This window comes from Amycolatopsis sp. FBCC-B4732, assembly GCF_023008405.1.
Taxonomy (GTDB): domain Bacteria; phylum Actinomycetota; class Actinomycetes; order Mycobacteriales; family Pseudonocardiaceae; genus Amycolatopsis; species Amycolatopsis pretoriensis_A.
Map to the genome: position 1 here is coordinate 8,019,917 of NZ_CP095376.1, position 451,941 is coordinate 8,471,857.

At 70.6% G+C, this 451,941-nt stretch carries 433 protein-coding genes, 5 tRNA genes and 1 pseudogene (2 of these 439 only partly in view); 202 read left to right on the plus strand and 237 right to left on the minus strand.

The window, feature by feature from the left end; translation table 11 throughout:
* On the plus strand, window positions 1-478 hold the 3' portion of the coding sequence (locus MUY14_RS35955) for a TetR/AcrR family transcriptional regulator (RefSeq protein ID WP_247016000.1). It extends 113 nt beyond the left edge of the window; 478 of the gene's 591 nt are visible here — the last part of the coding sequence; its start codon lies beyond the left edge, outside the window; it ends in the stop codon at window positions 476-478.
* Here the strand turns inward: MUY14_RS35955 and MUY14_RS35960 are convergent.
* The 14 genes from MUY14_RS35960 to MUY14_RS36025 all read right to left on the minus strand — a co-directional run bounded on the left by MUY14_RS35960 (window position 475) and on the right by MUY14_RS36025 (window position 14,625).
* A complete protein-coding gene (locus MUY14_RS35960) occupies window positions 475-1,497 on the minus strand; it encodes a DUF4328 domain-containing protein (protein WP_247016002.1) in 1,023 nt (340 codons plus the stop codon). The genes MUY14_RS35955 and MUY14_RS35960 overlap by 4 nt on opposite strands.
* A gap of 2 nt (window positions 1,498-1,499) precedes the next feature.
* Window positions 1,500-1,859 (minus strand): rhodanese-like domain-containing protein, encoded by a 360-nt coding sequence (locus MUY14_RS35965; protein WP_247016004.1) that lies wholly within the window; start codon window positions 1,857-1,859, stop codon window positions 1,500-1,502.
* A gap of 52 nt (window positions 1,860-1,911) precedes the next feature.
* Window positions 1,912-3,540 (minus strand): cation acetate symporter, encoded by a 1,629-nt coding sequence (locus MUY14_RS35970; protein ID WP_247016006.1) that lies wholly within the window; start codon window positions 3,538-3,540, stop codon window positions 1,912-1,914.
* Window positions 3,537-3,887, minus strand: coding sequence for a DUF485 domain-containing protein (locus MUY14_RS35975; protein ID WP_247016008.1), 351 nt, complete (start codon window positions 3,885-3,887; stop codon window positions 3,537-3,539). Before MUY14_RS35975 ends, MUY14_RS35970 begins: the two co-directional genes overlap by 4 nt.
* A gap of 116 nt (window positions 3,888-4,003) precedes the next feature.
* Complete coding sequence (locus tag MUY14_RS35980) at window positions 4,004-5,794, minus strand: cation acetate symporter (RefSeq protein ID WP_247016010.1); 1,791 nt, start codon at window positions 5,792-5,794, stop codon at window positions 4,004-4,006.
* 30 nt (window positions 5,795-5,824) lie between these two features.
* The gene (locus MUY14_RS35985; protein ID WP_247016012.1) at window positions 5,825-6,355 is read right to left on the minus strand and encodes a hypothetical protein; all 531 of its coding nucleotides are present in this window, start codon (window positions 6,353-6,355) and stop codon (window positions 5,825-5,827) included.
* Between the two features lie 13 nt (window positions 6,356-6,368).
* Window positions 6,369-7,202, minus strand: coding sequence for a LytTR family DNA-binding domain-containing protein (locus tag MUY14_RS35990; RefSeq protein WP_033261013.1), 834 nt, complete (start codon window positions 7,200-7,202; stop codon window positions 6,369-6,371).
* A gap of 94 nt (window positions 7,203-7,296) precedes the next feature.
* Window positions 7,297-8,688, minus strand: a complete 1,392-nt coding sequence (locus MUY14_RS35995) for a carbohydrate-binding protein (RefSeq protein ID WP_247016014.1) — start codon at window positions 8,686-8,688, stop codon at window positions 7,297-7,299.
* A gap of 191 nt (window positions 8,689-8,879) precedes the next feature.
* Window positions 8,880-9,182, minus strand: coding sequence for a hypothetical protein (locus tag MUY14_RS36000; RefSeq protein ID WP_247016016.1), 303 nt, complete (start codon window positions 9,180-9,182; stop codon window positions 8,880-8,882).
* 30 nt (window positions 9,183-9,212) lie between these two features.
* Window positions 9,213-10,058, minus strand: coding sequence for a S49 family peptidase (locus MUY14_RS36005; protein WP_247016018.1), 846 nt, complete (start codon window positions 10,056-10,058; stop codon window positions 9,213-9,215).
* Window positions 10,059-10,078: 20 nt separating this feature from the next.
* A complete protein-coding gene (locus tag MUY14_RS36010) occupies window positions 10,079-11,404 on the minus strand; it encodes a histidine kinase (protein WP_247016020.1) in 1,326 nt (441 codons plus the stop codon).
* Window positions 11,405-11,651: 247 nt separating this feature from the next.
* Window positions 11,652-12,512, minus strand: a complete 861-nt coding sequence (locus tag MUY14_RS36015; protein WP_247016022.1) for an Fpg/Nei family DNA glycosylase — start codon at window positions 12,510-12,512, stop codon at window positions 11,652-11,654.
* A 39-nt stretch (window positions 12,513-12,551) separates the two neighbouring features.
* Window positions 12,552-12,992 (minus strand): DUF983 domain-containing protein, encoded by a 441-nt coding sequence (locus MUY14_RS36020; protein ID WP_086858118.1) that lies wholly within the window; start codon window positions 12,990-12,992, stop codon window positions 12,552-12,554.
* Between the two features lie 103 nt (window positions 12,993-13,095).
* Window positions 13,096-14,625, minus strand: a complete 1,530-nt coding sequence (locus MUY14_RS36025; RefSeq protein ID WP_247016024.1) for a sigma-70 family RNA polymerase sigma factor — start codon at window positions 14,623-14,625, stop codon at window positions 13,096-13,098.
* A 187-nt stretch (window positions 14,626-14,812) separates the two neighbouring features.
* Between MUY14_RS36025 and MUY14_RS36030 the strand changes: the two genes are divergently transcribed.
* Window positions 14,813-14,885, plus strand: a tRNA-Gly gene (locus tag MUY14_RS36030).
* Between the two features lie 94 nt (window positions 14,886-14,979).
* On the opposite strand, the gene MUY14_RS36035 is transcribed toward MUY14_RS36030, so the two are convergent.
* From MUY14_RS36035 to MUY14_RS36045, 3 genes are all read right to left on the minus strand, one after another.
* Window positions 14,980-15,273, minus strand: a complete 294-nt coding sequence (locus MUY14_RS36035; RefSeq protein ID WP_247016026.1) for a YiaA/YiaB family inner membrane protein — start codon at window positions 15,271-15,273, stop codon at window positions 14,980-14,982.
* Window positions 15,274-15,342: 69 nt separating this feature from the next.
* On the minus strand, window positions 15,343-15,744 hold the full coding sequence (locus MUY14_RS36040) for an immunity 7 family protein (RefSeq protein WP_247016028.1): 402 nt from the start codon (window positions 15,742-15,744) through the stop codon (window positions 15,343-15,345).
* Between the two features lie 33 nt (window positions 15,745-15,777).
* Window positions 15,778-16,317, minus strand: a complete 540-nt coding sequence (locus MUY14_RS36045; RefSeq protein ID WP_247016030.1) for a DUF2716 domain-containing protein — start codon at window positions 16,315-16,317, stop codon at window positions 15,778-15,780.
* A 148-nt stretch (window positions 16,318-16,465) separates the two neighbouring features.
* On the opposite strand from MUY14_RS36045, the gene MUY14_RS36050 reads away from it, so the two are divergent.
* On the plus strand, window positions 16,466-17,137 hold the full coding sequence (locus MUY14_RS36050) for an alpha/beta fold hydrolase (RefSeq protein ID WP_247016032.1): 672 nt from the start codon (window positions 16,466-16,468) through the stop codon (window positions 17,135-17,137).
* Here MUY14_RS36050 and MUY14_RS36055 read toward each other — a convergent pair.
* Window positions 17,122-18,642 (minus strand): serine/threonine-protein kinase, encoded by a 1,521-nt coding sequence (locus tag MUY14_RS36055; protein ID WP_247016034.1) that lies wholly within the window; start codon window positions 18,640-18,642, stop codon window positions 17,122-17,124. The genes MUY14_RS36050 and MUY14_RS36055 overlap by 16 nt on opposite strands.
* Window positions 18,643-18,812: 170 nt before the next feature.
* A complete protein-coding gene (locus MUY14_RS36060) occupies window positions 18,813-19,418 on the minus strand; it encodes a hypothetical protein (RefSeq protein ID WP_315863300.1) in 606 nt (201 codons plus the stop codon).
* Window positions 19,419-19,650: 232 nt separating this feature from the next.
* On the opposite strand from MUY14_RS36060, the gene MUY14_RS36065 reads away from it, so the two are divergent.
* Window positions 19,651-20,787: a hypothetical protein gene (locus MUY14_RS36065; protein WP_247016038.1), complete on the plus strand. Its 1,137-nt coding sequence runs from the start codon at window positions 19,651-19,653 to the stop codon at window positions 20,785-20,787.
* On the opposite strand, the gene MUY14_RS36070 is transcribed toward MUY14_RS36065, so the two are convergent.
* Window positions 20,788-23,967, minus strand: a complete 3,180-nt coding sequence (locus MUY14_RS36070) for a glycosyltransferase (RefSeq protein ID WP_247016040.1) — start codon at window positions 23,965-23,967, stop codon at window positions 20,788-20,790.
* 10 nt (window positions 23,968-23,977) lie between these two features.
* On the minus strand, window positions 23,978-25,384 hold the full coding sequence (locus MUY14_RS36075; RefSeq protein ID WP_247016042.1) for a cyclopropane-fatty-acyl-phospholipid synthase family protein: 1,407 nt from the start codon (window positions 25,382-25,384) through the stop codon (window positions 23,978-23,980).
* A gap of 90 nt (window positions 25,385-25,474) precedes the next feature.
* Between MUY14_RS36075 and MUY14_RS36080 the strand changes: the two genes are divergently transcribed.
* Window positions 25,475-26,767, plus strand: a complete 1,293-nt coding sequence (locus MUY14_RS36080) for an alginate O-acetyltransferase AlgX-related protein (protein WP_247025423.1) — start codon at window positions 25,475-25,477, stop codon at window positions 26,765-26,767.
* Between the two features lie 124 nt (window positions 26,768-26,891).
* On the plus strand, window positions 26,892-28,130 hold the full coding sequence (locus MUY14_RS36085; RefSeq protein ID WP_247016044.1) for a DUF1707 domain-containing protein: 1,239 nt from the start codon (window positions 26,892-26,894) through the stop codon (window positions 28,128-28,130).
* A 155-nt stretch (window positions 28,131-28,285) separates the two neighbouring features.
* On the opposite strand, the gene MUY14_RS36090 is transcribed toward MUY14_RS36085, so the two are convergent.
* The 3 genes from MUY14_RS36090 to MUY14_RS36100 all read right to left on the minus strand — a co-directional run bounded on the left by MUY14_RS36090 (window position 28,286) and on the right by MUY14_RS36100 (window position 30,967).
* Entirely contained in the window at window positions 28,286-28,954 is a 669-nt protein-coding gene (locus MUY14_RS36090; RefSeq protein ID WP_247016046.1) for a response regulator transcription factor, read from the minus strand.
* Window positions 28,951-30,057, minus strand: coding sequence for a sensor histidine kinase (locus MUY14_RS36095; protein ID WP_247016048.1), 1,107 nt, complete (start codon window positions 30,055-30,057; stop codon window positions 28,951-28,953). The genes MUY14_RS36090 and MUY14_RS36095 overlap by 4 nt, the downstream gene beginning before the upstream one ends.
* Window positions 30,058-30,133: 76 nt before the next feature.
* Complete coding sequence (locus tag MUY14_RS36100) at window positions 30,134-30,967, minus strand: helix-turn-helix transcriptional regulator (RefSeq protein ID WP_247016050.1); 834 nt, start codon at window positions 30,965-30,967, stop codon at window positions 30,134-30,136.
* Between the two features lie 101 nt (window positions 30,968-31,068).
* Between MUY14_RS36100 and MUY14_RS36105 the strand changes: the two genes are divergently transcribed.
* Genes MUY14_RS36105 through MUY14_RS36120 form a run of 4 tightly spaced genes read left to right on the plus strand, consistent with a single transcriptional unit; the run spans window position 31,069 to window position 34,365 of the window.
* Window positions 31,069-32,493, plus strand: a complete 1,425-nt coding sequence (locus tag MUY14_RS36105) for an MFS transporter (protein WP_247016052.1) — start codon at window positions 31,069-31,071, stop codon at window positions 32,491-32,493.
* A 52-nt stretch (window positions 32,494-32,545) separates the two neighbouring features.
* Complete coding sequence (locus tag MUY14_RS36110; protein WP_247016054.1) at window positions 32,546-33,070, plus strand: RNA polymerase sigma factor; 525 nt, start codon at window positions 32,546-32,548, stop codon at window positions 33,068-33,070.
* Window positions 33,063-33,941, plus strand: a complete 879-nt coding sequence (locus tag MUY14_RS36115; RefSeq protein WP_247016056.1) for a VOC family protein — start codon at window positions 33,063-33,065, stop codon at window positions 33,939-33,941. The genes MUY14_RS36110 and MUY14_RS36115 overlap by 8 nt, the downstream gene beginning before the upstream one ends.
* 46 nt (window positions 33,942-33,987) lie before the next feature.
* Window positions 33,988-34,365 carry a hypothetical protein gene (locus MUY14_RS36120; protein WP_247016058.1) on the plus strand — a complete coding sequence of 126 codons (378 nt, stop codon included), beginning with the start codon at window positions 33,988-33,990 and terminating at the stop codon, window positions 34,363-34,365.
* Between the two features lie 21 nt (window positions 34,366-34,386).
* Here MUY14_RS36120 and MUY14_RS36125 read toward each other — a convergent pair whose 3' ends face one another.
* The 3 genes from MUY14_RS36125 to MUY14_RS36135 all read right to left on the minus strand — a co-directional run bounded on the left by MUY14_RS36125 (window position 34,387) and on the right by MUY14_RS36135 (window position 37,997).
* Window positions 34,387-36,153, minus strand: coding sequence for a gamma-glutamyltransferase family protein (locus MUY14_RS36125; RefSeq protein ID WP_247016060.1), 1,767 nt, complete (start codon window positions 36,151-36,153; stop codon window positions 34,387-34,389).
* A gap of 28 nt (window positions 36,154-36,181) precedes the next feature.
* Entirely contained in the window at window positions 36,182-36,574 is a 393-nt protein-coding gene (locus MUY14_RS36130; RefSeq protein ID WP_315863237.1) for a VOC family protein, read from the minus strand.
* A 118-nt stretch (window positions 36,575-36,692) separates the two neighbouring features.
* Window positions 36,693-37,997 (minus strand): UDP-glucose/GDP-mannose dehydrogenase family protein, encoded by a 1,305-nt coding sequence (locus MUY14_RS36135; RefSeq protein ID WP_247016062.1) that lies wholly within the window; start codon window positions 37,995-37,997, stop codon window positions 36,693-36,695.
* A gap of 145 nt (window positions 37,998-38,142) precedes the next feature.
* On the opposite strand from MUY14_RS36135, the gene MUY14_RS36140 reads away from it, so the two are divergent.
* The gene (locus MUY14_RS36140) at window positions 38,143-38,901 is read left to right on the plus strand and encodes an SDR family NAD(P)-dependent oxidoreductase (protein ID WP_247016064.1); all 759 of its coding nucleotides are present in this window, start codon (window positions 38,143-38,145) and stop codon (window positions 38,899-38,901) included.
* 86 nt (window positions 38,902-38,987) lie between these two features.
* On the opposite strand, the gene MUY14_RS36145 is transcribed toward MUY14_RS36140, so the two are convergent.
* The 3 genes from MUY14_RS36145 to MUY14_RS36155 form a co-directional block, all read right to left on the minus strand.
* Window positions 38,988-39,641: a class I SAM-dependent methyltransferase gene (locus MUY14_RS36145; RefSeq protein WP_247016066.1), complete on the minus strand. Its 654-nt coding sequence runs from the start codon at window positions 39,639-39,641 to the stop codon at window positions 38,988-38,990.
* Between the two features lie 129 nt (window positions 39,642-39,770).
* Window positions 39,771-40,403: a PadR family transcriptional regulator gene (locus MUY14_RS36150; RefSeq protein ID WP_247016068.1), complete on the minus strand. Its 633-nt coding sequence runs from the start codon at window positions 40,401-40,403 to the stop codon at window positions 39,771-39,773.
* An 82-nt stretch (window positions 40,404-40,485) separates the two neighbouring features.
* Window positions 40,486-42,126, minus strand: coding sequence for a TM0106 family RecB-like putative nuclease (locus tag MUY14_RS36155; RefSeq protein ID WP_247016070.1), 1,641 nt, complete (start codon window positions 42,124-42,126; stop codon window positions 40,486-40,488).
* Window positions 42,127-42,217: 91 nt separating this feature from the next.
* Between MUY14_RS36155 and MUY14_RS36160 the strand changes: the two genes are divergently transcribed.
* Complete coding sequence (locus MUY14_RS36160; RefSeq protein ID WP_247016072.1) at window positions 42,218-42,679, plus strand: DUF6474 family protein; 462 nt, start codon at window positions 42,218-42,220, stop codon at window positions 42,677-42,679.
* 74 nt (window positions 42,680-42,753) lie between these two features.
* Here MUY14_RS36160 and MUY14_RS36165 read toward each other — a convergent pair whose 3' ends face one another.
* Genes MUY14_RS36165 through MUY14_RS36180 form a run of 4 tightly spaced genes read right to left on the minus strand, consistent with a single transcriptional unit; the run spans window position 42,754 to window position 46,301 of the window.
* Complete coding sequence (locus tag MUY14_RS36165; protein ID WP_247016074.1) at window positions 42,754-43,722, minus strand: glycine betaine ABC transporter substrate-binding protein; 969 nt, start codon at window positions 43,720-43,722, stop codon at window positions 42,754-42,756.
* A complete protein-coding gene (locus MUY14_RS36170; RefSeq protein ID WP_247016076.1) occupies window positions 43,719-44,498 on the minus strand; it encodes an ABC transporter permease in 780 nt (259 codons plus the stop codon). Before MUY14_RS36170 ends, MUY14_RS36165 begins: the two co-directional genes overlap by 4 nt.
* A complete protein-coding gene (locus MUY14_RS36175; RefSeq protein ID WP_396126612.1) occupies window positions 44,495-45,667 on the minus strand; it encodes an ABC transporter ATP-binding protein in 1,173 nt (390 codons plus the stop codon). The genes MUY14_RS36170 and MUY14_RS36175 overlap by 4 nt, the downstream gene beginning before the upstream one ends.
* A complete protein-coding gene (locus MUY14_RS36180; protein WP_247016080.1) occupies window positions 45,654-46,301 on the minus strand; it encodes an ABC transporter permease in 648 nt (215 codons plus the stop codon). Before MUY14_RS36180 ends, MUY14_RS36175 begins: the two co-directional genes overlap by 14 nt.
* Before the next feature lie 304 nt (window positions 46,302-46,605).
* On the opposite strand from MUY14_RS36180, the gene MUY14_RS36185 reads away from it, so the two are divergent.
* The 4 genes from MUY14_RS36185 to MUY14_RS36200 all read left to right on the plus strand — a co-directional run bounded on the left by MUY14_RS36185 (window position 46,606) and on the right by MUY14_RS36200 (window position 49,572).
* Window positions 46,606-47,100: a hypothetical protein gene (locus MUY14_RS36185; protein ID WP_247025426.1), complete on the plus strand. Its 495-nt coding sequence runs from the start codon at window positions 46,606-46,608 to the stop codon at window positions 47,098-47,100.
* 130 nt (window positions 47,101-47,230) lie between these two features.
* On the plus strand, window positions 47,231-47,992 hold the full coding sequence (locus tag MUY14_RS36190) for a YcnI family protein (protein WP_247016082.1): 762 nt from the start codon (window positions 47,231-47,233) through the stop codon (window positions 47,990-47,992).
* Window positions 47,993-48,544, plus strand: coding sequence for a copper resistance CopC family protein (locus tag MUY14_RS36195; RefSeq protein ID WP_247016085.1), 552 nt, complete (start codon window positions 47,993-47,995; stop codon window positions 48,542-48,544).
* Window positions 48,544-49,572 carry a copper resistance D family protein gene (locus MUY14_RS36200; RefSeq protein WP_247016087.1) on the plus strand — a complete coding sequence of 343 codons (1,029 nt, stop codon included), beginning with the start codon at window positions 48,544-48,546 and terminating at the stop codon, window positions 49,570-49,572. The genes MUY14_RS36195 and MUY14_RS36200 overlap by 1 nt, the downstream gene beginning before the upstream one ends.
* Window positions 49,573-49,784: 212 nt before the next feature.
* Here the strand turns inward: MUY14_RS36200 and MUY14_RS36205 are convergent, their stop codons facing one another.
* Both MUY14_RS36205 and MUY14_RS36210 read right to left on the minus strand, forming a co-directional pair.
* Complete coding sequence (locus MUY14_RS36205) at window positions 49,785-50,672, minus strand: phosphotransferase family protein (protein WP_247016089.1); 888 nt, start codon at window positions 50,670-50,672, stop codon at window positions 49,785-49,787.
* A 31-nt stretch (window positions 50,673-50,703) separates the two neighbouring features.
* Window positions 50,704-52,089 (minus strand): helix-turn-helix transcriptional regulator, encoded by a 1,386-nt coding sequence (locus MUY14_RS36210; protein ID WP_247016091.1) that lies wholly within the window; start codon window positions 52,087-52,089, stop codon window positions 50,704-50,706.
* 318 nt (window positions 52,090-52,407) lie between these two features.
* Here MUY14_RS36210 and MUY14_RS36215 point away from each other — a divergent pair, with 318 nt between their 5' ends.
* The gene (locus tag MUY14_RS36215) at window positions 52,408-52,752 is read left to right on the plus strand and encodes a hypothetical protein (protein ID WP_247016093.1); all 345 of its coding nucleotides are present in this window, start codon (window positions 52,408-52,410) and stop codon (window positions 52,750-52,752) included.
* 12 nt (window positions 52,753-52,764) lie between these two features.
* The gene (locus MUY14_RS36220; RefSeq protein ID WP_247016095.1) at window positions 52,765-53,169 is read left to right on the plus strand and encodes a hypothetical protein; all 405 of its coding nucleotides are present in this window, start codon (window positions 52,765-52,767) and stop codon (window positions 53,167-53,169) included.
* A gap of 412 nt (window positions 53,170-53,581) precedes the next feature.
* Here the strand turns inward: MUY14_RS36220 and MUY14_RS36225 are convergent, their stop codons facing one another.
* Together MUY14_RS36225 and MUY14_RS36230 are read right to left on the minus strand one after the other, a co-directional pair.
* Window positions 53,582-54,841: an MFS transporter gene (locus tag MUY14_RS36225; RefSeq protein WP_247016096.1), complete on the minus strand. Its 1,260-nt coding sequence runs from the start codon at window positions 54,839-54,841 to the stop codon at window positions 53,582-53,584.
* Window positions 54,834-56,159, minus strand: coding sequence for a GH1 family beta-glucosidase (locus MUY14_RS36230; RefSeq protein ID WP_247016098.1), 1,326 nt, complete (start codon window positions 56,157-56,159; stop codon window positions 54,834-54,836). Before MUY14_RS36230 ends, MUY14_RS36225 begins: the two co-directional genes overlap by 8 nt.
* A gap of 129 nt (window positions 56,160-56,288) precedes the next feature.
* Here MUY14_RS36230 and MUY14_RS36235 point away from each other — a divergent pair, with 129 nt between their 5' ends.
* On the plus strand, window positions 56,289-56,936 hold the full coding sequence (locus MUY14_RS36235) for a TetR/AcrR family transcriptional regulator (RefSeq protein WP_247016100.1): 648 nt from the start codon (window positions 56,289-56,291) through the stop codon (window positions 56,934-56,936).
* A 189-nt stretch (window positions 56,937-57,125) separates the two neighbouring features.
* On the opposite strand, the gene MUY14_RS36240 is transcribed toward MUY14_RS36235, so the two are convergent.
* Window positions 57,126-58,310, minus strand: a complete 1,185-nt coding sequence (locus MUY14_RS36240; protein WP_247016102.1) for an amino acid deaminase/aldolase — start codon at window positions 58,308-58,310, stop codon at window positions 57,126-57,128.
* Between the two features lie 85 nt (window positions 58,311-58,395).
* Between MUY14_RS36240 and MUY14_RS36245 the strand changes: the two genes are divergently transcribed.
* Window positions 58,396-59,691 (plus strand): D-arabinono-1,4-lactone oxidase, encoded by a 1,296-nt coding sequence (locus MUY14_RS36245; RefSeq protein ID WP_247016104.1) that lies wholly within the window; start codon window positions 58,396-58,398, stop codon window positions 59,689-59,691.
* Here MUY14_RS36245 and MUY14_RS36250 read toward each other — a convergent pair.
* The 3 genes from MUY14_RS36250 to MUY14_RS36260 are packed head-to-tail and all read right to left on the minus strand — an operon-like array spanning window position 59,688 to window position 61,946.
* Window positions 59,688-60,638, minus strand: coding sequence for a ribose-phosphate pyrophosphokinase (locus tag MUY14_RS36250; protein WP_247016106.1), 951 nt, complete (start codon window positions 60,636-60,638; stop codon window positions 59,688-59,690). The two genes, MUY14_RS36245 and MUY14_RS36250, sit on opposite strands and share 4 nt — an antisense overlap.
* The gene (locus tag MUY14_RS36255) at window positions 60,635-61,285 is read right to left on the minus strand and encodes an NAD(P)H-binding protein (RefSeq protein WP_247016108.1); all 651 of its coding nucleotides are present in this window, start codon (window positions 61,283-61,285) and stop codon (window positions 60,635-60,637) included. The genes MUY14_RS36250 and MUY14_RS36255 overlap by 4 nt, the downstream gene beginning before the upstream one ends.
* Window positions 61,286-61,295: 10 nt before the next feature.
* Window positions 61,296-61,946 (minus strand): hypothetical protein, encoded by a 651-nt coding sequence (locus MUY14_RS36260; protein ID WP_247016110.1) that lies wholly within the window; start codon window positions 61,944-61,946, stop codon window positions 61,296-61,298.
* Window positions 61,947-62,345: 399 nt separating this feature from the next.
* Between MUY14_RS36260 and MUY14_RS36265 the strand changes: the two genes are divergently transcribed.
* The gene (locus MUY14_RS36265; RefSeq protein ID WP_247016112.1) at window positions 62,346-63,416 is read left to right on the plus strand and encodes a CoA ester lyase; all 1,071 of its coding nucleotides are present in this window, start codon (window positions 62,346-62,348) and stop codon (window positions 63,414-63,416) included.
* Window positions 63,413-64,264, plus strand: a complete 852-nt coding sequence (locus tag MUY14_RS36270; protein WP_247016113.1) for a CoA ester lyase — start codon at window positions 63,413-63,415, stop codon at window positions 64,262-64,264. The genes MUY14_RS36265 and MUY14_RS36270 overlap by 4 nt, the downstream gene beginning before the upstream one ends.
* An 18-nt stretch (window positions 64,265-64,282) precedes the next feature.
* On the opposite strand, the gene MUY14_RS36275 is transcribed toward MUY14_RS36270, so the two are convergent.
* From MUY14_RS36275 to MUY14_RS36320, 10 genes are all read right to left on the minus strand, one after another.
* Window positions 64,283-65,116, minus strand: coding sequence for a hypothetical protein (locus tag MUY14_RS36275; protein ID WP_247016115.1), 834 nt, complete (start codon window positions 65,114-65,116; stop codon window positions 64,283-64,285).
* Window positions 65,109-65,624 (minus strand): RNA polymerase sigma factor, encoded by a 516-nt coding sequence (locus tag MUY14_RS36280; RefSeq protein ID WP_247016117.1) that lies wholly within the window; start codon window positions 65,622-65,624, stop codon window positions 65,109-65,111. Before MUY14_RS36280 ends, MUY14_RS36275 begins: the two co-directional genes overlap by 8 nt.
* A gap of 62 nt (window positions 65,625-65,686) precedes the next feature.
* Window positions 65,687-67,072 (minus strand): amidase, encoded by a 1,386-nt coding sequence (locus MUY14_RS36285; RefSeq protein ID WP_247016119.1) that lies wholly within the window; start codon window positions 67,070-67,072, stop codon window positions 65,687-65,689.
* 9 nt (window positions 67,073-67,081) lie between these two features.
* Complete coding sequence (locus MUY14_RS36290) at window positions 67,082-67,837, minus strand: SDR family NAD(P)-dependent oxidoreductase (protein ID WP_247016121.1); 756 nt, start codon at window positions 67,835-67,837, stop codon at window positions 67,082-67,084.
* On the minus strand, window positions 67,834-69,246 hold the full coding sequence (locus tag MUY14_RS36295; protein WP_247016123.1) for an aldehyde dehydrogenase family protein: 1,413 nt from the start codon (window positions 69,244-69,246) through the stop codon (window positions 67,834-67,836). The genes MUY14_RS36290 and MUY14_RS36295 overlap by 4 nt, the downstream gene beginning before the upstream one ends.
* Window positions 69,239-70,012, minus strand: coding sequence for an ABC transporter ATP-binding protein (locus MUY14_RS36300; RefSeq protein WP_247016125.1), 774 nt, complete (start codon window positions 70,010-70,012; stop codon window positions 69,239-69,241). Before MUY14_RS36300 ends, MUY14_RS36295 begins: the two co-directional genes overlap by 8 nt.
* A complete protein-coding gene (locus MUY14_RS36305) occupies window positions 70,009-70,740 on the minus strand; it encodes an ABC transporter ATP-binding protein (protein WP_247016127.1) in 732 nt (243 codons plus the stop codon). Before MUY14_RS36305 ends, MUY14_RS36300 begins: the two co-directional genes overlap by 4 nt.
* Complete coding sequence (locus MUY14_RS36310; protein ID WP_247016130.1) at window positions 70,737-71,543, minus strand: ABC transporter permease; 807 nt, start codon at window positions 71,541-71,543, stop codon at window positions 70,737-70,739. The genes MUY14_RS36305 and MUY14_RS36310 overlap by 4 nt, the downstream gene beginning before the upstream one ends.
* On the minus strand, window positions 71,543-72,487 hold the full coding sequence (locus tag MUY14_RS36315; protein ID WP_247016132.1) for an ABC transporter permease: 945 nt from the start codon (window positions 72,485-72,487) through the stop codon (window positions 71,543-71,545). The genes MUY14_RS36310 and MUY14_RS36315 overlap by 1 nt, the downstream gene beginning before the upstream one ends.
* Entirely contained in the window at window positions 72,484-73,974 is a 1,491-nt protein-coding gene (locus tag MUY14_RS36320) for an ABC transporter substrate-binding protein (RefSeq protein WP_247016134.1), read from the minus strand. The genes MUY14_RS36315 and MUY14_RS36320 overlap by 4 nt, the downstream gene beginning before the upstream one ends.
* Before the next feature lie 67 nt (window positions 73,975-74,041).
* Between MUY14_RS36320 and MUY14_RS36325 the strand changes: the two genes are divergently transcribed.
* A complete protein-coding gene (locus MUY14_RS36325; protein ID WP_247016136.1) occupies window positions 74,042-74,788 on the plus strand; it encodes a FadR/GntR family transcriptional regulator in 747 nt (248 codons plus the stop codon).
* Between the two features lie 10 nt (window positions 74,789-74,798).
* The gene (locus MUY14_RS36330) at window positions 74,799-75,839 is read left to right on the plus strand and encodes a patatin-like phospholipase family protein (RefSeq protein WP_247016138.1); all 1,041 of its coding nucleotides are present in this window, start codon (window positions 74,799-74,801) and stop codon (window positions 75,837-75,839) included.
* Here MUY14_RS36330 and MUY14_RS36335 read toward each other — a convergent pair.
* From MUY14_RS36335 to MUY14_RS36350, 4 genes are all read right to left on the minus strand, one after another.
* A complete protein-coding gene (locus MUY14_RS36335) occupies window positions 75,825-76,403 on the minus strand; it encodes a class F sortase (protein WP_247016140.1) in 579 nt (192 codons plus the stop codon). The two genes, MUY14_RS36330 and MUY14_RS36335, sit on opposite strands and share 15 nt — an antisense overlap.
* A complete protein-coding gene (locus MUY14_RS36340; RefSeq protein ID WP_247016142.1) occupies window positions 76,400-77,167 on the minus strand; it encodes a hypothetical protein in 768 nt (255 codons plus the stop codon). The genes MUY14_RS36335 and MUY14_RS36340 overlap by 4 nt, the downstream gene beginning before the upstream one ends.
* 59 nt (window positions 77,168-77,226) lie before the next feature.
* Entirely contained in the window at window positions 77,227-78,267 is a 1,041-nt protein-coding gene (locus MUY14_RS36345; protein WP_247016144.1) for a PLP-dependent aspartate aminotransferase family protein, read from the minus strand.
* 73 nt (window positions 78,268-78,340) lie between these two features.
* A complete protein-coding gene (locus MUY14_RS36350) occupies window positions 78,341-81,559 on the minus strand; it encodes a penicillin acylase family protein (RefSeq protein WP_247016146.1) in 3,219 nt (1,072 codons plus the stop codon).
* Window positions 81,560-81,699: 140 nt separating this feature from the next.
* On the opposite strand from MUY14_RS36350, the gene MUY14_RS36355 reads away from it, so the two are divergent.
* The 4 genes from MUY14_RS36355 to MUY14_RS36370 all read left to right on the plus strand — a co-directional run bounded on the left by MUY14_RS36355 (window position 81,700) and on the right by MUY14_RS36370 (window position 84,576).
* On the plus strand, window positions 81,700-82,074 hold the full coding sequence (locus MUY14_RS36355) for an FKBP-type peptidyl-prolyl cis-trans isomerase (RefSeq protein ID WP_247016148.1): 375 nt from the start codon (window positions 81,700-81,702) through the stop codon (window positions 82,072-82,074).
* A 57-nt stretch (window positions 82,075-82,131) separates the two neighbouring features.
* Window positions 82,132-82,887: a trypsin-like serine protease gene (locus MUY14_RS36360; protein WP_247016150.1), complete on the plus strand. Its 756-nt coding sequence runs from the start codon at window positions 82,132-82,134 to the stop codon at window positions 82,885-82,887.
* 89 nt (window positions 82,888-82,976) lie between these two features.
* Window positions 82,977-83,729 (plus strand): trypsin-like serine protease, encoded by a 753-nt coding sequence (locus MUY14_RS36365; protein ID WP_247016152.1) that lies wholly within the window; start codon window positions 82,977-82,979, stop codon window positions 83,727-83,729.
* 115 nt (window positions 83,730-83,844) lie between these two features.
* The gene (locus MUY14_RS36370; protein ID WP_247016154.1) at window positions 83,845-84,576 is read left to right on the plus strand and encodes a trypsin-like serine protease; all 732 of its coding nucleotides are present in this window, start codon (window positions 83,845-83,847) and stop codon (window positions 84,574-84,576) included.
* A gap of 166 nt (window positions 84,577-84,742) precedes the next feature.
* Here the strand turns inward: MUY14_RS36370 and MUY14_RS36375 are convergent.
* Window positions 84,743-84,825 (minus strand) — tRNA-Leu (locus tag MUY14_RS36375).
* A gap of 129 nt (window positions 84,826-84,954) precedes the next feature.
* On the opposite strand from MUY14_RS36375, the gene MUY14_RS36380 reads away from it, so the two are divergent.
* The 7 genes from MUY14_RS36380 (at window position 84,955) to pknB (ending at window position 94,395) form a co-directional block, all read left to right on the plus strand.
* Window positions 84,955-86,190, plus strand: coding sequence for a DUF3662 and FHA domain-containing protein (locus tag MUY14_RS36380; protein ID WP_247016156.1), 1,236 nt, complete (start codon window positions 84,955-84,957; stop codon window positions 86,188-86,190).
* Between the two features lie 100 nt (window positions 86,191-86,290).
* On the plus strand, window positions 86,291-86,752 hold the full coding sequence (locus MUY14_RS36385) for an FHA domain-containing protein (RefSeq protein WP_003079002.1): 462 nt from the start codon (window positions 86,291-86,293) through the stop codon (window positions 86,750-86,752).
* A complete protein-coding gene (locus tag MUY14_RS36390; RefSeq protein ID WP_247016158.1) occupies window positions 86,749-88,146 on the plus strand; it encodes a PP2C family serine/threonine-protein phosphatase in 1,398 nt (465 codons plus the stop codon). The genes MUY14_RS36385 and MUY14_RS36390 overlap by 4 nt, the downstream gene beginning before the upstream one ends.
* A complete protein-coding gene (locus MUY14_RS36395) occupies window positions 88,146-89,633 on the plus strand; it encodes an FtsW/RodA/SpoVE family cell cycle protein (protein WP_247016160.1) in 1,488 nt (495 codons plus the stop codon). The genes MUY14_RS36390 and MUY14_RS36395 overlap by 1 nt, the downstream gene beginning before the upstream one ends.
* Window positions 89,630-91,099: a penicillin-binding protein 2 gene (locus tag MUY14_RS36400; RefSeq protein ID WP_247016162.1), complete on the plus strand. Its 1,470-nt coding sequence runs from the start codon at window positions 89,630-89,632 to the stop codon at window positions 91,097-91,099. Before MUY14_RS36395 ends, MUY14_RS36400 begins: the two co-directional genes overlap by 4 nt.
* 3 nt (window positions 91,100-91,102) lie before the next feature.
* Entirely contained in the window at window positions 91,103-92,428 is a 1,326-nt protein-coding gene (locus tag MUY14_RS36405; RefSeq protein ID WP_247016164.1) for a serine/threonine-protein kinase, read from the plus strand.
* Window positions 92,425-94,395, plus strand: a complete 1,971-nt coding sequence (gene pknB / locus MUY14_RS36410; protein ID WP_247016167.1) for a Stk1 family PASTA domain-containing Ser/Thr kinase — start codon at window positions 92,425-92,427, stop codon at window positions 94,393-94,395. The genes MUY14_RS36405 and pknB overlap by 4 nt, the downstream gene beginning before the upstream one ends.
* Window positions 94,396-94,448: 53 nt before the next feature.
* On the opposite strand, the gene MUY14_RS36415 is transcribed toward pknB, so the two are convergent.
* From MUY14_RS36415 to MUY14_RS36430, 4 genes are all read right to left on the minus strand, one after another.
* Window positions 94,449-94,766, minus strand: a complete 318-nt coding sequence (locus MUY14_RS36415; RefSeq protein WP_247016169.1) for an effector-associated constant component EACC1 — start codon at window positions 94,764-94,766, stop codon at window positions 94,449-94,451.
* A 100-nt stretch (window positions 94,767-94,866) separates the two neighbouring features.
* Complete coding sequence (locus MUY14_RS36420) at window positions 94,867-95,508, minus strand: hypothetical protein (RefSeq protein WP_247016171.1); 642 nt, start codon at window positions 95,506-95,508, stop codon at window positions 94,867-94,869.
* Window positions 95,496-96,287 carry an ABC transporter ATP-binding protein gene (locus MUY14_RS36425; protein ID WP_247016172.1) on the minus strand — a complete coding sequence of 264 codons (792 nt, stop codon included), beginning with the start codon at window positions 96,285-96,287 and terminating at the stop codon, window positions 95,496-95,498. The genes MUY14_RS36420 and MUY14_RS36425 overlap by 13 nt, the downstream gene beginning before the upstream one ends.
* A complete protein-coding gene (locus MUY14_RS36430) occupies window positions 96,284-96,928 on the minus strand; it encodes an aminodeoxychorismate/anthranilate synthase component II (RefSeq protein WP_247016174.1) in 645 nt (214 codons plus the stop codon). The genes MUY14_RS36425 and MUY14_RS36430 overlap by 4 nt, the downstream gene beginning before the upstream one ends.
* Window positions 96,929-97,152: 224 nt before the next feature.
* Between MUY14_RS36430 and MUY14_RS36435 the strand changes: the two genes are divergently transcribed.
* Window positions 97,153-98,472, plus strand: coding sequence for an FAD-dependent oxidoreductase (locus tag MUY14_RS36435; protein WP_247025428.1), 1,320 nt, complete (start codon window positions 97,153-97,155; stop codon window positions 98,470-98,472).
* Here the strand turns inward: MUY14_RS36435 and MUY14_RS36440 are convergent.
* Window positions 98,469-99,128: a response regulator transcription factor gene (locus tag MUY14_RS36440; RefSeq protein ID WP_247016176.1), complete on the minus strand. Its 660-nt coding sequence runs from the start codon at window positions 99,126-99,128 to the stop codon at window positions 98,469-98,471. The two genes, MUY14_RS36435 and MUY14_RS36440, sit on opposite strands and share 4 nt — an antisense overlap.
* Window positions 99,068-100,888 carry a histidine kinase gene (locus tag MUY14_RS36445; RefSeq protein ID WP_247016178.1) on the minus strand — a complete coding sequence of 607 codons (1,821 nt, stop codon included), beginning with the start codon at window positions 100,886-100,888 and terminating at the stop codon, window positions 99,068-99,070. Before MUY14_RS36445 ends, MUY14_RS36440 begins: the two co-directional genes overlap by 61 nt.
* Before the next feature lie 171 nt (window positions 100,889-101,059).
* On the opposite strand from MUY14_RS36445, the gene MUY14_RS36450 reads away from it, so the two are divergent.
* From MUY14_RS36450 to MUY14_RS36460, 3 genes are all read left to right on the plus strand, one after another.
* Window positions 101,060-101,773 (plus strand): ABC transporter ATP-binding protein, encoded by a 714-nt coding sequence (locus MUY14_RS36450; protein ID WP_247016181.1) that lies wholly within the window; start codon window positions 101,060-101,062, stop codon window positions 101,771-101,773.
* On the plus strand, window positions 101,770-102,504 hold the full coding sequence (locus tag MUY14_RS36455; RefSeq protein WP_247016183.1) for an ABC transporter permease: 735 nt from the start codon (window positions 101,770-101,772) through the stop codon (window positions 102,502-102,504). Before MUY14_RS36450 ends, MUY14_RS36455 begins: the two co-directional genes overlap by 4 nt.
* 100 nt (window positions 102,505-102,604) lie before the next feature.
* On the plus strand, window positions 102,605-102,997 hold the full coding sequence (locus MUY14_RS36460; RefSeq protein ID WP_247016185.1) for an SCO5389 family protein: 393 nt from the start codon (window positions 102,605-102,607) through the stop codon (window positions 102,995-102,997).
* Here MUY14_RS36460 and MUY14_RS36465 read toward each other — a convergent pair.
* From MUY14_RS36465 to MUY14_RS36480, 4 genes are read right to left on the minus strand one after another with little or no spacing between them, the layout of a single operon-like run.
* Window positions 102,966-103,955, minus strand: coding sequence for an LLM class flavin-dependent oxidoreductase (locus MUY14_RS36465; protein WP_247016187.1), 990 nt, complete (start codon window positions 103,953-103,955; stop codon window positions 102,966-102,968). The genes MUY14_RS36460 and MUY14_RS36465 overlap by 32 nt on opposite strands.
* Window positions 103,952-104,110 (minus strand): hypothetical protein, encoded by a 159-nt coding sequence (locus MUY14_RS36470; RefSeq protein WP_247016189.1) that lies wholly within the window; start codon window positions 104,108-104,110, stop codon window positions 103,952-103,954. Before MUY14_RS36470 ends, MUY14_RS36465 begins: the two co-directional genes overlap by 4 nt.
* Window positions 104,111-104,139: 29 nt before the next feature.
* Complete coding sequence (locus MUY14_RS36475; protein ID WP_125309437.1) at window positions 104,140-104,295, minus strand: hypothetical protein; 156 nt, start codon at window positions 104,293-104,295, stop codon at window positions 104,140-104,142.
* Window positions 104,295-105,368 (minus strand): class E sortase, encoded by a 1,074-nt coding sequence (locus MUY14_RS36480; RefSeq protein WP_247025429.1) that lies wholly within the window; start codon window positions 105,366-105,368, stop codon window positions 104,295-104,297. The genes MUY14_RS36475 and MUY14_RS36480 overlap by 1 nt, the downstream gene beginning before the upstream one ends.
* Window positions 105,369-105,560: 192 nt before the next feature.
* On the opposite strand from MUY14_RS36480, the gene crgA reads away from it, so the two are divergent.
* Both crgA and MUY14_RS36490 read left to right on the plus strand, forming a co-directional pair.
* Complete coding sequence (gene crgA / locus MUY14_RS36485; RefSeq protein ID WP_033261030.1) at window positions 105,561-105,827, plus strand: cell division protein CrgA; 267 nt, start codon at window positions 105,561-105,563, stop codon at window positions 105,825-105,827.
* Window positions 105,828-105,939: 112 nt separating this feature from the next.
* Window positions 105,940-106,317, plus strand: a complete 378-nt coding sequence (locus MUY14_RS36490; RefSeq protein ID WP_247016191.1) for a PH domain-containing protein — start codon at window positions 105,940-105,942, stop codon at window positions 106,315-106,317.
* On the opposite strand, the gene MUY14_RS36495 is transcribed toward MUY14_RS36490, so the two are convergent.
* Together MUY14_RS36495 and MUY14_RS36500 are read right to left on the minus strand one after the other, a co-directional pair.
* Window positions 106,314-107,111 carry a rhomboid family intramembrane serine protease gene (locus MUY14_RS36495; RefSeq protein ID WP_247016193.1) on the minus strand — a complete coding sequence of 266 codons (798 nt, stop codon included), beginning with the start codon at window positions 107,109-107,111 and terminating at the stop codon, window positions 106,314-106,316. The two genes, MUY14_RS36490 and MUY14_RS36495, sit on opposite strands and share 4 nt — an antisense overlap.
* A 197-nt stretch (window positions 107,112-107,308) precedes the next feature.
* Window positions 107,309-107,827, minus strand: a complete 519-nt coding sequence (locus MUY14_RS36500) for a peptidylprolyl isomerase (RefSeq protein ID WP_247016195.1) — start codon at window positions 107,825-107,827, stop codon at window positions 107,309-107,311.
* 155 nt (window positions 107,828-107,982) lie between these two features.
* Between MUY14_RS36500 and MUY14_RS36505 the strand changes: the two genes are divergently transcribed.
* The gene (locus MUY14_RS36505; RefSeq protein ID WP_247016197.1) at window positions 107,983-108,519 is read left to right on the plus strand and encodes a hypothetical protein; all 537 of its coding nucleotides are present in this window, start codon (window positions 107,983-107,985) and stop codon (window positions 108,517-108,519) included.
* 63 nt (window positions 108,520-108,582) lie between these two features.
* On the opposite strand, the gene MUY14_RS36510 is transcribed toward MUY14_RS36505, so the two are convergent.
* Window positions 108,583-109,035: a DUF6918 family protein gene (locus tag MUY14_RS36510; protein ID WP_247016199.1), complete on the minus strand. Its 453-nt coding sequence runs from the start codon at window positions 109,033-109,035 to the stop codon at window positions 108,583-108,585.
* A gap of 147 nt (window positions 109,036-109,182) precedes the next feature.
* Window positions 109,183-109,710 carry a DUF2020 domain-containing protein gene (locus MUY14_RS36515; RefSeq protein ID WP_247016201.1) on the minus strand — a complete coding sequence of 176 codons (528 nt, stop codon included), beginning with the start codon at window positions 109,708-109,710 and terminating at the stop codon, window positions 109,183-109,185.
* A gap of 116 nt (window positions 109,711-109,826) precedes the next feature.
* Here MUY14_RS36515 and MUY14_RS36520 point away from each other — a divergent pair, with 116 nt between their 5' ends.
* From MUY14_RS36520 to MUY14_RS36530, 3 genes are read left to right on the plus strand one after another with little or no spacing between them, the layout of a single operon-like run.
* Window positions 109,827-110,513, plus strand: a complete 687-nt coding sequence (locus tag MUY14_RS36520; protein ID WP_247016203.1) for a hypothetical protein — start codon at window positions 109,827-109,829, stop codon at window positions 110,511-110,513.
* Between the two features lies 1 nt (window position 110,514).
* Window positions 110,515-111,153, plus strand: a complete 639-nt coding sequence (locus tag MUY14_RS36525) for a pyridoxal 5'-phosphate synthase (RefSeq protein WP_247016205.1) — start codon at window positions 110,515-110,517, stop codon at window positions 111,151-111,153.
* A 54-nt stretch (window positions 111,154-111,207) separates the two neighbouring features.
* Entirely contained in the window at window positions 111,208-112,599 is a 1,392-nt protein-coding gene (locus MUY14_RS36530; protein WP_247016207.1) for an alpha/beta fold hydrolase, read from the plus strand.
* On the opposite strand, the gene MUY14_RS36535 is transcribed toward MUY14_RS36530, so the two are convergent.
* Window positions 112,583-113,809, minus strand: coding sequence for a cytochrome P450 (locus MUY14_RS36535; protein WP_247016209.1), 1,227 nt, complete (start codon window positions 113,807-113,809; stop codon window positions 112,583-112,585). The genes MUY14_RS36530 and MUY14_RS36535 overlap by 17 nt on opposite strands.
* 98 nt (window positions 113,810-113,907) lie before the next feature.
* Here MUY14_RS36535 and MUY14_RS36540 point away from each other — a divergent pair, with 98 nt between their 5' ends.
* On the plus strand, window positions 113,908-117,024 hold the full coding sequence (locus tag MUY14_RS36540) for a BTAD domain-containing putative transcriptional regulator (RefSeq protein ID WP_247016212.1): 3,117 nt from the start codon (window positions 113,908-113,910) through the stop codon (window positions 117,022-117,024).
* Here the strand turns inward: MUY14_RS36540 and MUY14_RS36545 are convergent.
* The 10 genes from MUY14_RS36545 to MUY14_RS36590 all read right to left on the minus strand — a co-directional run bounded on the left by MUY14_RS36545 (window position 117,008) and on the right by MUY14_RS36590 (window position 124,264).
* On the minus strand, window positions 117,008-117,751 hold the full coding sequence (locus MUY14_RS36545; RefSeq protein WP_247016214.1) for an ABC transporter permease: 744 nt from the start codon (window positions 117,749-117,751) through the stop codon (window positions 117,008-117,010). The two genes, MUY14_RS36540 and MUY14_RS36545, sit on opposite strands and share 17 nt — an antisense overlap.
* Window positions 117,748-118,683: an ATP-binding cassette domain-containing protein gene (locus MUY14_RS36550; RefSeq protein ID WP_247016216.1), complete on the minus strand. Its 936-nt coding sequence runs from the start codon at window positions 118,681-118,683 to the stop codon at window positions 117,748-117,750. The genes MUY14_RS36545 and MUY14_RS36550 overlap by 4 nt, the downstream gene beginning before the upstream one ends.
* Before the next feature lie 64 nt (window positions 118,684-118,747).
* Window positions 118,748-119,194 (minus strand): nitroreductase family deazaflavin-dependent oxidoreductase, encoded by a 447-nt coding sequence (locus MUY14_RS36555; RefSeq protein WP_247016218.1) that lies wholly within the window; start codon window positions 119,192-119,194, stop codon window positions 118,748-118,750.
* 11 nt (window positions 119,195-119,205) lie between these two features.
* Window positions 119,206-119,643, minus strand: coding sequence for a VOC family protein (locus MUY14_RS36560; RefSeq protein ID WP_247016220.1), 438 nt, complete (start codon window positions 119,641-119,643; stop codon window positions 119,206-119,208).
* A gap of 131 nt (window positions 119,644-119,774) precedes the next feature.
* A tRNA-Ala gene (locus MUY14_RS36565) sits at window positions 119,775-119,847 on the minus strand.
* A 35-nt stretch (window positions 119,848-119,882) separates the two neighbouring features.
* On the minus strand, window positions 119,883-120,050 hold the full coding sequence (locus MUY14_RS36570) for a DLW-39 family protein (protein ID WP_020642567.1): 168 nt from the start codon (window positions 120,048-120,050) through the stop codon (window positions 119,883-119,885).
* A 402-nt stretch (window positions 120,051-120,452) separates the two neighbouring features.
* The gene (locus MUY14_RS36575) at window positions 120,453-120,635 is read right to left on the minus strand and encodes a hypothetical protein (RefSeq protein WP_247016222.1); all 183 of its coding nucleotides are present in this window, start codon (window positions 120,633-120,635) and stop codon (window positions 120,453-120,455) included.
* 349 nt (window positions 120,636-120,984) lie between these two features.
* A complete protein-coding gene (locus MUY14_RS36580; RefSeq protein ID WP_247016224.1) occupies window positions 120,985-121,902 on the minus strand; it encodes a hypothetical protein in 918 nt (305 codons plus the stop codon).
* Between the two features lie 625 nt (window positions 121,903-122,527).
* Complete coding sequence (locus tag MUY14_RS36585; RefSeq protein ID WP_247016226.1) at window positions 122,528-123,742, minus strand: helix-turn-helix domain-containing protein; 1,215 nt, start codon at window positions 123,740-123,742, stop codon at window positions 122,528-122,530.
* Window positions 123,743-123,775: 33 nt separating this feature from the next.
* A complete protein-coding gene (locus MUY14_RS36590; RefSeq protein ID WP_247016228.1) occupies window positions 123,776-124,264 on the minus strand; it encodes an NUDIX hydrolase in 489 nt (162 codons plus the stop codon).
* 133 nt (window positions 124,265-124,397) lie between these two features.
* On the opposite strand from MUY14_RS36590, the gene MUY14_RS36595 reads away from it, so the two are divergent.
* The 5 genes and pseudogenes from MUY14_RS36595 (at window position 124,398) to MUY14_RS36610 (ending at window position 126,810) form a co-directional block, all read left to right on the plus strand.
* Window positions 124,398-124,613: a hypothetical protein gene (locus MUY14_RS36595; protein WP_247016230.1), complete on the plus strand. Its 216-nt coding sequence runs from the start codon at window positions 124,398-124,400 to the stop codon at window positions 124,611-124,613.
* Window positions 124,610-124,867, plus strand: a complete 258-nt coding sequence (locus MUY14_RS36600) for a hypothetical protein (RefSeq protein ID WP_247016232.1) — start codon at window positions 124,610-124,612, stop codon at window positions 124,865-124,867. The genes MUY14_RS36595 and MUY14_RS36600 overlap by 4 nt, the downstream gene beginning before the upstream one ends.
* A 126-nt stretch (window positions 124,868-124,993) precedes the next feature.
* Window positions 124,994-125,185, plus strand: a pseudogene (locus MUY14_RS47390) (helix-turn-helix domain-containing protein); the annotation flags it as partial.
* 18 nt (window positions 125,186-125,203) lie between these two features.
* Entirely contained in the window at window positions 125,204-125,785 is a 582-nt protein-coding gene (locus MUY14_RS36605; protein WP_247016234.1) for a Scr1 family TA system antitoxin-like transcriptional regulator, read from the plus strand.
* A 128-nt stretch (window positions 125,786-125,913) separates the two neighbouring features.
* Complete coding sequence (locus MUY14_RS36610; protein WP_247016236.1) at window positions 125,914-126,810, plus strand: phosphotransferase family protein; 897 nt, start codon at window positions 125,914-125,916, stop codon at window positions 126,808-126,810.
* Here MUY14_RS36610 and MUY14_RS36615 read toward each other — a convergent pair.
* Entirely contained in the window at window positions 126,769-128,097 is a 1,329-nt protein-coding gene (locus MUY14_RS36615) for a hypothetical protein (RefSeq protein WP_247016238.1), read from the minus strand. The genes MUY14_RS36610 and MUY14_RS36615 overlap by 42 nt on opposite strands.
* A gap of 272 nt (window positions 128,098-128,369) precedes the next feature.
* Here MUY14_RS36615 and MUY14_RS36620 point away from each other — a divergent pair, with 272 nt between their 5' ends.
* Window positions 128,370-128,570, plus strand: a complete 201-nt coding sequence (locus tag MUY14_RS36620; RefSeq protein WP_247016240.1) for a hypothetical protein — start codon at window positions 128,370-128,372, stop codon at window positions 128,568-128,570.
* Here MUY14_RS36620 and MUY14_RS36625 read toward each other — a convergent pair.
* Window positions 128,567-128,920: a GntR family transcriptional regulator gene (locus tag MUY14_RS36625; RefSeq protein WP_247016242.1), complete on the minus strand. Its 354-nt coding sequence runs from the start codon at window positions 128,918-128,920 to the stop codon at window positions 128,567-128,569. The genes MUY14_RS36620 and MUY14_RS36625 overlap by 4 nt on opposite strands.
* 143 nt (window positions 128,921-129,063) lie before the next feature.
* On the opposite strand from MUY14_RS36625, the gene MUY14_RS36630 reads away from it, so the two are divergent.
* From MUY14_RS36630 to xerC, 8 genes are all read left to right on the plus strand, one after another.
* Window positions 129,064-129,297 carry a hypothetical protein gene (locus MUY14_RS36630; RefSeq protein ID WP_247016243.1) on the plus strand — a complete coding sequence of 78 codons (234 nt, stop codon included), beginning with the start codon at window positions 129,064-129,066 and terminating at the stop codon, window positions 129,295-129,297.
* Between the two features lie 91 nt (window positions 129,298-129,388).
* Window positions 129,389-130,177, plus strand: coding sequence for an ABC transporter permease (locus MUY14_RS36635; RefSeq protein ID WP_247016245.1), 789 nt, complete (start codon window positions 129,389-129,391; stop codon window positions 130,175-130,177).
* Window positions 130,177-132,348, plus strand: coding sequence for a cell division protein FtsK (locus MUY14_RS36640; protein ID WP_247016247.1), 2,172 nt, complete (start codon window positions 130,177-130,179; stop codon window positions 132,346-132,348). The genes MUY14_RS36635 and MUY14_RS36640 overlap by 1 nt, the downstream gene beginning before the upstream one ends.
* Window positions 132,349-132,486: 138 nt before the next feature.
* Window positions 132,487-132,771 (plus strand): hypothetical protein, encoded by a 285-nt coding sequence (locus MUY14_RS36645; protein ID WP_247016249.1) that lies wholly within the window; start codon window positions 132,487-132,489, stop codon window positions 132,769-132,771.
* Window positions 132,772-132,798: 27 nt separating this feature from the next.
* Window positions 132,799-133,329 carry a hypothetical protein gene (locus MUY14_RS36650; protein WP_247016250.1) on the plus strand — a complete coding sequence of 177 codons (531 nt, stop codon included), beginning with the start codon at window positions 132,799-132,801 and terminating at the stop codon, window positions 133,327-133,329.
* A complete protein-coding gene (locus MUY14_RS36655) occupies window positions 133,329-134,885 on the plus strand; it encodes a DUF3631 domain-containing protein (RefSeq protein WP_247016252.1) in 1,557 nt (518 codons plus the stop codon). Before MUY14_RS36650 ends, MUY14_RS36655 begins: the two co-directional genes overlap by 1 nt.
* Window positions 134,882-135,112 (plus strand): helix-turn-helix domain-containing protein, encoded by a 231-nt coding sequence (locus MUY14_RS36660; protein ID WP_247016254.1) that lies wholly within the window; start codon window positions 134,882-134,884, stop codon window positions 135,110-135,112. The genes MUY14_RS36655 and MUY14_RS36660 overlap by 4 nt, the downstream gene beginning before the upstream one ends.
* The gene (gene xerC, locus MUY14_RS36665) at window positions 135,096-136,253 is read left to right on the plus strand and encodes a tyrosine recombinase XerC (RefSeq protein WP_247016257.1); all 1,158 of its coding nucleotides are present in this window, start codon (window positions 135,096-135,098) and stop codon (window positions 136,251-136,253) included. The genes MUY14_RS36660 and xerC overlap by 17 nt, the downstream gene beginning before the upstream one ends.
* 1,600 nt (window positions 136,254-137,853) lie before the next feature.
* On the opposite strand, the gene MUY14_RS36670 is transcribed toward xerC, so the two are convergent.
* The 9 genes from MUY14_RS36670 to dnaA all read right to left on the minus strand — a co-directional run bounded on the left by MUY14_RS36670 (window position 137,854) and on the right by dnaA (window position 149,854).
* Window positions 137,854-137,927: transfer RNA gene (locus MUY14_RS36670), tRNA-Ile, on the minus strand.
* Window positions 137,928-137,976: 49 nt separating this feature from the next.
* The gene (locus MUY14_RS36675; RefSeq protein ID WP_247016259.1) at window positions 137,977-138,660 is read right to left on the minus strand and encodes a DUF3566 domain-containing protein; all 684 of its coding nucleotides are present in this window, start codon (window positions 138,658-138,660) and stop codon (window positions 137,977-137,979) included.
* Window positions 138,661-138,708: 48 nt separating this feature from the next.
* Complete coding sequence (gyrA, locus tag MUY14_RS36680) at window positions 138,709-141,285, minus strand: DNA gyrase subunit A (RefSeq protein WP_247016261.1); 2,577 nt, start codon at window positions 141,283-141,285, stop codon at window positions 138,709-138,711.
* 54 nt (window positions 141,286-141,339) lie between these two features.
* Window positions 141,340-143,307, minus strand: coding sequence for a DNA topoisomerase (ATP-hydrolyzing) subunit B (gyrB, locus tag MUY14_RS36685; RefSeq protein WP_247016263.1), 1,968 nt, complete (start codon window positions 143,305-143,307; stop codon window positions 141,340-141,342).
* A gap of 197 nt (window positions 143,308-143,504) precedes the next feature.
* Window positions 143,505-144,116, minus strand: a complete 612-nt coding sequence (locus MUY14_RS36690; RefSeq protein WP_247016265.1) for a DciA family protein — start codon at window positions 144,114-144,116, stop codon at window positions 143,505-143,507.
* Window positions 144,117-144,222: 106 nt separating this feature from the next.
* The gene (gene recF, locus MUY14_RS36695) at window positions 144,223-145,377 is read right to left on the minus strand and encodes a DNA replication/repair protein RecF (RefSeq protein ID WP_247016269.1); all 1,155 of its coding nucleotides are present in this window, start codon (window positions 145,375-145,377) and stop codon (window positions 144,223-144,225) included.
* A gap of 10 nt (window positions 145,378-145,387) precedes the next feature.
* Window positions 145,388-146,278: a phosphogluconate dehydrogenase (NAD(+)-dependent, decarboxylating) gene (gnd, locus tag MUY14_RS36700; RefSeq protein WP_247016271.1), complete on the minus strand. Its 891-nt coding sequence runs from the start codon at window positions 146,276-146,278 to the stop codon at window positions 145,388-145,390.
* Between the two features lie 32 nt (window positions 146,279-146,310).
* Window positions 146,311-147,444 (minus strand): DNA polymerase III subunit beta, encoded by a 1,134-nt coding sequence (gene dnaN, locus MUY14_RS36705; protein ID WP_247016273.1) that lies wholly within the window; start codon window positions 147,442-147,444, stop codon window positions 146,311-146,313.
* A gap of 799 nt (window positions 147,445-148,243) precedes the next feature.
* A complete protein-coding gene (dnaA, locus tag MUY14_RS36710) occupies window positions 148,244-149,854 on the minus strand; it encodes a chromosomal replication initiator protein DnaA (protein ID WP_247016277.1) in 1,611 nt (536 codons plus the stop codon).
* Between the two features lie 575 nt (window positions 149,855-150,429).
* Between dnaA and rpmH the strand changes: the two genes are divergently transcribed.
* The 9 genes from rpmH to MUY14_RS36755 all read left to right on the plus strand — a co-directional run bounded on the left by rpmH (window position 150,430) and on the right by MUY14_RS36755 (window position 156,584).
* Window positions 150,430-150,573 (plus strand): 50S ribosomal protein L34, encoded by a 144-nt coding sequence (rpmH, locus tag MUY14_RS36715; RefSeq protein WP_003082934.1) that lies wholly within the window; start codon window positions 150,430-150,432, stop codon window positions 150,571-150,573.
* Window positions 150,574-150,594: 21 nt separating this feature from the next.
* The gene (gene rnpA, locus MUY14_RS36720; protein ID WP_247016279.1) at window positions 150,595-151,029 is read left to right on the plus strand and encodes a ribonuclease P protein component; all 435 of its coding nucleotides are present in this window, start codon (window positions 150,595-150,597) and stop codon (window positions 151,027-151,029) included.
* Between the two features lie 5 nt (window positions 151,030-151,034).
* Window positions 151,035-151,370, plus strand: coding sequence for a membrane protein insertion efficiency factor YidD (gene yidD, locus MUY14_RS36725; protein WP_247016280.1), 336 nt, complete (start codon window positions 151,035-151,037; stop codon window positions 151,368-151,370).
* Window positions 151,371-151,375: 5 nt separating this feature from the next.
* Window positions 151,376-152,491 (plus strand): membrane protein insertase YidC, encoded by a 1,116-nt coding sequence (gene yidC, locus MUY14_RS36730; RefSeq protein WP_247016281.1) that lies wholly within the window; start codon window positions 151,376-151,378, stop codon window positions 152,489-152,491.
* A 30-nt stretch (window positions 152,492-152,521) separates the two neighbouring features.
* Window positions 152,522-153,082: a R3H domain-containing nucleic acid-binding protein gene (locus tag MUY14_RS36735; protein ID WP_247025430.1), complete on the plus strand. Its 561-nt coding sequence runs from the start codon at window positions 152,522-152,524 to the stop codon at window positions 153,080-153,082.
* A gap of 158 nt (window positions 153,083-153,240) precedes the next feature.
* Window positions 153,241-153,444 carry a DUF6886 family protein gene (locus MUY14_RS36740; RefSeq protein WP_247016283.1) on the plus strand — a complete coding sequence of 68 codons (204 nt, stop codon included), beginning with the start codon at window positions 153,241-153,243 and terminating at the stop codon, window positions 153,442-153,444.
* A 457-nt stretch (window positions 153,445-153,901) separates the two neighbouring features.
* Entirely contained in the window at window positions 153,902-154,585 is a 684-nt protein-coding gene (gene rsmG / locus MUY14_RS36745) for a 16S rRNA (guanine(527)-N(7))-methyltransferase RsmG (RefSeq protein WP_247016285.1), read from the plus strand.
* 77 nt (window positions 154,586-154,662) lie between these two features.
* Window positions 154,663-155,589 (plus strand): ParA family protein, encoded by a 927-nt coding sequence (locus MUY14_RS36750; RefSeq protein ID WP_396126613.1) that lies wholly within the window; start codon window positions 154,663-154,665, stop codon window positions 155,587-155,589.
* A complete protein-coding gene (locus MUY14_RS36755) occupies window positions 155,586-156,584 on the plus strand; it encodes a ParB/RepB/Spo0J family partition protein (protein ID WP_247016289.1) in 999 nt (332 codons plus the stop codon). The genes MUY14_RS36750 and MUY14_RS36755 overlap by 4 nt, the downstream gene beginning before the upstream one ends.
* A 134-nt stretch (window positions 156,585-156,718) precedes the next feature.
* Here MUY14_RS36755 and MUY14_RS36760 read toward each other — a convergent pair whose 3' ends face one another.
* Together MUY14_RS36760 and MUY14_RS36765 are read right to left on the minus strand one after the other, a co-directional pair.
* Entirely contained in the window at window positions 156,719-157,663 is a 945-nt protein-coding gene (locus tag MUY14_RS36760) for a D-alanine--D-alanine ligase (protein WP_247016291.1), read from the minus strand.
* A 25-nt stretch (window positions 157,664-157,688) separates the two neighbouring features.
* Window positions 157,689-159,008: a PLP-dependent aminotransferase family protein gene (locus tag MUY14_RS36765; RefSeq protein WP_247016293.1), complete on the minus strand. Its 1,320-nt coding sequence runs from the start codon at window positions 159,006-159,008 to the stop codon at window positions 157,689-157,691.
* A gap of 189 nt (window positions 159,009-159,197) precedes the next feature.
* On the opposite strand from MUY14_RS36765, the gene MUY14_RS36770 reads away from it, so the two are divergent.
* Window positions 159,198-159,842: a GNAT family N-acetyltransferase gene (locus MUY14_RS36770; RefSeq protein WP_247016295.1), complete on the plus strand. Its 645-nt coding sequence runs from the start codon at window positions 159,198-159,200 to the stop codon at window positions 159,840-159,842.
* A 210-nt stretch (window positions 159,843-160,052) separates the two neighbouring features.
* Here the strand turns inward: MUY14_RS36770 and MUY14_RS36775 are convergent, their stop codons facing one another.
* The 7 genes from MUY14_RS36775 to murJ form a co-directional block, all read right to left on the minus strand.
* Entirely contained in the window at window positions 160,053-161,201 is a 1,149-nt protein-coding gene (locus tag MUY14_RS36775) for an N-acetylmuramoyl-L-alanine amidase (protein WP_247016296.1), read from the minus strand.
* A 272-nt stretch (window positions 161,202-161,473) separates the two neighbouring features.
* The gene (gene trxA / locus MUY14_RS36780; RefSeq protein WP_247016298.1) at window positions 161,474-161,797 is read right to left on the minus strand and encodes a thioredoxin; all 324 of its coding nucleotides are present in this window, start codon (window positions 161,795-161,797) and stop codon (window positions 161,474-161,476) included.
* 35 nt (window positions 161,798-161,832) lie between these two features.
* Complete coding sequence (gene trxB / locus MUY14_RS36785; RefSeq protein ID WP_247016300.1) at window positions 161,833-162,825, minus strand: thioredoxin-disulfide reductase; 993 nt, start codon at window positions 162,823-162,825, stop codon at window positions 161,833-161,835.
* A gap of 79 nt (window positions 162,826-162,904) precedes the next feature.
* Entirely contained in the window at window positions 162,905-163,684 is a 780-nt protein-coding gene (locus MUY14_RS36790) for a hypothetical protein (protein WP_247016302.1), read from the minus strand.
* Window positions 163,681-164,304, minus strand: coding sequence for an RNA polymerase sigma factor SigM (gene sigM, locus MUY14_RS36795; protein WP_125309327.1), 624 nt, complete (start codon window positions 164,302-164,304; stop codon window positions 163,681-163,683). Before sigM ends, MUY14_RS36790 begins: the two co-directional genes overlap by 4 nt.
* A 31-nt stretch (window positions 164,305-164,335) precedes the next feature.
* Window positions 164,336-165,925: a protein kinase family protein gene (locus MUY14_RS36800; RefSeq protein WP_360775414.1), complete on the minus strand. Its 1,590-nt coding sequence runs from the start codon at window positions 165,923-165,925 to the stop codon at window positions 164,336-164,338.
* 80 nt (window positions 165,926-166,005) lie between these two features.
* Complete coding sequence (gene murJ, locus MUY14_RS36805) at window positions 166,006-167,811, minus strand: murein biosynthesis integral membrane protein MurJ (protein ID WP_247016307.1); 1,806 nt, start codon at window positions 167,809-167,811, stop codon at window positions 166,006-166,008.
* Window positions 167,812-168,072: 261 nt separating this feature from the next.
* On the opposite strand from murJ, the gene MUY14_RS36810 reads away from it, so the two are divergent.
* The gene (locus tag MUY14_RS36810) at window positions 168,073-169,128 is read left to right on the plus strand and encodes a hypothetical protein (protein ID WP_247016309.1); all 1,056 of its coding nucleotides are present in this window, start codon (window positions 168,073-168,075) and stop codon (window positions 169,126-169,128) included.
* A gap of 124 nt (window positions 169,129-169,252) precedes the next feature.
* On the opposite strand, the gene MUY14_RS36815 is transcribed toward MUY14_RS36810, so the two are convergent.
* The gene (locus tag MUY14_RS36815; RefSeq protein ID WP_247016311.1) at window positions 169,253-171,406 is read right to left on the minus strand and encodes a DUF6049 family protein; all 2,154 of its coding nucleotides are present in this window, start codon (window positions 171,404-171,406) and stop codon (window positions 169,253-169,255) included.
* Complete coding sequence (locus tag MUY14_RS36820) at window positions 171,403-171,945, minus strand: NUDIX hydrolase (protein ID WP_163046934.1); 543 nt, start codon at window positions 171,943-171,945, stop codon at window positions 171,403-171,405. The genes MUY14_RS36815 and MUY14_RS36820 overlap by 4 nt, the downstream gene beginning before the upstream one ends.
* Window positions 171,946-172,046: 101 nt before the next feature.
* Here MUY14_RS36820 and MUY14_RS36825 point away from each other — a divergent pair, with 101 nt between their 5' ends.
* From MUY14_RS36825 to MUY14_RS36835, 3 genes are read left to right on the plus strand one after another with little or no spacing between them, the layout of a single operon-like run.
* Window positions 172,047-173,489, plus strand: a complete 1,443-nt coding sequence (locus tag MUY14_RS36825) for a CCA tRNA nucleotidyltransferase (protein ID WP_247016313.1) — start codon at window positions 172,047-172,049, stop codon at window positions 173,487-173,489.
* A gap of 4 nt (window positions 173,490-173,493) precedes the next feature.
* Window positions 173,494-174,801, plus strand: coding sequence for a sensor histidine kinase (locus MUY14_RS36830; protein ID WP_247016315.1), 1,308 nt, complete (start codon window positions 173,494-173,496; stop codon window positions 174,799-174,801).
* 12 nt (window positions 174,802-174,813) lie between these two features.
* A complete protein-coding gene (locus tag MUY14_RS36835) occupies window positions 174,814-175,665 on the plus strand; it encodes a class I SAM-dependent methyltransferase (protein WP_247016317.1) in 852 nt (283 codons plus the stop codon).
* Here MUY14_RS36835 and MUY14_RS36840 read toward each other — a convergent pair.
* From MUY14_RS36840 to MUY14_RS36890, 9 genes are all read right to left on the minus strand, one after another.
* Window positions 175,652-177,559: a TNT domain-containing protein gene (locus MUY14_RS36840; protein ID WP_247016319.1), complete on the minus strand. Its 1,908-nt coding sequence runs from the start codon at window positions 177,557-177,559 to the stop codon at window positions 175,652-175,654. The genes MUY14_RS36835 and MUY14_RS36840 overlap by 14 nt on opposite strands.
* Window positions 177,560-177,594: 35 nt before the next feature.
* Window positions 177,595-180,636, minus strand: a complete 3,042-nt coding sequence (locus MUY14_RS36845; RefSeq protein WP_247016321.1) for an ADP-ribosylglycohydrolase family protein — start codon at window positions 180,634-180,636, stop codon at window positions 177,595-177,597.
* A gap of 16 nt (window positions 180,637-180,652) precedes the next feature.
* A complete protein-coding gene (locus MUY14_RS36850) occupies window positions 180,653-182,896 on the minus strand; it encodes a YrhB family protein (RefSeq protein WP_247016323.1) in 2,244 nt (747 codons plus the stop codon).
* On the minus strand, window positions 182,897-184,312 hold the full coding sequence (locus tag MUY14_RS36855; protein ID WP_396126614.1) for a TNT domain-containing protein: 1,416 nt from the start codon (window positions 184,310-184,312) through the stop codon (window positions 182,897-182,899).
* A complete protein-coding gene (locus MUY14_RS36860) occupies window positions 184,309-184,758 on the minus strand; it encodes a hypothetical protein (RefSeq protein WP_247016327.1) in 450 nt (149 codons plus the stop codon). The genes MUY14_RS36855 and MUY14_RS36860 overlap by 4 nt, the downstream gene beginning before the upstream one ends.
* A complete protein-coding gene (locus MUY14_RS47395) occupies window positions 184,758-192,425 on the minus strand; it encodes a toxin glutamine deamidase domain-containing protein (protein WP_396126615.1) in 7,668 nt (2,555 codons plus the stop codon). The genes MUY14_RS36860 and MUY14_RS47395 overlap by 1 nt, the downstream gene beginning before the upstream one ends.
* Window positions 192,426-192,434: 9 nt before the next feature.
* Complete coding sequence (locus MUY14_RS36880; RefSeq protein WP_247016335.1) at window positions 192,435-192,758, minus strand: WXG100 family type VII secretion target; 324 nt, start codon at window positions 192,756-192,758, stop codon at window positions 192,435-192,437.
* Window positions 192,758-193,303: a YbaB/EbfC family nucleoid-associated protein gene (locus MUY14_RS36885; RefSeq protein WP_247016337.1), complete on the minus strand. Its 546-nt coding sequence runs from the start codon at window positions 193,301-193,303 to the stop codon at window positions 192,758-192,760. Before MUY14_RS36885 ends, MUY14_RS36880 begins: the two co-directional genes overlap by 1 nt.
* 142 nt (window positions 193,304-193,445) lie before the next feature.
* Complete coding sequence (locus tag MUY14_RS36890; protein ID WP_247016339.1) at window positions 193,446-194,738, minus strand: MFS transporter; 1,293 nt, start codon at window positions 194,736-194,738, stop codon at window positions 193,446-193,448.
* Window positions 194,739-194,940: 202 nt separating this feature from the next.
* On the opposite strand from MUY14_RS36890, the gene MUY14_RS36895 reads away from it, so the two are divergent.
* Window positions 194,941-195,522, plus strand: a complete 582-nt coding sequence (locus MUY14_RS36895) for a YqgE/AlgH family protein (protein ID WP_247016341.1) — start codon at window positions 194,941-194,943, stop codon at window positions 195,520-195,522.
* Here the strand turns inward: MUY14_RS36895 and MUY14_RS36900 are convergent.
* Window positions 195,519-195,938, minus strand: a complete 420-nt coding sequence (locus MUY14_RS36900) for an SdpI family protein (protein WP_247016343.1) — start codon at window positions 195,936-195,938, stop codon at window positions 195,519-195,521. The two genes, MUY14_RS36895 and MUY14_RS36900, sit on opposite strands and share 4 nt — an antisense overlap.
* 65 nt (window positions 195,939-196,003) lie before the next feature.
* Between MUY14_RS36900 and MUY14_RS36905 the strand changes: the two genes are divergently transcribed.
* The 3 genes from MUY14_RS36905 (at window position 196,004) to MUY14_RS36915 (ending at window position 200,987) form a co-directional block, all read left to right on the plus strand.
* Window positions 196,004-197,164 carry an esterase-like activity of phytase family protein gene (locus MUY14_RS36905; protein ID WP_247016345.1) on the plus strand — a complete coding sequence of 387 codons (1,161 nt, stop codon included), beginning with the start codon at window positions 196,004-196,006 and terminating at the stop codon, window positions 197,162-197,164.
* A gap of 154 nt (window positions 197,165-197,318) precedes the next feature.
* Window positions 197,319-200,159 (plus strand): leucine--tRNA ligase, encoded by a 2,841-nt coding sequence (gene leuS / locus MUY14_RS36910; protein ID WP_247016347.1) that lies wholly within the window; start codon window positions 197,319-197,321, stop codon window positions 200,157-200,159.
* Between the two features lie 90 nt (window positions 200,160-200,249).
* The gene (locus MUY14_RS36915) at window positions 200,250-200,987 is read left to right on the plus strand and encodes a 3-oxoacyl-ACP reductase family protein (protein ID WP_247016349.1); all 738 of its coding nucleotides are present in this window, start codon (window positions 200,250-200,252) and stop codon (window positions 200,985-200,987) included.
* On the opposite strand, the gene MUY14_RS36920 is transcribed toward MUY14_RS36915, so the two are convergent.
* The 6 genes from MUY14_RS36920 to MUY14_RS36945 all read right to left on the minus strand — a co-directional run bounded on the left by MUY14_RS36920 (window position 200,984) and on the right by MUY14_RS36945 (window position 205,378).
* Window positions 200,984-201,721 (minus strand): TetR/AcrR family transcriptional regulator, encoded by a 738-nt coding sequence (locus tag MUY14_RS36920; protein WP_247016351.1) that lies wholly within the window; start codon window positions 201,719-201,721, stop codon window positions 200,984-200,986. The genes MUY14_RS36915 and MUY14_RS36920 overlap by 4 nt on opposite strands.
* A 72-nt stretch (window positions 201,722-201,793) precedes the next feature.
* The gene (locus tag MUY14_RS36925) at window positions 201,794-202,378 is read right to left on the minus strand and encodes a DUF3558 domain-containing protein (protein WP_247016353.1); all 585 of its coding nucleotides are present in this window, start codon (window positions 202,376-202,378) and stop codon (window positions 201,794-201,796) included.
* Between the two features lie 20 nt (window positions 202,379-202,398).
* The gene (locus tag MUY14_RS36930) at window positions 202,399-202,800 is read right to left on the minus strand and encodes a hypothetical protein (RefSeq protein WP_247016355.1); all 402 of its coding nucleotides are present in this window, start codon (window positions 202,798-202,800) and stop codon (window positions 202,399-202,401) included.
* Window positions 202,797-203,540, minus strand: coding sequence for an ESX secretion-associated protein EspG (locus tag MUY14_RS36935; protein ID WP_247025431.1), 744 nt, complete (start codon window positions 203,538-203,540; stop codon window positions 202,797-202,799). The genes MUY14_RS36930 and MUY14_RS36935 overlap by 4 nt, the downstream gene beginning before the upstream one ends.
* Window positions 203,537-204,937, minus strand: coding sequence for a hypothetical protein (locus MUY14_RS36940; protein WP_247025557.1), 1,401 nt, complete (start codon window positions 204,935-204,937; stop codon window positions 203,537-203,539). Before MUY14_RS36940 ends, MUY14_RS36935 begins: the two co-directional genes overlap by 4 nt.
* Before the next feature lie 60 nt (window positions 204,938-204,997).
* The gene (locus MUY14_RS36945; protein WP_247016357.1) at window positions 204,998-205,378 is read right to left on the minus strand and encodes a hypothetical protein; all 381 of its coding nucleotides are present in this window, start codon (window positions 205,376-205,378) and stop codon (window positions 204,998-205,000) included.
* Window positions 205,379-205,526: 148 nt separating this feature from the next.
* Between MUY14_RS36945 and MUY14_RS36950 the strand changes: the two genes are divergently transcribed.
* The 8 genes from MUY14_RS36950 (at window position 205,527) to MUY14_RS36985 (ending at window position 213,808) form a co-directional block, all read left to right on the plus strand.
* Window positions 205,527-206,045: a YbaB/EbfC family nucleoid-associated protein gene (locus tag MUY14_RS36950; protein ID WP_247016359.1), complete on the plus strand. Its 519-nt coding sequence runs from the start codon at window positions 205,527-205,529 to the stop codon at window positions 206,043-206,045.
* Between the two features lie 23 nt (window positions 206,046-206,068).
* The gene (locus tag MUY14_RS36955) at window positions 206,069-206,383 is read left to right on the plus strand and encodes a hypothetical protein (RefSeq protein WP_247016361.1); all 315 of its coding nucleotides are present in this window, start codon (window positions 206,069-206,071) and stop codon (window positions 206,381-206,383) included.
* Between the two features lie 3 nt (window positions 206,384-206,386).
* Entirely contained in the window at window positions 206,387-207,544 is a 1,158-nt protein-coding gene (locus MUY14_RS36960) for a WXG100 family type VII secretion target (protein ID WP_247016363.1), read from the plus strand.
* A gap of 26 nt (window positions 207,545-207,570) precedes the next feature.
* Window positions 207,571-208,668, plus strand: coding sequence for a hypothetical protein (locus MUY14_RS36965; protein WP_247016365.1), 1,098 nt, complete (start codon window positions 207,571-207,573; stop codon window positions 208,666-208,668).
* A gap of 263 nt (window positions 208,669-208,931) precedes the next feature.
* On the plus strand, window positions 208,932-209,801 hold the full coding sequence (locus MUY14_RS36970; protein ID WP_247016367.1) for a ribokinase: 870 nt from the start codon (window positions 208,932-208,934) through the stop codon (window positions 209,799-209,801).
* Between the two features lie 28 nt (window positions 209,802-209,829).
* On the plus strand, window positions 209,830-210,567 hold the full coding sequence (locus tag MUY14_RS36975; protein ID WP_247016370.1) for a hypothetical protein: 738 nt from the start codon (window positions 209,830-209,832) through the stop codon (window positions 210,565-210,567).
* Window positions 210,560-212,188, plus strand: a complete 1,629-nt coding sequence (gene ptsP, locus MUY14_RS36980; RefSeq protein WP_247016372.1) for a phosphoenolpyruvate--protein phosphotransferase — start codon at window positions 210,560-210,562, stop codon at window positions 212,186-212,188. Before MUY14_RS36975 ends, ptsP begins: the two co-directional genes overlap by 8 nt.
* 231 nt (window positions 212,189-212,419) lie before the next feature.
* Window positions 212,420-213,808, plus strand: coding sequence for an MFS transporter (locus MUY14_RS36985; RefSeq protein ID WP_247016374.1), 1,389 nt, complete (start codon window positions 212,420-212,422; stop codon window positions 213,806-213,808).
* Between the two features lie 75 nt (window positions 213,809-213,883).
* On the opposite strand, the gene MUY14_RS36990 is transcribed toward MUY14_RS36985, so the two are convergent.
* Window positions 213,884-214,540, minus strand: coding sequence for a DUF1707 domain-containing protein (locus MUY14_RS36990; RefSeq protein WP_247016376.1), 657 nt, complete (start codon window positions 214,538-214,540; stop codon window positions 213,884-213,886).
* 237 nt (window positions 214,541-214,777) lie between these two features.
* On the opposite strand from MUY14_RS36990, the gene MUY14_RS36995 reads away from it, so the two are divergent.
* Window positions 214,778-215,674, plus strand: coding sequence for a hypothetical protein (locus MUY14_RS36995; protein WP_247016378.1), 897 nt, complete (start codon window positions 214,778-214,780; stop codon window positions 215,672-215,674).
* A 3-nt stretch (window positions 215,675-215,677) separates the two neighbouring features.
* Here MUY14_RS36995 and MUY14_RS37000 read toward each other — a convergent pair whose 3' ends face one another.
* The 3 genes from MUY14_RS37000 to MUY14_RS37010 are packed head-to-tail and all read right to left on the minus strand — an operon-like array spanning window position 215,678 to window position 218,705.
* The gene (locus tag MUY14_RS37000; RefSeq protein ID WP_247016381.1) at window positions 215,678-216,334 is read right to left on the minus strand and encodes a response regulator transcription factor; all 657 of its coding nucleotides are present in this window, start codon (window positions 216,332-216,334) and stop codon (window positions 215,678-215,680) included.
* Window positions 216,331-217,467 carry a MacS family sensor histidine kinase gene (gene macS, locus MUY14_RS37005; protein WP_247016383.1) on the minus strand — a complete coding sequence of 379 codons (1,137 nt, stop codon included), beginning with the start codon at window positions 217,465-217,467 and terminating at the stop codon, window positions 216,331-216,333. Before macS ends, MUY14_RS37000 begins: the two co-directional genes overlap by 4 nt.
* A complete protein-coding gene (locus MUY14_RS37010) occupies window positions 217,464-218,705 on the minus strand; it encodes an AI-2E family transporter (RefSeq protein WP_247016386.1) in 1,242 nt (413 codons plus the stop codon). The genes macS and MUY14_RS37010 overlap by 4 nt, the downstream gene beginning before the upstream one ends.
* 232 nt (window positions 218,706-218,937) lie before the next feature.
* Between MUY14_RS37010 and MUY14_RS37015 the strand changes: the two genes are divergently transcribed.
* Both MUY14_RS37015 and MUY14_RS37020 read left to right on the plus strand, forming a co-directional pair.
* Entirely contained in the window at window positions 218,938-219,852 is a 915-nt protein-coding gene (locus MUY14_RS37015) for a hypothetical protein (protein WP_247016388.1), read from the plus strand.
* Window positions 219,853-220,060: 208 nt separating this feature from the next.
* Window positions 220,061-223,249: a PE-PGRS family protein gene (locus MUY14_RS37020; protein WP_247016395.1), complete on the plus strand. Its 3,189-nt coding sequence runs from the start codon at window positions 220,061-220,063 to the stop codon at window positions 223,247-223,249.
* Window positions 223,250-223,455: 206 nt separating this feature from the next.
* On the opposite strand, the gene MUY14_RS37025 is transcribed toward MUY14_RS37020, so the two are convergent.
* Both MUY14_RS37025 and MUY14_RS37030 read right to left on the minus strand, forming a co-directional pair.
* Entirely contained in the window at window positions 223,456-224,226 is a 771-nt protein-coding gene (locus MUY14_RS37025) for a dioxygenase (protein ID WP_247016397.1), read from the minus strand.
* A 67-nt stretch (window positions 224,227-224,293) separates the two neighbouring features.
* Window positions 224,294-224,686 carry a helix-turn-helix domain-containing protein gene (locus MUY14_RS37030; protein WP_247016399.1) on the minus strand — a complete coding sequence of 131 codons (393 nt, stop codon included), beginning with the start codon at window positions 224,684-224,686 and terminating at the stop codon, window positions 224,294-224,296.
* A gap of 66 nt (window positions 224,687-224,752) precedes the next feature.
* On the opposite strand from MUY14_RS37030, the gene MUY14_RS37035 reads away from it, so the two are divergent.
* On the plus strand, window positions 224,753-225,205 hold the full coding sequence (locus MUY14_RS37035; protein WP_247016401.1) for a MarR family winged helix-turn-helix transcriptional regulator: 453 nt from the start codon (window positions 224,753-224,755) through the stop codon (window positions 225,203-225,205).
* Here MUY14_RS37035 and dnaB read toward each other — a convergent pair.
* The 12 genes from dnaB to MUY14_RS37095 all read right to left on the minus strand — a co-directional run bounded on the left by dnaB (window position 225,202) and on the right by MUY14_RS37095 (window position 235,008).
* Window positions 225,202-226,629, minus strand: a complete 1,428-nt coding sequence (gene dnaB / locus MUY14_RS37040; protein ID WP_247025432.1) for a replicative DNA helicase — start codon at window positions 226,627-226,629, stop codon at window positions 225,202-225,204. The genes MUY14_RS37035 and dnaB overlap by 4 nt on opposite strands.
* A gap of 508 nt (window positions 226,630-227,137) precedes the next feature.
* On the minus strand, window positions 227,138-227,926 hold the full coding sequence (locus MUY14_RS37045) for an ESX secretion-associated protein EspG (RefSeq protein ID WP_247016403.1): 789 nt from the start codon (window positions 227,924-227,926) through the stop codon (window positions 227,138-227,140).
* Window positions 227,927-228,014: 88 nt separating this feature from the next.
* Entirely contained in the window at window positions 228,015-229,361 is a 1,347-nt protein-coding gene (locus MUY14_RS37050; RefSeq protein ID WP_247016405.1) for a hypothetical protein, read from the minus strand.
* Window position 229,362: 1 nt separating this feature from the next.
* Window positions 229,363-229,959 (minus strand): DUF3558 domain-containing protein, encoded by a 597-nt coding sequence (locus MUY14_RS37055; RefSeq protein ID WP_247016407.1) that lies wholly within the window; start codon window positions 229,957-229,959, stop codon window positions 229,363-229,365.
* Window positions 229,956-230,309 carry a hypothetical protein gene (locus MUY14_RS37060; RefSeq protein WP_315863238.1) on the minus strand — a complete coding sequence of 118 codons (354 nt, stop codon included), beginning with the start codon at window positions 230,307-230,309 and terminating at the stop codon, window positions 229,956-229,958. The genes MUY14_RS37055 and MUY14_RS37060 overlap by 4 nt, the downstream gene beginning before the upstream one ends.
* Before the next feature lie 126 nt (window positions 230,310-230,435).
* Entirely contained in the window at window positions 230,436-230,897 is a 462-nt protein-coding gene (gene rplI, locus MUY14_RS37065; protein ID WP_003098743.1) for a 50S ribosomal protein L9, read from the minus strand.
* A 14-nt stretch (window positions 230,898-230,911) separates the two neighbouring features.
* Window positions 230,912-231,160 carry a 30S ribosomal protein S18 gene (rpsR, locus tag MUY14_RS37070; RefSeq protein WP_003098744.1) on the minus strand — a complete coding sequence of 83 codons (249 nt, stop codon included), beginning with the start codon at window positions 231,158-231,160 and terminating at the stop codon, window positions 230,912-230,914.
* Window positions 231,161-231,203: 43 nt separating this feature from the next.
* Window positions 231,204-231,722 carry a single-stranded DNA-binding protein gene (locus tag MUY14_RS37075; RefSeq protein WP_247016411.1) on the minus strand — a complete coding sequence of 173 codons (519 nt, stop codon included), beginning with the start codon at window positions 231,720-231,722 and terminating at the stop codon, window positions 231,204-231,206.
* Between the two features lie 17 nt (window positions 231,723-231,739).
* Window positions 231,740-232,066 (minus strand): 30S ribosomal protein S6, encoded by a 327-nt coding sequence (gene rpsF, locus MUY14_RS37080; protein WP_176742059.1) that lies wholly within the window; start codon window positions 232,064-232,066, stop codon window positions 231,740-231,742.
* A gap of 102 nt (window positions 232,067-232,168) precedes the next feature.
* The gene (locus MUY14_RS37085) at window positions 232,169-233,086 is read right to left on the minus strand and encodes a hypothetical protein (protein WP_247016413.1); all 918 of its coding nucleotides are present in this window, start codon (window positions 233,084-233,086) and stop codon (window positions 232,169-232,171) included.
* An 87-nt stretch (window positions 233,087-233,173) separates the two neighbouring features.
* Complete coding sequence (locus tag MUY14_RS37090; RefSeq protein ID WP_247016415.1) at window positions 233,174-234,082, minus strand: hypothetical protein; 909 nt, start codon at window positions 234,080-234,082, stop codon at window positions 233,174-233,176.
* Between the two features lie 125 nt (window positions 234,083-234,207).
* Complete coding sequence (locus tag MUY14_RS37095; RefSeq protein ID WP_247016417.1) at window positions 234,208-235,008, minus strand: hypothetical protein; 801 nt, start codon at window positions 235,006-235,008, stop codon at window positions 234,208-234,210.
* A gap of 114 nt (window positions 235,009-235,122) precedes the next feature.
* Here MUY14_RS37095 and MUY14_RS37100 point away from each other — a divergent pair, with 114 nt between their 5' ends.
* Window positions 235,123-235,896, plus strand: a complete 774-nt coding sequence (locus tag MUY14_RS37100) for a deoxyribonuclease IV (protein WP_247016419.1) — start codon at window positions 235,123-235,125, stop codon at window positions 235,894-235,896.
* On the opposite strand, the gene MUY14_RS37105 is transcribed toward MUY14_RS37100, so the two are convergent.
* Both MUY14_RS37105 and MUY14_RS37110 read right to left on the minus strand, forming a co-directional pair.
* Window positions 235,893-237,443: a glycosyltransferase family 87 protein gene (locus tag MUY14_RS37105; RefSeq protein WP_247016421.1), complete on the minus strand. Its 1,551-nt coding sequence runs from the start codon at window positions 237,441-237,443 to the stop codon at window positions 235,893-235,895. The two genes, MUY14_RS37100 and MUY14_RS37105, sit on opposite strands and share 4 nt — an antisense overlap.
* A 48-nt stretch (window positions 237,444-237,491) precedes the next feature.
* Window positions 237,492-238,550, minus strand: a complete 1,059-nt coding sequence (locus MUY14_RS37110) for an ROK family transcriptional regulator (protein ID WP_247025434.1) — start codon at window positions 238,548-238,550, stop codon at window positions 237,492-237,494.
* A 47-nt stretch (window positions 238,551-238,597) separates the two neighbouring features.
* Here MUY14_RS37110 and MUY14_RS37115 point away from each other — a divergent pair, with 47 nt between their 5' ends.
* Entirely contained in the window at window positions 238,598-239,650 is a 1,053-nt protein-coding gene (locus MUY14_RS37115) for a Gfo/Idh/MocA family oxidoreductase (protein ID WP_247016423.1), read from the plus strand.
* Between the two features lie 34 nt (window positions 239,651-239,684).
* Here MUY14_RS37115 and MUY14_RS37120 read toward each other — a convergent pair whose 3' ends face one another.
* From MUY14_RS37120 to MUY14_RS37135, 4 genes are all read right to left on the minus strand, one after another.
* On the minus strand, window positions 239,685-242,018 hold the full coding sequence (locus MUY14_RS37120) for a transglycosylase domain-containing protein (RefSeq protein ID WP_247016425.1): 2,334 nt from the start codon (window positions 242,016-242,018) through the stop codon (window positions 239,685-239,687).
* 78 nt (window positions 242,019-242,096) lie between these two features.
* On the minus strand, window positions 242,097-244,346 hold the full coding sequence (locus tag MUY14_RS37125; protein WP_247016427.1) for a transglycosylase domain-containing protein: 2,250 nt from the start codon (window positions 244,344-244,346) through the stop codon (window positions 242,097-242,099).
* Window positions 244,347-244,655: 309 nt separating this feature from the next.
* A complete protein-coding gene (locus MUY14_RS37130) occupies window positions 244,656-247,388 on the minus strand; it encodes a transglycosylase domain-containing protein (protein ID WP_247016429.1) in 2,733 nt (910 codons plus the stop codon).
* 67 nt (window positions 247,389-247,455) lie between these two features.
* Window positions 247,456-247,854 carry a DUF5318 domain-containing protein gene (locus MUY14_RS37135; RefSeq protein ID WP_247016431.1) on the minus strand — a complete coding sequence of 133 codons (399 nt, stop codon included), beginning with the start codon at window positions 247,852-247,854 and terminating at the stop codon, window positions 247,456-247,458.
* 246 nt (window positions 247,855-248,100) lie between these two features.
* Between MUY14_RS37135 and MUY14_RS37140 the strand changes: the two genes are divergently transcribed.
* The 4 genes from MUY14_RS37140 to MUY14_RS37155 all read left to right on the plus strand — a co-directional run bounded on the left by MUY14_RS37140 (window position 248,101) and on the right by MUY14_RS37155 (window position 251,150).
* Window positions 248,101-248,646, plus strand: a complete 546-nt coding sequence (locus tag MUY14_RS37140) for a PadR family transcriptional regulator (protein ID WP_086856499.1) — start codon at window positions 248,101-248,103, stop codon at window positions 248,644-248,646.
* Between the two features lie 72 nt (window positions 248,647-248,718).
* Complete coding sequence (locus MUY14_RS37145; RefSeq protein ID WP_247016433.1) at window positions 248,719-249,807, plus strand: inositol-3-phosphate synthase; 1,089 nt, start codon at window positions 248,719-248,721, stop codon at window positions 249,805-249,807.
* Window positions 249,808-249,912: 105 nt separating this feature from the next.
* The gene (locus tag MUY14_RS37150; protein ID WP_247016435.1) at window positions 249,913-250,431 is read left to right on the plus strand and encodes an RNA polymerase sigma factor; all 519 of its coding nucleotides are present in this window, start codon (window positions 249,913-249,915) and stop codon (window positions 250,429-250,431) included.
* Window positions 250,428-251,150 carry a hypothetical protein gene (locus MUY14_RS37155; RefSeq protein ID WP_247016437.1) on the plus strand — a complete coding sequence of 241 codons (723 nt, stop codon included), beginning with the start codon at window positions 250,428-250,430 and terminating at the stop codon, window positions 251,148-251,150. Before MUY14_RS37150 ends, MUY14_RS37155 begins: the two co-directional genes overlap by 4 nt.
* On the opposite strand, the gene MUY14_RS37160 is transcribed toward MUY14_RS37155, so the two are convergent.
* A complete protein-coding gene (locus MUY14_RS37160; RefSeq protein ID WP_247016439.1) occupies window positions 251,116-251,754 on the minus strand; it encodes an HAD family phosphatase in 639 nt (212 codons plus the stop codon). The genes MUY14_RS37155 and MUY14_RS37160 overlap by 35 nt on opposite strands.
* Before the next feature lie 66 nt (window positions 251,755-251,820).
* On the opposite strand from MUY14_RS37160, the gene MUY14_RS37165 reads away from it, so the two are divergent.
* The 5 genes from MUY14_RS37165 to MUY14_RS37185 all read left to right on the plus strand — a co-directional run bounded on the left by MUY14_RS37165 (window position 251,821) and on the right by MUY14_RS37185 (window position 258,011).
* Window positions 251,821-252,279: a MarR family winged helix-turn-helix transcriptional regulator gene (locus MUY14_RS37165; protein WP_247016441.1), complete on the plus strand. Its 459-nt coding sequence runs from the start codon at window positions 251,821-251,823 to the stop codon at window positions 252,277-252,279.
* Window positions 252,269-253,486: an MFS transporter gene (locus MUY14_RS37170; RefSeq protein WP_247016443.1), complete on the plus strand. Its 1,218-nt coding sequence runs from the start codon at window positions 252,269-252,271 to the stop codon at window positions 253,484-253,486. Before MUY14_RS37165 ends, MUY14_RS37170 begins: the two co-directional genes overlap by 11 nt.
* A gap of 108 nt (window positions 253,487-253,594) precedes the next feature.
* Window positions 253,595-255,652: a PhoX family phosphatase gene (locus MUY14_RS37175; protein ID WP_247016445.1), complete on the plus strand. Its 2,058-nt coding sequence runs from the start codon at window positions 253,595-253,597 to the stop codon at window positions 255,650-255,652.
* A gap of 72 nt (window positions 255,653-255,724) precedes the next feature.
* Window positions 255,725-257,320, plus strand: coding sequence for an SdrD B-like domain-containing protein (locus MUY14_RS37180; RefSeq protein ID WP_247016447.1), 1,596 nt, complete (start codon window positions 255,725-255,727; stop codon window positions 257,318-257,320).
* A 13-nt stretch (window positions 257,321-257,333) separates the two neighbouring features.
* Window positions 257,334-258,011 carry an SDR family oxidoreductase gene (locus MUY14_RS37185; RefSeq protein ID WP_247016449.1) on the plus strand — a complete coding sequence of 226 codons (678 nt, stop codon included), beginning with the start codon at window positions 257,334-257,336 and terminating at the stop codon, window positions 258,009-258,011.
* Between the two features lie 42 nt (window positions 258,012-258,053).
* On the opposite strand, the gene MUY14_RS37190 is transcribed toward MUY14_RS37185, so the two are convergent.
* From MUY14_RS37190 to MUY14_RS37200, 3 genes are read right to left on the minus strand one after another with little or no spacing between them, the layout of a single operon-like run.
* On the minus strand, window positions 258,054-259,361 hold the full coding sequence (locus tag MUY14_RS37190; RefSeq protein WP_247016451.1) for an amidohydrolase family protein: 1,308 nt from the start codon (window positions 259,359-259,361) through the stop codon (window positions 258,054-258,056).
* Window positions 259,362-259,384: 23 nt separating this feature from the next.
* Window positions 259,385-260,038, minus strand: coding sequence for a response regulator transcription factor (locus MUY14_RS37195; RefSeq protein WP_247016453.1), 654 nt, complete (start codon window positions 260,036-260,038; stop codon window positions 259,385-259,387).
* On the minus strand, window positions 260,035-261,822 hold the full coding sequence (locus MUY14_RS37200; RefSeq protein ID WP_247016455.1) for a sensor histidine kinase: 1,788 nt from the start codon (window positions 261,820-261,822) through the stop codon (window positions 260,035-260,037). The genes MUY14_RS37195 and MUY14_RS37200 overlap by 4 nt, the downstream gene beginning before the upstream one ends.
* 173 nt (window positions 261,823-261,995) lie before the next feature.
* Here MUY14_RS37200 and MUY14_RS37205 point away from each other — a divergent pair, with 173 nt between their 5' ends.
* On the plus strand, window positions 261,996-262,697 hold the full coding sequence (locus MUY14_RS37205; RefSeq protein WP_247016457.1) for an ABC transporter ATP-binding protein: 702 nt from the start codon (window positions 261,996-261,998) through the stop codon (window positions 262,695-262,697).
* Window positions 262,694-264,946, plus strand: a complete 2,253-nt coding sequence (locus tag MUY14_RS37210; protein ID WP_247016459.1) for an ABC transporter permease — start codon at window positions 262,694-262,696, stop codon at window positions 264,944-264,946. Before MUY14_RS37205 ends, MUY14_RS37210 begins: the two co-directional genes overlap by 4 nt.
* A gap of 39 nt (window positions 264,947-264,985) precedes the next feature.
* Here the strand turns inward: MUY14_RS37210 and trmB are convergent, their stop codons facing one another.
* The 6 genes from trmB to MUY14_RS37240 form a co-directional block, all read right to left on the minus strand.
* Window positions 264,986-265,681, minus strand: a complete 696-nt coding sequence (gene trmB, locus MUY14_RS37215; RefSeq protein ID WP_247016462.1) for a tRNA (guanosine(46)-N7)-methyltransferase TrmB — start codon at window positions 265,679-265,681, stop codon at window positions 264,986-264,988.
* 62 nt (window positions 265,682-265,743) lie between these two features.
* The gene (locus MUY14_RS37220; protein ID WP_247025436.1) at window positions 265,744-266,295 is read right to left on the minus strand and encodes a hypothetical protein; all 552 of its coding nucleotides are present in this window, start codon (window positions 266,293-266,295) and stop codon (window positions 265,744-265,746) included.
* Window positions 266,296-266,473: 178 nt separating this feature from the next.
* On the minus strand, window positions 266,474-267,229 hold the full coding sequence (locus tag MUY14_RS37225) for a hypothetical protein (protein WP_247016465.1): 756 nt from the start codon (window positions 267,227-267,229) through the stop codon (window positions 266,474-266,476).
* Entirely contained in the window at window positions 267,226-268,140 is a 915-nt protein-coding gene (locus MUY14_RS37230; protein WP_247016467.1) for an ABC transporter ATP-binding protein, read from the minus strand. Before MUY14_RS37230 ends, MUY14_RS37225 begins: the two co-directional genes overlap by 4 nt.
* Before the next feature lie 100 nt (window positions 268,141-268,240).
* Window positions 268,241-268,990 (minus strand): ABC transporter permease, encoded by a 750-nt coding sequence (locus MUY14_RS37235; RefSeq protein WP_247016469.1) that lies wholly within the window; start codon window positions 268,988-268,990, stop codon window positions 268,241-268,243.
* A gap of 17 nt (window positions 268,991-269,007) precedes the next feature.
* Window positions 269,008-269,946: an ABC transporter ATP-binding protein gene (locus MUY14_RS37240; protein ID WP_247016471.1), complete on the minus strand. Its 939-nt coding sequence runs from the start codon at window positions 269,944-269,946 to the stop codon at window positions 269,008-269,010.
* 197 nt (window positions 269,947-270,143) lie between these two features.
* Between MUY14_RS37240 and MUY14_RS37245 the strand changes: the two genes are divergently transcribed.
* The 3 genes from MUY14_RS37245 to MUY14_RS37255 all read left to right on the plus strand — a co-directional run bounded on the left by MUY14_RS37245 (window position 270,144) and on the right by MUY14_RS37255 (window position 272,698).
* Window positions 270,144-270,731, plus strand: coding sequence for a TetR/AcrR family transcriptional regulator (locus MUY14_RS37245; protein ID WP_247016473.1), 588 nt, complete (start codon window positions 270,144-270,146; stop codon window positions 270,729-270,731).
* Window positions 270,728-271,639 (plus strand): SDR family NAD(P)-dependent oxidoreductase, encoded by a 912-nt coding sequence (locus tag MUY14_RS37250; RefSeq protein WP_247016475.1) that lies wholly within the window; start codon window positions 270,728-270,730, stop codon window positions 271,637-271,639. Before MUY14_RS37245 ends, MUY14_RS37250 begins: the two co-directional genes overlap by 4 nt.
* A gap of 168 nt (window positions 271,640-271,807) precedes the next feature.
* Window positions 271,808-272,698 (plus strand): endonuclease domain-containing protein, encoded by an 891-nt coding sequence (locus MUY14_RS37255; protein ID WP_247016477.1) that lies wholly within the window; start codon window positions 271,808-271,810, stop codon window positions 272,696-272,698.
* Between the two features lie 14 nt (window positions 272,699-272,712).
* Here the strand turns inward: MUY14_RS37255 and MUY14_RS37260 are convergent, their stop codons facing one another.
* Complete coding sequence (locus tag MUY14_RS37260; protein ID WP_247016479.1) at window positions 272,713-273,369, minus strand: response regulator transcription factor; 657 nt, start codon at window positions 273,367-273,369, stop codon at window positions 272,713-272,715.
* Entirely contained in the window at window positions 273,366-274,523 is a 1,158-nt protein-coding gene (locus MUY14_RS37265; protein ID WP_247025438.1) for a sensor histidine kinase, read from the minus strand. Before MUY14_RS37265 ends, MUY14_RS37260 begins: the two co-directional genes overlap by 4 nt.
* A gap of 206 nt (window positions 274,524-274,729) precedes the next feature.
* On the opposite strand from MUY14_RS37265, the gene MUY14_RS37270 reads away from it, so the two are divergent.
* From MUY14_RS37270 to MUY14_RS37330, 13 genes are all read left to right on the plus strand, one after another.
* Entirely contained in the window at window positions 274,730-276,247 is a 1,518-nt protein-coding gene (locus MUY14_RS37270) for a dynamin family protein (protein WP_247025440.1), read from the plus strand.
* Window positions 276,248-276,307: 60 nt separating this feature from the next.
* On the plus strand, window positions 276,308-276,955 hold the full coding sequence (locus tag MUY14_RS37275) for a hypothetical protein (RefSeq protein ID WP_247016481.1): 648 nt from the start codon (window positions 276,308-276,310) through the stop codon (window positions 276,953-276,955).
* A 46-nt stretch (window positions 276,956-277,001) separates the two neighbouring features.
* On the plus strand, window positions 277,002-277,481 hold the full coding sequence (locus tag MUY14_RS37280) for a hypothetical protein (protein ID WP_247016483.1): 480 nt from the start codon (window positions 277,002-277,004) through the stop codon (window positions 277,479-277,481).
* Window positions 277,478-278,092 (plus strand): TetR/AcrR family transcriptional regulator, encoded by a 615-nt coding sequence (locus MUY14_RS37285; protein WP_247016485.1) that lies wholly within the window; start codon window positions 277,478-277,480, stop codon window positions 278,090-278,092. Before MUY14_RS37280 ends, MUY14_RS37285 begins: the two co-directional genes overlap by 4 nt.
* Before the next feature lie 18 nt (window positions 278,093-278,110).
* The gene (locus MUY14_RS37290) at window positions 278,111-278,500 is read left to right on the plus strand and encodes a nucleotide exchange factor GrpE (RefSeq protein ID WP_247016487.1); all 390 of its coding nucleotides are present in this window, start codon (window positions 278,111-278,113) and stop codon (window positions 278,498-278,500) included.
* A complete protein-coding gene (locus MUY14_RS37295; RefSeq protein ID WP_247016489.1) occupies window positions 278,497-280,335 on the plus strand; it encodes a dynamin family protein in 1,839 nt (612 codons plus the stop codon). The genes MUY14_RS37290 and MUY14_RS37295 overlap by 4 nt, the downstream gene beginning before the upstream one ends.
* 103 nt (window positions 280,336-280,438) lie before the next feature.
* Window positions 280,439-281,140 carry a hypothetical protein gene (locus MUY14_RS37300; RefSeq protein ID WP_247016491.1) on the plus strand — a complete coding sequence of 234 codons (702 nt, stop codon included), beginning with the start codon at window positions 280,439-280,441 and terminating at the stop codon, window positions 281,138-281,140.
* A gap of 293 nt (window positions 281,141-281,433) precedes the next feature.
* Entirely contained in the window at window positions 281,434-283,254 is a 1,821-nt protein-coding gene (locus MUY14_RS37305) for a phosphoenolpyruvate carboxykinase (GTP) (RefSeq protein ID WP_247016493.1), read from the plus strand.
* Window positions 283,255-283,334: 80 nt separating this feature from the next.
* Window positions 283,335-284,204: a TIGR03621 family F420-dependent LLM class oxidoreductase gene (locus MUY14_RS37310; RefSeq protein WP_247016495.1), complete on the plus strand. Its 870-nt coding sequence runs from the start codon at window positions 283,335-283,337 to the stop codon at window positions 284,202-284,204.
* A gap of 13 nt (window positions 284,205-284,217) precedes the next feature.
* The gene (locus MUY14_RS37315) at window positions 284,218-285,093 is read left to right on the plus strand and encodes an LLM class F420-dependent oxidoreductase (RefSeq protein ID WP_247016497.1); all 876 of its coding nucleotides are present in this window, start codon (window positions 284,218-284,220) and stop codon (window positions 285,091-285,093) included.
* Window positions 285,090-285,695, plus strand: a complete 606-nt coding sequence (locus MUY14_RS37320) for an ABC transporter ATP-binding protein (protein WP_247016499.1) — start codon at window positions 285,090-285,092, stop codon at window positions 285,693-285,695. The genes MUY14_RS37315 and MUY14_RS37320 overlap by 4 nt, the downstream gene beginning before the upstream one ends.
* Window positions 285,689-286,969, plus strand: a complete 1,281-nt coding sequence (locus tag MUY14_RS37325) for a hypothetical protein (RefSeq protein WP_247016501.1) — start codon at window positions 285,689-285,691, stop codon at window positions 286,967-286,969. Before MUY14_RS37320 ends, MUY14_RS37325 begins: the two co-directional genes overlap by 7 nt.
* 31 nt (window positions 286,970-287,000) lie before the next feature.
* On the plus strand, window positions 287,001-287,579 hold the full coding sequence (locus MUY14_RS37330) for an EndoU domain-containing protein (RefSeq protein WP_247016503.1): 579 nt from the start codon (window positions 287,001-287,003) through the stop codon (window positions 287,577-287,579).
* On the opposite strand, the gene MUY14_RS37335 is transcribed toward MUY14_RS37330, so the two are convergent.
* Window positions 287,576-287,848 (minus strand): helix-turn-helix domain-containing protein, encoded by a 273-nt coding sequence (locus tag MUY14_RS37335; protein WP_247016505.1) that lies wholly within the window; start codon window positions 287,846-287,848, stop codon window positions 287,576-287,578. The two genes, MUY14_RS37330 and MUY14_RS37335, sit on opposite strands and share 4 nt — an antisense overlap.
* Window positions 287,849-287,964: 116 nt before the next feature.
* Window positions 287,965-289,584, minus strand: a complete 1,620-nt coding sequence (locus MUY14_RS37340) for an alpha/beta hydrolase (protein WP_247016507.1) — start codon at window positions 289,582-289,584, stop codon at window positions 287,965-287,967.
* A gap of 188 nt (window positions 289,585-289,772) precedes the next feature.
* On the opposite strand from MUY14_RS37340, the gene MUY14_RS37345 reads away from it, so the two are divergent.
* Together MUY14_RS37345 and mctP are read left to right on the plus strand one after the other, a co-directional pair.
* Entirely contained in the window at window positions 289,773-290,051 is a 279-nt protein-coding gene (locus MUY14_RS37345) for a DUF3311 domain-containing protein (RefSeq protein WP_247016509.1), read from the plus strand.
* Complete coding sequence (gene mctP, locus MUY14_RS37350; protein ID WP_247016511.1) at window positions 290,048-291,703, plus strand: monocarboxylate uptake permease MctP; 1,656 nt, start codon at window positions 290,048-290,050, stop codon at window positions 291,701-291,703. Before MUY14_RS37345 ends, mctP begins: the two co-directional genes overlap by 4 nt.
* Window positions 291,704-291,708: 5 nt before the next feature.
* Here the strand turns inward: mctP and MUY14_RS37355 are convergent, their stop codons facing one another.
* The gene (locus MUY14_RS37355; RefSeq protein WP_247016513.1) at window positions 291,709-292,311 is read right to left on the minus strand and encodes a hypothetical protein; all 603 of its coding nucleotides are present in this window, start codon (window positions 292,309-292,311) and stop codon (window positions 291,709-291,711) included.
* 198 nt (window positions 292,312-292,509) lie between these two features.
* Between MUY14_RS37355 and MUY14_RS37360 the strand changes: the two genes are divergently transcribed.
* The gene (locus tag MUY14_RS37360) at window positions 292,510-293,082 is read left to right on the plus strand and encodes a peroxidase-related enzyme (RefSeq protein WP_247016515.1); all 573 of its coding nucleotides are present in this window, start codon (window positions 292,510-292,512) and stop codon (window positions 293,080-293,082) included.
* Here MUY14_RS37360 and MUY14_RS37365 read toward each other — a convergent pair.
* The 4 genes from MUY14_RS37365 to MUY14_RS37380 all read right to left on the minus strand — a co-directional run bounded on the left by MUY14_RS37365 (window position 293,079) and on the right by MUY14_RS37380 (window position 296,708).
* Entirely contained in the window at window positions 293,079-293,996 is a 918-nt protein-coding gene (locus MUY14_RS37365) for a bifunctional helix-turn-helix transcriptional regulator/GNAT family N-acetyltransferase (protein ID WP_247016517.1), read from the minus strand. The genes MUY14_RS37360 and MUY14_RS37365 overlap by 4 nt on opposite strands.
* Window positions 293,997-294,219: 223 nt before the next feature.
* Entirely contained in the window at window positions 294,220-294,369 is a 150-nt protein-coding gene (locus MUY14_RS37370) for a hypothetical protein (RefSeq protein ID WP_167379635.1), read from the minus strand.
* A 260-nt stretch (window positions 294,370-294,629) separates the two neighbouring features.
* The gene (locus MUY14_RS37375; protein ID WP_247016519.1) at window positions 294,630-295,820 is read right to left on the minus strand and encodes an ATP-binding protein; all 1,191 of its coding nucleotides are present in this window, start codon (window positions 295,818-295,820) and stop codon (window positions 294,630-294,632) included.
* Window positions 295,821-295,973: 153 nt separating this feature from the next.
* Window positions 295,974-296,708 (minus strand): MerR family transcriptional regulator, encoded by a 735-nt coding sequence (locus MUY14_RS37380; protein ID WP_247016521.1) that lies wholly within the window; start codon window positions 296,706-296,708, stop codon window positions 295,974-295,976.
* A 177-nt stretch (window positions 296,709-296,885) separates the two neighbouring features.
* On the opposite strand from MUY14_RS37380, the gene MUY14_RS37385 reads away from it, so the two are divergent.
* Window positions 296,886-297,425, plus strand: coding sequence for a DoxX family protein (locus MUY14_RS37385; RefSeq protein WP_247016523.1), 540 nt, complete (start codon window positions 296,886-296,888; stop codon window positions 297,423-297,425).
* Window positions 297,426-297,476: 51 nt separating this feature from the next.
* Here the strand turns inward: MUY14_RS37385 and MUY14_RS37390 are convergent, their stop codons facing one another.
* Window positions 297,477-298,781 carry an acetyl-CoA C-acetyltransferase gene (locus tag MUY14_RS37390; RefSeq protein ID WP_247016525.1) on the minus strand — a complete coding sequence of 435 codons (1,305 nt, stop codon included), beginning with the start codon at window positions 298,779-298,781 and terminating at the stop codon, window positions 297,477-297,479.
* 92 nt (window positions 298,782-298,873) lie between these two features.
* On the opposite strand from MUY14_RS37390, the gene MUY14_RS37395 reads away from it, so the two are divergent.
* Window positions 298,874-300,208, plus strand: a complete 1,335-nt coding sequence (locus MUY14_RS37395; RefSeq protein WP_247016527.1) for a 3-oxoacyl-ACP reductase — start codon at window positions 298,874-298,876, stop codon at window positions 300,206-300,208.
* A gap of 1 nt (window position 300,209) precedes the next feature.
* A complete protein-coding gene (locus MUY14_RS37400; RefSeq protein ID WP_247016529.1) occupies window positions 300,210-301,043 on the plus strand; it encodes a MaoC/PaaZ C-terminal domain-containing protein in 834 nt (277 codons plus the stop codon).
* On the opposite strand, the gene MUY14_RS37405 is transcribed toward MUY14_RS37400, so the two are convergent.
* Window positions 301,035-301,691 carry a TetR/AcrR family transcriptional regulator gene (locus MUY14_RS37405; protein WP_247016531.1) on the minus strand — a complete coding sequence of 219 codons (657 nt, stop codon included), beginning with the start codon at window positions 301,689-301,691 and terminating at the stop codon, window positions 301,035-301,037. The genes MUY14_RS37400 and MUY14_RS37405 overlap by 9 nt on opposite strands.
* Before the next feature lie 127 nt (window positions 301,692-301,818).
* On the opposite strand from MUY14_RS37405, the gene MUY14_RS37410 reads away from it, so the two are divergent.
* From MUY14_RS37410 to MUY14_RS37420, 3 genes are all read left to right on the plus strand, one after another.
* Window positions 301,819-302,481, plus strand: coding sequence for an SCP2 sterol-binding domain-containing protein (locus MUY14_RS37410; RefSeq protein ID WP_247016533.1), 663 nt, complete (start codon window positions 301,819-301,821; stop codon window positions 302,479-302,481).
* A gap of 69 nt (window positions 302,482-302,550) precedes the next feature.
* Entirely contained in the window at window positions 302,551-303,102 is a 552-nt protein-coding gene (locus MUY14_RS37415; protein ID WP_247016535.1) for an SCP2 sterol-binding domain-containing protein, read from the plus strand.
* 65 nt (window positions 303,103-303,167) lie between these two features.
* Window positions 303,168-304,124 carry a NaeI family type II restriction endonuclease gene (locus MUY14_RS37420; protein WP_247016537.1) on the plus strand — a complete coding sequence of 319 codons (957 nt, stop codon included), beginning with the start codon at window positions 303,168-303,170 and terminating at the stop codon, window positions 304,122-304,124.
* Between the two features lie 34 nt (window positions 304,125-304,158).
* Here MUY14_RS37420 and MUY14_RS37425 read toward each other — a convergent pair whose 3' ends face one another.
* Window positions 304,159-305,433, minus strand: a complete 1,275-nt coding sequence (locus MUY14_RS37425) for a DNA cytosine methyltransferase (protein WP_247016539.1) — start codon at window positions 305,431-305,433, stop codon at window positions 304,159-304,161.
* An 89-nt stretch (window positions 305,434-305,522) separates the two neighbouring features.
* Here MUY14_RS37425 and MUY14_RS37430 point away from each other — a divergent pair, with 89 nt between their 5' ends.
* Window positions 305,523-305,990 (plus strand): very short patch repair endonuclease, encoded by a 468-nt coding sequence (locus MUY14_RS37430; protein WP_247025442.1) that lies wholly within the window; start codon window positions 305,523-305,525, stop codon window positions 305,988-305,990.
* Window positions 305,991-306,100: 110 nt separating this feature from the next.
* On the opposite strand, the gene MUY14_RS37435 is transcribed toward MUY14_RS37430, so the two are convergent.
* Window positions 306,101-306,574, minus strand: a complete 474-nt coding sequence (locus tag MUY14_RS37435; protein WP_247016541.1) for an FxsA family protein — start codon at window positions 306,572-306,574, stop codon at window positions 306,101-306,103.
* A 68-nt stretch (window positions 306,575-306,642) separates the two neighbouring features.
* Between MUY14_RS37435 and MUY14_RS37440 the strand changes: the two genes are divergently transcribed.
* Window positions 306,643-307,974, plus strand: coding sequence for a pentapeptide repeat-containing protein (locus MUY14_RS37440; protein WP_247016543.1), 1,332 nt, complete (start codon window positions 306,643-306,645; stop codon window positions 307,972-307,974).
* Here the strand turns inward: MUY14_RS37440 and MUY14_RS37445 are convergent.
* The 5 genes from MUY14_RS37445 to pdhA all read right to left on the minus strand — a co-directional run bounded on the left by MUY14_RS37445 (window position 307,931) and on the right by pdhA (window position 314,274).
* The gene (locus tag MUY14_RS37445) at window positions 307,931-309,877 is read right to left on the minus strand and encodes an ABC transporter ATP-binding protein (RefSeq protein ID WP_247016545.1); all 1,947 of its coding nucleotides are present in this window, start codon (window positions 309,875-309,877) and stop codon (window positions 307,931-307,933) included. The two genes, MUY14_RS37440 and MUY14_RS37445, sit on opposite strands and share 44 nt — an antisense overlap.
* A gap of 20 nt (window positions 309,878-309,897) precedes the next feature.
* Window positions 309,898-310,485 (minus strand): TetR/AcrR family transcriptional regulator, encoded by a 588-nt coding sequence (locus MUY14_RS37450; RefSeq protein ID WP_247016547.1) that lies wholly within the window; start codon window positions 310,483-310,485, stop codon window positions 309,898-309,900.
* A gap of 238 nt (window positions 310,486-310,723) precedes the next feature.
* Window positions 310,724-312,061, minus strand: coding sequence for a dihydrolipoamide acetyltransferase family protein (locus MUY14_RS37455; RefSeq protein WP_247016549.1), 1,338 nt, complete (start codon window positions 312,059-312,061; stop codon window positions 310,724-310,726).
* A 15-nt stretch (window positions 312,062-312,076) separates the two neighbouring features.
* The gene (locus MUY14_RS37460; RefSeq protein WP_247016551.1) at window positions 312,077-313,069 is read right to left on the minus strand and encodes an alpha-ketoacid dehydrogenase subunit beta; all 993 of its coding nucleotides are present in this window, start codon (window positions 313,067-313,069) and stop codon (window positions 312,077-312,079) included.
* Entirely contained in the window at window positions 313,069-314,274 is a 1,206-nt protein-coding gene (gene pdhA / locus MUY14_RS37465) for a pyruvate dehydrogenase (acetyl-transferring) E1 component subunit alpha (RefSeq protein WP_247016553.1), read from the minus strand. Before pdhA ends, MUY14_RS37460 begins: the two co-directional genes overlap by 1 nt.
* A gap of 368 nt (window positions 314,275-314,642) precedes the next feature.
* Between pdhA and MUY14_RS37470 the strand changes: the two genes are divergently transcribed.
* A complete protein-coding gene (locus MUY14_RS37470; protein WP_247016555.1) occupies window positions 314,643-316,064 on the plus strand; it encodes a M20/M25/M40 family metallo-hydrolase in 1,422 nt (473 codons plus the stop codon).
* Between the two features lie 72 nt (window positions 316,065-316,136).
* Here the strand turns inward: MUY14_RS37470 and MUY14_RS37475 are convergent, their stop codons facing one another.
* Window positions 316,137-316,697 (minus strand): TetR/AcrR family transcriptional regulator, encoded by a 561-nt coding sequence (locus tag MUY14_RS37475; RefSeq protein ID WP_247016557.1) that lies wholly within the window; start codon window positions 316,695-316,697, stop codon window positions 316,137-316,139.
* An 84-nt stretch (window positions 316,698-316,781) separates the two neighbouring features.
* On the opposite strand from MUY14_RS37475, the gene MUY14_RS37480 reads away from it, so the two are divergent.
* Window positions 316,782-317,819: a hypothetical protein gene (locus MUY14_RS37480; protein WP_247016559.1), complete on the plus strand. Its 1,038-nt coding sequence runs from the start codon at window positions 316,782-316,784 to the stop codon at window positions 317,817-317,819.
* Here MUY14_RS37480 and MUY14_RS37485 read toward each other — a convergent pair.
* The 3 genes from MUY14_RS37485 to MUY14_RS37495 are packed head-to-tail and all read right to left on the minus strand — an operon-like array spanning window position 317,816 to window position 321,271.
* Window positions 317,816-318,658, minus strand: coding sequence for a transglutaminase family protein (locus MUY14_RS37485; RefSeq protein ID WP_247016562.1), 843 nt, complete (start codon window positions 318,656-318,658; stop codon window positions 317,816-317,818). The genes MUY14_RS37480 and MUY14_RS37485 overlap by 4 nt on opposite strands.
* Window positions 318,655-319,602, minus strand: coding sequence for an alpha-E domain-containing protein (locus MUY14_RS37490; protein WP_247016563.1), 948 nt, complete (start codon window positions 319,600-319,602; stop codon window positions 318,655-318,657). Before MUY14_RS37490 ends, MUY14_RS37485 begins: the two co-directional genes overlap by 4 nt.
* 10 nt (window positions 319,603-319,612) lie before the next feature.
* Complete coding sequence (locus tag MUY14_RS37495; RefSeq protein WP_247016565.1) at window positions 319,613-321,271, minus strand: circularly permuted type 2 ATP-grasp protein; 1,659 nt, start codon at window positions 321,269-321,271, stop codon at window positions 319,613-319,615.
* Between the two features lie 148 nt (window positions 321,272-321,419).
* Here MUY14_RS37495 and MUY14_RS37500 point away from each other — a divergent pair, with 148 nt between their 5' ends.
* The 4 genes from MUY14_RS37500 to MUY14_RS37515 are packed head-to-tail and all read left to right on the plus strand — an operon-like array spanning window position 321,420 to window position 326,442.
* Window positions 321,420-322,352 carry an ABC transporter substrate-binding protein gene (locus tag MUY14_RS37500; RefSeq protein ID WP_247016567.1) on the plus strand — a complete coding sequence of 311 codons (933 nt, stop codon included), beginning with the start codon at window positions 321,420-321,422 and terminating at the stop codon, window positions 322,350-322,352.
* 16 nt (window positions 322,353-322,368) lie between these two features.
* The gene (locus MUY14_RS37505; RefSeq protein ID WP_247016569.1) at window positions 322,369-323,301 is read left to right on the plus strand and encodes an amino acid ABC transporter permease; all 933 of its coding nucleotides are present in this window, start codon (window positions 322,369-322,371) and stop codon (window positions 323,299-323,301) included.
* Window positions 323,298-324,071 carry an amino acid ABC transporter ATP-binding protein gene (locus MUY14_RS37510; protein ID WP_247016571.1) on the plus strand — a complete coding sequence of 258 codons (774 nt, stop codon included), beginning with the start codon at window positions 323,298-323,300 and terminating at the stop codon, window positions 324,069-324,071. The genes MUY14_RS37505 and MUY14_RS37510 overlap by 4 nt, the downstream gene beginning before the upstream one ends.
* Before the next feature lie 55 nt (window positions 324,072-324,126).
* A complete protein-coding gene (locus tag MUY14_RS37515) occupies window positions 324,127-326,442 on the plus strand; it encodes an oxidoreductase (RefSeq protein WP_247016573.1) in 2,316 nt (771 codons plus the stop codon).
* Between the two features lie 30 nt (window positions 326,443-326,472).
* Here MUY14_RS37515 and MUY14_RS37520 read toward each other — a convergent pair whose 3' ends face one another.
* Window positions 326,473-327,048 (minus strand): hypothetical protein, encoded by a 576-nt coding sequence (locus MUY14_RS37520; protein ID WP_247016575.1) that lies wholly within the window; start codon window positions 327,046-327,048, stop codon window positions 326,473-326,475.
* A gap of 164 nt (window positions 327,049-327,212) precedes the next feature.
* Here MUY14_RS37520 and MUY14_RS37525 point away from each other — a divergent pair, with 164 nt between their 5' ends.
* The 3 genes from MUY14_RS37525 to MUY14_RS37535 are packed head-to-tail and all read left to right on the plus strand — an operon-like array spanning window position 327,213 to window position 331,548.
* A complete protein-coding gene (locus tag MUY14_RS37525) occupies window positions 327,213-329,030 on the plus strand; it encodes an NHL domain-containing thioredoxin family protein (RefSeq protein WP_247025444.1) in 1,818 nt (605 codons plus the stop codon).
* Window position 329,031: 1 nt separating this feature from the next.
* Window positions 329,032-329,364: a co-chaperone GroES gene (locus MUY14_RS37530; RefSeq protein ID WP_247016577.1), complete on the plus strand. Its 333-nt coding sequence runs from the start codon at window positions 329,032-329,034 to the stop codon at window positions 329,362-329,364.
* Window positions 329,365-329,406: 42 nt separating this feature from the next.
* Window positions 329,407-331,548 (plus strand): VanW family protein, encoded by a 2,142-nt coding sequence (locus MUY14_RS37535; protein WP_247016579.1) that lies wholly within the window; start codon window positions 329,407-329,409, stop codon window positions 331,546-331,548.
* Between the two features lie 4 nt (window positions 331,549-331,552).
* Here the strand turns inward: MUY14_RS37535 and MUY14_RS37540 are convergent, their stop codons facing one another.
* Window positions 331,553-332,260 carry a leucine-rich repeat domain-containing protein gene (locus MUY14_RS37540; RefSeq protein WP_247016581.1) on the minus strand — a complete coding sequence of 236 codons (708 nt, stop codon included), beginning with the start codon at window positions 332,258-332,260 and terminating at the stop codon, window positions 331,553-331,555.
* The gene (locus MUY14_RS37545; protein WP_247016582.1) at window positions 332,257-333,096 is read right to left on the minus strand and encodes a helix-turn-helix transcriptional regulator; all 840 of its coding nucleotides are present in this window, start codon (window positions 333,094-333,096) and stop codon (window positions 332,257-332,259) included. The genes MUY14_RS37540 and MUY14_RS37545 overlap by 4 nt, the downstream gene beginning before the upstream one ends.
* Before the next feature lie 121 nt (window positions 333,097-333,217).
* Here MUY14_RS37545 and MUY14_RS37550 point away from each other — a divergent pair, with 121 nt between their 5' ends.
* Window positions 333,218-334,597, plus strand: coding sequence for an MFS transporter (locus MUY14_RS37550; RefSeq protein WP_247016585.1), 1,380 nt, complete (start codon window positions 333,218-333,220; stop codon window positions 334,595-334,597).
* Here the strand turns inward: MUY14_RS37550 and MUY14_RS37555 are convergent.
* The 5 genes from MUY14_RS37555 to mug form a co-directional block, all read right to left on the minus strand.
* Complete coding sequence (locus MUY14_RS37555; protein ID WP_247016587.1) at window positions 334,587-334,880, minus strand: GlsB/YeaQ/YmgE family stress response membrane protein; 294 nt, start codon at window positions 334,878-334,880, stop codon at window positions 334,587-334,589. The two genes, MUY14_RS37550 and MUY14_RS37555, sit on opposite strands and share 11 nt — an antisense overlap.
* A 147-nt stretch (window positions 334,881-335,027) precedes the next feature.
* Window positions 335,028-335,303, minus strand: a complete 276-nt coding sequence (locus MUY14_RS37560) for a GlsB/YeaQ/YmgE family stress response membrane protein (protein ID WP_247016589.1) — start codon at window positions 335,301-335,303, stop codon at window positions 335,028-335,030.
* A 135-nt stretch (window positions 335,304-335,438) separates the two neighbouring features.
* The gene (locus MUY14_RS37565) at window positions 335,439-337,274 is read right to left on the minus strand and encodes an acyl-CoA dehydrogenase (RefSeq protein WP_247016591.1); all 1,836 of its coding nucleotides are present in this window, start codon (window positions 337,272-337,274) and stop codon (window positions 335,439-335,441) included.
* A 158-nt stretch (window positions 337,275-337,432) separates the two neighbouring features.
* Complete coding sequence (locus MUY14_RS37570) at window positions 337,433-338,218, minus strand: response regulator transcription factor (protein ID WP_247016593.1); 786 nt, start codon at window positions 338,216-338,218, stop codon at window positions 337,433-337,435.
* A 264-nt stretch (window positions 338,219-338,482) separates the two neighbouring features.
* Window positions 338,483-339,043 carry a G/U mismatch-specific DNA glycosylase gene (mug, locus tag MUY14_RS37575; RefSeq protein ID WP_247016595.1) on the minus strand — a complete coding sequence of 187 codons (561 nt, stop codon included), beginning with the start codon at window positions 339,041-339,043 and terminating at the stop codon, window positions 338,483-338,485.
* Between the two features lie 140 nt (window positions 339,044-339,183).
* Between mug and MUY14_RS37580 the strand changes: the two genes are divergently transcribed.
* Complete coding sequence (locus MUY14_RS37580) at window positions 339,184-339,654, plus strand: hypothetical protein (RefSeq protein ID WP_247016597.1); 471 nt, start codon at window positions 339,184-339,186, stop codon at window positions 339,652-339,654.
* A gap of 183 nt (window positions 339,655-339,837) precedes the next feature.
* On the opposite strand, the gene MUY14_RS37585 is transcribed toward MUY14_RS37580, so the two are convergent.
* A complete protein-coding gene (locus tag MUY14_RS37585) occupies window positions 339,838-340,482 on the minus strand; it encodes a VanZ family protein (RefSeq protein ID WP_247016600.1) in 645 nt (214 codons plus the stop codon).
* A 223-nt stretch (window positions 340,483-340,705) separates the two neighbouring features.
* Between MUY14_RS37585 and MUY14_RS37590 the strand changes: the two genes are divergently transcribed.
* The 4 genes from MUY14_RS37590 (at window position 340,706) to MUY14_RS37605 (ending at window position 344,788) form a co-directional block, all read left to right on the plus strand.
* On the plus strand, window positions 340,706-341,785 hold the full coding sequence (locus MUY14_RS37590; protein ID WP_247016602.1) for a Gfo/Idh/MocA family protein: 1,080 nt from the start codon (window positions 340,706-340,708) through the stop codon (window positions 341,783-341,785).
* A gap of 51 nt (window positions 341,786-341,836) precedes the next feature.
* Window positions 341,837-342,616, plus strand: a complete 780-nt coding sequence (locus MUY14_RS37595) for an alpha/beta fold hydrolase (protein WP_247016604.1) — start codon at window positions 341,837-341,839, stop codon at window positions 342,614-342,616.
* Between the two features lie 116 nt (window positions 342,617-342,732).
* Window positions 342,733-344,424: a bifunctional UDP-sugar hydrolase/5'-nucleotidase gene (locus MUY14_RS37600; RefSeq protein WP_247016606.1), complete on the plus strand. Its 1,692-nt coding sequence runs from the start codon at window positions 342,733-342,735 to the stop codon at window positions 344,422-344,424.
* Window positions 344,425-344,461: 37 nt separating this feature from the next.
* A complete protein-coding gene (locus tag MUY14_RS37605) occupies window positions 344,462-344,788 on the plus strand; it encodes an MmcQ/YjbR family DNA-binding protein (protein ID WP_247016608.1) in 327 nt (108 codons plus the stop codon).
* Here the strand turns inward: MUY14_RS37605 and MUY14_RS37610 are convergent.
* Window positions 344,781-345,302, minus strand: a complete 522-nt coding sequence (locus MUY14_RS37610) for a GNAT family N-acetyltransferase (protein WP_247016609.1) — start codon at window positions 345,300-345,302, stop codon at window positions 344,781-344,783. The genes MUY14_RS37605 and MUY14_RS37610 overlap by 8 nt on opposite strands.
* Window positions 345,303-345,397: 95 nt before the next feature.
* On the opposite strand from MUY14_RS37610, the gene MUY14_RS37615 reads away from it, so the two are divergent.
* The 3 genes from MUY14_RS37615 (at window position 345,398) to MUY14_RS37625 (ending at window position 347,722) form a co-directional block, all read left to right on the plus strand.
* Window positions 345,398-346,048: a hypothetical protein gene (locus MUY14_RS37615; RefSeq protein ID WP_247016611.1), complete on the plus strand. Its 651-nt coding sequence runs from the start codon at window positions 345,398-345,400 to the stop codon at window positions 346,046-346,048.
* 100 nt (window positions 346,049-346,148) lie between these two features.
* Window positions 346,149-346,499: a YciI family protein gene (locus MUY14_RS37620; RefSeq protein WP_247016613.1), complete on the plus strand. Its 351-nt coding sequence runs from the start codon at window positions 346,149-346,151 to the stop codon at window positions 346,497-346,499.
* Window positions 346,496-347,722: an RNA polymerase sigma factor gene (locus MUY14_RS37625; protein WP_247016615.1), complete on the plus strand. Its 1,227-nt coding sequence runs from the start codon at window positions 346,496-346,498 to the stop codon at window positions 347,720-347,722. Before MUY14_RS37620 ends, MUY14_RS37625 begins: the two co-directional genes overlap by 4 nt.
* Here MUY14_RS37625 and MUY14_RS37630 read toward each other — a convergent pair.
* Window positions 347,714-347,784: transfer RNA gene (locus MUY14_RS37630), tRNA-Gly, on the minus strand. The two genes, MUY14_RS37625 and MUY14_RS37630, sit on opposite strands and share 9 nt — an antisense overlap.
* Before the next feature lie 109 nt (window positions 347,785-347,893).
* Between MUY14_RS37630 and MUY14_RS37635 the strand changes: the two genes are divergently transcribed.
* Window positions 347,894-349,087, plus strand: a complete 1,194-nt coding sequence (locus tag MUY14_RS37635) for an oxygenase MpaB family protein (RefSeq protein ID WP_247016617.1) — start codon at window positions 347,894-347,896, stop codon at window positions 349,085-349,087.
* Between the two features lie 85 nt (window positions 349,088-349,172).
* Entirely contained in the window at window positions 349,173-349,754 is a 582-nt protein-coding gene (dcd, locus tag MUY14_RS37640) for a dCTP deaminase (RefSeq protein ID WP_086865668.1), read from the plus strand.
* Here dcd and MUY14_RS37645 read toward each other — a convergent pair.
* The gene (locus MUY14_RS37645) at window positions 349,751-350,944 is read right to left on the minus strand and encodes an NAD(P)/FAD-dependent oxidoreductase (protein WP_247016619.1); all 1,194 of its coding nucleotides are present in this window, start codon (window positions 350,942-350,944) and stop codon (window positions 349,751-349,753) included. The genes dcd and MUY14_RS37645 overlap by 4 nt on opposite strands.
* A 73-nt stretch (window positions 350,945-351,017) precedes the next feature.
* Between MUY14_RS37645 and MUY14_RS37650 the strand changes: the two genes are divergently transcribed.
* The 3 genes from MUY14_RS37650 (at window position 351,018) to MUY14_RS37660 (ending at window position 356,836) form a co-directional block, all read left to right on the plus strand.
* Complete coding sequence (locus MUY14_RS37650; protein ID WP_247016621.1) at window positions 351,018-351,488, plus strand: MarR family transcriptional regulator; 471 nt, start codon at window positions 351,018-351,020, stop codon at window positions 351,486-351,488.
* Window positions 351,489-351,557: 69 nt separating this feature from the next.
* Window positions 351,558-355,988, plus strand: a complete 4,431-nt coding sequence (locus MUY14_RS37655) for a hypothetical protein (protein WP_247016623.1) — start codon at window positions 351,558-351,560, stop codon at window positions 355,986-355,988.
* Window positions 355,989-356,143: 155 nt separating this feature from the next.
* Window positions 356,144-356,836, plus strand: a complete 693-nt coding sequence (locus tag MUY14_RS37660; RefSeq protein WP_247016625.1) for a CAP domain-containing protein — start codon at window positions 356,144-356,146, stop codon at window positions 356,834-356,836.
* Window position 356,837: 1 nt separating this feature from the next.
* On the opposite strand, the gene MUY14_RS37665 is transcribed toward MUY14_RS37660, so the two are convergent.
* Both MUY14_RS37665 and MUY14_RS37670 read right to left on the minus strand, forming a co-directional pair.
* Window positions 356,838-357,845: a cation diffusion facilitator family transporter gene (locus MUY14_RS37665; RefSeq protein WP_247016627.1), complete on the minus strand. Its 1,008-nt coding sequence runs from the start codon at window positions 357,843-357,845 to the stop codon at window positions 356,838-356,840.
* 16 nt (window positions 357,846-357,861) lie between these two features.
* Window positions 357,862-358,308 (minus strand): DUF742 domain-containing protein, encoded by a 447-nt coding sequence (locus MUY14_RS37670; RefSeq protein WP_160697346.1) that lies wholly within the window; start codon window positions 358,306-358,308, stop codon window positions 357,862-357,864.
* Window positions 358,309-358,329: 21 nt separating this feature from the next.
* On the opposite strand from MUY14_RS37670, the gene MUY14_RS37675 reads away from it, so the two are divergent.
* Window positions 358,330-358,512: a hypothetical protein gene (locus MUY14_RS37675; RefSeq protein ID WP_247016629.1), complete on the plus strand. Its 183-nt coding sequence runs from the start codon at window positions 358,330-358,332 to the stop codon at window positions 358,510-358,512.
* A 96-nt stretch (window positions 358,513-358,608) separates the two neighbouring features.
* Here the strand turns inward: MUY14_RS37675 and MUY14_RS37680 are convergent, their stop codons facing one another.
* Window positions 358,609-360,822, minus strand: coding sequence for a (Fe-S)-binding protein (locus MUY14_RS37680; RefSeq protein WP_247016631.1), 2,214 nt, complete (start codon window positions 360,820-360,822; stop codon window positions 358,609-358,611).
* Between the two features lie 154 nt (window positions 360,823-360,976).
* Here MUY14_RS37680 and MUY14_RS37685 point away from each other — a divergent pair, with 154 nt between their 5' ends.
* From MUY14_RS37685 to MUY14_RS37695, 3 genes are read left to right on the plus strand one after another with little or no spacing between them, the layout of a single operon-like run.
* Complete coding sequence (locus MUY14_RS37685; RefSeq protein WP_247016633.1) at window positions 360,977-361,306, plus strand: multidrug efflux SMR transporter; 330 nt, start codon at window positions 360,977-360,979, stop codon at window positions 361,304-361,306.
* Window positions 361,303-361,863, plus strand: coding sequence for a TetR/AcrR family transcriptional regulator (locus MUY14_RS37690; protein WP_247016635.1), 561 nt, complete (start codon window positions 361,303-361,305; stop codon window positions 361,861-361,863). Before MUY14_RS37685 ends, MUY14_RS37690 begins: the two co-directional genes overlap by 4 nt.
* Before the next feature lie 21 nt (window positions 361,864-361,884).
* A complete protein-coding gene (locus MUY14_RS37695; RefSeq protein ID WP_247016637.1) occupies window positions 361,885-362,319 on the plus strand; it encodes a GNAT family N-acetyltransferase in 435 nt (144 codons plus the stop codon).
* A gap of 42 nt (window positions 362,320-362,361) precedes the next feature.
* Here MUY14_RS37695 and MUY14_RS37700 read toward each other — a convergent pair whose 3' ends face one another.
* Entirely contained in the window at window positions 362,362-362,895 is a 534-nt protein-coding gene (locus MUY14_RS37700; protein WP_247016639.1) for a YbhB/YbcL family Raf kinase inhibitor-like protein, read from the minus strand.
* Between the two features lie 173 nt (window positions 362,896-363,068).
* Between MUY14_RS37700 and MUY14_RS37705 the strand changes: the two genes are divergently transcribed.
* From MUY14_RS37705 to MUY14_RS37735, 7 genes are all read left to right on the plus strand, one after another.
* Entirely contained in the window at window positions 363,069-363,839 is a 771-nt protein-coding gene (locus MUY14_RS37705; RefSeq protein WP_247016641.1) for a DUF4097 family beta strand repeat-containing protein, read from the plus strand.
* 29 nt (window positions 363,840-363,868) lie between these two features.
* A complete protein-coding gene (locus MUY14_RS37710) occupies window positions 363,869-364,102 on the plus strand; it encodes a hypothetical protein (protein WP_247016643.1) in 234 nt (77 codons plus the stop codon).
* A gap of 68 nt (window positions 364,103-364,170) precedes the next feature.
* On the plus strand, window positions 364,171-365,643 hold the full coding sequence (locus tag MUY14_RS37715; protein WP_247016645.1) for an alpha/beta hydrolase: 1,473 nt from the start codon (window positions 364,171-364,173) through the stop codon (window positions 365,641-365,643).
* A 146-nt stretch (window positions 365,644-365,789) separates the two neighbouring features.
* Window positions 365,790-367,658, plus strand: a complete 1,869-nt coding sequence (dnaK, locus tag MUY14_RS37720) for a molecular chaperone DnaK (protein ID WP_247016647.1) — start codon at window positions 365,790-365,792, stop codon at window positions 367,656-367,658.
* Window positions 367,655-368,362, plus strand: a complete 708-nt coding sequence (gene grpE, locus MUY14_RS37725) for a nucleotide exchange factor GrpE (protein ID WP_247016649.1) — start codon at window positions 367,655-367,657, stop codon at window positions 368,360-368,362. The genes dnaK and grpE overlap by 4 nt, the downstream gene beginning before the upstream one ends.
* A 36-nt stretch (window positions 368,363-368,398) precedes the next feature.
* Window positions 368,399-369,571 (plus strand): molecular chaperone DnaJ, encoded by a 1,173-nt coding sequence (gene dnaJ / locus MUY14_RS37730; RefSeq protein ID WP_247016651.1) that lies wholly within the window; start codon window positions 368,399-368,401, stop codon window positions 369,569-369,571.
* Between the two features lie 5 nt (window positions 369,572-369,576).
* Complete coding sequence (locus tag MUY14_RS37735) at window positions 369,577-370,002, plus strand: heat shock protein transcriptional repressor HspR (RefSeq protein ID WP_125308982.1); 426 nt, start codon at window positions 369,577-369,579, stop codon at window positions 370,000-370,002.
* Between the two features lie 50 nt (window positions 370,003-370,052).
* Here MUY14_RS37735 and MUY14_RS37740 read toward each other — a convergent pair whose 3' ends face one another.
* The 6 genes from MUY14_RS37740 to MUY14_RS37765 all read right to left on the minus strand — a co-directional run bounded on the left by MUY14_RS37740 (window position 370,053) and on the right by MUY14_RS37765 (window position 376,690).
* Complete coding sequence (locus MUY14_RS37740; RefSeq protein ID WP_247016653.1) at window positions 370,053-371,624, minus strand: ATP-binding cassette domain-containing protein; 1,572 nt, start codon at window positions 371,622-371,624, stop codon at window positions 370,053-370,055.
* Window positions 371,625-371,912: 288 nt separating this feature from the next.
* Window positions 371,913-372,452: a DUF305 domain-containing protein gene (locus tag MUY14_RS37745; RefSeq protein ID WP_247016655.1), complete on the minus strand. Its 540-nt coding sequence runs from the start codon at window positions 372,450-372,452 to the stop codon at window positions 371,913-371,915.
* Entirely contained in the window at window positions 372,449-373,207 is a 759-nt protein-coding gene (locus tag MUY14_RS37750) for a lytic polysaccharide monooxygenase (RefSeq protein ID WP_247016657.1), read from the minus strand. The genes MUY14_RS37745 and MUY14_RS37750 overlap by 4 nt, the downstream gene beginning before the upstream one ends.
* A gap of 145 nt (window positions 373,208-373,352) precedes the next feature.
* Complete coding sequence (locus MUY14_RS37755; protein WP_247016659.1) at window positions 373,353-374,069, minus strand: dienelactone hydrolase family protein; 717 nt, start codon at window positions 374,067-374,069, stop codon at window positions 373,353-373,355.
* A gap of 19 nt (window positions 374,070-374,088) precedes the next feature.
* Window positions 374,089-375,192, minus strand: a complete 1,104-nt coding sequence (locus tag MUY14_RS37760) for a globin domain-containing protein (RefSeq protein ID WP_315863301.1) — start codon at window positions 375,190-375,192, stop codon at window positions 374,089-374,091.
* 322 nt (window positions 375,193-375,514) lie between these two features.
* Window positions 375,515-376,690 (minus strand): globin domain-containing protein, encoded by a 1,176-nt coding sequence (locus tag MUY14_RS37765; RefSeq protein WP_247016663.1) that lies wholly within the window; start codon window positions 376,688-376,690, stop codon window positions 375,515-375,517.
* A gap of 245 nt (window positions 376,691-376,935) precedes the next feature.
* On the opposite strand from MUY14_RS37765, the gene MUY14_RS37770 reads away from it, so the two are divergent.
* From MUY14_RS37770 to MUY14_RS37785, 4 genes are all read left to right on the plus strand, one after another.
* Entirely contained in the window at window positions 376,936-377,421 is a 486-nt protein-coding gene (locus MUY14_RS37770; RefSeq protein ID WP_247016665.1) for a MarR family winged helix-turn-helix transcriptional regulator, read from the plus strand.
* Between the two features lie 101 nt (window positions 377,422-377,522).
* Entirely contained in the window at window positions 377,523-378,710 is a 1,188-nt protein-coding gene (locus tag MUY14_RS37775; protein WP_247016666.1) for an MFS transporter, read from the plus strand.
* 96 nt (window positions 378,711-378,806) lie between these two features.
* Window positions 378,807-381,401 (plus strand): ATP-dependent chaperone ClpB, encoded by a 2,595-nt coding sequence (clpB, locus tag MUY14_RS37780; protein WP_247016668.1) that lies wholly within the window; start codon window positions 378,807-378,809, stop codon window positions 381,399-381,401.
* 166 nt (window positions 381,402-381,567) lie between these two features.
* Window positions 381,568-382,329, plus strand: a complete 762-nt coding sequence (locus MUY14_RS37785; RefSeq protein WP_247016670.1) for a hypothetical protein — start codon at window positions 381,568-381,570, stop codon at window positions 382,327-382,329.
* Here MUY14_RS37785 and MUY14_RS37790 read toward each other — a convergent pair.
* A complete protein-coding gene (locus MUY14_RS37790; protein ID WP_247016672.1) occupies window positions 382,326-383,153 on the minus strand; it encodes a hypothetical protein in 828 nt (275 codons plus the stop codon). The genes MUY14_RS37785 and MUY14_RS37790 overlap by 4 nt on opposite strands.
* 69 nt (window positions 383,154-383,222) lie before the next feature.
* Here MUY14_RS37790 and MUY14_RS37795 point away from each other — a divergent pair, with 69 nt between their 5' ends.
* The 4 genes from MUY14_RS37795 to pyrE all read left to right on the plus strand — a co-directional run bounded on the left by MUY14_RS37795 (window position 383,223) and on the right by pyrE (window position 387,889).
* A complete protein-coding gene (locus MUY14_RS37795; RefSeq protein ID WP_247016673.1) occupies window positions 383,223-383,981 on the plus strand; it encodes an SDR family oxidoreductase in 759 nt (252 codons plus the stop codon).
* Window positions 383,982-384,110: 129 nt separating this feature from the next.
* Window positions 384,111-384,851: an ABC transporter ATP-binding protein gene (locus MUY14_RS37800; RefSeq protein WP_247016675.1), complete on the plus strand. Its 741-nt coding sequence runs from the start codon at window positions 384,111-384,113 to the stop codon at window positions 384,849-384,851.
* Window positions 384,851-387,298: an ABC transporter permease gene (locus MUY14_RS37805; RefSeq protein WP_247016677.1), complete on the plus strand. Its 2,448-nt coding sequence runs from the start codon at window positions 384,851-384,853 to the stop codon at window positions 387,296-387,298. Before MUY14_RS37800 ends, MUY14_RS37805 begins: the two co-directional genes overlap by 1 nt.
* Before the next feature lie 27 nt (window positions 387,299-387,325).
* A complete protein-coding gene (pyrE, locus tag MUY14_RS37810) occupies window positions 387,326-387,889 on the plus strand; it encodes an orotate phosphoribosyltransferase (RefSeq protein ID WP_247016679.1) in 564 nt (187 codons plus the stop codon).
* A 35-nt stretch (window positions 387,890-387,924) separates the two neighbouring features.
* On the opposite strand, the gene MUY14_RS37815 is transcribed toward pyrE, so the two are convergent.
* Window positions 387,925-388,110, minus strand: coding sequence for a CsbD family protein (locus tag MUY14_RS37815; protein WP_247016681.1), 186 nt, complete (start codon window positions 388,108-388,110; stop codon window positions 387,925-387,927).
* A 161-nt stretch (window positions 388,111-388,271) separates the two neighbouring features.
* Between MUY14_RS37815 and MUY14_RS37820 the strand changes: the two genes are divergently transcribed.
* The 11 genes from MUY14_RS37820 to MUY14_RS37870 all read left to right on the plus strand — a co-directional run bounded on the left by MUY14_RS37820 (window position 388,272) and on the right by MUY14_RS37870 (window position 393,508).
* A complete protein-coding gene (locus MUY14_RS37820) occupies window positions 388,272-388,826 on the plus strand; it encodes an RNA polymerase sigma factor (RefSeq protein ID WP_247016683.1) in 555 nt (184 codons plus the stop codon).
* The gene (locus MUY14_RS37825) at window positions 388,817-389,389 is read left to right on the plus strand and encodes an Asp23/Gls24 family envelope stress response protein (protein WP_247016684.1); all 573 of its coding nucleotides are present in this window, start codon (window positions 388,817-388,819) and stop codon (window positions 389,387-389,389) included. Before MUY14_RS37820 ends, MUY14_RS37825 begins: the two co-directional genes overlap by 10 nt.
* Window positions 389,386-389,748: an Asp23/Gls24 family envelope stress response protein gene (locus MUY14_RS37830; protein WP_247016686.1), complete on the plus strand. Its 363-nt coding sequence runs from the start codon at window positions 389,386-389,388 to the stop codon at window positions 389,746-389,748. Before MUY14_RS37825 ends, MUY14_RS37830 begins: the two co-directional genes overlap by 4 nt.
* Window positions 389,745-390,065, plus strand: coding sequence for a hypothetical protein (locus tag MUY14_RS37835; protein WP_247016688.1), 321 nt, complete (start codon window positions 389,745-389,747; stop codon window positions 390,063-390,065). Before MUY14_RS37830 ends, MUY14_RS37835 begins: the two co-directional genes overlap by 4 nt.
* An 81-nt stretch (window positions 390,066-390,146) precedes the next feature.
* Window positions 390,147-390,596, plus strand: a complete 450-nt coding sequence (locus tag MUY14_RS37840) for an Asp23/Gls24 family envelope stress response protein (RefSeq protein WP_247016691.1) — start codon at window positions 390,147-390,149, stop codon at window positions 390,594-390,596.
* A gap of 2 nt (window positions 390,597-390,598) precedes the next feature.
* Window positions 390,599-390,781 carry a hypothetical protein gene (locus MUY14_RS37845; protein WP_086856482.1) on the plus strand — a complete coding sequence of 61 codons (183 nt, stop codon included), beginning with the start codon at window positions 390,599-390,601 and terminating at the stop codon, window positions 390,779-390,781.
* 15 nt (window positions 390,782-390,796) lie between these two features.
* A complete protein-coding gene (locus MUY14_RS37850) occupies window positions 390,797-391,084 on the plus strand; it encodes an Asp23/Gls24 family envelope stress response protein (protein WP_247016693.1) in 288 nt (95 codons plus the stop codon).
* A gap of 26 nt (window positions 391,085-391,110) precedes the next feature.
* The gene (locus MUY14_RS37855) at window positions 391,111-391,605 is read left to right on the plus strand and encodes a DUF6286 domain-containing protein (protein ID WP_247016695.1); all 495 of its coding nucleotides are present in this window, start codon (window positions 391,111-391,113) and stop codon (window positions 391,603-391,605) included.
* The gene (gene amaP, locus MUY14_RS37860) at window positions 391,602-392,159 is read left to right on the plus strand and encodes an alkaline shock response membrane anchor protein AmaP (protein ID WP_247016697.1); all 558 of its coding nucleotides are present in this window, start codon (window positions 391,602-391,604) and stop codon (window positions 392,157-392,159) included. The genes MUY14_RS37855 and amaP overlap by 4 nt, the downstream gene beginning before the upstream one ends.
* Window positions 392,160-392,444: 285 nt before the next feature.
* Window positions 392,445-392,837 (plus strand): DUF2784 domain-containing protein, encoded by a 393-nt coding sequence (locus MUY14_RS37865; RefSeq protein ID WP_247016699.1) that lies wholly within the window; start codon window positions 392,445-392,447, stop codon window positions 392,835-392,837.
* Between the two features lie 14 nt (window positions 392,838-392,851).
* Window positions 392,852-393,508, plus strand: a complete 657-nt coding sequence (locus MUY14_RS37870; RefSeq protein WP_247016701.1) for an RNA methyltransferase — start codon at window positions 392,852-392,854, stop codon at window positions 393,506-393,508.
* Here the strand turns inward: MUY14_RS37870 and MUY14_RS37875 are convergent, their stop codons facing one another.
* Together MUY14_RS37875 and MUY14_RS37880 are read right to left on the minus strand one after the other, a co-directional pair.
* A complete protein-coding gene (locus MUY14_RS37875) occupies window positions 393,509-394,477 on the minus strand; it encodes a cellulase family glycosylhydrolase (RefSeq protein WP_247016703.1) in 969 nt (322 codons plus the stop codon).
* The gene (locus MUY14_RS37880) at window positions 394,474-396,612 is read right to left on the minus strand and encodes a molybdopterin-dependent oxidoreductase (RefSeq protein ID WP_247016705.1); all 2,139 of its coding nucleotides are present in this window, start codon (window positions 396,610-396,612) and stop codon (window positions 394,474-394,476) included. The genes MUY14_RS37875 and MUY14_RS37880 overlap by 4 nt, the downstream gene beginning before the upstream one ends.
* Window positions 396,613-396,663: 51 nt before the next feature.
* On the opposite strand from MUY14_RS37880, the gene MUY14_RS37885 reads away from it, so the two are divergent.
* On the plus strand, window positions 396,664-397,680 hold the full coding sequence (locus tag MUY14_RS37885; RefSeq protein WP_247016708.1) for a glycoside hydrolase family 76 protein: 1,017 nt from the start codon (window positions 396,664-396,666) through the stop codon (window positions 397,678-397,680).
* 44 nt (window positions 397,681-397,724) lie between these two features.
* Here the strand turns inward: MUY14_RS37885 and MUY14_RS37890 are convergent, their stop codons facing one another.
* Window positions 397,725-398,591 (minus strand): LacI family DNA-binding transcriptional regulator, encoded by an 867-nt coding sequence (locus MUY14_RS37890; RefSeq protein WP_247016710.1) that lies wholly within the window; start codon window positions 398,589-398,591, stop codon window positions 397,725-397,727.
* Between the two features lie 69 nt (window positions 398,592-398,660).
* Entirely contained in the window at window positions 398,661-399,698 is a 1,038-nt protein-coding gene (locus MUY14_RS37895; protein ID WP_247016712.1) for a LacI family DNA-binding transcriptional regulator, read from the minus strand.
* A gap of 108 nt (window positions 399,699-399,806) precedes the next feature.
* On the opposite strand from MUY14_RS37895, the gene MUY14_RS37900 reads away from it, so the two are divergent.
* The 7 genes from MUY14_RS37900 (at window position 399,807) to MUY14_RS37930 (ending at window position 405,430) form a co-directional block, all read left to right on the plus strand.
* Window positions 399,807-400,823, plus strand: coding sequence for a substrate-binding domain-containing protein (locus MUY14_RS37900; protein ID WP_247016714.1), 1,017 nt, complete (start codon window positions 399,807-399,809; stop codon window positions 400,821-400,823).
* Entirely contained in the window at window positions 400,820-401,815 is a 996-nt protein-coding gene (locus MUY14_RS37905; RefSeq protein ID WP_247016716.1) for an ABC transporter permease, read from the plus strand. Before MUY14_RS37900 ends, MUY14_RS37905 begins: the two co-directional genes overlap by 4 nt.
* Window positions 401,812-402,621, plus strand: coding sequence for an ATP-binding cassette domain-containing protein (locus MUY14_RS37910; RefSeq protein ID WP_247016718.1), 810 nt, complete (start codon window positions 401,812-401,814; stop codon window positions 402,619-402,621). Before MUY14_RS37905 ends, MUY14_RS37910 begins: the two co-directional genes overlap by 4 nt.
* Window positions 402,622-402,623: 2 nt before the next feature.
* Window positions 402,624-403,469 (plus strand): PfkB family carbohydrate kinase, encoded by an 846-nt coding sequence (locus MUY14_RS37915; RefSeq protein ID WP_247025446.1) that lies wholly within the window; start codon window positions 402,624-402,626, stop codon window positions 403,467-403,469.
* Window positions 403,466-404,101 (plus strand): nucleoside/nucleotide kinase family protein, encoded by a 636-nt coding sequence (locus tag MUY14_RS37920; RefSeq protein WP_125308919.1) that lies wholly within the window; start codon window positions 403,466-403,468, stop codon window positions 404,099-404,101. Before MUY14_RS37915 ends, MUY14_RS37920 begins: the two co-directional genes overlap by 4 nt.
* The gene (locus MUY14_RS37925; protein WP_247016720.1) at window positions 404,098-404,841 is read left to right on the plus strand and encodes an SDR family oxidoreductase; all 744 of its coding nucleotides are present in this window, start codon (window positions 404,098-404,100) and stop codon (window positions 404,839-404,841) included. Before MUY14_RS37920 ends, MUY14_RS37925 begins: the two co-directional genes overlap by 4 nt.
* Before the next feature lie 175 nt (window positions 404,842-405,016).
* The gene (locus MUY14_RS37930; protein ID WP_247016722.1) at window positions 405,017-405,430 is read left to right on the plus strand and encodes a VOC family protein; all 414 of its coding nucleotides are present in this window, start codon (window positions 405,017-405,019) and stop codon (window positions 405,428-405,430) included.
* Window positions 405,431-405,772: 342 nt separating this feature from the next.
* Here MUY14_RS37930 and MUY14_RS37935 read toward each other — a convergent pair whose 3' ends face one another.
* The 4 genes from MUY14_RS37935 to MUY14_RS37950 form a co-directional block, all read right to left on the minus strand.
* The gene (locus MUY14_RS37935) at window positions 405,773-406,441 is read right to left on the minus strand and encodes a DedA family protein (RefSeq protein WP_247016724.1); all 669 of its coding nucleotides are present in this window, start codon (window positions 406,439-406,441) and stop codon (window positions 405,773-405,775) included.
* 132 nt (window positions 406,442-406,573) lie between these two features.
* Complete coding sequence (locus MUY14_RS37940; protein WP_247016726.1) at window positions 406,574-407,395, minus strand: YceI family protein; 822 nt, start codon at window positions 407,393-407,395, stop codon at window positions 406,574-406,576.
* On the minus strand, window positions 407,392-409,983 hold the full coding sequence (locus MUY14_RS37945) for an MFS transporter (protein WP_247016728.1): 2,592 nt from the start codon (window positions 409,981-409,983) through the stop codon (window positions 407,392-407,394). Before MUY14_RS37945 ends, MUY14_RS37940 begins: the two co-directional genes overlap by 4 nt.
* Window positions 409,980-410,510 carry a MarR family winged helix-turn-helix transcriptional regulator gene (locus MUY14_RS37950; protein ID WP_247016730.1) on the minus strand — a complete coding sequence of 177 codons (531 nt, stop codon included), beginning with the start codon at window positions 410,508-410,510 and terminating at the stop codon, window positions 409,980-409,982. The genes MUY14_RS37945 and MUY14_RS37950 overlap by 4 nt, the downstream gene beginning before the upstream one ends.
* A 188-nt stretch (window positions 410,511-410,698) precedes the next feature.
* Between MUY14_RS37950 and MUY14_RS37955 the strand changes: the two genes are divergently transcribed.
* Both MUY14_RS37955 and MUY14_RS37960 read left to right on the plus strand, forming a co-directional pair.
* Window positions 410,699-411,124, plus strand: coding sequence for a PPOX class F420-dependent oxidoreductase (locus tag MUY14_RS37955; protein WP_247016732.1), 426 nt, complete (start codon window positions 410,699-410,701; stop codon window positions 411,122-411,124).
* 256 nt (window positions 411,125-411,380) lie between these two features.
* Window positions 411,381-412,772, plus strand: a complete 1,392-nt coding sequence (locus tag MUY14_RS37960; RefSeq protein ID WP_247016734.1) for an FAD-binding oxidoreductase — start codon at window positions 411,381-411,383, stop codon at window positions 412,770-412,772.
* Between the two features lie 63 nt (window positions 412,773-412,835).
* On the opposite strand, the gene MUY14_RS37965 is transcribed toward MUY14_RS37960, so the two are convergent.
* From MUY14_RS37965 to MUY14_RS37980, 4 genes are all read right to left on the minus strand, one after another.
* Window positions 412,836-413,540, minus strand: a complete 705-nt coding sequence (locus MUY14_RS37965) for a DedA family protein (protein WP_247016736.1) — start codon at window positions 413,538-413,540, stop codon at window positions 412,836-412,838.
* A gap of 44 nt (window positions 413,541-413,584) precedes the next feature.
* The gene (locus MUY14_RS37970) at window positions 413,585-413,947 is read right to left on the minus strand and encodes a hypothetical protein (protein WP_247016738.1); all 363 of its coding nucleotides are present in this window, start codon (window positions 413,945-413,947) and stop codon (window positions 413,585-413,587) included.
* A 28-nt stretch (window positions 413,948-413,975) separates the two neighbouring features.
* Window positions 413,976-415,127, minus strand: coding sequence for an N-acetylglucosamine-6-phosphate deacetylase (gene nagA / locus MUY14_RS37975; protein ID WP_247025447.1), 1,152 nt, complete (start codon window positions 415,125-415,127; stop codon window positions 413,976-413,978).
* Between the two features lie 91 nt (window positions 415,128-415,218).
* Complete coding sequence (locus MUY14_RS37980; RefSeq protein WP_247025448.1) at window positions 415,219-415,791, minus strand: SigE family RNA polymerase sigma factor; 573 nt, start codon at window positions 415,789-415,791, stop codon at window positions 415,219-415,221.
* 201 nt (window positions 415,792-415,992) lie between these two features.
* Between MUY14_RS37980 and MUY14_RS37985 the strand changes: the two genes are divergently transcribed.
* Window positions 415,993-416,277 (plus strand): YciI family protein, encoded by a 285-nt coding sequence (locus MUY14_RS37985; RefSeq protein WP_247016740.1) that lies wholly within the window; start codon window positions 415,993-415,995, stop codon window positions 416,275-416,277.
* On the opposite strand, the gene MUY14_RS37990 is transcribed toward MUY14_RS37985, so the two are convergent.
* From MUY14_RS37990 to MUY14_RS38015, 6 genes are all read right to left on the minus strand, one after another.
* Window positions 416,272-417,330, minus strand: coding sequence for a PDR/VanB family oxidoreductase (locus MUY14_RS37990; protein WP_396126616.1), 1,059 nt, complete (start codon window positions 417,328-417,330; stop codon window positions 416,272-416,274). The two genes, MUY14_RS37985 and MUY14_RS37990, sit on opposite strands and share 6 nt — an antisense overlap.
* Window positions 417,327-418,193 carry a metal-dependent hydrolase gene (locus MUY14_RS37995; RefSeq protein WP_247016742.1) on the minus strand — a complete coding sequence of 289 codons (867 nt, stop codon included), beginning with the start codon at window positions 418,191-418,193 and terminating at the stop codon, window positions 417,327-417,329. The genes MUY14_RS37990 and MUY14_RS37995 overlap by 4 nt, the downstream gene beginning before the upstream one ends.
* A complete protein-coding gene (locus tag MUY14_RS38000; RefSeq protein ID WP_247016744.1) occupies window positions 418,190-419,662 on the minus strand; it encodes an NAD(P)/FAD-dependent oxidoreductase in 1,473 nt (490 codons plus the stop codon). Before MUY14_RS38000 ends, MUY14_RS37995 begins: the two co-directional genes overlap by 4 nt.
* A gap of 81 nt (window positions 419,663-419,743) precedes the next feature.
* Entirely contained in the window at window positions 419,744-420,217 is a 474-nt protein-coding gene (locus tag MUY14_RS38005) for a pyridoxamine 5'-phosphate oxidase family protein (RefSeq protein ID WP_247016745.1), read from the minus strand.
* A gap of 2 nt (window positions 420,218-420,219) precedes the next feature.
* Entirely contained in the window at window positions 420,220-421,131 is a 912-nt protein-coding gene (locus MUY14_RS38010; protein ID WP_247025450.1) for an SDR family oxidoreductase, read from the minus strand.
* Between the two features lie 81 nt (window positions 421,132-421,212).
* The gene (locus tag MUY14_RS38015) at window positions 421,213-422,115 is read right to left on the minus strand and encodes an aldo/keto reductase (RefSeq protein ID WP_247016746.1); all 903 of its coding nucleotides are present in this window, start codon (window positions 422,113-422,115) and stop codon (window positions 421,213-421,215) included.
* A 62-nt stretch (window positions 422,116-422,177) separates the two neighbouring features.
* On the opposite strand from MUY14_RS38015, the gene MUY14_RS38020 reads away from it, so the two are divergent.
* A complete protein-coding gene (locus MUY14_RS38020) occupies window positions 422,178-423,002 on the plus strand; it encodes an LLM class F420-dependent oxidoreductase (protein ID WP_247016747.1) in 825 nt (274 codons plus the stop codon).
* A 152-nt stretch (window positions 423,003-423,154) separates the two neighbouring features.
* Complete coding sequence (gene fbaA, locus MUY14_RS38025; protein WP_247016748.1) at window positions 423,155-424,186, plus strand: class II fructose-bisphosphate aldolase; 1,032 nt, start codon at window positions 423,155-423,157, stop codon at window positions 424,184-424,186.
* Between the two features lie 53 nt (window positions 424,187-424,239).
* Here the strand turns inward: fbaA and MUY14_RS38030 are convergent, their stop codons facing one another.
* Genes MUY14_RS38030 through MUY14_RS38040 form a run of 3 tightly spaced genes read right to left on the minus strand, consistent with a single transcriptional unit; the run spans window position 424,240 to window position 426,110 of the window.
* Window positions 424,240-424,644 (minus strand): type II toxin-antitoxin system VapC family toxin, encoded by a 405-nt coding sequence (locus MUY14_RS38030; protein WP_247016749.1) that lies wholly within the window; start codon window positions 424,642-424,644, stop codon window positions 424,240-424,242.
* Entirely contained in the window at window positions 424,637-424,915 is a 279-nt protein-coding gene (locus MUY14_RS38035) for a type II toxin-antitoxin system Phd/YefM family antitoxin (protein WP_247016750.1), read from the minus strand. The genes MUY14_RS38030 and MUY14_RS38035 overlap by 8 nt, the downstream gene beginning before the upstream one ends.
* A 22-nt stretch (window positions 424,916-424,937) precedes the next feature.
* The gene (locus MUY14_RS38040; protein ID WP_247016751.1) at window positions 424,938-426,110 is read right to left on the minus strand and encodes a hypothetical protein; all 1,173 of its coding nucleotides are present in this window, start codon (window positions 426,108-426,110) and stop codon (window positions 424,938-424,940) included.
* A gap of 220 nt (window positions 426,111-426,330) precedes the next feature.
* Between MUY14_RS38040 and MUY14_RS38045 the strand changes: the two genes are divergently transcribed.
* Window positions 426,331-426,741: a DUF3151 domain-containing protein gene (locus MUY14_RS38045; RefSeq protein WP_247016754.1), complete on the plus strand. Its 411-nt coding sequence runs from the start codon at window positions 426,331-426,333 to the stop codon at window positions 426,739-426,741.
* A 63-nt stretch (window positions 426,742-426,804) separates the two neighbouring features.
* Here the strand turns inward: MUY14_RS38045 and MUY14_RS38050 are convergent, their stop codons facing one another.
* Window positions 426,805-428,028, minus strand: a complete 1,224-nt coding sequence (locus MUY14_RS38050; protein WP_247016756.1) for a lipase family protein — start codon at window positions 428,026-428,028, stop codon at window positions 426,805-426,807.
* A gap of 87 nt (window positions 428,029-428,115) precedes the next feature.
* Between MUY14_RS38050 and MUY14_RS38055 the strand changes: the two genes are divergently transcribed.
* Window positions 428,116-428,760: a TetR/AcrR family transcriptional regulator gene (locus MUY14_RS38055; RefSeq protein ID WP_247016757.1), complete on the plus strand. Its 645-nt coding sequence runs from the start codon at window positions 428,116-428,118 to the stop codon at window positions 428,758-428,760.
* A gap of 12 nt (window positions 428,761-428,772) precedes the next feature.
* Here MUY14_RS38055 and MUY14_RS38060 read toward each other — a convergent pair whose 3' ends face one another.
* From MUY14_RS38060 to MUY14_RS38070, 3 genes are all read right to left on the minus strand, one after another.
* Window positions 428,773-429,939, minus strand: coding sequence for a GGDEF domain-containing protein (locus tag MUY14_RS38060; protein ID WP_247025451.1), 1,167 nt, complete (start codon window positions 429,937-429,939; stop codon window positions 428,773-428,775).
* A gap of 321 nt (window positions 429,940-430,260) precedes the next feature.
* Window positions 430,261-431,520: an MFS transporter gene (locus MUY14_RS38065; RefSeq protein ID WP_247016759.1), complete on the minus strand. Its 1,260-nt coding sequence runs from the start codon at window positions 431,518-431,520 to the stop codon at window positions 430,261-430,263.
* 317 nt (window positions 431,521-431,837) lie between these two features.
* On the minus strand, window positions 431,838-432,983 hold the full coding sequence (locus tag MUY14_RS38070) for an LLM class flavin-dependent oxidoreductase (protein ID WP_247016761.1): 1,146 nt from the start codon (window positions 432,981-432,983) through the stop codon (window positions 431,838-431,840).
* A gap of 249 nt (window positions 432,984-433,232) precedes the next feature.
* Here MUY14_RS38070 and MUY14_RS38075 point away from each other — a divergent pair, with 249 nt between their 5' ends.
* Window positions 433,233-435,119 (plus strand): FAD/NAD(P)-binding domain-containing protein, encoded by a 1,887-nt coding sequence (locus MUY14_RS38075; protein WP_247016762.1) that lies wholly within the window; start codon window positions 433,233-433,235, stop codon window positions 435,117-435,119.
* Here the strand turns inward: MUY14_RS38075 and MUY14_RS38080 are convergent.
* The 8 genes from MUY14_RS38080 to MUY14_RS38115 all read right to left on the minus strand — a co-directional run bounded on the left by MUY14_RS38080 (window position 435,103) and on the right by MUY14_RS38115 (window position 444,119).
* A complete protein-coding gene (locus MUY14_RS38080) occupies window positions 435,103-436,209 on the minus strand; it encodes a glycosyltransferase (protein WP_247016764.1) in 1,107 nt (368 codons plus the stop codon). The two genes, MUY14_RS38075 and MUY14_RS38080, sit on opposite strands and share 17 nt — an antisense overlap.
* Window positions 436,210-436,227: 18 nt before the next feature.
* The gene (locus tag MUY14_RS38085; RefSeq protein ID WP_247016766.1) at window positions 436,228-437,121 is read right to left on the minus strand and encodes a glycosyl hydrolase family 18 protein; all 894 of its coding nucleotides are present in this window, start codon (window positions 437,119-437,121) and stop codon (window positions 436,228-436,230) included.
* Window positions 437,122-437,632: 511 nt separating this feature from the next.
* Window positions 437,633-439,183, minus strand: coding sequence for an ABC transporter ATP-binding protein (locus tag MUY14_RS38090; RefSeq protein WP_247016768.1), 1,551 nt, complete (start codon window positions 439,181-439,183; stop codon window positions 437,633-437,635).
* The gene (locus tag MUY14_RS38095; protein ID WP_315863302.1) at window positions 439,180-439,968 is read right to left on the minus strand and encodes an ABC transporter permease; all 789 of its coding nucleotides are present in this window, start codon (window positions 439,966-439,968) and stop codon (window positions 439,180-439,182) included. Before MUY14_RS38095 ends, MUY14_RS38090 begins: the two co-directional genes overlap by 4 nt.
* Window positions 439,969-440,011: 43 nt before the next feature.
* Window positions 440,012-440,965 carry an ABC transporter permease gene (locus tag MUY14_RS38100; RefSeq protein WP_247025452.1) on the minus strand — a complete coding sequence of 318 codons (954 nt, stop codon included), beginning with the start codon at window positions 440,963-440,965 and terminating at the stop codon, window positions 440,012-440,014.
* Complete coding sequence (locus tag MUY14_RS38105) at window positions 440,962-442,569, minus strand: ABC transporter substrate-binding protein (RefSeq protein ID WP_247016772.1); 1,608 nt, start codon at window positions 442,567-442,569, stop codon at window positions 440,962-440,964. Before MUY14_RS38105 ends, MUY14_RS38100 begins: the two co-directional genes overlap by 4 nt.
* 126 nt (window positions 442,570-442,695) lie before the next feature.
* Window positions 442,696-443,334 carry an HNH endonuclease family protein gene (locus MUY14_RS38110; RefSeq protein ID WP_247016774.1) on the minus strand — a complete coding sequence of 213 codons (639 nt, stop codon included), beginning with the start codon at window positions 443,332-443,334 and terminating at the stop codon, window positions 442,696-442,698.
* A 140-nt stretch (window positions 443,335-443,474) separates the two neighbouring features.
* The gene (locus MUY14_RS38115) at window positions 443,475-444,119 is read right to left on the minus strand and encodes a hypothetical protein (protein WP_247025453.1); all 645 of its coding nucleotides are present in this window, start codon (window positions 444,117-444,119) and stop codon (window positions 443,475-443,477) included.
* Window positions 444,120-444,231: 112 nt separating this feature from the next.
* Between MUY14_RS38115 and MUY14_RS38120 the strand changes: the two genes are divergently transcribed.
* A complete protein-coding gene (locus MUY14_RS38120) occupies window positions 444,232-445,518 on the plus strand; it encodes an adenylosuccinate synthase (protein ID WP_247016776.1) in 1,287 nt (428 codons plus the stop codon).
* On the opposite strand, the gene MUY14_RS38125 is transcribed toward MUY14_RS38120, so the two are convergent.
* A complete protein-coding gene (locus MUY14_RS38125) occupies window positions 445,515-446,012 on the minus strand; it encodes an OsmC family protein (RefSeq protein ID WP_247016778.1) in 498 nt (165 codons plus the stop codon). The two genes, MUY14_RS38120 and MUY14_RS38125, sit on opposite strands and share 4 nt — an antisense overlap.
* Window positions 446,013-446,132: 120 nt before the next feature.
* Here MUY14_RS38125 and MUY14_RS38130 point away from each other — a divergent pair, with 120 nt between their 5' ends.
* Window positions 446,133-447,035, plus strand: a complete 903-nt coding sequence (locus MUY14_RS38130) for a TIGR03564 family F420-dependent LLM class oxidoreductase (RefSeq protein ID WP_247016780.1) — start codon at window positions 446,133-446,135, stop codon at window positions 447,033-447,035.
* On the opposite strand, the gene MUY14_RS38135 is transcribed toward MUY14_RS38130, so the two are convergent.
* Window positions 447,016-448,650, minus strand: coding sequence for a Na+/H+ antiporter (locus tag MUY14_RS38135; protein WP_247016782.1), 1,635 nt, complete (start codon window positions 448,648-448,650; stop codon window positions 447,016-447,018). The two genes, MUY14_RS38130 and MUY14_RS38135, sit on opposite strands and share 20 nt — an antisense overlap.
* A gap of 149 nt (window positions 448,651-448,799) precedes the next feature.
* Here MUY14_RS38135 and MUY14_RS38140 point away from each other — a divergent pair, with 149 nt between their 5' ends.
* Window positions 448,800-450,035 (plus strand): aromatic acid/H+ symport family MFS transporter, encoded by a 1,236-nt coding sequence (locus MUY14_RS38140; RefSeq protein WP_247016784.1) that lies wholly within the window; start codon window positions 448,800-448,802, stop codon window positions 450,033-450,035.
* Window positions 450,036-450,103: 68 nt separating this feature from the next.
* On the opposite strand, the gene MUY14_RS38145 is transcribed toward MUY14_RS38140, so the two are convergent.
* Complete coding sequence (locus tag MUY14_RS38145) at window positions 450,104-451,648, minus strand: amino acid permease (RefSeq protein ID WP_247016786.1); 1,545 nt, start codon at window positions 451,646-451,648, stop codon at window positions 450,104-450,106.
* A gap of 70 nt (window positions 451,649-451,718) precedes the next feature.
* Window positions 451,719-451,941, minus strand: partial view of a serine hydrolase gene (locus MUY14_RS38150; protein ID WP_247016788.1) — the end only. It continues 506 nt past the right edge of the window; 223 of the gene's 729 nt are visible here — the last part of the coding sequence; its start codon lies beyond the right edge, outside the window; its stop codon occupies window positions 451,719-451,721.

Here is a 451,941-nt window from a genome sequence, read left to right on the forward strand (position 1 = left end):
CGCCGCCGCCGCGCGGGTCGCCAAGATGACCGTCACGAACCACTTCCCGCGCAAGGAAGACCTGGTCTTCGACATCCGCGCGGACTTCGCGTCCTGGCCGGCGAACCTGGTCCGCGACAGCGTCTTCCACGACACCCGCGAGCTCTACTTCGAAGCCCTGGGCGCGGAGCACGCGCTGGTCGGCTTCTCGGGTCCCGGCTTCGTGCGGATGATCAAAGAGAGCCAGGTACTGACGAACGCCCTGCACGAGATGCACCGCGAGCGCGAGGCCGCCCTCACGCACCTGCTGATCCGGCGCCACCCCGAGCAGGGGCTCGAGCCGGTGCTCGCCGCCGCCCACCTCGCCACCGTGCTGCGGGTGCTCTTCCAGGAGGTCTTCGACCGGACCCTGGAAGACGAGAAAGGGATCGCCGACGCGGTGTGGCCCGCCGCCGAACAGGCCTTCGACCAGCTCGAACCGACGTTCGGCCGGTACTAGCGCGCGGCTCCGGCGGGTCGCGCGGTGCGCAGTTCGGGCTCCGGCGCGCCGGACACCTTGAGCACGCGCATCGAGCGCACGGCCCGCGCGTCCGACGGCGCGAGCAGGGCCGAGAACCGGCGGACCACCAGCGCGGTCACCACCGCGAGCGCGGCCGCGGCCAGGTCGGTGAACGCGACCAGCACGACGCTGTCGGCCATCGACTGCACGTCGTCGCGGAAGCGCCAGACGATCGACACGCCGAGCAGCACCCAGTTCAGCAGCCAGCCGCCCCACCACACCAGGACCTGGCGGGACGGCTTCGGGCGGACGTCACGCGGGCGGCTCAGCACCGCGTGCTCCAGCTCGCCGACGACCGACAGCGCCATCGGCAGGTTCACCACCGGCACGAGGACGCCGACCAGCACCTGCCACACCGGGCGCGGCGGGTCGTCGCCCGAGACGTCGGCCGCCGCCTGGCGCGCGACCAGCAGCCACCACAGCGAAAGGCCGGCGGGCAGCAGCGCGAGGATCGAGGCCAGCAGGCCCGCGGTGAGCACGAACCCGTCGGAGAACGCCACGACCGAGCGGGACAGCGCGGAATCGCGGCCCAGCACGAGCAGCACGTACCGCCAGATCTCCGCGCCGGCGGCGACCACGGCGAGCGCCGCAAAGCCGAAGAGGACGGCGATGAGGCTGCGGCTGAGCACCGGTACGCGGTCGATCGGGCGGATCTCGTCGGACGCCGTGCCGGGCACCGACGTCGGACGCCGCCAGACGAGGTTCGGGAAGCCCCAGCGGGGCGGGACCGGGTACGACGGCGGCCCGAGGTAGCGCTCGGGCACGACCACCCGGCGCCGCGGCCACGCGCCGGGCGGCGGGGTGGCCACCCAGCGCAGCTTCGGCCGGTGGGCCGGGCGGTGGTGGTACGGGTACGGCTCCGACCGGGCGGCCAGCGTCCGGCCCTGCAACTGCTGGGCGTTCGGCGGCGGGGCCTGGCGCGGCCAGTACCCCGGTGGAGGCGGCGGACCCGGGTGCAAGGCTAGATCACTTCGGGGTCGATGCCGGGGTGCTCGCCGACCATCGGCCGGCCTTCGCGCTGCCACGCGCCCATGCCGCCGGCGACGTTCACCGCGTCCCAGCCGCTCTGGTTGAGCCACGCGGTCGCGCGGGCGGACCGGCCACCGCTGCGGCAGATCACGTGGATCGGCTGGTCGTCGGGCAGGTCGGTCAGCTCGCCGACGCGGGCGGGCAGCTCCCCCATCGGGATGTGCACGGCACCGGGCGCGTGCCCCGCGGCCCACTCGTCGTCTTCGCGGACGTCGAGCAGCACGAGGCCGTCCTTGGGCAGGTCGCGGACCTCGGCGGTCGGCAGTTCAGCAGGGCTCACCACGATCTCCATGCTGCCATGCGGGGGCGTTGCCCGCGCGTGAGGTCACGCCCCCGCAAGGTGGTCAGTGCGAGACGGCCTTCTCGGCACCCGCACCGGTCAGCGCGCGCACCTCCATCTCGGCGTACTTCTTCGGGTTCCGCTCCTTCGACAGCACCGTGCCCAGCCAGCCGAGCAGGAACGCGGCCGGGATCGAGACCAGGCCCGGGTTGTCGAGCGGGAACCAGTGGAAGTCGACGCCCTGGATCATCGACGCGCTCTTGCCCGTCTTGGCGTCCACCGGCTTGCCCGACACCGCGGGCGAGAAGACGATCAGCACGATCGTGACCAGCAGGCCGCCGTAGATCGACCAGAGCGCGCCCTGGGTGTTGAACCGCTTCCAGAACAGCGAATACAGGATCGTCGGCAGGTTCGCCGACGCCGCCACCGCGAAGGCGAGCGCCACCAGGAACGCCACGTTCTGGCTCTTCGCCAGGATGCCGCCGGCGATGGCCAGCGCGCCGATCACCAGCGCGGTGAGCCGGGCGACCTTCACCTCGCCGCCGGTGGAGACCTGGCCCTTCTTGATCACGTTGGCGTAGACGTCGTGCGCGAACGACGCCGACGCCGTGATCGTCAGGCCCGCGACCACCGCGAGGATCGTCGCGAACGCGACCGCGGAGATGAACCCGAGCAGCACCGGGCCGCCCAGTTCCAGAGCGAGCAGCGGCGCCGCCGAGTTCGTCGTGCCGGGTGCCTTCGAGATCTTTTCCGGCCCGACGAGCGCACCCGCGCCGTAGCCGAGCACCAGCGTGAACAGGTAGAACACGCCGATCAGCACGATCGCCCAGACCACCGAGCGGCGCGCGTCCTTCGCGGTCGGCACGGTGTAGAAGCGCATCAGGACGTGCGGCAGGCCCGCCGTGCCGAGCACCAGCGCGATGCCCAGCGACAGGAAGTCGAGCTTGGTCGTGCCGGTCTTGCCGTACTGCTTGCCCGGGTCGAGCAGCGCCGCGCCGCCCTTGCCGCCCTTGTCGACGGCGGCCTGGAACAGGTCGGACAGGTTGAAGCCGTACTTGCCGAGCACCCACAGCGTCATCGCGAACGCGCCGACGATCAGCAGCGCGGCCTTGATGATCTGCACCCAGGTGGTGCCCTTCATCCCGCCGATCAGCACGTACAGGATCATGATCACGCCGACGACGGCGATCACGACGTCCTGCCCCGCCTCACCGGAAATGCCGAGCAGCAGGTTGACCAGACCACCGGCCCCGGCCATCTGCGCCAGCAGGTAGAAGAACGAAACTGCGAGCGTCGAAACGGCGGCCGCCGCGCGCACCGGCGTCTGCTTCATGCGGAACGCGAGCACGTCGCCCATCGTGAACTTGCCGGTGTTGCGCAGCAGTTCCGCGACCAGCAGCAGCGCGACGAGCCACGCGACCAGGAAGCCGATCGAATAGAGGAAGCCGTCGTACCCGTTGATCGCGATGGCGCCCGCGATGCCGAGGAACGACGCCGCCGAAAGGTAGTCGCCGGATATCGCGATGCCGTTCTGCGGGCCGGTGAACGCGCGCCCGGCGGCGTAGTAGTCCGACGCCGTCTTCGTGTTCCGGCTGGCGCGGAACACGATCACCAGCGTGATCGCGACGAAGACCAGGAAGATGATGATGTTGAGGGTGGAGTTGCTGCCCTCCACGCCCGCCGCGAGGTTCATCGGCGCGGTTCCCCTTCGATTTCGGCGCGGATCGAGTCGGCGACCGGGTCGAGCTTCCGGTTGGCGTAGCGCACGTACAAGCCCGTGATGACGAACGTCGAGACGAACTGCAACAGGCCGAAGACCAGGCCGACGGTGATGTTCCCGAAGAGCTTGGTGCCCATGAAACCGTGCGCGTAGTCCGCGAGGAGCACGTACAGCAGGTACCAGACCAGGAACAGCGCGGTCATCGGGAACACGAACACCCGCAACCGGCGGCGCAGGTCCGTGAATTCGGGACTTCCCTGGATCTGCTCCCAGTCGGTCTGCGGCTCAGCGCCACCGATGTCTTGTTCGGTGCTGCCCACGGTGGATCTCCACCTTCCCATATTTCTTGCTGGTAGAAACCAACGGAACGTATGGGTCGATCGTGTAGTTCGTAATCCCTCGATCGGGTATCAATTTCTTACTGACTGTCAGCGCATTACTTGCGGTGCCGGCCTCGGCCGGCGATTCGCGTCTTTTCTTCGGCTTGTCCGAATCGTGCGACCGCCCTGTCCCGCATGAAGCCGAGCGGGTCGGGGGCGTGCAGCCGCAGCATGATGTCGTGGACGTGCTCCGGGCGGCCGTATCCGGTCGCACGGCTGACGAAGTACGTCGTGACGAACGCGGCCGGCACCGTGATCAGCGCCGGCTGGTTGACGAACCAGGGCGCCCAGTCGCCGCTGTAGCCGCTCACGACGTTGACGATCAGCGCGGCCAGCACCAGCCCGCCGCCGACGAACATCCCGGCCAGCGCACCGGGCCAGGACAGCTTGCGCCACCAGATGCCCAGCACCAGCAGGGGGCTGAACGTCGACGCGGCGAGCGCGAACGTCAGCCCGATCGACAGCGAGATGTCCTCCGGCCGCAGCGCGACCGCCAGCGCGATCGGGAACAGCGCGACCAGCCCGGTCGCCACGCGGAAGTCGCGCACCCGGCCGGGCAGCAGGTCGGTCGACACCACCCCGGCGACGCTCACCAGCAGCCCGGACGTGCTGGAGAGGAACGCGGCGAACGCGCCGGCCGCGGTGACCGCGCCGAGGATCTGCCCGCCGATGCCCGGCAGGATCGCCGAAGGCAGCCGCAGGATCGCCGCGTCCGTCTTGCCGGTGACCAGCAGCTCCGGGACGTACATCCGGGACAGCGCGCCCAGCAGCGTCGGGAACAGGTAGAACAGGCCCAGCAGCAGCAGGACGTGCACGGTGGTGCGGCGCGCGGCCTTGCCGTCGGGGTTGGTGTAGAAGCGGACCAGCACGTGCGGCAGGCCCATCGTGCCGAGGAACGTCGCGAACATCAGCGAGTACGTCTGGAGCAGGTCGGTGAGGCTGCCCGAGCCCGGGTGCAGCCAGTTCGCGTTGTCCGCGACCGAGTCGCTGACCACCGGCACCGGCGTGCCGGCCAGGAACTTCAGCGTCGTGCCCTCGGAGACGGTGTGCGGGGCCAGCGGGGTCCAGCGCGTCGGCCCGGCGGCCGGGCCGTTGTCGGTGCGGCCGTAGGCGTATAGGAAGGTGTCCGAGGTGACGTGCAGCGTGACGTCGGTCTGCACGTCCACCGTGGTGTCGCCGGTGAACACCGGCGGCGCGGCCGCGCCGAGCGGGCGGAAGCCGTCCGGGCCGCCGCCGGCGAAGAAGACCATGCACAGCACGAACGCGGGCACCGCGATGGCGAACAGCTTGAGCCAGTACTGGAAGGCCTGGACGACGGTGATCGCGCGCATGCCGCCGGCGATCACGTTGACCGCCACCACGACCATCACCGCGATCGCGCCCGTCCAGACCGGCACCGGGAGGATCGTCGCCAGCGTCAGGCCGGCGCCCTGCAGCTGCGGGACCATGTAGAGGATCCCGATGAACACGACGAACGCCGTCGAGAACCGGCGCAGGCCCTTCGAGCCGAGGCGCATTTCGACGAAGTCGGGCAGCGTGTACGCGCCGGAGCGCCGCAGCGGCGCCGCGACGAACAGCATCAGGGCGAGGTAGCCCGCGGTGAAGCCGATCGGGAACCACAGCGCGTCGGCGCCGTCCTTGAGCACGATTCCGGCGATACCGAGGAACGACGCCGCCGAAAGGTATTCCCCGGAGATCGCGGCGGCGTTGCGGCGGGACCGCACGGTGCGGCGGGCGACCAGGAAATCGTGCGTGCTCGTGGCGGAACGCGCGGAGCGGTGACCGATGAAGAACGTCACCACGGCGACCAGCACGATGCCGGCCAAGGCCCACGGGTTCAGCTGCACGGGGGAATCCTCGCACGACTCGGCGCGGAACTAATTCTCGATCATGTCCACGAACGCGCGTTCGTTGCGTTCGGCCAGCCGGTTGTACCAGATCCCGACGCCGAACAAGAACGGGAACGGCAGCACGCCGAGGATCAGCCAGGCCACCGGGATACCGCCCAGGCTCGACCGGGAGAACCCGGGAACCAGGTAGAACAGCGCCGGCAGGGAACCGAACACGACGACGACCAGCAACGCCAGGAGCACCGCCGTCCGCAGCTGCACCTTCACCAGGTGGTCGCGGACGAGCAGCTTCCCCCAGCTGGTCTGCTCTTCCAGCTCGACGCGGGCGCGCAGGGTGCCGCCGGCGCGACGCGGGTCGGCCAGGATCACCCGCTCGCGCTTGGGTTTCGCGTGGTGCTCCGGCTTCGGCTGCTTCTCCGGTTCCGGCGCGGGCGGCAGCGATTCGACGACGGCCCGGTCGGTCGGCTGCGGCAGCGGCCGCTGGCGGGCCCGCCTGCCGAGCGTCGGATCCGGTTCGCGCACGCCGTTCGCGCGGCGCTCGTAGAAGTCGTCGGTCATGACCGGGCCCAGGTCAGCCGTTCCGGCCCGAACCGACCAGCCGGTCCTTCAGCGCACGGGTGTGCCGTCGGCTCACCGGCAGCACCTTCTCCTCGTTGCCGATCACGACCTGGTAGCCGCCCTGGCCCATCCGCAGTTCGGTGATCAGCGGCAACGCGACCAGGAACGACCGGTGGATCCGGACGAAACCGGCCTTTTCCCAGCGTTCCTCGAGCTGCGCCAGCGGGATCCGGACCAGGTGGCTGCCTTCGGTGGTGAACAGTCGCGCGTAGTCGCCCTGCGCCTCGACCCAGCGGACCGAAGAGCGCGGGATGAGCTTGGTGGTGCCGGCCAGTTCGACCGGGATGACCTCGTCGTCGTTCTTCACCGGCTCGCCACCCAGCGCGCCCGGCGGGGGCGCGGCAGCGGCGGCCAGCTTGTCGATCACGCGCGTGATCGCGCGGTCGAGGCGGTCCTGCTGGTACGGCTTCAGGACGTAGTCGAGCGCACCGAGGTCGAAGGCGTTGACCGCTTCTTCGGCGTGCCCGGTGACGAAGACCAGCGCGGGCGACGGCCGGAGCGCGGCGAAGACGCGGGACATCTCCATCCCGGACAGCCCGGGCATGTCGATGTCCGCGAAGACGGCGTCGACGATCGGCAGGCCGCGGTCCTTGCGCTCGCGCAACCGCGGGTCGTCGGTGGACAGCAACCGAAGCGCCTCGGAGGCGTCGATCGCCGGGAACACCTTCGCCACGTGCGGGCTGTTGCGCAGGCAGTGGACGAGTTCGTCAAGACCGTTCGGCTCGTCGTCCACAGCCAGGACCACGAGTTTCCGGGTGTCATCGTGAGCACTCACAGTGAAACGCATCCTGCCCATTGCCGAGTGCAATGTCCAGCCCCCGTCTGCCTGAAGTGAGAGGCCGACCCGCGGACGGCACCGCCGCCCGCGGGTCCTTCCTGTCTCAGTGCACGAACGTGAACCAGTTGAGGTTCACGAAGTCGGCGGGCTGGCCGCTCGTGAACGTCACGTACACGTTGTGCACGCCGGTGACCGCGCTGATGTTCGCGGGTACCGTCCGCCAGCTCTGCCAGCCGCCCGTGTTGCCGACAGCGAAGCTGCCGATGGGGGCGTTGGACAAGCTGTCCAGCCGGACTTCGACCAATCCGCTGACGCCGTTCGCTGCGCCGGACGCCACCCGCGCCTGGAAGTTCGTCGCGGCGGAGCTGCCGAAGTCGACGTTCGGGTAGAGCGCCCAGTCGCCGTTGCCGGCCGGCCCAATGTTCTGGCCGCCGCCGGTGTCGCTGGTCGTCTGCTTCGCAAGGCCGTTCTGCTGGCTGTACGACTCGGCCTGGATGGTGCTGTACGCGCTGCCGCCGTTCCCCGGCGGTGTCGTCGTGGTCGGCGGGGTGGTGGTGCCGCCGCCCGTCCCGCCGCGCGTGCTGACGGTGACGTAGTCGACGACCATCGGGTGCCCCGGCACGATCCCCGGCCCCGGCGTCGTGGTGCCGGAGTTGTTGTTCGGGAACGCGCCGCCGATGGCGACGTTCAGCAGCACGAAGTAACCCTGGTGGGTGGTCATGTTCGCCCAGGTCGTGGCGTCGACCTGGTTCTGGCTCACGGAGTGGAACTGCTGGCCGTCGACGAACCAGCGGAACACCTGCGGGCTGGTGCTCGCGTCCCATTCGAAGCGGTAGGTGTGGAAGGCCGACTGGCAGCTGCTGCCGGGGCAGGCGCGGTTGGCGACGATGCCGGTGGTCTCGTTGCACGGGCCGCCGGGGTTGACTCCGCAGTGCAGGACGCCCCAGACGGAGTTGATCCCGTTGACGTTTTCCATGATGTCGAACTCGCCGACGGCGGGCCAGTTCCACCAGTTCCCGCGGTACGGGCCGCCGAGCGCCCAGAAGGCGGGCCAGTACCCGAGCGCGGCGGCGCCGGTGACGTTCGGCATCTGGATCCGGCTCTCGATCCGCATGACCCCGCCGGCCGGCGGCTTGAAGTTCGTCCGCTGGGTTTCGATCCGCGCCGACGTCCAGTTGCCCGCCCCGTCGCGCAACGGCGTGATGCGGAGGTTGCCGGCGCCGTCCTGCGAGAGGTTACCGGTGCTCGAGGTGTAGTTCTGGATCTCGCCGGTGCCCCAGTTGCCGGGGCCGCCGGGGTAGCTGTGGCCGGTGTCGACGATCCAGTTCGCGCTCGACGGCAGGGTGTTCGCACCGCCGGTGAAGTCGTCGGCGAAGACGGTGGTCCAGCCCGATTCGGGCGGCGGGATCGAGGCTGCGGCGGGCAAGGTCAGGGGAACGGCGATGAGCGCTGCGCCGAGCACGGCGGCGAGTGCGAATCTTCGGGAGTGGGGCATCGGGTACGACCTCCTCGTCGTCCGGATTTGTTGCCGATCGCAACAAAGCCCGTCGATCAGGAGACCTGACGTCTTGCTTCGGAGCCAGGGGCGTTATGAAGGAAGGGTGATGTAGGTCACAAAGTCTGCCCGGAAGTACTCAAACCGGACACGGAAGTCGCGAAGCGGTCGCCACGTCTTGCGGGCATCGTTCAGGCGTCCGTGGGGCCCGGTACCGGACCGAAGTCCTCGTCGATCGGACCGCTGGGCTTGCCGGCGAGTACCGGATCAGCGTGGATGGCGGCGGTGCTGCGCCATTCCATGATCGTTTGGGCGAGCACAGACCACTGCCCCAGCTCCGCGGAAGCCTGGAACGCACGCGCGAAGTCGTGGACGAACTGCGCCTGCTCCGCGGCCGGCAGAACGTCCACCCAGGGGAACTCGTCGAGCAGCGCCGCCGCCACATCCCGCGGGAGGTGAGCGAGTACATTGCGCAGCGCACGGGCTGCGGCCACACTTTTTCAGAAGTCTGCGCAAGTCACTCGTCAGAGGCCGAAGCGGGACCACGCTGCCTTCTGCGTCACCGCGTCCAAGACCGCTGAAGCCGCTGCTGGGGCGCCGATGCCGAGGCGGGCCAGGAGGGGGCGCTTCGGCTCGGCCACCGAGATCTCCGCGTCCGGGAAGCGCTCCGTGATGATCTGGCGGAGGCTGCCCAGGCCGTCGATCAGGCCCAGCTCAGCCGCTTTCGCGCCGAGCCAGACGTCGCCGTTGAAGAGGTCCTCCGTGCTGGTCAGGCGGTCGCCGCGGCGTTCCTTGACCCAGCTGACGAACAGGTCGTGGAGCTGGGTGTGCATCTTCTTGAGCCACTCGACGTCTTCCGGCTTCTCCGGCGAGAACGGGTCGAGGCGGGACTTGTTCGCGCCCGCCGTGTGCAGGCGGCGCTCGATTCCGAAGCGCTCCAGAAGCCCCGTGAAGCCGAAGCCGCCGCTGATCACGCCGATCGAACCGACCATGGAGGTGCGGTGGGCGTAGATCTCGTCGGCCGCGCACGCCAGCCAGTAGCCGCCGGAGGCCGCCACGTCCTCGCAGAACGCCAGTACCGGAACCTTTTTCTCGTCGGCCAGCTGGCGGATGCGCTCGGCGACCAGCCCGGACTGCGTCGGCGCGCCGCCCGGGGAGTTCACCAGCAGGGCGACCGCCTTCAGCCGCTCGTGGCCGAAGGCCCTGGTCAGGGCCGATTCGACGGCGCTCAGGTTGATCGCGCCCCTGGCCAGCGGGGACGGCGACGGCGTGATCACGCCGTGCAGCTTCACCACGGCCACGACGTCTTTGCGCTCCACGCGGTCGGCGAGCACCGGGATCCGCGAAGCCAGCTTCTCCGTAACGCTCATGAAGCCAGGCTAGCCGGGACTCAGCCCATGGGGAGGATGCCCGAGCGCGTGCCGTTGACTCCGCTCACGTCGGCGCCGTTCAGCTGGGCCGGGCCGCTCTGCGTGGGGACGTCGGCCGGCGCGGTGTCGTTGTCGGAGCTGTAGTCCGGCATGTTCGGGCGGACGCCCGGGACGAACTTGGGCACCCGCAGCGTCACCTTCATGCCGGCGCCGGGGGCGGTCTCGACCATCACCGCGTAGTCGTTGCCGAAGACCTGCTGCATGCGCTGGCTGATGTTGCCGAGCCCGACGTGCGCGCCGGTGCTGTGCGCGTTCTTGACGTCGTTGAGCCGCCGCGGGTCCATGCCGATGCCGTCGTCCTCGACGCTGATCAGCGCCTCGGTGCCGTGGTCCTGTGCGATCACCGTGACGCAGCCGCCGCTGGGCTTGCTCGCCAGCCCGTGCTTGACCGCGTTCTCCACCAGCGGCTGGATGATCAGGAACGGCACGACGACGCTGAGCACCTCGGGCGCGATCTTCATCCGCACCTCGAGCCGGCCGCCGAAGCGGGCGTTCTCGATGGTCAGGTAGCGGTCGATGTTGCGCAGTTCCTCGGCGAGCGAGGTGAACATGCCCGACGAGCGGAACGAGTAGCGCGTGAAGTCGGCGAAGTCCTGAAGCAGCTCTCGCGCCTCTTCGGGGTCCGTGCGGATCAACGCGGAGATCGTGTTCAGCGCGTTGTAGACGAAGTGCGGCGAGATCTGCGCGCGCAGCGCCTTGATCTCGGCCTGCTGGAGCTGCTGCTTCGACTCGTCGAGCCGGGACAGCTCGAACTGCGTGCAGACGAACTGCGCGACCGCGTCGGCCATCTGCACCAGGCGCCCGCGGGTGCGGCCGACGACGATCAGCGCCGCCTCGGTCTCGCCCTCGACGAGCAGCGGCACGATGACCGCGGTCTTCATCCGGCAGGTGCCGCGGTGGTTGCAGGGCATCCGGTCGTGCGCGACGACCTCGCGGCGGTGCTTGCGGATGGCCGCGCCGATGGCCTCTACGAGATCGACGTAGTGCTCGTTCGCCTCGCCGTCCCAGGACAGCAGCGTGCCTTCGCTGTCGGTGATGCCGACGGCGACGCAGTCGAGCATCTGCAGCAACTGCGTGGTGATCTTGTCGGCGGCGTCCTCGTCAAGCCCGGACCGCAGGTTCGGCGCGGCCTTCGACATCCGGTGGACGGCCTCCAGCATGGCCTCTTCCTTCAGGCTGGCCGGCTTGCGCTGTTTCACGAGCAGCACGATCACCACGACGAGGAGCAGGACCGCGACACCCCACGGGATGATCTGCGCAAGCGGAAACCCGGACACGGCGTCCATGCTCTGCGCTCGACCAACCGGGTGCAAGGCCTGTTCCCACTTTCTGTCCAACTGTGATGACCGAGGGTTGAAGGGACCCTACCGAGAGTCGGAACCGGGCCCGCGCGGTCACTGTCCGCAACACGCGGGAGGCGTCGCCTGTTCCACCCCTTCCGGCGAAAGCCGCAGGAAGGAGTGGGTTTCGCCGGAAGCGGACCCGCGGCCGGAGACGCCCGGCGCAGCACGTGCGGCCGAACGGGCGAATCTGCTACTTGAGGAGCCGCGACATCCGGCGGTCGGCGAGTGGCTTGCCGCCCGTCTGGCAGGTCGGGCAGTACTGGAACGACTTGTCGGCGAACGAGATCTCGCGGATCGTGTCGCCGCAGACCGGGCACGGCAGGCCGGTTCGTGCGTGGACCCGCAGGCCCGAGCGCTTCTCGCCCTTCAGGCGCGCCGCCTTCTGGCCGACCGAGCGCTTGACGGCGTCGGACTCGATTTCGACGATCGCCTCGGCGAGGGTTTCCAGCGCGCCGTCGTCGAGCTTGCCGATCGTCGCGTACGGCGAGAGCTTCGCGCGGTGCATGATCTCGTCGGAGTAGGCGTTGCCGATCCCGGCGATGAGCGACTGGTCGGTGAGCGCCCACTTCAACCGGGTGTTCCGGCCGGCGAACAGCTCACGCAGCTGGGTCGCGTCCAGGGACAGGGCGTCCGGGCCGAGGCGCGCCACGCTCGCGATCTCCTGGGGGTCCTTGACGATCCACACCGCCAAGCCCTTCTTCGTGCCCGCTTCGGTCAGGTCGAAGCCCGGCCCGGTCGCGGACTCGAGGTGCACGCGCAGCGAGATCGGGCCCTTGCCCGGCTTCAGCGGCGCCGCGGCGAGGCCGTCGGACCAGCGCAGCCAGCCCGCGCGCGCCAGGTGGACGACCAGGTGCAGGTCACCCGCGACGACGTCGAGGTGCTTGCCGTGCCGGGTCGCGCCGGTGATCTCGCGGCCGTGCATGTCGGTCCACGGCGGGGTCGCCGTCTTCAGCACGCTCAGCGATGCGACATCGATGCGGAAGATCGTCTGGCCGAGCGCGTTCTCACGCAGGTGGTGGGCCAGCGCTTCGACCTCGGGTAGCTCGGGCATGTCCCCAGTTTCACCCCTTCGGCCGAATTCCGGTACCGGCTATTCGACCGGGTGCAGCGGCCCGTCGAAGTCCGGCAGCGAGTGCCGCTGGATGGTCTTGGAAATCTTCTTGACCTCGCCCTGCACGGTGAACATGCCGCGGATGGTGCCGACCCAGCGCTCGGACGGCCGGTCACCGGTCACGTCGCCCTCGGTCTCCGCGACGACCGTCCAGGGGCGGCGCAGGATCCACCGCAGGGGGAAGAACAGGATGACGAGCAGCAGCGCCAGCAGCACCCACGCGGGGATGTTGACCTGGTCCGGCGTCCACACGACGAGGATGACGGCCAAGAGCGCGGTCACCACGATCATCGCGATGCCGGGGCCGTAGCTGCCCGCGACGTCGTGCTCGAAGTCGTCGGCCGTCGCCGGCGCACGCCATTCCATCTGGGCACGGACCACCCAGTCGCGGCCGTCTTCGCCGCGCACCAGCCGGTTCATTCAGTTGCCTCCAGGGCCGCCCGCAGGGTGAGCAGCACAACGGTACCGTGCCCGGCCGCGACCGCGCGAGGGAGGAATCGGACATCCCACCCGGCGAAGTGGATCACCGCTGTTCGGAGCCGGTCGCGGTCGATTCCGAAGGTTCGCTCGAACCAGTGACTTCCGACGTGCTGCTCGGGCACGGTTTTCCGGACGTCGGCGTGACCGTCGTCGTCGGCTCGGTCGTGCCGCTCTCGTCGTCCTTCGGCTTCGTGCCGTCGGACGGCGGGGTGGAGGCTTCGGGGCGGCCCGTCGGCGACAGCTCGGGCACCTCGGCGCTCTCCGGCGAGTCGCTCGACTCGGTGGTCATCGTCAGGTCCGGGGTCGTCGTCGTGTCGAGCCGCGGCGACGTCGCCGGGTGGTCGGGTGCGCTCAAGGTCGAGGACGTGAGGTCTTCGCGGGGCGTGAGTCCGTCGCCGCCGCCGACCTCGCCGGCCGGGACGTCGCCGGCGGGGACGTACGGCACCTCGTTCGCGCCGAGCTGCCCGGCGCCGGCCCGCGGCCGGACCGGGAGGGCGATGCCGGTACCGCGGCCGTTGAGCACGCCGATGCCGATCTGGGCGTCGGGCTGCTGCGGTGGCGGCTGGTGGTGCGTCTCGGTCGGCGGCACCACGACGAGCTCGGGCGCCCCGCCGGTCAGCCCGACGTCCTGGACCGACGCCGACCCGAAGACCACCGGCCCGGCGGCCACCCCGACCGCGCCCACGGCGGCGGTCGACGCCAGCGCGAGCCCGATCTTGACCTTCGACCCGACCAGGACGCCCTTGATCGTCGTGCCGAGCCCGGCCAGCACGCCGCTGCCGCCGACCGACGCCGCGGCGGGCACCAGCAGCACCAGCACGCCGGCGTGCGCGCGCAGCGACGAACAGACGTCGCGGAGCTCGTCCTGGGTGGCGCGGCACGACGCGCAGCCGTGCAGGTGCGCCTTGATGCGCTCGGCCTCGGCGCCGGTGACGCTGCCCGCGGTGAACCCGCCGAGCTTCTCGACGACCGAGCGGCACGAGTCCGGCCCGCGGTTCACCGAAAGGTGTGCCTGCAGGTACGCCGCGCGCAGCCCCTGGCGCGCCCGGCGGGCCAGCGCCGCGGTGGCGTTCGCGCTCAACCCGAAGTGGGGCGCGACCATGGCGGGCTGCTCGCCCTCGACCTCGGTCTGCCACAGCACGGTCCGCCAGCGCTCCGGCAGGCTGGTGAACGCGGTGGTGATCAGCGTGTGCTCCGCGGTGCGGGCGTGCGTGTCGGCACCCGCCCCGGCGCGGAAGGTCAGTTCGTCGTCGGACACCGGGACGTCCCGGCGGGCACCGTGCCACTCCCACGAGACGCGGCGGGCGACGGTGAGCAGGTAGGCGCGGACGTAGTCGCGAGGGCCGGCCCCGCGGCGAAGGGCCTGCAGCACGCGGAAGAAGGTCTCCGCGGTGATGTCCTCGGCCTCGGACCGGTCGGCGGCCAGGCTCTGCGCGAGCCGGCGGACGGCGGCGGCGTGCAGCTCGAACAGCTCCCCGAACGCGGCGTCTTCGCCGTTGCGGAGCCGTTGCAGCAGTGCCTGCTCGTCGGATTCCGAGGCCGCTGGTGGCGGCACCGTGCCCAGCTCGGTCATCCGGCCCGGCACCTCCTCCCCGAAGGTCTCCCCGTTCGGTCGAATGGGGACACCATACGGAGGGAATCAGCCGTCGTCACCCCTTGTACGCCAGCTGTGACGCCGAAGCACCGGGTCAGGGCACCGGGGGACCCGGCGTTCGGCCCAGTAGGGGCAGGGTATAGAGTCTTCACATCAGCAAGGCAGTGCGGATGTAGCGCAGCTGGTAGCGCATCACCTTGCCAAGGTGAGGGTCGCGGGTTCGAATCCCGTCATCCGCTCAAGACTGAAGGCCGTTTCCCGGTTCGACCGGGAGGCGGCCTTCAGTCTTTCGGGTGGTCCCCGGCGATCGTCATCTCGGTCGGCCGTCCGCGGTCACACCGCGGTGGTCTTGTACGGGTCGTGCTCGGCGAGGAGCTTGTCGAGTCGGGCCTGGTCGACGCGGGAGACCACCGAGGTCTCGTCCTGTCTGTCGCGGACGCACTTGGCGAGCGTGAACGTCGAGGTCACCAGGTAGAGCATGCCGAGCGCGAGGAAGCCGCGGACCCAGCCGTTCACCGGGAGGTACGCGATGCCGCCGGTGATCGCCGCCATTGCCAGGGCGAAGGAGAGGGCCGCCTGGATGTAGAAGGCCGTCGTGGTGGGGGACGTCGTTCCGGTTTTGGTCATGTGACCACGGTCTCGTCCGGCGGTCGCGGGTGTCTTGAGCAGTACTACTCAGCCGCGGTTGCAATGTGGCTACAGCTCGTAGACGTCGAGAACCGTCGGGGCGACCGGGGTCAGGTGGGGGTCTTCGCGCTCGGTGACCTGGCCGCGGGCCATGCGGTAGACGCGGAACTCGTTGTCGTGCTCGGTGTCCTGGTCGTCCCACGTGTACAGCAGGCCGTACGAACCCGCGGCCAGCTCGCCCACCCGGGTGAACAGGTCCAGGAGCTCCGGGCCGAGGCGGCCGCCGTGCTTGTCGAAGCCGGCGAAGTGGAGCATCGGCATGCCCGCGCTCCAGCGGAGGTCGACCAGGTCGAAGTCACCGGCGTCGCGGACCGCCCGGTGGACGCGGTCGACCAGGCGGTCCAGGAGCGCCGCGTCGTCGTCGCCGCTCGCGGTCGCCTGGATCGTCAGCCAGCCGTGGTACTCGAACACCAGCAGAACGGTAGCAAGAGATCAACGCCGGGCTCAGCGGGCCAGCGCGGACGGCTTCCCGTCGCGGCGCAGGACGTTGGTCAGCACGCCTTCGCCGTGGCGCTCGAACGCCGGCACCAGCTTCTCGCCGAAGACGCACAGCGTGCGCTCCCACGGGTGGCCGAGCGTGCCGAACGAGAAGTCGGACGCCAGGAACAGGTGGTAGTCCGCGCGCGGGAACGCCGGCACCGGCCAGCGGGCACCTTCGGTCATCAGGTGCGGGCGGACGCGGTAGGTCTGGTGCTGCCAGTGCAGCGCCCACAGCCAGTCGTCCGGGCCGCAGACCTCGCGGAACGCGGCCAGCGCGATGGCGGCCACCTGGTGCTCCTCGACCGCGTACGGGCCGAGGCGGAACTCGGCGGAGGCGCGGTCCAGGTCGCCGGGCGAGAGGTCCCAGGTGCGCGACGGCGCCGGCTCGCGGAAGCCCGGCCACGCGTGGGCGTAGGTGCTCGGCCAGAACCCCAGCTTGTCGTACACCCAGTACCAGGCGGGCTCGTCCACGACGCGGGAGACGGCTTCCCAGGCAGCATTCACGTTTACCAATGGCACAGCACGACCTCGAAGTTGGCCAGGCACGGAAGAACACGCGAAAGCTTCGTGTTCGACCCTCGGTTTGTCCAGTCCCCGTCCGCCCGCCGCGAACTGTGTCACTCGACCGGGTGGGTTCTGTCAGGTTGTCACCATGCGAATCGTCTTCGTCCACGGCGCCTTCGTCCGCGACGGCGCCTGGTGGTGGCAGCCGACGGCGGACCTACTCGCGCGGCGGGGTTTGCGCAGCTCAGCGGCGGTGTTGCCGAGCTGCGAAACCGAGCCGCGCGGTGACCTCCACGACGACGCCGCGGCCGTCCGCGCGCTGCTCGACGCCTCCGACGAGCCCGCGCTGCTGGTCGGGCATTCCTACGGCGGGATGGTGATCACACAAGCCGGGCGCCACCCCGCGGTCCGCCGGCTGGTCTACGTGACGTCGTTCCTGCCGGACGCCGGCGAGGCGCTGGCGGACTTCGGCGGCGGCGAGCCGCGGCACGTCAGCCACGGCGACGGCACCGCGAGCGTCCGGGAAGAACTCGTGCGGCCGCTCTTCGCCCAGGACTTCGACGACGCCACCTACGCGGCGGCCGCGGCGAGGCTCGCCGCGCAGAACGAAGTCGTGTTCGGCCAGCGGACGAGCGAGGTGGCGTGGCGGGAGGTCCCGTCGACCTACGTCGTCTGCGGGGACGATCTCGCGACTCCGCCGGAGAAGCAGCGGGAGCACGCCGGGCGCGCGACCGACGTCGTCGAGCTGCCGGTGGCGCACCACCCGTTCGTCACGCGGCCGGAGCTCGTCGCCGAGGTGCTGCTTCAGAGGACGAGGTAGCCCATCAGGAACTCCTTCTTCTTGCCCTCGCAGCCGGCGTCGAGGGAGTCGAAGTGGCTCGCACCCGCGTTGCAGCGGTACAGCGCCCGCGCGCTCGCCCCGGACGGCGGGTCGGCGTAGATGCTGCCCAGCAGGCCGAGCGCCTGCTGGCCCTCGCACTTCCCGCTCTGGTCGGGCGAGGTGAACCAGTCCTTCTGGTCCTTCACCTTGCAGGCGAACAACTTCCGCGTCCCCGGCTCGGCCGTCGCGACGAGCGAACCGAAGGTGCCTTCCTTGGTGAAGCCGGGCGGCGGGCCGACCTTCCTCGTGCCGCTGAAGTGGCCACCGTCGGCTTGGTGGAAGCGGATCAGCGGCACCTTCGCCGGGTCGGGCTTCGCCGCGGTGCCCGAGGTCGGTGCAGTGGTCGCGGACGCGCTCGGGGACGGGGACTTCTTGTGGCCGGCCGACGCGGTCTTCGACGGCGCCGAAGTGGACGCCGGTTCCGAGGTCACGCCCGCGGCCGCCACCGGTGTCGAGGCCGTCGGCTTGAGGAGGAAGATCGCGCCGAGCGCGACGACCACCGCCGCCGCGACCCCGGCCAGCACCAGCGGGAGCCGCTTCTTGGGCGGCCGGTCCCAGTCCACTGTGGTCGGTGACGGCGCGGCCACCTTCGCCGTCACCGGCTCGAAGACGATCGTCGGCAGCGACGCCGGGTCGACCGCCTGCGTCGGAGAGTCGGTGATCGCCGTGCGCGCGGTTTCCAGCAGCCCCCGCACCCCGGACGCGGTCAGCCGGTCCGAAGTGGACTGCGTGAGCAGGCCGCGGACGGCGTCGGCGAGCGGCCCGCGGCAGCGCTCCAGCACCGGCTGGTCGTACATGATCGCGTGCAGCGTCGCGGCCGTGGTGGTGCGCTGGAAGGGCGCGCGGCCTTCGGCGGCGTGGAACAGCGTCGCGCCGAGCGACCAGAGGTCCGCCGCGGGCGACGGGCCGGCGCCGGCGAACAGCTCGGGCGCCATGTAGCCGGGCGAGCCCATGACGCCGCCGGTCTGCGTCAGCCCCGGGTCGTCCATGGCCCGTGCGATGCCGAAGTCCGCGAGCTTCACGCGGTCGCCGGGCAGCACCATGATGTTGCTGGGCTTGACGTCCCGGTGCACGATCCCGGCCCGGTGCGCGCTTTCGAGCGCGCCGAGCACCTGCAGGCCGAGCGCGGCGACGCGGTCGTTCGCCAGCGCGCCTTCGCGGCCCACGACGTCCGCGAGGGTGGGCGCGACGACGAGTTCCATGACGATGAACGTGGCGCCCTGCTCGCTGACGACGTCGTACACCGTGACGACGCCGGGGTCGCTGAGCCGGCCCGCGGTCCGGGCTTCGCGCATGACGCGTTCGAGGTTGGTGCCCGGCGGGGTGGCCAGTTCCTTCAGCGCGACCGGGCGCCCGAGCACCTGGTCTTCGGCGCGCCAGACCACGCCCATCCCGCCGCGGCCGAGCTCGGCCGAGATCGCGTACCGCCCCGCGACCAGTCTCATCGTCGCCCCCTGAAAGCTCGGGGGCCGATGCTAGCGGCCCTTGGTTGCCAATCCGGCGGCAGTCACGGCGGAGACCGTCGCCTCGTGCGGATCGGCTGCGGACCGTGTCCGCCTGCTTTCGGCCGGATTGCCAAGGGGAGGCGCCGGGCGCTCCCGGCGCCTCCCCTGGCTCAGGCGGCGTCCCAGAGGGTCAAGAACGCGGACGCTTCACTGCGCGCCCAGGGCTTCAGCCGCTCGCGGTCACGCGTCGAGAGCTGGTACTCCTTCGCGCGGCGGACGTCGATCACCAGTGCCTCGCCGCCGGGCAGGAGGTCGGGCATCGCCTGCTCCAGCACCCACAGCGCGAGCTGCGCCGAGGACTTCGCCAACGGCTCCTCCTTGAAGTAGAGCCAGGTGGCGTACCGGCGGCCGTCGCTCTTGCGGAGCCCCATCTGCGGGCTGACGCCGATCTCCAGCTCGCCGATCCGGCAGCGGCCGCGGCCGACCTCGACCAGCCCCGGCGACTTGCGGCCGAGGTAGCGCAGCCAGCCGTCGGCGATCGCCGCGTAGTGCGGCTTCGTCCGGTCGTCGGCGGCGTTGACGAGGGCGCGCAAGGCGACTTCGTCCTGGTTCGCCGCCCGGCCGGACCGCACCGCGTTGGCCGCCCGCCGGTAGTAGTTGAACGCCGCTCGCGCCGGGTCTTCGTACTGCCTCCGCTGCCGCCGGACGAACGACGACCGCGACGGACCGGAACTCGCGCTGTAGCCCACGAACGTGGACAGGGTGATGTAGGCCATGGCCCTGCCTTCCTCCATCACGCCACCCGCGGACGCGGGCGGCATCTCCCCTGGACAACGCCAATTTTAGAACATATGTACGACAGTTTTCGGCCGCTCGACGGGTGACCCGGGAGGGGACTCCCGAAACCGGCCGACTTGCGCTACGTTGCCGATCAACCTCAAACCGCAACCTCGCAGGTCGGCAGCGCGTGCCAGACTGATGCCCCGAACGGTGGATGGGGGTCCTTGGATGAGCTGGCAGGAAGAGCTTCGCCGTCTCGACGCGGAGCTTGCCGAGGGTCGCATCGAGCCCGCTGACCACCGCAAACAGCGGGATGAGCTGCTCGCGCAGGCCTCCGGTTCGACCGTGCCGTCACCGGTGCCGTCGCCGCTACGCCGTCCGGGTGAAACCTGGCGAAGCGCGAACCCCGCGAGCCACCCCACGCCGGTCCACCCCGTCACGCCCGTGCAGCGCATGGAGTCGCCCCGGCCTGCGGTGCCGCTGCCGCCCCCGCCGTGGCAGCGGACCGGCCTGCCGAAGACGGTCTCGACGAGCCACGTGCCCGCCATCCCCGACCACATGACGACCGCGCCGAGCCCGGCCGACATCACGCCGACCCGCTACCTGCGCGTCGACGGGCCGGCCGAGCAGGGGCCGGGCAGCCGGTTCCCGCCGATCACGCCGCCGGGCGGTGAGCCGCGGCCGCCGCAGCTCGAACCGGACGGCCCGTCGGGCAAGCACCGGTGGGACACCGAAGGCGGATCGCCGGGCCGGCCGACCTGGCCGTTCATCGCGCTCGGCGTGCTGGTCGTGCTCGGCATGGTCGTCGGGGCGACGATGTGGCTCGGCAACGAGGACCCGGCGCCCAGCGCCCTCTCGTCGTTCACGCCCTCCGTCACGCAGCCGCCCGCCGCCGCGACCCAGCCGCAGCTGGAGGACCAGGTGCCGCCGCTGCCCGGGTTGCAGCACCCGGAGAGCTCGACGATGTCGCTGGCCCGCGGGCTCGACCTGAAGCTGTACCCCAAGGAAGCCGCGCAGGTCTTCTCCCAGCACGGCGTCACGCAGCTCGTCTACCGCGCTTCGTCGGCCGGGGACACCGGGTTCCTCGGCTACGCGATCCCCGCCGAGAACGCCGAAGGTGCGAAGGCGATCGTCGACTACCTGCGCGACGCCGCCGCGGCCGGCGGGTTCGCCCCGATCGCCGCCGACCCGGCGTCGGTCACCGGCCGCAACGACGACCAGCGGCTGGACGGCACCTGGTACACCTCGGGCAAGGTCGCCATCGTGCTCTGGGCGTCGCAGCCGTTCGACAAGGACAAGAACGAGCTGAAGACCAGCCTCGACAACGCCGTCGCCGTGTTCAAGAAAGCGCTGCCGCCCAGCTGATCAGCCGCGCCGCTCGAGCACCCCGGTGAGCGTGCGGCGGGCGACGTCGGCGCCGAACAGGCGGTCCACCACCGTCTTGCCCTCTTCGGACAGCCGCTGCCACAGCTTGTCGTCCTCGAGCAGCGTGACGATCTCGTCGGCGAGCTCCTCGGCCGAAGCGCCGACGAGGACGTCCTGGCCGTGCGTCAGGTGCATGCCCTCGGCGGCCAGCGGGGTGGCGACCACGGGGACGCCGTAGCCGAGGCTCTCGCCCAGCTTCCCCTTCACGCCCGCGCCGAAGCGCAGCGGCGCGACGACGACCCTGGCCTCGCCGTACGCGCTGTCGAGGTTCGGGACCCAGCCGCGGACGACGACGCCGTCGCGCTCGAGCTCGAACATCTCCTGCGGCGGGTTGCTGCCGACGATCTGCGCGACCGCGTCCGGACGGCGGCGGCGCACGAGCGGCATGATCTCCTCCGCCAGCCAGCGCGCCGCGTCCCGGTTGGGCAGGTGGTCGAAGCTGCCGACGAACAGCACGCCGGAGCGGCCTTCGGGAACCGCGACCGAGCCGTCGGCGTGGTGCACGTTGGACAGCACCTCGACGCGCGCCGACGGCACCAGCTCCCGCAGCAGCGCGCGCTCCACATCGGACACGACGAAGGTGACGTCGGTGGCGCGGGTGAGCCCGAGTTCCGACTCCCGCAGCACTTCGGCGCGCCGCCGCAGCGTGAGCTCTTCGCGGGTTTCGCCGAGCTGCGCGGCCAGGTCGGCCTGCCGGTTGAGGCGGACGAAGTGCAGGTCGACCGTGTCGTAGGCGATGACGCAGTCGGGCGCGTGCTCGCGGACCTGCTCCAGCAGCTGCCAGGCGACGTGCGGCCGGGACAGCACGGCCAGGCTCAGGTCGGCACCGGCGTCGCGCAGGAACTCCAGCTGCTCGCCGAGCCCGGTCACCACCGTGACGCCCGCGCGGTACAGCGCGTCGGCGTAAGGCTCCGGGAGCGCGTTGTTGAGCGGCATGAAGACGACGCGCTGCCCGAGGCCGACGAGCAGTTCGAGGATGCGGAACATCCGCACCGAGCCGGAGTCCTTGTCCGGCATCGGCACCTGGTGGTCGGCGACCAGCACGGTGCCGCCGCGGTGGCCGTCCGCCGTGCGCTGCCGTCCGGCCCAGACCGCGCGCGGGCTCGCCTCGGGGAAGTGGTCGCGCAGCTGGACGCTCCACTTGTCGACGAAGACGCCGCGGTTGAGCTCCTGGTGGCGCTTCACGCCGGAGGAGACGTCGGTGCCGTTGGTGATGCCCTCGTGGTGCACGACGACCGACGCGGGCTGGACCATCGTCCGGTACCCCGCCGCGCGCACGGCGAACGCGAGGTCGGTGTCCTCGTAGTACGCGGGTGCGAAGCGCGTGTCGAAGCCGCCGATGCGCTCGAACAGCTCACGGCGGACGAGCAGCGCCGCGCCGGAGCAGTAGTCGACGTCGCGCAGGGCCTGGTACCAGGGCGCGTCCGGGTTCTGCAGCCTGCCGTAGTTCCAGCCGGTGCCGTCGGCCCAGATGATGCCGCCGCACTCCTGGAGGCGGCCGTCCGGGTAGACCAGCTTGGACCCGACGAGCCCGACGTCCGGCCGCGTCTCGACGACGGCGACCAGCTCGTCCAGCCAGCCCGCCTTGACCTCCGTGTCGTTGTTGAGGAAGAAGACGAACTCGCCGCGCGCGTTCTCCGCGCCCAGGTTGCAGGCGCCGACGAAGCCCAGGTTCTTCGGGGCCCGGATCAGCCGGACCCCGGCGCAGCCGGCCACGCGGTCGGCGGAGTCGTCCGGCGACTTGTCGTCGACGACGATCACCTCGAACGGCGTCGCGGGCAGGTGCCGCTGGATCGAGTCGAGGCAGCCGCGGGTGTAGGTCCAGTTGCCGTACACCGGGATGACGACGCTGACGATCGGCTGGTCGCTGGTGGTCACCGCGACCGGACCCGGGACGCCGACGGGCTCGCCGGGCAGCACGCCGGCCGGGCGCCCGAGCGCCGTCTCGTAGAAGTCGCGGCGGCGGGTGCCGCGGGGCGCGTACTTCTCGATCGAGCCGCGGTACTTCCCGATCGCGCGCTGGACGAGCGCGGACGTCTCGGAGCGCAGCTTCTCGTTCTCGGCGGCGAGCCTGCCGATGGTTTCGCTGAGGCCGGTGTTGTTGCCGGCCAGCCACTCCAGGCGTTCGCGGTCGTAGCCCGCCTTGCGCCGCAGGCGGTTCAGCTCGTCGGCCGCGCGCTGGCGGTCCTCGCGAGCGCGTTCGGCCTGCCGGAGCGCCTCGTCCCGTTCCGACGCGGCACGCTGCTCGGCCGCAGTGACCTGGGCGAGTTCGCCGGTGAGCCGGGTGACCGACGCCGTCGCCCGGTCGCGCTCGGCTTCCGCGCGGCCCAGCCCGTCGCGCAGGCGGCCCGCCTCGGCGGCGGCGCGGGCGACGAGCGTCAGCTTCGGGTCGACCATCGCGGACGTCGAGGGCACGTCGAGCGGCTCGTCCGACGCGACGGAGACGAAGTAGGTGTGGGGCGCGCCGGATTCGATGACCCAGCCGTCGGCGTCGTCGGGCCGCACGGTGAGGACCTCGGCGCCGGCACCCGCGCCGTTGTCGTGGATCAGCGAGCCGACGGCGACGTTCTGCCGCAGCACGGCGACGTGCGCGAAGCTGCCGACCAGCAGCGAACGGAACGCGGATTCGGTCAGCTCGTGGACGTGGTACGGGTTCTCGTTGCCGTGGTCGTGCGTGTAGACCTCGATGTCCGGGGTGCTGCAGAGGAACACCCCGCCCGGCGCGAGCCGGTTGCGGACCAGCGCCATCAGCCGGTCCTGCTCGTCGACGTGCTCGATCGCCTCGAAGCACGTGATGACGTCGAAGACCTCGCCCTCGAGCGCGGCCGGGTCGGTGATCGAGCCGACCTCGAACCGGACGTGCGGGTAGCGCGCGCGGGCGTGCTCGACGGTCCGCGGGTCGATCTCGAGCCCGACGACCTCGGCGGCGGACGCGGCGACCAGCGCGGCGCCGTAGCCCTCGCCGCTGGCCAGGTCGAGGACGCGCTTGCCGGCGGTGAAGCGGCCCGCGAACGCGTAGCGGTGGTAGTGCTCGTAGATCACCTGGAGGTCTTCGGTCCACGGCACGCACCGCTCGCCGGTCCACTCGATCAGGCGCTCACCGCTCGTCCCCTTGCCCATGGCGGGCAGATTAGCGGAGGCTCAGTCCGACCAGGACGTACGCCAGTGTGCGGCGGTCCGAGCCCAGCCCGGCCGTGATCGACCAGTCCGCCTCGAGCGAGAGCCGCACCTGCCGGTGGGCGTCGAGCCGGACCGGCAGCACCTGCTCGGTCAGCCCCGCGCCGACGTCGGCCTTGGCGATCGGGACGCCGTCCACGGACACCGTGACGCTGCCGTGCTCGGTGGCGTCGTCCGGGAGGTACGTCTTGAGCTCGAGCGCCTCGACCCCGGCCGTGGTCAGCACCGGGAACTCGATCGACGGCGCCGCCCAGTCGTCGTGGGCGACGCCGTTCATCCGCCCGGTCACGACGCCCGCGCCGCTCACCAGCCGTTCGCCGTTGGTGCCGCCGGGCCGGAACGAGACGCGGCCCGCCGGGTCGACCACGCGGGTGTCGCGCACCGACCGCTCCGGCGTCCGGTTGCCGTGCACGCGCAACGGCTGCGGCGTCGGGTGGAACAGCGCGGTCAGCCGCGTGCCGGTGACGAGCCCGAGGTCGAGCAGGCTGTCGTCGAGCACGCCGATCTCGTCGATCAGGGCCACGTGCGCGGGGTTGTCCATGGCGAAGTTGTGGCCGTAGATCCGGTCGACGAACGGGTCGATCACGTTGCCGTAGGGCAGGAACAGGCTCGGGTGCAGGTGGTCCAGCAGCACCGGCAGGACGTCCTGGGCGCGGATGCCCTCGAACCCGTCGGCGGCGCAGTCGACGTCTTCGAACCGCTCGTCGGTCCGCCCGGTCAGCGAGTTGTGGCGCAGTTCGGGCGGCAGGGTCGCCCAGATCCGGTCGACGACCTCGTGCGCTTCGGGCCACCGGCGGTGCCCGTTGCGGCCGATCATGTCGTGCACGACGAGGACGCCGTCCGCGGTCAGGCTGTGCTTGATCTGGCCGTAGAGGTGTTCGAGGTCCAGCACGTGGTGCAGCGCCTGGAACCCGACGACGACGTCGTGCTCGGCGTCGGCGCGCCAGGTGTTGAAGTCGGCGGTGATCAGCTCGACGCGGTCGGCCACGCCCTGCTCGCGGGCCGAGGCCTCGGCCCGCGCCTGCATCTCGGGGTTCAGCTCCAGCAGCCGCAGCCGGACGTTGTCCAGGCCTTCGGCGGCGAGGCCGCGCAGCCAGCCGAGCTCCTGGTCGCCGTTGCCGCTGCCCAGCGACAGCACGACCGCGTCCCGCGAGAGCTGCCGCGCGCGCTCGGCGATCTGCCCGACGATCAGCTCGTCGAGGCCCGGTACGCCGAGCGCTTCGAGCTTCGGGCGCACGTGCCGGTTGGACCACCGGTGCGCCGACGGCGGCAGGTTGCCGTGGATCTCCTCCTGACCGGCGAAGGTCTCGCGTTCCCTGGCCAGCCGCGCCTCGTAGCCCGGCCCTCGGCCACCGTTCATCGCACGTCCCTCCGAGATCACCGATTCCGGAACCGCCCGGTACCGGCCCGGCGCTAGGATACGGCCGTGTCGTCCCGTCCTCCGTCGCAGTTGCCCACCCAGCCGGCGCTGCCGAGGACCCCGGAGTCGTTCCTCCCCAAGGAGCACAACCTCTACCGGCCCCGGCACAGCAAGCGCCAGCGCACCGCACTGGCCTGCGCGGCCTTCTTCTTCGTCACGCCGCTGTTCCTGTCCGCGGTCGGCGTGCGGCCGTCCGCGTTCGAGAACCGGCCGCTGCGCGACTTCCCGAGCCTGTCCGACGGCTTCGGGTTCTTCACCGGCCTGTCCGGCTGGGCGACCGACCACCTGCCCCTGCGGCAGGCCGGGGTGCAGGCCGCCGACGCGATCGGCACCGGCGTCTTCGGCGACCCGCCCGGGTCCGGCCAGGGCACCAGCCACGACGGCGGCACCGTCGGCGTCGACCAGGGGCAGCCGAACACCGGCGACGTCCCGGGGTACGTCTACCCGACCGTGCTCCCGGGCAAGGACGGCTGGCTCTACCTCGGCGAGGACGTCAACGCGCGGTGCCGGCCGGTGATGGACACCGACCACGTCGTCGCGGCCCTGCGGAAGCTGCGGGGCGTGGTCGAGCGGTCCGGGCGGAAGTTCGAGCTGGTCATCGCGCCGGACAAGTACAGCGAAGAGCCGTCGCACCTGCCCGACACCTACGTCGGCAAGCCGTGCGCGCAGGCGCGGACCGCCGAGTTCTGGAACCGCGTGCCGCGCGAGGCCGGCGCGATCGACCTGCGGCCGGCGCTCGCCGACGCCGAAAAGCGCGTCGGGCACTCGCTGTACGACCGCAACGACACGCACTGGTCGTTCGACGGCGGCCTGGTGATGACGTACGCGCTGGGCTCGGCCCTCCAGCCCGGCAGCACGGCGAACTGGCAGGCGGCGCCGACCGGTGTGCGGCCGTGGCCCGCCGACCTGGCCCGGGTGCTCGGCAAGAACGAACAGCGCTCGCTGACGACGTACAGCCTGTCCACCGACGGCGGCGCCGACCGGACCCGCTACATCGCCAGCGACTTCAAGACCCCGCTGCACCTGAGCCAGCCGGACGGCGCCAAGCCGAAGGGTTCGATAGCTCCGAACACGGCGGTGGTCGCCGACTCGTTCACCCAGTTCGCCAGCCCGTTCCTGGCCGCGACCTGCCAGGACGTCACCATCGTGCACGCCGAGACGGTGGCGCAGAGCACGGCGCAGGAGATGACGGGCCTGTTCGCCGACCGCGACATCGTGACCTTCGAACTGGTCGAGCGGAGCGTCATCGGCGGGTCGTCGGCGCTGCTGCGCGACCAGACGATCGACCTGCTCGGGCAGGTGCTCGCGGCGCACCCGCGCTGACCTCCGCCACGCCGAGGTAACGACGGGGTGGTGGGCGACGAACAGGTGAGCACACCCGTGCACAATGACTCCGTGCGAACCCTCAGTTCGCACTCGCAGGCGACATACCCAAGGGGGTACCGGGGTGACCTGGCAGGAAGAGCTGCGCAGGCTTGACGAGGAGCTCGCGGCGGGCAACCTGACGGCCGACGAATACCGGGCGCGGCGGGACCGGGTCCTGTCCATGGCCGTGTCGACCGGCGAGAGCCAGTCGGCGGCCTCCGCGCAGCCCGTCCAGCCCGCGCAGGCGCAACCGGCCGGCAACGCCGCCGAGACCCAGATCATCCCGCCGGTGTCCCCGCCCCAGCCGCAGTCGCAGGAGAACTCCGCCGAAGCGACGCAGGTCGTCTCCGCGGCCGACGCCGGCGGTGGCGAGCGGACCCAGGTCGTCCCGCAGTGGCAGCAACAGCAGCACCCGCACTCGCCCTCGGGCGGGTTCCCGCAGCAGCAGCCGCCCCCGCAGTACGGCCAGCCCTCCCCCGCCGGCGGGTTCGCCCAGCCGATGCAGCAGCAGAACCCGTGGGGCGCGCAGCAGCAGGACGTCAGCCCGCCGTGGGGCGGTTCGGAGTTCCCGCCGCTGGCGCCGTCCACCAACGCCGACTGGATCAGCCAGGGCCCGGAGAGCTTCCAGACCCAGCCGTCGTCCGGCAAGGGCAAGAAGATCGCGTTCGCCGTCGTCGCGGTGCTCGTGGTGGCCGGGCTCGGCTTCGGCGTCTGGGCGCTGTTCATCAAGGACGGCGGCGGCCAGAACCCGCCGGTCGCGCAGAGCTCGAGCCAGCAGCAGCCGCCGCCCGCGCCGACCGTCAAGCCGCTCCCGGAGCCGCCCGCGGCCAAGCCGGAGCCGGCCGACAACTCCGCCTCGCTGGTCACCCCGGCGGGCACGACCCGCGCCGGCGGTGGCGAGTTCGACCTCGACAAGCTGCAGTCGGCTAAGTACCTGCCGACGACGGTCATCGAGAAGCTCAAGCAGAGCGGCATGACCGAAGGCCTGCTCAAGACGACCAAGGACGGCGACGTCACGCTGGGCCTGTTCGCGCTGGAGCTGCCGAACGCGCAGGCCGCCTCCGCGGTGGCGGCCGAGTACGGCAACGCGGAGCAGGAAGGCGGCCTGACCGTCAACCGCAACCTGTCGCTGCACGGCGTCCAGGTGTACTCGGCGGCGGACACGAACCAGCAGGTCTACCGCGCGGTCTACGTGCTCTACAACCGCGTGATCATCATCGACTCGTTCGGCCCGTCCAAGGACGCGACGCTCAGCTCGTTCAAGACGCTGCTGACCGCGCAGGTCCAGAAGGCGCCGCCGACGGAGCGCACCAACAACTGACCCGAACGGGTGAGTTCGGCCGTGTCGGTGAACGCCGTCCCCCTCCCGGACGCCTCTTGAGCAGAGAGTCGGCCGGGAGAGGAGGCGCCGCATGATCTGGATCTGCTTGGTCGCGGTCCTCGCCGTGGTGTTCCTGGTGCGGACCGTACGGGCGGTCAGGCGGGCCGACGCGGGCTGACCAGCCCGGATTCGTAGGCCAGCACCACCAGCTGGGCCCGGTCGCGCGCGCCGATCTTCGTCATGATGCGGCTGACGTGGGTGCGCGCCGTGGCCGTCGAGATCACCAGGTGGGCGGCGATTTCGTCGTTCGACATGCCGCCCGCGACGAGTGCGAGGACCTCGCGCTCGCGGTCGGTGATCTCGCGGACGGCGCTGGTGTCGATGCGCCGGTTCTCCGGGCGGCCGACGAACTCCTGGATCAGCCGGCGCGTGACGGTCGGCGCCAGCAGCGCCTCCCCGCTCACGACGACCCGCAGCGCGCGCAGCAGCTCGACCGGCTCGGTGTCCTTCAGCAGGAACCCGCTCGCGCCCGCGCGCAGGGCTTCGTAGACGTACTCGTCGACGTCGAACGTGGTCAGGACCAGCACCTTCGTCCCGGCGAGCTCGGGGTTCGCGGTGATCCGGCGGGTCGCTTCGAGGCCGTCGACGCCGGGCATCCGGACGTCCATCACGACGATGTCCGGCTTGTGCTCGAGCGCGCCGGCCACCGCCTGCTCACCGTCGCCCGCCTCGCCGCACACCTCGAAGCCGTCCTCGGTCTCCAGCAGCACGCGGAACCCGGCGCGGACCAGGACCTGGTCGTCGGCCAGCAGGACGCGGATCATGCTTCCCCCTCGATCGGCAGCTCGGCGCACACTTCGAAACCGCCGTCGACCGGCCCGGCGGTGCACCGGCCACCGAGCGCGGCGGCGCGTTCGCTCATCCCCCGCAGGCCGTGGCCCGGCGTCGGCCGGGCGATGCCGCGACCGTCGTCGCGCACCCCCAGCGTGAAGGTCCCCGGCTGCCGTTCGAACCGGACGGCCACGCGTTCCGGCCGGTCGGCGTGCCGGACGACGTTGGTCAGCGACTCCTGGAGGATCCGGTACGCGGCCGCGTCCACCGGCGCCGGGAGGTCGCCGGGCTCGCCGTGGACCTCGACCGCCAGCCCGGCGTCGCGGGCGTGTTCGAGCAGTTCGCCGGCCTGGGCGAGGCTCGGCGCGGGCGCCTTGTCCTCGCCGGAGCGCAGCACGGCCAGGGTGGCGCGCAGGTCCTTGAGCGCGGACGCGCTGGCGGCCTTGATGTTCAGCAGCGCCTCCTTCGCCTGCTCGGGCCGCCGGTCGGCGACGTGCGCGGCGACGCCCGCCTGGACGTTGATCATGGCGAGGCTGTGCGCGACGACGTCGTGGACCTCGCGGGCGATGCGCAGCCGCTCCTGCTCGGCGAGCCGGTGGCGGTGCTCGTCGGCCTGCGCGCGGCGGGCGGCGAGCGCGTCGAACTGGTACCGCACGGCGGTGCCGACGCCGATCACCGCGACCAGCCAGACGACGAGGAACCCGGCGCCGAACGCCAGCGCGAACGACCCCGACGTCACGATGTGGACCAGGTAGAGCACGGTCAGCGCGGCGGACCCGGTGATCCCGGCGGTCAGCGGCCCGCGCTGCCGGGTGAGCAGGAAGAGCGCGATCGTCGGGACGAGGATGACCGGCCCGCCGGGTAGCCCCGAGGCGTAGTAGCCGAACGCCGACGCCGTGGTGACCAGGAAGATCGTCAGCGGGAAGCGGTGCACGAGCAGCAGCGTCAGGCCGGTGGCGGCGAGCCACGCGGCCGCGACCGGGGTCATCGGCGGCGCGCCGGGCTGCCAGCGCGACGCACCGCTCGTCGCCCCGAGCACGAACCCGGTGACGACGACGGTGCGCACCACGCGCCCCACCCACGACGGCCATCTCATGCCGCGAAAACTACCGGTCGCGCGGCCGCGGCGCGTCCGTCCCGGAGCGACTCCGGGCGTACGCCGTACGCCGTAGTCAGCCGAGCATGAGCGGCAGCTTGGCCGCGGTTTCCTCGTCGGCCGGGGTGTAGGTCGACACCGTGATCTCCGAGCGGCGGCCGAAGTAGAGGTACGTGAAGTTGAACCGCAACAGGCCGACGTCCGGGTGCAGGTAGCGCTTGGTGCGGATCGGCTCCGAGTTGACGTCGTGGTGCGGCCAGAGCTCGGCGAACAGCGGCGACTCCGCCTTGAGCCGCTTGACCAGGTTCTTCCACGCGGGCTCGGCGACGTGCTCGGCCATCGCCGCGCGGAACGATGCGATCACGCGCGGGATGTTCGTGTCCCAGTCGAGCATCCGCTCGCGCCACTGCGGGTTGAGCAGGCACTGGACGAGCGTGTTGCGGTCTTCGAACGGGATCGCGTCGACGTCGCCCATCAGCCAGGTGTAGCCGCGGTTGTAGCCGAGGAGGTCGCAGCGGGCGTTGCGCACCGCGACCGGGTACGGCTCGAGCTTCTTCAGCATCAGCTCCAGCTGCGGCGAGAGGACCTGGCAGTCCTTCTCGCTCTCCGGCTCGGGCGCGCCGGCCAGGCGGAAGAGGTGGGTGTGCTCGTGCGGGTCGAGCCGCAGCGTGCGGGCGATCGCCTGCAGCACCTGCTCGGACGCGTTGATGTCGCGGCCCTGCTCCAGCCACGTGTACCAGGTGACCCCGACGCCGGCGAGCTGCGCGACCTCTTCGCGGCGCAGCCCCGGCGTCCGGCGGCGGCCCAGGAGCGGGAGGCCGACCTGTTCGGGCGTGATGCGCTCGCGCCGGCTGCGCAGGAACCTCGCCAGCTCCTGGCGGCGCAGTTCGGATTCGACAGCGGTGGTCATGGTGCCAGGATGACACGCCTTCGAAACTGGTACCAGGTAGTGGCGGTACCCGGATAAACAACAACTGGTACCAGTTTAAATCGAGGCCGATCGTAGTACCCATGACCACGACTGAACTCGCGCCGAGTACCACCGGCGCTCCCGCCCGGCCTGGGTTGACCCCCGCCGGCCTGGTCACGGTGCTGCTGGGGGCGGCACTGCCGATCATCGACTTCTTCATCGTCAACGTCGCGCTGCCGACGATCGATGCCGACCTGCACGCGTCCACCGCGACCCTGGAACTGGTGGTCGCCGCCTACGGCATCGCGTACGCGGTGCTGCTGGTGGTCGGCGGGCGCCTCGGCGACTCGTTCGGCAGGCGGCGGCTGTTCTTCTGGGGCCTCTGGCTGTTCACCCTGACGTCCCTGGCCTGCGGGATCGCCCCGACGGCGACCACGCTGGTGATCGCCCGCGCCGCGCAGGGGGCGGCGTCGGCGTTGCTGCTGCCGCAGGTGCTCTCGATCATCCAGGCGACGACGTCCGGCGAAGAGCGTTCGCGTGCGCTGGGTCTGTACGGCGCCACCGGCGGTCTCTCGACAGTCGTCGGCCAGCTGCTCGGCGGCGGCCTGGTGGCCGCGGACCTCTTCGGCACCGGCTGGCGGCCGATCTTCCTGGTGAACGTGCCCATCGGCCTGCTGGTGCTGGTGCTGGCCCGCCGCCTGCCGGAGAGCCGCGCGCACAACCCGCTGGGCGTCGACCGGGCCGGCACGCTGCTGCTGGCCACGACGCTGCTGTCGTTGCTGGTCCCGCTGATGGAAGGCCGGGCGCTGGGCTGGCCGGTGTGGACGATCGTGCTGCTGGCCCTGTTCCCGTTCTCGGCCGCCGCGCTGGTGCACGTGGAACGACGCCTGGAGCGCACCGGCGGCACCCCGCTGCTCCCGCCGTCGGTGCTGCGCCTGCCGAGCGTCCGGCGCGGGCTGATGGTGGCGATTCCGTTCTTCGGCGCGTTCGGCTCGTTCATGTTCGTCTACGCGATGACGCTGCAGGAAGGCCTGCACTTCGGCCCGCTGGGCGCGGGTCTCGCGCTGACGCCGCTGGCGGTCGCGTACTTCACGGTGTCGATGCTGAGCAGCCGGCTGGTCGCCCGCTACGGGCCGCGGGTCGTCCCGATCGGCGGCGCGATCACCGCGGTCGGCATGGTGACGCTGCTGTGCACGACGCTGGCGCAGTGGCCGCACCTGACCGTGCTCGACCTGGCGCCGTCGATGGTGGCGATCGGGGTCGGCAACGCTCTCGCCATGACGACGTTGTTCCGGATCGTCCTGTCGCACGTGCCGACCGACCTGGCCGGCGTGGGCAGCGGCGTGATGACGACGAACCAGCAGACGTCGCTGGCGCTGGGGGTGGCGACGCTGGGCAGTTTGTACGCGGCCCTCGCGGGCTCGCTGGGCAGCCGTGATGCGTTCGCGCTGGTCATCGGCCTGATCGCGGTGCTGGCGGCGATCGTCGCGATCACCGGGCGGCGGCTGCCGGACCCGCGCGCGTAGAAATCCCGGATTCACCCGTCGGAAAAGCGGCCCGCCGGACGACTATGGGGGTGTGACGGAACCTCGGGTACGACCGGACCCGGCCTTCGCGCTGCTCGGCCTCTACGAGACCGCGCTGCCGGAGGTCTACGGGTACCTGCTGTCCCGCTGCGGCGACCGCACGCTCGCCGAGGAACTGACGTCCGAGACGTTCCTCGGGGCGGTCGCCGCCTGTCGCAAGGAGTACGCACCGCCAGTGAGCACCGGGTGGCTGATCGGCGTCGCCCGGCACAAGCTCGCCGACCACTGGCGGCGCCGGGAACGCGAGGAACGCGGCTTGCGGCTCGTGCACGACAGCGAGCCGGCCGTCGAAGACCCGTGGGACGAGCAGCTCGACGCCCTGCGCGCGAGACAGGTGCTCGACTCGCTCGGCCCGCACCACCGGGCCGCGCTGACCCTCCGGTACGTCGACGGCCTCGGGGTGCCCGAGGTCGCCGGCCACCTGGGCCGGAGCGTGCACGCCACCGAGGCGTTGCTCGTGCGCGCCCGCGCCGCGTTCCGGCGTGCCTACGAAGAGAAGGAGGGTCGCGATGCCTGAGCCGTTCGACGCGCTCCGCCGTCCCTCCGCACGGGTCGAACCCGACCCGGACTTCGCCGCCGAGCTGCGCGACAACCTGCGCCGCTCGATCTTGAACGGAGCCGATGTGACCACCACTTCCGAAGCGCCGGCCGCCACCGCCGCACTGCGCTCACTCACGCCGTACCTGGCCGTTTCCGACGCGCGCGCCGCCCTCGACTTCTACGTCGAGGTGTTCGGCGCGGTCCGCCGCGGCGAGCCGATCCTGATGGACGACGGCCGGGTCGGCCACGCCGAACTGGCCATCGGCGACGCCGTGCTGATGCTGGCCGAGGAGTACCCCGAGATCGGGCACGTCGCGCCGCGGGAGGGGGGCGCGTCGGTGCGGGTCGAGGTGCCGGACCCGGACGTTTCGGTGGCGCGGGCGCTGGAGCGCGGGGCGACGCTGATCCGCGCGGTGAGCGACTCGCCGTACGGGCGGGGCGGCTCGTTCCGAGACCCGTTCGGCCAGCGCTGGCTGGTCTCGCAGGCGACCGTCTCTTCTCCCGCGCCTTCCCCGGGCGCGGCCATGTACTTCACGTTCCAGGTGCCGGAAGCCGAGCCCGCGAAGTCGTTCTACGGCGCGGTGCTGGGCTGGCAGTTCACGCCGGGCTCGGTCTCGGACGCTTGGGGCTTCTCGGGGCCGGGCCTCGAGGGCGGGTTGTGGGCCGGCGACCGGCAGGTGGGGTGGAAGCTGATGTACGCGGTGGACGACCTCGCGGCGGCTCTCACACGGGTGCGCGAGAGCGGCGGTCAGGCGGGCGAGGTGGAGAACCACCCGTACGGGACGACGGCGGACTGCACCGACAACCAGGGCATCGAGTTCTGGCTGTGGGAGAAGCCCGGGAAGTGAGCAATCCCATCCGCCGGGCCGTGCCTGCGGGCGCACACTCGAAGGCATGGCCGGGCAATGGGTGCCGCGTGACCACGAAGAGCTGACCGCCGGCTGGCGGTTGTGGCTCGAACTCGGCTCGTCGGCGTGGCCCCGCCCTGGCTGGGACGGCAGCCCGGACGAAGCCGTGCGTGGCTTGCGGGAGCTGGTGCAGGCTTGCGCCGAGATCATCGCGACGGCCGGCGGGACCGAAGTGGCCGGGTTCGTGCGGTCGATGCACCTGGCCGCGAGCTGGATCTGCGAGCTGTGGCAGGGCGACACCACGCCGTTGGACGGCGAGCGGGTGGCGCTCCTGCACAGCGACCTCGCCGGGTTCGCCGACCACGCCGAAGGAGTCCGCACGCTGCTCGCGGAAGGCGGGGGCTGGGCCTCGCTCACCCTTTGAGCGGTGCCGGGTCGTGACCACCTACCGGCCTGCCGCGTAGCCCTGCATGCCGCGGGCGTTGGCCGCCGCGCGGAGGAGGCCGTCGGTGCGGGAGACCGCCGAGAGGCGGCCGAGGGCCCAGGCGCCCGCGTCCAGCACCTCGTGGCCGCGGTCGCGCAATCCGTCCAAAGTGGACGCGCCCAGGCGGGACTCCACCACCAGCTCGCGGGGGTTCCAGGAGCGGGGGTAGAACGAGCTCGGGAACGCCGTCGTGTGCCAGGCCGGTGCGTCGATCGACTCCTGGAGGTTCAGGCCGCCGTAGACGTGGGCCAGCCAGAAACACAGCTGCCACTGGTCCTGCTGGTCGCCGCCCGGGGTGCCGAAGGCCAGGGTCGGGACGCCGTCGCGGAGGGCCAGGGACGGCGAAAGCGTGATGCGGGGGCGTTTGCGCGGGGCCAGCGAGTTCGGCAAGCCCTGTTCCAGCCAGAACATCTGGCCGCGGGAGTCCAGGCAGAAGCCCAGTGACGGGATCGCCGGGCTCGACTGCAGCCAGCCGCCCGACGGGGTCAGCGAGACCAGGTTGCCCGCCGCGTCGACGACGTCGAGGTGGACCGTGTCGCCGCGGGTCCGGCCCTGGGGACCGACCGTCGGCTCGCCCGTCGCGCCGCCTTCGGACTGCACACCCCGCAGCGAGTCGAGGATCGCCGGGAGCCGGGCCGGGCCGCGGGCGTCTCCCGGGCGAAGCGAGGCGGACGCCGTGTCGGTGATCAACGCGCGCCGGGCATCGGTGTACGACGCCGAAAGCAGCACGTCGAGGGGGACGTCCGTGTCGCCGTACCACGCCTCGCGGTCGGCGAAGGCCAGCTTCGCGGCTTCGGTCGCCAGGTGGACCGTGCGCTCCGACGCGACTCCGTCCACAAAGGACAGCTCGTCGCGGAAGCCGTGCAGCAGCAGCGCCTGCTGGAGCAGCGCCGGACCCTGTGTCCAGCCGCCCATCTTGACCAGGCGCCGGTCGCCGATGTCCACGAACGCCGGGTCCTCGTACGTCGCCGACCACGATGCCAGGTCGTCGCCGGTCAGCAGGCCCGCGTGGTCGCGGCCGGAGTCGTCGCGGAATGCTCGGCGGCTGAACGCGTCGATCGCTTCGGCGACGAAACCCTGCGACCAGGCACGGCGTCCCGCGTCGATCTGCGCTTCGCGGCCCGAGACAGCTTCCGCTTCCCGCAGCAGCCGCTCCCAGGTGTCCGCCAGTGCCGGGTTCCGGTGCAGGCCCGCGGCCGGCTTGCCGTCCCGCAGCCACAGCTCCGCCGACGTCGGCCAGTGCTCGGTGAACAGGCGGGACACCGCGCCGATCGTGTCGGTGACCCGCGAAACCAGCGGGACGCCGTTGCGGGCGTAGCCGATCGCGTACGACAGCACCGCGCGAAGCGGCTTCGTGCCGTAGTCGCGAAGGAGCAGGAGCCAGCCGTCCCAGGCGCCCGGGACGGTCGCCGGGAGCAGGCCGCTGCCCGGGATCAGGTCCAGTCCGAGCGACGCGAAATGCTCGGGCGTGGCCCCCGCGGGCGACGGGCCTTGGCCGGCCAGCGCCCGCGGGGTCGGGTCGTCCGCTGTCACGAAGAGGCCGGGCACCTGGCCCGCCGGGCCGCACAGGTGCGGCTCGGCGACCTGCAGGACGAACCCGGCCGCGACCGCCGCGTCGAACGCGTTGCCGCCGTCTTCCAGCACCGCCATCCCGGTGGCCGAAGCCAGCCAGTGCGTCGATGCCACCATCCCGAAGGTGCCGGCCAGCTCCGGCCGCGTCGTGAACATGCTCCCGATAGTACGCAACGCTAACGAATTACCAAGCCGACGGACGCTTCCGCTCCGGCTCGTACGGCTGCGTGATGATCTCCATCCCGTTGCCGCCGGGATCGAGGAAGTACACGCCACGGCCGCCGTGGTTGTGGTTGATTTCGCCGACCTGCTTCCCCATCGGGTCGGCGTGGTAGGTCACGCCGGTCTCGACGAGCCGCGCGAAGACGGCGTCGAAGTCGTCCTCCGGGATCAGGAAGCAGTAGTGCTGCAGGCGAAGATCTTCTTCGGGGATGCTCGCGAAGTCCAGACGGACCCCGTTGCGGGTCTCGACCGGGACGAACGGACCCCATTCCTCCCCGACTTCGAGGCCGAGCAGGTTCGCCAGGAATTCGGCGGATTCCCGGTTGTTCCGGGACGGGACGATCAAATGGTTCAACTCAACGGAAACTGACACGGTGAAATGCCTCCACGGGCACTCCCGCCACCTCCATGCCTCACCCAGCCGGTGACCGACACGCGATGCCGTGTCGATCACCCTAGCCAAGAGCGGGCGGTCAGGAAACCTTGATTCGCGCGGCGGCCCGCGGCCGCCCGACGCCCTGCCAAGCCAGCCCGGCGGCCACGAGCACCCGCGGGTCGAGCAGGTTGCGCGTGTCGACGACGTCGATGCCGTCCATGAGCTCGGCCATCGCGGCCCAGTCGAGGTGCTTGAACTCGGCCCACTCGGTCAGCACGACGACGACGTCCGCGTCCTTCGCGACCTGGTAGGCGTCGTCGACGACGGTCACCCCGTCGATCCCGCCGTCGATCGCCGGGTCGTAGGCGATCAGCTCCGCGCCGAGCGCGCCCAGCACCGACGCCACGGCGAGCGCGGGCGAGTCGCGCAGGTCGTTGGTCCCCGCCTTGAACGCCAGGCCGAGCACGCCGATCCGGGCGCCGGCCAGCGTGCCGCCGACCGCGCCGGCGATCTTCGCGACGATCCGGTCGCGCTGGGCGATGTTCTCGTCGATGGCCGAGGTCAGCATCTTGAAGTCGTAGTTCACCGACTCGGCCACCTTGACCAGCGCGCTGGTGTCCTTCGGCAGGCACGAGCCGCCCCAGCCCGGGCCCGGTTTGAGGAACGTCCGGCCGATCCGCCGGTCGTAGCCCATGCCCTCGGTGACCAGGGTGATGTCCGCGCCCAGGCGCTCGCACAGCTCGGCGATCGAGTTGACGTAGGACAGCTTCAGCGCGAGGTAGCAGTTCGCGGCGTACTTGACCAGTTCGGCGCTCGCCGCGTCGGCGACGACGACCGGCGCGGCCAGCTCGGCGTACAGCTCGCCGACCCAGCGCGCGGCGGCGAGGTCGGCCGACCCGACGACGATCCGGTCCGGGCCGAGGAAGTCCGCGACCGCGGTGCCTTCGCGGAGGAACTCGGGGTTCGACACCACCGGCACGTCGGGCCGGCCGAGCATCGCCTGGATCCGCTCCGACGTGCCGACCGGCACGGTCGACTTGGTGACCAGCGCGCACCCGGGGGGCAGGACGTCACCGATCTCGGTGGTCACCGCCTCGACCGCGCGCAGGTCCGCGGAGCCGCCGGCGCCCATCGGCGTCGGCACGCAGAGGAACACCGCCTGCGCGTCGCGGACCGCGTCCCGCGCGCCGACGACGAACTGGAGCCGCCCGGCGGCGATGCCGCGGGCGACCAGGTCGGCGAGCCCGGGTTCGAGGATGTCGACGCGGCCCGCGCTCAGCCGGGACACCTTCGCGCGGTCGACGTCCACGCAGGTGACGGAATGCCCCAGACTGGCCAGGCAGGCCCCCGTGGTCAAGCCGACGTAACCGGTACCTACCACCACGATCCGAGCTGGCGTCATGGTGCTGAAGGTGACAGCCCGAGTTGACCACGACGCTAACGGAAACAGTCGGGCCCGGGAGCGGTGAGCGAAGACACGAACCCCTCCGATGCGAACGAGCGTTAACCTGAGTCCGCGAACCGGAGCAGCGAAGGGAACGGCACAGATGCAGATCACGGACACCGCGGCGCTCGTCACGGGTGGTGCGTCGGGCCTCGGCGGAGCCACGGCGAAGGCCCTCGCGGCCAAGGGCGCGAAGGTGTTCGCGCTCGACCTGGCGCAGTCGATCGAGAAGGCCGAACAGGTCGATGGCATCACCTACGTCGAGGCCGACGTCACCGACGTCGAGCAGGTCGAGGCGGCCGTCGCGACGGCTTCGGGGGCCGGCGTGCCGCTGCGGACCGTGGTGAACTGCGCCGGCATCGGGCCGTCCGCGCGGATCCTGTCCAAGAAGGGCCGCCACGACCTCGCGCTGTACGCGAAGGTCATCCAGATCAACCTGATCGGGACGTTCAACGTCCTGACGGTCGCTTCCGAAGCCATCGCGAAGACCGAGCCGCTCGCGGACGACGCCCGCGGCGTCATCATCAACACCGCGTCCATCGCCGCGTTCGACGGCCAGATCGGGCAGGTCGCCTACTCGTCGTCCAAGGGCGGCGTCGTCGGGATGACCCTGCCGGCCGCGCGCGACCTGGCCTCGCACGGCATCCGCGTGCTGACCATCGCGCCGGGCATCGTCGACACCCCGATGCTGGCCACGGTCAGCGACGAGTTCCGCGCAGCGCTCGCGTCCGGCATCCCGTTCCCGAAGCGCCTCGCGCGGCCGGACGAGTACGCGCAGCTCGCGCTGTCGCTGATCGACCACGACTACCTGAACGGCGAGGTCGTCCGCATGGACGGCTCGCTGCGCATGGCCCCCCGCTGACCCCGAGGGCGGCACTTTCCCTGGGAAAGTGCCGCCTCCAGGTGGCCCGAAGCGGAACTTTCATAGGGAAAGTGCCGTCTTGGCCGTCAGCGGGTGAGGCGGACCTCCAGGCCGATGCCGTCCGCGGTGACCGAGCAGCCGCCGAAAGCGCTCTCCGCGGCCAGTGCCTCGAACTGCTCCCGGGTGAACGCCCTGCGCCGCAGCCACCCGAGCGTCTGCCGGACGGTGAAGCCGCTGACCACGCCGACATTCATCGACGCGACCTCGCGGCCGATGTCCGCGCCGGTGGCCTCGTGGTTGAGGTCCTGGATCACCGCGTGCCCGCCCGGGCGCAGCACCCGGCGCATCTCGTTCAACGCCGCCACCGGCTGCCGGAAGTTCTTGAACGCGGCTTGGCAGACCACGAAGTCGAACGACCCCGCGTCGAACGGGGCGTGCGTGATGTCGCCCTGGCGGAAGTCGATCTCCAGGCCCGCGCCGTTTTCCCGGGCGATCTCGACCATCGTGTGGCTGATGTCGAGCCCGGTGACGCGGAAGCCGCGCTTCGCCACTTCGATGGCGAAGAAGCCCGGCCCGGGCGCCACCTCCAGGATCTCGGCACCTTCCGGCAGCCCGGACGTGACCTCGGCTGCCTGCTTCCGGTACTGCCTGAGCTGGGCTTCCGTGCCGCGGTTCTTGGCGTACCAGCGGGCCTGGAAGCCTTCCATCTCGGGCACTTTGTGCTTGCGGGTCGTTTCCATGTCATCCCCTTCGGTGAAGCCGAACCGAAGAGCCGCCCGGTTATCCTCTTGGTGCCACCTCGGGGCCGGGCGTGCTCGGTTCGGGGTCGAGGACCCCGGGCGGTGTGCCAGCACCTCCCGGGGTCCGTGCTATCTCTCTTCCACGAACTCCCCGAAGTCGCCGGGGAGTTCGCCGGTCTCGTACCAGCGCCGCCACGCGTCCGTGCCGGGCACGGCGCCGCTGGTCAGTTCGTCGAGGAAGCCGCGCACCCAGCGTGCTTCGGCTTCCGTCATCGCCAGGTCGTACTCGACTTCCACCAGGAACAGCCGCGGCATCAGCGCGCCCAGCTGCGCCAGGGACGTGCGCTGCGCCTCGGCGCGTTCCTCGAGGGCCTGTGCCCGCTGCCGCAGCAGCGCCGCGGTCTGGTCCGGGCCGAGCACGCCCAGCATCGACAGCCCGGCCTTGAACCGCGGCGGTTCCCGGTCGACGGTGCCGACGAGCTCGCGCACCCAGTCCTCGAACTCCTCGCGCCCGGCCGGGGTGATCCGGTAGACGGTCCGCTCGGGCCGTCCGCCGTCCTTCAGGCTCTCGACGGCCTCGAGGAAGCCGTGCTTGTCCAGGTTCGCGACGACGGTGTAGAGCGAGCCCCACTTGATCGGCAGGTCGCTGTCCTTGCCGCGCTGCTTGAGCACGACGGCCATCTCGTACGGGTGCTTGGGCCCGTCGAGCAGCACGGACAGCACGGCCAGCCCGAGCAGGTTGCCGACCTTCCGCCGCTTCATCCTGACTCCTCGTCTACGAGTACTCGTAGACGAGTATCCACGCGGACGCGTCAGCGGGCAAGTGTCTTGGTGAGTGAACTACTCAGAGGTCGAACATGTACGGCACTTCGGCCTGGGCCCGCTCGCTGATCCACTCGCGCAGCGCCCGCGTCGCGAGGACGTCGTCCTCGTTGTAGCGCAGGAGCCGCTCGCGCTGCTCGTCGTCCGGCTTCTCGCCGTCCATGCCCACGGCGTCGCGGTACCAGCGCATCGACGCCTCGCCGCCTGCCTCGGGGTCGCGCCACGAGAACCCGGCCACCGGCGCGATCACCTTGAGCCCCTTGCCGTGGGAGCACAGGAACTGGTCGGTGACGCTGCGGAAGAGGTCGACCCACTCCTCGGAGTCCACAAAGGACTGAATGGTCTTCTTCGCCGGGATCCCGGGGTGGTCGCCGAAGCGCTCGACGGACCCGAAGAGCCAGCGGTTCTCGGCGAGCGCGTTGTAGCAGTAGGCGCGGAAGGTCAGCCCGGCCGCTTCGGTGCGCTCGCGGACGTCGGTGAGCCACGCCCAGAACTCGGCGAACGAGCGGGCTTCGTCGCCGGTCGGCAGCGGGTCCCACGTCGCGAAGGCGCGGTAGCCCTGCGGCACGCCGATGTCGGCGCCGGTCAGCAGGCAGCCCCAGAGGTACGCGCCGGCGTCGCCGAAGCTCTCCATGTCGACGTCGACCTCGACGTCGCCGCGCGGCACGCCGACTGCCTCGACGCGGCGCACCAGCGTCAGGTCGGCCAGCCAGGCGCGCGCGAGCACGACCGCGTCCGGGAAGGTGACGCCCGTCCAGTTCACCGCCGGCGGCTCGCCGGCCGGGTCGAGCGCGGCCAGCTTGTCCACAGTGGACACACCGGCGCGGCGCAGCTCGACGGCGTCCTCGCCGCGGACGACGAGGCTGACGTCCCGGGTCTCGGTGAGCACCACCTCGCACGTCGGCCACCACGGGCAGCGGCGGCACTCCAGCACGCGCGACGGCTCGGCCAGCGGCTCCTCGCCGTTCGCGGCCGCGGTGGCGATGGCGAGCCGGTCGGCGAACCGGACCTGGTACTCGGTCAGCGCGCTGCGGCCGCCGGGCCAGGTGCCCGCGGTGAGGTCGTGCCAGACGACGACGTCGGCGTCGAGGCCGATCACGCCGCCGGTGGTGAGGCTCTCGTCGGCCTGCCCGAGCGTCTGCAGCATGCGGCGGATGTGCACCAGCCGGAGCTGGTCGCGCGGCTGCGAACGGACTTTGCGGGCTTCGTCGGCCTTGCGGTGCGCGGGGTCGAGGTCGGTCAGCTCGGTGACGACCGCGCCGGCGCCGCGGTCGGTGATGCGGTGACGCACGACGAGCACGGGGACGTACCCGCGGCCGGTGCGCACGAGCAGGTCGACGCCGCCGCGGCGGTGCCCGGCCGGGTCGACCGGCAGCAGCGCGCCCCAGATGTACCGGGCTTCGGCGGCGAAGGCCTGCTCGGTGCGCTCGACGCGCTCGTGGGCGGGCAGGTCGCGGTCGATCTTCACCCAGTGGCCGGGATTGGCGGCCATCAGCCTGCTGACGATGTCTTCGCGGTGCGCGCTCGCGTCGTCGATCCGCTGCTGCGCCGTCGGGTCCGGCGGGGAAAGCGGTACCTCGCGCATCGCCGGGTCGTGCTCGAGGTGCACACGCCGGCGGCAGCGGCTGACCGCGCCCGCGTCGAGTACCACCTCACCCTGCATGGAGATCACTCTAGTTTCCCACCGCCGAGCCGACATGCCCGCCACCCTGGCTACCAGTAAGTTCGACCTCGACACGTCGCAGGGAGGTGCCATGGCGCGCAAAGCCAAGGTCGAGGGTGAAGCCAGGTTCACCCCCAAGAAGGCGAAGAACGCGGTCGCGGTGGCGAAGGTGCTCGGCCCGGTCGTGATCCCGGTGGTCGCGCCGTTCGCGGTGCGCGCGGCGGGCTCCGCCCGGGAGCTGTACGACCGCTACCAGGCACGCAAGCTCGGCGTCTCGGTCGACAAGCTGGGCGAGTACACCGGCCGCGGCGCGGCCCTGCACGCCCGCATCGCCGGCATCGCCGAGGGCTGCCGGGATCTGCAGAAGTCCGGGAAGGCTTCGGACGCGGACCAGGAGTTCGCGAAGGACGCGCTGAGCACGCTGGAGCAGCTGTCGGCCTCGGTCCGCGCCGCGGAGCGGATGCCGGCGGCACGGCGCAAGTCCGTACACCGCGCGGTGGCCGGCGAGCTGGAGCGGCTGGAAGGCCAGCTGCTGCACCGCCTCGGCCTCTGACCACGAACACCGGGGCCGCACTTTCACGTGAAAGTGCGGCCCCGGTTCGTAGCTTTCCCGTGAAAGCTACGGCGCTACTTGACGAAGCCCTTCTTGACCATCCAGTCGTGGGCGACCTTGCCCGTGTCCTGGCCGTCGACGTCGACCTGCTTGCACAGCTCGACCATCTGCTCGTTGGTCAGGGCCGCACCGACCTTCTCCAGCGGGCCGCGGACCTCCGGGTGCTGCTTCAGCCACTCCGTGCGCAGCGTCGGGACCGCGTTGTACTGCGGGAACGCCTTCTTGTCGTCCTCGAGCACCCGCAGGTTCAGCCCCGAGATGCGGCCGTCGGTGGTGAACACCTCGCCGACCGGGCAGGTGCCGCTCGCGACCGCCGAGTAGATCGTGCCGATGCCGAAGTTCTCGATCTTCGAGTTCTGGAAGCCGTAGGCCTTCACCGCGGCCGGGAACCCGTCCTGGCGGCTGGTGAACTCGGTCTCCAGGCAGAACCGGTTCTGGTCCGGGTTCTGCTTGAGGAACGCCGCCAGGTCCGACGTCGTCTTCAGGTTGTTCTTCGCGCCGTACTCCTCGGTGACGGCGAACGCGTACTGGTCGTTGAGCGGCGAGTAGTTCAGCCACGTGACGCCGAACTTCTCTTCGTCCGCCTTGGCCGTCGCCTCGTACTGGGCCTTTTCGCCGCCGGGTACCGGGAGCTCGTTGCCCTGGTAGTTGATCCAGCCGGTGCCGGTGTACTCCCAGGTGACGTCGGTCTGCCCGGACAGCAGCGCCTGCCGCGACGAGTTGGAGCCCTTGATGTCCGACAGGTCGACGACCTCCGCGCCCGCCGCGGACAACGCCATCTCCGACATGTACGCCAGGATGATGTTCTCGGTGAAGTCCTTGGACCCCACCGTCACCTTCAGCCCCTGCAGCGACGGGATCGGCTGGATCGTGCCCGGCTGGATGTCGTAGGGCACCGCCTGGTTGACCGTCAGCCCGCACGCCGAGAGCGTCGCACCCAGCACCGCCACGCCGAAGAGCGCTTTCCATCGCCGGAGTTTCATCGCAGCCCCTTCGGTCCGAAGAACTGTTCGGCGACCGCGCCCAGCCAGTCCACCAGCAGCGCCAGCGCGACGGCGAGCACCGAACCGGTGACCAGCACCGACGTCAGGTTCAGCTTGTAGCCGGTGTCGATCAGGAGCCCGAACCCGCCGGCGTTGACGAACATGCCGAACGTCGCCGTGCCGACCGCCAGGACGAGCGCGGTGCGCAGGCCCGCCAGGATCAGCGGGACGGCCAGCGGCAGTTCGACCCGCCACAGCACCGCGGTCGCCGACATCCCGATGCCGCGCCCGGCGTCGATCAGCGCCGGGTCGACCTGCTGGATGCCGACCATCGTGTTCCGCAGCACCGGCAGCAGCGAGTAAAAGGCCAGCGGCAGCGCCGCCACCCACAGCCCGCCGACCGCGCCGGTGACGATGAACCACAGCACCAGCACGCCGAGCGCGGGCGCGGCCTGCCCGATGTTCGCGATGGCCAGGAAGACCGGCGCGAGGAAGCGGGCCCACGGCCGCGTCACGATCACGCCGAGCGGCACCGCGACCAGCACGACGATCGCGGTCACCACGATCGTCATCAGCAGGTGGTCCCACAACGCCGTGAACAGCGAAGACGCGTTGAGCGTCTCCTTCTCGGTCGCCGTCAGCCCGCTGGAGAACACCGAGACCAGCGTGACGGCGACGATCACCAGCACCGCGACGGGCTGGGCGAACAGCCGGACGCGTTCCGCGCGTTTCGAACCGGACTCGGTGCTGAAACCGGTGCCGACAGCAGCCGTCATGCGGACACCTCTTCACCGTTCGTGTGCTCGTCCCGCAGCTGCTGGATGGTCGCGATCACGGTGTCCAGCTGGATGGTGCCCGCGTACTCGCCGCGCGCGCCGGTCACCGGCACCGAACCGCCTTCGGCGAGCATCGCCTCCAGCGCGTCCTGCAGCGTCGACTGCAGGCTCACGATGTCGCGCAGCGGCTTGCCGGCGCTGGCCAGCGACGCGCCCGCGGTCAGGTCGCGGACGTGCACCCAGCGCGTCGGGCGGCGGCGCGCGTCCAGGACCAGCGCGAAGTGCTTGCGCTGGTCTTCGAGCTTCTTGCGGAGCTCGCTCGGGTCTTCGTCGACGCCGGCGGTCAGCGCGTCCTGCGCCAGCTCGACGTCCCGGACCCGCAGCAGCGTCAGCTGCTTCAGCGAGGCGCCCGCGCCGACGAAGCCGGCGACCGTGTCGTTCGCCGGGTTGGCCAGAATCGCCTCGGGGGTGTCGTACTGCATGATCGACGACTGGTTGCCGAGCACCGCGATCTTGTCGCCGAGCTTCACGGCCTCGTCGAAGTCGTGCGTGACGAACACGATCGTCTTCTTCAGCTCGCTCTGCAGCCGCAGCAGCTCGTCCTGCAGGTTGCCGCGGGTGATCGGGTCGACCGCGCCGAACGGCTCGTCCATCAGCAGCACCGGCGGGTCCGCGGCGAGCGCCCGCGCGACGCCGACGCGCTGCTGCTGCCCGCCGGAGAGCTGGCGCGGGAAGCGGTCGCGGAAGTCGGCCGGGTCGAGCCCGACCAGGTCCATCATCTCTTCGACCCGGTCGTTGACCTTCTTCTTGTCCCAGCCGAGCAGGCCGGGCACCACGCCGATGTTCTGCGAGACGGTGAAGTGCGGGAACAGGCCGGCCTGCTGGATCGCGTAGCCGATCCGGCGGCGCAGGGTGTCGACGTCGAGGCCGAGCGCGTCCTCGCCGCCGATGGTGATCTTGCCCGACGTCGGCTGGACGAGCCGGTTGATCATCCGCATCGTCGTCGTCTTGCCGCAGCCGGACGGGCCGACGAAGACCACGATCTTGCCCGCGGGCACGACCATCGAGAAGTCGTCGACCGCCGCTTCGCGGGTGCCGGGGTACCGCTTCGTCACGTGCTCCAGCTCGATCTCGACGCCGGAGACTTCCTCGTTCTCAGCCACGGACACCCCTAGAAATGGTGAAGCGCTTGATCAGGACGTAGACGCCGTCGAGCAGCAGGGCGAGGATGACCACGCCGACCGTGCCCGTGACGGCTTGGTTCAGGGAGTTGGTGCTCCCCGCGTTCGTGAGCCCGGAGAAGACCTCGGCGCCGAAGCCGGGGCCCTTCGCGTAGGCGGCGATCACCGCGATGCCCATCAGCATCTGCGTCGCCACCCGCATGCCCGTGAGGATCGCCGGCCACGCCAGCCGCAGCTCGACCCGGGTGAGCACGCCGAAGCGGCTCATCCCGATCCCGCGCGCGGCGTCGGTGATGGCCGGGTCGACACCGTCGAGCCCGACGATGGTGTTCCGGACGATCGGCAGGAGGCCGTAGAGCACCAGCGCGATCACGGCCGTCGTCGGACCGAGCCCGGAAATCGGGATCAGCAGACCCAGGAGGGCGAACGACGGGACCGTCAAGATCGTGCTCGCCAGCGCCGTGGCCACCGCCGAACCGATCGGGCTGCGGTAGACCGCGATGCCGATCAGCACGCCGAGGACCGCGGCGAGGATCGTGCACTGCACGACCATGCTCGTGTGCAGGTAGGCCTCCAGCCAGAGCTTGCTCGCCCGGTCGGAGATGTAGTCGAAGAGGTTCATCCGTGTCCGCTCTCCCGCCCTTCACGCCGGCCTTCACCCGAACGGGCTAGTTGCTGACCGACGGCTCAGTACCCAGCGCACAGCCGGTCCAAACCCCAGTCATCGGTCACCGGTTCCGCCCACCGTGGCCCAACCGGGGCAGATCGGCAAGAAATGGCCTGAACCACGGCGTGGCGTGGGACGTGAACTCGGTGTGTGCTCACTTCACGGGATCACACGCTCACCCCGGGGCAGGTCCCTTAGGCTGCTGCTCATGAGCGTTCCGGCACGGCGTCCCGCCGTGCTCGGCGCTACCCGGGGTGCGTTGCTCGCCGTGAGCGCGGCAGTGCTTTCCGTCACCGCGCACCGGCTCGCCGACGGCGGCCTGCCCGACCCGGCGATGCTCCTGCTGCTCACCGGCCTGTTCGGCTGGACCGCCACCGCGCTCACCCGCAAGGCCCGCGGCCCGCTCGCCACGATCACCCTGCTCGGGTCCGCCCAGCTGGTGATGCACCTGCTGCTCACCACGCTCGCCGGGCACCAAGACATGTACGCGATGCCGGACCGGACCGGGGCCGGCATGATCGCCGCGCACGCGGTCGCGACCCTGCTCACCGCGCTCCTGCTCGCCCGCGCGGACGCGACGCTGCTCACGGTGCTGGCCGTGCTGCGCGCGATCCTGCCGCGGCTGCTCACCCCGCTGCCGGTCCCGGCCGCGGCTCCCGCGCTCGTCCCCGCCCGCGTGGGCGGTCCGGACCACCTCGTCGGCGTCGACCTGCGCCGGATCCACGGGCGGCGCGGCCCGCCGAGTCACTCCTGAAACCCAGCTCGTCCCCGACACAGCGGAACTGCGATATCCGGGGTCGAACCCCGGACCCCGCCAGGGGCAAGCCCCTGGACCCCCCAAAGCAGTCGAGCTGCCCCTTCTTGAGTTCATCAGGAGTGAACCCATGTCCCAGCACGTCTTCAAGCGCGCCGGTTTCCTCGCCGCCACCGTCGGTGTCGCCGGTTTCCTCGGTGCCGGCATCGCGTCCGCGCACGTCACCGCCAACGTCTACGGCCCGCAGCCCACGAAGGGCGGCTACGCGGCGATCGTGTTCCGCGTGCCGAGCGAGGAGAAGGCGCCCGTCACCACCACGAAGGTCGTCGTCGACTTCAAGGCGGACTACGGCATCGGCTCGGTGCGGACGAAGCCGCTGCCCGGCTGGACCGCCGAGGTCACCAAGTCGAAGCTGCCGGCGCCGATCACCAAGGACAACGGCACGCAGATCACCGAGGCCGTCACCGCGGTGACGTGGACCGCCCAGCCCGGCAACGAGCTGAAGGCCACCGACTACCAGGAGTTCTCCGTCAGCTTCGGCCCGCTGCCCACCAACGTGGACCAGGTGGAGTTCCCGGCGCACCAGTCCTACAGCGACGGCAAGGTCGTCGACTGGAACCAGCCGACCCCGGCGGGCGGCGAGGAGCCGGAGCACCCGGCCCCGGCCGTCAAGCTGGCCGCGAAGGCCGAGGAGGGTGACGCGCACGGCAACATGGCCAACACGGCGGCGACGACCGGCGACCAGACCCAGGCGGCCGCCTCGACGTCGGACAGCACGGCCCGCTGGCTCGGCGGTGCCGGCCTGCTCGTCGGTGCCGTCGGCCTCGGCGTCGGGGCCGGTGCGACCATCCGGGCGCGCAAGGCCACGGCCAAGTCGGGAGGCAACAGCTAAATGCGGAAGGCGCTCGTCGCGCTGGCGCTGACGGTGGTGGCCGTGCTCGGCACGGCCACCCCGGCGCTCGCGCACAACGTGCTGATCTCCTCGGACCCGGCGAACGGCTCGTCCGTCGCCGCCGGCCCGCAGAAGATCAGCCTGACGTTCGACCAATACGTGCAGGGCGCGGACGTCAACCAGATCGCGGTGACCGGACCCGGCGGCGGCCAGTGGGCCGAAGGACCGATCAGCGTGGTGAACAACGTCATCAGCGCGCCGCTGCGGCCGCTCGGCCCGGCGGGGAAGTACACCGTCGGCTACCGGGTGCTCTCCGCGGACGGCCACCCGGTGACCGGTGAGCTCACCTTCACCCTGACCGCGGCGGGCACCGGCACGCCGGCGACCGTCGACGCGGCCCGCTCGCCGGGCAGCACGTCGTCGGCGTCCCCGCAGCAGTCCTCGTCCACCGGGGTGCCGATCTGGGTCTGGGTCGCCGGTGCCGTCGTGCTGCTGGCCATCGGGCTGACGGTGGCGCTCCGCTCGGGCGGCAAAGTCGAAGAGAAGAACTGATGACGCAGGCCGAGACCACCACGAACGTCCGCTATTCGACGCTGCTGTGCGTCGTCACGGCGGGACTGCTGGGCGCCCTCATCGGCGTCGCGCTCACCGCCACCGCGCCGGTCCCCGGCGTGGTGCAGCCCGACGCGGTGGTCTCGGCCGGCATCCCGGTCGTGCGGGTCCTGCTCGACCTGGCCGCGGTCACGACCATCGGGCTCGCCCTGCTGTCCGTGCTCGTCGGCTACGACCGGCCGAAGCTCACCGAGCCGATCCTGCGGCTGGCCCGCCCGGCCGGGGTCGCGGCCGCGCTGGTCTGGGCCACCACCGCGGTCGTCGCGCTGATCCTGCAGACCGCTGAGTACAAGCCGGGTTCGTCGACGCTCTCGCCGTCGGACATCGGGCAGTACATCGCCGCCGTCGGCGCCGGGAAGGCGCTCGTCATCGTCGCGGTGCTCGCGCTCGCCCACGCCGGGATCGGCGCGCTGGCGCTGCGGTTCGGCGAGAAGGTGCCGGCGGAGGTGCGCGTCGGGCTCGGCCTGTTCGCGCTGCTGCCGCTGCCGGTCACCGGGCACGCGTCGAACTGGAACTACCACGACTACACGATGATCTCGATGGAGCTGCACGTCATGAGCGCCGTCGCCTGGACCGGCGGCCTCGGCGCGATGGCCGTGCTCCTGGTGGCGAACCGGACGCTGCTGGCGCACGCGCTGCCGCGGTTCTCGAAGCTCGCGACGCTCTGCCTGGTCCTCTCCGCGGCGACCGGCCTGTTCAACGGCCTGGTCGAAATCTCGCTCAACCCGACCATCGGGTTCTGGGCGGCGATCTTCACGACGCCGTACGGGCAGCTGCTCATCCTGAAGACGGCGTGCACCGGCGTCGTCGCGCTGCTGGGCGCGCACGTCCGCTGGCGGCTGATGCCGCAGATCGTCCGGCACCAGCGGACCGCGCTCGCCGCGTGGGCGACGCTGGAGCTGACCGTGATGGGGCTGGCCTTCGGGTTCGCCGTCGTGCTCACGCGGGCGCCGGTCGTCGCGTCCTGAAAGCCCTTCCCCGCTGGTGAGACCCGGTGCGGAGTCACGGCGAGTAGCTGCAAATTGCGCATTGGGATGACGGGTAGACCATTGGGGGCGACCTGTCGGACCGAACTTTCTACCCTGAGCGGGCCGCATTTCCGAAGCGACGAACGGTCATTTGCAGTCGGCGAATGCACGTGCAAGTTGTGGTGCCGGTCACATCATGTGACAGTCTTCGCTCAGCGGTAACGCGTCCACCGCACGTCCGTCCGGCCACTGCGGAGGTCGGCCAACCGGCGGAACAGCTCGGGCCGCACCTGCGGCCGGCTGCGCAGGATGGGCAGCACGCTGGTCGTCAGCTTCAGCTCGCGGATGCCGCGGAGCACCGCGAACCCGGACCAGGACGTCACGTCGAAGCCGTACGCCGCGGCGAACCCGCGGTAGTGGACCGGCGGGTCACCGAACCGCTCGCGGCCGACGGCCAGCGGCGTCAGGTCCCACTCCGGCGGGCCGACGCACGACGAATCGAAGTCGCAGAGCACCGGGCCGTCCGGGCCGGGGATGACGTTGCCGGGGTACGCGTCGCCGTGGACCAGGCCCCTGGGCAGCGGGAACTCCAGCCCGGCCAGCCGGTCTTCGAGCTCGGCGCAGCGCTCCAGCAGGAACTCCCGGTCGGCGTCGCCGAGCTCTTCGGCGTCGGACACCCGGGCCCGCACCGCGGCGAACGGCGCCCACTCGGCGAGGCCGTCGGGCGCGGGCAGCGCGTGCACCCGGCGCAGCAGCCGGGCCAGGTCGGTCGCGGTCGCCGGGCGGCCGATGCTCGGCACCTGGTGCCACACGGTCACGAGGTGCTCGCCGACCTCCAGGGGCTGGTCGACGCCGTCGAGGAGCCGGATTGCGGGGACGCCGTGGCGTTCGAAGTGCCGGGCGACGCGGACGACCGTCCCGACGCGGTGCCGCAGCTGCGTCGAACCGACGATCCGGATCACGAGCGGGGCCGTGACCAGCGCGTACACCGCGTTGTTGGTGAACCGGAGCAGCCGCGCGCCCGCCGGGTCGACGCCCAGCAGCGCGCACGTCTCCGCCAGCACGCCGCGCAGCTTCCCGGCTGTGAACCGGCCGGCCAAGACGGCCTCGGTGTCCCCGCCGCCCCCGGCGTTATGCGGCGTAGAAAGCGTGGAGGCGATCGGCGAGGTCACGCGCGTCGGCGTTGTTGCGGCGGCGCTCCGCCTCTTCCTGGAGCGGGCGCATCCGGTCCTTGACCCGCTCGGACTTGATGCCCTCGGCGCAGTCGATGGCCTTGCCGCCGACCTTGGCGCCGTGGTCGAGGTCGCCGTCGAGCAGGTGGTTGGTGGCCAGCGCGCTGAGCATGAACGTCTTGGACCGGGCCATCTCGTCGTCGTAGGAGTCGACCGCCCGGCTCAGCGCCGGGATCGCGTACTTGGTGTGCTCGGCGTTCTTCTGCGCGAGGACCGTGTGGACGGTGCCGACCATGGCGTAGACGTCGGTCTCGGTGAAGAACTTCACCCAGGACTCGGCCTCGGCCAGGTTGGCGCGCTCGAACTCGTCCTTGCTCCGGCCGAGCAGCTTCACCGCCTGCTCTTCGTTGCCCATCATCGCGTAGGCCCAGGCCTCGTTCGCGCACAGCACGGAGACCGCCAGCTCGGAACCGCTTTCCTGAGCTGCGATCTGGCCCAGCTGGAACAGCTTCAGAGCGTCGTTCGGGGCGTCCTGGTGCAGGTAGACGCGGCCCATCCGGTAGAGCACGTTGGCCACCAGCGGGTGGTTCTCGCCCTGCTTGGCCAGGTCCAGAGCGTTCGCGAAGTGGCCGCGGGCGGAGTCCATCAGGCCGGTGTCGAACGACGTCCAGCCGGCCAGCGAATGCAGGTCGGCGAGGGCCACGTAGAGCCGGTTCTTCACCAGGTCGGTGCCGTGGGACTCGAGCATCTGCTGTCCCCAGGACAGCTGCGCCACGACGGCGTCGCGGCAGAACCCGCCGCCGTACTGGTAGTCCAGCGCCCGGAGCGCGCGCGTCGCGGCCTCCACCTGGCGCACGTCGGTCATGCCGATCCGGCCGGGTGCCGGCGTGCGCGCCGGACCCGCCGACCAGGTGCCCGATTCCGGACCGAACACCGCCGCACCCATCGTGACCTGGGCGGCGTGCGCGAGGAACCTCCGTCGCTTCACGGACTCGTCCTCCTCAGCCTGCTGGCCGTCGGCGGAGCCGACGACGCGTGTCGCCGTGACCTCGTCGTAGGCGAGGCCCATGTACCCCCGGGGGACGCCCAGGCCGTCGGCGATCCTCGTGAGGACGTCGTAAGCCATGACCTGGCGACCCTTGAGGATCTCCGACACCTCGGACTGGGACTGTCCGGTCATCGCGGCGATCTGGCGCTGCGAGACACCGTGCTTGCGCAAGAGGCGGTAGACGCCGCTGATCTCTCGCGACGCGAGAGCAGCTCTCATCTCGGGCTGCTCCCACGCGTCAGCGGGAACCGCGTGGCTCTGCCGGGCTTCGGCACTGCCACCGTTACTGGCGTCCATCGCGCCCCCTCCACTGTCCGGTCGGGCGTCTGTGAAACAGCGTAGGCAAACCTGGTGAACCGTGTGAACTGCCGGACTGGCGCCCTGATCGGCCCGGGCGAAGTCCGTTGACCGCTTACCGTGGAACCGAGTCCGGTCACCGCTATGACGCCATTTCGACCTTCTATCGCAGCCGGTTGCACCTCACTGTAGTTGTCAGATCTCCGTCACCGCCCGGACACCGGCAGCGATCACGGAGAGCTACGAAAACCGCAGCGTGGTGACAAGAAGATGTTGCAGAAGGCATCTTCGAAGACTTTCGACAGAGCGGAGAAGGGCGTGGAGTTCGTGGACTCGTTCGCAGGAGGACATGCCGGCACGGCCACCCGCGCCGTGCGGCCGGCGATCGCGACGGTCTCTCCCGTCTCCGCCGTCCGTCCCGTCACCCCGGCCGCCGCGGTGGACCCCCGCACCGCGAGCGTCCGCCACTACGAGGGCGGCCAGCTCGTCTGGCGGGTGCAGTGCGGAGACCTGATCGAGCGCGAGCGCGCCGTGACGGTCTTCGTCGAGGACAACCAGGTGGTACTGGTCTCGCCCCCCGGCGAGACCGCGCGGTTGACGTCCGGCCAGCTCGGACAGCTGCGCGCCGCGCTCAACGAAGCCGCCAAGATGGCGGAAAGGTAACGGTGAGCTGACATGGATCAGGTACTCGGGCAGGTCCTCCGCAATGCGGTCTGGGAGCGCCTCGACATGCTGACCGACCTGGCGAACCGCGCCGACGCCCAGTCGCTCGTCTCGGTGGCGCGCAGCGAACTCCCCCGCTTGACCGAAGCGTGGCGCGCGATGCTGAAGATGCACGAGCCCGACGAGCGCGGCGACTGCCCGACCTGCTCGACCCGGTGGCACCGCTGCAAGGCGCCGTGCTCGGTCTGGCAGGTCGCGCACGAACACCTGGTAGCCGGCGGCCTCGCCCCGCAGCAGCAGTCTTCCCCGGACAGCCGCCTGCAGAGCCGCCGCATGAGCCCGGTCCCGGCCCCCACCGCGGCGGAGACCACCGGTCGCCACGCGTTGGTGAACCCGCGCCGAGCGGTCACCGCCTGACCCACCCGGGCCGTCGCCACGTGAAACCCATGTGAAGAAGCGGCACTTTCATAGGGAAAGTGACGCACTGGCGGCCCCCACGATCCGGCGAGCGCGACCGGCCGATCGCCCCATCGGCTCCGCGTCGGCACTCGCCCCGGCCGAGGGCTGTTTCGCCCGCACCCCCGAGCAGCGCGAACCAGCCCTCGGCCATCACCTCAGACCGCTCCGCGATTAATCGAAAAAAATACGCGTTAGCCCTAGCCGGGGCCGTAATCCCCCGCTAGATTGATCATCAAGCCCCCGGTGTGGACCATGGGTCCCACGGCGGCGATCCGCTCCCCGAGCGGTCCCCGAATTCCGCGGGCCGGTGCCGTTGCACTCCCCTCCCCCGACCGGCACCGGCCCGCGGTTCCACTTCGTTGTACGGCGTTCAGCGGACCGCCTTCACGCGCAGCACGAGCACCGCGGCCAGCAGCGTCGCGACGGCCGAAGCCGCGAACAGGCCGGAGTAGCCACCCAGGTAGGCCAGCACCAGCGGCGTCAGCAGCGGGGCCACCACCTGCGGCAGCGAGTTCGCGATGTTGATGACGCCCAGGTCCTTCGCGCGGTCCTGCGCCGTCGGCAGCACCTGCGTCAGCATCGCCAAGGCGACCGCCATGTACGCGCCGAACCCGACGCCGAGCAGCGGGGACGCGGCGAGCGCGACCGGCCAGCTCTGCCACACGACGAGAAGCAAAGCGGCCAACGCCATCACGCCGGAGGCCGCCAGGACGTACGGCTTGCGCCGTCCGGACCTGTCGGAGAAGTGGCCGGCGAGCACGGCGCCGATGACGAGCGCGACGCCGTACAGCCCCATCATGATGAGCAGCCCGGTGTCCGGGTCCGGGTAGTGCACCGCGTCCTTGAGGAAGAACAGCAGGTAGAGCGTCCCGAACGCGTTGCCGAGGTTGATCATGAAGTGGCACGACCACGCCCACGCGAAGTCCGGGTGCCGCCGCGGCGAGACCCAGAGGTTGCGGAGGACCTCGCGGGTGTCGGACGAGGGCCGGTACTCGACCGGCAGCCGCGCGTCCGGCGTCCGGAGCACGAAGAACGCGGCGCCCACCAGCACGATCCCCGCGCAGGCCGCGTAGGCCAGCGGCAGCCCGGCGATGCCGAGCATGACGACGACCACGACCGCGCCCAGCACGGTGCCGAGCATCTGCGCGATGCCGACGAGCCCGCCGACCTGCGCGCGCTGGCCGACCGGGACGCGGTCGGCGATGGCCGACATCAGGGTGGCGAGCATGCCGTTGAGGCCGGCCTGCACCAGGCACCAGCCGGTGATCAGCAGGGCGACGTCGGGCGCGAACGCCAGCACCAGCAGCCCGACGGCCGCGACCGCGGCCCCGATCACCGTCCACGGGTGGCGGCGGCCGAACCGCGAGCACGTCCGGTCCGACAGCAGCCCGACCGCCGGGTTGACGACCAGCGCCACGATCGCGCCGACGCCCATCACCAGGCCGAGCACGAACTCCTTGTTCACCTGGTCGAGCAGTTCGGCCTGCTGCGGCAGCAGCACCTGGATCGGCGCGTAGATCCCCAGCCAGAGCGCGATGTTCGCGAAGAACAGCAGGCTCATCCAGCCGGGCCGCACCCGCACGGTGGGTTCGGCGAGCGCTTCGGGCAGCGCCTGGGTCGTTTCACTCATCCCGCACCAGCTTCCGGTACCAGTGGAAGGAGTCCTTCGGCGTCCGCCGCAGGGTCTCGTAATCGACGTGCACCAGGCCGAAGCGCGGCGCGTAGCCCTTGGACCACTCGAAATTGTCCATCAGGGACCAGCAGAAGTAGCCGCGGACGTCGACGCCGGCGTCCATCGCCTCGCGCACCGCGACCAGGTGGCTGTGCAGGAAGTCGATCCGTTCGGGGTCGTGCACCCCGCCGTCCTCGGCGACTTCGTCGGCGAAACTGCACCCGTTCTCGGTGATGTGGATCGGCGGCAGTTTGTCGCGGTAGCGGGCTTGGAAGTCGAGCAGCAGCTCGCGCAGGGCGTGCGGGACGATCGGCGAGTCGTTCGTCGTCATCGGGTAGCCCTCGATCGGGCGGAGGTCGAACGGCAGCGGATTGCCCGGACTGGGCTTCGCGACGCCTTGCGGCTCGTAGTAGTTGACGCCGTAGAAGTCGAGCGGCTGCGCGATCGTCGGCAGGTCGCCGGCGAACCCGGCGGGGAGGTGCGGGTGGAGCTGTTCGGGGTAGCTGCCGAGCAGGACGGGATCGGCGTAGAGCCGGTTGATCAGCGCGTCGAGCCATTCGGCGGCGGCCCGGTCGCGGTCGTCGCTGTCCTCACCGGGCCAGATCGGCGAGTGGTTGTTGGCGGTGCCGATGGTGGTCGCCCCGGCCGCGCGCAGCGCCTGGACGGCGAGGCCGTGGGCGAGGTGCTGGTGGTGCGCGGTCGGGACGGCGTCGAGCAGGAGCGTCTTGCCGGGCGCGTACTCGCCGATCGCGTAGCCGTAGATCGACATGACCATGGGCTCGTTGAGCGGAATCCACAGCTTCACCCGGTCGGCGAAGCGTTCTCCGAGGATGTGGGCGTACTCGGCGAAGCGCTCAGCGGTATCGCGGGAGAGCCAGCCGCCGTCGTCTTCGATCGCCTGCGGGGTGTCCCAGTGGTAAAGCGTGACGGCGGGGGCGATCCCCGCCTCGCAGACGGCGTCGAGGAGCTTGTCGTAGAAGCCGAGGCCTTCGGGGTTGGGCGCGCCCTTGCCGTCGGGCTGGATGCGGGGCCACGCGACGGACATCCGGTAGGCACCGACCCCGAGCTCCGCCATGAGCGCGATGTCTTCGGGGTAGCGGTGGTAGTGGTCGGCGGCTACGTTGGCGGTCTCATCGCGGGCGATCTTGCCCTCGGTCGCGGTGAACGTGTCCCAGATGGACGGTCCGCGCCCACCTTCGCTGGTGGCGCCCTCGATCTGGAACGCCGAGGTCGAAACACCCCAGAGGAAGTCGGGCGGGAAGTTCGGGTTCTGCACCGGCTGCTGACCCCTTCGTCAGACACCCCTTCGGGTGAACATGAAAAGTTCTCATATACTAGGTCTTCACTCGTCCGTGGGGAAGCCCGTCGGCACGATAAAGTCCCAGATCAGACGAGGAGGAGCGCCGTGTCCGACATCCAGGCCGCGAAGGTGCCGGCAGAAGCCACCCCCTTGCGCCGCCAGCCGGTTCAGCAACGCAGCGCCAAACGCGTCGAGCAGATGCTCGACGCGAGCGCGGCGTTGATCGACGAGCTCGGTTACGACGCGCTGACGACCACCCTGATCGCCAAGCGCGCCGGGGTGGCCGTGGGGTCGCTGTACCAGTTCTTCCCGGACAAGCGCGCCGTGGTGCAAGCGCTTACCGCCCGCAACCTGGAGAGGTTCGTGGGCGCGGTGAACGAGCGCCTGAAGCAGCTCGGGCCGGAGCACTGGTGGGACGTCGTGGACTCGATCCTCGACATCTACCTCGAGATGCACCGGTCGGTCCCGGGCTTTTCGAAGGTCCACTTCGGCGACATCATCGACCGCCAGCTGCTCGACGAAACACGCGACAACAACGCGGTGATCGTGGATTCCCTGACGGACCTGGTGTCCACGCAGGTCGATCGGCCGGTGGAGGACCTGCGGTTCGCGATCGGCATCGCCAACGAGGTGGCGGATGCGTTGCTGAAGCTGGCGTTCCGCAAGGACCCGCGCGGGGACGAGAAGATCGTCGCTGAAGCGAAGTACGTGGTGAAGGGGTACCTGGCGGCCCGGTTCGGGGAACGGTCGTAGTTGTCCACAGAAGTTGTCCACAAGCATGCACAGCTGTGGACAACCCGGTGGTCGTCGGACGAGGTGAACGAGTCGTTCATGACGTTCTTGCCGTGCCGGGGTGAGCGGGGATTCGCCCGTCCGGGAGCTGGGACAAACCACGTCCGCGCGGCGGGGCGGAGCGTTCAGCCGCACGGACGCGGGCCGCCGTCAGCCGAAGTTCTGGTGCTCGCCTCGGTACGTCGGGACCGTGCGCTCGACCCGGTCGCCCAGCACCAGGTGGTAGTGCGTGAACCGCTCCGCCAGCTCGCCCGCCTTCGCGTGCCGCAGCCACACCCGGTCGCCCAGCTTCAGGCTTCGCGCGGCTCGGCCCGTCACCGGGGTCTGGACCTCGCCCGCGCCTTCGAAACCCAGCAGCTTCAGGCCCGTCGGCAAGTACGGCTGCGGGACGCGCGAAGCGCCCGTCGGGCCGGAAGCGATGTAGCCGCCCGAAAACAGGGTCGCGATGGACCGGGTCGGGCGGCGGACCACCGGTAGCGCGAACAACGCTGCCGGGCGGGGGCTGAAGCGGGAGTAGCCGTCGAACAGCGTCGGGCCGATCAGGCCCGAGCCCGCCGCGATCTCCGTGACCACCGCGTCCGCGCCCGTGGACTCGATGCTTCCCGTGCCACCGCCGTTCACGAACTCCAGCGACGTCACCGCCTGGACCGCGCGGACCGCTTCGCCGCGGCGGCGGTTCAGCTCCGCCGCCGATCGACGTTGCATCCAGCCGATCACCAGCCGGTTCGCCCGGCCGCCCGCCGCGTCGCCGAGGCCGGCGATCTGGCCTTCGTACGCCATCACGCCCACCAGGCGGAAACCCGGGCGGGCGAGGATCTGGCGGGCGAGCGTCGCAGCCTGCTTCGGGGTGAACACCGGCGAGCGGCGCGTGCCGACGTGGACGCCCGGCAGCGGGCGCCAGGACGCGTCCAGCTCCAGGCACACGCGGATTTCCGGGTGGCCGTGGCCGAGGGCCGCGTCGACCAGGTCCAGGTGTTCCGGCGAGTCGACCATGATCGCGATCGCCGCGCGCGCGGCGTCGGACGCGGCCAGGCGGCGGAGGGCTTCGTGGTCGGCCGTCGGGTAGGCGACGACGATGTCCTCGGTCGTGCCCTGCTCGACGTGCCAGACGGCTTCGGCGAGCGAGTAGCACATCAGGCCTTCGAAGCCCGGCATAGCGAGCACGCGCTCCAGCAGCGCCCGGCAGCGGACCGACTTGCTGACCACGCGGATCGGCTTGCCCGCCGCGCGGCGACGGAGGTCGTCGGCGTTCGCGTCGAACGCCGCCAAGTCGACCACGGCCAAGGGCGGGTCGAGGTCCTTGGTCGCCAAGTCGTACACCGTCGCACTGGTCACGAGGTCTAAAGTACGACACGAAGGCTTGAAACGCGAATACTATTCACTTACTGTTTCGAGCACTCGACCGATGGAGGGCGCGCGGATGACCCGGTGGACCAACTGGGCGGGCACGGCGTCCGCCTCGCCGCGGCACGTTCACCAGCCGCGCAGCGCGGCCGAGATCGCCGCGGCCGTCGAAAGTGTCGCCTCGGCGGGCCGGACCGTGCGGCCCTGGGGCAGCGGGCACTCCTTCACCGCGATCGCCGTCGCCGACTCCGATGCCCTCGACCTGCGGCACTGGACCGGGATCGAGCGCGCCGACGTCGAGACCGGGCACGTCACCGTCCGCTCCGGCACCACGATCAAGCAGCTCAACGCCGCCCTCGACACGCTCGGGCTGGCCATGACCAACCTCGGCGACATCGACGCGCAGACCATCGCCGGCGCGATCTCCACCGGCACCCACGGCACCGGCGCCAAGCTCGGCGGGATCGCCACCCAGATCGCCGCGCTCGAACTCGTCCTCGCGGACGGCTCGGTCGTCACCTGCTCGGCCGACGAAAAGCCCGACCTCTTCGCCGCCGCCCGCGTCGGCCTCGGCGCGCTCGGCGTGATCACCACCGTGACCCTGCGCTGTGAAAAGTCCTTCTACCTGCGCGCGCAGGAGCGGCCGGAGCCGCTGGAGCAGGTGCTCGAGGGCTTCCACGACTTCGCCGAGGACAACGAGCACTTCGAGTTCTACTGGTTCCCCTACGGCAAGAACGCGCTGGTCAAGCGCAACAACCGGTGTGAGACGGCCGAACCGCTGAGCAAGGTGCGCGAGTTCGTCGACTACCAGATCATGGAGAACGTCGCCTTCGGCGGACTCTGCCGCACCGGACGGCTGATGCCGCGGCTCGTGCGCCCGCTGAACAACTTCGCGTCGAACATGCTTTCCGCGCGCGAGTACAGCGACACCTCGCACCGCGTCTTCGTCACCGCGCGCAACGTCCGGTTCACCGAAACGGAATACGCTGTTCCACGTGAATCAGTGCTCGACGTGCTCGCCGAACTACGGGCGGTAGTGCCGACGCTGAAGGACCCGGTGATGTTCCCGGTCGAGGTGCGGGTCGCCGCGGCCGACGACATCTGGCTGTCGACCGCGCAGGGCCGCGACTCCGCCTACATCGCGATCCACCAGTTCGTCGGCATGCCGTACCGCGAGTACTTCAGCGCGTTCGAGAAGATCGCCGGCGCGGTCGGCGGGCGCCCGCACTGGGGCAAGATGCACGACCTCGACGCCGGCGTCCTCCGCTCGCGCTACCCGCACTTCGACGACTTCCTGCGCGTGCGCAAGGAAACCGACCCGAACGGCGTGTTCACCAACACCTACCTGGACCGGGTGCTGGGCAAGGTCTAGAAGAGCGCCGACACCGATTCGCCGTTGTGGATCCGGCGGATCGCCTCGGCCATGGCCGGGGCGATCGACAGGATCTTCAGCTTCTCGGTGCGCTCCTCCTCGGGCACCGGAACCGTGTTGGTGCAGACGATCTCCAGCACCTCCGGCCGGCCGCCGATGCGCTCGATGGCCTTCGCCGCGAACAGCCCGTGCGTGCACGCCACCCGGATCGACCGCGGCTCCAGCTCGGCCAGCTTGTCCAGCAGCTCGATCACCGTGCTGCCCTTGGCGATCTCGTCGTCGAGCACGATGACGTCGCGGCCGGTGATCTCGCCGATCACCGAGCTGATCTGGACGCGGTCGTCCGGGAAGCGCTCCTTCGCGCCGGCCGCGACCTGGACGCCGAGGAGCCGCGCGAAGTGCGACGCCTCCTTCGCGTTCCCCAGGTCGGGCGAGACGACGGTGGTGCGTGAGAGGTCGTACTGCCGGAAGTGCTTCGCCAGCTCCTGCAGCGCGTGCAGGTGGTCGACCGGGACGCTGAAGAAGCCGTGCACCTGCGGCGAGTGCAGGGTCATCGCGAGCACGCGGCTCGCGCCCGCGGTCACCAGCAGGTCGGCGACCAGGCGGCCGCCGATGGAGATGCGCGGTGCGTCCTTCTTGTCCGAGCGCGCGTACGAGTAGTGCGGCATCACGGCGGTGATCCGCGACGCCGACGCACCGCGCGCGGCGTCGAGCATCAGCAGCAGCTCGACCAGGTGCTCCTGCACCGGCTTGACCAGCGGCTGGATGATGAAGACGTCCCGTTCGCGGCAGTTGGCCTGCAGCTGCACCTCGAGGCAGTCGTTCGCGAACCGCCGGACCTCCGCCGGTCGCAACGGCACGCCCAGGTGCGCACAGATCTCTTCGGCCAGCTCGGGGTGTGCACTGCCGCTGAAGACGGCGATCTCTCTCGACGCTTCAGAGATCACAGCGCGGAGACCGCTTCGCCGATGGCGTCCTCGCCCGAGATCAGCGTCAGGGTGCGGCGGACGGACGCGGGCGTGTCGAGCAGGGCCACGAGCACCGCGGCGACGTCGTCACGCGGGATCGGGCCGCGGCCCGTCTGCTCGGCCAGCAGCACCAGGCCGGTGCCCGGGTCGTCGGTGAGCGCGCCCGGCCGGAGGATCGTCCAGTCGAGGTCGCGGGCCTTGAGGTCGTCTTCCGCCGCGCGCTTGGCGCGCAGGTAGTGCCGGAACTCCTCGGTGACGTCGGGGTTGTCCGGGTTGTCGGCGCCGATCGAGCCGACCTGGATGTGCCGCCGGACCCCGGCCCGCTCGGCCGCTTCGGCGAACAGCGCCGCGGCGCCCCTGTCCACAGTGTCCTTGCGGGCGGTACCGCTGCCCGGGCCGGCCCCGGCGGCGAACACCGCGGCGTCGGCACCTTTCAGCACTTCGGCGACGGCGTCCACATCGGAGTTCTCGAGATCCAGCACCACGCCTCGGGCGCCGGCGGCCTCGAGGTCCGCCGCGTGGGCGGGGTTCCGGATGATGCCGACCGCTTCGTCCCCGCGCGCGGCGAGCAGCCGCTCCAGCCGCAGCGCGATCTGACCGTGTCCACCTGCAATGACGACTCGCATGGAGCCGACCCTAGTGCGAAGCGGGCGCCTCTGCGGTCCGGAGCAGGTGGTCGTAGACCAGCTCGTTCACCAGCCGGGAGACCGGGTCCTCGGCCAGCAGCACGCGCTCGGTACGGCCCTCGAGGTCGAGGTCGACGACCGCGTTCGGGTCGGCGGTCACGACGGCGAGGCCGTACGCGCGGGCGCGCGGCAGGCAGTTGCCGACGTAGTCCTCGGTGAGGATGGCCGGCGACGGGAGCACCATCGCGGCCTCGCCGTAGCGGGCGAACGGAACCGCGGAGGCCATCGCGGTGCGCCAGTGGCGCGCGACGGCCAGGACGCCGACGATCTCGGCGGCCGGGGCGGGGGCGGTTCCGGCCAGCTCCGGCCAGGTCCAGGTGTCGACGGTGGCGCGATCGGCCACCGGGCCGGCACCCATCGCGATGCGCTCGGCGTGCACGTCGGTGCGAAGCTTGGCGACCACGCAGACCTTGCGGCCCAGGATCGTGGTCTCGGGCAGGACGACGCCGTTCCAGCCCAGCTGGGCCGCGGCGGCGGTGGCGAGCTCGTCGACGCTCGCGGGGAGCTCGATCGGCGGCACCACGCGGCTCGGCATCGACCGGCTGCGCTTCGCGCCACCGGCGACCGTCGAGCGCTCGGTGTTCTGAGGTGTAGCCGCCACGAGTCCGCCTCCTTCTTACCTGCACCGCTTCGTGACCGGTGAAAACCGGCACCTCACTTGTCTAACAGCGCGGCGGCGCGGCGTCGCCGGGTAAGGCGCGTGGCTGCGATCGGCGGCGCTCAGCGATCGATGACCGGTCGGTAGGCGGTCATCCGACTTCGGTCGAACGGTGCGGCCAACCGAGTGATCGCGAGGTGAGTGGCATTACCGTCCGCCCGCGCCCGACTACCGGGGGCAGGATCGCCGGCTAGCCCGTTCGGTGCAATCCACAGTGGACGCGGGCCGCTGAGCTGCGGTTGCCCGGCGGCGCTCGCCCGACGGTGACTTGCGCCGCAGCGGCCGGAGGCGCCCCGGACTAAAGTTACCGATCAGTCACTTAGTCGTCGCCGTGGAGGACCGATGCGCTCCCCGAAGGACTTCTTCGCCCCGCTCGCCCTGGGCGCGCCCGCTCCCGTGCGGGAGATCCCGGTGACGCCGTCCCGGATGATCCACTTCTTCGACCCCGGCAACGAGAAGATGGCCGCGAAGGTGCCGGACATCGCGAAGAAGGTCGACGTCCTGCTCGGCAACCTCGAGGACGCGGTCCGCGCGGACCGCAAGGAAGCCGCGCGCGCCGGGCTCGTCTCGATCGCCAAGGCGAACGACTTCGGCAGGACGCAGCTGTGGACCCGGGTGAACAGCCTGGACTCGCCGTGGGTGCTCGACGACCTGGTGACGCTCGTCACCGAGGTCGGCGACAAGCTCGACGTGATCATGGTGCCGAAGGTCGAGGGCGCGCAGGACATCCACTACGTCGACCGGCTGCTGGCCCAGCTCGAAGCGCGGGCCGGCCTGACGAAGCCGTTGCTGGTGCACGCGATCCTCGAAACGGCGAGCGGCGTGGCCAATGTGGAGGAGATCGCCGGGGCGAGCCCGCGCATGCAGGGCATCTCGCTCGGCCCGGCCGACCTGGCCGCGAGCCGCCGGATGAAGACGACCCGCGTCGGCGGCGGCCACCCGGGCTACCTGGTGCGCACCGACCCGACCGGCGACGACCTGACCGAAGGCCGCACGACGTACCAGCAGGACCTGTGGCACTACACGGTCGCGCGGATGGTGGACGCCTGCGCGATGCACGGGATCCTGCCGTACTACGGGCCGTTCGGGGACATCCGCGACGTCGTCGCGTGCGAGGACCAGTTCCGCAACGCGTTCCTGCTCGGCTGCGTCGGCGCGTGGAGCCTGCACCCGGTGCAGATCGACATCGCGAAGAAGGTGTTCTCGCCTTCGCCGTCCGATGTGGCCTGGGCGCGGCGCGTCATCGCGGAGATGGGCGACGGCACGGGCGCGGTGATGATCGACGGGAAGATGCAGGACGACGCGTCGGTGAAGCAGTGCCGCGTGGTCGCCGAACTGGCCGACGCCCTCGCGGCGGACGACCCCGAACTCGCCGCGGCCTACGACGCGGCCACCAAGGAGACCCTCGGATGACCACGCCCCGCCGCTCTGTCCTCTACATGCCCGGTGCCAACGAAAGAGCGCTGGAGAAGGCCAAGACGATCCCGGCCGACGCGCTGATCCTCGACCTCGAGGACGCCGTCTCCCCCGATGCCAAGGAAGCCGCGCGCGAACGCGTGTGCGCGGCGGTGGGCAGCTACGGCTCTCGTGAAGTGACGATCCGGGTCAACGGCCTGGACACCGAATGGCACGACGCCGACCTGCGCGCGGCCGCGTCCGCCGGGCCGGCCGCGGTGGTCGTGCCGAAGGTGAACTCGGCGGCCGAGGTGCACAACATCGAGCGCGCGCTGGAACTCGGCGGCGCCCCGGACCACACGAAGATCTGGGCGATGCTCGAGACGCCGATCGCGGTGCTGCACGCGGAGGAGATCGCGGCGGCATCCGAGCGGCTGACCGTGCTGGTGCTGGGCACGAACGACCTCGCCAAGGAACTGCACGCGGAGTTCGTCCCGGGCCGCGGGCCGCTGCTGGGCGGGCTTTCGCTGTGCCTGCTGGCGGCGCGGGCGACCGGTCGCGTCATCCTCGACGGCGTCTACAACGACGTGAAGGACCTCCAGGGTTTCGAAGCGGAGTGCGAGCAGGGCCGGCAGTACGGCTTCGACGGGAAGACGCTGATCCACCCGGCGCAGGTCGAGCCGTGCAACCGGATCTTCGCCCCTTCGGAGGCGGAGATCGACCGCTCGCGGCGGATCATCGACGCCTTCGAGGAGGCGCGCGCCGCGGGCCGCGGCGTGGTCACTGTGGACGGTCGGATGATCGAGAACCTGCACGTCGACAACGCACGGCGGGTGCTGGCGCTGGCCGAGGCCGTCAAGAGCTGACGGCCCCGGCCACCGGGGTCACTTCGGCAGGTCGTCCGTCCACTCGCCACTGACCGTGTAGCCGTCGCCGTCCACGCTCTTGACCGGGGTGCCCTTGGCGTCCAGGTACATCGAAGCGCCGGTCACGGTGCCGGTCGACGGGTCGATGGTGAGGTGGCCGCCGCCCGGGAGCTGGACCGTGCGGCCGTCCGGGTCCGCGCTGACGCCGGGGTACGCGGCGATCGCGCGGAACGCCGCCGCCTGGACCGCCGGGGGTGCGGGCACCGCCGTGACCAGCGAAATCAGGGCCTGGAGCACCGTCAGGTCCAGGCCGCCGGGGTAGCTGCCGCTGCGTTTGACCGAGTCCGTGAGCCAGGCCCGCAGGGCCGCCGGTTCGGTGGGCAGGGCCTGGATCTGCCCGAGCGTGAGCTCGGCGCCGAACATCCGGAACGGCCGCACCTGAGGCTGGAGAACGGCCTTGCCGTGGGTCTTCGCGCCGCGGTACCACTCGTGCCCGTCGGCCTTGGTCCAGTACTCCCAGGCTTCGCCGCCCACCTTCGTCGTCACGTGCCAGTAGGTGCGGCCGCCGGTCTGGGCGCGCTCGGCGGCGGCCAGCAGGATCGCCTGGCCGGTGCTGACCGGGACCACCGCCTGCGGAGGTACCGGTTCCGGAACCGGGGTGGCGGGCAGGGTCGCGACCACGACGGCGGCCGCGGCGGCGACCACGCCGACGCCGATGACGAGCGGGCGGACGCGCCGGGGCCGGGGCGCGGCGAGCATCCGGTTCCGCAGCCGGTGGCGGCTGCGGTCGACGACGTCCGGGGTGGGTTCGGCGGGCAGCAGTGCGGCCCGCAGCGTCTGCAGGTCATCCATCGGAGGCCTCCGGGGCGAGAACAGGGGCGAGCTTCTTGCGAGCACGCGTCAGCCGGGAGCCGACCGTGCCGGGAGAGATGCCGAGCGCTTCGCCGACTTCGGCGTAACCGAGGTCGGCGAGGGCCACGAGCAGCAGGACGTCGCGTTCGCCCGCGGTCAGCCGCGCCAGCGCTTTCGCCAGCTGACCGCTCAGGACGACGCGGTTTTCGTGGCCCTCGACCGGTGGCGGCACCTCGATCCGGGTGAGGGCGCGGTAGTGGCGGGCTTCCTTGCGGCGGTGGCGCGAAACGAGGTTCGTCGCGATGCCGAACAGCCAGGCCCGCAGGTCACCGCGGGCCGGGTCGAACGTCGACCGGCGGTCGTAGGCGACGAGGAACGTCTCCGCGGCGACGTCCTCCGCGGCCTGGGCGCCGAGGCGGCCGGCGACGTAGCGGTAGATCCCGGCGAAGTGGCGGTCGTGCACCTCGGTGAACTGGTCGGCGCCGGTCACCGGGGCTGCCTCTGTCATGGGGTTCCTTCCCGTCGGCGACAGCTTCACCACCACTTCGCCGCGGGACCGGAACTTCTTCCCTACCCGATCGGCCAGGCGCGCTGCGGGCCGCGAAGGCCTTCGTACGCCGCGGCCGCGCGCAGGACGCCGATGTCGTCGAAGCGGCGGCCGCTGAGCTGCAGGCCGATCGGACGGCCGTCGTCGGTGTAGCCGCAGTTCACCGACACCGCCGGCTGGCCGGACATGTTGTACGGGACGGTGAACGCGATGTGCTCGAACGGCCGCGCCGGGTCGTTCGTGGGCGACGCCCACTCCGCCGGCGGGGCCGCGACCGGGCACGTCGGCGAGAGAACGACGTCGTAAGCGGAAGTCGCGCGCAACGCCGCCACGCTGATCACGTCGATCTGGGCGAAACCGCGGTAGACGGCCACTCCGGACAGCTCCGCGCCGCCCGTGGCCCAGTCCGCGATGTACGGGAGGACCTTCGCGCGCCGCTCCGCCGGCAGCCCCTGCATGTCGGACCAGGCGCGCGTGCGCCAGAAGACGTCGAGGCCGTCGAGCATTTCGCGGGTCAGGAACGGACCGACCGGCTCGACGATCGCGCCCGCGGCCTCGAAGGCACGCGCCGCCGCGGTGACGGCGTCGAGCGTCGCCGGATCCACCGGGAGGCCGACGCCGGGGTCGAGGTGCAGGCCGACGCGCAGACCGGCCAGGGAACCCGCGGGGGAAGTCCACGCCAGATCCGCCGGCGGCAGGCTCAGGTGGTCACGCTCGTCGGGCGCCGACAGGACGCTCATCAGCAACGCCGTGTCGGCGACCGTCCGCGTCATCGGGCCCGCCACCCGGCCGAGGAACGGCGGGTCGACCGGGACGCGGCCGAAGCTCGGCTTCAGGCCGGTCAGGCCGCACCAGCCCGCGGGCAGCCGGATCGAGCCGCCGATGTCGGTGCCGACGTGCAGGGGTCCGTAGCCCGCCGCGGCCGCCGCGCCGGCCCCCGCGCTCGAACCGCCCGGCGACGCCGAAATCAGCCACGGGTTCCGGGCCGTTTCGTGGAAGCTCGAGAGCCCGGACGTCAGCATCCCGTAGTCCGGCATGGTCGTCTTGGCCAGCAGAACGCCGCCGGACTCGCGGACGCGCGCCGCCGCCGGGGCGTCCTCGGCGGCCGGGGTCAGCGCGGTCGCCGCGGTGCCGAGCGGGACCGGCGTGCCGCGGGTCGCGATGTTTTCCTTGAGCGTCAGGGGGACGCCGTCGATCGGGCCGAGCGGCTCGTCGGCCGCCCAGCGCGCTTCGGACGCCTTCGCGTCGTCGAGAGCGCCTAAAGGGTCGTACGCGTACAACGCGTGCAGCTCCGGCTCTCGTGCCTCGATGCGGTGCAGCACCGCTTCGGTCACCTCGACCGGCGAGAGCGTCTTCGCGCGGTAGTGCGCGACGAGCTCGACGGCGGTCAGGTCGGGCAACTCGGTCATGCGCGCTCCTTACGAGGCAGGCGGTTCGAAGCGGCCGTCGACGGCGGTCCAGCCGCCGTCCACCGCGAGCACGGAGCCGGTGACGAACGACGAAGCGTCCGAAGCGAGGTACACGACCGCGCCGGCGAGCTCGTCCGGCCGCGCCCAGCGCCCCAACGCGCCCTTCGCCGCGTAAGCGTCGTACCACTCGGGGTTCGCCTTGATCTGCGCGGTCAACGGCGTCTCGACGACGCCGGGCGCGATGGCGTTGACCCGTACGCCGGCCGGGCCGAACTCCGCCGCCGCCGTCCGGAACAGCTGGACCAGCCCGGCTTTCGTGGCCGCGTACGGACCTTGGCCGGGCTCGACGGTCGTGCCGCGGATCGACGAGAAGCCGATGATGCTGCCCCGCCCGCGCGCGACCATGCCGGCGCCGAAGACGCGCACGACCTCGAACGACACACCGAGGTTCAGCGCGATGACGCGGTCGAACTCCTCGCGCGTGTAGTCCAGCAGCCGCTTGCGGACGTTCGTCGCGGCGGTCAGCACGACGACGTCGAGCGGGCCGAGCTCACTCGCCGCCTTGTCCACGGCACCGGGCGCGAGCAGGTCGATTTCGTACGCCTCGCCGACGCCCGCCTCGCGCGCGGCTTCGAGGTCGCGGTCCGCGCACACCACGTCGGCGCCGTGCGCGGCCAGCGCGCGGGCGGCTTCGCGGCCGATGCCACCGGCGCCGAGCACGAGCGCGCGGCGGCCGTCCAAGCGGAACAACGTCGAGTAGTTCACGGGCGCAGCACCGCCATCCTCGTCACGGTCAGCTCTTCGACGGCGAACCGCGGTCCTTCGCGGCCGATGCCGGAGTCCTTCACCCCGCCGTAGGGCATGGTGTCCGAGCGGAACCCGGGCACCTCGTTGACGACGACGCCGCCGACCTCCAGCTCGTCGAGCGCGCGGAACGCCGTGTTCAAGGACTTGCTGTAGACGCTGGCGTGGAGGCCGTAGCGGGACGCGTTGACCGCGGCGAAGGCTTCGTCCACATCGGACACCGTGCGCACGCAGACGACCGGGCCGAAGATCTCCTCGTCCCAGGCTTCGACGCCGTCCGGGACGTCGAGCAGGACGGTCGGCCGCAGCACCGTGCCGTCGACACCTCCGCCGACCCGGCGGCCGCCGGCCTTTTCGATCCAGGCGGCGACGCGGTCGGTGGACGCGGGGTCGATCAGTGCGGACACCCGCGTCCGCTCGTCCCGCGGATCGCCGACGACGACTTCGCCGAGCCGCGCCAGCAGCCGTTCGGTGAACTCCTCGGCAACCGGCGCGACGACGAGGACTCGCTGCACCGAGATGCAGGCCTGGCCGGACGCGTAGAAACCGCCGCGCAACACGGCGTCCACCGCGGCTTCGAGGTCCGCGTCCGCCGCGACGACGAGCGCCGCGTTCGAACCCAGCTCCAGCAGCGTCTTCGTCGGGGCGGCGTCGCGGGCGATGCGGTGGCCGACCGCGGCTGAGCCGGTGAACGAGACCGCGCCGATCCGGCGGTCGGTCGTCAGCGCGGCACCCACCCCGGCGTCGCCGGTGACCAGCTGGACCATGGCGGGAAGCGGCGCGAGCGTCCGGACCAGGTGCACCAGCCACAGGGTGGCCAGCGGTGCCTGGGGCGCGGGCTTGACGATCACCGGGCAGCCCGCGGCGATCGCCGGGGCGATCTTGTGCGACGCCAGCAGCAGCGGGTAGTTGAAGCCCGCGATGCCGACGACGACGCCGATCGGCTTGCGCTTCCAGAACCCGACCAGTCCGTCGCCGGCGGGCAACAAGTCCAGCGGCACGGTCTCGCCGTGCAGCCGCGACACCTCTTCGGCAGCGGCTTCCCACGTGACGATCGTGCGCGCGACCTCGACGCGGCAGTCGACCAGCGGCTTCCCGGTCTCCAGCACGAGCAGGTTCTCGAACTCCTCGCGCCGGTCTCGCACCGCCGAAGCGACGTCGTTGAGCAGCGAACGGCGAACCCGCGAAGGCAGCGAAGCCACTTCGCGCGCAACGGCGACAGCTTCGTCCACCGCGCGAGCAGCCAGCTCAGGAGTGCCGACCGGCGCGGTGCCGATGACGCTCCCGTCGTAGGGGAAAACGATTTCTTCAACGTCCACAGTGGACACCCAGCCCGCTCCGATCGGCAGGCCGCCGGGGTACTCAGCCATCGTCGCCTCCGCTCAGCCGGGCCAGCTCGGCGCGCAGGTTCGGCGCGGCGGCCAGCAGTTCCCGCGTGTACTCGTGCCGCGGCGCCTCGTAGACCTGGCCGACGTCGCCGAGTTCGACGATCTCGCCGCGGCGCATCACGGCCACGCGGTCGCAGACGTGCCGGACGACGCCGAGGTCGTGCGAGACGAAGATCAGCGTCAGCGCGAACTGCTCCACCAGCTGGTCCAGGAGGTCGAGGATCTGGCCGCGCACGGAGACGTCGAGCGCGCTGACCGGCTCGTCGGCGATCAGGACGCTCGGGTGGGGCGCGAGCGCGCGGGCGATGGAGATGCGCTGCCGCTGGCCGCCGGAGAACTGGTGCGGGTAGCGCTGGGCGGCGTCGACGGGCAGGCCGACGGCGGCGAGCAGCTCGGCGACGCGGTCGGGTTCGCGGCGGCCCAGCGGTTCGGAAATGATGTCCCGCACGCGCATACGGGGGTCGAGCGAACCCATCGGGTCCTGGAAGACGATCTGCAGTTCCGACCGCAGGAAGCCGAGTTTGCGTTCGGGCAGGTCGTCGATCCGGCGACCTTGGAACGTGACCGTGCCGGCCGTCGGCTTGTCGAGCGCGGCCAGCAGCCGGACCAGCGTGGACTTGCCGGAGCCGGACTCGCCGACGATGCCGAAGCGCTGTCCGGCCTCGACGTCGAAGCTGACGCCGCGCAGCGCGTGGACGTCCCGCCGCGCGTACCGGCGTTCGAGGTCGCGGACTTCGATGATGCTCATCGACGGCCCTCCAGGTCCGAAGCGGCCAGGAGCTTGCGCGTGTACTCGTGTTTCGGCGCCGTCAGGACTTCGCGTGTCGAGCCCGCTTCGACGATCTCGCCGTCCAGCATCACGAGCACGCGCTCGCACACCGACGCCACCACCGCGAGATCGTGGCTGATGAAGAGGAGCGCACTTTCACGTGAAAGTGCGGCTTTGATCAGGGTGAGGATCTGGGCCTGGACGGTGACGTCGAGCGCGGTGGTCGGCTCGTCGCAGATCAGCAGCGACGGCCCGTTGGCCAGCGCCATCGCCAGCACGACCCGCTGCCGCTGCCCGCCGGACAGCTGGTGCGGGTACGCGCGAGCGGTGCCCGCCAGCCCGACCGCGCCGAGGAGTTCGTCCGCGGACCGGCGGCGGCCGTGGATCCGCCCGGGCTCGGTGACCTGGCGGCCGACGCGCATGGCCGGGTTCAACGCCGTCATCGGCTCCTGGAACACCATGGCCAGCTCGTCGCCGCGCAGCCGGGAGAGGTCCTTTTCGGACATTCCGAGCAGCTCGCGATCGCCCAGCCGGACCGAGCCCGACGCGCGCAGCTCTTCGGGCAGCAGGCCCATGATCGACAACGCCGTCAACGACTTCCCCGAGCCGGACTCGCCGATCAACCCGACGCGCTCGCCCGCGCCGATCTCGAAGGAGACGTCGCGGACGAGTGAAGAAACGCCGAGGCCACGCACAGAAAGCGTCATACCCGCGCCGCCAATCGGGGGTCGAGGCGGTCGCGCAGGCCGTCGCCGAGGAGGTTGAACCCGAGCACGGCGACGGCGATCGCGATGCCCGGCACCAGCGCCAGCCGCGGGTGCACGGTCAAGAGTTCTTGGGACTCCTGCAGCATCCGGCCCCACGACGGCGTCGGCGGCCGCGTGCCGAAGCCCAGGAACGACAACGCCGCTTCGGCGAGCACGGCGATCGCGAACGACACCGACGCCTGCACGATCAGCAGGCCGGAGATGTTCGGCAGCACGTGCCGCACGGCGATGGTGAGCCGCGACCGGCCGCCGGCCCGCGCGGCGAGCACGAACTCGGTGCTCATCACCTGCAGCGTCCCGGAGCGCGCGATCCGCGCGAACGACGGGATCGTGGCGATGCCGATCGCGACCATCGCGGTCAGCGTGTCCGCCCCGAACACCGCGCCGAACATGATCGCCAGCAGCAGCGCGGGGAACGCGAGCACGAGGTCGTTGACCCGCATGACGAACTCGCCGAGCCACCGCGGGGACATCCCGGCGAGGATGCCCAGCGGCGTGCCGATCACCGCGGCGATGCCGACGGCGACGACACCGACGTACAACGTGGTGCGGGCGCCGACCATGAGCTGGCTCAGCAGGTCGCGCCCGAACTTGTCGGTGCCGAACCAGTGGGCCGCGCCGGAATCGAGCAGCCGGCTCGCCGCGTCCACCTTCACCGGGTCGAACGGCGTCCACACGAACGACAGCAGCGCGGCCAGCACGACCAGGCCGACGAGCACCCCGCCGAGGACGAGATTGCGCATCACGAACCCCGCAATCGCGGATCGAGCACGGTGTAGAGGAGGTCGACGACGAAGTTGACCAGCAGCACGCCGACCACCAGTACGAGCACGATTCCCTGCACGGTCAGCAGATCGCGGGAAGCGACGGCGTCCAGCAGCATCGAGCCCAGGCCGGGCAGGACGAACACGCGCTCGACGACGACCGCGCCGATCAGCAGCGTCGCCAGCTGCAGGCCGAGCACGGTCACGACGGGCACGGAGGCGTTGCGCAAGCCGTGGCGCACCAGCGCTTGCCCCGGCCGCAAGCCCTTGGACCGCGCGGTGCGCAGGTAGTCCTGGCCGAGCGTGTCGAGCACGGCGGAACGCACATAGCGCGTGAGCACCGCACCTTGCACCAGACCGAGCGACAACGCGGGGAGGATCAGCCCGCGGACGAACTCGCCCGCGTTCTGGTCCGGCGGTGTCCAGCCGCCCGACGGCAGCCAGCGCAGCTGCACGGCGAAGATCTGCACGAGGATGATCCCGGCGAGGAACGCGGGGATCGCGACGCCGATCTGCGAGAGCCCGGAAACGCTCGCACCGGCCGCCTTCCGGTGCTTCACCGCGGCGAACGTGCCCGCGGGGACCGCGATCACCAGCGCCACCAGCATGCCCGCGCCGACCAGCCAGAGCGTGACGCCGAGGCGGTCGAGCAACTGCGGGCCGATGGAGTCGCGCGTGACGTACGAGCGGCCGAAGTCGCCGCGCAGCACACGGGAGATCCAGTCGAAGTACTGCGTGACCAGCGGCCGGTCGATGCCGAACTCCGCGCGGGTCTTGGCGAGCAGCTCCGGCGTCGCGTTGACGCCGAGCGCGACCTGCGCCGGATCGCCCGGCAGCACGGCCATGAACAGGAACACCACGATCGACGCGACCAGCACGCTGACCACGAAGATCGCCACCCGGCGCAGCACCTTGGCGGTCATCGCGGGGCCAGTCCGGTGAGGTCGAACGACTCGCTGACCTGGTTCTGGACGAACCCGCCGACCTTGGCCTTCGCCACGATCACGTTGGGGAACAGGAAGAGCCAGTCCGCGGCGGCGTCGGTGTTGAGCTGCCGCGCCACCTGCTTCATGTCCGCGACCTGCTGCTCCGGCGTCCCGCTGTCGGCCTCGGCGAGCAGCTGCTGGACGCGCTTGCTGTCGTAACCCCAGTAGTACTTCGGTTTCCCGAACGTCGTGATGTCGCGGGCTTCGACGTGCTGGATGATCGACAGGTCGTAGTCGTGGTCGGTGAACACCTGCTTCAGCCACACCGCCGGGAAGTCGAGCGGCTCGATCGTGGTCCGCACGCCCACGTCGGCGAGCTGCGACTGGACGACCTGCGCGGCCGACACCGCGTAGGGCAGGTTCGGGATCCGCAGGCGCAGGTTCAGGTTCGTCGCGCCGGCTTCGGTCAGCATCGCCTTCGCGCGCCCGGGATCGAACGGGTAGACCTTCGAAAGGTCCTCGTACCAGGGATCGGTCGGCGGGACCATGCTGCCGATCAGCGTGCCGCGCCCGGCCCACGCCGTGTCGAGCAGCGCCTTCCGGTCGATCGCGTACGTCAGGGCCTGGCGCACGCGGACGTCGTTCAGCGGCGGCCGCGCGCCGTTCATGGCCAGCGTGACCTCGGAGTTCGAGGTGCCCTGGACGACCTGGAACCGGTCGTCGGCCTGGAACTGCGGGATCGAATCGGGCGCGGTGATCGCCGAGATGACGTCGATGCCGTTGCTGGACAACGCGTTGTTCAGCGCGGTCGGGTCCTTGATGTACTTGAGGACGACGGTCGAGTACGCCGGTTTCCGGCCCCAGTACGCGGGGTTCGCCTTCAGCACCACGGAGTCGCCGCGCTTGCGCGCCGCCACGACGTACGGCCCGGTGCCGACCGGCTTGGTCGCCAGATCGGCGACGCCGGTCGGGCTGAACATCGCGCCGAGCCGGCTGGTGAGGCTGAACAACCAGCCGTTGGACGGCTTCGAGAGCACCACCCGCGCGTGATCCGGCGCCACGACGTCGACGTGGTCGACGACGTCCATCGTGGACTTGATCGAGATCGTCCAGTCGGTCTTCACGCGCAGCAGCGAGAACTTGACGTCTTCGGCGGTGAAGGGCGCGCCGTTGCTGAACTTGACGCCGGGCTGCAGCTGGAAGTCGTAGGTCTTGCGGTCCGCGCTGATCGTCCACGACTTCGCGAGCAACGGCACCACGCGCCCCTGCGAGTCGAGCTTCACCAGGCCTTCGTAGACGTTGTAGAGCAACGCCTGCGGGATCGCGGCGCCGTCCGTGCGCGTGAAGTCGAAGTTCGCCGGTTCCGCCGTGAAGCCGACGGAAAGCGTGTCCGGACCGGCGGAAACGCTCGCCGACGAGCCGGCCGAGCAGCCGGACACCACGAGCAGCAGCACCGCTGCCAGCACGTGAAGTCGGGCTTTCATTCGGCCTCCAGGTCAGTACACTGGTCTGACCAGTAGCCTGACATTGCGGGGACGACGAGGTCAAGGGATGCGGTTCGAACCGGTGGCTCCGGTCCGCGCGTACGAGCGGGTCGTCGAGCAGATCGAGCAGGCCGTGATCAGTGGCGAGCTCAAGCCGGGCGAGCGGCTGCCGAGCGAACGCGAACTGATGACTCAGTTCGGCGTCGGCCGCTCGACGATCCGGGAAGCCCTGCGCGTGCTGCAGGCCGCCGAAATGATCCGCTCGCGGCCCGGCGACCCGCGTGGACCCGAGGTGCTGGCCGCCTCCCCCGCCGCGTTGCACCGCTCGATGCACCGGCTCGCGCGGGCGAACCACGTCGGGCTCGCCGAACTCCTGCAGTTCCGGATGATCCTCGACGGCTCGGCCCACCTGCTCGCGGCGGAGCTGCGCACCGAAGACGACTTGGCCGGTCTCGACACGGCGTTGGAGTCCATGCGCGAAGGCGTCTCCCGCGGGTACGCGGAGTTCAGCCGCGCGGACGTCGCGTTCCACGAAGTCATCGCACGGATCTCGCGCAATCCCCTCCTGGTGGTCAGCGAGGAAGTCGTGCGCGGGGTCGTGCTGGAACTGATCGAGGACAAGCTCGCGCACGCCAGCGACCGGACGTCGCTGATGCGCTCCTGGCTCGCGCACCACGCCGAAGTGCTCGACGCGATCCGGGCCGCCGACGGCGCGGGCGCGGCGCACCTGGCCAAACAGGCGTTGTACGACAACTACGCCGAATACGTGCCCGCTCCGCAACGCCCGCTGCTGGCGCCGTTGCTGCGGTCCTAGACTCGGCCGGGTGGACGCGGCGAAACGAGACGGTGTCGGGCTCGCGCTTTCCGGGGGTGGTTACCGGGCGATGCTCTTCCACGCCGGCGCGCTCTGGCGCCTCAACGAACTCGGCTGGCTGCCGAAGCTGACCACCGTTTCCAGCGTTTCCGGCGGGTCGATCGCGGCCGGGGTGCTGGCGCACGCGTGGCACAAGCTGTACTTCGGCGAAGACGGCGTCGCGGAGAACTTCGGCAAGGAAGTCGTGCAGCCGCTGCGGAAACTGGCACGCACGAACCTCGACATCCCGGTGACGCTGAAAGCGCTGGCCATGCCGTGGCGCAGCGCGGGCGAAGAACTCGCACGCCGGTACGCGAAGCACCTCTTCGGCGACTGCCGCCTCGCGGACCTCGATCCGGCCGGCCCGAACTTCGTGTTCACCGCGACCAGCCTGCAGGACGGCTCGCTGTGGTGGTTCTTCCGCCAAGCCGGGCCGCACGGGCAGATCCCGCTCGCGACGGCGGTGGCCGCGTCGTCGGCGTTCCCGCCGCTGCTTTCGCCGGTCGTGATCCCGGACCCGCACCAGCCGGACCGCAAGATCGTGCTCAGCGACGCCGGGGTGTACGACAACCTCGGCCTGGACCCGATCGAGAACCAGCGCGCGACCGTCCTGGTCAGCGACGCGGGCAAGAAGATGAAGCACGAGGAAAAGCCGAGCCACAACTGGCCGATGCAGCTGTTCCGCGTGCTGACCGTGATGGACAACCAGGTCCGCGAGCTGCGCACCGGCTCACTGCTGAAGTCCTACCAGGACAAGCACTTCGCCGGGACGTACTGGGCGACCTACAGCGACATCTCGCACTTCGACCTGCCCGACGCGCTGCCGGCGCCGGTCGAGCGGACCCGCGCGCTGGCCGTGACGAAGACGCGGCTGGCCCGGATGTCGGAGAAGACGCAGGACAACCTGATCAACTGGGGTTACGCGGTGTGCGACGCCGGCATGCGCCGCTGGGTCTGCCCGGGAACGACGCTGAAGCCGGAGTTCCCGTACCCGGGTTCAGGCGTTGGCTAGATTCGCGTAGACGACGATGTTGTCCTTGTAGGAGTGCTCGGCGTGGTCGAACGCGCCGCCGCACGTGATCAGCCGCAGCTCGGGCTTGTCGCTGTTGCCGTACACGGCTTCGCGCGGGAACGTGTCCTTCGGGACCTGCGTGACGCGGTCGACGACGAACTTCAGCTTCTTGCCGTCGCTGCGGTCGACGTCCACTTCGTCGCCCGGCACGAGGTCCTTGAGCTTGAAGAAGATTCCGGGCTTCTTGTCGCCGTCGACGTGGCCGAGCACGATCGCCGGGCCGACGTCCCCGGGCACCGGCGAGAGCTTGTACCAGGCCGCCTGCATCGGCGTGTGCACCGACGGGACGGAGATCGCGCCGTCGGGCTTGACCGCGACCGCGAGCAGGCTGGACTCCGCGCCGATCTTCGGGATCTTCACCGACGTCGGCCGGAGTCCCTTGAACGGCACCGTCACCGGTGCCGAAGGGGGCACCGGGGCGGCGGCTTTCGGCTGCTCCGGGGTGCTGCAGGCGGCGAGCGCCAGCACGAGGGCGACTGCGGCACCCGCCCGCCGGGCGCTCACCAGGCCGTGCCGCCGAAGCCCGTCTCGACCCCGCCCTTGGGCGCGACCTTGACCTGGGCCTTCGGGGCGCTGCTGCCCGGCGCGGCCGACGTCGACGTCGTCGTGGCGGACGTCGACGTCGTCGTGGCGGACGTCGCCGTGGTGACCGGGGCGGTGCTGGACGGCACGGTGCTCGACGACGAAGTGCTGGTGACCGGCGGCTGCTCCTGCTCGAACTCGACCACGCCGTTGCCCTCGACGCCGGCGCAGGTCCAGCTGAACTTCGCGGTCGTGGTGCCGGCCGGGGCGTCGACCACGCGCACGGAGTAGTTCCAGTAGCGGCCGTCGGCCTCGTCCTGGTCCGGGCCGCCGGTGACGCTCAGGTACTGGGTCGCGACGTCGCCCGGGCGCCCGGCCGCGCAGGCGATGACCAGGACGCCTTCGCCGCCGAGGCCGACGAACCCGTGCCCGACGTTGTCCTGGTAGTCGTCCTTCGGCGGCTCGCTCGTCGCCGTCGTGCTGGTGGCCGGGTCGGGGGCGTCGGTCTTCACCGGGCCGGTCACCGACGGCGTCGTGGTGGTCCCGGTGGTCTCCGAGGTGGACGGTGCCGTCGTCGTGGTCCCGGTCGTGCTCGGCGCCGTGGTGGTCGTCGTTTCGGACGACGTCGTCGTGGTCGTCTCCGGTGCCGTGGTGTCCGTCTGGGCCAGTGCGGCCGGTGCGGTGGCGGCGGTGATCAGCGCACCCGCGGACACGATGCCCGCGACCCGGCTCAGCGTTCTACCCACGACGGACTCCCAACGGCGAGGACTGCGATGCCGGACTATCGAGGCATCACCCGTCCGTGTTACTCCGGGAGGGCGAACCGCAGATCCCACCAAAGGTCCTCGGGATCCTCCAAACCGACGCTGAACCTGATGAGCCCGGGCGGCACGCGTTCCTCGCCGGCGAGCCAGGCCCGCCGTTCGACCAGGCTTTCGACGCCGCCGAGGCTGGTCGCCGACCGGATCAGCCGGACGCCCGCGCAGAAGGCGTCGGCCGTCTCGGCGTCGGCCAAGTCGAACGCGACCATCATCCCGAAGCCCGGGTACCGCACGCGCCGGACGGCGGGGTGCCCGGCGAGGCGCCCGGCCAGCAGCGCGGCGGTGCGGGACTGCTCCGCCAGCCGGACCGGCATGGTCCGCAGGCCGCGCAGGGCGAGCCACGCCTCCAGCGCGCCCGGCGTCGACCCGACGCGGGTCCGCGCGCCCTTCAGCTCCTCGGCGACCGCCGGGTCCTTGGCCACGGTGATGCCGAGCAGCAGGTCGCTGTGCCCGCCGATGGCCTTGGTCGCGCTGTGCACGACGACGTCGGCGCCGAGTTCGAGCGGCCGCTGCAGCAACGGCGTCGCGAAGGTGTTGTCGACGACGACCCGCCCGCGCGCGGCGGCGGCGATGGTCTCGATCGCCATCACGTCGAGAGTGGGGTTGGTCGGCGACTCGAGCCAGACCAGGTCGGCGGTCGCGGCCTCGGCGACCCAGGCCTCGGTGTCGGTCGGCTCGAGCTCGGTGACGGCGAGCTTGCCGAGCTTCTGCGCGTGGGCCAGCACCCCGCGCGTCACGGCGTAGCTGAACGTCGGCACGACGACCCGCGACCCGACCGGCAGCAGGTCCAGCACGGCGGAGAGGGTGGCGACGCCGGACGCGAACGCCGTCGCGTACCCGCCTTCCAGCGCCCCGACGGCTTCTTCGAGGGCCAGCCAGGTCGGCGTGCCGTCCCCGCGCGCGTACACGAAATCGCCACCGGCCTGGTACGTGCTGGTGGCGACGAGCGGGGTGTTGAGGGGTTCGCCAGGGCCGTGCGGGCGGCCGGCCGCGATGGCCTTGGTGCGGGGCGTCCAGTCGTCCATGCGATCACGGTAACCCGGCGCCCGGGTGGGGAGGCCGGGCCGCCCGCGCGTCCGCGAACGGCCCGGCCTGGTCTCAGTGGGCGTACACCTCGAACTCGTAGAGCGAGTAGCCGTACTTCGTGCCGCGCTGGACGCCCTGCAGCTTGACGAACCGGGCCTGGGTCGTGGCGAACGAGACGTTGTCCTGCCCGCCGTCGCCGTCGGTGACCGAAGCCGCGTCCGTCCAGTGCACCGCGTCCGGGGAGAGCTGGATCCGGTAGCTCTTCCCGTACGCCTTCTCCCAGCTCAGCAGCACCCGGCTGACCTGCTGGACCGAACCGAGGTCGACGGTGATCGCCTGGTCGTCGCTCCAGTCGCTGGCCCAGCGGGTCGAGGCGTTGCCGTCGATCGCGTTCGACGCCGGCGAGTTGTAGAGGCCGGTCTCGGCGCTGGTGGCGCTGACCGTCTTCCCCGGCGCGAGGTTCGCGATGTTGTCGCCGCGGTGCGCGGAGTACTCGACGACCTGCTGGAACGTCGGGCGGTTCTGCCAGCTGATCTTGTCCTGCGTGATGCCGCCCAGCGGGTTGTGGACGATCGTGTCGGCGCACCACTGGTCACCGGCCGAGCAGGACGCGTCACCGGGGTAGACGGTGCTCGCGGCCTGGCCGGCGGCGGTGGTCAGCGAGTCGACGAGCGCCTGGCGGCACGTCGTGACGTTGCCGGCCCCGCAGAACGTCTGGCCGAGCGGGCCGGCCACCGGCTGGCCGAGCACCTGCCGGATGTCCTTGCTGACGTAGCCCCACCAGCCGAACTGGAACGACGAGCCCTTGTGCGGCTGGCCGGTGTGCCGGCCGTCGCCGTTCTGCCAGCCGGACGGGCTTTCGTTGATGCCGAGCACGCCGGTCATCGCGTTGTAGGCGTCGTCGCCCATGCCCGGCTTGAACTCGGCCTGGACGAGCAGCGGCCACCAGGCGTCGAAGATGCGGATCGCGTCCGCGTCCGTGTACGCCTTGCTGCCGGCGGCGGTTTCGGTGCGCAGCTGCCCGTGGGAGAGCCACGTCTTGAGCTTCGCCTCGGCGTCCGCGGCCGCCCCGGTGGTCGGCGTCTTGTCGAGCACCTGCAGCAGCAGCGGCAGCACGCGCTCGGCGCGCAGGTCGGACAGCGCCGCTTCCTCCATCGCTTGGGTCAGGTTGACCCGGGTGACCTTGGTGCCGCTGGAGATCAGCTTCTTCACGCGCGAGTCGAGCAGGTCGACGCGGTGCACGGCGGACTTGTCCGCGCCCGCCGCCGCGTAACCGTTGGCCTGCGCGTTGTTCCAGCTGACGTAGTAGTCCTGGTTGACCGACTGCGGGTGCTGCGACGCGGGCGTGTAGGTCGCCTGGTTGCCGCTGGGGTTCCAGCCGTTCCAGTCGTGGCCCTGGTCGCCCCACACCGGCATGTTCGGGTCCACATCGGACTGCCGGGACGGGTTGCTGCCCGAGTTGAAGTAGGCGATGTCCTTCGAGTCGGCGTAGAACCAGTTGAACGTGTAGTTGATGTCGGCCGCGGCCTTCTGGAAGTCCGCCGCGGACTTGACGAAGCCCGGGTCGTTCAGCTCCTGGAAGCCGATCAGCGAGTCGACCTCGTGGAAGTAGGACGAGCGCAGCGCCGCGTACGCCACCGGCTTGCCGCCGACCGTCGCCCGGCTCTGCACCGGCCCGTACTTCGTCCGGTAGCTGCGCAGGGTGTACGAGCCCGCCGCGGTCCCGTCGGCCACGGTCGGCTTCCAGGCGTTCTTGACCTCGACGGTCTCCATCGGGATGCACTGGCCTTGCCAGGTGTAGTAGTTCGAGTCCTTCGTCGGCGCCTTGCCGCTCGGGTCGCACAGCGTCAGCGCGTAGGTGTCGATGATGTCCTGCGCCGACGTCGTCGCGCTCCACGAGTAGTCCTGCCCGCGCCCGAGGAGCGTGTACATGCTCAGGCCGGCGAAGGCCGCGCCGCGCGAGCTGATGCCCGGGCCCTGCAGTTCCTGCAACAGCAGCAGCTGCGGGGCGAAGTACCCGGTCTGCGGGCCGAACACGGCGACCGGGTGGCCGCTGGCGGTCTTGGCGCCGGAGACGAGCAGCGCGTTGGACATGCCGTGCTTCTCGCTCAGCATGTTGCCCGGCAGCACGCCGTCTTCGAACATGCCGCGGGCGGGCTCCTGGTCGGCGGGCGCGGCGACGTCCACAGTGGACGGCGTCGCGGTCGAAGCCGAGCCGGTCTTGTCGAACACGAGCTGCTGCCCGGTCACCGAACCCTTGTCCGGCAGGGCCTGCCCGACCGCGTTGGCCGGCGTCTTGCCGTACGGGAACGTCTGGCCGTCGTGCAGCGTCTTGACGGCTTCGGGGTCGTCCTCCGCACGCAGGCTCTGCCACACCTTTTCGCCCTGGACGACGCCGTACTTCTCCTGCATCGCGAGCTTGGCGATCGCGTTCTGCACCTCGCCGCCGCCGCCCGCGCCGAACTCGGCGCCGACCAGCGAGGCGAGCGCCACCAGGTCGGTCAGCTTGAACGGGTCGATCGACCCGGCGTTGGTGATCGCGTCGACGTGCCCGGTGAGCACGTACTCGCCCGGGAAGTACCGGCCGCTGTAGGAGTCGCTGATGTACTTGTTGATGCCGTCGACGTAGGCCTGCGCGTCGGCGAGGCCCTGCGCGCCGCGCGGGCCGTTGCTCGCGACGCGGTCGATCTGCTGCTGCAGCTCGGCTTCGGTGTAGGGCGCGTTCGAGAAGAACTGCTGCTCCAGCTCGCGGTTGGCTTCCGCGCCGCCGGCGAACGGGGTGACCTGCCCGCGCGCGGCGTGGCGCAGGACGTCCATCAGCCACAGCCGGTCCTGCGCGGCGGCGTAGCCGGCGCCGAACTCGGTGCCGGACCGGGTGGTCCCGGTGATGTGCGGGACGCCGAGCGCCTTGTCCCGCACGATCGTCACGTCCGCGCGCGGCTTGCTCGTGCTCGCGACCTGGTCGGCGGCGACGCCGAACGACGAGTCGTTGAAGTACTGGTTGATCGCGCCGGTGGTCAGCGTCTTGTAGCCGTTCGCCAGGGACGAGTACTTCCCGAGCTGGTCGGCCGCGTGCGCCGGACGGGTGCCGAGCACCTTGTGCGCCAGGATGTCGGCGAGGGTCGCGTTGCCGTTCTCGCCGGGCGGCAGGATGTCGCTGCACTGCCCGCCGCAGTAGTCGTCGGGCGACACGGCCGCTTGCGCGGCCGGCGCGGTGACGGCGACTTGGGTCAGCCCGGCCACGAGGGCCCCCAGCGCCGTGAAGGTCAAGGCTCGGATGCCTCGTCGCATACCGGGCTCCCCTCAGCTCAGAAGAGTGACGAAGCGCACGCTACCGAGCAGTAGGACAAGTGTGAAGAGTTTTCGCGTTTTTCCCTCGTTGGGTGTAGGCCGATCGGCGCAGCCCCTCACGCGTCGGTACGGTGACCCCCATGACCTTGGAAAAGCCCCAAATCGACCGCCCGGACGGACCTGCGCCGGCCGACCTCGAGATCACCGACCTCACCGTCGGTGACGGCGCCGAAGCCACGGCCGGCACCACCGTCACCGTGCACTACGTCGGCGTCTCGCACTCTTCGGGTGAGCAGTTCGACGCTTCGTGGGACCGCGGTGAGCCGCTGCGCTTCGGCCTGGGCGCCGGTCAGGTCATCGCCGGCTGGGACCAGGGTGTCGCGGGCATGAAGATCGGCGGACGGCGCAAGCTCGTCATCCCGCCGCACCTGGCCTACGGCGACCGCGGCGCGGGCGGCGTCATCAAGCCCGGCGAGACCTTGATCTTCGTCGTCGACCTGGTCGGCGTGAACTAGGTTGTCCGGCGGTGGCGGGAAGAGCTCGCCACCGCCGACCCGCACAGGGGGGATCCGATGCGCGCTCGCGCACTCCTTTCCGCAACCTTCTTCGCGCTCGCCGCGGCGGTCGTGACCGCGGCACCGGCTTCGGCCGTGGCCAACGGCGCCGACGTCCCGCAGGGGACGTTCAAGTTCGCCGCGAAGCTCACCATGACCGACATCCCGAAGCCCGACGGCAGCAAGTACAACAGCGCCTGCTCGGGTTCCCTGATCGCCAAGAAGTGGATCATCACCGCCGGCCACTGCTTCCACGACGCGGCCCGCAACCCGGTCTCCGGCCCGGTGCCGTACCCGACGTCCGTGCTGCTGGGCACCACCACCGTGGACAAGCCGGGCGTCACCCGCAACGTCGTGACGGTGTACCAGTCGCCGAGCAACGACATCGCGATCGCGGAGCTCGACAAGGCCGTGTCCGGCATCGAGCCGCTGATGATCAACCGCAGGACGCCGGTGGTGGACCAGAAGGTCGTGCTGGCGGGCTGGGGCAGCCTCACCGCCGTCGACCCGACGCCGGGCACGAAGCTCCAGCAGGGCCTGATGAAGGTGGCCACCGTCGACCCGCAGTACGTCGGCGTGAAGGGTTTCGCCCCGACGTCGACGACGAGCGCCTGCACCTACGACTCCGGTGCGCCGTACTTCGTCCCGGCGGGCAAGAACGGCGGACGTCTGGTGTCCGTCGAAAGCGACGGACCGGACTGCCCGCACGACCAGGCCGAAACCACCGCGCGCGTCGACGTCGTGGCGGACTGGATCGCTTCGCACTTGGGCTGAACGGCGTCTTTTCCCGCGCCCCGGCGTCACTACCCTCGAAAGTGATCACCGGCCTTCGACCGCCGGTGCGTGACAAGGGGGATCCACCGATGCGCGCACGCGCTGTGTTCTCTGCTGTCCTTTTGACGCTGGCCGCCGGCCTCGCCACGGCGGGGCCGGCTTCGGCCGTGGCGAACGGTTCCGACGTCCCCGCGGGGACGTTCAGGTTCGCCGCGAAGCTGACCATGACGAACATCCCGAAGCCCGACGGGACGAAGTACAACAGCGCGTGCTCCGGCGCGCTGATCGCGGCGAAGTGGATCATCACCGCCGGGCACTGTTTCCACGACGCCAACCGCAACCGCGTCTCCGGCCCGGTGCCGTACCCGACGTCGGTACTGCTGGGCACGGTCAACCAGAGCACGCCGGGCGTGACGCGCAACGTCGTCACCGTGTACCAGGCGAGCGCCAACGACATCGCGATCGCGACCCTCGACGCGGACGTCACCGGCATCACGCCGCTGACCGTCAACCGCGTCACGCCGTCGGTCGGGCAGCTGCTGACGCTCGCCGGCTGGGGCAGCCTCACCGCCACCAACCCGGCGCCGTCGACGAAGCTGCAGCAGGGCACGGTGAAGGTCGGCCAGGTGGCCACCTCGACGCTCGGCGTGCAGGGCGTCGCCCCGACGACGACCACGAGCGCGTGCGTGTACGACTCGGGCGCGCCGTACTTCGTCGCGGGCGGCACCGGCGGGCAGCTGGTGTCCGTCGAGTCGACCGGCCCGGACTGCCCCCACAACCAGCTCGAGACGACCTCCCGGGTGGACGTCGTGGCGGATTGGATCGCTTCGCACCTCGGCTGACCACCGTCCGGGCGTCACCCGGGTACGACATCGGGTGACGCCCGGCCAGGGAATTCCCCGCTGGCCGCGGCGGCCCTAACGTCGAACGTCGATGTCGACTCGACGAAGGGGAAGAATGCGCCTGCGCGCCCTGCTCGCTGCTGCTGTCCTGACCATCACCACCGCACCGACGGCCTGGGCCGTCGCCCACGGCACCGACGTCCCACCGGGGCAGTTCGGGAACGTCGCGAAGCTTTCGATGACGAAGATCCCGCGCCCGGACGGCTCCACGTACAGCAGTTATTGCACCGGCGCGCTGATCGCACCGGCCTGGGTGCTGACGACCGGGCACTGCTTCCACGACGCCAACCGCAACCGCGTCGCGGGCAAGGTCCCGTACCCGACGACGGTGACGCTGGGCCTGGTCGACGAAGCGGTCGAATCGGGCGTGGCCCGCAAGGCGACCGAGGTCCTCCAGGCGAAGGAGAACGACGTCGCGCTGATCCGCTTGGACACCCCGGTGACGACGGTGCCCCCGCTGGCGGTGAGCCGCGCGGTCCCGAAGGTCGGCCAGCAGCTGACCCTGGCCGGCTGGGGCAGCCTGACGGGCACCGACCCCAAGCCGGCGATCCGCATGCAGCAGGGCACGGTGGCGGTGGCGAAGGTGGACCCGGCCACGCTGGGTGTCCGCGGCGCGGCCCCGGAGATCACGACGAGCGCGTGCACGTACGACTCGGGAGCCCCGTACTTCACGGGCGGCAAACTGGTCGCCCTGGAGGCAACGGGCCCGGGCTGCCCCCACGCGGGCATCGAAACGACGAGCCGAGCGGACGTGATAGCGGACTGGATAGCCACCCACACGGCGTAACTTCGCCCAGGGCGAACAACCCAAACCCCCGTGACATTCCCCACCGGACCAAGCTGGAAGCCGCACGTGAGGCGCCGTGGGGGGTCCGGGGGGCTCGGCCCCCCGGGAGAGATCGGGCCAACGGGAAAGGGGCCGGTCGCGCAAGCGACCGGCCCCTTGAACAGCGTGGGCGAGGAGGGAGTTGAACCCTCACGTCCTTTCGGACACACGGACCTGAACCGTGCGCGTCTGCCATTCCGCCACTCGCCCGAGTGCTTCTCTGACAGCGAGGAGAAGACTAGCAGGTGGTTTGAACGGGTTTCACCGGGGGCCGTGTAGAGGCTCGCTCACCCGGATAGGATCGATGCGGAAGCACGAGCGTGAAGGAGGTTTTCCCCGGTGGGCCGCGCCGAGAGATTCGACAGGCGACTCGAGAACCTGGTGGGGAACACTTTCGCGCGCATGTTCGGTGGCAACGTCGTCACGCAGGAAGTGGCGATCGCCCTGGAGCGGGAGAGTGAGGAGAACGTTCGTGAGCTGGCAGGCGGTCGGCAGCTCGCCCCGAATCACTACATCGTGTCCTTGGGGACGGCTGACCACGAGCGCATGGCCGGTGACGAGCAGCGGGTCACCCAGGTGCTGGCCGAGGCGGTGGCGGAACACCTCGCCGCCGAAGGCCTGGACACCTATGGTGACGTCGTCGTATCACTCGAGCGCAACGAGGCGCTGCATACTGGACAGTTCAAGACCCGTTCGTCCGTCGATCCCGACGCCCGCCCCGCGGCCGCCGGTTCACCGCGGTCGGCACGACCCAGCAACGCAGGAGACCCAGCAATGAGCCAGCCCCCCGGCTACGGCCAATACGACCAGGGTGACCCGTACGGCCAGCAGGGCCAGTACGGCTACGGACAGCAGGGTGGCCAGCAGCCCGGGTACGACCAGGGTTATGGCCAGCAGCAGGGCGGCTACGACCAGTACGGCCAGCAGCAGCCGGGTGGTGGTTACGACCAGTACGGCCAGCAGCAGGCCGGTTACGACCAGGGCGGCTACGCCCAGCCCCAGCAGGGCGGCTACGACCAGTACGGCGGCCAGCAGCAGCCGGGCTACGACCAGGGCGGCTACGCCCAGCCCCAGCAGGGCGGTTACGACCAGGGCGGCTACGCCCAGCCCCAGCAGGGCGGCTACGACCAGTACGGCGGCCAGCAGCAGGGCGGGTACGACCAGTACGGCGGCCAGCAGCAGGCCGGGTACGACCAGTACGGCCAGCAGCAGGCGTACGGCCAGCCGGCCGCCGACCCGTACGCGCAGCAGCAGGGCGGCTACGCCCCGCCCGCGGCGGGCCGTCAGCTCGCGGCGAGCCTGCAGCTGGACGACGGCTCGAACCGCACGTACTCGCTGAAGCAGGGCGGGAACGTCGTGGGCCGCGGCCAGGACGCGGACTTCCGCCTCCCGGACACCGGTGTCTCCCGCCGGCACCTGGAGATCACCTGGGACGGCCAGAGCGCGACGCTCGCCGACATCGGTTCGACCAACGGCACGACCGTGAACGGGACTCCGGTCCAGACCTGGCAGCTCGCCGACGGCGACGTCATCCGGGTGGGCCATTCGTCCCTCGTGTTCCGTACACAGGGCTGACTCGGGGCACGGAATACTGTTCCCGCAGAATTGACGTGCGGGGGGACCGCGGCGTACCCGCGCCGCGGCTGCACGGACGAGTCGGGAGCGGACACACCAAGTGCCAGAGCTGGTCGTACAACTCACCAGGGTGGGCTTCCTCGTGCTGCTCTGGCTCTTCGTGTTCGCCGCGCTCAGAGTCGTCCGCTCGGACCTCTACGCGGCATCGGGCATGCGCGTCCAGGTTCCGACCTTCGGGCGCAAGAAGGAGAAGAAGCCGCGCAACAGCAAGTCCCCGCAGCAGCTGCTGGTCACCCACGGCGCACTGGCGGGGACGCGCATCGCGCTGGACGGCCGGCCGATCCTGATCGGCCGGGCCGACGACTCCACGTTGGTGCTCGACGACGACTACGCGTCGACCCGGCACGCGCGGATCGCCCAGCGCGGTGAGGACTGGTACGTGGAAGATCTGGGCTCGACGAACGGGACGTATCTCGACCGGGCTAAGGTCACTGCACCCCTCCGGGTCCCGCTCGGAGTCCCCATCCGGATCGGCAAGACGGTGATCGAGCTTCGCCCATGACTCTCGTCCTCCGCTACGCAGCCCGCAGCGACCGGGGCCTGGTGCGTTCGAGCAACCAGGACTCCGTGTACGCCGGCCCTCGCCTGCTCGCGCTCGCCGACGGGATGGGTGGCCACGCGGCGGGTGAAGTGGCCAGCAAGGTCGTCATCGCCTCCCTCGCTCCCCTCGACGACGACGAACCGCGCGACGACCTCCTCGCCCAGCTCCGGGAGGCGGTGGCCAACGGCAACGCCGCCATCGCCGAACTCGTCTCGCAGGACCCCGATCTCGACGGCATGGGCACGACGCTCACCGCGGTGCTCTTCGCGGGCACGCGCCTGGGCCTGGTGCACGTCGGCGACTCGCGGGCGTACCTGCTCCGTGGCGGTCAGTTCGCGCAGATCACGCGCGACGACAGCTTCGTCAACGAACTCCTCGAACAGGGCCGCATCACGCCGGAAGAGGCGGCGGTGCACCCGCAGCGGTCGCTGCTGCTCAAGGCGCTCACCGGGCACGAGGTGGAACCGAGCCTGACCGTGCGCGAAGCCCGCGCCGGCGACCGGTACCTGATCTGCTCGGACGGCCTGTCCGGCATGGTCAGCGACGAGACGCTCACCGAAGCCGTGCAGATCCCGGACCCGCAGCAGTGCGCGGACCGGATGATCGAGCTGGCGCTCAAGGGCGGCGGCACGGACAACGTGACCGTGATCATCGCCGACGTGGTCGACGTCGACTTCGGCGAAGACGCGCCCATCGTGGGCGGCGCCGCCGGGGACGGCAGCGACGAGCTGCACCAGGGTGATTCGCCCGCGGCGCGGGCCAGGGCGCTGACCCAGCCGCCGCCGCAGCAGCGCCCGGAGCTCCCGCAGCCGACCGAAGACCCGAAAGCCAAGCGCCGGAAGCGGTTCCGCTGGCTCGCCGGCGCGCTGGTGGTCCTAGTGGTGCTCGCCGCGGCCGCCATCGCCACCCGGTACTTCGTGCTGAGTCAGTACTATGTCGGCGAAGGTGCGGACGAGGAAGTCGTGATCTACCGCGGCGTCCCCGGCAGCATCCTCGGCATCGACCTGCACACCTACGAGCAGGGCTCCTGCCCGCCCAACCAGGTGTGCACGGACAAGCTGCGCGTCGACCAGCTCCAGGAGGACGCGCGGCTGGCGGTGCAGAACGGCGTCAAGAAGGACAGCCTCGACGACGCCCGGAAGTACATCGACGACTTCCTGCAGCTGCACAAGCGCCTGAACAACTGCGCGCCGACGGGCGGTCAGACCTCGCCGACGCCGACCAACCCGGTCTCGCCGACGACCACTCCGACGGCACCGGCCGGTTCCACCGCTCCATCGTCGGCGAACCAGCCAGCGGGGAGGGACTGCTCGACGCCGAGTTCGACGGCACCGACGACGGGAGGCGGTAACTGATGGGCCAGCCCGTCGCGCGTTCCGCCGAACCGCTCGCCGCGCAGTTCCAGACGAACCCGCCGCGCGAGGTCCCGACCCGGCGCAACACCGAGCTCGTCCTGCTGGGCTTCGCGGCGTTCATCGTCACGATCGCGCTGGTGCTCGTCGAGGCGAACCAGGAGCAGGAGCTCACCGCCTCGATCCTCTGGCTCGGGCTGGCCTACCTCGGCATCTTCGCCGCCGCGCACCTCGCCGTCCGCAAGTGGGCGCCGTACGCGGATCCGGTGCTGCTCCCCTGCGTCGCGCTGCTCAACGGCATCGGCCTGGTGATGATCCACCGGATCGACCTGGCGCTGGCCGAACGGGCCCTGCAGAACGGCAAGGACTACACGCCCGCCGTCACCGCGCAGGTCCTGTTCACGGTGATCTCGCTGGTGTTCTTCGTCGCCGTGCTGGTCGTGGTCAACGACCACCGCACCCTGACCCGCTACGGCTACACCGCGGGCCTGGTCGGGATCGTCGCGCTGGCGCTGCCCGCGCTGCTGCCGTCGAGCCTCTCCGAGGTCAACGGCGCCAAGGTGTGGCTGAAGCTGCCGTTCTTCTCGATCCAGCCGGGCGAGTTCGCGAAGATCCTGCTGATGGTCTTCTTCGCTTCGTTCCTGGTGTCGAAGCGGGACCTGTTCATGGTGGCGGGAAAGCGGCTCGTCGGCGTCGAGCTGCCGCGCGCCCGCGACCTCGGCCCGATCCTCATCGCCGCGTTCGTCTGCATCGGCATCCTGGTGTTCGAGAAGGACCTCGGCACCTCGCTGCTGTTCTTCAGCGTCATCCTCGTGATGCTGTACGTCGCGACCGAGCGGGCCATCTGGGTCGTCCTCGGCCTGAGCTTCTTCGCGGTCGGCTGCGTCATCGCCTACAACCTCTTCGGGCACGTCCAGCAGCGCGTCGCGAACTGGCTGGACCCGCTGGCCACCTACGACGAGGCGGGCGGCGGTTACCAGCTCGCCCAAGGCCTGTTCGGGCTCGGCACCGGCGGCGTCGGCGGCACCGGGCTCGGCGCCGGCCGGCCGGACATGGTGCCCGAGGCCAACACCGACTTCATCACCGCGTCGATCGGCGAAGAGCTCGGCTTCATCGGGCTGGCCGCCGTCCTGATGCTGTACTTGCTGGTCGCGATGCGCGGCATGCGCAGCGCGCTCGCGGTGCGCGACACGTTCGGCAAGCTGCTCGGCGGCGGGCTCGCGTTCACCATGGTCATGCAGATCTTCGTCGTCGTCGGCGGGGTCACGAAACTCATCCCGGAGACCGGTATCACCGCGCCCTTCCTGTCCAAGGGCGGCTCGTCGCTGCTCGCGAACTACATCCTGGTCGCGCTGCTGCTCCGGATCTCCGACGCCGCCCGCAAGCCGGCCGCCCGCCCGAAGCCGCAGCAGCAGCCCCAGGCGCCGATCGCGGAAGCGCACACGGTGCTCGTGCAGCGCCCGCCGGCGGACGGGGGCGCGCAGGCATGAACACCCCGCTCCGCAAGGTCGGCATGGCGATGCTCGTCATGGTCGTCCTGCTGCTGGCCAACGCCACCTACATCCAGGTGGTGAAGGCCGACGACTACCGCACCGACTCGCGCAACGCGCGCGTGCTCTACGACGAGTTCGCCCGCCAGCGCGGCAAGATCGTGTCGCAGGCCAACGGCGAGGTGCTGGCCAGCGTCGACCCGTCCAACGACAAGTACAAGTACATCCGGACCTACGCCGACGGCCCGATGTACGCGCCGGTCACCGGCTACTACTCGATCAACTACGGCGCCGGCGGCCTCGAGCGCTCCGAGGACGACGTCCTGAACGGCTCCGACCCGCGGCTGTTCGTGCGGCGGCTCTCGGACATGGTCACCGGCCGCGACCCCAGCGGCGGCAACGTCCGGCTGACCATCGACCCGGCCGTGCAGAAGGCCGCGTACGACCTGATGACGCAGAAGGGCTACACCGGCTCCGTCGTCGCGCTGGAGCCGAAGACCGGCCGGATCCTGGCGATGGTCTCGACGCCGTCGTACGACCCGAACAAGCTGGCTTCGCACACGTCGAAGGCGCAGACCGACGCCTGGAACGCGAACAACAAGGACCCGAAGAAGCCCATGCTGAACCGGGCGATCTCCGAGACCTACCCGCCGGGTTCGACGTTCAAGCTCGTCACCGCGGCGGCCGTGCTCGAGGACGGCAAGGGCCCGGACACCCCGGTCGACCCGGCGCCGAACACGAAGCTCCCCGGCACCAGCGTGACGCTGGAGAACTACGCCGGCGCCGCGTGCCCGGGCACCACGTTCAAGGACGCGCTCGCGCACTCCTGCAACGTGCCGTTCGCGCAGTTCGCCGGCCAGCTCGGCGCGGACAAGATGAAGAAGACGGCGGCGAACTTCGGCATCGGGCAGACCGACCTGACCGTGCCGATGAAGGTCGCGCCGTCGACGGTCGGCCCGCTCGACTCGCAGGGCGCGCTCTACCAGAGCGGCATCGGCCAGCGCGACGTCCGGCTCACGCCACTGCAGGACTGCCTGCTCGCGGCCACCGTGGCCAACGGCGGGATGGCGATGAAGCCGCAGCTCGTGCAGTCGGTGCTGGCGCCGGACCTGTCGACCATCGAGGACTACAGCCCCACCGAGCTCACCGGCACGGCGGCACTTTCGTCGTCGAACGCCGCGATCCTCAAGGACATGATGATCGCTTCCGAGGGCTTCACCAAGGGCGGCGGCAAGCGCGCGGACATCCAGATCGCGTCGAAGACCGGCACCGCCGAACACGGCACGGACTCCAAGAACACCGCACCGCACGCCTGGTACACCGGTTTCGCCCCGGCGAACGACCCGCAGATCGCGGTCGCCGTCATCGTCGAAGACGGTGGCAACCGCGGGCTCGCGGCCACCGGCGGTACCGTCGCGGCGGAAATCGGCCGCGCGGCGATCAACGCCAAGCTCGGGGGTGGATAGCGGATGCTGTCCTCGGGCCAGCTGCTGGCCGAGAGGTACAAGCTGACGAGCCGGATCGCCGTCGGCGGGATGGGCGAGGTCTGGCAGGCCAGCGACACCCGCCTGGACCGGACCGTGGCTGTCAAGATCCTCAAGGCCGAGCTCTCCGGTGACGCCGAGTTCCTCCACCGCTTCCGGACCGAAGCGCGGATGACGGCGTCGCTCAACCACCCCGGCATCGCCGCGGTGCACGACTACGGCGAGACCCTGTTCGACGGCGACCTGTCGATCGCGTACCTGGTGATGGAGCTCGTCGACGGCGACCCGCTGGCCGGCTTGCTGGCCAAGCACGGGCGGCTGTCGGCGGAGTTCACGCTCGACATGCTCGAGCAGGCGGGCAACGCGCTGCAGGCCGCGCACGAACAGGGCCTGGTCCACCGCGACGTCAAGCCGGGCAACATCCTGGTGACGTCGGCGGGCCAGGTGAAGATCACCGACTTCGGGGTGGCGAAGGCCGCGGACGCGGCCCCGGTCACCCGGTCCGGCATGGTCATGGGCACCGCGCACTACATCGCGCCGGAGCAGGCGCTCGGCTCCCCGGCCGAGCCGGCGTCCGACGTCTACTCGCTCGCGGTGTGCGGGTACGAATGCCTCGCCGGGCACCGGCCGTTCCTTTCCGAGAACGCCGTCACGGTCGCGATGATGCACATCCGCGACATCGCGCCGCCGCTGCCACCCGACGTGCCGCCCGCGGCGCGCGCGGTGATCGAAGCGACGCTGGTCAAGGACCCGCGGCAGCGCTACAACAACGGCGGCGAGTTCGCGGCCGCCGTCGCCGCGGTCCGCGCGGGGCTGCCGCTGCCGGCCCCGTCCGGTCTGGTCAACGCCGCCTACGCGACCGGGCAGCAGCCGCAGCAGCAACCGCCGCCGCAGCAGCAGGTTCCGCAGCAGCCGGTCCCGCCGCAGCAACAGCACATGCCGGTCGGTCCGCCGTCGCCCGCGGTGAACCCGATGGTCGTCATCGGCCCGCCGTCCCGCCCCGCGGTGCGGCCGGTCATGATGCCGGTCCCGAAGAAGAAGTCCCAATGGGGCTGGTGGGCGCTCCTCGCGGCGATCCTGCTCGTTGTCCTGGTGGCGGGGATCGTGCTGATCGCGAAGATGATCGGCAGCTCCGGCTCGCCGCCGCACACCGGCCAGACGACGAGCCAGGTGGTCCCGGGCAGACAGCCGCCCACGGAAGAGCCGCCCGCTACGAGTGTCCTACCGGCGGAGTCTCCCGGCACGACCGACGATGGCCAGCAAGGCATCATGACCACACCTTGGACGGAATGGAACGGCACCCAGAGATGAGCACACCCAGACTGCTCTCCAACCGGTACGAGCTGGGCGAAACGCTCGGCTACGGAGGCATGTCCGAGGTCCATCACGGCCACGACGTGCGCCTGGGCCGGGAAGTCGCGATCAAGATCCTCCGTGCCGATCTCGCCAGGGACCCGCAGTTCCTGGAGCGCTTCCGCCGTGAAGCGCAGAACGCCGCCGCGCTGAACCACCCGGCGATCGTCGCGGTCTACGACACGGGTGAGGCCAACGCCGAGTTCGGGCCGCTGCCGTACATCGTCATGGAGTACGTCGAAGGCCGGACGCTGCGCGACATCGTCAAGACCGAAGGCCCGATGTCGCAGAAGCGGGCCATGGAGGTCATGGCCGACGTCTGCGCGGCGCTGGACTTCTCCCACCGGCACGGCATCGTGCACCGCGACGTCAAGCCGGCCAACGTGATGATCACGAAGAACGGCGCGGTCAAGGTGATGGACTTCGGCATCGCGCGCGCGATGCACGACGGCCAGTCCGCCATGACCCAGACCGCCGCGGTGATCGGCACGGCGCAGTACCTGTCGCCGGAGCAGGCGCGCGGCGAGTCCGTCGACGCCCGCTCCGACGTCTACGCCGCCGGTTGCGTGCTCTACGAACTCATCACCGGCGAGCCGCCGTTCACCGGCGATTCCCCGGTCGCGGTCGCCTACCAGCACGTCCGGGAAGACCCGAGCCCGCCGTCGTCGGTGAACCCGGCGGTGGCGCCCGAGCTCGACGCCGTCGTGCTGAAGGCGCTGGCCAAGGGCCCGGCGAACCGCTACCAGTCGGCGGCGGAGATGCGCTCGGACCTGGTGCGCACGCTCTCGGGCCAGCGCCCGGCGGCGCCGATGGTGATGTCCGAGGACGAGCGCACCCAGGTGATGAACTCCGACCGGCGCCAGCCGCAGCGCTACGAGGAGTACAGCGAACCGGACGACGAGGACCCGAAGGCCAAGCGCCGCCGCCGGACGATCCTGGCCGCGCTCGCCGCCGTGTTCGTGCTCGGCGCGGTGCTGCTCATCATGTGGCTGTCGGGTTCGTTCAAGAGCAACGAATCCACGACGGTGGCGATCCCGGACGTGCTGCACCAGCGGGTGCCGCAGGCCAAGGAAACGTTGATCGGCAAGGGCTTCAAGACGTTCGACACGAAGAACGTCACCTGCGGCGTGCAGCCGACCGACGGCAGCCCGACGTGCACGCAGGACGACATCAACAACGTCGTCAAGATCGACCCGAACGTCGGGACCCCGGTCAGCACGGACGCGAAGATCACCCTCTACGTCGGGGTCGCCCCGGGCAAGGCCAGCGTGCCGGACCTCAAGGGCAAGACGCGCGACCAGGCCGAAAAGGCGTTGACCGACGCGAAGCTGACGCTGAACCCGGACGTCCAGGAAGTCGAGGTCGACGACCCGAACCAGGCCGGCCTGGTGCAGAATCAGACACCGACGGCGTCGTCGGAGGTCGACGAGGGCACCAGCGTGCAGATCACGGTCGCGAAGTCCAAGGAACTCAAGTCGGTCCAGGACTTCACCGGCAAGCCGTACTCGCAGGCCGACTCGGCGCTGCGCGCGCTCGGCTTCAAGACCAAGAAGCTCGAGCAGGCCTCGGACACGGTCCCGAAGGACAGCGTCATCACGCAGAACCCGAACGGCGGTTCGCTGGCCGTGGGGGCGACGATCACGCTGACCGTGTCGACCGGCCCGGAGAACACCGACCAGATCCAGATGCCGACGCTGGTCGGGATGACCACCGACCAGGCGGAGGAAAAGCTGCGGAGCATGGGCTGGACCGGGAAGCTGAACGAGAAGGCCGACCGGAACAGCAACGCGCCGGAAGGCACGATCACCGGCCAGAGCCAGCAGCCGGGCACGCAGATCAGCAAGGACGCGAACATCACGGTGAACGTGTCGGAAGGCAGCGGGATCCCGAGCTTCACGTTCACCCCGCCGACCAGCTCGCGTTAGCGGAGGACAGCGAAAAGGCCCGCACGGTTCGCCGTGCGGGCCTTTTTCGTTCGTCAGGCTTTGTCGAGGAATCCCCGGACGGCGCCGAGCACCTGTTCGGCGTCGCTCGAAGGGCCGCAGTCGAGTTCGAGTTCCTCGGCCGCGCCGGAGCGCTTCACCTTCAGGGAGACGCGGGATTCGCGGCAGCGGTGCAGCCACGCGAAGAGCGAGCTGCAGAAGACGCCGGCGGAGTTGCTCGTCACGCCGACCACGACGGCGTCGAAGAGCTGGACGCGGCCCCGGAGTTCGTCTTCCCCGCGCAGCCAGGCGGCGAGCTCCGGGAGCTCGCCGTCGGAATCCGGCACGGTGATCGCGACGATCCCAGCCGTCACCCGTTCTCCCTTCACCCAGAACCGGAGAGGCCCCGAACCTTAGTCGGCCGCGGGCTCCCGCAGGAAGCCCGGTGCGGAAATTGAATTCTGCAAGTTGCCATCACGAGCGGCGGCGCACGAGAGCCGAGACGCCGGAGAAGCTGGCGGCCAGCAGGACCACCGACGTCCCGAGCGCCAGCGCCAGCGGGCCGGCCACCGGTTCTTCGTCGGTCAGGGCGTGCAGCAGCGGGTGGACCAGCGGGATCTTCGCCAGCAGCACGACGACCAGCGTGATGACGGCGGCGAGCACCGTCCAGCCGATCCGGCCCACCAGCAACCGCGAGCACGGGAGGGCGATCGCGATGCCCAGCAGCGCGCACGCGAGGTGGGCGAGCAGCCCGATGCCCAGCGCGGACGGCTGGACCTTGAACGACTTGAGCGCCGACCACACCTCGGTGATCACCGTGAGGACGAGCGAACACGCCAGCACCGCGAGGATCGCGCCGGTGATCATCCGCCGCCACTGGCGGGCGTGGCTGAGGGTCACCAGGCGCTGGACCGGGTCTTCGATGTCGAGCAGGGCGATCGTCAGCCAGCACGAGACGACCAGCAGGCCGCCGGCGCTCACGCCGAACAGCGGCAGCGGCGGCGAATTCGGGTCGGCGTAGAGGATCACGCAGAGCGCGAGGTAGGCCAGGAGCGCGGGCAGGTACCGCTGCGAATGGCCGAGCAGCACGAAGTAGTAGCGGGTCATGGCGAGCACGGCGCCACCTCCCGCACCGACCAGCCGTCCTTCAACGCCCGCAGCAGCACCGCGTCCACCGCGGCGACCTCGACGGTGAGCACCACCTGCGCGCCTTCGACGACGGCGTGCCGGACGCCGGGCTCGCCGGCCCAGCCGGTACCGCCGCCGCGCAGGACGATCCGGGTGGTCGGCTCGGTGCTTTCCGCCGTGAGCCTGCCTTCGTCGATGAGGTGGACGACGTCGGCGTGGTCGTGCACGACCTGCGGGCGGTGGTCGGTGAACACGACGCTCGCCCCGCGCGCCCGCGTCTCGGCGACGAGCTCGCCGAGGATCGCGTGCGTGCCGACGTCGAGCCCGGACCACGGCTCGTCGAGGACCAGCAGGTCGGGGCGCACCATGACGGCCTGCGCGAGCCCGACCTTCTGCGCATTGCCCTTGGACAGCGTGCGCAACGGCGCCGTCGGGCCGCCGACCAGCGCGAGCCGCTCGAGCAGCGGGTCGATCATCGAGAGGTCGGTGAGCCCGTGGATGCGGGCCATGTGCCGCAGGTACGCCCGCGCGCCCATCCGCTGGCCGGCCGGGAAGCGGTCCGGCAGGTAGCCGATCCGCGGGGTGCCGGTGAGGGAACCGGTGGTCGGGTGCGAGACACCGGCCATGATCCGCAGCAGCGTCGACTTGCCGGAGCCGTTGCTGCCGAGGACGCCGACGACGTGCCCGGACTCGACGGTCAGGTCGACGTCGCGGAGGACGAAGTCACCTCGCCCGTACCGCTTGCCGACCCCCTCGAGCCGGATCACGCAACAGCGGCCTTCTGGAGCGCCTGGGTCGCGCGCTCGAGTTCGTTCACCCGGACCGGGTCGACGGGGTGCCCGGCCGCGGCCAGCCAGTTCGCCAGCATCCGGTGGCCGCCCTCGGTGAGCACGGACTCCGGGTGGAACTGCACGCCTTCCAGCGGCAGCTCGCGGTGGCGCATGCCCATCACGATGCCGGACTCGGTGCGCCCGGTGACCTCGAAGACGTCTTCGGCGATCGTCTCGGGCAGCACGGTCAGCGAGTGGTACCGGGTGGCCGTGAACTCCGCCGGCAGGTCCTTGAGGATGCCGGCGCCGGTGTGGCGCACCTGGCTCGTCTTGCCGTGGAGCAGCTCGGGCGCGCGGTCGACGGTGGCGCCGTAGACGACGCCGAGCGCCTGGTGCCCGAGGCAGACGCCGAGCATCGGCGTGTGCGTCTCGGCGCACTTGCGGACGACGTCCATGCTCTGACCAGCGCGTTCGGGCGTCCCGGGGCCGGGCGAGACCAGCACGGCGTCGAACTCGGGCACGCGGTCGAGGTCCACGACGTCGTTGCGCCAGACCGTGCAGTCGGCGCCGAGCTGGGCCAGGTACTGGACCAGGTTGTAGACGAAGCTGTCGTAGTTGTCGACGACGAGGACGCGCATGGCGCCGAGCTTACCGGCTCCCCACGGCCGGTGATCCCGGCGCAATTTCCGTCCGACCACAAGCGGGCCGGGTAGTCGCTGCCGTTCCCGGCGGCCTCGCCGACGCTCGCAACCATCGCTGCGCGGCCCCTCCCACCAGGTGGACCGTACGCGAGATCACATTTCAAGTTAGGTGACCCTAACTTACGGTGGAACGTGTGAGCCGAACTCTTCGCGTAGCCGTGGTGGGCGCCGGTCCCGCCGGGATCTACGCCGCCGACATCCTCGACAAGTCCGACGCCGACGTGCAGATCGACCTGTTCGAGCGCATGCCGGCGCCGTTCGGGCTGATCCGCTACGGCGTCGCCCCCGATCACCCGCGCATCAAGGGCATCGTGACCGCGCTGGAGAAGGTGCTGTCGAAGCCGAACGTCCGGCTGCTGGGCAACATCGACTACGGCACCGACATCAAGCTCGACGAGCTGCGCGAGTTCTACGACGCGGTGATCTTCTCGACCGGTGCGTCGGCCGACCGCGCGCTCGACATCCCGGGCGCCGACCTCGACGGCAGTTACGGCGCCGCCGACTTCGTGTCCTGGTACGACGGGCACCCGGACGTGCCGCGGACCTGGCCGCTGACGGCGTCTTCGGTCGCGGTCCTCGGCGTCGGCAACGTCGCTCTCGACGTCGCGCGCGTCCTGGCGAAGACGGCGGACGAGCTGCTGACCACGGACATCCCGGAGAACGTCTACCAGGGCCTCAAGGCCAGCCCGGTGACCGACGTGCACGTGTTCGGCCGCCGCGGGCCGGCGCAGGCGAAGTTCACGCCGCTGGAGCTGCGCGAGCTCGACCACTCGCCGAACGTCGAGGTCATCGTGTACCCCGAGGACATCGAGTTCGACGAGGGCAGCATCGCGGCGCTGCGGGCGTCGAAGCAGATCGACATGGTCGTGAAGACGTTGCAGGAGTGGGCGATCCGCGAGCCCGGTACCCGGCCGCGGCGGCTGCACCTGCACTTCTTCCACTCCCCCGCGGAGATCGTCGGCACCGGCGGCCGCGTCACCGGGCTGCGCACCGAACGCACCGAGCTCACCGGCGACGGGAACGTCCGCGGCACGGGCGAATTCCACGACTGGGACGTCCAGGCGGTCTACCGCGCGGTCGGCTACCTGTCGTCGCACCTGCCGGAGATCCCGTTCGACCACACGGCGGGCGTCGTCCCGAACCAGGCCGGCCGTGTGCTGGACCTGGACGAAAACCAGCTCCCCGGCGTGTACGTGACGGGCTGGATCAAGCGCGGCCCGGTCGGCCTGATCGGCCACACGAAGGGCGACGCGGCGGAGACCGTCGCGAGCCTGCTGGCGGACGCGGACACGTTGACGGCGCCGAAGTTCTCCTCACCCGACGCGATCCTGGACTTCCTGGCCACGCGCGGGATCCCGTTCACGACGTGGGACGGCTGGGGCCGCTTGGACGCGCACGAGAAGTCGCTCGGTTCGGCGGCGGGCCGGGAGCGGATCAAGGTCGTCGAGCGCGAAGAGATGACGCGGGTTTCGCGCGGCTAGGCGTCCGCGCCGAGGTAGGCGAGAACGGCCAGCACGCGGCGGTTCGTGTCGTCCGAAGCCGTGATCCCGAGCTTCGCGAAGATGTTCGCCGTGTGCTTGCCGACCGCCCCTTCGCTGAAGTGCAGCTTCGCCGCGATCGCCGCGTTCGAGCAGCCTTCGGCCATCAGGCCGAGCACCTCGCGTTCGCGGGCCGTCAACGCGGCCAGCGGGTCGGTGGCGTTGCCCGCCACCAGTTTCGCGATCACCTCGGGGTCCATCACCGTGCCGCCGGCGGCGACCCGGCGGACGGCGTCGATGAACTGGTCCGCGTTGAACACGCGGTCCTTCAACAGGTAGCCGATCGCGCCCGTGCCGTCGGCCAGCAGTTCGCGCGCGTACAGCTGCTCGACGTGCTGGGAGAGCACGAGGATCGGCAGCCCCGGGACCTCGCGGCGGGCGGCCAGCGCGACCTGGAGGCCCTCGTCGGTGTTCGTCGGCGGCATCCGGACGTCCACAATGGACACCTCGGGCCGGTGTTCCCGCAATGCGTCCGCCAGTTCGGGACCGCTGCCGACCGCCGCGACGACGTCGAAGCCGTGCGCCGCCAGGAGGTGCGTCAGACCGTCTCGGAGGAGGTACTGGTCTTCGGCGACAACGGTTCTGGGTCGATCTGACACGGGAGCTCCACGGTCGCCCTGGTCGGCCCGCCGATCGGGCTGGTCAGCGTCAACCTACCGTCGAAGGCGCCCAGCCTGCGTTCGATTCCGCGGAGTCCCGACCCGCGGGCCGGGTTCGCGCCGCCCGGGCCTTCGTCGGTCACCACCAGCGTCAGCAGGTCCTCGTCGAAGGAAACCTCGATCGACGCCCGTTTCGCGCCGTGCTTCGCCGCGTTGCCGAGCAGCTCGGACACCGTGAAGTACGCGCACGCCTCCGCCGGCTCCTCGAGCCGGTCCGGCAGCGAGCCGGTGACCGGCACCTTCAGCGGGCTGTCCAGTGCCAGCGCGCGGATGGCGTCCAGCAGCCCGCGTTCGGAGAGCACCGGCGGGTGGATGCCGCGGATCAGCACCCGCAGCTCGGTGAGCGCCTCCGACGACGACGCGCGCAGCTCGGCCGCGAGCCGTTTCGCCGCGGCCGGGTCGGTGTCCACCAGCGCCTCGACCGCGCCGAGCTTCATGCCCATCGCGACCAGCCGGGACTGGATGCCGTCGTGCAGGTCGCGCTCGATCCGGCGCAGCTCCGCCGCCTGCGCGACCGTGACGTCGGTGCGCGTCTGCTTGAGCCGTTCGACGCGCCGGGCGAGCCGGGACGACTCGGTCGGCCCGAGCCACACCTTGACGAAGCGGGCCTGTTGGCGGGCGAGCCAGGTGGTCGGGACCAGGCCGGCGACGATCATCGCCAGCGCCAGCGGGGTCTGCGCGAGCGCACCCAGGTGCGTCGACACCTCGGGCAGGACCAGCCAGCGGACCGGGGAGCTCACGAACGGCCGCCACCCCCACAGCGTCACCAGGCCGACGAGCCCCCAGCCGAGCAACGCGACCGTCGGCAGGGTCAGCGCCAGCGAGACGAGCGGGATCAGGCCGCCGCCGGCGAGGTCGCGCCAGGTCGCCCGGTCGCGCAGGATCCACCGCCTGCGGGCGTGCTGCACCGGCCAGAACGGCTCGTCGTAGAGCTGCTTGCCGACCTGGTAGAGCCCGTCCGGTCGCGGCACCGGCAGGCCGGGCGGCGGCAGGTACGGGCGGGCGATCCGCACCCCGGTCCAGTTCCCGGTTTCGCGGCGCAGCGTGTCGGTGATGGTCCGGCTCCACAGCACGACGGGGGCCGCCACCGGCGTGGCAACGGCGATGACGACCAGCTGCCACGCCGAAAAGACGAACTGCACCAGGGAAAGCACGAGGATGCCGATCTGGTGCCCCAGCGATTCCAGGTGCCGCTGCAGCCGGTTCCCGCGGCGTTCGACCACCGGCCGCGGGCCGAGCCACCAGCGCGTCCACCGGCCGTAGCCACGCAGCACCGACGGCCCGCCGACCAGCACGGCGACCGGCAGGAACAGCGTGAGCAGCGGGTTCACCAGCTGCCACGCGAACTCGCGCTCGGCCGCCGGGTCCTCCAGCGCCCAGGTGAGGCGGTGCTGCCAGCGGATCCAGAACGCCCGCTTGTAGAGCGTGTTGCCGTCGCGGTACCAGCCGTCGCGCTCGCGCACGGGCTCCGGCGGCTCGGGCTGGTACGGCGCTTCGACCTCGACGCCGCACCAGCGCCCGGCCAGCGCCCGGGCCGTCGTCGAGCGGCCGCGGGCCCATTCGACCGCGGGGCCCAGGAAGAACACCAGCCCGACGCAGAGCAGCGCGAACGCGATCAGCTCGACCAGCACGTCGAACCAGCTCAGCAGCGAACGCGCGGTCAGCGCCAGCGCCCGGCCGAGGGCACGCGGGTACGTCATCCCGGCACCTCCTTTCCCCCGGAATCTTCGCCGGACCGCCGGCGCGGCCGCGATCCGCGAAGCCCCACGAACGGGGTGGGCCCAGCCCCACCCCCGCTTCAGCAAAACGCTACCTGAGCTGGGGTTTCAGCGTCATTCCGCGCGGGCGGGCCGATTCGTAGCTTTGTCGGCATGCCCCTCATCGAAGTCACCGACCTCCGCAAGCGCTACGGCACCCGGGTCGCGGTCGACGGCGTTTCGTTCACCGTCGAGCGCGGCGAAATCTTCGGCATCCTCGGCACGAACGGCGCCGGGAAGACCACCACCGTCGAATGCCTCCAGGGCCTGCGCCGGGCCGACGGCGGCACGCTCTCCGTGCTCGGCCTCGACCCGGCGACCGACCGCGCGGCGCTGACCCGCCGCGTCGGCGTCCAGCTGCAGGAAAGCCAGCTGCCCGCGAAGCTGCGGGTGCGCGAGGCGCTGGAGCTGTTCGCTTCCTTCTACCCCGACCCGGCGGACATCGACGTCCTGCTCGACCAGCTCGACCTGCGCGACCACGCCCGCAGCGCGTTCGGGAAGCTCTCCGGCGGCCAGAAGCAGCGCGTGTCGATCGCACTGGCCCTCGTCGGCCGGCCCGAGCTGGCGATCCTCGACGAGCTCACCACCGGGCTCGACCCGCACGCCCGCCGCGAAACCTGGCAGCTGGTCGAGGGCGTGCGCGACACCGGCGTCACGGTCCTGCTCGTCACCCACTTCATGGACGAAGCCGAGCGCCTCTGCGACCGCGTCGCGATCTTCGACGCCGGGCGCGTGGTCGCCACCGGCACCCCGGCCGAGCTCCGCCAGTCCGTCAACGCGTCCACTTTGGACGACGCCTTCGTCTCGCTGACCAGGAGTGCGCTGTGAACACCTTCGCCAAGATCACCACCACCGAAACGAAACTCTTCCTCCGCTCGCCGTTCATGGCGGTCGCCGGCGTCCTGCTGCCGTCGATCCTGCTGCTCGCGATCGGCGCCATCCCCGGCATGACCGAACCCAGCGAGAAGACCGGCGGGTTCCGGTTCATCGACGCTTGGGTGCCGTCGCTGATCGTCGTGAGCCTCGCGATGCTCGCGCTGCAGTCGATCCCCGCCGCGGTCACCGCCTACCGCGAGCAAGGGGTGCTGCGCCGGCTGGCCACGACGCCGGTGCACCCGGCGAACCTGCTGGGCGCGCAGCTGCTCATCCACGTCGTGGTCGCGCTGGCGGGCATCGCGCTGGTGCTGGGGCTGGGCAACGCCGTCTACGACGTCCCGCTGCCGAAGCACCCGCTCTCGTTCGCGCTGACGCTGCTGCTCGGCGTCGTCTCGATGTTCGCGCTGGGCCTGGTCGCGGCCGCGGTCGCCCGCACTTCGAAGGCCGCGAACGGCGTCGCGATGGTCGCGTTCCTGCCGACGATGTTCTTCGGCGGCGTGTACCTGCCGCGGCCGCTGCTGCCGGAGGTCGTCCGCCGGATCGGCGACTACGTGCCGCCGGGTTCGCAGCCGCTGCAGGACGCCTGGGTCGGCACCGGGGTGCAGCCGCTGCAGCTGGTCGTGCTCGCCGCCTTCGCGGTGGCCGGGACGGCGCTGGCGGCGAAGCTCTTCCGCTGGGAGTGACCAGGCCTTCCGCCATATTGGTGATGATCATCGTTTTCTCTTGTGGCCGGGCCACCCGGCCGGTAGCCAAGAGGGTGGCCCTGCTCAAACTGGAGGTTCGATGTCCCTGGACGTGTCACCCGCGCTGCTGGAGAAGGCCGAGCGCGGGGAGGTCACCGACGCCGAGTTCGTCACCTGCGTCAAGGAATCCCTGCCGTACGCCTGGGAAGTCATCACCGGCGTCATCGCCGACGCCGAGGGCGCCGCGGACGGCTTCGCCGACAACGAGACGCCCCCGCCGAGCGAGGTCGCCCGCGGGCAGCTGCTGCGGGCGCTGGCCTCGGACGCGATCCGCGGCGGCCTCGAGCGGCACTTCGGCGTCAAGCTCGCGTTCCAGAACTGCCACCGGGTCGCCGTGTTCAAGAAGACCGAAGTGGATGGTGACCGCTACCGCGCGTTCGTCTCGCCACGCGGCCAGCTGCTCAACCAGAGCCCGGAACTGCGGGACTGCTAGCCCGCAGCGCGGGCAGCACCTCGGTGCCGATCCGCGTGATGTTCGCGTAGGTCCCCTCCGGCGTACCCGACGCTTCCACGAGCATCAGCACGTGGGAGACGCCGGTGCGCCGGAGGCTCGTTCCCAGGGTCCGCACGCAGTGGTCCGCGGTCCCCACGGGGTGGATCGCGCAGAGCCGTTCGGTGTACTCCCGCGGGTCCCGCGACGGCCCCGGCCGCCCGTCGACCGTGACGTGCGCCCCCAAACCGTCCTTCAGCCACGCGGGGAGCGCTTCGCGGACGACGGCTTCGTCGCCGACCTGGCAGAGCACGGTCGAGACGTGGTCCGCCGGCTTCCCGTAGGCCGCGACGGTGGCCGCCTTCTCCTCGTCGTCGGCGTGCAGCCCGAGCAGCAGCGGCAGGTTCCGGTCCGCGGCCTGGCGCACGGCGTCCGACTTCGGCCCGCCGCAGGCCACGACGACGTCCGGCCGCCGCTCCGGCGACGGCACGACGGGCACCTCCCGGAACGCGAAGTGCCGGCCCCCGGCGTGCGCCCGGCCGGTGGTGGCGCGGAGGAAGACGTCGAGGGTCTCCTCGAAGCCGGTCTCGTAGCGGTCCAGCCCGGTGCCGAAGACTTCGAGGTCCTGCCAGGGGCCACCGCGCCCGACACCGAGCCGCAGCCGGCCGCCGGAGACGGCGTCGAGCAGGGCCCACTGCTCGGCCAGCGCCACCGGGTGCGTCGTCGACAGGACGCTCACCGCGGTCCCGACGCCGATCCGCGACGTCCGCCCGAGCACGTGCGCGGCCAGCGTGATGGCGGACGGGCAGACGCCGTAGGGCACGAAGTGGTGCTCGGCGAACCAGACGTCGTCGAAGCCGGCTTCTTCGGCCAGCTCGGCCGCGCGGACCGACCGGCGCAGGACGTCGGAGTCGCGTTGCCCGGGGAACCGGCCGCTGACCAGGAAGACCCCGAACCTCAAGGGTCGAGCCCGACCAGCAGGCGCGCGGTCGGCACCGCGAACCGCTCGGCGCCGGCGATCTGCGCCTCGCTCAACGGCCCGTCCGGCATCTCGGCGAAGTGGTGCTCGACGCCGGGCGGCGGCCCGTGCCCTTCGCGCTGGTACAGGCTCGGCACGAGGTCGTCCCGGTCCTTCCGCCGCGTCTTCAGTTGACCGCGACCTCGTTGAACCACAGCCGCGGCTCCAGCCACGGGAAGATCACGAACATCAGCAGCGCGACCACGCCGAGCACGAGAACCACCGCGATCGTCAGCTTGACCGCGAAGGGGCCGGGGAACTTCCGCCAGAGCCAGGCGTACATCAGGCCTCCCCGATCTTCGAAAGCAGGTCGCCGTAGTCCTTGACCTGGTTCTTCGGCACCTGCTGGGTCAGCACCGACGTGATGATGAGCCGCTCGCGGGCGGAGAACTGCGGGTGGCACGTCGTGAGCGTGAGCAGCGCCGCCTGCTGGGCCTTCGGGAGCGTCTCGGCGTCCTTGTACGGGACCGGGTTCACCGCGGTGCCCTGGCTGGGCAGCACGACCTTGCGGCCGAACGTCTCGCTGTACGCCCCGCCGTCTTCGGCGTTCGGGTCGCGCAGCGTCGAGACGCCCTTGCACTTCGGGTCGGCGCCCTTGGTGCCCGCCCAGTTCTCGATCTCGTCGTCGTAGGGCAGGACCTTGTAGATGTAGAAGTCGGTCGAGGTCTCGATCACGATCTGGTCACAAGACGAGAGGTTGTCCAGGTCGTTGAACGGGGCGCCCTTGCCGACGCGGTGGCCGGCCACGGCGAAGTTGCCGGGCTCGCCGGGCAGCGACGTGCCCTTGTAGTGGCCCGGGCCGACCTCGAGCGCGGTCTCGTCGGTGCCTTCCTGAATGGTGAAGTTGTAGTCGACGCCGAACGTCGGGATGTGGATCCGGGCGAACGCCTTGCCGTCGATCAGCTCGGGGTGCAGCGTCCGGTCGTGCGCCCACTCGCCGTCGAGCTGGTCGCTCGCCTCGGACTGCTTGCCCGCCGAGAACAGGTCGGTCACGTACAGCTCGTAGACCATGAACAGCAGCACGACCAGGCCCAGCGTGATGAGGACTTCGCCGGCCGTCCGGATCGCGACGCCGCCCTTGCCCAGCGGGGCCGGGGCGGGCTTCTCCTTGGTCGCGGCGCCGCCCTTCCCGACCGGGGCGAAGACGATGGTCTCCTCGTTCGCACCCGCCGGCGGCGGGCTCGCGTACCGGCGGGGCGCCGGGGCGGGCGAACGCCGGGGCGGCTGCTGCCCCTGCGGCCCGCGCTGGGGCGGCCGGGGCGGCACCTGGCCGCGAGGGGGCGTGGCCGGACGACGCGGCGGCACCGGCCGCTGTCCTGGGTGTCTGCGCCGGTCGTCATCCGGTCCTTCGCGCATCTCCACGCAAGCTCCTCTCAAGCCGCGCCGAACCCTGGGTGACGCCGTTGTCACGGTGCGGGAAAATCCGACCACTCCGGCCGCTGCTTTCCTGCGGTCGTTTACGTTAACGTGTGCACGTGGCGCTGGTTGCGCACCCTCAGCGGGACATCGCCACCAGACGAGCCCGAAGAGCACCGCGAGGAACACACGATGCCCAAGTCCAAGGTCCGCAAGAAGACCGCTTACACCCCGCCTGCCGACCGGCGCACGCCGGTGAAGGTGCGGGCCGCCGGCCCGACCGGCCTCGCCTGGAAGATCCCCATGTTCGGGCTGATGCTCGTGGGCCTGGTGTGGCTGCTGGTGAACTACATCGCCGGTGACAAGATTTCCTGGATGGCCGATCTGGGCAACTGGAACTTCGCCGGCGGTTTCGCGCTGATGATCGCGGGTCTGCTGATGACCATGCGCTGGCGTTGATTATTACTCCGAACGGCGGCTTGACGCCGAATTACACCGGTGTGACTCATCCCCAGTGTGGATAACCCCTGTGGATAACTACCCCACCTCTTGGGCGCCCCGGCAGGCCGTTGTGGTATCGGCTTGGGCGGTCACGGCACTGCTGCTGGCCGGCGTGGTGTTCGACGCGCTGTCGGGCGACCGCGGTGGGCTGGTGCTGTTCGCGCTGGCGGCCGTGGCCGTCGGCGCGTTCGCGACCCACGCCACGCTCGTCCGGCCGCGGCTGGCGGCCGATGCCGAGGGCCTGGTGGCCCGCACGCTGGGTGGCACGCACCGGCTGCCGTGGGCGCAGACCCGCACCCGGCTGCGCACCACGCGCCGGCTGGGCCGTGACGGCGTCACCCTCGAGCTCGAGCACGACGAGCAGCTCTACGTCTTCGGGTGGCTGGACCTCGGCGAGGACCCGCGGGACGTCCTGGACGTCCTCAGCACGCTGCGTGCGCGCGGCTAGGCCGCGCAGACGTAGGTCTGGACGCCGCGGTACGGGAGGAAACCGCAGGTCGCCGTCCCGAACCGGGTGGCTTGGTAGGCCAGCAGGCCGACGATGGCGACCACGATGATCGCGATGCCGATGGCCTGCCAGCGCGCCTGGCCCTCCTGCGGGGCGTAGAGCAGCGCGACGGTGACCACCGCCCCGGTCACCAGGCCGCCGACGTGGGCCCAGATCGAGATGCCCGGGATGCCGAACGTGATGAAGGCGTTCAGGGCGAGGGTGATGATCAGCCCGGTCGGGTTCAGCCGCAGCTTCAGCACGAGCACCGCGTAGGCGCCCATCAGGCCGAACAGCGCGCCGGACGCGCCGACCGTCGGCGGACCGTTCTGGTCGAAGATCAGGACGGCGGCGGACGCGCCGAGCATCGAGGTGAAGTAGAGGGCGAGGTAGCGGCCGCGGCCGCACACCTGCTCCAGGGCCCGGCCCATCATCCACAGCGAGAACGAGTTGACCGCGATGTGGATGAGCCCGTAGTGCAGGAACCCGTTGGTCAGGACCCGCCACCACTCGTCGTTGCCCAGGGTCGCGGCGACGTAGAGGCTGCCGCGCTGGAAGACGGCCGAGGTGTCGTTGTCGTTGAGGCTCTGCGCCTGGAACGCCGTGAAGAGGTAGACCAGGACGTTGACCGCGAGGATGACCTGGGTGACGAGCACGGACTTCGACAGGCGCGCACCGAAGACCGTCCGCTGGCCGAAGCCGGCTTCCTGGTGTTCGCGGTGCTGACGGCGCTGCTGCTGGCCCCCGGCGTGCACGCAGTCGGTGCACTGGAAGCCGACGGGCGCTTCGCGGAGGCAATCCGGGCACGCCGGACGCCCGCACCGGGAACAGCTCAATCCGGTCGGGCGGTTCGGGTGCCACCAGCACCCGGGGAGCGCGGCTTGTTCGGCGGCGGGGTTCGGCGGTTGGTTCACGATGTGACCAACCTACCGAAACCTCGCCGAGTCAGCCGTCAGTGCTCGACGGTGACCTTCTCGATCACGACGTCGGTCAGCGGGCGGTCCGCCGGGCCGGTCGCGGTGCGCGCGATCGCGTCGACGACGTTGCGCGACTCCTGGTCGGCCACCTCGCCGAAGATCGTGTGGCGGAAGTTCAGGTGGGCGGTCGGCGCCACGGTGATGAAGAACTGCGAGCCGTTGGTGCCCGGCCCGGCGTTCGCCATGGCCAGCAGGTACGGCTTGCTGAACTGCAGCTCCGGGTGGAACTCGTCGCCGAACTTGTAGCCGGGGCCGCCGCGGCCGGTGCCGGTCGGGTCGCCGCCCTGCAGCATGAAGCCGTCGATGACCCGGTGGAAGATCGAACCGTCGTAGAAGGGCCCGGAGTTCGTGCCCGCCGCGTTGGGCTGGGTGTACTCCTTGGTGCCTTCCGCGAGCCCGACGAAGTTCGCGACCGTCTTCGGCGCGTGGTCGGGGAGCAGGTTCAGGTGGATGTCACCCTGGTTGGTGTGCAGCGTAGCTTTCACGAGACTCATCGTGCCATCTCCCACATCGTTCGGGGGTCCGGGGGCGCGCCCCCGGCTGGGGTCTGGGGTTTGACCCCAGAAGGACAGAGCGGGCGGCGCGGAAAAGGGGCACGATAGGTTACGGGTAACAGAGCAGTGTCAAAACGAATGATGAGGTGAAGCCCATGTCCCGGGCGACAGCCCAGGCCGTCGAGACCGCCGACAAACTCGTCACCGAGGGTGTCAAGCAGGGGCGGCGCGCGCAGAAGAAGCTCGCGAAGAAGACGGAACTGACCCGCAAGGAGCTCAAGAAGAGCTCGAAGGCCGCTCGCCAGGAGGCGCTCGCGCGCCTGTCCGAGCTGCGCAAGCCGGGTCGCAAGGCGAAGAAGGCCGCCATCAAGGCCGCGAAAGCGGCCGGCGACTCGAAGCGCCGCGGCAAGAAGGACTTCAAGGCGGCGAAGAAGGACTTCTACGCTGCCGTGACCGAGGCCAAGTCGGCCGCGAAGGGCACCCGCAGCCGTCGCAAGTGGCCGTGGCTGCTCGGCCTGGTCGTGGTCGGCGCCGGCGCCGCCTACGCCCTCCGTTCGAAGCAGGAGCCGCCGGTCGCGCCCGCGCCGCCGAAGGCCACCCCGCCCGCGCCGAAGCCCGCCGAAACGGCGAAGCCGACCCCGCAGGCGAACGGCAAGGCGCCCTCCGCGGCGCCCGCCGAAAAGAAGAACTGATAGCGACGCGAAGAGGCCCCCGGGGGTGCACCGGGGGCCTCTTCAGTCGTGCTCCGAGCTAGCTCACGCGTTGGCGGCGTGCTTGTCGACCAGCGCGCCGAGCCGCGGCAGCGCCTCCTCGACGTTCTTCTTGCCGTTCGGGCGCAGCTTGCCGTAGACCTTCTTGATGCTGTCACGGCTGCTGCGCTCCGCGCGCGAGTCGGTGACGCTCAGCAGCGCGTCGGAAGCCTCGTCCGAGCGGCTGGTCAGGTAGGCGCCGAAGTCGTTGCCACCCTTGGCGCGGTAGTCGCCGTAGAACGGCTCGAGCGCGACCACGAAGTCGGGGAGCAGGGTGTCGACGGCCGAGGGGATGATGCCCGGCTTGATCTTCTTGACGGCCGCGAAGCCGGTCTTCACAACGGCACCCGAAACGCCGCCCTTGTCCGAGACCTCGGCGTCGACGAGGGTCTCGAAGTCGGTCACGACCGCCGGGCGACGGCTGGAGTCGAGCAGGATTTCCTTGAGGGTGTCAGCCACGAATCTTGTCCTTTGTCGTTGCAGAGTTGGTGCCCCGCCCCGGGGTGGGGATGCCCCGGTGGCTGCGGTGCGCGAGTCCACGAAGCCTGCGCGTGACGCACAGGGTAATACAAGATCAACATCACTCACCCGTGTGGAGCCCGCTACCTAGAGCTTCAGGGCAGCGATAGCCTTCTTGACCACTGTGCGTGCCTTCACGCTTTGCTTCTGGTTCGTGGTCGCGATGACCGCCGCGGAGCCCTTGGCGACAGCGTAGACAGCGCCGTCGTCGGTGGACAAATAGCCGCCCTTCCAGCCGGAAGGGTCGCTCGCCGGGTTCGACGAGTCCACCGGCGCCGCCTGGTTGACCAGCGCCGTCGCCGTTTTCGCGTCCCCGACGTACACCCGGACGGTGAGCTGGACCTTCCCGTCCGGGCGATAGAAGAAGCACGCCGGGTGGGGCTGGTCGGCGGACACGCGCACCTTCGACACGTGCTGGCCGTTCGAGTCGGCCACGAATTCGCTGCCGAGGTACGGGCAGTCCTCGGTCGCACCGGGTTGCGGCTCCGGCGGCAGCCCGGCGGCCGCGGCGGAGGAGGCGGACGGCGAACTGGGCGTCGCGGTGCCGGACACGATGGCGGGGCCGCAGCCGGCCAGCAGGACCGCGGCGGGCGCGAGAAGTACGAGTCGTCGCATAGCGCGCACAGTCAACCATGCGGCGTGTGTGAAAACCGCTGGCTGAAGTCGCCGGGACGCCGAGGCGTGCGACGATGGCGGCGAGTGGTCCGGTTCACGACCCGAGGAGGTCCGGCGTGCTCACCCCCGAGCAGTACCTCGGCGCGGTGGCCGAGCGCATCCAGCGCTCGGGCGGCCGGCTGAACTCCGTGCAGATCGGGCCCGCGACGGCCGTCGTCGGCCTGTTCACCGAGTCGGTGATGCTCTCGACGATGAACTACTGCGTCATCGCCGCGGCCGTGCCCGAGGTCAGCGCCGCGGCGCTGTACGACTTCACCGGCCGCGCCACGCAGCACGCCCGCGCGAACCTCATCGGCACCATGGGCTGGACCGCGGCGTCGGTGGTCATCGCCGGGCTGGTCGGCCGGCGCGTGTACCCGGACGCCGCGCAGGCCGCGTCCGCGAAGTCGGGCAACCAGTTCGGCGGCGAGACGCGGATGGTCGCGGTGGACCTCTCGGCCGGGCAGATGTTCGCGTTCGTCGGCGGGAAGTTCTGGGGCGCCGCGGTGCAGGGTTCGGTCAACGCCAAGCTGACGTACTGCTTCCCGCAGCCCGCCGAGGTCTACCAGCAGGTGCAGTGGCAGCAGGCCCAGCACCAGCAGCAGCAACCGCCGGTCCAGCAGCAACCGCCGGCGCAGCAGCCGCCGCCGGGCTGGCAGCAGCAGGCGCCGATGCCGCAGGTGCCGCCCCCGCCGGCCGTCGGCCCGGGCGGTCCCCAGCCGCCCGTCTACCCGCCGCCGGGGCACCAGCCGTACGGTCAGTGACATGGTGCAGCTGCGCGGGTGGCCGTCGTTCCCCGAAGAACTCCCTGTGTTCACGCCGGAAACGGCGCCGCCGGACCCGCGGGCACTGTTCCTGGAGTGGCTGACCGAAGCCGGCGAGCACGTGCTCGCACCGCACGCCGTCACACTGTCCACAGTGGACGCCGATGGCGCGCCCGACGCCCGCGTCGTGATCCTCAAGGACGTCGGCCCGGCCGGCTGGGCGGTCGCGACCAGCTCCGAAAGCCCGAAGGGCCTGCAACTGAGCAAGGACCCGCGGGCCGCGCTGACGTTCTTCTGGCCCGGCCGCGGCCGCCAGGTCCGGCTGCGCGGGCCGGTTTCCCCGGCCGCGCCCGAAGTTTCGGCGGAGGACTTCCTCGCCCGGCCGCCGGCGTCCCGCGTCGAGGCGTTCATCGGACGCCAGTCCCAGGTGCTGGCCGACCCGGCGGACCTCGTCGCCGCGGCCGCGGAAGCGGAGCGCTGGGTCGAAGAAAACCCCGGCACCGCCCCGGAAACGTGGACGCGGTACTTCGTGGACCCGGACGTCGTCGAGTTCTGGCAGGCGAGCCACGACCGCCGGCACGTCCGGTTGCGGTACCGCAAGGCCGACGGCGGCTGGGTCCGCGAACGCCTCTGGCCCTGAGAAGCCCTGATCGGGGGTATCCCGTACGCGGGCGGCTGTGCGCATGATGCACCCATGCGCTCGAAGCTCCTGACCGCCGGGCTCGTCCTGGCGCTGACCGCCGCACTCGGGGGTGTGGCCTCGGCCGACGCGCGTCCTGGGGGACGACCGAAGCTGACGGATCCGCATCCGTGCCCGGGCCAACCGGGTTTCACCTGCTCGACGTTGACCGTGCCGCTCGACCACACCGGCCGCGTGCCGGGCACGCTCGACCTCGCCGTGGCGACCGCCGACAACGCCGACGCGCCCAAGGGCGTCCTGCTGTTCCTGACCGGCGGCCCCGGCCAGGGTGGCGTCGGCACTATCACGCGGATCGCGAAGCAGCGGCTGCCGGAAGTCGCGAAGGACTACCGGTTCGTCATGCTCGACCAGCGCGGCACCGGCCCGTCCGGCGCGCTGAAGTGCCCCGGGCTGCAGGAGCAGATGGGCAGCTCGGACATCGCGACGCCCTCCCGCGACGCGGTGCTCGAATGCGCGCACATCCTCGGCGACACGGCACCGCTGTACTCGACCGACCAGACGGTCGCGGACTTCGACCAGCTCCGGCGCGCGCTCGACGTGCCGAAGATGGTGGTCGACGGCGTCTCGTACGGCTCCTTCACGGCGGCCCGGTACGCGCTCGCGCACCCGGGCAACGTCAGCAAGGTCGTCCTCGATTCGGTGCTGCCGCACCACGCTTCGGCGTCGGCCTCGCTGTACCTGACGGGGCTGACGGCCGAAGCGCGGGTGCTGCGAGCGGCGTGCGCGGTAGCTCCCGCATGCGGCTACGACCCGGCTGACGACCTGGCGTGGGTGGTCCGCCACCGCAGTCCGGCCGACGGCGTGCGGATCTTCGACCTGGTCGTCACGTACGAGTTCGTCGACCCGACGTACCGCAACGAGGCGGCGGGCGACCTCGTCGGCGCCGTCCACGAGGCCCGCGCGGGCGCCACGGCCCACCTGGACGGCCTGCTGGAGGCGTACAAGTCCGGCGGCGACGACCCGGCATCGTTCAGCGCCGGCCTCCACGCGGCGACGCTGTGCGCGGACCAGCGCTTCCCGTGGGGCTCCGCGGCGACGCCGGTGTCACTGCGGCGACCGCTGCTTTCGCTGGCCGCCCGCACGCTGCCGGCTCGCGCGACCTGGCCGTACACGACGGAAGTGGCTACGCAGCAGGGATTCATCCAGAGCTGCCTCCCGTGGCCGGCCGAGCGCCCCGCTTCGAACCCGGCCGGCCGGCTGCCGAACGTCCCGGTGCTGCTGGTGAACGGCGACCGCGACCTGTCGACGCCACTGGAGTGGGCTCGGGAGGAAGCGGCGCAGGCTCCGCGCGGTCAGCTGGTGATCGTCCCGGGCGAGTCCCACTCGATCCAGAACCGCGAGCGCGGCCACGCGGGCCGGGACGCGGTGATCAGCTTCCTGCGGTAGCCGTCCAGGTGACCGGCAGCTCGTGGACGCCGTAGATGTTCATGTCCGTCCGCAGCTTCACCTCCCCCGCGGGCACCGCGAGTGCCAGCGTCGGGAAGCGCCGCAGCAAGGCCTCGAAGCCGGCGCGCATCTCGATGCGGGCCAGCTGCTGGCCGAGGCACTGGTGGACGCCGTGGCCGAAGGAGAGGAGGCCGCGGGCGTTGCGGTGGACGTCGAGGGTGTCCGGGTTTTCGAAGCGGCGGGGGTCGTGGTTGGCGGCCAGCAGCGAAACCACGACCGTCGAGCCCCGCGGGATCGTTTCGCCGCCCAGCTCCAGGTCTTCGGTGGCGTAGCGGAAGAAGATGTCGGCCACCGACAGGTAGCGCAGGAGTTCCTCGACCGCACCCGCCAGCAGGTCCGGGTTCGCACGCACCTCCGCGGCCTGCTCCGGGTGCTCCAGGAGTGCGAAAGTGCCCAGCGACAGCATGTTCGCGGTCGTCTCGTGGCCGGCGAGCAGCAGCAGGAACGCGGCGCCGGTCAGCTCCTCGACGGCCAGGTCCTCGTGGCGGGCCAGGTCGGACAGGATGTCGTCGCCGGGCTCGGCGCGCTTGCTCGTGACCAGTTCGGTGAGGTACGTGTTCAGCGCGATGTACGCGCCCATCTTCGTCTCGAGCGGCTGGTCGCGGACCATGAACTGCGCCGAGTCGGCCTGGAAGCTTTCGCGGTCCTCGTACGGGACGCCGAGCAGTTCGCAGATCACCAGCGACGGCACCGGGAGCGCGAACTCCTTCACCAGGTCGATCGGCGGCGTCAGCTGTGCGAGGTGGTCCAGCTGCCGCTCGACGATCTCGACGATGTGGTCCTCCAGCGTCTTCATCCGCTTGACGGTGAAGGCGCCGGTCAGCTTGCGCCGCAGCCGGCCGTGGTCCGGCGGGTCCATCGCGATGAACATGCCCGGCAGCTGCGGGGACGGCTCCGTGGCGGCGGGCATGCCCGTCTCGTACGGCACGTGGATGACGTCGAGGTCCAGCCGCGAGCTGAACCGCGTGTCGGCCATCAGCTGCCGGACCTCTTCGTAGCCGGTGACGAGCCAGCCTTCGTGCCCGTCGGGAAACACGAGCGGGCTGACCGGGCGCGCGTCGCGCAGCCGGCTGATCCCGCTCGGCGGGTCGAAGGGGCCCGCGTCGCGCTCCATGGGCAGACCGTGCGGAACGTCGACCTTCTGGCTCATCGGATTTCCTTTCGTGGTGGTTGCCGCCACGATGGCCGGGCCGGCTGACACGGGCCTGACACCGCTCGGACACCGGCGTCCGTGGCAAGATCGGCCTGGTGCAGATCGGGATACTGGGCCCCTTCGAGGTCCGGACGGACGACGGCGCACTGGCCGACGTGCCGGGCGCCCGGTTGCGCGGCCTGCTGGCCGCCCTCGCGCTCGACCCGGGACACGTCGTCCCGAAGGCGACGCTGGTCGACTGGATCTGGGGTGAGCACCCGCCAGCCGATGCCGCGAACGCGTTGCAACGCCTGGTTTCCCGGCTGCGGAAAGCGCTACCGGAAGGGTCCGTCGACGGGCAGCCGACCGGCTACCGGCTGCTGCTCGGCCCCGACGACGTCGACGCCGTGCGGTTCGAACGCCTCGCCGGCGAGCCGGGCCGGCTCCGGGAAGCGCTCGAGCTGTGGCGCGGTCCGGCCATGCAGGACGTCGATCTGCCCGAAAGCGCGGCCCTCGAAGCCGCCGTCACCCGCCTCGAAGCCCTGCGCCTGACGGCCGTGGAGGAGTACTTCGACGCCGAGCTGAACCTCGGTCACGGCGCGAAGGTCGTCACCGAGCTGACCGATCTGGTCGCCGCCAACCCGATGCGCGAACGGCTCGTCGCCGCGTTGATGCGCGCCCTCGTCGCCAGCGGCCGCGACTCCGAAGCGCTGCTCCTGTACCAGCGCACGAAGGACGCGCTCGCCGATTCGCTGGGCGTCGATCCTTCGCCGGAACTCTCGGCGCTGCACGTCGCGCTGCTGCGGGGCGAGCTGGCGCGGCCGGAGGCGGACCGCAAGACCAACCTGCGGGCCGAGCTCACCAGCTACGTCGGCAAGGACGCCGACGTCACGGCGGTCAGCGAGCTCAGCTCCGGCCACCGGCTCACCACCGTGATCGGCCCGGGCGGCTCGGGGAAGACCCGGCTGGCCACGGAAACCGCGCGGCACCTGCTCGGCGACCTGCCGGACGGCGCCTGGGTGGTCGAGCTCGCGGCCATCGGCGCCGACGGCGACGTCGCGCAAGCCACGCTCGGCGCGCTCAAGCTGCGGGACGCGCTCCTCGGCGAGGCACCGGACGCGGAGCCGACGGACCGGGTCATCGCGGCGCTGCGCGAGCGGTCGATGCTGCTGGTGCTGGACAACTGCGAGCACGTCATCGAGTCCGCGGCGGCGTTCGCCCACCGCGTCCTCGGCGAGTGCCGTCGGCTGCGGATCCTGGCGACGAGCCGGGAACCGCTCGGCATCACCGGCGAGGCGCTGTGGCAGCTCGCTCCGCTGGTCCTGCCCGCGCCGGACGCCGATCCCGCCGAAATCGAGGCCGCCCCGGCCGTCCGGCTGCTGCGCGACCGGGCCGGCGCGGTGCGCAAGGAGCTCGCGACCGACGACGCCGCGCTGCCGACGTTGGCGCGGGTTTGCCGGGCGCTGGACGGGATGCCGCTGGCGATCGAACTCGCCGCCGCGCGGCTGCGCACCATGTCGCTCGACCAGCTCGCCCACCGGCTCGACGACCGCTTCCGCCTGCTGACCGGCGGCAGCCGCACCGCGCTGCCCCGGCACCGGACGCTGCGCGCGGTCATCGACTGGAGCTGGGAACTGCTCACCGACGCCGAGCGCGTCGTGCTGCGCCGGCTGTCGGTGTTCGCCGGCGGCGCGAGCCTGGAAGCGGCCGAGCGGGTATGCGGCGGCGACGTCGTCGAGGAGTGGGAAGTCCTCGAACTGCTGACGGCGCTGACCGAAAAGTCGCTGGTGGTGGTCAGCGAGCGCGACGGTGCGCAGCGGTACCGGATGCTCGGCACGATCAAGGAGTACGCCGAGCAGCGGCTCGCCGAGGCCGAGGAAACGACGCGGGCTCGGCACGCGCACCTCGCGTACTTCACCGAATTGGCCGAGACCGCGAAGCCGCACCTGCGCGGCGGCGAACAGCTGGACTGGCTGGCCAAGCTCGAAGCCGAGCACGAGAACATCGCGGCGGCGATGCGCGGTGCGCTCGCGGCCGCCGAAGCCGAGCCCGCGATGCGCCTGGCGGCCGGTGCCGCCTGGTACTGGTGGCTCGGCGGGCACCGGGCGGAGGGCAACGAGCTGGTCCTGGCGGCCACGGCCGTGCCCGGCGACGTGCCGGACGAGCTCCGCGGTGTCGTCTATTCGTTCGTCGTCCAGTTCGTGACGTCCGGGCAGCAGAGCGACGAGTCCCAGGCGGTGGACTGGATCCGGAAGGCCTACGAAATCAGCCTCCAGACCCCGGACGGCGACCTGGAGCTGCGGTTCGCCCCCGCGCTCGAACGCCTGCTGCACGGGCCGGACGCGGCGCTGACCGCGTTCGAACCGCTGCTCGCCGACGAAGACCCGTGGGCTCGCGCGGTGGCCCGGCTGCAGCTCGGCAAGATGCGGATCCAGTTCGGCCACGGCGATCGCGAGGCGGACGCGCACCTCGAGACGGCGCTCGCCGAGTTCCGCGCGATCGGCGAACGGTGGGGTATGTCGTTTGCGCTGACCGAGCTGGCCGACCGCATCGCCGTGCGCGGCGAGTTCGCCGGCGCCTGCGCGTACTACGAGGAAGCCGTCGTGGTGGTCACCGAGGTCGGGGCCATCGAGGACGTCGTCCGGATGCGGATGCGGCAGGCCCAGCTGTACTGGCTGCTCGGCGACGAGGACGCGAGCGCGGTGGCGCTGGCCGAAGCGCAGCGAGCCGCGGAACGCGTCGCCTGGCCGAACGCGCTGGCCGAGCTGGCGCTGTCGAAGGCGGAACTCGCGCGCTGGCGCGGTGATTTCGAGCAGGCCCGCCGCCAGCTCGATGTCGCGACGACGATGCTGGGCGACGGCGCAGGGCTGCCGACCGTCCGCGCGGTGACCGGTGATCTGCTCGGCTACCTGGCCACGGACGTCGGCGAATCCCGCGAGCACCGGGCCGCGGCGTTCGCCGCGGCGTCCGAGACAGGCCACCCGCTCGTGCTCGCGCAGGTCCTCGTGGGAATCGCGGATCTGGCGCTGCGCACCGAAGAACCCGCGCAGGCCGCCCGCCTGCTCGCGGCGAGCGCCGGCCTGCGCGGGCTGGCGGACCGCTCCCACCCGGACTTCGGCCGGATCGAAGCGGACACCCGGAATCGCCTCGGTGACGAGGGGTTCACCGAGGCGACGCGGGAGGGAACGGCGGCGAGCTGGGACGAGCTGGCGGGCGTCACGCTCGCTTCGTGAACTTCGCCCGCGCCCACACGTAACCGACCACGGCGATCCCGACGCACCAGGCGACCGCGGCGATCGCGTAGCCGGTGGACGGCGTGCCGGTGAGCAGTCCGCGCACGGTTTCGATGATCGGCGTGAACGGCTGGTACTCGGCGAATTCCCGGAGGCCGGGACCCATCTTTTCGGCTGGCACGATGGCGCTGCTGAAGAACGGCAGCATCACCAGCGGCACGGCGGCCATCCCCGCCGTTTCCGGCGTTTTCGCGGCCAGCCCCAGCGCGACGGTGAACCAGCCGGCCGCGAAACCGAGCAGCACGATCATGCCGACCACGCCGAGCCAGTCGAGGAAACCCGCGGACGGGCTGAAGCCGAGCAGGAAAGCGACGCCGACGAGCGCGGCGATGGCGATCAGGTTGGTCAGCACGCTCGCGACGACGTGCCCGGTCAGCACCGCGCCGCGCGAGACGTCCATGACCTTGAAGCGGTTGATGATCCCCTTCGTCATGTCGGAGTTCACCGACGTCGCCGTGGCGCCGAGGCCGTAGCAAATCGCGAGGAGCATCAGGCCCGGCGTGGCGTAGTCGACGTAATCGACGCCGACGTCGAACGCGTCTCCGAGCATGTAGACGAACATCAGCATGATCACGATCGGCATCAGGACGGCGTTGAAGACCGACGTCGGGTTCCGGGCGATGTGCTTGAAATTGCGGCGAAGCATGACCGTGGCGTGGGTGCTCATCGGGAAACAACCTCCGTGGCGTGGCCGGTGAGGGCGAGGAAGACGTCGTCGAGATCGGGGGTGTGCACGGAAAACTCTTCGGCGGTGAGCGCGTATTCGTCGAGCCGGTCGAGCAAGGTGCGCAACGACTTCGAGCTGCCGTCGCCGGGAACGCGCAGAGCGAGTGCTTCGTCGTCGCGGGTGCCGTCGACGAGGACGCGCGCGGCGGCGTCGAGCTCGGCGGCGGTGGCGAACCGGAGCCGGACGTGGGTGCCGGGCAGCCGGCGCTTGAGCTCGTCGGCGGTGCCCTCCGCGACGAGCCGGCCCTGGTCGAGCACGGCGATCCGGTCGGCCAGCTGATCGGCTTCCTCGAGGTACTGCGTGGTGAGGAAGATGGTGACGCCGTCGGCGACGAGGTCGCGGATGATCGCCCACATCGTCCGGCGGCTGCGCGGATCCAGACCGGTCGTCGGCTCGTCGAGGAAGATGATCCGCGGGTGGCCGACGAGCGTCATCGCCAGGTCGAGCTTCCGGCGCATGCCCCCGGAGTAGGTCGACGCCGGCTTGCGCGCCGACTCCGTGAGTTCGAAGCGCTCGAGCAGGTCGGCCACGACCCGCTTGCCGTCCTTGGTCCCGCTGAGGTCCACCATCAGCTGGAGGTTCTCTTCGCCGGTCAGGAGCTCGTCGACGGCCGCGAACTGCCCGGTGACCCCGATCGCGGACCGGACCTTCTTGGTCTCGGCCGCGATGTCGTGACCGGCGACGCTGATCGCGCCGCCGTCCGCCTTGAGCAGCGTGGTCAGGACGTTCACCATCGTCGTCTTCCCGGCGCCGTTCGGGCCGAGGAGGGCGAAGATCGTCCCCGCGGGTACCTGCAAGTCGATGCCGTCGAGCACGACTTTGTCCTGGTAGGCCTTCCGAAGCCCGGAAGCCGTGATCGCCATTTCTGTCATGGGAGCACTGTGTTCGGCCGGCCTGACACCGACCTGACCTCACCCTGACACGGGCGCTGTCACGTCAGTCCTGCGGCGTGAGCAGCACGATCGGGATGACGCGCTCGGTCTTCTGCGCGTATTCGTCGTACAGCGGGAAGATGGCGGCCATCATCGGCCAGAGCGTTTCGCGCTCGGCCGCGGACGCCACCCGCGCACGGGCGGTGAACCGGCGCGTCCCGGCCTGGACGCCGACGCTCGGGTTCGCCTCGAGGTTCTTGAACCACGCCGGATCCTCGTCGGCCCCGGCCTTCGAGGCGACGACGACGAAGTCGTCCCCCGAGGTCCCGTAGATCAGGCAACAGCGTCGCGGGGTCCCGGTCCGGCGGCCGGTGGTGGCGAGGATCAGCGTGTGCAGACCGTTCGACTCGTGCCCTTCGGTTCCCCCGGAGTCCAGGTAGGTGCGGGTTTGCTCGGCAACCCAGTCCCAAGCCGAGTCGGTGGCGCGGTCGAGGTCATCGGCGACGGCCATGGCAGTTCCCTTCAGCTGAGTTCTTCGACGAGCCCGACGATGACACCGGCGGGTCCGCGGACGTAGGCGTACCGGCAGTAGTCCTGGTACCGCGCGATTTCGCCGACGAGCTCGCCGCCGTGCTCGCGCAGGCGCTTGACGAGGTCGTCGACGTCATCGATGACGAAGGTGATCCGCGGGATGCCCGGCGTGTTGACGGGCGCCCACGGCGCGGCCCCGGTGGCCGCGGGCTTCTCGAAGGTCGACAACTCGACCCGGCCGTGGCCGTCGGGCGTCTTCAGGAACGCGATGTCCGCGCGGACGTCGTCGAGCCCGATGAGCTTGTCGGCCCAGTCCCCCTCGACGGTGGCTTCGCCTTCGAGCTCCATCCCGAGCTCGACGAAGAACGCGACAGCGGCCGCGAGGTCCTCGACCACGTAACCGGTGTGGTCCAGCCGGTGGATCGCCATGATTGCCTCCCGAGTCAGGCGGCCTCCGCAGCCGCTCACACCCCTGGGACGGAGCCGCCTCCGGGATTTCGACAACCTCCCGGTACGACGAAGGCCAGGTCTCGCGGACCTGGCCTTCGTCGGACGTGATGTGGAGCTGAGGGGAATCGAACCCCTGACCCCCGCCTTGCAAAGGCGGTGCTCTACCAATTGAGCTACAGCCCCGGACGCGAGCGGCGCACGGCCGCCCGCGCACAGCGTCAGTTGTGGGACGCGCCCGCCGGCTTGGCCGGCGTGGTGCCGTTGCTCGAGGGGACCGGCGCGGTCGCCTCGCGCCAGAGGTCGGCTTCCGCCTTGGCCGCCTTGTTGCGCTTCACGACGAACAGGACGCCGCCCGCGATGACCGCGAGTGCCAGCAGCTTCTTCACCGAAGCCCCCTTCTCAGCTTGCTTCCCTTACCCCGCGATGTTACTGCACCGGCTCGGCGCGGTTGCCGGGTGCCGGTGGTTCCACGTGGAACCACGGGTAATCGACGTCACACGCCCACGGAAATACCGCGGCCGGGCGTCCTGTTGTAACCATTGGTCGGTTCGCCCACCGTGTCCCCCGGGCCTCAACCACTGCCTTCGCGGAGTTCCGTCCGGCTGGAGCCGCGAAGCGCCACCTCGCCGAGAGGCGACCGTGGTGCGTGCCGACCGTGACTGCTCAGCCCTGCCGGCCTTCTCTTCCCGGCAGGGCTGACCTGTATCCGGGACAGCGCGAGTTCGGGCAGTTCCTCGACGCCGCCCAGCAGACGGGCGCGGTCCTTTCGACGGAACGGGATTGACGCGCTACCAGCTGCCCAGGTAGTTGCCCTGGTCGCCGACCTGCGGGTTCGGCACGACGTCGTCCTGCCGCGCTCGCCGCAGCCCGCCGGCGATCCGTTTCCCCTGGCGCCCCCGGTCCCGCAGGTCGACGACCACAGCGATCGCCTGCAGCGCGACGAGCACGATTCCCGCGATGATCCACCCCATGTCCGGCCCCCTTCGTCTGCTTCGACGGTAAACCCGTTGGCTGCGAAGAGAACCCGCGCTTGATCGAGAATTAAGGAGCGGAAACGACGAAACCCGGCTCGCGCAGTGGCGAACCGGGTTCTGTTCGAGTGGGCCTACCAGGACTTGAACCTGGGACCTCTTCGTTATCAGGCCAAGATCACCCTTTCGTGACCAAGAGGCGTGCCCGGTGACCTCGGGCTCGAACGTCCATGTAAGTCCACTAAGGTGCTCGCCAATACGGGATGATTGTCAGGCACTCTGTCAGGCTACTCATGCTGCTCAACACGGCCGAAGAGACTCTCGGGTACCACCTGGGCGGCGACCCGAGTTAGCTTCCCGCACCTCCGGAGTTCTTAGGCAGTCTCTGGATCAGGCCAGCATCAAACCATTGGACCAATACGACAGCTAGAGACACAGCGACCTGCGCTTCAGCGAAGGAAACATTACCTGGCGCAAAGGGTTGGCCACCATGACGATCATGCTGCCCGTGCCAGAGCATTTTTAGCGTCGCGATAACAACATCGGATGACGGAGCTTTACCATGCTCGCGATCCATAGGAAGACGCCAGTCTTTTTGATCCTCAATTTGCTTAATTACCGTTCCTAGTGTCGCACTCTTGTTACTCGGCGACACGACTGGAATAGCTGCATCCTCGACTGCAAGGATCGCCAATCGATAAGCCGCACTTGCATTCGAATTCACGCCATACAATTCTCCCCATGCACTCGACAGTCGCACACCAGCCTTACCTGCCCGGACCATGACCGACTCAGCCGCAACCTGAACCCCTTCAGGCACGCGGCGGCTCAACCCTGGGCGTCCGGCACGTACGCCCACCCGGTATGCAGACCGGCTACGTTCAAGCAAAGAGTCCAGATTGTCCGAGGGCACCTTTCCGCCATGTGCAAGTAGATAATCAGCTATCTGGAGTGGCAGCGAGTGACCCCGCAAGGCTTGTATAGCCCTATTGAGTTGATCCTGACCGACCGAGTAATCCGCATAACTCTTGCGCAGACTAGGTAGAGGAATTCGCAACATCTGACACATCTTCTCTGCAAGACTGACGTTCAGCATGTCCACCTGATTTCGACCAGTGGACGTGTATTCCCTAACAGTCAATACATCACGAACCCAGGTCCAGTAAGCAGCGTCCATCCATGTTGGAACGCCATCATGGAGCGCATCGTATTCAGCAACTTGCTCTTCGGTATCGACACCAAGCGGCCGCCACACGTCATCGGTCATACTTAGGCATTATTCCACTCAGCCATGGAATCGCCTAACATATTTCGAGCGTGGGAGAAATTATGAGCGCTGGCCAGCGCGATGCGGTGCGGTTACACGGCAGCCACTTAACAACACCGGCTTCGGCGTCGGTCACAGCCGCGACGACGTCCGCAGGGTTGCGCGCCGGGTCGTACAGCAGATTACCGACGACGAGTGCAAGCCGTCGCCACTGGTGCTTGGGTGTGTCGGTAAGCGAAACGTCCGTCGATCGGCCGACCCCGGACAGCGTTCACGGCCCTGGTGACCAGGAGGGCTTTCCTGGCGGGTAGCCACGAGGCCGGCAGCCGCGGCGAAGATCCGCGCAGCGACATCCTGGGCCGTGAGTGACGACGTCGTCGAGCCGGCCACAGTCGTAGTTCTCCCGTCAGCCCTCGGTCGGCGCCCGGCCCGATAGAGCGGTGCTGGCTCGCACTTCCCCTGCGAGCCAGCACCGCAATCCGACTATACCTCATCGTCGAACCTATGTTCGATTTCGAGGGTGTCGGCGATGTACTGGCGCTGGTGTGCCCGAGCGAGTGAGACTGAGAACCGCCGACTTGGCAGGTGAAGGCAGCTGAATGGAGCGGCCTGTGGTGACGATGGCCTAGTCGAGGATTCCGTAGTGGGTGGCAAGCGTCGCAAAGTCCGGTCCGCGACGTCGCGCAGCCCGATCGACCAAGCGCCGCATGGTTGTCTTGCCAAGAGGTTGATACCGCACCCAGTCCGGCGCAAGGTCACGTGCTTCGGCAAGCCAAGCCAAGGCGTCCCGGTCATGCCTGATATCTGCGGCTGCAGCTGCTAGGAGCAGTCGGTGGCCGGCCTCCCAAAACGCCGGGACGTCACCGGTTGTGTCCGGGACGGCGGCCGCCAAGCGGAGTGCCTGTTCGGGGTCGCCAGCCCGCGCCGCAAGCTCGACGTTCTGCAGTGCGGCGACGCGCGGGCCGAAGATGGCGGCCTCCGAAGCCGTGTCACCCCGTGACCGAATCGCAGCAGCGTGAGCAGCGGCAAGCAAGTCCTCAGCGCGGCTGGCGCTCCCGGTTCGTAGAGCAGCGGTTGCGGCGTTGAACAGGAGGTTCCCAAAGACGCCCGCGCGTACCGGATCGCGGTCGAGCATCCGCGGTTCGATCGCGGCCGCCGACTGTGTCGCGACCCGCTCTGCATCCTCCGCCCGGCCCTGGCGGACCAGCGTCCACGCCAGGTAGCGCAGCGATATTGCAGCCTCGACCTCGGGAGCGTCCGACTCGGTCGCGGCCTCGATCGCCCGCGCGGCGGATGTGTACGCCAAGTCGTCGAAGCCAAGTCGGCCCGCGATGCCGGCGCCAAGGCGGTACGCGGTCGACAGGACGCGGTGCGCGCCGGCGCGCTCTTCGTCGCGGGTATCGCGGACGCCTCGCCGCGCGTCGGCCAGGACGACCGGCAACGCGTGCAGCAGCTCGGCGTGGCGCCCGTCGACGTACGCCCTCCAGGCGGCGTGCGCGCTCGCCGTGAGTTCGGGGAGCGGCAACAGCTCGCGGGTGTCGGCCAGGTCTTCAAGGCCAGGGATGGACGCATCCGCGGTGATCGCCCGGCGGAGCGGAGCCACGTCGACATCGCGCGAGTGCGGCGCCGGCATCGTGCCGAGCAGGGCATCGACCGGCACCCCAAGCGCGACCGCGAGCTTTCGGAGGGTGGTGGGGCGGCTGGTGGTCCGAGTGCCCTGCTCGATGCGCGCCACGGTGTCGACGCCGACCGCGGCAGCCTCGGCGAGCCCCTCTTGCGAGAAGTCGCGGGCTTTCCGGATGCGCGTCAGGTTCTCGGCGAGCGGGTTGTGAGCGGTCATCCGTCCTCCGGCTGTGTGCACGCAGTAACCAGCCTACCGCGCTATGCGCCGACCGTCCTCACATATCAGCAGCTCACCGGCGCGCGCAGCGTCGAGGGCTACCGCAACCCGGCGAGCAAGGATCGGCTTCAGGCGCGACGCCGCGGTGTCGACCGGCAGCAGCTCCACCGACAGGATCTCGGGGTCCGTGATCGTGAGAGCCTTGATCTCAGCCTCAGAGACCATGCCTCCGTCGAAGACGTAAGCCATCCCCTCCGGCATGCGCGCGTCGTCCGGGATGTAGTCGATCACCAGCAGGTCGCCGAGCGGCCGATCGATGCCGACCTCTTCCGCAACCTCGCGGACCGCCGTACGCCAGGGCGGTTCGCCTGCCTCGCACGCACCGCCCGGAATGTCCCAGTGCGACTTGTACGACGGCTCGACGAACAGCACTCGGTCGGCCTCGTCGCGGAACAGGACGCCGGCGGACATGCGCTTGCGGTTGAGCGAGCGCACGTAGTCGTCGAACGGGAGCAGGTCCACGAAGCGAGGTTACCGGCGGCCAGCGGCGCCCCGCTGATCTATGCCTTTGACGCCTAGTTCGCATACTCTGACCTGCCGAAATCATGGTTACCGGCTGTGTTTATGGCACCTTCGCTCAACCAGAGTTGATCAGGTGACGGCACAAGACGGTGAGGCCACGACCGGGCGCAGCGACCGGTCGACATTCTGGTGCGGCGGCTCCCTGTTCAACACGAGTGGCCAGCGGCTGAACGAGATCGACTTGGAAGCCCTCCAGCCGGCACCGGCGATCGCCGACATGACGGACGATGACTGGAAGCAGGCCGCTATGGCGCTTCAGGCGTTCGAATGCGAACGAGGTTTCCAATGACGGCTCTGATCTACATCGACCCCGCAGCGATCCACCCCGTTGTCGACGGCGAGTGGCACCGAGCCCGGCTGACCGGCATTCCGAAGCCTGGCCAGGGCATCACCATGCTGTGCGGTGTCACTGCGGCGGCCGCCTTCGAGCCGCTGTCCGAGCGTCGCGCGCATGGCATCCCCCGTCAATGCAGTCGTTGCGATGCGATCTGCCGGCGCGAGCGGGGTATCCCGCAGCAGCACACGCGGCAGAGCCGTCCCTAGGCGACGCACGCCGTGCCGACACCGTGACTACGAACTGCACGAATCGTGCAAATCCGCGATGGTGCGGACTGCCGTCCGCGACGGCCCGACGCGACAGACCGACGACAGAACGGAACAACACCAACCGTGCCACGAGCTACCACGCGGCCAGCGATCATCGCCGTTGCTTACGCGCTTCGCGCACTGCGGGAGAAGCGTGGACTCAGCCTTCGTCGTGTCGCCAAGACAGCGAAGATGAGCCCTGCCAAACTGTCCGGGCTCGAAACCGGAGGCCGCCGACAGGAAGCCGCGGTGGTGGCTTATCTACTCGGACTTATCGGTAGCCCAGAATCCACGATGAAGCAGATCGTAGACCTCGCAAACCGCGCCGACGACGCTGACCTAATTGTCCATACCGAACACGACGAGGACTTGCTGCACATCAGTTTCGAACAGCTGTCAACGCTGGTTTTCGAGTGGTCTCCAACACTGTTCCCGAACAGACTTCGTTCGGCCGCCTACTCCCGTGCAATCCAAGAGTCCAGCCTGCCCAACCCCGTCGCCACCTCGGAAAACCTCGTCCCTGCCCCGGCCCGCATCAGCTCATCGGACGGCCCCGAGCCGTTCTACGCGTTTCTTCTCGGCGAGTCCGCCACGCGCCCCGACGCCTGCTCACCAAGCGTGCTCTACGACCAGATTGAGGAAGTGGCGACGGTTTCTAAACTACTTCGCCTTTCCGTTGGTCTAGTTCCGGCAGCCTTCTGTCCACCCGGTTTGGTCGAACCTTTTACCATATATGAGGACCGCATTGGCCCCTTCGCTGTATCCGTACCGCATCACAGCGGCGTAGCTTTTCTTACCGATCAAGCAGCTGTGAAACGCTACGCGAAGACTGCCAACTGGCTGCGAGGCGGCATCACCGACGACCTCTGGTCCTGACCAGCTCCCGGTCGACACACCCTGTCCTCCCTCCAGGCGGCGTGCCGACCGGGCCTCACCACCACATTCACCGTGCCGGCACTCAACCCCACGCTCTAGCCTGAGCAAGGCACCGATAGAGGAGTCTGATGACCACGACGAAGGCCTTCACGTCAGAGCGGACACAAGCCGTCTTCGAGTCAGCGTGTGCTTTCGCCGGGCTCGACGCGGCCGGTGCGAAGCGGGTTCGATTCGGGGAGAACGCCATCTTCCGCCTAGCGGATGGCTCGGCTGTGGTCCGCGTCGGACGCTCGATCCCCGCGGCAACGAAAGAGGTGCTCGTCGCCGGTTGGCTCGCGGAAAACTCGTTCCCAGCCGCCACATCGCTACGCGGCGCTGAACAGCCGTTCATCGAAGACGGGCTACCCGTCACGTTCTGGAACTGCCTCGAAGAGGACGACACCCCGATCAGGCCGGCGGAGTTCGGGAAGTTGCTCCACGACCTGCACGCACTCCCCCATCCGACGGACTTTCGTCTGCCGCCGTTCTCCCCGATGCCAAAAGTTGAACCGCGCCTGCAAGCCCTGAAGGGCAAGCTCCCCGAGGCCGACCTTGACTTCCTGCGCGAGCGGTACGAGGAACTCTCCGAGAAGTTCCAAGATCTTGAGTTCCCGCTTCCCGACGGCCCCGTACACGGCGACGCGCACCCGGGGAACGTCATGCGCGCCCCGGACGGGACGCTAAACCTGATCGACTTCGAGGACTTCGCCTACGGGCCACGAGAGTGGGACGCGGCCGTGCTTTCGGTCCGTCACCAGGCGTTCGGCTGGGCTTCCGAGGCCGAGTACGACTCGTACACCGAGGCGTACGGGTTCGACCCGATCAGCTGGGACGGGTTCCCCGTCGTCAGGGCTACCCGCGAGCTGAACATGACCATGTGGCTCTCGCAGACCGTCGACGAGTCCGCCGAAGTCAAGGCCGAGGTGGAGAAGCGAATCTCCGACTTACGCAACGATCAGGCGCCCCGCCACTGGAAGGTTTTCTGACGGCAGGTGGATGCTTGCGAAGTCGAGGAACTCCTTCACTAGCGGGTCGCCAGCGTGCCCACCGAGCCGTCCGCGGAAGTCGTCGAGGTACGAGAGAACACGGAAGGACTTCAGCTTGGCCGCGGTCTCGACGACAGACCTGGCCACGTCCAACGCCTCTTCGAGGTTCCCGCCTTGGAGGTGCGCCGTGGCCAGCACCGTCCGGCAGAACGAGAGGCTCCTGACGTAGGTGGACGCCGAGACTGCGATGGACGCGGCGGCGTGATGGTTTGCCAGCTCGGCGTTCCCGATGTCGCGGAAGCAGTGCGCGAATTCGGCGTGCAGTTCAGCTTCGTCGAAATAGTGGATCCACTCGGGGTCGTTCGCCCGAATGCCCTGGCCGTGCCAGCGCTCGGCCGTCAGCAAAGCAGCCGTGACGTCCTCGTGCCGGCCGAGCGACGCCAGAGCCCTTGCTTCCATCGCGTGGAAGAGCGCCATCGTCGTCGGCGTGGCGTAGCCGTTGGCGCCTTTGTATGCGGCTCGTGCCAGGTCGACGGCGCGTTGGAAGTGCCCGAGGAAGTTCGCCTGGTGCGACATGCCTGCGAGGATTCGGCCGCACAGCGGCTTGTCGCCGGCCGCCTTCGCCAGGCGGAACGCCTGTGTCAGGTACCGCTGAGCGAGTCCGTGCGCGCCCGTGTCGTAGGCCGTCCAGCCGGCGAGCCGCGTCAGGGCAGCGACCTCCCGGAAGTACTCCCTGCCGACTGGGTCTTGCGGGGACACGTGCTTGATGTTCGGCAAGATCTCCTGGTCAAGGAACGAGGCGACGAGCGACTTCGGCCGGCCACCGCCGTACTTGTAGTCGAAGCTGCTGAACATCGCGGTTGCCTCGCGAACCGCCTCGACGTCCACGAGAGTGATCGAGCGCGGCTCGGACGGCGGCCGCGATCCTTCGTCGTCGGAGTCGGTCAGCCACCGGACGAGCAGGCCGCTCCATGCCTCCGGTACGACGGCCAGTGGACCGACCCGCTTCGGCGTCCGCAGCTCGAGTTCGGTGATTGCGCCCAGCGCGACCAGGCTGTGCGCGATCTCCTCCGGGTACTCCAGACCGACATCGTCCGAGGTGGTCTCGGCTGCTCCGCCAAAGCCGATCTCTTCCAGTCCCACGGGCCGGCCGAGCAGCTCGCCGAGAACGCCGGCGATCAGCTGGCAGGTGCGCGGGTGCGGCTTCGTACCGTCGAGCCAGCGCTTGACCGACACGTGGTCCGCGCTGACAAGCTCGCCGCCGTCTCTCAGGCTGCGCTCGCGCACACGGCGAGCGAAGCCCTTGTTAGTCGCCCCCGCCTGTCGCATAACCGCAGCTAGAAGTGCGTTCGGCTGCTTCCCCTTGTCGACCACCGGTACCTCCGAAGGTCATTAAAGCACCCCCCGTGCACCCCCCACGTGCAGAAATGCACCCCCGCGTGCACACTGCTGCACCCCCACCCCTGCGCGGTTTCCTGAGTTCATCAGCGACAACGCCGGATCGAAAACCCCGATCCGGACCGGCCTCCAGGCCCGTCGCGGAACGAAAGGAGACCGTGATGGCGAAGAACAACTTCCCGGTTATGAAGAGCGGGGGCGGCTTGGTCGGCAAGGCGATCAGTCTGGTCATCGGACTCGCGATCGTCGTGCTGATCGTCAAGTACCCGGCCGACTCGGCGACGTGGGCCAGCGGAGCCGCGCACGGCATCGGCGCGGTGATCGACGGCGTCGTGCAGTTCCTCCGCGCCCTGTTCGGCTAGTTCTTCCCCAGCTTCCGCTCGATCTCGCCGAGACGCTTCCTGATCTCGGCAATGGCCTGCCAGACCCGCTCATCTCCCGAGGCCTCGGGGCGAGCCGCGGAGTCACCTTCGACCGGCTGAGTGCGCACGAACGAGCCCTTGCCGTGCCGGATCACCACCAGGCCCTCTTCCCTGAGGTGGGCAACGGCGCTCTTGGCCGTGTTCACCGCCACCCCCCAGGAATCGGCCAGTTCCTGGTAGGTCGGCAGCTGCGCCCCGGGGGCGTACTCCCCCGACAGGATCGCGGCCCGGAGGCCGCCGGCTACTTGCAAGAACGGCGCACGCGGGTCGTCCGGGTTCAGGGATGCCATACCACCAGCGTAGGCCAAGTCAGTTGGCTAAGTCAGTTCTCCCATGTCAGTTGACAGAGTTAATAGACAGGACTTACGTTGGGTTCCGGCCGACACCGGCCGCTCCCGAGCGGGAGACCTACAAGTCGTTGGAGTTCACACCAATGGATGACCTCATCCCTTTGCCCAGCTACGCGCCGGACGGACTGACCGAGTCGGACATCGACGCGATGATCGCCGAGTACTTCGTGACGGCTCACGACCAGGAAACGGCGAGCACCAGCCTGGCGCCGAGCACGGACCGAGCCGCGACGCATCGACACGTCCGGCGCATCTGTCGTCAGACCGTCAACTCGGCCCTCCGGGGCCGGTCGGACAGCCCCGGCGCGGCCGCTTGAAGCCGCCCCGGCCCGGCGCACGGAACCGCCAAGAACCACCCGCCGGACCGGGCTTCTCCCAACCACTTCCAAGCCAGTCAGGAGAACACCCATGGTAGGGCTCGACACGCCCACGAACACCCGAAGCGCGTACCCGCCTTCGGTCACCGACCTGCTGCCCCGTGTCCGCGAGTTCGCCGCGGACCTGGGCGAGTGCCCCTCCCGGAACCGGATCATGACCGAGTTCAAGGTGGGTGCGCCGAAAGCCCGCGCCATCCTCGCCGCGCTGAACGAGGAGACCGACACCAAGCCCGTGCGGAAGCTGCACGCGGTGACGGAACCCACCGAGGTCGAGGACCCCGATCCAGAGTCCCAGATCACCGACGAACCGGTTTCCGATGAGGCAGAGTCGCAGGTCAACGTCACCGCAGACCCGGGCGCGACGCCGGAGAAGGTGCGGCGGATCAAGCTGTGGCCGGTGCTCCTCCTGGCCCTGCCGGCGTTCGTCGCCGTCTGGAGCGGCTGGGTCGGTCTCGGCAGGCTGACCGGGTTCGGCCCGATCCAGCTCCTGCCGGGGATCTGGGACCACCTGACGATCAACTCGGCGATCACGCTCCCGATCGGGGTCGAGACCTACGCGGCGTTCGCCCTGCGGGTCTGGCTGTCCCCGGCGACCCGGACCCACCGAGTTCGCAGCTTCGCGAAGTGGTCCGCCCTGGGCTCGCTCGTCCTCGGGATGGTCGGCCAGGTCGCCTATCACCTGATGTCCGCGGCGGACGTCGAACGCGCTCCCTGGCCGGTGACCACGCTCGTCTCCTGCCTGCCGGTGGTCGTCCTCGGCTGTGGCGCTGCCCTCGCACACCTCGTACGCGACACCACCGACCAGGGGGTGAACGACTGATGAGCACCACCAACGAACCGCACGGCGGCCGCGTGATCGCGTTCCCCAGCACGGCTCCCGCCGAGGCCGACCCGTTCGTCATCGACGCCGAGCCCGGCGACGAGGCCGCGGAGCAGTCGCCGGCCGCCCCGGTGGACCGCCCGGTCACGGACGGCTCGTCGTGGCTGGACCGCCTCCGCTCGCAGAACCGCCAGGCGATCATCCCCAGCTACCTCAAGTCGACAGCCGACGCGAAGGACGCCGCGAAGTGGGTGGGGAAGCACTACGCGCACAAGGCCGGCTACCACGCGGCCCGGTCACCGCTCTACGCGCTCCGGCTCGCGGTGCGCTCCCCTCGCGGCCTTTTCCTACTGCTCGCGGCGACTAGCCGATACGTGACCGACGCTGAGGGGCGCCCGGCCCGCTCGGAGACGGCCACGGCCGACAAGGCCGATGTCTACCTGAAGCTGTCACAGCAGCGGGATCGGCGAGTCGTACTCCGGCTGATTCAGCTCGGTCTCGTGTCGACGGTCGGCCTGGTTCTGGTGTTCACGCTGCCAAACGTCCTGCCGGAGTGGGTGATCTGGGCCTGCGGCGCCATCGCAGTTGGCCTGCTCGGAAAGCTCGGGTCCACCCGAGACAACCCGGTGGTGTCGTCTCGCGCCGTCCTGTCCACGCAGGTCCAAAAGCTCACCAGTGACAACGTCGTTCAGGCGCTGTCGGTGCTCGGCATCGCGGGCATCAACCAGGCCCTCACCAAGAACCCGAACGCGATCGGGTTCACGGCGCCAATCACCCGCGACGGCCCTGGTTGGCGCGCGGACGTCGACCTTCCGCCAGGTGTCACGGTCTCCGAAGTGGTCGAGCGGCGTGCGAAACTCGCGTCCGGCCTCGGCCGTCCCCTCGGCTGCGTTTGGCCGGAGGGCAACGCCGAGGTTCACCCCGGGCGGATGGTCCTGTGGGTCGGTGACCAGGACCTGTCCAAGTCGCGGCAGGCAGCTTGGCCGCTGCGGAAGCCCGGCACCGTGGACTTGTTCAAGCCGCAGCCGTTCGGCACCGACCAGCGCGGCCGGTGGGTGGACATCACGCTGATGTTCATCTCGATGGTCATCGGCGCGATCCCGCGGATGGGCAAGACGTTCACGCTGCGAGAGCTGCTGCTGATCGCCGCGCTGGACCCGCGGGCCGAGCTGCACTCGTTCGACCTCAAGGGAACCGGCGACCTCTCGCCGCTGGCGCCGGTGTCGCACCGGTACCGCGCTGGCGACGAGCCGGAGGACATCGCATATGCCGTCACCGACCTGCGCGCGCTCGCCGGTGAGCTGCGGCGGCGCGCAAAGGTGATCCGGGAGCTGCCGAAGGACCTGTGCCCGGAGAACAAGGTCACGCCGGAGCTGGCCGACAAGAAGTCCCTCGGCCTGCACCCGATCGTGATCGGCGTCGACGAGTGCCAGAAGTGGTTCGAGCACCCGGAGTACGGCGCGGAGATCGAGGAGGTCTGCACCGACCTCGTGAAGCGCGGCCCGGCGCTGGGCATCGTGATCATCCTGGCGACGCAGCGGCCGGACGCGAAGAGCATCCCGACGGCGATCAGCGACAACGCGGTGATGCGGTTCTGCCTCAAGGTCACCGGCCAGCAGGCCAACGACATGGTCCTCGGGACCTCGTCGTACCGCAACGGCATCCGGGCCACGACGTTGTCCTTTCGGGACAAGGGCATCGGTTACCTGGCCGGCGAGGGCGACGAGCCGCGCATCACCCGCGGCGTGTACATCGACGGCCCGGACGCGGAGAAACTCGCGGCCCGCGCACGAACCGCGCGGCTGGCGGCCGGACGGCTGACTGGCTACGCCGCTGGCCTCGACCTCACGCCCGAAGAGGACGAGGACACGAGCACCCTGCTCGCCGACGTGCTGACCGCGATCGGCGACGCCGAGAAGGCGTGGTCGGAACGCATCGTCGACCGGCTCGCCGAGCTGCGGCCGGCGGTCTACGGCCCGTGGGCCGAGCTACCGACCGGCGCGGCGAAGGCAACCCAGCTCTCCACCGCGTTGAAGCCGCTCGGGATCACCACCAAGCAGGTGTGGGGCAACGACGCCGACACCGGCAAGGGCGCCAACCGGATGGGCGTCAAGCGCGAATGGATCGCCGACGCATTGACCGAGCGTGACCGGAACCGCAAGAGCGGCTAGCTCGCGCAGGGCTCTAGGTCTAGAGCCTCGTCCCTCTAGACCTAGAGCCCTCCCTAGACCACCACAACACCGCTGATCAGCGCCCTAGCACCTAGAGGCGCGGGCCGAGTGCGGCCAAAAACAGCCCCGGAGGCTCCGTTGAACCCCCTCAGCAACCCGACCGTCCTGCTCCTGCTCGTTCTCACAATCGTCACTCTCGGCTACTTATGGTCGTGCGCGGTCTACCCCTACAAGCCGTGCCGCTCCTGCCGGGGCTTCGGCAATTTCCGCTCGCCACTGCTCCGCGCGATCCGGCTCTGCCGCCGGTGCGACGGCACCGGTCGCACGCTCCGCGCCGGCCGCCGCGCCTACAACTCCTGCCTCCGCGCCCGCCGGTCGTACCGCGATCTCCGTGACCGCGACCGCCGCGACAACAACCGCTGACGCGCAGCTCAACCGAAAGGCCACCCCATGAAGACCACATTGCTCGACCCCGAGCGTCAGTTCCTGGGCTGCGTGATGCAGGTCCGGCTGACAGGGGCCCGCCGGCTGCTCGCCGGCATGCGCGCCGACGACTTCGGCTCGCCGATCGCCGCCCGCGTTCTTCAGCTGGTCATCGAGCTGACCGGCGCCGGTCACGCACCGACACCCATGGCCGTGATGGACCACGCCCGCGAGCGGACAGCGACCGAACCGCGGTCCGGCGGCGCACAGCGCCTGCACAGCCTCGGCCTGTGGATCGTCGAGACCTACACCGACGGCCCGATCCTGCCGCCGCCGTACTACGGCGCCTGGCTGAAAGCCGTCGTGCTCAAGAACGCCTACCGCCGCGCCGTCCGGGAGCACGCGGCCCGCCTGATGCAGACGGTCGAAGACGACTCACCGACCGACGTCCTCCGCTACCAACTCGACGACACCGAGCGCCTTGACGACTTATGGCAGCGCTACCGCGAAGCCGGAGGCGACGACGAACCGACCGCCCGCCTGGAGGTGGCCGCCTGATGTCCGGATTCGATGACGCCTTGTCCGTGATCGACTCCGTAATCTCCGACGAGCCGGCACCGAACTGCCAGCAGTGCGGCCGGCCGCACGGTGACTCGCCGTCCGGTGACTTCTGCTCGGAGAACTGCCAGCGCGTCTGGCGCGGCCGCCACATCGCGGCCAAGCCAGCGGAAGACGGCGGCGCCCACCCGAGCGAGCTGCCGGAGGCCGCGCCGGTCACGCCGCTCACCTGGCTCGGACCAGCGCCGGCCGAGGCCTTCGCGAAGCCTGGTCACGAGGTGCTCGACGCGGTCGTGACATTCGTGTCGCGGTTCTCCGCCTTCGCCAACGAGCACGCCGCGCCGACGCTCGCCCTCTGGTACGCCCATACCCACGTGGCCGAGCGGCTCTACGTCACCCCGCGCCTGATCCTCGACTCGGCGGAACCGGGGAGCGGCAAGACGCGCGTGCTGGAGGTCGCGCAGTACCTCGTCGCCAAGCCCGAGATGACCATCAGCATCACGCCGGCAGCGATCTTCCGCATGCTCGCCGACGGCCCGATGACGCTGCTGTTCGACGAGATCGACGCAGTCTTCAACCCGAAAACGGGAGGGAACAACGAGGACCTCCGCGCCTTGCTGAACGCGGGCTACAAGCGGTCGGCCACGGTGACGCGGTGCGTCGGCGACGCCAAGAGCATGAACGTCACGCGGTTCCCGGTCTATGCGCCGGTCGCGCTCGCCGGGATCGCCGGCGGAATGCCGGACACGATCACCACCCGGGCGATCACCGTGCACATGCGGAAACGACGCTTCGACGAGGCCGTAGAGGAGTTCATCGAGGAAGACGTCGAGCGGGAGGCAGCTCCCGTGCGCACCGAGCTGGAAGCGTGGATCAGCCGAGTCGGTGACGAGGTCAGCCGCGCCCGGCCGGACCGGCCGGAAGGTGTACGCGACCGCGCGGCGGAGATTTGGCGTCCGCTGCTCGCCATCGCGGACGCGGCCGGCGGGCACTGGCCGCAAACAGCACGCAGGGCTTGCCATCACTTCGTGATCGAAGCCACCGCGCAGCCCGCCTCGACGGGGGTTCGACTGCTGGCCGACATCCGGCAGATCTTCACCGAGCAGAAGGCCGACCGGATGGTCACGGCCGAGCTGATCCGCGAGCTACATGCCATCGAAGACGGGCCGTGGACCGACCTCCAGGGCAAACCGCTCGACAGCCGCCGCCTGGCGAAAGAACTGGACCGGTACCTGGTCCGACCGAAGGACCTGAAGGTCAGCGGCAAGACGCTCAAGGGCTACCGCATCGACGGCGACGGCGGCCTCGCCGACGCCTGGAGCCGCTACCTCCCACCGCCCGAAACGGACGCGACCTCCGCGACCAGCGCAACCCCGCAGGTCAACGCCACCTCGGCAACCGCGGAGCCGCCGAACTCGGCCGCGACCTCCGCAACCGGGGTCGCGGAAGGTCGCGGCACCCAACAGCCGCTCGCACCCGTGCTGACCAGCCCGGTCGCGGAGGTCGCGGACGTCGCGCCCGCCAAGCCCAACCACGCCACCGAGGGGGAGCGATGAACACCCCACCCATGCCGGTCGCAGTGCCTGAAAGGCACCTCTACCGGATCACCGAAGCGATGCGGCTGCTCTCGATGAGTCGCTCGGTCATCTACGAGCAGCTGCGCTCAGGCCGCCTGCGCTCGGTCAAGCAGGGACGCGCCAGGCTGGTGCCGGCCGTCGCCATCCAGGAATACGTCCAGTTGCTCATGAACGAAGCGGGGGTCAGCTATGACGAAACGGCGTAGCCGCGGAGACGGCGGCATCCGCTGGTCGGAGAGCCGTCAGCGCTGGATCGCGGAGATCACGATCGGCTACACGCCAACCGGAAAGCGGAAGGTCCGCTCCGCTTATGGCAAGACGAAGACCGAGGCGAAAGCCAAGCTCAAGGAGATGCTCCGCGAGCACGAGGACGGATTGCCCCCGGAGGACCGGTCTTTCACGGTGGCCGAGGCAGTGCGAGACTTCCTCACGCACGGTCTGCCCCGGCGATCGGCCTCGACTGTGGAGAAGCTGACAATTCTCGCCGACACGCACATCATTCCGCTCCTCGGGCGCCGCAACGCCCGCGAGCTGACTGCGGATGAGGTCGATACCTGGCTTGCTGGGCGGGCAAAGGTCGTGTCGACGCGGACGCTGCAAGAGCTGTTGTCGCTGCTCCGGCGGTCGCTGGCCAGGGCGCAGAAGCGGGAGAAGATCAAGCGCAACGTCGCACTCCTCTGCGGGGTCCCGGAGGGGCGTGCGGGCCGGCCGTCGAAGTCACTGACGTTCGAGCAGGCCGAGGCGGTCCTTGCAGCCGCCGAGTTCACCTCGATGCGGGCCTACATCGTGGTGTCCCTGCTGACGGGAGCCCGGACCGAGGAGATGCGGGCGCTCACCTGGTCGCACACCGACCTGGAGGGCAGGCCGGACCTCAACCCGCCGATCCCTCCGCACGTCATGGTGTGGCGATCGGTGCGCGAAGGCGGCGACACAAAGACGGCGAAGTCGCGCCGCTCGCTCGCGCTTCCGAAGCGGTGCGTGGACGCTCTGCGGGCGCACCAGCAGAAGCAAGCGTTTGCGCGCAAGCTGGCCGGCGACAAGTGGGAGGAGAACGGGTTGGTGTTCGCGTCCGCGGTCGGCCGTGAGCTGGACGCGGCCAACGTCCGCCGAGCGTTCCGGCGAGTCCTCAAGAACGCTGGCATGACACCGACAGCGTGGACTCCGCGTGAATTGCGGCACAGCTTTGTGTCCCTGCTCTCCGACAGCGGTATGGAGCTGGAGAAGATCTCACGCTTAGTGGGCCACAACGGCACTACCGTGACGGAGAAGGTCTATCGACACCAGTTGCGACCCGTGATCCAGCACGGCGCCGAAGCGATGGACAGGATCTTCGGCGTATATAGCTAGCCCGAACGAACTATGGCGCGGTTGAGTGGGGCTGACGGCATCGTCGATGCCGTCAGCCCCACTCCATACACTCCAGCTGTCACCCTTAGTCGTGCAGCTTCCGCTTAGGGATGGCTCCGGACGACGACTGCTCGCCTCGTTCAGCGAGAGTGAAGATCACCTGCAGGATGATCACTAAGAGGGTGGCGACTGCAGCCCCGACCAGAACACGGTCCGAAGGCACCACGGCACCCACAACGAACCCCGCGACCGCCGCTGCCACTGTGAGGGTCACTTGCCGAGCCCCTCTTTCGCGGAAAGCCCTGCTTAGGGCATCCTGGATCTGCCGGAAGATGTGCATCTTGTCCCACTTTCGGTGAGGCGTCTGCCTGACCCTGGTGGCTTGAGTGTCGAGCCCATCGCCACCGGGTCCGGCAGACGCTGCCCGGATAGTCCGTACGGATACGGTTCTACTCCTCTACATAAGTCCTGGTAAGAGCTATAGTTAAGGCAGGTACATTTAGGTGACATAGCATGGACATGGTGCTGACGCCGTCGACCACGAGGGGATCGATCATGGCGAAGAAGCCTCTCGGAACACCGCTCGCGCCGGCGGGTCCTCAGTACGCCTTCTTCGCGAAGATGCAAAGCCTCGTTCTCGAGTACGGCGACCCGTCTCTCGCGGAAATCGCCCGTAACGTGCACGTTTCCCGTCAGGTACTCCACCGGGCCCTTCGCGGTCCCAACCTGCCGAGCCGCGCACTCGTTGTCCGTGTAGTCGACCTGCTCACCAGCCAAGACGAAGGCCGCCAGCAGCAGGTTAGGCAAGACGTACTTCGCCACTGGACAGATGCCGTCCGGAATCATCGCCTAAAATTACAGACATCGGCCCAATTCGGCTTAGATCACGAAGCAGCTGCACCCGAGGGCAGTAGCGCCGATGTCGCCGAGGACTCTCGCCAGGCGTTCGCTGAATCGCTACGTCACCTTCGCACTCAAGCTGGCTCACCTACGCTGGCAGAGATCAGCGGCGCCATGGACGGATACGGTCGGGTTGCCACTCCCTCATCTCTGAGCGACTGGTTGAACGGAAAATCAGTCCCTCGGGACCGAGCTATCGTGCAAACCTTGGTCAAGACGCTCTTGAGGTTGCCATATGGCCGTTCGCACGAGGCTGAGCCACAACTCTTAGAAGCAACCTTGACTGCGTGGGACAAGTCTCACGCAGTCTCATCGAGGCGCGGTAACGCCAAACCCAAGTGAGCCTTGGATGAGGTTCCTCAAACCTGATCTGGCTCAGTGGCTCAAGCCCTCGCTGGGTCGTATACGGCTTGCCCACGTTGGCAAGGCCGAGGCCTATACCCGAATATCCGGGTTTCGCCGAGCTCTTCCGCACCGACCCAGGATCACCCTCGGTGACCCACTCGACCATGACACGATGACGCGGCCGAACAAGCGATGCGTGTAGATGTCGGAAGCTAAAGAACATTGTTCGCGTTCGGAAGCGACAGCCCTGGCTCAGGGCAGGCCGCCCGCCGTTCGGGCCAGTTAGTCAGGCAGTTAGTCAGGCAGGCGGCAAAAAGCCCGGCCCACCAGAGAGGTGAACCGGGCTTGACCTGCGTGGGCCTACCAGGACTTGAACCTGGGACCTCTTCGTTATCAGCGAAGCGCTCTAACCACCTGAGCTATAGGCCCTTGAACGAGGAGAACTTTACAGGACCCCCGGAGGGGTCCTGTAACCGGGTCACTCTCGTTCCGACAGGGTGACTTCGAGGCCGCCGGCCAGGTCGGCGGACACGTTGTAGATGAACGCGCTCACCGTGGCCAGCGCCGACACCAGGACGATGTTGATCGCGCCGAGGATGGCGGCGATGCCGAAGACGCGGCCCGCGCTGATCAGCGGCTCCGACGACGCGTTCGCGCCTTCGCCGCCGACCAGGGACGAGTACGTGCCGTTCAGCTTGTCCCACACGCCCATGCCGTCGAGGACCGTGTACAGGACGCCGACCGCGACCAGCCAGACGAAGAACATCGCCACGCCGAGGACCAGGCTCAGCTTGAGGACCGACCACGGGTCGAACCGCTTCACCTGCAGCGAGGCGCGACGCGGGCCGCGCCCCGGGCGACGCAGTGCGCTCGGGCGGGCTCGCTGGCTCGAGGCCGACGGGATCGCCTGCTCGCCGCCCGGTGGGGTGTCGCCGCTGCCGCCGAAGAGGCGGGGGGCGGCGCTTCCGGTCACCACCGGGCGCTGCTCCGGGGAGACCGGCTGGGTCTCCCCGGCCGGTGCCTCCGGCTTGTACAGCGCGGCGTCCTCCGTGGCCAGCTTGACCGTCGCTTCGGAGTCGCCTTCCTTGTCGACCCGCTGCCAGGGCGGGCTCGCCGGAGTCCCGTTCGAACCCGCTGCGTCGGGATTCTCGGATGGTGTCACGAAGAGTCAGTCCTTACCCGTGCCGTGGGGCCGCCGTCGAGAGCAAACTTACTGCTCCGGCGTGGCCGTCGTTTCCTCACCCGCGTCAGGTGCTTCCGAAGCCGGCGCGTCCGCTTCCGGCGCCGGTGCGTCCTCGGGGGTGTCACCATTGGCGACGTCCGAGGGCTCGTCCGCGTTGCGTGCGACGGCGAGAAGAGTCGTCCCTTCGCCGAGATTCATCAGCCGGACCCCCTTCGTCTGCCGTCCTGCCTTGCGCACGTCGCCCGCCGGCGTCCGGATCACGCCGCCGCTCGAGGTGATCGCGTAGAGCTCGTCCTCGGCGTCGACGATGAGCGCACCCACCAGCCTGCCACGTTTGCGGTCGTGCTGGATGGTGAGCACGCCCTTGCCGCCGCGGCCCTGGACCGGGTAGTCCTCGATCGGCGTGCGCTTGGAGTAGCCGCCGTCCGTCGCGACCAGCAGGAACTTGCCTTCCTTGACGACGCTGATGCCGAGCAGTTCGTCGCCGTCGTTGAAGCGCATCCCCATCACGCCGGACGTCGGGCGTCCCATCGGCCGCAGCGCCTCGTCGGTCGCGTGGAAGCGGATCGACTGGCCCTCGGCCGACACCAGCAGCAGGTCGTCCTCGGCCGCGGCCAGCACCGCGCCGACCAGCTCGTCGCCCTCGCGCAGGTTGATGGCGATCAGGCCGCCCGAGCGGTTCGAGTCGAAGTCGGTGAGCTTGGTCTTCTTCACCAGGCCGCGCTGGGTGGCGAGCACCAGGTACGGCGCCACCTCGTAGTTCTTGATCTGGATGACCTGGGCGATCTGCTCGTCCGGCTGGAACGCCATCAGGTTCGCCACGTGCTGGCCGCGCGCGTTGCGGTTGGCCTCGGGCAGGTCGTAGGTCTTGGTCCGGTAGACGCGGCCCTTGTTCGTGAAGAACAGGATCCAGTCGTGCGTCGAGCAGACGAAGAAGTGCTGGACGATGTCGTCCTGCTTCAGCGTCGCGCCCTGCACGCCCTTGCCGCCGCGCTTCTGCGAGCGGTACAGATCCGTTTTCGTTCGCTTGGCGTACCCCGTGCGGGTGATGGTGACGACGACGTCCTCGACCGCGATGAGCTCTTCGTCGGTGACGTCGCCGCCGAAGCCGACGATCTGCGTGCGCCGGTCGTCGCCGTACTTCTCGACGATCGCCATCAGCTCGTCGCGGATGATCCCGCGCTGGCGCTCCGGCTTCTCGAGGATGTCCTTGAGGTCCGCGATCTCCAGCTCGATCTCGGCCAGCTGGTCGATGATCCGCTGGCGCTCCAGTGCGGCGAGGCGCCGCAGCTGCATGTCGAGGATCGCGGTGGCCTGGATTTCGTCGACGTCCAGCAGCTCCATCAGGGCCGGCCGGGCTTCGTCCGCCGAGGGCGACCGCCGGATGAGGGCGATGACCTCGTCGAGCATGTCCAGCGCCTTGACGTACCCGCGCAGGATGTGGGCCCGCTCTTCGGCCTTCTTCAGGCGGAAGCGGGTCCGCCGGACGATGACCTCGACCTGGTGCTTCACGTAGTGGCGGATGATCTGGTCGATCCGCAGCGTGCGCGGCACGCCGTCGACCAGGGCCAGCATGTTGACGCCGAAGTTCTGCTGCAGCTGGGTGTGCTTGAACAGGTTGTTCAGCACGACCTTCGCGACCGCGTCCCGCTTGATCGTGACGACGATCCGCATGCCGGAGCGGCTGTTGGACTCGTCGGCGATGTCGGAGATGCCGGTGAGCTTGCCGTCGCGGACCAGGTTCGCGATGTTCTCGACCAGGTTGTCCGGGTTGACCTGGTACGGCAGCTCCGACACGACCAGGATCGTGCGGCCCTTCGCGTCTTCCTCGACCTCGACGACCGCGCGCATCCGGATCGAGCCGCGGCCCGTGCGGTACGCGTCTTCGATGCCGGCCGTGCCGAGGATCATCGCCTTGGTCGGGAAGTCCGGCCCCTTGATGCGGACCAGCAGCGCGGCGAGCAGCTCGTCGTCGGTCGCCTCGGGGTTCTCCAGCGCCCAGACGACGCCTTCGGACACCTCGCGCAGGTTGTGCGGCGGGATGTTGGTCGCCATCCCGACCGCGATCCCGGAACCGCCGTTGACCAGCAGGTTCGGGAACCGCGACGGCAGGACGTCGGGCTCCTGCGTGCGGCCGTCGTAGTTGTCGGAGAAGTCGACGGTGTCTTCTTCGATGTCGGCCAGCATCTGCATGGCCAGCGGCGCGAGCCGCGACTCCGTGTACCGCATGGCGGCGGCGGGGTCGTTGCCCGACGAGCCGAAGTTGCCCTGGCCGTCGATCAGCGGGTAGCGCAGCGACCACGGCTGGGCGAGCCGCACCAGCGCGTCGTAGATCGCCGAGTCACCGTGCGGGTGGTAGTTGCCCATGACGTCGCCGACGACGCGGGAGCACTTGTTGTACCCGCGGTCCGGCCGGAAGCCGGAGTCGAACATCGAGTACAGGATCCGGCGGGCGACCGGCTTGAGGCCGTCGCGGACGTCGGGCAGCGCGCGCGACACGATCACGCTCATCGCGTAGTCGATGTAGGAGCGCTGCATCTCCTGCTGGATGTCGACCGGTTCGATCCGGTCGTTTTCCGGAGCCGGCGGGAGGGTTTCCGTCATGGGGTCCTTCTCGGGTGCGGGTGGTCCTGGCGGCGGACGAGAGCGGGAGGACGCCTACACGTCCAGGAAGCGCACGTCCTTCGCGTTGCGCGTGATGAACGAGCGGCGAGCCTCGACGTCCTCGCCCATCAGGACCGAGAAGAGGTCGTCGGCCTGTGCGGCGTCGTCCATGGTGACCCGGCCCAGCAGGCGGTTCGCCGGGTCCATCGTGGTCTCCCACAGCTCTTCGGCGTTCATCTCGCCGAGACCCTTGTAGCGCTGGATCGCGTCGTCCTTCGGCAGCCTCTTGCCGGCCTCGACACCCGCCTTGATGACGGCGTCGCGCTCGCGGTCGGAGTACGCGTACTCCGGCTCCGTCCGCGGCCACTTGATCTTGTACAGCGGCGGCCGCGACAGGAAGACGTGGCCGTGCTCGATCAGCGGCGTCATGAACCGGAACAGCAGGGTGAGCAGCAGCGTGGTGATGTGCTGGCCGTCGACGTCGGCGTCGGCCATCAGCACGATCTTGTGGTAGCGCAGCTTCGAGAGGTCGAACTCGTCGTGGATGCCGGTGCCCAGCGCGGTGATCAGCGACTGGACCTCGGTGTTCTTGAGGACGCGGTCGATGCGGGCCTTCTCGACGTTGATGATCTTGCCGCGGATCGGCAGGATCGCCTGGTACATCGAGTCCCGGCCCTCCTTGGCCGAGCCGCCGGCCGAGTCACCCTCGACGATGTAGAGCTCGCACTCCTCCGGCTTGGTGGAGCGGCAGTCCTTCAGCTTGCCGGGCAGGCCGCCGATGTCGAGCGCGCCCTTGCGGCGGACCAGGTCGCGCGCCTTGCGGGCGGCCATCCGGGCCTGCGCCGAGGAGATCGACTTGTTGATGATCGTCTTCGCCTCGGTGGGGTTGCGCTCGAACCAGTCGGCCAGCCACTCGTTCGACTGCTGCTGCACGAACGTCTTGGCCTCGCTGTTGCCCAGCTTGGTCTTGGTCTGGCCCTCGAACTGCGGCTCGCCAAGCTTGATGGACACGATCGCGGCGAGACCCTCGCGCACGTCGTCGCCGGTCAGGTTGGCGTCCTTCTCCTTGAGCAGCTTCTTGTCGCGCGCGTAGGAGTTGACGACGCGGGTCAGCGCGGCGCGGAAGCCCTCTTCGTGGGTGCCGCCCTCGTGCGTGTTGATCGTGTTGGCGAACGTGTAGACCGACGGCGTGAACCCGGTGTTCCACTGCATCGCGACCTCGACCTCGAGGCCGGTGCCCTTCGCGTCGAAGGAGATCACGCTGGGGTGGATCGGGTCCTTGCTGCCGTTGATGTGCTTGACGAAGTCCTCGAGCCCGCCCGGGTAGCAGTAGACCTTCTCCTTGACGCGGGCGACCTTGCCCTCCGCGTCGGCCTCGGTCTCCTCGTCGGCGACGCGCTCGTCGCGCAGGGACAGCGTCAGCCCCTTGTTGAGGAACGCCATCTCCTGGAGCCGGCGCGAGATCGTCTCGAAGTTGTACGTCGTGGTCTCGAAGATGTCGCCGTCGGCCCAGAACGTCATCGTGGTGCCGGTCTCGGTCGCCGGGCCGAGGTCTTCGAGGGGACCCGGGACCTGGTCGGTGTAGAGCTGGCGCCAGCTGCGGCCGCCGTACTTGACCTCGGCGAGCAGCCTCGTCGACAGCGCGTTCACCACGGAGATGCCGACGCCGTGCAGGCCGCCGGACACCGCGTAGGAGTCGCTGTCGAACTTGCCGCCCGCGTGCAGCTGGGTGAGCACGACCTCGATGGTCGGCTTGTTCTCCTTGGGGTGCATGTCGACCGGGATGCCGCGGCCGTCGTCGACGACGCGCACCCCGCCGTCGGCGAGGAGGGTAACCTCGACCTTGGTGGCGTGCCCGGCCATCGCCTCGTCGACGGAGTTGTCGACGACCTCCTGGACGAGGTGGTGCAGCCCGCGTTCACCGGTGGAGCCGATGTACATGCCGGGGCGCTTGCGGACCGCTTCGAGGCCTTCGAGCACCGTGATCGACGACGCGTTGTACTCGTGCTGGTTCTCGGTCACAGGCCTTGTTTCTCCTCGTCTCGCCCGAGCGGACGTTCGCTCACCTCCAGTGTACTTGGCCGCGTCCGCTGACATGCGGCAAGGACACCCCTGAACGCGTCACAGACGGACGAAATCGGTTCGAGCCGAGTCTTGACGTAACTCGGGAGGTCTGGATGCGTTCTCGGGGCATTCAACCGAGCAACGCGCAACCCGGGTCAGCCGTACGTGTCACGAGGGCCGCGCCCCGGCACGTGCCGGGGCCCTTTCCGCCAGCTCGGGGCGGTCGGACCCTGGATCCGCATCCGTTTGACGACGCCGTTCCCGACGCCCGCGGCGATCTTGTGCAGCAGCTTTCCCTGCAGCAGCCGGAGCTGGGTGGCCCACGCCGTGGAACTCGCGCGCACGGTGAGTTCGCCGTCTTTCAACGCGACCGGTTGGGCGTGTTCCGCGACGTCTTCGCCGACCAGCCGCGCCCACTGGGCGAAGACGCGGGCGCTCGTGACGCTCTCGTTCCAGCCCCGGTCGGCGACCAGCCGGGAGACGAGCCGGCCGAGCGGCTGCGGGTCGCGCGCGTCCGCGCCCGGCCCTGACCAGCGGCGACGCCGGGGGTTCTGCCCGCTGCCACCGCCGACGGTGCGGCGCCGGTACCCGGGGGAAGTCCCCCGCTCCTTGGCCTTCGCCTTGGCCGCTTCGAGCGCGGCGTGGGCGAGGTCGCGCCCGGTCGGGGGTGCCTCGTTCGGCCCAGCGGCACCCTCGCGCTCAGTACTGACAGTGGGCTTGGAGTCGCCGCGGGGCGTTTTGTGCCACCCATCTGGCCGCACGGTCACGCGGGGCGATAACTCATTCACCGTGTTATCCACACTGTCCACAGGTTTGTCCCCAGATCGGGTGCGGTTTGTGCCGCCCGTCACACGGGGTACTCGTTCGTCCCGCTCAGTCACGCGTGATCTCACCATCCGCCACCACGAACCGGCCGCCGGCCAGCTCGCTGGGCACGTCTTCGTCGACCGCCGCGGTCACCAGCACCTGTTCGGCGCTCGCGGCCACCTCGGCCAGCCGGGCGCGGCGCTTGCGGTCCAGCTCGGCGAACACGTCGTCGAGCAGCAGCACCGGTTCGCCGGCCTCCCCGCGCAGCAGCTCGTAGCTGCCGAGCCGGAGCGCCAGCGCGAACGACCACGACTCGCCGTGGCTCGCGTAGCCCTTGGCCGGCGCCTCGCCCAGGATCAGCTCCAGTTCGTCCCGGTGCGGGCCGACCAGGCTGATCCCGCGCTCGAGTTCGGCCTTCCGGGCCTCACCGAGCGCCTTGAGTAAGACGTCCTTGAGGACAGCGGGTTGCGCGCGTTCGCCATCCGGTACGCCGTACGTCTCCGGCAGGCCCGCACCCAGCGACGACCGGTACACGATCTTCGCCGGCCGGGAGTCCGGCGCCACCCCCATGTACGCCGCGGCCGCGTACGGCCCCAGGTCCGCGACGAGGTTCAGGCGCGCGGCCAGCAGCTCCGCGCCCGCCACCGAGAGGTGGTCGTCCCAGACTTCCAGGGTCGACAGCGCGTACGGGTCTTCGCGGCCCGTACGCCGTTTCCCGGCCGTCTTGAGCAGGGCGTTGCGCTGCTTCAGCACCTTCTCGTAGTCCGCGCGGACCCCGGCATACCGCGGCGCGCGCAGCACGAGCAGCTCGTCGAGGAACCGGCGTCGCTCGCCCGGGTCACCCCGCACGAGCGCCAGGTCCTCCGGGGAGAACAGCACCGTGCGCAGGATCCCGAGCACGTCACGCGGCCGGCCGACCGCGCCACGGTTGACCCTGGCGCGGTTCGCGCGGCCCGCCGTGATCTCGAGCTCGACGGTCAGCTCGCGGTCGTCGTTGACCACCGCGACCCGCACCAGGGCGCGCTCGCAGCCGTGCCGGATGAGCGGCGCGTCCGTCGCGACGCGGTGCGAGCCCAGCGTCGCGACGTACCCGATCGCTTCCAGCAGGTTGGTCTTGCCGCGACCGTTCTGGCCGACCAGCACGGTCGGCCCCGGTTCGAGCGCGAGATCGGCCTGCGGCCAGGAGCGGAAGTCGGTGACCTGCAGGTGTCGCAGATGCACCAGAACTCCTTTACCCGCCGACCTTCTTGACCGCGTGCCCGCCGAACTGGTTGCGCAGCGCCGCGACCGCGCGCATCGCGGCCGAGTGCTCCTGGCGCGAAGCGAACCGCGCGAAGAGCGCCGCCGAGATGACCGGCGCCGGCACCGCGTTGTTGATCGCCTCTTCCAGCGTCCAGCGGCCTTCACCGGAATCCTCGACGTAGCCCTCGAGGTCGTCCAGCTCCGGGTCCTCGTCGAGCGCGCGCACGAGCAGGTCGAGCAGCCAGGACCGGACGACCGTGCCGCGCTGCCAGCCCTTGATGACGGCGGGCACGTCGTTGACGACCTTCGCGGCCTCGAGCAGTTCGAAGCCTTCGGCGAAGGCCTGCATCATGCCGTACTCGATGCCGTTGTGGATCATCTTCGCGTAGTGGCCCGCGCCGACGTCGCCGGCGTGCGAGAAGCCTTCTTCGCGCGGGCCTTCCGGGCGCAGCGCGTCGAAGATCGGCATCGCCCGCTCGACGTCGGCGGCCGTGCCGCCGACCATCAGGCCGTAGCCGTTGTCCTTGCCCCACACGCCACCGGACACACCGCAGTCGACGTAGCCGATTTCCTTCGCCGCCAGCAGATCGGCGTTCAGCTTGTCGTCGGTGTACTTCGAGTTGCCGCCGTCGATCACCATGTCGCCGGCGGACAGCAGGTTGCCGAGCTCGGTGACGGTCTGCCGGGTCGGCTCGCCGGCCGGCACCATGATCCACACGATCCGCGGGCCGTCCAGTTTGGACACCAGGTCCTCGAGCGACGTCGTGTCGGTGACGTCCGGGTTGCGGTCGTACCCGACCACCTCGTGACCGGCCGCGCGCAGCCGCTCACGCATGTTGAAGCCCATCTTGCCCAGGCCGACCAGACCGAGCTGAACCATGAGATCCCCTTACGTGCTAAGAAAGTCGCGGGTCAGCCGGGAAGGCGGACCGGCATCAGGAGGTAGAGGTAACCGGGGACGAGGTTGCCCTCGGCGTCGGCGGGCTTGATCAGCGCGGGGCGGTTCGGCGTGGTGAACGTCAGCTCCGCCCGGTCGCTGTGGAGGGCGCCGAGACCGTCGACGAGGTAACCCGGGTTGAACGCGATCGTCACCGGCTCACCTTCGTAGTCGACCTGAAGCTCCTCTTCGGCGCTTCCCTCGTCGTCGCCACCCGCGGACAACCGCAGCGTGTTGTCCCCGAACTCCAGTCGTACCTGAGTCCCCCGCTCCGCCACCAGTGAAACGCGCTTGATGGACTCGGTGAGAGCGGACACGTCGATGACCGCGCGTGAAGTGTGCGACGCGGGCAGCAGCTGGCGGTACGGCGGGAATTCCGCGTCGAGCAGGCGGGTCGTCGTGTAGCGCCCGGCCCCGGAGAGGCCGAGCAGGCCCTCACCGCTGGCGAGGGCGAGGCGGATCGTGGCGCCGCTCGCGCCGAGCGTCTTGGCCGCTTCGGCGAGGGTGCGCGCCGGGACGAGCACCGCGGCGTCGGCCAGGCCCTCGGCCGGCTGCCAGGTGAACTCGCGCATGGCGAGCCGGAAGCGGTCGGTCGCGACGAGGGTCAGCGAGCTGCCGGAGATTTCGAGCCGCATGCCGGTCAGCATCGGCAGGGTGTCGTCCTTGCCCGCGGCGACGACGACCTGGGTGACGGCCTGGCCGAACGCGTCGCCGGCGAGCTCGCCCGCGAAGGCGGGCTGGGACGGCAGCTGCGGGTAGTCCTCGACCGGCATGGTCGGCAAGGAGAAGCGCGCGCTGCCGCACGTGATGGTGGCGCGGGCGCCGTCGACGGAGATCTCGACCGGCTGGTTCGGCAGGGACTTGGTGATGTCGGCCAGGAGCCGGCCGGAGACCAGCAGGCGGCCGCCGTCGGCGATGGTCGCCGGGACGCCGACCGTGGCCGAGACTTCGTAGTCGAAGCCCGAGACCGTCAGCGCGTCGGTGTCGCCGTCCGGACCGGCGTCGAGGAGGACACCGCCGAGTACCGGCACGGGAGGCCGGGAGGGGAGGCTTCTGGCCACCCACGCGACGGCGTCGGCGAGCCCGTCACGCTCGACGCGGATCTTCATGCGCGCATCCTTTCGACGACCGAGCCGCGGTGGCTCGGGCCAGGCCTCTTCTCGCGGGACAGTGACCGGCTGCCCCCTCCGGCCGGTCCGCCCTCCGCGCTAGCGGCCAGAACGCGGACCAGGTGCAGGCGTCCACGTTAGGCCGTCGCGGGGGCCGCCGTCACCTCGGCCTCCCCTTGAGTTTGTCGACTTGACGACACGTTCTCGCGGCTGTCCCCAACTTCGTCCATCGCCTGTTTTTGTTTTGTTCTCTCTTAGAAAAGATCTAAGAGCAGTAGCAGTAGTAGGCGTTGTGGATTGTGTGGATTGAGCTCGTTCGCGCAGGTCGGAGTGCTCGCGGGCATGTGGAGAACCATGGTGGTGGACCTGTGGGTAGATCGGGGCATCGGTGGATGGTTTCGGGCGATCCCCGATTCGTCCACAGCCGGGCCCAGTTGTCCCCACGGTTGTCCCCAGGTGTGGGGTGATCGATCCCCAGGTTCTGGGGGTGCCTGCCGGGGTCCGGTTCGCTCTACCGGGTGATCGGGACGTCCTGTGCACAGAATGTGGGCAACCTGTGGAATCAGCGTGGACAAGGGTGTGGATGCGCTGTGGATCACCTGTGGGCGGGATGTGGACGGAATCCGCGTCGCCGCTGATCAGAGATCTGGTGGCACTGTGGGCAATCCGCCCACACCATGGGGAAACTTGGCTGTGTACAAAGAAGTTTCACGAATTTCGGGCGGGCACCCCGAACACGACTTCGGGGCGTCCACTGTGTGCGGACGCCCCGAAGTCGTTGCTGGGTAAGGGAGAGCTGCTACTGGCGGGCGCGCTGCTTGATGCGCGACGTCAGCTCCTGCACCTGGTCGTAGATGCGCCGGCGCTCGGCCATCTCCTTGCGGATCTTCTTGTCCGCGTGCATGACGGTCGTGTGGTCGCGGCCGCCGAACGTCTGCCCGATCTTCGGGAGCGACATGTCGGTCAGCTCGCGGCAGAGGTACATCGCGATCTGGCGGGACGTGGCGAGCGCCTTCGTCTTGCCGGGGCCGCACAGGTCGTCGAGCGTGACGTCGAAGAACTCGGAGATGACGCCCATGATCGTGGGCGCGGTGATCTCCGGGGCGTGCGAGTCGGGGATGAGGTCCCGCAGCACGATCTCCGCCAGCGCGGCGTCCACCGGCTGCTGGTTCAGCGACGCGAAGGCGGTGACGCGGATGAGCGCGCCTTCCAGCTCCCGGATGTTCGCCTCGACGCGCGAGGCGATGAACTCCAGGACGTCACCCGGTACCGCCAGCCTGTCCTGCGCCGCCTTCTTGCGGAGGATCGCGATACGGGTCTCGAGTTCGGGCGGCTGGATGTCGGTGATCAGGCCCCACTCGAACCGCGTCCGCAGCCGGTCCTCCAGCGTCTCGAGGCGCTTGGGCGGGCGGTCGGAACTGACGACGATCTGCTTGTTCGCGTTGTGGAGGGTGTTGAAGGTGTGGAAGAACTCTTCCTGCGTACCTTCTTTGCCTTCCAGGAACTGGATGTCGTCGACGAGCAGGATGTCTATGTCGCGGTAGCGCCGCTGGAACGCGACCTTGCGGTCGTCGCGCAGCGAGTTGATGAAGTCGTTCGTGAACTCTTCGGTCGAGACGTACCGGACGCGCATGCCGGGGAAGAGCCGTTGCGCGTAGTGGCCGACCGCGTGCAGCAGGTGCGTCTTGCCGAGCCCGGACTCACCCCAGATGAAGAGGGGGTTGTACGCGCGGGCCGGCGCTTCGGCGACGGCGACCGCGGCCGCGTGCGCGAAGCGGTTGGACGCGCCGATGACGAACGTGTCGAAGGTGTACTTCTCGTTCAGCTTCGTCTTCGACGTCTGCGGCTGCGCCGGCGCGGTGTAGGGCTGGCCGGCGATCGGCTGGCCGGAGAACGTCGGCCAGATCTCGTGGACGGCGGCGAGCGCTTCGCCCTCTTCGTCGACTTCTTCGTCCGTGTCGTCACCGTCGTCGGGCTTCGGCGCGACGGACTGGTGCGGGGGCAGCGGCGGCGTGGGCTCGGGGCGCGGCGGCGGCAGCATCGGGCCGGGACCCGGCCGCGGCACGGGCGCCGGCTCGGGCCCGGCGCCGTTTTCCACCCGGCCGGGTGACGGGACGTAGTGGGGGCCGGGAACCGGGGCGACGGCTTCGGTGCTGTCGACCTTCACCGCGAGCGAGATGGCGCGGCCGAGCCGCCGGGAAAGCGCGTCCGTGATCGCGCCGCGCAGGCCGCGTTCGATCGCTTCCTTCGCGAAGTCGCTGGGGGCCGCCAGCAGAGCGGTGCCGTCGAGCAGGCCGATCGGGCGGGTGACGCGCATCCACGCGCGCTGCTGGGGGGACAGGGTCCCGTCCGACAGTTCGCGTACCACCTGTTCCCAGATGACACCCAGATTGTGCTGGTGCTCCGACACCTGACTGGCTCCCCTCCCCTCGTCGGCGTGGACGGCCGAACGCCCCTGGTCACACGGCCCGTGCTCATCAGCGGACCCGCGTGTGCACCGGCACAGCGAATATCCACATAGTTGTCCACAGCTGTGCACTAATGTACGGCGACCCGCGGCGACGCCACCTGCGGGCTCGTCGTACGCCGGTGGGCACTCCACCACCCGGATACTCGTGCACCTCGACCGGTGACCCGAGAGAGGCACGCTAACAAGCCCCGCCCGCTGCCACAAGGCATCCTCGGCGGCCAGCATTTCACGGTGCACGGCGTGTTGCCATTCGGTGCCGGGGCGTCGATGATCTCGGCTCCCGAGGCGGTCGCGTACCGTGGCCGAGGGGGTGCTTACCGCCCGCCCGACCGGGGTGCGTACCCTCGTAAGGTCTCCCGTATGCGACGGGTGCTATTCGCGTGCCCACGTTGTCGTCGCTCGTCGTGACGAGGCCACACGTTGGTAGGAGACACCAGAGACTGCCGTGCGCCCGCACGACACGCCAGGTGGGGGGAAGAGATTCTTCCCGCCCGACGCGACACACAGGAGAAGCAGTGAGCAAGGGTAAGCGCACCTTCCAGCCGAACAACCGCCGTCGCGCGAAGACGCACGGCTTCCGCCTGCGCATGCGTACGCGTGCCGGCCGGGCCATCCTGGCGGGCCGCCGTCGCAAGGGCCGCGCCGCGCTGTCCGCCTGATCCGGCACGTCGGGGCGCGCCGTGCTGCCGGCTGCCGCACGTCTGCGGCGGAGCGAGGATTTCCGCGTGGTTCTCCGTCGCGGGTCCCGGGCAGGCAGGCGTCGCCTCGTCGTCCACGCACTGACCACGGACCCGTCCGAGGCCGCCGACGCACCGTCGGCGGCCAGGGCGGGTTTTGTGGTGAGCAAGGCCGTCGGCAACTCGGTGGTCCGCCACCGCGTCTCCCGCCGGTTGCGTCATCTCGTTTCCGCCAAGCTCGGAACACTGCCCGCCGGCACTTCGTTGGTCGTACGGGCATTGCCGCCGTCGTCGACCGCGTCCAGCGCCGAGCTCGGGTCCGACCTCGACGCCGCGTTGCGTCGGCTGGGGCTTCTGTCGTCGCGCCGTCCGGCCGGGGATGTCCCCCGCCCGACGCGTCCCGCGGACGCGACCCCCGACCACGGATCAGCGGTGTGACCGGCATGCGAGCCACCCCCGAGCACGACCACGAGCACTTCGAGGACAACGCTGTGGAGCCCGAGCCCCTCCGGCCCGGTCCCGTCGCCTGGGTCCTGCTGCTCCCCATCAAGCTCTACCGCAAGGCGATCTCGCCCTTCCTCCCGCCGGCTTGCCGGTTTTACCCGAGCTGCAGCGCGTACGCAGTCGAAGCCCTCACCCGGCACGGTGCCGGCCGCGGCTCCTACCTCGCGCTGCGCCGGCTGCTGCGCTGCGGCCCTTGGACGCCACCCGGCCGCGACCCCGTGCCCGAGGAGTTCTCGTGGCGCCACCGACGACCTGAAACACCGATCGAGGAGTAGCAGCAGTGCTCGATTTCATCTACTACCCCGTGTCCTTCATCCTCTGGTGTTGGCACAAGGTCTTCGGGTTCGTCTTCGGCGAATCGACCGCGGTGGCCTGGATCCTCGGCATCATCTTCCTGACGTTCACGGTCCGCGGCATCATGTTCAAGCCGTTCGTGAACCAGGTCCGGTCGATGAAGAAGATGCAGGACTTCGCGCCGGAGATGAAGAAGCTCCAGAAGAAGTACGCGAACGACCGGCAGCGCCAGGCGCAGGAGATGCAGAAGCTCCAGCGCGAGCACGGCGTCAACCCGCTCGGCAGCTGCCTGCCGATGCTGCTCCAGATCCCGGTGTTCATCGGCCTGAACCACGTCCTGCGCGCGTTCACGATGCCGCCGCCCGGTGGCGGGGTGAAGACCGAGAACTACTTCTTCAGCCAGCACGACGTCGAGTCCTACGTCAACGCGAAGCTCTTCGGCGTCAACCTCGGTGAAGCCGTCTACAACGGTGTCGGTGTCGTCAGCGGCGGCGCCACGAACGTCGGCTTCCACTGGAGCGTGCTCCCGGTCGCGCTCCCCCTGATGATCGTCGCGTCGATCGCCACGCACCTCACCGCGCGCCACTCGGTCGCCCGCCAGAACGCCGCGTCGGCCACCTCGCAGACCGCGATCATGAACAAGCTGACGATGTACATCTTCCCGCTCGGTGTGCTCGTCTTCGGTGCGCTGTTCCCGCTCGGCCTCCTCTTCTACTGGCTGGCGAACAACGGCTGGACCCTGATGCAGCAGCGGCTCGTCTACACGAAGATCGACAAGGAAGAGGCGGCCCGCAAGGCGGAGGCCGCGGAGAAGCGCGCGACGCTCGGCCCGAAGCCGGGTCAGAAGCCGGCCGCGCCGAAGGTCGGTCAGAAGCCGGTCCAGCAGAAGAAGAACCAGCCCGCTCAGGGCGGCGCCCAGAAGAAGGTCGCGAAGGCGGGCTCGGCCCACGGTTTCGCCCAGACGGCTCCTGCGAGCGATTCCGCGGAGCCTGCCACGACGCCCACGGAGACCAACGGCCAGAACGGCTCGAAGGACAACGGCACCGGCGTGCCGGGCCTTCTCAAAGACTCGACCAGGAAGTCGGGCCGGAAGCGCCGCTGAGGCACGACCGGTTCGGAGAGGAGACGAATGATGTCGGAGACGATCGAGACGATCGACGCCGATCAGGAAGACGCGACCCCGGAGCCGGCCGCCGACGAGGCGGGCGAGCAGAAGGCGGGCGGCGGTGACGACGTCCTCGTGCAAGAGGGCGACATCGCCGGCGACTACCTCGAGCGCCTGCTCGATCTGCTCGACTACGACGGCGACATCGACTTGGACGTCGAGGCGGGCCGCGCGATCGTCAGCATCGACGGCGGCGAAGACCTCGAGAAGCTCGTCGGCCCCCGCGGCACGGTGCTCGAGGCGCTGCAGGAACTGACCCGCCTGGCGGTCCAGCAGGAGACGGGCTCCCGCAGCCGCCTGATGCTGGACATCGCGGGCTGGCGCGCGGACCGCCGCGAGGAGCTCCGCGAGCTCGGCCGCTCGACGGCGGAATCGGTCCTCCAGAGCGGCGAGCGGGTGCGGCTCCAGCCGATGAGCCCGTTCGAGCGCAAGGTGGTCCACGACGCGGTCGCGACGGTCGCCGGCGTCACCAGCGAGAGCGAGGGCGAAGACCCGAAGCGCCGCGTGGTGATCTTCCCGGAGTCCTGAGACCCGGTCTTTTCGAAGCGGCCCCACCTCCGGGTGGGGCCGCTTCTTTTTGTGCTGGTGACTGGTGCGCCCGCACCCGGCGAGGTACTCCACTTTCCGGGGACCCGACGATCACCCGCGGCGGATCGCTCGTGGCTCGGCAGCCCCGGGTGCACGCGATGGTGGCGACCGAGCAGGTGTCACCCCTGGGACCGCCGGAACCGGTCGGCGATCTGCTCGCGTTGCACGAGTCGGCGGGGATCGCGCTTCGAGTGCTGCCGAACCTGTGTAGCTTCGTCGACAACGCGGCGAAAAGCTCGCTCGGCTTCAGTGGCATCCGGCTGCGGAACGCGGCGCCGAGACCGAGCGAATTACAGCGGTGATGTTTCACGTGGAACTGGAGGCGTGGGAGCCGAGCCTCCGACGCCTGCTCCTCGCTCATCGGCTGGGTGCGGCGCGGCTCCGGCGCGACACCGCACTGGCGACTCGGAGTTCCGCTAGGCGGCTCCTGGCTCCGGCCCGGGACACGGCGCTTGGCCCGCTTCAACGTGGACGACGACTGGCCCTCGCGGCGGTCCCCCGAGCGGATCAAGGAGCCGGTCTCGCTACCGGAGCTCGGCCACGCCGCGACGAATGCCGAGCGGCAGCGCCGAGAGGCCGCGCCCCTGGAACCACCCCCGACGCCGGGCGCCGTGTTTCACGTGGAACCGCCCACCGGGGGGACGCCGGGTGAGTGGAGTTGTCCACATCTGCGGTCTGTCGGCTCGTTTTCGCTCCGACATCAGGGACAATCGAACGAGCGCCGTTTCACGTGAAACGCGCGGACGAGGAGTAGACGGAGTGAGCTTGGAACAGGCCGCGGGGGCGGTGCGGGCCGCGGCGGAGCGGGTGTTCGGTGAGCACCTGGACCGAGCGGCCGGGTACGTCGAACTCCTGGAGCTTCATGGGGTCGAGCGTGGGCTGATCGGGCCGCGGGAGGTCGAACGGCTTTGGGAGCGGCACGTTCTGAACTCGGCGGTCATCGGTGAGCAGATGGCGAACGGCGCCCGCGTTGTCGATGTCGGCTCGGGTGCGGGGCTTCCGGGTGTACCGCTCGCGATCGCGCGACCGGACCTCGATATCGTCTTGCTTGAACCGATGGCCCGCCGGGTGGACTGGCTGGCCGAGGTCGCCGAGAAGCTGGAACTCCCGATCACCATCGTCCGTGGACGCGCGGAGGAGCGGCCTGTGCGTGAGCAGCTCGGTGGCGCCGACATCGTCACCGCTCGCGCGGTCGCCCCGCTCGCCCGGCTCGCGGACTGGTGTCTCCCGCTGGTCCGTCCCGACGGCTTCCTGGTTGCCCTCAAGGGCGCCAGCGCGGCGGACGAGATCGATCGGGACGGCGCCGCCATCCGCAAGGCCGGCGGGGCCGATCCGCTGATCGTCGAGTGCGGTGCCGCAGTACTAGAGGTCCCCAGCACGGTTGTGAAGATCCGTCGTCTCCCAGCAACGAGCAAGCCGAAGGCGCGGAGCAGGAAGCGTTAACGGGCCGCGATGTTCCACGTGAAACGACGCGACTCGACCACCGACCAGACTTCTACATGGAGGAGGTGTCGAGACCGGTGAATCCCCCGCCGTCCGACTCCACGGAGACCACCCCTGACGTGGGCTGGACCCCGATCGCCGAAGAAGCCGCCCGCGCCGCGCGTCTGCTGCACCCGGAGGAAGGGACGCTCCCGCGTCCCGGCCGCCGTCGGGTGATGACCGTGGCCAACCAGAAGGGCGGTGTCGGCAAGACCACGAGCACCGTCAACCTCGCCGCCGCGCTGGCCGTGCACGGGCTCAAGACGCTAGTCGTCGACCTCGACCCGCAGGGCAACGCGAGCACCGCGCTCGACGTCGACCACCGGTCCGGGACGCCGTCCATCTACGAGGTGCTGATCGGTGAGGTGACACTCGCGGAGGCCGCCCAGGCGACCGAGCAGTCACCGAACCTCTTCTGCGTTCCCGCGACGATCGACCTCGCTGGTGCGGAGATCGAGCTCGTCTCGATGGCGTCCCGCGAGTCCCGGCTCAAGGAGGCGATCTCCTCGGAGGTCCTCAACGAGATCGGCGTCGACTACGTCTTCATCGACTGCCCGCCGTCGCTCGGCCTCCTCACGGTCAACGCGATGGTCGCCGCGCAGGAGGTGCTCATCCCGATCCAGTGCGAGTACTACGCGCTCGAAGGTCTCGGGCAGCTGCTGAGCAACATCGAGCTCGTGCAGCAGCACCTCAACCGCGAGCTCCGCGTCTCGACGATCCTCCTCACCATGTACGACGGCCGGACCAAGCTGGCCGACCAGGTGACGAACGAGGTCCGCAACCACTTCGGCGACACCGTGCTGAAGACCGTCATCCCCCGCAGTGTGAAGGTGTCGGAGGCGCCTGGTTACGGCCAGACCGTCCTCGCTTACGATCCCGGTTCGCGGGGTGCGATGAGCTACGTCGACGCGGCCAAGGAGATCGCCGAGCGCGGCGCACAGTTGGAGAGGGGTAGTTCGACATGACCGAGCGCCGAGGAGGGCTGGGGCGCGGCCTCGCCGCCCTGATCCCGACCGGACCCGCCACCGGCGGTCCCCTGCCCACCGCCGGGGACACGGCGGCGGACAAGAAGGCGGCCGAGGACAAGGGCTGGTTCGCGGCCAACGGTCAGGCGAAGCAGCACAGCGGCGAGGTGGCCGGCGCGGTCTACCGCGAGATCCCGGTCGGTTCGGTCAAGCCGAACCCGAAGCAGCCGCGGCAGGTCTTCGACGAGGACGCGCTCGCCGAACTCGAGCACTCGATTCGCGAGTTCGGGCTCATGCAGCCCATCGTGGTCCGCGAGCTCGGGAACGACGAGTACGAGCTCGTCATGGGCGAGCGGCGGCTCCGCGCGTCGCAGCAGGCGGAGCTCGAAGCGATCCCGGCGATCGTCCGGCAGACCGCCGACGAGTCGATGCTGCGCGACGCGCTCCTGGAGAACATCCACCGCGTCCAGCTGAACCCGCTCGAAGAGGCGGCGGCGTACCAGCAGCTGCTCGACGAGTTCGCGGTCACGCACGAAGAGCTGGCGAGCCGGATCGGTCGCAGCCGCCCGGTCATCACCAACACGATCCGGCTCCTCAAGCTCCCTCTGCCGGTCCAGCGCCGGGTCGCCGCGGGCGTCCTGTCCGCCGGGCACGCCCGCGCGCTGCTGTCGCTGGAGGACCCCGAAAGCCAGGAAGAGCTCGCCGCGCGGATCATCGCGGAGGGCATGTCGGTCCGGGCGACCGAGGAAGCCGTCACGCTCAAGAAGAGCGAGAAGCCGGCCAAGCCGAAGCCCGCCGCGCGCAAGCCGATCCAGGCGCCGGGACTGCAGGAGCTCGCGAACCGTCTTTCGGATCGCTTCGACACCCGCGTGAAGGTCGACCTCGGCCGGCGCAAGGGACGGATCACGCTCGAATTCGGGTCGGTTGACGATCTCGAGCGGATCGTCGCGATCATCGATGCGAATGGGGCGAATCAGACACCGAAAACCGATTAGGGATCACCCCAGGGTGTTTCGTCACGGTGATGATTGCTCGACGCAGTCGCGACGACCACATCCAGTGATCATGAGATCGCGACACGAAAAAGGCCGCCACGGAAGCTCCGAGGCGGCCTTTCGCGTGCGAAGGGTCAGCGGGAAATCGCGCGTCCGATCAGTTCGGCGAACACCGTGCCGAGCGACTTGCCCGCGGCTTCGATCGCCATCGGCACCGTCGACGTCTCGGTCAGCCCCGGCGACGGGTTCACTTCCAGGAAGTGCACCGTCCCGTCCGCCGCGACGATCGCGTCGGTGCGCGAGATGTCCCGAAGCCCGAGGACGCGGTGCGCGGCGACGGCGAGTTCGGCCGCCGCCTTGGCCGCGGCGTCGTCGAGGCGGGCCGGGGTGAAGAAGTCGGTCAGGCCGGCCGTGTAGCGGGCCGTGTAGTCGTACACGCCACTCTCCGGGACGATCTCGACCGCGGGGAGGGCCTCGGGGCCGTCCGCGCCTTCGATGACCGTCACGGCCACCTCGACGCCGTCCACGAACCGCTCGGCGAGCACGGTGTCGCCGTACGCGAAGCAGCCGACCATCGCCGCCGGCAGTTCCGCGGCCTCGCGGACCACCTGGGTGCCGAGCGCCGAGCCGCCCTGGTCGGGCTTGAGGATCAGCGGCAGGCCGAGGCGCTCCACCATCGCGTCGAGCACCGCTTGGGCGCCGAGCTCGCGGAACGTGCTGTGCGGCAGCACCACCCAGCCCGGCGTCACGAACCCGGCGTTCTCGATGAGCGCCTTCGCCGTCGGCTTGTCCCACGCGCGGCGGCAGCCCTGGGAGCCGGTGCCGACGAACGGCACGTCCAGCATCTCCAGCACCGTCTGCACCGAGCCGTTCTCGCCCTCACCGCCGTGCAGCGCGACGACGACCGCGTCCGGCCGCTGGGTGCGCAGGCGCTCCAGCAACCCGGCGTCGGTGTCCCACTCCTCGATGCCGAGGCCCTCGGACTTCAGCGCCGCGGAGAGCCGCCGGCCGGACCTCAGCGAGACGTCGCGTTCGTGCGAAAGCCCGCCGGCGAGCACGGCAACGGTACGGTCGACCACCGTGGAAACTCCTTAGCTAAAAGAACTAGACCGTGTCCGGGGACGGGTTCTGCGGCCCCTGGATCTGGCGCGAGCCCACGTTACCGAAGGTGCGGGCCAGGTCCATTTCGGACTCCAGCACCGCGGCCAGCCGCCGGACGCCCTCGCGGATCCGCTCCGGCGTCGGGTAGCAGTAGGACAGCCGCATCTGGCGGCTGCCGAAGCCGTCGGCGTAGAAGCCGGTCCCCGACGCGTACGCCACCCGGGCGGTCACCGCGCGCGGCAGCATCGCCTTCGTGTCGACGCCCTCCGGCACCGTCACCCAGACGTAGAAGCCGCCGTCCGGCTTGGTCCAGGAACAGCCCGGGGGCAGGTGCTGCTCCAGCGCGGACAGCATCGCGTCGCGCCGGTCGCGGTAGTTCTCCTGGAACTTCTTGATCTGGCCCTTCCAGTCGTGCGTGGCCAGGTAGCGCGACACGATCATCTGGTTGAACGTCGGCGGGCAGAGCGTCGCCGACTCGGCGGCCAGCACGAGCTTCTCGCGCACGGCGTGCGGCGCGAGCACCCAGCCGACGCGCAGGCCGGAGGCGAACGTCTTGGAGAACGAGCCGAGGTACACGACGTTCTCGGGGTCGGCCGAGCGCAGCGCCGGGTAGGTCTGGCCGTCGAAGCCGAGCAACCCGTACGGGTTGTCTTCGACGACCAGCACGCCGTGGTCGCGGCAGATCTCGAGGATCTCCGCGCGGCGCTCGACGGCCAGCGTGACGCCGGCGGGGTTGTGGAAGTTCGGGATCGTGTAGAGGAACTTGACCCGGCGGCCGGCCTTCTCCGTCCGGACGAGCGCTTCGCGCAGCAGCTCCGGCACCAGGCCGTTTTCGTCCATCGCCACGTGCACGACCTGCGCTTGGTACGCGGCGAAGGAGCCCAGCGCGCCGACGTAGGACGGGCCTTCGGCGATCACGACGTCACCGGGGTCGCAGAACAGCCGTGTGACCATGTCCAGGCCCATCTGGGAGCCGACGGTCACGACGACGTCGTCCGGGTGTGCCTTGATGCCCTCCAGGGCCATGATCTCGCAGATCTGCTCGCGCAGCGCCGGGACGCCGTGCGCGGAGCCGTATTGCAGCGCCACGAGGCCGTCTTCGGCGATGATCTCCGCCACCTGTGCCGAGAGCGTGTCGAGCGGGAGCGCGGCCAGGTTCGGCATGCCGCCGGCCAGCGAAACCACCTCGGGCCGGCTGGCGACCGCGAAGAGCGCTCGGATCTCCGAAGCGGTCATCCCGGCGGTCCGGGCGGCGTACCGCTCGAGGTGCGGGTCGAGGTTCTGGCGGCCGCTGTGCGGCTTGCTGGGGCGGTTCTCGGTCATCGACGATTCACCCGTGGCTCGGTTAACAGATCCTGTCGAGTGTAACCGTGCACCCATCCGGGACCCCTGGCCTTTCGGCGCTCGTCACATCGGCCTATCCTCGACCATGGCTCCCGTGTCCGTGCTGTGGTTTTCGCGCGGCTTGACGGCCGGGCAGCCCGTCGGGAGCGCAGGTCAGGGAGGTCGCGGGTGTCGCGTCGCGTCGTGGGCGTCACACTGGACAACCTCGAGCACTTGCCGAAGAGCTGTCGCCGGTGTGTCTACTGGGAGCTCGCTCCCCACCTGAAGAACCAGGCGGAGGAGTTCGGCGCCACCGAGGTCGAAAAGGAAGCCTGGGTCTCGAGCGTGCTGCTCGAGTGGGGTTCCTGCGGCCGCATCGTCTACAGCGACACGCTGCCGGTCGGGTTCGTGCTGTACGCCCCGCCGAACGCCGTCCCGCGCGCGCTGGCCTTCCCGACGTCCCCGCCGAGCGCGGACGCCGTCCTCCTGACGGCCTTCCAGGTCCTCCCCGAGTTCCGCGGTGGCGGCCTCGGCCGGATGCTGGTCCAGGCGGTCGCCAAGGACCTGACCAAGCGCGGTGTCCGCGCGATCGAAGCGTTCGGCGACGCCCGCCCCGACGAGACGGACCCGGACGGCGGCCACAGCTGCGTGCTGCCGGCGGCGTTCCTGCAGAGCGTCGGCTTCAAGACGGTCCGCCCGCACCCCAAGTGGCCGCGCCTGCGCCTGGAGCTGCGCTCGGCGATCACCTGGAAGGAAGACGTCGAGGCGGCGCTGGAGCGCCTGCTCGGCCAGGTGACGATCACCACGGCCGAGCCGAGTCTCGGCCGCGCCTGAGCCACCCCGCAAACGTTTGCGCCTGGGTTTCGTCACGTGCGAAACAGCGTTGTGCACGACTGTGGAAGAAGTGCCGAGTTATCCACAGAGCGCTGATAGGAGCGGTGGAAAAGCTGTGGAGAACTACCCACCACACCTGGGGACGCAGCCTCTGCGTCCCCAGGTGTGGTGGGGCAGGTGAAGGTGAGCCGCTAGGGGTTGTGGTCGGCCCTACTCGGCCTTCGCGAGCTCGTGCGCCAGGACGTCGGCGAACGTGAACGTTCCCGTCGGCTGGTCGCCTTCGCCGAGCAAGTACAGGCGCTTGACGGCGATCAGGATGCCTTCGGCGACGATGTCGCGGAACGCCGGATCGGCCAGCTTGCGGCTGTCGTCCGGGTTCGTCAGGTAGCCGATCTCCACGCGGACCGCCGGGCAGCGGGTGCGGGTGAAGATGTCCCACGACTTGTAGTGCGTGCGGTTGTCCTGCAGGCCCGTGCGGGCTGCGACCTCGCGCTGGATGAAGCCGGCGAGCAGCTCGCCCACCGTCGACGTCGTGCCGTTGCCGGTGCCGAAGTGGAAGCTCGCGACGCCCTGCGCGCGCGGCGACGGGTTCTTGTCGCTGTGCAGCGAGAGGAACAGGTCGGCGCCCGCGTCGTTGGCGAACTTGGCGCGCTCCAGCTCGGTCGGGCTGTGGTTCGGGCCGCGGGAGATCAGCGCCTCCATGCCGGTGGCCTTCATCCGGCCCTCCAGGCGGCGCGCGAGGTCCCAAGCGATGTCGGCCTCGCGCAGGCCGCCGGCGACCACACCGAGGTCGTCACCGCCGTGGCCGGGGTCGATCACGATGCGCTTGCCGCGCAGCCGGGGACCGGCCTGGCGCACCAGCTCCTGCTCGCGCAGGAACACGGGGCGGCCGCCGCGGGCGCGCGGCGAGGACAGGCGGTGCAGCTCGCGGATGGTCGCCGGGCCGCACATGCCGTCCGGCGTCAGGCGCATGTCGCGCTGGAACGTCTTGAGCGCGCGCTCGGTCGCCGGGCCGAAGTAGCCGTCGGGACGGCCGGCGTCGAAGCCCAGCTCGGTGAGCCGCTCCTGGAGCGTGAAGACGTCGTCGCCGTGGACCGGCGACGCGATCATGTAGGACAGCGGACGGCTGCCCAGGTGGTAGCTGGCGCCCTTGAGCGCCTGGAACGTGGCTGCACCCACGACGCCGTCGATGATGAGCCCACGGCGCTGCTGGAAAGCACGGACGGCGTGCTCGACGGCGACGTCGAACGTGTCGTAGTCGTCGGTACCGGTGACCGGCGGGAGCAGGTCCATCCCGGCCAGGATGGACCTGATCTCGGCGACGTCCGGACCGGCGTCACCGCGGCGGAGTACCCGCATGCACTCCTCGCTCTTCCTAAGGCACCGATTCGGGGGCTCGGTGCGTGGCAGAAAACCTTCGCTGGGACAAGCCCAGGTCCTCTATTGTGCCTTGCGAACTCTCGGTGACAGCGCAGGCCCGGTAGGTGCGTCAAGAACCCGTTCGTGGTGAACCTCTAGTGGCCCTCGTCACGCTCGATTCGCCCACGGCGGTGAGATTCCCCCGAACGACGAAGACCCGGGGCCCACAGGAGTATTCCCGCAGGCCCCGGGTCCGCCGGGAGCGTCTTAGCTCAGAGGACGTCGGCGAGGTCCGACAGCAGCGCGGCCTTCGGCTTGGCGCCGACGATCTGCTTCACCGGCTTGCCGCCCTGGAACAGGATCAGCGTCGGGATGGACATCACCTGGTAGTCACGCGGCGTGTTCGGGTTCTCGTCGATGTCGATCTTCGCGATGGTCAGCTTCTCGCCGTTTTCCGCCGCGATCTCCTCGAGCACCGGGGCGACCATCTTGCACGGGCCACACCAGGTGGCCCAGAAGTCGACGAGAACCGGCTTTTCGCTGGTCAGGACCTCGTCGACGAACGTCGCGTCGGTCACCTTCACGGTGTTGGTCATGTTTGCTCCTTCAGGGATGGGTGAACGCCGGAAAGTCAGTTGGTGCCCGCGCCGTAGCCGCCGCCGACGAGCTCGGCCGCCTCGTGCGCGTCCGCTTCGCCGTGCTCCGCGAGCCATCGTTCCGCGTCGATCGCCGCGCTGCACCCGGAGCCCGAGGCGGTGATCGCCTGCCGGTAGGTGCGGTCCACCAGGTCGCCGGCCGCGAAGACGCCGTCGACGTTGGTGTACGAGGAGCGGCCCTGGGTGATGACGTAGCCGTCCTCGTCCAGGTCGACCTGGCCCTTCACCAGCTGGCTGCGGGGGTCGTGGCCGATCGCGACGAAGAAGCCCGAGACGTCCAGCGTCGACTCGCTGCCGTCCTTGGTGTCCTTCAGCCGCAGGCCTTCGACCTTGCCGTCGCCGAGCACGCCGGTGATCTGCGAGTTCAGCTTCCACTTGATCTTCTCGTTCGCGCGGGCGCGCTCGAGCATGATCTTGGACGCGCGGAACTCGTCGCGCCGGTGGACGAGGGTGACGGACTTCGCGAACTTCGTCAGGAAGGTCGCCTCCTCCATCGCCGAGTCGCCACCGCCGGCGACCACGATGTCGTGGTCCCGGAAGAAGAAACCGTCACAGGTCGCACAGGCCGAGACACCGCGGCCGAGCAGCTCCTGCTCGCCCGGCACGTTCAGGTACCGCGCCGCCGCGCCCATGGCGAGGATGACCGCGCGGGCGGCGTAGCGCTTGCCGTTCGCGTGGACGTACTTCACGTCCCCGGTCAGCTCCAGCGACTCGACGTCCTCCGCGCGCAGCTCGGCGCCGAAGCGCTCCGCCTGCTTGCGCATCTCCTCCATCAGGTCCGGCCCCATGATGCCGTCGCGGAACCCGGGGAAGTTCTCGACCTCGGTCGTCGTCATCAGCGCGCCGCCGAACTGCGTGCCCTCGAACACCAGCGGTTCCAGCTGGGCCCGTGCCGCATAAACGGCAGCGGTGTATCCGGCAGGACCCGACCCGACGATGATCAGGTTCCTGATTTCCTCGGCAGCCACCCGTGACCTCCGCTCGTAGTGACCCGTGTACCAGGCTCAACACGATGGTAGGTGGCCATGTTCCCAGCCGTGACAGCCGCTACTTCTCCCCAACGACCTTGTCGAACAACACAGCCGGATTACCGGGCCCGCAGTCGGCGCCGAAGGCGACCAGGCGGAACTGGGCGAGCTTGCCGGTGGTCAAGATGATCATCACCCCGGCCTTGCCGCCGACGTTCACCGGGCGGATGCCCTCCGGGCGCACCTTGGGGTCGAGCCCGGCGGCCGCGATGCACGCGTCCAGCTTGTCCTCGTTCTGCAGCGGACCGAAGTCGCGGACGCCGATCGCCTTGCCGACCAGGGCCTGCGCCCCGGCACCGTCGTTGCCCACCGACGGACCCGAAGGCGCCGGTGCGGCGACGTTCGGGGTGCCGGTCTGCTGCGACGTGCCGGGGATGGCGACCGTCACGGCGACGACCGCCGCCGCGGCCGCGGTCAGCACCCCCGCGGCCCAGCCGAGCCGCTTGTTCCGCCGCCGCCGGGCCGCCGCGAGGTCCACCACCTGGGCGTCCCGCGGTGCCGGAGCTGCCGGCGAGGTCTCACGAAAGTGGGCGGCTGCTTCGGCGGCCAGCGCCGCGTCCAGCCGCGCCGCGAACTCCGCGGGCATCGGCGGGACCGGCGCGTCGGCTAGCGCGGCCAGGTCGGCCTGGGTGGCGTCGAGGGCCTCCAGGATCGCCCGGGCTTCCGGATCCGCGTCGACCAGCGGCCACAACTCGGCCGCCTGAGCGTCGTCCAGCACTCCGGCGTGGAGGTCGGCGAGCACGTCGACAGACCAGGGCGGACCGACGGTCCCCCCGATCCCCCGGCTTTCGTCCGTCATCGTCCCTCCCCGCTACCCGGCTGACGCCCGGCCCGTTTGCTTTCGTGAGTTGGGACGTTCGCAATCGCATCGGGGTTCCGCAGGTGCCCGAGAACCTTCGCGAGTTTTCCGCGGCCCCGCGCGCACCGGCTCTTCACGGTGCCTTCGGCGATGCCCAGCAGCTTCGCCGTCTCGGCGACGGAGTAGCCCTCGACGTCGACGAGCACGATCGGGGCGCGCTGGTCTTCGGGCAGCTGCTCGAGGGCCTCGCGCACGAGCAGGCTGGTCTCCCGCTCGGCCATCGAGTCCCGCGGCGACGCCGGCTCGTTGAACCCCGTCTCCGGCAGCGGCACGGTCGGCCGCGCCTGGCGGCGGCGGATCCGGTCGAGGCAGGCGTTCACCACGATCCGGTGCAGCCACGTCGTGACCTGCGACTCCGCGCGGAACTTGTCGGCGGCCCGGAACGCCGAGATGAACGCGTCCTGCAACGCGTCGGCGGCCTCTTCGGGGTCGCGGACCGTGCGCAGGGCGACGGCCCACATGCGGTCCCGGTGGCGCTGGACGAGTTCGCTGAACGCATGAGGATCCCCCGCGGCGTGAGCCGCTATCAGATCCGCATCCGTGGGAGCTGCAGCTGTCACCCGGGAGAGCCTACTGACCCTGTCGGGTGGGTCACCCCGCAGGCAGGAAGGTCAGGTCCGCGATTTCGGTCTGGAACTCCTCGTCGGCGCCACCCAGCTGAGTGATCCAGACGATGAAGTACTCACCCTGGGTCGGCTGGGCCAGCGGAATCGTGGTGTCGCCGTCCTTCAGGTCGCCGTTGCCGACCACCTTCGTGTCGGCCAGGTCGGGGTTCTTCTCGGTCGCCGAGCGGATCTCGACCTTGGTGCCCGCGGTGCCGCCGGACACCTGCACCTGGCTGAGGGTGATCGGGTCCTTGAAGGTGACGACCAGCCCGACGCCCGGCTTGACGGCCGGGAACTGCTGCTTGTACTGCTCGGTCCGCCACTGCGTGTCGGCCTTGCCGTCGATCGCGTACTTCGCCCGCGCGGTGTTGTCGCCCTTGCCCTCGGGGTTGTAGACGGCCACCGCCTGCGGCTTCACCGCGGCGCCGACGGTGGGTGACGGCGGCGGGGCCGGCTGGCTCGGCGCGGGCGGCTGCCCGGCGGGCTGGCTCGACGCCGGCGGCGCGGCGACGTTGATCGTCGGCCCGCTCGCCTTCGAGTCGCCCTGGAAGACGTTGATCAGCATCAGCCCGCCCCAGGCGAGGATGACGACGGTCGCGACCACCAGCACGGTGACGCCGAGCGCGAGCTTGCGTCGCCGGGCGACGTCCTTGACCGGCTTCTTCGTGGTCCAGACGGTGCCTTCGCCTTCGGCCGGGTCACCGCCGACGGCCTTGATCAGCTGGGTGCGCTCTTCCTCCTCGGCCACCTGGTCGAGCATCCGGAGGATGGCCGCGCTGGTGCGGATGCCGCCGTTGCCGCCGTCCTCGATGGTGCGGACGGCCAGCGACGACAGGTCCGCCGGGACCGTCGGCACGAGCTGGCGGGGCGGGATGATCCGGTTTTGCGGCGACAGTGGTGCCGGCGGGATCGCGGGCGGGCCGCCGGGCAGCGCCCAGCGGCCGGTCAGCAGCAGGTAGAGCACCGCGCCGAGCGCCTTGACGTCGTCGCGCAGCGTCGCTTCCGGCAGCGGGCCGGGGAACGCGAGCTTCAGCGCGCCGTTCGGCGTCAGCCGCAACCGCTGGGGGTGGTCGAGCCCGAGGACGAGCCCGTTCTGGTGGGCCTGTTCGACGGCTTCGGCCAGCGCCTGCACCATCCGCGCGGCCGCGGCGGGCGCCACCGGCCGCTGCGCGACGAGGTCGACCAGGTCGCTGCCCTTGGTCCACTCCGCGACGACGACGCCGAGCAGGCCTTCGCTCGAGGTGATGCCGCTGCCGAGCGCGAGCACGTCCAGCACGCGGGCGACACCGCCGTGGCCGAACTTGGACGCGTGGGTGGCGCGTTCGAGGGTGCGCCGGGCCAGCCGGGCGGCCTCGGGATCGGCCGGGTCACCGACCAGCAGGGTCAGCGCGACGTCCCGCTTCAGCTGCCCGTCGCGCGCACGCCAAAGGTGCGCGTCACCCCGCTCGTCCACGCCGAACTGCGCGAGGAGGCGGTAGCGGCCGTCGCCGACCACGCGCCCGGGGGCCAGCGATCCGACCTGGGCCTTGCCCACGTGGTTCGCACCCCCCGCCTGTTCGCTCCGCCTCGTGTCCACCCGCACTCTCTCCCGTTAGCTCCCCCGCCAAGGTTACCCAGAATACGACGCGGGAGTCGTCGCCATCCGTACCGGAATCGTTACCCGCGCTTGATCAACCGGGTGAACCTCGAAGTGGCCGGCCTCAGCTCCTCCACCTTCAGCGCCATGAGCACGCCGAACGAGACCACGATGCCCACCACGCTCTGGAGCAGGAGTTTCGCCCAGGCCCCGAAAGTAGGCCCGAAAGAGTCCGGTACCAGCTTGCCCGCGACCCACGCCGCGGCGACACCGAGCACGCTCGCCACCACCGTGAAGAGGATCACGCCGATCACCCGCTTGCTCCGCAAGTTGCCCAGCGTCACCCAGAGCCACACCTGACCGAGGATCGCACCGACCACGAACGTCAGCGCGTTGACCATCATCACGCCGAGCACGACGTTGTCCGGCGACAGCAGCACCGGGCACAGGTACAGCAGCGGCACCTTGACCAGCGTCATCACGATCATGATCAGCGTCGGCGTGCGGGCGTCCTTCATCGCGTAGAAGACGCGCATCTGCAGCATGACCAGCGCGTACGGCAGGAGGGCGAACGCCGAGATGGCCAGCGCGTCGCCGAGCCGCTCGGCGGTCTCCACCGTGCCCTTGCCGAAGGTGAACAGCGCGATGCCGATCGAGCCGCCGACCACGGTCATCACCGCGGAGATCGGGACGAGCATCACCGTCGAGATCCGCGACGCGTACGAGAGGTCGCCGATGAGCTTCTTGTGGTCGCCGTCCGCGGCCGCGCGGCTCATCCGCGGCATGATCGCCGTCAGCAGCGAGACGCCGATGACGCCGTACGGCAGCTGGAAGAGCAGCCAGGCGTTGCTGTAGGCCGTCACACCGCCGGGCGAGCCGCTGGTCAGCACGCGCGTGTTGATCGTGTAGCCGATCTGGCTGACCGCGACGTAGCCGAGGATCCAGAGGGCGAGGCCGCCGAACTCCTTCATCTGCTTGTCGATGCCCCAGCGCCACTTGAACCGGAAGCCGGACCGCAGCAGCGGCGGCACCAGCAGCAGCGCCTGCGCGACGATGCCGCCGGTCACGCCGATGCCGAGCGTCAGCACCTTGGGGTCGGTGATCGACGGGTTCGCGGTGTCGATGTCGCCCGGCATGATCCAGACGACCAGGATCGTGAAGATGACGACCAGGTTGTTGATCACCGGTGCCCACGCCGTCGGCCCGAAGACCTGCTTGGCGTTCAGCACCGCCGAGAGCAGCGCGAAGACGCCGTAGAAGAAGATCTCCGGCAGCAGCAGGTAGGCGAACGCCGTGGTCAGACCGGAGCTGGCCTTGCCGGAACCGTCGACGTACAGGCTCGTGAACGCCGGCGCCGCGAACACCGCGACCACCGTGCCGACCAGCAGCAGCGTGAACGCCACGGTGATCAGGCGCTGGGTGTAGGCGCGGCCGCCGTCGGGCTCGTCCTGCGCCCGCACCAGCAGCGGCACCACCACGCTGGCGAGGACGCCGCCCATCAGCAGCTCGAAGATGATGTTCGGCATCGTGTTGGCGACGTTGAACGAGTCGTTCGCGATGCCCTGGCCGATCGCGCCGACCAGCAGCAGCTTCCACAGGAAGCCGGTGATCCGGCTGATCAGCGACGCGATCGCCATCCGGCCGGACGCCTTCGCCAGCGACGGCGCCTTGGCCGGTGCCTCCGGCGCGTCCTCGCCCGGCTTCGGCTTGACGAGCGGCGTCTTGAGCGCCGGCATGACCTGGGTGGCCAGCGCGTCGTACGGCCGCATGACGTCGGGGTCGGCGACCGGCCAGCGCGAGTTCATCGGGACGCCGGCGGTGCGCGGGATGAACCGCGTGGCCTCCGGGTCGGGCGGGCGCTGGGCCTCCTCCTGCCACGGCCGCACCGGCGCCGGACGACGGGTGCCACGGCCGCGAGGCGGTACGGGCGTGCCGGGCGGCGGGGTGCCCGGAGCCGCCGGGATGCCCGGTGGCGGGGTCGACGGCGGGCTGGGCTGCGGGAGCCGTCCCTGCTGCGCGCCGGGGCCACCTTGCGGCGGCGCGGCCGGCGGGCCGCCTGCTTGGGAGGTGACCGGCTGGGCGCCGCTCAGGGGCTGGCCGGGCAGGGGGACGCCGCTCGGCTGGGGGCTGCCCTGCTGGGGGCTGCCTTGCGGTCCGCCTGGCTGAGCGCCGCCTGGGGGGCCGCCCGGCTGGCCGACGCCTGGCTGGGAGCCGCCTTGCTGGGGTGCCGCCGGTGGGGCGCCGCCGGGTTGCGGGCCACCCGGCGGCGGACCGCCTGGGTGGGGGCCGCCCGGTTGCGTGATGACGGGTTGGGCGCCGCTCAGGGGCTGGCCCGGCAGCGGTACGCCACTCGGTTGCGGGCCCGGCTGGGCGCCGCCCGGAGGCAGGCCACCCGGCTGAGCGCCGCTCGGCGGCTGACCAGGAGGGGGTCCGCCCGGAAGCGGCGGAAGTGGCGGCACGGGCTGGACCCGCGTCGGCGCGGGTCCGCCCCGCGGCGGTTGTCCCCCGCGCGGCGGGGGCTGCTGGGGCGGCGGGACGCGGCGGGGCGGCCGGTCCTCGCGAAGGGCACGGTCCCCTTGTGGAGCCCGGTCGTCGCGGGGGCCGCGGTCGGCGTGGGGTGCCCGGTCGTCGCGAAGGGCCCGGTCGGCGTGGGGTGCCCGGTCGTCGCGGGGGCCGCGGTCGTCGTGCGGTGCCCGGTCGTCGCGCACAGTGCGGTCGTCGTGAGGGCCGCGTGGTGCTCGGTCGTCCCGGAAGGCGCGGTCGCCGTGGGGGCCGCGGTCGTCCGCGGGCCAGTCCTCGCGCTGACGGTCGCCCCGAGCGGGACGGTCGGCGCGGGGGGCGCGTTCCTCCGGGGGCCAGTCCTCGCGGGGGCGGTCGTCGCGGTCGCGGCGGGGCGCGCGGGGCGGGGCCTCTTCGCGACCCGGCCGGGCGGCGCGCCGGGGGCGGTCGTCGCCGGGCACCCGGTCGCCGCGAGGCTGCTCGCGGCGAGGCTGGCCGTCACGGCCGGCGCGGGGTGGGGCGTCGTCCGGGGGCGGCATCTGGCGGGTTTGGCCGTTGCGGGGCGGCTGCCTGCGGCCGCGCTCCGGGGGTGGTGGAGGCGGCTGCTGACGGCGGGGCGGTTGCGACGCGCGCGGGGGTCCGTCGCCCCGTTGCGGCGGCGGAGCGGCTTCGCGCCGAGGACGACTCGCACGCTCGGGTGGTAAGCCCGGGTCTCTCTCCAACGCGTGCCCAATCCTCGGTGCTCTACTCCGGTGCCGCGGCCGGGTGCCGCGCACGTGCGGACCAAGGGTAATCGGGAACCGCGCGGAACACGCGAAGGCCGAGGGATCAGTCCACTACATCGCGTCCCGCGCGGGCGTCCTTCACCCGCCGGTAGATGCGCCGCGAGGCGAGCAGAAGCAGGGCCACACCTGCGGCGACGGTCGCGATGATGGTGATCGCGCCGTACTCCGTGGACGTCAGCTCGAAGCGCGCGGATGACCCGAGCGGGGTACCGGTCGGGGTGCTCAACGACACATCGACGCTGAACCGGCCGGCCCGCAGCGCCTCCACCGGGAGCAGGTACTGCCGTCCGCCGCCCGCCGGGAAGGACACCTCCTTGCGGTCGTCCGTGCGCAAGCCGGTGTTGTTGCTCAAGGTGAACCGCGCGTTGATGCCCACCGGCAGGTCGTTCACCACGTACACCGGCAGCGGGGAGTTGCCCGACGCCAGCGCGATGGTCTGCCGCGGCTGCTGGACGCTCACCCGGTCGCTGATCGCCGCGATCTCCGCCTGGGCGTTCGCGGTCGCCGCGTCGGCGGGCAGGCCCCGCCACGCCGTCGAGGCGCCGCGGAGCTCGGCCAGCCGGACCGGGGCGACGACGTCGTCCGGCTTCACCCGTTTGGTCGGGTCGAGCTGCATGGAGGACGCCATGCCGGTGGCCTGGCCGTCGACGGCCGCGAGCGTCGCGGCGACCTGGGGGTCGACCGCCGCGTTCGGGTCCTGGCCGCCGTCGCCGACCGCGCCGGAGGCGGCCGGGTCGGCCGAGAGCAGCGACGGGAGGGCGATCGGGGTGACCACGCCGGCGGTGATGAAGCCGGCGACCTGCTCGAGGTACGCGGTGAGCTCGGCGACCGGCGCGTCCCAGCGCCGCGGCGGGGCGACCAGCAGGTGGTCGGGCCGCTCCTGGCCGGCCGGCTGGCCGAGACCGGCCCGGAACGCGAGGGCGCCGAGGCCGTTCTGGCTCGAAATCGCCCGCTCGGTGTTCACCGGCGAGGTGACCGAGTCGGGCACGGTCGGCACGCCCGTCATGGCGGCCGAGACCAGCGAGTCGGTCGGCTGCGCGCGCACGGCGCTGCCCTGCACGGTGACACCGCCGCCGGCCGCGGTGGGGGCCAGCTTGGCGGCGTCGGTCAGCACCGTGCGGACGCCGGCCTGCGACAACGCCGTGAGCACCGCTTCGCTCGGCGTGCCGCCCGGCCAGAGCACCCCGGTCTGCGGCGTGACGCCGGCCAGCTGCTGGATCGCGGCCGCGCCCGACACCGCGCCGGTGACCAGCGTGGCGTCGCCCGGGCGGATCTTGGCGACGGTCTCGAGGTCGGCGTCGGCGAAGGGCAGCGTCACGACGCACCGGCCGGTCAGCAGCGTCTTGAGCGCGGCGAGCCACGCCTTCGCGGCCTCGGTGCCCTTGCCGTCGACGTTCCCGCCGTCGGTGTGCACCTGGTAGCCGCGGCTCATCGCGTCGATGGTGGTCAGCAGGTCCGGGTCGAGGGCGAAGCACATCGACTTCGCGAGGTTCGAGCTGCCGCGCACGGCCGTGGTCGCGGCGCCGACCAGTGCGTTCAGCCGGCCATCGCCGCTGATCTCGGCGGCGAGGCGGTCGTCGCGCAGCACCAGCGGCTGGCCGTACGGGGCCGCGTACACCTGCGGGACGCTGCTGGTCAGCGGCCAGAGCATGGTCATGCTCGGCGCACCCGCGCGACTGCTCGACTGCTTGCCGGGCCCGGTGAGCACCGGCATCAGCATGCTGACCGCGCCGAGCCGGGCGGGCCCGCCGAACTCCGGCGTGCCGTTCACGTTCACCAGCAGCGGGTAGACGCCGGGACGGCTGAACCGCTCCGCGCGGGGGCCGGTCAGGTTCACCGTGATGTTCAGCGGCGCGCTCTGTCCGGGGTCCAGCGCGTCCGCGACGGGGGCGAAGTCGGTCAGCGGGCTGTCCTTGAGGACGGCGCCGGAGAGCACGTCGTTGACCCCGCGCGAGGTCGTGACCCGGTCACCGACCTGCAGGCGGACCTGCGGCCGGGTGACCTTCCGGTCGCCGGTGTTGGTCACCGTGCCTGCGACGGTCAGCGTCGTGGTCGACCCGGTGATCACGCGCGGGGCGAGCTCGTTCAGGTCGACGCGCAGGCGGGCACCTTCCTCCGCCTGGGCCACCGAGGCGCCGGCGAGGGCGGGGACGGCCAGGAAGAGGACGGAAAGGAAGGCTGCGGCGAACCGCTTCACTCGGGGGCTCCCTCAGGGGCGTGCTCGTCTCGTCCGTGGACGTCCGGGCGCGCGAAAAGTTCCTTGGCCTTCCGGACGAGCTTGCGCTCGTCGGAGTAGGCGAGTTTGGTCTCCAGCTCGGCCAGCGGGACCCAGGCCACCTCGGTGACCTCGACGTCCTCGTCGGACAGCTCACCGCCCAGCGCCTCGAGCAGGAAGTGGTGGACGGTCTTGTGGATGCGCCGCCGCTCGGCCACGAACCAGTAGTCGATGGTGCCCAGCGGACGCATGACGCGCGCGGAGATGCCGGTTTCCTCCTTCACCTCGCGCACGGCCGTCTGTTCCACCGTCTCACCGTCCTCGATGTGGCCCTTGGGCAGCGACCACAGCAGTCTGCCGTGCCGGTCGAGCCGGCCGATCAGCACCGCCTGTTCGCGCGCCGCGTCCACCACGAGGCCACCGGCCGACGTCTCGTCGACCGTGGTCAGGCGCCTGCCGCGCTGACGCCTGCGCCGCCTGCGCGGCTTCGAGGCGCCGGGTCGGCCGGCTGATCCAGACATGCTGCGATGCTAGAGCAAACGGTTGCCCCGGTAGGCTGGCTCTCCGTGTCCGTGTCCGGCGGTGCTCGGAGCAAGCGCACCTGGAACGTAGTGGGATTTTCGTGAACGACGTGGTCGTCAAGCAGAACGCGGTGGTGGAGCTGATGCGGGTCTCCCCCCTGGCCGAGGAACTGGCGGAGAGGTTCGCCAGTGCGGGCCACCGCCTCTACCTGGTCGGCGGCAGCGTGCGGGACGCGCTGCTGGACCGGCCGTCCGGCGATCTCGACTTCACCACCGACGCGCGCCCCGACCGGGTGCTGAAGATCGTCAGCGGCTGGGGCGACGCCGTCTGGGACGTCGGGATCGCGTTCGGCACGATCGGCGTGACCAAGAAGGGCATGCAGCTCGAGATCACGACGTTCCGCGCGGACAGCTACGACCGCGTCGGCCGCAACCCCGAGGTCACCTTCGGCGACAGCATCGAGGGCGACCTGCTCCGCCGCGACTTCACGGTCAACGCGATGGCCGTCGAGCTGGCGTCGGGCACGTTCATCGACCCGCACGACGGGCTGAGCGCGCTGCGGGAGCAGGTCCTCGACACGCCGGCGACGCCGCAGGAGTCGTTCGCCGACGATCCCCTGCGGATGCTGCGGGCCGCCCGGTTCGCCGCGCAGCTGGGCTTCACCGCCGCGCCGCGGGTGGTCGACGCGATGACGTCGATGGCGGGCGAGATCGACCGGATCACCGCCGAGCGCGTGCAGGCCGAGCTGTCGAAGCTGCTGCTGGCCGCCGACCCGCGGCCGGGCCTGGAGCTGCTGGTCGACACCGGGCTGGCCGACCGGGTGCTGCCCGAGGTGCCCGGGATGCGGCTGGCCATCGACGAGCACCACCAGCACAAGGACGTCTACCAGCACTCGCTGACCGTGCTCGCCCAGGCGATCGAGCTGGAGACTTCGCACGAGCCGGCGTCCGGACCCGATCTGATCCTGCGACTGGCGGCGCTGCTGCACGACGCCGGGAAGCCGGCGACGCGGGAGTTCCAGCCGGGCGGCGGCGTGAGCTTCCACCACCACGAGGTGGTCGGTGCGCGGATGGCCCGCAAACGTTTGCGGGCGCTGAAGTTCTCCAAGGAGATCGTCGACGACGTCTCCCAGCTCGTGTTCCTCCACCTGCGGTTCCACGGCTACGGCAAGGGCGAGTGGACGGATTCGGCGGTCCGCCGGTACGTCACCGACGCCGGTCCGCTGCTGACCCGCCTGCACAAGCTGGTCCGCGCCGACTGCACCACGCGCAACCGCCGGAAGGCGGCCGCGCTGCAGGCGACCTACGACGACCTCGAGGCCCGCATCACGGCGTTGAAGGCCAAGGAGGACCTCGACCGGGTCCGCCCGGACCTCAACGGCGAGCAGATCATGGAGCTGCTCGGCATCAAGCCGGGGCCGGACGTCGGGAAGGCGTGGAAGTTCCTGAAGGACCTGCGCCTGGACCGCGGGCCGCTGGACCACGACGACGCCGTGGCCGAGCTGAAGCAGTGGGCCGCGGAAAACGGCATCGGGAACGGCTGAGCCGGTGACGGGCGGGGGCAGCTTCCTGGTGGCGCTGATGCGCCGCGGCGCCCCCGCGATCGCCACCGCCACGAGCGAGCTGCCCGACGAGATCGCCGACCCGGCGCCGATGCACGCGCTCCGGCGCATCTCGCGGATGAACGGCCCGATCGACCCGAGCGAGCGCGACGGCCTGCTGCTGCGCGCCACCCGGTACGTCGTGCTCATCCCGCTGGCCTACCGGCTGCTCGCGGTGCCCGGCCAGTTCGGCGTGTACACCGTCAAGCACGGCACGACCGGGCTGCTGCCGGTCGGCGTCTTCACGCTGCTCTCCGTCGCGCTGAACGTGATCGGCCTGCGCTGGATGTTCCGCTCGGCGCCGTTCCGCGGCCGGGACGCCGGGAAGCTGCTCGCCGTCGACCTGCTCTTTTCCGTGCTCTCGCCGCTCGTCCTCGCGCTGACCGTGCCGGCGGTGGCCTACTTCGACGCGCTGGCGGTCAGCAGCGTCCACCTCTTCGGCGAGGCCGGGCTGCTCACGCTCGCGCTGGGCGTCCCGAGCGGGCTGGTGTTCGGCCTGGCGAGCTTCCCGCTGCGGATGCTCGCGAACTGGCTCAACACCGGCCGGTTCCAGGTGGACGCCGCGTTCTCGACGTACTCCGTGCTGCTCGCGGAGCTGTTCCTGGCCACCGCCGCCCTGCTGCTGACCGGCCTCGGCACCCGGCTGGCGCTGGCCTACGGCACCCGCAACGGACGCCTCGCCGAGCGCGCCCAGCAGCACCGGATGCTGCACGACACCGTGCTGCAGACGCTCGAGGCGATGGCGCTGTCCGGCACCGCCAACCCCGAGGAACGGCTGGTCGAGATCCAGCGGCTGGCCCGGGCGCAGGCGATGGAGATCCGGCACACGATCGAGTCGGCGAAGTCCGAGCGGGCCGAGGCGGGCGCCCGGCCGCTGGGCGAGAAGCTCGCCGCGCTCGCCGCCGAGATGGCGCGCGACGGCCTGCGCGCCCAGCTCGTGGTGGCGGAGCTGGACGACGACACGCTGTCGGAGGTCCGGCAGATCGCCATCCGCGACGCCGTGCGCGAGGCCCTGCGGAACACGATGAAGCACTCCGGCACCGACCGGGTGGTGGTCCGGGTCGAGGAGCGCGACGGCGGGATCGCGGTGATCACCCGCGACCACGGCAGCGGCTTCAGCGCGGCCGACCACCCGGCCGGCTTCGGCATCAGCGAGTCCATCACCGCCCGGCTGGCCGAGGTCGGCGGGACGTCGCTGGTCGAATCCGGACTGCCCGGCGGGGGCACTCGGGTGACGCTTTGGGTCCCCTTCTGATATCTCCTGAACATGACCTCGATCGAGCTGCTCGCCGACGCTCTCATCGCCCACCGCGCCGGTGACCGCGACCAGGCCGTCGAACTCGCCGCCCGGGCCGGGCGCGCCGGCTCCACGCTGGCCGACGAACTGCGGATCTACCTGGGCGGAGACGGCTCGGCGCCGGTGTACGACCAGCCCAGCGCGTTCACGACCTTCATCCGCGGCGGCGGCAACATCGGCCTGTACCGGGCCCTGAGCACCGCGCTCGCCGAGCGCTACGACGCCGAAAAGCCCGAATCGCTGCTCGACCTGGGCTGCGGCGACGGCCTCGCCGTCGTGCCCGCGCTGGAGCAGGCCGCGCACACCCCGGCGCGGATCGACCTGGTCGAACCGTCGGCCGCGCTGCTCGAAGGCGTCCACGAGCGGGTGCCGTCCGCGCAGTGCTGGCAGTCGAGCGCGCAGGAGTTCCTGGCCCGCGACGACCTCGGCTGGGACTTCGTCCAGTCGACGTTCGCGCTGCAGTCCATCGAGCCGGAACAGCGCGCGGAGGTGCTTCGCACGCTGCAGCTGCGCACCGGGAAGCTGGTCATCGCCGAGTTCGACGTCCCCGAGTTCGAGGAAGGCTCGCCGGAGCACCTACGCTCGCTCGTCGAACGCTACGAGCGCGGGGTCGCCGAGTACGGCGAAGACGCCTCCCTGGTCGCGCAGGGTTTCCTGCTGCCGGTGCTGCTCGGGATCGTCTCCGGGCAGGAGCGGACGAACTGGGAGCACCCGGCCGCGGGCTGGACCGAGCAGCTGAAGACGGCGGGCTTCACCGACGTCGACGTCACCCCGCTCGCCGACTACTGGTGGTCGCCCGCCGTCCTGATCACTGCCTGCTGAGCGAGCCCGTTTCGAGGTGCTGGGCGAGCGGGCGCGGCAGCAGGTAGGCGACCGCGCCGCCCGGCATCCCGCTCCACGGCGCCGTCACGCCGGTCAGCACCCGCACCGCGCGCTGCACCCGGTACAGCCGCTTCTCCCGCTCGCGCTCGAAGGCCAGCGCCGCCTCGACGAACCGCGTACCCCCGGCGTGCACCAGGTTGCCGGTCTCGTTGCCGAACCGGACGACCGTCGTGCCCGGGGCGAGCGTGATCAGGCGCTTGCCGCGGTAGAAGTTCAACGGCGGTTCGCCGCGCATCGGCAGGATCGGCCAGTCGGCGGGCTGGTCGGACTCCTCGGCCGGGCGCGGCGGCAGCATCAGCAGCACGCCGAGCAGGAACCGGGCCGCGTCGCCGAGCGAGCCGAACGCCACCGGCTCGTCGGACGGCGGCCGTGAGACCTCCCAGCCGTTCTCCGCGCGGCGCAGCGTCCAGACGTCCTCGGCCGGGATCTCGTTCGCGCCGATCCGGTAGGCGGCCGGAGGCACGCCGTGCTCGGAGAGCCGCTGCTGGAGCAGCTCCAGCGTCTCCGCGCCGCGCAGGTTGCGCACCTGCTCGCCGCGGGCGACGCGGGTCAGCGCGCGCTCGTCCGGCAGGTCGGCGGCGGTCTGCGCCGGCCGCGGCGTGCCGCTGACCTCCGCTTCCGCCGTCGCGCGGACGAGCTCGCCGACGAACGGCGGCCGGAAAGCGGCCGCCCGGATGTGCTCGACCAGCTCCGGCTCCGGCGGCACCCCGTACTTGCGCAGGTAGTGCGGCACGGCGGCGGGCCAGATCCAGGTGCCGTCGGTGTGGAACGCGTTCGGCACGTCCGGCTTCGCGCCCGGCACGCCGAAGATGTCCGGCAGCGGCGTCGGCCGGTGCAGCGCGACCGGCGAGCGGAACAGGTAGTCGAGCACCCCGCGGACCTGGTCCGGCGGCACCGGCGGCCGGTTGACCACCGGGCGCTCGCCCTCGGCGTGCGAGTCCGCGGCCCGCGCGAGGCGGAACGCGGTGTCCAGCGGGAGCCCGGCCTTCGCGGTCAGCCACGCCGGCGCGTGCTTCGGCGTGCGCGGGTAGGTCGCCAGCTCCAGCTCGTAGGCGGCGGTCGACGGGCGCCCGCCGTCGTTGGGCGGCACCCGCCAGTCCGGCTCGCGGTCGGCGTCGAAGTCGAAGTCGAACGACGACGCCGAGTCGAGCGTGAAAGTGCCCTGGAACCAGGTGCCGGTCTCGGGCTGGAACATCGCCGCGCGCAGCCGCGCGAAGAGGCCGCCGAGCCGGGGCACCGCGGGCAGCGACACCGACACCGGGCCGTCCTCGTCGCCGACCGCGCGGACTTCGATCTCCGCGTAGTCGCCGACCTGCCGGAACTGCGCGCCGACCCGCGACCAGCCGCCGGGCACGGTGTGCAGCAGCGTCCGGCCGATCGCGCGCAGCAGCGCGTTCTGGTCGTCGCCGCCCGGCTGCGGCCGCGCGTCCGGCGCCTCGGTGAAGTCCAGCCGCGTCTGCCACAACGCCGTGACCTGCTTGGCCGGCACGGTGACCGAGAAGTCGGTCAGCCCCAGCTGCGCCGCGCGGACGCTGTCGTCGCGGACCCAGCGCAAGGTCAGCTCGGGCCGCTCGCCCGGAGCGACCTCGAACACCTCGCCGTCGTACTCGGCGAAGGTGCGCAGCGTGAACGTCGCCGGCACCTCGCTCGCCGGCACCACTCGCGCCGGCCGCCCGTCGTGCTCCTTGTCGAACCCGTCCGGCGCCTCTTCCTCCGGAAGCACGGACAGCAGCACGGTGCCGTCGGTGGTGGACCGCTGCGCGCGGAACGTCCCCTCGCCCCACGTCGCGTACAGGCCGTCCGGGCGTTCGGCCACCTCAACCCGGTAACGCACGTTTTGTCCTCCCCTGCCCCAGTGACCCCAGGAATCTAGTCGACCGGGTACCGAGCGAACCACCGGTCGTCACCCGGCGCACCCGGGCCGAATTCGGTGATCGCGTCGTCCGCCAGTCCGACGATGACGTCGCGGAGCTCCAGCCGCTCCAGCCAGCTCTGCCGCAGTGCTCCCTCGCCGTACATCGCGCCGACGAGGTTGCCGCAGACCGAGCCGGTCGAGTCGCTGTCCCCGCTGTGGTTGACCGACGCCAGCAACGCCGTGTCGGCGTCGGTCGTGGTGAGCGCGACGTACACCGACATCGACAACGCCGTCTCGCCGATGTTCCCCGCGCCGAGCGATTCGAGCTTCTCCGGCGTCGGCGGGCCCTGCTCCGCCAGCGCCAGCGCCGCGTCGAGTGCCGCGCTCTGCTCTTCGTGCCCTGCGTGCTTCACGAGCTCCGCCCGCGCGGTCGCGACCGCGTCGAGCAGGGGTTTTCCGTGCAGCAGTTCGTGCACGACCACCGCGAAGCACCCGGACGACAAATACCCGCTCGGGTGACCGTGGGTCAGCGCCGCGCTCTCGGCACCGAGCCGGAACACCTCGGCGAGGTCGTCCGACCACACCGCGATCGGCGCGGCCCGCATCACGCCGCCGCAGCCCTTCGAGTTGTTGATCGGCCGCTCGACGGTGCCGCGGACGCCCGAGCGGCCGTACGCCTCGAGCTCGCCGAAGCAGGTCAGGCCCGGGGCGCGGCGGCTGAAGAGCTCCTGGTGGGTGATCAGCCAGCCGTCCGGCGCCTCGAGGGCCGACTGCGGCCCGCGCGCCCGGTCCCACGCGACGCCCTGGGTGTGCAGCCAGCGCTGGTAGGCCAGCTGCAGCGAGTGCACGACGTCGGCCGAGCCGGTGCGCCGCCGCTGCGCGTGCGCGCGGATCAGCGCTTCGAGCGTGAAGAGCGTCATCTGCGTGTCGTCGGTGATCCGGCCGACGCCGCCGTACGCGGGGATGAAGTCGGTGATCCCGGCCGGCCCGGCGATTTCGCGGATCCGGTCGATCGAGTCGAACTCCGTCTTCGCGCCCAGCGCGTCGCCGATCGCCCCGGCCAGCAGGCTGCCCCGCAGTCGCGATCGCAAGTCCGGTCCCTTCGGTTTCGGGGTGAACCGGCCGCTCGGGTACCGGCGCTCCCAACGCGGGTGCTCCGCGGTCTCCGTCTGGAGGCCGTTGCGGTTGAAGTACCAGAAGACGTCGCTCGCGATGTCCTCCAGCAGCCCGAGGTCGGGCAGCGCCGAGACCCACGGCAGGCCGGGCAGGCCGACCCGGGCGCCCACCAGCGCCCCGGCGATGGCGCCCGCGACCGGGCCGGACCGGGCGGCGAGCGTGATCGCCGCTGCGGGGTCGTAGCCGCGCTTGGCCGCGGCGAACAGCGCGCGGCCGAGCACCGAGCGCACGCTCCGGCCGTCGCCGATGCTTTCGAGCTGGGCGACGTCGTCGGCGTCGCGGTCCTCACGCAGCGCCAGCGTCGACGTCGCCAGGTCGCCGCCCACTTCCCGCAGGCGGACGTGCACCGGCAGCGCGAACGCCTCGCGCGTGAGCAGGGCCTGGAAGACCGCGATCAGCAGCTCGACGCCTTCGGTGACTTCGGCGCCGGCGCCGCTGCCGGTCAGCTCGCGGGCGACGTCCTTCGCGTACCGCTCACCGTCGACGTCGGCGAGCGCGACCGCGCCGGCCGGGGTCGCGGCCAGCGCGGTGGCCAGCAGCGCGGAGAACTCGGCGGGCGGCGGGCCCGCGTGCCGGGTCGCGACGGCGAGCCAGCCGACCGGGTCCGGCTCGGGCAGCGTGGCCGGGACTTCGCCGGTCGGCACCGGCGGCAGCCCGCGCAGCACGATGTCGGTGTGGAACAGCAGGTGCCGCGTCAGCCCGCCGAGCGGCAGCGGTCCGGCCGGGTCGGCACCGCCGCCCAGCGCGTCACCGATCGCGAAGCCGACGTACGCGCCGACGATCCGGTGCCAGGCGAAGCGCCCGGCGGGCGTGCCGAAGGCGGAGAACTTGCCGAACGTCCACGGCACCGGCCGCGGGCGGCCCTCCTCGTCGACGTGCGCGATCAGGCCGTGCGCGTCCAGGTCGGCGGGCCATTCCGGGTCCTGGCCCGCGCGGCGCCGGACGCCGTTGCGGTACTGCCAGGCGAACCCGCGCAGGTACCGGACGCACTCCTCGGGCGTCAGCTCGAAGTGGTGGTCGCGGGCGTGGTTCACCGCGTACCGCAGGTGCCGTTCGAGCAGGTCGGGCGGCTCGACGCCGAACTCTCCGACCAGCGCGGGCAGCGCGTCGGCGACCGCGGGGCCGGCTTCCGGCGCGGGTTCCTCGACTCGCGGACCGCGTTCGCCGGTCGCACCCAGCTCGGCCGCGGTCAGGCTGCGGACCAGCCCGGTGCCGGGGTCGAGCGTCAGCCCGGCCGACGAGGGCAGGTCGCGGACCGGCACCCGCCACCGGCGCGGGTAGCGCCCGGGAACCAGCGCCGACGAGCTGTAGGCGATGACTTCGCGGGCGCCGGTGCCGGGCACCGGCCGCAGCAGCGGCTCGCCGTCCGGCAGCGGCACGAGCACTTCGCAGTCGAGCAGCGCCTGGGCGAACTCGGGGCGGCTGATCCAGCCCACGGCCAGGTAGGTCAGCAGCTTGGCGGCGTCCGTCGCCGGCACCGGGAAGCCGCGCCAGACCGGGCCGGGCGTGTACTGCTCGTTGACCCGGTACTCGCCGGTCGACCGGGTCCAGCCGCGGATCGCCCGCACCGGGAGCTCCGGGAACGCCTTCTCGTCGAACTCCGGATCGACGTCGGGCCGCCACTCGGCCTCGGCGGGCGTGCTCGCCATCGACGCCTGGTCGAGCGTGACCTCGCCGCCGTCGTCGGGCACGAACAGCACCGGAGCCGGGATCAGGCCCGCGCCGACATCGGTGCCGTCCAGGTACGCGGCGGCGTTGACCGTGAAGCGCCAGCCGTCCGGGCGGCGCGTGGTGAGCTCGTCCCGGATCCGCAGCCGGTCACCGCCCGGTCGCGTGCGCAACCACTCCCGCACGCGGGCGACGGCGTCCTGTTCTTCCATTCTCCCCATCCTCGGGCTAATGCCGCGGGTACCGCTCGATCCACGTGTCACCCTGCGCGCTCAGCGCCGAGTGCCGGTCGAAGTGCCAGTAGGCGTCCGAAGCGACGTTCTCGACCAGGTAGCGCAGCTCCAGCTGGTCGACCCACTTCTGCGGCAGCCCGGGGATCCCGGTGCGCGCGCCCAGCAAGGCGCCGGCGAGCGCGCCGGTGAGCGCGCTGCGGCCGGAGTGGTTGACCGCGCGCAGCAGCGCCTGCTCCGGGTAGTTCTCGAAGCCGGACAACGCGGCGAAGGCGCGGCCGAGCACCGACAGCGTCGTCTGGCCGTCGCCGATCAGCTCCGCCATCCGCAGGTCGGGCAGCCCGTGCTCGCCGAAGAACGGCACCGACTCGGCGACCATGTCCCCGATCGCCGTCCACTCCGGGCCCTGCTGGAACTGGTTGTCCGGGTTGAGCACCTCGCGGCTGAGGTTCCAGATCGGGAAGCTGAACGCGTCCTTGGTCAGCGCGTGCTCGAACAGCCAGGTCAGGTACGTCGCGGCGGCCAGGTCCGGCTCGGTCGGGTGGGTGACGCCGGCGAGGTCGCGCACCGCCTGGCGCGCGCCGCCGCTGAGCCCGCTGCCGGGCCCGGCCATGGTCAGCGCGGCGGGCAACGCGGGGATCAGCGCGGCCGGGCCGGTCAGCGGCGGCGCGCCCGCGGCCTCGGTCGCGAGCTGGTGGTAGGCGTTGAGCTCGGCGTCGTCGGCGTCGCGGCGGGCGTGCAGGTCCGCGACCTGGACGAGCCAGCCGTCGGCGTTCTCCATCGGCGCGCCCTGGGTGCGCAGCCAGCGCTGCAGCGCCCCGCGGACGACACCGGGGAAGAGCTGCTCGGCTTCGCGGGACTCGGGCTGCTCGCGGTGCGGGCTGCGGACGACGGCCTCGGTGTAGAACAGCAGCCGCTGCGTCAGCGAGCCGATCCGGCCCACCTGGTCGAACGCGGGCAGCAGGTCGGTGACGCCTTCGATGCCGTACTTCGCGTGGATGTCGTGCAGCGGCACCCGGTCGACCGCGGCGCCGAGCGCTTCGCCGAGGGCGAAGCCGACGTACGCGCCCGTGACGCGCTGCCAGCCGTAGCGGAAGCCGTCGAGGTCGCGCTCGGGGTACTTGCCGAACGTGTCCAGCCGCGGCACCGTGCGCCCGGCGTTGTCGTAGGCCGGGGCCAGGCCGTTCGCGCGCAGGTCGTTGGGCTTGCTCCGCGGCGGCTCCGGCATCTGCAGCCGCTTCAGCCAGGACTCGCCGAGCACGGTCTTCGCGCACTCCTCCGCCGTCAGCTCGAAGCCGCGGCGGCGGGCCTTCTCGGCCGCCTTGAGCGGCGGCTTCACCGGGTCCGGCAGCCCCATCCGCGCCGCGGTGTCGGCGGCGACGCGGATCAGGTCCTCCTCGGCCTCCGGGCAGCGGCCGTGCACGTCGATGCGCGGCTCGTGGCGCGGGAACCGCTTGACGATCTCCGCGAGCTCGCCGCTGGAGACGTCCTCGATGGTCGTCGGGCCGCCGTTGATGACCAGGTTCGGCGGGTGCTCGAACTCGGCGAGCGTGGCGACGTCGACCTTCCACCAGCCGTGCTCGCGGGAGGGCAGGTGCCGGGTCGAGCTGAACACCTTGAGCTCGTTGCGCTCCTCGGCGAAGTAGAACCGGTCGGTCTTGCCGGTCTCCAGGTCGAGCGGGACGAACACCTCGCAGCGGATCAGCCCGATGAGCAGCAGCTCCCGGGTCAGCCAGCCGACGCTGCCGAACGACAGCAGCGTCTCGAGGGTGTTCTCCGGCTTCGGGTAGCCGCGGCGGATCGGCCCGGCCTTGTATTCGGGGTTCTCGCGCTCTTCGCCGGTCTGGTTGCCCTCGGCGTCGACCTTCACCCAGCCCGCGACCGCCTGCAGCGGCACGCCCAGCTCACCGAGCCCGGCCTTCACGTACTCGGGGTCGACGACCTCGCGCCAGTTCTCCTGGCCGGGGAACGCCACCGGCACCGACAGCCCGCCGGGGTGCGGGTGCGCCTGCCGCAGCTCGCCGTCCGGCTCGCGGACCACGACCGACGGCGGCGGGAAGATCTCCTTCTCGGGCCGTCCCTCGTCGAGGAACGCGATGGTGTTGTAGGGCACCGACCAGCCCTCGGGGATGCGCAGCACCTTCCCGGTGTCCACCCGGAGCCCGGCGGGACCGGAGACGTCCGGACCGTGCACCGCGCGCAGCCACTGGCCGACCTTGGCAATCGCTTCCGCCGCTTCCACCTACTCGATCCTCTCCAGGCTTCCGTCGGACTCGTGCTCGGCGATCGTCTTCGGCAGCACGAAGGCCACCGCACCACCCGGCAGGTTCGCCCACGGAACCGTGATGCCGGTGATCACGTGCAGAGGGCGTCTCAGCCGGTAGCTCCGCCGTTGCCGCTCACGTTCCAGCGGCAGCGACGTCGTGGCGAACCGTACCTCCCCGTGGTGGACGAGGTTGCCGGGTTCTTCGCCGAAGCGCAGAACGACCGTACCCGCCACCAGCCGGGTGATGCGCTTGTTGCGGAGCAGGGTGAGGGGAGGCTCACCCGGAGCCGGGTGGACCGGCCAGTCGTCGAGCTCCTTGGCGGTTTCCAAGGGGGTTTCGTGGCCCGCGGTCATCCGGGCGGGGTGCAGCAGCAACGCGCCCAGCAGCTGCTGCGCGGCATCCTCCAGCCGGGTGAAGTACTTCGGCTCCCGGGCCGTTCCGCCGGCGTACGCGGCGACCTCCCAGCCGCCGGGGGTGAAGTTGAGGCACCACGTGCCGTCCGCCCGCTCCCCGACCCGGTAGGCCTCGGGCCAGACGCCGTGCTCGCCCAGCCGCTGGACCAGCACGATCAGCAGCTCTTCGTCGGCCAGCTTCGGGTCCGGCGTCGTCTCCAGCTCGGCGGCGACGTCCCCGGTGGTCTTCTTGACGTCGGCCCGCCCCGGCTTCGGCCGCGGCTCGCCCCGCAGATCCGCCTCGGCGGTCCGCCGCACCAGCGGCTCGACGTACGGCGGCTGGAAGTGGTGGCGCCGGATGTGCGCGACGAGGTCCGGTTCGGGCGGAACGCCGTGCTTCGCGAGCAGCAGCGGCACCGCCTCGGACCAGATCCACGTCCCGTCGCTGTGGAACCGCTGGTCGTCGTCCTCGTGCACGACGGCTTCGCGTTCGAGGTACTGCAGCACGAGCGGCACCTCGGTGTCGGTCAGCGGCGGCCGCTCGACGTCCGGGTCGCCGATCTCGGCGTGCCGGAACACCAGGCCGAGTGGAAGCTGCGCCCGCAGCCGCCACCAGTCCGGGATGTGCTCCTCGGCCCGCGGGAAGGCGGTGAGCTCGTCGGGGTAGTCGGTCGCGGCCGGCGGTTCGGTCCACACCGGGTCGTCGTCACGCGCGAAGTCGAAGTCGAAGGTGCCGTCCGGGTTGAGCGTGAACCGCGCCTGCAGCCACGTCCCGCGGTCCTCGGCGTACATCCCATCGCGCAGCTGGGCGAAGAGCTCGCCGAGCGCGTCCGACGTCTTCGCGTTGTGGCCGACGAGTTCGCGGTGCGCCCCGACCTGCCGGAAGTCGACGGCGGCGGGCCCGGCGGCGTCGACGCGGTGGTCACGCAGGAGCTTTCCCAGCTGCACCAGGAGGGTGCGCTGGTCGTCGGGCGAAAGTCGTTGTTCCACGTGAATCATTGCCCCGCGTTGAAGCGGCTCGTCACCGTGAACGACGGTGCCTCACCGGCGGCGATCCGGGCGGCTTCGTCTTCCCACATCTTGAAGGTCCGCTTCTGCAACGCGCGAACCAGCGCGGTTTCCTGCTGAGTCCGCAGGCGTCCCTCCTTCATCGCGACGCCGTCGATCCCCTTGATGGTGTCGTAGAGCGCGAAGATCGGCCCGTCGCCAGAGAGGTAGTGGCTCCGCTCGATCTCCGTCTCGTGGATGAACTTCTCTTCGCTGAGGGGACCGTCGATGTTCGAGTCGGTGGTGGCTCGCAGGACCTCGCGGATGTGGCTGCTGTCCGGCACGAAGAACCCGGTCCGCAGATCGAGGAGGGTGCCCGCCAAGCCACCGCCAGGCGTCGGGTCGATCCGGTAGGTCTGGGCGTAGTACTTGTAGAACGTGGGTGTGCGAACGGCCATCAGCTGCTCTCCTCGGCTGTCAGTCCTCGCCGGAACGCGTCCCCGAAACGGCCTCGGACCTGCTCGGTCAACGCCGCGTCGAGGGCCGCCTCCTCCGGGGAAAGGAAGCCCTCACGGCCTTCCTTCTTGCTGAAGGTCTCGAAGTCCCGGCGCACCTCGTAAAGCGCGTGCTCGTAGGACGCGACGTCGTCGATGTGCGTCAGGTGCAGCCGCAGTTCGGCGACGTGCCCGTTCGGCAGCCGGACGTTGAGCTGCAGATCCCGGTAACCGCTGTCCTGCGGGGCGGCAAGCCGATCCGAGAACTTGACGATCGTGAGTTCGGGATCGCCACGCACCGCGTCGAGCGCCCGGTACATGTCCGCCACCCGCTCGAACTGGATCTTCGCGCCGACCAGGTCGGTCAGCCGCGAACCGTTCCAGCCGTACTTCGCGATCTTCGCCAGCGCCCGGACGTCGTCCTTGGGCTCCGGCCGGAACCCCGGGTGGCCGTCGGTCTCACCGGCGATCCGCTCGGTGATGCGGTTCAACGTGCCCTGGGTCCCCGGCCAGCGTTCGCGCTCTTCCGCGACCCATTGCCGGCAGTAGTCCGGATCACCGACCCTGCTCAGGTCGAAACTCGCGTGCAGCCGGAGGGCGTCTTCGGTTCCGTTGACGATCGCGGCTACTCCGTCGGAGATCTCCGCCTGCTCCGGAGTCGGGTCGAACGGCTCGACACCCGACTGCTCCACGTCGTCGATCACGCTGTAGCCGCGCTCGTTCACCTCGTGGACCGCGTCCTCAAGGATCGGGATCGCCTCGGGGTGCTTGAGCAGGCTGGCCAGCGTCTTCGGGTTGTCCAGCAGCGAGCGCGTCAGGTAGTCGTTGGCCGGGTCGCTCAGCACCTGCACCAGGCCGGGGTGTTCGGCCAGGTGAGCGCGGATGTAGTCGGCGTCCGCGTGCCCGTCGAGCGCCGCGGCGACGTCGTCGCGGGCGAGGAACGCGTCGTGCGGCTGTGCTGACCCGTATCCGCCGTGCTCCCCGGTGACGTGGTCGGACCCGATGTGCACCTCGTCCGGCGTGCCGACGTGCATCAGCTTGATGCTCTTCGGCGGCTGCGGCAGGTGCATGAGGTCGCCGGACTGCGGGTCGATGAACGCGACGCCGTCGCGGGTGTGCACGACCATCGCCACGTGGCCGTACTCGACGCCGTTCGGGCCGTCGTACTTCACCGCGACCACGGCGTGGTGGTCCAGCGGCCGCTCGCGCATCTCGCGGATGACGTCGTCGTAGCTTCCGCGCGCGGAGAAGGTCTCGCCGAACCGGCCCTCGAGGTGCTCGAGCGTGCCGCGGCTGCCCATTTCGTGCAGCAGGATCGGCTCGGCCGTCAGGTCGCCGCCGCGCACGCGATCCAGGTACGCCTCAGGGCCGCGCGTGCAGTTCGAGAGGTAGCCGTTTTCGAGCGCGCCGGGCTCGCGGAAGCCCGGGTTGACGTCGCGCAGGTGCGGGTGCCGGTCCTGGACGTAGGCCGCGCGCTCGCTCGGCGTCGTCCCGCCGGCGTGGATGGCCGGTTCGGCGGGCGGGTTCGTCGAGCGCGCCAGCCGTGAGTAGTCCGGCCCCGGCTCGGCGGCCGGCAGCGGTTCGGCCGGCGTCTCGTCGACGGTGTCGTGGACGGTCGGCTGCTCCGGCGAAGGCGCGACGTGCGCTGGCTCGTCGAGGCCGCTGAGCCGTTCCATCATCGCGGCTTGCTTGCGACGCTCGAACTCGGCCGCGTTGTGGTCGTTCTCCGCGCACCGCTCGGCCATCTTCTGCTGCGCGGCCTCGGGATCGAGGTAGCGCGGGTGGCCGGGCCCGATTTCTTCGGCCTCGATGACCCACTTGCGGCGGCCGTCGGGGGTGATCTCGAGACGCCGTTCGTGCACCAGCAGCTGGGTGCCGGGCGGGGAAAGCGACTCGCGCTCGCCCGGGTTCTCGGCGAGCTTCGAGATGTCGCGCAGGTTGTCCGACCGGACGTGCAGCTCGACGTCGTCGCCGAACTTCGACGTCGAGAACTCGCCGGTCTTGATCGACGCGCTGGAGAACGCGGGCTCGACGACGACCCGCCCCGGCTCGTACGGCCCGGCGACCAGCTCCGCCAGCCGCGGATCGCCCCCGACGTCGATGCCGCGGAGGCTCTCCCCGGACGTGCGGGGGACCTGGTTGAGGCCGTCCAGGATCGCGCGGGTGTTCTCGTGCGCGAGGTCGAACCCGGGGTGGTCCGGGCCGCGGCGCAGGGCCTCGTTGACGTCGTAGGCGTACTCGCCGCGGGTGTAGCCGTGCAGCGCGACGGCGCCCTCGTTGGTCAGCGGCAGCCCGGCGGCGTCCCGGCGGTCCAGCGCCCGGTCGTGGATCTGCTGGTAGATGTCCTCGTCACCGACCGCGCGGCGGATGCTCTCGTGGTCGGCCGGGGTGCCGCGGTGCTCGCCGTCGAAGAGGTAGCCCTCGTCGTGCGGGAGCCGCTCCGTCGTCGGGTTGAGCCGGTCGGAGATGCCTTCGTGGTGCGGGGGCGCGTCCCCGCCGCCGAGCGGCAGGGCGTGGACGCCGGTGGCGTCGTGCGGCAGCTCGGCGAGCCGCCCGGTGACGGGATCGGCGAAGAGCACCCCGTGCTCGGTCCGCACGGCAGCGACCAGCCGCGACTCCCCGTCAGGCGTCTCGAAGGCGACGGCCGACCGCGCCCCGACGGGACGTTCCCCGAGGTCACGGGCGACGTCGTCGAAGCTGCCCCGGCTGTGCCACTGCCCGCCGAGCTGTTCGCTGACGTGCGCGAGGCTCTGCTGCCGGGCCGGCCCGGCGACGACGTCCTCGCCGTTCATCCGCCGCTCGAAGGCGACCATCGACTCGGCGGCGTTGGTCCGGAAGCCGTTCTGGAGGCCGTCCGGGCCGTAGTGGTTGCGGGTGTTGACGTTCCCGAGCTCGGGAACGGCGTCCCGCACGAGCCGCGCGTGCTGCTGCGGCGTCTCGACGGACCCGGCGTGCAAGACGGGCGGGCCACCCGGCGTCAGCGGCTCGGCGAGCTGCGCCCAACCCCCGTCGGGCTCCCCGGTGGCCGGCGGCACCCGCTCGGGCGGAGGGCCAGCGTTGGGATCGTCGAAGGCGGTGAGCTTCGACATGTCACCCGGACGGAGTTCGGGGTGCTCGGCGTAGAACTGCTCGAGCTCTTCGTCGGCCTCACGCTGGAAGCGGTCCTCGTCGGCCCGCTCGTCGGCGCGGCGCTGCTCGATGGCGTCGCGCGCCTCGTGCGCCCCGAGGTGCCCCGGCTCACCGGCCACGACCTCCTCGGCATGCACGACGTAGTGCGGCTGCCCGGGCTCGGGCTTCGGCTTGTGGTTCGGGTGCCCAGGGCCTTCCTCGACGCCGGTGATCTTGAACTGCGTCCCGGCTTTGAAGAGCACCTCGCGTTCATGCCCGATGCTGGCCATCGACTCGACGTCGCGCCCGGTCTTGGACTGGATCCGCATCTCGACTTCACCGGGGAACTTGCTCCGCGGGTGGTCGGCGTCGATCTTCGAGGAGCTGAGGAACGAGGGCTCGGTGATGTGCGCGCCGTCGTGGAACCGCGAGACGAAGGCCTGAAGCCGCGAGAGGTTGCCGCCGAAGTCGACCCGCCGCGAGACGGTGCCGAGGTGAGGAGGAAGTTCATTCAGCCCGGAGACGAGCGCCCCGGCCTGGGGCGCGAGGTCGATCAGTTCGGGGCCGCCCATCCGCAGGGCGCGGTTGAGCGGCCCGACCATTTCGTACCGCGTGTAGGCGTGGACGGCGAAGGCCCCGTCGTCGGAGATCCCGGGGTGGTGCTCGTCGCGCTTGGCGAGCGCTTCGCGGCGGACCTGTTCGTGGCGCCATTCGCCGTCTTCCAGGCTGGAGCGCCCGGAGTCCATGAAGGTGTCCTCGACCCGCCGAATGCCGGCGGGATCATCGGTGTGGAAGTCGTGGTCGGTGAGGTAGGGCTCGTCCGGCCGGGGTTGCCCGTAGTCAGCGTGTTCACCGGCGGCCGTTTCTTGTTCGTGCACCGGTTGCTCGTCGGCACGCCCTTCGTGCGCGAGCGGCTCTTGTTCGCGCGGGATCGCTTCGTCGGGACGCTGTTGCGGCGCCGGCTCGTCAGTGGCGGGCGTCTCGTGTTCGCGGGGGGTCGTTTCCGCCGGGCGCTGCTCGTCGCCCGCGCGCGTTTCGTGCTCGCGCGTGGCCGTTTCCGCCGGGGGGTGTTCGGCGGCGTGCGGCTCCTGCGCGCGCGTGGGCGTCTCCGCCGGGCGTTGTCCGGTGGCGTGGTGAGTCGTCGGCTCGTGCTCGCGCGGGGTCGTTTCCGCCGGGCGCTGCTCGTCGCCCGCGTGCGTTTCGTGCTCGCGCGTGGCCGAACTCGCCTCGGCGGGCAGTTGCTGCTCGTGCGGCTGCCCCACCCGACGTTCCGGCCCCGGAGCGGTTTCCCCGAGCGGCCGAGGCTGCTCAACGGGCCCCCGAGGCAGGTGCTCCTGCGGCGACCCGAACCGGGGCGGCGGCACCCGAGGATCGTGCGAAGGCATCGGCGGACGCCCACCAGGAGGAGGCGGCACAGGCGGACGCCCACCAGGATGCGGCCCAGGCCCCTGCGGCCCCCGAGTCTGATTCGGATACCCGGCAGGCCGCGGCGCCCCCTGCGGCGGCATCCGCCGCGGATCGTTCGGGTGCAACCCACCCTGCGGCGCCTGCCCACCAGGAGCCCAAGGCCCCCGCGAATGCGACGACCCCCCATGCTGCACCGGCGGCGGCCCACCCTGCAACGGCGGCTGCCCCCCATGCAACAACCACCGCGGATCCTGAGGTGTCGGCCCACCCTGCCGAGGCGGCCCGCCCTGTCCATGCGGCGGCTGCCCACTCCGCGGAGGCTGTGGCCCACTCTGCGACGGCTGCCCACCCGACTGAACCGGCTGCCCAACATGCGGCGGCTGGCCACCCGGCTGGACCGGCTGCCCAGCGTGCGGTGACTGGCTACCCGGTTGCCCCGGGTACTGCGGCTGACCACCCGGCTGCCCAGTGCGCGGCGGCTGACCGTTCGGCTGAACTGGTTGCCCGGGGTGTTGCGGCTGGCCACCCGGCTGAACCGGCTGCCCCGCGTGCGGCGGTTGCCCGCCTGGCTGAACCGGCTGCCCCGCGTGCGGCGGTTGCCCGCCCTGCTGAACGGGCTGTCCAGCGTGCGGCGGCTGGCCGCCCGCCTGAACCGGTTGCCCAGTGCGCTGCGGTTGTCCGCCCGGCTGGGCGGTTTGCCCAGTGTGGAGCGGCTGCCCGCCCGGCTGCCCCGCATGCGGCGGCTGCCCGCCTGGCTGAAGTGGCTGCCCCGCGTGCGACGGGTGGCCACCTGGCTGGACGGCTTGCCCACCGTGCGGCGGCTGAGCGCCCGGCTGAAACGGTTGCCCACCGGGCTGGACCCCTTGCCCGCCGTGCGCTGGCTGGCTGCCAGGGTGAACAGGATGACCGCCGTTCGGGAGTTGACCCCCGCGCGGCGGCTGACCTGGCCGGCCACCACCGGGTGACAGCTGGCCTTGGCCAGCCTGCGCACCCGATTGACCCCCGCGCGGCGGCTGACCTGGCCGGCCACCACCGGGTGGCAACTGGCCTTGGCCAGCCTGCGCACCCGATTGGCCGCCGTGGGGTGGCCGACCAGGTCGTTGTCCGGCTTGCGGCCCCAACGGGGGCTGCCCACCCTGCATCATCCGGCGCGGGTCCGGCGTCCGTGGCTGCTCGCCGCCGCGTGATGGCATCGGGGTCTGCGGGGCCGGGGCGCCGGGGCGTGCCGTTCCTCCGCCGTTCGGCATGCCGGCCGGCGGGGGTGGGGGTGCGAACCCGCCCGGAGACTGTGGGGAACCGCCGCTCTGCACCGGTGCCGGGCCGGCGTCTGCCGCGAAGGGCTGGTTCTGGCCGCCGGTGAAACCCGCTGCTCCGACGTTGTCCTGCGGGCGTCCGGCGCTCTGGCGGCCGGGCTCCGGGGGCGGGGCCATGCCGTAGCCGCCCTGGGACGAACCGCCGGTCGGCGACGACGCCGCCGACTGGGGTTCCGCCGCCGCTCGGTGCTGCGTGGTCGGTCCGGCCGTCTGCTCGGACGGGCTCGGAGCGCTTTCCGCGCGTTGGTGCGGCTCCCGGCCGGTCCCCGGCGCGGCATCGGATCCCGACGTCGCTTCCCGTCGCGGCTCCTCGGCCGACGGCTGCTCCCGGCGCACCTCAGGCTCCGGACTCCGGGACTCCGGTGCGGACTCCTGTCGAGTCTCCGGCTGCTCGCCGCGCGACTGGGGTGCCGACTCAGCCCGGGACTCCGGTGCGGACTCCTGCCGAGCTTCCGTTTGCTCGCTCCGCGACTGGGGTGCCGATTCAGGCGCGGACTCGCGCCGTGACTCGGGCGCCGGCTCATTCCGCGTCTCAGGTGCGGATTCCCGTCGGGTCTCTGGCTGCTCGCCTCGTGACTCAGGCGCCGATTCTCTCCGCGTCTCAGGCGCGGACTCGCGTCGGGTCTCTGGCTGCTCGCCCCGCGACTCAGACGCCGATTCACTCCGGGATTCAGACTGCTCGCCCCGCGACTCAGGCTCCGACTCACCCCGGGACTCGGACCGGCTCTCCGATTGCTCCCCGCGTGACTCAGGCTCCGCCCCCGACTCCCCAGAAGACCCGGAGTCCCGAGAACCGGAACCCGGCCCAGTATCCGAGTCCCCACCCTCCGACCGCGGGATGTTCGCCTCGTGAACCGAGTGCAGCTGCTCCTTCGCGCCCCCGACGGCACCCCCGACGGCCCCGCTCGAAGCGCCCATCAGCAGCTGCTCCGGCGTCAACGACCCCAGATCCCCGGTGACCGCCGCCTGGCCGACCGTCTGCGCGACGCCCTCCACCGCACCACGGGCCCCCGCCCGCATCGCGGCGTCCGCGACCTGCCCGCCGGCGCTGTGCGAAAGCCCCTCAGTCGCCCCGCGCCCGATAGACCCCGAAGCCGCCCCGACGACGCCGCCGACCGCGCCCGAGATCGCCGCGTCCGACGTCTTCGACCAGTCCCAGTCCTTGCGGTCGCCCTTCGCCATCTGCAGGCCCTGGATGCCCGCGTCCATGCCGAGGTTGATGGCCTCGTTCTTGAGGACCTCCATGCCGATCTTCTTGAGACCCTGCTTGAGCAGCTTCTCCAGCAGCTCCTTCGCGACCTGCTTGAACCCCTGCTGAGCCAGCTTCTCGAGCAGCTGCCGGAACAGCATCTGCACGGTCATCCGGGTCGCGACCTGCGCCGGCGCGATGCCCGCCGTCGAACCGCCGAACGTCACCGCCGCCGCCGCGATCATCGCCGCGATCTGGGCGGCCAGGACGATCAGCGAGATGATGATCATGTACTTCGTGTACTCGACGTCCAAGGCCGTCTGGTCACACGAATCGCCCAGCGCCTGAGCCGCGTCGGCGAGCTGCTTGAAGTACGCCTCGTCGCCGTCGACGAACTTCCTCCACTGCTCGGCGAACGCGTCCGCGCCGTCGCCCGTCCAGTTTTCGGCGATGCCGGTCGCCGCCTGGTTACCCGCTTCCGACGCCGGCGCGATCGCCGAAGACGCCGTGTGCCACGCGTCCCGCAGCGCGCGCAGCTTCGTCTCGTCGCCCTCGGGCCAGCTTTCCCCGACGACGATCGGCAGCAGCCACTTGACCGCGTCGGGCATCTCCATACCCACGCGTCATTGCCCCTTGCTCAGCTGGGACGTCACGTCTTCGTCGGCCCCCGAAAGGGCCTTCATCGACTTGGCGACGTTCTGCTGCATCCCCCGCAACCCCTGCACGAGGTTGGTGAACCCCTCGACGGCGCCTTGCGCGCCGGGCACGTAGTCCTTCGCGAACTCCTTGCCGGAGTCGTCGGTCCCCCAGCACTCGCCCTGCGCGGAAAGCGCGCTTTGCAGTGCCTTGACCGCGTTGTCGAGTCCGTCCGCGGCCGTGACCAGGCCGTTCGACGCGCGCATGACCGCGTCGGGTTCCGCGGTGAAGCCGGATCCCCCCTCCGGCATCAGTCGCCCCTCGTCATCCAGGACGACGGCGGCTCCTCGTCCACGTCGTCACGCGGCGGGCGGACGCGCTTGGGCGCGGGCTTCGGGGCGGGCATCGACGGCGCCGGCGCCTGCTCGTTGCGCAGGATCGAACCGGTGTCCTCGAACGACTCCGGACGCGGCGCGGGTGCCTCTTCCTCGACGAAGTCCGGGATCTGCGGCACCAGCCCGGCCAGCGACGGCGCGCCCTCGACCAGGTCGGCCAGATCGGGCAGGCCTTCGGTGATCGGCGCCATCAGGTCGGCGATCTTCTGCTTGACCTGCAACGATCCCTGCCGCACCAGCGTCTGGACGGTGTTCGCGAGCTGCCCGGGGGTCGTGCGTTCGAACGTGGTGGGCGCGAACTCGAGCTTCGCGAGGCTGCCGCCGGCGTCGATCGTGGCGCGGACCAGGCCGTCGGGGGAGCTCACCTGCGCGGTGGTCTCGGCCGCCGCGGCCTGGGCGTCGCGCAGCTGCGCGGTCTGCCGCTCGAAGTTCTCCAGGAGGGTGTCCATCTGGTCCTTCATCGCGGCATTGCGTGCTTCGAGCCGTGCACGGTCGTCGCCCGCGGTGGTCACAGGTGCCCCCGGTGTCCCTCGAACCTACTAATGACTTCGCGTCACCCTAATGCCAATGGAGCAGTCGTCGTGACCGGTTCGGGTCTTTGCGTCAGCGAATCGCACGGCGCCGGGCCAGCGCGTAGCCGGCCCCGCCGACGAGGTAACAAGCCGTCGCGGCGATCAGCAGACCCGGCGCGCGGCCGTCGTCCGGCACGAACAGCGCGCCCAGCGAAACCGCCGCCACCTGCGTGATGTTGAAGAGCGTGTCGTACAGCGCGAACACCCGGCCGCGCGCTTCGTCGGCGACGTCGAGCTGGATCGACGAGTCGACGCAGAGCTTGAGCACCTGCCCCGCCCCGGTGATCACGAACGACGCGAGCAGCGCCAGCGGCAGCAGCATCGGCAGGCCCAGCGCGGACTGCGCGATCGCGGCCAGCACCAGCGAGCCGAGCACCGCGCGCAGCCGGCCGAACTTGCGGATGATCCGCGCCGTCAGCAGCCCGGCCAGCAGGAGACCGGCGCCGGCGAGCGCGGCCATCTGCCCCAGGCCGGGCAGGCCGGCGCGCAGGATCCCGTGGTCGGTGAAGTAGTTGCGCATCAGCAGCACGGTGACCAGCAGCGACACCCCGAACGACGCCCGGTGCGCGAAGAGCGCGATGAACCCGGCCGTCACGCTGGGCGCGCGCCAGGCGTGCCGGGCGCCGTCGGCCAGCCCGCGCGCGACGGCCAGCACCGGGTTCGGCGGCTCGTCGACCACGGACGGCCCGAGCACGCCGCGGACGAACCCGCGCGCGAGGAACGCCGAGACCAGCGTGCCGAGGACGGCGAACGCCGTGGTCTCGGCCGAGCCGACGTCGTTGCTGCCGAAGAGCGCCCGCAGGCCGATCGCGCAGCCGCCACCGATCACGGCGACGACCGAGCCGAGCGTCGTGGCGAAGGCGTTCGCCGTCACCACGCTCTCCGCGCGCACGACGTGCGGTAGCGACGCCGAAAGCCCCGAACCGATGAAGCGGGAGATGCCCTCCGCGGCCAGTGCCAGCGAAAACAGGCCGAGCCCGCCGAACCCGAGCCCGACGGCGGCGGACGCGGCGACGATCGCCAGCCCGCGGAGGAGGTTGGCGAAGATGAGCACGCGACGGCGGTCCCACCGGTCCAGCAGCGCACCCGCGAAGGGCCCGACGACGGAGTACGGCAGCAGCAGCGCGGCGAACCCGCCCGCGATGGCCAGCGGGTCGGCGGCGCGCTCGGGGTTGAACAGGACGGCCCCGGCGAGGCCGGCGCGGAAGACGCCGTCACCCCAGCTCGCGGCGAAGCGGGTGAAGAGGAGGCGGCGGAAATCCGGGTCCTTGAACAGCTCCCGGGGGCCTTGTCGTGCGGTCGCCGCACCGGTGCTGATCGTCACGGAGCCAGCGTAGTAGGTGGCCGGCGCACTGAGGTCGCCTCTCGGCGGCTATGCGCAGTGTGGCTCCAGCCGGACGGTATTCCACAAAGGCGGTTCTTCAGTGAGCCCGGGGGACACGGAGTGCGCCGACCACTGTTTCAAACGAGGCTGCTGGGGCGATTGTTCCCGAGCCGAAGTAATTCGCCGGGCCGAAGGTGAGATCATGGGTCGCGTGCCAGCGGACGCCGAGGTTGAGCCGGGAACGCTCCTGGTCGCCGCCCCCACGATGGTCGACCCCAACTTCAAGCGGACCGTGGTGTTCGTCATCGATCACCGGGACGAGGGCACCCTCGGCGTGGTCCTGAACCGGCCGAGCGACGTCGCCGTGCACGACGTGCTGCCCAACTGGGGCGGGCACGTCGCCGAGCCCCAGGCGGTGTTCGTCGGCGGCCCGGTCGAGAAGAAGACGGCGTTGTGCTTGGCCGCGCTGCGCACCGGCGAGACGGCGGCGAGCGTGCCGGGCGTGATCGCGGTCCGCGGGCCGGTCGCGCTCGTCGACCTGGACACCGATCCCGAGGTGCTGGTGCCGAAGGTCCGCGGCGTACGCGTCTTCGCCGGCTACGCGGGCTGGGACTCGGGTCAGCTGGCGGGCGAGATCGAGCGCGACGACTGGGTCATCGTGCCCGCGCTGCCGAGCGACATCCTGGCCTCGCCCAACGGCGACCTGTGGAGCCAGGTGCTGCGCCGCCAGGGCATCCCGCTCGCACTACTGGCCACCCACCCCGGTGACCTGCAGCGGAACTAGGCGTCTTCCTTCTTGAAGACGCCGCAGCCGCCGGCACCGCAGGCGCAGCCGCTGCACCCGGCGGGCGCCGCCGGGGCCGGCGGGGGCACGGTCAGCGCGGCCCGGTTGCCGAGCACGCCTCCGCCCATCACCAGCAGGAGCATCGCGAGCACGCCCGCGAGCGCGGCGGAGATCAGGCCGCCCGTCGTCGGCATCGCCAGCCCGGCCAGCCCGGTGAGCACCGCGATCGCGCCCCCGGCCATGGTCGGCAGGCCTGCGACGCGGTTGGCCAGCTTGAACGCCTCTTCGCTGCGCAGCGCCGCCTGCGTGCGCACCCCGGTGCCGCCTTCGCGCGTCAAGCGCTCGCGGAACCCGAGGAACCCACCAAAACCGACGAGCAGACCCAGCACGACCGGAACCAGCGCGATAGCGAACACGGGTCAAGGATAAGCGTGACGTCCCGGCAACCTGCCGGATACCCTGATCGACTGTGCTACAGGCCATGTCACCGCGTGTACTGCCCACCGTCCTGACCGCTGCCCTGATCGGGGGAATCCTCGCCGCCGCGCCGGCGAGTGCCACCGAGAGTCACCAGCGACCCGTCCGGTTGCTCGGCGAGCGGATCGTCCCCAACGCCTTGGCGTTCCAGGGCACGACGGTCGGCGGCCTGTCCAGCATCGACTACGACCCGCGGACCGGCGGCTACGCGCTGATCTGCGACGACCGGTCGGCGATCAACCCCGCCCGCTTCTACACCGCGACCTTCCCGGTGTCGGCGAACGGCGTCGGCCCGGTCACCTTCACCGGCACGAAGCCGCTGCTGCGCCCCGACGGCACGCCGTACCCGCCGCTCGCGCAGAACGACCCCTCGAAGCCGCAGAACGAGCAGACGATCGACCCCGAAGAGCTGCGCGTCGACCCGTGGACCGGCGACTACTACTGGTCGCAGGAGGGCGAGCGCACCGCGACGACGTTGATCGACCCGTCGATCCGCGAGGCGCGCCGCGACGGGAAATACGTCCGCGACCTGCCGATCCCCGCGAACGAGAAGATGACGCCGACGGCGGGCCCGCGGCAGAACCTGGTGCTCGAGGGCATCACCTTCACCGGCTTCGGCTCGCTGCTGGCCAGCGAGGTCGAGGGCCCGCTCCTGCAGGACGGTCCCCAGCCGACGACGACCACCGGTGCGCTCTCGCGGATCACCCTGCAGTCGCGGTTCGGCCCGGTCCTGGCGCAGTACGCGTACCCGCAGGAGCCGATTTTCGCGTCACCGGTGCCCGCCGGCGCGTTCGCGACCACCGGCGTCTCCTCGATGCTGGCCGTCGACCAGGCCGATCCGACGAAGTTCCTGATGATGGAGCGCTCGTTCGTCACCGGCGTCGGCAATAAGGTGCGCGTCTACGAGATCGACACGAAGGGCGCGACGAACGTCCTGAACGTCCAGTCCCTGGCCGACGCCAAGCACGTCAAGCCGGTCAAGAAGCGGTTCCTGTTCGACGCCGCGGACCTCGGCTTGTCCACTGTGGACAACCTGGAGGGCATGACCTGGGGCCCGAAGCTGCCCGACGGCGAGCGCAGCTTGATCATCGTCAGCGACAACAACTTCTCGGCCACGCAGGTCACCCAGTTCGCCGCACTGGCGGTCCCCTCGGAACGGCTTTGACCAGCAAGTTACGATGTGCACATGAACACGGCTCGGCGGCTCCTTAGCCTGCCGCGCTGACCAGGCCCGGCCTGGCCGGCGCGGCGACCCCTCATGCCCTGGTGGCTGAGGGGTCGAGTTGTTTCTGGAGTAGCTCCCACGGAGGAAGACGGCGATGACCGAGACAACAGGGACCGACGTCCCGGCGCACCGGTACACGGCCGCGCTGGCGGGTCAGATCGAGCAGCGCTGGCAGGACCACTGGGCCGACCAGGGCACCTTCCACGCGCCCAACCCCGTCGGGCCGCTCGCCGTCGAGGGGCAGCCGGTGCCCAGCGACAAGCTGTTCGTCCAGGACATGTTCCCGTACCCGTCGGGCTCCGGCCTGCACGTCGGGCACCCGCTGGGCTTCATCAGCACCGACGTCTTCGCCCGGTACCACCGGATGATCGGGCGCAACGTGCTGCACACGATGGGCTTCGACGCGTTCGGCCTGCCGGCCGAGCAGTACGCGGTCCAGACCGGGCAGCACCCGCGCAAGACGACCGAGGAGAACATCCGGACCTACCTGCGCCAGATCCGGCGCCTGGGCCTGGGCCACGACGAACGCCGTCGCATCTCCACGATCGACCCCGAGTACTACCGCTGGACGCAGTGGATCTTCCTGCGCATCTTCAACTCCTGGTACGACACCGAAGCGGGCAAGGCCCGGCCGATCGCCGAGCTGGAAGCCGCGTTCGCCGACGGCTCGCGCCCGGTGCCCGGTGGCGGCGACTGGACGTCGCTGAGCGCGCTGGAGCGCAAGAAGATCATCGACGACCACCGGCTGGTCTACATCTCCGAAGCGCCGGTCAACTGGTGCCCGGGGCTGGGCACGGTGCTGTCGAACGAAGAGGTCACCACCGACGGCCGCAGCGAGCGCGGCAACTTCCCCGTCTTCCGCCGCAACCTGCGGCAGTGGATGATGCGGATCACCGCGTACGCCGACCGCCTGGTCGACGACCTGGACCTGCTGGACTGGCCGGAGAAGGTCAAGTCCATGCAGCGGAACTGGATCGGCCGCTCGCACGGCGCGCGCGTCACGTTCAAGTCCGGCGAAGACGCGATCGAGGTCTTCACGACCCGCCCGGACACGCTGTTCGGCGCGACCTACGTGGTGCTGGCGCCGGAACACCCGCTGGTCGACAAGCTGACGTCGGCTTCGTGGGCCGAGGACGTCGATCCTCGCTGGACCGGCGGCGCGGCGACGCCCGCCGACGCCATCAAGGAGTACCGCGTCGCGGCGTCGCGGAAGTCCGAGCTGGACCGGCAGGAGAACAAGGAGAAGACCGGCGTCTTCACCGGCGCGTACGCGACGAACCCGGTCAACGACAAGCAGATCCCGATCTTCGTCGCCGACTACGTGCTGATGGGTTACGGCACCGGCGCGATCATGGCCGTCCCCGGCCAGGACGTCCGCGACTGGGAGTTCGCCGAGAAGTTCGGCCTGGAGATCATCCGGACCGTGCAGCCCTCGGACGGCTTCGACGGCAAGGCGTTCACCGGTGACGGCCCGGCGATCAACTCGGGCTTCCTGGACGGCATGGACGTCGCCGAGGCCAAGAAGACGATCATCGACTGGCTGGCCGAAAAGGGTGCCGGTACCGGGACCGTGCAGTACAAGCTGCGCGACTGGCTGTTCTCGCGCCAGCGCTACTGGGGCGAGCCGTTCCCGGTCGTCTACGACGAAGACGGCGAAGTGCACGCCGTCCCCGAGTCGATGCTGCCGATCGAGCTGCCCGAGGTCGCCGACTACTCGCCGGTGACGTTCGACCCCGAGGACCGCGACTCGATGCCGTCGTCGCCGCTGGCGCGCGCGACCGACTGGGTCGAGGTCGAGCTGGACCTGGGCGACGGGCCCAAGACCTACCGCCGCGACATCAACACGATGCCGAACTGGGCGGGTTCGTGCTGGTACCAGCTGCGCTACCTGGACCCGACGAACTCGGAGACGTTCTGCGCGCCCGAAAACGAGCAGTACTGGATGGGGCCGCGCCCCGGCGAGTACGGCTCCGACGACACCGGCGGCGTCGACCTGTACGTCGGCGGTGTCGAGCACGCGGTGCTGCACCTGCTGTACTCGCGGTTCTGGCACAAGGTGCTGTACGACCTGGGCCACGTGACGTCCAAGGAGCCGTACCGGAAGCTGTTCAACCAGGGCTACATCGAGGCGTACGCCTACACCGACGCGCGGGGTGTCTACGTCCCGGCCGAGCAGGTCGAGGAGCGCGAAGGGAAGTACTTCTTCAACGACGAAGAGGTCACCCAGGAGTACGGCAAGATGGGCAAGAGCCTGAAGAACGTCGTCACGCCGGACGAGATGGCCGAGAACTACGGCGCCGACACGTTCCGGTTCTACGAGATGGCGATGGGCCCGCTGGCGATGTCGCGCCCGTGGGCGACCAAGGACGTCGTGGGCGCGCACCGGTTCCTGCAGCGGCTGTGGCGCCTGGTCGTCGACGAGACGACCGGCGAGCTGCGGGTGTCCACAGAGGACGCTTCGGAGGCGGACCGCAAGGTGCTGCACAAGACCATCGCGGGCGTCCGCGAGGATTATGCGGAGATGCGGTTCAACACGGCCGGCGCGAAGCTGATCGAGCTGAACAACCACGTCACCAAGGTGTACGGCGCGACCGCGTCGACGCCGCGTGAGCTGGCCGAGCCGCTGGTGCTGATGCTGGCGCCGCTGGCCCCGCACCTGGCGGAGGAGCTGTGGCACCGGCTGGGCCACGTCGATTCGCTGGTGCAGGGCCCGTTCCCGGTGGTGGACGAGAAGTACCTGGTCGAGGACTCGGTCGAGTACCCGATCCAGGTCAACGGCAAGGTCCGCTCGCGGGTCACGGTGCCGGCTTCCGCGTCGCCGGACGAGGTCCAGGCCGCGGCGCTGGCGGACGAGAAGGTGGCGTCGATGGTCGGCGACGGCGCGCCGCGCAAGGTGATCGTGGTGCCGGGACGGCTGGTCAACATCGTCCTGTAGCGCCACGGCGGAAAGCCGCCGGTGCGCCTCGCCGGTTCTCGATTTGATTGAACGGTCAAGGAAAACCGTTCGAGCGAAGGAGAACCGGGGATGACCCTCGACGGCAAGGTGGCGCTGGTGACGGGCGGCAGCCGAGGCATCGGCGCGGCCACGGCACTGCGGCTCGCCGAGGACGGCGCCGACATCGCGCTGACCTACGTGAACAACGCCGCGCGGGCGGCCGAGGTGGTCGAGCAGATCAAGAACCTCGGCCGTCGCGCGCTGGCGATCCAGGCGGACTCGGCCGAAGTTTCCGTGGTTTCGGCCGCCGTTTCGGCTGTGCTGGCGGAATTCGGCCGGCTCGACGTGCTGGTGAACAACGCGGGCGTCGGGTTCGTGGGCGCGTTCGCCGAAACCTCGTTGGAGGACGTCGACCGCGTGCTGGCGGTGAACGTCCGCGGCGTGTTCGCGGTGACCCAGGCCGCGGCCGGCGTCCTGAGCGACGGCGGCCGCGTGATCACGATCGGCAGCTGCGTGACGGACCGCGTACCCGGCCCGGGCATGGCGCTGTACGCGACCAGCAAGGCGGCGATGGTCGGCCTGACCAAGGCACTGGCACGCGAACTCGGCCCGCGCGGCATCACGGTCAACCTGGTCCACCCCGGCCCGACGGACACGGAAATGAACCCGGCCGACGGCCCGTACGCGGCCGACCAGCGGGCGTTGACGGCGTTCGACCGCTACGGCACACCGTCCGAGGTGGCGGCCGCCGTCGCGCACCTGGCTTCTCCCGATGCCGGGTACGTGACAGCGTCGGTGCTGTCGGTCGACGGCGGCCACGCGGCCTAACCGGAGTAGAGCCCGATCTCCCGGGCGAGGTCGATGAGCATCGCCTCGAACAGGACGTCCGGCTTGGACATCGGGATGGGGTAGTTCCCGAAGACCTCGAGCGTGACGTGCCCGTAGAGCCGGGCCCAGAACTGGATCATCAGGTACGTCACGCCGAGGTCGATCTTCTCCACCGGAACGGCCCGATCGGACTCGGCGAGCACGGCGACCAGCGACTCCTGGAACGTCTTCAGGTCGTCCCGCAGCTCGTCGGGCACCCCGCTGGCGGACGGCAGCACGATGTCGTGCCGCGCGAGCACCCGCCCCGCGGCGGCGAGGAAGATGCGCCCGAAGGGCTCGTCGACCCGGCTCAGCGCACTCCCGGCCGTCGACCCCACCCCGCCGGTCGGCGAGGCGAAGACGAGGGTGAATTCCTTCGTGTGGGTGAGCGCCCACCGCCGGAACCCCTTGCAGATGGCGAACAGCTGCAGCATCCCGTCGTCCGGCAGCTCGGCGATCTCCTCGGCGAGCTCGTCCGCCAGATCGGCGCAGACGTCCAGCCGCAGGTTCCCGACGAGGTCGTCCCGCGACTCGTAGTACCGGTAGAGCGCAGGCGCGGTGATCCCCAGCTCCCGCGCGATGGCGCGAAGGGTAACCGCCTCCGGCCCCTGCTCGACGAGCAGCCTCCGGGCAGTCCGCCGGATGTCCTGTTCGGTAGCCGCACGCGCGCGACCCCTGCGGGTGGGGTGGCTCATCCGAACAGTCTAGGTGCTTACTACGACAAGTCTTGCATTAACGCGATGTCCGCCGTAACGAAAAGGTGCAGCTCAGGCGCGCGCCTTGACGTTGGTGAGCACGGTGTCGGCCACTTGCGGCGCGACGTCGAAGCAATCCTTGCCTTCGGCCGCGGACTTGTCGCCGAGCGTCAACGCCGTCGAGAACGCCAGCTTGTCGGTCACGCCGACGACGATCACGCAGGCACGCTTGTCCTCGGTGTTCGTGTAGGCGACGGCGGGAAATCCTTGGACCGGCTCGAGCTGCTGCCAACGCGCGGCCTTGGGCTTCACGTTCTCGTAAGCCAGCCCGATCCCCTGTTCGGATTGCGTTTGGTAGGTGACCGTGATGCCCGCTCCCGATCCTGAGGCACTGCTCCACTGGCACATCGGGCCGAGTTCGGTGTCACTGGGCTTGGCCGGGGTCGACTGTCCGAGGAAGTGGGCGAGCTGGCTGCCGGTGAGTGCGGTGTCGCACGGACTGCCATCGAGTGCCGTCGCCGGGAGGGGACTCTGGACCGTGGGTACGTCGCTGTTCGCCGAACTGGTGCTCGGCGGTGTGGATGTGGTGGTCTCCGGTGCTTTCGGGGTGCCGTTGCACGCGGAGATCAGCAAGCTGCCGGCCATGATCGCGGCCACGGTCGTGATGGATCGCTTCTTCATTCGAGGGCCCCGCTCGTCTTGTTCGTATCCTCTGCCGCTTGCCGGTCGGTCGCCTCGACGATCCCGAGCGCCTTCTGCAGCCGCTTGATCAACTCGGACAGGTAGTCGTACTGGTAGTCGAGGTGGCCTTGGTAGAAGCGCCCGGCCTCGTTCACACCGTTCGGGCCGACGACGGCGGCGGTGCTGGCCGGCTCCTGCGCGGGTGGCGTCGCCTGCGACAGCACTTGCGCGGCGTCGCGTTGCTGCTGGATCGAAATCCGCAGGTCCTCCGCGTTCTTGAGCATCGCCCGCATATCCGCCGAGCTCATCGCGAACCCCTGCCCGCCGGCCGGCGGCGGTCCCGAACTCGGCATGTCCGTCGCCCAGAAGCCGATCCCGCTGAAGATCGAGCCCGTCATCGTCCTCCCCCTAACCCGTTCAGGGTCGCGTACAGCACCTCGGTCAGCGCACCCCGGGTCCCCGGCTGGAAGCTGACCATCCGCTCGCGCCCCGGGTACACGTACGTCAGCACCCGCCCGGCCCCGGCCACGTCCACCGCGGTGATCGGCGCGCTGCGCGAACCCCGATTCACGGCGTAGCACTGGTGCAGCCCCGTCCGCGGCGACGCCATCAGCCGGCGCGCCCACGGCAGCGGGTCACGGCCACGGTCCGAAGTCTGGTCCTCCAGGTCGTACGACTCCTCCACCGCCCGGCCCGAGAACCGCGCCTCCGGGATCGACACCGCTTCGATGCGGGCGGGTGGCACCGGCGGCAGTACGTCCACCAGCGACTCCGCGAGCCGCGGCGGTTCGACGACGTCGATCCGGACCGTGTCGTCCTTCCGGATCAGGCGGAGCGCGTCCGGCCCCGAGGCGGAGACGAGCACCGCGCCCGACTCGTCCGCTTCGATGTCGCCCAGCCACGCCGTGAACTGGTGGGTGCCCCGCGCCAGGACGCGCAGGACGTCACGGAATTCCCGCGTCAACGTGCCGCCTGCCGCGAGGCGGAGTGACGTCAACACGTCGAGGACGTCCGCGTCGAGGCGCTTGCGGGTTTCGTCGCCGAGCCAGAGGTTGTCCGCGCCGAGGACCGCCGGGGGTGGGCCGTGGCGTTCCCACTCCCACGCGGTGAGCAGCGCGGCTTTGGGCAGGAAGATCACAGCCCGATCACCGGGGGCACGGTCCGCTCGTCGGACCCGCCGAAGATGCTCTCCGGATCCGCTTCCACCAGGTACGACGCGCGCTGGTGCTCCGCGTCCTCCTCGCCCTTGCCACCCTTCGCGCCCTGGCCCATGCCGCCCATCCCCGGCGAGCCCGGTTTGCCCGCCGCGCCGCCGCGAAGCCCGCCGGCCGCGCCCGGACGGCCTTCGCCTGGCAGGCCGGCTCCGGTGGCCGAACCCGGACCGCGGGCACCCGAGCCCGGGCCGCCGCCCGGCCCGGTGCCGCCGCTCGCGCCGGACGACGAGCCCGGCCCGAACCCGCCGCCACCAGGGCCGAAGCCCGGCCCGAAGCCGGGACCGAACCCGCCGCCGGGACCCGAACCGGGGCCGAACCCGCCCGGCCCGGTCCCGGGCGGCTGGTAGCCCGGCGGGAACTGCGTCGACGGCGGTACGTAACTCTGCGCGCGAACGCTGTCGTCCAGGCCGGACGAGCCCGGTGGCGTGATGTGCCCCGGTGGCGTCACCTGCCCTGGAGGCGTCACCTGCCCGGGTGGCGGCGCGACCGGCGGGTGGACCGCAGGCGGCGGCTGGACCTGGGCGCCGATCGACCGATCGTGGTCGCCACCGCCAGGCGTCCGCTTGCGTGGTGGCGGCTCGACCGGCTTCTTCGGGTCCTGCACCGTGAAGTCGCCACCGGTGTACTCGCGGAGCTGGCCGTAGTCGATCGTGCGGGCCGCGGTGTTCGAGCTGGACTGCTGCGAATACGCGTTGTACCGCTCGACGTTCTCCTGGGCCTTCCGGTTGTACTGGTTGATCTTGTCTTCGGTGTCGGTGTCCCACGGCGTCGCGACGTCCCAGGCGCTGCGCGTCGGCGGCTGGTCCGTGACGTCCGGGTGCAGCGAGTTCTTCATCTGGTGGAACTGGTCGATCTGCGCCTGGGCCAGCGTCGAGTTGCGGTCCAGGGTCGTGGACGCCGAGGTCGCCGACGCCGTCAACGGCTGGAGCCGCTCCCGCGCCGCGTCCGACGCGCCGCCCGTCCACGCGGATTCGAGACCGGACGTCAGTTCCCGCGTGCCCTGCTCGAGCTGACGCTGGTACGTCGACTGGTCGACACCGGCCTGGTGGACCTTCTGCAGCGACTCCGTGCCGGGTCCGCGCATCACGGCCTGGACCAGCTGGCGGGGCGAAAGGCCCGAAGCCTGCGGGTTCGCCGCCCCGGTCCCGGTCTGCGAGCCGACGTACGCGCCCGCGATCGCCCCGGGCACCCCGCCCGCGAGCAGGCCGACGCCCGCGCCGGTCAAGACGTTGCCGAGCCGCTCACCACCCGACTGGACGGCGTGCGCGATTTCCGACCCGACGTGCTTGGCAGCGTCGAGCATGTCACCGAACAACCCCACCGAACCGCGCTCCCCTCGCGTTCGATCTCCCCTCTTGCGTCACGGACGATACCGCACCGGTCACCCACCGTGCGAAGAATCGACCAGGTCAGGGGATCGCACCTGCCACCGCGTCAGCGGCCGCAGCAGCCCCAGGCAGACCACGGCCATGCCGAGCGCGCAGAAGAAGTGCACGATCCACGCCCCGAGCAGCGACGGCCCACCCCACGAACCGGCGGCACCGTCCTCGGTCCAGAAGAACCCGAACGTCGCGATCCGGCCGACGAGGTACCAGACCAGCAAGGCGACCGGGAACGACGCCGCGGCCGCGAGCAGCCCACCCGGCCTCGGCTCGGCACCCAGCCACCGCCGCGCGAGCCGTCGCCGGGCCCGCGGTCCACCCAACCAGGCGGGCAGTGCGAGGAGCGCGTAGATCGCTCGTTTCCAGTCGGAGATGTTCATGGGTGTCACGCTATGAGTCGCTGACCAGCACGGACACCGGGTTGACCGCCCCGGGCGGGTGGGGAAAACCGGAAGTCCGCCGAATCTGTCGGACCCGTGTGCCACACTCGGTCGCCGTACGGTTACTGACGTGAACGGGGAGGTTCGCGTGTCGAATCCTGAGCAACTGGTCGCGGACTTCGAGTCCCGGATGGCGGAGTCACAGCGCAAGGCCGAGCGGATGGTCGGCGAGATCGAAGCGGTCTCGGTTTCCGAGCGCAGCAAGGACGGCCACATCGGGGTGAAGGTCGACCACGCCGGGAACCTCGTCGATCTGGAGATCGGCCTGAGCGCGCGCGACAAGCCGGATCTCGCCGAAGAGATCCTCCGCACCGTGAAGGCGGCCCAGAGCAAACTCGCCGCGGCCGTGCGCGTCGGCGTCACCGACCCGGTCGGGCCCGAGGTGATGTACCAGCTCGTCAGCCGGCTCGAGCGGGCGTTCCCGGCACCCGAACCGGAAGGGTTCGCCCCACCACCGGCTCCGCCTGGCAACGATGGTGAGCGGTTCGTGCCGGAAGAGGAGCGGCAGGTGGCTCCGGCACCGAAGCCGGCGCCGCGCGCGCCGCGCCCGTCGTCCGACGACGGTCACGACGACGACTACTTCAGCGACGGCGACTACCTGCGCTGACGCGCGGCGAGGGAGGGGGAACCATGGCCGGACCAGGCGGCCCCGGCTTCGCGGTCGACCCGCAGGAGCTGCAGAAGCACCGCGAAAACATCGAGGCGATCACCGACCGGATCGACAAGTGCAAGGAGGCCGCCCGCGCGACCGAGCACCCCGAAGCGTTCGGCCTGCTCGGAATCCCGCTCGCGGCGATCTGCGCGATCGCGCAGCAGGTGGCGGAGATCGCGATCGAATCGGCGTCGACTTCGTCGTACGACCATTCCACGCGCATCCAGCTCTGGCAGCAGATGAAGGAAACCGACGAAGCGGAGTTCAAGGACCTGTTCAAGGTGGAGGACTGAGCCGTGGCCGACAACCCGTTGATCAAGACGGACGCGGCGGACGACCGCAGCGCGCTCGAAGGCGCCGGCCTGTTCCAGGACTTCTGGGACGCGGGCACCGCCGTCGCCGACGGCAACTGGACCGAAGGCCTGGTGAACGCGGCGTTCGGGGCAGGGGGGATCGCGGAACTCGTCGCGGATCCGATCGGGACATTGGCTTCGGCCGCCGTCGGGTGGGCGATGGAGTTCTTCCCGTGGCTGCGGGAGCCGCTCGACTGGCTCACGGGCGATCAGATCGCCCTGGAGAACATGGTCGGAACCTGGGAGAACGTCGGCAAGGAGCTCGAGAAGATCAGCGCCGACCTCCAGGACACCGTCAAGAAGGACAGCGCCGCCTGGGAAGGCGCCTCGGCGGATGCTTATCGCGCCTTCGCCGAAGACCGGGCGGCGACGTACGCCGGCGTGGCGACCGGGGCCAACGCGATCTCGAAGCTGGTCGATATCTGCAAAACGATCTTGAGCGTCGTGCGCTCGGTCGTGCGTGACCTGATTTCCGAATGCGTCGGGAAGCTCATCAGCATCGCTTGCCGCTATCCCGGTCCGGCCCTGCCGGCGGGCATGGCCACCGAGGGCACCGCGGAAGCCGTCAAGACCGGCAGCAAGTGCATGGAGTGGATCAAGAAGCTGCTGAAGGCCTTCAAGAAGGCGCAGGAGCTGTTCCACCGCATCGGTGACATCTTCCGCCGGGTCAAAGGCGCGCTGAAGCGTGGCGCGGAAAGTTTGCCCGGTCCGCTGAAGAAGGTCGGCGGCCTGATCAAGAACGAACCGCGCGACACCCGGACGTTCCTCGACAAGGTTCGCGAGGAACGCCCTGACCGGAAGAACTGGAAGGACATCGTCTCGTCGGACAAGTCGATCGGCGAGAACCTCAAGGACGTCGGCAAGGAGTTCCGGGACGACGCCCGGAAGGAGTTCGGCGAGAAGTTCGGGGAGAACTTCCGCAAGGACTTGTGGGACGACGCCAAGAAGGAGTGGGGCAAGGAGTCCCGGAAGAAGAGGGCCGAAGGGATCGACGACTGGACGAGCGGAGACGACGACGAGTCGACGGAGAAACAGACGACCGTCCAGCCGCCGGTGTTCGAGCAGCCGGGTTCGCAGCGGATTTCGGGTTCGATCGAGTGACCGCGCCGGACAACGACCGTTTCGTCGTGTCGCGGACAGCCGGACGGCACTGGGCCCAGGCCGGGGTGCTCCTCGTCATCGGTGCCGGGATCGTCTGGCTGGGCTTGTCGGCGTCCCAGCAAGGCCCGCGCGTGGCCGGCTGCGTCTTCGGCGGGGGTTTTCTGCTGCTGGGTCTGATTCTGGTCGTGCGCTCGCTGCCCGAACCCGTGGTCAACGAACTGGTTTTCGACGCCTCGGGGATCTCGCGCATCGTCGGTGGAGTCGTCTGGGCGGCGCGCTGGGACGAACTGGCAGCCGTCGCCGTTCCGGCCGAGCCGGGGCGTGAACACTCCTTTCGGGTCGTCCTCGAGCCGGCCGATGCCCGGTTCGCGGAGCGCCATCGTGGACTCACCCCGGTGGGCGGGGGTCAGTGGCTGGTATCCGGGATCACGCTGTCGGCCGGTGAAGCCGGCCGCGTCCGCGAGATCGCCGGGCTGTTCGTCGGCGTCGCCGAACGGCCGGTCGCCCCGGTGGTGCCCGAGCCATCGCCTCCGCCGGCCCGGGTGGACCGGTTCGTCCCCACGTCGGCGACCGTGCCCGAGCTGGACCACGTGAGCATCCACGTCAACGGCTGGGACCGCCGGAAGGTGTGGCTCTTCGACTTCGCCATGGCCATGCTCGGCATCGGGGCGTATGTGGCAGTCGAGTTCGGGCCGTCCGGCTTCCTGCACACCGTCTGCCGGATTCTGCTGGGCGCGGTCATCGTGCTCGTCGGCGTCGTCCACGCCTTCGAGTTCAACAGCCGCAAGCGCGAGCTCCGAGCCGATCTGCGGCTCTCCAACGTGGGCTTCCGGTGGAAGACGTTCTACCGGAAGTTCGAGCTGAGCTGGCGCGAAGTCGCCGAACTGCGGCTGCGCACGGACGGCACCCTCGAGTTCCGGCCGGCTGACCTCGACTTTCCCTTGCGCCACGGCGACGCCGAAAAGTTCGCCCTGAGCGATGGCTGGTATCGCCTGCCACGTCCCTTGAGCTCTGCGGCAACGCGGAAGTTCACCGCGCACGCGCCCGCACTGCTGCCCCGCGAAGTCGTACTGACCGTCGACGGAGGGGCGCCGCCGACGCCGATCACTCGGGGGGCTACGTGATCGGCGCCGGCGACCCGATGCCCTGTCCGGCTCGCGCCGGTCGGGGCAACGTCACCACCACGTCGAGCGTGATGACGCACCTGGAGAGCGGGACCGGTCCGTGAAGTGACGGCCGGGGGACGGACATCCCCCGATCGAGTGACGGGCATCCGCTGCTCGCATGATTGTCGCACTCAGCCCCGGATAAGTTACAAAAACCTTCACTTTCCTCTTGCCCGCCGGTCCTGACCTGGACCGGACCGGGTTTCTGGCACAGTTCGGGGATGAACTCCGACGTGCTCGTTGTGGGATCCGCCAACGCCGACCTCGTCGTCTCAGTGGATCGGCGGCCGGGTGGTGGGGAGACCGTGCTGGGCGGGGACACCGTGCTTTCGCCGGGTGGCAAGGGCGCCAACACCGCGGTCGCGGCCGGCCGGCTCGGGGCGGACGTCGCGCTGCTCGGTGCCGTCGGCGACGACACCTACGGCCGGTTGCTGCTCGACTCGCTGCGCGCCGCCGGTGTCGACACCGGGCTCGTGCGCACCAGCGACCGACCCACCGGGATCGCCTACATCACCGTCACCCCGGACGGCGAGAACTCGATCCTCGTCTCCCCCGGCGCCAACTCGAGCCTCGAACCCGGTGACGTCGACGCCGTCTTCGACGGGGTGGAGGTCGTGGTCCTCTCGCTCGAGGTGCCGCTGCCGACCGTCGAGCACGCCGTCGCCCGCGCCGCCGAACACGGTGTCAAGGTGCTGCTGAACCTCTCGCCCGCGGCGAAACTCTCGCCCGCGACGCTGGCCAAGCTCGACGTCCTGCTGGTCAACGAGCACGAAGCCGCGTGGCTGACCGGGCCGGGCGCCGGCTTCACCCAGCTGCTCGGCCTCGGACCGCGGGCCGCCGTCGTCACGCTCGGGGCGGCCGGAGCGGTTGTCGTCGAGGCCGGCGGGGTCACCGAAGTCGCGTCGCCGGCGGTCGAGGCCGTCGACACCACCGGCGCCGGGGACGCCTTCGCGGGCGCGCTCGCCGCGTCCCTCGCCGACGGCGCCGACCTGGTCACCGCGGCCCGGCGCGCGGTGCGGGTCGCCGCGTTCAGCGTGACGCGGCCCGGTGCGCAGCCGTCCTACCCGACTGGCGCGGACCTGGCGGAATGATCGCGCCGCCGCGCGTGTTGCCCGTCACATGGGCGACTCTTTCGCTTCGGCCTGGTGGCGCGGCTACGCCGCTCAGCTGAGGGCGATCGCCGAGGCCAGACGGCCCGACCACCTCGCGATCATGCCGCTCGAGGAGACCCTCAAAGCGCTCGGCAAGCAGACCGAGCTCGACGAAGGCGTCTACGACGTGCCGCTGGCGGGCGTGGTCGGCACGGTCGCCCGCGCCGGGGACTTCGACCGCGAGTTCCGGCCGCGCAACCGGGCCCTGCGCGACCGCTGGGAGCACCTGACGCGGACGTCGGCGGACCTGCCGCCGGTGCGGCTCGTGCGGCTGTCCGACATGTTCTTCGTCGAGGACGGTCACCACCGCGTGGCCATCGCCCGCGCCCGCGGCGCCCGGGCCATCCGCGCGCGGGTCCGCTGGATCAGCACGGTCGCCTGCGCGCTGCGCTGCCTGACGCTCGCCGACCTGCCGTCGAAGACCGCCGAGCGGATGTTCCTCGAGCGCGTGCCGCTGCCCGACGACGTCCGCCTCGGGCTGTGGCTCGACGACCCGGCCGACTGGTTCCGGCTCGCCGACTCGGCCGAGGCCTGGGGATTCCGCCGTATGCTGGCCGGACGGCCGGTCCACAGCCGCGGCGAACTGGCCGAAGCCTGGTGGCGCGAGGAGGTCGGGCCGGTGCTCGAACAGGTCAAGCAACGCGGTTTGTGCCCGCCACCACGAGATATCCAGACGTATCTGAGCTATGGTCTAGACCATGTCTGACTCTCTGTCCGGGGTCGCCGTCAGCCCCGGCCGTGCCAGTGGTCCCGTCGTCCGCGTCGCGGAGCCGCTCGGCGAGCCCGCCGCCACCCCGGCCCCGGCCGATCCGGCCGCCGAAGCCGCCCGGATCGCCCCCGCCGCCGCGATCGTCGCCGGCCGCCTGGAGAAACAGGCCGAGACCGCGACCGGCGAAGCGGCGACGATCCTGATCACGACCGCCGCGATGGCCGCCGACCCGGCGCTCGCCTCACAGGCGGAACAGCTGGTCAAGACGCAGAGCCTGCCCGCCGCGCGCGCCGTCTACCAGGCCGCCGAGGGCTTCGCCGAAGCGCTCGCCGCGGCCGGCGGGTACATGGCCGAGCGCGTCCGCGACGTCCGCGACGTGCGTGACCGCCTGATCGCCGAGCTGCTCGGCATCGCGCCCCCCGGCGTGCCCGAGCTGACGTCGCCGACCGTGCTGGTCGCCCGCGACCTCGCCCCGGCCGACACCGCGGGCCTCGACCCGGCGAAGGTCCTCGCCCTGGTCACCGAAGAGGGCGGCCCGACCAGCCACACCGCGATCCTGGCGCGCGCGCTCGGCATCCCGGCCGTCGTCGCGGTGCGCGGGCTGCTGGCGCTGGACGCGCAAGCGCTTGCGGTCGACGGCGACACCGGCGTCGTCGAGGTCGCGGACCCGTCGGCGCCGGTCGTCACGGCGGCGGTGGCCCAGCTCGCCGACTGGAACGGCACGGGCGCGACGGCCGACGGCCACCGCGTGAAGGTCTACGGCAACGTCGGCTCCCCGGCCGACGCCCAGGCCGCGGCGGACGCGGGCGCCGAGGGCGTCGGCCTGTTCCGCACCGAGTTCTGTTACCTGGACGCCTCCGACGAGCCGTCGGTCGCCGACCAGCGCGCGGCGTACACGGCGGTGCTCACGCCGTTCCGCGGCAAGCCGGTCATCGTCCGCACGCTGGACGCGGGTGCCGACAAGCCGCTGGCCTTCCTCTCCCCGGAGGTGGAGCCCAACCCGGCGCTCGGCGTCCGCGGGCTGCGCGTGGCGTTCGACCGCCCCGAGGTGCTCGACCGCCAGCTCGAAGCGATCGCGGGCGCGGCCGAGGACTCGGGCGCCGAGGTCTCGGTGATGGCCCCGATGGTCGCGACGGTCGAGGAAGCGGCCTTGTTCGCCGACCGCGTCCGCGCGGCGGGCATCCCCCGGGCGGGCGTGATGATCGAGATCCCGGCAGCCGCGCTGAGCGCCCGCGAGATCCTCGAAGCGGTCGACTTCGTCTCGGTCGGCACGAACGACCTGGCCCAGTACACGTTCGCGGCGGACCGCCAGCTCGGCGCGGTCGCGAAGCTCAACGACCCCTGGCAGCCGGCCCTCCTGCGCCTGCTGAAGCTGATCGGCGACGCGGCGAAGGCCACGGGCAAGCCGGCGGGTGTCTGCGGCGAGGCGGCGGCGGACCCGCGCCTGGCCCTGGTCCTGGCCGGGCTGGGCCTGACCAGCTTGTCGATGAACGCGCCGGCGGTCCGCACGGTCGGCGCCAGCCTGGCCGCCACGACGCTCGCGGAGTGCGAAGGCCTGGCCGAGGCGGCGCTGGCGACCTCGGACCCGGCGGCGGCGCGCGCGGCCGCTCGCCCCTGATCGACGGGGAGCGGGCGGCCGAGGTTGGGCGCCGCCCCCCGACTTTCAGTCTATCGGTCATCACCGACCGTTCCGACCTGTGCGAACCTGGCCGCACGGGGTTGTCCACATTGTTCGAGGGGTGTGGACAACCCCGGCCTCACGAAAAACATCCCCGGGGTCTGTCGATCCCGGTCCTTCCCGCTCGACGAACTGGTGCAAGCACCCCAGCCGAGTCGGGAGGACCCTCACATGACCGCCACCATCTCCGCTCCGGTTGCCGAAGTCAGGGCCGGGCGGCGGGCGTGGGTCGGGCTGGCCGTGCTGGCCCTGCCCGCTCTGCTCGTTTCGCTCGACGTCTTCGTCCTGGTCCTCGCGCTGCCGAAGCTCGCCGTCAGTCTGCACGCCGATGGGACCGAACAGCTCTGGATCATGGACACCTACGGCTTCATGGTCGCCGGGTTCATGGTCACCATGGGGACGCTCGGGGACCGGATCGGCCGGCGGAAACTCCTGCTGATCGGGGCCGCCGCCTTCGGGGTTGCCTCCGTCGTCGCCGCCTTCTCCACCAGCGCCGCCATGCTCATCGTCGCGCGGGGGGCGCTCGGGATCGCCGGGGCGACGCTCGCTCCCTCCACCCTCTCGCTGATCGGGGCCATGTTCGAGAACCCGCGACAGCGGGCCGAAGCGATCGGGATCTGGGCCGGGTGCTTCACCGTCGGGGCGATCATCGGGCCGGTCGTCGGCGGGTTCATGCTCGAGCACTTCTGGTGGGGCTCGGTCTTCCTGCTCGGCGTCCCCGCGATGGTCCTCCTGCTGGTCATCGGCCCGAAGCTGCTGCCCGAGTACCGCGACGAAACCGCCGGGCGGCTCGATCTGCCCAGTGTCGGGCTTTCGCTCGCCGCCATCCTGCCCGCCGTCTACGGCGTCAAGGAGCTCGCTCGCGACGGCGTCCACCCCGGGCCCGTGCTCGCCCTGCTGATCGGCGGACTCGTCGGGTACGTCTTCGTGAAGCGGCAGCGGACGCTCGCCGAGCCGCTGATCGACTTCAGCCTCTTCGCCGCGAAGGCGTTCCGGACCGCGCTCGGCGGGATGCTGCTGTTCAGCATGCTCGGCGGGACCACGATGCTGTTCGTCGCGCAGTTCTTCCAGGTCGCGCAGCAGCTCTCGCCGGTCGGGGCCGCGCTCGGGCTGCTGCCGGGGATGGCCGCCTCGACCGTCAGCTTCCTCGCCGCTCCCGTGCTCGTTCGCCGCGTCGAGCCGCGGGTGCTGATCGCCGGTGGGGTCGCGCTCGCCGCGGCCGGGATGGCGATCCTCGCGTTCGTCGAGCCGGCCGGTGGACCCGCGTGGCCCGCGCTCGGGTTCGCCGTGACGTCGCTGGGGGTCGGGCCGATGGTCGCGCTGGGGACCGATCTCGTCGTCGGGTCGGTGCCGGCGCGCAAGGCCGGGGCCGCCTCCGCGCTCGCGCAGACCGTCAACGAGTTCGGGTACTCGCTCGGGCTCGCGACCGTCGGGACGCTGGGCAGCGCCGTCGTCCGGGCGTACGGGTTCGCCAGCGGGCTGCACGTCGTCGCCGGGCTCGCCGCCGTCGCGTTCGCCGTGCTCGTGCGGTTCGTCCTGAAGAACCTGCGGACCGCCTGAGCCGAACACGAAGGCCTCCCCGCCCGATGCCTGGGCGGGGAGGCCTCCTTGACGCCGGGGGCAGAGGGACCCCGGCTAGCCGAAGAGCCCGCGCCGCGGGTGGCGGATGACCAGCGAACCGCCGTGGACGCGGCCGCTCAGCACGTAGCGCGGATTGCCCATCCGGCCGTTGCTGCGCGTCTTGTCCTCCATCGCGCCGAACTTGACGTCGCTGATCGCGTTGAGGTCGACCGCGGCGTGCTCCGGGATGATGATCTCGACCGAACCCCACTTGGCGTCCAGCTCGATGTGCACCACCGGCGACTGCACCTGGGCCTCGGTGAAGTCCAGCTTCGTCGACCCGTACTTGTTGCGGACGACCAGCTCGGGCGGCACCACCCACGGCCCGCCGCGGTGCAGCGAGGAGTACTTGGCGTTGAGCTCGAACCGGCGGCCCGGCGCGTAGCCCACCGGCGGCGGCGCGTACGCCGGAGCGGCGGTGACGGCCGCGTTCGGGTGGTACAGCCCGGCGAGGTCGGCCAGCACGGCGTTCAGCTCGCCGCGCGTCCTCGACGCCAGCGCGCGGTCGGTCCGCTCGGTGAACTCGTCGAGGTCGATCATGCCGCGGCCGATCGCCTTCTGGAGCACGCCGACGACGTGTTCGCGCTCGTCGTCGGACACCCGGAGGTCGCGCTCGCTCAACGGCTTGGTTTCGGTGGCCCGGTCGGCCGCCGCGTTCTCTTCCTCGCCCATGGTCACGATGGTAGAACCGGATCCCACCAGGCAGATCGGGGGAAAACCCTGAACGGACCCGTAGTTCGCGGTGCCGCTCTCGGGGCGGCGCTGGTCCTGCTGTCCGGGTGCACCGGCGAAACCACCCCGCCGCCACCGCCGCCGCCGGCCACGACGACCGCGCCGCCCCCGGCGACGGCGTCGCTGCCGGAAGGCCTCACCGGCGTCCGGGCGACCGGCGGGATCGGGGTCACGGCGTTGCTCCCCACCACCGGCCCGACCCTGTTCGACGCCGACCGCGGCGCCGGCGCCACGCCGCCCGGCTACCCCGGTGGTGACACCGGCCTGAGCGTCGTCCGGGTCGGGACGGGCGCCGTCCTGACGACCTTCCCGCCCGACACCCACAGCATCGAGCCGTTCGAAATCCTCGCCTACACCGGCCCGTCGACCCCGCCGCGCTCGCTCGGCCGCGCCTGGTCGGTCGCGCCGGACGTCGCCGGCCAGGGCGTCTGGCTGATCCGGCAGGACGCGCCCGACAACTGCCGGCTGCAGCACGTGCCCCTCGCCGGCGGTGAGCCCGACCGCGGCCAGCCCGCCAGCTGCCGCACCCGGGTCCGCGCCGAAACCGCGCACGGCCTGCTGATCACCATCAACTCCGGCGCCGCCGAGTCGACCGACGCGCTGATCGACCCGGCCACCGGCCGCACGGTCGAGCAGGCCCCACGCATCCTCGCCGTCGCCGGCGACCGGATGCTGCTCGACGGCCTCACCGACCTCACCCTCGTCGACCTGCGCGACCGCGGCCGCAAGCGGCTCAGCCGTCCGTCGATCGGCGGCCAGCCGACCGTGGTCGCATCGCGCGACGGCGCCTGGATCGCGGCCGACTTCGCCAACGCCGCCTACCGCGGCACCAGCACCCAGCTCCGGGACGTCTGGCTGCTCCGCCCGGACACGCTGACCTGGGAACACGCTCCCGGCATGCCGTACGTGACCGAGCACCTCAAGCGCAACGGCGGCCTCGACTGGACCGCGAACGACGACCTCGTGCTCGCCGACGGCGTCATCGGGGCCTGGCACCCCGGCGAGCCGCGGTGGCGCCTCGGCTCGGCCACCCTGCCGGCCGGCGACTGGTCGGGCCTCGCCGTCCTCCCGTGAGGGTCACTCCCCGTCGAGGCCGTGCTCGATCGCGTAGCGGGCCAGCTCGACGCGGTTGTGCAGCTGCAGCTTCCGCAGCGTCGACTGGACGTGGTTCTCCACCGTGCGGTGCGACAGCACCAGCCGCTCGGCGATCTGCCGCGCGGTCAGCCCCTTCGCGACCAGCCGCAGGACGTCGGTTTCGCGCTCGGTCAGCCGGGGCGGCTCGGCGCCGCCGGCCGGCGCGTCCGCCATCCGCCGGTACTCGCCGAGCACCAGCCCGGCCAGTCCCGCGGTGAACACCGGGTCGCCCGCCGCGGTCCGGTGCACGGCGTCCACCAGCTCCGCCGACGACGCCGACTTGACCAGGTAGCCGGACGCGCCGGCCTTCACCGCCTCCAGGACGTCCTTGTGCTCCCCGCTCGCCGACAGCACCAGCACCTTCGTCGACGGCAGCGCCGCGGTGATCTCCCGGGTGGCGTCCACGCCCGAGGTGGTGCCCAGGTTGAGGTCCATCAGCACGACGTCCGGCAGGACGGTCCGCGCGATGCGCAGCGCCGCGTCGGCGTCCGGCGCGGTCGCCTTCACGTCGAAGCCGTGCTCGGTCAGGTCGCGGGCCACCCCGTCGCGCCAGATCGGGTGGTCGTCGACCACCATGACCGAAATCCGCGCCTCGCTCATTGCGCACCCCTCGTGCTCGGCACCCTGACCTCCCACTCCGTGCCCCGGCCGGGCCCGGTGTCGAGGGTCGCGCTCCCCCCGAGATCGCGGACCCGCCCCCGGATGGATTCCACCACGCCGAGGTGCCCGTCCGCTGCCGCTCGCTCGAGAACGCCGTCCGGAATGCCCGGTCCGTCGTCGCGGACGCTCACCACGACTTCGCCGCCCAGGTCCTCCAGCAGCACCCACGCGTGCGCGCCCGGCCCGGCGTGCTTCTCGACGTTCGCCAGCGCTTCGCGGGTGACGGCGGCGAGCTCTTCGGTGACGTGGGCCGGCAGTTCGACGTCGTCGGCCGGGGTCGAGACCTGCACCGACGACGTCGCGAGCAGCTGCAGGGCCGCGCGCAGGCTCAGCGTTCCGCTGTCGTTCGGCGTCAGCGGCTCGGTCGTCACCAGCGACCGCAGCGCGATCTCCTGCTCGCCGGCCAGCCGCGCGAGCTCCGCCGCTTCGCCGCCGACCTCGTTGCCGCGCTTGCGGACCCGGGCGAGCACCTGCAGCACGCTGTCGTGGATCGAGCGGGCCAGCCGCTCCCGCTCGGCCGTCGCCGCTTCCTTGCGCAGCGCCTGCTCCAGCCGCGCCGCGGACCGGCGGCCCATTGTCGCGGCCATCCCGACCAGCAGACCGGCGGCGGCGAGCAGGACGCCGTCACGGGCGACGTCGAGGTCGAACTTCTCCCGCGCCAGCCCGGTCGCGACGCCGACGACCAGCCCGGCCAGCACGCCACCGCTCGCACCGAAGCGCGCGCCGGCGGCGACCGGGGGCACGGCCGCCCAGACCGTGGTGATGAGCGGGACGTTCAGCGCGAACTGCGCGTCGCTGAGCACCCACGGCGAGGTCAGCAGCAACGCCGTCGTGAACGCCAGGTCGACGACGACCAGCGCCGGCGGCCGCGTCCGCTCGCGCAGGTAGAGGAAGCTGGTGACGACCGACCAGGCAGCCATCGCGCCGACGATCGCCCACGCCAGCCATTCGCGCTGGTAGTGACCGCTTTGGACGATCACGGTGCCGCAGGCGAACGCCCAGGTGAGCCAGCGGAACGCGAGCACGCCCCGCCACATCGGCGTGATCGGGTCCGGTGACCGCCGGGTGGTCACGGCTTGTCGTCGCGCTTCGGCGGCTCCGCCGTCGAAGCGTCGGCTTCCTCCTCGGCGACCGTCGCGATTTCGGCCTTCGGGCCCCCGGGTTCGGCGTCGTTCGGCTGCGCGGCCTGGTCCTTGAGGACGTCCACCTCGGCCGGGTCGGGGTTGGTCTCGTGCAGCAGCGACCGGACGCCGGCGTTGAGCACCGCCAGCAGCGGCACGGCGAGCAGCGCACCCGCGATCCCGCCCGCGACCAGTCCGGCGGTGATGGCCAGGACGACGGCGAGCGGGTGCAGCTTCACCGCCCGCCCGAGCAGCAGCGGCTGCAGGATGTGGCTCTCCAGCTGCATCACGCCGATCACGATGGCCAGCACGATCACCGCGCCGATGAAGCCGTTCGTCACCAGCGCGATCAGCACCGCGACGCCGCCGGTGATGACCGCGCCGATGATCGGGATGAACGCGCCGATGAACACCAGCGTCGCCAGCGGGATCACCAGCGGGACACCCATGATCCACAGGCCGACGCCGATGCCGACCGCGTCGACCACGGCCACCGCGGCCGTCGCGCGCACGTAGCTGACGAGCGACGCGAACCCGCGGCGCCCGGCGACGTCGACGCGGTTGCGGACCGGGCGGGGCACCGCGCGGACGAGGAACGTCCAGATGCCGTCGCCGCCGCTGAGGAAGAAGATCGTGATGAACAGCGTCAGCAGGAAGCCGGTGAGGATCTCGCCGACCGTGCTCGCCGTCGTCAACGCGGTCGTCGTGATGGACGCCTGGTTGTTCTGGATGAACCCGATCGCCTGGTTGATGAAGTCCTGGATCTGCTCCTGGCGCAGGTGCGGCGGCCCGTTGAGCAGCCACTCCTTGATCTGGTTGAGGCTGTCGTTCAGCTGTTTCTGCAGCTGCGGCAGGCCGGAGGAGAACTGCGTGATGACGAACGTCAGCAGCCCGCCCAGCACCGCCAGCCCGGCGATCAGCACGATCGCCGTCGCCAGCCCGCGCGGGAACTTCACCGCCACCAGCTTCTGCACCGCCGGCGCCAGCAGCGCGGACAGCAGCAGGGCGATGGACAGCGGGATGATCACGACCGAGAGGTAGCCGATCACCCACACCACGGCGTACAGCGCGGCGACCACCACGATGAACCGCCACGCCAACGCCGCGCTGATGCGCAGGCCCCGGGGGATCAGCCCGGTGATGTCCTCGTGCTCCGGCAGGAACGGGTCTTCGCGTCGCGCGTGGCTCACCGGCTCACCGTACTGGCAACACCGTCCGATTCGGCCGCTTTCCCGCAGCCGAGTCCGACACGCGCACGGGCCAGCCGTGATCACCCGCCGTGAAAGCCGATCGCACGCTGTGTTCTTCACACGATGGGGGCATCAAGTCGTGTCGAGGGTGCGGGCGGCGTCGCGGATTTGGTTAGGTCGCTCCCGTAACGGCAGATCGCCGGACACCCACCGAACTCTTGGAGACGCACCAGTGGCCGACCACGCGACGAACGAGGGGCAGGGCGCCAAGCGCGCCGGCCGCTTCGTGTCGCGTGCGCTGCTGGTGCTCGGCGGGGCCGTGGCCGGCACCGCCGCCGCCTGGCTCGTCTCGGGTGCGGCCGCTTCCGCGGACACCGTCGACGTGGCCCCCGCCCCGATCGCCGCGGCCGCCACCGGCAGCATCGGCGACGTGAACAGCGGCGCCTCGGAAGCGGCGACCCACGTCTCCGCGTCGAGCTGCCAGCAGGACGCCACGTCGTGGAGCGAGCCGTGCGCCCGCACCCTCGGCCACGAGGTCTCCGAGCGCGTCAGCGACTCGGTCTCGGACCTCGCCGACGACGCCGTCGTGAGCCCGGCCCACCGCGCCCTCGGCGCGGTCGAGCACATCGTCCGCAAGCCGCAGGACACCCGCGAGGTCCTCGAGCAGACCTTCACCCCCGAGCCGGCGCACGACGTGCTGCAGCTGCTCGCCCCGGCCGCCGGCGGCGACCTGATCCCGCTCCCGGGGCACGCCCCGGTCGAGCCGGAGCCGGTCACCACGGGCCTCGGCCAGACCACGGACACGGTCGCCGCCTCGACCGTCCAGCTCCCCGCCGCGTTGCGAGCTCCGCTCGCGATGCCGACGGGTTTCCAGCACGAAGACGGCACCGGTGCCGCGGGCGAGTCCCGCGATTCGCACCGTGACCTGCCGTCGCCGCTGGCCCCGGTGCAGCTTCCGGTCGCACCGTCCGTCCCCACCGCCCCGGGTGGCAGCACTGCCCCCGGTGGTCACCTCGACGGCCTCAACTTCGGCGTCCCCTTCTGGACGACCGAAGCCGTCGACTCCGCCGTCGCGGCCATGAGCCGCGCCGGCCTGCGCACCGCGATGCGCACCCCGGGCGAGCAGCCCGGTGTCACTCCTGACTGAACACCTCCTGCACGGGTAGCTGACGCGCCCAAGTCCGTCCTCAGCTGACGGCGTCCGCGTCCGCGAACCACCCGTGATCCGGCGGTGCGCTTTTTCGCGCCCGCAAGAAGTTCCTTCCCCCTCGGGTGCGGCTCGGACTCCATTTCGAATTCGACGAGCGCACCCCCACAAGCCCGCAAGGGAACCCGAAATAAAGGAGAAAAACCCCATGCAGACGTGGGCAAAGCGCGGACTCCAGACCGCACTTGTCACGGGTGGGTTGCTGATGCTGGGTACCGGCATCGCCTCGGCCGACGAGAACGTCAACCCGGACGCCCCGGCGTCCCCGCTCGACCTCAACGTGACGGTCCCCATCCAGGAGGCCAACAACGCGGTCGGGACCCCCTTCGGCCAGCTGGACCTGCCCGCCGGGCAGACGGAGCTGAGCGCCAAGCCGGTCACCAACGCGGCGAACGAAGCGGCGAAGCAGCTCGACGAAGCGAGCCCGATCAGCCAGAGCACCCTCGGCGGTGTCACCAAGGCCGACGGTGCGGGCGCCTTCACCCCGAGCCACAACAACCTCAAGGGCAACAAGGTCACGGGCGACGTCGTCGTCCCGATCCAGATCGTGGACAACGCGGTCGGCGTGCTCGGCGACGCGACCGTGCAGGGTGGCGACCACACCCAGACCTGGGACCACAGCCAGGACATCGCGACGACCGGCAAGGACTCGAGCCTCGCGGGCAACGCGGTCGCCCTCGACTGGGCGCTCCCCGTCCAGATCGCCGGCAACGGCGGCGGCGTCGCCGGCGGCACCGGCCGCGTGACCGGTGGGTCGGCCAACCAGAGCGCCACCGAGACCGGGGACGTCGACACCAACGGCGACGGCTCCTCCCTCTCCGGCAACATCGTGGCCGGCCAGTTCGCCACCCCGGTGCAGGTGACCGGCAACGCCGCGTCGTACCTGCTCGGCAACGGCCAGAGCCACGGCTACTCGGCCGACACGGTCGCCACCTCCGGCGGCTCGCTGTTCAGCTCGGGCGACCAGGCCAGCGGTTCCGGCAACGTGGTCGGCGCGCCGATCGCCCTGCCGGTCAAGTTCAACTGCAACTCGGGCGCCGTGTGGGGCTCGCTGTCGAACTCCGACGGCTGCAACACCTCCGCCGACGCCACGGCCGGGGACACGCGCGAGGGCAGCCTCGGCATCCCGACCTACCTCGAGACGAGCGGCAACGACTCGTTCCTGTCCGGCAACGGCGGGGCGGCCTCGCTCTCCCCGATCGCGAACGTCGCGGGTGTCGCGGGCTCGTGGATCGGCAACGCCTCGGCGGGCATCCCCGAGACCGGCAGCTCCTCCAGCACGGTCGACTCGGGCGGCTTCGTCAAGACCGCCGGTGACAACGCGAGCGGCTCGGGCAACGTCCTGAACCCGTCGGTCGCGCTGCCGGTCGAGGCCTTCGGCATCGGTGGCACCTACATCGGCCAGGCCAACGCCGCGCACGACAACACCACCGACGCCAACGCGGGCAACGGCAGCTACACCCGGGGCAACGACTCCGTGCTGGGTGGCAACATCGTCAACACCCAGGCCGCGGGCGCGCCCGAGGTCTTCGGCATCGGCGGCAGCCACATCGGCAACGCGTCCGGCACGGCGACCGAGGACAAGACGGTCACCGCCGGGGCGTACGACGGCACGCAGGGCAACGACTCGTCCGGCTCGGGCAACGTCGTCCAGGTGCCGGTCGGCCTCCCCGCCGAGGTCTTCGGCGTCGGCGGCTCCTTCATCGGCCAGGGCTCCGGCTCGGCCGAGGAGACCAAGGTCGTCTCCGGTGGCGGCGGTGGCTCCACCCACGACGACAACGGCTTCCTGAGCTCCAACCTGGGCACCGTGCCGGCTTCGCTGCCGGTCCAGGTCGCCAACATCGGCGGCGCGTTCGTCGGCCAGGGCCACGGCAAGGGCTCGACCGACACGACGTCCAACGCGGGCGGCGACGTCACGGCGAACGGCCCCGCGGGCGCCGGCGCCGGCAACATCATCGAGGCCCCGGTCTCGCTCCCGGTGCTGGCCGCCGGCAGCGGTGCCGCCCTCGCGGGCATCGGCACCGGTGAGAACGACAACATCACCGACTCCTCGGCGGGCGGCGACGCCCTCACCGACGGGCAGGACGGCGCGCTCACCGGCAACATCGTCAAGGCGCCGATCGCCGGTGTGGCGCAGGTCTTCAGCGACGGCGTCGCGGGTGCCGCGCTGGGCCACGGCCTGGGCACCAACGACACCACGTCGGTGGCCGGCGGCGACGCCACCACCAACGGTGACGGTGGCTCGGTGGCCGGCAACATCGTCGGCGCGGACGCGCTGCCGGTGGCGCAGGTCTTCGGGGACGCGGTCAGCGCCGCGGGTGTCGCGAGCGGCACCGGCGTCAGCATGACCTCGGTCGAGAACGCGGGCGACGACACCACCTCCGGTGTCGAAGGCGCGATCTCGGGCAACATCCTCGACCTGCCGGTGACCGCGATCGCGCAGCTGTTCGGCGACGCGGTGACCGTGGGCGGCGTCGCGCACGCCGTCGGCGACAACACGCTGACCACGGAGAACGGCGGCGAGCCGACCACCGAGGGTGACGGGTCCAGCCTGTCGGGGTACAACTTCTACCACGACATCGTGGCGCCGGTGCAGATCTTCGGGGTGCCCCTGGAGCTGCTCGGCGTGGCCACCGCCGACGCGACCGACATGACGAGCATCGACGGGGAAGCCACGGACGCGGCCGACGCGATCGCGAACCCGGTCGAGGGTTCGGAGCTGGGTGCGGGCGAGCTGCCCTCGCTGACCTCGCTCGCCAGCGGCCTGCCGACGGCCGGGCTGCCCACCGCGGGCCTGCCCGCGCTGCCGACGGCCGTCCCGGCGCAGCGCGCCGACGTGCCGGTGAGCTCCCCGATGGCCGGGCTGCCCCACCTGCCCACCGCGGGTGGCCTGCCGGGTCTGAACGGGCTCTCGGGCCTGGGCGGTTCCCTGGCCGGCGGCGCCCAGCGCGCCGACCTGCCGACCGGTGGCCTGCCGGTGCACATCCCGGTCCTGAGCGGCGGCCTGCTGCCGTCGCTCCCGGCGCTGGGTGGCACCGAGCGTGCCGACCTGCCGACCCGTGGCCTGCCCGTCGCGGTGCCGGCCCTGCCGGCCCTCGGTGGCGTCCCGGCCCTGCCGGTCGCGCTGCCGGTGACCCCGGCCACCCCGGCGCTGCCGGTCGCGCTGCCCGCGACCCCGGCGCTGCCGACCGCGCTGCCCGCCGCCCCGGCCCTGCCGGTGAACGCGAAGCTGCCGGTGCTCGACAGCGCGGCCCCGGCCGCGCAGGTCCCGGCCATGTCGGGCCTCGACTCGACCGGCTTCCTCGCGAAGCTGCTGGGTCTGGTCAAGCGCAAGTAGTCCGGTACTGCCGGGCGGGTTCAGCCAGAGCCCGCCCGGCCGCTGACCCCGCTGTCACGGGTTGGCGTTCCACCGCGCCGCGAGGGTGACCTCGCACGGAACGCCCCCGGCCCGCGATCGCGGTACTCGAAAAGGCTCTCCTTCCCTGGAGAGGACGAACCCCAGGAGCCGACCCGGCCCCTGGGGTTCGTTCGTGTCCGGGGAAGTCAGGAGAACTGCAGGGAGCGCTTCGCCAGGCCGTGCCAGAAGCCGTCGATCACGGTGCGGCCGGAGCCCTCGTCCGTGCTGGCGCCGAGGGAGACGAACAGCGGCGCGAAGTGCTCGATCCGCGGGTGCGCGAGCGTCGCCGCCGGTGCCTTGTGCCGGAAGTCGAGCAGCGTGTCGACGTCGCCGCTGCGCAGGACCTCGTCGCCCCAGTGGTCGAACTCGGCCGACCACGCCGGCGGGGTGCCGTCGGTGGCGCGGGCCATCCCGCTGAGGTTGTGGGTGAAGAAGCCGCTGCCGACGATCAGCACGCCTTCGTCGCGCAGCGGCGCGAGCTTGCGGCCCAGGTCGAACAGCTCCTGGGGGTCGAGCGACGGCATCGAGACCTGCAGCACCGGGATGTCGGCGTCCGGGTACATCTCGACGAGCGGGACGTAGGCGCCGTGGTCGAGGCCCCGCTCCGGCGCGTCGTGCACCGGTGTGTCGGTGGAGCGAAGCAGCTTGCGCACCTTCGCGGCCAGCTCCGGTGCGCCGGGAGCCGCGTATTCCACCTGGTAGTAGCGCTCGGGGAAGCCCCAGAAGTCGTACACGAGCGGCACGGTCGTCGTCGCGCCGAGGGTCAGCGGCGCTTCCTCCCAGTGCGCCGACACGACGAGGATCGCGCGGGGCTTCGGCAGGTCGGCGGACCAGCCGGCGAGCTGGCGGGTCCAGGTGGCGTCGTCGGCGAGCGGCGGGGCGCCGTGGCTGAGGTAGAGGACCGGGGTGCGGGTCATCGAGCGCTCCAGTGATTGAAAGTTCAACTACTAGAGTACTGGACGCCGGGAGGGCCCGGGATATTCCTCAGGCCGCTTCGAGGTTGGCCGCGCACCGCTCCAGCGTGCGGATCGTCGTCCGGTAGTCGTCGTCGCTCACGCCACCGGTCGCGGCCGCGCGGAAGGCCTTCACCTGCTCCTCGACGCGGGCGTGCGCGCCACGGCCGGCTTCGGTGAGCTCACCGGTTTCGGCGACCCAGCCGCGGGCGCGCAGGTCGGCGACCTTCGGGGCCATCGAGCCCTCGGCGGCGACGAACGGCGCCATGGCCGCGTCGACCTCCTCCGGCGTGCGGGCGCCGAGGGCGATCGTGTTGAGTACCTGCCAGTGCCGCCGGGTCAGCGATTCCGCTTCGAGGACCCGGGCCATGGAGGATTCGAGGAGCTCGTGGAGGTGGCGCAGCCACCAGCCGAGGGGTTTCATGAGGACTCCGATATGTCGGTGAACAACTGCATGTAAAAGTACATGCAGTTCGGAGGTGGAGCAACCATGACGGACGCGGTGGCCGACGTCGAGCGCGCGATGATCGCGATCCGCCGCGGCCAGCAGCGGCGGGCCCTGAGCCGGATCGGCAAGGCCAGGGGCCGCGGCGCGCACGACCCGGTGCACGAACTGCTCGACGTCGTCGAGGAGCTCGGCGACCGCGGCGAGCCCAGCACGGTGACGGCCTTGAGCGCGGCGATGGGCGTCGACCAGCCCCGCGCGAGCCGCCTGGTGGCGCGCGCGGTCGAGCAAGGGCTGCTTCGCCGCGAAGCCGATCAGCGCGACGGAAGGCGCGCGGTACTCGTGCCGACCGAAGCCGGCCAGGCGCACCTCGACGAGCTGCACGCCTTCCGGCGCTCGGTGTTCGCCGAGGTCATGGCGGACTGGCCGGACGAGGACCGCGACACCTTCGGCCGCCTGCTCACCGCGTTCGTCCGCGGGTACGGCGCCCTCGGCTAGTCGTGCGAGAGGTCGACGAAACGGCTGTAGTGCAGCTGGTGCGCGACGGTGATCGTCGCGGTCGGGCCGGCACGGTGCTTGGCGATGATCAGGTCCGCCTCACCGGCACGCGGGTCGTCGCGCTCCCAGGCGTCCGGGCGGTTGACCAGGATGACGAGGTCGGCGTCCTGCTCCAGTGAGCCGGACTCACGCAGGTCGGACAGCATCGGGCGCTTGTCCGTGCGCTGTTCGGGACCACGGTTCAGCTGGCTGATCGCGATCACCGGGACCTCGATCTCCTTCGCCAGCAGCTTCATCTGCCGCGAGAACTCCGAGACTTCCTGCTGCCGCGACTCGACGCGCTTGCCGGACGTCATCAGCTGGAGGTAGTCGAGGACGACGAGCTTCAGGTCGTTGCGCTGCTTCAGCCGCCGCGCCTTCGCCCGGATCTCCATCATCGTCATGTTCGGCGAGTCGTCGACGAACAACGGTGCTTCGGACACCTCGCTCATCCGGCGGGCCAGCCGCGTCCAGTCGTCGTCGGACATCTTGCCACCGCGCATGTCGGAGAGGCGGATCTTCGCCTCGGCCGAGAGCATGCGCATGACGATCTCGGTCCGGCTCATTTCCAGCGAGAAAATGACGCTGGTCAGCCCGTGCTTGATGGACGCCGACCGGACGAAGTCCAGACCCAGTGTCGACTTGCCGACACCGGGGCGGGCGGCGACGATGATCATCTGGCCCGGGTGCAGGCCGTTGGTCAGCTCGTCGAAGTCGGTGAAGCCGGTCGGGATGCCCTGGGACTGGCCGCCGCGCGAGGCGATCGCGTCGATCTCGTCCATCGTCGGCTGCAGCAGCTCTTCCAGCGCGACGTAGTCCTCGCTGGTCCGGCGCTCGGTGACGTCGTAGATCGCGGCCTGCGCGCGGTCGACCACCTCGTCGATGTTCGCGCCGTCGGCCGCGGCCGCGCCGTAGCCGTACTGCACGATCCGGGTGCCCGCCTCGACCAGCCGGCGCAGCACGGCCTTCTCCGAGACGATCTCCGCGTAGTACCCGGCGTTCGCCGCCGTCGGCACCGTCGCGATCAGCGTGTGCAGGTAGGGCGCGCCGCCGACGCGGCCCAGTTCGCCGCGCCGCTCCAGCTCCGCCGACACCGTGATCGGGTCGGCCGGCTCGCCGCGGCCGTAGAGGTCGAGGATGCAGTCGTAGATCGCCTGGTGCGCGGGCCGGTAGAAGTCGTCGGGGCCGAGGGCCTCGATGACGTCGGCGACCGCGTCCTTGGACAGCAGCATGCCGCCGAGCACGGACTGCTCGGCCGCCATGTCCTGCGGCGGCTGGCGGTCGAACCCGCCGCCGCCACCCCCGCCACCGCCGTCGGGCGGTGGCTCGCTCGGGCCCGGGTCGGACTCCGCGTACATCGGACTGCGGTCGTCGGTCAGCGCCACCGCCCCGGACACCTCCTCATCGTGTCGAACACCCGTTCGATTATGCCGGATCTTCGCTCTCGAAGCACGCGGCTCGTGCCGTGCTTCCCCGTCACCCGGACCTCGTCACCGGAGATGATCGACGACAACGTCGACCGGCGGCCGCAGACACGCGGAGCGCCACGGTGAGTACAGGCCCGAGGCGGGACGCTAGATCCCCCACACGGCCGATGGCAATTCCGGGTGGGGAGCCTTCTGTGGACAACCTGGGGATGAATGGGGGTAACCAATCACAGGTGGCGTGAGAGCTGTGGACAAGTTGGGGACAAGCGTGATCGGTCTCCCGAAACCCCCAGGTCAAGCCATGTGAACAAGCTGTGGAGAACTTGCGGAAAACTCGTTCGGCGTGTCGCGTGAAGTCCGTCCTTCGGCGTGTCGTGGACCAGTCCGGGCCCATTGACCCCCAGGGCCTGTGGATGAATATCACGCAGGGTAGAGCGGCCACCCGGTGGACTGAACGGCGCGGGCATCAGGCCGCGGTGAGCCGGCCCTGTGCGCTGCGTAACCGGTCAGCGAGAACGCGCTGGTCGGCCGGGGTGAAGGCGATCCGGTTCTCCCCGCGCCCCGGAACCTCTTCGGTCAGCCACCGGCCTTCCGACGTATCGATGTAGTTCACCGGCCGTTCGATCCGGTGCCGCGCGCCACTCCGGTTGCGGGCCGCGACGTAGAGGCTGCCGCTGCCCATCCGGCGCAACGCGAGGATCCGGCGGAGCTCGTCGGCCTCCTGCGAACCTTCGGCCGGGCGGTCGTTGCGCAGCACCGCGAACCCGTCGTCGTCGCGGCGGGCGGTTCCTTCGATCTGGCTCTTCGGCACGGTCAGCGGAGCACCGCGACCGGGCGCCAGCTTCGGGATCTGGCCGAGGAAGTCGTCGAGGAGTTCGCCGGGGCGCGAAGAGCCGAGCACGACGACGTCCATTTCCTCGTGCTTGGCCAGCACGAACGCCTCGCCGCCGGCGCTGCCGCCGAGCAGCCGGTAGCTGACCGGCTTGCCCTGGAAGCCGCCGTCGACCCAGCCGTAGTACTCCAGCTGCGGCCGGGCGATCGCCTCGACCGTCGCGACGAACCCGGGGTGCATGCCGCGCGGGCCGAACAGCCCGGCCTTGGCGAGTTCGGCGTTGACGCGCTCGTCTTCCTCGCGCTGGGCCTCGTCGCTGTACCAGGTCGGCGTCTCCGCGAGCACCGTGTGCGGCTCGCCGCCCCGGCGCCGGATGAGGTTGAGCAGGGTGCCGGTCGTGATGGTGACTTGCCTGTCCAGCACCGCTCTTCCCCCAGTCGAAAACAGTTCTCGAACCCGCTGAAAAGCCGGGCGCGCCCATCTTGGCACGCGCCCGGTGGCCCCGCGTGCGCTACTCGCCGATGACCGGCGGCGCGGTGAGCTCGTCGGTGCCGAAGATGTCGTTCGGGTCGTCGCCGAGGAGGTACTTCGACGTGCGTTCCTCGTCGCCACCGCCCTGGCCCTTGGCGCCGTGCCCCATGCCGCCCATCCCGGTGGCACCGGCCCGGCCGGCCCCCGCGCCGCCCGCGCCCATGGCACCACCGGCGGCGCCGGCGCCCATGCCGCCCCGGCCCGCGCCCGCCCCACCGGGCACGGCCGCGCCGGTCGAGCCGCCCGGCCCGAAGCCCCCGCCGCCCGGGCCGAAGCCCGCCGACGGGTCACCGATCCCGCCCGAGCCGCCGGGGCCGAAGCCCCCGCCGCCGGGGGTCGAGAAGTCGCCCGCGCCACCCGAACCACCGGGACCGAACCCGCCGGCCCCGGGGATCTTCGGCGGCGTGAAGCCGGACGCGTGGGTGCCGTCGAAGTTCGGCGGGGTGAACCTGTCGGCCCCGGGGATCTGCGACGGGTCGTAGTTCCCGCCGGGGATCTGCGGCGGGTCGAACTTCGGCGTCTTACCGGGGTCGAAGCCCGGCACCTTCGACGGGTCGAAGCTGCCGCCGGGCGGCGTGGTCGGCTGGCCGCCGAAGGACGGCACACCCCCCGCACCCGGCATGTTCACGCCGGGCATCGAGCCACCGCCGCCGCTGCCGCCGCCGGTCCCGTCGCCGGTGCCGTTCCCGTTGCCACCCGGCTTCTTCTTGCCGTCCTTGCCGCCGTCGACGTTCACGTTCTCCTGCTGGCCCTTGAGCGCGGAGTACGTCGGCAGCTTCTGGCCGTTGTCGTTGCTCGCCTTGTAGTAGGTGTTGAAGGCGTCGACGTTGGCCTGGCCCTTGGCGTTGTAGTCGCGGATCGCCCGGTCGGTGTCGGTCGTCCACGGCGTCACCGCGTTGAGCAGGTTGTTCTTCGGCGGGTCCTTCGGGACCTCCTGGACCTGCGTGTGCACGGTGGTGAAGGCGTTGTGCTGCTCGCCGAGGTACTTGTCGGACTCGGTCAGCTTGGTGCCGGAGTCCTCCATCCACACCCGCAGCGGGTGCGCGCCGGCGTTCTGCGCCGCGTCGGAGCCGCCGCCCGTCCAGGCCGCGTCCATGTCCTTGGCCAGGCCGTCGATCGTGCTGAGCCGCTCGGCGTAGGCACCCTTGAGCCGGCTCGCCGCCGACTGCCCGTTCGCGATCGAACCCGCGCCGGGACCGGTGGTGATCTTCTCCCAGATGTCGTAGCAGTCGATCTTCCGGTCGCCCTGCGCCGAGGTGTGGTCGTCGGAGTGCGTGGTGGCCATGTTGTAGGCGGCGAAGCCGCCCAGCAGCACCAGTTCCAGCATCTCAGCCTCCCAGGGTGTGGATCATCGCTTCGCCGAACTTCTGCGCGACCGAGCACGGGTCCGAAGCGCCGGCGCCGTTGTCGTACTGCACCAGGATGTTGACCGCGAGCTCGTCGGTCACCGCGACGAACAGGCCGCACTTGCCGCTCTTGCGGTCGTCGACCGCGGCGGCGTAGACGGCCGGGTAGCCGGCGGCCTGGGTTTCGCCCCAGTAGGCGTCGTTGGCCTTGGTGTCGTAGACGTCCTGGAGCCCGTTCTTGTTCGCCGTCACCGTGGTCACGTCGATCTGGTTGCCCGGGTCGGCGGCTTCGGTGAACGTGCAGCTCGGGCCGTTGCCCGTGGTCCGCGGCTCGCCTTCGCCGAGGCCTAGCTCGGAGCGCGTCGACGCGGACTGCGTCGCGCAGGCGTCCGAGGTGATCGACCCGGTGTTGAGCGGGCTCGGCACCCGCGGCGCGGTGTCGGCGACCGAGCGGGTCTCGCTGCTGGATTCGGCGGTCGACGGCGCCGCGTTGGCGGTGCCCCTGGTCTTCCCGCCGCACCCGGCGACGGCGAGCACGGCACAGGCCAGTGCCGGGACGGCGAGCAGTCGTCGGTTCACGTGGCCTGGTTCCCCGTCTTCGCCATGTCGGCCTGGGTGTCCGACTCCTTGGTGGTGATCTTCTGCTTCGCCGCGGTCAGCGCGTCGATGTAGTTCGTGACGTATTCCTGCATCTTGCGGTTCTGCTCGAGGAAGGCCTGGCCGGACGGGTTCGCGAGCTTCTCCCAGTCCTCGCTGGCGAACTCCTTGCCGGGCGCCTTCACGTTCGCCATCAGGTTGGCGTCGTTGTAGTCGCGCTTCAGATCGGCCCGAAGATCCTGCCACTTCTTGATGACGGCGTCGATCTTGTCGGCGTCGAACGTGAAGCCACCGCCACCGGCCGGTGCTGACATGTTGACTTCATTGGCCATCCGGATCCATCCCCTTCGCGTCCCCGCCCATTCTCCTCCGACGCCGCCCGTGTGTCCGGGGTTCCCCCGAAACGCGTGAAGGCGGGCCGCCCACCAGGGACGACCCGCCTTCCACGAGGTACTGCCTTACTGCGCGACGGCCTTGACCTCGAGCCGCACGTCGACCTTCACGTCCGGGTGGAGCCGGGCGCCGACCGAGTGCTTGCCCACGGTCTTGATGTGGTCGCGGAGCTCGATGACCCGCTTGTCGAGCAGGGGGCCACCGGCCGCCTTGATCGCGTCGACGATCTCGCCGGCGGTGATCGAACCGAAGAGCTTCTTCGAGCCCTCGGCCGCCTTGCCGGTGAGCTGGATGGCGCCGAGGCCCTCCAGCGTCGCCTTGATCTCCTTGGCGTGGTCGAGGTCGCGGATGCGACGGCTCTCCTGCGCGCGCTGGATGGTGCGCACGTTCTTCTCCGCGCCCTTGGAGGCCACGATCGCGTAGCCCCGCGGGAGCAGGTAGTTGCGCGCGTAACCGTCCTTGACCTCGACGATGTCGCCGGGGCCGCCGAGGTTGGCCACGTCCGTGGTGAGGATGATCTTCGCCATTTCAGTGCCCTCCCTTAGCGCGCGGTCGAGGTGTAGGGGAGCAGCGCCATTTCGCGGGAGTTCTTGACCGCGATGGCGATGTCACGCTGGTGCTGGCTGCAGTTGCCGGTGACGCGACGGGCACGGATCTTGCCGCGGTCGGAGATGTACTTCCGCAGCAGGTTGGTGTCCTTGTAGTCGATCAGTTCCGGGCGGCCCTTCTTCTCGGCCTTGCAGAACACGCAGACCTTCTTCTTGGGCTTGCGGATGGGTGGCTTGGCCACTGTCTACTCCTGGTAATTCAAATCTTTGTGGATGTGTACGAGATCAGAAGGGGGGCTCGTCCGAGAAGCCGCCGCCGCCACCGCCGCCGGCCGGCGGGGCGGAACCCCACGGGTCGTCGGCCGGCGCGCCGCCGCCACCGCCACGGTTGCCGCCGCCACCGCCGCCGCCGCCGAAGTCACCACCGCCGCCGCCACCGCGGCTGACCTTGTTGACCTTGGCCGTGGCGTAGCGCAGCGAGGGGCCGATTTCGTCGACCTCGAGCTCGACGACGGTGCGCTTCTCGCCTTCCTTCGTCTCGAACGACCGCTGCTTGAGGCGGCCCTGCACGACGACGCGGGCGCCGCGGGTCAGGGACTCGGCGACGTTCTCCGCCGCCTGCCGCCAGATGTTGCAGCGCAGGAACAGCGCCTCGCCGTCCTTCCACTCACCCGACTGCTTGTCGAGCGTGCGGGGCGTGGACGCGACGGTGAAGTTCGCGACCGCCGCACCGGACGGGGTGAAGCGCAGTTCCGGGTCGGACGTCAGGTTGCCGATCACCGTGATGACGGTGTCTCCAGCCATCGGGGTTCCCCTCGGGCTCAGGCCTTGGCGGCAGCGGGCTTGGCCGCGGCGCGCTTGACCTCGCGGCGCATGACCTTGGTGCGGAGCACGGTCTCCTGCAGCGACAGCTGGCGGTCCAGCTCCTTCACCGCGTCCGAGGACGAGTTCAGGTCGAGCAGGGCGTAGATGCCCTCCGCGTGCTTCTTGATCTCGTACGAGAGGCGACGGCGGCCCCAGACGTCGACCTTCTCGACGCTTCCGCCCGAAGTGCGGATCACGTTGAGGAACGTGTCGAGGGTCGGGGCGACCGTACGCTCGTCGAGCGTGGGGTCCAGGATGACCATTACCTCGTAATGGCGTGACACAACCACTCACCTCCTATGGGCTCGCGGCCACGGACTGTCCGTAGCAGGAGGGTTTGTCCAGGTAAGGCTACCTGGGGGTACCGGCAGGACCGGACGGCGGGGTCAGCTCGCGCGGCGCAGGACCCAGGTCCGCACCAGCCCGGCGGTCACCCCGGCCAGCACGATCACCGCGAGCAGCATCGGCAGCTGCACGTCGTTCGAAGCCCCGTTCGAGGCGAGCGACTGCGCGTTGCCGGCGTCCCGGATGTCGGCGCCCTGCCCGCTCTGGTCACCGGCCCCGGCCTGCGGCGCGGACGCGTCACCCGGAAGGGTGCCGTTCGCGGGGTACCGGACGCCCGGGGCGACGGCCGTGCCGGCGGTCGCGGTGGGGATGCCGCTGTAGTCGCGCATCGGCGCGCTGCCACCCGTGCCCCCGGCGGTGCCGGGGTTCAGGTTGGAGAGGTTGCCGGACGTCCCGCCGGGGGCGGTCCCGGTGCCACCCTGCGGCGTACCGGTGCCACCGGCGCCGGGCGTGCTCGGCGGGGCGTAGTTGGTGGCGACGGTGGTCAGCCCGCAGCTCTTCGCGACGTTCGCCGAGACCGCGCTGAGCACCTCGGCCTTGGTGCCGTCCAGCACGCCGAGACCGTTGGAGCCCTTCAGTGCGGTGGCGACGGCGCTGCCGATCGCGGAGCCCGCGATCGTGCCGCCGGCGGAGTTCGGCACCTGGCCGACCGCGAGCGCGCCCTTGCCCGCGATGGTGTCGGCGATGGTGTTCGGCCACACCGAGAGGGCGGTCCAGAGGTGGGAGTTGACGTAGTCCTGCGCGCCCTTGCGGACGAGTTCCTTCACCGACGTGCCCTGCACGGCGACCGTGTCGCCCATGCTGCCGTTCACCGCCCCCGAGCAGGTGCCGGCCAGCGTCGTGGCGGCCGAGGCGGTGCCCGAGGAGAGGAACGCTCCCCCGGTCACGAAAGCGGCGACGGCGGTGACGGTCAGTGCGCGGCGGGTCGTCTGCCAGGTGGGGATCTTCCGCACGAGCACTGTCCTCCAGAGGGAATTACGGGGGCGTCGTTCCAGGCAACACCAGGATCAACGAAGGAGATACGCGAAAGATACTCGGCAGTCGGGTCAATTCGCAGCGGCCATTCGGCGGAGCACCCAAGTGCGGACGAGGCCCGCGCTGACTCCGGAGAGTGTCAGGACCGCGATCAGCAGCGGCAGATTCGACCCGTTCGTGAAACCGTCCGATGCGGACGGTAGTGCTTCGGCGCGGCCTGCCGTCTGGACGCCAGCACTGCCGTCGGCCGCGGCGGCGTCGGGGCCGGTGAGGCCGTACTGCGGGGCGTAACCCGGGATCTGGCTGCCGTACCGGATCGCCGGGGACGGGGTGAACAGGCCGGCCGTCGCGAACGGGATGCCGCTGTAGTCGCGCATCGGGGCGTAGCCCGTGCCGATGCTGAACGGGAAGCCGCCGAACGCCGGGCTCGCGCCGCCGCCGGAGAAGCCGGGGAGCAGCGGGCTGTTCGCCTCGGGGATGCCGCCGGAGCCCTGCGGGGTGCCACCCTGCTGGTTGCCGCCGGTCCCGCCGGAGGGCGGTTGCTGCGGGTTGCCGCCGGTGCCGGGCTGCGGGGACGACTGCTTGCCGCCACCGTTGATCGTGTTGAGGCCGCTCGTGCCGGCGGAGTTGAGCCCGTCCGCGGCCTGGTTGAGCGCGCTCGCGGCCGGTGCGCCGACCACCGGTACCGGCGAGACCACGGTGTTCACCACGTTGACGGTGACCTTGCAGACCGTATTGAGCAGGCCACCCACGACGCTCGTGAGGACGGTGGTCGCCTGGCCGACGATACCCAGGTCGATGGTGGGAATGCCGAGGAGCGAGCCCTGGATGTGGTCGCCGGGCTTGGCGGTCACTGTGCTGCCGCACGGAACCGTCTTCGTGTCGGCCGAGGCTGTGCCGGGCAGGCCGAGCACGGCCGAACCCGCGAGCACGAACGCCGTCGCACCGACCGCCGTTGCCCTCCGTGTCCGCTCCTGCATGCGCGCCGCCCCTGGTGTCGTGGCCTCTTTCCCAGGACAACGACGTTAGGGCAGCCGGGTAACGCCCGCGCGCTCAGAAATGTCTGGCATTCGAGTGGTAGCGGGCGTGACCCTGCGTCAAGGGGTCAGGCGGGACTGCGGCGGATCCACGCCCGGACGAGGGCCGCGGCCACGATCGCGAGGGCCAGGACCGCCAGCAGCATCGGCAGTTTCGCCGGCGACGTGATGGCGGGCAGCGCCTCCGCGGTGCCGGACTTCTCGGCGTCGACCGTCGGGACCTGCTGGCCCGGGATGATCTGCGCGACCACCGGGGCCTGCACCAGGCTGCCCGGCAGCAGCGCGGCGTTGGTGAAGATGCCCGAGATCGCGTCGCCCGGCAGGCCCGCGTTGCCCGGTCCCGTGGTCACCGGGCCGGTGCTGTCGCCCGGCGGGTTCTGCCCCGGCGGCACCGGCGGCCGCGGCGGTACCGGCGACGGCGGCGTGGGCTGGGGCGGGTTCGGGGCCGGCGGGAGGGGCAGCGGGGGCAGGTCCGCGCCCTGCACGACGCCGCCGACCGTGTTGACGACGCCCTGCGCGGCCGGGCAGACGGCCTTGGCCGCCGCGTCGCCGACCACCGGGACCTCGCCGATGCCGAGCGCCTTCACGGTGTCGCCCACCGGGAGGGTGAGCAGCGGGGCCGTGCCGTTCGTGTTCCGCGCGCTCGAGTCGAGGCCGATCGTCAGCTGGTTCGGCGAGTTCAGCGGGGCGCCGGCGTCGAGCACGAGGCCCGTCTTGGCGTCGCGGGCCTGGCCGTTCTGCAGCGTGGCGGCGCAGTCGCCGCCGAGGGTCGGGCTGGTGTCCGCGCTCGCGATGCCCGGCATCGCCAACGTGGCGGACGCGGCGAAGGTGAATCCCAGTGCGGTGATCCGGGTGAGCTGCTTCCCCATCGATGCCCTCCGGCAGTCGGACCAATCTGGATCACGGAACGCGCTCACGGTACTCCACGAGCGTCACCAACCGGTCCCGCAGGGGAAAAGAGCGCCCGGAGTAGCGTGCTCGGCATGCTGATTGGCGCCCATGTCCGTGACGACGACCCGTTGACCGCGGTCGCCGAGCGCAAAGCCGACGTCGTCCAGTTCTTCCTCTCGGACCCGCAGGGCTGGAAGGCCCCGAAGCCCCACCCCCACGGCGAGGCCATCGCGGCCGACCCCGTCGAGGTGTTCATCCACTCGCCGTACCTCATCAACGTGGCTTCGCTGAACAACCGGATCCGGATCCCCTCCCGCAAGAACGTCACGCAGCACGCGGACGGTGCGGCGGCCATCGGCGCCAAGGGCCTGATCGTGCACGGCGGGCACGTCGGCGCGAACGACGACGCCGAGGCCGGCCTCGACAACTGGCGCAAGCTCTTCGAGCGCGAGCAGGAGAAGGGCGGCTTCAAGGTCCCGATCCTGATCGAGAACACCGCGGGCGGCGAGAACGCGATGACCCGCGACCTCGACGTCATCGCCCGGCTGTGGGACAAGGTCGGCGAGTTCGGCGCCGGGTTCTGCCTGGACACCTGCCACGCGTTCGCCGCGGGCTGGGACCTCGCGACCGCCGTCGAAAAGGTCAAGGCCATCACCGGCCGGATCGACCTGGTGCACCTCAACAACTCCCGCGACGAGTTCGGCTCGACCCGCGACCGGCACGCCAACGTCGTCGAGGGCGAAGGCACGATCGACCCCGAGGTGCTGGCCGAGGTGGCCCGCGCCGCGGGCGCGCCGGTCGTCGTCGAGACCCCGGCCGACGGTCAGGCCGCCGACATCGCCTACCTGCGGGAAAAGCTCGGCTAGCCGGCCACGGCCTTCCGGCGGCGCTTGGTGGCGTTCGGGACGATCACGTCCCGGGCGCCGTCGAGGAAGCCGCCGGCCGGGTCGTCGTCGCCCGCCAGCCGGACCAGGTCCGTCGACGGGCGGTAGATCTCCCGCACGACCAGCACGCACAGCCCCACGACGGCCAGGTCGCGGACCACGACCGTGCCGAGGAACCAGCCTTCGGGCAGGCCCTTGTGGTCGACGCCGAGGTAGTAGAACATCCGCGGCACCCAGACCAGCGCGTCGATCAGCATCCAGCTCAGCAGCAGCCGCCAGCGCGGGATGGCCAGCACCGCCAGCGGCACCAGCCACAGCGAGTACTGCGGGCTCCACACCTTGTTCGTCAGCAGGAACGCGGCCACGACCAGGAACGCGAGCTGGCCGACGCGCGGCCGTCGCGGTGCGGCGAGCGCGAGGTACGCGATCCCCGCGCAGCAGGCCAGGAACAGCACGGCCACGGTGAGGTTCAGATACGTCGGCGTCTGGTTCTTCTGCAGCACGCCGTCGAACCCGGCCCAGCCCGTCGTGTACGAGAGGACGTTGTACAGCGAGTCCGGGTCCATCGGCCGCAGGGTGTTCATCCGGAAGAACTCCCACCAGCCGCGGGTGGCGGTGAGGATGAACGGCGCGTTCACCACCAGCCACGTCACGACGGTGGCGCCCGCGGTCTTCCAGAACGGCGTCAGCTTCCCCGCGCGCAGGCACAGCACGAACAGCACGCCGAGCAGGAACAGCGGGTAGAGCTTCGCCGTCGCGCCGAGGCCGAGCAGGAGCCCGGCGAGCAGCGGCCGTTTGCGTGCCCAGGCCAGCAGTCCGGTCGCGGTGAACGCGGTCGCGATCGCGTCGAAGTTCGTGAAGGCGTGCACCAGCACCAGCGGTGAGATCGCCACCAGCACCATGTCCCACGGCCGGCGTTTCATCGTTCGGCCGGTCGCCCAGACCGTGACGAGCCAGGCGAGCGCGAGGAACAGCGCCGTGAGGTCGAAGTAGATGGCCACCGGCAGCCCGCCGGGCAGCCAGCCGGCCTCGGCGACGTGGTACCAGCCCGCCGCGAGCTTCGCGTTCGCCCACTGGAAGAGGCCGGTGAACACCGGGTACTCCATGTACCGGGTGCCGTTCTCCGCCGTCTGGGAGTTCTCCTTCCACGACGTGTAGTACGGGAAGGTGCCCGGCCGGTCGAGCCGCTCGGAGCTGTAGAGCGGCACGATGTCGGAGTAGCACATCGCGACGAACGGGCGGCCCGCGCGCCAGTCGAGCTGGGTGGCGCCGCTGGAGTCCTGGTACTGCTGGATGCAGGAGCCCTTGCCGAACCAGCAGAGCATCAGCGCGAGCGTGGCCAGCAGCAGCCCGACGCGCTGGGGCGACCAGAACCAGTGCCTGCCGACCGCCGCGTGCTCACCGAGCGGGCCGCCGACGGGTCTGGTGACCGCCGCCGCGAGTGGCTCGTTCCAGCTCGGGACGACCCGGTCGGCCCGGGTCAGCGTCACGGGGCCGGGGTCCGGCTCGCGCGTGGTCTCCTCTGGCACGAGGCGGATCGTATCGGTGATCGCCGAGCGCGGCGGTGAAGCCGGTGATCATGCCGGATTCGCGTAGTACGAGGCCAGGACCTCGGCGGCCGCGCCGCGGGTCACGAGCTCCTCGCCGGAGGTGTCTTCGACGACCTCGATCCGCTGCCAGTGCGGCAGTGGCAGCAGCTCCTCGAGCCGGGCGGAAACGGCTTCCCGGTGCACGTCCGGTTCGTCCCGCACCGCGCGGCCGGCCAGCACGATCCGCTCCAGGTCGAGCACCTGGACGAGGTCGGCGAGCCCGATGCCGAGGTAGCCGGCGGCGGCCCGCGTGTCCGGCGCCCGCTTGGCCATGATCTCGACGCAGCCGCGCCGCCCGCAGGCGCAGACCGGCCCGTCGTAGGCGATCGTGGTGTGCCCGAACTCACCCGCGTTGGTCCGCGGGCCGCGGTAGAGCCGCCCGTCGATCAGCAGGCCGACGCCGATGCCGGTGCCGACGAGCACCACCGCGGTCGCCGTCGGCTCGCCGTGCGGCCAGAGCCGGGCGAACGCGGCCGCGTTGGTGTTCTTGTCGAGCGACACCGGCAGCCCGGTGCGCTTCTCCAGCAGGTCGCGCAGGGGGACGTCGTGCCAGCCCGGCATGTTCGTCGCGTCGCGGACCAGGCCGGCGAGGTGGTCCAGCGGGCCGACCGCGCCCAGGCACAGGCCGAGCACGTCGAAGCCGTCGGCGAGCTCGAGCGCGGCGGTGCCCATGGCCTCGACCGCCTGCTCGGGCGTGAACCCGGGCGGCAGCGGGCCGCCCGCCGTCTCCTCGACCTCGCCGATGAGGTTGGTGCGCAGCACGCGGAACTCGTCGCGGTCGAGCCGCGCGCCGAGCGCGTGCCGGGCGCCGGGCCGGACGGTCAGCAGCGTGCGCGGCTTGCCGACCCCGGCCGACGGCTGGCGCTGCTCGTCCAGCAAGCCGGCGTCGAGGAGTTCGGGCACGATCTTGGAGACGGCCTGCTGGGTGAGCCCGGTGCGTTCGGCGAGCTCGACGCGGCTGAGGCCACCGGCGCGCAGGATGTGCGTGAGCAGCAGGGCGCGGTTGTGCTCCCGCACGCCGCGCAGGTTGACCCCGGTGTCCGCCATGGACAGGATCTTCGCACGCCTGGCCAATTACGCAACAGTGTTGTTTAATGGCGGACATGAGTGACTTGCGCGTGGGTGTTCTCGGCTACGGCATCGGCGGACGCGTCTTCCACGCCCCGCTGGTGGCGGCGACGCCCGGCCTCACCCCCGCGGTGATCACGACGTCGTCCAACGCCGCGCAGGCGCGCACCGACCACCCCGGCGCGGAGGTCGTGCCGGACGCCGACGCGTTCTTCGCGCTCGCGGACGAACTCGACCTCGTCGTGGTCAGCACGCCCAACCGCACGCACGTGCCGCTCGCGCTGCGGGCGATCGAGGCCGGCCTGCCGGTGGTCGTCGACAAGCCCTTCGCACCCACCGCGGCCGAGGCCGAGCGGGTCGTCGCCGCGGCGAAGGCGGCGGGCGTCGGCCTGACCGTGTTCCAGAACCGGCGGCTCGACTCCGACTTCCTCACCGTCCGGAAGGTCCTCGAGTCCGGCAAGCTCGGCGAGGTCTTCCGCTTCGAGTCCCGCTACGACCGCTGGGTGCCCAAGCCCAAGGACAACTGGCGTGAGTTCGGCGACCCGGCCGAGGCCGGCGGCCTGCTCTACGACCTCGGCGCGCACATCGTCGACCAGGCGCTGCAGCTGTTCGGCCCGGTCACGCGCGTCTACGCCGAGGTCGACCGCCGCCGCGCCGGCGTCCAGGTCGACGACGACGTCTTCGTCGCGCTGCACCACGCGAACGGCGTCCGCTCGCACCTGTGGGCGAGCGCGCTCGCGGGCACGCTGAACCCGCGCTTCCGGGTGCTCGGCGACCAGGCGACCTTCACCAAGTACGGCCTCGACGTGCAGGAACCGCAGATCAAGGCGGGCATGCGGCCGGGCGACGACGCGTGGGGCGTCGAGCCGGCGTCGGACGCGGGCAAGATCGGCGTCGGCAACGACACCAAGACCGTCCCCACCGAGACCGGCCGCTACGAGTCGTTCTACGCGCAGGTGCGCGACGCGCTGCGCGGCGAAGGCGAGTTCCCGGTCGACCCCGAGTCGTCGGTCGCGGCCCTGCGCGTGATCGAAGCCGCGCACCGCTCCGGCGTCGAAGGCGCAGTGGTCGCCCTCTGACCGGCCGTGACCTCGGTGACCCCCAGCTCCGAGGTCACGGCCTCCTTCGGCCGCGCTGCTGGTCCTGCAGTTCCTGCAGCCGCTGCTGGAATTCGCGGATCCGGTCGAGCTGGTCGTTCTGCTGCCGGTTGCCGCCGTCGCCGAACTGGACCGAGTCCCGCTGATCGCGCTGTTGTTGTTGCTGCGGCGGCGGTTGCTGGACCTGCACCCGGTCCTGCGGCGAGCTGATCGCGGCGACGCGGTCGAAGCGCTCCCCCGGCCGGCCGCTCAGGTAGAGCTGCATGAACCGGTCCCAGATCGGGCCGGCGAGCGTCGAGCCGAACAGCGGGGCGCCACCCGGGCCGCGGAGGGCCTTGTCGCCGTCGCCGCCCACCCAGACCGCGGCCGACACCGAAGGCGTGTAGCCCACCATCCACGTCTGGGAGTTCGCGTTGGCCGCCGACGCGGGTTCGTCGTTCTGCGGCGTGTGCTGCTGCGTCCCCGTCTTGCCCGCGCATTCGTGACCGGTCGGGCAGGTCAGCCGGGAGAACTGGATCACCGGCGCCAGTGCCGCCGTCACGTTCCCGGCGATCTGCGCGCTCTTCTGCCGGTCGTTGTCGGCGAACGCGTCGGCCGAGCGGAGCTTCGCCTCGTACGCGGTTTCGCCGTTCGCGTTGGTCACCTTCTGCACGAAGTGCCGGTCGCGCTGGACGCCGCCCGCGGCGAAGGTCGCGTACGCCGAGGCCATGTCGGACGGCGTCACCTGCGTGCCGCCCCCGCCGATGGAGATGTTGTTGTCGCCGGTGAACAGCTCGCTGCGGCCGCCGTTGTCCTTCGTCCGGATACCCGCCTCCCGCGCCGCTTCCGCCACGCCGGCCGGCTTCGTCACGTTGAGGACCATGTCGTAGAACACGGTGTTCGTGGACCGCTGCATCGCCTCGGAGACGGTGCACTCCTGCGAGCAGCTGCTGCTGTCGCCGGCGTTGCGGATCGGGAGGTCGACGCCGGGGAACGTGCGCGGGGACGTGCCGTCGAACCGCGCGTCGAGGCCGCGGCCGAGCTTGAGGAACGCCGCCAGGTCGAACGGTTTCATCGACGACCCGGGGTTGTGCGCCTCGTCGGCCCAGTCGCGCCCGGCCAGGTCCTCGCCGTTCGGGCCCTTCACGATCGCCTCGCCGCCGTGGTAGGCGAGCACGCCGCCGGTCTTCGGGTCGACGGCGACCAGCGCGTTGAGGATCCGGTCGTCGGTCTGGCCGTCCATCCCTTCGGCGACCGCCTTTTCGGCGGCCTGCTGCGCCTGCGGGTCGATCGTGGTGAACACCTGGAACCCGCCCGAGTAGTACTGCTTCTCGTCGATGCCCTGCGCGGCCAGTTCGGCCTTGACCTGCTTCTTGATGAACGGGTTCAGCGCGCCGGCCTGCCTGCTCTCGCGCAGCGGGATCGGCGTCGGGAACTTCGCCGCGGCGCGCTGGGCCGGCGTCAGGTAGCCGTTCTTGAGCATCCGGTCCAGCGCCGTCGTCCACCGGTTCGTCGCGACGGCCGTGTTTTCCGACCGGCCCGGCTGCTGGATCAACCCGGCGAGCAGCGCGGCCTGCGAGTAGTCGAGCTGGCCCGCGTCCTTGCCGAAGTACGCATGCGCGGCGGCCTGGATCCCGTACGAACCGCGGCCGAAGTAGATGATGTTGAGGTAGGCGGTGATGATGTCCGCCTTGTCGTAGGTCTGGTTCATCTTGAACGACTTCGCGAGCTCGGCCCACTTGCGGGTCAGCGTCGGGTCGTCGTCACCGGAAGCGTTCTTGATGTACTGCTGGGAAATCGTCGAGCCGCCGCCGGAACCGCCGGTGACCTGGTTGTACGCCGCGCGCAGGATGCCGCCGACGTCGAAGCCGGAGTTCGTCTCGAAGGACGCGTCTTCGGTGGCGATCACGGCTTTCTTGACGACGTCCGGGATCTGGTTCGCCGCCAGGATCTGCCGGTTGCCGCCGGTGGGCACGTCCTTGCCCATCTCGGTGCCGTCGCTGAACAGGTAAGTGACGGCCTGGCCCTGCGCCTGCGCGATCGTCTCCGGCGAGGGGACGTCGACGGCGGCGTAGGTGATCGCGAAGGCGATCCCGGGGACGGAGAAGAACAGCCCCGCGGCCACGTACCCGATCCGCCGGACCCGCCGCCACCGCCGTCGTCGCAGGTCCTGGGCGGTGAGGGGCCGCGGCCGCCGCGGCGGCTCGCCCACGCGCTGCCGGATGATCGGCACGGTCGGCGGCTCGTCCGGCTCGGTGCCGTTGTGCGTGTGGTGGGTGATCAGCTCGGGCTCGCTGCCCAGCAGCCCGGCGCGGGGCGCGGGCCGCCGGGCGCGACGGCGACGGGGGTCGGGCTGCCGGTCGTGGTTCACGGGCCGTCCTCCACGGTGGGCTGCGGACGCAGTCCTCTCGGGAGGCACACGTACCGCCGCCCACCGTGGTTCAGCCGGCTACTCCCCCGGGTCCGGCGTACCGGTCGGAGTCTCCTTCGGGGTCGTCGACGGCTTCGTGTGCTTCGGCGGGGTCGACGGCTTCGACTCCTCGCCGGTCGGGGTGCCGCCGGTCTGGTCGCCGTTGTCCCCCTCGTTCCCGTTCTCGCCGGTCGGGGCCGATTCCGTCGTCGTCGCCACGTCGGACGACGGCGGCGGTGCGACCTCGCCCCCGATGCGGTCGACCTTGTCGAAGCGCTCGCCCGGCTTGCCCGTCAGGTACAGCGACAGGAACTTCTGCCACATCGGACCGGCGATCGTGGAGCCGTAGATCGGCGAGTTGTTCTTGCCGTGCAGCGGCTTGTTGCCGTCACCGCCGACCCAGGCCGCCACCGAGACCGACGGCGTGTACCCGACCATCCACGTCTGCGAGTTCGCGTTCGCCGCCCACGCCGGCTCGCCCGCGACCTTCGTGTGCTGCTGCGTCCCCGTCTTGCCGGCGCACTCGTGACCGTTGGGGCACTTCAGCTTCGAGAAGCCGATCACCGGCTTCAGCGCTTCGGTGACGTTGCCCGCGATCTGCCGGCTCTTGTCCGAGTCGCTGTCGAACACGGCCTTGGCGTCGGCCGTGGCTTCCCACGCGACTTCGTTCTGCGTGTTGGTCACCTTCAGCACGAAGTGCCGTTCGCGCTGCTGGCCGTTGGCCGCGAAGGTCGCGTACGCCGCGGCCATGTCCAGCGGCGTGATCTGGGTTTCACCACCGCCGAGGGAGATGTTGTTGTCCTTGGTGGAGATGATCGACTGGCCGCCGTCCTCCTTGACCTTGACGCCGGCCTCCTTCGCGGCTTCCTTGACCGGGCCCTGCTTGGTGTCGTGCAGGACCATGTCGTAGAACACGGTGTTCGCCGAGCGCTCCATCGCTTCGGCGACGGTGCACTGCTGCGAGCAGCTGCTGCCGGGGCCGGCGTTGCGCACGACACGGCCGTCGAACACGCGGTTGTTGGAGCCGTCGTACGTCGTGTCGAGGCCCTTGCCCATCTTGAGCAGCGCGGTGAGGTCGAACGGCTTCATCGACGAGCCCGGGTTCTGCGGGGTGGCCGCCCAGTCGCGCCCGGCCTGGTCCTGCCCGTTGACCTGCACGATCGGCTTGCCGCCGTAGTAGGCGAGCACGCCGCCGGTCTTGGGGTCGACGGCGACGAGCGCGTTGAGCAGGTTGTCGTCGACCTGGTTCTTCATCGCGTCGGTGGCGGCCTGTTCGGCGGCTTGCTGCGCCTTCGGGTCGATCGTCGTCTGGACCACGTAGCCGCCGGCGTAGTAGCGGTCTTCGGAGATGTCGTGCGCGGCCAGCTCTTCCTTCACCTGCTGCACGACGAACGCGGGCGGCGCGCCGGCCTGCTGCTTGCTGTCCTCCAGCGGGATCGGCGTCGGGAACTGCGCCGCCGCGCGGTCGGCCGCGGAGATGTAGTTGTTCTTCACCATCCGGTCCAGCGCGGTGTTCCAGCGGTCCTGCGCGACCTTGGGGTTCTCCGACCGGCCCGGCTGCTGGATCAGGCCGGCCAGCAGCGCGGCTTCCGAGAAGCTGAGGTCCTTGGCTTCCTTGTGGAAGAAGGCCTGCGACGCCGCGCCCACCCCGTACGCCCCGCGCCCGAAGTAGATGATGTTCAGGTACGCGGTGATGATGTCCTTCTTCTCGTACGTCTGGTTCATCTTGAAGGACTTGGCCAGCTCGGTCCACTTGCGCGTCAACGTCGGGGCGTCGTTGTCGGTGGCCTTCTTGATGTACTGCTGCGAAATCGTCGAACCACCGCCGGTCCCGCCGGTGGCCTGGTTGTAGACCGCGCGCAGCAGGCCGCCGACGTCGAAGCCCGAGTTGGTCTCGAAGGAGTCGTCCTCGGTCGCGATCGCCGCGTGCTTCATGACGTCGGGGATCTGCTCGGGCGTCAGCAGCACCCGGTTGCCACCGCGCGGCACGTCCTTGCCCATCGGCGAACCGTCGGCGAAGAGGTAGGTCACCGCCTGGCTCTGGTTCTGCGCGACCTCGGTCGGCGAGGGCACGTCGACCAGGAAGTACGTGATGACGAACGCGATCGCGGGCAGCACGAAGAACAACCCGAAGAACCCGTAGGCGACCCGCCGGATGATCTTCCAGCGGCGCTTCTTGCGCTGTTCCGGGGTGAGGACCGGCTTGCCGTCTTCGGGCTGCTCGACGTCGTCGTAGCCGCCCGGCTCCTCGTACGCGTGGTGCGTCATCAGCTCAGGCCCGCCGCTCATCGGCGGTGGCTCGGGCCGGTACCCCCGCGGCTGCTGCGGCGGTTGCTGCTGCCAGGGCTGCTGCGGCCGGCGCGGCGGCTGCCCGTTCGGGCCCTGCGGTCCGGACGGCCCACGACGGCGCGGATCAGGACCCTGGCCCGGCGGCCAGGAGCGGGATCGATCGTCGGGCACGGGGCAGTCCTCCAGGTTCGCGGGCAGCGACAACCGCCACCCCTTTAGGAATGGACGCGCAGCACCCCGCCGGGTTGCCGGTGATCACCCCGAAAACGACTCAGGGCCCTCCGCGCGAACGCGAAGGGCCCTGAGGGGCTATCCCGGGCCGGCGCCCGGTGGAGCAGCGACTCCGCCACCACCACCCTGGTTGTTGCCCAGCGGGAACGTCGGCGTTTCGCCGGGTCCGGGCCGGGTCGGCCGGGTCCGCGACGTCGGCGTTTCCGTGTCAGTGTTCGTCGGCTCGGTGCTCGACGGGGTCTCCGTGGTGCTCGGCGGCGTCGTCGTGGTCGGCGTCTCCGGCGGCTTCGTCGGCGTCGTGGTCACGTCGTTGACGTCCTTGCCGATCGGCGCGACCTTGTCGAACTTCTCCGCCGGTTTGCCCTTGAGGTAGAGGTTCATGAAGTTCTGCCACGTCGGACCGGCGATGGTCGCACCGAAGATCGGCTTGTTCTTCGGGTCGTGCAGCGGCTTGTTGCCGTCGCCGCCGACCCAGACCGCGGCCGACACCGACGGGGTGTAGCCGACCATCCAGGTCTGCGCGTTGCGGTCCTTGTACGCCGCCGGGTCGTCGTCCTTGGCGGTGTACTGCTGCGTACCGGTCTTGCCGGCGCACTCGTGGCCGGTCGGGCACTTCAGCTTCGAGTGGTCGATGACCGGGACCAGCGCCTCGGTGAGGTTGCCGGCGATCTGCTGGCTCTTGGCCGCGTCGTCGGAAAACGCCGGGTTGGTCTTGATGTTGTTCTCGTCGAACTCGACTTCGTCCTGCTTGTTCGTGAGCTTCGAGACGAAGTGCTGCTCGTGGTAGGTGCCGCCGTTGGCGAACGACGCGTACGCCGCCGCCATGTCCTCCGGCGTCACGGCCGTGCCACCACCGCCGAGCGAGATGTTGTTGTCGTCGGTGTAGAGGACGCTCTTGCCGTCCGGCGCGACCTTGACCCCGGCTTCCTTCGCCGCTTCCGCGACCCGCGACGGCTTCGTCACGTTCAGGACCATGTCGTAGAACACGGTGTTCGCCGAGATCTCCATCGCCTTCGCGACGGTGCAGTCCTTGCCGCAGCTCGCGCTGTCACCCGCGTTCCGGACCGTGCGGCCGCCGAGCACCCGGTTGTTCGAGCCGTCGAACGTCTCGCCGAGGCCCTTGCCCATCTTGAGGAACGCCGCGAGGTCGAACGCCTTCATCGACGAACCCGGGTTCCGCGCCTGGTTCGCCCGGTCCTGGCCGATCTGGTCCTTGCCGTTCGCGTCCTTCACCAGCTCCGGCCCGCCGTAGTAGGCGATCACGCCGCCGTTCTTCGGGTTGACCGCGACCAGCGCGTTGAGCAGGTTCTCGTCGGTCTGGCCCTTCATGCCCTCCTGGGAGGCCTGCTCCGCCGCGGCCTGCGCCGCCGGGTCGATCGTGGTGTAGATCTTCGCTCCGGTCGAGAACAGCCGGTTCTCGTCGTAACCCTTCGCCGCCAGCTCGTCCTTGATCCGCTGCTGGAGCTGGTAGGTCATCTTCCCGGAGTTTTCCTCCTTGTTCGCGTTCTTCGCGATCGGCGTCGGGAACTGGGCGGCGGTGCGCTCGTCCGCCCGCAGCCACTTGTTGGCGACCATCTGGTCCATCACGTACGTCCAGCGCTGCAGCGCGTACTTCTGGTTCTCCGAGCGGCCGGGGCCCTGGATCAGGCCGGCCAGCAACGAGGCTTCGGACGCGTTGAGGTCCTTCGCGTCCTTGTTGAAGTACGCCTTCGCGGCCGCCTGGATGCCGTTCGCGCCGCGGCCGAAGTAGACGATGTTCAGGTAGGAAGTGATGATCTCTTCCTTGGACTGCTGGTTGTTCATCTTGAACGACTTCGCCAGCTCGGTCCACTTGCGGGTCAGCGTCGGGGCGTCGTTCTGCGTGGCCTGCTTGATGTACTGCTGGGAGATGGTCGAACCACCGCCCTGGCCACCGGACACCTGGTTCCAGACCGCGCGCAGGATGCCGGTGACGTCGAAGCCCGAGTTGGTCTCGAACGTCGCGTCCTCCGCCGAGTACACGGCGTGCTTGACGACGTCGGGGACCTCGCCCGGCTTGAGCAGCTGGCGGTCGCCACCCGGCGGGAGCTCGCGGCCCATCACCTGGTTGCCGGCGTCGTAGTAGGTGATCGGCTGGTTCTGCAGCGACTTGATGCTCTCCGGCGTCGGCACGTCGACCAGGAAGTACGTGATGACGAACGCGATCGCGGGGACCACGAAGAACAGGCCGACGAAGGCGTACGCCACCCGCCGGACGATCTTCCAGCGGCGCTTCTTCTTCTGCGCCGGCGTCAGGATCCGCTTGCCCTTTTCGTCGAGCTCGTCCTGGGGCTCGACGTCGTCGGCGAACTCGTTGAACGCGGCGTCCTCGTAGCCGTCGTCGTACGGGTCGCGCCCGAAGTCGTCGGTGCCGTTGTGCGCGTGGTGGGTGATGAGGTCCGGCTCACGGCCCGGGGGCGGCACCGGCCGGCCGCCGCGCGGCTGGCGGAAACCCTCCGGCGGCGACGCAGGCGGGCCCTGCTGGGGACGCTGCCCGGTCGGCGGGACGGCCCGCCGCGGCGGCATGCCCTGCTGCCCGCGGGGACGCTGCGGCCGCCGGGGCGGCTCTTCACCCGGCCACTGCGGGCCGCCTTCGTCGCCGGACGGCCACTCGGGCGCGCCACCGCCGCCACGCGGGTTGCCGCGGGGCGGGGTGTTGCGCTGGGGTCGGCGGGGGGCTTCTTCGCCGGGCCACGCCGGTCCGGGGTCTTCCCCCGGCCACTGGCCGGACTGGGCACGGCGAGGTGCATCTGGCTCCTGGCCGGGCCAGGAGCGGTTGCGGTCGTCGTTCACGAATGGGCCTCCCAGACCGGCGCCCGGTAGCGCGCCGTTCTGCGCTCTTCAGCGGTTGTGTTCCAGCTCACCGGCCCGCGGTCCTCCGTGGACCGTCGGCCGGCTCCCCCGTACCGAGGACGTACGACCGGACCAGGTGGTTCCAGTGGCACGCCCGGCACACTTCGACGTCGTACACGGTGAACTCGGCGAACATGCCGGCCATCCTGGCCAGCTCTTCGGGTGTCCTCGCCGAACCCGCGACGTGCTTGAGTTCGTCACCGTAGACCCAGGACACCAGGGTCAGCGGTTCCTGGCGGCAGATCGGGCAGGGCTGGTCACCGGCCCGGCCGTGGAACTTCGCCGCCCGCAGCAGGTACGGGCTCGCGTCGCAGGCTTCGTAGCCGCCGACGCGCCCGGAGCGGACTTCGGCGAGCAGCGCACGGCGCTGCAACGCGTAGTCCACGACCTGCCGCTGGTTAATCACCAGGACAGAGTACGGGCTCTTCCTGTGTGGTCCACGCCCCCTAGCGCGACCAAGTGCCCGACCGGGGCGGACACGCCGGACGTTCGATAACTCTCCGGTGAATTTCGCCCGCACTGAGTAGACGGTCGAGGTTAGCTTCGCCACTTCGATGTATCGGCGCGATATAGTGGCTGAGTAGGTTGGATCGAGGCGACCCGTTCGGAGCAACGTCCGTCGCCCCGGTTTGTTCCCGGAAGGGGGTGCGGTGTGCTGGAGTTCGCGATCCTGGGTCTTCTGCACGAAGCGCCCATGCACGGGTACGTGCTGCGCAAGCGGCTGCACGAGACGCTCGGCACGCTCCGGACGTTCTCGTACGGCTCGCTGTACCCGACCCTGCGGAAGCTGCTGCGGGCCGGGTACCTGGTCGAAGAGCTGGACGAGGCCGACGACCGGGCGTGGTCGCGGCGCGGACGGCGGGTCTACAAGCTCACCGCGGAGGGCAAGGAGCGCTTCGGTGAGCTGCTCGGCGACGCCGGGCCGCAGACCTGGGACGACGAAGGCTTCGGTGTTCACCTGGCCTTCTTCTCGCGCACCCCGGCCGACGTGCGGATGCGGATCCTCGAGGGCCGCCGCCGCCGGGTCGAGGAGCGCCGCGAGGGATTGCGGGCGGCGCTGTCGCGGGCCGAGGAGAAGATCGATCGCTACACCCGCGAGCTGCACCGGCTCGGGCTGGAGACCAGCGAGCGGGAGGTGCGCTGGCTCAACGAGCTGATCGCGCACGAACAAGCCGAGCGGCAGGGTCCGGAAACCTGAGCCGCCCGGCGCGGGCCGCAGCGTCGCGGCACCTGACCTACTGAACAGACACGGATTGAAGGAGAAACCCCCATGGGCGAGAACCGCCGCGTACGGGTGGCCATCGTGGGCGTCGGCAACTGCGCGGCGTCGCTGGTCCAGGGAGTCCAGTACTACCGCGACGCGGACCCGGCCACCCGCGTCCCCGGTCTGATGCACGTCGACTTCGGCGGGTACCACGTCCGCGACATCGAGTTCGTCGCCGCGTTCGACGTGGACGCCAAGAAGGTCAGCCGCGACCTGTCCGAGGCGATCTTCGCCTCGGAGAACAACACCATCAAGATCGCCGACGTGCCGCCGCTCGGCGTCACCGTCCAGCGCGGCCACACCCACGACGGGCTCGGCCGCTTCTACCGCGAGACGATCGAGGAGTCCGACGAGACCCCGGTCGACATCGTCGCCGCGCTGCGCGAGGCCGAGGCCGACGTGCTCGTGTCGTACCTGCCCGTCGGCTCCGAGGTGGCGGACAAGTTCTACGCCCAGGCCGCGATCGACGCCGGCGTGGCGTTCGTCAACGCGCTGCCGGTGTTCATCGCCTCCGACCCCGAGTGGGCGAAGAAGTTCGAAGACGCCGGCGTCCCGATCGTCGGCGACGACATCAAGTCCCAGGTCGGCGCCACCATCACGCACCGCGTGCTGGCGAAGCTGTTCGAGGACCGCGGCGTCCAGCTCGACCGGACGATGCAGCTCAACGTGGGCGGAAACATGGACTTCCTGAACATGAAGGAGCTCGAGCGGCTCGAGTCGAAGAAGATCTCGAAGACCCAGGCCGTCACCTCGCAGGTCGACCGCGACCTCGGCAAGGGCAACGTCCACATCGGACCGTCGGACTACGTGCAGTGGCTCGACGACCGCAAGTGGGCCTACGTCCGGCTCGAGGGCCGCGCCTTCGGCGACGTGCCGCTGAACCTGGAGTACAAGCTCGAGGTGTGGGACTCGCCGAACTCGGCGGGCATCATCATCGACGCGGTCCGCGCGGCGAAGATCGCGAAGGACCGCGGCATCGGCGGCCCGATCCTGTCCGCCTCCTCCTACTTCATGAAGTCGCCGCCGGAGCAGTACGACGACTCGACCGCGCGCGACGCCGTCGAGAAGTTCATCCGCGGCGAGATCGAGCGGTAAAACAGACCTGCTCCAAGAAGGCCGTCACCGCTGGTGACGGCTTTCTTGGCGTGGTGCACTAAACCGGTGGGGCGGGGTGCGCGTTGGCGGGGTGTGAGTGCGAGCGTGGGCGAAAGCGTGCCGGGGGACCTGGGCGCGCCGACCTTCCACGACCTGTTCCGGGAGTACTTCGGCCAGATGACCCGGCTGGCGCACTTGCTCGGCGCGGACGACGGCGAGAACGTCGCCCAAGAGGCCTTCGTCAAGCTCCACCAGCGCTGGGACTCGCTCAGCGACCACACCCGGGTGGCCGGCTACCTGCGCACGACCGTGGTGAACATGTCTCGGTCGCGCACGCGCCACCTGCGCGTGGTCCGGCGCACCCCGCAGGACCGGCCGCCGGACGAGCTGTCGGCCGAGGTCCGGGCGGTCGCCAACTGGGAGCACCAGCAGCTGCGCGCGGTGCTGGAAAAGCTCTCGAGGCGACAGCGCGAGGTCCTCGTGCTGAGGTATTGGCTGGACCTGAGCACGGCGGCCATCGCGGAGACGCTCGGCATCTCGCCCGGCACCGTGAAGGCGACCACCCACCACGCGATGGAGAACCTGCGCAAGCACTTGGGGGACGACCTGGGAGGTGAGCGATGACCGACCTCGAACGCAAGCTGGCCGACGCACTGCGGGACCAGGCCGCGGAGGTCGCGCCCAACCTCGACGCGGCCTGGGCGGAGCAGCAGCGCAGGCAGCGCCGGCCGCACCGCCGCCGCCGGGCCGCCGTGTGGATCGCGCCGCTGGCCGCCGTCCTGGTGGTGCTGACCAGCGTCTCGATCGTCACCCAGGTCACCACGGCCCAGTCGCCGCCGCCGGAGCCGGCGACGCGCCCGGGGCAGGACCTGGTGCTCGCCACCCCCGAGATCACGCCGGCGAACCTGAGCGGCGGCGGCGAGCCGGTCGCCCTCACCGACTTCGCGGGCCAGACGGAAGCCTGGACCTCCTTCGCGCTCAACCCCCAGGACCCCGCGGGCCGGCCGCTGCTCTGCGTCTCGGCGTTCGTCAAGGGGCTGACCCACGGCGGCGGCGCGCAGTACGGCATCGAGTCGCCGTCGTGCGTCCCGCTGGCGGACGGCGTCGTGCGGGCCGGGTACGTCGGCAAGCCCGGTGGCCCGCTGCCGGCCGGCAAGGCGGTCTACCTCGCCGACCCGTCGGTGCGGGTGCTGCGCCTCTACGACGGGGCCGGCGACCTGAGCTCGGCCAAGGAGGTCGGCACGCTGGGGCGCGACCGCGTCTACCTCGCCGACGTCAAGCCGGGGTCACCGCCGGTGCGCTACGACGTCAACCCAAGCCCAGCGCACCCGGCAAGCCGGTGATTTCCGCCACCACCGCCGTCGCCTGCGCGAGCACCTCGGGATCCGGCGGGAAGTGCGGGTTCGGCACCGCGTACACGGCCATCTTCGCCGCCAGCGCGGACCGGAGCCCGTTCGTCGTGTCCTCCACGGCGGCGCAGTCCTCCGGGGCCACGCCCAGCAGCTCGGCCGCCCGCAGGTAGACGTCCGGTGCCGGTTTCCCGGCGCCGACCTGCTCGGACGACACCGCCGCGCCGACCGGGAGGCCGGTCACGTCGAGGAAGCCCTTGATCAGGATCACCGGCGACGAGCTCGCGATCGCCACCGGCCAGCGCGCCGACACCTGCCGCACGACGTCCACGGCACCCGGGATCAGCGGCGGTTCCGCGGCGTACCGGGCGGCCATCCGCTTGACGACGATCGTCGCGATCTCGGCCGGGGTCGTCCGCGCGCCGAGCTCTTCCACCAGGTAGCGGGCCCATTCCGGGGTGCTCATCCCCTGCTGCGCCCGGGTCGCCTCCTCGCGCCAGGTGCCCCCGTGCTCGGCGACGACCGCGCGCCGCACCTCGTCCCAGATCCGCTCGGAATCCACCAGCACGCCGTCGAGGTCGAAGATCACCGCGTCCATGCCCCGAGCCTAGCTTGTGAGAGGAGTTACTTAGCCACCCTTACTAATTTTTGTTAGCCTGGCTAAGTGACTTCCCCGATCGCCGACCTCGCCCACCGGCTGCGGCCGCTGGTCTTCCGGCTGTACCACCAGGTGCGCCGCCAGACCCCGCAGCTGTCGCTGACCCTCACCCAGGGATCGGTGCTGAGCGAGCTGGTCAACGGCGGTCCGCGGCGGATGAGCGCGCTGGCCGAGTTCGAGCAGGTCAAGCTGCCGTCGATGACCGACGTCGTCGGCCGGCTCGAACGGCTCGGCCTGGCGGTCCGCCGCCCGGACCCCGCCGACGGCCGCGCGGTGCTCGTGGACGTCACCGACGAGGGTCGCCGCTTCTACGCCGAGACGGTGGCCGCCCGGGAGGAGTTCCTCCGCGAGCGGCTCATCGCCATGGACGACACCGACCGCGCCGCGATCGAAGCCGCCCTGCCGGCTCTCGCCAAATTGCTCGTCGACACCAAGAAGGAGGAACTGATCAGCGATGAGCGCTGAACACCACTCGAGCCTGCTGGACGCGGTCAAGGGTCAGCCCAAGCAGGTGTGGATCACCGCGTTCGCCGCGGTCATCGCCTTCATGGGGATCGGCCTGGTCGACCCGATCCTGCTGTCCATCGCCAAGGGCCTGGACGCGACGCCGTCGCAGGTCACCCTGCTCTTCTCGTCCTACCTCGGCGTCCAGGTCATCGCGATGCTGGTGACCGGCGCGGCGAGCGCGAAGTTCGGGCCCAAGCGCACGGTGCTGGTCGGGCTGACGCTGATCGTCGCGGCCACCGCCCTGTGCGCGGCCGCCGGGTCGATCGAGCAGCTCGTCGGACTGCGCGCGGTCTGGGGCCTCGGCAACGCGTTCTTCATCGCGACGGCGCTTTCGGTGATCGTCGGCGCCGCGACCGGTGGCCAGTCCGGCGCTATCCTGCTCTACGAAGCCGCGTTGGGTGTCGGCCTGTCGGTCGGCCCGCTGCTGGGCGCGCTGCTCGGCAGCATCTCGTGGCGCGGCCCGTTCGTCGGCACCGCGATCCTGATGGCCGGCGCGCTCGTGCTGTGCGCGGTGTTCCTGAAGAGCGACAAGCACGAGAAGCGTGACCCGATCAAGCTGCTCGACCCGCTTCGCGCGCTGAAGCACACCGGTCTGCTGCGCACCTCCGTCGCCTCGGCGCTCTACACCGCCGCCTTCTTCGCGGTGCTGGCCTGGTCGCCGTTCGTCCTCGGCTGGAGCGCCATCGCCGTCGGGCTGATCTTCTGCGGCTGGGGCCTGTGCGTCGCGGTCGCGGGGGTCGCGCTGGCCCCGCGGCTGGCCGCCAAGCTCGGCGAACGGCACGCCGCCGCGGCCGCCGTCTTCGGCTACGCCGTGCTGATGCTGGTGCTCGCCGTGCCGAGCAAGCCGGTCCTGGTCGTCGGGATCATCGTCTCCGGGCTGGTCTCCGGCCTGCTGAACACGCTGTTCACCGGCACCGCGATGTCGATCAGCGACGCGCCGCGCCCGGTCGCGAGCGCGGGCTACAACTTCTGCCGCTGGCTGGGCGGCGCGGTGGCCGCGACGCTGGTCGGGCACGTCGCCGAGTGGTTCGGTTCGCCGCAGGCACCGTTCGTCGTGTCGGCCATCCTGTGCGTCGCCGCCGGTGTCCTGCTCTCGCTGCGGGAGAAGAAGGCGGACCCGCACACCGTGCCGGCGGAAGCGGTGCTCGTCGGCGAGGAGTTCTGACCCGCCGTTCGGGCCAGTCGTACACCCGCCGTTCACCTGAATGTCTGGAATGGCTGGTTTGGGAGGCTTACGGTCGGTTCGTTCCCGAACTCCCACCATGGAGGCCTCGTGCCCGACCGTCTGCTTCCGCTCCTGCCCGTCCACCCGGGCGGCCGTTCCCCGATCACCTGCGAATACCGCTGCGGCAACGCCTGTGCCCACCCCGAGCCGAACGAGTCCGGGAACGAGTACTTCGGCGACGTCGTGAAGGACATCTCCCGCCGCGGGGCCTTCAAGGCCGGCGCCGTGATGGCCGCCGCCGCGGGCGGGTTCGCGGCGCTTTCGGGGACCGCGGCCGCCGCGCCCGCGCGAAAGCCGCCACGTCCGGTGCCCGGCACCGACTTCGACCCGGTCCCGCCGAACAAGCTCGACGCGGTCGTCGTCCCGGACGGCTACGCCCAGCGCGTCGTCATCCGCTGGGGCGACCCGGTGGTGCCGGGCGCCCCGGCGTTCGACTTCACCCGGCAGACGGCGGCCGCGCAGGCCCAGCAGTTCGGCTACAACAACGACTTCGTCGGCCTGCTCCCGCAGGACCCGCTGGGCCTGACCAACCTGCTCGTCGTGAACCACGAGTACACCGCCGAGGTGCACCTGTTCCCGGCCGACCAGTACGACCCGGCGAACCCGACCGAGGAGCAGGTGAAGATCGCCTGGGCGGCGCACGGCCTGTCGGTGCTGCTGACCCGCCGTGACCCCGTCCACGGCGGCCTCGAGGTCGTGCCGAGCCGGTACGCCCGCCGCATCACGCTCGACACGATCTTCGAGGTGCGTGGCCCGGCCGCCGGCTCGAAGTACCTGAAGACGTCGGCCGACCCGAGCGGGCGCAGGGTCCGCGGCACGCAGAACAACTGCTCCGGCGGCGTGACGCCCTGGGGCACAGTGCTTTCCGGCGAAGAGAACATCCACCAGTACTTCGCCAACTCGGAGAAGGTCACCGACCCGGTCGAAGCCGCGCGGCTGAAGCGGTACGCCATCGGCACCGGCGCGAGCACCCGCAAGTGGGAGCGGTTCGACAAGCGCTGGGACGTCGCGCAGGGGCCGAACGAGCCGAACCGGTTCGGCTGGGTCGTCGAGATCGACCCGAACGACCCGACGTCGACACCCATCAAGCACACCGCGCTCGGGCGCCTCAAGCACGAGGGCGCCAACATCAAGATCACCGCCGACGGCCGCGTCGCCGCGTACACCGGGGACGACGAGCGCTTCGAGTACATCTACAAGTTCGTCTCGAAGGGCAAGTACAAGCCGGGCAAGAGCGCGCACGCGCGGCGGCACAACTCGGCGTTGCTCGACGAGGGCACTCTGTACGTCGCCCGGTTCACCGGCGACAGCCCGCTTCCGGAGATCGACGGCACCGGCAAGCTCCCGGCCGACGGCGAGTTCGACGGCGCCGGCGAATGGCTCCCGCTGGCGAGCGGGAACAAGTCCTTTGTGGACGGATTCACCGCCGAAGAGGTCTACGTCTTCACCCGGCAGGCGGCCGACAAGGTCGCGGCCACGAAGATGGACCGCCCGGAAGACATCGAGCCGAACCCGGTCAACGGCCGGATCTACGCGGCGCTGACCAACAACTCCGACCGCGGCGCGGCGGGCAAGGCCGGCGTCGACGAGGTGAACCCCCGCGTGGCCAACAAGAACGGCCAGATCCTGGAGTGGGAAGAGCACCGCGGTGACGCGGCCTCGACGAGGTTCTCCTGGCGGCTGCTGCTCGTCTGCGGCGACCCGGCCGCGGCCGACACCTATTACGGCGGCTTCGACAAGACCAAGGTCAGCCCGATCTCCTGCCCGGACAACGTGACCTTCGACCGCCACGGCAACCTGTGGATCTCCACCGACGGCAACGCGCTCGGCGCGAACGACGGCCTGTTCTCGGTGCCGGTCACCGGGCCGGAGCGCGGGCACGTCAAGCAGTTCCTGTCGGTGCCGCCGGGCGCCGAGACGTGCGGCCCGAACGTCACCGACCACGTGGTGCTCGTCGCGGTCCAGCACCCCGGCGAGAACGCGGCGAGCTCGGCGAACCCGACGTCGCACTGGCCGGACGGCGGCACGGCGCAGCCGCGGCCGTCGCTCGTCTCGGTGTGGAAGAAGGGCCGCTTCGGACTGCCGGGCCGCATCGGCGAGCGCTGACGGGCCCAGGTTCACTCTGAAGTGGACGGTTCTCGGCCGGTGGGGGCCGGTGGCACGCGCCATAGTCGAGGCATGGTCCGTTCGGCGCGCGTGGTGGCAGTGGCGGTGGTGGCGCTCTCCGGGACGGTCGCACCCGCGGCCGCCGCGGAGCCGCCGCCGTCGTGCGGCGGGGTGGCCGCCAACCCGAGCGTCGAGGAGACCGCGCGCAACGGCGCCCCCGACGGGTACGTGTTCACCCCAGCCGCTCCGGTCCCGCCCGGGACGCCGGCCGCGAAGGCGCCGAAGCTGCTGACCGACCAGGCGTACGCCGTCGACGGGCAGCGCTCGGCGCTCGTCCAGACCCCGGACGGCAAGCCCAGCACCGCCGTCCAGACCGAGAAGTTCGTCCCCGGCGGCGTCTACACGCTGAGCGTCTGGACCGCTTCGCACGCGCCGGGCAACGGCGCGGCCACCGGCCTGCGGTTCTTCGACGCGACCGGCGCGCAGGTGCAGGAGAGCAAGCTCGCCGTCGACCACTACGCGGGCGACGGCCGGCTGGCCCGGCAGGACTTCCCGGCCGCGACCGCGCCGGCGAAGGCCACCGCGGTCAAGTTCTTCACCACCACCAGCCTGGAGCGGCTGCGCTGGGACTGCGTCGACCTCAAGCTGGCCGCGTACTCGGTGAAGAAGGAAGTGCAGAACCCGGCGACCGGCGCGTGGGGCTCGTTCGCGACGGTCACCGCGGGCGAAACCGCGCACTACCGGATCACCGTGACGAACGACGGCACCGAGGACCTGACCGGGATCGCGGTGCAGGACCCGTGGTGCCCGGCACCGGTCGAGCCGTTCACGCTGGCCGCGGGCGCGAACAAGCAGCTGACCTGCGACCACCCGGACCTCACGGTGGCCGACAACGGGCACGTCAACACGGCGAAGGTGACCGGCGTGCACCACCCGGGCGGCACGCTCGGCGACAAGACCGCGTCGGCGACGATCACCGTCCTGCCGCCGCCGGCGATCGCGAAGATCGGCGACTTCGTCTGGGCCGACCGCAACCGCGACGGCCTCCAGGACCCGGACGAACCCGGCGTCGCCGGCGTGAAGGTGACGCTGAAGGACGGCGCGGGCGGCACGGTCGGCACCGCGACCACGGACGCCGCCGGGAAGTACGGCTTCGAGAAGCTGAAGGACGGCACCTACCAGGTCTGCTTCACCATCCCGGCCGACCACCTCGCGACCCGCCAGGACGCCGGCGCCGACGATCGCGATTCGGACGCGGACGCCGGCGGCTGCACCGCGCCGCGCACGGTCGGCGGCCCGTCCCACGAGGACTTCGGCGCCGACCTCGGGCTGGTCACCCCGGCGAACCGGATCGGCGACTTCGCCTGGACCGACACCGACGGCAACGGCCTCCAGGACCCGGGCGAGCCCGGTCTTGCCGGCGTCAAGGCGGTGCTGAGCAACGGAGTCAGCGTCGTCACCGGCCCGGACGGCGCGTACGCCTTCACCGGTCTCGAAGACGGCAGCTACCAGGTCTGCTTCACGGCGGAGGGGCACAAGCCGACGAAGAAGGACGCCGGCGACGACGCGAAGGACTCCGACGCGGACCCGGCGACGGGCTGCGCGGACCCCCGGACGCTCGGTCCCGGCGCGCGCGACGACCACACGGTCGACGTCGGCTTCGCCTAGTTACGGTGGGGGTATGACGGACTTGCCTCTCGCCCTCGTGACCGGCGCCTCCCGCGGGATCGGCGCGGCGGTCGCGCACCAGCTCGCGCCGACGCACCGCCTGCTGCTCGGCGGCCGCGACGCCGAAGCGCTGTCCGCGCTGGCGAAGGAGCTCCCGGGCGCGAAGCCGTGGCCGGTGGAGCTGACGAACCCGGCGTCGCTCGCCGAAGCGGTCGCGGGCATCGAGTCCCTGGACGTCCTGGTCCACTCGGCGGGCGTCGCGCGCATCGCCCGGATCGAGGACACCACCGCGGACGTGTGGCGGGACAACTTCGAGGTCAACACCCTCGCCGTGGTCGAGCTGACCCGCCTGCTGCTCCCCGCCCTGCGCGCGGCCCGCGGCCACGTCGTGGTGATCAACTCCGGCGCGGGCCTCAACGCCCGCCCGGGCTGGTCCCCGTACGCGGCGAGCAAGTTCGCGGTCCGCGCCTTCGCCGACGCCCTGCGCGAAGAGGAGAAGGACATCCGCGTGACGTCGGTGTACCCGGGCCGCACGGACACCGAGATGCAGCAGGAGATCTTCAAGGGCGAAGGCCGCGACTACGACACCACGCACCTGCTGCGCGCGGACTCGGTGGCGACCGCGGTGGTGACAGCGGTGTCAGCCACCCCGGACGCCCACCAGACGGACATCACCCTCCGCCCCCGCTAGCCCCCCAACGCCACTTTCCCTATGAAAGTGGCGCTTCGGGACTCAAGCGCGGAGGCGGGTGGCGGTCTCGGCCACGCCGGCCTGGACCTTCGCCCGGTCCACCTTCACCGACTCGCCGTCGGCCACGACCTGCTCGCCCGCGACCCACACGTCGCGGACCCGCCGCGAGCCGGCCGCCCACACCAGGTTCGACAGCAGCTGCACGTCCGGCACGTCCAGGCCGCACGCGAACGCCGGGTCGTCCAGGTCGATGTGCACCAGGTCGGCCCAGCGGCCCGGCTCGAGCGCCCCGATGTCGTCGCGGCCCAGTGCCGAAGCTCCGCCGCGGGTCGCCAGCAGGAAGACGTCGGCCGCGGTCAGCACCGTCGAGTCGCCCGTCGCCAAGCGGGCGAACATGGCCGTGAGCTGCAGTTCTTCCCACAGGTCGAGGTCGTCGTTCGACGCCGGGCCGTCGGTGCCGAGGCCGACCGCGACGCCCGCCGCGCGCAGGTCCTTGATCCGCGCGATGCCCGAGGCCAGCTTCGCGTTCGAACCCGGGCAGTGCGCCATGCCTACGCCGTGCGCCGCGAACAGCGCGATGTCGTCGTCCGACAGGTGGATCGCGTGCGCCGCCAGCACCCGGCCGTCGAGCATGCCCAGTTCCTTCAGCAGCGCGGGCACCGAACCGTGCGAGGCGCGGACCGCGGTGTCCTCCGCCGCCGCCTCGGCGACGTGGATCTGGATCAGCGCGCCCCGCGAAGCAGCCGATTCGGCCGTCGCGCGCAGGGCTTCCGCCGACAGCATGTACGCCGAGTGCGGGCCGTAGCCCAGCTCGACGCGGTCGCCGTGGCCGAAGCGCAGGCCGTCGGTGTCGATCCAGCGCTCGATGCCGGCCAGCTGGGCCCGCCAGTCCAGGCCCGGCAGCTCCATCACCGGCGGCGCCACCAGCACGCGGGCACCGGTGGTGAGCACCGCGTCGACCAGCTGCTCGCCTTCGAAGTACATCTCGGCGCTCGTCGTGACGCCGTGGCGCAGCATTTCGACCGAGCCGAGCAGCATGCCGGTGCGGATGTCCTCCGGCCGCAGCTTCGCTTCGGCGGGCCAGATGATCTCGTTGAGCCAGGGCAGCAGCGGCAGGTCGCCGCCCATCCCGCGCAGCAGCGTCATCGGGCTGTGCGCGTGCGTGTTGACCAGGCCGGGCAGCAGGATGCCGGTCAGGGTGGTGACCGGTGCGGCGGACTCGGGGGCGGTGGCCGCCGGTCCGCAGTGGGAAATGCGCCCATCGGCGTCCACATCGACGACCGCGTCACGCAGGAGCGAACAGGACGCGTCGGCGGGGAGAACGACAGGGGCGTGGAAACGGCGTTGCATCTCTGGATACTACGCACCCTCGATTACGAGACGACTCCACTCCGCCACGCCCAGGCCGCGATCTCGACGCGGTTGCGCGCGCCGATCTTGCCCTGCACCGACGCCAGGTGCGTCTTCACCGTGGACAGGGACAGGAACAGCTCCGACCCGATCTCGGTGTTCGTCAGCCCGCGCGCGGCCGCCTTGACGACGTCCATCTCCCGCGCGGTCAGCGGCTCCGACGGCGGGGCGGCCTGCGCCTTCACCGCGCCGCCGCCGTCGAAGTGCTTGAGCAGCCGGATGGTGATCTGCGGGGACACCAGCGCGTCGCCGCGGTCGGCCGCGCGGACCGCCTCGATCAGCAGCGCCGGGCCGGCGTCCTTGAGCAGGAAGCCGTGCGCGCCGTTGCGCAGCGCCGTGTGGACGTACTCGTCGAGGTCGAACGTGGTGACCACGACGACCTTCAAGGGATCGTGCACGTCCGGCCCCGCCAGCTGGCGCGTGACCTCCAGGCCGTCGAGGCCCGGCATGCGGATGTCGAGCAGGCAGACGTCCGGGCGCAGCTCGCGGGCCTTCGACACCGCCGAGACGCCGTCCGCGACGTCGGCGACGACCTCGATGTCGTCCTGCGCGTCCAGGATCATGCGGAACCCCATCCGCACCATTTCCTGGTCGTCGGCGATCAGTACCCGGATCACTCGTCCCCTTCCCCGGCGGCCAGCGGCAGCCACGCTTCGACCCGCCAGCCACCGTCCGGGCCACGCCCGGCCGACAGCCGTCCTTTGAGCAACGCGACGCGTTCGCGCATCCCGACCAGACCGTAGCCGCCCGATCCGCCGGCCGGCCGGTGCGTCGGTTCGCGTCCGTCGTCCGTCACCCGCAGGTGCAGTTCGGGGCCCTGGACCTCGGCCACGACGAACGCCTCGGTCGCGCCGGACGCGTGCTTGCCGACGTTCGTCAGCGACTCCTGCACCAGCCGCAGCGCCGAGCGGCCGACCTCGTGGGGCAGGTCCGGCGGCAGGTCGAGGTGCATCGACGTCGGCACGCCGTGGTTGGCGCCCTCGACCAGCTTCCGCAGGTCGGCGCCCAGATCGGTGGTCGCCTGCTCGCTGAACTCGCTCGACCCGGCCGGCGCGTCCCCGCGCATCGAGCGGACCAGCCGCCGCATCGCCGCGAGCGCCTCGACCCCGGCGTTCTCGATCCGGGCCATCGCCTCGACGGCGACCTCCGGCTTCTGCGCGGCCATCATCCGCGCGGCCTGTGCCTGGACGACGATGCCGGTGACGTGGTGGGCGACGACGTCGTGCAGCTCGCGGGCCAGCGCCATCCGCTCGGCCGTCTGCGCGTCCGCCACCGCCGACTTGACGACCGTGGTGCGCTCGGAGTCCCGCGAGCGCAGCATCAGGCCGGTGGCGATCGAGATGCCGAGCAGCAGCGCGGCGGCGAAGGCGAGCACGGACAGCGTCTGCGGGTCGGTCTGCAGGCCCGACGGCTTGTCCGAGTTGAGGATCGCGGCGAGCGCGACGACGCCGGAGAGGATCGACACCCGCGGCCACGACGCGTTGAGGCCGCGGGCGCGAGTCACGTTCACCACCACGCCCATCGCGGCGATGACCTGCACGAACGGCACGCCACCCGGCATCGGGTAGTCGTAGCGCAGGTGCAGGAACGGCGTCACGACCGCCGACAGCAGCAGGATCCCGGCGACGCCGAGGAGCGCGTCCGCGGGCCGCCGCGGCGAGAGCACCGCGATGGCGGCCGCGACGAGCGAGCAGAACAGGATCGGGAAGCCGCGGGCGTTGCTCGAATACGTGTAGCCGAACTCGAACAGCAGCGCGAAGCCGAGCAGGCCCATCAGCGGCCACTGCCCCATCGCGAGCTCGTTCACCCGGCGCAGCCGGCGCACCCGCGGATCGGCCTGCGGGCCGCGGTCCCGGGTCGCGATGGCCGGCACGACCGGCCCGATGAGCAGCAGCAGGCCGAACACCAGGCCCTGGGTCGCCGTACCGCCGTCGATCTCGTTGACCCCGCCGTATCGCCCGAACAGGGCGATCAGGCCCCCGACGACCAGAAAGCTCACGACACAGAGGGCCACGCCGGCGCGCGCCCGCCGGGTGACGTAGTAGACCATCAGCACCCCGGCCACGACCTCGGTGATGGTGATCTTCGGCAGCACGCTGGAGTACGGCGGGATGTGGAACGCGTGGATGAAGAGGGTGGAGAACACCAGCACCCCGCCACCGGCCACGCCGGCGACGGCCGCGCGCTTCTGGGCCCACACCGCGCACGCCGTGATCGCGAAGATGCCGGGCAGCAGCCCGAAGTCGACGAAGCGCGGGCCGTTGTCGTCGAGCGCGGCCTGCGTCGTGAAGACGACGTCGAAGAGCAGGGCGGCGAAGAGGACGGCCGTGGGCACGCCGATGCGCCGCACCAGGGCGGCGGCGCGGGTGTACAGCGTTTTCGGCGGGGGCGCGGCGGTCACAACGTGACGTTAGAGGATCCGCCCCGGTTCGCACCTTGGCCGAGTGGCTCGCCCTCCCTCGGCCGATCGGCCGATGCGGGGCGGGGCGTGACTGGCCGTCTGCCCGAAGTGGACACCCCCCGATCTCCGCGAAGCTCATCGGCACCAAGATCCGAACCGACAGGGAGAACCTCGTGGACCCGAACACTCCACAGTGGACCGGTGGCCCGGTGCTGTCCGGCCGTGGGCTCGTGAAGCGCTACGGCGCGCAGTACGCCCTGGCCGGCATCGACATCGACATCCAGCCGCGGGACGCCGTCGCCATCGTCGGCCCGTCCGGCTCGGGCAAGACGTCGCTGCTGCACGTGCTGGCCGGCATCCTCCGGGCCGACGACGGGCAGATCTTCCTGGCCGGGCAGCGGATCGACCACCTCGGCGAGAAGAAGCGCAGCGAGCTGCGCCGCACCGAGTTCGGCTTCGTCTTCCAGTCGGGGATGCTGGTCGCAGAGCTCTCGGCCGAAGAGAACGTCGCCCTGCCGTCGCTGCTGGCCGGGCTCGGCCGCAAGGAGGCCATCGACGCCGGCCGCCTGTGGCTTTCGCGGCTCGGGCTGGCCGGCAAGGAGAAGCGCCGCCCCGGCGAGCTGTCCGGTGGCGAGGCCCAGCGCGTCGCGATCGCGCGGGCGCTGACGCACCGGCCGAAGGTGATCTTCGCCGACGAGCCGACCGGCGCGCTCGACACGCGCACCGGCCGCGAGACGATGGACGCCCTGCTCGGCGCCGCCCACGAGACGGGCGCCGCGGTGATCGTCGTGACGCACGACCGCGAGCTGGCCGAGTCGATGCCGAAGACCGTCGCCATCCGCGACGGCCTGATCGCGACGAGGCAGGCGGCGTGAACTCGCTCCAGATCGCCCTGCGGGTGCTGAAGGTCGACCGGCGGACCCGGACGTCGGCGATCCTCACCGCGATCGGGGTGGCCGTCGCGACCGGGCTGGTGCTGCTGCTGGCGACGCTGCCGTTCGCTACGCAGAACCGCGAGCAACGCGCCCTCTGGCAGGGCGAACACTTCTACAGCGGCCTCGCCGGGGACGCCCCGGCCAAGCTCCTCTTCAGCTCGTCGAAGGACTACTTCGACGGCAACCAGATCATCCGGGTCGACGTCGCGGTGGCGCCCGGCGCGACCGCCGCGGGCGTCCAGCTGCCGCCGGGCGTGCCCCAGCTGCCGGGACCGGGCGAGACCGTCGTGTCGCCGGCGCTCGGCCGGCTGCTGCAGGGGCACCCGGCCGACCAGCTCGGCGACCGGTTCGGCAAGCCCGTCGGTGCGCTCGGGGAGGACGGCCTCCGCTTCCCGGAGCAGCTCGTCGCGCTCGTCGGGCACACGCCGGACGCGATGCCGGTGCGCGCCGACCCCATCCCGGGCTTCCCCGGCGGGAAGGCGAGCGCGGATCCCCTCCTCATGCTGCTGTCCTGGGTCGGGATCATCGTGCTGCTGGTGCCGAGCCTGGTGCTGGTCGCGTCCTCGGCGCGGCTGACCGCGGCCCGGCGCGAACGGCGGCTCGCCGCGATCCGGCTGGCCGGCGCGACCCCGGGGCAGGTCACGAACATGGTGGCCGCCGAGACGACGTTGTCCGCGGGTATCGGCGCGGTGCTCGGCCTGCTGATCAGCCCGGCGCTGCACGGCCTCGCGTCGTTCGTGCCGTGGGGCGGCGGCACCTGGCTCGCCTCCGACTTCGCGCTGCCGGTCGGCCTGACGGTGTTCATCGTCCTGGCCATCCCGGTGCTCGTGGTGCTGGCCGGCATCCTCGGCCTGCGCCGCGTGCTGAAGAACCCGCTGTTCGCGACCGGTGGCCACGCGAAGAAGCCGTTGCACTGGTGGCGGCTGCTGGCGCTGCCCGCGGCCGGGCTGTTCTTCCTCGTCGCGGTGACGACGGCGAAGGACTACGGCGGCATCACGTTCGTCATGGCGGGGCTGTTCCTGCTGGTCGGCTCGGCCGCGATCGTCGGGCCGTGGGTGACGTCGGCGGTCGGCGGCACGTTCGTCCGGATCTGGCGGCGGCCGTCTTCGCTGCTCGCCGGCCGTCGCCTGCGTGACGACCCGAAGGGCGCCTACCGCTCCTCCGCCGGGATCGTGCTCGCAGTGTTCGCCGGGTCGATGGCGCTGACGCTGCTGCCGACGTTCGAGTCGATGGCCGGGGGCGGGCGGTCGTTCGCGGACTCCACGCTCTACGTCGACACCGACGGGCAGCACGCGAGCAAGCTCGTCGAGCAGGCCAACGCGTCCCTGGCGAAGTACGGGCAGCCGGACAAGGCCGTCGCGGTCGGCGAGATCTACCTGGTCCAGGGCGAAGGGAACAACCGCACCGGCCACCGCGCACTGGTGATGAGCTGCGCGGACGCCGTCAAGCTGACCCGGTTCGGGCTCACCGCGGACAACTGCACGGGCGGGCCGGCCGTCTTCGGCGACTCGGCGCTCGACCTGGCGCGGTTCAAGGTCACCGACACCTGGGAAGGGCAGGCGTCGCCGGTCAAGTCGGGGACGCGGGCGGAAGCCGTCCACCTCCCGGACCCGGACCTGGCGAGCACGTCGATCATCGACCCGGCCGCGCTGCCCGACGGCTTCACGCCGAAGTACGTGACCGTGGTCGCGCCGACCACCGACGCGAACCGCGAGATCGTCCGGACGGCGCTGGCCGGACCGGCCGCCGGCGAGGAGATCGGCAGCCGGGACCAGTACCTGGTCAACCAGCAGACCGAGCTCGGCGACCTGCGCCGGGTCACGGTGATCGGGCTGCTCGCCGCCGGTGTCCTGGCCGGGTGCAGCGCCGCGGTCGCGACCGCGGGCTCGGTGATGGACCGCCGCCGCACCTTCGGGGCGCTGATGGCGGCCGGCACGCCGGTCCGGGTGCTGGCGCGGGCGCTGCGGATGGAGGCCGCGCTGCCGGCGCTGGTCGCCACCATCGGCGCGGGAATCGTCGGGGTGCTCGTCGGTGTTGGTCTCTTCAGCATGGTCGACGAGCGGGGCATCGTGCTCAGCCCGTGGCTGCTGGCGCCGGTCGTGCTCGGGATGGGCGTGGCCCTGCTCGGCGCGTCGGTCTGCACCCCCGCGCTGAAGCGGGTCCAGGCCGAACCGCTGGCCGACGAATAGGGAGGACGTTCGCCCCTCTGTCGGGGGAGGGGCGAACTCCTACCGCTTTTCGAAGATGAGGTCGTGCGAGACGCGGCCTTCGACTTCCGCGCGCTGCTCGAACTTCGTCACCGGCCGCCACTCCGGCCGCGGCGCCCAGCCGTCGTACCGGTTCTTCAACAGCGGCTCCGCGGAGCAGACCTCGAGCATCTGCTCGGCGTAGTTCTCCCAGTCGGTCGCCATGTGGAAGGTGCCGCCGGGCGCGAGCCGCGACGCCACGAGCGCGGCGAACGACGGCGACACGATCCGCCGCTTGTGGTGCTTCTTCTTCGGCCACGGGTCCGGGAAGAACAGCCGGACGCCGTGCAGCGTGCCCGGCTCCACGTGCTCGGTCAGCAGGACGACGGCGTCGCCGTGCAGCAGCCGCAGGTTCTCGACGCCCAGCTTTTCGGCGCGCAGCATCAGCTGGCCGAGGCCCGGGTCGTAGACCTCGGCCGCGACGTAGTTCAGCTCCGGCGCCGCGGCGGCCAGCTGCGACGTCGTCTCGCCCATGCCGGAGCCGATCTCCAGCAGCACCGGCGCTTCGCGGCCGAACCACTCGGTGAAGTCCAGCGTCCCGGCGGGCAGCTCACCGACCGTGCGGCCGAGGTCCGGCCACAGTTCGTCCCACGCGCGTTGCTGCCCGACGGTCATCCGGCCGCCGCGCTTCACGTAGCTGACGACGCTGCGAAGCCGGGGTTGGTGCTCGTTTTCCACCCACGGAATGTAGCCGGGCGCGCAGCGCCTCCGTTGAGGGCGGTGGCGGGGGCATGGATGGATTAACGAACCGCTTCGAGCTCCCCGAGCCGAGACCGCAGGCCGGCCAGCCCGGCGATCGCGAGCGGGTCCGGCGTCCGGCCGCTGTGCGCCGGCAGGACGTCGATCCAGCCCGGGTGCCGGTCGGTGTTCATGACCGTCGTGGGAATCGCGTGACCCGATTTCCCGCGCTCGGACGGGATGAACTCCCAGTACCCGGATTCGCCGTCCGCGGCCCACGGGACGAATTCCCAGCCCGGGCGCCTGCCGAGCAGCTGCGCGATCCGGTCCTCGACGCGGAAACCCTGTTCCCGCGAGTCGAGGGTCCCGTCCGCCACCGCCCGCAGCCACCAGGGCGCGGGGATCGGGCCCGCCATCCCGGCCGAAGCGCGGAACAGGGCCAGGACGCGGTCTTCGGGCGCGCGGTGCACCCAGGCCCGGCGGAGTTCCGCGGGCGTGGCCGCCGTCATGGCGGCGCGCGGGAGTTCGATCGCCCGCGACCATTCGAGGTCCAGCATGGGTTCGAGCTGAGGAGCGTCGTCTTCGACGCGAGCTCGAGGAATCGTGCTGCCCAATTCTTGACCGGTGTCCACCGTCAAGGATCACCTCCAGGGGAGCTCAGACGGGTCCGGCACGCTCTCTCTTACGAATATTGCCTGGTCATAGCAGTATGTCCGGTGGCTGTGAGAGAAGCCACAGGTGTTTCATCTTCTTTTAACAAAGGTTTTTGCGGTATTGAGACGACGGTCACGCTCAGGCGTCGCGCCGGGACGTGACAAGCACGCCGGCCACGAACAGGGCAACGGTGATCGCCGCGAAGTAACCGAGATAGCCCCACGGGCCGAGCGGCGCGTCCGGCAGCTGCAGCGGCCCCGCGGCGAACCCGCCCGCCCCGACGAACTCGTCGGCCGCGTGGAACGGCATCCACTGGTAGATGTGCCGCCCGGCGCCCGGGATGAGGATCACCAGGCCTTCGAGCACCTGGGTCCAGACGAGCACCACCGTCAGCCCGAAGGCGACGCTGCGCAGCAGGAGCGCGACACCGACGCCGGCCACCGCGGTGAACAGGAACGTCAGGCCCTGGCCGAGCACCGAGCGCCAGTCCGCGCCCGAGTGCAGCGCGAGGTCGGCGTCCGGCTGCACCAGCGACGCGAGCCCCCACGAGCCGAAGCCGACGACCAGCCCGAGCACCGCGCCGACCGCGGCGAGGACCGCCAGCTTCGCCAGCAGCGCGGGCACCCGGCTCGGCACCGCCTGGAAGGTCAGCCGCATGGTGCCCCAGTTGAACTCCGACGCCGTCGCGAGGATCGCGAGCACGAGCAGCACGGTCCGGCCGTTGCCGCTCGCGAGCTGGGTGTTGCCCACGGTCGCCGGGATCTCCGGGCCGGCCAGCGCGAAGAACAACGCGGTGAAGCCGAGCGGCGCGACGAACGCGATCGCCAGGCACCACCAGGGCGCGCGGGTGCTGAAGAGCTTGATGCGCTCGGCGCGAAGGAGGTTGGTGATCATCGGGTCGCCTCCGAAGCCGGCCCCGCGAACTCGACGGATTCGCGGGTGAGGTCGAGGTAGGCCTGCTCGAGCGAGCCGGTGATCGGGCTCAGCTCGTGCAGCGTCGCGCCCGCGTCGAAGGCGAGCTGCCCGATCCGGTCACTGTCCATTCCGGACACCAGGAAGGCGCCGTCGGCTTCGCTGAACTCGGCCTGCCCGGTCAGCGCGGCCCGCAGCTCGTCGGCGTGCCGGGTGCGCACCCGGACGCCGTGTTCACTCGTCCGCGCGACGAAGTCGTCCATCGTGCCCTGGTAGATGAGCCGGCCGCGGCCGATCACCACGAGGTCCTGCGCGGTCTGCGCCATCTCGGGCAGCAGGTGGCTGGAGACGAACACGGTCCGGCCCTCGGCGGCCAGCGCGTGCAGCAGCTGCCGGATCCAGGCCATGCCCTCGGGGTCGAGGCCGTTCACCGGCTCGTCGAACAGCAGCACGCGGGGGTCGCCCAGCATCGCGGCGGCGATCCCCAGCCGCTGCTGCATGCCGAGGGAGTACTGCAGGACGCGGGTCTTGCCGACGCTCGTCAGCCCGACCAGGGCGAGCACCTCGTCGACGCGCTTGTCGGGGATGCCGTTGGTGGCGGCCAGCCAGCGCAGGTGGTCGCGCCCGCTGCGGCCGGGGTGGCGCCAGGTGGCGTCCAGCATCGCGCCGACCGTCCGAAGTGGATCCCGCAGCTTCCGGTACGGCGTGCCGTCGACGAGCACCGTGCCCGCGTCGGGCGTGTCGAGGCCGAGAACCAGCCGCATGGTCGTGGACTTGCCGGCGCCGTTCGGGCCGAGGAACCCGGTGACCCGCCCCGACCGCGCGGTGAACGTCAGCTCGTCGACCGCGGTCGTGGCGCCGTACCGCTTGGTCAGCGCGTTCGCTTCGATCATGCGCTCCCCCGTCCCGTCACCCCGGGAGCCTACTGCGAAACGGGAATCCGGGTCGCCCCCCGACAGCGCGACCCGGATTCCCGTTTTCCCCTGTTACCCCTCAGGCGTCCCGCTTCTTCGCCACCCCGAGTGCGACGAGCAGGAACACGATCGCGATGCCGGCGAAGTACGCCAGCGCCCAGCCGGGGCTCAGCGGCGAGTCCGACGGCGACGGGCCGTCGACGACCGCGGAGCCGCGCAGGAACTTGTTCGCCACGTTGAACGGCATCCACTCGTGGATGTGGGCGCCGATCTTCGGGATCAGCCGGATCAGGTCTTCCACGGCCAGGTTGTAGATGAGCAGCAGCGCGATGGCGCCGGCGCTGTGCCGGATCAGGACCCCGATGGCGACGGCGAGCACCGCGCTGATGGCGAACACCGGGCCGAGGCCCGCGACGTTCAGCCAATCCTGCGTGGAGTGCAGGCCGATGCCGTCGTTCGGCCGCATGAGCATGCCGAGGCCGAGGGCGCCGAACGCGGCGATCTCGCCGATCACCAGCGCGACCAGCGCGACGACGACGGCCTTGGCGATCAGCGCCGGCGAGCGGTGCGGCACCGCCTGGAACGTGGTGCGGATGGTGTTGAAGCGGTATTCGGTGGTCACCGCGAGCGCGGCGAGCACCATGACGACGGCGATGCCGAACTGCGTGCCGCCGAACTGGAGGGCGGACAGCGTCACCGGCGAGTCGGCCGGCGTCGCACCGGAGATGATGGCGGCGAAGCCGATGCCCAGTGCGAGGGCGATGAGGGCGCACCACCACGGCGAGCGGGTGGAGAACAGCTTGATGCGTTCTACCGCGAGCAGGTTCATGATCTTGGTTTCCCCGTTTACTTGGCGGACTCGAGCACGTGCTGCGCCTCGGCGTCGAGCCCGGTGTGGTACTCGACGGAGTCGCCCGTGATCTGCATGAAGGCCTGCTCGAGCGAGCCGGTCTGCGGGCTCAGCTCGTGCAGCACGATGCCGTTGGCGGCGGCGATCTCGCCGATCTTGTCGCTGTCCATCCCGGACACCACGAGCGCGGCGTCGTCCCCGGTGACGCCGGCGCTGGCGCGCTGCAGGGCGGTGCGGAGCTCGGCCAGCTGCGGCGAGCGGACCTTGACCGTGTTCTCCGCCGCGCGGGAGACGAAGTCCTGGGTCGACGACTGCGAAATCAGCTGCCCCCGGCCGATCACCACGAGGTTGCTCGCGGTCAGCGCCATCTCCGAAAGCAGGTGGCTGGACACGAACACGGTGCGGCCTTCCTCGGCCAGCCGGTGCATGAACTTCCGGATCCAGAGGATGCCCTCCGGGTCCAGGCCGTTCACCGGCTCGTCGAACAGCAGCACCTCGGGGTCGCCCAGCAGGGCGGCCGCGATGCCGAGCCGCTGCGACATCCCGAGCGAGAACCCGCCGGCGCGCTTGCCCGCGACGCTGGTCAGGCCGACGGTGTCGAGCACCTCGTCGACGCGGGTGCTCGGGATGCGGTTGGACTTCGCCATCCACTGCAAGTGGGCGCGAGCCGAGCGGTTCGGGTGCACCCACTTCGCGTCGAGCAGCGCGCCGACGGTGCGCAGCGGCTCCTTGAGGTCGTGGTACTTCTTGCCCCCGATGGTGACCTGGCCACCGGTCGGGTTGTCCAGGCCCAGGATCATGCGCATGGTGGTGGACTTGCCAGCCCCGTTCGGGCCGAGGAAGCCGGTGACCTGACCCGCGGCCACGGAGAACGACAGGTTGTTCACCGCCAGTGTCTTTCCGTACCGCTTGGTGAGGCCGGTTGCCTCGATCATGACTGCTCCTCTTCCGCCCCTCGCTTACGACGCGTTCATCGTCGCGGGTCGGAGGCCGTTCGCGCGTCACCCTGTAGACCGAACCGGCCCCCCTACCTGAGTAGTACCTTGCTGGCTCTTCGGCCGATGCGCGATCCGTGATGACCCTGAGCCGACCCTGATTCGCGGGTATTAATGAACTGTGGTTCAATAATGGGGTGGCCCGGCCGAGGAGCATCACCGACGAACGGCTGCTGGGTGCGGCGGAGACCGTGATCGGCCGCTGCGGCCCCGGTTTCACGCTGGCCCAGGTGGCGGCGGAGGCGGGCGTCTCGGTCGGCACGGTCGCGCAGCGGTTCGGCTCGAAGAGCGGCCTGCTGCAGGCGATGAGCCGGCGGGCCACGCGGCGGGCGGTCGAGCAGATGCGGGAGTGCGCCGAGCGGGCGGACGACCCGGTCGCCGGCCTGCGCGCCGCGGCGGTGTCGGTCTACGCGGTGCTCGGTGACGCCGAAGAAGCGGCGAACCACCTGGGCCAGCTCGGCGTGGACATCGGCGACCCGGTGCTGCGGTCGCTGCTGGGCGAGCACTTCACGGCGGTCGAGGACGAACTGCGGCGGCTGGTGCGGGCGGCGGCTCCGTCGCTGCCGCACGCACCGAGCGTGCCGCGGGCCGCGCGGGCGGTGCTCGGGGTCATCAACGGGGTGTCGATCGACTGGTCGATCCGGCCGCACGGGCGGCTGGCCGACCGGCTGGCCGAGGACGTCGACGCGGTGCTGACCGCGTGGCGGGGACGGGAGGACGCATGAGTTTGCAGGGCAAGGTGGCCGTGGTCACCGGGGCGACCCGGGGCTGCGGGCGGGCGATCGCGGTGGAACTGGGCCGCGCGGGTGCGACGGTGTACGTCACCGGCCGCACGACGCGCGAAACGACGTCACCGCTGAAGCGCCCGGAAACGATCGAAGAGACCGGCGAACTGGTCGAAGCGGCGGGCGGCAGGGCGGTGGTCGTCCGCTGCGACTTCACGTCGGTGTCCGATGTGGACGCGTTGAAGGCGCGCATCGAGTCCGAAGTGGACGGAATCGACATCCTGGTCGACGACGTCTGGGGTGGCGACATGTACTTCCACTTCGACGCTCCCTTCTGGGAGACGCCGCTGGAAGACGCGCTGAACCTGACGCACAACGCGCTCGACACGCACCTGATCGCGCTGCACAGGCTGCTGCCGCTGGTGGTCGCCCGCCGCGGCCTGGTGCTGGAGGTGACCGACGGCGACAACGACGACTACGTCGGCGCGGGCCTCCCCTATTACCTGGCCAAGTGCGGCATCCGCGCGCTCGGCCGCGCCCTCGGCGTGGAGCTGAAGAAGAACGACTGCGTCGGCCTCGCGGTGACGCCGGGCTTCCTGCGGTCGGAGTCGATGCTCGACCACTTCGAGGTCACCGAAGACAACTGGCGCGACGCGGTCGGCAAGCTCGCGCCGGTCGACTTCAAGATCTCCGAGACGCCGTACCTGCTGGCCCGCGGCGTCGCGGCCCTCGCCCAAGACCCCTCCGCGTCCCGCTTCGCCGGCCAGACCCTGGCTTCGTGGACGCTGATGAAGGAGTACGGCTACACCGACGTCGACGGCGACCGTCCCGACTTCGGCCGTTGGATCACCGAAGTCCGCAACGCGGGCAAGGACCCGGCAACAACCCCACCAGACACCTTCCGCTAGCCGCGACTCGTCACTTTCCCTATGAAAGTTCCGCTACCGGCTGTCGGTGGGCGTCACTTTCATAGGGAAAGTGAGAAGTTGTGGATGAATTTCGGGGGATGTGGACAAGTGGGACGTAGTTGATCTTCGACGGGGCTGGTTGTCAGAGGTCTGTCCCAGGCTTGCCGAGTGTTCCGTTCTCGCAGTAGTGACCTCGTCGACTTCGCCGAGCCCTTCGTCGGGAGCCAGGCCGTCGCCGAAGACGTCCTGACGCCACACGCTCTGCGGTCTCCCCTGTTCACCCGGTTGTTCCGGAACGTATACGTCGCCTCTACGGCTGAAGTGACGCACTCGATGCGATGCCGGGCCGCTGCTCTGCTCGCGCCGGTCGACGCGGTGCTCTCCGGGTGTTCGGCCGCGGCAGTCAGAGGCCTCGAACTGGTCGGCTCGCGGGACCTGGTCGAGTTCATCGTGCCGGAGCAACTGGTGTTCGATCGGCAGGCGGGTCTGCACATCCGGCGAACCAGCCGGGCAAAGATCGATAGTGAGCCGTGGGATGGCATTCGGCTCGCCACGCCCCTTCGTCTCGTTTTGGACACCCTCACGAACACCAAGCTCCATCGATCGCTTCCCCGGGTCGTCGGTTACCTCGATGCCTTCCTCCACAGCGGGTTGGTGGACCTGGTCGAGCTGTGCGACTACCTCCAGCCACGCCGCGACAACGGCATGGTGCGAGCCAGGAAGGCGGTTGCGCTGGCAGATGCACGTTCGGAGAGCATTCCCGAGTCCGAGCTGCGGGTGTGGCTCACCATCGCCGGGCTCAAACCCGAGGTGCAAGTCGAAGTCGTAGCCGGAGCGGGGGACTTCCTCGGGCGCCTCGATCTGGCGTTCCCCGCGCAGAAGCTGGCGGTCGAATACGACGGCGAATGGCATCTCGGTGGAATCCAGCCGCGCCTCGATGCGCAGCGCCGGGCCGCGATCGAGTCCGAGGGATGGCGCTTCGTGGTTGTCACCAAGACCGACTTGTACGGTGAGCCGAAGCGTGTGGTCGAGACCGTGAAAGCGGCACTTTCCCTATGAAAGTGCGGCTTGAGTCAGGCGAGGCCGGGGCGGGCGAGACCGGTTTCGTAGGCCAGCACCACCGCCTGCACCCGGTCTCGCAGCTCCAGCTTCGCCAGGATCCGCCCGACGTGCGTCTTCACCGTCGCCTCGGAGAGGAACAGCGCTTCGGCGATCTCCAGGTTCGACATGCCCTTGGCGATCAGCACGAGCACCTCGCGCTCGCGGTCGGTCAGCACGTCCAGCTCCGCGGTGTCGCGCATCGGCGGGCCGCCGGAGCCGACGAAGCGGTCGAGCAGGCGCCGGGTCACCGACGGCGAGACCACCGCGTCGCCCGAAGCGACCGCCCGCAGTGCCGACACCAGGTGGTCGGGCTGGGTGTCCTTCAACAGGAACCCGCTCGCCCCGCCCTGCAGCGCCGCGTAGACGTACTCGTCGAGGTCGAACGTCGTCATCACCAGCACCCGCGCGGTGCCGTCGGCGACGATCCGCTTGGTCGCCTCGACGCCGTCGAGCACCGGCATCCGGACGTCCATCAGCACGACGTCGGGGCGCAGTTCCTCGGCCATCTCGATCGCCTGTGCGCCGTCGCCGGCCTCGCCGACGACGTCGATGTCGGCCTGCGCGCCGAGCACCATCCGGAAGCCGACGCGCATCAGTTCCTGGTCGTCGACGACCACCACACGGATCACTTGTCCAACCTAACCGGCAGGGCCGCGCGGACCTGCCACCCACCGCCCGGAGCCGGGCCCACTTCCAACGTGCCGCCGTAGACGTGCGCGCGCTCGCGCATGCCGATCAAACCGTTGCCGCCCGGGAGCCGCTGGTCGCCGCGCGTCGCGCCGGCGAGCTGCGGGACGCGGCCCGCGCCGTCGTCGGATACCAGCACCTCGACCAGGTCGCCGGTCCGGTGCACCCGCACCGACGCCGTCGCGCCGCGGCCGGCGTGCTTGAGCGTGTTGGTCAGCGACTCCTGGACGATCCGGTAGATCCCCAGCGAGACGCCGGCCGGCAGGTCGCCGAGCTCGTTGGTCTCCAGCTCCACCGGCACGCCGGCGGTCCGCATCCGCTCGGCCAGCTCGGCGAGGGCGTGCGCGTCCGGCTGCGGGACGCGCGGCTCGCCGTCCGCGTCGTCGCTGCGCAGCACGTCCAGCAGGCGCCGCAGCTCCCCGAGCGCGCCGCGGCCGGTCTCGGAAATCGTTTGCAGGGCCCGCTGGGCGAGCTCGGGGTTGCTCCGCAGCGCGTACGAAGCGCCGTCGGCCTGCACCACCATGACGCTCACCGCGTGCGCGACGACGTCGTGCAGCTCGCGGGCGATCCGCCCGCGCTCCTCCGCCACCGCGATCCGGGTGGCCTGGTCCCGTTCGGTCTCGAGCAGGTGCAACCTGGCCTCCACTTCCACGTCGTAGGCGCGCCGGGCCCCGACGAACTCGCCGAGCGTCCAGCACAGGGCGATGCCGAACGCGAGGAACAGCACCGAGATGAACAGCTCGTCCGTCTGCTCCAGCGCCAGCTGCAGGGCCGAGGAGACGATCACCGCGCCGACGAACACCAGCCCCTGCCGCCGCCCCGCGTAGACGACGACCGAGTAGATGCTCATCGCGAGGCCGGCGACGCTGGCGACGCCGAGCTGCAGCGTCGCGTGCACGACGCTGATCACCAGCACGACGTACGCCGACCACAGCGGCGACTTCCGCCGGAACACCAGCGGCACCACCATCGCGATGTTCACCGGCACGGCGATGTACCACGGCGGCAGCTCCGCGAGTTCGGCCAGGCCGTCGGCGACGAACAGCAGCATGTCGATCAGGCCGAGCAGGACGGCCAGCACCGTGTCGCCCGCCATGGGGTGGGCACGCATCCAGAGGCTCAGCCGTCGCACCAGACAACACTAGGTCCCGCGGCCGGGAACGCGCGTCGGTCGGCGGTACCACCTTGGGTGCGACCTCCGGATGAGGGACATGGCACGATTCACGGGGTTGTCGCCTACGACGGGAAGGGCTGGGGGCCGTGACGTCACCGGAGCAGGGCCGGCTCGCGGGTCCGCTGTCGATGTCGGTGGCCAACCTGTGCCACCGCCTGCAGTCGCAGGTCTCCGCGCGGACCGCCGCCGGGTTCGCCGAGGTGCTGCGCCGGCTCGGCGCGCCGCTGCAGGTGGCCGTGGCCGGGCGGATCAAGTCGGGCAAGTCGACGCTGGTCAACGCGCTGATCGGGCGCCGGGTCGCGCCGACCGACATCGGCGAGTGCACGCGGCTGGTGACCCGCTTCCAGTACGGCACGGTGGACCGCGTCGAAATCGTCTTCACCGACGGCCGCAAGCAGGTGCTCCCCTTCGCCGCCGACGGGATGATCCCCGCCGAGCTCGGCGTCGACATCGACAAGGTGTCGCACATCGAGGCGTACCTGACCAACGCCGTCCTGCAGGGCATGACGGTGATCGACACCCCGGGCCTCGGCTCGCTCGACGCCGCGTCGGTGTCCCGCACCGAGCAGCTCCTGGGCGCCGCGAAGCACCGCCAGGACGACGGCGACGAAGAGGGCTCGGACGAGCTCGACGACACCTCCCGCAACGCCGTCGCCGGTGCCGAAGCCGTGCTGTACGTCGTCACCCAGGGCGTCCGCGCGGACGACCAGCAGGCGCTCGCCGCGTTCACCGCGGCCACGGCGAGCCGGGAAGCGGGCCCGGTCAACGCGATCGCCGTGCTCAACAAGGCCGACACCATCACGCCCGAGTCGGTCGAAGGCTCCGGCGGCGACGTCTGGAAGGCCGCGACGCTGCTGGCCGAGAAGCAGGCGTCGACGCTGAAGCCGCGCGTCGCCGACGTGCTGCCGGTGATCGGGCTGATCGCCGAGTCGGCCGAGTCCGGCGGCTTCACCTCCGCCGACGCCGAGGCGCTGCGGCAGCTCGCCGAGCTCGACGACGACATCCTGCAGACCATGCTGATCTCGGCCGACATCTTCACCAGCTGGGACTGCGACGTCCCGTCGGGCACGCGGCTGCGGCTGCTGGAGAAGCTCGACCTGTTCGGCGTCTCCCACGCCGTCGAGGCCATTCGCAAGGAGCCGGAGCTGACGGCGGGCGCGCTGCGGCGGTCGCTGCTCGACGCGTCCGGCCTGGAAGCGGTGCGGCACCGGTTGTCGATCGTGTTCGCCGCCCGCGCCGACGGCATCAAGGCCGCCGCCGCCCTCGCGTCGGTCACCGCGCTCGCGCACGCCTCAGCCGATCCGGCCGAACGCCAGCGCGTCCACGACGCCATCGAGGTGCTGCTCGCCAAGCCCGAAGCCCACCAGCTGCGGCTGCTCGAAGCGCTGACGCTGGTCGCGTCCGGCGCGGTGGACATGCCGGAGGACCTGTCCGAAGAGGTGCTCCGGGTGGGCAGCAACGCCGACATCGGCGCCCAGCTCGGCAAGCCCGGCGCCCCACGCCCGGAGCTGGCCGCGCACGCCCTCGAACGCGCGGGCTGGTGGCGGTCCTTCGCCTCCTTCGGCGCGACGCCGGCGCAGAGCCGCGTCGCCCACGTCGTGCACCGCGCGTACTTCTTGATGTGGCAGCAGGTGCGCGAAGCCTGAGTTTGTTTCTGGTTGCCGACTTTCCCTGGTCACCCCCCTTTCCCGCGTACTCTGGGAAACGTGCGACTGGAAAACACGACATCCTGGCGAGCCGGGTGGAGCAGCGAGACGGACGTCGACGTCGCGCTGTACATCCGTGACGCCCTGGCCCTGTCCGTTTCCGAAGGTCAGGTGCTGCCGCCGGTGGAGCCGCGCGTTCCGGTCCACGTCCCGCCGGGGATCGACCGGGCGGCGGTCCAGGAGCAGTGGGCCGCCTGGTGGACCGATCTGCTGGCGTCCCTGCGCAGCCGTGAGGACCCGGACCCGCGCAGCCCGCGCACCCGGTACGGCAGGCCCGCGCTCGAACCGGGCACGGCCCTGCGGCAGGCCGTCGACTTCTTCGGCCCCGCCGCGGCCCGCCACTTCGCCAACGCCCGCGGGCCCGCCCTGCGCGGGGCGAACGAGCCGTCGGGCGGCACGCCGTGGGCGCCCGGGTTCTACCGGCGCCAGATCGTGGCCGGCGAGCGGCTCGGCCAGCTGGTGCGGGAGGCCGAGGTCAAGCAGGGCCGGCGCGCGTACCCGTTCCGGCTGAACGTCATCGAGATCTCCGTCGCCGGGTCGATCTGGCTGCGCACGGCCGACGACCAGCTGCTGGTCTCGTCCCGCCTGGCCGAGGACGGCCCGGGCCTGGAGGCCGTGCTCCGCGACGTGATCGCCCAGCTGGTTTGAGGCCCCGGCTTTCATAAACCGAGCACACGGTCTGATAATGGACGGCATGGAGACGACCGTCGACGAGCCGCCGTGGCTGCGCACCGGGTCCTGGGTCGGTTGCCCGCTGATCGGCGGCGCGCTCGGCGTGGGCGTGTGGGCCATCGCCGCGTGGGTCAGCGACCTGCCGGCGTTCCCGTTCCAAGGCGTGTTCAAGGTGCTCACGAAGCTGCCGCAGCCGTGGGCGACGCTGGCCGCGGTGGCCGGCGGGCTGGTGCTCGGCCTGGTGTTCGCGGTCGTCTGGGCCGGCGACCGCTTGGTCGTGACGGTCTCGCCGACCCGCGTCACGCTGGTCCGCGGCGACAAGACCCGCCGCATCGAGGCCGACCTCGACGCCGTCTACCTCGACGGCAAGGAGCTTGTCCTGCGCACCACCGACGGCCGGGAGATCGCCCGCGAGAAGACCGACCTGTCGGGGCGCGAGCTGGCTCCCGCCTTCGCCGAACACGGCTACCCCTGGCGCGACGACCCGCCGGTCGAGCGATGAGGACCGTCGACCCGGCCAAGCACGCGGCCAAGCGCCGCGCGATCGCGGACGCCGCGGCCGGCTGCTTCGCCGAGAAGGGCTTCGAGCGGACGACGACCGCGGACATCTGCCGCGCGGCGGGCATCAGCTCCGGCAGCCTCTTCCACTACTTCCCCAGCAAGCGCGCGGTGTTCACGGCGATCTTCACCGACGACGCCGCCGAGACGGCCGAGCGTCTCGAAACCGCGGCGAAGGCCGAAGACCCGTGGATCGCGCTGCTCGACGTCGTCGCCGAGCTGGCCGGGCAGATCGCCCAGCCGGGCGTCGTCCGGATCGTCCTGGAAGCCGCCGCGCAGGCCGCCCGCGACGACGAGTTCGCCGAGCTGATCCACCGCAACGACAGCGCCCTGCGTGACGGCTTGGCCGTCCTGGTCGAACGGGCCGGGACCGCCGGGCTGATCGACCCGGGCGTCGCACCGCGGGCGGCCGCCGGCTGGGTCGCCGGGCTGATCGACGCGATGATTTCGCGGGCGAGCCTCGACCCCGGCCTCGATCTGCCCGCCGAGCAAGCGATCCTCCGGACGATCCTGATCCGGTTCCTTCGCCCGGTTCCGCCCCCGGCGGGCGGCTGAATCCGCCAGACTGTCCGCATGGCGTGGTTTCGCAAGGACGGAACCGACCGCGGTTCCCCCGCGTCGGACACCGATGTGCACCCCTTGCAGCAGCAGGTAAGCGATCTTGAGCGCGCACTCGCCGATCGCCAGGCACTGATCCAGATGTGCTTGTACGCCCTGGACCGCGCCCGCAGTGGCGGCGTCGTCGAACGCCTCGAAGAGGGGCTCGCCGCGATCGGCGTCCAAGCGCTGCGGCCCGACGGCGAGCGCTTCGACCCGGCCTGCCACGAAGCCGGCGGCGCCGTGGCCACCGAAGACCCGGCGCTCGAGGGCATCGTCGCGGAAACCGAGGTCACCGGGTTCGCCGACCACGACCGCCTGCTGCGCGCCCCGATCGTCACCGTCTACGCGAAGAAGACCCCGTGAGCGCACCCACCGCGCCGAGCCTGCCCGCGCAGGTCGCGGCCGCGCGAGAGCAGCTGCTGACCACCGTCCGCGACGCCGACCCGGCCGCCGCCCGGTGGGTCGAGGACATCCGGAAGACCCGGCCGAAGAAGCCGGCCGTCGTGGTCGTCGGCGAGACCAACCGCGGCAAGAGCTCGCTGGTCAACGCGCTGCTCGCGCGGCCGGGACTGTCCCCTGTGGACGCCGACGTCGCCACCGCCACCTACCTGGTGTTCGACCACGCCGACGCGTGGGGCGCGCAGGCCTGCTACCCCGGCCAGCTCGCGCCGGTGCCGATCGACCTGGGCCAGCTGATCCACTGGGTGTCCGCCGCGCACGAGCTGCCGCCCGGCCAGATCCCGCCGCGGTACGTCGAGGTCACCGGGCCGGTGCCGCTGCTGATGCGGCTTTCCCTGGTCGACACCCCCGGCGTCGGCGGGCTCGACTCGCTGCACGGCGAGCTCGCCAAGGAAGCCGCCGCGGGTGCGACCGCGCTGCTGTTCGTCGTCGACGCCTCGGCGCCGTTCACCTCGACCGAGCTGCAGTTCCTGCGCGACGTCGGCGAGCGCGTCGAGACCGTGGTGTTCGCGCTGACCAAGGTGGACATGTTCCGCGGCTGGCGCGAGGTCATGGAGGCCGACCGGCAGCTGCTGCGCGAGCACGCGCCCCGCTTCGCCGACGCGGTGTTCCACCCGGTGTCGGCGCGGATGTTCGAAACGGCCGCGAAGGCGCCCAACGAGCAGATGGCCGCGATGCTGCGGGAGAAGTCCGGCGTCGCCGCGATCCAGACGGCGTTGCAGGAGCTGCTCGTCGGCCGCTCGGCGATGCTCGGCGAGGCCAACACGCTGCGCGCGCTCTCCAGCGCGCTGGGCGAACTGAAGGCGAAGCTGCAGGCCGAGAGCCGCGCGCTGTCCGCCGGGGAAGCCGAGGCCGAGCAGCTGCGCGAACGCCGTGACCAGCTGCAGGCCGAGCGCCGGTCCTCGACCCGCGGCTGGCAGCTCAAGCTGCGCGGCGAGGTGCAGCGCACCCGCGTCGAGGTCGGGCACGAGTCCAGCAGGCAGATGCGGGACGCGCAGACCCACTTCCGCCAGCTGATCGACGCGGCCAAGCGCGACGAGCTGGCCGCGCTCCCGCAGCAGGTCGACATCGCGCTGCAGACGACGTCGCAGCGGGTCTCGATGCTGCTTTCCCAGCGGCTGAACCAGGTCACCAACGTCTCGCTGTCGGAGCTGTTCTCGCCCGAAGAGCTCGACGTCATCCGCGCGCAGTTCGCCCGGGCCGGCGGCCCGCCGGTGGTGCTGCGCCCGCCGGACAAGAAGCCGCCGACGGCCGAGGACAAACTGCTCGTCTTCATGGGCATCTCCGGCGGCGTCGGGGCCGGCAAGGTGGCCGCGCTGCCGCTGGCCGGCGTCGCGATCCTCAACCCCGTCGTGCTGCCCGCGACCATCATCATCGGCCTCGGCGCCGGCTGGTGGATGGCCCGCACGCGCAAGCACGCGGCCGACAAGCAGCACATGAAGCAGTGGCTGGTCGAGGCGATCGCGGACGCCCGCTCGACGCTCGACCAGCTGGTCGCCGAGCAGCTGATCGAGGCCGAGCAGCAGCTGTCGATGGCGCTGGACGAAGCACTGGGCCGGCGCATCGACGCGATCGAGGCCGAGCTGAAGGAAGTCGACAAGACGATCAAGATGGGTGCGCAGGAGCGCGCCAAGAAGATCGCCGTCGTGTCGAAGCGGCTCAAAGAGGTCAGCGACGGCCGCGACCGTGCCGAAACCTTCCTGACCAGGATCCGGGCGCTGCGGGACAAGACCGCCTGACCCCGGTCCGGTTGTGGAGCGGAACCGAACCGGCATACGGTGAGTCATACCCTCGGACAGCAGGTCAGAGACGGCGGTACCCGGTCAAAAGGGGGAAGTTCCCATGTGGGTCGACGAGAGTGGCGGCAGCGACACCGACGCGAGCGGTACGAACGCGATGACCGTCCACGTCGACGGTCAGGAGTACCAGGCCGAGGTCAACTACGACGTGAACGACGACGGCGTCAACGACACCGCGATCATCGAGCACGACGACGGCACCTCGCAGGCGTTCATCGACACGAACCACGACGGTGAAGCCGACCAGTACGCCGTGCTGGACGAAACCGGGCACGTCGTCGACCAGGCCGTCTACGACGAGGCCAGCGGCCAGTGGGTCGAGTCCCACGGCGGCGGCCACGACGACTCCGACACCGGGGGCCGCGACGACAGCTCCGGCGGGCACATCCACGCCGACCTGCCGGACGGCGAGGTGGACGCGGGGGTCGCGACCATCGACACCGACCACGACGGCCACAACGACACCGCCATCGTCGAGACGAAGAGCGGCGGCACCATCGCCTTCACCGACAAGGACGGCGACGGCGAAGCGGACATCGCGATCCAGACCGGCGCCGACGGCACCACCACGACGTTCGAGCACTCCGGCCCCGGCCAGTGGACCGAGGTCTCGAGTGGACTGGTGGACTCCGGCAGCGAGGGCGACCTGGCCGCCGACGCGGCTTGGGGCGAGGCCGGCACGCAGACGCTGGAAGGCGTCGCGCGCATCGACTCCGGCACGGGGCAGTGGATATCCCCCAACTGAGGTGACCCACGTCTCAGTTTGAAAGCCCGGGGCTTCGGCCTCGGGCTTTTTTCATGTCGTCAATGAAAGAAAAGGCGGCTTCTGAATCGATTCCCTTATCGGTCTTGTGAGAGAACGTACACGTCAGCTCTCTGTTACCTGCCGGTCATGCGGTTACTCTCGAAGAATCCCAAAACCCGCACACCGGTCGTCCGCCGGTGTGCGAAGCCATTCGGCCGCAGGCAATGAAGCCCGCACCGGAACAGCGTCGTTCCCGGTGCGGGCTCATTTGTCGTCGGAAGTCAGGAGTAGAGATGACCGCAGTCGCCATCCCCGGACTGGACACCGCGCCGACGACGCACACCGGCGTGCTGTCCTTCGTCCGGGAGGTCGCCGAGCTGACCAACCCGGACCGCGTGGTGTGGGTCGACGGGTCTGACGAAGAAGCCGCCCGGATCAACCAGGAGCTGGTCGACGCCGGCACGTTCGTGCAGCTCAAGTCGAAGCCGAACTCCTTCTGGGCCACCTCCGACCCCAACGACGTCGCCCGCGTCGAAGACCGGACCTTCATCTGTTCGGAGCGTCCCGAGGACGCCGGTCCGACCAACCACTGGATGGACCCGGCCGAGATGAAGGCCACCATGACCGAGCTCTTCCGAGGCTCGATGCGCGGCCGCACGATGTACGTCATCCCGTTCTGCATGGGTCCCCTCGCCGACGAGAATCCCAAGCTGGGTATCGAAATCACCGATTTCGCCTACGTTGTCGCTTCGATGCGCGTGATGACCCGCGCGGGCAAGGCGGCCCTCGAGAAGTTCGTCGCGCCGGATGGCAGTGAGCGCGAATTCGTGCCGGCACTCCACTCCGTGGGTGCGCCGCTCGAGCCGGGGCAGCAGGACGTTTCCTGGCCCTGCAACGAAACGAAGTACATTTCGCACTTCCCCGAAGAGCGGGCGATCTGGAGCTACGGCTCCGGCTACGGCGGCAACTCGCTGCTGGGCAAGAAGTGCTACTCGCTGCGCATCGCCTCGGTGATGGCCCGCGACGAGGGCTGGCTCGCCGAGCACATGCTGATCCTCAAGCTGATCTCCCCCGAGGAGAAGGTCCACTACGTCGCGGCCGCGTTCCCGAGCGCCTGCGGCAAGACCAACCTCGCCATGCTGCAGCCGACCATCCCGGGCTGGCGCGCCGAGACCCTCGGCGACGACATCGCGTGGATGCGCTTCGGGGAAGACGGCCGCCTGTACGCGGTCAACCCGGAGTTCGGCTTCTTCGGCGTCGCGCCGGGTACCGACTGGCACACCAACCCGAACGCGATGCGCACGATCGAACAGGGCAACACGGTCTTCACGAACGTCGCCCTCACCGACGACGGCGACATCTGGTGGGAGGGCATGGAGAACAAGCCCGCCCACGCCACGTCGTGGAAGAAGCAGGACTGGACGCCGGACTCCGAGGAGAAGGCCGCCCACCCGAACTCGCGCTACTGCACGCCGATGTCGCAGTGCCCGATCCTCGCCGACGAGTGGGACGACCCGAAGGGCGTGCCGATCTCGGCGATCCTGTTCGGCGGCCGCCGCAAGACGACGGTGCCGCTGGTGAACGAGGCCCGCGACTGGCAGCACGGCGTCTTCATGGGTGCCACGATGTCGTCGGAGACCACGGCGGCCGCGGCCGGCGCGGTCGGCAACGTGCGCCGCGACCCGATGGCGATGCTGCCGTTCCTCGGCTACCACGCCGGTGATTACTTCAAGCACTGGCTGAACCTGGGCAAGAACGCCGACGCGAACAAGCTGCCGAAGATCTTCTACGTCAACTGGTTCCGCCGCGGCGACGACGGCCGCTTCCTGTGGCCGGGCTTCGGCGAGAACTCGCGGATCCTCAAGTGGGTCGTCGAGCGCGTCGAGGGCAAGGGCAACGCCGTCGAGACGCCGGTCGGCTTCGTGCCGCGGGCCGAGGACCTCGACACCGAGGGCCTCACCGAGCCGATCGAGGACATCCAGGCCGCCCTCGAGGTCAAGCCCGAGGAGTGGCGCGCGGAGCTGCCGCTGATCGAGGAGTGGTTCCAGAAGATCGGCGAGGTCCCCACCTCGCTGCGTGACGAGCTCGACGCGCTGGCCCAGCGCCTGAGCTGAACACCCTGAGACAGAAGGGGACGCCTCCCGGCCGCATCCGGGAGGCGTCCCCTTCTTCCTTTCCCGGTAGTTTCGCGCCTATGAAACCGTTCCGCTTCGGCGTGGATCTGGTGGTGCCCGGTTCCCGGGCCGAGTGGGTGGCGAAGTGCCGCAAGGCCGAGGACCTCGGCTACGACGTCGTCGGGGCGGCCGACCACGTCGGGATGGCGCCGCCGTTCCCCGCGCTCGTGCTCGCGGCCGAGGCGACCGAGCGGGTCCGGCTCAACACGTTCGTCATCAACGCCTGCTTCCACCACCCGGTGCTGCTCGCCCGCGACGTCACGGGCACCGACCAGTTCACCGGCGGCCGCCTGGAGCTGGGCATCGGCGCGGGGTACGTCGAGGCGGAGTTCCACGCCGCCGGGATCGAGTGGGGCACGCCCGGGCAGCGGTACGCGCGGCTCGAACGCGCGGTGCTGGAACTGAAACGGCTGTACGCGGATCCGTCGCACAAGCCGGAACCGGTGCAGAAACCCGGGCCGCCGCTGCTGCTCGGCGGACGCGGCGACCGCGTCCTCAAGCTGGCCGCGAAGCACGCCGACATCGTCGGCTTCACCGGTACCGCGGCGACGAAGGTCGAGGGCCGGATGTCCCTGGCCGGGCTCGGCGAGCTGACCGAGCGCGTCGAGTTCGCGCGGACCGCCCTCGACGGCCGGGACGCCGAGCTGAACCTGCTGGTGCACGTCACCCGCGTGACCGACGACCGCCGCAGCACGCTGGAAGCCGTCCACCGGCGGGTCCCCGACCTCGGCGTCGACGAGCTGGGCGAGCTGCCGACCGTCCTCGTGGGATCCTCCGGCGCCGTCGCCGAGCAGCTGCTGCGCACCCGCGAGACGCTCGGAATCAGCTACTTCACAGTGATCGAGGACGACCTGCCGAGGCTGGCTCCGGTGATCGAAAAGCTCCGCTGAGTACCTTGTCGGTATGACTGGGGATTTCCGCTTCGGGGTCAACATGCACGTGCCCGACCACCGCGCGGGGTGGGTCGGGAAGTGCCGGAAGGCCGAGGACCTGGGCTTCGACGTCATCGGTGCGGCCGACCACCTCGGGATGGCGCCGCCGTTCCCGGCGCTCGTGCTCGCCGCCGAGGTCACCGAGCGGGTCAAGCTGAACACCTTCGTGCTGAACACCCCGTTCTACAACCCGGTGCTGCTCGCCCGCGACGTCACGGGCACCGACCAGTTCACCGACGGCCGCCTGGAGCTGGGGCTCGGCGCGGGGTACGTCAAGGAGGAGTTCGAGGCCGCCGGGCTGCCGTTCCCGTCCGCCCGCGAGCGCGTCGACCACCTCGAGCGGTCGATCCTCGAGCTCAAGCGGGCCTACGCCGACCCGGAGCACAAGCCGGCACCGGTGCGCCCCGCCGGACCGCCGCTGCTGCTCGCCGGCCGCGGTGACCGGCTGCTGACCCTCGCGGCCGAGCACGCCGACGTCATCGGCTTCACCGGTGCCGCGAAGACGCCGGACGGCGGCGCACTGATGCCGGAGACCGCCGAAGGCATCGAGGAGCGGGTCGGGTTCGTCCGGTCGAAGCTTGGCGGCCGGGAGGTCGAGTTCAACCTGCTGTGCCACTTCGTGCACATCACCGGCGACCGCGCGGGCGCGCTCGCGGAGCTCGAGAAGCGGGTGCAGGGCGTCCTGAGCGTCGAGCAGCTGGCGGTGCTGCCGACCGCGCTGATCGGCTCGCCCGCCGAGGTCGCCGAGCAGCTCCACGCCCACCGCGAGCGGTTCGGGCTGACCTACTACACGATCCTGGAACAGAACATGGACCAGTTCGCCCCGGTGCTCGAAGCGCTCCGATGATCGACGCGACCGCGATCGGCGTCCGGGCCGGCGAGCACTGGCTGTTCGACGACCTGGACTTCGCCGTCGAGCCCGGCGAGTGCGCGGCGATCGTCGGGCCGAACGGAGTCGGCAAGTCGACCTTGATGCGCTGCCTCTACGGGATGCAGAAGCCGCAGCGCGGCCGCGTGCTGATCGACCGCAAGGTGCCGGACGAGCGGGACGTCGAATTCCGCCGCAAGGTGTCGGTGCTGTTCGACGACTCCGACTTCTTCGCCGAGCTGACGCCGTTGCAGCACCTCGAACTCCTGGCCGGCTCGTTCGGCGCCGACCTGGGCGACCACGAGGAGCTGCTGCGCGACGCGGGGCTCGGCGAGCGCATGCGCGTCACGTCCGGGCACTTCTCCGCGGGCCAGCGCCGCCGCCTGCTCCTGCTCGGCGTCACCGCGCGCCCGCACCGCGTGTTGCTGCTCGACGAACCGGAACGCGCGCTCGACGCGGCGGGCAAGGACTGGCTCGTCGAGGTGATCGCCCGGTCGACGGCGGCCGGCGCGGCGGTCGTGGTGGCCACGCACCACCCGCCGCTGCTCGAAGCCGCGGACAGCGTCCTAGAACTGTGGTGACGCTGGCACCCCGCCGGATGCGGATCCCGGGCCGCAAGCGGTTCGGCGGGATCTTCAGCGGCGACACCGCGAGCTTCGTCTTCCTGTTCGGCTTCGGGTTCCTGTTCACCGCGTTCTTCCACGTCGACGGCTGGCGCCCGGCGCTCTACGGCTCGTCCCACGTGGACTTCCCGGCCGTCCTCGGCCTGCTCACGCTCTGCTGCGCGGTCGGCTGGCGCGGCCTCCTGCGCCGCGGCTTCGCCTGGGTCGAGCCGGCCGAGCTGACCTGGCTCGACTTCGCCCCGGTGGACCGCGGCCGCGTCGTCACGCTGCGGCTGCTCGGCGCGTGGACCGGCGTCCTGGTGGTCACCGGCTACCTGGCCGCGCTGCTGCTCGCCGTCGGAGGGGCCGGGCTCGACCAGTGGCGTGCGGCCGTCGCGATGGTCGTCGCGACCGCCGTCGCCGCGGTCGCCTCCGCCCGGCGGACCGCGCTGCGGCTGGACGCGCTGGGCCCGCTCGCGCTCGCCGTCGCCGGGCTGCTCATCGCCTCGCTGCACCTCGGCCCGGTGGCCGTGCAGTTCGTCGCCGCGGGCGTGCTGGTCGCGGCGCTGCCGCTGGCGTTCGGCGGCGAGCCGGTGCACCGCGCGGGCCGGGCGGCACTGCTCGCCGGGTGGGACGGGCGGGTGCTGCGCTCGGTCGCCGTCACGTTCCTCGACCCGATGATGCTGCTCCCGCCGTCGGCCCCGGTCGGGCGCTTCCCGCTGCGCCGCCCGACCGCGCTCCGGCTGGCCTTCGCGGGCACGCTCGGCCGCTCCCGGTACGCGGGTGCGGCGGCGCTGGTCGGCTTCGCGGTCGTCGTCGCCCACATCGCCCTGCCGACCGTGCCGGGCGCGGTCCTCGTCGGCATCGGCGCGTACGTCGCGCTGACGCCGTTCGCCGGCGGGCTCGGCGAGCTCTGGCGCAACCCGGGCCGCCGCCGGTGGCTCGGGACGGGCAACCGCGAGCTGGTGCTGACCCACGGCCTGGCGCTGGCGGGCGTCGGGATCGGCTGGGCAGCGCTGCTCGCCGTGGTCACCCTCGCGGGTGGGACCTCGTTCGGGCCGGGCGCGTGGCTCGCGGTGCCGCTGTCGGTGCTCTCGATCCTGCGCACGGTCACCCGGACCGCCGTCGACTACGGCAATCCGGCGTTCGTGGACACCCCGATGGGCCCGATGCCCGCCAACCTCGTGCGCCAGCTCTTCCGCGGCCTCGACCTCCAGCTCATCGGGATCGTGCTGCTCTCCGCCGCCGTTTGACCTACGCTCGCTCCGACGAAGGGAGCAACCAGTGGGCGGTGGGCACGCACCGGGCGTCGGGCGGCGGGCGACCAGCGAGTTCCCGGCCGGCTGGACCGACGAGCACATCATCTCCGTCGTCAAGGACGTCGCGAACGACCCCAGCGAGGCCCGGCGGCGGCAGCCGAACGGCCGCTGGCGCTGCGCCGGCGAACGGTACAACGTGCACCTGATCGTCCTGGTCGAGGAGAACGGGCACGTGCACACCGCGTACCCGGTGGCGGGCCCCGGCGTCGTCCGCAACCCGGACACCGCCCGCGACCCGGCGAACCCGACGGTCGCGGACCTCCAGAGCAACCGCATCAGCTTCTTCGCCGACAGCATCCTGACCAGCGTCGCCGACCGGCTGTCCCCCGAGGACTACACGCACTACCGGACGCTGCTGTGGTCCGGCGAGTGGGAGGAACTGGCGGACGTGCTGGCCGCGCACTCGGTCAAGCTGGGCTTCGGCTTCTCGGCGGACGAGTACTCCGACTTCGAGAAGCTGCTCAACAGCTACGACCTGCCGGTGGCGGGCTGCGCGTTCCTCAACGACCGCGAGCACATCCTGAACCAGCTGCGCCCGGTCTAACTCGCCTGGCTGAGCGTCGGCGACCCGACGGGCTCGACCGCCGCGCGCAGCTCGTCGAGCGGCAGGCCCACGGCGTCGGCGATGGCCGTGACCGTGAAGAACGCCGGCGTCGGGATGCGCCCCGTTTCGATCTTCCGGAGCGTTTCGACCGAGATCCCGGCCTCCGCGGCGACGTCGACCATGCTCCGGCCGGCCCGCGCCGTCCGCAGCGCCTGGCCGAGGCGTTCGCCGCGCTCGCGCTCGTCGTCTGTCAGCGGTACTCGCACCATGAACCCAATACTAATACCACCTGAGTTGTCCACTGCCTGTGGACAACTCTGTGCACAGGTGTGGAAAAGCCCCGCCGAACGTCCGTTCGGCGGGGCTTCCACTACACCTTGTGGTGTCAGGCGCCCGCGGGCACCGGAAGTGGCATGCCGGGCAGGCTCTGGTCGTTCGGCACGACGCCGTCGACCAGGTAGGCCTCCACGACCTTGTCCACACCCGCGTTGCCGCCGGCGTAGATACCGTGGTCACCCTCGCCGGTGATCGTCAGCATCCGCGAACCCGCGAACGCCTTGTGCGCGCGCCGCGCACCCTCGATCGGCGTCGCCGGGTCGTGCTCCGACTCGACGATCAGCACCGGCGGGACACCCTTGCCGTCCAGCACCGGGAGCGGTGCCGGCTGCTTCTTCCAGAACAGGCACGGCTGGATGAACCAGCCGGCACCCAGGAGCGGCAGCTGCTTGTCGATCAGCTTCTGCGAGTCCTTGATGGCGCTGTTCACGGTGCCGGTCCACGGACCCTCGTTGCACGGGATGGTCCAGAAGCTGGCGTCGTAGGAGTCGCCGTCGGTCGGGACCATCAGCGGCTGCGCGCCGGAGGTCTCGGTGCTCTTGTCGGCGGCCTTGACCTTCTGCGCGGCCGACGACTTCGCCTGCGCCGACGCCGTGCCCTGGGTCAGCGTGCGGACGCTGACCAGGTAGTCGGCGAGACCCGGGAAGGAGCGCTTCGAGTAGATGCTCGAGGCGATGAAGGCGTCCAGCCCGTTGGCCGACACGGTCGAGCCGTCGGGCAGGGTGACCGCGCCCTGGGTCAGGGCGTAGCGGACCTGCTCGTAGGTCTGGCGGGCCGCTTCACCGGTCGTGCCGAAGTGGTAGAGCTTGTCGTACTTCGCCACCCACGGGAGGAAGTCGGAGCGGAAGCGGCGCTCGAAGCCGAGCGGCTGCCAGTCGAACGACTTCTGCCACGTGGTCGTGAACTCCGTCGAGGAGTCGAGCACGAACCGGCCGGTGCGCGTCGGGTAGGCCTGCGCGTAGTGCGCGCCCATCCAGGTGCCCGCCGAGTAGCCGACCCAGTTGATCTTGTCGCGGCCGAGCAGCACGCGCAGCAGGTCGATGTCCTTGACCGTCTGGTCGGTGTTGATCAGCGGGCCCAGCTCGCCGGACTTCTGCTGGCAGGACAGGGCCGCGTACTTCGTCGCCGCGACGATCAGGTTCAGGTTCTGCCGGTTGCGGTCACGCGGGTCGAGGTCCGAGCCGGTGCCGATGGCGCCACCGCACGTGATGTTCGTGCTCTTGCCGGTGCCGCGCGGGTCGAACCCGACGATCTCCTGGTGCTCCCGCAGCTTCGGCTGGTTGCGCAGGCGGGCCGGGAAGTTCCGGCCGGGCGCGCCCGGGCCGCCGGGGTTGGTGACGACGCTGGCGGTCGCGTCCTTGGTCGCCTTCAGGCGGCTGACGGCGATGGTCAGGTCGATCTGGGCGTTCGCCTGGTACCAGTTGCGCGGCGTCTTGTAGGTCGCGCACTCCATGTCCTCGGCGCCGGCGGGCGGGGCCGTCGGCAGCTCGGCGGGGACGGCGCACTTGTGCCAGTCGAGCTTCTGGTTCGCGTACTGCTGCGGGATGTTCGAGGAGTTCAGCGGCTGCTTGCCGGCCGCGGCCTCCTGGCCCGCGAAGGCCGGCGTGAACCCGGCCAGCAGGGTGCCGGCGATCGCCGGGATCACCACCGCGTAGCGGAGTCGTGTCATACGGTTGCCCCTTTTTGGCTTTTCACGTGCGGAGTCCGGCTATTGATATAGGGCTCGCGGAGGCGGGGCAACCGACGTTGGTCGGCAACGGCGGCCGCGGCGATCAAATCGATATCGGACAGACGTGACTCGCTGTCACCCAGGTTCTAAGGTCAGGCGGTCGGTTACGGGAGTGTTAGGTGAGGTCGATGTCGACTGTGAAGCACGACGGAAAGGTGCGCGGGTCGCGGTTCAACCCGTGGAACCTGCTCCTGATCGTCCCGCTGCTGGTCCTGGTCACGCCACTGTTCAACGTGGACGGTCCGCGGCTGTTCGGGATGCCGTTCTTCTACTGGTTCCAGTTCCTCATGGTCGCGGTCGGGGTGCTGAGCACCTGGATCGTCTACCTGATGACGCGGGACAAGCCCACCACGGACGCCCCCGACCGGCTGAGCGTCGACGACCTGGACGAAGGGGACGCTCGATGAGCAACCTGCAGTGGCCCGAACTGATCATCTTCACGATCCTGTTCGCGCTGGTCACCGTCCTCGGCTTCATGGCGGCGCGCTGGCAGCGCGGCGGCGGGCTGGACCACCTCGACGAATGGGGCCTCGGCGGCCGCAAGTTCGGTTCGTGGATCACGTGGTTCCTGCTCGGCGGTGACCTCTACACGGCGTACACCTTCGTCGCGGTACCCGCGCTGGTGTTCAGCGCCGGCGCGCTCGGCCTCTACGCGCTGCCGTACACGATCGTCGTCTACCCGATCGTCCTGCTGCCGGCGCTGCGGATGTGGTCGGTTTCGCGGGTCCGCGGCTACGTGACCCCGGCCGACTTCGTGCGCGGCCGCTTCGGCTCGCCGATCCTCGCGCTGCTGGTGGCGATCACCGGCATCGTCGCGACCATGCCGTACATCGCGCTGCAGCTGGTCGGCCTCGAAGCCGTGCTGCGGACGATGGGCATCAACGGCTCCGGCATCGTCGGGCACCTGCCGCTGCTGATCGCCTTCGTCATCTTGGCGGTCTACACCTACCAGTCCGGCCTGCGGGCGCCCGCGCTGATCGCGTTCGTCAAGGACATCCTGATCTACATCGTCATCCTCGTGGCGATCATATACCTGCCCTCGAAGCTGGGCGGCTGGTCGCACATCTTCGACGCGGCGGCGAAGAAGCTCGGCACGCCGAACCCGACCACCGGCAAGCCGGCCGGCTCGATCCTGCTGACCGCCAACAACCAGCTGCAGTACGCCACGCTGGCGCTGGGTTCGGCGCTCGCGCTCTTCCTCTACCCGCACTCGCTGACCAGCGTCCTCGCCTCCCGCGGCCGCACCGTCATCAAGCGGAACATGGTCGCGCTCCCGGCGTACTCGCTGGTGCTCGGCCTGCTGGCGCTGCTCGGCTACGTCGCCATCACGGCGGGCGTGAAGCCGCTGACGAACGCGGCCACCGGCAAGCCGGACGGCAACACGATCGTCCCGGTGCTGTTCGACAACCAGTTCTCGTCCTGGTTCGCCGGCATCGCGTTCGCCGCGATCGGCATCGGCGCGCTGGTGCCCGCCGCGATCATGTCGATCGCCGCGGCGAACCTGTGGACCCGCAACATCTACAAGGAGTACATCCGCAAGAACGCGACCCCGGCCGACGAGGCCAAGCAGGCGAAGCTCGCTTCGCTGGTCGTGAAGCTCGGCGCGGTGGCCGTGATCATCCTGATCGACCCGCAGTTCTCGATCGACCTCCAGCTCATCGGCGGCGTGCTGATCCTGCAGACGCTCCCGGCCGTGGCGCTCGCGCTGTACACGCGCTGGTTCCACCGCTGGGGCCTGATCGCGGGCTGGGTCGTCGGCATCGGCTGGGGCCTGATCATGCTGTACGGCATCCCCAACCCGGCCAACGGAAAGCTCCACTTCGGCGGCTCGGCGCTGGCGCTGGGCAACATGTCGATCTTCGGCTGGCACCCGTTCTCGGGCTCCCTGGTCCAGATCTACGTCGGCTTCGTGGCCCTGATCGCCAACCTGGTGGTCGCGGCGATCGTCACGGTGATCGCCCGGCAGCTGAAGGTGTTCAACGGCACGGACGACACCAACCCGGCGGACTACCTGGCCGACGAGAACGACAAGGACCTGCGCCCGATCGGCGCTCACTGAGTCCGTTATGTCCTCTGTGGACGGACGAGCACCCGGGAAACGAGGTAGAGCACCACGCCGTTGAGCAGGTGCCAGAGGAAGTGCGTGCCGGCCGGGACGTAGTCGCAGACGTCCCGGTCGAGCGTGCGCAAGCTCAGCGAGAGCGCGAACACCGCCCCCGCCACGACGTAGTGCGTCCAGTACGCGTCGCGCGCGAAGGCGAGCACGGCGGCGAAGACGCCGAGTGCGATGAGGGCGGAGAGGTAGAGCCCGCCGCCGAACAACGCCGTACCGGCGGTCAGCGCGAGGAACGCCGGCGCGGCCACCCACCCCCACCGCCGGCTCCACCGGCGGCGGGCGAACACCACGACGTACACCAGCAGGAACACGAGGATCGCCCCCGAGTCCGCGACGGCCGCCCACCGCGTCGCGAGCAGGTGGAAGCCACTGCTCGCGACGAAGACGAGCCCGATCAACGCGGCGAGCACCCGCCCGGTCCGGTCCCCCTCGGCCAGCCGCCACACGAGCACGGCGGCGACGAGGAACGCGAGGTTGCTGAGACTGTTGAGCGGTTCTCCCCAGAGCCCGGGCCCGACGCGTTCGCAGTACCCGTCGACGTAGTCCGTCACGGGTCCAGCCAACCAGGAATCAGCCGCACGCAGCCAGCCGCTGCGCGAGAATCGTCGTCGCGGTCCGGCACCGGCGCGGTGTGGCACCACGCGATGACGGTCTCGATGTGGAACGCCGACAGCGCGGGCCTGGTGCAGGCCTGCCGTCGTCCGCTTCCGGAGTTTCCCCGGTGAGCAGCGGAAGTTAGCGTGAAGCCCATGAGCGAAGTGAGCCGGTTCCCGGTCGTGGAACTCGAAGACCTGCCCGACGACCTCCGTGCGCGCGTCGGCGCCATCGCGGAGAAGTCGGGCTTCGTGCCCAACATCTTCCGCGCCCTGGGCCACCGCCCCGCCGAGCTGCGCGCGTTCCTCGACTACCACGACGCCCTGATGGAACGCTCCGACGGACTCACCAAGGCCGAGCGCGAGCTGGTCGTCGTCGCCACCTCCGGCGCCAACCACTGCACCTACTGCGTGGTCGCGCACGGCGCCATCCTGCGCATCCGCGCCAAGGACCCCGAGCTGGCCGACCGCGTGTCGAGCAACCCGTGGCAGGTGGAGCTCGACGAACGCGGTCGCGCGATCGTCGACCTGGCCCTGGCGCTCGCCCAGGACTCCGCGCTGTTCGGCGAGGGCGATCTCGAAGCCGCGCGCAACGCGGGCCTGACCGACGACGAGATCTGGGACGTCGGCGCGATCACGGCGTTGTTCGCGATGTCGAACCGCCTCGCCCACCTGACGGCGCTGCGCCCCAACCCGGAGTTCTTCCTGCTCGGCCGCGTGCCGCGCTAGAACGTCAGGCGCCAGGTCTCGTCGGTCAGCTTCGGGCCCCAGTCGGCGAAATCCTCCTCGCGGACGAGCTCGAACCCGGCCGCGCGGTAGATCGAGCGCGCCGCCGTGAGGATGGAGACCGTCGAGAGCTCCATCCCGCGGTAGCCGTGCGCCCGCGCGAACTCGACGCACTCGGTGACCAGGCGCTTGCCGACGCCGTGGCCGCGGGCCGACGGCTCGAGCAGCAGCAACCGCAGCCTCGCCGTGTCCGCGTCCGGCCCGCGGGTGCACGCGATGCCGCCGACGCGCTCGCCGTCGAGCTCGGCGATCCAGAACGCCTGCCGCGGGTCGTCGCGGGTCTCGACGAAGTCGGCGACGATGCGCGCGACGAGCCCCTCGAACCGGTCGTCGAAGCCGTACTCCCGGCCGTAGAGCGAGCCGTGCCGTTCCACCACCCAGCCGAGGTCCCCCGGTCGTGGCGGACGCAGGACGAGCACCGGGTCCCGGCGGCGCTCGCCGACGAGGTCGCCGATCGTGCGCATCGCGGCCAGGAGGCGCTGCTGGTCTTCGTCGGCGAACCGGCCCAGCAGCCCGCCGATCCGGTCGGTCGAGCGCTGGTTGAGCACGGCGAACGCGGCCCGGCCGGCTTCCGTCGGGCGCACGAGCTGGCGGCGGGCGTCCTCCTCGGAGCGTTCCCGCGCGATCAGCCCCCGCGACTCGAGGCGGGCGAGCAGCCTACTCGCGTAGCCGGCGTCCAGGTCGAGGCGTTTCCGCAGGTCAGTGACCGGCAGTGGGTCCTGGTGGGTGAGTTCGAAGAGCACCCGGGCTTCCGGCAGCGAGTACTCGGCGTCCGCCGGGCCTTCGTCGAGCACCCCGATGACGCCGGTGTAGAGCCGGTTGAAAGCGCGGACCGCGGCCACCCGGTCGTTGTTCATTGACCACCTCAACAAGTTCGTTGACGAAGTCAATGATTACTCGACAGGTCCGCGGCGGCAAGTGACTTACCGGGGAAATGGGAAACCCCGCGATGCTGCCAGGTCGGGGGTCCGCCAGCATCACGGGGTCGTACTGGGTATCGACGGCACTTCGCACGTCGTTACACGTTGAGCACTATGTGGCATAGGTCACTCGAATGGGCGACCGCCACGGGGTGAGAGATCAGCGCATGTAGCCCGAGCGAGCCTGCGCGATCGCGATGAGTTCCTGACGGACCGTCGCGGTCGCGGCGGTGTCGATCGCCCGGTTCAGCGCCCGGCGAGTGCGAACCTCGGCGCGACGGGCACGGAGCTTGGCGGCGATGTTGTTCATCGGTTTCTGCATCCCCTTCGGAGGGTCTCGGTGGTTGTGCCTCTAGTATGCACCTTTTTTCACAAGGAATCCAACGAATGTCCGGTGATGTGGCGCACTCGCCGATGAATCATCGGCAAACGTGGGTATGCGCCGGAGAGATTGGGGGTGGCCGCGGTCACGCGTAGGCAACCCGCTACCAAGATCTAGCCATGTCTAGCAAATGGGCAATAAAACCTTAGGGACGCTCATAGAGCGCGAGACACCGGGAAAAGCCCAGGTCAGTCGCGGCTGAGCAGGTAGTGGCCGAAGTGCGGCACGGTGAAGGCGATCTGCCCCCGCTCGGCGGAGTAGACGAGGCCCTTCTTCATGAGGCTGTCGCGGGCCGGCGACAGCGAAGACGGCTTCCGCCCGAGGAAGACGGCGACGTCGGCGGTGCCGGCGGGTTCGTCGCGCCCCTGCGTCAGCTCGGCCATCGCCTGCAGGTACTCGCGCTCGGCCGGCGTCGCGCGCTCGTAGCGCGAACCGAAGAAGCCGACCGCCAGCTCCGACTCCGCCTCGGGCGCCGCGACCTGGACGTCCTTGACCGTGATCGGGTCGGACGGCGCCGCGTCCCAGGCCGCCTTGCCGTAGGCCTGGATGAAGTAGGGGTAGCCGCCGGAGGCGTCGAAGAGCGCGTCGAGGGCTTCCGGCTCGATGCCGGCGTCCTCGCGTTCGATCGGCGCCATCACGGCGAAGTCGGCGTCCTCGCGCTCGAGCCGGTCGATGCGCGCGTAGCGGAAGAGCCGCTCGGAGTACGACTTGGACGCCGAGAGCACGGCGGGCACGTGCGGCAGCCCGGCGCCGACGACGACCAGCGGCGCCCCGGACTGCGACAGCTCGTGGCAGGCCGCGCAGAGCGCGGAGACGTCGTCGGGCTGGAGGTCCTGGATCTCGTCGATGAACACCGCGACGCCGGTCCCGACGTCCGCGGCCAGCTCGGCGACGTCGGTGAACAGCTCGACGAGGTCGATCTCGATGTCCCCGGAGTCGGCCCGCCCCTGCGCGGCGGGCACGTCGATGCCCGGCTGCCACCGATCGCGCAGCTTCGCGTCGGCCTTGTTGGCCCGGAGCGCGAACGCCTTCAGGACACCGAGTACCTCTTCGACCCGGTCCGGCGCCCGGTGCCGCACGGCGAGGTCCCGGATGGCCCGGTGCAGGGCGGCGGAAAGCGGCCGCCGCAGCTCGGCGTCCGGCCGCGCCTCGATCTTCCCGGCCCCCCACTTGTGCCGCACGGCCATCGCGCGCAGCTCCCCGAGCAGCACGGTCTTCCCGACCCCGCGAAGCCCGGTGAGCACGAGACTGCGTTCAGGTCTCCCCCGCGCGACGCGCTCCAGCACCACTTCGAACGCCTTGAGCTCACGCTCGCGCCCGGCCAGCTCGGGCGGCCGTTGCCCGGCGCCCGGCGCGAAGGGGTTGCGGATGGGGTCCACTCTGCCAAGTTATCGGCGTATCTAGCGCGAGCCCGATATTCCGCCATAGACGGCTAGGCGTGTCGCCGAGGTTCGACCGGATGGCCGTACATAGAGACGAACAGGTCTGCAGCCCTGCTCGTCCCTACCCCCAGCGCGCACTACGACGTCGCGCTAGTCGCTCAGGTTCCGTTCCGCGTAGATCTTCATCGCGTCGCGGACGAATTCCGCGCCCGCACCCTCGAACCCGTAACGCGGATCGTCGACGTACAGCTGACCCAAGCCCGCGAAGTACCCCGCGGACACCGACGACACCGCCGGCTTGAGCCACGCGTGCAGCCGGCGCGTGATCGCCTGGACCTCGTCGTCGTCCGCCGTGAGCCCGGCCGCGTGGGCCGACCCGAACGCGGCGGCGATGTCGCGCTGCTCCTGCTGGTGGGCCTGCTTCTCCTCGGCCGACAGCGAGCTCCACCACTGGTCACCGCGGCGGTAGGCGTCGGCGCCCCAGCGCTCGGTGACCTCCTTTTCGTAGCGGGTGTGGTCGAAGCCGTCGAAGACTTCTTCTGCCATCAGTCGTTCACCTCCCTTCAGTTTCCGTAGCGTGGTCCGGACCGAATCGATCTGCCGTCCGATCCGCCGCTGCTCCTGTTCGAGCAGCTCCAGGTGGGTCTCGAGCGCCGCGACGCGGTCGCGTTGCCCGTCCAGGACCTCCGCGATCGCCGGCAGCCCGAGGCCGAGTTCGCGCAGCAGCAGGATCCGCTGCAGCCGGACGAGCGCCTGCTCGTCGTAGTAGCGGTAGCCGTTGCTGCCGACGCGGCTGGGCTCGAGCAGGCCGACCGCGCCGTAGTGGCGCAGCGTCCGGCTCGTCGTCCCGGCCGAGCGGGCGATGTCCTGGATCGACCACTCCATGCCGTCGACGATAGGAGTTGACGCTGCGTCAAGGTCAACCGCTAAAGCTTTCTAGTGCTCTCTAGCGATACCGCGAGATTCGCGCAGAAACACCGATGAGGGTTCGACGGCGGGACGAGCGGGCACTCAGCGAGTAGGTTCGACCAGGCAGCGGCCCGTACGAGGAAGGCAACGACCGTGATACTCCGTCGAGTGGCACGCCCCCTGCTGGCAGCGATGTTCGTGACCGGCGGGATCAATGCGCTGAGGCATGCCGAGGGGCACGCGAAGGCGGCGGAACCGTTCCTCAAGGGCGCGTTCGACAAGGTCGGCGACGTCGTCCCGGAGCAGGTTCCGCGCGACCCGGTGACGCTCGTCCGCATCGACGCCGCCGTGAAGATCGGCGCCGGCCTCGCGCTCGCCACCGGCAGGGCGCCGCGGCTCGCGGCCGGGCTCCTGCTCGGCAGCCTGGTGCCGACGACGCTCGCCGCGCACAGCTTCTGGACCATCAAGGACCCGGGCGAGCGCCAGCAGCAGCAGATCCAGTTCTTCAAGAACGCGAGCATGGCCGGCGGCCTGCTGCTCGCGGTCAGCGACACGCACGGGAAGCCGTCGGCGGCTTGGCGCGCGCGTCACGCCGCGAAGGACGTCGGCGCCGCGGCCGGGAAGCTGAGCCGCAAGGCCGAGAAGCGCGCGAACAAGCTCGCGAAGCGCGCCCAGAAGGCGCTCCCCAGCTAGAACGCGAAAAGGGCCGCCCCCCGCGAGCGAGGGGCGGCCCTTTTTCGTGCGCTACTTCTCGAGGATCGCGGTGACGCCCTGGCCGCCGGCCGCGCAGATCGAGATCAGGCCGCGGCCGGACCCCTTCTCGTGCAGCAGCTTCGCCAGCGTGGCGACGATCCGGCCGCCGGTCGCGGCGAACGGGTGCCCGGCCGCCAGCGACGAGCCGTTGACGTTCAGCTTCGCCCGGTCGATCGAGCCCAGCGGCGCGTCCAGGTCCAGCTTCTCCTTGGCGAACGCCGGGTCCTCCCACGCCTTCAGCGTGGCCAGCACCTGCGAAGCGAACGCCTCGTGGATCTCGTAGAAGTCGAAGTCCTGCAGCGTCAGCCCGGCCTTCGCGAGCATCCGCGGCACGGCGTACGCGGGCGCCATCAGCAGGCCCTCTTCGCCGTGGACGTAGTCGACGGCCGCGGTCTGCGAGAACGTCAGGTACGCCTGCACCGGCAGGTTGTGCGCCTTCGCCCACTCGTCGGTGGCGAGCAGGACCGTCGACGCACCGTCGGTCAGCGGCGTCGAGTTGCCCGCCGTCATGGTGCCGTCCGGGCCGCCGAAGGCCGGCTTGAGCTTGGCCAGCTTCTCCGCGGTCGAGTCCGCGCGCAGGTTCTGGTCGCGCGCGAGCTTGAGGAACGGCGTCACGAGGTCGTCGAAGAACCCGCGGTCGTAGGCCGCGGCGAGGTGCTGGTGGCTGGCCGCGGCCAGTTCGTCCTGCGCCTCGCGGGTGATCTCCCAGATCTTCGCGGTCAGGGCCGCGTGCTCGCCCATCGACAGCCCGGTGCGCGGCTCGGAGTTGCGCGGGATCGCCGGGACGATGTGGCCCGGGCGGATCTTCGCGACGAGCTTGAGGCGGTCGCCGAGCGTCTTCGCGCTGTTGAGCTGGATGAGGATCTGCCGGAGGTCCTCGTTGACGGCCAGTGGCGCGTCGCTCGTGGTGTCGACGCCGCCGGCGATGGCCGAGTCGATCTGGCCGAGCGCGATCTTGTTGGCGACGTTGACGATGGCCTGCAGACCCGTGCCGCACGCCATCTGGACGTCGGCGGCGGGTGTCGCGGGCGAAAGCTTGCTGCCCAGCACGCTCTCGCGGGCCAGGTTGAAGTCCTTCGAGTGCTTGAGCACGGCGCCGGCCGCGACCTCGCCGATCACCTCGCCCTGCAGGGAGAACCGGCTGACCAGGCCGTCGATCGCGGCGGTGAGCATGTCCTGGTTCGACGCCTTCGCGTACGGGCCGTTCGACCTCGCGAAGGGGATCCGGTTGCCCCCGATGATCGCGACCTTGCGCACGGCAGGCGCCTGCTTTGGTTGCTTCGGCTTCGGCGGCATGAACTCACCTCTCTGGTCGTGTCTCTCACACTGTAACCTACTGGGGAGTAGGTTAGACTGCGACGTGACGCAGACTGCACGGGAGGCAACCGATGGCTGACAGGTACCAGCAGTTCACGAAAACCCCGGTGGGGAAGTTCGTGGTGCCGAAGCTCGGCCTGCCCAGTCCCGCGACGCTGCGCCGGTACCAGCCCGGGCAACCCGCCCTCGAGGGTCCCGCACTTCTCGGCGCCGCGCCCGGCGGGCGGCTGGAAAAGACCCTTCGTGACCAGCTCGCCGACGCGGGCATCGAGGTCGTCACTTCGGCCACCGACCGGCACGCCGCGCTCGTCTTCGACGCCACCGGCATCACCGAGCCCGCTCGTCTGCGCGAGGTCTACGACTTCTTCCACCCGGTGATCCGCAGCGTCGGGCCGTCCGGCCGCGTCGTCGTCCTGGGTACGCCGCCGGAGCAGGTCGACGGCCGCGAGCGGATCGCGCAGCGCGCGCTCGAGGGCTTCGTGCGCTCGGTCGGCAAGGAGCTGAAGCGCGGCGCGACCGCCCAGCTCGTGTACGTCGCCGAAGGCGCCGAAGAGGCGACCGAGTCGACCCTGCGCTTCCTGCTTTCCGCGAAGTCCGCGTTCGTCGACGCGCAGGTCATCCGCATCGGCGCCGAGGGCAAGACGGCTTCCGCGCCCGCGAACTGGGAGAAGCCCCTCGACGGCAAGGTCGCGCTGGTCACCGGCGCGTCCCGCGGCATCGGCGCGGCGATCGCCGAGGTGCTGGCCCGCGACGGCGCCCACGTCGTCGCGCTCGACATCCCCGCGCAGGGCGGCGACCTGTCGAAGGTCGCGAACAAGGTCGGCGGGTCGGCGCTGCAGCTCGACATCACTTCGCCGAGCGCGCCCGCGAAGCTCGCGGAGTACCTGAAGGAGCGTCACGGCGGCGTCGACATCGTCGTGCACAACGCGGGCATCACGCGCGACAAGACGCTCGGCAACATGAGCGAGAGCGCGTGGGACTCGGTGATCGCGGTGAACCTGGCCTCGCAGCTGGCGGTGAACGACAAGCTGCTCGCCGACAAGGTGCTGCGCGAGAACGGCCGCATCATCGGTGTTTCGTCGATCGCGGGCATCGCCGGCAACGTCGGCCAGACGAACTACGCGACGTCGAAGGCGGGCGTGATCGGCATGGTGAACGTCGGCGCCCCGCAGCTCGCGGCGTACGGCGGCACGATCAACGCGGTCGCGCCCGGCTTCATCGAGACCAAGATGACGGCGGCGGTCCCGCTGTTCATCCGTGAGGCCGGCCGCAGGCTCTCCAGCCTCGGCCAGGGCGGCCTCCCGGTCGACGTCGCCGAGACGATCGCCTGGTACGCGAACCCGGCGTCGGCCGCGGTGAACGGCAACGTGGTCCGCGTCTGCGGCCAGGCGCTGCTGGGGGCCTGACGTGGTGATCCGCGAACTCGACAGCACGCCGAGCCTGGCGACGCTGTACCCGAAGGCGCTGCTCGGCCTGCGTAAAACGGGCTCCTCGCTGCCGGACACCGAGCTGGTCCGCACCGGCTTCACCGTCGACCCGGTACACCTGGCGGCGTACAACACGGTGTGCGGCTTCCGGCTGAGCGACGAGCTGCCGGCGACGTACCCGCACATGCTGGCGTTCCCGCTGCAGATGGCGCTGATGACCGAACCGGGGTTCCCGTTCCCGCTGCTCGGCATGGTCCACGTGGCGAACCGGATCACCCAGCACCGCGCGCTGCGGCTGAGCGAGCCGCTCACGATCCGCGTGCGCGCGGAGAACCTGCGCCCGCACGAGCGCGGGCGTCAGTTCGACGTCGTCAGCGAGGCCTGGGCCGGCGACGACCTGGTGTGGGTCGACGTGAGCACGTACCTGCGGCGAGGTTCGTCGTCGGGATCTTCCTCACGGCGTGACCAGCTGGCCCCGCCGACCCCGGACGCGATCTGGCGGATCCCGGGCGACATCGGCCGTCGCTACGCGGAGGTTTCGGGCGACCGCAACCCGATCCACCTGCACCCGCTGACGGCCCGCCTGTTCGGCTTCCCGAAGGCGATCGCCCACGGCATGTGGACGAAGGCCCATGCACTGGCGTCGTTCGAAGGCCGCCTGCCGGAGGCGTTCACGGTGGACGTCCGCTTCAAGCAGCCGGTGTTCCTGCCGGGCAAGGCGGGCTTCACGTCGTGGTCCACTCCGGAGGGCTGGGCGTTCGAGCTGTGGAGCAAGACGAAGCCCCACCTGGACGGCACGATCACCTCACTCTGAGGGCTTCCAGACCTCGCCCTCGATGAGGTCGTTGAAGCCGAGCCAGACGAGGTTCATCAGCCACGACGCCAGGACGCCGTCGGAGATGTCGGGGTGGTCGAGGGCCCAGTCGGCCAGCGATTCGGCCGCCCCGACCAAGGCCGCGGAGAGGCCCTCGCCGGAGAACTCGGCCTGCTCGCCGACGCCCTTGCGGGTCCCGGCGGACACGACGAGCGCGGCGACCAGCTGGATCGCGCGCGCCCGCATGTCGGTGATCTCCGCGGCGAAGGTCCCGCCGACGGTCAGGGCCTGGCGGTGCAGGACCGTCCACGACTCGCGGTACTCGGCGACGAAGCGGTAGAAGGACCGCAGGCCGTGCCAGAGCTGCATGTCGGGTGGCAGGTCGGGCTGCACACCGGCCTGGATGGCCTCGAGCAGCCGCGTCGCCTCGCGGCGGATGCAGGCGCCGAAGAGGTCCTCTTTGGAGCCGAGGTAGGTGTAGATCATCGGCTTCGAGACACCGGCGACGTCGGAGATCTCGTCCATCGACGCCGCGTGGTAGCCGTGGCGCGAGAAGACCTGGACGGCCGCGTCCAAGATCTGCCGCTCGCGCACGGCACGGGGCAGCCGCCTTGCCCGTTCGGGCGGACGCTGATCATCCTCTGACACGCTGGACCTCCTCGTTGCTGCCCGGAGACGGTACCGGGCGCGACCACGGCAGGGTGATTTCGGCACGCTTGCCCGCCTACCTACTGGCGGGTAGCCTTACGCATGGGTAACCGGAGAGGGAGTGACCATGGCCGACAACGCCGGGATGACCAGCGCCGATCGCGTCGCGACCCTCCGCGGGGCGGCGCTGCTGGACGCGCTGGAGCGCCTCGACCCGCTGAGCCCCGAGGCGCACGCCCTCGACGTCAACGCCCTGGCCGACGCGCTCAACCCGCGCGATCTCGGCAAGGACGACTTCCGAAGACTCTTGAACGCTCTGCTCAGGCTGGCCGCCCGCGCCCCGGCGTTCGACCTGAGCAAGGTCGAGCCGGCCCGCTTCGCGTCCCTGGTGTCCTCGGCGTCGCGCGCGCAGCTGGAGAGCGTCGTCGCGGAGCGCCCCCTGCGCGAGCGCGTACTGGACGAGATCTTCGCCCGCATGGGCGCCCACATCAGGCCGGACCGCGCCCGCGACCTGCACGCGGTGGTCCATTGGCGCCTGTCGGGCGGAGCGGGCGAAGGCGGCTACGACCGCTACGAGACGGTGATTTCCCACGGCTCGTGCACGGTCAGCCGGGGGGCGCGCGCCACTCCCCGAGTCACGATCACGATAGCGCCGGCCGACTTCTTCCGGCTGATCACGCACCAGGCAACCCCGGCGGTGCTGTTCGTCACGGGAAAGATCAAGGTCAAGGGCGACTTGGCCTTCGCGGCGGGCCTGATCGGATTCTTCGACCTCCCCCACCCCGTATAGTCAGCATCCGTGCCCCGAAAAGCGAAGTGGCGCCTTTCCCGGCCCCGAGCGATCCGCAGCAGCCACGTGGTGAACGCGTTCGCGGAGAAGCTGGTCATCGGCAACCTGACGGCTTCGCAGTTCATTCAGGTCCTGGAAACCTTGCACATGCTGGGCTCCGCGGGAGCGGGCATCGAGTTGAGCTCGCTGTCGACGGACGTCCTGGTCGACGTGGTCCGCCGGGCGTCTCGCGAGCAGCTGAAGGCGATCGCGGAGCATCCCGAGTTGCGCCCGGTGTTCCTGGACGAGATTTTCCGCAGGATGTCGGAGCATTTCTTGCCGGAGAAGGCACGCCACGTGGATTTCGTGGTTTCGTGGCGCTTTTCCGAGGGCTCCGGAGAAGACGGGTACGACCGCTTCCAGACGGTGATCGAGGACGGGGTGTGCGTTTCTTCGGCAGACCTGTCGCGATCCCCGGACACGACGATCACGCTGTCGGTGGACGACTTCATCAGGATGGCAACGGGCAACGCGGCGGTGGCAGCGATGTTCGTAACGGGCCGGGTGAAGGTGAAGGGCGAGTACGCCCCGGCGGTGCGCTTCTCGAGCTACTTCGACATCCCCAAGCCGACGGTGGACTAGCTGTCGCTGGCTTGCTGGTCGCGAACGCAGTGTGCTGGCTGGTTCAGCTATGTAAGATCCTCGGAGTGTCTCATGACGAGCTTGATCCGCAGCAGACCCTCCTCCCGGGAATTGAACCTGCCGATGATCCGGCTTTGAACGCTGTCGCGGAAAGCATCCTGAGAGATGACCCGGATGGCTCGAGGTTCGCTGGGGCCATCCGGCGTAGCATCGACATGTTGCTAGATGGCCAGCACACTGGGCGGTACCGCTGGGACCAGCTTTTCAAAACAGAAAAGGCGCACGCTGGTACTCTCATCGAGATCAATCTTCAGCGTGAGTTTAAATTCACTGACGGCAAGCGCATGGACTATGAAATCGCCGGGTTCGAGGTTGACTGCAAGTTTTCGCAAACTCGTTTTGCTTGGATGATTCCGCCGGAAGCGCACAATGAGATAATACTCGGCGTATGGGCGAGTGATACGGATTCTATATGGTGTGCCGGACTTGTCCGCGCGAGATCTGAGTACCTGAACACCGGCGGGAACCGGGATGCAAAGAGAACTCTGAATGTGGTTGGCAGAGGTGCTGTTAAGCGACTCTTCTGGGAAGCGCCGCTTCAGGAGAACCTGCTCTTGAAGCTGCCCCGGGCGGACATTGACGCCATCTTCGCACCTCGCTCTGGCCAGAAACGTGTGAATGAACTCTTCTTGAGGGCTCAAAAACGCCGGGTGAGCCGCAATGTCGTCGCCACCGTTGCGATGCAAGACGACTACATGAAGCGTGTTCGATCCAATGGAGGTGCCAGGTCGAACCTTCAGCCTCGTGGAATCGTAATCCTCGGCGATTACACGAGTCATGGTGCGCTGGCGCGTCAGCTGGGCCTCCCAGTGCCTGGACCGGGTGAGTTTGTCAGTGCCAGACTGGTTCGGTTGAATCCCGATCGCCCAGGAGTTCCATACGTCTCGCTGGAGGGCGAGCGTTGGACGTTGGCGCGCGAGGAGGATGCCGAGGAGCTGGTTCCTAAGCTGCCCACCATCTGAATAGAACGCCGGGCAGCTCAGGTGGCACCCCAGGTTAGCTGATCCGCGCGCGGTTCTTCAGGAAGTTTGCGTGCCGTTCGTGGTCTTCCTGGCCGATGAAGGCCTTGAAATTTCCGAGCCGGTAGATCTTCGTTCCATTGCTCGTCTTGATGTCGATGTCGAAGTCTCGGCGCAAGAGCTCGATCCTGCGCTCGAGCTCGACGACGTCAATCCGTAGATCCGCCGACTTGATGATTTCTTCAGCTTCGATGAAGTCGTCCGCGTTGCGAAGCGCTCGGTACACGGCGTCATGATTGGCTGCCGTGCGCTCCTCAGCAAGCTTCTCCTGCTTGAATGCAAGGATAATGGCCTCGCCCAGTGCTCGGGCCACAGGCGGCGGGAAGGCATTGCCAATCTGGCGGTAGCGGCTGGTCTTCCGGCCGGTGAACTCCCACTGGTACTCACCCGACCAGCCCTGAATCCTGGCAACCATTTCGCAGGTGAGTTTGGGGCCGACTTTGAACTCGTCGTCGGGGCCGGGGGCTAAGTCTGCCACGCCCATGGCGTCGACCCCGAGCTCAGCCCATGCGCGCTTCGCGCGGGTCGGTCCCAGGTCTGCGCCACCGTGCTTCTTGGAGCCGCCAACGATCGTAGGTGCGATCTTGTCGGCTTTCCTGGCCCAGTCGTCGACGCCTTTCCAGCCCCGGGCCCCCATGAGGTCCTTGAGCGCCTCGCCGACTGTGAGCTCAGCCTCGGATTCCTGTGGCCAGCTGAAGTACTTGGCGTCCTCCTCTTCGAGGGCGATGAGTACGAAACGCGGTCGTAGCTGGGGGACGCCGAAGCCGGATGCGTGAAGCAGGCGCCATTCAGCCACGTACCCGAACTCGGCAAGCCTGTCCAGCACGTGCTGCCGATAGCCCGCGAAGCGTGGCATGCTCAGACCACGCACATTCTCAAGAAGCACCGCACGGGGCTTGATGATGTTGACCTGTTCGACCGCCCACGCGAACAGGTCACGCTCGTCGTTGGCGCCGAGTTGCTTCCCCGCAACGGTAAAAGGCGGGCATGGCACGCCGCCTGCGAGCAGGGCAAGCTGTCCGCGCTTCTCGTAGACCTCGCCGCCAGGACCGTGCTCGTGCGGATTCCAGACGCTGGGGTCAGCGACATCTCCTTCGAGCACGACCTCCTCGGGCAAGTTCTGCCTCAAGGTGTGGCTAGCGTTTGCGTCCAATTCGATCGCCAGCCGGTGGGTGAAGCCAGCCTTCTCCAGGCCGAGCGCTTGGCCGCCCATGCCGGCGCAGATTTCGATTGCCTCGAAGGCCTGGCTCATGATCTTCCCTTCCAAGGCGAGCTCGCCCGCGTGTACCGACGGCCATCATCCCTTACGGCTGGAGCGGCCGAGCGTAGACTGCCTGCTTGATGACTACTCCGGGTCCGGACAAGCGCGACTTGCGTGAACTCGCTCACGCAAGGGGTACCTACCCCAAGCCCGCTACGGAGGGGCGCTCGCGCAACATGCAAGCCAACCGCCGGAAGGACACCAAACCTGAGGTCACCCTCCGCAAGGAGCTGCACCGTCTTGGGTACCGGTACCGCAAGGACCTGCCGCTCGTGGTCGGCGACGGCCTTCGCGTCCGGCCGGATATCGTTTTCCCCCGGCGGAAGGTTGCGGTGTTCGTTGACGGCTGCTTCTGGCACGTGTGCCCTGAGCACGGCCGGATGCCGACGAGCAACGAGTGGTACTGGACTCCCAAGCTTCGCCGGAACATGGAGCGAGATCAGCTGGTCACCACCGCGTTGGCCGCCGAAGGCTGGGACGTCGTGCGCATATGGGAGCACGTTGCCCTGCCGGAAGCGGTTGCCGCGGTGACGAACCGGGTTGACTAAGCTGACCACGACTCGATCATATGTGCGACGTCTGACAGAAACTTACGATTGGGGAGCGTGTCGGCCCGAAACATCCTTTCGGGCTGGGTGATCGGTCGACGACCGGTTCGCTACCCCTCGATGACCCGGCCTTCGATCACCGTCGGCTGGTCGCGGTCGCGTCGGGGCTCCTGCGGAGGCACGACCTCGCTATCCACCACCATCACCGGACCCCGACGCTGGTTCGCGAACCGGACCGCTCGCTTCTCCATCCGCTTCAGCCACAACCGCCGAGCCACCGCGCGTGACGGCGGGAGGATCAGCAGCAGGCCGAGCACGTCGCTCACGAACCCCGGCACCAGGATCAGCACCCCGCCCAGCCCGACGAGCATGCCGTCGGTCAGCTCCTTCTCCGAGGGGCGTCCCAGCCGGGCCGACTCCACGAATGCCCGCATCGCCTTCGCACCTTCGCGGCGGGCGAGCCACGAGCCGATGAAGGCGCCGGCGATCAAGAGGGCCACTGTGCCGAGCACGCCGACAGCCGAGCCCACCGCCCAGATCGCGGCGATCTCGGCGATGACGTAGAGCAGGAACGCGACAGCCATACCGGGACAACGAACGACCTGTCCGATTTGCTCCCGCAGCCGAAATTCACCGGCTAGGGTCACACCTCGTGCCCGACTGGTTCCGCTGGCTCCTGATCGCGCTCGCGGTGCTCGGCGTCGTCGCACTGACCGGGCGTCAACGGCTGAGGATTCCCGCGTTTCCCCAGATGAGAGCCGGTATTGCCCTCTCCGTGCTCGTCTGGCTGGCGATCGCCGTCGTCGTTGCGGGCTGTGCCGGGGGCGGGCTGCTCTGGTTCCTCGGCTGGCCGCGGCTGCCCACCACGGCCGCGTTCGACGTCGCCCAGTTGCTCGACCTGCTCAAGATCGCTCTCTCCGTGGTCGCCGGGCTGGGTGGGGTGGTGCTGCTCGCCGTCAACTACCGGAAGCAGCGGGTCACCGAGAACGAGCACGCCCTCGCCGTCGAGAAGGCCGGGCGCGAGACCGTTCAAGGGTTCAACGAACGGCTCGGTGCCGCCGCCGAACAACTCGCCCACGACAGTCCCGCGGTCCGGTTGACCGGCGTCTACGCCCTTGCCGGGCTCGCTGACGACTGGGAGGACAAGCGCCAGGTCTGCGTCGACGTCCTCTGCGGATACCTGCGGCTTCAGCCGCCGGCCATGACGCCCGGTGAGGCCGTGGTGCGGGAAGCGATCCTCCGGATGTTCCGCGATCGGCTCACCGGCCTCCGGTGGTGGCGGCAGCCGATCGACTTCGACTTCACCGAAGTCGTGTTCGAGAACGCCGACTTCTCCGGGCTCCGGTTCCGCGGGCGGCTGATCCTCGACCGGGCGGAGTTCACCGGGGAGTCGGCCTCGTTCCACCGCGCGCGCTTCAGCGGCGGCCTCAGCTGCCACGGCACGCGCTTCGCCGCCGAGCGCACAACCTTCGCGAAGGCGACTTTCGACGGCGCGGTCGAGTTCGTCGGAACCGAGTTCACCGGGCGGGAACTCAGCTGGGCCGGTGCGACCGTCGAAGGGAAAACGGCCGACTTCTACCGGTGCCGGGTCGCGTGCACACGTCTGGACTTCACGCAGCTCAGCATCGAAGCCGGGGAACTCCGTTTCGAGCAGCTGGAGCTGGCCGACACCGATGTGGACTTCGAAGGCCTCTACGCCGGATGGCGCGATGACGAGGGCGGCTTTCCGCGGCTGACCTTCGAGGACGTGCGGTTCCTGCGCTCAAGACTGCGGCTGGAGCTGTGGAGCGAGCGCGAGCGGATGGTCTGGCTGCGGGACTGCGTGCTCGACACCGTAGCCGTCCAGCTTCGCGCGGACGAGGACGCCAAAGCCTGGTTGAACCTGCGGAACGTCGAACTCCGCGGGGGCACCGAGATCCCCGCGGAGTTCGTCCGGACCCTTAGCTCGGCACCTCGTCCAAGTACGCCCGTGCCTGGAGCGTGAACAGCTCCGCGTACCCGGCCTTCGCCGCCATCAGCTCCTCGTGCGTTCCGTACTCCGCCACCTTCCCCCGGTCCAGCAGCAAGATCCGCTCCGCCTGCCGAACCGTCGAGAATCGGTGCGAGATGTACAGCGTCGTCCGCCCCTCCGACAGCTGGCGCAGCCGCGCGAACAAGTCGTGCTCGGCCTGCGCGTCCAACGCCGACGTCGGCTCGTCCAGGATCAGCAACGGTGCCTCCCGCTGGAAAGCCCGCGCCAGCGCGATTTTCTGCCACTCGCCACCGGACAGTGAGACGCCCTGGTCGAACCATCGGCCCAGCGGGCTGTCGTAGCCGGACGGCAGGCGCTCGATGCGCTCGTCCGCGCCCGCTCGGCGGGCCGAATCCTCGATGTGCGGGCGATCCTCCAACCGCGAAAGGTCCCCCAGCCCGATGTTCTCCGCCGCCGTTCCCTGGTACGTCACGTAGTCCTGGAACATCGCGCTGATCCGCTCGCGCAGCTCGACCGGGTCGTACTCGCGGATGTCCACGCCGTCCAACAGGATGCGGCCGGCGGTCGGGTCGTACAAGCGGCAGAGCAGCTTGAACAGCGTCGACTTGCCCGCGCCGTTGCGGCCCACCACCGCCACCGTCTCGCCCGGGCGGATCTCGAAGCTGACGTCCTCCAGTGCCGGTTCCTCGGCGCCCGGGTAGGCGAACGTCACCGAATCGAACTCGATGTGACCGTCCACAACGGACGGGAACTTCCGCGGTGACGGCGGCGCGGTGATCTCGGGTTTCGTGTCCAGGAAGCGGTAGAGCGTGTCCAGGTACAGATTGTTCTCGTACATCCCCGAAAACGCCGTGAACAGCCCGGACACCGACGCCTGCACGGACGTTGCCGCCGCCGTGTAGAGGGCCAGGTCGCCCAGGGTCAGCCGGCCGCCGACCGCCTCCAGTGCGATGTACAGCGCGATCGCCGAGCCCGCGAACGTGCTCAGCAGACCCCAGGACGTCGAGCTGATGTTGCGGTTGATCGTCAGCTTCCGCTGCCGCTCGTAGGACACCAGGCCGAGGCGGCGGAAGCGGTCGACGAAGTACGGGCCGAGGCCGAACAGCTTCGTTTCCTTGGCGTACGTGTCCGTCGTGACCAGCGAAGACAGGTAATCCATCCGCCGCTTGATCGGCGACATCAGGAACGTCAGCCAGAACGCGCGCGAGCCGTACTTGGACTGCGAAATGAACGCCGGGATCGGCGCCAGCAGCGCGACCAGCGCCAGCAGCGGGCTGATCGAGACGAGCAGCGCGATCATGCTGCCGAACGTGATCAGCGTCCGGACCAGGCCCAGCGCCGAGTTCATCATCGACAGCGGACGGGTCGGGGCTTCCTGCGCCGCCTGGCGCAGCATGTCGTAGGACGTCGAACCCTCGAAGTACGCCAAGTGCAGTTCGCTCGCGTGGGCCATCACGCGGTGGCGGATGGTCAGCGTCATGCGCTCCTGCAGCAGGGCCTGCGCGATCGACGTCAACGCGCTGCTGATCGCCGTCGCGGCGAGCACGGCGAACTGGAACAGCGCCACGTTCACGATGTCGCCGGTGGTTCCCTTGCCCTGGATCGCCGCGACGACCGAGTCGAGCAGCAGCTTCGCGATGTACGCCGTCACCGTCGGGAGGAGGCCCGACAACAGCGTGATCAGCGCGAGCACGATCGTCAGGGGTGGGCTCGCCTGCCACGTCAGCTTGGCGACCTTCGGCAGGCCGCGAACCGTGCCCGCCACGGACGTCTTCGCGCGCTTCAGCCGCGAGCGCAGGTCCTTCGGCTGGTCTTCCGGTTTCGGCTCCGGGATGTCGACCGGGCCCGTGAGCCCGCTCTCCGGCACGGTCGACGCGTGCCGGCGACGGCCGCGGCGGGCCATCATGAACTCCATCCCGCCCCCACCACCCGGGATCACGGGGCCTCCACGGCGCCGTGCAGGAAGACGTCGACCACCTGGCGCGGGGTGGGTACGTCGCCGTCCGGGGCCATCCGGCCGCCGAACAGCAAGGTCAGGAAGAGGCCGGCCAGCTGCTCGGGCGGCAGGCGCAGGCGGTCCTTCTCCGGCGTGAACAGCTCGACCATCGCGCCGCGCATGGCGGCCATCGACTCGCGGCGGCCGCCCTTCCACGTCTTGCGCTGGTCCTTGAGGCGCTGCTCGGGGTCGCGGTGCCGGACGCGGCCGGACGCGTGCAGGGCGCCCATCAGCGCGCCCATCCGCTCGAGGTGCGCGCCGAGCGCTTCGGCGGCCTCGACGAGCCGGTCCGCGAGGGGCTGGTCGACCGGGATCTCGGCGATCGCGTCGAGCACGTGGTCGGGCCGCAGCGCCTCGGCGGTGCAGGCGTCGAAGAGCTCGTCCTTGTCCTTGAACGCGCGGAAGATGGTGCCCTCGCCGATGCCGGCGGCGCGGGCGATCTGGCTGGTCGTCACGTTCGCGCCGTGCTCGATGAGGAGCGGCAGCACCGCGTGCACGATCATGGCGCGCCGCGCTTCGGCGCTCATGCCCGGCGCTCTCCGCCGGGTTTCGGGTGCTGGTGTCATCCCACCAGTGTGCGGAGTGAGTACTCACTCCGTCAAGTGAGTATAGGTTGACGCCCGATCCTCGGCGGCACCAAGCAGCACGAACTGGAGCAGTGTCAGGTCCAGCGTCGACCTCGACGCCGGGAGGATCGTCTTCAGGGGCCCGTGACCGCGGAAGGCCGCCCCGGAACTTCCGGGACGGCCCTCCACCTGAGAAAACTCAGTAAGTCATCGCCATCGCCGGGTCGGCCAGGAGGGCGCCGACGTCGGCCAGGAACTCCGAACCCTGCTGGCCGTCGACCACTCGGTGGTCGAAGCTCAGGGACAGCTGGAGCACCTTGCGGACCTTGATCTCGCCGTCCACCACCCACGGCTGGTCCTTGATCGCGCCGAGGCACAGGATCGCGGACTCGCCCGGGTTGATGATCGGCGTGCCCGTGTCGACGCCGAACACGCCCACGTTGGTGATCGTGATCGTGCCGTTCGCCATGTCCGCCGGCGACGTCTTGCCCTCGCGGGCGACGTCGGTCAGCTTCGTCAGCGCCTGCGCCAGCTCCTTGAGCGACAGCGAGTCGGCGTCCCGGACCTTCGGCACGATCAGGCCGCGCGGCGTGGCGGCCGCGATGCCCAGGTGCACGTAGTCCTTGTAGACGATCTCCTGCGCCGCCTCGTCCCAGACCGCGTTGATGTCCGGCGTGCGCTTCGCCGCCAGGCACACGGCCTTCGCGGCGAACGTCAGCGGCGTGACCTTCACCCCGGCGAACTCCCGCGACTTCTTCAGCTTCTCGCGGAACTCCATCATCGGCGTGACGTCGATGGTCAGGAACTCCGTGACGTGCGGAGCGGTGTACGCGCTCTGCACCATCGCCGCGGCGGTCATCTTGCGGACGCCCTTGATCGGCACCCGCCGCTCGCGCGATCCGTTGCCGGCAACCGCGGCGGGAGGCACGACTGCGGTCCCGTTCGCGGCGCGCTCGACGTCTTCACGCGTGATGACGCCGCCATCGGCGGTGCCGGTGAGCGCGTGCAGGTCGACGCCGAGATCCTTCGCGAGCTTCCGCACCGGCGGCTTCGCGAGCGGAACGTACCCGCCGCGAGGAGCAGCCGGGGCTGCCGGGGCCACGGGAGCCGGAGCGGGCGGAGCGGCGACGGCCACCGCGGCCGGTGCGGGAGCCGGAGCGGCACCCTTCCGGGCCCGCCGCTGCGTGACCACGGCCTTGGAGCCGTAGCCGACCAGCGGCTTCATCTCTTCTTCTTCGACCGGAGCCGGAGCGGGAGCCGCGGCAGCAGGCGCGGGCGCCGCCGCGCCACCGGGGTCGACGTCGATGGTGAGGATCGGCGTGCCGACCTCCACCGTCTGCCCCGGCTCCACGTGCAGCTCCGTGACCACGCCGGCCCACGGGATCGGCAGCTCGACGGCCGCCTTCGCCGTCTCGATCTCGACCACGATCTGGTTGACCGTGACCGTGTCGCCCGGCTTGACGTGCCAGTTCAGGATGTCGGCTTCGGTCAGCCCCTCGGCGGTGTCGGCCAGGGGGAACTCTTTGTACGTCGGCATTGCGCGGGATCCCCCTTACCAGGCCAGTGAGCGGTCGATGGCGTGCAGCACCCGGTCCAGGTCGGGGAGGTAGTGCTCCTCGAGCTTGGCCGGCGGGTACGGCGTGTCGAACCCGGTCACCCGCAGCACCGGCGCTTCCAGCGAGTAGAAGCACTCCTGCTGCACCCGCGCGGCGATCTCCGACGTCAGCGACGACTCGGACGGCGCCTCCGACAGCGCGATCAGCCGTCCGGTCTTGCGCACCGACTCGAACACCGGGCCGAGGTCCAGCGGCGAGAGCGTGCGCAGGTCGATGACCTCCAGCGACTTGCCCTCGTCCTCCGCCGCGGCGGCCGCGTCGAGCGCGACCTTCACCGACGGGCCGTACGCGACGACCGTCGCGGTCGTGCCCTCGCGCACGACCTGCGACGAGAACATCCGCTGCGGCGTGCCCGCGACGTCGATCTCCGCGCGCAGCGCACCCGAGTGGTAGAGCCGCTTGGGCTCGAAGAACAGGATCGGGTCGTCCGACTTGATCGCTTCCTGGATGCCCCAGTAGGCGTCCACGGCGTTCGAAATGGACACGACCTTGAGGCCCGGGATGTGCGCGAACAGCGACTCCGGGGACTCCGAGTGGTGCTCGACCGCGCCGATCCCGCCGCCGAACGGCACCCGGATCACGACGGGCATCTTGATCTTGCCCTGCGTCCGGTAGTGCAGCTTCGCCAGCTGCGAGGAGATCTGGTCGAAGCCCGGGAAGATGAAGCCCTCGAACTGGATCTCGCAGACCGGCCGGAAGCCGCGCACGGCCAGGCCGACCGCGGTGCCGATGATGCCGGACTCCGCGAGCGGCGTGTCCAGCACGCGCTGCTCGCCGAAGTCCTTCTGCAGGCCGTCGGTGATCCGGAAGACGCCGCCGAGCTTGCCGACGTCCTCGCCCATGATCAGGACCTTGGGGTCTTCTTCCATCGCGCGGCGCAGGCCGAGGTTGAGCGCCTTGCCGATGGTGAGTTTCTGGAGGTCGGTCATCAGTGCTCACCCGCCGAGGCGAAACCGTCGAGGTAGGACAGGAACTCTTCGCGCTGCGACTCCAGCACCGGGTTGCCCTCGGCGTAGACGTTGCTGAAGATCCGGTCCGGCGGCGGTTCCGGCATGTTGAACGTGTACTCGCGCAGGTCGGCCGCGAACGCGTCGGCCTCTTCCTGGACGCTGTCGAAGAACGCCTGGTCGGCGCCGCCACCGCGGGCGAGGAACGCCCGGACGCGCTCGATCGGGTCCTTCAGCTTCCACTCCTCCAGCTCGTCGGAGAGCCGGTAGCGGGTGGGGTCGTCGGTCGTCGTGTGCGCGTCCATCCGGTAGGTGAACGCCTCGATCAAGACGGGTCCGTTGCCGTGGCGGCACTCGTCGAGCGCCCAGCGGGACACCGCGAGGCAGGCCAGGACGTCGTTGCCGTCGACGCGGATGCCGGGGAAGCCGTAGCCGCGGGCGCGCTGGTAGAGCGGCAGGCGCGACTGGCGCTCGGTCGGCTCCGAGATCGCCCACTGGTTGTTCTGGCAGAAGAACACCAGCGGCGCGTCGTAGACCGCGGCCCAGACGAATCCTTCGTGGACGTCACCCTGCGAGGTGGCGCCGTCGCCGAAGTAGCAGATCGTGGCTTCGCCGTCGTCGTCGCCGACCTTGCCCTCGAACTTCTGGCCCATCGCGTAACCGGCGGCGTTGAGCACCTGGTTGCCGATCACGATCGTGTACGGGTGGAAGCCGTGGCGCTGGTAGTCCCAGCCACTGTGGTCGGTGCACCGGAAGATGCCGAGCAGGTCCTTCATGTCGACCCCGCGCGCGAACGCGACGCCGTGTTCGCGGTAGCTGGGGAAGGCCATGTCGTTCGCCCGGAGGGCGCGGCCCGAGCCGATCTGCGCGGCTTCCTGGCCGAGCAGCGGAACCCAGATGCCGAGCTGGCCCTGGCGCTGCATGGCGTTGGCTTCGCGGTCGGCCCGCCGCACCAGCACCATGTCGCGGTACAGGCCGCGCAGGGCTTCGGCGTCGATGTCGTCGACGTACTTGTCGAACTGGGGCGACGGCACCCGTTCGCCTTCGGGGGTGAGCAGCTGAGTCAGCTCAGCGCCACCTTCGCTGGTTGCTCGCAATCCGGCGATGACCTGCTCCGGGGAGGGCTGGGCCGCCACGGCGGCGGGCCCGTCCCCGGGTTCCGGGTGCGTCCACTGTTCGGACGGCATGCGCAGTACTCCTCGTGTCGGTGCCTCTGGCGGCCGCTTGTGGCGACCACAGCGACTGCACCGGCGGGGACCAGCGCATCGGGTCCGAAGCGCTCGGTCGCCGTCGGCGTTGACGGTTCACGCGGACATCCTGGCACGATGGTCCGCCCTTTGGTGAGTCACGGATACTTATTTGTTGCTGAGAAACAGGCGCTGAACAGGGCAAACGTTAGGACGCCCGAGCATCGGACCTGCGAGGGTCGGGCGCCGGTCCGGGCGTTCACCTGGTACGGCGGGGTGATCACTCAGCCGTGCGTGCGCGCTTCCGCACCACCGGTGGCGACGTTGTGACGTGCCGCACGCCGGGACCCCCGTGGCACGATGGCGGCGTGGAGCAGAAATCCGTTCGTGAGTCCGTTGTCACCGCCTGGACCGACGAGGTCACCCCCAGTTTGTCCGGGCTCGTGGCGATCCCCGCCCTGTCGCCGGCCTTCGACGCCGAGTGGGCCAAGACCGGCCACCTCGCCGCCGCCGTCGAGCACGTCCGCGCCTGGATCGCCGGGCGCGACCTGCCCGGCGCCACCATCGAGGTCGTGCAGCTCGAAGACCGCACGCCCCTGCTGCTCGTCGACGTCCCGGCGACCCCGGGCGCGGCGGACAAGGGCACCGTCCTGATGTACGGCCACCTCGACAAGCAGCCCCCGGTCGGCGGCTGGTCCGAGGGCCTCGGCCCGTGGACGCCGGTGATCCGCGACGGCCGCCTGTACGGCCGCGGGTCCGTCGACGACGGCTACTCCGGCTACGCGGCGACGACGGCCCTGGAGGCCGTGCACGCGGCCGGCGGCGAGCACGCCCGCACGGTCGTGCTGCTCGAGACCGGCGAGGAGTCCGGCAGCCCCGACCTGCCCGCCTACGTCGAGCACCTGGCCGAGAAGATCGGCGAGGTCTCGCTGGTCGTCTGCCTGGACGCCGGCGGCAGCGACTACGAGCGGTTGTGGCTGGTCACGAGCCTGCGCGGGATGCTGCACCTCGACGTCACCGTGCAGCTGCTGGCTTCGGCGCAGCACTCCGGCGTCGCTTCGGGCGTGGTCGCCAGCTCGTTCCGCGTGCTGCGGCGCCTGATCGAGCGGCTCGAGGACAGCGAGACCGGCGAGCTGCTGCTCGACGAGCTCAAGGTCGACGTCCCGGCGGACCGGCTGGCCGAGCTCGAAGCCGTGTCGAAGGACTTCCCCGACGCGCTGGCGAAGGCGTTCCCGCTGGTCGAAGGCGGGCGCGTGATCACGGAAGACGCGCTGGAGCTGATGCTCAACAACGCGTGGCGCCCGACGCTGTCGGTGATCGGCGCCGACGGCTTCCCGAAGCCGGCCGACGCGGGCAACGTCCTGCGCGAGAGCACTACGCTCACCCTGAGCTTCCGGCTGCCGCCGACGGCCGACGCCGAGAAGGCGCTCGAAGCCGTGAAGAAGGCCCTGACCACCGACGTCCCGTACGGCGCGAAGGTCTCCTTCGGCGACAACCCGCAGGCGGAGGACGGCTGGAACGCGCCGACCGAAGCGCCGTGGCTGACGTCGGCCCTGCGCACGGTCAGCGACGAGGTCTTCGGCCAGCCGCACCGCGCGACCGGCATGGGCGGGTCGATCCCGTTCATGGGCCTGCTCTCGCGGAAGTACCCGGAGGCGCAGTTCCTGGTCACCGGCGCGTGCGGGTCGGACTCGAACATCCACGTGCCGGACGAGTGGCTGCACCTGGGCTACGCGCAGCAGGTCACCGAGGCCGTCGCGCACATCCTGGACGCCCACGCCCGCGGCTGAAGCGCGCCACTTTCCCTATGAAAGTGATCCGGAGGTCGTCCCTCCAGATCACTTTCACGTGAAAGTGCGGCTTTAGCGGCAGGCTTCGCGCAAGGTTGCGGCGGCCGTCTCCAGGTATGCCGGGAAGTCCTGCTTCCCGGCCGCGTCGATCCACCGGTCGAACGCGTCGCCGAAGACGATCGTCGCGACCTGCGCGGCTGCTTTCGCCTGGTCGGGCGGGGTGCCCCGGCGTTCGAGGGCTTCGCGGAGCGCGGCGGTGATCGCGGCGCCCTTGGTCCGCTCGCGCTCCTGGAGCTCCGCGGTGGCCGCGATGACGGCCCGGCGCTCGGGTGACGGGTCGACCAGTCGCGTGACCTGCGTGCCGACGTCGGCGAGCGCCCCGAGTGCCGTGCGCAGCGGGGACCCGGCGTCGTCGGCGGCGAGGACGGCTTCGGCGATCGCGGGCGGCAACTGCTCGGAGCCCGCGAAGAGGACTTCGCGCTTGTCGGGGAAGTAACGGAAGTACGAGCGGCGGGTGATCCCGGCGCGCTCGGCGATCTGCGTCACGGTCACGGCGTCGTACCCGTGCTCGGCGTAGAGCTCGAGCGCGGCTTTCCGCAGCCGGTCCGCGGTCCCGGGATCCCATCTGGCCACGGCCCCAGCCTACAAGCGATGTCTCAGTGTGTCGTCACGTGCTAGCGTCAGTGATGACACACTGAGACGTCACTGGAGGTCGACATGGAGATCTGGGTACTCGGGGCCTTGGGCCGGACCGGTCGCGGCATCACCGCCGAGCTGGCGGCGCGCGGGGTGCCGGCGGTGCTGGTCGGGCGGAACCGGGAACGGCTGGCGGCGACCGGCTCGAAGTTCGTCGTCGCCGACGGCGCCGAGGCCATCGCGGCGGAGATCCGGCGGCAGCGGCCGGCGGTCGTCGTCAACACGATCGGCGAGTACGCCGCGACGGCCGGGACGATCGCGCGCGCCTGCCTGCCCGGCGGCCACTACGTCGACCTCGCCGCGGACCTGGTCGCCGTCCCGCGGCTGCTGGACCTGCACGAGGCGGCCCTCGCCGGCGGCAGCACGTTCGTGACCGGCGCCGGCTTCGGCGTCCTGGCCACCGAAGCCGTCGTCGCGAAGCTGTGCGAAGGGCGCGCGACGCCGAGTGCGGTGCACGTCGACGCGGTGGCGTCGGTCGCCATCGAAGCGGGAGCGCTGGGCGTCGCGCTGGCCGCCAGCATCGTCGACGCCCTGACCACCGGCGGCCGCGAATACCGGAACGGCCGCCTGGTCCCCGCGCGGCTCGGCGCGAACGCGCGGACGCTGGAGTTCCCGGATGGCGAGACGGCGAAGTCCGCGAGTGTGCCGTCGGGTGAGCTGGTGGCCGCCCAGCGCGCGAGCGGCGCGCCGTCGGTGACCATCACGTCCGGCCTCGCGCCCACCTCGCCCGCGGTCCGGGCGGTGTTGCCCCTGCTCGGCCGGGTGCTGTCCATCCCGGCGCTGCGCCGGTTCGCGATCGGGCGGCTGGCCGGGATCCAGGCAAAGGCGGCCCCGCGCCCGCGTGCGCACTCGTGGGGCCACGCGGTCGTCACCTGGCCCGACGGCACGACGCGCGAAGGCTGGCTCCGCGCGGGCGAGGGCATGGACTTCACGACGTCGGTGGTGGCCGAGGTCGCGGCCCGCCTGGCCCGCGGCGAGGGCAAGCCGGGCGCGCACACGCCGACGTCGGCGCTGGGCGCGGAGGTGGCCGAAGCCGCGGGCGGGACCTTCTTGCTCTAGGCGAGCCGGGTCAGCTGGACCGAGACGTCCAAAGTGGACTGGCCGCCACCCGTGAAGATGCCCTTCAACGGCGCCACGTCCGCGTAGTCCCGGCCCATCGCCACCCACACGTGGCGCGGGCCGACCGGGATCGCGTTCGTCGGGTCGTACGCCCACCAGCCGCCGGTCCAGACGTCGACCCACGCGTGGGATTCGCCTTCGACCACCTCGCCGAGCTTCGCGTCCGGTTTCGTGTGCAGGTAACCGGAGACGTACCGGGCCGGGATGCCGATCGCGCGCAGCATCACCAGCGTCACGTGCGCGAAGTCCTGGCAAACGCCTTCGCGCGCCTGCCAGGCGTCGGTCGCCGTCGAGTGGACGCCCGTCGTGCCCGGTTGGTACTTGAGCTGCTTGTTCACCCACTCGCACACCGCCAGCACCGACTCGGCGGGGTCGAGGCCGGTCCGCAGCGAACGAGCCTCGCGGGCCAACGTGACGTCACGCGGGGTGTAGTCGGTCGGGGTCAGGTACTCGGTGCGGTGGTCGACGACCGTGTCGGAACGCAGGTCGCGCCACGACGCCGTGTGGATCGGCTCGGCCTCGTCCGCCGTCTCGACCACCGACGTCGCGAGCACCGTGAACTCGGTGTGCGGCGCGTGGAGGTCGAACGACGTCACGACCGTGCCCCAGTAGTCCGTGTACCGGTACGCACGCGTCGCCGGCGTCGTCTCGATGCGCGTCGCGACCGTCGTCTGGCGGCGGTCCGAGCGCGGGGTCAGCCGGGCTTCGTTGTAGGACTGCGTCGCCGGGGTCGCGTACCGGTAGCCGGTCCGGTGCGCCACGCGCAGCTGCCACGTCACAGCGAAACCTCCGCACCGCTCCACGCCACCCACGGCGACGTGCTGAAGTACTGCAACGACACCGCTTCGCCGATCTCCCGGATCGACGTCTGCAACGCCCCGAGCCGCCGCGGCAGGTCGGTCAGCAGGTCCGACGGGCGGAGGAACTCCAGCTCACTGCGGGCCCGGCCGAGCTCGCGCAGTGCCTCGGACTTCTCGTTGCTGCGCGCGCCGCCGCCCGGGTCGAGCCGCTGGAGGCAGTCCTCGGCCTGGCGCAGCGCGTGGAACACCGAGCGCGGGAACAGCGTGTCCCGCAACAGGAACTGCACGACGCGGCCGGCGTCGAGCGCGCCCCGGTACGTCCGCAGGTACGTGTCCTGCGCGCCGGCCGAGCGCAGCACCGTGATCCAGCCGGGCGAAGACGCGCGGTCCGCGACCCGGGACAGCAGCAGCCGCACGACCATGTCGGCGCGTTCGATCGAGCGGCCGAGCACCATGAACAGCCAGCCGTCGTCGCGCGACATCGTCGAGTCGGCGAGGCCGGCGAACATCGCCGCGCGCTCCTCCACGAACGACAGGAACGCGTGCGGCCCGGCGCGCCGCGCGTAGCGCTGCCGGTCCGGCACCGCGTTCCACGTCGCGTTCAGGCATTCCCACAGCTCGGTCGAGACGACTTCGCGCGCGCCGCGGGTGTTCTCCCGCGCCGAGTTGATCGAGCCGACGATCGACGCGGGGTTGTCCTTCGCGTACGCCACCAGCTCGGTCAGCTTCCAGACGTCGAGGGGCTCGCCGTCGAGGGTGTCGATGCCCAGCACGGCCAGCAGCTGCCGGCTCGCGTGGTCCGGGTCGACGGTCGCGTCCTCCAGCAGCTGGTGGACCGAGACGTTGAGGATGCGGGAGGTGTCGTCGGCGCGTTCGACGTACCGGCCGATCCAGTACAGCGATTCCGCGTTGCGTGCCAGCATTCGAACCTCCCTAGCTCTGCTGTTGCTGTTGCTGCTGCTGCGATACCGACAGCTCCGGACCCTGCTCGGCGACCAGCCCGTCCACAGTGGACATCGCACCCAGCGCGGGCTGCTCCAGCTCCCGCTCGGCCGTCGACGCGCGGGACGCCAGCACCCACGTGTCCTTCGAGCCGCCGCCCTGGGAGGAGTTGACGACCAGGCTGCCCTCCGGCAGCGCCACCCGCGTCAAGCCGCCGGGCAGCACGAAGATGTCCTTGCCGTCGTTGACCGCGAACGGCCGCAGGTCGACGTGCCGCGGCGCGAGCCGGTCGTCCACCTTGGCCGGCACGGTCGAAAGCTGGACCACCGGTTGCGCGATCCAGCCGCGCCGGTGCGCGCGGACCTTGCGCCGCAGGGTGTCCAGTTCCTTCTTCGTCGCCTCCGGCCCGAACACGATCCCGTAGCCGCCGGAGCCCTCGACCGGCTTGATCACCAGTTCGTCGAGGTGCGCCATGACGTGGTCGAACTCGTCCGGCAGCCAGCACCGGAAGGTGTCCACATTGGGCAGCAGCGGCTTCTCGTTCAGGTAGTACTTCACCATTTCCGGCACGTAGGTGTAGACGAGCTTGTCGTCGCCGACGCCGTTGCCGATGGCGTTCGCGACCACGACGTTGCCCGCGCGCGCCGCGTTCTGGATCCCGGCGACGCCGAGCACCGAGTCCGGCCGGTAGTGCACCGGATCGAGGAACTCGTCGTCGATCCGCCGGTAGACGACGTCGACCTGGCGCTCGCCCTCGGTGGTCCGCAGGTAGACGACGTTGTCACGGCAGAACATGTCCCGGCCTTCGACGAGCTCGACGCCCATCAGCCGGGCCAGCAGCGAGTGCTCGAAGTACGCCGAGTTGTGCACGCCGGGGGTGAGCACGACGACCATCGGGTCGGCGACGTTCGCCGCGGCCGCCGCGCGCAGCGCCCGCAGCAGGTGCGACGCGTAGTCACCGACCGGGCGCACCCGGTGCTGGGCGAACAGGTCCGGGAAGACCCGGGCCATCGTGCGCCGGTTCTCCATCACGTACGACACCCCGGACGGGTTGCGGAGGTTGTCCTCCAGCACCCGGAACGTGCCCTCCTCGTCGCGCACCAGGTCCACACCGGACACGTGGATGCGCACGCCGTTCGGCGGGGTGATGCCGAACGCCTCCCGGTGGAAGTGCTCGCACGACGTGATCAGCCGCCGCGGCAGGACGCCGTCGCGCAGGATCTGCCGGTCGCCGTAGACGTCGGCGAGGAACGCTTCGAGCGCGCGGACGCGCTGGGCCACGCCGCGTTCGAGCTTCGTCCACTCGGCGGCCTGGATCACCCGCGGCACCAGGTCCAGCGGGAACGGCCGCTCCTGCCCGGAGAGGGAAAACGTGATGCCCTGGTCGACCATCGCCCGGTCCAGCGCGGCCGAGCGCGAGTTCAGGTCGTGCGCGTCGAGCGCCGCGATCGACTCGTACAACGCGCGGTACGGACCGCGGACCGTGCCGTCGACGGCGAACATCTCGTCGTACGCGCCCGCGTGCGGCCGTTCCGGGGAGAGGTAGCCCTCGAACCGGGCCCCCGGCCGGGCGATCCGGCTGGTCGTCGCCTTCCTCGCGCGTCGACCGGACGGGGGCAGCCGGGGCGGGGTGGCGTTCATGAACGACATCCTGACGCACGTGCCCCTTCGTGCGCGACACTCGCGCCGGGGTGGACGCGGTGCGAAACGTCGCTGTAACTCGACAGTGCTGTGCTTTGGTATGGATGAGTGGCAATATGCGTGCTCTCACGAACTGAGAACTACGAGGAGTGACGACGTGGCCCGAGGAACCCAACTCAAGGCGCTCGCCCTGTTGCCTGCGTTCGCCCTGGTCGGCTTGACCGTGGCCTGCGGTGCCGGTGGTAGCGGTGCGGGTGGCGTCGCGTCCAGCAGCGCGGCGCCCGGTGCTTCGTCGGGTGACACCGGCGCCGTCGCGAAGGACGACGCGCTCGCCGCGCTGGTGCCCGCCGACGTGAAGACCGACGGCAAGATCGTGGTCGGCCAGGACCAGAGCTACCCGCCGAACGAGTTCCAGGACGGCGGCAAGGCGACCGGCTTCGACGTCGACCTCGGCACCGCCATCGGCCAGGTGCTCGGGGTGCAGATGGAGTTCCAGAACTCCTCGTTCGACGGCATCATCCCCGGCATCAGCGCCAAGAAGTACGAGATGGGGATGTCGTCGTTCAGCATCAACGCCGACCGGCTGCAGTCGGTCGACATGATCTCCTACTACAGCGCGGGCACCTCGCTGGCCGTCCTGAAGGGCAACCCCGACGGCCTGAAGGTCGACGACCTCTGCGGCAAGAAGATCGCCGTCCAGAAGGGCACCACCCAGGTCGAGGACCTCGACAAGAAGAACGCCGCGTGCACCGGCGGCGGCAAGCCGGCCATCGAGGTCACCCAGCTGCAGGCCCAGACCGACGTCAACCTGGCCCTCACCGCCAAGCGCGTCCAGGGCGAGCTGGCCGACTCCCCGGTCATCGACTACGCGGTCAAGCAGACCAACGGCCTGCTCGAGTCCGTCGGCGCGCCCTACGACACGGCGCCCTACGGCATCGTGCTGCCGAAGGGCAGCGGCGACTACGGCAAGGCCGTGCAGGGCGCGATCCAGAAGCTGATCGACAGCGGCGCGTACAAGAAGATCCTGGACAAGTGGGGCCTCAACGCGACCGGCGCGGTCACCAAGTCGGAGATCAACCCGGCCTCCTGAGTTAAGGACTGAGTTCGTGAGCTCCTCCGAAGCGCCTCCTGCCGAGGCGCCGATCGACGCCGAGCCCATCAAGGCCGTCCCGGTGCGCCACTACGGGCGCTGGGTGGCCGGGGTGGTCATCCTCTTCGTCGCGTTCATCGTGGTCCGCAGCGTGATCACGAACGATGCCCTGCAGTGGCCGGTCGTCGGGGACTACCTCTTCGACGACCGGATTCTGCGCGGCCTGCAGAACACCTTGATCCTCACGGTGATCTCGATGGTCATCGGGATCGTCGGCGGCATCCTGCTGGCCGTCATGCGCCTTTCGCCGAACCCGCTGACGTCGGGCGCGGCGGCCATCTACATCTGGCTGTTCCGCGGGACCCCGCTGATCACGCAGCTGATCATCTGGAACTTCCTGGCGCTGGCCTACCCCCGGCTCGGGCTCGGGGTGCCGTTCGGGCCGGAGTTCGTCAGCTGGGACACCAACCAGCTGATCACGCAGTTCACGGCGTCGCTGCTCGGCCTGGGCCTCAACGAAGCCGCGTACATGGCGGAAATCGTGCGCGGTGGCATCCAGTCGGTCGACGACGGCCAGCTGGAGGCGGCGAGCGCGCTCGGCATGAGCCGGACGAAGACGTTGCGGCGGATCATCCTCCCGCAGGCCATGCGGGTGATCATCCCGCCGACCGGCAACGAGACGATCTCCATGCTGAAGACGACGGCGCTGGTCGTCGTCATCGGCTACTACGAGCTGATGGTCGCGGTGCAGACCATCTACGCGCAGAACTACAAGACCGTGCCCCTGCTGCTCACCGCCGGAGCCTGGTACCTGTTCATGACGTCCGTGCTGACGGTCGTCCAGGTCCAGATCGAGAAGCGGTTCTCACGCGGCACTTCGCGTGACGTGGTCCAGCGCCAGGGCTGGGCGTCGAGGTTGTTCAGCCGGGGTGGAGGAAACGTCACATGACCCCCGTGGTGTCCGCGCAGCGGATCTGCAAGAGCTTCGGCAGCGTCGACGTCCTGAAGGGCATCGACCTCGAGGTGCAGGAGCGGGAGGTGCTCTGCCTGATCGGGCCGTCCGGCTCGGGCAAGTCGACCCTCCTGCGCTGCATCAACCACCTCGAGAAGATCGACGCCGGTCGGCTCTACGTCGACGGCGTGCTGGTCGGCTACCGGCAGCGCGGCGACAAGCTGCACGAGCTGCGCGAGAAAGAGGTCGCGTTCCAGCGCAAGGACATCGGCATGGTGTTCCAGCGCTTCAACCTCTTCCCGCACATGACGGCGCTCGAAAACGTCATGGAGGCGCCGATCCAGGTCCGGCGCGAGCCGAAGTCCCAGGTGCGACAGCGCGCGCTGGAGCTGCTGGACCGCGTCGGCCTCGGCGACAAGGCGAAGAACTACCCGGCGCAGCTGTCCGGCGGGCAGCAGCAGCGCGTCGCCATCGCCCGGGCGCTGGCGATGAAGCCGAAGCTGATGCTGTTCGACGAACCGACGTCCGCGCTGGACCCGGAGCTCGTCGGCGACGTCCTGGGCGTGATGAAGCAGCTCGCCAAGGACGGCATGACCATGGTCGTCGTCACGCACGAGATGCAGTTCGCGCGCGAGGTGGCGGACAAGGTCCTGTTCATGGACGGCGGCGTCGTCGTCGAAGAGGGCCCGCCCGACCAGGTCATCGGGAGCCCGCGCGAGGAGCGGACCAAGTCGTTCCTCGCCCGGGTGCTGAACCCGAACGCCTGACGAAAGCGTGCGGATTCGCTATTTTGAAAGCGGGTGATCGAGGGGGGCTGGGCGTTTGACGACCGAAAGCGCGCTGCCCCCTCTCGACCCCTTCGCCGGCATTCCCGATCGCCGGTACGAGGTCAGGGCCGAAGACCTGCTGAAACCCGGCAACGCCGGGCTGCTGCGCTGGCGGCGGCAGGCGACGAACGCCCCGACCGTCTACGTCGAGGACGCCTACATCACCGGCACGCTCGACCTGCGCGCCGCGGACCTCAAGTTCCTGTTCCGGTTCGAGCGCTGCCGGTTCGAGCACCCGCCGGACGTGCGCGAGGCGAACCTGCTCGGCCTGGTGTTCCGCAAGTGCTGGCTGCCCGGCCTCAAGGCCCGCAACATGCGCAGCCGCAACGACGTCCGGCTGATCCGCAGCGTCGTGCAGGTCGACGGCGCCGACCGCGAGATCGAGGAGACGACCGTCCAGCGCGGCGACGACCGCGAACGAGGGATGCCGAACGCCGCCGTCAACTTCACCGACGCGGTGATCGAGGGGTCGATGGTGCTCACCCGCACCGTCATCTCGCACCCGCACGGCAAGGCGATCCACGCCGACCGGCTCGTGCTGACCGGCGCGCTGCTGGCCTACCGGATGGTCGCGAACGGCGAAGTCCGGCTCCCCGGCTTGCGGACCGGCGGCAACGTCAACTTCTCCGGCGCCACGCTGAACAACCCGGACGGCTTCGCGCTCAACGGCAACGGCCTGCACATCGGCGGCAGTCTCCTCTGCGAAGTCGACAACTACGGACCGGCCAGCCAGCGCAAACGCTTCTCCGCGACCGGCATCGTCTACCTGCCGAGCGCCACGGTCGACAGCGACATCGTGCTGCGCGAAGCGAAGCTGACGGTGTCCCAGCACGGGCCGATCGCCGTCGACGCGTGGAAGTCCAACGACCCGTACCTGGACCCGCGGCCCGCGCTGGTCGCCGACCGCCTGCGCGTCGACGGCAACGTCGAGCTCTCGGACGGCCTCCAGGCGCTGGGGACGTTGCGCATGGTCAACGCCCGCATCGGCGGCTCGCTGCGGCTGGCCGGCGCCGAGATCAGGGTCGAGCGCGGCAAGTCGCAGCCGTACTACGACCGCGCGCTGCACCTGGACGGCACCGAGATCGGCGGCGACATCGAGGCGACGAGCCTGCGCGTGCCCGCCGGTCAGCTCCGGCTGGCCGACGTGACGGTCGGCGGCAACTTCCTGGCGTGGAACTCGATGTTCCGCCACCCCGGCCGTGACGTGTTCTCGGCCCGCCGGTCCAAGATCGCGGGCAACTTCCAGCTGACGGACGCCACGATCCACGGCACGCTGCGGCTGCAAGGCGTCGAGGTCGGCGGTTCGATCAACCTGGCGGGCACCCGCCTGACGGAGCCGGGCCTGCGCGCGACCAGCAGTTTCTCGCTCGACGTCCGCACCGGCCGGATCGGCCGCGACCTGACGCTCCGCGACAACAACGGCCGCCCGTTCACCGCCGAGGGCGGCGTCAACCTGGACGGCGCCCAGGTCGCGCGCCGCGTCGACCTGCGGGGTTCGGAGCTACGGTCGCTGCCCCCGTTCCACGTGGCCCTGGACGCGGGCGACGTCGCGGCGGACGAGTTCACGCTGACCCCGAACCTGCCCCCGGAAGGCCGCATCGTCCTGCGTCGCGCGCACTGCGGAACGCTGACCGACAACGACGAGTTCTGGGCCGCGTCCGACGGCATCGAGCTCGAGGACTTCCGCTACGACGCCCTCGGCCGAGGCATCCCCCTCGACGACGACAAGGCCCTCGACCACCGCATCGAGCTCCTGCGAAAAGCGATGCGCGGGTACCGGCCGGGCCCGTACGACCAGCTGGCCCACATGCTGCGCGCGGCGGGCAACGAGGAGCACGCCTCGACGGTGGCGTTGCGCAAACAGCAGTTCCGGTACGAGGCCCTGGCCGGGGGTTTCAAGTTCTTCGGCCCGGGCGTGCGGCTGTGGAGCTGGCTGCAGCGATCGATGGTCGGCTACGGCTACCGCCCGGTCCGCGCCCTCGGCTGGCTGTTCACGCTGCTGGTCCTGGGCAGCCTGTGGTTCGGCCTGGGCACGGACGACTGCATCCACTGGGCGACGTCGGACCCGGCCCACCAGATCATCGCGAACGGCCCGCGGTGCGTGGTGAACCAGCAGGACACGGGCCTGCAGTGGAACCCGGTGATCTACACGGCCGACTTGCTGGTGCCGATCGTGGACTTCGGCAACAAGAGCCGCTGGTACATGCACGGCCCGGACAACTGGGTGGCGGCTGGCTTCACGGCGTCGGGCTGGATCCTGGCGACCACGGTGGCGGCGGGCGTGAGCCGGATGCTGCGCCGGGAGAGCTGAGCCGGCGCTGGTGCCGACGGGCCGGCGTGGCTAGTCGAGGAAGCGGGACCAGAACGGGATGTACCGCGGGCCGTCCGGGGGTGCCGTCGAGATACCGCCCGTCGCGAACTCGCGGTGCAGGTAATCGCGCAGGTCACTGCCGTAGACGACGATGTCCGTCTGGTACACCGACAGCACCGGGTAACCCACCGTGCCCGCCACGCCGGGCAGGTAGCGGTGGCCGCACACCGGCACCAGCTGCGGCACGTCGGTCAGGCGCCGCCGGGCTTCGCGGACCGCGTCCTCCGGGCCGACCGGGCGGGTGCCCCAGTCGGGGAGCCAGAAGCCGTTGTGTTCGACGTCGTACAGCACGCCGTCGACCGGCCACGCCAAACGTTTGCGCAGCTGCTCCGGGTTGCCGCAGCGCCAGTCGGGCCAGCGATCGCCGATGGGGACGCCGGCGGACAGGAACGTGCGGTGGTCCGCGGCGAAGCGGAAGCCGAACCGGTGCTCGACGTCGTCGAGTTCGGCTTCGCTCAGCCCCGGGCGCACGGGTTCCCGGAGGTTCTCCTGCAGGTGCCGTGCCTCCTCGGGGGTGAGGGCACCGGCCGGCTGGACTGGGGTCATGGGGCGAGCCTAAGCGGCGGCTCACCGGCACGCGCGTCCTTTTTCGACCCCACCAGGGGCACCCACAAGGGGTGAGTTTGTTCTCTCATCGGCCGGACCGCGGAACACAGCGTGAGCGCGTGTAGTTCACTCATGCCGTGACTTCCCCACGACCGCAGAGCCGCGTGCGTGCCCCCGAGCTGCGCGGCGACGTCTGGCTGAACACCGGCGGCCGCGCGCTGACCCTCGCCGAGCTGCGCGGGCGCATCGTGCTGCTGGACTTCTGGACCAGTGGCTGCATCAACTGCCTCCACGTGCTCGACGAGCTGCGCCCGCTCGAGGCCGAGTTCGCGGACGTGCTGGTCACGATCGGGGTCCACTCGCCGAAGTTCCTGCACGAGGGCGAGCGCGCGTCGATCGAAGCCGCCGTCCGGCGCTACGACGTGCACCACGCCGTGGTCAACGACCCGAAGATGGAGCTGTGGTCGCAGTACGCGGTCCGCGCGTGGCCGACGCTCGCGGTCGTCGACCCCGAGGGCTACGTCGTGCACGTCGCCGCTGGTGAGGGGCACGAAGAGGCCCTTCGCCGGGTGATCGCCGACCTCGTGGCGAAGCACGAGGCCAAGGGCACGCTCCGCCGCGGCGGCAGCCCGTACGTCCCGGTCGAGGAGCAGCCCGGCGAGCTGCGGTTCCCGAGCAAGGCCGTCGCCACCGCCGAGGGCCGGATCCTCGTCGCGGACACGGGGCACCACTCGATCGTCGAGTTCGCTTCGGACGGCGAGACCGTCATCCGCCGCTTCGGCAGCGGGGCCCGCGGCGGGCAGGACGGCCCGTTCGACGTCGCGACCTTCGCCGAGCCGTCGGGCGTCGCGCTCCTGCCGTACGACGTCGCCGAGCGGGTCGGTTACCACGCCGTCGTCGCCGACACCGCTGGTCACCGGCTGCGCGGTCTCGACCTCATCACCGGCGAGGTGACGACGGTCGCCGGCACCGGCGCCCAGTGGCGCACCGGGCCGGACTCGGGCAAGGGCGCCGACGTCGACCTCACGAGTCCGTGGGACGTCGCCTGGTGGGGACCGGCGGGCGGGGTCGTCGTCGCGATGGCGGGCAATCACACGCTGGGCGTGTTCGACCCGGTGTCGGGCACGATCCGCCGCTTCGCCGGGACGACCGTCGAAGGCCTTCGAGACGGCGACGTCGGCGAAGCGTTCTTCGCGCAGACGTCCGGCCTGGCCGTGGAGGGCGACAAGCTGTGGCTCGTCGACGCGGAGACGTCGGCGCTGCGCTGGATCGAGCCGGACGGCGAGTCCTTCACCGTCCACACGGCCATCGGCGTCGACCTCTTTTCCTTCGGCCACACCGACGGCCCGGCCGACCAGGCGCTGCTGCAGCACCCGCTGGGCCTCGCCGTGCTGGCCGGCGACAAGATCGCGATCGCCGACACCTACAACGGCGCCGTCCGCTCCTTCGACGTCTTCACCCGCGAGGTGACGACGATCGCGACCGGCCTCGCCGAGCCGCAGGGGCTGCTGGTGCACGAGGGTGAGCTGCTGGTCGTCGAGTCCGCGGGCAACCGCGTCGGCCCGCTGCCGGCGAGCGAGGCGACGGTCGTCACCGGCGACGCGCACGCCGTGCGCCGCCCGCCGACGGTGCTCGCGCCGGGCGAGATCGACTTTTCGGTGGTGTTCACGGCCCCGCCCGGCGAGAAGCTGGACGACCGCTTCGGCCCGTCGACGCGTCTGGAGGTCAGCGCGTCGCCGCCCGAGCTGCTGGCCGACGGCACCGGCACCGGCACGAACCTGACCCGTAAGATCCGCCTGGCCGACGGCGTCACCGAGGGCGTTCTGCAGGTCGTGGCCCAGGCCGCGAGCTGCGACGACGGCGGCGAGCACCCGGCGTGCCGGATCACGCGGCAGGACTGGGGCGTCCCGGTCCGGCTCGAGCCGGGCGGCGCGCGGGAACTGAGCCTGGTCATGGCCGGTGCACCGCGGACCGACGGGTAACATGCACGCCGTGTCTGACGGGGCGAAACTCGAGATCCAGATGCTGCACGACCGCGTCCTCGTGCGGCTGTCCCCGGAGGAAGGCGAGCGCCGCAGCAGCGGCGGCATCGTGATCCCCGCGACGGCGCAGGTCGCACGCCGGCTCGCGTGGGGTGATGTACTGGGCGTGGGCAACAGCGTGCGCAACGTGAAGACGGGCGACCGCGTGCTCTTCAACCCGGAGGACCAGCTCGAGGTCGAAATCCAGGGCGAAGGGCACCTCGTGATGCGCGAACGCGACATCCACGCGGTGGCGACGGAGCGAACCGAGCAGGGCACGGGGCTCTACCTGTAGGCGAGATCGGTAGGCGAGTCGGGTCCCGCGGAGGGCGAGGGCGTGGCAGACGAAGAGGTGACCGAGCGCGCGGAAACGCCCGCCGCGGAGCGCGCGACGCCGCCTGCCGAGCCTGCCGAGCCTGCCGAGCCTGCCGAGCCTGCCGAGCCTGCCGAGCCTGCCGAGCCTGCCGAGCCTGCCGAGCCTGCCGAGCCTGCCGAGCCTGCCGAGCCTGCCGAGCCTGCCGAGCCGGAGTCGGTGCCGGCCGAGGTCGCCGAGCCAGGACCGGCCGCGCTGGAGCCGAAGCCGCTCGAAGCCACCGCGCCGGCTGAGCACGAAACCGCGCCGGCCGCCGCGGAGCCTGAACCCGCGGCCGCCGCGGCCGGGGCCGGGCGCGACGAAGCCGCCGTCACCACCGATCTCTTCGCCGATGACCTGCTCGGCGAGCTGCTCGAAACCCCCGTCGTCGCGCCGCCGCCCGAGACGCCTGCGCGGAAGCTGCGCAAGGGGGTCGCGCGGGCCATGATGGCCGTCGGGCTCGCGCTCGGGTTGTTCGTCATCCTCTACGCGATCGACCTGGTCGTCAGCGCCGGTGACGTTCCGCGCGGGGTGACCGTCGCCGGGATCGAGGTCGGCGGCTTGAGCCACGCCGACGCCGAAGCCAAGCTGCGCAGGGAACTCGAGCCGCGGCTGATCCGGCCCGTCGTCGTGCACGGGGGCGACGTCCAGGCCGAACTCGTGCCGTCGCGGTCGGGGCTCGGGCTCGACTGGCCCAACACCCTCGGGCTCGCCGGGCACCAGCCGCTCAGCCCGATCACGCGGATCATGTCCTTCTTCAGCAGCCGCGAGGTCGGCGTCGCCACGCGCACCGACGAACGGCAGATCACCGACGCCGTCCGGCAGCTCGCCCAGGGCAAGCTCGACCACCCGGCCACCGAAGGGGCGGTCGGGTTCCTGGCGATCCCGGGCAGCGACGGCGGCGTCAACCCCTACCCCGTCCTGCCGCGGCAGGGGCAGCAGCTGCTCGACCTGGCCGGCGCCGTGCACACCGTCACCGACCACTGGCTCGACCCCGGCGGCGTCCGGCTCGCCATGGCTGTCACGCCGGTCAAGGCGACCGCGGCCGGGGTGCAGGCGGCCTACCAGCAGATCGTGGTGCCCGCTGTCGCGAAGCCCGTCGTCGTGCACGGCCAGGGTAAGGACGTGCCGCTCAAGCCCGACGCCATCGCCGCGTCCTTCCGGTTCGCCGCGGTCGAGGGCGGGGCCGTCGAGGTGCGCATCGACCAGGGCAAGCTGCAGGGCGCGCTCAAGGACCCCCTGGCGAGCACCGAAACCGACGGCAAGGACGCGCAGATCGTCTTCACCGGCGACCAGCCCGCCGTCGAACCCTCCGAGGACGCCCGGAAGATCAACTGGGAGAAGACCTTCCTGCCGCTCATCGACGTGCTCAAGAAGACCGACGGGCGGGACCTCCCGGTCGTCTACAGCGGGTCGAAGCCCGGCGTGACCACCGACGCCGCCAGCGCGCTCGGCATCAAGGAGGTCATCGGCGAGTTCACCACCGGCGGCCTCGCCGGCCCGGCCGCGACGAACAACCGGACGCTCGCCGACCGCGTCTCCGGCACTATCGTCAAGCCCGGCGAGACGTTCAGCCTCGGCGGCCGCTCCGGCCCGCGCACCGCGGACGCCGGCTACGTGCCCGCGCCGGTCAACGAGGACGGCACCGGCGCCACCGTCGTCGGCGGCGGTGTCTCGCAGCTGGCGTCCACTTTGTACAACGCGGGCTACCTCGCCGGCCTGACCGACGCCGGGCACCTCGAGCACGACCAGTACCTCGACCGCTACCCCGCCGGCCGCGACGCCAAGGCCGTCAACGCCGACGGCAGCGCCGTCGAACTCAAGCTGACCAACGACGCGCCGACCGGCATCGCCATCCAGGCCGTCGTTTCCGGCGACTCGGTGACCGTCCGGATCTGGGGCACCCGGCACTACCGCGTCGAAGGCCAGACCGGCGCCCAGACGCCCGGCGCGCCGCCGCCCGTCCAGTTCGGCGCCGGCGGGACGGCGCCGTGCCTGCCCTCGGTCGGCACGCCCGGCTTCAGCGTCACCGACACGCGCGTGCTCTACGACGCCGCCAGCGGAGCCGAAGTCCGCCGGACGTCGCACACGGCGACCTACGGTCCGCGCCCGACCATCCTCTGTTGAGTTGTCAGCGAAGGACCATGCACCCCGCCTCCTCGAAGTCGCGCAGCCAGGCCGGCTCCCGGAAGTGCTTGTTCCACCGCAGATCCAGCTTGTCCAGTTTGGACAAACGCGCCACCGACGCGGGCAGCGTCGTCAGCGCGTTCTCCCGCAGGTCGAGCTGGCGCAGCTCGCCCAGCGAGCCGATCGACGACGGCAGCGACGTCAACCGGTTGCCCCGCAGGTGCAGCTCCCGCAACGCGCCGAGCGCGCCGATCGACTCCGGCAACGCCGTCAACTCGTTGCGGTAGAGACGGAGTTCGCGCAGGGACGCGAACCCCGAGAGGTCGGCGGGCAGCGACGTGAGCCGGTTGTCCGTGCACCCCAGGTACCGCAAGCGGCCCAGGCGGCACCACGCCGCCGGGAACGCCGTGAGCCGGTTGTCGCTGACGTACAGGTATTCGGTGAGCCCGGCCAGCTCACCCAGCTCGTCGGGCAACGCGTCGAACCGGTTGTGCGCCAGATCGAGCGTGTGCACCGACTTCAACGCCGAAATCCCCGGTGGCAGCGAGGAAATCCGGTTCGCCGCCAGGTTGAGCACCGTCAGCCCGGTCTGCGACCACAGCGACGCGGGCACCTCCGTGAGCGCGTTCCGGTACAGGTCGAGCCGGGTCAACCCCGGCGGCAGCGAAGGCACCGACGTCAGCTCCTGGCCGCTCAGATCGAGTGCCGTCACGACGACCGCCTGGTCGACGGCAACAGCGCCCACGTCGCCGCGTCGTCCGGAGTGGACACCTGGATCCGCAGCCCCGGCGCCTCGGACACCGCCAGCTCGGTCAGCCGCAGGTTCAGCCGCCCGGCCCGCGGGTGGTCCATCCGCCGCAGCCGCGCCCGCGGTTCGGCCACCTCGTGGCGCGCCCACAGCTCGACGAACTCCGGGCTCAGCGCGGAAAGCCGGCGGATGTCCTCCTCCCAGGACGGATCGCCGACGTGCCTGCCGTACTCGGCGCGCATCCGCGCGACCATGTGCGGCACCTCCTCGTCGTAGTTCAGCAGGAACCGCCGCGCGTTGGGCTCGGTCACGCAGCACCACAGCAGGTTCTTGTGCAGGCACGGCATGCTGTGCCACTCCCAGAACATCTCCTCCTGCGCGGCGTTCGACTCCAGGACGTCGAACCGGCCGTTGACCACCGTGGCGGGCAACGGATCCAGCGCGCGCAGCACCTCGCGCACCGCCTCCGGCACCACCTCGGCCGGCGTCGGGAGCCGCGACGGGGTCAGCTCCGCCAGCCGGTACAGGTGCTCCCGCTCGGGGTGGTCCAGCCGCAGGGTGCGCGCCACCGCGTCGAGCACCTGCGAGCTCGCGTTGATCGGCCGCCCCTGTTCGAGCCACGTGTACCAGGTGACGCCGACACCGGCGAGCAGCGCCACCTCCTCGCGGCGCAACCCGCTGAGCCGGCGGCGCGGGCCGGGCGCGAGGCCGACCTCCGCCGGGCCGATCCGCGCCCGGCACGCCTTGAGGAACTGACCGAGTTCCTCTCGGCGGTTCGCGTGGACCTGGGTCTGGGTCATGCGGACATGGTGCCGGAGGGGTACGACAGTTTTGGCAGACTCAGCGGCGAAGCAGGTACTCCCAGCACCAGCACCACCAGGCTCTCTCCGAGGTCAGCCGCCGAAAAGCAGGCTCGGAGCCATGACTCTGACCACCCCTGCCCCGGCCGTGGACCGGGAAGCCCGGCCCGACCGGCGGCCGTGGTTCATGCTGGCCGTCCTGCTGCTCGGCCAGTTCATGGCGCTGCTCGACGTCACCGTCGTGAACGTCGCCATGACCGACATCCGCACCGACCTCGGCGCGTCCGGCGCCGCCCTGCAGCTCGTCGTTTCCGGCTACACCGTGGGCTACGCGATGCTGCTGATCACCGGCGCCCGGCTCGGCGAGCTGTTCGGCAGGCGCCGCCTCTTCGTCACCGGCACGATCGCCTTCACGGTCTGCTCCGCGCTCTGCGGCCTGGCGCCGGGCGAAGCGGTCCTCATCGTCGCGCGGATCGCGCAGGGCGCCGGCGCCGCGCTGATGATGCCGCAGGTCATCAGCCTCATCCAGGCGCGGTTCACCGGCGCCGCCCGGGCCAAGGCGCTCAGCGCGTACACCGCGGTCATTTCGGTCGCCTTCGTGGCCGGTCAGGTGCTCGGCGGCGTCCTCGTCGGCGCGGACCTGTTCGGTGCGGGCTGGCGGCCGATCTTCCTGGTGAACGTCCCGATCGGCGTGGTCGTGGCGGTGTTCGCGGTCAAGCTGGTGCCCGGCGGCGGTGCGAAGACGGGACGGCGGCTCGACCTCGCCGGCCTCGCGATCGCCGTACCCGCCGTGGTGCTCGTCGTGCTGCCGCTGGTGCTCGGGCACGAAACCGGCTGGCCCGCCTGGACGTACGCCTCGATCGCCGCGGGTCTCCTGCTGGCCGTGCTGTTCGTGGTCGTGGAACGCCGGGTGCGCGACCCGCTCGTCGACCTCGCCGTGCTCGAGATCCGCGGCGTCGCGCCGGGTCTGGCCACGCTCGCGGCCGGCGTCGCGTCCTACGGCGGGTTCCTCTTCTGCGTGTCGCTGCACCTGCAGTCGGGCCTCGGCAAGACGGCGATGGCCGCCGGCCTGGCGATGGCGCCCGGCGGGATCGTCTTCGGCCTCTGCGGGTTCTTCTGGAACCGGCTGCCCCAGCGCGTGCACACCTGGCTGACCCCGTGCGGTTACGTGGGATCCGCCATCGCCTATGCGCTGCTCGCGGTGGGCCGGGACGGCGGGACGCTGTTCTTCGCGGCCCTGCTGCTGTTCGGCCTCTCGATGGGGCCCGCGTTCGGCTCCCTGATGGTGAACGCGCTGACGCACGTCCCGCTCGAGCGCGCGGCGGACGTCAGCGGCCTGCTGACCACCACGCTGCAGCTGGGCCAGGTCGTCGGTGTGGCGACGTTCGGCAGCGTGTTCCTGACGCTGGCCGCGACGTCGTCCGCGACCGCCCTCACCACGGCGATGACCTGCGCCGCCGTGCTGCTGCTCGGCGGCGCAGGCCTGGCGCTCAGGCGGTAGTGCGGCTGCCGCCCTTGACCTTGGCGTAGATCGCCGAAGCCGCGATGACGCCGACGACGGCGGCCACGATCTGGAAGATGTGCCGGATCCAGTCGATGCCGGACGTGTCCCGCACGCCGAACACCCCCGCCAGCCAGTTGCCGATGAACGCGGCCACGATGCCGACGACGATGGTCAGCCAGATCGGGATCTTCTGGTCGCCCGGCGCGAACAAGCGCCCGAGCACGCCCAGGATCAGGCCCACGATGATGGTCGAGATGATGCCCCAAAGTCCGCCGAGCACAGGTGCCTCCTCGGGTAGCGCAATAAGCGCCACCGTCGCACCGATCCGGATGGATCGCCCGCGCAGACCCCCGATGGAGTGAGCGCAAAAAGATCCGGCCCGGTTCGCCCCCGACGGCGAACCGGGCCGGATCGGCCTGGGAAGGGGTTACCTGGTCACGCCTCGGCGGCCGTACATCCCGGCGGCGATGCTCACCCCGACGGCGGCGAGGACGACCTGCGTCAGGATCTCCAGCCAGTCGATGCCGTTGGTGTCGGCGTACCCGAGACCGCGCGCGATGGCCGTGCCGATGAAGGCGGCGACGATGCCGATCACGATGGTCAGCCAGATCGGGATGCTCTGCTTGCCGGGCGCGACCAAGCGGCCGAGAACACCGATGATCAGCCCGACGATGAGTGCGCTGACGATGCCGGCAACAGTCATCACTTGCTCCTCTCAAGGATCCGCGAACCCGGCCACTCGGGTCCGTCGGACTCGGTGAGCGGAATGCCCCCATCGAGTGGCTCCGAAACGCGAAAAGGGCCCTCCTCACGCGAGGAGAGCCCTTTTCGTGACCTGTCAGAAGGAAGCTTCGTCCAGCTCCATCAGCGCGTTGTCGGCGGCTTCGACGATGGCGCGGCGGGCCGTGAGCTCCGGCAGCACCTGCTTCGAGAAGAACGACGCCACGGCGATCTTGCCCTCGTAGAACGGGACGTCCTTGGCGGACGCGCCCGCGTCGAGCTTGCCGATCGCGACCTCGGCGTGCTTGAGCAGCTGCCAGCCGATGAGCAGGTCGCCGACCGACATCAGCAGGCGGACCGTGTGCTGGCCGACCTTGTTGATGTTCTGCGGGTCTTCCTGCGACGACGTCAGGTAGCCGATCAGCGAGCCCAGCATGCCCTGGGTGTCCTCGAGGGCCTGCTTGAGCAGCCCGCGCTCGTTCTTGAGCCGGCCGTTGCCCGCCTCGGACTCGATGAACTTGGTGATCTCGCCGGCGACGAAGGCCAGCGACTGGCCCTTGTCGCGGACGATCTTGCGGAAGAAGAAGTCCAGCGACTGGATCGCCGTGGTGCCCTCGTAGAGCGAGTCGATCTTGGCGTCGCGGATGTACTGCTCGATCGGGTAATCCTGCAGGAAGCCGGACCCGCCCAGGGTCTGCAGCGACTGCACGAGCTGCTCGGTGGCGCGCTCGGAGCCGACGCCCTTGACGATCGGCAGCAGCAGGTCGTTCACGCCGTGCGCGACCTTCTGGTCACCCTCGCCGGTCCACAGCTGGTCCTGGAACGACGCCGTGTACAGGTACACCGCGCGCAGGCCCTCGGCGTACGCCTTCTGCAGCATCAGCGAGCGGCGGACGTCCGGGTGGTGCGTGATGGTGACGCGCGGCGCGGCCTTGTTGAGCATGTTCGGCAGGTCGGCGCCCTGGACGCGCTCCTTGGCGTACTCGAGCGCGTTGAGGTAACCGGTCGAGAGCGTCGCGATGGCCTTCGTGCCGACCATCATGCGGGCGTACTCGATGACCTGGAACATCTGCGCGATGCCGTCGTGGACCTCGCCGAGCAGCCAGCCCTTGGCCGGGGTGCCGTGCTGGCCGAAGGTCAGCTCGCAGGTCGTCGAGGCCTTGATGCCCATCTTGTGCTCGACGTTCGTGACGTAGGCGCCGTTGCGCTCGCCCAGCTCACCGGTCTTCGAGTCGAAGTGGAACTTCGGCACGAGGAACAGCGACAGGCCCTTGGTGCCCGGCTTGGTCTCGATGCCGGGACCCTCGGGGCGCGCCAGCACGAGGTGCATGATGTTTTCGCTCATGTCGTGCTCGGCGGAGGTGATGAACCGCTTCACGCCGTCGATGTGCCAGGAGCCGTCCTCCTGCTGGGTGGCCTTGGTGCGGCCCGCGCCGACGTCGGAGCCGGCGTCCGGCTCGGTCAGCACCATCGTCGCGCCCCAGGCGCGGTCGATCATCAGCTGCGCCCAGTGCTTCTGCTCTTCGGTGCCGTTCTTGTCGACGATCATCGCGAAGTTCGGGCCCGCCATGTACATGAACAGCGGGGCGTTCGCGCCGAGGATCAGCTCGGAGGCGGCCCACTGCACCGTCGGGGGCAGACCGAAGCCGCCGAGGTCGTTGGTCAGGCCGAGGCGCCACCACTCGCCCTCGATCAGCTGCTGGTAGCTCTTCTTGAACGACTCCGGGATCTTCACGCTGAACGTCTTCGGGTCGTACACCGGCGGGTTGCGGTCCGCGTCGGCGAACGACTCGGCGAGCGGGCCGGTGGCGAGCTTGTTCAGCTCGGCCAGCACACCGCGCGCGGTCTCTTCGTCGGACTCGGCGAGCACGCCCTTGCCCAGGCGCTCCTGCACGCCGAGTACCTCGAAGAGGTTGAACTCCAGGTCTCGGACGTTGCTCTTGTAGTGGCCCATGTCGTCACTCCAATGTGTTCGGCTCCCCGGCCGGGCACATACTCGCCTTACTCGCCGGTAACTTCAGGATATTACCTGCGGGTAACTGGAGCAAGCAGATCCGCACTACCGAGTACCGGAAATCCCCCCAAAAGTGGCGTTTTCCCTGGGGAACGGCGTCAGCGGTGCCCCGGGATCGCCGTTGTGTCGGCCGTCACCGGGACGTGGCCGTCCTCGGTCCGGGCGATGAGGATCCCGCCGCGGAACGCGATGGTCACCGCGTGTGTCCGGTCCCGTGCGGACAGCTTGCGCAGGATGCTCTTCACGTGCGTCCGGACGGTCTCCACGGAGAGGAACAGCAGCTTCGCGATCGCCGAGTTCTCGAGACCTTCGGCGACCAGCTGGAGCACCTGGTATTCGCGCCTGGACAGCGGCATCGCGCCGCGCCCGGCCGCCGGGCTGTCGTGGGCGAGGTCGCCCTTCGGCACGGTCGCCCGCTTCGGCCGGGCGGTCAGCGCGGCCAGCGCCGGGTCGATGTACCGGCGTTCGGTGTGGGCGCGCCGGATCGCTTCGGCGAGCCGCCGTGAATCGATCGACCGGGGCACGATCGCGTGCGCGCCCGCGGCGATCGCGGCCGCCAGGTACTGCTGGGTGCGATTCGCGTCACGGATGAGCGTGACGAGGATCAGCGCCGGGTCGCCGGCGTTGAGCAGCTTGGTCAGGTGGCAGTTCGGGTCGAGCGCCGAATCGAGCACGACGACGTCCGGTTTGACCTGTTCGCACAGTTGCAACGCAGCGTGGTGGCTGGCCGCCTGCCCGGCCCAGTGCAGCCCCTGGCTGCGGTGGACGAGGGCGGCGAGGCCGTCCCGGTAGATCGGGACGGGATCGACGACCGCCACGCCGAGACTGCGCCCGCCGGGTCCGATCGGCCCCGTGGGCCTGCGGGTGGGCTCGATGCTGTGCATCGCGGGCCTCCGTCTCCTGCGCTGTCGCTCCTGGGACGCCTCCCGGCATCGTCCGGTCCCCCCTGCCGGGACCGGGCCAAAAGTGACTCCTCCTGCTTGGTACGAGTCGCGATTGCGCAGCTCATGACGCCAATTCCCCCTCATGGCCCAACCGGCAGGTCACAGCAAACTCTCGGTAGAAAACGGTGCGACCGAGCTCGTGCGGTGGTTCTCCGGAGGACCCGACGGGGGTGTCGTTGCTACTGAGGGTGGCCCGCACGTCGTTCAACGATTTCGACGATCCCGGGATGCGGTCCGCAGCCGCCCGAACTCCTCCCCGAGCCCGGCGGGCGTCCAGTGCGCGTTGAGCCCGCTCGGGTTGGGCAGCACCCATACGTGGGTGTCCCCGATCCGGTGTTCCTGCGGCCCCACGCGAGCCTTCGGGAAGCCGAACGCGGTCCGGTAGGCGGTGATCCCGACGACGGCGAGCCACTCCGGCCGGTACTTCAGCACCTTGGCTGCGAGGAGCTGGCCGCCTTCACGTAGTTCGTCGTTGGTGAGTTCGTCGGCGCGGGCGGTGGTCCTCGCGACGACGTTGGTGATGCCGAGGCGGAGACCGAGGAGCTGCTCCTGTTCGCTGGGTTTGTAGAGGCGCGGGGTGAAGCCGCCGGCGTGGAGGGCGGGCCAGAAGCGGTTGCCGGGGCGGGCGAAGTGCTGCTTGAGCACGCCGGAGTAGAGGCCGGGGTTGATGCCGCAGAAGAGGACGTCGAGGCCGGGGGCGATGACGTCGGGGATGGTGGTGTCCTGGGCGGCGGCGAGTTGGTCCTTGGTGGGTCGGGTGCTCACGTAGCCAGTTTCGGGCACGGTTGGGTTATGGGGCTCACCGCGGACGGGTGTTCCGTCGATCTCTACCTGGTGCTGCCGCCTCAGGCGGACCGGGCCGGGTCACGCACCCGCTGCTGGAACTCGGCCATCCCGTGGTCGCCGTGGACGACTCGCCGGCGATGCTCGGGCACGTCCGCACCAAGACGGTGTGCGCGCGGATCGGCGACCTGGACCTCGGGCGGTCGTTCGATGCGGTGGTGCTGGGCAGTCATTTGATCGACGCTCCGCGCGAGGCGGACAGGCGCGCGATGCTCGTCGCGGCCCGGCGGCACCTCGCTCCCGCCGGGCGGCTGATCGTCGAATGGCATCCGCCGGGGTGGTTCGACACCGTCGCGTCCGGTCAGAGCGGGGTGATCGGCGAGGTGACGGTCGAGCTGGCCGACGTGGTCCGCGATGGCGATGTTCTGGCGGCGACGGTCCGGTATTCGGCGCGGGGACAACGGTGGGAGCAAGAGTTCACCTGCTGCCGGTTTTCGCTCGACGCGGCCTTGACCTCGGCCGATCTCGTCTTCGATAGCTGGCTCACTGCTGACCGGACTTGGTTCGCCGCGCGGGCTCGCCACCGGGGGTAGCGGATCACGCACAGACCTGCGTACCCTGTGTGATCTCCCGCACAGCGTCGTACCGAGGAGGATTTCGTGCAGCTTCCGCTCATCCTCGGACTGGTCGCGCTCGTCCTGGCCGTGGCCGCGCTCGTCGTCGTCCTCGAGGATCGCCGAGCCGCCAAACGAGCCGCACTCCAGCGGAAAGCCCGGCTAACGCGTCTGGGCGAAGTGGATCCGCTCGCGCCGAGCCGGCTGCACGCTGATCGTTGAACGCCTGCCGCGCAGCAGCGTGAGCAAGAGCGCTCCGAAGACCCAGCCGATGCCGGCGCCGAACGCGTTGTTCATGAGGTCGTCGACGTCGAAGATGCGGTAGACGTGCGGCGCCGTGCCGAAGTTCGCCGTGACCTGCGTGATCTCGATGAGCAGTGAGGCCGCGAAGCCGATCAGGGTCGTGCCGATCAGACCGCGGCGCCACAGGATCCGGGCGAACACCCCCAGCGGCACGAACAGCAGCACGTTCAGGCACGCCTGCTGGAACGTCTGCGTCGTGAACCACTGCGACAGCGGCTCCCCGTGCTTCAGCAGCTCCGTGTGGATGTCAGTGATCCACTGGAACGGGTGCAGCTGCACCGTCTGCGCCAGCCGGCGGGTGCCGGGGCCGGGCAGCGGGAGGAAGACGACCGCCAGAGTCATGCACGTGTAGAACAGCACCGCCGCGGTCGTGGCGATGCCGCGCAGGCGCAGGCCGCCGTAGCGGGCGAGCTGGGTGAGCAGCTGCGGCACCAGCACCACGGTCCACAGCGCCAAGAAGCCGATGAAGCCGTACTGCAGGGCCGTGACCTGTGCGTTCGTCATGCCGTCGACGTTATGGATCTTGACCCTCGCGGCGCTTCGGTCGAAGAGCCGGACGGCCCGGACCGCCATCGGCCACTTGGCCGACCCCGTTACGGGCCGATCGGCCGGGTGTCGGACGTGGCCGAAGTCATTCAGGGATAACCGGATGCGTCTTGCGCCGACCCGGGAATGCCAACGACGCTTCGCACGTCGGAGTGTTGTGCGGGCAACGAAAGGAACGCTCATGGCACCGATCCGGGTCGGCATCGTCGGGCTCAGCGCGAACGGCGGCTGGGCCGCGACCGCGCACGTGCCCGCGCTGGCCGCGGTCGAGGGCTACGAGCTGCGCGCGCTCAGCGGGAGCAGCGCCGAGTCGGCGCGGGTGGCCGGGGAGAAGTACGGCGTGCCGCTGACCTTCGGCGACGCCGGGGAACTCGCCCGGCACCCGGAGGTCGACCTGGTCGTCGTGGCGGTGAAGGTGTCCGAGCACCGGGCGCTCATCGAGCCCGCGCTGGCCGCGGGCAAGCAGGTGCTGAGCGAGTGGCCGCTGGGCGTCGGCCTGGCCGAAACGCGGGCGCTCGCCGAAGCCGCGAAGACCGGGCAGACCGCCGTCGGTCTGCAGGGGCGGTCCGCGCCGGCGTTGCGCTACCTGCGTGACCTCATCAAGGACGGCTACGTCGGCCGCGTGCTTTCGACGTCGCTGATCGCTTCGGGCGCGAACTGGGGGCCGAGCGTCCGCGCCGGGCGGGACTACCAGCTGCACCCCGAGGGTGGGGCCACCATGCTGACCATCCCGTTCGCGCACACCGTCGACGCGCTCGACATGGTGCTCGGCGGCTTCACCGAGCTGTCCGCGACGATGGCGACCGTCCGGTCGCGCGTGCGCGACGAGGTCACCGGCGACTCGGTCGCGATGACCGCGCCGGACCAGATCGCCGTCACCGGGGTGCTGGCCGGCGGCGCGGTCGCGTCGCTGCACCTGCGCGGCGGGACGTCACCCGTCACGGACTTCCACTGGGAGGTCAACGGCACCGAGGGCACGCTGGTCGTCGAGGCCGCCGACCCGCTCTTCTGGATCGCGAAGCTGACGCTGCGGGGCAGCCGGACGGGCACGCTGGAGAAGCTGACCGTGCCGGCGCGCTACGAGCTCCCGCAGCTGGCCGGGCGCAGCGCCGAGCCGTCGTACAACGTCGCGCACGCTTACGCGCGGCACCTCAAGGGCGACCTGCCGGACTTCGCGCACGCCGTGCGCGTGCACCGGGTGCTCGACGCCGTCCAGCGGTCCGCCGACACCGGGACGCGGATTCACCCGGACGCAGAGTAACTGTTACCGGCGGTTGTAGCTTTTCCGCCGGGCTCAACTTACTCTCGGGTAATGGACGACGTTGTCTACGACCGTGAGGGCCGGGGCGAGCCGCTGGTCCTGATCCACGGCATCGGCCACCGCCGTCAGGCCTGGGCGCCGGTGGTCCCGCTGCTCACGCCGCACCGTGACGTCATCGCCGTCGACCTGCCCGGCTTCGGCGAATCGCCCGAGCCGTCCGGCGGTTACGGCGTCGAACCCGCGCTGGTCATGTTCAAGGAGCTCTTCACCGAGCTGGGTCTCGACCGGCCGCACGTCGCCGGCAACTCGCTCGGCGGGCTGCTGTCGCTGGCGCTCGGCCAGGCCGGGCTCGTCCGCAGCGTCACGGCGTTGTCGCCGGCCGGGCTGTGGAACCGGCGTCAGAAGGTGTACGCGATCGCCACGCTCAAAGCGCACCGCGCGCTCGCCCAACGCACCCCGCCGCACGTCGTGCGCCGCATCGCCGCGACGGCCGCCGGGCGCAAGGCGCTGACCGGGATGATCGTCGGGAAGCCGGCGCTGCTGACCCCGGACGCCGTCGTCGAGGACGCCCACGCGCTCGCGTCCGCGCCCGGCTTCGAGCCCACCGCCGCCGAGTCTCGCGGGGACTTCCGCTTCACCGGCCCGGTCACCGGCGTCCCGGTGACGATCGCGTGGGCCGCGCACGACCGGATCCTCGCCCGCCCCCGCGTCGCCGACCTGCGGAAGGTCGCTCCGAACGGGACGTTCCGGTTGCTGCCCGGCTGCGGGCACGTGCCGATGAACGACGACCCGGCACTCGTCGCGAGGGTGCTGCTCGACGGAAGCCGTTAGGTGACATTCGCTTTACGTCCGTCTTTTGACCCTGGTAGCTGACTCTTCCGCGAGGCAGAATCCTCCGCCGTGCGCCCGTTCGGGGACCCTGGGCGCGAATCGGAGGAAGAACACTCATGAGGCTTTCAACCCGGCTCGCGGTGTTCGCCGCGGCCGCGCTGGCGACGACGGCGGTGACCACCGCACCCGCGTCCGCGGGCCAGCGCCCGGACCCCACCACCGACGTCCGGATCATCGGGTTCAACGACCTGCACGGCAACCTCGAGCCGCCGTCCGGCTCCAGCGGCCGGGTCGTGCAGTCGGACGGGACCACAGTGGACGCCGGTGGCGCCGCTTACCTGGCCACGCACGTGAAGCAGCTCCGCGCGCAGGTGCGCAACTCGTTCGTCGTGTCCGCCGGGGACAACATCGGCGCGTCGCCGGTGGTCTCGGCGCTGTTCCACGACGAGCCGACCGTCGACTTCCTCGACATGCTGGGCGTCGACGCGTCCGTCGTCGGCAACCACGAGTTCGACGAAGGCTACAAGGAACTGCAGCGCATGCAGTTCGGCGGCTGCCACCCGACCGACGGGTGCCAGTTCGAGAAGACCTTCAAGGGTGCGAAGTTCCCGTTCCTCGGGTCCAATGTGTACTTCACCAACGGCCTGCCCGCGCTGTTGCCGTTCACCGTCAAGTTCGAGGGCGGCGTGCCGGTCGGCGTCATCGGGGCCACGCTGAAGGACCTGCCGTCCGTCGTCACGCCGGAGGCGATCAAGGGCCTGAAGTTCGGCGACGAGGTCGAGGCGATCAACCGCACCTCGAACCTGCTCGACTTCTTCGGCGTCAAGGCCCAGGTCGTGCTCATGCACCAGGGTGACGGCACCGAGGTCGAGGGCCCGAACGACTGCAAGCTGCGCCCCGGCCCGGCCGCCGCGATCGCGGCCGCGGTGACGCCGAAGGTCGACGCGTTCTTCACCGGGCACAGCCACCAGCAGTACAACTGCGTGATCAACGACCCGGCGGGCCAGCCGCGGCCGGTCATCCAGGGCTCGTCCTTCGGCCGCCTGCTTTCGGTGGTGGACCTGAAGATCAGCACCAAGACGCGGGACGTCGTGCGGTCGCAGACCAAGGCGTTCAACGAGATCGTCACCCGCACGGTCACCCCGGACCCGGCCGTCGCGGCGCTGGTCGCCGACGCCAAGACGAAGTCGGGCCCGATCGCGAACAAGCAGGTCGGCACCATCACCGCGGACCTGCCGGCGGCGGGCAACGCGGCCGGTGAGTCCCCGCTCGGCGACGTCATCGCCGACGCGCAGCTCGCGGGCACGCAGTCGAACAACGCCGTCATCGCGATCACCAACCCGGGCGGCATCCGCGCCGACCTGACCTACAAGTCGTCCCCGAACAACGAGGGCGACGGCGTGGTGACCTACGGCGAGGCGTTCACCGTCCAGCCGTTCGCGAACATCATGCAGACGATCACGCTGACCGGCGCGAACCTGAAGAACGTGCTGGAACAGCAGTGGCAGGGCACGACCACGCGCATCCTGCAGATCTCGAGCTCGGTGCACTACAGCTACTCGGCGTCCGCGCCGCAGGGCTCGCGGGTTTCGAACATCACCGTGAACGGCACGCCGGTCGACCCGGCGGCGACGTTCCGCGTGTCGGTGAACAACTTCCTCGCCGCCGGCGGGGACGGGTTCGCCGAGTTCACCAAGGGCACGAACCTGGCCGGCGGACCGGTGGACCTGGACGCGCTGATCGCGTACCTGGGCGCCCACCCGAACCTGGCCCCGCCCGCGGCGGACCGGATCACCCAGCTGCCGTAGTCCGGTTCTTCCAAGACTCCGGGTCGACAATGGACCCATGACGACTTGGGAAGACGTCGTCCGCCTGGCCTCGGCACTGCCCGAGGTCGAGGCGGCGACCTGGTACCGCACGCCCGCGCTGAAGGTGGCGGGCAAGGGGTTCGCGCGGCTGCGCACCGAGGCCGAGGGCGGCCTGGTCGTGATGTGCGGACTCGACGAGAAGGCCGCGTTGCTGGATTCCGGCGACGCGGCCTTCTTCACGACCCCGCACTACGACGGCTCCGGTTCGATCATCGTCGACCTCGAGCGGGTCGACGTCGATCAGCTGCGTGAGCTGCTCGAAGAAGCGTGGCGGCGGAAGGCACCGCGCCGGCTGCTCACTTGAGTTCGCCGCGCAGCATGCTCATCAGGATCATGTCGTGCCGGGTGCCGTCGGCGGCGACGAACGCTTCGCGGTGGCGGCCGTCTTCGCTGAAGCCGACCTTGCGGTAGACGTGGCGCGCGCGTTCGTTCTCCGCGACCACCCAGAGCGTGATCATGTGCAGCCGCATGTGGTTGAAGCCGTAGCGGCACATCAGGCGCAGCGCCTCGGTGCCGTAGCCGCCGTTGCGGTACTCGGCGTCACCTATGTAGATGTCCAGCTCGGCGTTGCCGACCTCGGGCACGGCGTCCCGGAGGTCGACGATGCCGATCAGCTTGCCGTCGGCCTCGATGCCGAGCACGACGAGTTCGTAGTTGTTGACCGGGCGTTCCGCCGCGTGCTTGCGGAGCTGCGCGAGCGACCGCGGGTAGCCGGTGTTCATCCACCGGCCGACCTCGGGGTCGCTGCCCCACGGATGGATCCGGTCGGCGTCTTCCGGCTCGAGCGCGCGCAGCCGGACCAGGTCACCTTCGAGCATGTCGTTCATGGTGCCGGAACCGGCGGCGGGGTTCGCGCGATTTTCGGGTGACCCCGGATCTGCGCGCCGGGTACCCCGATGGTGGGATATGGCGCATGTCGACCGCATGGCCGTTGCGCCAGGACCCGGAAGCGCCGGTGATCATCGCACTGGCACTGGTCAACGACCCGGACGCGCTGGGGTTCGTCGTCCTGGACGACGAGGACGACTTCTTCATCAGCGACGGCACCGAGCTGTCCGATGACGTCGTCGTCAACCGCGAGAGCTTCGGCAAGATGTCGCTGCGCGAAGCCGTCGAACTGCTGCCGCAGCTGGGCGCGCTCGCGGAGGTGCCGATGGGCATGGCCGCCGACTGGGACCCCGAGCGCCGCACGTGGCTGCTGTCGTCGGTGACCGGTTCCGACGACGAGGACGAGGACATCCGGTTGCTGGCCGAGCGCCGCGCGGCCTGGAAGTTCGAAGGCTCGCCGGACGACGAAGCCCAGATCAGCAGCGGCCTGACCGAGATCCCGACCGGTCCGCAGCAGCCGGCGCGCGCGGTCCGCCAGGTCGTCCGCGAGCAGGACGGCACGTGGCTGTTCGTCGGCTTCGAGGTCCCGGAGGCGGAAGACTTCGAGGTCGAAGGCCTGGAGCTGGAGCACGTCGCGAACCTGTACCCGGACGTCCGGACGGTGCTGAAGGCCGCGCCCGGCCAGGTCTACGACCGCGCCACGCCGGACAGCGAGTGGGAGCTCGTCGAAGGCTGAGAAAAAAGTCCGGCGCGGTTGTCCAGGCGACGTCCGCGCCGTTCGTCCTTACAGTGAGAGCCGGCGATCGGCGCCGGTCAGGACTCTGTGAGGAGCAGTCATGCCCCAGTACGCCGCGATCATCTACGCCTCCGACGTCGACCCGACCAAGCCCGAGTCCGCGGACATGATGAAGGACTACAACGAGTTCCACGAGGGCGCCCAAGCCGTCATCCGCGGCGGCGCGGCGCTGTACCCGACGGCCACCGCGACGACGGTCCGCGTCACCGGCGGCAAGGGCGGCGACATCGTCACGAGCGACGGCCCGTACGCGGAGACGAAGGAAGCCCTGACCGGCTTCTACCTGCTCGAATGCGCCGACCTCGACGAGGCCGTGAAGCGCGCGGCGCAGATCCCGGGCGCGTGGGACGGCGCCATCGAAGTCCGGCCGGTCGTCGACTTCGGCCAGTGACCGGCGCCGGGGACGCGGTCGCGCGGCTGGTCCGGGACGAGGGCACCCGGGTACTGGCCACGCTGGTCCGCGTCACCGGCAGCGTCGACCTGGCCGAAGACGCGGTGCAGGACGCCGTCGTGCGCGCCCTCGAGACGTGGCCGCGCGACGGCGTCCCGGCCAACCCCCGCGGCTGGCTCCTGGTGGCGGCCCGCCGCCGCGCGGTCGACGTCGTCCGCCGCGAAGCGAAGCGCCTCGGGAAGGAGGCGGACGCGATGCCTGCTTTCGACCCGTACCCCGACCCGCTCTCGGTCCGCGACGACCTGCTGCGGCTGGTGTTCACGTGCTGCCACCCGGCGTTGTCGCTGGACGCCCAGGTGGCGCTGGCGCTGCGGACCCTCGGCGGGCTGTCGACCGCGGAGGTGGCCCGCGGGCTGCTGGTCCCCGAAGCGACGATGGCGAAGCGCCTGACGCGCGCGAAGCAGAAGATCGCCACCGCCCGGATCCCGTACCGGGTGCCGTCTCCCGCGGAGTTGCCCCTGCGCCTTTCCGGCGTCGCGGCGACGGTGTACTTGATCTTCAACGAGGGTTACACAGGCCGCGTTTCACTGCTCGACGAAGCCGTCCGGCTGGCGCGCCTGCTGGCTTCCCTGATGCCGGACGAGCCGACGGCGCTGGGGCTGCTGGCCCTGGTACTGCTGCAGGACGCCCGCCGCCCGGCCCGGTTTTCGTCGGGGACGCCGGTGCTGCTGGCCGACCAGGACCGTTCGGCGTGGAACTTCGAGCTGATCAAGGAGGGCGTCGAGCTGGTGGGCACCGGCCTCCGCCGCACGCCGTCGGCGCCCAACCCGTACGTGGTCCAGGCAGCGATCGCGGCCTGCCACGACCTGTCCCGCTCGTACGCGGAGACGAACTGGAACGCGGTGATTTCCTGGTACGACGTGTTGCTGTCGGTCCAGGACACCCCGGTGGTGAAGTTGAACCGCGCGGCGGCGGTGGCGGAACGGGACGGACCGTCGGTGGCACTGGCTTTGGTGGACGGGCTGCCGGATTTGGCGGATTACCCGTGGTGGCACGCTTCGCGCGCGGAGTTGTTGCACCGCATGGGTTCGCCGTCGGCCGTTGCTGCTTGGGAGCGGGCGGTGGAAACGGGATTGCCCGACGCGCACGCGGCTCAATTGCGAAGCCGGATAGAAAGCGAAAACCCCGGACAAAACGTCCGGGGTTTCGGTGAGAGCGGATGACGGGAATCGAACCCGCGTATTCAGCTTGGGAAGCTGATGTTCTACCATTGAACTACATCCGCAGTGCGTCGCCAGCATACACGGCGGCGTGATCCCCTTGTCCAGACCCCTCCTCCTTGACGTCGGCGCCGCAAGTGACAACACTTGTTGTCGACCTCGGAGGTGAGCGGCGTGGAGGATCCCGAACTGTTCCGCCAGGGTGGGTTCCGGCTCGCGTCGCGGCTGTTCGTCGGTGGCGATATCCGCGGGGACGAGCGGCAGGTGGCTCGGCTGCGGGAGTTCGCGCAGGTGCAGGACCGGCTCGCGGACGACGTCGTCGCCTGGATGGCTCGGCAGCCGAAGGGGCAGGGGCGGCGGCTCTTCGAGGACGCGCTCCGCGACAGGGTCGAGGCGCCCGGGCCGCTCAAGGACTTCTTCGACCAGGTGAACGCCAAGCCGTACTGGGTCGATGACGAACGGGTCGAGCGTGGGGCGCGGGCCATCACGCGGGCCGGGTTGCTGGGGCTCTTCCCGCTCGGGGACATGTCGCTGATGGGCGGTTACCTCGCCTCTCGCGCGACGAAAGCGCTGGTCGGGACCGGAGAAATCGAGTACCGGGCCACGCGGCGGCTCGTCGAGACCGCGGCCTGGTGGATCGACGTCACCACGCCCGGGGCGCTCAAGCACGGTGAGCCGGGGTACGCCGCCGCGCTGCGGATCCGCGTTGTGCACGCCCACGTGCGCGCCGCCATGAACGGGCGGGACGACTGGGACTACGCCGCTTGGGATCGGCCCGTCAACCAGGTGCAGACCGCCGGGACGCTGCTGCTCTTCTCGCTCGTCTACGTCTTCGGCACGCAGCTGCTCGGTCTTCGCTACTCCGCTCGCGAGCGCGGCGACATCCTGCACCTCTGGCGGTACATCGGGTGGCTCATGGGCGTCGACGACGAGCTGCTGCCGACCTCCGAAGAGGACGCCTGGCGCCTGTTGTGGCTGCTCGCCGCCACCGAGTTCATCCCGGACGACGACTCCAAGCGGCTCGCCAAGGCGCTCGTCGAGGCCAACGCCGCCGTCGGTGAGGGGCGCGGGGCCGTCGGGAAGGTCCTGTCGCACGTCTCCGTCGCCGTGCACTCCTCGATCAGCCGGCTCGTGCTCGGGAAGACCAACGCCGACTTCCTCGAGCTCCCGAACGATCCCGTCGCGCAGGCCGCGATCGTCGCCGTGGCCGGGGTCAACTTCGCCGCCGAGACCGTGCGGCGGCTCATCCCGGGTGCCACCGCGCTGCAGGAGCGGATCGGGTGTGCCGGGCGCCGCGGGTACGTGAAGCGGCTCGAGAAGATCTTCGCGCCCGATACCTCCTACGCGCAGCACATGCGGGTGGCCTGAGCAGGCTTTCGGGGGTCCGGGTGGCAGAGCCCCCGGCTCGGGGCGGAGCCCCGGATGTCACAGCCCACCGGATAGGCTGCCGGGCGTGCTGCTCAGTGACCGTGACCTCCGCAAAGAGCTCGACGCCGGCCGGCTCGGCATCGACCCCTTCGACGCCGGCATGGTCCAGCCGTCGAGCATCGACGTCCGGCTCGACCGGTTCTTCCGCGTCTTCGACAACAGCAAGTACACCCACATCGACCCGCAGCTGCAGCAGGACGAGCTGACGTCGCTGGTGGAGAAGGAAGGCGACGAGCCCTTCGTGCTGCACCCGGGCGAGTTCGTCCTCGGCTCGACCTACGAGCTCGTCACGCTGGCCGACGACCTGGCCGGCCGCCTCGAGGGCAAGTCCTCGCTCGGCCGGCTCGGGCTGCTCACGCACTCGACCGCCGGGTTCATCGACCCCGGCTTCTCCGGGCACATCACGCTCGAGCTGTCGAACGTGGCGAACCTGCCGATCACGCTCTGGCCGGGCATGAAGATCGGCCAGCTCTGCATCTTCCGCCTGTCCAGCGCGGCCGAGCACCCGTACGGCTCCACCGAAGCCGGGTCCCGCTACCAGGGGCAGCGCGGCCCGACCCCGAGCCGGGCGTACAAGAACTTCCACCGCGTCGACACCTGGCGCTAGACCGCGATCTTCTCGGCCCAGTCGATGCGGTGGTCCCACATGAAGGCGTTCGGGTCCTCGTCGAACGGCTTCGAGAACGCCCGCTTGATGAAGAAGTCGCGCACCACGCGGCCGACCGGGCCGATCACCTTGTCGTCGCCGTTGCGCTTGCCGGCCGCGACTACCGCTTCGACGCGCTCGCGCCGCAGGCCCTCGTAGGTGGCGAGGGCCTGCGAGACGTCCGGCACGTCCCGGAGGCATTTGCCCAGCGTGACGGCGTCTTCGATGGCCATCGACGCGCCCTGGCCCGCCGCCGGTGAGGTCGCGTGCGCCGCGTCGCCGATGATCACCATGCGGCCGCGGTGCCAGACCGGGACCGACGGGAAGTCGTACGTCGGCCACGCGGGGTAGATCTCCCGCGTGGCGCGGATGATCCCGGTGGCCGGCGTCCGGTCGCGGGACACCAGGTGCAGGAGCTCGGCGCGCAGCTTCTCGCCGGCGAGCGCGGCCAGCTCGGACGCGGTCGGCTCGGTCTTGCGGGCCGGGTTGGCGAACCACCAGACGCGGCCGTCCGGGCTGACGACGTGGCAGAAGAACACGCGCTTGCCGAACACCATGTTCAGCACCCCGGGCTCGTCCGGCAGGGACAGGCCTTCGGCGAACCCGCCGGTGTTGAGCAGCGGGACGTACCGCGGCGACGGCGCGGCCGGGTCGATGATCGTGCGGACCCGCGAGCGGAGGCCGTCGGCGCCGATCAGGAGGTCGCCTTCCGCGTGCGAGCCGTCGGAGAAGTCGGCTCTGACGTGCGATTCCGCCTGACCCGCGCCGATCAGCCGCTTGCCGTACTCGGCGTGGATGCCGCGCCGGGCGGCCTCGTCGCGCAGGGCGACGTAGAGCTCGGAACGCAGGACGGTCTGGCTCACCGTGCCGTCCGAAAGCGTGCCGCCGAGCGGGAATTCGGCGAGCCGGGTGCCGTCGCCGAGCCCGATCGACATCCGCGGCGAGTCGAAGCCGGTGCGCCGGACGACGTCCTTCAAGCCGAGCGGGAGCAGCGCGTCCAGGCCGTTCACCGCCAGGGTCAGGAACGCGCCGACGCCCTCCGCGCCCCGGTCGTACGCCTCGAACAGCAGCGGCTCGTGCCCGGCTTCGTGCAGCGCGATGGCCGTGATCGTGCCCGCGATGCCGCCCCCGATGATCAGTGCCCGTGTCATCTCGTTCGTCCCCTCGAATCTCTTAGAAACTAATTCGTTCTGTCGAACTAAAGAGTGCGCTAGGCTGACGGCCGTGTCAAGCGAGCGTGCGCACCTGGTCGAGAAAGTCCTGCTCAGGTCGCGGGAGCTGTCGACCGAGACGGTCATGTTCCACACGGCGATCTCCGAGACCCGCGGGCTGTCGGCGGTGGAGAGCAAGGTCCTCGACTACCTCGCGCGGTTCGGGCCGCAGACGCCGAAGGAGCTCGCGCGCCTGTCCGGGCTCGCGCCCGCGTCCGTGACGGCGATGGTCGACCGGCTGGAGCGCAAGGGCATCGTCGACCGCCGCCCGCACCCCGACGACCGCCGCCGGGTGCTGATCGCGCTGGACGAGCAGGCCATCGCGAGCGGCGTGCACCTGTGGGACCACCTGGTCAAGGGCATGTACGAGCTCTGCGACCGCTACACCGACGACGAACTCCGGACCGTCATCGGCTTCGTCGAGGCGGCGACGACCCTCACCCACGAGTCGACGGCGAAGCTGACGGAATCCACGAACGAGTGAGTTTGAAGGCGTAAACCCGGCGTCCGTGCCAGGCTCCCAAGGTCGTCTCGACCCCGGAGGTGGCGAGGAGTGCCGTTGCCCGAACGACCGCTTCGCCTGGTTGTGGTGCTGGCACTGGTCTTCCTGGCCGCGGCCGTCGTGCCGTCGGCGAGCGCGACCACCGCCCCGCCGTTCGCGGTGGGCTACGACGCCCTCGTGTACGGCGACTTCCTGTACGCGGGCAACGGCGTCCTGCGCTGCCCCGTCGCCGCCGACCACGCGCCGACGTCCGGTCCGGTCGCCACCCCCGCGGCGTGCGCGAACACCGCGGACCGCAAGGACACCCTGCCCAACGACGACTTCTTCCTGCAGTGGGCCGACATCGACGCCGACCCGGGCACCTTCGACTCGGCCAGTGCGTCGGTGAGCATCCCGCCGGGCGCCAAGATCGCCTTCGCCCGCCTGAACTGGGCGGGCAGCACGACGTGCAAGAGCGCGGTGTCCCCGCCCGGTACGCCCGCGAAGCAGAACGTCCGCCTTTCCGTCGGCAGCGCGAAACCCGTCGACCTCGCGCCTTCGGGGTACGCCGAAGACGCGGGCCACTACTCGGCCCACGCCGACGTGACCGACCGGTTCGCGAGCGCCCCGACCGGGACCGCACTCGACCTGACGGTCGGGAACGTCTGGGCCGCCAAGGGTTTCGACTGCGTCGGCGGGTGGTCGATGGCCCTCGTCTACGCCTACCCCGAGCGCAACGCGGACTACGCGCCGAACAAGCGCAAGGTCGTCGTCTACGACGGGCACGTCCAGCAGACGGCGGGCGCCCCGGCCACGGAGACGACGATCACCGGCTTCCGCGCCGCGGCCGCCGACGCCCACCTCGGCGTCACCGCCTACGACGGCGACTGGGGTGCCTCCGGCGACCAGTTCCTCGTCGACGGCACCCCGGCCGCCGAGCCCGCGACCGGCGGGACGTCCAACTTCTTCGTCTCCAACGCCGACAACGCCGCCGCCCCGGCCGCGAAGAACAACTTCAGCGTGGACGCGAAGGCGTTCAACGTCGACCGCATCCCCGCCGGCGCGACCAGCGCGAAGCTCGGCTTCGTCACCAGCGGCGACGCCTACCTCGCGCAGAACCTCGCGTTTTCGGTGCCGGTACCCGAACTCCAGCTCGCCCTGCGCGCGACCCAGCCCAAGGTGCACGCCGGCGAGCCGGTGACGTTCGCCGTCGCCGTGACCAACCCGGGCAGCGTCCCGGCGACCGGCGTGCAGGTGGCCGACGAAGCCGTTCCCGCCTGCGCGAAGCCGCTCGGCACGCTCGCCCCGGGACAAACGGTCAGCTACGCCTGCACCGGAACCGCCCCGCCCGACGACTTCACGAATGCCGCCAAGGCGACCGGCACGAGCGCGCTCGGCGACGCCCTCGACGGCGTCGCCGCCGCCCCCGTCGACGTCCTGCACCCGGCCCTCGGCCTCACGAAGACGGCCGACCGGCCCGCCTACCGCGCCGGCGACACCGCGACGTTCACGGTCAAGGCCGTGAACACCGGCGACACCGGGTTGAGCGGCCTCCAGGTCACCGACCCGAAGACGCCGTCGTGCGCGCAGCCGCCGCCGGGCGCGCCGCTGCTGGGCACGCTCGTGCCCGGCTCGCTCGCGCCCGGCGAGAGCCGCACGTGGCAGTGCACGGCGAAGGCCCCGATCGCCGACGGCGTCACCACCGCGACCGCCACGGCCACCGACGAGCTCGGCAAGCCGGTCACGGCCACCGCCGACGCACCCGCGCCGACGATCGCGCCCGCCGTCGAGCTCACCAAAACCGCGAACCCGCCGGTGGTCCACGCCGGCGACCCCGTGACCTGGACGGTCACCGCGCACAACACCGGCGACAGCCCGCTGGCGCCGGTCACCGTCACCGACGACACGACGACGTCGTGTTCGCGCACCTTGGCCGGCCTGCCCGCAGGCGCGACGCAGACGTACACCTGCACGGCGAACCCGTCCCGCACGACGACGTCCCACGCGACCGCCACCGGCACCGACCTCAGTGGACAGCCGGTGACCGCCACCGCGTCGGCCACCGTCACGGTGATCACCCCCGCGCTGACGCTCACGAAGGACGCCACCCCGGCCGTCGCCCGCGCCGGTGACCCGGTGACCTTCTCGATCACCGTGGCCAACGCCGGTGACGCGCCGCTGACCGACGTCGCCGTCACCGACGACCGGACCCCGGCCTGCGCCAAGGCGATCGGTGCGCTGCCACCGCAGGGCGAGCAGACGTACACGTGCACCGCGCCCGCCCCGGCCGACGACTTCACCAACACGGCCACCGCGACCGGCAAGGACCAGCTCGGCGGCACGGTGAAGGTCACCGACGACGCCGTCGTCGACGTCATCCACCCCGCCGTCACGCTCACCGCGCGGGCCGCGCCCGCGCAGGTCCGCGAAGGCGGCACCGTGACCTGGACGATCACCGCCACCAACACCGGCGACGTGCCGCTCACCGGCGTCGCGGTCGCGGACGACCAGGTCGCCGCCTGCGCGAAGCCGCTCGGCACGCTGCAGCCGAAGGCGACGCAGACGTACGCGTGCACGACCGTCGCGGGCACCGCCGGCTTCACGAACAAGCCGGTGGTGACCGGCACCGATCCGACCGCCCGGCCGGTCACGGCCACCGCCGAAGCCGCGTTCACCGTGCAGCACCCCGCCGTCGCGATCACCGCCGACGTCACCGGTGGCCCGTTCCGCGAGGGCGACACCGTGCCGTTCCGGATCACCGTGCGCAACACCGGCGACGTGCCGCTGACCGGCCTCCACGTCACGGACGCGCAGGCCGCGCGGACCACCGGCTGCACCCAGGCGATCGACGGCGCGCTCGAGCCCGGCGCCACCCGCGAGTTCGGCTGCACCGCCCCGGCTCCGGCCGACGACGTCACCCGCACCGTGCGGGTGAGCGCCACCCCACCGGCCGGCCCGGACGTCACCGCCGCCGCCGTCGCCGCCGTGGACGTGATCCACCCGGCCGTCGCGATCACGAGGTCCGCCGAGCCGACGCTGGTCCGCCACGGCGATACCGTGACGTCGACGATCACCGTCACGAACACCGGTGACAGCCCGCTGCGGGAAGTTTCGGTGGCCGACCAGCTCGCCCCGGACTGCACCAAGTCCTGGGAACGGCTGGAGCCACAGGCGAAGCAGACTTACAGCTGCACCGAGATCGCCGGCGACGCCGATTTCGCCGCCACCGCGAAGGTGACCGCCACCGACGCCACGAACCGTCCGGTGACCGCCACCGCCGGGGTCCCGGTCGAGGTCATCCACCCCGCGGTCACGATCACGAACGACGCGGCGCCCGCGCAGGTCCGGCAAGGCGACACCGTGACGTTCACCCTCGTCGTCGCGAACACCGGTGACGTGCCACTGGCCGACGTGTCCGTTGTGGACAGTCGCACTCCGGCGTGCGCTCACTCCATCGGCACCCTCCTCCCCGGCGCCACCCAGCGCCACTCCTGCAAGGTAGCCGCCGGCACCGACAATTTCGTGAGCTCCGCCACCGCGACCGGCACCGATCCGACGAACCGCCAGGTCAGCGCCACCGACGACGCGGCGTACACCGTGCTGCACCCCGGGCTCGCGCTCACCCAGGACATCCACGGCGGCCCCTTCCGCGCGGGCGACCCCGTGCCGTCGACGATCACCGTCACCAACACCGGCGACGGGCCGCTCACCGCCGTCAAGGTCGACGCGTCCTGCGCGAAGACGTTCGACAAGCTGGAAGCCGGTGCCGCGCAGAAGTTCGACTGCACGACGACCGCCCCGGCCGACGACGTCGTCACCACCGCGAAGGCCACCGCCAACGCCCCCGTCGGCCCGCCGGTGACCGCGGCGGACAGCGACGAGGTCGACGTCATCCACCCGGCCCTGAAGCTGACGAAGGACGCGAAGCCCGAGAAGGTGCGTGCCGGCGACGAGGTCACGTTCACCGTCGTCGTGCGCAACACCGGCGACGTCGCGCTGACCGGCGTGTCCGTTGTGGACGATCAGCCGTGCGCCAGGGAGTTCGACGGTCTCCCGGCCGGCGCGACGCAGACGTACACCTGCACCCGGAAAGCACCGGCCGACGATTTCACCGCTCCCGCGAACGTCACCGGAACAGATCCGACCGGTCGCTCCGTGCAATCGAGGGCCGAAGCGGAAGTCGACGTCGTCCACCCCGAAATCGCGGTGATGAAGGACGCGACGCCGTACGAAGTCCGGGAAGGCGACACCGTCACGTTTTCCGTCCTGGTCAAGAACACCGGTGACGTGCCGCTGACGGCCGTCACTGTCGTCGACGACCACACGCCGTCGTGCGCGCACACCGCGCCGGAGCTGGCCGTGGACGCCGAAATCACCTACACCTGCACGGTGGTCGCGGGCAAGCAGGGCTTCACCGGAAAGGCGACCGCGACCGGGCAGGACCCGACCGGACGCCCGGTGTCGGCGTTCGGCGACGCGACCTTCGTCGTGCGCGGCGGCTGAATGGAGTAACGCGGCAGCGTCCGATTGCCGCGAAATTCCGACCCGTCGGCGACGAGTGCGCTCGAAGAAATGTGATCAGTGCGTTAGCAGGTTCTCGCCGTAATCGTCCCGTGATACGTTCCTGCGCCGTGTCCCCCCTTGGTGAACGTGCTCGCGTGGTGATGGTGTCACTCAGTGTGCTGCTCGGCGTTTTTTCCGCCGCGACCGGCACTTGGATGGCGACCGCGGAAGGAAACACCGCCGAGCTCGGCGCCGCGGCGCTGGTGCTGCCGAACGCGCCCGCCGGGTCCGGTGGCGGCAGCGGCACCGATCTCGCCGGCGGCCAGTCCCGGCCGAGCAAGCCCGCCGAGCCCACGTCCGCCGCCCCGGCTCCGACGACGTCCAGCGCGGCGCCCACGCCGACCGAGACCTCCGCGCCCGCGCAGCCGACGACGTCGGAGGCCCCGCCGCCGACCACCAAGGCCGCGGCCAAAGTCGCGTCGACCGTCGCCGGCCAGGTCCTCGCGCTGGTCAACGACGAGCGCGCGAAGGCGGGCTGCGAAGCGCTGACCGAGGAATCGCACCTGACCAAGGCCGCGCAGGATTACAGCGACCAGATGTCGTCAGGCGACTTCTTCTCGCACACCAGCCCCGACGGCACGACGTTCGACCAGCGCATCAAGGTCGCCGGCTACGCGAAACCCGGTGCGGAGAACATCGCGAAGGGGCAGACGTCCGCGGCGCAGGTCATGGACGCCTGGATGAACTCCGAGGGCCACCGCGCGAACATCCTGAACTGCAGCCTCAAGAAGCTCGGCGTCGGGTTCACCAAGGCCGGCAACTACTGGGTCCAGGACTTCGGGTACTGAGCTACTGGTTCGGGGCGTTCCACCGCTCCGCGATGTCGCCGTAGCGCGCCAGCACCGTCGCGCGCAGGTCGGGATCACTCCGCGGCACCGGCTCGATGAACACCTCGGTCACGTCGTTGAACGACTCGGTCAGCTCACTCGCGAGCCGGACGCACGCGCGTTCGAGGTCGCCGGCGCTCAGGGAGTCGTCGAAGTCGACGCGGGTGCAGACCAGGACCTGGTCGGTGCCCATCAGCATAGTCTGCAGGTCCACCACGGCCTCGATCTCCGGCGCGGCCGAGAGGTGGTCGCGGACGCCGCGGACGATCTCCGGGTTGGCCTGGCGGCCGATGAGCAGGCCGCGGTTCGTCCGCCCGAGCAGGTAGGCGACGAACGCGAGCAGCACGCCGATCACGATCGACGCGACGCCGTCCCAGACCTCCGACCCGGTGAGCTGGTGCAGCCCGATGCCGGCGAACGCGACCAGCAGGCCGATCAGCGCGGCGGAGTCCTCGAACAGGACGGTCTTCGGGGTCGGGTCGTCGATCAGGCGGAGGTACGCCCAGAACGACCGGTTCTCGGCCTTGGACTCCCGCACGGTCTGGCGCACCGCCTGCACCCACGACGTGCCTTCGAGCAGGAACGCCACCGCCAGCACGATGTAGCTGAGGATCGACGTGCTCTGCGGCTCGCCGTGGCCGAACAGCGTCGAGACGCCCTCGTAGAGCGCGAACATCGAGCCCGACGCGAAGATCGACACCGCCGCGAGCAGCGACCAGAAGTAGCGCTCCTTGCCGTAGCCGAAGGGGTGCACGCGGTCGGCCGGGCGGTCGGAACGTTTCAACGCGGTCAGCAGCAGGACTTCGGTGAAGGTGTCGGCCACCGAGTGGGCCGCTTCGGAGAGCATCGCGCCCGAACCGGTGATGATGCCGGCGATCAGCTTCATGATGGCGATCGCCAGGTTCACCCCGCCGGCGAGCAGGACGGTCAGGGTGCTTTCGCCACCAGGGCTCGCGGATTCCTCACTCACCCGGTGAGCGTAATGCTCAGAGGCTGCGCAAGCCGTGCAGAACGCGCTCCATCAGCGCGACCGCCGGGCGGCCTTCGGCGTTGACCCGGTTGTCGTGGATGGTGACCAGGCCCTGCTCGGCCATGTCGTCCAGCAGCACGCGGACGACGCCGAGCGGCACGCTCAGCGTGGCCGCGACCTCGGCGACCGAGCGCGGGCGGGAGCAGAGGGTGCGGACCGAGCGGAACTCGCCGGTCAGCCGGGCGCCGTTCCAGTGGGCGCCGGCCCGCGTCGAGACGAGCGCTTCGATCGCCAGGTGCCGGCGCGACTGCGTGCGGCCGCGGGTCAGGACGTACGGGCGCACGAGGGTCCGCTGGGCGGGCACGGGATCTTGAGCGCCGGCGCCGGGGAACCGGACGTCCATGTCGTCGATGTAGGTGCGGAGAGCGTGTCGCCCGGTCGTGGTGCTCCGGTCCTCGCTCATACCTGGCCGCCCCCTGTTTCCGTGATCGTCGAATGGAAGCCTTCGCTGGCAACGGCGGCGGCGAAGGAAACGTCAGGATACGCCCGCTGTCCAGGGTTCAGGCCTTCGTTTGTCTTCCACCTGATGGGCCATTTCGGTGATTTTCATGAACAACTTTCAAGAAAACGATTGCTGCACCCGAAATCCCAGCTAGTGGACTTGTGACAACGCGTAGTGCGGTGGCTACTTCAATGCGAATAACGCAATGTGAAACGGCCCCGGCCAGGAACTTCCTGACCGGGGCCGTGAACGATTAGCGCGTCACTCTTCTGCGAGCGAAGGCGCTCCAGTCGGTAACGGCTTCGGCGCCGGCGTGCGCTTGACCGACTCCAGCAGCATCTGCGCGACGTCGACGATCTCGACCTTTTCGCTCGCGCTGCCGTCGCTCTGGCGGGCGGTCAGGCCGTCGTTCAGCATCACCTTGCAGAACGGGCAGCCGGTCGCGATCTTCGACGGCGCGGTGCCGAGCGCCTCGTCGACGCGCTCGACGTTGATCCGCTTGCCGATCTTCTCTTCCATCCACATCCGGGCGCCGCCCGCGCCGCAGCACATCGACTTGTCGCCGTGCCGCGGCATCTCGCGCAGCCGCGCGCCGGTCGCGCCGACGAGCTCGCGCGGCGCCTCGTACACCTTGTTGTGGCGGCCGAGGTAGCACGGGTCGTGGTAGGTGACGTCCTCGGCGACCGGCGCCACCGGCACCAGCTGCTTCTCGCGGACCAGGCGGTTCAGCAGCTGCGTGTGGTGCACGACGTCGAACTGGCCGCCCAGCTCCGGGTACTCGTTGGCGAGGGTGTTGAAACAGTGCGCACAGGTCACGACGACCTTGCGCGCCTTGCGCTCACGTCCCTCGAACACCGAGTTCAGGACCTCGACGTTCTGCTGCGCCAGCATCTGGAACAGGAACTCGTTGCCCGCGCGGCGGGCCGGGTCGCCGGTGCACGACTCCTCCGAGCCCAGCACCTTGTACTTGACGTCGGCCATGTGCAGCAGCTCGGCGACCGCCCGCGTCGTCTTCTTCGCGCGGTCCTCGAACGCGCCGGCGCAGCCGACCCAGAACAGGTACTCCGCGTCGCCCATGTCGCCGTCGAACACCGGCACCTCGAAGTCCAGGTCCTCGGTCCAGGCCAGCCGGTCCTTGGCGTTCTGGCCCCACGGGTTGCCCTTGTTCTCCAGGTTCTTGAACATGCCGTTCAGCTCGCTGGGGAACGACGACTCGATCATGACCTGGTAGCGGCGCATGTCGACGATGTGGTCGACGTGCTCGATGTCGACCGGGCACTGCTCGACGCACGCGCCGCAGCTGGTGCAGGACCAGAGGACGTCGGGGTCGATGACGCCGCCGTCGTCGCCGATCAGGGCCTTCTGCGACTCGGCGATCGCGAGGACGTCGATCCCGGCGTACATGTTGTCACCGGACAACCCGACCTCGTCGCCCGCCATGTCGCGCTTGCCGCCGGCCATCAGGTACGGCGCCTTCGCGTAGGCGTGGTCACGCAGCTGAGTGATCAGCAGCTTCGGCGACAGCGGCTTGCCGGTGTTCCACGCGGGGCACTGCTCCTGGCAGCGGCCGCACTCGGTGCACGTCGAGAAGTCCAGCCAGCCCTTCCAGCTGAAGTCCTCGATCTTGCCGACGCCGAAGGTGTCCTCGTCCGGGTCGGCTTCCTCGAGGTCGAGGACCTTGCCGCCGCTCATCATCGGCTTGAGCGCGCCGAGTGCGACACCGCCGTCGGCCTCGCGCTTGAAGTAGATGTTGAAGAACGCGCTGAAGCGGTGCCAGGCGATGCCCATGGTCATCGTCCGCGCGACCACGATCAGCCAGACCGTGGCGCTCATCAGCTTGACGAACGCGAACACCGTGACCAGGTTCGGGCTGGCCGGCAGCAGTTCGCCGATCGGGTTCGAGACGAAGGCGGCCCAGGTCGGCGTCTCGTGCGCGCCGAGCGCGGCCTTCGCGGCGCGGACGCCGATGATGCCGATGCCCTCGATCAGGACGACGGCCTCGATGAAGTAGGCCCACTTGAAGTTGGAGCCCTGGAAGCGCGACTGGCGGTCGGCGCGGCGCGGGTGGTTGCGCTGGCGGATCGCCATCAGCACCAGGATGCCGACGATCGTCCCGACCCCGAGCAGCTCCATGAGCAGCTGGAACGGCGGGAAGTCGTCGAGGATCGGCCAGCCCCAGGTGGGCACGAAGACCTCGCCGTACGCCTCGAACAGCGCCAGTGAGCCGAGCAGGAAGCCCCACATCACGAGCCAGTGCGCCGGCCCGACGCTGCGCTTGCGGTTCATCCGCGTGTGCGCGGCGAACTCCTTGATCAGCGTCTTCATGCGGCCCGCGAAGGGGCCGTTGCGCGTCGAGTCGGGCTGCCCGAGACGGATGATGCGCACGAAGCGCGCGATCGTCGCGGCGAACATTCCCCAGGCGACGACGCCGAGCAGGACCGAGATCCCGCCGAGCGTCAGTTGCAGAGCGCCCATCGTTCGGGTGCCTTTCGTCCGGTTCAAAACTGTGGTGGTGCCGGGAGACTAACCTTCCTTACTGATGAGTAACCCGTTGAGTGGGCCTAAGTCCCACCGATGTGGTGTACGTCGCTCTTTGTTTTGGGACGATCGTTCAGGTAGTTTTCACCCTATGGGTGCGTACCTCCTCCTCGCTTTGGCGATCGCCGCCGAGGTCTCCGCGACGGTCTCGCTGAAGCTCTCCGAGGGCTTCTCGAAGCTCGGGCCGTCGATCGTCGTGGTGATCGGGTACGCCATCGCGTTCGTCGCCCTGTCGTACGTCCTCAAGCTGGGGCTGCCGATCGGCGTCGCCTACGCGATCTGGGCCGCGGCGGGCGTCGCGCTGGTCGCGATCGTCGGCGTCGTGTTCCTCAAGGAGACCGTCAACGCGACCATGGTCGCCGGGCTGGCGCTGGTCATCGGCGGTGTGGTGCTGATCGAACTCGGGAGTGCATCGACGTGAAACTGCAGGTCGACGGCCGCAAGGCGCGGGGGGACAAGCGGCGCGCGGCGATCATCGCGGCCACGCTGCGGATCATCGAGCGCGACGGCGTCGCGGGCGTGACCCACCGGACCGTCGCGGCCGAGGCCGGCGTGCCGACGACGTCCACGACCTACCACTTCACCTCGCTCGACGACCTGCTGATCGCGACCCTCATCTCGTGCGCCCGCGACATGGCGACCGAGGTCTACTGGATGATCGACCGGGCCCGGTCACGCGGTTCGCGGGGCGCCGAGGAGGTCGCGGGCCTGCTGGCCGAGGCGCTGGGGCCGCGGCGCGGGCGCACGATGGCCGAGTACGAGCTGTACCTCCTGGCCGCGCGGAAGCCGGAGCTGCGCCCGGCCGCCCGGCGCTGGCTCGACGTGCTGACGTCGATGGTCCGCCACGACGACGAAGTGGCGTTCCGGGTGTTCCTCGCGGGCATCGACGGGCTGCTGATCCAGGGGCTCATCGACGACGAGCCGCCGTCCGCGGACGAGCTGCGTCCCGTCGTGGACTACCTGCTGAAACCACGTTGACGCCGGTCTTAGTTTCGGATCATGCGGATCTTCGGTGAGTACGAGCTGGACGACGACCGGGCGCGGCTGGACCTCGACGTGGTGTGGAAGTTCCTCTCCACCGAGGCCTACTGGGGCCGCTGGCGCACGCGCGCGCAGGTCGAGGCCGCCGTCGCCGGCTCGTGGCGGATCGTCGCCGCCTACCGCGGCGGCGAGCAGGTCGGCTTCGCGCGCGCCTTCTCCGACGGCGTCGGGTCGGCGTACCTGGCCGACGTGTTCGTCGTCGACTCCGCGCGCGGCACCGGGCTCGGCAAGGAGCTCGTCCGGGAGATGATCGACAACGGGCCCGGCGCCGGGTTCCGCTGGATGCTGCACACCGCCGACGCGCACGGGCTGTACCGCCAGTTCGGCTTCGGCGAGCACACCAAGGGCCGTTACCTGGAACGCGAAGGCGTCAACCAGGAAGCCCTGCGCTGATCCGGCGCCGGTCTTCCCCGGCGCCGGATCAGACCGTGGAACTCAGCCCTTGTTCTCGTACACCGGCGTGAGCACGGCGCGCGCCAGCGTGTGGCCGAACATGTTAAAGCCCAGGAATGCCGGTGTCGCGTCCTCCGGCACCTCGAGTTTGTCGACGTCCAGCGCGTGCACGGCGAAGTAGTACCGGTGCGGGCCGTGCCCGGGCGGGGGCGCGGCGCCGAGGAACTGCTTGACCCCGCCGTCGCCCTTCAGCGTCACCGCGCCTTCGGGGAGGCCGGAGCCGTCGCCCGCGCCGGAGGCCAGCTCCGTCACCGAAGCCGGGACGTTGAACACGGCCCAGTGCCAGAAACCGCTGCCGGTGGGGGCGTCCGGGTCGTAGCAGGTGATCGCGAAGCTCTTCGTCTCGGCCGGGAAGCCCTCCCACGCCAGCTGCGGCGAACGGTCCTCGCCGCCGGCGCCGAAGATGCCGGACAAGTGGGGCGTGGCCAGGGTTTCACCGTCGGCGACGTCGGTGCTCGTGAGGGTGAACGACGGCACGTCGGGCAGGGATTCGTACGGGCCGGGTGCTTGCGGCATGGATCCTCCTGATCACGGAACTGGAGTCTTGCGCCAGGTTAGGCCCCCGGGACGGCCCCCGCGTGTCAGGGACGGATCTCAGGGTCATTCGGGGGGTTACCCCCATGTACTCGATCCCGCCCCGGCCATAACGTTCCTCACGCAGGGGAAACAACACTGAGGGGATCACGACCATGGCGCGCCCGCTCTTGGCTCTGGGTGGCATCGTCCTGATCGGCGTGGGGCTGGCGACCGCGTTCGGCTGGGGCTGGGGATCGGATTTCGAGAACAGCAAGACGCTCTCGGAGACGATCCGCAGCGTGAAGCTGGAAGGCGACTCGGGATCCGTGAAGATCCGCACCGGTTCGGGGCCGTCCACCGTGCACCAGTCGGTCAACTACCACTGGCGGAGCAAGCCGGGCGACACGTTCTACCGCGTCGACGGCGACCAGCTCGTGCTCACCGACTGCGGGAACAACTGCTCGGTCGACTTCGAGGTCGTCGTGCCGGAAGGCGTGCCGGTCAGCGGAAAGCTGGACTCCGGCGGGCTGGACGTCCGCGGGGTGGCCAGTGTGGACGTTCAGGCCGATTCGGGGCACGCCAAGGTCGAAGACGTACCGGGGCTGGTGAAGCTGCGGCTGGAAAGCGGCGGGATCGACCTGGAACACGTCGGTGAGGTCCAGGTGCACGCCAGTTCCGGCAGCATCGAGGGCAAGGGCGTGCGCGGCCCGGTCGACGTGACGTCCGAAAGCGGCAGCGTCGAGTTTTCGCTCGACCAGGCGAACAACGTGAAGGTGAAGGCCGACAGCGGGAGCGTCGACGTCACCGTGCCGGGTGGGCCGTACCGCGTCGTCGGCGACAGCGACAGCGGGCACCGCGACATCGACGTGCCGACCGACGGCTCCGCGCCGCACACGCTCGACCTCACGACCGACAGCGGCAGCGTCACGGTCCGCGCGGCCTGACTTTTCCTTACTACGGGGGACTTTTTCCGATGGGCAAGATCGAACGGCGCGTGCTGGCTGCCGCGCTGCTGGGCGCGGTGGCGATGTTCGGGGTCGTCGGCTTCGCGCGTGGTGGGTCCGCGGTGACTCCGGCGCAGGGGGTGCCGGTCACCGCGGATTCCCACTATCGAGTGACTTCCTGGGTGGGTACGCCCGCGGAAGTCGTTGTGCGGCAAGGAAACTCCGATTTCTTCTTCTCTTCCTGGACCTCGCGCCGCTCCTGATCCTGTCGGGGGTCGCTGTTAGGAATGGGGTGCGCCGAAGGACGGCGTGCAGGGGGAGGGATTCCAGCATGGATCTGCGCCGGTTCGCCGCGGTCGCCGCGGCGGTCGTGGTCATGGCGGCGGTGCCGTCCGTCGCCGAAGCTTCGGGCCTGTCTTGGCGGCCGTGCGCCACCCAGCAGGAGCCGGCGGCGGAGTGCGCGGCGGTCGACGTCCCGATCGACCGCGCGAGACCGGAGCTGGGGACGGCGCGGCTCGCGCTGGCCCGGCTGCCCGCGCTGGACCCGGTCCACCGGATCGGCTCGCTGCTGGTGAACCCGGGCGGGCCGGGCGGTTCCGGCGTCGGGTTCGTGCAGTTCGGCGGGCTCGCCTCGCCGGAGCTCGCCCGGCTGCGGCAGCGGTTCGACGTCGTGGGCTTCGATCCGCGCGGAGACTGGTTCAGCACACCGCGCATCACGTGCGGGCCGACGTTGTGGGAGCCGGCGCTCGACCGGTTCCCGGCGTCCCGGCCGGCGTTCGACGCGCTGGTGGCGCACAACCGCGAGGCGGGCGAAGACTGCCTGGCCCGCACCGGGCCGCTGCTCGCGAACGCGGACACGCAGAGCGCGGCCGAGGACATCGAGACGATCCGCGCCGCACTGGGCGAGTCGAAGATCTCGTGGCTGGGCCTGTCCTACGGCACCGAACTGGGCGCGGTCTACGCGTCGAAGCACCCCGGCCGGGTGCGCACGATGGTGCTCGACGGCGCCGTCGACCACGCCCGGCCGTTGCGCCAGGCGATCCTCGAGGAAGCCGCGGCGACCGAAGACGCGCTGGTCCGGTTCGCGGACTGGTGCCGCGGTTCGGCCGAGTGCGACTTGCGGGGACGTGACGTCCTCCAGTTCTACGACGACGTCGTGGCCCGTGCGGCGCACGGCGCGGTGTGGGCGAGCGACCTGGGCCGCTCGGCGACGGCCGACGAAATCTCGGCCGGTGTCTACAACCACCTCTACCTCCGGGACGAATGGCCGGCGCTGGGCAAGGCGCTGGCCGCCGCCGGCGGGGAGTTCCCCGACGCCAAGGGGCTGACCGAGCGGAACCAGTTCCTTTCCCCGATCTACGGGGCTTACCGGGCGATCGGCTGCCACGACTTCCCGTCGCCGTTCACCGGGCCGGTGGACATGGCCGCGATGGCCGGGTTGCTCCGCGTCGTGGCCCCGCACAGCTGGCGGTACTCCGAATACTGGGACTTCACGAGCGGCTGCACCGGCTGGCCGGTCCCGGCGAAGAACCCGCCGCAGCCCCACCCGGTGCACGGCGCCCCGCCCATCCTGGTGGTCGGCGGCGCCCACGACCCGGCCACGCCGCTGTCCTGGGCCCGCGGCCTGGCGGCGAGCATCGACGGCTCGGCCCTGCTCACCCGCACCGACGACGGTCACACGGGCCTGTTCAACTCGGCCTGCGCCCGCGTGGTCGAGGTGGAGTACCTGGTGAGCGGGCTCACACCCGGTTCTCACCGACTCTGCGGCCGAACCCGGGAACAAGAACCGGCACCGGCTCGTTAGGCTGGGTACGAAGGTTGAGCGCACTCGACTCAAGTCCGGCTTGACGGGGCCCGCGAAGACCAGACTAAACTTGCCACGTACCCGCTCAAGGCGGGGACGAACGTGCAGGTCACGAACATAGCAGGCTTACACAGGAGGAAAGCACCATGGCGCGAGCGGTCGGCATCGACCTCGGCACGACCAACTCGGTCGTCGCCGTCCTTGAGGGCGGCGAGCCGACGGTCATCGCCAACTCTGAAGGTTCCCGGACCACCCCCTCGATCGTCGCCTTCGCCAAGAACGGCGAAGTGCTGACCGGTCAGCCGGCGAAGAACCAGGCCGTGACGAACGTCGACCGGACGATCCGGTCCGTGAAGCGGCACATCGGCACCGACTGGAAGACCGAGATCGACGGCAAGAACTACACGTCGCAGGAGATCAGCGCCCGGGTGCTGATGAAGCTCAAGCGCGACGCCGAGGCGTACCTGGGCGAGACCATCACCGACGCGGTGATCACCGTCCCGGCGTACTTCGAGGACGCGCAGCGGCAGGCCACCAAGGAAGCCGGGCAGATCGCCGGCCTGAACGTGCTCCGCATCGTCAACGAGCCGACCGCTGCCGCGCTGGCGTACGGCCTGGACAAGGGCGAGAAGGAACAGACCATCCTGGTCTTCGACCTCGGTGGCGGCACGTTCGACGTCTCGCTGCTGGAGATCGGCGAGGGTGTCGTCGAGGTCCGCGCGACCTCCGGTGACAACCACCTCGGTGGCGACGACTGGGACGAGCGCATCGTCAAGTGGCTGGTCGACAAGTTCAAGGCCACGAACGGCATCGACCTGACCAAGGACAAGATGGCGCTGCAGCGCATCCGCGAGGCGTCGGAGAAGGCGAAGATCGAGCTGTCCAGCTCGAACTCGGCCAGCATCAACCTGCCCTACATCACCGTGGACGCGGACAAGAACCCGCTGTTCCTCGACGAGACGCTGTCGCGCGCCGAGTTCCAGAAGATCACCTCGGACCTGCTCGAGCGCACCCGGAACCCGTTCAACAACGTCATCCGGGACGCGGGCATCGCCGTCGGCGACATCGACCACGTCGTGCTCGTCGGTGGTTCCACCCGCATGCCGGCCGTGTCCGAGCTGGTCAAGGAGCTGACCGGCGGCCGCGAGCCGAACAAGGGCGTGAACCCGGACGAGGTCGTCGCGGTCGGCGCGGCGCTGCAGGCCGGTGTGCTCAAGGGTGAGGTCAAGGACGTCCTGCTGCTGGACGTGACCCCGCTGTCGCTGGGCATCGAGACCAAGGGTGGCGTGTTCACCAAGCTCATCGAGCGCAACACCACGATCCCGACCAAGCGCTCGGAGATCTTCTCCACCGCGGACGACAACCAGCCGTCGGTGCAGATCCAGGTGTTCCAGGGTGAGCGCGAGATCGCCGCGCACAACAAGAAGCTCGGCATGTTCGAGCTGACCGGTCTCCCGCCCGCCCCGCGTGGCGTGCCGCAGATCGAGGTCACCTTCGACATCGACGCGAACGGCATCGTGCACGTCCTGGCCAAGGACCTCGGCACGAACAAGGAGCAGTCGATGACGATCACCGGTGGCTCCGCGCTGCCGAAGGACGACATCGAGCGCATGGTCAAGGACGCCGAGGCGCACGCCGAGGAAGACAAGACCCGCCGCGAAGAGGCCGAGACCCGCAACCAGGCCGAGACGCTGGTCTACCAGACCGAAAAGTTCCTCAAGGACAACGACGACAAGCTGCCCGAGGAACTCAAGGGCAAGGTCAAGTCCGCGATCGACGAGGCCAACGAAGCCCTTAAGGGCACGGACTCGACCAAGATCCGCGAGGCGATCGAGAAGCTGAACACCGCTTCGCAGGAGCTGGGCACCGCCCTGTACGCCAACGCGAACGCCGACGCGGCGGCCGGTGCGGCCGGTGCCTCCGGCGCGGCCGGGGACGCCGGTGCGGCCGGCGGCCAGGCCAAGGCCGATGACGTGGTGGACGCCGAGATCGTCGAAGAGGACGAGAAGAAGTGACCCACAGCTACGACGAATCCGAGAGCCAGGGCCGAGGCCCCGAGGAGCCGGTGGTCGTGCGGGATCGGCGTCGGGTGGACCCCCAGACCGGGCAGGTCCGCCCGCCCGGTCCGGCCCACGCCGCGCCGGAGCCGGACGAGGCGCCCGTGGAACACGCGGGTCCCTCGCTCGGCGAGTCCATTGTGGACGACTCGGTGTCGGTGGTCTCCGACGTGGAGAAGGAGCTGTCCGAGCGCACCGCCGACCTCCAGCGCCTGCAGGCGGAGTACGCCAACTACCGCAAGCGGGTCGAGCGCGACCGCGAGGCGGTCGTCCTCGGCGCGAAGGCGACCGTGGTGAACGACCTGCTGCCGCTGCTCGACGACCTCGAGCGGGCCGAGCAGCACGGTGACCTCACCGGCGCGTTCAAGGCGGTCGGCGACAAGCTGATCAGCGGCCTGCAGCGCGCGGGGCTCGAGTCGTTCGGCAACGAGGGCGAGCCCTTCGACCCGAGCGTGCACGAAGCCGTGCAGCACAACACCTCGCCGGACGTGGCGGGCCCGACGGTCACCGTGGTCATGCGCCGCGGTTACCGCTTCGGGGACCGCGTACTGCGGGCGGCGCTGGTCGGCGTGACCGACCACGAGCCCGGCGCGGCCCCGGTGGACCCGCCCGTCGGTGGCGAGCTGCCACTCGGCGGCGGAGTCGATGAACAGCAGCAGTAAGACGTATCCGGTTCAAGTGGGAGGAGGAGACGCCCGATGAGTGCACGGGAATGGATCGGTAAGGACTTCTACCGTGAACTGGGCGTCTCTTCCGACGCCACCTCGGACGAGATCAAGAAGGCCTACCGGAAGCTGGCTAAGGAGAACCACCCGGACGCGAACGCCGGCAACGCCGACGCGGAGCAGAAGTTCAAGGCGGTCTCCGAGGCGTACGGCGTGCTCTCCGACGCGAGCAAGCGCAAGGAGTACGACGAAGCGCGGCGGCTGTTCGGCAGCGGGGGCGGGTTCAACTTCCCCGGCGGTGGCGGCGGCACCGGCAGCTTCGACGTCGGGGACATCTTCGGCCAGGCCGGCGCCAACCAGCAGGGTGGCTTCGGCGGCCTCGGGGACATCCTCGGCGGGCTGTTCGGCCGCGGCCGCGGGCCGGCGGGCGCGACGGCGAACCGGCCGCAGCGCGGTGCCGACGTCGAGACGGACGTCCGGATCGACTTCACCGAGGCGGTCAAGGGCGCGACCCTGCCGCTGCGGCTGTCGAGCCCGGCGACCTGTTCGACGTGCAGCGGCAACGGTGCGAAGCCGGGCACGTCGCCGCGGACCTGCCCGACCTGTTCCGGTTCGGGGCTGGTCAGCCGCAGCCAGGGTGCCTTCGCGTTCTCGGAGCCGTGCCGCGACTGCCGCGGCCGCGGGACGATCATCGACGACCCGTGCCCCGAGTGCGGCGGCGAAGGCGTCAGCACGCGGACCCGCACGCTGACCGTCCGGATCCCGCCGGGCGTCGACGACGACCAGCGGATCCGGCTGGCCGGTCAGGGCGAGCCGGGCCGGGGCGGCGCGCAGGCGGGCGACCTGTACGTCCGGGTGCACGTGGCTCCGCACAAGCTGTTCGGGCGCAAGGCGCTCGACCTGACGGTCACCGTGCCGGTCGACTTCACCGAACTGGTGCTCGGCACCACGATCACGGTGCCGACGCTCGAAGGCAAGGTCTCGCTCAAGGTGCCGCCGGGCACCGCGAGCGGCCGGGTGCTGCGCGTGCGCGGCAAGGGCATCGCCAAGCGCGACGGTGCGCAAGGTGACCTGCTCGTCACCCTCCAGGCGGCGATTCCCGCCAAACTGGACGACAAGGCGCGCGAAGCACTGCAGGCGTACGCCGAGTCGATGGCCGGGCACGACCCCCGGCCCGAGATCACTGAGCTGCTCGAAGGCAGGTGAGTGGGATGTTCGGCGGGATCCCGCAGGAAGGCGACGAAGAGACCCCGGTGTTCGTCATCTCGGTGGCGGCCCAGCTCGCCGGGATGCACGCGCAGACGTTGCGCACCTACGACCGGCAGGGCCTGGTGTCACCGGGCCGCACCTCCGGTGGCGGGCGGCGCTACTCGATGCGGGACATCGCGCTGCTGCGCGAGGTCCAGCGCCTGTCGCAGGAGGACGGCGTCAACCTGGCCGGCATCAAGCGCATCATCGAGCTGGAGAACCAGGTCGACGCGCTGCGGGCCCGGATCACCGAGCTGACCGAGGAACTGGCCGCGGCGTACGTGGCCGGCGAACAGGCCGCGGCGGCCGCGCACGCGTCCTACCGCCGGGACCTCGTGCCGCTCAACCAGCAGACCGCCATGGTGGTCTGGCGTCCCAAGCGCCGCTGAGCACGTGAACCGCGAAGGCCTCCCCGGGTGACCGGGGAGGCCTTCGTGCGTCAGAGCTCCAGCCGCGGCCAGGCCGCGAGGTCGGCCAGCATCCGGCGGTCGTGCGTCGCGACGACCACCGCGGCCGGGGTCTTCAGCAAGGCCTCGGTCAGCTCCTCGACGAGCACCGCCGACAGGTGGTTGGTCGGCTCGTCGAAGACGAGCACGTCCGGCCGTCCGGCCAGCCGCAGGGCGAGGTCGAGCCGGCGTTGCTGACCCTGCGACATCCGCCCGACCGGGGTGCGCAGCGCTTCGGCGTCGAGCAGTCCCATCGCCGAAACCGGGACGCCCGCTCGCTCGAACAGCGCGCGAGCGGTGAGCTCTTCAGGCCACGCCGGGACTTCCTGGCCGATCAGGGCCACTTTCGCGCGGGCCAGGTGCCGGACCGAACCCGTTGTCGGCGTGAGCTTTCCGGCGAGCGCGGACAGCAGCGTCGACTTGCCCGCACCGTTCTCGCCGGTGACCAGCAGCCGGTCGCCGCGGTCGAGTGACAGCGTCACCGGGCCGGTGAGCCGTCCGGCGACGCCGACGTCGTCCAGGCGGACGAGCGCCTGAGCGCCGGAGCCGAGATCCGGCCACCGCAACGACAACGGCGGTTCGGGCACGGTGACGCGGTGCGCTTCGAGCGCGGCCCGTTCCCGGTTGAGGGCCTGGACGACGCCGGGCGCGCGGCTCTGCCGCTGGTGCCGTCCGGTGCCCTTGTCCGGGCGCCAGCCGGTGCTGAGCCGGTCGCGGGCCTGCGCCACCGCGGCGGTGAGCTGCCGATGGGCGTCCTGCTGCTCCTCGTGGTCCTGCACCCACCGCTCCCGGTCGCGGCGGCGCCCGTCCCGCCAGGCGTCGTAACCCCCGGCGTACCGGCGCGGACGGCCGTCCTGGCTGGGGCTGAGGTCGAGGAACTCGGTCGCGACGTCGGCCAGCAGCGCCCGGTCGTGGCTGACCAGCGCGACCCCGCCGTCGTGCCCGCGCAGGCGGGCGGTGAGGAACGCGAGGCCGGCGGCGTCGAGGTGGTTGCCGGGCTCGTCGAGCAGCAGGAAGTCGTACCGCGCGCCGAGCAGGCAGGCCAGCCGCACGCGGTAGCGCTGCCCCACCGAAAGCGTGCTCAGCGCCCGGCCGCGGTCGGCACAGGCGTCGAGCGCTTCGAGCGCGACGTCGACGCGGCGCTCGGCGTCCCACGCGTCGAGGCGCGTGGCCGCGTCGAGCGCGACAGCGTAGCGATCTTCGGCGCCTTCGGCCGACTTCGCGAGATCTTCAGTGGCGGTATCGAGGGCGCTCAGGGCGGCGTGGACGTCCCGCAACGCCGCGGTGGTCAGCGTCCCGACGGTCTCGCCGGACCGGAACGGCAGCGCCTGCCGCGCGATCCCGACGGTGCCGGTCCGGTGCACGACCCCGTGATCGGGCGCGCGAAGGCCGGCGAGGACGTGCAGCAACGTGGTTTTGCCACGCCCGTTCTCGCCGACGACGGCCAGCCGCGACCGGGCGGAAACGGTGACGCTGACGTCGTGCAGCACCCGGCGCGAGCCGAGCGTGACGCCGACGCCTTCCGCGCGCAGGTGGACGGGCTGGGAGGAAAGAGGGGAAGACAAGGGTGGCTCCGCGGCTCAGGAGGGAGCCGGGCAGCGCGGAAGCGGCCGCCCGGCAAGGACCGGAACGGCGGGCAGAAAAGGGGGTGCACCGCCGTCAGCGGCGGTTCCGCAACCTCATGAAGACGGGACAGGAGTACATGATCGCGAGGCTAACCCGCGCGGAGGGGGACGGCCAAGCGAATAACCGACCGGACGGCGAGGGCCGGCCCGCGCGAGCGCGGGAGCGGCCGACCGGCGCGCGGCAGCCGCGGGCAGCCCCTCCCGGGTGCCCGCGGCTTCGTGTCGCGGTCAAGCCTTGAAGTTCAGCAGCTGCTTCACCTCTGCCGTCCGCGACTCGATCACCCGGCGGGCCAGGTCGCGGGCCTCGGCGTTCACGCCGCCGGAAGTTCCGTTCTCCGACTGGGCCAGCTCCACCGCGCCTTGCTGCTGGCCGGTCAGCACGTCGAGGAACTTGCGGGTGAACTCCTGGTCCGGCGCCGACTTCAGCGCTCCCACCAGGTCCGGGGCCGTCATCTTCATGCCGCCGTGGCCCGCGTGGGCTTGGGGGTTCGCGTCCATCGTCTCGGGCTCGTTCCAGGCTCGGAGCCAGCCCTTCACCTGGTCGACCTCGGTCCGCTGCGTCACCTCGATCGCCGCCGCCAGTTCCTTCAGCGGGGCCGGAACCGCGCGGCCCGCGGCGAGGTGGGCGATCTCGATCCCCTGCTCGTTCTGCGGGATCAGCATCTGCAGGAACATCACGTCGGCCGCGTTGTGGGACGGGGCGGCCGGCGTCGCGCCGCTGCTGCATCCGGTCAGCAGCAGCGCGACGACGGCCAGGACCAGCCTCACTGGCGCTGCCAGAGGGCCGGGGTGTTCGGCGGCTCCCAGCCCGCGATCGCCGTGTGCGGCTGGAGGCAGCGGTAGCTCGCGCCGTTGTACGTCACGACGTCGCCCGCCTTGTACGCCGTGCCCGCCGACCAGGTGCCGGTCGACGGCGGGGTCGTCGTCGGGGGCGGGGTCGTGGTGGGCGGCGGGGTCGTGGTCGGGGGCGGCGTGGTGGTGGGCGGCGGAGTGGTGCCCCCGCCGCCGACCTGCAGGTCGACGCAGCTGTAGAACGCGTTGGCCGTGTCCGAGATGTTCCAGATGGCCAGCACCTTGATCCGGCCCGAGTACCCGGCCAGGTTCACCGTGTGCGACAGCGTCGGCGGCGGCTGCTGGTTGTTGCCGTTGAAGACCGCGACGCGCGTGTTGCCGACGTAGTACTCGTAGTTCGTCGTCGAGTGGCGGGCGGTGAACACCCAGTTGAACGTCACCGTGCTGCCGACGGACTTCGCGGGCCACGCCTTCGATTCGTCGTTCAGCTGGGCGAACTGGGACAGCCCGCCGTTGCAGCTGCGCAGCCCCTTCGGGCCTTCGACGCTCTGCGGTTCGTAGACGATCTCGCCGCAGTTCGAGACCTTCCCGGCCGCGCAGTTGGCCTGCCGGCTGGGCGGGTCGGAGATGTACCCGTGGGCACTCGCGGTGGCCGCGGGGAGGACGACGACCAGCACCGGCGCCAGCAGGGCACCGGCCGCGGCCGCGAAGAGCTTTCGTTTCCAGGTCATTTCGGCTCCTCGAGGGGGAACAGCTCTGTTCCGGAGGGAGGACGAACGAGCACATCCGGGGAAGATGTGGTCTAGACCATAAGTCGATTCGGGCACAACGGTCAACGAACTACCGCCGTTCGACGATTTCGCTGCTCCGCTCGGCTCAGTGCGAAGGTCGGGACGGCTGCTGCAGGTGTTCGCCGAAGAAAGACGTCACTCGGCGCCAGGCGTCTTCCGACGCTTCGTGGTGGTAGGTGAACCCGATCACCTTGAGCAGCAGGTTCAGCGGCAGGGCGACGTCGATCTTGTTCGCGAACCCGTGGCTCGCGCCCGGGTACTCCTTGACGTCGTGCGGGATCTCGCGCTCGGTGAGCGCCGTCTCGAGCTTCGCCGCCGCGCCGCGCAGCGAGAAGTCCTTCTTGCCGAAGCTGGCGACGACCGGGCAGGCGTCGTCGAGCACCGACAGGTTCTTCGGTAGCTGCCCGTAGTACGGCGCCGACGCCTCGAACCCGCGGGCCGCCGCGACGAGGGCGAAGCCGCCGCCCATGCAGAAGCCGGCGATGCCGATCCGGCCCGTGCAGTCCGGGCGGGCGGCGAGCAGCGCGCGGGACGCCTCGATGTCGTCGAAGCTGCGCCCCCGGTTGGCGAACATGTCCGAAAACACCCGGCGCACGCAGCGGCGCATGCCCCCGCGCGAGTACAGGTCCGGGCTGAGCGCCAAGAAGCCCTCGGCGGCGAAGCGGTCGGTGATGTTCTTCGTGTCCTGGCTCAGCCCGAAAGCGTCGTGGACGAGCACCACACCGGGGTGCGGCCCTTCGCCGGCGGGTTCCGCCAGGTAGCCGCCGATGGTGCCGTCCGAAACCGGAATCGTCATCTCCATATCGGCGACGATAGCGCGTTCAATCCAGGGTGAACGGGTCGTACGAAATCCGTTCCAGGTCGATCCCCTTGGCGAGCAGCTTCGCGATGGTGGATTGGATCATCGGCGGCGAACCGGAAACGAGGACGTCGTGGTTCTTCCACGAGCCCCGCTGCGTCACGGCGTGCGCGAGCGTGCCGCGGTCGCCGCCGGCCACCGCGCCTTCCTCGGTGACCGGCGTGACCGTCAGCCATTTGGACGTCGCGGCCAGCCGGCGCAAATCGTCCAATGCGTACAAATCTTCCGGTCTTCGGCCGCCGAAGAACAGGTGTACCGGCGGATTACGCTTCCAGCGCGCGAGGTCGTCGATGATCGCCATCAGCGGCGTGATGCCGGTGCCGCCGCCGATCAGCAGCAGGCGCCGCTTGGTGGTGGTCGGCCGCACGTCGAGCGCGCCCATCGACGGCCCGAGGCGCCAGACGTCACCCGGCCGGGTGTGGTTGACGATGCTGCCGCTGACCCAGCCGCCGGGCACCGCGCGCACGTGGAACGTGAGCTGCCCGTCGCCGCGCGGCGCGTTCGCCGGGGACAGGTACCGCCAGAACCGGGGCCGCTGCGGCACTTCGACGCTGACGTACCCGCCGGCGCGGTACGGCAGCAGCCCCTCGGTGTGCACCTTCACCAGCGCGACGTCGCGGGCGAGTTTCCGGTGCTCCAGCACGGTCGCCGACCACGCCGCCGGCCCGGTCTCCGCCTGCGCCGCCTCGCGCATGGTCTTGGCGATGAGCCCGTACGCCGAGGTCCACGCCGATTCGACCTCGTGCGTCCACTTCTCCTTGAGGAACCGCTTGAGCGCCGCGATCAGCGCCACGCCGACGGCGTCGTAGTGGCGGGAGACGACGGCGAACTTGCGGTGGTCGCGGCCCAGCTGGCCGAGGAAGGTGACCAGCTCGTCGGGCCGGTCGACCATCTGCACGACGTACACGAGCGCGCGCAGCAGCCTGCTCCGCTGGGTCGACATGGTGACCGGGAACAGGTCGCGGCAATCGGGGGCGATCACGAACAACGCGCCGTAGAAGTACTGCGCCAGTTCGTCGGCTCTCGGCTCGACGGCCGCAAAACTTTCACGAATCAATCGTGCCAGTTCGCGACCTTCCACAGCCGAAACAGGAAGTGTCTCGGGCAGCGTGGAGATCTTCACGGATTCAGCATTCATCGGGAACGGTAATCTCCAGTCGTGCACAGGTAAAAGCGCCGTCCATGCGGCGTCGCTGTCGCGGTGCCGCCCCCGAGGGTTTCCGACTGTAGGCGCATTCCCGTGCAGATGCGCGTGATTCCGCGTGGTCCCGCTCGATCGGAGCAATTTGGACACACCGGGTCAACCCGATCTGGCACTGCGTAAAAACGATCAGTTCACGGTGAAATGTTCACCGGACAGGAGTATTGCCTTTCCGGTGTTACGGGAATCAGTCGATCGTGAACGGATCGTATTGGATCTGGTCCAGTGCGCTGCCCGCCACGAGCATGCGCGAGACCGTCGCGCGGATCATCGCCGGCGAGCCGGACACGAGGATGTCGTGGCCGGGCCAGGCGCCGTAGCGCGTGACGGCCTCGGCCAGCGTGCCCTGCTCGAACCCGGGGACGTCGCCGCCGCGCTCCACCACCGGCGAGATGGTGAGCCACGGGTTGATGGCCGCGAGCGCGCGCAGCTCTTCGAGGTCGTAGAGGTCCTCACGGGACGGTCCGCCGTAGAAGAGGTGCGTCTTCGGGTTCTCACCCCACAGCGCGAGGTGGTCGAGGATCGAGCGCAGCGGCGCCACGCCGGTGCCGCCGGCGATCATCAGCACGCCTCGTGACGCTTCGCGGTCGACCGTCAGCCGGCCGAGTGGCGGGCCGAGCCGCCAGACGTCGCCGGGCTGGGTGTGGCTGACGATGGCGCGGGAGACCCAGCCGCCGTCGACCGCGCGGACGTGGAACTCGATGCCGCCGTCCTCGCGCGGCGCGTTCGCCGGCGAAAGGTAGCGCCACAGCCGCGGCCGCTGCGGCACTTCGACGCTCATGTACTGGCCGGGGTGGTAGGGCACCGGCTGCTCCGGCCGCAGCCGGACGAGGGCGAGGTCCCAGGTCAGCCGCCGGTGCTCGACCACGGTGGCGTGCCACGACGGCGGGTTCTGGTCGGCCGCGGCGGCGTCCTGCATGGCCCGCGCGGCGATCGTGAAGGCCTCGGCCCACGCGCGTTCGACCTCCGGCGTCCACTCCCGGCCGAGGTGGTTCTTGAGCGACGCGAGCAGGGCCGTCCCGACTGCTTCGTAGTGCCGCGGCACCACGCCGAACTTGCGGTGATCGCGCCCGAGCTGGCGCAGGAACGGCGCCAGGTCGTCGGGCCGGTCCACCATCTGCACGATGTGCACCAGCGCGCGGACCAGCCGGCCGCGCTGGATCTCCATGTTGATCGGGAAGAAGTCGCGCGTGGTGGGGGCCAGGGTGAACAGCATCCCGTAAAAGAACTGGGAGATGTCCGCGATGTACGGCTCGGACTTCGCCCAGCTGTCCCGGATGAGCTTGACCATCGCGGCGACGGCGGCGGGGGCTTCACGCGGGGCCGAAGACCTGGGGAGCGGGCTGACCGAGTCGGCGGTCATGAGGGGTTGTTCACGGGTCGGGGACCGCCTCCTGGGTCCATCGCCACTGCAGCCACCTCGTCACTCGAACGCGCCGCGCGCGCGGCCCGTCCGCAGGGTAGCCGCCGGGCGGCCTTTTGCCCGCATTGTTGCTCCGACCGGGTGTATTTCCGCCGGTGGGAGCGTGGGCGACCTCACCGACCGGATGGTTGCCCTGAGCAAGCGTCCGGCAATAAACTTGTATTGCACAACTAAGGGAGGTTCCGATGGGCTTCGACGACACCGACGACGACGTCCGGGTCGAGCTCATGCGTGAGCTGAAGACGGCTTCCCAGCTCCAGCACGCCTGGATCATGCAGGCCTGGCAGAGCGAGCCGGGACTGCACCCGGCGGCCGCGATGCTGCTCTCCGACCTGGCGAAGAACGGCGAGGCCCGGCCGTCCGAGCTGGCGAAACGCCGTTTCGTCGACCTCTCCGTGGTGAGCAGGCAGATCGCCCAGCTCTCCGCCGCCGGGCTGGTCGACCGCCGTCCCGCGCCCGAGGACGGCCGCGCGTCGCTGGTCAGCGTGTCGGAAAAGGGGCGGGCCGAGCTCGCCCGCTGGCGCGCCAACTACCTCGAGTTCATGGAGAAGGCGCTCGGCGGCTGGGACGACGAGCGCGTCACCGAGCTCACCGAACGGCTCGCGGGGATGAACGAGGACCTCCGCCGCGCGCTCGGCAGCGCGGCCTGCGGGGCCGGCTCGACCAGGTGACGCGGGGCCGCCGCGGGGATACCCGCAGTGGCCTTTTCGCCCACCGTACTGTCTCCGTTCGGGCCTGACTTCGCGGTGTTCGGCCGGGTTAACTTCGGTAGGTGACGCGTAGCCGGGTCGCACTGCTGTGCGCGTTGGGGATCGACAACTTCGGCTCTGGTCTGTTCCTCCCGTTGGCGCTGGTCTACGTGACCCAGGTGGTCGGGGTGCCGCTCGCCGTGGCGGGCACCGCCGTCACCCTCGGCACCATCGGCGGCCTGGTCGTGCCGCCGCTCGCCGGCCGGCTCGTCGACCGCGTCGGGCCGCGCACCGTGGTGATCGGCGCCCAGCTGCTGCAGGCCGCCGGGACCGGCGCGTACCTCATCGCCGACGGCCCGGGGCCGGTGGTGGTCGCGGCCGTGCTGCTCGCGACCGGTCAGCAGCTGTTCTACAGCTCCCTGTTCGTGCTCATCGCCGACGTCGCGGGCGACGTCCAGAAGGATCGGCCGTTCGCCGAGGTGGGGATGGTGCGGGCCGGCTGCTTCGGCCTCGGCGGGCTCGTCGCGGGCGCGCTGCTGACGTGGGCCGGCACGTCCGGGTACCGGGTCGCGCTCGCCTTGGACGCGCTGACGTTCTTCGCGGCGGCGTTGGTCCTGGTCTTCTTCGTCCGGCTGGCGCGCCCGGTCGCGCGGCCCGCCGAGCAGCCGGTCCGGGTGCTCCGGAACCGGCCCTACCTCGCGTTGATCCTGTTCAGCGGCCTCTTCGGGCTTTCGCTCGACTTCTTCCTGATCGGCATGCCGGTGTTCGTGCTCGACCGGCTGCACGGCCCGGTCTGGCTGCCCGGCGCGATCCTCGCCCTGCTGACCGTGCTGACCAGCGTCGGCGGCACGATCGCGCTGCGGCTCACCGCGCGGCTGACGCGGCTCGCCGCGATGCGCGCGGGTTCGGCGTTGTTCGCCGCGTGGTGCCTGGTCAGCCTCGGCGTCCTGCTGGTCCCCGACGGCTGGCAGGTCGTCTACCTGCTGGCGTCGACGCTCGTGTTCGCCGCCGGCGACCTGGTCTTCGGGCCGCGGTCGGGGGCGCTGGCCGAGGCCGCGGCACCTCCGGTCGCCCGCGGGCGTTATCTCGCTGCGTACCAGTACGCGTTCGCCGTGGCGCAGGTGATCGCACCGGTCGTGGTCGCGTTGTTTTCGGTGGCCGACTGGTTACCCTGGGTGCTGGTCGGGACGTGCGCCGGGCTCGCCGTGGCCGGGCTCGGGACACTGGGATCACGGCTGCCGGCAAGCGCCGTGGCACCAGGTCAGAGTTGAGCGGAACAGACTCAAGTTTTCGTGCGTTAAGGGTAGTGACAGGTCATGGTCAGGCCTGTCACCAGGACTTTCGAGTTATCGAGCATGAGGTGAGGGATGGACGCTTTCAACCCGACCACGAAGACCCAGCAGGCGATCTCGTCGGCGGCGCAGGCGGCCACGATGGCGGGCAACCCCCACGTGTCGGCCGCGCACCTGCTGGGCGCCCTGCTGGCGCAGGGTGAGGGGCTGACCGCACCGCTGCTGACCGCGGTCGGGGCCGACCCGGAGGTGGTGCACAAGGAGCTGGAGCCGCTCATCGCGGCGCTGCCGTCGGCGACCGGCGCGACCGTGTCGAGCCCGCAGTTCGACACCCACGCCGTCAAGTCGCTGACGCGCGCCCAGAAGCTCGCCACCGAACTGGGCGACGAGTACGTCTCGACCGAGCACCTGCTCGTCGGGCTCGCGACCGAGGGCGGCCAGGTCGCCGACCTGCTCAAGCGCCACGGTGCGACGCCGGACGCGCTGCAGGAGGCGTTCGTCAAGGTCCGCGGCTCCGCCCGGATCACCAGCGAGGACCCGGAGAGCACGTTCAAGGCGCTGGAGAAGTACGGCGTCGACCTCACCGAGCGGGCCCGGCGCGGCGAGCTGGACCCGGTCATCGGCCGCGACACCGAGATCCGCCGCGTCGTGCAGGTGCTGTCGCGGCGCACCAAGAACAACCCGGTCCTGATCGGCGAGCCGGGCGTCGGCAAGACGGCCATCGTCGAAGGGCTGGCCCAGCGCATCGTCGCCGGGGACGTGCCCGAATCGCTGCGCGGCAAGCGCGTCGTCGCCCTCGACCTGGGGTCGATGGTGGCCGGCGCGAAGTTCCGCGGCGAGTTCGAGGAGCGGCTGAAGGCCGTGCTCAAGGAGATCACCGACTCCGCGGGCGAGGTCGTCACGTTCATCGACGAGCTGCACACGATCGTCGGCGCCGGCGCGACCGGCGAGGGCGCGATGGACGCGGGCAACATGATCAAGCCGATGCTCGCCCGCGGCGAGCTGCGGATGGTCGGCGCGACCACGCTCGACGAGTACCGCCAGCACATCGAGAAGGACGCCGCCCTGGAGCGGCGCTTCCAGCAGGTGCTCGTCGGCGAGCCGTCGCCCGAGGACACCATCGCGATCCTTCGCGGGCTGAAGGAGCGCTACGAGGTGCACCACGGTGTCCGGATCACGGACGCCGCGCTGGTCGCCGCCTCGACGTTGTCCGACCGCTACATCACCGCGCGCTTCCTGCCGGACAAGGCGATCGACCTGGTCGACGAAGCCGCGTCCAAGCTGCGCATGGAGATCGACTCGCGGCCGGTGGAGATCGACGAGGTCGAGCGCTCCGTCCGGCGCCTGGAGATCGAGGAGATGGCGCTCGCCAAGGAGAGCGACGCCGCTTCGAAGGAGCGGCTCAACGCGTTGCGCGCCGAGCTGGCCGAGAAGCGCGAGTCGCTGACGGCGCTGACCGCCCGCTGGCAGAACGAGAAGGGCTCCATCGAGCGCGTCCGCGAGCTCAAGGAGCAGCTCGAGCAGCTGCGCGGCGAGTCCGAACGCGCCGAGCGCGACGGCGACCTCGGCAAGGCCGCCGAGCTGCGCTACGGCCGGATCCCGGCGCTGGAGAAGGAGTTCGAAGCGGCGACCGAGGCGAACGAGGCCAGCCGGCAGAACGTCATGCTCAAGGAAGAGGTCGGCGCGGACGACGTCGCGGACGTGGTCAGCGCGTGGACCGGCATCCCGGCGGGACGGCTGCTGGAGGGCGAGACCGGCAAGCTGCTGCGGATGGAGGAGGAGCTCGGCCGGCGCGTCATCGGGCAGGCCGAGGCCGTGCAGGTCGTCTCGGACGCGGTGCGCCGCAGCCGGGCCGGCGTCGCCGACCCCGACCGCCCGACCGGTTCGTTCCTGTTCCTCGGCCCGACCGGCGTCGGCAAGACCGAGCTGGCCAAGGCGCTGGCGGAGTTCCTCTTCGACGACGAGCGCGCGATGCAGCGCATCGACATGAGCGAGTACGCCGAGAAGCACTCGGTGGCGCGCCTGGTCGGTGCCCCGCCGGGCTACGTCGGGTACGACCAGGGCGGGCAGCTGACCGAGGCCGTCCGGCGCCGGCCGTACTCGGTGGTGCTGCTCGACGAGGTCGAGAAGGCCCACCCGGACGTCTTCGACGTGCTGCTGCAGGTCCTCGACGACGGGCGGCTGACCGACGGCCAGGGCCGGACGGTGGACTTCCGGAACACCATCCTGATCCTGACGTCCAACCTCGGCTCGCAGGCCATCGCCGACCCGAACCTCGACGAACGGCAGCGGCGGGACGCGGTGCTCTCGGTGGTGCAGCGGCAGTTCAAGCCGGAGTTCCTCAACCGGCTCGACGACATCGTCGTGTTCCACTCGCTCGGCACCGAGCAGCTGACGTCCATTGTGGACATCCAGGTGGCGCGGCTGGCCGCGCGGCTGGCGCAGCGCCGGCTCCACCTCGACGTCACGGACGGCGCCCGCGAGTGGCTCGCCCTCAACGGCTTCGACCCGATCTACGGCGCCCGCCCGCTGCGGCGGCTGGTCCAGTCGGCGATCGGCGACAAGCTGGCGAAGGAGCTGCTGTCCGGAGAGATCCGCGACGGCGACACGGTGCGCGTCGACATCCCGGAGCTGGAAGCCGGTGACTCGCTGACCGTCGAGCGCGTCTGAAACCTCGTGAGTGGTCAGGGCGGTTCCAACCGCCCTGACCACTCTCGAAAGCGGGCGTCCACTGTAGAGATTTGTCGACTCGGTGCGGGGATTTGATCCGAATGGGCCCGGCGACACGGGTACCGGCCATCAGCTCTTCGGCCTAGCAGGCGATACCCTGCACGTCGTGGGTATTCCGGCGTGGATCTGGTTCGTCATCGCGGCCGTCGCCCTGGTGGCCGGCCTCGGGCTGCTCGCGGCCGACCGGGCGAAGGAGGGCTCGCGCAACCGCGAGCGCATGCGCTGGGCGCAGTTGCGCGGCTGGCAGTTCGTCGAGGAGGACGAGCGGCTGCCGCAGCAGTGGGCAGGCGGCGCCATCGGCTACTTCGGCGCGGACGCCGCCGTGAACGTCGTCGCGGGGTCGACCTTCACCTCCGACGGCCGCCGGCCCGTGTTCATCTTCGACATCGAGTCCGAGGGGCAGATCCCGGCCGTCGTCGTCGCCGTGCGCTGCAACAAGAAGCACCGGATCCCGATCGAGATGTGGCTGTCCAGCGTGCCCTTCCAGCGCGCCGACATGCCCGAGATGCTCGGCCCGATCGGCTCCCGCTACGCCTTCGCGGACGACGCCGACGGTGCCCGCGCGGTGATCACCCAGGAGCTCGTCGACGCCGCGGACCAGCTCGGCGGCGACGTCGGCGTGGCCTGGCTCGAGGCCGAGTGGGTGCTCGCGAGCGTCGTCCCGACCGCCGGGCCCTCGCGGCTCGAGCGGCTGCTGCGCGACCTCGGCGAGATCGCGGACATCGTCGACCCGTTCGACGAGGACTACGACGCGGGCCGCCACCAGGCGAGCGCGCCCATCCCGACCCCGGGCTCGACCCCGCCCGCCACCCCGGCCGCCGGGACGCCGGTCCAGCAGCCGCCCGCGGAGCCGACGCAGCAGGACTAGGGGTTCAGCGGGCGGTCGAACAGGCTGCCCGAGAACGACGGGGTGAGGGTCCCGCGCACGGTGGCCGCCCCGCCCTGGACGTGGACCACGCGGTCGACGCCGAGGTCGCCGCTGATCGAGCCGGCCGAAAGGTCGTGCGACACCTTCACCAGGCCGCCGGCCGGGCCGAGCTGACCGCCCACCTCGTGCTGCTGGCCGAGGTCGAGGTCGCCGGCGAACTGCCCGCTCGCGTGCTGCTCCGACGACGTGCCGACGGCGCCGAGCCGGCCGAGGTCGACGGCCTGCCCGGACGAGCGGCGCACGGCGAGCCCGCCGGTGAGGTCGCCGGCGAACCGCCCGGTGGGGCGCAGCCCGGTGTCGACCTGCTCGGCGTGCTCGCTCAGCACGTCGACGCCGTTGCCCAGCAGGACGCCGTGGTGCGCGCTGTCGCTCGCGCCGAGCCGGGCGGGCGCGGTCGAGCCGGCCAGGCGCTGCTCGTCGCCGGCGGTCACGACGGCCTGGCCGAGCCCGACGTCCTGGCGGCCGGCCCGGCTCGCGAAGGCACCGGACGAACCGGCGCCCGCGGCCTCCCCGACGTCGGCGAGGAACCGGGCTTCGCCGACCCGCTTGCCGAAGACGTCGCGGCGGCCCGCGGTGAGGCCGTCGCCGTCGAGCTGCCCGGCGTGCTGGTGGTCGACGGGCAACGAGATGCCGTTCAGCGGCAGGGTGACGTCGGTGGGGCTCGCCAACGCGGCGGCGGGGGCCGCGAAGAGCAGTGCGACGGGCGCCGCACCGGCGGCGACTTTGGGCAGGTAGCCGCTTTTCCGCTTGCTGTGCTTACCCATGCGCCGGACCATACTTCCCCGTCGGCTCGAACGCATGTCTGCCCGTGACCAGCGGGTATGTTCACCCACATGACCACCACCGCTCTCATAACCGGTGCCACGGCGGGCATCGGCGCGCAGTTCGCGCGCACGCTCGCCGCCGAGAAGTACGACCTGGTCCTCGTCGCCCGCGACACCGCGCGGCTGGAGGCGTACGCCGCTGAGCTGCGGGAAAAGCACGGGGTCGCCGTCGAAGTGCTCGCCGCCGATCTGTCCGAAGTGGACGGACGGGCCGCGGTCGAGGAGCGGCTCGCCGCCGGGCCGGTCGACCTGCTGGTGAACAACGCCGGGTTCGGCCTGAACGGCGACTTCTGGACCATCCCGCCGGACGCGCTGCAGCGCCAGCTCGACGTCAACGTCACCGCCGTGCTGCGGCTGACGCGGGCGGTGCTGCCCGGCATGATCGAGCGCGGCCGCGGGGAAATCATCCAGGTCAGCAGCGTCGCCGGGTTCTTCAGCGGCCGCGGTTCGACCTACACGGCCAGCAAGAACTGGGTCACGTCGTTCACCGAAGGCATCGCCGCGTCGCTGCCCAAGGGCGTCCGGATGATGGCGCTCTGCCCGGGCTTCACGGCGACGGAGTTCCACGAGCGGGCGGGGATCGGCAAACCCGGCCCGAAAATCGCCTGGCTGGGTGTCGAACAGGTGGTCGGCGAGGCGCTCGCGGACCTGCGCCGCGGCAAGGTGATCTCGGTGCCGAGCCTGCAGTACAAGGCCGTCGTCGCGATCGGCGGCCTGTTGCCGCGCGCGGTGCTGCGCCGGATCAGCGGCGGTCGCGGCCGCACCTGAGACGTCACTTTCCCTAGGAAAGCTCCGACGGAGCTTTCCTAGGGAAAGTGCGCGGTAGGGCTGTCCCTACCCGCAAGACGGACGTTCGCACCAGGGTGGGTCGGGGGCTGCCTCACTAGCGTTTTTCCCATGACGACTGAGGCGGTTCGGCTCGAGGCCGTGCGCAAGGAGTACGGCGGTGTGGTCGCGCTGGACGGGATCTCGATCTCCTTCCCGCGTGGCGGTTTCACGGCGGTGATGGGCCCGTCGGGTTCGGGCAAGAGCACGTTCCTGCACTGCGCGGCGGGCCTCGACCGGCCGACGTCGGGCCGCGTCGTGCTCGACGGCCAGGACCTCGACGGCAAGAGCGAGACCTTCCTGACGAAGCTCCGGCGCGACCGCGTCGGGTTCGTCTTCCAGGCGTTCAACCTGCTGCCGGCGCTGACCGTCGAGCAGAACGTCGTGCTGCCGCTGCAGCTGGCCGGGAAGCGCCCGGACAAGCGCCTGGTGGCGCGGATCCTCACGCACGTCGGCCTCGACGGGCGCCGCAAGCACCTGCCCGGCCAGCTCTCCGGCGGCCAGGCGCAGCGGGTCGCGATCGCCCGCGCCCTGGTCACCGACCCCGCCGTGCTGTTCGCCGACGAACCGACCGGCGCGCTCGACACCCGCACCGCCGCCGACGTGCTCGGCCTGCTGCGCGAGTCCGTCCGGTCGTCCGGCCAGACGGTGATCATGGTGACGCACGACCCCGTCGCCGCGTCCTACGCCGACGAGGTCGTGTTCCTGGCCGACGGCTCGATCGCCGGGCGGCTCGCGCGCCCGACCGCGGAAGCCGTCGCGGAGCGGATGACTCACCTGGGTGCCTGGGACCGGCTGGCGGTGCGGGCCTGATGTTCTCCCTCGCGATGCGGACGCTGCGCCTGCGCAAGGGCGGCTTCCTGGCGACGTTCGTCGCCGTGTTCTTCGGCGCGCTGATCGTCTCGGCGTGCGGTGGCCTGATGGAGTCGGGCATCCGGTCCGAGACGCCGGTGCAGCGCCTGGCCGCGGCGCCGATCGTCGTCGGCGGGCAGCAGACGCTGAAGCTGCCCAAGGACGACCCGGCGACCCTCGACCCCGAGGACAAGCACAAGTTCGAGAACGCGACCCTGCCCGAGCGCGTCCGCCTCGACGCCTCCCTGGCCGGCCGCCTGCGTGCGGTCCCCGGCGTCACGGACGTCGTCGGCGAGGTCAGCTTCCCGGCGCAGATCGGCAGCGCGAGCGCGTTCGGGCACGCCTGGGACTCCGCCGTGCTGACGCCGTACGCGCTCAGCGGTCAGCCGCCGCGGCCCGGTGAAGTGGTCGTCGACGCCGGGCTCGGGCTCGCTGTCGGGGACACGCTGCCCGTCGCGGCGCACGGGGTCGTCGGCCAGTACCGCGTGTCCGGCATCGCCCGGGCACCGCAGGCCATGCGCGACTCCGCGGTGTTCTTCGCGCCGTCCGACGCTTCGAGGCTCTCGGGACACCCTGGAACCTTCGACACCATCGGCGTCTTCGGCGGTGACGTCGCCGCGGTGACGTCGGTGGTCGGTGACGCGGGGGTCGTGGCGACCGGCGCCGACCGCGGTGCCCTGGAGTTCCCCGAGGTGAACAAGAGCGGCGAGGACCTGATCGTGCTGGCCGCCGTCTCGGGCGGGCTGTCGGCGATGGTCATGGTGTTCGTCGTCGCGGGCACGCTCACGCTGTCGACCCAGCAGCGCCAGCGCGAACTCGCGCTGCTGCGGGCGATCGGCACGACCCCGCGCCAGCTGCGGCGGATGGTGCTCGGCGAGGCGCTCGTCGTCGGCCTGCTCGCGGTCGCCGCCGCGGTCGTGCTCGGTCCGGTGCTCGGGCAGTGGCTGTTCGACCAGCTCGCCGCCAACCACGTCGTCCCCGACGTGCTGCGGTTCGAGCAGGGCTGGCTGCCGGCGACGGTCGCCGGGGGCGCATCGCTGCTGGCCGTCGTGGCCGCTTCCTTCGTGGCCGGGCGGCGGGCGTCGAAGGTGCGCCCGACCGAGGCGCTCGCCGAAGCCGCCGTCGAACGACGCTGGCTGACGCCGATCCGGCTGATCACCGCGCTCCTCTGCTTCGCCGGCGGGACGGCGCTGGCCATCGTCACGGTCGCCGTGATGACCGGCCCGGTCGCGGCCAGCACGGCGGGCCCGGCGGTGATGCTGTGGGCGTTCGGGCTCGCCGCGATCAGCCCGGGCGTGACGAAGCTGATGGCGTCGCTGCTGCGCTGGCCGGTGCAGGCGATCACCGGTGTCAACGGCCGGATCGCGCTGCTCAACACCCGGGTCGGCGCGGTGCGCGCGGCGGGCGCGGTCACCCCGATCATGCTCGCGGTCGGCATCGCGACCGCCAACATCTACCTGCAGACCACCCAGGAAGCCGTCTCGAACCAGGCGTACACCGAGGACCTGCGCGCGGACGCGGTCGTCGGCGCGCCGGGCGGGCTCGACCCGGCGGTGCTGGGGCGGGTGCGCTCGACCCCGGGTGTCGCGGGCGCGTCGGAGTACGTGACGAGCGCGGTGTTCATCGAGAAGCCGTTCGAGTCGAACCAGGACGACGACGGCTGGCCCGCGCTCGGCGTCAGCGAGCTGACCGGGAACGCCGCCGAGGTGCCGGCGACGCTCGGCCGCCAGGTCGGCGACACGCTGTCGCTGCGCCTCGGCGACGGTGCCCGGGTGGACGTGCGGGTGGCCGCCGTCGTGAGCCAGCGCGCCGGGTTCGAGAAGCTCGTGCTGCCCGCCGGGCTGCTGGCGCCGCACACCACGCTCGGGCTCGCGCCCCAGCTGCTGGTCCGCGCCGCCGACGGCGTCGACACGGCGACGCTGACTGCACGCCTTCGCGAGGCGACGGCCGGGTTGCCGGTGTCCGTCGGGGACCGGGACGCGCTGATCGCGGCGCACGCGAAGGGCAACGAGGTCGGCGCCTGGGTCAACTACCTGCTCGTCGGGATGATCATCGCGTACACGGTGATTTCGGTGGTGAACACGCTGGTGATGGCCACGGCCAAGCGGCGCCGCGAGTTCGGGCTGCAGCGGCTGAGCGGGTTCACCCGAGGTCAGGTGCTGCGGATGGCGGGCGTCGAGGGCGGGCTGATCGCCACCATCGCCGTGCTGCTCGGCACGGCCACCGCGGCCGGCGCGATCGTGCCGTTCTGCCTCGTGGTGACCGGCTCGGTGCTGCCGACCGGACCGCTCGCGGTCTACCTGGTGGTGCTCGCGATCGCCGTCGTGCTCGCGCTCGTCGCGATCCTCGTCCCGGCCTGGGCGGCGACGCGCGGGCGTGCGGTCGACGCCACATCGATCGGGGAGTGAGAACGGGCGTGTGTAAGACTCTCGGCCGTGGCGAACCCCGGGTTGGATCAAGCGGCGAAACTCGAACTGGCCAGGCTGGTCACCGATCTTTCCGTGGTGCACGGAAAAGTGACCCTGGCGTCCGGCAAGGAAGCCGACTACTACATCGATCTCCGGCGGGCGACGCTGCACCACGCGGCCGCGCCGCTGATCGGCAAGCTCCTGCGCCAGCTGACGGCGGACTGGGACTACGTGGCGGCCGGCGGCCTGACCCTCGGCGCCGACCCGGTCGCGCTGGCGATGCTGCACTCCGCGGCCACCGACGGCGTCGTGCTGGACGCGTTCGTGGTCCGGAAGTCCGTCAAGGAACACGGCATGCAGCGGCGCATCGAGGGCATGGAGGTCCGGGGCCAGCGCGTGCTGGCGGTCGAGGACACCTCCACGACCGGCGGCAGCGTGCTCGAAGCCGTCGCGGCCCTGCGTGAAGCGGGCGCGACCGTGATCGGCGTGGTGACGGTGGTCGACCGCGACACCGGCGCGCGCGAGGCCATCGAGAAGGAAGGCCTCGAGTACCGGTACATCCTCGGGCTCGACGACCTCGGCCTCGAGTGACCGACCGGGGCCGCCGCGGCGGCCCCGGTTCCGGCTCACTTCTTGAACAGGTCCTTGGCGGCGTCCTTCACGTTCTCGACGGCGCCCTTGAGCCCGGCCTTCGCCTGGTCGGCCTGGCCCTCGGCCTGCAGCTGCTCGTTCCCGGTGGCGTCACCGGCCGCTTCTTTGGCCTTGCCGCCCAGTTCCTCGGCCTTGTTGCCGATCTTGTCGCCCAACGACATCGGGCACCTCCTCCTGCGGTGGCACCCCGGCGGGGCGCCCTGTGCCGTGAAGACCACCGGGGCGCGTGATCGTCACGGATTCGCCCCGGTGACCCACGTCACCGACAATCGGTGCGTGACGTTTTCCGCTCGCCGGTGTCCTCCTCCCGAGAGGAGGTGCTGTGACGACCGCCGCCACACCGCTTGACGACGCGACCCTCGTCGGCCGCGCGCGAGATGGCGACGTGCGGGCGTACGAACAGCTCGTGCTGCGCTACCAGGGCCCGATGTTCCGGCTCGCCGTGAAGATGCTCGCGCACCGCGGGGACGCCGAAGACGTCGTGCAGGAGGTCTTCCTCAACGCCTGGCGCAAGCTCGGCCAGCTCGGCGAGGACGCCGCGTTCGTCGGCTGGCTCTACCGGGCCACCACGAACCGCTGCCTCAACGCGATCCGCGCGCGCCGGCCCCAGGCCGACGTCGACCTGGACGCCGCCGAGTCGCCGCGGACCGATCTGCAGCCGGAGCGGGCCGCCCAGGTGAGCGGGCAGCTGGCGGCGTTGAACGCGGCGCTGGCGGAGCTGACGCCCGAACAGAGAGCATGCTGGCTGCTGCGCGAAGTGCACGGCCGGTCCTACGAAGAGATCGGCGAAGTCGTCGGCGCGAACGCGACCGCGGTCCGCGGCCGGATCGCGCGGGCCAGGGCCCAGCTGGCGGAGGTGATGAAGCCATGGCGATGACGGACTACGAGCTGCCCTGCGAACGCGACGTGGAGCAGGTGTGGGACCGGCTCGACGCGGTCGGCGCCGGGCTGGCCGACGAACACGAACTGACCTGCCCGCACTGCCGGGTCGCGCGCGAGAGCCTGCTGGCCCTGCGCGAAGCCACCACGGAGCTGGTGGCCGAGGACGACGTGCCGTCGCCGGACCTGTTCGGCCGGATCATGTCGGCCGTGCGAGCCGAGGTGCGGCGCGACCGGATGGTGCGGCTGCCGACCCCGGAACCCGGGTTCGTCGAGGTCAGCGAGCAGGCGGTGGCGGCGGTGCTGCGGTACGCGGCCGACACGGTCGACGGCGTCCGGGCGCGGCGCTGCCGCGTGCGCACCGGCGCCGATGGGGTGGTCGAAGTCGACCTCACCCTCGCGGTGAGTCTCCGGAACGCCACGGGCGGTGAAGCGTTGGCGAAGGTGCGGGAGCGGGTGACCGCGGCGGCCGCGGCCCGGGTGGGCCTGACGCTGGCGAAGCTCGACCTGCTCGTGGACGACATCTTCGAGGAAGACACGGTCGGGGAGCCAGGGGAATGAGCGTTGACTACGTGGTCGCCGATCCGGTGATCGCGAGCGTGGCGGCACGGGCGGCGATCGCCACGCCGGGGGTGGTGCGGCTCGAGCCGGGCCTGCGCGGCCTGGTGACGGCGTGGACGCGCGCGGCCCGCCAGCGCTGGAAGGGGCTCGACCCGGCGCCGGCGGACGGCGTCCGGGTCCGCACCGCGGACGGCCGGGTGACGGTCCACGTCGACCTGGTCACCGCGGGGGCGGACCAGGCGGCGGCGGTCGGCCGTGCGGTCCAGCGCTCGGTGACCCGGTTCGTCGCCGAGCAGACCGGTTTGGTCGTCGACGAAGTGTCGGTGTCCATCATGGACATCGAGCCGGCGCCCCGGTGACCGCGGACGAAGCCGTCGAGAAGATCGTCGGCGCGCTGAAGGAGATCGACGGCCTCCGCCCGGCGACGCCGGTTTCCCCCGGGACGACGTGGTTGCCGGTCGACTGGGAAGGCATGGCCGTCGACCTTTCGGCCGACGTCGTCCAGATCCGCCTGATCGCGACCCGGCTGCCGATCCCCCCGCTGCTGGACCGCGCGGCGGAACTCGTGCGCCCGGTGCTGGCGGGGACGGAATGGGAAAAGGCGCGCCTGCGGCTGATCGTCACCGACCTCGACGGCGCCGCGTTCGCCGGAGACCCACGTCACACGAAAGGGTAAGTGACGATCTCCCCTCCGCTGGGTCCTTACCTACGAACAAGGCGAAAAGCCTTGAGGCACCGGACATCCAGGGAGGACCCCATGACCGCGACGGCCGAGAAGAACACGGTGGCCACCACCGCCACCACCGAGAGCGCCCTCGTCACCAAGCAGGGCACCACCACCATCGCCGACACCGTCGTCCAGAAGATCGCCGGGCTCGCCGCCCGCGAGGTCACCGGCGTGTACGACCTCGGCGGCGGCGCGGCCCGCGCGCTGAGCGCCATCCGCGACCGCATCCCGGGCGCGTCCGCCAGTGTCGGCCAGGGCGTGACGGTCGAGGTCGGCGAAAAGCAGGCGGCGGTCGACCTGCAGCTCCTGGTCGAGTACGGCGTCGCGATCGCCGACCTCGCGCGGGCGGTGCGCCGCAACGTGATCACCGCGATCGAGCAGATGACCGGGCTCGAGGTCGTCGAGGTGAACATCAACGTCAACGACGTCCACCTGCCCGGTGACGACGACGAGCCGGTCGCCTCGGACCGGGTGCGCTGACGATGAACGCGACGCTGCTCGGCCTGTTGTACGGACTGGCGCTGGGTTTCGCCGCCGCGTTCGGCGGCTTCGGCGCGTTCGTGGCGGTGTTCGTCCTCGGCGGGCTCGGCCTGCTGGCCGGGCGCTGGCTCGACGGCAAGCTCGACCTGTCCGCCCTCGTGGGCGCCGCGCGCGATCGGAGGTAGCTCGTGGAACGCGGAGTGACCACCGTGGCCCCGCGGGCGGTGCGGCGCATCGCCGCGCACGCCGCCCGCGAGGTGGACGGCGTCGGCGGCGACGTGACCGCCGAGGCCACTGTGGACGGAGAGTCGACCACTTTGGACATCCGGCTGCCCCTGGCGTACCCGGCCCCGATCACGGCTACGGCCGAGGCGGTCCGGGCGCACCTGCTCGGCCGGACGGCGGAACTGACCGGCCTGACCACGAGGCGCGTGGACATCACGGCCGAGCCGGCCCGGCACGAGCAGCCGAAGCGGCGGGTCCGGTGAGGCGCCCGCGGCGGAGCGTGCCGGCGGTGCTGACGGCGCTGGTCGTGCTCGCGGCGTGCGCGCTGGTCGTGACGGCGCTGGTGCAGCGCCTGCTCGGCGAGCGGCCGGTGCTGTCGTTCGAGGCGATCGCCGGCCGGGTGCACGAAACGACGTGGAACGCACTGCCCGTGCTCGTCGGGGGCGGGGCAGCGGTTCTGGTCGGGTTCGTGCTCCTGGCGGCGGCGGTCCTGCGGGGGCGCCCGGTGGTCCTGGCGCTCTCGCCGGCCGCCGGGGTGGAGGCGGGCACGACCCGCCACGGCCTGCGGACGTCGCTGCGCGCGACGGCCGCGGGCGTGGACGGGGTGGCGACGGTCGCGCTGAAGCTGGGGCGGCGGAAGGTGAGGGTGAAGGTGCGGACGAACCGGACGAACACGGAAGGCCTGGCCGCCGCGGTGGAGACAGCGGTCTCGCGGCGGTTGGAGCAGGTGGGCCTGGCGGAGCCGCCGAGGGTCCGGGTCCGGGTGCGAGGAGGAGCGCGATGAACCGGCCCGCGGCCCTCAACCGCACCCTGCTCGCCCTCATCGGGCTCGTCCTCCTCGCCGCCGGCGGGTTCGCCGTCGCCACGTACTTCGGGCGCCTTCACCTCCTCGACCCCGCCGCGCCCCTCGTGCCCGGCGCCGCACCGCCGCCCACCTGGGTGTTCTGGGTCGCGATCGGCGTTGCCGTGCTGCTCGGCCTCCTCTGCCTCCGGTGGCTGGCCGCGCAGGCGTTCCGGCGGCCGAAGAGCGTCGCGTGGCGGAGTGAAACCGAGACCGGCGCCCTCGTGCTCGACTCCGGTACCGCCGCCGGCCCCGTCGCCGCCGACGTCGAGGAGTACGACGGCGTCCGGGCCGCCTCGGCCTGGCTCTCCGGGCCCCGCGACGCTCCCGAGCTCGCCCTGGTCGTCACCACCGACCGGGACGCCGACGCCACCGCCATCCGGGAACGCATCACCGACCACGCCGTCCCGCGGCTCAAGCAGGCCCTCGAAGTCGAGGACCTGCCCGTGCGGCTGGAAATTCGGCTGACGGCGAAATCCGGGGCGCGGGCGCGCTGACCCGGGCGTACCGTCGGACGCATGGAGGAGGACGACCCGCCGCCGCAGCCGGACTGGACCAGGCCCGATCGGGAGAAGCCGAACCAGTACCCGCGCGAGGAACCGGCCAAGTACCCCGCGAAGCGCCCGCCGGAATTCCCACCGGGCGTAACGCCTCCGTCACCGCCCAGGTGAACGGGTTGCTCCGGTGGGTTAAACATCACACAGCGGGGCACTCTTCAGGGCGGCCGAACTCGATCAGCGGAGTAAAGTCGCTGGTAGGGGGTTCGGTGAAGGGGGCGGGTGATGGCGAAGTTCCTGGCCGACGTGACGGTCGCGGTCCACCTGCTGGCGTTGGTGCTCATCGGTTTCGGCGGCTTCGTCGCCTGGCGGTGGCCGAAGCTCATCTTCGTCCACCTGCTCGGTGTGACCTGGGGCGTCCTGGTGAACGTCGCGCCGGTGCCGTGCCCGTTCACCGCGCTCGAGAACTACTTCCGCCACCAGCAGGGCCTCGGTGACCTGCCCGGCGGGTTCAACGCGTACTACCTGTACGACACCGTCTTCCCGCGGGCCTGGCTGCCGGCGATCGGCATCGTCGCGGTCGCGGTGGTCGTCTACTCCTACGTCGGCGTCTACCACCGCTGGCGCGACCGCGAGCACGCCGGGGAAACCCACGCGCGCCCGGTCCACCTGGGCTGAGCGACAATCTCGGGGTGACCACTTCCCCCGACGCCGGACCCACCGAGTGGGTGAGCCGCGAAGAGGTCGGCGTCGGCCCGTGGCCCGGCGACTGGCCCACCGACGAGTGCTACGACCCGGAACTGCTGCGTGAAGGCGACCGCCGCAACGTCGTCGATGCCTACCGGTACTGGCGCTGCGAGGCGATCGTGTCCGATGTGGACCGGCGGCGGCACCCCTTCCACGTCGCCATCGAGAACTTCCAGCACGACCACAACATCGGCACCGTCGTCCGCACGGCCAACGCGTTCGCCGCGGCCGAGGTGCACATCGTCGGACGGCGGCGCTGGAACCGGCGCGGCGCCATGGTGACCGACCGCTACCAGCACCTCCGCCACCACGACGAGGTCACCGGGCTCGTGACGTACGCCGCCGAGCGCGGCTTGGCCGTCGTCGCGGTGGACAACACGCCGGGGTCGCAGCCCGTCGAGACGGCCGACATCCCGCGCGAGTGCGTGCTGCTCTTCGGCCAGGAAGGCCCCGGGCTGTCCGAGCCGGCGCAGGAAGCCGCGTCACTGGTCGTGTCGATCGCCCAGTTCGGCACCACCCGGTCGATCAACGCGGGCGTCGCGGCCGGGATCGTCATGCACGCCTGGGTCCGCCGGCACGCCGACCTGAGCACGGCCTGGTAGCTACAGCCCCCAGCCCCAGCGCAGCTGCACGACGCCGGACGCGTTGTTCGTCGCGAGGCCACCGCCGCTCTGCCGGGTGATCGAATAGGTGTCGCCCGAGCGCAGGCCCGGCCAGTAGACGACGCCCAGCTGCCGCGCCCGCGCCAAGTCCGTGGTGGCGGCGAAGTACGCGGTGAAGGTGTTGCCGTCCTGGTGGCCCGCCGAGTAGTCGAGCCCGGTCGTCATCGGCGCGCCCGCCTCGTCGATCACCGTCCGGGACGAGTACGCGCCGAGCCGGTTGCTCAGGTTCGCCGTCCACGCCGAGCGCGTGGTGTCCGAGGCCCAGAAGCCGTAGAAGTGCAGCGACAGCAGCGTTCCGCTCAACGCGCTCGCCGCGCCGACCCCGGTGACGTTGTCGTTGTAGCCGGTGCCGCTGATCAGGACCCGGCCGCGGGGGACGGCCGAGTGCCGGGACAGCCACGTCGAGCAGAGCGAAACCCAGGCGCTCAGGCTGTAGCCGAACGGCTCGTTCATCGGCTCGAAGTAGACGGCGCTGGTGCCGCCGTAGTCGGCGGTGACCCGGTCCCACATCGTGTTCCACGCGGTCACGTCGTCGACGAAACCGTCCTTGTTCGCTTCCCAGTAGCCGAAAACGACCTTCATGCCGTGCGCCAGCGCGGAATCGGCCGCTCCTTTGTACCGCGCCCACCAGTCCGAGTTGACGCTCTGCGGGTTGATCGGCAGCCGCACGGTGTTCGCGCCGAGCTGCTGCTGGAAGCCGGTGAGGATGCCGTCCGCCTTCGTGCGGACGGTGTCGTAGCTGTCGCCGGCGGTGAGGCCGGTCGGGATGACCCAGCCGTCGACGTAGTTGTCGCGGGCGTCCGCCCAGTTCACGCCGCGGAAGGCGTTCGTGGCGGCGGCCGCTTGGGGGACCGTGAGCATGGCGGCGGCGAGGATCGCGATCATGACGGCGTGCAGACGACGGGTCATGCCGGCGCGACCTCCACCGGGATGCCGTTCAGCACCGACGTCCCGGACGGCACGTCCAGCAGCGTTTCGTCGGCGACCAGGTTGGAGTTGACGCCCGGATTCGCGCGCGCGACCCGCGTCCGCGCGCCGTCGACGTCATGGCCCCAGCCGTGCGGGATGCTGATCACGCCCGGGCGGACCTCGTCGGTGATTTCGACCGGCACCTCGAGCTTGCCGGCGCGGGACGTCACCGCCGCGAGGCCGCCGTCGGTGAGGCCGAGGCGGGCCGCGTCGGCGGGGTGGACCTGCACGGTGCAGCGGTTGCCGCCGCGGACCAGCGGTTCGAGGTTGTGCATCCACGAGTTGTTCGAGCTCAGGTGCCGCCGTCCGATCAGCACCAGGCCGTCGTCCAGCGGCTTCGCCAGCTCGGCGCGCAGGCGCGGGACGTCGGCGACGATCGGTTCCGGCGCCAGCTCGATCCGGCCGGACGCGGTGCACAGCACCTCCGGGATCCGCGGCTCCAGCGGCCCGAAGTCCATGCCGTGCGGCGCCGCTTCGAGGTCGGCCAGCGTGACGTCGTAGGGGCCGGCGCGCAGCATCAGGTCGACCAGCCGGGCGGGGCCGGTGCGGTCGTGGGTGACTTCGAGCTTGGCGCGGCGGGCGACGTCGGCGGCGACGAAGTCGTCGAGCGCGGCGACGTCCGCCTCGGGGCCCTGACCGGTGACGATGCCGGTCAGCCGCAGCATCGTCTCCCACTCCTGCGGCAGCGCCGAGGGCAGCGTCGCCGGCGTCCAGTTGGCGACGTTGCGCACCGACAGCTGGTAGAACGCCAGGTCGAAGTGCGGGCGCTCGAGGGGGGACGGGCCGGGCAGGATGACGTCGGCCTGGCGGGACGTCTCGTTGAGGTAGACGTCGACGGAGATCATGAAGTCGAGGTTCCCCAGTGCTTCGGTCAGGCGTCCCGCGTTCGGCGTGCTCAGGCACGGGTTGCCGCTGACCGTGATCAGCGCGCGGACCTGGCCCTCGCCGGGGGTTTCGATCTCGTCGGCGAGCGTGGCGACCGGCAGTTCGCCGACGACCTCGGGGTACCCGCGCACGCGGCTGCGCCAGCGCCCGACGGCGAACGGCCGCCGGTTCCCGGTCGGCTGGCAGGCGGCCAGCGGGAACATCGCGCCGCCGGGCTCGTCGAGGTTGCCGGTGAGGACGTTGAGGACGTCGACCAGCCAGCTCGCGACGGTGCCGAAGGCCTGTGTCGTGGTGCCGATCCGGCCGTAGACCACGGCGTTCTCGGCGTCGGCCAGCTCTCGCGCGAGCCGGCGGATTTCGTCGGCGTCGATGCCGGTGCGCGGGGCGACGGCTTCCGGGGTGAACGGCCGGGCCAGCTCACGGACGTCGTCGAGGCCGTTGAGGTGTGCTTCGAGCTTTCGCGGCCGGACCCGGTTCTCCGCGAAGAGCACGTTGACCAGCGCGAACAGCAGCAACGCGTCGGTGCCGGGGCGGATCGCGTGGTGCTCGTCGGCGAACGCGGCGGTGCGCGTGCGCCGCGGATCGACGACGACGATCTTGCCGCCGCGCGCCCGGATCCCGCGCAGCCGCCCGCGGACGTCCGGCGCGGTCATCAGGCTGCCGTTCGAGACCAGCGGGTTGGCGCCGAGGATCAGCAGGTGCTTCGTGCGGTCGAGGTCGGGCACGGGGATGGCGAGTGGGTCGCCGAACATGGTGCCGGCGGAGTAGTGCTTCGGCATCTGGTCGACCGACGTCGCGCTGTAGAAGTTCTTGGTGCCCAGCGCTTTGTAGAGCACGCGGCCGTAGAGCGTCAGCGCGATGTTGTGCACGCCGGGGTTGCCCGCGTACACGGCGACGGCGTCCCGGCCGTGCTCCTCGAGGATCGGCGGGAGCCGCCGGGCGATCTCGTCGTAGGCCTCCTGCCAGCTGACCTCGACGAATTCGCCGTCGCGTTTGAGCAGCGGCGCGGTCAGCCGGTCGGGGTCGTGGTGCAGCGCGCCGAGCGAGGCGCCCTTGGGGCAGAGGTAGCCCTTCGAGAAGACGTCCAGCTCGTCCCCCCGCACGCGGGTGACCTGCCGGTTCGCGTCGAGCGTGACATCGAGGCCGCAGGTGGCTTCGCACAGCGGGCAGGTGACGTGAGCGGTCGTCATGGCCACTCAACATACCGAGCGGTATGTCGAGTGGCAAGGCACGATTGCGACATGGACGTTTCGGCCGCCGAACGCGCGGTGACAGCGCGCCACCTGAGCCGGGTGTGGGGCCTGCCCGGCACGGCCCTCGGCCGCAGCGGCTGGCCACCCGCGTTCGGCCAGCGGCTGCACTGGCATTGGAACTACTGGTGGCAGGCCCACCTGCTGGACACCCTGGTCGACGCGCAGCTGCGGGCACCTGCGCCGGAGCGGCTGGCCCGGATCCGCGCGTTCGTGCGTTCGGTGCGGCTGCGCAACTTCGGCCGGTGGACCAACGACTACTACGACGACATCGCGTGGCTCGGCCTCGCACTGCAACGGGTGGCCCCGCTGGGCATCGAGGTGGGCCCGGCCCTGGCGGCGATCGACACGCAGCTGCTGTCGGGCTGGACAGCGGCGGCGGGCGGCGGGATCTGGTGGCGCCGCGGCGACGACTTCAAGAACACCCCCGCGAACGGCCCGGCGGCGATCTTCCACGCGCGGTCGGGGAATCCTGCCCGTGCCGGCGCGATGCTCGACTGGCTTTCGTCCACTTTGGTCGACCCGGCCACGGGCTTGGTGTGGGACGGGATCCGGGCGGACATGGGTGAGCTGGTCAAGCACATCTTCACGTACTGCCAAGGGGTTTACCTCGGGGCTTGCCTGGAGCTGTCCTCAATGGACAATGCGGCGCGGACGGTCCGGGCGGTGGCCGGGCACTGCGCCCCCGGCGGCGTGATCCGCGGCCAGGGCGGCGGCGACGGCGGGCTGTTCGCGGCGATCCTGGCGCGGTACCTGGCGTTGGCAGCCCGGTCGTTGCCGGGCCCGGAGGCCGCGACGGCACGGTCGTTGGTGCTGACGTCGGCGGAGGCGTGCTGGTCGGGGGCTTACGACGCACCGGAGGGCCCGGTGTTCAGCGCGTACTGGGACCGCCCGACGCCATGGCCGCTGCCTGAGGACGCTCCCGAGCGGGACATGTCGGTCCAGGTGGGCGGCTGGATGCTGCTGGAAGCCGCGGCGACGCTGTCCGCGGGTGAAACTGCCTCGTGAGTGAGAAACAGTGTGCTAACCCTGTTTCTCACTCACGAGCAGTTTCAGCACCCGCAGGAAGCGCCGTGCAGGAACCTCGGGGTCAGCCACACCGACTCCGGGGGCCGGTCCGGGTCCGCCATCCTCGACATCAGCAGCTGCACCGCGCGGCGGGCCATGTCGGCCACCGGCTGCGCCAGTGTCGTCACCGCCGGGCTCACGCGGCGGGCCCAGTCCATGTCGCCGTACCCCACCACCGCCAGTTCCGAGCCGATGTGGATGCCGCGGCGGTGGGCCTCGTACTGGACGCCCACCAGCATCGACTCGTCCGCCACCACCAGTGCCGTCGGGGAGGGCCAGCCGTCCAGGAGCTTCGCTGTCGCGCGGGCCGCGCCGCCGGAGTTCGAAAAACCGCTCTCCACCAGCTCGCGGTTGAAGCGCAGGCCCGACTGCTCCAGGCCCAGGCGGTAGCCGCGGACGCGCTCGCGGTTGACCTCCTGGCTCTCGTCGCCCGAGATCAAGCCGATCTTGCGGTGCCGCCGCTCGGTCAGGTGGCGGACCAGCGACGCCACCGCGTGCACGTTCTCCGTGCCCACCTGGTCGACGTCGTTGCGCGCCGCCACCCGGTCCAGCAGCACCGTCGGCACGCCCATCCGGACCAGCCCGTTGACCACCGCTTCGTCGCCGGCCGAGGGGACCAGGAGCACGCCGTCGACGAGGTCCGCGCGCAGGGCGCGGACCAGCGCGGCTTCTTCGCTGACCGAGTCGTCGGTGTCCGCGAGCACGACGTCGCAGCCCTCGTGGGCGGCGGCTGCCCTGATCGAACGCAGCAGCTCACCTGAGTAGGGGTTCGCGTGCACACCCATCGCGACGCCGATCCGGTAGGTGACCGGGGGGTCCCACAACCGGAGGTCTGGCGAAAGTGCGGTCATAAGCCCTCTCAGACACTCAGCCGAAAGGTATCCGCTGAACGCCGGCGAGATGACGTCAAAACTCCAGAATCACTGATGTGAGTGAACCGGTGGGCAGCCGCACGACTCACGGTGACGCAGAGTGGGTGCCAGCCGGACCGTCTCGGCCTTGCGGGCCGGGTCGTTGATGCGGGCCAGCAGCAGCCGGACCGCCTGGCGGCCGATCTCCTCGATGGGCTGCGCCATCGTCGTCAGCGGCGGGTCGACCAGGTCCGCCCACTCGACGTCGTCGTAGACCACCACCGGCAGATCGCGCCCGATCCGCAGCCCACGCTGCCGGGCCGCGTGCAGCACCCCGACCATCATGCTGTCGTTCCCGACGACCAGCGCGGTCGGCGGCTCGGGCAGCGCCAGCAGCGTACTCAACGCCAGTGCACCGCCCTCTCGCGACGAGTTTCCGCAGGCCACGAGCTCGGACGACCAGGTCAGCCCGGACCGGCCCAGTCCCAGCCGGTAGCCGAGCACCCGCTCCTCGCTCGTCGACAACCCGGGCGCGCCGCTGATCATCCCGATCCGCCGGTGCCCGAGCGTCGCCAGGTGCGCGGTCAGGGCCGACGTCGCTTGGATGTTCTCCGAACCCACCTGGTCGACGTCGGTGCGGGTGGCCAGCCGGTCCATGAGCACCGTCGGCACGTCCAGCGACACGAGCTCGCCGATCACCGGCCCGTCGCCGGGCGCCGGGGTGATCAGCAGGCCGTCGACGCGCCGGGAGCGCAGGGCTCGCACGGTGTCACGCTCCGTGTCCGCGGTGTCGTGTGTGTCGGCCAGCAGGACGGTGTACCCGTGCTCCGACGCCTCCCGCTCGATCGCCTGCATCAGCGTCGCGAAGTACGGGTTGGCGACCAGCGAGATCGCCATCCCGATCGACCGCGTGCCGCCGGTGACCAGGGAACGCGCGATCGCGTCGCCGGTGTAGCCGGTGGTCTCGATCGCCCGCAGCACGGCCGCTTTGGTGTCCTCGGCGACCGCCCGCGTCCCGTTCACCACGTGGGAGACCGTGGTGATCGAAACGCCGGCGAGCTCGGCGATGTCGCGCTGGGTCGGCCGCGACGACCTCGGCTGGGGCATGCCAATCCTTTCCGGCAAGCGTTTGCGCAAACGCTTGCGTCCACGGAGCAGTCTGTCTACCTTCCCGTCCATCGGCAAGCCTCGAACCCAGACAAAGGGTGGGAACCCATGAGACAGCGAAGTCTCACCGCGGTGGCGCTGGCCGCCGTCCTCGCCGCGACGACCGGCTGCACGGTCGAACGGCACTGGGGCGGCAACACCAACACCGGCGGGAGCGGCAAGGCCAAGGTCGGCCTGGTCACCAAGACCGACACCAACCCGTACTTCGTGGAGCTGCGCAACGCCGCGAGAGCGACCGCGCAGGCCAACGGCGCCGACTTCAGCGCGCTCGCCGGCCAGTTCGACGGCGACAACGACGGCCAGGTCCGCGCCATCGAAAACCTCCGCCAGCAGGGCGCGAACACCATCCTCATCACGCCCAGCTCGTCCACCGGCGTGCTCAAGGCGATCAAGGACGCGCGCGACGCCGGTGTCCTGGTGATCGCCCTCGACACCGCCACCGAGCCGGCCGACGCCGTCGACGCCACCTTCGCCACCGACAACTTCGCCGCGGGCGAGGGGCAGGGCGCCTACGTCAAGGCCGCGCTCAACGGCGTCCCGGCCAAGCTGCTGATGGTCGACGGCACCGCGGGCAGCACGGTCGACACCCAGCGCCACGGTGGTTTCCTCAAAGGCATCGGGCTCACCGACTCCTCGCCGGAGATCAAGGGCCACACCGCGGCCAACGGCGACCAGAGCCTCGCGCAGCAGGGCATGGAGAACCTGCTCCAGCGCAGCACCGACATCAATGCCGTCTACTCCATGAACGAGCCGATGGGCCGCGGCGCGTACGCGGCGCTGAACGCCCGCGGGCTCACCGGCCAGATCGTGATGGGCTCGATCGACGGCGGCTGCGAAGGCGTCCAGAACGTCAAGAACGGCCAGTTCGCCGCCACCGTCATGCAGTTCCCGAAGAAGATGGCCGAGCAGGGTGTGCTCGCCGCCGTCGAATACGCCAAGACCGGCAAGAAGCCGTCCGGTTTCGTGAACACCGGGTCCGCCGTGATCACCGACAAGCCGATGCCGGGCGTGGAAAGCCACGATTCCGCGTGGGGCCTGCAGAACTGCTGGGGAGGCAAGAAGTGACCACGGCCACGGCAGTGTCCACAAAGGAACGTGAGTCCCTCGGTGAGTTCCTCCTCCGCGCCCCCGCGGTCGGCCCGGCGCTCGCGCTGATCGTCGCCATCGTGTTGTTTTCGCTGGCCACGGACACGTTCTTCGACCTCGACAACCTGTCAACGGTGGTCCAGCAGTCGCTGGTCGTCGGGACGCTCGCGCTGGGGCAGACGCTCGTCATCCTCATCTCGGGCATCGACCTGTCCAACGCGGCCTCGATGGTCGTCGCGACGCTGATCATGGCGAAGCTCGCCGCGGCCGGCGCGAACGGCTTCGTCGCACTGCTCGCCGGCGTCGTGCTGACGATCATCGTCGGCATCTTCATCGGCGGTCTCGCCACGCGGATCAAGCTGCCGGCGTTCATCATCACGCTCGGCACGTTCACCATGCTGACCGCGGTGTCGAAGCTGATCGCGGGTGGCCAGGCCGTGCCGGTGACCGACGGGCTGCTGCAGTGGCTCGGCACCAAGCGCTACCTCTTCGGCGGCATCCCGATCACCTACGGCATGACGCTGGCGCTGCTGATGTACCTCGGCGTCTGGTACGCACTGACGAAAACCGCGTGGGGCAAGCACGTCTACGCGGTCGGCAACGCGCCGGAGTCCGCGCGGCTGTCCGGCATCAAGGTCAACCGCACGGTGCTCTCGGTGTACATCGTGGCCGGGCTGACCTTCGGCATCGCTGCCTGGCAGGCGCTCGGCCGCACGCCGAACGCCGACCCGAACCAGTTCCAGCTCGGCAACCTCGACTCGATCACCGCCGTCGTCCTCGGCGGGACGAGCCTCTTCGGCGGCCGCGGCTCGGTGCTCGGGACGCTGATGGGCGCGCTGGTCGTGGCGGTGCTGCGGTCGGGCCTCACGCAGATGAACGTCGACGGCAACTACCAGGACCTCGCCACCGGCGCCCTGCTCATCGCCGCCGTCGTGGTGGACCGGATCGCGAGGAGGCAGCAGCAGTCATGACCGAACCCATCCTGCGGGCCCGTGGCCTGGTGAAGCGCTACGGCCGGGTGACCGCCATCGACGGCGCCGACTTCGACCTGCTGCCCGGCGAGGTGCTCGCCGTGGTCGGCGACAACGGCGCCGGCAAGTCGTCGCTGATCAAATCCCTTTCCGGAGCGGTGATCCCGGACGCGGGCGAGATTCAGGTGGACGGCAAGACCGTCCACTTCAAGTCTCCTTTGGACGCTCGCCACTACGGGATCGAGACGGTGTACCAGGACCTCGCCGTCGCGCCCGCGCTCGACATCGCGTCGAACATGTTCCTGGGCCGGGAAAAGCGGCTCAAGGGACCGCTCGGGCTGTTCCGCAAGCTCGACACCGCGACCATGCGGTCGGAGGCGCAGCGGATCCTCGACGAGCTGGGCATCAACATCAAGTCGATCGCCCAGCCCGTCGAAACGCTGTCCGGTGGCCAGCGCCAAGGCGTCGCCGTGGCCCGCGCGGCCGCGTTCGGCACCAAGGCCGTGATCATGGACGAGCCCACCGCCGCGCTCGGCGTCGCCGAGTCGGGCAAGGTGCTCGACCTCATCGGCCGGATCCGCGACCGCGGCCTGCCGGTGGTGCTGATCAGCCACAACATGCCGCACGTGTTCGACATCGCCGACCGCATCCACGTGCACCGCCTCGGCAAGCGCGTCGCGGTCGTGTCGCCGAAGACGCACTCGATGAACCAGGTCGTCGGCCTGCTCACCGGTGCGTTGCGGCTCAACGAGAACGGCGAAGTCGAAGAAGCCGCCGCCGCGACCCACGTGGCCGGGTTGAAGTGAAGCTGCTGCTGGCGGGACTGTGCACCGTGGACGTCGTCCAGCGGGTCACCGAACTCCCGGCGCCGGGCGAGAAGGTGCAGTCGCTGTCGGTGGACGTCGCGGCCGGTGGGCCCGCGACGAACGCCGCGGTGGCGGCCGCCGCGCTCGGGGCCGAGGCGACCCTGCTGACCGTCCTCGGTGCACACCCGCTGGCGGCGCTCGCCCGCGCCGACCTCGAAGCGCACGGGGTCCGGCTGATCGACCTGGCGCCCGGCCTGCCCGACCCGCCGCCGGTCAGCGCCGTCGCCGTCCGCGACCGCGACGGCGAGCGCACAGTCGTCTCCCGCAACGCCAGAGACCGCACTTTCCTAGGGAAAGTTCCAAGTTTTGGGGCGAGTGGGGCTGATGTGGTGCTGGTGGACGGGCATTATCCGGAAGTTGCGCTGACGGTCGCCAGAGCGGCCAAGGCAGCGGGGGTGCCGGTCGTGCTCGACGCCGGCAGCTGGAAGCCGGTGCTCGACGAACTGCTGCCGCTGGTCGACGTCGCCGCCTGCTCCGCGCACTTCAGCGCGCCGGAACCCGGCCTCCACCAGCGCGGCGTCCCCACCGTCATCACCACCGCCGGGCCCGGCCCGGTGCGGTGGTCCACAGCGGACGGCAGCTCGGGTGAGGTGCCTGTACCCGCCGTCGAAGCTCGGGACACACTAGGTGCGGGCGACGTCTGGCACGGCGCGCTCGCCGTGGCCGTGGCACGCGAACCGACGGTAGCGGACCGGATCCGCTTCGCGAACGAGGTGGCCGCCGAACGGGTGCGGCAGGTGGGACCGCGGTCGTGGCCGGCCGCGATCGCAGGAAGGAACAGGAAATGACGGCGTTCGACGACCTCTTGGCCCGGGCCGAGGGCCTGACCGTGCGCGGGCAGCGCAACGTGCTGGGCATCATCGGCGCGCCCGCTTCGGGCAAGACCACGCTCGCGTGGGCGCTGGCTAACGCACTCGGCTCGCGCGCCGCGGTGGTCGGCATGGACGGCTTCCACCTCGCACAGGTCGAGCTGCGCCGGCTGGAGCGCACCGAGCGCAAGGGCGCGCCGGACACGTTCGACGCGGCCGGCTACTACCACCTGATCCGCCGCCTCGCCGAAGGCCGCGAGACGGTGTACGCGCCGGAGTTCCGCCGCGAGATCGAGGAGCCGATCGCCGGCGCGGTCGCCGTGCCGCCGGAGGTCCAGCTGGTCATCACCGAGGGCAACTACCTGCTGCTGCCGGACGACCCGTGGAGCGCCATCCGGCCGCTGCTCACCGAGGCGTGGTTCCTCGCGCCGGACGAGCCCGAGCGGATCGAACGTCTGGTGTCGCGCCACCGCCGTTACGGCCGTTCGCTGGTCGAGGCCCGGCGCCGCGCGCTCGGCTCGGACCAGCGCAACGCCGACCTGATCTCGCAGACGCGGGACCGCGCCGACCTGGTGCTGGAGAACCTGCCGCTGGCGAACTTCGCGATTTGAGCGTCCTGATCGTCACCGGCGGCAGCCGGGGGATCGGTGCGGCCGTCTGCGCGCTGGCGGCCTCGCGCGGCCACGACGTCGTCGTGAACTACTCGGGTGATCCGGTGCCCGCGGAGGAGGTCGCCGCGGAGGTGCGGGCGGCGGGCCGCCAGGCGCTGTCGGTGCGCGCCGACGTCTCCGTGGAGGACGACGTCGTCGCTCTGTTCGACGCGGCCGCCGAGCTGGGTCCGGTGACCGGGCTGGTCAACAACGCGGCGATCACCGGCAACACCCCCGGCCGGCTGGACTCCTACGAGGCCGACGTCGTCCGGCGCACCCTCGACGTCAACGTGACGGGGGTGTTCCTGTGCTGCCGCGAGGCGGTCCGCCGCATGTCGACCCGCTACGGCGGCGAAGGCGGCGCGATCGTCAATATCTCCTCGACGGCGGCGCGCACGGGCTCGGCCGGGGAGTGGGTGCACTACGCGGCGTCGAAGGCTGCAGTGGACACGCTGACGTTCGGGCTGGCCCAGGAGGTCGGCGGCGAGGGCGTGCGGGTCAATTCCGTGCGCCCGGGCATGATCCGCACCGGCCTGCACGACGCGGCCGGCCTCCCGGACCGCCTCGACCGGCTGGCCCCGCAGATCCCGATGGGCCGGCCGGGCGAGCCGGCGGAGATCGCCGAAGCCGTGCTGTTCCTGCTGTCCGCGGCATCGACGTTCACGACGGGAGCGGTCCTGGAAGTCGGTGGCGGCCGGTGACCGGCTGAGTACTGTCCGGAAGACGTGAATGACCTTCGGTCACCGGCGTCCGCCTGCTGAGACGCCCGGAGACGGCGAGATCACGATCGGACGCGGACTTGGTCACCTCGGTTTCGGTAGGCGAACGCTGTGCAACTCTGGGAAGCCGCCACTCGAAAGGACGGCTTCGGAAGCCATGGCCAAACTCATGTCCGTGCACCACCTCGCGCTCACCGTGACCGACGTGGACCGCAGCGTGCCGTGGTACGCCCGCGTTCTCGACCTCGAGGAGGTCCTCCGGCGCGAAGAGCCGGACACGGGTCTGCGGAAGGTCGTGCTCCGGTCCGCCGGCGACGAGTTCTCCGTGGTGCTGGTGCAGCACGCGGACACCGGCAGACGCGGCTTCGACGAACACCGAGCGGGCCTCGACCACGTAGCGTTCCGGGTCAGCTCGACGGCGGAACTGGCCGAGTGGGAGACCCGGCTGGCGGAGTTCGGCGTTTCTTACCTGCCGATCGCGCCGTCCCGCACGTTCGAGGGCTCGAAGGTGGTCGTGTTCCGCGATCCGGACGGCATCCAGCTCGAGATCTGGGCCGATCCCGAGCTCTGAGCTTCAGCTTGCTCGCCGACTGCTCCTCGGGGTCGCTTCGCGGCCGGGGTGCCTGCGGCTTGAGTGCTTCCCGCCCTGACGTCGTGAACGACTCGTTCAGCGCGCCGGACGTCATGAAAGGGTCGTTCATGTCGTCCGCAGGCCGGGCCGATCCCGAACTCTGAGCTCCAGCAAGTTCCGGCGTGCTTGCCGAGTTGCTCCTCGGGGACGCTTCGCGGCCGGGGTGTTTGCGGCTTGAGTGCTTCCCGCCCTGACGTCATGAAAGACCCTTTCACCTCGCCAGATGCGGTGAACGACTCGTTCATGACATCCGCAGGCGGGCCGATCCCGAACTCTGACGCCTCAGGCTCGGGCGTCGTCGCGTTCTTCGACCGGGCGGCGCATCTCCTGGCGGTAGCGCAGCACTCCCCAGCCCGTGCCGACCACGAAGAACGCGATGCTGATCCACAGCGCCGCCGTCTTCAGCCACGGCAGCGTGTCCAGCAGGCCCGCGCCGTAGTAGCCGAGCAGCACCAGTGTCGGCACCCACAGTAGGCCGCCCAGTGCGGTCGCCGCCATGAAGCGGCGGGGGTCCATCCGGGCGGCGCCCGCGATCAGCGGGGCCAGCGTGCGGATCCACGGGATCCAGCGGGCCGCCACGATCGCGAAAAAGCCGCGCTTGTCCAGGAACCGCTGCGCGCGGTCGAGGGCCTGGCGGTTCAGCACCTTGCCGTCGCGGCGCGCGATCAGCTTCGTGCCGCCGGTGCGGCCGATGTAGTAGCCGATCTGGTTCCCGAGCACCGCGACGATCAGCGCGGCCCCCGAGAGGAACCACGCGTTCGCGTCCGAACCATGCTGGGCCAGCACCACGCCGGCCCCGAACAGCAGCGAATCGCCGGGCAGGAACAGCCCGATGATCAGCGCGCATTCGACCAGCACGAAGCTCAGCACGATCACCCAGACGAGCAGCGGACCGGCGGTGTCCAGCCAGCTCACGCCGACGCCCGTGGCCTCGATGCTCACGACGTTCACACCGGAAGCCTACGTGGCCGAGGTGAACACCCCGCGGCGAACGGTCGAATCCGGCTGTCCGGAATATTCAGTTCTACGAACGGTGAAGGCCCCCTCACCAGCGGTGAGAGGGCCTTCGGCCACCCGGGGAACTCAGAACTGCGGCAGCGACTCGCCCTGGACCGCTTCGACGTCAAGCTCGATCTTCACCGTCGTGCCGACCGCCGCGACGCCCGCCCGGACCATCGCGCTGTAGTTGATCGCGAAGTCGTTCCGGTGCAGCGTCGTCTCCGCGTGGAACGCCGCGCGCACGCCGCCCCACGGGTCCGGGCCCCAGCCGCCGTAGGTCAGCTCGAGCTCGATCTCGCGGCGCTCGCCGTGCAGCGTCAGCTCGCCCACCAGCGTCCACGAGTCCACGCCGCGCTGGCGCAACCCGGTGCTCGTGAACGTGATGACCGGGTGCACGTCGACGTCGAGGAAGTCCGGCGACCGCAGGTGGTCGTCACGCATCTTGATGCCGGTTTCGATGCTCGCCGCCTTGATCTCGGCGTGCACCGACGAGCGCTCGGCCGGGCGGCCGATCTCGATCCGGCCGGACACGTCCGGGAACCGCGCCTTGATGCTCGCGATGCCCAGGTGCCGCGCGGTCGCCATGACCGACGAGTGCATCGGGTCGATCACCCACGGCCCGGCGGGCGGCAGGTCGATCGCCTCGGCGACCGGGGCCAGCACGACGTCGCCGAGCGAGCCGGAGCCGTCCGAGGCGACCTGGGCCGTCCGGGCGATCGGGGTGTACCCGGCCGCTGTGACGACGGCGGTGTACGCGCCCGCCGGGAGGGCGTCGGTGACGACCTCCCCGCGGACGTCGGCCGCCTGCCGGGCGACCTGCCGGCCGGCCGGGTCCGTGACGGTGAGCACCGCGTGCTCGACCGCCCAGCCCTCGGCCGTCCGGAAGGTCGCGCGCAGACCGGTCATGACCGGTCGACCAGCTCGTCGAGGGCCTGGTCGTAGCTCAGCCGGACGTCGTGGTCGGCTTCGCCGCCGGTCAGCTCCACCTGGCTGGTCGCCGGCGGGTAGCCGCTCGCGACCACGGTGTACGCGCCCGCGGGCAGGTCGCTGACCACGTACCGGCCTTCGCCGTCGGTCCGGGCCACGGCGGCCACGTTGCCTTCGGCGTCGAGCACGGTGATCCGCGCGTCCGGCACGATCCGGTCGCCCTCGGTCCGCGCGGTGCCGCCGAGCAGCACCGAGCTGGCGAGCTCGACGTCGTGGCGCAGCACGCCGCTGTCCGGCACGGTCAGCGTGAGCGCGACGGGTCGGTAGCCCGAGCCGCTGGCGACCAGGGTGTAGGCCCCGGCGCCGACCCCGACGAAGGCGTAGGTGCCGTCCGCGGTCGTGATGAACGCGCCGTTCACCTCGCCCCGGCCGTCGGTCAGCGTCACCGTCACGTTCGCCAGCGGGGCGCCGGTCGCGGCCGCCCGGACGGTGCCGGTCAGCTCGCCGGAGCCGGTGAGCGTGACGTCGACCGTGGCCGGCCCGTTGCTGATCACGACGCTGGAGGCCTGCGGCTGGTGGCCGTGGGCCGACACGATGAGGACGTACGCGCCCGGGCCCTGGCTGGGCACCGAGTAGCTGCCGTCCGCGGCACCGGTGGCCCGCGCGACCTGGCGGCCGCGCTGGTCGATCAGCGTCAGCGCGGCACCCGAGACGTGGCTGCCGTCCTGCCGCCGCACGTGCCCGATCACCGGCACGCCGCCCGTGCCGACGGGGACGTCGACCTCGGAGTCCGCGATCGAGCTGGTGATCGGCATCGGCAGCGCGCCCGACACGGCCTGGTAGTCACCGTGCCCGTTGGTGCTCAACGCGTGCTTCCCGCCGCCGACCAGCGCCGGCTCGCGGCCGGCCGGCCGGACCGGCTCGACGATCTCGGTGGGCTCGTCGGCGAAGTCGTGCTCGTCCGCCTCGAGCAGCGCCTCGCCGCCCTCCATGGCCGCCGCGGCCGGGGCCGCGTTGGTCAGCGGGATCTCCTTCATGAACAGCAGCACGATCGTGGCCAGCAGGGCCACGCCACCGGCGATGTAGAAGACCGTCGTGATCGACTCGGTGAAGCCGACCAGGATCGGCGTCTTGATCGCGTCCGGCAGGGACTGGATCACGCTGGTGTTCTCGGACAGGTTGCCGATGTTCGCGCCCGCGCCTTCGGGCAGCTTGCCGCCGAACGCCTTCGTGATGTTCGGCATCAGGGTGTTGAACAGGACCGTCAGGAAGATCGCGACACCGGCGGTACCACCGATCTGGCGGAAGAACGTCGCCGACGCGGTCGAGACGCCCATGTCGCTGCGCGGGCCCGCGTTCTGCACCGCGATGATCAGCGTCTGCATGCACTGGCCGAGGCCGAGGCCGATGATGGCGGCCGCGACCAGCGGGTGCCACAGCGGCGAGTCGTACTTGACCTGCGCGAAGAAGAACGCGCCACCGGCGATCAGGATGGTGCCGACGATCGGGAAGATCTTGTAGCGCCCGGTCTTCCCGGTGAGCCGGCCCGAAACGATCGAGCTGGTCATGATGCCCGCCATCAGCGGCAGCATCAGCAGCCCGGACTCGGTCGGGGTGTAGCCCTGCACGACCTGCATGAACTGCGGGATCATCGTGATCGCGCCGAACATCGCGACACCGACGATGACGCCGCCGATGATCGCCACGGTGAACGTGGAGTTCTTGAACAGCCGCAACGGGATCAGCGCGGCGTCCTTCATGATCTTCTCGACCAGGATGAACGAGATCACCCCGACGCCGCCGACGACGTAGCAGAGGATCGCCTTGCCGTCGCCCCAGCCCCACTTCTGGCCCTGCTCGGCGACGATCAGGAACGGCACGACCGCGACGACCAGCGTCAGCGCGCCCCACCAGTCGATCTTGTGCTCGTGGCGCTGGTGCGGCACGTTCAGGACCTTGGCCACGACGAACAGCGCGATGATGCCGATCGGGACGTTGATCAGGAAGACCCAGCGCCAGCCGTGCAGGCCGGCCAGGCTGTCGATGCCGGCGAAGAAGCCGCCGAGCACCGGGCCGAGCACGGTCGACAGGCCGAACACGGCCAGGATGTAACCCTGGTACTTCGCCCGCTCACGCGGCGGCACGATGTCGCCGAGGATGGTCATGGCCAGCGACATCAGACCGCCGGCGCCGAGGCCCTGCACCGCGCGGAACGCGGCCAGTTCGTACATCGACGTCGAGAAGGTCGACGCGGCGGAACCGGCGACGAAGATGCCGATCGCGGCCAGGTAGAACGGCTTGCGGCCGTAGATGTCGGAGAGCTTGCCGTAGATCGGCGTGACGATCGTCGAGGTGATCAGGTACGCCGTGGTGGCCCACGCCTGCAGGTCGAAGCCGTGCAGGTCGTTGGCGATCTTGACGATCGACGTACCGACGATCGTCTGGTCGAGCGCGGCGAGGAACATGCCGCACATCAGGCCGCTCAGGATGGTGACGATCTGGCGGTGGCTCAGCCGGGGTGGTTGACCCACCTCGGGCTGCGCGACTGCTTCGGTGGTGGAACTCATGCGTTGGCCCCCTTGGCCGGAGCACCGGCGGACGCGTGCGCGTCGGCCAGTTGTGGAGAGTGGTTCTCGATACCTGTGTTGAGTCGGCCGAACAGCTTGTTCAGGGTCTGGACCTCCCCGTCGGTCCAGTCCCCGAGCACTTCGGCCAGCCATCGGTTGCGCTGCTTGCGGTTCTCTTCGAACACCCGCATGCCCTCGGAGGTCGGCGCGAGCAGGCACGCCCGGCCGTCCTCGGGGTCGGCCTGGCGTTCCACCAGGCCGTGCTGGACGAGGGAGCTCGACTGCCTGCTGATCGTGGAGATCTCGGAGTGGAGCGACTCCGCGAGCCGGCTGGTGCGCTGCGGGCCCTCGTGGATGAGGGTGAAGAGGATCGCGTACGCCGCTCGCTCGATGCCGTCCGGGCCCTGCTTCGAAACCTGCGACTTCGCCTTGTTGATCAGGCGGACCAGGCGCACGAGCTCGTGGCCGAGCTGGTCGGCGAGGTCGAGTTCGGCGTTGGGCCGGGTGGCGGAGCTGTTCGGTGCCATGCGGGATCCTTCAACGGCGTTGGTTGGCGGCTGCAACTAGTTGCCTCAGGCAAGGATGTGCCTTCACCACCGGTTATGCAAGCGGACGCGCGTTCGATGTGTCCGAACACACTTTAGTTGCCGTATGCAAGCAGATTTCCTCCGGGCTGCTCTCGGAACAACCGCGGTCTCCGGCGGTTGCAGGAGGTATGACTGACGACACAGCCTTGAAGGACTTCCTCGCCGCCCACCGCCACGGCGTCCTGGCCACCATCCGCCGCGACGGGCGGCCGCAGCTGTCCACCATCACGCACCTGTACGACCGGGAATCGGCCACGATCATCGCGTCGATCACCGAGACCAGGGCGAAGACGAAGAACATGCGCCGCGATCCGCGGGTGACCTACCACGTCGGCAGCGAGGACGGCTGGAGCTACGTGGTCGCGGAGGGGAGCGCTTCGCTGACGGCGCCGGCGGCCGCGCCCGACGACGCGACGGTCGAGGCGCTCGTCGACTACTACCGCCGCGCGGCGGGCGAGCACCCGGACTGGGACGAGTACCGGGCGGCGATGGTCACCGACCAGCGGGTGCTGCTCACGATCCACGTCGACAAGCTGCTCGGCCTGGTTCGCTGAGGGCTGGGAGACGTCCGGTCCCGGGAGCGGGCCGAAGTGTCTTCGGCGCAAGGCCGGGGCCAGCCGGTACGGCGACTTCGCCGGGACTCTGACGCGGTGAACGACTCTTTCATGACGCCGGACGCGGTGAACGACTCCTTCATGACGCCTCGGGTCGGCGTGCCGGTCGGCTGCCCCCGGCCGACGGGCTGCTCCGCGCGGCTGGTTTTGAAACTTTAGTTCCGCAGTGCGGACTCTGCGGGCTTACCATGAGGCCATGAGCAACGAAGCCCTGGTCACCAAGCTGCGCGACCTGCTCGGCAAGAGCGCCGTGCTCACCGACTCCGACGTCACGGCGTCGTACGCGCGCGACATGATGCCGCTGGCGCCCTCCGGCAAGCCCTTGGCGGTGGTGCTGCCGGCGAACACCGAGCAGGTGCAGGCGGTGGTCAAGGCGTGCGCCGAGGCCGGGGTGCCGATCGTGCCGCGCGGCGCCGGCAGCGGCCTCTCCGGCGCCGCGAACGCGATCGACGGCTGCGTGACGCTGGCGCTGACCAAGCTGAACGAGATCGTCGAGATCGACCCGGGCAACCGGCTCGCGGTCGTCCAGCCGGGCGTCGTCAACCTGGACTTCCGCACCGCCGTCGAGAAGCACGGCCTGTTCTACCCGCCGGACCCGTCCAGCTACGACTGGTGCACGATCGGCGGCAACCTGTCGACGAACGCGGGCGGCCTCTGCTGCGTGAAGTACGGCGTGACCACCGACTCGGTGCTCGGCCTCGAGGTCGTCCTGGCCGACGGGTCGCTGCTGAAGACGGGCCGCCGGACGGTCAAGGGCGTGGCCGGCTACGACCTGGCCCGCCTGTTCGTCGGCAGCGAGGGGACGCTCGGCGTCATCACGCAGGCGACGGTCCAGCTCAAGCCACTGCCCCAGGCCCCGGCCACGCTGGTCGCGGGCTTCAGCACGACCGAGGCGGCGGGCGAAGCGGTGGCGCGGGTCGTCCGCGAAGGGCTCGTGCCGTCGTTGCTGGAGATCATGGACGCGTCGTCGATCAAGGCGTCCGAGACGTACCTGAAGACGGACCTCGGCGCGGGCTCGGACTGCCAGGCGCTGCTGCTGGGCCAGTCCGACGCCGGCGGTGAGGTCGCCCGCCGGGAGCTGGCGGCGCTGGAGCAGATCTGCGTGGATTGCGGCGCCGACCTGGCGTACACGACCGAAGACCTCGAAGAGGGCCGGATGCTGCTGCAGGCCCGCCGGGTGGTGCTCACCGCCCTGGAGACGTACGGGATGTGGCTGACCGACGACGTCTGCGTGCCGCGGACGCGCATCGCCGAGCTGATCCGCGGCTGCGAGAAGATCAGCTCCGAGGTCGGCCTGCGGATCGCGGTGGTCGGGCACGCCGGCGACGGCAACATGCACCCGACGATCGTCTACCAGCCCGACGACCCGGACGAGTTCGCGCGGGCCCAGCGTGCGTTCGACGAGATCCTCGAGGTCGGTCTGTCCCTCGGCGGCACGGTGACCGGCGAGCACGGCGTCGGCAAGATCAAGCGCGAGTGGCTGGCCCGGGAGATCGGCCCGGTGGGGCTGCGGGTGCACCGGGAGATCAAGCGGGCGCTGGACCCGGAGAACCTGTTCAACCCGGGGTCGATGTTCTCGATGACCTGAGCCGCACCCCGGCGACGAAAAGGGCCCCACCGCCGACCGGTGGGGCCCGGATCTCGAAAGCTGTCAGTCCTTGATCCGCGGGATCCGCTGCGTGACGTCCGGGTCGGCCGACTGCAGGGCCGCCTTCTTCTCGCGGCGGGACTTCAGGATCTCCAGGCCGATCGGGACCACCGACACCAGCACGATCAGCACGAAGATCGCGTCCACGTTGTCGCGGATGAAGCCGATGTTGCCCAGCAGCGAGCCGAGGACCGTGATGCCGGCCGCCCAGAGGATGCCGCCGATGACCGTGTACGTAAAGTAGCGCTTCGGGTCCATGCGGCCGATGCCCGCGATCCACGTGATGAACGTCCGCACGAACGGCACGAACCGGGCCAGCACGACCGCCTTCGGGCCGTGCTTCTCCAGGAATTCGTGCGTCTTGTCGACGTACTCGCGCTTGAAGAACTTCGAATCCGGCCGGTTGAACAGCTTGGGCCCGGCGAAGTAGCCGATGTAGTAGCCGACCACGTTGCCGAGCAGGGCCGCGACCGTCACCAGGACGCAGACCAGCCACAACGGCGCGTCGAGGGTGCCGTTCGCGATGAACAGGCCGGCCGTGAACAGCAGGGAGTCACCGGGCAGCACCGGGAAGATGCTGCTCTCGATGAAGATGATCAGGCACAGCACCGCGATGACCGGCGTCGTCAGGCCGCTCAGCAGGTGCTGCGGGTCCAGCCATGACGGCAGCAGCGACATCGTGTTGACCGTGCTCTGGGCGAGAATCACCTGGAAAACGGTACAGGGTCACCCTGAGTCGTTACTGAGACCCGTCAGACCAGCGTCAGCAGGCCCACGACGGATCCCGCCGCGAGGCCCAGCAGCACCGCCAGCAGCAAGATCCAGTACGCGGGCAGCTGCGCCGACGAACGCGGCGGCGGAGGCGGCGCCGGTGCGTACGCCGTGGGTGCTTCGGACGCCGCGTCCAGCGCCGCGCGCTCGCGCTCCAGCGAGTCCGCGCCGGCGCCCGAGAGCAGGCCGTACGCCGAGGGCAGCTCGTTGATCGCGCTGGTCGGGACGGCGTCGGTGCCCGGCTCCGGCTCGCGGGCGGGCGCCGGTGACGCCGAAGGGGCGAAGACGGCTTGCGCGCGAAGGGCGTCCGCCAGCAATTGCTCGGGGTCCTTCGGCTCGCTCATCTCCGCCCGTCTCCTCGTGCTGAAAACCCTAAGTGCTCAAGGTAGCCGTACCCACTTCGGCGACCCATTCACCCCGGCGCAGCACCTTCGACGGCCGCAGGCCCTCGTCGAGGACCACGATGTCGGCCTCGTAGCCGGTGCACAGCATGCCGGTGCGGTCCGCGATGCCGAGCAGCTCCGCGGGCCGCTGCGAAGTCGCGTGCACCGCGTCGAGGATGCCGAGTTTCGCACCCCCGACCAGATTGCGGAAGGCGGTGTCCATGGTCAGGGTGCTGCCGGCCAGCGAGCCGTTGTCCGCGAGCGTCGCGACGCCGTCGTGGACGTCGACCTCGAGGCGGCCCAGCGTGTAGCGGCCGTCGGCGGCGTCGGTCGCCGACATCGCGTCGGTGATGAGGACCGTGCGGTTGCGGCCCGCGTGCTTCGCGGCCAGCCGGACCACCGTCGGGTGCAGGTGGACGAGGTCGCAGATGAGCTCGATCGTGATGCGCTCGTCATCGAGCAGGGCCCCGACCGGGCCGGGTTCGCGGTGGTGGAGCGGGCGCATCCCGTTGAACAGGTGCGTCGCCACCGAAGCGCCCGCGTCGATGGCGGGCAGCAGCTGCTCCTCGACGCCGTCGGTGTGGCCGATGGCGGCGATGACGCCGGACTCGGCCAGCTGGCGGACGGCCTTCACACCGCCGTGCAGCTCGGGGGCGATGGTGACCATCCGGATCGCGCCCTGGCCCGCGCGCAGGAGCTTCTCGACCGTGCCGGTGTCCGGCTCGAGGAGCGTCTCCGGGTCGTGGGCCCCGCAGCGGGCCTTCGAGATGAAGGGCCCCTCCAGGTGGATGCCCGCGACCTCGCCGTCCTGCACGATCTCACGCAGCGCGGCCACCTGCTCACGCAGGATGTCGACCGGATCGGAGACCAGGCTGGCCAGCATGGTCGTGGTGCCGTGACGGCGGTGCGCCCGCACCGCCGTCAGGAGTTCCTCGGGATCGAGGGAGGTGAACGAAGCACCTCCCCCGCCGTGGCAGTGGGTGTCGATGAACCCGGGGACGACGAGCGCCCCTCCGACGTCCACGTGCTCGCCGGACGGCGGGGTCCCGGAACCCACGCCGGCGATCCGCCCGTCGGAGACGGCTACCCAGCCGTCGTCGAGTACACGGTCCGGGGCGGCGACCCGGCCGCCCATGATCACGAAATCTCCGGCGCCTCTCACGCACCCCAGCATATATTGGTCTGGACCAAGCATGGTGATACGACTCAGTGATCGGAATGGTCCACCCGGGTCACTGTGGGGCTTGCATGGCCTTCTGGAGCGCCTCGAGCGCCCGGCTGGCGGTCGATTTAACGGTACCCTTGGAGATGCCCGCCGCCTCAGAGATTTCGGCTTCACTCAGCCCTCCGTAGTAACGGAGCACCAGAACTTCGCGCTGGCGGGGCGGCAGTTTGGACAATGCGGACACGACGGCCTGGTGCTCGCTGGAGAGCATCGCGAGGCTCTCGGCGGACCGGGCGTTGACGGCGTGCGGCGGCACGTACTCGCGGGCGGTCTTGCGGCGGCGCAGCACGCTGCGCGACCCGTTGACCACGGCGGTGCGCAGGTAGCCGACGGCGGCCGCGGCGTCCCGGAGCCGTCCCCAGTTGCGGTGCAGGCCGGTGAAGGCCTCCTGGACCACGTCTTCCGCCGTCGCGGGTTCGTCCACCAGCAGAATCGCCAGCCGGACCAGCCGCATCCGGTGCTGCCGGTAGAGGTCTTCGAGGGTCAGCGGCGCAGCTGCCTGCGCCGGGGCCGGCCCGTCCATGACCCGCAGCTGGCCGAGGGTTGCCTCGACACTGCGTTCCGCATTGCCCTCGAGCATGAACCCCTGCCTGTCTCCGACCCCGGTTTGCACGGTGTGTCGCGTCAGCAGGTTCACGGTATTCACAGCGCTCACACAGGTACTGACGCACGCCCAGCCTATCGGGTTGGCCTCCTGTCGCCACAGATCGGATGCTGGGACGCGATCAGGGCCCGGGTAGCGTCGGTCCCGTCCCGCCCCTGCCCAGCCCCGGAGATCCACATGGCCTGGTACCTCGTCGAAATCACCTACGTCCAGGAGAAGCTCCAGGAGGTGCGGCCGCGGCACCGCGAGTTCCTGAGCGAGCTGGCCGCGCAGGGCCGCGTCGCGGTCGCCGGCCCGCTCGGCGACGGCACCGGCGGCCTCACGCTCTACCAGGCCGACGACGAAGCCCACCTGCAGGAGACGCTCGACAAGGACCCGTACGCGCTGGAAGGCGTCGTCGCCGAGCGGACCGTCCGCGAGTTCAAGCCGGTGATCGGCGCCTGGCTGCCCCAGGGGTCATAGGTCGAGCACCGCGGGGCCGCGGTCGACGCAGATCCGCATCGACCCGCCGTCGGCCGTCGGCACCGCGCAGGTCCCGCAGAAGCCCTGGCGGCACGAATACGGCGTCGCCGGCCGCGTTTCGAGGAGGACGTCGAGCGCGGTCCGGTCGCCCGGGACGTCGAGGACCTGCCCTGACCGGCGCAGCGTCAGCCGGAACGGCTCCCCGGCGACGATCGGCGGCGGCGCGAACCGCTCGAAGTGCACGGCGGCGCTGGTCAGCGCCAGATCGACGCGGACGCCGGCGATCATCGGCACCGGGCCGCAGCAGTACACCGCCGCTTTCTCGGGGATGCCTTCGAGCAGTTCCGCGCCCGAGGCCGGGACGCCGTACTCGGTGTCCGGGCGGATCCGGACGCGGTCGTCGGCCGGCAGTTCGGCCAGGAACGGCATCGACTCGCGGCTGCGGCCGGTGTAGACCAGCCGCCAGTCCGCGCCGGCCGCACTCGCCGCGTGGACCATCGGCAGGATCGGCGTGATCCCGATGCCGCCCGCGATGAAGAGGAACGGGCCCGCGCCGACGAACGGGAACGCCGTCCGCGGGCCGCGCACGGTCACCCGCGCACCGGGCCGCAGGGCGTGGACCTCGCCGGACGCGACGCCGATCTTCCGCACGGCGATGCGGTAATGATCCTTTTCGGACGGATCGCCGCACAGCGAGTACTGCCGGACGAGGCCCGACGGCAGCACGAGGTCCAGGTGCGCGCCCGGCCGCCAGCCCGGCAACGGCGTGCCGTTCGAGAGCCGCAGGCTGACGACGTCTTCGGCTTCGGCTCGAACCGCTTCGACCACGAGCGAAAGGTTCCGGTCGACCGCGCGCACCGGCGGCCGCCGTCTCCCGCTGAACCCCGACATCCGCCGGTAGGCACCCACAACGCCGACCAAAGTGGACAGCAGCAGGTCGGTCCGGCCACTCCCGTCCAGCCGCCCCGGCCACCCCAGCCCCGCACTTTCACGTGAAAGTGCGGCGCCCAGGTGGGCACTTTCACGTGAAAGTGCGGGATTCGAGGGGGTCACTTCGGTGCGTCCGCCGCCCGGGCGGCCGGTGAACTCGCCAGGTACGCCACGGCCTGCTCGGTACTTCCGGTCTCCGTCGGGTGGTAGCTCTTCCGGAAGTACGGCCGGATCTCGCGCAGCAGCTGACCTCCGCTCGGCAGCAGTCCCCGCTTCGCCGCCCGCCGGTAGGCCCGCAGGGACGCGCGGCCGGGGCGGGTCGGGTCGTTGCGCATCAGGTACCGCGTGCCGCGCGCGAAGACCCACGCCAGCACCGGCGTCACCGCCGCCATGCTGCGGACCCGGCGCGTGTACCGGCCGTCGAGGTGCATGAACAGGTCGAACGCGACCGACCGGTGCTCGACCTCCTCGGCGCCGTGCCAGCGCAGCAGGTCGAGCATGACCGGGTCGGCGCCGGCCTCCGCCAGGGGCGCGTCGAGCACCCACTGGCCGAGGAACGCGGTGTAGTGCTCGATCGCGGCGATGATCCCCAGCCGCTCGACCAGCCACTCCTCGGCGGCCCCGCCGGTCAGGTCGCGGTCGCCGAGCAGCTTCCGGAACAGCCACTCCATCTGCGCGATGAAGGGCTGCACCCGCACGCCCGCGCTTTCGAGGTGCGCCGCCGCACCGTCGTGGGCCTCGGCGTGCACCGCCTCCTGGCCGATGAAGCCGAGGACGTCCGCCTTGAGCCGCTCGTCGCGGATCAGCGGGACGGCCTGCTTGAAGACCTCGACGAACCAGCGCTCGCCTTCGGGCAGCGCCAGGTGCAGGACGTTGATGGTGTGCGTGGCCTGCGGTTCGCCGGGGATCCAGTGCATCGGCAGCGCCGCCCAGTCGAACTCGACGTCCCGGGCGTGCAGCACGAGCTGCTCCTCCGGCGAGGTCACGACGCCCGGCCGGACAGCTCGTAGTCGGCCGGGTCGACCTTGCGCGTCTCCAGCCAGTAGCGCCAGGTGAAGCCGGGCCAGATCGTCCGGTTGACGCCCTTGGCGTCGAGGTACCAGCTCTTGCAGCCGCCCTGGGTCCAGACGCCCTTGACCAGCTTGTCCTGGATCTCCTGCTGGAACTTCTCCTGCACACCCGGCCGGACGTCGAGCGCGGCCGCGTCACGGGAGTCGGCGAGCTTGATGGCGTCGACGACGTACTTCGACTGCGACTCGATCATGAACACGACGGAGTTGTGGCCCAGTGCGGTGTTCGGGCCGAGCAGGAAGAACAGGTTCGGGAAGCCGGACACGGTGATGCCCTTGTGCGTCCGCATCCCCTCGGCCGCCCACTCCTTGGCGAGGTCGCGGCCGTCGACGCCGGTGATGTCGAGGTACTCCAGCGCGTCGGTCACCTTGAACCCGGTGCCGTAGATGATCGCGTCGACCTCGTGCTCGACCCCGGCGGAGTCGACGATCGAGTGCGCCTTGACCTCCTTGACGCCCGAGGTGTTGACGTCGACGTTCGGCCGCGCGAGCGCCGGGTAGTAGTCGTTGGAGATCAGGACGCGCTTGCAGCCCATCGTGTAGTCGGGCGTGACCTTCTTGCGCAGCGCGGAGTCCTTGATGCCCTTCGCGATGTTGCGCTTCGCGATCAGCTCGCCGGCCTTCATGATCGCCGGGTGGCCGTTGAAGCCGATGGCCCGCGCCTCGAGCAGCCAGTAGAGCGCGTTGCGGTAGAGGCGCTGGGTGCCCGGGACGCGCTTGAACAGCGTCTGCGCCCACGACGGCATCGCGTGGTCGGGCTTCGGCATGATCCACGGCGGCGTGCGCTGGAACAGCGTCAGCTCGGCGACGTCCGGGGCGATCTTCGGGACGAACTGGACCGCGCTCGCGCCGGTGCCGACCACGGCGACCTTCTTGCCGCGCAGGTCGTATTCGTGGTTCCACTGCGCGGAGTGCCAGGTCTGGCCCTTGAACTCCCCGATCCCGGGCAGTTCGGGGACCTGCGGGATGTGCAGGCCGCCGACGCCGGAGACGAGGAACTGCGCGACGAACTCGCGGCCGTCCTTGGTGGTCGCCGTCCAGCGGCGCTCCCGCTCGTCCCAGTGGGCGCCGGTGAGCTCCACGCCGAACCGGATCTTCTCGCGCAGCCGGTACTTGTCGGCGACGCCCTTGAGGTACTCGAAGATCTCCGGCTGCGGCGAGAACGACCGCGACCAGTCCGGGTTCTGCTCGTACGAGAACGAGTACATGTGCGACTGCACGTCGCACGCGCACCCGGGGTAGGAGTTGTCGCGCCAGGTGCCACCCACCTCGCCGGCCTTCTCCAGGATCACGTAGTCCCGGATGCCGGCCTTTTCGAGCTGGATCGCCTGGCCGAGCCCGGAAAACCCGGTGCCCACGATCACGACCTTGAACCGCTCGGTCATCTGTCGGCCTCCGCTGCTTCGAGGAAACTGCGGAAATGACGTTACCTCAAGTAACAGTTACTTGGAAGTACTGGCTACTGATCAGTACGTCCCGCCGAGCTTGCCGTGGTTCCAGCTGGCGACCTTGGTCGGCCGGAAGATCAACCCGACGCGCTTGGGGGCCTGACCTGCGATGAAGGCCCTCAGCTCGTCGGGCACGGGGTCGCCCGGCTTGGCGCCCGCGTACCGCTGCATCAGCTCGATCCCCATCCGGGTGACCTCGGCGGTGTCCTCGACGATCTCGACGTCGGCCTCGAACGAAACGCCGCGGAGCTTCTCGTAGCTGTCTCCGTCCTCGACGAGCACGGTCGCTTGCGCGAGCCGCCGGAAGTTCTTGGCCTTCTGCGAGGTGCCGTACGTCCAGGTCGCGACGCCGTCACCGTGCGGGAAGTACCAGAGCGGCGCGAGGTGCGGCCGCCCGTTCGGGCCGACGCTGGCGACGTTGATGACCTGCTGCCCGGCGAGGTACTCGCGCACCTCGTCCTCGGTCATCCGGATCTGGTCGCGACGGGACATGTTCACCCCTTGGTGGCGGCTCGTCCACCGTGGCCGGTGACCGCCGACTCGAACGCGCCGCGTGCCTCGATGTCGGCCAGCGCGGCCTTGTCCGCCGAAGGTACCCGGCTGCGGGACCCGATTTCGACGATCGGCGGCAGGAACGCGCGAAGCAGCTTGAGCCCGCCGACCCAGCGCGGCACGTGGATGGTCCGGGCGCGCTTGAGGATGCCCGCTTCGAGGTCGTCCAGCGCGGTTTCGAGCGGGTAGGTCTTGCCGATCAGGCCCGGCATCGACGCGCGGAGCTTGCCGAACACCGGGTGCGCGTCGGCGCTCTCGACCAGGTCGGTGCGGATCCACGTCGGGTGCGCGACGCCGACCTTGACGCCCAGGTGGGCGACCTCGGCGCGGAGGCTGTTCGAGAACGCTTCGACGCCGGCCTTGGCGGCGGAGTAGTTGGCCATGCCCGGCGCGTGCGTGATCGCGGCGAGGCTGGAGATGGCCAGCAGGTAGCCCTTGCGCTCGATGACGTGCGGGAGCGTGACGCGGAACGTCCGCCAGACGCCGAGCAGGTCGACCTCGATCACCTTCTCGAACGCGGCCTTGTCGACCGAGCGGACGAAGCCCGCGGTCGCGATGCCGGCGTTGGCGATGACGACGTCGATCCCGCCGAAGTGCTCGACGACGCCCGCGGTCGCCTTTTCGAGGGCGTCCCAGCTGGTGACGTCGGCTTCCCAGGCGTGCGCGTTCGGGCCGATCCGGTCGGCGACCTTCTTCTGCTCTTCGGCTTCGAGGCCGACGAGGGCCACCTTCGCGCCGCGGGCGGCGAGCCGTTCGGCCAGCCCGGCGCCGATGCCGCGGGCGGCGCCGGTGATCAGCACGACCTTCCCGTCGACCTTCTTGGTGCCGCTCAGCAGCGAAAACGGGTTGGCCACGGTGCCCTCCTTGATGTCACTTGAGGGCACCGTACCTCAACTTACCCGCAGTAAGCTACCCAAGAGTAGGCGCCACTTTCCCTACGAAAGTGACGCCAGCTCGTCGGGGGACAGCGTCAAGGTCACGGACGCGATCAGGTCGGTCAGCTGCTCGGTCGTCCGGGCGCTGGCGATCGGCGCGGCCACCGTCGGCTGCTGCCGCAGCCAGGCGAGCGCGACCGTGGCGACCGCGACGTCGTGCGCCTTCGCGACCTCGTCGAGCTTCGCCAGCACGCGCTCGCCGCGTTCGTCCAAATAGGACTCCGCACGGGCGGCGCGCGGGCTGTCGGTCACGGCGCCCTTCGTCCGGTACTTGCCGGTGAGGAAGCCCTTCGCCAGCGAGAAGTACGGCAGCGTGGCCAGGCCTTCGCGGGCGACGAGCGGGGCCAGGTCGCGCTCGTAGTCCCGCTCGAGGAGGTTGTAGTGCGGCTGCAGCACGGCGTACCGCGCGAGCCCGTTGCGGTCCGAAGTGGACAGTGCTTCGGCGAGCCGTTCGGCGGTGTAGTTCGACGCGCCGAGGTAGCGCACCTTGCCCGCGCGGACCAGCGCGTCGAACGCTTCGAGGGTCTCCTCGAGCGGGGTGTCGGGGTCGTCGCGGTGGGCGTAGTAGAGGTCGATGTGGTCGGTCTGGAGGCGGCGCAGCGAGTCCTCGGCTGCGGCCTGGATGTTCTTCGCGGACAGGCCGGGGCGGCCCTCCCACATGCCGACCTTGGTCGCGACGACGACGTCGTCCCGGTTGCCGCGCGCGGCCAGCCAGTTGCCGAAGATCTCCTCGGAGCCACCGCCCCCGCCGTAGAGGTCGGCGGAGTCCACGAAGTTGCCGCCCGCGGCGGTGTAGGCGTCGAGCACGGCGAAGGACTGCGGCTCGTCGGCCGTCCAGCCGAAGACGTTGCCGCCGAGGTTGAGCCCGTACACGTCGAGGTCGGTGTTTCCCAGCTTGGTCATGCCTTCGACGGTAGTTCGCCGATCCGGGAGGAAAATCGCCGTCCCACGCGTTGGAGTGTTCCATGGCTATCGAACTGGGCAAGCTCGGGATCTGGCGGTACCACGCAAACGTCGACGCGAAGTTCGCGGCGGAAGCGGAGAAGCTCGGCTACGGGGCGATCTGGCTGGGCGGCTCACCCGGCGTCGCCGACCTCGCGTCGGTGGACGACCTGCTCGCGGCGACGGACTCGCTGGTCATCGCGACCGGCATCGTGAACATCTGGCAGGACGAACCGGCGGCGATCGCCCGCGTGTACGAGCGCATCGCGGGCAAGTACCCGGACCGCTTCCTGCTCGGCGTCGGCGCGGGCCACCGCGAAGCGACGAAGGAGTACAAGAAGCCGTACGCGGCGCTGGTCGACTACCTGGACGGCCTGGACGCGGCGGGCGTGCCGGTGGCCGGGCGCGCGCTGGCGGCGCTGGGTCCGAAGGTGGTGGAGTTGTCGGGCGCGCGCACCGCGGGCGCGCACCCGTACCTGACGACGCCGGAGCACACCCGCTCGACGCGCGAGATCCTCGGCGCGGGCCCGCTGCTGGCGCCGGAGCACAAGGTCGTCTTGTCGACCGACCCGACCGAGGCGCGGGCGATCGGCCGGCAGACGGTGAAGTACTACCTGGGGCTGTCGAACTACGTCGCCAACCTGCGCAAACTCGGCTTCACGGACGCCGATCTGGAGGGTGAGGGCAGTGACTCCCTGGTCGACGCGCTGGCGCTGCACGGCGACGCCGCGACGATCGCGCGCGGCCTGTCGGCCCACCTCGAGGCGGGGGCGGACCAGGTCGTGGTCCAGGTCCTGAACGAGGACCCGTGGCCGGGCTACCGCGCGCTGGCCGCCGAGCTGCTGTGATCCCCGTCCGGCCGCCGGGGCGCCCGGCGGCCGGGCACACCCTTCTGAACCGATCCCACGTGCGGAAAAGTTTCTGCGCGGGGACCGGTGTGCGGCGGCGGTACACCTCGTACGATGCGGTCGGGACCCATCCCTGCCAAGGAGGAATACCGATGCCCATCGCGACCCCCGAGGTCTACGCGGAGATGCTGGACCGGGCGAAGGCGAACGAGTTCGCCTACCCCGCCATCAACGTGACCTCGTCCGAGACCGTGAACGCCGCCATCCGCGGGTTCGCCGAGGCGGAGAGCGACGGCATCATCCAGTTCTCCACCGGCGGCGCCGAATTCGCCTCCGGCCAGAAGGTCAAGGACATGGTCGTCGGCGCCACCGCGCTGGCCGAGTTCGCGCAGGTCGTGGCCGCGCGCTACGACGTCAACGTCGCGCTGCACACCGACCACTGCCCCAAGGACAAGCTCGACGGCTTCGTCCGCCCGCTCATCGACATCTCCGCCGAGCGGGTCAAGAACGGCCAGAACCCGCTGTTCCAGTCCCACATGTGGGACGGCTCCGCCATCGACCTCGACGAAAACCTCGAGATCGCCGCGGAACTGCTCGCCAAGACCGCCGCCGCGAAGATCATCCTCGAGGTCGAGATCGGCGTCGTCGGCGGCGAAGAAGACGGCGTCGAAGCCGAGATCAACGAAAAGCTCTACACCGCCGAAGGCGACTTCCTCAAGACCATCGACGCCCTCGGCTCCGGCGACCGCGGCCGCTACCTGCTGGCGGCGACGTTCGGCAACGTCCACGGCGTCTACAAGCCGGGCAACGTCAAGCTCCGCCCCGACGTGCTCAAGGGCGGCCAGGAAGCAGCAGCGAAGAAGCTCGGCCTCGACGCGGGGTCCAAGCCGTTCGAGCTGGTCTTCCACGGCGGCTCGGGCTCACTGCCGGAGGAGATCCGCGAGGCGGTGTCCTACGGCGTGGTGAAGATGAACGTCGACACCGACACCCAGTACGCGTTCACCCGCCCGATCGTGGACCACTTCTTCAAGAACTACGACGGCGTGCTGAAGATCGACGGCGAGGTCGGCAACAAGAAGGTCTACGACCCGCGCTCGTACCTGAAGGCCGCCGAGGCCGGGATGGCGCAGCGCGTGGTGGAGGCTTGCCAGGCCCTGGGCTCGTCGGGCACGAAGCTCAAGTAGTCACGCGCGAAGGGGCCGCACTTTCACGTGAAAGTGCGGCCCCTTCGCCGTGTTCAGACCTCGACGACTTCCAGCAGGTTCTCGAGGCCGCGGAAGTCCTTCGCGTTGCGGGTGTACAGCGGCAGGCCGTGCACGGAGGCGATCGCGGCGATCATCAGGTCCATCTTGCGCGGCCGTGGATCACGCTTTGCGGCTACGGTAAGCGCTGCCAATGAGCCGAACCGCGTCGAGGCATCGGCATCGAACGGAAGTGGCACGTAGTCCACGAGAGCCGCCGCGAGATCTTCTGTGCGCGCGGCCTTGGTGGCTGGGTTCTTCGCCAGTACGACGCCTTGGTGGAGTTCGGCCATCGTGACTGTCGTGATCTGGTGGACGACGGGCAGCTTCTCCGGGTCCAGGTCGACGAGGTCGAGGTAGACGCAGGTGTCGAGCACACCCAGTTCGTGTCGCTCAGCCACGAGACCGTTCCCACGGGTTGTCGTCGTCGGTCAGGCGGTCTTCGCCGAAGAACTCGTCTGCCTCACGACGCAACTCTGCGGCGTCCACACGGGGTAGCCGCCGACGCCGTGCGATTATTTCCTCGGTGGTGAGCTGGCGCCGCCGAGTCAACGGTCGCAGCTCGGCGATCTCCACGCCGTTGCGTGTGACATGGAAGGTCTCACCCGCCTCGACGGCGTCCATGACCGCGGCAGAGCCATTGCGGAGCTCGCGCTGGCTGATTATCTGCATGGGCTAAGTGTAGCACCGCGTGCTACGCGGTTACCCGCCTTGCGGACCACCGCCGTGAAGCCGGGCCGGCCGCTGCCCAGAGGACGAACACCCCCGCCAGCACCACCGCCGCCGTCCAGTACGCCAGTGGTGGGGCCGACTCCGTGTGCGCGTCGCCCAGTACCCACGGCCGGAACTGTGACTGCACCCACAGCGCCCCGTACCCGAACGCCGTCACCAGCAGCGCCCCCGCGCCGGCCTGCAGGACACCCGCGCCCATCGTGAACGCCAGGTCCACCGCCAGCCCGACGAACAGCAGGTAGAACGGCACCGTCGACACCGGGAAGCCCATTCCCAGCAGCAGCGGCCACATCACCGACCGGTACGCGACGTAAGCGAGAGCCACCGAAGTCGCCACCCAGCGGAAGCCCAACGTCCGGCGCGCCAGGGCCAGGATCAGGGCCATCACGCCGATGCCCCACAGCGGGTACACCCACTCCGGGATCGGCATCGTGAAGTGCAGGATCGCCGTCCGGTCGACCGGGTGGCCGATCTGGTTGGCCGCGAACGAGAGCAGCGAGGGCTCGGCCTCCGGGGTGCCCCGCTCCCACGCGCGCAGGCCCAGGATGCCGTACTCCTGCTGGCCGTTCGGGAAGAACGTGTTCTCCAGGAAGAACGCCCACAGCGCCAGCAGCACGCCCGTCCGGAACCGTCCCGGGGGCGCGGCTCGGAGCCAGCCCAGCAGCACGCCCGCCTGCATGATGCCGGTGCCCAGGTACAGCATCATGTGTGACGGACTCCACGCCGTCAGGTCCAGGCCGTTGACGCGGTGGTTGATGACGTCCAGCGGCGCCGCCACCAGGAACACCAGCAGGCCGATCTGCATCAGGCGCAGGGAGCGGCGATCGGCGCCCAGGCCCGTGTAGCTGTGGATCGCCACCAGCACCACGATGATCACCGTGCCCACGGTGTTGATCAGGTGCGGGGGCGCCAGGTCGTCGCGCAGCCACATGAAGTGCCACGACATGTCCCACGACGAGCCGACCAGCTTGAACGCGAACGCCGCCAGCCACATCCCGTAGCAGAACCGGAGCACCCAGTCCGGCGTCGGCTGCCCGGGGGCGCCGCGGTGCCAGTGCCGCGTGAAGAACAGCCGCGTCTTGCCGATCGGGCTGCGCGGGATCACGTCCACCGGGACGTCGACTGCCTTGGCCATGCCGGACATCATGGCCGGTCATGGTCACGAGCGGGCTAAGACCGCCAAAAACCGGGGTTCACCCGTAGGGGTGGTGGATTTGCCTCCGGCGCGCGCCGGTTGGCATGGTGTGCCGCCATGATGCCGAAACGAGTTGTGGCCGCCGTCCTGATCGGCGCGCTGGTGCTGGCCGGTGGCGGGGTGCTCGGGGCGCTCCTCTTCTGAGGGCAGAATGGGCGGCATGACGCACAACCTGCTCGGCCCCGAGCCGACGCTGCTGCCCGAGCACACCGCCGCCCAGGCCGCGCTCGACGCCGGGAGCGACCCGGCCACCGTCGCGGCCGAACACCCCGACTACAGCGAGGCGTGGGCGTCGCTGGCCGAGAAGGCCTTCGACGCGGGCGAGACCGTCGCCGCGTACGCGTACGCCCGCACCGGCTACCACCGCGGTCTCGACCAGCTGCGCCGCGCGGGCTGGAAGGGCTTCGGCCCGGTGCCGTGGGCGCACCGCCCCAACCAGGGCTTCCTGCGCGCCCTCGCCGTGCTGGGCAAGGCCGCCGGCAAGATCGGCGAGACCGAGGAGTACGACCGCTGCCGCACGTTCCTCGCCGACTCCGACCCCGCCGCTTCCGAGGCCACCGGCCTGAAGTGACGCCTCATGAGTGTTCAGGGCGGTTCCGACCGCCCTGAACACTCACGAGAGCCGCGGCGGACCTCAGAACAGGCCGCAGTTGGAGAGGGCCGGGAGGCCGGCGAAGCGGCCTTCGAGCCACGCGAACGCCTCCGGGTACGCCCGCACCGCCGTGAGCACGTGCGTGGGCACCAGCGAGGTGCTGAACTGCACCTTCACGCCCTTGCCGCACCACGTCCGCCCCAGGTCGCGGTCCTGCGCGTAGGGCACGATGTCGTCGAGCGCGCTGTGGACGATCAGCACCGGCACCGTCGGCTTCAGCGTCCCGATCTTCTGCTCCGCCACCCGTGACGCGTACGGCTCCTCGCCGAGGTACGCGGTCAGCGAGCGGCCGTCGGTGGTCAGCGTCGAGGACTGCGTGAACGCGTGCGCCGCGATCGCCTCCACCGTGCACTCGGTCCGGACCTGCTCGAACAGCTGCTTGCCGCGCGCGTTGAGCAGCGCCGGGATGTTCAGCTCCGGGTACGCGTAGTTCATGCTCACCAGCGCGAAGCCGAGGAAGCCGACCGCGTAGTGGCCGTCGAGGTTCTTCGCCACCGAAGCCAGGTCCGCCGGCACCGCGCCCGCGTACGCGCCCTTCAGCTTGAGTTCCGGCGCGTAGCTCGGCTGGAGTTCCGCCGCCGCGGCCGACGCGCCGCCGCCCTGGGAGTAACCCGCGATCGCGACCGGCCCGTCGTCCGGGAGGCCCGCCTCCGGCAGCCGTTGCGCCGCGCGGACCGCGTCGAGCACCGCGTGCCCCTCCGAAGCGCGGTTGACGTACGTGTGGTCGCCCGGCGTGCCGAGCCCTTCGTAGTCGGTGACGACGACGCCGTAGCCGCGCGTCAGGAGCCCGGCGATGAACGGGCCTTCGTACTCGAAGCCGGCGGCAAGCGCTTTCGAGGGCGCGCAGTCGTCGCCCTCGCCCTGCGTGCCGACGGCGTAGGAGACGATCGGGCGCGCGCCGGCGCCGTGCCACGCCGACCGCGGCGTCAGCACCGTGCCGGTGACGGCGATCGGCGAGCCGTGGGTGTCGGTGCTGCGGTACATGATCCGCTGCACGGCCGCGTCGGCCTTGATCAGCTTGATCGGGTCGATGTAGAACGTCGACGCCTCGTGCCGGATGACGTCGCCGTTGCTGCCCGCGGGAAGCGGTGACGGCGGATCGTAGAAGGACGTGGCGGAGGCCTGCGGCGGGCCGAGCGTCGTCAACGCCAGCACGGAAACCGTGGCGACGGCCGCGAAGCGGGCGCGACGGGGGAAGATACGCATGCTTGCTCCTCGTTGAGCAGACGAGTGCGCGGGGAACACCTTTTCAGACAGAGGTGTCGGAAAAAGAATCACGTGAGGTGGACCACCATGTCAAGCCCCGCTCCGCGCGGGCGGCCGCGCAAGCTCCCGGTCGGGGAGCAGCGCGCCCGCGTGCTGGGCGCGACCGCGAGGGTCGTCGCGCAGCACGGGATGCAGGGCGCGACGATCGAGCAGATCGCGCGCGAAGCCGGCGTCTCGCGGCAGGCCGTCTACGAGCGGTTCGGCGACCGCGCGACGCTGTTCGCCGAGGTCGTGGCCGCTACCGAGGAAAGCGCCTTCGCCGCCATCGCGGGCCCTTCGGTGGCCGACGAGCAGCCCGGTCTGCGGGCCTGGGCGCGGGCCAACTACGCCAACATGGTCACCTTCGTCGCCGACCACCCCGAGGGCTACGGCGTGCTCCGCGCGGCCGAGCGCGCGGGCGACCCCGCTCTCACCCGGTTGAGGGAGCGGCTGGCCGTCGTCTACGCCGAAGCCAGCCGCAAGCGGTGGGCCGCGCACGGCATCGACTCCGGCCGCGCGGACCGCGCGCTCGTCACGCTCTTCTTCGCGATGACCGAGTCACTGGTCCAGGCCACCTGGGACGGCGAGCCGCCGGACCAGGAGGCCTTGATCGACTTGCTGACCGAGTTCACCGTCGGCGGCGTCGCCCGCCTCCAGACCAAGGCGAGCGACGTCATCGACCGGCTGCGCTGACCCGGGGGGCAGCTAAGCGACGGCCATCTCCGGGAGCGAGACGGAGCCGACCACCCGGTTCCGCCCGCCGTGCTTGGCCGCGTAGACGGCCGCGTCCGCGGACGACATCACTTCCTCGATCGACGACCCGTCCAGCGGGTACGCGGCGACGCCGATGGACGCCGTCTGCCGCTCGATGTCGACGGCGGCGCCCTCGTTGGTCTTGGTGCTGATGATCAGCTCGCTGACCCGTTGCCGGATCCGCTCGGCCGTCACGATCGCATCCTCTTTGGACGTCGACGGCAGCAGCGCGACGAACTCCTCGCCGCCGAAGCGCCCGACCAGGTCGTGCGCCCGCGTCTCCTGCTTGACCACCGCGGCCACCGCCTTGAGCACGTCGTCCCCCGCGAGGTGCCCGTAGGTGTCGTTGATCCGCTTGAAGTGGTCGAGGTCGATCATCATCGCGCCGAAGCTGCCGTTTTCCCGCTCCGCGCGCGAGATCTCGCGCTGCGCGCCGTCCTGCCAGGTGGTGGCGTTGAGCAGCTGCGTCTTCTGGTCGGTCGTGGCGAGCTCCTCGAGCCGCTTGATCAGCACCGACCGCTGCAGCACGTAGAGCGGCAGGATGACCAGCACCGACAGCAGCGGCTCCTCGTTGAGCACCATCACCAGCAGCGCGCCGACGCACAGGGTGGACAGTTCGAGCAGGTTGTCGTCCATGTTCCCCAGGCAGGACACCGGTGTCGCGCTCTTCGGGTCGGCCAGGTAGAGGCCGAGCCCGGTCAGCGCGGTGTTCACGGTGAAGAAGGCCAGGGCGGCCAGCGTCACGGTCGCGACGCCGCTGCCGATCGTCATGTGACCGACGACACCCGCGGAGAAGGCCGAGAGGATCATCGTGGTCGCGTTCGCGGCCACCCGGTGAAATTCACCCGGACGGGTGCCGGACCAACTCCGGAAGGCCAAGTACACGTACAGAACGACACCAAGGGCGGCGATCAGCTGGGCCGGCAGCAGCAGGCCGGCGGGCAGCAACCACACCGAAGTCATCGAGATGTAGGGCCCGTTGCTGAGGATGCGGCGCTGCCGCTCGAGCCGCCTGCTGACTTCCGTCTGCGCCACCGCCAGGGCGGTGAGCAGCAGAAACGTGCCCAGCTGGGCGATGGTGACCGGCACGGTCAACAGCGAAACGGCCGTCCAGCTCAGCATGACCGCGATGGCGGTCAGCGTCGCGATGATCCAGTCGCGGGGGCGTGTCCACAGTGCCCAGCCCCGCGCGCGAGAAATCAAGTCTTGGCCGCGCTGTTCCCCCGATGTGACCATTTTTCCCCCAGACCCTTGCGTGAATGTACGGTGACAAAGTACTCACGGACAGTTTCAGACCGTTCGCCCGCTGTCCACAAGGGCTTTCGGTGTGTACTTTTTCTGTGACACCGGAACGAGAGGTGGCCAGCGATGCGCGGCAAAGAACAGTGACCGCACAGCGCACCGCAAGGTCGCGCAGGTCGGGCCCACGCGCGGGGCATGTCATGCATGTTCGGCGCGTGCGGCTTCTTTGTCGTGCCAGCGTCCCGGCTCACTCGATAACGATCGGGCCCACAGCACCGCCAGCGCCACGGTGAGCACCACGCCCACGACGCCGAAGATGCCGACCGTGCCGTGCGGGGTCAGCTGATCCGCCAGCACGCCGCCGATGAGCGGGCTGATGCCCATCATCGTGGTCAGGCCGGTGTTGGACAGGCCCATCACCTGCGCGCGTTGTTCGTCGGGCACGGCCAGGGTCAGCGACGCGGTCGCCTGCAGCAGGCAGACCGTGCCGAACCCGCCGGACACGATGAACAGGACGATCGAGGCCACCGGGCCGGGGTTCAGGAAGCAGAGCACGAGCGGGACCGCGCACAGCGCCGCCAGCGGGCCGATCAGCCGCGGCCGCAGCCGCGCGGGCACCCAGCGCGTGTAGGCGAAGGTCGCGATGACGCTGCCGATCGGGTCGGCGGCCAGCAGCAGGCCGATCGCTTCCGGCCCGCCGCCGGCCGCCGAGACGTACGGCGCCGCGATGCCCTCGTAGACCGGCAGCAGCCCCATCAGCCAGGTGAAGAGCACGAGCGTCCGCAGCGACGAGCTGGCGAACGCCGTCCGGCCACCACCGCCGAGCGTCGCGAAGAAGGACTTGCGCTGCTCGCCGCTCGCCGCGGCCGGCCGGGCCTGGACGCCGAAGCGGACGAAGGCGGCCGAGAGCAGGAAGGTGGCGGCGTCGATGGCGAGGGCGACGTGCGGGTCGAGGGCGATCAGCAGCGCGCCACCGCCGGCGAAGCCGAGCAGCTGCGCGCTCTGCACGGTCATGCTGCGGATGCCCATGCCGACGACGAACCGGTCGCCGGCGAGCACCTGCGGCAGCAGCGCCAGCTGGGACGCCTTGAACGGCGGGTTGACCAGGGAGACGCCGCCGACCAGCACGCACATCAGCCAGAACGGCATGCCGGGCAGCGCGACGAGCAGGATCAGCCCGGCCCGCAGCAGGTCGACGACCACCATCACGGTGCGGCGGGGGAAGCGGTCGGCGAAGCCGGTCAGGAAGATGCCGCCGAACAGCGACGGGGCGTAGGTCAGGGCGTACGTCAGGCCGGTCAGGGTCGCGGAGTTGGTGCCGGTGAAGACGAGGATGGACAGCGCGACCCTGGCCAGCTGGTCGCCGGCGATCGACAGCAGTTCCCCGAACCACAGCGCCCGGAACTCGGCGATCCCGAACACCTCGCGGAACGTGACTCGATCCGGCGGTGCTGCCATGCGTTTTCTCCCGACCTCTTGTGCAGACCGCGTCAGTCCCACGACCGCCGGTGACGAGACGACCAGTCGGTCATGGGGCAGTCACGGTACGTGAGTTACCCCAGCCAGTGTCCCGTGACTGTTGGTAAATCTCTAGGTTCTTTCGCTGGTATCCAAGGTGTCACGGAGCTTTCCCGAACGGGTCAGACGATAGCCCGCAGTGTCTGACCGATGGCTCAGGAGTCACCAATGGATCATTCCGTACCCGATGGCCGGAGGACCAGAGGCAAAAGTAGCCACCTCGCGTTCGCGAGGTGGCTACCTGGGGGGAACTGTGCTCAGCCGTCGATCGTGAGGGCGTCCGCCACCGGCCGGCCGGCCGCGATCGCCGCCCGCGCGGCATCCCGCTTCGCGACCTCTTCCCGGACGATCGGGATCACGTACCGCCCGAAGTCGATCGTGTCGCCGAGCATGTCGTAGCCCCGGGCCGACAGGATCTCCACGCCGAGGTCGTAGTAGTCGAGCAACGCCTGCGCGACCGTCTCCGGCGTGCCGACCAGCGCGTTCGAATTGCCCGCGCCGCCGGTCGCGGCCGCCGTCGGGGTCCACAGCGCGCGATCGAAGCGCTCGCCGTTCGCCGCGATCTCCAGCAGGCGCTGCGAGCCCGTGTTCTCCGGCTCGGTGAGCTTGTGGCGGCGGGTCAGCGGCCGGCCGCCCTTGGTGCGGTCCTTGATCGCGCCCACCGTCGCGTACGCCTTTTCCCAGGCCAGCTCCTCGGTCGGTGCGATGATCGGCCGGAACGCCACCTGGATCCGCGGCACGTCGGTGCGGCCGGCGGTCCGGGCGGCGGCCGCGACCGCCTCGATCTGCTGCGCGGTCTGGGCCAGCGGCTCGCCCCAGAGGCAGTAGATGTCCGCTTCGGCGCCCCCGGCGGCGTACGCGGCCGGGGACGACCCGCCGAACGACACACCGGGCCGGGGCTGCTGGACCGGCTTCACGTCGCTGACGTAGTCCGCGAAGCGGTAGTAGCGCCCGTCGAAGTCGAAGGGTTCGTCGGACGTCCAGGCCCGCTTGATGATCTGGATGGCCTCGCGGGTGCGCCCGTAGCGGTCGTCCTTGCTGAGGTAGTCGCCTTCGCGCTGCTGCTCGTGGTCGTTGCCGCCGGTGATGAAGTGGACCGTGAGGCGGCCGTCGGAGATCCGGTCGAGCGTCGCGAACGTCTTCGCCGCGAACGTCGGGTACGAGACGTTGGCGCGGTGGGCGAGCAGAATCTGCAGCTTGTCGAGCTTCGTGGCGACGTACGCGGCCGCCTGCGCGGGGTCCGGCGAGCCGGAACCGTAGGCGAACAGCACCCGGTCCCAGCCGAAGTCTTCGTGCGCGCGGGCCAGGCGCAGCGTGTACTCCTTGTCGAACACCCCGCCCGTGCGGGCGTGCGTTTCGGACCCGTCGTGCGTGCCCCCGATGCCCAGGAATTCCACCGGCATGCCGTCACCTTCTCTCCCGTAGCTACTGCAACGGCTACGCCCGGCGCACCGGGAGCGGCAACGACGTCCGCAGGGTGGAACGGCGCACCGGGGCCGGGACGAGCCGACCGCGCCGATCCGGCTTTGCCGGGACCCCGGCTGCCGCGCCGGTCGAACACGACGGGCAGCGACCGGCGCGGGAGCACGCGGGTCGGTTCCGCTCTGTGGGAAGGCACTTCCCCGCGACAACCCCGGCGTAGCTTCGGTTTCGTGGCCGATTCCCCGCCGTTCACCCTCGCCGTCGTCGGCGCCGGACCCCGCGGGGTCGGCGTCCTCGAACGGCTCGGTGCCAACGCCGCGGAACTGCTGGGCGGCCGCCGGCTCGAGGTGCACCTGATCGACCCCTTCCCGCCCGGCCCCGGCCGGGTGTGGCGCTACGACCAGTCACCGCTGCTGCGGATGAACTCCATGCCCGAAGACGTCACGATGTACACCGACGAGTCGGTGAAGATGTCCGGCCCGGTCCGTCCGGGTCCGACGTTGCTCGACTGGGCGCGCAAGGTCCGTGACGGCGGCCTCGACGCCGAGGTCCCGCCCGACGTCGTCGCCGAGCTGACCGCGCTGGACCCCTTCGACTTCCCCACCCGGCGCCTGCAGAGCGCCTACCTGACCTGGGTCTACCGGCACGTCGTCGAGGGCCTGCCCGACGGCGTCGACGTCGTCGAGCACGCCGCGCGGGCGGTCGGCGTGGACGGGTACACCGTCAGCCTCTCCGACGGGACGGCGGTGCGGGCGGACGCCGTCGTGTTCACCGTCGGGCACCTCGACGCGGAACCGGACGACCGCGAGCGCGAGCTGGTGTCGTTCGCCGCGCGGCACGGGCTCGCCTACTACCCCGCCGGCTACACCGCCGACGTCGACTACTCCGCCATCGCACCCGGGGAAACGGTGCTGGTGCGGGGTTTCGGGCTCGCGTTCGTCGACCTGATGCTGCTGCTCACCGAGGGCCGCGGCGGCCGGTTCGAGGAGCTGGCCTGCGGTGGCCTCCGCTACCACCCGAGCGGCGCCGAGCCGGTCCTGCACGTCGGCTCGCGGCGCGGGGTGCCCTACCACGCGAAGATCGGCTACCGGCCGCGTGGGAAACCGGCGCGGCTGCCCCGGTTCTTCGACGCCTACGCCATCGACGCGCTGGCCGGCGCCCCCGGCGCGCTGGACTTCCGCACCGACGTCTGGCCGCTGATCGCGAAGGAACTGGCCTGGGGTTACTACACCGAGCTGTTCACCGGCCACCCGGACCGCGTGCGCCTGGACTTCGTGGTGTTCGCCGACGCCTTCGCCGACCTGGACTGGGATTCGCCGGGCATGCACGACCTCGTCGCGCGGGCGGTGCCCGCCGAGGCGGACCGGCTCGACCTCGACCGGATCGACCGCCCGATGGCGGGCCGCGTGTTCGGCACGCCCGAGGAGTTCGGCAAGGAGCTGCGCGAATACGTCGAGGGCGACCTGGCGCGCCGCGCGAACCAGGAGTTCAGCGCCGACCTCGGCGCGTTCTCGGCGCTGCTGTCGGTGTACAGCCAGCTGCCCGCCTTGGTCCAAAAAGGACGGTTGGACGCGGCCTCGCAGGTGTCCGATATGGACGGCTGGTTCCACGGGTTCTTCTCCTACTACGCCAGCGGTCCGCCACCGCGCCGCCTGGAGGAACTGCTCGCGCTGCACGACGCGGGGATCGTCTCGTTCGCGGGCGCGGAGATGGCGGTGACGGCGGAGCGCGACGCGTTCGTCGCGTCCAGCGCGAGCTTCCCGGGGACCGTCGAGGCCCGGACGCTCGTCGAAGCGCGGCTGCCGGGCCCGAGCGTGACCCGCGCGGCCGACGGGCTGCTGCGCCAGCTGCGCGACAGCGGCGAGCTGGCCGAGGAAACGGTGGCGGACCCGGTGTCCGGCGCGCGCCTGCCGTCCGGCCGGATCCACACGCGCGTCTCGGATTCCCGCCTGCTCGACGGCACCGGACGGGCCCACCCGCACCGCTTCGCCGTGGGTCCGCACACGAGCGCCCGCTCGGCGGCGGCGTTCACGCGGCCGCGGACGAACGCCCTGTCCTTCCGCCAGAACGACGCCGTCGCGCGCGAAATCCTGGCGCTGGTCAACCCGCCCAGCTGACCAGTTCGTCGAGAACCTGGTCCGGCGGCGGCATTTCCGCGATCTCGGCCGCGATGCCCCGGGCGATCTCGCGCGGCTTCGGGTCGGTGAGCAGCGCACGGGCCGCCGTCTCGAGCGCGGGGATCCGGATCGCGTCGCCCACCAGCGCCTTCGCCGCGCCGAGCGCTTCGAGGGTTTCGGCGTTGGCGAACTGGTCGGCGCCCTGGGGCAGCACCAGCTGCGGCAGCCCGGCGGCGAGCGAGGCGAGCACCGTGCCGGTGCCGCCGTGGTGGACGACCAGGCCGGCGTGCTCGAGGACCTGGGCCTGCGGGACGAACCCGGTGGCGCGCACCCGCTCCGGCAGCGGCCCGAGCGCCGCCGGGTCGCCGGGGCCTAGTGCGACCAGCACGTCGACGTCGAGGCGCTCCAGCGCGCGGATCGCGCCGCGCAGCACGTCGGTCGCGCCGAAGACGACCGTGCCCAGCGTGAGGTAGACGAAGCCGTCGGCAGGCAGCGGCGGCAGCGGGACGTTGGGGTCGTACGGCGTCGGGCGCATCCGGAACACCTTCGGCACGCCGGCGGTGCCCGGGTCGCGGACGCGGTCGGGCCAGACGTCGACGCAGGCGTCGCCGAGCAGCGCGTCCGCGGGCAGCGTCCCCCAGAGCGGCCGCAGCCGTTCGGTGGCGACGGCCAGCACCTCCGGCGGCATGGACCGCCCGATCACGACCGAGACGGCCGGGATCCCCGCCCGGCGCGCGGCGATCGCGGTGCCGACGTCGCTCATCTCGTAGACGACCAGGTCGGGACGCAGTTCGGGCAGCAGCGGCGTCAGGTCGCCGAGCAGGGAACGCGGCAGCAGCTCGGCGAACATCGTGACGCCGACGTCGAGGAAACCCGCGTCCTCGCCGTGGCGCTTTTTGGCTTCGGCCTCCGCTTCGCCGATGCCGATGCCGGCGCGCCGGACCTCGAAGCCGAGGTCGCGCACCTTCGGCATGAACGCCTCGCCGGTGGCGAAGACGACGTCGTGCCCGGCTTTCGCGGCCGCGTTCGCGAGCGGCAGCAAGGGGAACAGGTGGCCGTACGCCGGGCGGCACGTGAAGAGGATCCGCACCGCGCCGAGCGTACTGGGTCAGCCCTTGACGACGGGAGCGATTTGCTGCACCCACTGCTGCGGCGCCGACGTCCCGCCGGGCAGGGAGTTGAAGTACTCCCAGCCGTCGACGCCGCCGAAGTCCGGGTACTTGGAGACGAGGCTGCGCACGGTCGACTGGAGGGTCGACATGGCGACGTAACCACTGCAGTTGGCGGGGTTGGTCACGGTCCCGGCGACGACCTTGCTCGCCGGCACGACCCCGCGGCGGACGATGTTGTCGTAGCCGGTGGTGGTGCTCAGCGAGCCCCAGCCGCAGTAGAACTGCGCGTTGAACCAGGAGATCTGCGCGCCGCGCTCGCGGTAGAGGGTGTCGTAGTTCAGCCCGGAGAGACCACCCCCGCCGCTGAGCTCGGTCGCGACCGGGGCGAGCGTGAGGAGGAACGAGCTGCCGAAGTCGGCGCGCAGGGCGTCGATGAGCTTGTTGAGGGCGGCGTTGGACATGTGCTCTTCGACGTCGAGGTCGATGCCGGAGAGCGAGTACGTCCGGATCAGGTTGCGCAGCAAGGGGTAGTAGGTGTCGAACTGCGTTTCGAGCCGCTGGAAGCTCCCCGCGGCGGCCCCGCCGACGAACGCGAGCACGTGCACACCGCTGTTCCGGAGCGTGGCGAGGTCTTGCCACATCCGGGTGAACTTGGCGGCGTTCGGCGGATCGTCGTTGAGGTGCACGACACCGTTGGTGTCGAGGTGGATCGCGCCGACGACGACATCGGTGACCCCGGTGCCGCGGAGGGTGAGCGGTGAGACGTAGGCCGAGCCGTTGTAGATGGTCTGGTAGTAGACGACAACCCTGCGCCCGGCGGCGGCCGAAGCCGGCACCGCACCCGAAATCATCAGCACCAAGGCCACGAAGGCCACACCGATCCTCCGCATGGTCCAGACCATACGTCGCGGTGGGTGGTGGCGGGAACACGCACCGTCGATCCTGTCCGGTTTCTTGTCTCAGGGTGGTTTTTCGAGGCTCACAAGGCGCTGAGCAGCTATCGGTTCGGCGACGAAGTGCTTTTCCGAGGCGACGACAACGAGGACTGGGTGCCTGCTCGTGTCGTGCGGGTTGAACAGGTTGATTCTCGCGCAGGGTATTGCTGTTCAGCCGTCAAAGTCGCGACCAGCAGCTTTATGCCGGGACTCACCCATATCGGTGCCTACGAGGTGCTGGAGGCCAAGCCCTCGTGGGTGCAAGCTCGCTACCTCGGAGGGTTCCGGCGGGCGAACGGCTGGCCTTCGAAGAGCTACCGCCCAGCCGAGGTTTGGCCGGTGATCTGCGACTTCCCCGCGCCGGTCCGGGAAATCGCGATCGAGGCGGCGTGGCTGCAGAAGCCGGCCCCGCGGCGGATGTGGTCACCCGAGGCATTCCGGGATGGTGGGGTAACCGGTTCCTGTCTCAGCCCACCCCCTGCACCGAACGGCCCGGGATCGCCGCCAGCAGTTCCTTCGTGTACTCCGCCTCCGGCTCCGCCAGCACCCGGGAAGCCGGCCCCAGCTCCACCAGAACACCGTCGCGCAGGACGCCCACCTGGTCCGCCAGCTGCCGCACCACCGCCAGGTCGTGCGAGATGAACAAGTACGACAACCCCAGCGAAGACTGCAGCTCCGCCAGCAACGCCAGGATCTGGGCCTGCACCGACACGTCCAGCGCCGACACCGGTTCGTCGCACACCACCAGGTCCGGGCGCAGCGCCAGCGCCCGCGCGATCGCCACCCGCTGGCGCTGCCCTCCCGACAGTTCCGACGGCTTGCGGCGGGCCACCGACGCCGGCAACGCCACCTGGTCCAGCAGCGACGGCACCGAAGTGCGGGGCAGGCCGAACGCCCGCAGTGGCTCCGCGACGACGTCCTCGATCGAGAACTTCGGGTTCAGCGAAGCGTACGGGTTCTGGTACACGATCTGCATCCGCCGCCGCAGCCGGCGCAGCTCGGGTCCGCTCGACGCGGTGATGTCCTGGCCGTCGAAGGAAATCGAGCCCGCCGAGGGGGTCTCCAGCCGCAGTAGCAGCCGGGCCGTCGTCGACTTGCCCGAGCCCGACTCGCCCACCAACGCCAGGGTCTGGCCGCGGGGGATGTCGAACGAAACGCCGTCGACCGCGCGGATGCCGCCGTCGAACGTCTTCGCCAGGTCGCGCACCGACACCAGGGGCTCGGCGGCGGGCGCGGGTGGGCGTGAAGGGCTCGACAAGCTCGGCGCGGCCGCGATCAGCTGCTGCGTATACGGGTGCGTCGGCGCGCTGACGACCGTCGAGCCCTCCTCGACGACCGTCCCCTGCGAAAGCACCACGATCCGCGACGCGCGATCGGCCGCGACGCCCAGGTCGTGCGTGATCAGCAGGATCGCCGTCCCGGACTCCGCGGCCAGCGACGTCAGGTGGTCGAGGATCCGGCGCTGGACCGTCACGTCCAGCGCCGACGTCGGCTCGTCCGCGATGATCAGCTTCGGCCGCCCGGCCAGCGCCGACGCGATCAGGACGCGCTGGCGCAGGCCACCCGACAGCTGGTGCGGGTACTGCCGAGCCCGCAACTCCGGCGAAGGGACGCCGGCGCGTTCCAGCAGCTCGATCGCCTGCAGCGAAGCCGATCGGCGGTCCGCGAGGCCGTGGATCTTCAGCACCTCCGCGACCTGGTCACCGACCCGGTGCACCGGGTTCAGCGACACCGCCGGGTCCTGCGGGACCAGCGCGATCTCGCGGCCGCGCACCCCGCGCCACCGCTTCTCCGGCAACGCCAGCAGGTCCCGGCCGTCGAAGGTGATCGAGCCGCCGGTGACGCGGCCGCCGCGGGGCAGCAGGCCGATCGCCGCGTGCGCCGTCGTCGACTTGCCCGAGCCGGATTCGCCGACGACGGCGACCACTTCGCCCGCGTCGACGTGCAGGCCGACGTCGTGGACGGCCGGGACCGCCCGGTACGACACCGCCAGTTCCGAGATCCGCAGCAGGGTCATCGGTCTCCTCCGTCCAGCGCGCGGGACAGCCGGTTCGCGGCGAGGACCACCGCCGCCACCGTCAGTCCCGGGAACGTCGTCATCCACCAGGCGGTGGCCAGGAAGCTGCGGCCGCCCGCGACCAGCGCGCCCCACTCCGGCGTCGGCGGGGTCGCGCCGAAGCCCAGGAAGCTCAGCGCCGACACCTCGAGCACCGCCGTGCCGAGTGTCAACGTCGCCAGCGCGAGCACCGGGCCCGCCGCGTTCGGCAGGACGTGCCGCAGCAGCACGCCCGTCCAGCGCACCCCGGAAGCCCGTGCGGCCTCGACGAACACGCCGTTGCGCACGCGCAGCACCTCCGCGCGCATGACCCGCGCGAACGACGCCAGGTTCGCGATGCCGACGGCGATCGCGACGTTCGTCGTGCCGAAGCCCAGCGCCGTGACCAGGGCCAGCGACAGCAGGATCGGCGGGATGGCCAGGAAGACGTCGACGACCCGCATGATCACCGTGTCCGCCCAGCCGCCGCGGAACCCGGCCAGCAGGCCGAGCGCCGAGCCCGCGACCAGCGCCACGAGCACGGCGATCGCGGTGGCCCGTAACGAGAGCGACGCGCCGTGGACCACCCGCGCGTAGACGTCGCGGCCGGTCTCGTCGGTGCCGAACAGGTGGTGCGGCGAAGGGCCTTGCAAGCGCTCGGCCGGGACGCCGGTGATCGGGTCGTAGCCGGTCAGCAGCCCCGGCACGAAGGCCGCGAGCAGCACGAACGCCAGCACCGCCACCGCGAGCACGAGCCCGGGCGGGATCCGCACTTTCACGTGAAAGTGCGGCTTGGGGGCCGGGGCGAGGTCAACCACGGGCCACCTCCGGCGTCCGGGCGATGCGCGGGTCGAGCAGCGGGTAGAGCAGGTCGACGATCAGGTTGAGCACCACGAACACCAGCGCGGCCAGCACGATCACCGCCTGCACCACCGGGACGTCCTGCGCGGTGACGGCGGACGCGGTGACCCGGCCGACGCCGTCGCGCGAGAACACCGTCTCGGTGATCACCGAACCCGCGACCAGGTTGCCCGCGACGACCCCGGCGACGGTGAGCGTCGGCACGGCCGCGTTGCGCAGCAGGTGTCCGAAGTGGACGCGCCAGCGGCTCGCGCCCTTGGCCGCCGCGATCTCGGCGTACGGCTCTTCCTGTTGCGTCGCCAGGCTCTTGGCCAGCACCTGCCCGATGATCGCGCCGGTCGGCAGGGCCAGCGTGAGCGCCGGCAGGATCAGCGCCGCGAAGCCCTGCGTGCCGAGCGCGGGCAGCAGCCGCAGGCGGAACGAGAAGAACTGGATCAGCAGCAACCCGACCCAGAACGGCGGCAGCGAGATCGCCAGCGACGGCAGGGACAGCAGCGCCTGCCGCAGCCAGCGGAACCGCGTGAACGTGCCGAGGAGCGCCGCGCCCCCGCCGAACAGCACCGCGAACACGAGCGCCAGCCCGGTCACCGCGAGCGTCGGCGGCAACGCCGTGACGACCATGTGCGTCGCGTCGTCGCCGGTCGCGACGCTGCGCCCGAAGTCGCCGTGCAGCGCCGAGACCAGCCGGTTCAGGTACTGGACCGGCAACGGCGAGTCGAGGCCGTACTCCGCGCGGGCCGCGGCGACCTGCTCCGCCGTCATCGACGCCCCGGCCTCCCCACCGGCGAGCTTCGCCGAAACGGCGTCGCCCGGCAGCAGGTAGAGGATCAGGAACGACAGCGTGAACGCCGCCCACAGCACGAACACCGCCTGCCCGACGCGGCGGAGCAGGTAGCGCCTCACGAGAGCCACGCGTCGAACAGCTGCAGCCGTGACGACGCTTCGAAGTCGACGCCGTGCGCCTTCGAGCTCAGCGCGACCACCTGGGTCAGCTCGAACACCGGGACGGCGTAGGCGTGCTCGATGATCAGCTTCTGGGCTTCCTCGGCCGCCGGCTTGCGCTTGGTATTGTCCACAGTGGACGACTGCGCGTCGAGCGCGACGTCGAGCGGGTTGCCCGGCGTGAGCTTGCTGCGGTTGCCCGCCTTCGTCGAGAACTGGCCGCGCAGGATGTCCGGGTCGGCGCGGGTGACGTTGTACCAGAGGAAGTCGTAGTTCCCGGCCAGCTGGAGCTGGGTGGTCTCGGCGTTGGTGTGCTGCTCGATCTTCAGGTCGAAGCCGATCTTGCGCAGCTGCTGCTGGATCAGCTCCAGCACGCTGCGGTTCTGGTTGAACACCGGCGAGAACACCACGGCCGCGCTCAGCCGCTGCCCGTTCTTGGTGCGGATCCCGTCGGCGCCGGGCACCCAGCCGTCGCCGTCGAGGAGCGCCGTCGCGCCCTTCGCGTCGTACGCGAGCTGCGCGGACAGGTCGCTGACCAGCGGCGTCGCCGAGCCCAGGATGCTCGTGGCGGCCTTGTAGTTCGGCGTCAGCACGGTGTTCACGACCTCGGCGCGGTCGACGCCCTTGAGTACGGCTTGGCGCACCTTCTCGTCGGTGAGCACCCCGCGGGTCGTGTTGGCGTGCAGGTTGAACACGACACCCGGGTTCGGCCGGACGTTCTCGCTGAAGCCGTTCCCGGTGAACTGCGGCTCGTCGACCGGCTGCACGTCGGTGCTAGCGTCGAGCTGGCCCGACGCCAGGCTGCCGGTGCGGACGCCGGGTTCCGGCACGATCTTGTAGTCGATCTCGTCGAGGTAGGCCTCGCCCCGGTGCTTGAACAGCGACGAGCCCCAGGCGTAGCCCGTGCGCTTGGCCAGGACGATCTCCTGGTTCTGCTTGAAGCTCTTGAAGACGAAGGGGCCGGACGCGATCAGGCCGTCGCCCTGGCAGCGCTGTTCCGCCGTCTTCTTGAACGCCGCCGGCGCCAGGACGGCGAGCGAAACCGTCGAACTGGCCTGCAGGAACTGGGCGCTGGGCGCGGAAAACTCGATCCGCGCGGTCCGCGGGTCGACGACGGTGGTGCCCTTGTACCCGGCGAGGTAGCCGTAGCCGAGGGGCGCTTTCGTGCCCAGCGCCTTGAGGCCGTCGAAGCTGGTCTTGACCGCGGCGGCGTCGACCGGGGTGCCGTCGGAGAAGGTGGCGCCGGCGCGCAGGTGGAAGGTGAACGCCGTCGAATCGGCGGTGCTCTCCCACTTTTCGGCCAGCCACGGCTTGATCTCGCCGGACTTCGGGTCCTGGTCGGTGAGCGAGTCCGCCAGCTGCCGGGACACGTTGATCGAGGCGTTGGTGGACGTCTGCTGCGGGTCGATGCAGTCGGGCGCGGACGAGATGCCGAGCCGGAGCGTACCGCCGGGTTTCGGCGGGCCGGACGCGGCTTGTTCGGTGCCCGCCGCGGAGCACGCGGTCAGCAGCAGGGGCAGGGCGAGCAAGGCCGCGGTAGTGCGGGCGCGGGGGGATGGGGACACCGGACGGCCTCCAGCGGGAGTGGTTGCGTCTTCAACCGGCGACGCTAATCTCGCGCTGGAGGCCGTCCCAGCAGGCGAACCGCGGTCCCATTCCCTGGCACCACGGGGATTCGCCCTTGACAGCGATCAGCAGCGGCCGAGCATGTCCGTCAGCGCGCTCTTCTCCGCGGTGTTGATCGTCAGCTTGAACTTGTACTTCACCGCGACCCACATCTTCGCGTAGGTGCACCAGTACGACGTGAGCGGCGGCTTCCACTGGTCGGGCGACTTGTCGCCCTTCTCCTGGTTGACGTTGTCCGTCACGGCGATCAGCTGCGGGTCGGTGAGGTCGTTCGCGTACGCCTGGCGCTGCGCGGTGGTCCACGACGACGCGCCGGTGCGCCACGCGTCGGCCAGCGGCACGACGTGGTCGATGTCCACATCGGACGCGGCGGTCCAGGTCTCGCCGTCGTACGGGCTGAACCAGCTGCCGGACGTCGCCGCGCAGTCGGAGCCGGTGACCACGTTCGTGCCGTCGCGCTTCAGCACCACTTCGCGGGTGTTGCAGCTGTTGCCCTGGTCGATCCAATGCGGGAACTTGTCCCGGCTGTAGCCGGTCTGCGAACCGTCGGCCTTGACCGTGAGGGACGCGAGCTCGGACTTCGCCGTGGTCGCCGAGGGGATGCCCGGCGGGGTGGCTTCCGCGACGCTGACCAGCGTCCCGGAGAGCACGGCGGTGGCCGCGAGGATGGTGAACGAATGACGAACAGCACGCCTGGTTGGCATTTTGCTGCCTCCGTGTCAGGTGTGGGGACAGCTAACCCTGATACACGGGAGTGGCGAGTGCAACACGTATAGGTGACATGTTGCTGTCCGTCGGTGAACACACTGTGGCCGGAAGCTCACCCGACCGTGAAAATAGCAGGTCAGACGGCCCCGCGGACCAGGCGAAGGTCTTCCGTGTGCCGGTACCAGGTCCACTTGTTCACCGCGCGCTCGAAGACGACGTCGTCGCGCACCGGCCGGGTCGGGATGCAGCCGATCTGGAAGGCCCGCGAGTACAGCGTGGCCGGCCGCTTGAAGAGGGTGCCCTTCACCACGCGGACCGCCATGCCCGGGCCGTCCGGGTCCGGCGTCACCTCGATCGACGCGGCCGGCCCGCGCAGCGCCACCTGCTCGTCGGCGTAGGCCACCCCGCGGACCAGCCGCAGCAGCCCGCGCCCGACGAGCACGCCGCCGACGTCGTCGCGGATCAGCGGCACCGGGTCGACTTCGCCGCGCAGCGCCAGCGCGAGGGCCTGCAGCGGCGTCTTCGGCAGTCCCCAGAGCGCGGCGACCGACGAGGTCGGGTCCGCGGGGACGAACCCGACCGACACGCCGGAGAGCGCGTCCTTGCGGAGCAGCCGGAGCACGACGGCGGCGAGGTCGGCGTCCGTGCCCGACACCACCAGGTGATCGTGTTCGCCCAGCAAGGGGTCGATTTCCGCCTTGCCGGGGCGACCCGGGACGCGGATCGACTCGACGTCGTCGACTTCTTCGAAGCCCGCCGCGCCGTCACCACAGGCCACCACGATTCCGCGCACCCGCAGGTCCTCCGTTAAAGTCATGCACCGGCATTTCGTCAGCGCCACCGGTGTCCGTCCGGGACACTTAACCTCAGTCGTCGAACACCTGGAGTGTCACATGCCGGCCATCGTGCTCATCGGTGCCCAATGGGGAGACGAAGGCAAGGGCAAGGCCACCGACCTGATGGGGGACCGCGTCCAGTGGGTCGTCCGGTACCAGGGCGGCAACAACGCCGGTCACACGGTCGTCCTGCCGAACGGTGAGAACTTCGCCCTGCACCTCATCCCGTCCGGCATCCTGACCCCCGGCGTGACCAACGTCATCGGCAACGGCGTAGTGGTCGACCCGGGTGTGCTGCTCGATGAGCTCTCCGGCCTCGAAGCACGGGACGTGGATACGTCCAAGCTGCTGATTTCGGCCGACGCGCACTTGATCATGCCGTACCACGTGGCCATCGACAAGGTCACCGAGCGGTACCTCGGCAGCCGCAAGATCGGCACCACCGGCCGCGGCATCGGCCCGTGCTACCAGGACAAGATCGCCCGCGTCGGCGTCCGCGTGCAGGACCTGCTCGACGAGAAGATCTTCCGCCAGAAGGTCGAAGCGGCGCTGGAGTTCAAGAACCAGGTGCTGGTGAAGGTCTACAACCGCAAGGCCCTCGACGCCGACCAGGTCGCCGACGAGGTGCTCGCGGCGGGCGAGAAGTTCTCGCACCGCATCGCCGACACGCGGCTGCAGCTCAACCAGGCCCTCGAGCGCGGCGAAACCGTGCTGCTGGAGGGTTCGCAGGGCACGCTGCTCGACGTCGACCACGGCACCTACCCGTTCGTGACGTCGTCGAACCCGACGTCCGGCGGCGCGAGCGCGGGTTCGGGCATCGGCCCGGGCCGGATCACCACGGTGCTCGGCATCCTCAAGGCCTACACCACCCGCGTCGGCTCGGGCCCGTTCCCGACCGAGCTGCACGACGAGTCCGGCGAGTACCTCCGCAAGCAGGGCGGCGAGTTCGGCGTCACCACCGGCCGCTCGCGCCGCACCGGCTGGTTCGACGCGGTGATCGCGCGGTACGCGGTCCGCGTCAACGGCATCACCGACTACTTCCTCACCAAGCTGGACGTGTTGTCCGGCCTGGAGAAGGTGCCGGTGTGCGTGGGTTACGAGGTCGACGGCTTCCGCACGCAGGACATGCCGATGACGCAGACCGACGTGCACCACGCGATCCCGATCTACGAAGAGCTCCCGGGCTGGTTCGAGGACATCTCGGCGTGCCGCACGTTCGAGGAGCTGCCGGCGAACGCGCGCGCGTACGTCGAGCGCCTCGAAGAGCTGTCGGGCGCCCGGATCTCGGCGATCGGCGTCGGCCCGGGCCGCGAGCAGACCATCGTCCGGCACGAATTCGTCTAGGTCAGCTTCGTCGTCACCGGCGTCTCGTTGCGGAACAGGTCGAGCACCGGGCAGTGCTCGTCGACCTCGCGCTTGAGGTCTTCGTAGCGCTCCCGGCTCGCCGGGCCTTCCAGCTCGATCGACACCCGGACGTCCCCGAACCCGGGGCGGGTGTTGAAGGCGAACCCGAAGAAGCCGTGCAGGTCGAGGTCGCCGTCGACGGTGACCTTGATCGAGTCGATCGGGATCCCGCGCTTCGCCGCCCAGAACTGGTAGGTGACGACCTGGCACGACCCGAGCGCGGCGAGCGCGTACTCGACGGGGTTGGCGGCCTGGTCCGTCCCGCCGAGCGCGGGCGGCTCGTCGACGGTGAAGGCGTGCTCCCGCACCTTGACCTCGACCTCGGTTCGCGTGCCGGGCTTGAGGGTGTGGTCGACGCTGAAGGAAACGGCGGCGTTGTGCGGATCGGCGTCGACGGCCTTGCGGGTGCCTTCGATGACTTCGGTCAGCGACATGGGGCTCTCCTGAAGATCGTGAGGGATGTGCCACAGGGTGGGCGAATCCCGGCGGCCCCGCTCGGGTTCTCAAGTCCTGGGAAGCCGGAAATGAGTGGCGCCGCTCGCTAGCTTGGGACCATGACCATCGGAGTCACGCTGCCGGCCGGTGACACCGGAGCCGCCGCGAACCTCGTCGACGAGCTCCTCGCCCAGACCCGTCAAGCCGCCGATGCCGGGCTGAAGTCCGTCTGGTTTTCGCAGCTGCCGCTGAGCCAGGACGCCATCACCGTCGCCGCGCTCGCGGGGCGCGAAGTCCCCGGTATCGAGGTCGGGACGTCCGTCGTGCCCATCTACCCGCGGCACCCGCTGCTGGTCGCGAGCGCGGCGCAGACCGCGCAGGCCGCCACCGGGGGCCGGTTCACGCTCGGGATCGGGCTCGGGTCGAAGGGGTTCCTCGGGCCCGTCTACGGCGTCGAGTACCCGCCGCCGATCCGGCACCTGCGCGAATACCTCACCGTGCTGCGGCAGGTCTTCGACGGCCAAACCGTCGACTTCCGCGGCGAGACGCTCGAAGCGCACCCGCCCGGACCGTCCACTGTGGGCGGTGACGTGCGGATCGTCGTCGCCGCGATGGGGCCGCAGGCGCTGCGCGTCACCGGTGAGCTCGCCGACGGGACGCTGCCGTTCCTCGCCGGGCCGAGAGCGCTTTCCGAGCAGATCGTGCCGCACCTGCCCGCGGGCAAGCGGATCCTCGCGGCCGTGCCGGCGATCGTCACCGACGAACCCGACGCCGTGCGGGCGCTGGCCTACGAGCAGATGTCCTTCTACAGCCAGATCCCTTCGTACCAGCGGATCCTGGCCGCGGAAGGCGTCGAGCACGCGGCCGAGCTGGCGATCATCGGGGACGAGAAGACCGTCCTCGAAGGACTCCGGCGCTACTACGACGCCGGCGCGACCGACGTCCTCGTCTCGCAGACCGGCATCCGGTCCGCCGAAGAGCGGCTGCGGACGTGGGAAGTGATCAGCTCAGCCGGTTCGTGAGGGTCGCCGACACCGAAAGCTCCTCCAGGTCGAGCTCCCGCAGCACGCGCCGCAGGACCTCGTCGTCGAGCCGCCCGGCGCGGTTCTCCTCGATCATCGCCTTGCGCTGGGTGATCAGGAGCTCGCGCCGGGCCTTCGCGAACTGGGCCTGCGGGCTGCCGGACCGGTCTTCGCCGGACAGCGTGATCGCGGCCTTGGCGAAGCGGTAGCGCGTGTCGATCAGCCGCTGGAGCCGCTCCTTCAGCCGGTCGACCTTCTCCTGGGGCAGGTCCAGCGAAGCCAGCCGCTCGTCGCTGATTTCGCGCAGCCGGTCCTGGGCCGCCTTCTTCGCGACCTCGCGCGCGGCGAGTTCTTCGGCCTCGTCCCGCGACGCCTCCGCAGGGTCCTCCACCTTCAGCAGCCGGATCAGCGGCGGCAGCGTCAGCCCCTGGATCAGCACCGTCCCGATCGCCACAGTGAACGCGAACAGCTGGATCTCCTCGCGGCCCGGGGTCGCGGCCGGTACGCCGGCCGCCGCGGCGAGCGTGACCACGCCGCGCATGCCGGTCCACGAAACGACCGCCAGCGTCCGCCACGACGGCGTCGCGCGGTCCCGGCCGAAGAGCCGGACCGTCTGCGGCAGGTACGCGGAAACGAACACCGCCGGCACCCGCACGAACATCGTCACGCCGAGCACGATCACCGCGACCAGCGCGAGCGTCCCGTTGTCGCGGGCCGCGTGCTGCGCGCCTTCGAGCACGAACGGCAGCTGCAGCCCCATCAGCGCGAACACCAGCGCTTCCAGCAGGACGTCGATCGAGGCCCACACCGATCTGTCCTGCATGCGTGTCGCGGGGGACGCGTACAGCGCGCGATGCCCCAGGAGCAGGCCCGCCGCGACGACGGCGAGCACGCCGGAGCCGCTGAAGTCTTCGCTGAAGGGGTGCAGGTGCTCCGCGGTGACGTACGCGGCGAACGGCACGATGATGCCGAACGCCGACTCCATCAGCGGGTCGTCGAGCTGGCGGCGGATCAGCACGACGAGCGCGCCGATCGCCAGGCCGACCCCGATGCCCAGCACGGTCGCGACGCCGAAGACCGCGAACCCGTGCCCGGCCGAGCCCGCGGTGCCCGCGACGGCGGCGAGCGCGACCTTGTACAGCGTCAGCGCGGCGGCGTCGTTGACCAGGCTCTCGCCGGTCAGCACGGTCATCACCCGCCGCGGCAGGCCGAGCTTGCGCCCGATCGCGACCGCGGTCACCGCGTCCGGCGGCGCCACGACCGCGCCGAGGACCAGCGCGGAGGCGAAGGGCACGTCCGGCAGCAGCAGGTGCACGACGACGGCGACGACCACGGCGGTCAGGGCCACCAGCACCACGCCGAGCGCGACGATCGGCCGCAGCGCCCGCTTGAAGTGCGTCAGCGAGCTTTCCAGCGACGTCGAGTAGAGCAACGGCGGCAGCACGACGGTGAGCACCAGTTCCGGTTCGAGCTCGAACCGCGGCACGCCGGGGATCAGCGCGATCCCGAGCGCGACGACGACCACCAGCAGTGGCGCGGACAGGTTGTAGCGCCGGGCGAGGGCGGTCAGCGCGAGGGAGCCCGCGAGCACGGCCATCAGCGTCAGGATCTCCACGCGGGTGATCTTCCCGCAGGTGAGAGCCCTGCGCTCGGCTTCCGCCCAATGGAAGTGACCTGGCTTACGCCGGACCCCCTGTGCATACTTGTGCGCACTACGCACACTTGTGCGGATCACGTGCACCGACGCACATCCGGAGGTTCTCCATGTCCCCTGGCACTCGCTCCTGGGTCGTGCCCCTGGCCTGGACCGCCGTCCTGCTCGACGGGTTCGACCTGGTCGTGCTCGGCACCGTGCTGCCCGTGCTGCTCCGCGACCACGTCTGGGGCCTGACGCCCGGCACGGCGTCGGTCGTGTCGACGGTCGGGCTGGCCGGGATGATGCTGGGCGGGCTGGCGATCGGCACGATCACCGACGTCATCGGGCGCCGGAAGTCCCTGATCATCTCCGTGACGCTGTTCTCCCTGTGCACGCTGCTCTGCGCGTTCGCGCCCTCGACGTTCGTCTTCGCCCTGCTGCGGTTCGTTGCCGGGCTGGGCCTCGGCGGCTGCCTGCCGACGGCGATCACGCTGGTCACGGAGTACGCGCGCCGGGGCAAGGCCGGCAGCGCGACGACCACGGTGATGACCGGCTACCACGTCGGCGCGGTGCTGACGGCGCTGCTGGGCATCGTGCTCATCTCGCCGCTGGGCTGGCGCGCGATGTTCGTCGCCGGCGCGATCCCCGCCGTGGTGCTGATCCCGCTGATGCTGAAGTTCCTGCCGGAGTCCGAGTCGTTCCAGCGGGTCCGCGAGACCGAGCGGTCGGCCGGGCACGCCGTCGCCGGCCTGTTCCGCGGCGGCCTGCTGCGCGCGACGATCGCCTTCTGGGTGACGTCGTTCATGGGCCTGCTGCTGGTGTACGGGCTGAACACGTGGCTGCCGGAGATCATGCGCCAGGCCGGCTACCCGCTCGGTGCGGCGCTGAGCCTGTTGCTGACGCTGAACGTCGGCGGCATCGCCGGGCTGCTCGTGGCGGGCCGGGTCGCCGACCGCGTCGGCATCCGCCCGTCGGCCATCGTCTGGTTCTGCCTCGGCGCGGTGTTCCTGGCGCTGCTGAGCGTCAAGCTGCCGGCCGTCGGGCTGTACGCGGCGGTGTTCCTGACCGGCTGCTTCGTGTTCAGCGCCCAGGTGCTGGTGTACGCGTACATCGGCCGCGTCTACCCGGACGCGATCCGCGCGACCGGCCTCGGCTGGTCCGCCGGCATCGGCCGCATCGGCGCGATCTCGGGCCCGCTCCTCGGCGGCGCCCTGCTGACGGCCGGAATCGCATACCCGTGGGGCTTCTACGCGTTCGCCGGCGTCGGCGCACTGGGCGCGGCCGCGGTCACGGTGGTCCGCCCCGGCCGCCAGTCCCCGGCCCCCGACCCCGTCCCCGCCCCGGAAAGCCACGCGACTCCCTGAGCGTGCCGCGCGGGTCGTGAGTGAGGGTTGGAACACTGTTCCTCACTCACGACCACTTGCGCCGGACGTCAGCCGAGTTCCTTCAGTTCCTGTTCCACCGCCGCGAGTTCGGCTTCCGAGCCCTGGACCTTCGGGCCGGTGAACCACTTCCGGGCCGAGAGCACCCACCACAGCGCCGCGCCGCCGAGCACCACCAGGAACGCGATCGGCGTGTAGTTGAACGAGTCCACCGTCACCGGCGACACCTGCGGCAGCATGAACAGGAAGAAGATCAGCACGACCCACACCGTCGCGATGATCCCGACCGGCTTGCCCCACTTGCCCAGCGACCACGGCCCGGGCTCGAACGAGTCGCCGCGCCGGACGCGCAGGAACACCGGGATCACGTACGCCACGTACAGCCCGACGACCGCGATCGACGTCACCGCCGCGTAGGCCGTCGCGCTCCACAGGTACGGCAGGGCCAGGATCAGCGCGCCGCCCGCGGCGAGCCACACGGCGTTCGTCGGCGTCTGCGTGCGCTTGTTGATCTTGTGCCAGAAGCCCGACCCGGGGATCGCGCCGTCGCGGGCGAACGCGTAGATCATCCGCGAGTTCGCCGTCACCGACGCCATGCCGCAGAACAGCTGCGCGCCGATGCAGATCAGGAGCAGGAACTTGCCGGTGACCGCGCCGGTCGCGTCGATGAAGATCTGCGCGGGCGGGACGCCGGTCGCGGACCCGACCGCGCCGTCGTAGTCCTGGATCGCGAACGTCAGGCCGATCAGCAGGATCCAGCCCGCGACCAGCGAGACGACGATCGACATCACGATGCCGCGCGGCCCGGCCGTCGCCGCGCTCTTCGTCTCCTCGGTCATGTGCGCCGAGGCGTCGTAGCCGGTCAGCGTGTACTGCGCGACCAGCAACCCCAGCGCGAAGACGTAGAAGGTCGAACCCCAGCCCGTCTGGTTCACGAAACTGCCGAAGACGAACGACGCGTCCTGGTGCTTGGCCGGTACGAAGATCAGCACCCCGACGATCACCAGCACGCCGATGAGGTGCCACCAGACGCTGACGTTGTTGAGGATCGCCACGATCCGGACGCCGAAGGTGTTCAGCAGGCCGTGCACCACGAGGATGATCGCCAGCAGCAGGATCGTGTGGCCCGGCGTCGCGGTGAAGCCCCACTGCAGGTCGAGGAAGGCGTTGAGGAACAGCGCCGCGCCGAAGTCGATGCCCGCGGTGACGGCGATCTGCCCGATGAGGTTGAACCAGCCGGTGAACCACGACCACACGGGACCGGACTTGTTCGGCGCCAGCTTCGCGGCCCAGTAGTAGAGGCCGCCCGCGGTCGGGTAGCTGGAGCAGACCTCGGCCATGCCGAGGCCGACCAGGATGACGAACACCCCGACCAGTGGCCAGCCCCAGATCATCGCGGCCGGGCCGCCGGTCTTCATGCCGAAGCCGTAGAGCGTCAGGCAGCCGGAGAGGATCGAAATGATCGTGAAGGAGACGGCGAAGTTCGAGAACGCCGACATCGTCCGTTTGAGCTCCTGCGCGTACCCCAGCTGGTGCAGGCGGGCGCTGTCTTCGTCAGCGTGGTCGGGAGTGGTCTGCTGGTCGGAAACGTCCATCGGGCACCTCTTGAAAGGTATGCGGCCAGACCATTGAATTCGCCGAAGGTAGCCCCGCCACCAGGGGGTGTCAAGCCTTCGTCAAGAACTCGTCCAGCTGCCTGAGCAGGGGCCCGCCACCTCGGTGGTCGTTCGAGATCAGGGTCGCGGTGACGCCGGACGACGGCTGGTGCAGGCTCACGAACGTGACGCCGTGGTCGCCGCCCTCCAGCCGGACGACGCCGGGCCGCGGCAGCCGGAAGCCGAGCCCGTAGCCGGCTCCGCGCAGCATCCGTTCCACCCACTCGCCCGGG

Bases quoted from the DNA above. Each gene is read 5' to 3' on its own strand.
- MUY14_RS35965 (WP_247016004.1), bottom strand. From the start codon at position 1,859: ATGGAGATCGTGGTGAGCCCTGCTGAACTGCCGACCGCCGAGGTCCGC.
- MUY14_RS35970 (WP_247016006.1), bottom strand. From the start codon at position 3,540: ATGAACCTCGCGGCGGGCGTGGAGGGCAGCAACTCCACCCTCAACATC.
- MUY14_RS35985 (WP_247016012.1), bottom strand. From the start codon at position 6,355: ATGACCGACGACTTCTACGAGCGCCGCGCGAACGGCGTGCGCGAACCG.
- MUY14_RS35990 (WP_033261013.1), bottom strand. From the start codon at position 7,202: ATGCGTTTCACTGTGAGTGCTCACGATGACACCCGGAAACTCGTGGTC.
- MUY14_RS35995 (WP_247016014.1), bottom strand. From the start codon at position 8,688: ATGCCCCACTCCCGAAGATTCGCACTCGCCGCCGTGCTCGGCGCAGCG.
- MUY14_RS36005 (WP_247016018.1), bottom strand. From the start codon at position 10,058: ATGAGCGTTACGGAGAAGCTGGCTTCGCGGATCCCGGTGCTCGCCGAC.
- MUY14_RS36010 (WP_247016020.1), bottom strand. From the start codon at position 11,404: ATGGACGCCGTGTCCGGGTTTCCGCTTGCGCAGATCATCCCGTGGGGT.
- MUY14_RS36015 (WP_247016022.1), bottom strand. From the start codon at position 12,512: ATGCCCGAGCTACCCGAGGTCGAAGCGCTGGCCCACCACCTGCGTGAG.
- MUY14_RS36020 (WP_086858118.1), bottom strand. From the start codon at position 12,992: ATGAACCGGCTGGTGCGCGGCGAAGACGGCCGCGACTGGGTGGTCCGT.
- MUY14_RS36025 (WP_247016024.1), bottom strand. From the start codon at position 14,625: ATGACCGAGCTGGGCACGGTGCCGCCACCAGCGGCCTCGGAATCCGAC.
- MUY14_RS36035 (WP_247016026.1), bottom strand. From the start codon at position 15,273: ATGACCAAAACCGGAACGACGTCCCCCACCACGACGGCCTTCTACATC.
- MUY14_RS36050 (WP_247016032.1), top strand. From the start codon at position 16,466: ATGCGAATCGTCTTCGTCCACGGCGCCTTCGTCCGCGACGGCGCCTGG.
- MUY14_RS36055 (WP_247016034.1), bottom strand. From the start codon at position 18,642: ATGAGACTGGTCGCGGGGCGGTACGCGATCTCGGCCGAGCTCGGCCGC.
- MUY14_RS36060 (WP_315863300.1), bottom strand. From the start codon at position 19,418: ATGGCCTACATCACCCTGTCCACGTTCGTGGGCTACAGCGCGAGTTCC.
- MUY14_RS36065 (WP_247016038.1), top strand. From the start codon at position 19,651: ATGAGCTGGCAGGAAGAGCTTCGCCGTCTCGACGCGGAGCTTGCCGAG.
- MUY14_RS36070 (WP_247016040.1), bottom strand. From the start codon at position 23,967: ATGGGCAAGGGGACGAGCGGTGAGCGCCTGATCGAGTGGACCGGCGAG.
- MUY14_RS36075 (WP_247016042.1), bottom strand. From the start codon at position 25,384: ATGAACGGTGGCCGAGGGCCGGGCTACGAGGCGCGGCTGGCCAGGGAA.
- MUY14_RS36090 (WP_247016046.1), bottom strand. From the start codon at position 28,954: ATGATCCGCGTCCTGCTGGCCGACGACCAGGTCCTGGTCCGCGCCGGG.
- MUY14_RS36095 (WP_247016048.1), bottom strand. From the start codon at position 30,057: ATGAGATGGCCGTCGTGGGTGGGGCGCGTGGTGCGCACCGTCGTCGTC.
- MUY14_RS36100 (WP_247016050.1), bottom strand. From the start codon at position 30,967: ATGACCACCGCTGTCGAATCCGAACTGCGCCGCCAGGAGCTGGCGAGG.
- MUY14_RS36105 (WP_247016052.1), top strand. From the start codon at position 31,069: ATGACCACGACTGAACTCGCGCCGAGTACCACCGGCGCTCCCGCCCGG.
- MUY14_RS36115 (WP_247016056.1), top strand. From the start codon at position 33,063: ATGCCTGAGCCGTTCGACGCGCTCCGCCGTCCCTCCGCACGGGTCGAA.
- MUY14_RS36120 (WP_247016058.1), top strand. From the start codon at position 33,988: ATGGCCGGGCAATGGGTGCCGCGTGACCACGAAGAGCTGACCGCCGGC.
- MUY14_RS36125 (WP_247016060.1), bottom strand. From the start codon at position 36,153: ATGTTCACGACGCGGCCGGAGCTGGCCGGCACCTTCGGGATGGTGGCA.
- MUY14_RS36135 (WP_247016062.1), bottom strand. From the start codon at position 37,997: ATGACGCCAGCTCGGATCGTGGTGGTAGGTACCGGTTACGTCGGCTTG.
- MUY14_RS36140 (WP_247016064.1), top strand. From the start codon at position 38,143: ATGCAGATCACGGACACCGCGGCGCTCGTCACGGGTGGTGCGTCGGGC.
- MUY14_RS36145 (WP_247016066.1), bottom strand. From the start codon at position 39,641: ATGGAAACGACCCGCAAGCACAAAGTGCCCGAGATGGAAGGCTTCCAG.
- MUY14_RS36150 (WP_247016068.1), bottom strand. From the start codon at position 40,403: ATGAAGCGGCGGAAGGTCGGCAACCTGCTCGGGCTGGCCGTGCTGTCC.
- MUY14_RS36155 (WP_247016070.1), bottom strand. From the start codon at position 42,126: ATGCAGGGTGAGGTGGTACTCGACGCGGGCGCGGTCAGCCGCTGCCGC.
- MUY14_RS36160 (WP_247016072.1), top strand. From the start codon at position 42,218: ATGGCGCGCAAAGCCAAGGTCGAGGGTGAAGCCAGGTTCACCCCCAAG.
- MUY14_RS36165 (WP_247016074.1), bottom strand. From the start codon at position 43,722: ATGAAACTCCGGCGATGGAAAGCGCTCTTCGGCGTGGCGGTGCTGGGT.
- MUY14_RS36170 (WP_247016076.1), bottom strand. From the start codon at position 44,498: ATGACGGCTGCTGTCGGCACCGGTTTCAGCACCGAGTCCGGTTCGAAA.
- MUY14_RS36180 (WP_247016080.1), bottom strand. From the start codon at position 46,301: ATGAACCTCTTCGACTACATCTCCGACCGGGCGAGCAAGCTCTGGCTG.
- MUY14_RS36190 (WP_247016082.1), top strand. From the start codon at position 47,231: ATGTCCCAGCACGTCTTCAAGCGCGCCGGTTTCCTCGCCGCCACCGTC.
- MUY14_RS36195 (WP_247016085.1), top strand. From the start codon at position 47,993: ATGCGGAAGGCGCTCGTCGCGCTGGCGCTGACGGTGGTGGCCGTGCTC.
- MUY14_RS36200 (WP_247016087.1), top strand. From the start codon at position 48,544: ATGACGCAGGCCGAGACCACCACGAACGTCCGCTATTCGACGCTGCTG.
- MUY14_RS36210 (WP_247016091.1), bottom strand. From the start codon at position 52,089: ATGGACGCCAGTAACGGTGGCAGTGCCGAAGCCCGGCAGAGCCACGCG.
- MUY14_RS36220 (WP_247016095.1), top strand. From the start codon at position 52,765: ATGGATCAGGTACTCGGGCAGGTCCTCCGCAATGCGGTCTGGGAGCGC.
- MUY14_RS36225 (WP_247016096.1), bottom strand. From the start codon at position 54,841: ATGAGTGAAACGACCCAGGCGCTGCCCGAAGCGCTCGCCGAACCCACC.
- MUY14_RS36245 (WP_247016104.1), top strand. From the start codon at position 58,396: ATGACCCGGTGGACCAACTGGGCGGGCACGGCGTCCGCCTCGCCGCGG.
- MUY14_RS36255 (WP_247016108.1), bottom strand. From the start codon at position 61,285: ATGCGAGTCGTCATTGCAGGTGGACACGGTCAGATCGCGCTGCGGCTG.
- MUY14_RS36265 (WP_247016112.1), top strand. From the start codon at position 62,346: ATGCGCTCCCCGAAGGACTTCTTCGCCCCGCTCGCCCTGGGCGCGCCC.
- MUY14_RS36270 (WP_247016113.1), top strand. From the start codon at position 63,413: ATGACCACGCCCCGCCGCTCTGTCCTCTACATGCCCGGTGCCAACGAA.
- MUY14_RS36275 (WP_247016115.1), bottom strand. From the start codon at position 65,116: ATGGATGACCTGCAGACGCTGCGGGCCGCACTGCTGCCCGCCGAACCC.
- MUY14_RS36280 (WP_247016117.1), bottom strand. From the start codon at position 65,624: ATGACAGAGGCAGCCCCGGTGACCGGCGCCGACCAGTTCACCGAGGTG.
- MUY14_RS36285 (WP_247016119.1), bottom strand. From the start codon at position 67,072: ATGACCGAGTTGCCCGACCTGACCGCCGTCGAGCTCGTCGCGCACTAC.
- MUY14_RS36295 (WP_247016123.1), bottom strand. From the start codon at position 69,246: ATGGCTGAGTACCCCGGCGGCCTGCCGATCGGAGCGGGCTGGGTGTCC.
- MUY14_RS36300 (WP_247016125.1), bottom strand. From the start codon at position 70,012: ATGAGCATCATCGAAGTCCGCGACCTCGAACGCCGGTACGCGCGGCGG.
- MUY14_RS36305 (WP_247016127.1), bottom strand. From the start codon at position 70,740: ATGACGCTTTCTGTGCGTGGCCTCGGCGTTTCTTCACTCGTCCGCGAC.
- MUY14_RS36310 (WP_247016130.1), bottom strand. From the start codon at position 71,543: ATGCGCAATCTCGTCCTCGGCGGGGTGCTCGTCGGCCTGGTCGTGCTG.
- MUY14_RS36315 (WP_247016132.1), bottom strand. From the start codon at position 72,487: ATGACCGCCAAGGTGCTGCGCCGGGTGGCGATCTTCGTGGTCAGCGTG.
- MUY14_RS36320 (WP_247016134.1), bottom strand. From the start codon at position 73,974: ATGAAAGCCCGACTTCACGTGCTGGCAGCGGTGCTGCTGCTCGTGGTG.
- MUY14_RS36325 (WP_247016136.1), top strand. From the start codon at position 74,042: ATGCGGTTCGAACCGGTGGCTCCGGTCCGCGCGTACGAGCGGGTCGTC.
- MUY14_RS36345 (WP_247016144.1), bottom strand. From the start codon at position 78,267: ATGGACGACTGGACGCCCCGCACCAAGGCCATCGCGGCCGGCCGCCCG.
- MUY14_RS36350 (WP_247016146.1), bottom strand. From the start codon at position 81,559: ATGCGACGAGGCATCCGAGCCTTGACCTTCACGGCGCTGGGGGCCCTC.
- MUY14_RS36355 (WP_247016148.1), top strand. From the start codon at position 81,700: ATGACCTTGGAAAAGCCCCAAATCGACCGCCCGGACGGACCTGCGCCG.
- MUY14_RS36360 (WP_247016150.1), top strand. From the start codon at position 82,132: ATGCGCGCTCGCGCACTCCTTTCCGCAACCTTCTTCGCGCTCGCCGCG.
- MUY14_RS36365 (WP_247016152.1), top strand. From the start codon at position 82,977: ATGCGCGCACGCGCTGTGTTCTCTGCTGTCCTTTTGACGCTGGCCGCC.
- MUY14_RS36370 (WP_247016154.1), top strand. From the start codon at position 83,845: ATGCGCCTGCGCGCCCTGCTCGCTGCTGCTGTCCTGACCATCACCACC.
- MUY14_RS36390 (WP_247016158.1), top strand. From the start codon at position 86,749: ATGACTCTCGTCCTCCGCTACGCAGCCCGCAGCGACCGGGGCCTGGTG.
- MUY14_RS36395 (WP_247016160.1), top strand. From the start codon at position 88,146: ATGGGCCAGCCCGTCGCGCGTTCCGCCGAACCGCTCGCCGCGCAGTTC.
- MUY14_RS36400 (WP_247016162.1), top strand. From the start codon at position 89,630: ATGAACACCCCGCTCCGCAAGGTCGGCATGGCGATGCTCGTCATGGTC.
- MUY14_RS36405 (WP_247016164.1), top strand. From the start codon at position 91,103: ATGCTGTCCTCGGGCCAGCTGCTGGCCGAGAGGTACAAGCTGACGAGC.
- pknB (WP_247016167.1), top strand. From the start codon at position 92,425: ATGAGCACACCCAGACTGCTCTCCAACCGGTACGAGCTGGGCGAAACG.
- MUY14_RS36430 (WP_247016174.1), bottom strand. From the start codon at position 96,928: ATGCGCGTCCTCGTCGTCGACAACTACGACAGCTTCGTCTACAACCTG.
- MUY14_RS36445 (WP_247016178.1), bottom strand. From the start codon at position 100,888: ATGACGTACCCGCGTGCCCTCGGCCGGGCGCTGGCGCTGACCGCGCGT.
- MUY14_RS36450 (WP_247016181.1), top strand. From the start codon at position 101,060: ATGCCCCTCATCGAAGTCACCGACCTCCGCAAGCGCTACGGCACCCGG.
- MUY14_RS36460 (WP_247016185.1), top strand. From the start codon at position 102,605: ATGTCCCTGGACGTGTCACCCGCGCTGCTGGAGAAGGCCGAGCGCGGG.
- MUY14_RS36475 (WP_125309437.1), bottom strand. From the start codon at position 104,295: ATGTACGCCTGGCTCTGGCGGAAGTTCCCCGGCCCCTTCGCGGTCAAG.
- MUY14_RS36480 (WP_247025429.1), bottom strand. From the start codon at position 105,368: ATGCGCGAAGGACCGGATGACGACCGGCGCAGACACCCAGGACAGCGG.
- crgA (WP_033261030.1), top strand. From the start codon at position 105,561: ATGCCCAAGTCCAAGGTCCGCAAGAAGACCGCTTACACCCCGCCTGCC.
- MUY14_RS36500 (WP_247016195.1), bottom strand. From the start codon at position 107,827: ATGAGTCTCGTGAAAGCTACGCTGCACACCAACCAGGGTGACATCCAC.
- MUY14_RS36505 (WP_247016197.1), top strand. From the start codon at position 107,983: ATGTCCCGGGCGACAGCCCAGGCCGTCGAGACCGCCGACAAACTCGTC.
- MUY14_RS36515 (WP_247016201.1), bottom strand. From the start codon at position 109,710: ATGCGACGACTCGTACTTCTCGCGCCCGCCGCGGTCCTGCTGGCCGGC.
- MUY14_RS36525 (WP_247016205.1), top strand. From the start codon at position 110,515: ATGGTGCAGCTGCGCGGGTGGCCGTCGTTCCCCGAAGAACTCCCTGTG.
- MUY14_RS36530 (WP_247016207.1), top strand. From the start codon at position 111,208: ATGCGCTCGAAGCTCCTGACCGCCGGGCTCGTCCTGGCGCTGACCGCC.
- MUY14_RS36535 (WP_247016209.1), bottom strand. From the start codon at position 113,809: ATGAGCCAGAAGGTCGACGTTCCGCACGGTCTGCCCATGGAGCGCGAC.
- MUY14_RS36545 (WP_247016214.1), bottom strand. From the start codon at position 117,751: ATGAGCACCCACGCCACGGTCATGCTTCGCCGCAATTTCAAGCACATC.
- MUY14_RS36550 (WP_247016216.1), bottom strand. From the start codon at position 118,683: ATGACAGAAATGGCGATCACGGCTTCCGGGCTTCGGAAGGCCTACCAG.
- MUY14_RS36555 (WP_247016218.1), bottom strand. From the start codon at position 119,194: ATGGCCGTCGCCGATGACCTCGACCGCGCCACCGACTCGGCTTGGGAC.
- MUY14_RS36560 (WP_247016220.1), bottom strand. From the start codon at position 119,643: ATGGCGATCCACCGGCTGGACCACACCGGTTACGTGGTCGAGGACCTC.
- MUY14_RS36575 (WP_247016222.1), bottom strand. From the start codon at position 120,635: ATGGGGTGGATCATCGCGGGAATCGTGCTCGTCGCGCTGCAGGCGATC.
- MUY14_RS36580 (WP_247016224.1), bottom strand. From the start codon at position 121,902: ATGACCGATGACGTGTGGCGGCCGCTTGGTGTCGATACCGAAGAGCAA.
- MUY14_RS36585 (WP_247016226.1), bottom strand. From the start codon at position 123,742: ATGACCGCTCACAACCCGCTCGCCGAGAACCTGACGCGCATCCGGAAA.
- MUY14_RS36600 (WP_247016232.1), top strand. From the start codon at position 124,610: ATGACGGCTCTGATCTACATCGACCCCGCAGCGATCCACCCCGTTGTC.
- MUY14_RS36605 (WP_247016234.1), top strand. From the start codon at position 125,204: ATGAAGCAGATCGTAGACCTCGCAAACCGCGCCGACGACGCTGACCTA.
- MUY14_RS36610 (WP_247016236.1), top strand. From the start codon at position 125,914: ATGACCACGACGAAGGCCTTCACGTCAGAGCGGACACAAGCCGTCTTC.
- MUY14_RS36620 (WP_247016240.1), top strand. From the start codon at position 128,370: ATGGCGAAGAACAACTTCCCGGTTATGAAGAGCGGGGGCGGCTTGGTC.
- MUY14_RS36625 (WP_247016242.1), bottom strand. From the start codon at position 128,920: ATGGCATCCCTGAACCCGGACGACCCGCGTGCGCCGTTCTTGCAAGTA.
- MUY14_RS36630 (WP_247016243.1), top strand. From the start codon at position 129,064: ATGGATGACCTCATCCCTTTGCCCAGCTACGCGCCGGACGGACTGACC.
- MUY14_RS36635 (WP_247016245.1), top strand. From the start codon at position 129,389: ATGGTAGGGCTCGACACGCCCACGAACACCCGAAGCGCGTACCCGCCT.
- MUY14_RS36640 (WP_247016247.1), top strand. From the start codon at position 130,177: ATGAGCACCACCAACGAACCGCACGGCGGCCGCGTGATCGCGTTCCCC.
- MUY14_RS36650 (WP_247016250.1), top strand. From the start codon at position 132,799: ATGAAGACCACATTGCTCGACCCCGAGCGTCAGTTCCTGGGCTGCGTG.
- MUY14_RS36655 (WP_247016252.1), top strand. From the start codon at position 133,329: ATGTCCGGATTCGATGACGCCTTGTCCGTGATCGACTCCGTAATCTCC.
- MUY14_RS36660 (WP_247016254.1), top strand. From the start codon at position 134,882: ATGAACACCCCACCCATGCCGGTCGCAGTGCCTGAAAGGCACCTCTAC.
- xerC (WP_247016257.1), top strand. From the start codon at position 135,096: ATGACGAAACGGCGTAGCCGCGGAGACGGCGGCATCCGCTGGTCGGAG.
- gyrA (WP_247016261.1), bottom strand. From the start codon at position 141,285: ATGACGGAAACCCTCCCGCCGGCTCCGGAAAACGACCGGATCGAACCG.
- gnd (WP_247016271.1), bottom strand. From the start codon at position 146,278: ATGGTTCAGCTCGGTCTGGTCGGCCTGGGCAAGATGGGCTTCAACATG.
- dnaN (WP_247016273.1), bottom strand. From the start codon at position 147,444: ATGAAGATCCGCGTCGAGCGTGACGGGCTCGCCGACGCCGTCGCGTGG.
- yidD (WP_247016280.1), top strand. From the start codon at position 151,035: ATGCGAGCCACCCCCGAGCACGACCACGAGCACTTCGAGGACAACGCT.
- MUY14_RS36735 (WP_247025430.1), top strand. From the start codon at position 152,522: ATGTCGGAGACGATCGAGACGATCGACGCCGATCAGGAAGACGCGACC.
- MUY14_RS36740 (WP_247016283.1), top strand. From the start codon at position 153,241: ATGGTGGCGACCGAGCAGGTGTCACCCCTGGGACCGCCGGAACCGGTC.
- MUY14_RS36755 (WP_247016289.1), top strand. From the start codon at position 155,586: ATGACCGAGCGCCGAGGAGGGCTGGGGCGCGGCCTCGCCGCCCTGATC.
- MUY14_RS36765 (WP_247016293.1), bottom strand. From the start codon at position 159,008: ATGACCGAGAACCGCCCCAGCAAGCCGCACAGCGGCCGCCAGAACCTC.
- MUY14_RS36775 (WP_247016296.1), bottom strand. From the start codon at position 161,201: ATGCGGGTACTCCGCCGCGGTGACGCCGGTCCGGACGTCGCCGAGATC.
- trxA (WP_247016298.1), bottom strand. From the start codon at position 161,797: ATGACCAACACCGTGAAGGTGACCGACGCGACGTTCGTCGACGAGGTC.
- MUY14_RS36790 (WP_247016302.1), bottom strand. From the start codon at position 163,684: ATGACGGACGAAAGCCGGGGGATCGGGGGGACCGTCGGTCCGCCCTGG.
- MUY14_RS36820 (WP_163046934.1), bottom strand. From the start codon at position 171,945: ATGTCTGGATCAGCCGGCCGACCCGGCGCCTCGAAGCCGCGCAGGCGG.
- MUY14_RS36835 (WP_247016317.1), top strand. From the start codon at position 174,814: ATGACCTCGATCGAGCTGCTCGCCGACGCTCTCATCGCCCACCGCGCC.
- MUY14_RS36845 (WP_247016321.1), bottom strand. From the start codon at position 180,636: ATGGAAGAACAGGACGCCGTCGCCCGCGTGCGGGAGTGGTTGCGCACG.
- MUY14_RS36855 (WP_396126614.1), bottom strand. From the start codon at position 184,312: ATGATTCACGTGGAACAACGACTTTCGCCCGACGACCAGCGCACCCTC.
- MUY14_RS36860 (WP_247016327.1), bottom strand. From the start codon at position 184,758: ATGGCCGTTCGCACACCCACGTTCTACAAGTACTACGCCCAGACCTAC.
- MUY14_RS47395 (WP_396126615.1), bottom strand. From the start codon at position 192,425: ATGGAGATGCCCGACGCGGTCAAGTGGCTGCTGCCGATCGTCGTCGGG.
- MUY14_RS36880 (WP_247016335.1), bottom strand. From the start codon at position 192,758: ATGCCGGAGGGGGGATCCGGCTTCACCGCGGAACCCGACGCGGTCATG.
- MUY14_RS36885 (WP_247016337.1), bottom strand. From the start codon at position 193,303: ATGAAGGACCAGATGGACACCCTCCTGGAGAACTTCGAGCGGCAGACC.
- MUY14_RS36895 (WP_247016341.1), top strand. From the start codon at position 194,941: ATGGGTCGCGTGCCAGCGGACGCCGAGGTTGAGCCGGGAACGCTCCTG.
- MUY14_RS36905 (WP_247016345.1), top strand. From the start codon at position 196,004: ATGTCACCGCGTGTACTGCCCACCGTCCTGACCGCTGCCCTGATCGGG.
- leuS (WP_247016347.1), top strand. From the start codon at position 197,319: ATGACCGAGACAACAGGGACCGACGTCCCGGCGCACCGGTACACGGCC.
- MUY14_RS36915 (WP_247016349.1), top strand. From the start codon at position 200,250: ATGACCCTCGACGGCAAGGTGGCGCTGGTGACGGGCGGCAGCCGAGGC.
- MUY14_RS36920 (WP_247016351.1), bottom strand. From the start codon at position 201,721: ATGAGCCACCCCACCCGCAGGGGTCGCGCGCGTGCGGCTACCGAACAG.
- MUY14_RS36930 (WP_247016355.1), bottom strand. From the start codon at position 202,800: ATGACGGGCTCGATCTTCAGCGGGATCGGCTTCTGGGCGACGGACATG.
- MUY14_RS36945 (WP_247016357.1), bottom strand. From the start codon at position 205,378: ATGAACATCTCCGACTGGAAACGAGCGATCTACGCGCTCCTCGCACTG.
- MUY14_RS36955 (WP_247016361.1), top strand. From the start codon at position 206,069: ATGGCCGGACCAGGCGGCCCCGGCTTCGCGGTCGACCCGCAGGAGCTG.
- MUY14_RS36970 (WP_247016367.1), top strand. From the start codon at position 208,932: ATGAACTCCGACGTGCTCGTTGTGGGATCCGCCAACGCCGACCTCGTC.
- MUY14_RS36975 (WP_247016370.1), top strand. From the start codon at position 209,830: ATGGGCGACTCTTTCGCTTCGGCCTGGTGGCGCGGCTACGCCGCTCAG.
- ptsP (WP_247016372.1), top strand. From the start codon at position 210,560: ATGTCTGACTCTCTGTCCGGGGTCGCCGTCAGCCCCGGCCGTGCCAGT.
- MUY14_RS36985 (WP_247016374.1), top strand. From the start codon at position 212,420: ATGACCGCCACCATCTCCGCTCCGGTTGCCGAAGTCAGGGCCGGGCGG.
- MUY14_RS36990 (WP_247016376.1), bottom strand. From the start codon at position 214,540: ATGGGCGAGGAAGAGAACGCGGCGGCCGACCGGGCCACCGAAACCAAG.
- MUY14_RS37000 (WP_247016381.1), bottom strand. From the start codon at position 216,334: ATGAGCGAGGCGCGGATTTCGGTCATGGTGGTCGACGACCACCCGATC.
- MUY14_RS37020 (WP_247016395.1), top strand. From the start codon at position 220,061: ATGCAGACGTGGGCAAAGCGCGGACTCCAGACCGCACTTGTCACGGGT.
- MUY14_RS37025 (WP_247016397.1), bottom strand. From the start codon at position 224,226: ATGACCCGCACCCCGGTCCTCTACCTCAGCCACGGCGCCCCGCCGCTC.
- MUY14_RS37030 (WP_247016399.1), bottom strand. From the start codon at position 224,686: ATGAAACCCCTCGGCTGGTGGCTGCGCCACCTCCACGAGCTCCTCGAA.
- MUY14_RS37035 (WP_247016401.1), top strand. From the start codon at position 224,753: ATGACGGACGCGGTGGCCGACGTCGAGCGCGCGATGATCGCGATCCGC.
- MUY14_RS37050 (WP_247016405.1), bottom strand. From the start codon at position 229,361: ATGCTGGAACTGGTGCTGCTGGGCGGCTTCGCCGCCTACAACATGGCC.
- MUY14_RS37060 (WP_315863238.1), bottom strand. From the start codon at position 230,309: ATGGCCAATGAAGTCAACATGTCAGCACCGGCCGGTGGCGGTGGCTTC.
- rplI (WP_003098743.1), bottom strand. From the start codon at position 230,897: ATGGCGAAGATCATCCTCACCACGGACGTGGCCAACCTCGGCGGCCCC.
- MUY14_RS37075 (WP_247016411.1), bottom strand. From the start codon at position 231,722: ATGGCTGGAGACACCGTCATCACGGTGATCGGCAACCTGACGTCCGAC.
- MUY14_RS37090 (WP_247016415.1), bottom strand. From the start codon at position 234,082: ATGCAGGAGCGGACACGGAGGGCAACGGCGGTCGGTGCGACGGCGTTC.
- MUY14_RS37095 (WP_247016417.1), bottom strand. From the start codon at position 235,008: ATGGGGAAGCAGCTCACCCGGATCACCGCACTGGGATTCACCTTCGCC.
- MUY14_RS37100 (WP_247016419.1), top strand. From the start codon at position 235,123: ATGCTGATTGGCGCCCATGTCCGTGACGACGACCCGTTGACCGCGGTC.
- MUY14_RS37110 (WP_247025434.1), bottom strand. From the start codon at position 238,550: ATGGCGGACACCGGGGTCAACCTGCGCGGCGTGCGGGAGCACAACCGC.
- MUY14_RS37115 (WP_247016423.1), top strand. From the start codon at position 238,598: ATGGCGGACATGAGTGACTTGCGCGTGGGTGTTCTCGGCTACGGCATC.
- MUY14_RS37125 (WP_247016427.1), bottom strand. From the start codon at position 244,346: ATGAGCGGCGGGCCTGAGCTGATGACGCACCACGCGTACGAGGAGCCG.
- MUY14_RS37145 (WP_247016433.1), top strand. From the start codon at position 248,719: ATGGGCGAGAACCGCCGCGTACGGGTGGCCATCGTGGGCGTCGGCAAC.
- MUY14_RS37155 (WP_247016437.1), top strand. From the start codon at position 250,428: ATGACCGACCTCGAACGCAAGCTGGCCGACGCACTGCGGGACCAGGCC.
- MUY14_RS37160 (WP_247016439.1), bottom strand. From the start codon at position 251,754: ATGGACGCGGTGATCTTCGACCTCGACGGCGTGCTGGTGGATTCCGAG.
- MUY14_RS37170 (WP_247016443.1), top strand. From the start codon at position 252,269: ATGAGCGCTGAACACCACTCGAGCCTGCTGGACGCGGTCAAGGGTCAG.
- MUY14_RS37180 (WP_247016447.1), top strand. From the start codon at position 255,725: ATGGTCCGTTCGGCGCGCGTGGTGGCAGTGGCGGTGGTGGCGCTCTCC.
- MUY14_RS37185 (WP_247016449.1), top strand. From the start codon at position 257,334: ATGACGGACTTGCCTCTCGCCCTCGTGACCGGCGCCTCCCGCGGGATC.
- MUY14_RS37190 (WP_247016451.1), bottom strand. From the start codon at position 259,361: ATGCAACGCCGTTTCCACGCCCCTGTCGTTCTCCCCGCCGACGCGTCC.
- MUY14_RS37225 (WP_247016465.1), bottom strand. From the start codon at position 267,229: ATGATCACCAACCTCCTTCGCGCCGAGCGCATCAAGCTCTTCAGCACC.
- MUY14_RS37230 (WP_247016467.1), bottom strand. From the start codon at position 268,140: ATGATCGAAGCGAACGCGCTGACCAAGCGGTACGGCGCCACGACCGCG.
- MUY14_RS37235 (WP_247016469.1), bottom strand. From the start codon at position 268,990: ATGAACCTGCTCGCGGTAGAACGCATCAAGCTGTTCTCCACCCGCTCG.
- MUY14_RS37240 (WP_247016471.1), bottom strand. From the start codon at position 269,946: ATGATCGAGGCAACCGGCCTCACCAAGCGGTACGGAAAGACACTGGCG.
- MUY14_RS37250 (WP_247016475.1), top strand. From the start codon at position 270,728: ATGAGTTTGCAGGGCAAGGTGGCCGTGGTCACCGGGGCGACCCGGGGC.
- MUY14_RS37265 (WP_247025438.1), bottom strand. From the start codon at position 274,523: ATGGCGGGCGACACGGTGCTGGCCGTCCTGCTCGGCCTGATCGACATG.
- MUY14_RS37270 (WP_247025440.1), top strand. From the start codon at position 274,730: ATGTCGGTGGCCAACCTGTGCCACCGCCTGCAGTCGCAGGTCTCCGCG.
- MUY14_RS37280 (WP_247016483.1), top strand. From the start codon at position 277,002: ATGGAGACGACCGTCGACGAGCCGCCGTGGCTGCGCACCGGGTCCTGG.
- MUY14_RS37285 (WP_247016485.1), top strand. From the start codon at position 277,478: ATGAGGACCGTCGACCCGGCCAAGCACGCGGCCAAGCGCCGCGCGATC.
- MUY14_RS37290 (WP_247016487.1), top strand. From the start codon at position 278,111: ATGGCGTGGTTTCGCAAGGACGGAACCGACCGCGGTTCCCCCGCGTCG.
- MUY14_RS37300 (WP_247016491.1), top strand. From the start codon at position 280,439: ATGTGGGTCGACGAGAGTGGCGGCAGCGACACCGACGCGAGCGGTACG.
- MUY14_RS37305 (WP_247016493.1), top strand. From the start codon at position 281,434: ATGACCGCAGTCGCCATCCCCGGACTGGACACCGCGCCGACGACGCAC.
- MUY14_RS37310 (WP_247016495.1), top strand. From the start codon at position 283,335: ATGAAACCGTTCCGCTTCGGCGTGGATCTGGTGGTGCCCGGTTCCCGG.
- MUY14_RS37315 (WP_247016497.1), top strand. From the start codon at position 284,218: ATGACTGGGGATTTCCGCTTCGGGGTCAACATGCACGTGCCCGACCAC.
- MUY14_RS37320 (WP_247016499.1), top strand. From the start codon at position 285,090: ATGATCGACGCGACCGCGATCGGCGTCCGGGCCGGCGAGCACTGGCTG.
- MUY14_RS37335 (WP_247016505.1), bottom strand. From the start codon at position 287,848: ATGGTGCGAGTACCGCTGACAGACGACGAGCGCGAGCGCGGCGAACGC.
- MUY14_RS37340 (WP_247016507.1), bottom strand. From the start codon at position 289,584: ATGACACGACTCCGCTACGCGGTGGTGATCCCGGCGATCGCCGGCACC.
- MUY14_RS37345 (WP_247016509.1), top strand. From the start codon at position 289,773: ATGTCGACTGTGAAGCACGACGGAAAGGTGCGCGGGTCGCGGTTCAAC.
- mctP (WP_247016511.1), top strand. From the start codon at position 290,048: ATGAGCAACCTGCAGTGGCCCGAACTGATCATCTTCACGATCCTGTTC.
- MUY14_RS37360 (WP_247016515.1), top strand. From the start codon at position 292,510: ATGAGCGAAGTGAGCCGGTTCCCGGTCGTGGAACTCGAAGACCTGCCC.
- MUY14_RS37365 (WP_247016517.1), bottom strand. From the start codon at position 293,996: ATGAACAACGACCGGGTGGCCGCGGTCCGCGCTTTCAACCGGCTCTAC.
- MUY14_RS37370 (WP_167379635.1), bottom strand. From the start codon at position 294,369: ATGAACAACATCGCCGCCAAGCTCCGTGCCCGTCGCGCCGAGGTTCGC.
- MUY14_RS37380 (WP_247016521.1), bottom strand. From the start codon at position 296,708: ATGGAGTGGTCGATCCAGGACATCGCCCGCTCGGCCGGGACGACGAGC.
- MUY14_RS37390 (WP_247016525.1), bottom strand. From the start codon at position 298,781: ATGCCGCCGAAGCCGAAGCAACCAAAGCAGGCGCCTGCCGTGCGCAAG.
- MUY14_RS37395 (WP_247016527.1), top strand. From the start codon at position 298,874: ATGGCTGACAGGTACCAGCAGTTCACGAAAACCCCGGTGGGGAAGTTC.
- MUY14_RS37410 (WP_247016533.1), top strand. From the start codon at position 301,819: ATGGCCGACAACGCCGGGATGACCAGCGCCGATCGCGTCGCGACCCTC.
- MUY14_RS37425 (WP_247016539.1), bottom strand. From the start codon at position 305,433: ATGAGCCAGGCCTTCGAGGCAATCGAAATCTGCGCCGGCATGGGCGGC.
- MUY14_RS37430 (WP_247025442.1), top strand. From the start codon at position 305,523: ATGACTACTCCGGGTCCGGACAAGCGCGACTTGCGTGAACTCGCTCAC.
- MUY14_RS37435 (WP_247016541.1), bottom strand. From the start codon at position 306,574: ATGGCTGTCGCGTTCCTGCTCTACGTCATCGCCGAGATCGCCGCGATC.
- MUY14_RS37445 (WP_247016545.1), bottom strand. From the start codon at position 309,877: ATGGAGTTCATGATGGCCCGCCGCGGCCGTCGCCGGCACGCGTCGACC.
- MUY14_RS37450 (WP_247016547.1), bottom strand. From the start codon at position 310,485: ATGAGCGCCGAAGCGCGGCGCGCCATGATCGTGCACGCGGTGCTGCCG.
- MUY14_RS37455 (WP_247016549.1), bottom strand. From the start codon at position 312,061: ATGCCGACGTACAAAGAGTTCCCCCTGGCCGACACCGCCGAGGGGCTG.
- MUY14_RS37460 (WP_247016551.1), bottom strand. From the start codon at position 313,069: ATGACCGACCTCCAGAAACTCACCATCGGCAAGGCGCTCAACCTCGGC.
- pdhA (WP_247016553.1), bottom strand. From the start codon at position 314,274: ATGCCGTCCGAACAGTGGACGCACCCGGAACCCGGGGACGGGCCCGCC.
- MUY14_RS37480 (WP_247016559.1), top strand. From the start codon at position 316,782: ATGGAGATCTGGGTACTCGGGGCCTTGGGCCGGACCGGTCGCGGCATC.
- MUY14_RS37490 (WP_247016563.1), bottom strand. From the start codon at position 319,602: ATGCTGGCACGCAACGCGGAATCGCTGTACTGGATCGGCCGGTACGTC.
- MUY14_RS37495 (WP_247016565.1), bottom strand. From the start codon at position 321,271: ATGTCGTTCATGAACGCCACCCCGCCCCGGCTGCCCCCGTCCGGTCGA.
- MUY14_RS37510 (WP_247016571.1), top strand. From the start codon at position 323,298: ATGACCCCCGTGGTGTCCGCGCAGCGGATCTGCAAGAGCTTCGGCAGC.
- MUY14_RS37520 (WP_247016575.1), bottom strand. From the start codon at position 327,048: ATGACCCCAGTCCAGCCGGCCGGTGCCCTCACCCCCGAGGAGGCACGG.
- MUY14_RS37530 (WP_247016577.1), top strand. From the start codon at position 329,032: ATGCACGCCGTGTCTGACGGGGCGAAACTCGAGATCCAGATGCTGCAC.
- MUY14_RS37545 (WP_247016582.1), bottom strand. From the start codon at position 333,096: ATGACCCAGACCCAGGTCCACGCGAACCGCCGAGAGGAACTCGGTCAG.
- MUY14_RS37550 (WP_247016585.1), top strand. From the start codon at position 333,218: ATGACTCTGACCACCCCTGCCCCGGCCGTGGACCGGGAAGCCCGGCCC.
- MUY14_RS37560 (WP_247016589.1), bottom strand. From the start codon at position 335,303: ATGACTGTTGCCGGCATCGTCAGCGCACTCATCGTCGGGCTGATCATC.
- MUY14_RS37565 (WP_247016591.1), bottom strand. From the start codon at position 337,274: ATGGGCCACTACAAGAGCAACGTCCGAGACCTGGAGTTCAACCTCTTC.
- MUY14_RS37570 (WP_247016593.1), bottom strand. From the start codon at position 338,218: ATGCACAGCATCGAGCCCACCCGCAGGCCCACGGGGCCGATCGGACCC.
- MUY14_RS37585 (WP_247016600.1), bottom strand. From the start codon at position 340,482: ATGACGAACGCACAGGTCACGGCCCTGCAGTACGGCTTCATCGGCTTC.
- MUY14_RS37590 (WP_247016602.1), top strand. From the start codon at position 340,706: ATGGCACCGATCCGGGTCGGCATCGTCGGGCTCAGCGCGAACGGCGGC.
- MUY14_RS37595 (WP_247016604.1), top strand. From the start codon at position 341,837: ATGGACGACGTTGTCTACGACCGTGAGGGCCGGGGCGAGCCGCTGGTC.
- MUY14_RS37600 (WP_247016606.1), top strand. From the start codon at position 342,733: ATGAGGCTTTCAACCCGGCTCGCGGTGTTCGCCGCGGCCGCGCTGGCG.
- MUY14_RS37605 (WP_247016608.1), top strand. From the start codon at position 344,462: ATGACGACTTGGGAAGACGTCGTCCGCCTGGCCTCGGCACTGCCCGAG.
- MUY14_RS37610 (WP_247016609.1), bottom strand. From the start codon at position 345,302: ATGCTCGAAGGTGACCTGGTCCGGCTGCGCGCGCTCGAGCCGGAAGAC.
- MUY14_RS37615 (WP_247016611.1), top strand. From the start codon at position 345,398: ATGTCGACCGCATGGCCGTTGCGCCAGGACCCGGAAGCGCCGGTGATC.
- MUY14_RS37620 (WP_247016613.1), top strand. From the start codon at position 346,149: ATGCCCCAGTACGCCGCGATCATCTACGCCTCCGACGTCGACCCGACC.
- MUY14_RS37645 (WP_247016619.1), bottom strand. From the start codon at position 350,944: ATGACACGGGCACTGATCATCGGGGGCGGCATCGCGGGCACGATCACG.
- MUY14_RS37670 (WP_160697346.1), bottom strand. From the start codon at position 358,308: ATGAGCGAGGACCGGAGCACCACGACCGGGCGACACGCTCTCCGCACC.
- MUY14_RS37680 (WP_247016631.1), bottom strand. From the start codon at position 360,822: ATGGGCGCTCTGCAACTGACGCTCGGCGGGATCTCGGTCCTGCTCGGC.
- MUY14_RS37685 (WP_247016633.1), top strand. From the start codon at position 360,977: ATGGGTGCGTACCTCCTCCTCGCTTTGGCGATCGCCGCCGAGGTCTCC.
- MUY14_RS37695 (WP_247016637.1), top strand. From the start codon at position 361,885: ATGCGGATCTTCGGTGAGTACGAGCTGGACGACGACCGGGCGCGGCTG.
- MUY14_RS37700 (WP_247016639.1), bottom strand. From the start codon at position 362,895: ATGCCGCAAGCACCCGGCCCGTACGAATCCCTGCCCGACGTGCCGTCG.
- MUY14_RS37705 (WP_247016641.1), top strand. From the start codon at position 363,069: ATGGCGCGCCCGCTCTTGGCTCTGGGTGGCATCGTCCTGATCGGCGTG.
- MUY14_RS37710 (WP_247016643.1), top strand. From the start codon at position 363,869: ATGGGCAAGATCGAACGGCGCGTGCTGGCTGCCGCGCTGCTGGGCGCG.
- MUY14_RS37715 (WP_247016645.1), top strand. From the start codon at position 364,171: ATGGATCTGCGCCGGTTCGCCGCGGTCGCCGCGGCGGTCGTGGTCATG.
- dnaK (WP_247016647.1), top strand. From the start codon at position 365,790: ATGGCGCGAGCGGTCGGCATCGACCTCGGCACGACCAACTCGGTCGTC.
- dnaJ (WP_247016651.1), top strand. From the start codon at position 368,399: ATGAGTGCACGGGAATGGATCGGTAAGGACTTCTACCGTGAACTGGGC.
- MUY14_RS37735 (WP_125308982.1), top strand. From the start codon at position 369,577: ATGTTCGGCGGGATCCCGCAGGAAGGCGACGAAGAGACCCCGGTGTTC.
- MUY14_RS37750 (WP_247016657.1), bottom strand. From the start codon at position 373,207: ATGACCTGGAAACGAAAGCTCTTCGCGGCCGCGGCCGGTGCCCTGCTG.
- MUY14_RS37755 (WP_247016659.1), bottom strand. From the start codon at position 374,069: ATGGAGATGACGATTCCGGTTTCGGACGGCACCATCGGCGGCTACCTG.
- MUY14_RS37765 (WP_247016663.1), bottom strand. From the start codon at position 376,690: ATGACCGCCGACTCGGTCAGCCCGCTCCCCAGGTCTTCGGCCCCGCGT.
- MUY14_RS37770 (WP_247016665.1), top strand. From the start codon at position 376,936: ATGGGCTTCGACGACACCGACGACGACGTCCGGGTCGAGCTCATGCGT.
- clpB (WP_247016668.1), top strand. From the start codon at position 378,807: ATGGACGCTTTCAACCCGACCACGAAGACCCAGCAGGCGATCTCGTCG.
- MUY14_RS37790 (WP_247016672.1), bottom strand. From the start codon at position 383,153: ATGGGTAAGCACAGCAAGCGGAAAAGCGGCTACCTGCCCAAAGTCGCC.
- MUY14_RS37795 (WP_247016673.1), top strand. From the start codon at position 383,223: ATGACCACCACCGCTCTCATAACCGGTGCCACGGCGGGCATCGGCGCG.
- MUY14_RS37800 (WP_247016675.1), top strand. From the start codon at position 384,111: ATGACGACTGAGGCGGTTCGGCTCGAGGCCGTGCGCAAGGAGTACGGC.
- MUY14_RS37805 (WP_247016677.1), top strand. From the start codon at position 384,851: ATGTTCTCCCTCGCGATGCGGACGCTGCGCCTGCGCAAGGGCGGCTTC.
- MUY14_RS37815 (WP_247016681.1), bottom strand. From the start codon at position 388,110: ATGTCGTTGGGCGACAAGATCGGCAACAAGGCCGAGGAACTGGGCGGC.
- MUY14_RS37825 (WP_247016684.1), top strand. From the start codon at position 388,817: ATGGCGATGACGGACTACGAGCTGCCCTGCGAACGCGACGTGGAGCAG.
- MUY14_RS37830 (WP_247016686.1), top strand. From the start codon at position 389,386: ATGAGCGTTGACTACGTGGTCGCCGATCCGGTGATCGCGAGCGTGGCG.
- MUY14_RS37840 (WP_247016691.1), top strand. From the start codon at position 390,147: ATGACCGCGACGGCCGAGAAGAACACGGTGGCCACCACCGCCACCACC.
- MUY14_RS37845 (WP_086856482.1), top strand. From the start codon at position 390,599: ATGAACGCGACGCTGCTCGGCCTGTTGTACGGACTGGCGCTGGGTTTC.
- amaP (WP_247016697.1), top strand. From the start codon at position 391,602: ATGAACCGGCCCGCGGCCCTCAACCGCACCCTGCTCGCCCTCATCGGG.
- MUY14_RS37865 (WP_247016699.1), top strand. From the start codon at position 392,445: ATGGCGAAGTTCCTGGCCGACGTGACGGTCGCGGTCCACCTGCTGGCG.
- MUY14_RS37875 (WP_247016703.1), bottom strand. From the start codon at position 394,477: ATGACCCGTCGTCTGCACGCCGTCATGATCGCGATCCTCGCCGCCGCC.
- MUY14_RS37880 (WP_247016705.1), bottom strand. From the start codon at position 396,612: ATGACGACCGCTCACGTCACCTGCCCGCTGTGCGAAGCCACCTGCGGC.
- MUY14_RS37885 (WP_247016708.1), top strand. From the start codon at position 396,664: ATGGACGTTTCGGCCGCCGAACGCGCGGTGACAGCGCGCCACCTGAGC.
- MUY14_RS37890 (WP_247016710.1), bottom strand. From the start codon at position 398,591: ATGACCGCACTTTCGCCAGACCTCCGGTTGTGGGACCCCCCGGTCACC.
- MUY14_RS37895 (WP_247016712.1), bottom strand. From the start codon at position 399,698: ATGCCCCAGCCGAGGTCGTCGCGGCCGACCCAGCGCGACATCGCCGAG.
- MUY14_RS37900 (WP_247016714.1), top strand. From the start codon at position 399,807: ATGAGACAGCGAAGTCTCACCGCGGTGGCGCTGGCCGCCGTCCTCGCC.
- MUY14_RS37910 (WP_247016718.1), top strand. From the start codon at position 401,812: ATGACCGAACCCATCCTGCGGGCCCGTGGCCTGGTGAAGCGCTACGGC.
- MUY14_RS37920 (WP_125308919.1), top strand. From the start codon at position 403,466: ATGACGGCGTTCGACGACCTCTTGGCCCGGGCCGAGGGCCTGACCGTG.
- MUY14_RS37930 (WP_247016722.1), top strand. From the start codon at position 405,017: ATGGCCAAACTCATGTCCGTGCACCACCTCGCGCTCACCGTGACCGAC.
- MUY14_RS37940 (WP_247016726.1), bottom strand. From the start codon at position 407,395: ATGACCGGTCTGCGCGCGACCTTCCGGACGGCCGAGGGCTGGGCGGTC.
- MUY14_RS37945 (WP_247016728.1), bottom strand. From the start codon at position 409,983: ATGAGTTCCACCACCGAAGCAGTCGCGCAGCCCGAGGTGGGTCAACCA.
- MUY14_RS37950 (WP_247016730.1), bottom strand. From the start codon at position 410,510: ATGGCACCGAACAGCTCCGCCACCCGGCCCAACGCCGAACTCGACCTC.
- MUY14_RS37955 (WP_247016732.1), top strand. From the start codon at position 410,699: ATGACTGACGACACAGCCTTGAAGGACTTCCTCGCCGCCCACCGCCAC.
- MUY14_RS37960 (WP_247016734.1), top strand. From the start codon at position 411,381: ATGAGCAACGAAGCCCTGGTCACCAAGCTGCGCGACCTGCTCGGCAAG.
- MUY14_RS37970 (WP_247016738.1), bottom strand. From the start codon at position 413,947: ATGAGCGAGCCGAAGGACCCCGAGCAATTGCTGGCGGACGCCCTTCGC.
- MUY14_RS37980 (WP_247025448.1), bottom strand. From the start codon at position 415,791: ATGCTCGAGGGCAATGCGGAACGCAGTGTCGAGGCAACCCTCGGCCAG.
- MUY14_RS37985 (WP_247016740.1), top strand. From the start codon at position 415,993: ATGGCCTGGTACCTCGTCGAAATCACCTACGTCCAGGAGAAGCTCCAG.
- MUY14_RS38000 (WP_247016744.1), bottom strand. From the start codon at position 419,662: ATGACCGAGCGGTTCAAGGTCGTGATCGTGGGCACCGGGTTTTCCGGG.
- MUY14_RS38005 (WP_247016745.1), bottom strand. From the start codon at position 420,217: ATGTCCCGTCGCGACCAGATCCGGATGACCGAGGACGAGGTGCGCGAG.
- MUY14_RS38015 (WP_247016746.1), bottom strand. From the start codon at position 422,115: ATGACCAAGCTGGGAAACACCGACCTCGACGTGTACGGGCTCAACCTC.
- MUY14_RS38020 (WP_247016747.1), top strand. From the start codon at position 422,178: ATGGCTATCGAACTGGGCAAGCTCGGGATCTGGCGGTACCACGCAAAC.
- fbaA (WP_247016748.1), top strand. From the start codon at position 423,155: ATGCCCATCGCGACCCCCGAGGTCTACGCGGAGATGCTGGACCGGGCG.
- MUY14_RS38035 (WP_247016750.1), bottom strand. From the start codon at position 424,915: ATGCAGATAATCAGCCAGCGCGAGCTCCGCAATGGCTCTGCCGCGGTC.
- MUY14_RS38040 (WP_247016751.1), bottom strand. From the start codon at position 426,110: ATGGCCAAGGCAGTCGACGTCCCGGTGGACGTGATCCCGCGCAGCCCG.
- MUY14_RS38045 (WP_247016754.1), top strand. From the start codon at position 426,331: ATGACGCACAACCTGCTCGGCCCCGAGCCGACGCTGCTGCCCGAGCAC.
- MUY14_RS38050 (WP_247016756.1), bottom strand. From the start codon at position 428,028: ATGCGTATCTTCCCCCGTCGCGCCCGCTTCGCGGCCGTCGCCACGGTT.
- MUY14_RS38055 (WP_247016757.1), top strand. From the start codon at position 428,116: ATGTCAAGCCCCGCTCCGCGCGGGCGGCCGCGCAAGCTCCCGGTCGGG.
- MUY14_RS38065 (WP_247016759.1), bottom strand. From the start codon at position 431,520: ATGGCAGCACCGCCGGATCGAGTCACGTTCCGCGAGGTGTTCGGGATC.
- MUY14_RS38070 (WP_247016761.1), bottom strand. From the start codon at position 432,983: ATGCCGGTGGAATTCCTGGGCATCGGGGGCACGCACGACGGGTCCGAA.
- MUY14_RS38085 (WP_247016766.1), bottom strand. From the start codon at position 437,121: ATGCGGAGGATCGGTGTGGCCTTCGTGGCCTTGGTGCTGATGATTTCG.
- MUY14_RS38090 (WP_247016768.1), bottom strand. From the start codon at position 439,183: ATGACCCTGCTGCGGATCTCGGAACTGGCGGTGTCGTACCGGGCGGTC.
- MUY14_RS38110 (WP_247016774.1), bottom strand. From the start codon at position 443,334: ATGCCAACCAGGCGTGCTGTTCGTCATTCGTTCACCATCCTCGCGGCC.
- MUY14_RS38120 (WP_247016776.1), top strand. From the start codon at position 444,232: ATGCCGGCCATCGTGCTCATCGGTGCCCAATGGGGAGACGAAGGCAAG.
- MUY14_RS38125 (WP_247016778.1), bottom strand. From the start codon at position 446,012: ATGTCGCTGACCGAAGTCATCGAAGGCACCCGCAAGGCCGTCGACGCC.
- MUY14_RS38130 (WP_247016780.1), top strand. From the start codon at position 446,133: ATGACCATCGGAGTCACGCTGCCGGCCGGTGACACCGGAGCCGCCGCG.
- MUY14_RS38140 (WP_247016784.1), top strand. From the start codon at position 448,800: ATGTCCCCTGGCACTCGCTCCTGGGTCGTGCCCCTGGCCTGGACCGCC.
- MUY14_RS38145 (WP_247016786.1), bottom strand. From the start codon at position 451,648: ATGGACGTTTCCGACCAGCAGACCACTCCCGACCACGCTGACGAAGAC.